At 72.5% G+C, this 447,799-nt stretch carries 403 protein-coding genes and 1 pseudogene (2 of these 404 running past the window's edge); 215 read left to right on the top strand and 189 right to left on the bottom strand.

Annotated elements, in window-relative coordinates; all coding sequences use genetic code 11:
- Nucleotides 1–847, top strand: partial view of a radical SAM protein gene (locus ACIBEJ_RS05760; RefSeq protein ID WP_397181432.1) — the 3' portion only. Its footprint begins 110 nt before the window's first position; the window shows 847 of its 957 coding nt (coding positions 111–957); the start codon falls outside the window, past its left edge; the stop codon is at nucleotides 845–847.
- 285 nt (nucleotides 848–1,132) lie between these two features.
- Here ACIBEJ_RS05760 and ACIBEJ_RS05765 read toward each other — a convergent pair whose 3' ends face one another.
- Nucleotides 1,133–2,056, bottom strand: coding sequence for a GNAT family N-acetyltransferase (locus ACIBEJ_RS05765; RefSeq protein WP_397181433.1), 924 nt, complete (start codon nucleotides 2,054–2,056; stop codon nucleotides 1,133–1,135).
- A 77-nt stretch (nucleotides 2,057–2,133) separates the two neighbouring features.
- On the opposite strand from ACIBEJ_RS05765, the gene ACIBEJ_RS05770 reads away from it, so the two are divergent.
- Together ACIBEJ_RS05770 and ACIBEJ_RS05775 are read left to right on the top strand one after the other, a co-directional pair.
- A complete protein-coding gene (locus ACIBEJ_RS05770; RefSeq protein ID WP_397181434.1) occupies nucleotides 2,134–2,667 on the top strand; it encodes a toxin-antitoxin system HicB family antitoxin in 534 nt (177 codons plus the stop codon).
- Between the two features lie 37 nt (nucleotides 2,668–2,704).
- Complete coding sequence (locus ACIBEJ_RS05775) at nucleotides 2,705–3,634, top strand: DUF4097 family beta strand repeat-containing protein (protein ID WP_397181435.1); 930 nt, start codon at nucleotides 2,705–2,707, stop codon at nucleotides 3,632–3,634.
- A gap of 663 nt (nucleotides 3,635–4,297) precedes the next feature.
- Here the strand turns inward: ACIBEJ_RS05775 and ACIBEJ_RS05780 are convergent.
- Complete coding sequence (locus ACIBEJ_RS05780; protein ID WP_397181436.1) at nucleotides 4,298–5,533, bottom strand: vanadium-dependent haloperoxidase; 1,236 nt, start codon at nucleotides 5,531–5,533, stop codon at nucleotides 4,298–4,300.
- 144 nt (nucleotides 5,534–5,677) lie between these two features.
- Between ACIBEJ_RS05780 and ACIBEJ_RS05785 the strand changes: the two genes are divergently transcribed.
- Both ACIBEJ_RS05785 and ACIBEJ_RS05790 read left to right on the top strand, forming a co-directional pair.
- Complete coding sequence (locus ACIBEJ_RS05785; protein WP_397181437.1) at nucleotides 5,678–6,421, top strand: phytanoyl-CoA dioxygenase family protein; 744 nt, start codon at nucleotides 5,678–5,680, stop codon at nucleotides 6,419–6,421.
- A 169-nt stretch (nucleotides 6,422–6,590) separates the two neighbouring features.
- Entirely contained in the window at nucleotides 6,591–12,071 is a 5,481-nt protein-coding gene (locus tag ACIBEJ_RS05790; protein ID WP_397181438.1) for a biotin carboxylase N-terminal domain-containing protein, read from the top strand.
- 102 nt (nucleotides 12,072–12,173) lie between these two features.
- Here ACIBEJ_RS05790 and ACIBEJ_RS05795 read toward each other — a convergent pair whose 3' ends face one another.
- Together ACIBEJ_RS05795 and ACIBEJ_RS05800 are read right to left on the bottom strand one after the other, a co-directional pair.
- Nucleotides 12,174–13,673, bottom strand: coding sequence for an ABC transporter permease subunit (locus ACIBEJ_RS05795; protein WP_397181439.1), 1,500 nt, complete (start codon nucleotides 13,671–13,673; stop codon nucleotides 12,174–12,176).
- Complete coding sequence (locus tag ACIBEJ_RS05800; protein ID WP_397181440.1) at nucleotides 13,670–14,560, bottom strand: ABC transporter ATP-binding protein; 891 nt, start codon at nucleotides 14,558–14,560, stop codon at nucleotides 13,670–13,672. The genes ACIBEJ_RS05795 and ACIBEJ_RS05800 overlap by 4 nt, the downstream gene beginning before the upstream one ends.
- 122 nt (nucleotides 14,561–14,682) lie before the next feature.
- Here ACIBEJ_RS05800 and ACIBEJ_RS05805 point away from each other — a divergent pair, with 122 nt between their 5' ends.
- Nucleotides 14,683–16,125: a sensor histidine kinase gene (locus tag ACIBEJ_RS05805; protein WP_397181441.1), complete on the top strand. Its 1,443-nt coding sequence runs from the start codon at nucleotides 14,683–14,685 to the stop codon at nucleotides 16,123–16,125.
- Entirely contained in the window at nucleotides 16,122–16,793 is a 672-nt protein-coding gene (locus ACIBEJ_RS05810) for a response regulator (RefSeq protein ID WP_397181442.1), read from the top strand. Before ACIBEJ_RS05805 ends, ACIBEJ_RS05810 begins: the two co-directional genes overlap by 4 nt.
- On the opposite strand, the gene ACIBEJ_RS05815 is transcribed toward ACIBEJ_RS05810, so the two are convergent.
- Complete coding sequence (locus ACIBEJ_RS05815; protein ID WP_397181443.1) at nucleotides 16,771–17,298, bottom strand: XdhC family protein; 528 nt, start codon at nucleotides 17,296–17,298, stop codon at nucleotides 16,771–16,773. The two genes, ACIBEJ_RS05810 and ACIBEJ_RS05815, sit on opposite strands and share 23 nt — an antisense overlap.
- Before the next feature lie 28 nt (nucleotides 17,299–17,326).
- Nucleotides 17,327–18,994 (bottom strand): protein kinase, encoded by a 1,668-nt coding sequence (locus ACIBEJ_RS05820; RefSeq protein ID WP_397181444.1) that lies wholly within the window; start codon nucleotides 18,992–18,994, stop codon nucleotides 17,327–17,329.
- A 107-nt stretch (nucleotides 18,995–19,101) separates the two neighbouring features.
- Between ACIBEJ_RS05820 and ACIBEJ_RS05825 the strand changes: the two genes are divergently transcribed.
- Together ACIBEJ_RS05825 and ACIBEJ_RS05830 are read left to right on the top strand one after the other, a co-directional pair.
- A complete protein-coding gene (locus tag ACIBEJ_RS05825) occupies nucleotides 19,102–19,332 on the top strand; it encodes a hypothetical protein (RefSeq protein WP_397181445.1) in 231 nt (76 codons plus the stop codon).
- A gap of 3 nt (nucleotides 19,333–19,335) precedes the next feature.
- A complete protein-coding gene (locus ACIBEJ_RS05830; RefSeq protein WP_397181446.1) occupies nucleotides 19,336–19,794 on the top strand; it encodes a Clp protease N-terminal domain-containing protein in 459 nt (152 codons plus the stop codon).
- Nucleotides 19,795–20,015: 221 nt separating this feature from the next.
- Here the strand turns inward: ACIBEJ_RS05830 and ACIBEJ_RS05835 are convergent, their stop codons facing one another.
- Nucleotides 20,016–20,627 (bottom strand): TetR/AcrR family transcriptional regulator, encoded by a 612-nt coding sequence (locus ACIBEJ_RS05835; protein ID WP_397181447.1) that lies wholly within the window; start codon nucleotides 20,625–20,627, stop codon nucleotides 20,016–20,018.
- A gap of 71 nt (nucleotides 20,628–20,698) precedes the next feature.
- Here ACIBEJ_RS05835 and ACIBEJ_RS05840 point away from each other — a divergent pair, with 71 nt between their 5' ends.
- Both ACIBEJ_RS05840 and ACIBEJ_RS05845 read left to right on the top strand, forming a co-directional pair.
- On the top strand, nucleotides 20,699–21,874 hold the full coding sequence (locus ACIBEJ_RS05840; protein WP_397181448.1) for a cytochrome P450: 1,176 nt from the start codon (nucleotides 20,699–20,701) through the stop codon (nucleotides 21,872–21,874).
- 11 nt (nucleotides 21,875–21,885) lie between these two features.
- Nucleotides 21,886–22,278, top strand: a complete 393-nt coding sequence (locus ACIBEJ_RS05845; RefSeq protein ID WP_397181449.1) for a methyltransferase domain-containing protein — start codon at nucleotides 21,886–21,888, stop codon at nucleotides 22,276–22,278.
- Here the strand turns inward: ACIBEJ_RS05845 and ACIBEJ_RS05850 are convergent.
- Nucleotides 22,268–23,029 carry a GNAT family N-acetyltransferase gene (locus ACIBEJ_RS05850; protein ID WP_397181450.1) on the bottom strand — a complete coding sequence of 254 codons (762 nt, stop codon included), beginning with the start codon at nucleotides 23,027–23,029 and terminating at the stop codon, nucleotides 22,268–22,270. The two genes, ACIBEJ_RS05845 and ACIBEJ_RS05850, sit on opposite strands and share 11 nt — an antisense overlap.
- Nucleotides 23,030–23,280: 251 nt before the next feature.
- On the opposite strand from ACIBEJ_RS05850, the gene ACIBEJ_RS05855 reads away from it, so the two are divergent.
- Both ACIBEJ_RS05855 and ACIBEJ_RS05860 read left to right on the top strand, forming a co-directional pair.
- Nucleotides 23,281–26,139, top strand: a complete 2,859-nt coding sequence (locus ACIBEJ_RS05855; protein ID WP_397181451.1) for an AAA family ATPase — start codon at nucleotides 23,281–23,283, stop codon at nucleotides 26,137–26,139.
- A 102-nt stretch (nucleotides 26,140–26,241) separates the two neighbouring features.
- On the top strand, nucleotides 26,242–27,645 hold the full coding sequence (locus ACIBEJ_RS05860; RefSeq protein WP_397181452.1) for an MFS transporter: 1,404 nt from the start codon (nucleotides 26,242–26,244) through the stop codon (nucleotides 27,643–27,645).
- Here the strand turns inward: ACIBEJ_RS05860 and ACIBEJ_RS05865 are convergent.
- Genes ACIBEJ_RS05865 through ACIBEJ_RS05880 form a run of 4 tightly spaced genes read right to left on the bottom strand, consistent with a single transcriptional unit; the run spans nucleotide 27,642 to nucleotide 31,484 of the window.
- Entirely contained in the window at nucleotides 27,642–28,955 is a 1,314-nt protein-coding gene (locus ACIBEJ_RS05865; RefSeq protein ID WP_397181453.1) for an LLM class flavin-dependent oxidoreductase, read from the bottom strand. The genes ACIBEJ_RS05860 and ACIBEJ_RS05865 overlap by 4 nt on opposite strands.
- Complete coding sequence (locus tag ACIBEJ_RS05870) at nucleotides 28,952–29,659, bottom strand: ABC transporter ATP-binding protein (protein ID WP_397181454.1); 708 nt, start codon at nucleotides 29,657–29,659, stop codon at nucleotides 28,952–28,954. Before ACIBEJ_RS05870 ends, ACIBEJ_RS05865 begins: the two co-directional genes overlap by 4 nt.
- Nucleotides 29,635–30,456 carry an ABC transporter permease gene (locus ACIBEJ_RS05875; protein WP_397181455.1) on the bottom strand — a complete coding sequence of 274 codons (822 nt, stop codon included), beginning with the start codon at nucleotides 30,454–30,456 and terminating at the stop codon, nucleotides 29,635–29,637. Before ACIBEJ_RS05875 ends, ACIBEJ_RS05870 begins: the two co-directional genes overlap by 25 nt.
- Entirely contained in the window at nucleotides 30,456–31,484 is a 1,029-nt protein-coding gene (locus ACIBEJ_RS05880) for an ABC transporter substrate-binding protein (RefSeq protein WP_397181456.1), read from the bottom strand. Before ACIBEJ_RS05880 ends, ACIBEJ_RS05875 begins: the two co-directional genes overlap by 1 nt.
- Nucleotides 31,485–31,702: 218 nt before the next feature.
- Between ACIBEJ_RS05880 and ACIBEJ_RS05885 the strand changes: the two genes are divergently transcribed.
- Nucleotides 31,703–32,209: a GNAT family N-acetyltransferase gene (locus ACIBEJ_RS05885; RefSeq protein WP_397181457.1), complete on the top strand. Its 507-nt coding sequence runs from the start codon at nucleotides 31,703–31,705 to the stop codon at nucleotides 32,207–32,209.
- 3 nt (nucleotides 32,210–32,212) lie between these two features.
- Here ACIBEJ_RS05885 and ACIBEJ_RS05890 read toward each other — a convergent pair whose 3' ends face one another.
- Nucleotides 32,213–33,019 carry a glutamate ABC transporter substrate-binding protein gene (locus ACIBEJ_RS05890; RefSeq protein WP_397181458.1) on the bottom strand — a complete coding sequence of 269 codons (807 nt, stop codon included), beginning with the start codon at nucleotides 33,017–33,019 and terminating at the stop codon, nucleotides 32,213–32,215.
- A gap of 62 nt (nucleotides 33,020–33,081) precedes the next feature.
- Nucleotides 33,082–34,233, bottom strand: a complete 1,152-nt coding sequence (locus tag ACIBEJ_RS05895; RefSeq protein WP_397181459.1) for an Ig-like domain-containing protein — start codon at nucleotides 34,231–34,233, stop codon at nucleotides 33,082–33,084.
- 205 nt (nucleotides 34,234–34,438) lie between these two features.
- On the opposite strand from ACIBEJ_RS05895, the gene ACIBEJ_RS05900 reads away from it, so the two are divergent.
- A complete protein-coding gene (locus tag ACIBEJ_RS05900) occupies nucleotides 34,439–35,509 on the top strand; it encodes an acyltransferase family protein (protein ID WP_397181460.1) in 1,071 nt (356 codons plus the stop codon).
- On the opposite strand, the gene ACIBEJ_RS05905 is transcribed toward ACIBEJ_RS05900, so the two are convergent.
- Nucleotides 35,442–37,691, bottom strand: a complete 2,250-nt coding sequence (locus ACIBEJ_RS05905) for an ATP-dependent RecD-like DNA helicase (protein WP_397181461.1) — start codon at nucleotides 37,689–37,691, stop codon at nucleotides 35,442–35,444. The two genes, ACIBEJ_RS05900 and ACIBEJ_RS05905, sit on opposite strands and share 68 nt — an antisense overlap.
- A 99-nt stretch (nucleotides 37,692–37,790) precedes the next feature.
- Here ACIBEJ_RS05905 and ACIBEJ_RS05910 point away from each other — a divergent pair, with 99 nt between their 5' ends.
- From ACIBEJ_RS05910 to bla, 3 genes are all read left to right on the top strand, one after another.
- Nucleotides 37,791–38,111: a hypothetical protein gene (locus ACIBEJ_RS05910; protein WP_397181462.1), complete on the top strand. Its 321-nt coding sequence runs from the start codon at nucleotides 37,791–37,793 to the stop codon at nucleotides 38,109–38,111.
- Between the two features lie 11 nt (nucleotides 38,112–38,122).
- Nucleotides 38,123–38,413: a hypothetical protein gene (locus tag ACIBEJ_RS05915; protein ID WP_397181463.1), complete on the top strand. Its 291-nt coding sequence runs from the start codon at nucleotides 38,123–38,125 to the stop codon at nucleotides 38,411–38,413.
- 139 nt (nucleotides 38,414–38,552) lie between these two features.
- On the top strand, nucleotides 38,553–39,452 hold the full coding sequence (bla, locus tag ACIBEJ_RS05920; protein ID WP_397181464.1) for a class A beta-lactamase: 900 nt from the start codon (nucleotides 38,553–38,555) through the stop codon (nucleotides 39,450–39,452).
- Between the two features lie 4 nt (nucleotides 39,453–39,456).
- On the opposite strand, the gene ACIBEJ_RS05925 is transcribed toward bla, so the two are convergent.
- Nucleotides 39,457–40,605: an MFS transporter gene (locus ACIBEJ_RS05925; RefSeq protein ID WP_397181465.1), complete on the bottom strand. Its 1,149-nt coding sequence runs from the start codon at nucleotides 40,603–40,605 to the stop codon at nucleotides 39,457–39,459.
- A gap of 20 nt (nucleotides 40,606–40,625) precedes the next feature.
- Here ACIBEJ_RS05925 and ACIBEJ_RS05930 point away from each other — a divergent pair, with 20 nt between their 5' ends.
- Both ACIBEJ_RS05930 and ACIBEJ_RS05935 read left to right on the top strand, forming a co-directional pair.
- On the top strand, nucleotides 40,626–41,201 hold the full coding sequence (locus tag ACIBEJ_RS05930) for a helix-turn-helix domain-containing protein (protein WP_397181466.1): 576 nt from the start codon (nucleotides 40,626–40,628) through the stop codon (nucleotides 41,199–41,201).
- A gap of 10 nt (nucleotides 41,202–41,211) precedes the next feature.
- Nucleotides 41,212–42,123: an alpha/beta hydrolase family esterase gene (locus tag ACIBEJ_RS05935; RefSeq protein WP_397181467.1), complete on the top strand. Its 912-nt coding sequence runs from the start codon at nucleotides 41,212–41,214 to the stop codon at nucleotides 42,121–42,123.
- Here ACIBEJ_RS05935 and ACIBEJ_RS05940 read toward each other — a convergent pair.
- Nucleotides 42,101–42,409 (bottom strand): ArsR/SmtB family transcription factor, encoded by a 309-nt coding sequence (locus ACIBEJ_RS05940; protein WP_397181468.1) that lies wholly within the window; start codon nucleotides 42,407–42,409, stop codon nucleotides 42,101–42,103. The two genes, ACIBEJ_RS05935 and ACIBEJ_RS05940, sit on opposite strands and share 23 nt — an antisense overlap.
- Nucleotides 42,410–42,474: 65 nt before the next feature.
- Here ACIBEJ_RS05940 and ACIBEJ_RS05945 point away from each other — a divergent pair, with 65 nt between their 5' ends.
- The 3 genes from ACIBEJ_RS05945 to ACIBEJ_RS05955 all read left to right on the top strand — a co-directional run bounded on the left by ACIBEJ_RS05945 (nucleotide 42,475) and on the right by ACIBEJ_RS05955 (nucleotide 46,452).
- Nucleotides 42,475–43,470, top strand: a complete 996-nt coding sequence (locus tag ACIBEJ_RS05945; RefSeq protein WP_397181469.1) for a zinc-dependent alcohol dehydrogenase family protein — start codon at nucleotides 42,475–42,477, stop codon at nucleotides 43,468–43,470.
- Nucleotides 43,471–43,545: 75 nt separating this feature from the next.
- On the top strand, nucleotides 43,546–45,099 hold the full coding sequence (locus tag ACIBEJ_RS05950) for a hypothetical protein (RefSeq protein ID WP_397181470.1): 1,554 nt from the start codon (nucleotides 43,546–43,548) through the stop codon (nucleotides 45,097–45,099).
- Nucleotides 45,100–45,117: 18 nt separating this feature from the next.
- A complete protein-coding gene (locus ACIBEJ_RS05955; RefSeq protein WP_397181471.1) occupies nucleotides 45,118–46,452 on the top strand; it encodes a serine hydrolase domain-containing protein in 1,335 nt (444 codons plus the stop codon).
- A 23-nt stretch (nucleotides 46,453–46,475) separates the two neighbouring features.
- Here ACIBEJ_RS05955 and argG read toward each other — a convergent pair whose 3' ends face one another.
- Nucleotides 46,476–47,924, bottom strand: a complete 1,449-nt coding sequence (argG, locus tag ACIBEJ_RS05960; RefSeq protein ID WP_397181472.1) for an argininosuccinate synthase — start codon at nucleotides 47,922–47,924, stop codon at nucleotides 46,476–46,478.
- Nucleotides 47,925–48,063: 139 nt separating this feature from the next.
- On the opposite strand from argG, the gene ACIBEJ_RS05965 reads away from it, so the two are divergent.
- Together ACIBEJ_RS05965 and ACIBEJ_RS05970 are read left to right on the top strand one after the other, a co-directional pair.
- Complete coding sequence (locus tag ACIBEJ_RS05965; protein ID WP_397181473.1) at nucleotides 48,064–48,345, top strand: YciI family protein; 282 nt, start codon at nucleotides 48,064–48,066, stop codon at nucleotides 48,343–48,345.
- A 110-nt stretch (nucleotides 48,346–48,455) separates the two neighbouring features.
- On the top strand, nucleotides 48,456–48,788 hold the full coding sequence (locus ACIBEJ_RS05970; protein WP_397181474.1) for a hypothetical protein: 333 nt from the start codon (nucleotides 48,456–48,458) through the stop codon (nucleotides 48,786–48,788).
- Nucleotides 48,789–49,097: 309 nt separating this feature from the next.
- Here ACIBEJ_RS05970 and ACIBEJ_RS05975 read toward each other — a convergent pair whose 3' ends face one another.
- Complete coding sequence (locus tag ACIBEJ_RS05975) at nucleotides 49,098–49,547, bottom strand: VOC family protein (protein WP_397181475.1); 450 nt, start codon at nucleotides 49,545–49,547, stop codon at nucleotides 49,098–49,100.
- Nucleotides 49,548–49,759: 212 nt separating this feature from the next.
- Here ACIBEJ_RS05975 and ACIBEJ_RS05980 point away from each other — a divergent pair, with 212 nt between their 5' ends.
- The gene (locus tag ACIBEJ_RS05980; RefSeq protein ID WP_397181476.1) at nucleotides 49,760–50,422 is read left to right on the top strand and encodes a GntR family transcriptional regulator; all 663 of its coding nucleotides are present in this window, start codon (nucleotides 49,760–49,762) and stop codon (nucleotides 50,420–50,422) included.
- A gap of 100 nt (nucleotides 50,423–50,522) precedes the next feature.
- Complete coding sequence (locus ACIBEJ_RS05985; protein ID WP_397181477.1) at nucleotides 50,523–50,990, top strand: OsmC family protein; 468 nt, start codon at nucleotides 50,523–50,525, stop codon at nucleotides 50,988–50,990.
- Here the strand turns inward: ACIBEJ_RS05985 and ACIBEJ_RS05990 are convergent.
- The 5 genes from ACIBEJ_RS05990 to ACIBEJ_RS06010 form a co-directional block, all read right to left on the bottom strand.
- The gene (locus ACIBEJ_RS05990) at nucleotides 50,962–52,194 is read right to left on the bottom strand and encodes an RNA polymerase sigma factor (RefSeq protein ID WP_397181478.1); all 1,233 of its coding nucleotides are present in this window, start codon (nucleotides 52,192–52,194) and stop codon (nucleotides 50,962–50,964) included. The genes ACIBEJ_RS05985 and ACIBEJ_RS05990 overlap by 29 nt on opposite strands.
- Nucleotides 52,185–52,517, bottom strand: a complete 333-nt coding sequence (locus tag ACIBEJ_RS05995; RefSeq protein ID WP_397181479.1) for a YciI family protein — start codon at nucleotides 52,515–52,517, stop codon at nucleotides 52,185–52,187. The genes ACIBEJ_RS05990 and ACIBEJ_RS05995 overlap by 10 nt, the downstream gene beginning before the upstream one ends.
- A gap of 22 nt (nucleotides 52,518–52,539) precedes the next feature.
- A complete protein-coding gene (locus tag ACIBEJ_RS06000; protein WP_397181480.1) occupies nucleotides 52,540–53,313 on the bottom strand; it encodes a DUF899 family protein in 774 nt (257 codons plus the stop codon).
- A 92-nt stretch (nucleotides 53,314–53,405) separates the two neighbouring features.
- Complete coding sequence (locus tag ACIBEJ_RS06005; protein ID WP_397181481.1) at nucleotides 53,406–53,927, bottom strand: hypothetical protein; 522 nt, start codon at nucleotides 53,925–53,927, stop codon at nucleotides 53,406–53,408.
- Nucleotides 53,928–54,222: 295 nt separating this feature from the next.
- Entirely contained in the window at nucleotides 54,223–54,930 is a 708-nt protein-coding gene (locus ACIBEJ_RS06010; protein WP_397181482.1) for a helix-turn-helix domain-containing protein, read from the bottom strand.
- Between the two features lie 154 nt (nucleotides 54,931–55,084).
- Here ACIBEJ_RS06010 and ACIBEJ_RS06015 point away from each other — a divergent pair, with 154 nt between their 5' ends.
- Nucleotides 55,085–56,197, top strand: a complete 1,113-nt coding sequence (locus ACIBEJ_RS06015) for a serine hydrolase domain-containing protein (RefSeq protein ID WP_397181483.1) — start codon at nucleotides 55,085–55,087, stop codon at nucleotides 56,195–56,197.
- Between the two features lie 352 nt (nucleotides 56,198–56,549).
- On the opposite strand, the gene ACIBEJ_RS06020 is transcribed toward ACIBEJ_RS06015, so the two are convergent.
- Nucleotides 56,550–57,857, bottom strand: a complete 1,308-nt coding sequence (locus ACIBEJ_RS06020; protein WP_397181484.1) for a tetratricopeptide repeat protein — start codon at nucleotides 57,855–57,857, stop codon at nucleotides 56,550–56,552.
- Between the two features lie 229 nt (nucleotides 57,858–58,086).
- Here ACIBEJ_RS06020 and ACIBEJ_RS06025 point away from each other — a divergent pair, with 229 nt between their 5' ends.
- Complete coding sequence (locus ACIBEJ_RS06025) at nucleotides 58,087–60,216, top strand: transglycosylase domain-containing protein (RefSeq protein ID WP_397181485.1); 2,130 nt, start codon at nucleotides 58,087–58,089, stop codon at nucleotides 60,214–60,216.
- Here ACIBEJ_RS06025 and ACIBEJ_RS06030 read toward each other — a convergent pair.
- Nucleotides 60,207–60,629: an SRPBCC family protein gene (locus ACIBEJ_RS06030; protein ID WP_397181486.1), complete on the bottom strand. Its 423-nt coding sequence runs from the start codon at nucleotides 60,627–60,629 to the stop codon at nucleotides 60,207–60,209. The genes ACIBEJ_RS06025 and ACIBEJ_RS06030 overlap by 10 nt on opposite strands.
- Nucleotides 60,630–60,663: 34 nt before the next feature.
- Here ACIBEJ_RS06030 and ACIBEJ_RS06035 point away from each other — a divergent pair, with 34 nt between their 5' ends.
- Nucleotides 60,664–61,734, top strand: coding sequence for a sensor histidine kinase (locus tag ACIBEJ_RS06035; protein WP_397181487.1), 1,071 nt, complete (start codon nucleotides 60,664–60,666; stop codon nucleotides 61,732–61,734).
- On the opposite strand, the gene ACIBEJ_RS06040 is transcribed toward ACIBEJ_RS06035, so the two are convergent.
- The 3 genes from ACIBEJ_RS06040 to ACIBEJ_RS06050 are packed head-to-tail and all read right to left on the bottom strand — an operon-like array spanning nucleotide 61,715 to nucleotide 64,069.
- Nucleotides 61,715–62,359, bottom strand: a complete 645-nt coding sequence (locus ACIBEJ_RS06040; protein WP_397181488.1) for a response regulator — start codon at nucleotides 62,357–62,359, stop codon at nucleotides 61,715–61,717. The genes ACIBEJ_RS06035 and ACIBEJ_RS06040 overlap by 20 nt on opposite strands.
- On the bottom strand, nucleotides 62,350–63,468 hold the full coding sequence (locus ACIBEJ_RS06045) for a sensor histidine kinase (RefSeq protein ID WP_397181489.1): 1,119 nt from the start codon (nucleotides 63,466–63,468) through the stop codon (nucleotides 62,350–62,352). The genes ACIBEJ_RS06040 and ACIBEJ_RS06045 overlap by 10 nt, the downstream gene beginning before the upstream one ends.
- A complete protein-coding gene (locus ACIBEJ_RS06050) occupies nucleotides 63,452–64,069 on the bottom strand; it encodes a DedA family protein (RefSeq protein WP_397181490.1) in 618 nt (205 codons plus the stop codon). The genes ACIBEJ_RS06045 and ACIBEJ_RS06050 overlap by 17 nt, the downstream gene beginning before the upstream one ends.
- Before the next feature lie 101 nt (nucleotides 64,070–64,170).
- Here ACIBEJ_RS06050 and ACIBEJ_RS06055 point away from each other — a divergent pair, with 101 nt between their 5' ends.
- Both ACIBEJ_RS06055 and ACIBEJ_RS06060 read left to right on the top strand, forming a co-directional pair.
- Entirely contained in the window at nucleotides 64,171–66,891 is a 2,721-nt protein-coding gene (locus tag ACIBEJ_RS06055) for a DEAD/DEAH box helicase (protein WP_397181491.1), read from the top strand.
- A complete protein-coding gene (locus ACIBEJ_RS06060; protein WP_397181492.1) occupies nucleotides 66,888–67,985 on the top strand; it encodes an SWIM zinc finger family protein in 1,098 nt (365 codons plus the stop codon). Before ACIBEJ_RS06055 ends, ACIBEJ_RS06060 begins: the two co-directional genes overlap by 4 nt.
- A 10-nt stretch (nucleotides 67,986–67,995) precedes the next feature.
- Here the strand turns inward: ACIBEJ_RS06060 and ACIBEJ_RS06065 are convergent, their stop codons facing one another.
- The 3 genes from ACIBEJ_RS06065 to ACIBEJ_RS06075 all read right to left on the bottom strand — a co-directional run bounded on the left by ACIBEJ_RS06065 (nucleotide 67,996) and on the right by ACIBEJ_RS06075 (nucleotide 69,773).
- Nucleotides 67,996–68,325, bottom strand: a complete 330-nt coding sequence (locus ACIBEJ_RS06065) for a YciI family protein (RefSeq protein WP_397181493.1) — start codon at nucleotides 68,323–68,325, stop codon at nucleotides 67,996–67,998.
- Nucleotides 68,326–68,333: 8 nt separating this feature from the next.
- Nucleotides 68,334–68,939, bottom strand: coding sequence for a dihydrofolate reductase family protein (locus ACIBEJ_RS06070; RefSeq protein ID WP_397181494.1), 606 nt, complete (start codon nucleotides 68,937–68,939; stop codon nucleotides 68,334–68,336).
- Between the two features lie 102 nt (nucleotides 68,940–69,041).
- Nucleotides 69,042–69,773 (bottom strand): glyoxalase, encoded by a 732-nt coding sequence (locus ACIBEJ_RS06075; protein ID WP_397181495.1) that lies wholly within the window; start codon nucleotides 69,771–69,773, stop codon nucleotides 69,042–69,044.
- A 97-nt stretch (nucleotides 69,774–69,870) separates the two neighbouring features.
- On the opposite strand from ACIBEJ_RS06075, the gene ACIBEJ_RS06080 reads away from it, so the two are divergent.
- Nucleotides 69,871–70,356 carry a MarR family winged helix-turn-helix transcriptional regulator gene (locus ACIBEJ_RS06080; RefSeq protein WP_397181496.1) on the top strand — a complete coding sequence of 162 codons (486 nt, stop codon included), beginning with the start codon at nucleotides 69,871–69,873 and terminating at the stop codon, nucleotides 70,354–70,356.
- 256 nt (nucleotides 70,357–70,612) lie between these two features.
- Complete coding sequence (locus ACIBEJ_RS06085; RefSeq protein WP_397181497.1) at nucleotides 70,613–71,329, top strand: FadR/GntR family transcriptional regulator; 717 nt, start codon at nucleotides 70,613–70,615, stop codon at nucleotides 71,327–71,329.
- On the opposite strand, the gene ACIBEJ_RS06090 is transcribed toward ACIBEJ_RS06085, so the two are convergent.
- Genes ACIBEJ_RS06090 through ACIBEJ_RS06105 form a run of 4 tightly spaced genes read right to left on the bottom strand, consistent with a single transcriptional unit; the run spans nucleotide 71,301 to nucleotide 74,879 of the window.
- Nucleotides 71,301–71,948 carry a response regulator gene (locus ACIBEJ_RS06090; protein WP_397181498.1) on the bottom strand — a complete coding sequence of 216 codons (648 nt, stop codon included), beginning with the start codon at nucleotides 71,946–71,948 and terminating at the stop codon, nucleotides 71,301–71,303. The genes ACIBEJ_RS06085 and ACIBEJ_RS06090 overlap by 29 nt on opposite strands.
- Complete coding sequence (locus ACIBEJ_RS06095; RefSeq protein ID WP_397181499.1) at nucleotides 71,945–73,180, bottom strand: sensor histidine kinase; 1,236 nt, start codon at nucleotides 73,178–73,180, stop codon at nucleotides 71,945–71,947. The genes ACIBEJ_RS06090 and ACIBEJ_RS06095 overlap by 4 nt, the downstream gene beginning before the upstream one ends.
- 23 nt (nucleotides 73,181–73,203) lie before the next feature.
- Nucleotides 73,204–73,959: an ABC transporter permease gene (locus tag ACIBEJ_RS06100; protein WP_397181500.1), complete on the bottom strand. Its 756-nt coding sequence runs from the start codon at nucleotides 73,957–73,959 to the stop codon at nucleotides 73,204–73,206.
- Between the two features lie 11 nt (nucleotides 73,960–73,970).
- A complete protein-coding gene (locus tag ACIBEJ_RS06105; RefSeq protein ID WP_397181501.1) occupies nucleotides 73,971–74,879 on the bottom strand; it encodes an ABC transporter ATP-binding protein in 909 nt (302 codons plus the stop codon).
- 126 nt (nucleotides 74,880–75,005) lie between these two features.
- On the opposite strand from ACIBEJ_RS06105, the gene ACIBEJ_RS06110 reads away from it, so the two are divergent.
- Nucleotides 75,006–77,993: a glycoside hydrolase domain-containing protein gene (locus ACIBEJ_RS06110; protein ID WP_397181502.1), complete on the top strand. Its 2,988-nt coding sequence runs from the start codon at nucleotides 75,006–75,008 to the stop codon at nucleotides 77,991–77,993.
- Nucleotides 77,994–78,540: 547 nt separating this feature from the next.
- On the opposite strand, the gene ACIBEJ_RS06115 is transcribed toward ACIBEJ_RS06110, so the two are convergent.
- A complete protein-coding gene (locus ACIBEJ_RS06115) occupies nucleotides 78,541–79,626 on the bottom strand; it encodes an ROK family protein (RefSeq protein ID WP_397181503.1) in 1,086 nt (361 codons plus the stop codon).
- 142 nt (nucleotides 79,627–79,768) lie between these two features.
- Between ACIBEJ_RS06115 and ACIBEJ_RS06120 the strand changes: the two genes are divergently transcribed.
- From ACIBEJ_RS06120 to ACIBEJ_RS06135, 4 genes are read left to right on the top strand one after another with little or no spacing between them, the layout of a single operon-like run.
- The gene (locus ACIBEJ_RS06120; RefSeq protein ID WP_397181504.1) at nucleotides 79,769–81,031 is read left to right on the top strand and encodes a Gfo/Idh/MocA family protein; all 1,263 of its coding nucleotides are present in this window, start codon (nucleotides 79,769–79,771) and stop codon (nucleotides 81,029–81,031) included.
- A gap of 1 nt (nucleotide 81,032) precedes the next feature.
- Nucleotides 81,033–82,283: an ABC transporter substrate-binding protein gene (locus ACIBEJ_RS06125; RefSeq protein WP_397181505.1), complete on the top strand. Its 1,251-nt coding sequence runs from the start codon at nucleotides 81,033–81,035 to the stop codon at nucleotides 82,281–82,283.
- Nucleotides 82,280–83,161, top strand: coding sequence for a carbohydrate ABC transporter permease (locus ACIBEJ_RS06130; protein ID WP_397181506.1), 882 nt, complete (start codon nucleotides 82,280–82,282; stop codon nucleotides 83,159–83,161). The genes ACIBEJ_RS06125 and ACIBEJ_RS06130 overlap by 4 nt, the downstream gene beginning before the upstream one ends.
- Entirely contained in the window at nucleotides 83,158–84,024 is an 867-nt protein-coding gene (locus ACIBEJ_RS06135; RefSeq protein WP_397181507.1) for a carbohydrate ABC transporter permease, read from the top strand. The genes ACIBEJ_RS06130 and ACIBEJ_RS06135 overlap by 4 nt, the downstream gene beginning before the upstream one ends.
- 15 nt (nucleotides 84,025–84,039) lie before the next feature.
- Here the strand turns inward: ACIBEJ_RS06135 and ACIBEJ_RS06140 are convergent, their stop codons facing one another.
- Nucleotides 84,040–84,420, bottom strand: a complete 381-nt coding sequence (locus ACIBEJ_RS06140) for an ACT domain-containing protein (RefSeq protein ID WP_397181508.1) — start codon at nucleotides 84,418–84,420, stop codon at nucleotides 84,040–84,042.
- Nucleotides 84,421–84,425: 5 nt separating this feature from the next.
- Nucleotides 84,426–85,559: an aminotransferase class I/II-fold pyridoxal phosphate-dependent enzyme gene (locus ACIBEJ_RS06145; protein ID WP_397181509.1), complete on the bottom strand. Its 1,134-nt coding sequence runs from the start codon at nucleotides 85,557–85,559 to the stop codon at nucleotides 84,426–84,428.
- 167 nt (nucleotides 85,560–85,726) lie between these two features.
- Between ACIBEJ_RS06145 and ACIBEJ_RS06150 the strand changes: the two genes are divergently transcribed.
- Genes ACIBEJ_RS06150 through ACIBEJ_RS06190 form a run of 9 tightly spaced genes read left to right on the top strand, consistent with a single transcriptional unit; the run spans nucleotide 85,727 to nucleotide 94,251 of the window.
- Nucleotides 85,727–87,115: a lyase family protein gene (locus ACIBEJ_RS06150; RefSeq protein WP_397181510.1), complete on the top strand. Its 1,389-nt coding sequence runs from the start codon at nucleotides 85,727–85,729 to the stop codon at nucleotides 87,113–87,115.
- Nucleotides 87,112–88,080 carry a hypothetical protein gene (locus ACIBEJ_RS06155; protein ID WP_397181511.1) on the top strand — a complete coding sequence of 323 codons (969 nt, stop codon included), beginning with the start codon at nucleotides 87,112–87,114 and terminating at the stop codon, nucleotides 88,078–88,080. Before ACIBEJ_RS06150 ends, ACIBEJ_RS06155 begins: the two co-directional genes overlap by 4 nt.
- A gap of 26 nt (nucleotides 88,081–88,106) precedes the next feature.
- Nucleotides 88,107–89,060, top strand: coding sequence for an ABC transporter substrate-binding protein (locus ACIBEJ_RS06160; protein WP_397181512.1), 954 nt, complete (start codon nucleotides 88,107–88,109; stop codon nucleotides 89,058–89,060).
- Between the two features lie 2 nt (nucleotides 89,061–89,062).
- Entirely contained in the window at nucleotides 89,063–89,995 is a 933-nt protein-coding gene (locus tag ACIBEJ_RS06165) for an amino acid ABC transporter permease (RefSeq protein ID WP_397181513.1), read from the top strand.
- Nucleotides 89,995–90,756, top strand: coding sequence for an amino acid ABC transporter ATP-binding protein (locus tag ACIBEJ_RS06170; protein WP_397181515.1), 762 nt, complete (start codon nucleotides 89,995–89,997; stop codon nucleotides 90,754–90,756). The genes ACIBEJ_RS06165 and ACIBEJ_RS06170 overlap by 1 nt, the downstream gene beginning before the upstream one ends.
- 17 nt (nucleotides 90,757–90,773) lie before the next feature.
- Nucleotides 90,774–91,907 (top strand): N-methyl-L-tryptophan oxidase, encoded by a 1,134-nt coding sequence (gene solA / locus ACIBEJ_RS06175; protein ID WP_397181516.1) that lies wholly within the window; start codon nucleotides 90,774–90,776, stop codon nucleotides 91,905–91,907.
- Between the two features lie 2 nt (nucleotides 91,908–91,909).
- Complete coding sequence (locus ACIBEJ_RS06180; protein WP_397181517.1) at nucleotides 91,910–92,908, top strand: aldo/keto reductase; 999 nt, start codon at nucleotides 91,910–91,912, stop codon at nucleotides 92,906–92,908.
- A 57-nt stretch (nucleotides 92,909–92,965) separates the two neighbouring features.
- Complete coding sequence (locus ACIBEJ_RS06185) at nucleotides 92,966–93,550, top strand: ArsR/SmtB family transcription factor (protein ID WP_397181518.1); 585 nt, start codon at nucleotides 92,966–92,968, stop codon at nucleotides 93,548–93,550.
- Between the two features lie 2 nt (nucleotides 93,551–93,552).
- Complete coding sequence (locus ACIBEJ_RS06190) at nucleotides 93,553–94,251, top strand: SRPBCC domain-containing protein (RefSeq protein WP_397181519.1); 699 nt, start codon at nucleotides 93,553–93,555, stop codon at nucleotides 94,249–94,251.
- Here the strand turns inward: ACIBEJ_RS06190 and ACIBEJ_RS06195 are convergent.
- Genes ACIBEJ_RS06195 through ACIBEJ_RS06215 form a run of 5 tightly spaced genes read right to left on the bottom strand, consistent with a single transcriptional unit; the run spans nucleotide 94,248 to nucleotide 100,716 of the window.
- A complete protein-coding gene (locus tag ACIBEJ_RS06195) occupies nucleotides 94,248–95,420 on the bottom strand; it encodes an erythromycin esterase family protein (RefSeq protein WP_397181520.1) in 1,173 nt (390 codons plus the stop codon). The two genes, ACIBEJ_RS06190 and ACIBEJ_RS06195, sit on opposite strands and share 4 nt — an antisense overlap.
- Nucleotides 95,417–96,184 carry an ABC transporter permease gene (locus ACIBEJ_RS06200; RefSeq protein WP_397181521.1) on the bottom strand — a complete coding sequence of 256 codons (768 nt, stop codon included), beginning with the start codon at nucleotides 96,182–96,184 and terminating at the stop codon, nucleotides 95,417–95,419. The genes ACIBEJ_RS06195 and ACIBEJ_RS06200 overlap by 4 nt, the downstream gene beginning before the upstream one ends.
- Entirely contained in the window at nucleotides 96,184–97,110 is a 927-nt protein-coding gene (locus tag ACIBEJ_RS06205) for an ATP-binding cassette domain-containing protein (RefSeq protein ID WP_397181522.1), read from the bottom strand. Before ACIBEJ_RS06205 ends, ACIBEJ_RS06200 begins: the two co-directional genes overlap by 1 nt.
- A 58-nt stretch (nucleotides 97,111–97,168) precedes the next feature.
- A complete protein-coding gene (locus tag ACIBEJ_RS06210) occupies nucleotides 97,169–100,186 on the bottom strand; it encodes a BTAD domain-containing putative transcriptional regulator (RefSeq protein WP_397181523.1) in 3,018 nt (1,005 codons plus the stop codon).
- Nucleotides 100,186–100,716 (bottom strand): ABATE domain-containing protein, encoded by a 531-nt coding sequence (locus ACIBEJ_RS06215; protein WP_397181524.1) that lies wholly within the window; start codon nucleotides 100,714–100,716, stop codon nucleotides 100,186–100,188. Before ACIBEJ_RS06215 ends, ACIBEJ_RS06210 begins: the two co-directional genes overlap by 1 nt.
- 81 nt (nucleotides 100,717–100,797) lie before the next feature.
- Here ACIBEJ_RS06215 and ACIBEJ_RS06220 point away from each other — a divergent pair, with 81 nt between their 5' ends.
- Nucleotides 100,798–101,247 (top strand): VOC family protein, encoded by a 450-nt coding sequence (locus tag ACIBEJ_RS06220; RefSeq protein ID WP_397181525.1) that lies wholly within the window; start codon nucleotides 100,798–100,800, stop codon nucleotides 101,245–101,247.
- A 2-nt stretch (nucleotides 101,248–101,249) separates the two neighbouring features.
- Complete coding sequence (locus ACIBEJ_RS06225; protein WP_397181526.1) at nucleotides 101,250–102,053, top strand: pyridoxamine 5'-phosphate oxidase family protein; 804 nt, start codon at nucleotides 101,250–101,252, stop codon at nucleotides 102,051–102,053.
- On the opposite strand, the gene ACIBEJ_RS06230 is transcribed toward ACIBEJ_RS06225, so the two are convergent.
- Nucleotides 102,050–102,889 (bottom strand): LuxR C-terminal-related transcriptional regulator, encoded by an 840-nt coding sequence (locus ACIBEJ_RS06230; RefSeq protein WP_397181527.1) that lies wholly within the window; start codon nucleotides 102,887–102,889, stop codon nucleotides 102,050–102,052. The genes ACIBEJ_RS06225 and ACIBEJ_RS06230 overlap by 4 nt on opposite strands.
- A gap of 70 nt (nucleotides 102,890–102,959) precedes the next feature.
- On the opposite strand from ACIBEJ_RS06230, the gene ACIBEJ_RS06235 reads away from it, so the two are divergent.
- On the top strand, nucleotides 102,960–104,564 hold the full coding sequence (locus ACIBEJ_RS06235; RefSeq protein WP_397181528.1) for an AMP-binding protein: 1,605 nt from the start codon (nucleotides 102,960–102,962) through the stop codon (nucleotides 104,562–104,564).
- 42 nt (nucleotides 104,565–104,606) lie between these two features.
- Here the strand turns inward: ACIBEJ_RS06235 and ACIBEJ_RS06240 are convergent, their stop codons facing one another.
- Nucleotides 104,607–105,578 (bottom strand): aldo/keto reductase, encoded by a 972-nt coding sequence (locus ACIBEJ_RS06240; RefSeq protein WP_397181529.1) that lies wholly within the window; start codon nucleotides 105,576–105,578, stop codon nucleotides 104,607–104,609.
- A 51-nt stretch (nucleotides 105,579–105,629) separates the two neighbouring features.
- Between ACIBEJ_RS06240 and ACIBEJ_RS06245 the strand changes: the two genes are divergently transcribed.
- Nucleotides 105,630–106,088 carry a hypothetical protein gene (locus tag ACIBEJ_RS06245; protein WP_397181530.1) on the top strand — a complete coding sequence of 153 codons (459 nt, stop codon included), beginning with the start codon at nucleotides 105,630–105,632 and terminating at the stop codon, nucleotides 106,086–106,088.
- On the opposite strand, the gene ACIBEJ_RS06250 is transcribed toward ACIBEJ_RS06245, so the two are convergent.
- Nucleotides 106,075–107,661 carry an ABC-F family ATP-binding cassette domain-containing protein gene (locus tag ACIBEJ_RS06250; protein ID WP_397181531.1) on the bottom strand — a complete coding sequence of 529 codons (1,587 nt, stop codon included), beginning with the start codon at nucleotides 107,659–107,661 and terminating at the stop codon, nucleotides 106,075–106,077. The genes ACIBEJ_RS06245 and ACIBEJ_RS06250 overlap by 14 nt on opposite strands.
- A 236-nt stretch (nucleotides 107,662–107,897) precedes the next feature.
- Between ACIBEJ_RS06250 and ACIBEJ_RS06255 the strand changes: the two genes are divergently transcribed.
- The gene (locus tag ACIBEJ_RS06255; protein WP_397181532.1) at nucleotides 107,898–110,174 is read left to right on the top strand and encodes an ATP-binding cassette domain-containing protein; all 2,277 of its coding nucleotides are present in this window, start codon (nucleotides 107,898–107,900) and stop codon (nucleotides 110,172–110,174) included.
- A gap of 50 nt (nucleotides 110,175–110,224) precedes the next feature.
- Here ACIBEJ_RS06255 and ACIBEJ_RS06260 read toward each other — a convergent pair whose 3' ends face one another.
- The 5 genes from ACIBEJ_RS06260 to ACIBEJ_RS06280 form a co-directional block, all read right to left on the bottom strand.
- Nucleotides 110,225–111,526 (bottom strand): FAD-dependent oxidoreductase, encoded by a 1,302-nt coding sequence (locus ACIBEJ_RS06260; protein WP_397181533.1) that lies wholly within the window; start codon nucleotides 111,524–111,526, stop codon nucleotides 110,225–110,227.
- Nucleotides 111,527–111,616: 90 nt separating this feature from the next.
- Nucleotides 111,617–113,305: a DJ-1/PfpI family protein gene (locus tag ACIBEJ_RS06265; protein WP_397181534.1), complete on the bottom strand. Its 1,689-nt coding sequence runs from the start codon at nucleotides 113,303–113,305 to the stop codon at nucleotides 111,617–111,619.
- Nucleotides 113,306–113,395: 90 nt separating this feature from the next.
- Entirely contained in the window at nucleotides 113,396–114,601 is a 1,206-nt protein-coding gene (locus tag ACIBEJ_RS06270; RefSeq protein ID WP_397181535.1) for an amidohydrolase family protein, read from the bottom strand.
- Between the two features lie 34 nt (nucleotides 114,602–114,635).
- A complete protein-coding gene (locus ACIBEJ_RS06275) occupies nucleotides 114,636–115,511 on the bottom strand; it encodes a LysR family transcriptional regulator (RefSeq protein ID WP_397181536.1) in 876 nt (291 codons plus the stop codon).
- Between the two features lie 9 nt (nucleotides 115,512–115,520).
- Nucleotides 115,521–115,886, bottom strand: a complete 366-nt coding sequence (locus ACIBEJ_RS06280; protein WP_397181537.1) for a hypothetical protein — start codon at nucleotides 115,884–115,886, stop codon at nucleotides 115,521–115,523.
- An 81-nt stretch (nucleotides 115,887–115,967) separates the two neighbouring features.
- Here ACIBEJ_RS06280 and ACIBEJ_RS06285 point away from each other — a divergent pair, with 81 nt between their 5' ends.
- Complete coding sequence (locus tag ACIBEJ_RS06285; RefSeq protein WP_397181538.1) at nucleotides 115,968–116,381, top strand: MarR family winged helix-turn-helix transcriptional regulator; 414 nt, start codon at nucleotides 115,968–115,970, stop codon at nucleotides 116,379–116,381.
- Here the strand turns inward: ACIBEJ_RS06285 and ACIBEJ_RS06290 are convergent.
- The 3 genes from ACIBEJ_RS06290 to ACIBEJ_RS06300 are packed head-to-tail and all read right to left on the bottom strand — an operon-like array spanning nucleotide 116,349 to nucleotide 118,363.
- The gene (locus tag ACIBEJ_RS06290; protein WP_397181539.1) at nucleotides 116,349–116,765 is read right to left on the bottom strand and encodes a hypothetical protein; all 417 of its coding nucleotides are present in this window, start codon (nucleotides 116,763–116,765) and stop codon (nucleotides 116,349–116,351) included. The two genes, ACIBEJ_RS06285 and ACIBEJ_RS06290, sit on opposite strands and share 33 nt — an antisense overlap.
- A gap of 9 nt (nucleotides 116,766–116,774) precedes the next feature.
- Complete coding sequence (locus ACIBEJ_RS06295) at nucleotides 116,775–118,127, bottom strand: serine hydrolase (RefSeq protein WP_397181540.1); 1,353 nt, start codon at nucleotides 118,125–118,127, stop codon at nucleotides 116,775–116,777.
- Nucleotides 118,124–118,363 carry a hypothetical protein gene (locus tag ACIBEJ_RS06300; protein WP_397181541.1) on the bottom strand — a complete coding sequence of 80 codons (240 nt, stop codon included), beginning with the start codon at nucleotides 118,361–118,363 and terminating at the stop codon, nucleotides 118,124–118,126. The genes ACIBEJ_RS06295 and ACIBEJ_RS06300 overlap by 4 nt, the downstream gene beginning before the upstream one ends.
- Before the next feature lie 178 nt (nucleotides 118,364–118,541).
- On the opposite strand from ACIBEJ_RS06300, the gene ACIBEJ_RS06305 reads away from it, so the two are divergent.
- The gene (locus tag ACIBEJ_RS06305) at nucleotides 118,542–119,465 is read left to right on the top strand and encodes a helix-turn-helix domain-containing protein (protein ID WP_397181542.1); all 924 of its coding nucleotides are present in this window, start codon (nucleotides 118,542–118,544) and stop codon (nucleotides 119,463–119,465) included.
- Here the strand turns inward: ACIBEJ_RS06305 and ACIBEJ_RS06310 are convergent.
- Entirely contained in the window at nucleotides 119,448–120,662 is a 1,215-nt protein-coding gene (locus tag ACIBEJ_RS06310) for a hypothetical protein (RefSeq protein WP_397181543.1), read from the bottom strand. The two genes, ACIBEJ_RS06305 and ACIBEJ_RS06310, sit on opposite strands and share 18 nt — an antisense overlap.
- A 303-nt stretch (nucleotides 120,663–120,965) precedes the next feature.
- Between ACIBEJ_RS06310 and ACIBEJ_RS06315 the strand changes: the two genes are divergently transcribed.
- The 3 genes from ACIBEJ_RS06315 to ACIBEJ_RS06325 all read left to right on the top strand — a co-directional run bounded on the left by ACIBEJ_RS06315 (nucleotide 120,966) and on the right by ACIBEJ_RS06325 (nucleotide 122,687).
- A complete protein-coding gene (locus ACIBEJ_RS06315; protein WP_397181544.1) occupies nucleotides 120,966–121,241 on the top strand; it encodes a GlsB/YeaQ/YmgE family stress response membrane protein in 276 nt (91 codons plus the stop codon).
- 316 nt (nucleotides 121,242–121,557) lie between these two features.
- The gene (locus ACIBEJ_RS06320; RefSeq protein ID WP_397181545.1) at nucleotides 121,558–122,559 is read left to right on the top strand and encodes a magnesium and cobalt transport protein CorA; all 1,002 of its coding nucleotides are present in this window, start codon (nucleotides 121,558–121,560) and stop codon (nucleotides 122,557–122,559) included.
- The gene (locus tag ACIBEJ_RS06325; RefSeq protein ID WP_397181546.1) at nucleotides 122,550–122,687 is read left to right on the top strand and encodes a hypothetical protein; all 138 of its coding nucleotides are present in this window, start codon (nucleotides 122,550–122,552) and stop codon (nucleotides 122,685–122,687) included. Before ACIBEJ_RS06320 ends, ACIBEJ_RS06325 begins: the two co-directional genes overlap by 10 nt.
- A gap of 225 nt (nucleotides 122,688–122,912) precedes the next feature.
- Here ACIBEJ_RS06325 and ACIBEJ_RS06330 read toward each other — a convergent pair whose 3' ends face one another.
- From ACIBEJ_RS06330 to ACIBEJ_RS06345, 4 genes are all read right to left on the bottom strand, one after another.
- Nucleotides 122,913–124,058, bottom strand: coding sequence for a hypothetical protein (locus tag ACIBEJ_RS06330; RefSeq protein ID WP_397181547.1), 1,146 nt, complete (start codon nucleotides 124,056–124,058; stop codon nucleotides 122,913–122,915).
- 17 nt (nucleotides 124,059–124,075) lie between these two features.
- The gene (locus tag ACIBEJ_RS06335; RefSeq protein WP_397181548.1) at nucleotides 124,076–124,615 is read right to left on the bottom strand and encodes an RNA polymerase sigma factor; all 540 of its coding nucleotides are present in this window, start codon (nucleotides 124,613–124,615) and stop codon (nucleotides 124,076–124,078) included.
- Nucleotides 124,616–124,763: 148 nt separating this feature from the next.
- Entirely contained in the window at nucleotides 124,764–125,504 is a 741-nt protein-coding gene (locus ACIBEJ_RS06340) for a DoxX family protein (protein ID WP_397181549.1), read from the bottom strand.
- Nucleotides 125,505–125,604: 100 nt separating this feature from the next.
- The gene (locus ACIBEJ_RS06345) at nucleotides 125,605–126,018 is read right to left on the bottom strand and encodes a VOC family protein (protein ID WP_397181550.1); all 414 of its coding nucleotides are present in this window, start codon (nucleotides 126,016–126,018) and stop codon (nucleotides 125,605–125,607) included.
- A 135-nt stretch (nucleotides 126,019–126,153) separates the two neighbouring features.
- Between ACIBEJ_RS06345 and ACIBEJ_RS06350 the strand changes: the two genes are divergently transcribed.
- From ACIBEJ_RS06350 to ACIBEJ_RS06365, 4 genes are all read left to right on the top strand, one after another.
- Nucleotides 126,154–127,038 carry a sigma-70 family RNA polymerase sigma factor gene (locus tag ACIBEJ_RS06350; protein WP_397181551.1) on the top strand — a complete coding sequence of 295 codons (885 nt, stop codon included), beginning with the start codon at nucleotides 126,154–126,156 and terminating at the stop codon, nucleotides 127,036–127,038.
- Nucleotides 127,035–127,484, top strand: coding sequence for a VOC family protein (locus tag ACIBEJ_RS06355; protein ID WP_397181552.1), 450 nt, complete (start codon nucleotides 127,035–127,037; stop codon nucleotides 127,482–127,484). The genes ACIBEJ_RS06350 and ACIBEJ_RS06355 overlap by 4 nt, the downstream gene beginning before the upstream one ends.
- A gap of 908 nt (nucleotides 127,485–128,392) precedes the next feature.
- Nucleotides 128,393–129,781, top strand: a complete 1,389-nt coding sequence (locus tag ACIBEJ_RS06360; protein ID WP_397181553.1) for a hypothetical protein — start codon at nucleotides 128,393–128,395, stop codon at nucleotides 129,779–129,781.
- 330 nt (nucleotides 129,782–130,111) lie between these two features.
- Nucleotides 130,112–130,693 (top strand): dihydrofolate reductase family protein, encoded by a 582-nt coding sequence (locus ACIBEJ_RS06365; protein WP_397181554.1) that lies wholly within the window; start codon nucleotides 130,112–130,114, stop codon nucleotides 130,691–130,693.
- 448 nt (nucleotides 130,694–131,141) lie between these two features.
- Here the strand turns inward: ACIBEJ_RS06365 and ACIBEJ_RS06370 are convergent, their stop codons facing one another.
- The 3 genes from ACIBEJ_RS06370 to ACIBEJ_RS06380 form a co-directional block, all read right to left on the bottom strand.
- Nucleotides 131,142–131,951 (bottom strand): alpha/beta fold hydrolase, encoded by an 810-nt coding sequence (locus tag ACIBEJ_RS06370; protein ID WP_397181555.1) that lies wholly within the window; start codon nucleotides 131,949–131,951, stop codon nucleotides 131,142–131,144.
- A gap of 120 nt (nucleotides 131,952–132,071) precedes the next feature.
- Nucleotides 132,072–132,722 carry a TetR/AcrR family transcriptional regulator gene (locus tag ACIBEJ_RS06375; RefSeq protein ID WP_397181556.1) on the bottom strand — a complete coding sequence of 217 codons (651 nt, stop codon included), beginning with the start codon at nucleotides 132,720–132,722 and terminating at the stop codon, nucleotides 132,072–132,074.
- Nucleotides 132,723–133,307: 585 nt separating this feature from the next.
- The gene (locus ACIBEJ_RS06380) at nucleotides 133,308–133,952 is read right to left on the bottom strand and encodes a TetR/AcrR family transcriptional regulator (protein ID WP_397181557.1); all 645 of its coding nucleotides are present in this window, start codon (nucleotides 133,950–133,952) and stop codon (nucleotides 133,308–133,310) included.
- 92 nt (nucleotides 133,953–134,044) lie between these two features.
- Between ACIBEJ_RS06380 and ACIBEJ_RS06385 the strand changes: the two genes are divergently transcribed.
- The gene (locus ACIBEJ_RS06385) at nucleotides 134,045–135,010 is read left to right on the top strand and encodes a ketopantoate reductase family protein (protein ID WP_397181558.1); all 966 of its coding nucleotides are present in this window, start codon (nucleotides 134,045–134,047) and stop codon (nucleotides 135,008–135,010) included.
- Between the two features lie 429 nt (nucleotides 135,011–135,439).
- On the opposite strand, the gene ACIBEJ_RS06390 is transcribed toward ACIBEJ_RS06385, so the two are convergent.
- On the bottom strand, nucleotides 135,440–136,144 hold the full coding sequence (locus ACIBEJ_RS06390; protein WP_397181559.1) for a TetR family transcriptional regulator: 705 nt from the start codon (nucleotides 136,142–136,144) through the stop codon (nucleotides 135,440–135,442).
- A gap of 78 nt (nucleotides 136,145–136,222) precedes the next feature.
- Between ACIBEJ_RS06390 and ACIBEJ_RS06395 the strand changes: the two genes are divergently transcribed.
- The 4 genes from ACIBEJ_RS06395 (at nucleotide 136,223) to ACIBEJ_RS06410 (ending at nucleotide 139,830) form a co-directional block, all read left to right on the top strand.
- Entirely contained in the window at nucleotides 136,223–137,107 is an 885-nt protein-coding gene (locus ACIBEJ_RS06395; RefSeq protein ID WP_397181560.1) for an alpha/beta hydrolase, read from the top strand.
- A gap of 17 nt (nucleotides 137,108–137,124) precedes the next feature.
- On the top strand, nucleotides 137,125–137,562 hold the full coding sequence (locus ACIBEJ_RS06400) for a pyridoxamine 5'-phosphate oxidase family protein (RefSeq protein WP_397181561.1): 438 nt from the start codon (nucleotides 137,125–137,127) through the stop codon (nucleotides 137,560–137,562).
- A gap of 264 nt (nucleotides 137,563–137,826) precedes the next feature.
- Nucleotides 137,827–138,855 carry an SGNH/GDSL hydrolase family protein gene (locus ACIBEJ_RS06405; RefSeq protein ID WP_397181562.1) on the top strand — a complete coding sequence of 343 codons (1,029 nt, stop codon included), beginning with the start codon at nucleotides 137,827–137,829 and terminating at the stop codon, nucleotides 138,853–138,855.
- A 282-nt stretch (nucleotides 138,856–139,137) separates the two neighbouring features.
- The gene (locus ACIBEJ_RS06410; RefSeq protein ID WP_397181563.1) at nucleotides 139,138–139,830 is read left to right on the top strand and encodes a LuxR C-terminal-related transcriptional regulator; all 693 of its coding nucleotides are present in this window, start codon (nucleotides 139,138–139,140) and stop codon (nucleotides 139,828–139,830) included.
- Nucleotides 139,831–139,889: 59 nt separating this feature from the next.
- On the opposite strand, the gene ACIBEJ_RS06415 is transcribed toward ACIBEJ_RS06410, so the two are convergent.
- From ACIBEJ_RS06415 to sigJ, 4 genes are all read right to left on the bottom strand, one after another.
- Entirely contained in the window at nucleotides 139,890–140,726 is an 837-nt protein-coding gene (locus ACIBEJ_RS06415; protein ID WP_397181564.1) for a hypothetical protein, read from the bottom strand.
- A gap of 76 nt (nucleotides 140,727–140,802) precedes the next feature.
- Nucleotides 140,803–141,246 carry a peptidase inhibitor family I36 protein gene (locus ACIBEJ_RS06420; protein WP_397181565.1) on the bottom strand — a complete coding sequence of 148 codons (444 nt, stop codon included), beginning with the start codon at nucleotides 141,244–141,246 and terminating at the stop codon, nucleotides 140,803–140,805.
- A 258-nt stretch (nucleotides 141,247–141,504) separates the two neighbouring features.
- Nucleotides 141,505–142,701 (bottom strand): cytochrome P450, encoded by a 1,197-nt coding sequence (locus ACIBEJ_RS06425; RefSeq protein WP_397181566.1) that lies wholly within the window; start codon nucleotides 142,699–142,701, stop codon nucleotides 141,505–141,507.
- Nucleotides 142,698–143,564: an RNA polymerase sigma factor SigJ gene (sigJ, locus tag ACIBEJ_RS06430; protein WP_397181567.1), complete on the bottom strand. Its 867-nt coding sequence runs from the start codon at nucleotides 143,562–143,564 to the stop codon at nucleotides 142,698–142,700. Before sigJ ends, ACIBEJ_RS06425 begins: the two co-directional genes overlap by 4 nt.
- A gap of 143 nt (nucleotides 143,565–143,707) precedes the next feature.
- On the opposite strand from sigJ, the gene ACIBEJ_RS06435 reads away from it, so the two are divergent.
- Together ACIBEJ_RS06435 and ACIBEJ_RS06440 are read left to right on the top strand one after the other, a co-directional pair.
- Complete coding sequence (locus ACIBEJ_RS06435) at nucleotides 143,708–144,874, top strand: NAD(P)/FAD-dependent oxidoreductase (protein ID WP_397181568.1); 1,167 nt, start codon at nucleotides 143,708–143,710, stop codon at nucleotides 144,872–144,874.
- 131 nt (nucleotides 144,875–145,005) lie between these two features.
- The gene (locus tag ACIBEJ_RS06440) at nucleotides 145,006–145,359 is read left to right on the top strand and encodes a DoxX family protein (RefSeq protein ID WP_397181569.1); all 354 of its coding nucleotides are present in this window, start codon (nucleotides 145,006–145,008) and stop codon (nucleotides 145,357–145,359) included.
- A gap of 316 nt (nucleotides 145,360–145,675) precedes the next feature.
- On the opposite strand, the gene ACIBEJ_RS06445 is transcribed toward ACIBEJ_RS06440, so the two are convergent.
- Both ACIBEJ_RS06445 and ACIBEJ_RS06450 read right to left on the bottom strand, forming a co-directional pair.
- Complete coding sequence (locus ACIBEJ_RS06445) at nucleotides 145,676–146,332, bottom strand: hypothetical protein (RefSeq protein ID WP_397181570.1); 657 nt, start codon at nucleotides 146,330–146,332, stop codon at nucleotides 145,676–145,678.
- Nucleotides 146,333–146,334: 2 nt separating this feature from the next.
- Complete coding sequence (locus ACIBEJ_RS06450; protein ID WP_397181571.1) at nucleotides 146,335–152,991, bottom strand: RHS repeat-associated core domain-containing protein; 6,657 nt, start codon at nucleotides 152,989–152,991, stop codon at nucleotides 146,335–146,337.
- A gap of 399 nt (nucleotides 152,992–153,390) precedes the next feature.
- On the opposite strand from ACIBEJ_RS06450, the gene ACIBEJ_RS06455 reads away from it, so the two are divergent.
- The 9 genes from ACIBEJ_RS06455 (at nucleotide 153,391) to menC (ending at nucleotide 165,000) form a co-directional block, all read left to right on the top strand.
- Nucleotides 153,391–154,863 carry a serine hydrolase domain-containing protein gene (locus ACIBEJ_RS06455; RefSeq protein WP_397181572.1) on the top strand — a complete coding sequence of 491 codons (1,473 nt, stop codon included), beginning with the start codon at nucleotides 153,391–153,393 and terminating at the stop codon, nucleotides 154,861–154,863.
- A gap of 115 nt (nucleotides 154,864–154,978) precedes the next feature.
- The gene (locus tag ACIBEJ_RS06460) at nucleotides 154,979–156,526 is read left to right on the top strand and encodes an ABC transporter substrate-binding protein (RefSeq protein ID WP_397181573.1); all 1,548 of its coding nucleotides are present in this window, start codon (nucleotides 154,979–154,981) and stop codon (nucleotides 156,524–156,526) included.
- A gap of 1 nt (nucleotide 156,527) precedes the next feature.
- Nucleotides 156,528–157,472: an ABC transporter permease gene (locus ACIBEJ_RS06465; RefSeq protein ID WP_397181574.1), complete on the top strand. Its 945-nt coding sequence runs from the start codon at nucleotides 156,528–156,530 to the stop codon at nucleotides 157,470–157,472.
- Entirely contained in the window at nucleotides 157,469–158,263 is a 795-nt protein-coding gene (locus ACIBEJ_RS06470; protein ID WP_397181575.1) for an ABC transporter permease, read from the top strand. The genes ACIBEJ_RS06465 and ACIBEJ_RS06470 overlap by 4 nt, the downstream gene beginning before the upstream one ends.
- Entirely contained in the window at nucleotides 158,260–159,924 is a 1,665-nt protein-coding gene (locus ACIBEJ_RS06475; RefSeq protein WP_397181576.1) for an oligopeptide/dipeptide ABC transporter ATP-binding protein, read from the top strand. The genes ACIBEJ_RS06470 and ACIBEJ_RS06475 overlap by 4 nt, the downstream gene beginning before the upstream one ends.
- 56 nt (nucleotides 159,925–159,980) lie before the next feature.
- The gene (locus tag ACIBEJ_RS06480; protein ID WP_397181577.1) at nucleotides 159,981–161,516 is read left to right on the top strand and encodes an amidohydrolase family protein; all 1,536 of its coding nucleotides are present in this window, start codon (nucleotides 159,981–159,983) and stop codon (nucleotides 161,514–161,516) included.
- The gene (locus tag ACIBEJ_RS06485) at nucleotides 161,513–163,081 is read left to right on the top strand and encodes a PucR family transcriptional regulator (protein WP_397181578.1); all 1,569 of its coding nucleotides are present in this window, start codon (nucleotides 161,513–161,515) and stop codon (nucleotides 163,079–163,081) included. Before ACIBEJ_RS06480 ends, ACIBEJ_RS06485 begins: the two co-directional genes overlap by 4 nt.
- A gap of 42 nt (nucleotides 163,082–163,123) precedes the next feature.
- Nucleotides 163,124–163,900 carry a GNAT family N-acetyltransferase gene (locus tag ACIBEJ_RS06490; RefSeq protein WP_397181579.1) on the top strand — a complete coding sequence of 259 codons (777 nt, stop codon included), beginning with the start codon at nucleotides 163,124–163,126 and terminating at the stop codon, nucleotides 163,898–163,900.
- On the top strand, nucleotides 163,897–165,000 hold the full coding sequence (gene menC, locus ACIBEJ_RS06495) for an o-succinylbenzoate synthase (RefSeq protein WP_397181580.1): 1,104 nt from the start codon (nucleotides 163,897–163,899) through the stop codon (nucleotides 164,998–165,000). Before ACIBEJ_RS06490 ends, menC begins: the two co-directional genes overlap by 4 nt.
- Nucleotides 165,001–165,050: 50 nt before the next feature.
- On the opposite strand, the gene ACIBEJ_RS06500 is transcribed toward menC, so the two are convergent.
- Nucleotides 165,051–166,628: a helix-turn-helix domain-containing protein gene (locus ACIBEJ_RS06500; protein WP_397181997.1), complete on the bottom strand. Its 1,578-nt coding sequence runs from the start codon at nucleotides 166,626–166,628 to the stop codon at nucleotides 165,051–165,053.
- A gap of 132 nt (nucleotides 166,629–166,760) precedes the next feature.
- Between ACIBEJ_RS06500 and ACIBEJ_RS06505 the strand changes: the two genes are divergently transcribed.
- From ACIBEJ_RS06505 to ACIBEJ_RS06545, 9 genes are all read left to right on the top strand, one after another.
- On the top strand, nucleotides 166,761–168,647 hold the full coding sequence (locus ACIBEJ_RS06505) for an SIP domain-containing protein (RefSeq protein WP_397181581.1): 1,887 nt from the start codon (nucleotides 166,761–166,763) through the stop codon (nucleotides 168,645–168,647).
- Nucleotides 168,644–169,654: an ABC transporter substrate-binding protein gene (locus ACIBEJ_RS06510; RefSeq protein ID WP_397181582.1), complete on the top strand. Its 1,011-nt coding sequence runs from the start codon at nucleotides 168,644–168,646 to the stop codon at nucleotides 169,652–169,654. The genes ACIBEJ_RS06505 and ACIBEJ_RS06510 overlap by 4 nt, the downstream gene beginning before the upstream one ends.
- A gap of 41 nt (nucleotides 169,655–169,695) precedes the next feature.
- Nucleotides 169,696–170,694: a FecCD family ABC transporter permease gene (locus ACIBEJ_RS06515; RefSeq protein ID WP_397181583.1), complete on the top strand. Its 999-nt coding sequence runs from the start codon at nucleotides 169,696–169,698 to the stop codon at nucleotides 170,692–170,694.
- Entirely contained in the window at nucleotides 170,691–171,749 is a 1,059-nt protein-coding gene (locus tag ACIBEJ_RS06520; protein ID WP_397181584.1) for a FecCD family ABC transporter permease, read from the top strand. The genes ACIBEJ_RS06515 and ACIBEJ_RS06520 overlap by 4 nt, the downstream gene beginning before the upstream one ends.
- A 2-nt stretch (nucleotides 171,750–171,751) precedes the next feature.
- Nucleotides 171,752–172,594 (top strand): ABC transporter ATP-binding protein, encoded by an 843-nt coding sequence (locus ACIBEJ_RS06525; protein WP_397181998.1) that lies wholly within the window; start codon nucleotides 171,752–171,754, stop codon nucleotides 172,592–172,594.
- Nucleotides 172,587–173,762 carry an alpha/beta hydrolase gene (locus tag ACIBEJ_RS06530; protein WP_397181585.1) on the top strand — a complete coding sequence of 392 codons (1,176 nt, stop codon included), beginning with the start codon at nucleotides 172,587–172,589 and terminating at the stop codon, nucleotides 173,760–173,762. Before ACIBEJ_RS06525 ends, ACIBEJ_RS06530 begins: the two co-directional genes overlap by 8 nt.
- Entirely contained in the window at nucleotides 173,759–175,519 is a 1,761-nt protein-coding gene (locus ACIBEJ_RS06535) for an ABC transporter transmembrane domain-containing protein (protein ID WP_397181586.1), read from the top strand. The genes ACIBEJ_RS06530 and ACIBEJ_RS06535 overlap by 4 nt, the downstream gene beginning before the upstream one ends.
- Nucleotides 175,516–177,267 carry an ABC transporter ATP-binding protein gene (locus ACIBEJ_RS06540; RefSeq protein WP_397181587.1) on the top strand — a complete coding sequence of 584 codons (1,752 nt, stop codon included), beginning with the start codon at nucleotides 175,516–175,518 and terminating at the stop codon, nucleotides 177,265–177,267. Before ACIBEJ_RS06535 ends, ACIBEJ_RS06540 begins: the two co-directional genes overlap by 4 nt.
- Before the next feature lie 84 nt (nucleotides 177,268–177,351).
- Nucleotides 177,352–177,615, top strand: a complete 264-nt coding sequence (locus ACIBEJ_RS06545; RefSeq protein ID WP_397181999.1) for an efflux RND transporter permease subunit — start codon at nucleotides 177,352–177,354, stop codon at nucleotides 177,613–177,615.
- On the opposite strand, the gene ACIBEJ_RS06550 is transcribed toward ACIBEJ_RS06545, so the two are convergent.
- The 5 genes from ACIBEJ_RS06550 to ACIBEJ_RS06570 all read right to left on the bottom strand — a co-directional run bounded on the left by ACIBEJ_RS06550 (nucleotide 177,522) and on the right by ACIBEJ_RS06570 (nucleotide 182,596).
- Nucleotides 177,522–177,998 (bottom strand): MerR family transcriptional regulator, encoded by a 477-nt coding sequence (locus ACIBEJ_RS06550; RefSeq protein WP_397181588.1) that lies wholly within the window; start codon nucleotides 177,996–177,998, stop codon nucleotides 177,522–177,524. The genes ACIBEJ_RS06545 and ACIBEJ_RS06550 overlap by 94 nt on opposite strands.
- A 79-nt stretch (nucleotides 177,999–178,077) precedes the next feature.
- Nucleotides 178,078–179,307, bottom strand: coding sequence for an iron uptake transporter deferrochelatase/peroxidase subunit (gene efeB, locus ACIBEJ_RS06555; protein ID WP_397181589.1), 1,230 nt, complete (start codon nucleotides 179,305–179,307; stop codon nucleotides 178,078–178,080).
- A 10-nt stretch (nucleotides 179,308–179,317) separates the two neighbouring features.
- Complete coding sequence (gene efeO, locus ACIBEJ_RS06560) at nucleotides 179,318–180,454, bottom strand: iron uptake system protein EfeO (RefSeq protein ID WP_397181590.1); 1,137 nt, start codon at nucleotides 180,452–180,454, stop codon at nucleotides 179,318–179,320.
- Between the two features lie 16 nt (nucleotides 180,455–180,470).
- Nucleotides 180,471–181,304 carry an iron uptake transporter permease EfeU gene (gene efeU, locus ACIBEJ_RS06565; protein ID WP_397181591.1) on the bottom strand — a complete coding sequence of 278 codons (834 nt, stop codon included), beginning with the start codon at nucleotides 181,302–181,304 and terminating at the stop codon, nucleotides 180,471–180,473.
- A 323-nt stretch (nucleotides 181,305–181,627) separates the two neighbouring features.
- The gene (locus tag ACIBEJ_RS06570) at nucleotides 181,628–182,596 is read right to left on the bottom strand and encodes a M56 family metallopeptidase (RefSeq protein WP_397181592.1); all 969 of its coding nucleotides are present in this window, start codon (nucleotides 182,594–182,596) and stop codon (nucleotides 181,628–181,630) included.
- A gap of 75 nt (nucleotides 182,597–182,671) precedes the next feature.
- Between ACIBEJ_RS06570 and ACIBEJ_RS06575 the strand changes: the two genes are divergently transcribed.
- Nucleotides 182,672–183,052, top strand: coding sequence for a BlaI/MecI/CopY family transcriptional regulator (locus tag ACIBEJ_RS06575; RefSeq protein ID WP_397181593.1), 381 nt, complete (start codon nucleotides 182,672–182,674; stop codon nucleotides 183,050–183,052).
- 192 nt (nucleotides 183,053–183,244) lie between these two features.
- Nucleotides 183,245–184,171 carry a hypothetical protein gene (locus ACIBEJ_RS06580; protein ID WP_397181594.1) on the top strand — a complete coding sequence of 309 codons (927 nt, stop codon included), beginning with the start codon at nucleotides 183,245–183,247 and terminating at the stop codon, nucleotides 184,169–184,171.
- A gap of 453 nt (nucleotides 184,172–184,624) precedes the next feature.
- Here the strand turns inward: ACIBEJ_RS06580 and ACIBEJ_RS06585 are convergent, their stop codons facing one another.
- Together ACIBEJ_RS06585 and ACIBEJ_RS06590 are read right to left on the bottom strand one after the other, a co-directional pair.
- Nucleotides 184,625–185,395 carry a hypothetical protein gene (locus tag ACIBEJ_RS06585; RefSeq protein ID WP_397181595.1) on the bottom strand — a complete coding sequence of 257 codons (771 nt, stop codon included), beginning with the start codon at nucleotides 185,393–185,395 and terminating at the stop codon, nucleotides 184,625–184,627.
- 51 nt (nucleotides 185,396–185,446) lie between these two features.
- Nucleotides 185,447–185,782, bottom strand: coding sequence for a hypothetical protein (locus ACIBEJ_RS06590; RefSeq protein ID WP_397181596.1), 336 nt, complete (start codon nucleotides 185,780–185,782; stop codon nucleotides 185,447–185,449).
- A 400-nt stretch (nucleotides 185,783–186,182) separates the two neighbouring features.
- Here ACIBEJ_RS06590 and ACIBEJ_RS06595 point away from each other — a divergent pair, with 400 nt between their 5' ends.
- The gene (locus ACIBEJ_RS06595; RefSeq protein WP_397181597.1) at nucleotides 186,183–187,139 is read left to right on the top strand and encodes an ADP-ribosylglycohydrolase family protein; all 957 of its coding nucleotides are present in this window, start codon (nucleotides 186,183–186,185) and stop codon (nucleotides 187,137–187,139) included.
- Between the two features lie 93 nt (nucleotides 187,140–187,232).
- Here ACIBEJ_RS06595 and ACIBEJ_RS06600 read toward each other — a convergent pair whose 3' ends face one another.
- On the bottom strand, nucleotides 187,233–187,742 hold the full coding sequence (locus ACIBEJ_RS06600; protein ID WP_397181598.1) for a hypothetical protein: 510 nt from the start codon (nucleotides 187,740–187,742) through the stop codon (nucleotides 187,233–187,235).
- Between the two features lie 66 nt (nucleotides 187,743–187,808).
- Between ACIBEJ_RS06600 and ACIBEJ_RS06605 the strand changes: the two genes are divergently transcribed.
- Nucleotides 187,809–188,441 (top strand): TetR/AcrR family transcriptional regulator, encoded by a 633-nt coding sequence (locus ACIBEJ_RS06605; RefSeq protein WP_397181599.1) that lies wholly within the window; start codon nucleotides 187,809–187,811, stop codon nucleotides 188,439–188,441.
- Nucleotides 188,442–188,458: 17 nt separating this feature from the next.
- On the opposite strand, the gene ACIBEJ_RS06610 is transcribed toward ACIBEJ_RS06605, so the two are convergent.
- On the bottom strand, nucleotides 188,459–189,148 hold the full coding sequence (locus ACIBEJ_RS06610; protein WP_397181600.1) for a TetR/AcrR family transcriptional regulator: 690 nt from the start codon (nucleotides 189,146–189,148) through the stop codon (nucleotides 188,459–188,461).
- Between the two features lie 120 nt (nucleotides 189,149–189,268).
- Between ACIBEJ_RS06610 and ACIBEJ_RS06615 the strand changes: the two genes are divergently transcribed.
- Both ACIBEJ_RS06615 and ACIBEJ_RS06620 read left to right on the top strand, forming a co-directional pair.
- Nucleotides 189,269–189,826: a dihydrofolate reductase family protein gene (locus tag ACIBEJ_RS06615; RefSeq protein ID WP_397181602.1), complete on the top strand. Its 558-nt coding sequence runs from the start codon at nucleotides 189,269–189,271 to the stop codon at nucleotides 189,824–189,826.
- 21 nt (nucleotides 189,827–189,847) lie between these two features.
- Nucleotides 189,848–190,660 carry an MBL fold metallo-hydrolase gene (locus ACIBEJ_RS06620; protein ID WP_397181603.1) on the top strand — a complete coding sequence of 271 codons (813 nt, stop codon included), beginning with the start codon at nucleotides 189,848–189,850 and terminating at the stop codon, nucleotides 190,658–190,660.
- Here the strand turns inward: ACIBEJ_RS06620 and ACIBEJ_RS06625 are convergent.
- From ACIBEJ_RS06625 to ACIBEJ_RS06635, 3 genes are all read right to left on the bottom strand, one after another.
- Nucleotides 190,650–191,420: a maleylpyruvate isomerase family mycothiol-dependent enzyme gene (locus ACIBEJ_RS06625; RefSeq protein WP_397181604.1), complete on the bottom strand. Its 771-nt coding sequence runs from the start codon at nucleotides 191,418–191,420 to the stop codon at nucleotides 190,650–190,652. The genes ACIBEJ_RS06620 and ACIBEJ_RS06625 overlap by 11 nt on opposite strands.
- A gap of 88 nt (nucleotides 191,421–191,508) precedes the next feature.
- Complete coding sequence (locus ACIBEJ_RS06630) at nucleotides 191,509–193,110, bottom strand: hypothetical protein (RefSeq protein WP_397181605.1); 1,602 nt, start codon at nucleotides 193,108–193,110, stop codon at nucleotides 191,509–191,511.
- Between the two features lie 59 nt (nucleotides 193,111–193,169).
- The gene (locus ACIBEJ_RS06635) at nucleotides 193,170–193,946 is read right to left on the bottom strand and encodes a DUF4240 domain-containing protein (RefSeq protein WP_397181606.1); all 777 of its coding nucleotides are present in this window, start codon (nucleotides 193,944–193,946) and stop codon (nucleotides 193,170–193,172) included.
- Between the two features lie 374 nt (nucleotides 193,947–194,320).
- On the opposite strand from ACIBEJ_RS06635, the gene ACIBEJ_RS06640 reads away from it, so the two are divergent.
- The 6 genes from ACIBEJ_RS06640 (at nucleotide 194,321) to ACIBEJ_RS06665 (ending at nucleotide 203,300) form a co-directional block, all read left to right on the top strand.
- Nucleotides 194,321–200,179, top strand: coding sequence for a DNRLRE domain-containing protein (locus ACIBEJ_RS06640; RefSeq protein ID WP_397181607.1), 5,859 nt, complete (start codon nucleotides 194,321–194,323; stop codon nucleotides 200,177–200,179).
- Nucleotides 200,180–200,250: 71 nt separating this feature from the next.
- Nucleotides 200,251–200,853: a DUF6461 domain-containing protein gene (locus ACIBEJ_RS06645; protein ID WP_397181608.1), complete on the top strand. Its 603-nt coding sequence runs from the start codon at nucleotides 200,251–200,253 to the stop codon at nucleotides 200,851–200,853.
- Nucleotides 200,854–200,909: 56 nt separating this feature from the next.
- Nucleotides 200,910–201,158 carry a hypothetical protein gene (locus ACIBEJ_RS06650; protein WP_397181609.1) on the top strand — a complete coding sequence of 83 codons (249 nt, stop codon included), beginning with the start codon at nucleotides 200,910–200,912 and terminating at the stop codon, nucleotides 201,156–201,158.
- A 9-nt stretch (nucleotides 201,159–201,167) separates the two neighbouring features.
- Complete coding sequence (locus ACIBEJ_RS06655; protein WP_397181610.1) at nucleotides 201,168–201,818, top strand: response regulator; 651 nt, start codon at nucleotides 201,168–201,170, stop codon at nucleotides 201,816–201,818.
- An 89-nt stretch (nucleotides 201,819–201,907) separates the two neighbouring features.
- The gene (locus ACIBEJ_RS06660) at nucleotides 201,908–202,921 is read left to right on the top strand and encodes a DUF418 domain-containing protein (RefSeq protein ID WP_397181611.1); all 1,014 of its coding nucleotides are present in this window, start codon (nucleotides 201,908–201,910) and stop codon (nucleotides 202,919–202,921) included.
- 31 nt (nucleotides 202,922–202,952) lie between these two features.
- Nucleotides 202,953–203,300, top strand: coding sequence for a metalloregulator ArsR/SmtB family transcription factor (locus tag ACIBEJ_RS06665; RefSeq protein ID WP_397181612.1), 348 nt, complete (start codon nucleotides 202,953–202,955; stop codon nucleotides 203,298–203,300).
- A 6-nt stretch (nucleotides 203,301–203,306) separates the two neighbouring features.
- Here the strand turns inward: ACIBEJ_RS06665 and ACIBEJ_RS06670 are convergent, their stop codons facing one another.
- On the bottom strand, nucleotides 203,307–203,981 hold the full coding sequence (locus ACIBEJ_RS06670) for a Clp protease N-terminal domain-containing protein (RefSeq protein WP_397181613.1): 675 nt from the start codon (nucleotides 203,979–203,981) through the stop codon (nucleotides 203,307–203,309).
- Nucleotides 203,981–204,217, bottom strand: coding sequence for an RNA polymerase subunit sigma-70 (locus tag ACIBEJ_RS06675; protein WP_397181614.1), 237 nt, complete (start codon nucleotides 204,215–204,217; stop codon nucleotides 203,981–203,983). The genes ACIBEJ_RS06670 and ACIBEJ_RS06675 overlap by 1 nt, the downstream gene beginning before the upstream one ends.
- Nucleotides 204,218–204,362: 145 nt before the next feature.
- On the opposite strand from ACIBEJ_RS06675, the gene ACIBEJ_RS06680 reads away from it, so the two are divergent.
- Both ACIBEJ_RS06680 and ACIBEJ_RS06685 read left to right on the top strand, forming a co-directional pair.
- Nucleotides 204,363–204,782, top strand: a complete 420-nt coding sequence (locus tag ACIBEJ_RS06680; protein WP_397181615.1) for an SDR family NAD(P)-dependent oxidoreductase — start codon at nucleotides 204,363–204,365, stop codon at nucleotides 204,780–204,782.
- Nucleotides 204,783–204,868: 86 nt separating this feature from the next.
- Nucleotides 204,869–205,081 carry a MerR family DNA-binding protein gene (locus ACIBEJ_RS06685; protein WP_397181616.1) on the top strand — a complete coding sequence of 71 codons (213 nt, stop codon included), beginning with the start codon at nucleotides 204,869–204,871 and terminating at the stop codon, nucleotides 205,079–205,081.
- A 77-nt stretch (nucleotides 205,082–205,158) separates the two neighbouring features.
- Here the strand turns inward: ACIBEJ_RS06685 and ACIBEJ_RS06690 are convergent, their stop codons facing one another.
- The 3 genes from ACIBEJ_RS06690 to ACIBEJ_RS06700 all read right to left on the bottom strand — a co-directional run bounded on the left by ACIBEJ_RS06690 (nucleotide 205,159) and on the right by ACIBEJ_RS06700 (nucleotide 207,447).
- Nucleotides 205,159–205,845: an alpha/beta fold hydrolase gene (locus ACIBEJ_RS06690; RefSeq protein WP_397181617.1), complete on the bottom strand. Its 687-nt coding sequence runs from the start codon at nucleotides 205,843–205,845 to the stop codon at nucleotides 205,159–205,161.
- A 10-nt stretch (nucleotides 205,846–205,855) separates the two neighbouring features.
- A complete protein-coding gene (locus tag ACIBEJ_RS06695) occupies nucleotides 205,856–206,764 on the bottom strand; it encodes an EamA family transporter (RefSeq protein WP_397181618.1) in 909 nt (302 codons plus the stop codon).
- A 107-nt stretch (nucleotides 206,765–206,871) separates the two neighbouring features.
- Nucleotides 206,872–207,447 (bottom strand): TetR/AcrR family transcriptional regulator, encoded by a 576-nt coding sequence (locus ACIBEJ_RS06700; RefSeq protein ID WP_397181619.1) that lies wholly within the window; start codon nucleotides 207,445–207,447, stop codon nucleotides 206,872–206,874.
- Between the two features lie 86 nt (nucleotides 207,448–207,533).
- Here ACIBEJ_RS06700 and ACIBEJ_RS06705 point away from each other — a divergent pair, with 86 nt between their 5' ends.
- The 4 genes from ACIBEJ_RS06705 (at nucleotide 207,534) to ACIBEJ_RS06720 (ending at nucleotide 210,311) form a co-directional block, all read left to right on the top strand.
- Nucleotides 207,534–208,229 (top strand): DUF998 domain-containing protein, encoded by a 696-nt coding sequence (locus ACIBEJ_RS06705; protein ID WP_397181620.1) that lies wholly within the window; start codon nucleotides 207,534–207,536, stop codon nucleotides 208,227–208,229.
- Between the two features lie 248 nt (nucleotides 208,230–208,477).
- Complete coding sequence (locus tag ACIBEJ_RS06710; protein ID WP_397181621.1) at nucleotides 208,478–209,425, top strand: TerC/Alx family metal homeostasis membrane protein; 948 nt, start codon at nucleotides 208,478–208,480, stop codon at nucleotides 209,423–209,425.
- 99 nt (nucleotides 209,426–209,524) lie between these two features.
- Nucleotides 209,525–209,938 carry a ribonuclease domain-containing protein gene (locus tag ACIBEJ_RS06715; protein WP_397181622.1) on the top strand — a complete coding sequence of 138 codons (414 nt, stop codon included), beginning with the start codon at nucleotides 209,525–209,527 and terminating at the stop codon, nucleotides 209,936–209,938.
- 7 nt (nucleotides 209,939–209,945) lie between these two features.
- Entirely contained in the window at nucleotides 209,946–210,311 is a 366-nt protein-coding gene (locus tag ACIBEJ_RS06720; protein ID WP_397181623.1) for a barstar family protein, read from the top strand.
- Here ACIBEJ_RS06720 and ACIBEJ_RS06725 read toward each other — a convergent pair.
- Nucleotides 210,308–211,207 (bottom strand): LysR family transcriptional regulator, encoded by a 900-nt coding sequence (locus tag ACIBEJ_RS06725; protein ID WP_397181624.1) that lies wholly within the window; start codon nucleotides 211,205–211,207, stop codon nucleotides 210,308–210,310. The two genes, ACIBEJ_RS06720 and ACIBEJ_RS06725, sit on opposite strands and share 4 nt — an antisense overlap.
- A 115-nt stretch (nucleotides 211,208–211,322) precedes the next feature.
- Here ACIBEJ_RS06725 and ACIBEJ_RS06730 point away from each other — a divergent pair, with 115 nt between their 5' ends.
- Nucleotides 211,323–211,967, top strand: coding sequence for a hemerythrin domain-containing protein (locus ACIBEJ_RS06730; RefSeq protein ID WP_397181625.1), 645 nt, complete (start codon nucleotides 211,323–211,325; stop codon nucleotides 211,965–211,967).
- On the opposite strand, the gene ACIBEJ_RS06735 is transcribed toward ACIBEJ_RS06730, so the two are convergent.
- The 3 genes from ACIBEJ_RS06735 to ACIBEJ_RS06745 form a co-directional block, all read right to left on the bottom strand.
- The gene (locus tag ACIBEJ_RS06735; protein ID WP_397181626.1) at nucleotides 211,946–213,118 is read right to left on the bottom strand and encodes a hypothetical protein; all 1,173 of its coding nucleotides are present in this window, start codon (nucleotides 213,116–213,118) and stop codon (nucleotides 211,946–211,948) included. The genes ACIBEJ_RS06730 and ACIBEJ_RS06735 overlap by 22 nt on opposite strands.
- Complete coding sequence (locus ACIBEJ_RS06740; RefSeq protein ID WP_397181627.1) at nucleotides 213,115–213,600, bottom strand: SigE family RNA polymerase sigma factor; 486 nt, start codon at nucleotides 213,598–213,600, stop codon at nucleotides 213,115–213,117. The genes ACIBEJ_RS06735 and ACIBEJ_RS06740 overlap by 4 nt, the downstream gene beginning before the upstream one ends.
- 72 nt (nucleotides 213,601–213,672) lie before the next feature.
- On the bottom strand, nucleotides 213,673–214,395 hold the full coding sequence (locus ACIBEJ_RS06745; protein WP_397181628.1) for a sulfite exporter TauE/SafE family protein: 723 nt from the start codon (nucleotides 214,393–214,395) through the stop codon (nucleotides 213,673–213,675).
- A gap of 165 nt (nucleotides 214,396–214,560) precedes the next feature.
- Here ACIBEJ_RS06745 and ACIBEJ_RS06750 point away from each other — a divergent pair, with 165 nt between their 5' ends.
- Entirely contained in the window at nucleotides 214,561–215,268 is a 708-nt protein-coding gene (locus ACIBEJ_RS06750; protein ID WP_397181629.1) for a thioesterase II family protein, read from the top strand.
- On the opposite strand, the gene ACIBEJ_RS06755 is transcribed toward ACIBEJ_RS06750, so the two are convergent.
- From ACIBEJ_RS06755 to ACIBEJ_RS06775, 5 genes are all read right to left on the bottom strand, one after another.
- Nucleotides 215,249–220,147 (bottom strand): SDR family NAD(P)-dependent oxidoreductase, encoded by a 4,899-nt coding sequence (locus ACIBEJ_RS06755; protein ID WP_397181630.1) that lies wholly within the window; start codon nucleotides 220,145–220,147, stop codon nucleotides 215,249–215,251. The genes ACIBEJ_RS06750 and ACIBEJ_RS06755 overlap by 20 nt on opposite strands.
- Before the next feature lies 1 nt (nucleotide 220,148).
- Nucleotides 220,149–221,777 (bottom strand): non-ribosomal peptide synthetase, encoded by a 1,629-nt coding sequence (locus ACIBEJ_RS06760; RefSeq protein ID WP_397181631.1) that lies wholly within the window; start codon nucleotides 221,775–221,777, stop codon nucleotides 220,149–220,151.
- Nucleotides 221,778–221,799: 22 nt separating this feature from the next.
- Entirely contained in the window at nucleotides 221,800–223,095 is a 1,296-nt protein-coding gene (locus ACIBEJ_RS06765; RefSeq protein ID WP_397181632.1) for a peptidogalycan biosysnthesis protein, read from the bottom strand.
- A complete protein-coding gene (locus ACIBEJ_RS06770) occupies nucleotides 223,092–224,042 on the bottom strand; it encodes a sulfotransferase domain-containing protein (RefSeq protein ID WP_397181633.1) in 951 nt (316 codons plus the stop codon). The genes ACIBEJ_RS06765 and ACIBEJ_RS06770 overlap by 4 nt, the downstream gene beginning before the upstream one ends.
- Nucleotides 224,043–224,203: 161 nt before the next feature.
- Nucleotides 224,204–225,139, bottom strand: coding sequence for a CPBP family intramembrane glutamic endopeptidase (locus ACIBEJ_RS06775; protein ID WP_397181634.1), 936 nt, complete (start codon nucleotides 225,137–225,139; stop codon nucleotides 224,204–224,206).
- A 112-nt stretch (nucleotides 225,140–225,251) separates the two neighbouring features.
- Between ACIBEJ_RS06775 and ACIBEJ_RS06780 the strand changes: the two genes are divergently transcribed.
- Nucleotides 225,252–226,475, top strand: coding sequence for a sensor histidine kinase (locus ACIBEJ_RS06780; RefSeq protein WP_397181635.1), 1,224 nt, complete (start codon nucleotides 225,252–225,254; stop codon nucleotides 226,473–226,475).
- Entirely contained in the window at nucleotides 226,463–227,101 is a 639-nt protein-coding gene (locus ACIBEJ_RS06785) for a LuxR C-terminal-related transcriptional regulator (protein WP_397181636.1), read from the top strand. Before ACIBEJ_RS06780 ends, ACIBEJ_RS06785 begins: the two co-directional genes overlap by 13 nt.
- Before the next feature lie 18 nt (nucleotides 227,102–227,119).
- Here ACIBEJ_RS06785 and ACIBEJ_RS06790 read toward each other — a convergent pair whose 3' ends face one another.
- The gene (locus ACIBEJ_RS06790) at nucleotides 227,120–227,707 is read right to left on the bottom strand and encodes a helix-turn-helix domain-containing protein (RefSeq protein ID WP_397181637.1); all 588 of its coding nucleotides are present in this window, start codon (nucleotides 227,705–227,707) and stop codon (nucleotides 227,120–227,122) included.
- An 88-nt stretch (nucleotides 227,708–227,795) separates the two neighbouring features.
- Here ACIBEJ_RS06790 and ACIBEJ_RS06795 point away from each other — a divergent pair, with 88 nt between their 5' ends.
- The 3 genes from ACIBEJ_RS06795 (at nucleotide 227,796) to ACIBEJ_RS06805 (ending at nucleotide 230,039) form a co-directional block, all read left to right on the top strand.
- On the top strand, nucleotides 227,796–228,422 hold the full coding sequence (locus ACIBEJ_RS06795; protein WP_397181638.1) for an SAM-dependent methyltransferase: 627 nt from the start codon (nucleotides 227,796–227,798) through the stop codon (nucleotides 228,420–228,422).
- A gap of 69 nt (nucleotides 228,423–228,491) precedes the next feature.
- Nucleotides 228,492–228,974: a DinB family protein gene (locus tag ACIBEJ_RS06800; RefSeq protein WP_397181639.1), complete on the top strand. Its 483-nt coding sequence runs from the start codon at nucleotides 228,492–228,494 to the stop codon at nucleotides 228,972–228,974.
- 27 nt (nucleotides 228,975–229,001) lie between these two features.
- Nucleotides 229,002–230,039 (top strand): alpha/beta fold hydrolase, encoded by a 1,038-nt coding sequence (locus tag ACIBEJ_RS06805; protein WP_397181640.1) that lies wholly within the window; start codon nucleotides 229,002–229,004, stop codon nucleotides 230,037–230,039.
- 2 nt (nucleotides 230,040–230,041) lie between these two features.
- Here ACIBEJ_RS06805 and ACIBEJ_RS06810 read toward each other — a convergent pair whose 3' ends face one another.
- Both ACIBEJ_RS06810 and ACIBEJ_RS06815 read right to left on the bottom strand, forming a co-directional pair.
- The gene (locus tag ACIBEJ_RS06810; RefSeq protein ID WP_397181641.1) at nucleotides 230,042–230,695 is read right to left on the bottom strand and encodes a TetR/AcrR family transcriptional regulator C-terminal domain-containing protein; all 654 of its coding nucleotides are present in this window, start codon (nucleotides 230,693–230,695) and stop codon (nucleotides 230,042–230,044) included.
- A gap of 40 nt (nucleotides 230,696–230,735) precedes the next feature.
- A complete protein-coding gene (locus ACIBEJ_RS06815) occupies nucleotides 230,736–233,921 on the bottom strand; it encodes an NACHT domain-containing protein (protein WP_397181642.1) in 3,186 nt (1,061 codons plus the stop codon).
- A 93-nt stretch (nucleotides 233,922–234,014) separates the two neighbouring features.
- On the opposite strand from ACIBEJ_RS06815, the gene ACIBEJ_RS06820 reads away from it, so the two are divergent.
- Both ACIBEJ_RS06820 and ACIBEJ_RS06825 read left to right on the top strand, forming a co-directional pair.
- Entirely contained in the window at nucleotides 234,015–235,475 is a 1,461-nt protein-coding gene (locus ACIBEJ_RS06820) for an N-acyl homoserine lactonase family protein (RefSeq protein ID WP_397181643.1), read from the top strand.
- Nucleotides 235,472–236,062 (top strand): TetR/AcrR family transcriptional regulator, encoded by a 591-nt coding sequence (locus ACIBEJ_RS06825; RefSeq protein WP_397181644.1) that lies wholly within the window; start codon nucleotides 235,472–235,474, stop codon nucleotides 236,060–236,062. Before ACIBEJ_RS06820 ends, ACIBEJ_RS06825 begins: the two co-directional genes overlap by 4 nt.
- Here the strand turns inward: ACIBEJ_RS06825 and ACIBEJ_RS06830 are convergent.
- Nucleotides 236,048–236,887, bottom strand: a complete 840-nt coding sequence (locus ACIBEJ_RS06830) for a class I SAM-dependent methyltransferase (protein WP_397181645.1) — start codon at nucleotides 236,885–236,887, stop codon at nucleotides 236,048–236,050. The two genes, ACIBEJ_RS06825 and ACIBEJ_RS06830, sit on opposite strands and share 15 nt — an antisense overlap.
- A gap of 172 nt (nucleotides 236,888–237,059) precedes the next feature.
- On the opposite strand from ACIBEJ_RS06830, the gene ACIBEJ_RS06835 reads away from it, so the two are divergent.
- The 3 genes from ACIBEJ_RS06835 to ACIBEJ_RS06845 all read left to right on the top strand — a co-directional run bounded on the left by ACIBEJ_RS06835 (nucleotide 237,060) and on the right by ACIBEJ_RS06845 (nucleotide 239,634).
- Nucleotides 237,060–237,764, top strand: coding sequence for a VOC family protein (locus tag ACIBEJ_RS06835; RefSeq protein WP_397181646.1), 705 nt, complete (start codon nucleotides 237,060–237,062; stop codon nucleotides 237,762–237,764).
- 101 nt (nucleotides 237,765–237,865) lie between these two features.
- Nucleotides 237,866–238,780: an alpha/beta hydrolase gene (locus tag ACIBEJ_RS06840; protein ID WP_397181647.1), complete on the top strand. Its 915-nt coding sequence runs from the start codon at nucleotides 237,866–237,868 to the stop codon at nucleotides 238,778–238,780.
- A 14-nt stretch (nucleotides 238,781–238,794) separates the two neighbouring features.
- Nucleotides 238,795–239,634, top strand: coding sequence for an alpha/beta hydrolase (locus tag ACIBEJ_RS06845; RefSeq protein ID WP_397181648.1), 840 nt, complete (start codon nucleotides 238,795–238,797; stop codon nucleotides 239,632–239,634).
- 7 nt (nucleotides 239,635–239,641) lie between these two features.
- Here ACIBEJ_RS06845 and ACIBEJ_RS06850 read toward each other — a convergent pair whose 3' ends face one another.
- Nucleotides 239,642–241,897 carry a helix-turn-helix domain-containing protein gene (locus ACIBEJ_RS06850; RefSeq protein ID WP_397181649.1) on the bottom strand — a complete coding sequence of 752 codons (2,256 nt, stop codon included), beginning with the start codon at nucleotides 241,895–241,897 and terminating at the stop codon, nucleotides 239,642–239,644.
- A 110-nt stretch (nucleotides 241,898–242,007) separates the two neighbouring features.
- Here ACIBEJ_RS06850 and ACIBEJ_RS06855 point away from each other — a divergent pair, with 110 nt between their 5' ends.
- Nucleotides 242,008–242,943: a helix-turn-helix domain-containing protein gene (locus tag ACIBEJ_RS06855; RefSeq protein ID WP_397181650.1), complete on the top strand. Its 936-nt coding sequence runs from the start codon at nucleotides 242,008–242,010 to the stop codon at nucleotides 242,941–242,943.
- 112 nt (nucleotides 242,944–243,055) lie between these two features.
- The gene (locus ACIBEJ_RS06860) at nucleotides 243,056–244,306 is read left to right on the top strand and encodes an MFS transporter (protein ID WP_397181651.1); all 1,251 of its coding nucleotides are present in this window, start codon (nucleotides 243,056–243,058) and stop codon (nucleotides 244,304–244,306) included.
- Nucleotides 244,307–244,314: 8 nt separating this feature from the next.
- Here the strand turns inward: ACIBEJ_RS06860 and ACIBEJ_RS06865 are convergent, their stop codons facing one another.
- Nucleotides 244,315–245,115: an alpha/beta fold hydrolase gene (locus ACIBEJ_RS06865; RefSeq protein WP_397181652.1), complete on the bottom strand. Its 801-nt coding sequence runs from the start codon at nucleotides 245,113–245,115 to the stop codon at nucleotides 244,315–244,317.
- A gap of 72 nt (nucleotides 245,116–245,187) precedes the next feature.
- Here ACIBEJ_RS06865 and proS point away from each other — a divergent pair, with 72 nt between their 5' ends.
- Nucleotides 245,188–246,621 (top strand): proline--tRNA ligase, encoded by a 1,434-nt coding sequence (proS, locus tag ACIBEJ_RS06870; protein WP_397181653.1) that lies wholly within the window; start codon nucleotides 245,188–245,190, stop codon nucleotides 246,619–246,621.
- Nucleotides 246,622–246,636: 15 nt separating this feature from the next.
- On the opposite strand, the gene ACIBEJ_RS06875 is transcribed toward proS, so the two are convergent.
- Together ACIBEJ_RS06875 and ACIBEJ_RS06880 are read right to left on the bottom strand one after the other, a co-directional pair.
- Nucleotides 246,637–247,215, bottom strand: a complete 579-nt coding sequence (locus tag ACIBEJ_RS06875; RefSeq protein WP_397181654.1) for a DUF6328 family protein — start codon at nucleotides 247,213–247,215, stop codon at nucleotides 246,637–246,639.
- Nucleotides 247,216–247,368: 153 nt separating this feature from the next.
- On the bottom strand, nucleotides 247,369–248,181 hold the full coding sequence (locus tag ACIBEJ_RS06880; RefSeq protein ID WP_397181655.1) for an MBL fold metallo-hydrolase: 813 nt from the start codon (nucleotides 248,179–248,181) through the stop codon (nucleotides 247,369–247,371).
- A gap of 61 nt (nucleotides 248,182–248,242) precedes the next feature.
- Here ACIBEJ_RS06880 and ACIBEJ_RS06885 point away from each other — a divergent pair, with 61 nt between their 5' ends.
- Together ACIBEJ_RS06885 and ACIBEJ_RS06890 are read left to right on the top strand one after the other, a co-directional pair.
- Nucleotides 248,243–249,508 (top strand): hypothetical protein, encoded by a 1,266-nt coding sequence (locus tag ACIBEJ_RS06885; RefSeq protein ID WP_397181656.1) that lies wholly within the window; start codon nucleotides 248,243–248,245, stop codon nucleotides 249,506–249,508.
- A 275-nt stretch (nucleotides 249,509–249,783) separates the two neighbouring features.
- Nucleotides 249,784–250,221 (top strand): hypothetical protein, encoded by a 438-nt coding sequence (locus tag ACIBEJ_RS06890; RefSeq protein ID WP_397181657.1) that lies wholly within the window; start codon nucleotides 249,784–249,786, stop codon nucleotides 250,219–250,221.
- Nucleotides 250,222–250,260: 39 nt separating this feature from the next.
- Here the strand turns inward: ACIBEJ_RS06890 and ACIBEJ_RS06895 are convergent, their stop codons facing one another.
- From ACIBEJ_RS06895 to ACIBEJ_RS06910, 4 genes are all read right to left on the bottom strand, one after another.
- Nucleotides 250,261–250,413 (bottom strand): hypothetical protein, encoded by a 153-nt coding sequence (locus tag ACIBEJ_RS06895; protein WP_397181658.1) that lies wholly within the window; start codon nucleotides 250,411–250,413, stop codon nucleotides 250,261–250,263.
- A gap of 375 nt (nucleotides 250,414–250,788) precedes the next feature.
- On the bottom strand, nucleotides 250,789–250,950 hold the full coding sequence (locus tag ACIBEJ_RS06900; protein ID WP_397181659.1) for a hypothetical protein: 162 nt from the start codon (nucleotides 250,948–250,950) through the stop codon (nucleotides 250,789–250,791).
- Nucleotides 250,951–251,030: 80 nt separating this feature from the next.
- Nucleotides 251,031–251,177, bottom strand: a complete 147-nt coding sequence (locus ACIBEJ_RS06905) for a hypothetical protein (RefSeq protein ID WP_397181660.1) — start codon at nucleotides 251,175–251,177, stop codon at nucleotides 251,031–251,033.
- Nucleotides 251,178–251,864: 687 nt separating this feature from the next.
- Nucleotides 251,865–252,065, bottom strand: coding sequence for a hypothetical protein (locus tag ACIBEJ_RS06910; RefSeq protein ID WP_397181661.1), 201 nt, complete (start codon nucleotides 252,063–252,065; stop codon nucleotides 251,865–251,867).
- A gap of 424 nt (nucleotides 252,066–252,489) precedes the next feature.
- Between ACIBEJ_RS06910 and ACIBEJ_RS06915 the strand changes: the two are divergent.
- Nucleotides 252,490–252,750, top strand: a pseudogene (locus tag ACIBEJ_RS06915) (hypothetical protein); the annotation flags it as partial.
- Here the strand turns inward: ACIBEJ_RS06915 and ACIBEJ_RS06920 are convergent.
- Nucleotides 252,722–252,844: a hypothetical protein gene (locus ACIBEJ_RS06920; protein WP_397181662.1), complete on the bottom strand. Its 123-nt coding sequence runs from the start codon at nucleotides 252,842–252,844 to the stop codon at nucleotides 252,722–252,724. The pseudogene ACIBEJ_RS06915 and the gene ACIBEJ_RS06920 overlap by 29 nt on opposite strands.
- 447 nt (nucleotides 252,845–253,291) lie before the next feature.
- Between ACIBEJ_RS06920 and lanL the strand changes: the two genes are divergently transcribed.
- The 16 genes from lanL (at nucleotide 253,292) to ACIBEJ_RS07000 (ending at nucleotide 270,543) form a co-directional block, all read left to right on the top strand.
- The gene (gene lanL / locus ACIBEJ_RS06925; protein WP_397181663.1) at nucleotides 253,292–256,075 is read left to right on the top strand and encodes a class IV lanthionine synthetase LanL; all 2,784 of its coding nucleotides are present in this window, start codon (nucleotides 253,292–253,294) and stop codon (nucleotides 256,073–256,075) included.
- Nucleotides 256,072–257,820: an alpha/beta hydrolase family protein gene (locus ACIBEJ_RS06930; protein WP_397181664.1), complete on the top strand. Its 1,749-nt coding sequence runs from the start codon at nucleotides 256,072–256,074 to the stop codon at nucleotides 257,818–257,820. Before lanL ends, ACIBEJ_RS06930 begins: the two co-directional genes overlap by 4 nt.
- 174 nt (nucleotides 257,821–257,994) lie before the next feature.
- Nucleotides 257,995–258,120 (top strand): ALQxL family class IV lanthipeptide, encoded by a 126-nt coding sequence (locus tag ACIBEJ_RS06935; RefSeq protein ID WP_397181665.1) that lies wholly within the window; start codon nucleotides 257,995–257,997, stop codon nucleotides 258,118–258,120.
- Nucleotides 258,121–258,159: 39 nt separating this feature from the next.
- Nucleotides 258,160–258,282, top strand: coding sequence for a hypothetical protein (locus ACIBEJ_RS06940; RefSeq protein WP_397181666.1), 123 nt, complete (start codon nucleotides 258,160–258,162; stop codon nucleotides 258,280–258,282).
- A gap of 196 nt (nucleotides 258,283–258,478) precedes the next feature.
- The gene (locus ACIBEJ_RS06945; RefSeq protein ID WP_397181667.1) at nucleotides 258,479–258,601 is read left to right on the top strand and encodes an ALQxL family class IV lanthipeptide; all 123 of its coding nucleotides are present in this window, start codon (nucleotides 258,479–258,481) and stop codon (nucleotides 258,599–258,601) included.
- Between the two features lie 24 nt (nucleotides 258,602–258,625).
- Nucleotides 258,626–260,371 (top strand): ABC transporter ATP-binding protein, encoded by a 1,746-nt coding sequence (locus tag ACIBEJ_RS06950; protein WP_397181668.1) that lies wholly within the window; start codon nucleotides 258,626–258,628, stop codon nucleotides 260,369–260,371.
- A complete protein-coding gene (locus tag ACIBEJ_RS06955) occupies nucleotides 260,368–262,167 on the top strand; it encodes an ABC transporter ATP-binding protein (protein ID WP_397181669.1) in 1,800 nt (599 codons plus the stop codon). The genes ACIBEJ_RS06950 and ACIBEJ_RS06955 overlap by 4 nt, the downstream gene beginning before the upstream one ends.
- An 11-nt stretch (nucleotides 262,168–262,178) precedes the next feature.
- Nucleotides 262,179–263,210 (top strand): radical SAM protein, encoded by a 1,032-nt coding sequence (locus ACIBEJ_RS06960; RefSeq protein WP_397181670.1) that lies wholly within the window; start codon nucleotides 262,179–262,181, stop codon nucleotides 263,208–263,210.
- A 272-nt stretch (nucleotides 263,211–263,482) separates the two neighbouring features.
- The gene (locus ACIBEJ_RS06965; RefSeq protein ID WP_397181671.1) at nucleotides 263,483–263,722 is read left to right on the top strand and encodes a hypothetical protein; all 240 of its coding nucleotides are present in this window, start codon (nucleotides 263,483–263,485) and stop codon (nucleotides 263,720–263,722) included.
- A 275-nt stretch (nucleotides 263,723–263,997) separates the two neighbouring features.
- The gene (locus ACIBEJ_RS06970) at nucleotides 263,998–264,948 is read left to right on the top strand and encodes a cyclase family protein (protein WP_397181672.1); all 951 of its coding nucleotides are present in this window, start codon (nucleotides 263,998–264,000) and stop codon (nucleotides 264,946–264,948) included.
- Nucleotides 264,949–265,065: 117 nt separating this feature from the next.
- Nucleotides 265,066–266,241 (top strand): alpha/beta fold hydrolase, encoded by a 1,176-nt coding sequence (locus ACIBEJ_RS06975; protein WP_397181673.1) that lies wholly within the window; start codon nucleotides 265,066–265,068, stop codon nucleotides 266,239–266,241.
- Nucleotides 266,242–266,278: 37 nt separating this feature from the next.
- A complete protein-coding gene (locus tag ACIBEJ_RS06980) occupies nucleotides 266,279–266,851 on the top strand; it encodes an RNA polymerase sigma factor (RefSeq protein WP_397181674.1) in 573 nt (190 codons plus the stop codon).
- Nucleotides 266,848–267,633 (top strand): zf-HC2 domain-containing protein, encoded by a 786-nt coding sequence (locus tag ACIBEJ_RS06985; protein WP_397181675.1) that lies wholly within the window; start codon nucleotides 266,848–266,850, stop codon nucleotides 267,631–267,633. Before ACIBEJ_RS06980 ends, ACIBEJ_RS06985 begins: the two co-directional genes overlap by 4 nt.
- Entirely contained in the window at nucleotides 267,630–268,466 is an 837-nt protein-coding gene (locus tag ACIBEJ_RS06990) for an ABC transporter ATP-binding protein (protein ID WP_397181676.1), read from the top strand. The genes ACIBEJ_RS06985 and ACIBEJ_RS06990 overlap by 4 nt, the downstream gene beginning before the upstream one ends.
- A complete protein-coding gene (locus ACIBEJ_RS06995; RefSeq protein WP_397181677.1) occupies nucleotides 268,463–269,902 on the top strand; it encodes a hypothetical protein in 1,440 nt (479 codons plus the stop codon). Before ACIBEJ_RS06990 ends, ACIBEJ_RS06995 begins: the two co-directional genes overlap by 4 nt.
- Nucleotides 269,893–270,543, top strand: coding sequence for a hypothetical protein (locus tag ACIBEJ_RS07000; RefSeq protein ID WP_397181678.1), 651 nt, complete (start codon nucleotides 269,893–269,895; stop codon nucleotides 270,541–270,543). Before ACIBEJ_RS06995 ends, ACIBEJ_RS07000 begins: the two co-directional genes overlap by 10 nt.
- Here ACIBEJ_RS07000 and ACIBEJ_RS07005 read toward each other — a convergent pair.
- The 6 genes from ACIBEJ_RS07005 to ACIBEJ_RS07030 form a co-directional block, all read right to left on the bottom strand.
- Nucleotides 270,532–272,367, bottom strand: a complete 1,836-nt coding sequence (locus tag ACIBEJ_RS07005) for an alpha/beta fold hydrolase (RefSeq protein ID WP_397181679.1) — start codon at nucleotides 272,365–272,367, stop codon at nucleotides 270,532–270,534. The genes ACIBEJ_RS07000 and ACIBEJ_RS07005 overlap by 12 nt on opposite strands.
- A gap of 69 nt (nucleotides 272,368–272,436) precedes the next feature.
- Nucleotides 272,437–272,994, bottom strand: a complete 558-nt coding sequence (locus ACIBEJ_RS07010) for a TetR/AcrR family transcriptional regulator (RefSeq protein ID WP_397181680.1) — start codon at nucleotides 272,992–272,994, stop codon at nucleotides 272,437–272,439.
- A 33-nt stretch (nucleotides 272,995–273,027) separates the two neighbouring features.
- Complete coding sequence (locus tag ACIBEJ_RS07015) at nucleotides 273,028–273,468, bottom strand: pyridoxamine 5'-phosphate oxidase family protein (RefSeq protein ID WP_397181681.1); 441 nt, start codon at nucleotides 273,466–273,468, stop codon at nucleotides 273,028–273,030.
- A 93-nt stretch (nucleotides 273,469–273,561) separates the two neighbouring features.
- The gene (locus ACIBEJ_RS07020) at nucleotides 273,562–274,851 is read right to left on the bottom strand and encodes an amidase (protein WP_397181682.1); all 1,290 of its coding nucleotides are present in this window, start codon (nucleotides 274,849–274,851) and stop codon (nucleotides 273,562–273,564) included.
- An 82-nt stretch (nucleotides 274,852–274,933) separates the two neighbouring features.
- Entirely contained in the window at nucleotides 274,934–275,974 is a 1,041-nt protein-coding gene (locus tag ACIBEJ_RS07025) for a cytochrome d ubiquinol oxidase subunit II (protein WP_397181683.1), read from the bottom strand.
- A gap of 12 nt (nucleotides 275,975–275,986) precedes the next feature.
- Nucleotides 275,987–277,390, bottom strand: coding sequence for a cytochrome ubiquinol oxidase subunit I (locus ACIBEJ_RS07030; protein WP_397181684.1), 1,404 nt, complete (start codon nucleotides 277,388–277,390; stop codon nucleotides 275,987–275,989).
- A 77-nt stretch (nucleotides 277,391–277,467) separates the two neighbouring features.
- On the opposite strand from ACIBEJ_RS07030, the gene ACIBEJ_RS07035 reads away from it, so the two are divergent.
- Nucleotides 277,468–278,349, top strand: a complete 882-nt coding sequence (locus ACIBEJ_RS07035; RefSeq protein ID WP_397181685.1) for a LysR family transcriptional regulator — start codon at nucleotides 277,468–277,470, stop codon at nucleotides 278,347–278,349.
- A gap of 9 nt (nucleotides 278,350–278,358) precedes the next feature.
- On the opposite strand, the gene ACIBEJ_RS07040 is transcribed toward ACIBEJ_RS07035, so the two are convergent.
- Together ACIBEJ_RS07040 and ACIBEJ_RS07045 are read right to left on the bottom strand one after the other, a co-directional pair.
- A complete protein-coding gene (locus tag ACIBEJ_RS07040; protein ID WP_397181686.1) occupies nucleotides 278,359–279,735 on the bottom strand; it encodes a cytochrome bc complex cytochrome b subunit in 1,377 nt (458 codons plus the stop codon).
- Nucleotides 279,736–279,846: 111 nt separating this feature from the next.
- Complete coding sequence (locus tag ACIBEJ_RS07045; protein WP_397181687.1) at nucleotides 279,847–280,467, bottom strand: maleylpyruvate isomerase family mycothiol-dependent enzyme; 621 nt, start codon at nucleotides 280,465–280,467, stop codon at nucleotides 279,847–279,849.
- Between the two features lie 86 nt (nucleotides 280,468–280,553).
- Here ACIBEJ_RS07045 and ACIBEJ_RS07050 point away from each other — a divergent pair, with 86 nt between their 5' ends.
- A complete protein-coding gene (locus tag ACIBEJ_RS07050) occupies nucleotides 280,554–281,207 on the top strand; it encodes a TetR/AcrR family transcriptional regulator (RefSeq protein ID WP_397181688.1) in 654 nt (217 codons plus the stop codon).
- On the opposite strand, the gene ACIBEJ_RS07055 is transcribed toward ACIBEJ_RS07050, so the two are convergent.
- Both ACIBEJ_RS07055 and ACIBEJ_RS07060 read right to left on the bottom strand, forming a co-directional pair.
- The gene (locus tag ACIBEJ_RS07055; RefSeq protein WP_397181689.1) at nucleotides 281,192–283,549 is read right to left on the bottom strand and encodes an ATP-binding cassette domain-containing protein; all 2,358 of its coding nucleotides are present in this window, start codon (nucleotides 283,547–283,549) and stop codon (nucleotides 281,192–281,194) included. The genes ACIBEJ_RS07050 and ACIBEJ_RS07055 overlap by 16 nt on opposite strands.
- A gap of 98 nt (nucleotides 283,550–283,647) precedes the next feature.
- Complete coding sequence (locus ACIBEJ_RS07060; RefSeq protein ID WP_397181690.1) at nucleotides 283,648–284,928, bottom strand: MFS transporter; 1,281 nt, start codon at nucleotides 284,926–284,928, stop codon at nucleotides 283,648–283,650.
- 118 nt (nucleotides 284,929–285,046) lie between these two features.
- Here ACIBEJ_RS07060 and ACIBEJ_RS07065 point away from each other — a divergent pair, with 118 nt between their 5' ends.
- Entirely contained in the window at nucleotides 285,047–285,490 is a 444-nt protein-coding gene (locus ACIBEJ_RS07065) for a helix-turn-helix transcriptional regulator (RefSeq protein ID WP_397181691.1), read from the top strand.
- Between the two features lie 10 nt (nucleotides 285,491–285,500).
- Entirely contained in the window at nucleotides 285,501–285,905 is a 405-nt protein-coding gene (locus ACIBEJ_RS07070) for a VOC family protein (protein WP_397181692.1), read from the top strand.
- A gap of 7 nt (nucleotides 285,906–285,912) precedes the next feature.
- Here the strand turns inward: ACIBEJ_RS07070 and ACIBEJ_RS07075 are convergent, their stop codons facing one another.
- A complete protein-coding gene (locus ACIBEJ_RS07075) occupies nucleotides 285,913–286,266 on the bottom strand; it encodes a VOC family protein (RefSeq protein ID WP_397181693.1) in 354 nt (117 codons plus the stop codon).
- A 53-nt stretch (nucleotides 286,267–286,319) separates the two neighbouring features.
- On the opposite strand from ACIBEJ_RS07075, the gene ACIBEJ_RS07080 reads away from it, so the two are divergent.
- Complete coding sequence (locus ACIBEJ_RS07080; protein WP_397181694.1) at nucleotides 286,320–286,820, top strand: TetR/AcrR family transcriptional regulator; 501 nt, start codon at nucleotides 286,320–286,322, stop codon at nucleotides 286,818–286,820.
- Nucleotides 286,821–286,882: 62 nt separating this feature from the next.
- Nucleotides 286,883–287,302, top strand: a complete 420-nt coding sequence (locus tag ACIBEJ_RS07085; RefSeq protein ID WP_397181695.1) for an ATP-binding protein — start codon at nucleotides 286,883–286,885, stop codon at nucleotides 287,300–287,302.
- Nucleotides 287,303–287,306: 4 nt separating this feature from the next.
- Here ACIBEJ_RS07085 and ACIBEJ_RS07090 read toward each other — a convergent pair whose 3' ends face one another.
- From ACIBEJ_RS07090 to ACIBEJ_RS07105, 4 genes are all read right to left on the bottom strand, one after another.
- Nucleotides 287,307–289,598, bottom strand: a complete 2,292-nt coding sequence (locus ACIBEJ_RS07090) for a xanthine dehydrogenase family protein molybdopterin-binding subunit (RefSeq protein ID WP_397181696.1) — start codon at nucleotides 289,596–289,598, stop codon at nucleotides 287,307–287,309.
- Nucleotides 289,595–290,593 carry an FAD binding domain-containing protein gene (locus ACIBEJ_RS07095; RefSeq protein WP_397181697.1) on the bottom strand — a complete coding sequence of 333 codons (999 nt, stop codon included), beginning with the start codon at nucleotides 290,591–290,593 and terminating at the stop codon, nucleotides 289,595–289,597. Before ACIBEJ_RS07095 ends, ACIBEJ_RS07090 begins: the two co-directional genes overlap by 4 nt.
- Complete coding sequence (locus ACIBEJ_RS07100; RefSeq protein WP_397181698.1) at nucleotides 290,580–291,077, bottom strand: (2Fe-2S)-binding protein; 498 nt, start codon at nucleotides 291,075–291,077, stop codon at nucleotides 290,580–290,582. Before ACIBEJ_RS07100 ends, ACIBEJ_RS07095 begins: the two co-directional genes overlap by 14 nt.
- A 106-nt stretch (nucleotides 291,078–291,183) precedes the next feature.
- Nucleotides 291,184–291,825 carry a GntR family transcriptional regulator gene (locus ACIBEJ_RS07105; RefSeq protein WP_397181699.1) on the bottom strand — a complete coding sequence of 214 codons (642 nt, stop codon included), beginning with the start codon at nucleotides 291,823–291,825 and terminating at the stop codon, nucleotides 291,184–291,186.
- A 64-nt stretch (nucleotides 291,826–291,889) separates the two neighbouring features.
- Here ACIBEJ_RS07105 and ACIBEJ_RS07110 point away from each other — a divergent pair, with 64 nt between their 5' ends.
- The 3 genes from ACIBEJ_RS07110 (at nucleotide 291,890) to ACIBEJ_RS07120 (ending at nucleotide 294,270) form a co-directional block, all read left to right on the top strand.
- Entirely contained in the window at nucleotides 291,890–293,077 is a 1,188-nt protein-coding gene (locus ACIBEJ_RS07110) for a CaiB/BaiF CoA transferase family protein (protein ID WP_397181700.1), read from the top strand.
- Entirely contained in the window at nucleotides 293,074–293,883 is an 810-nt protein-coding gene (locus ACIBEJ_RS07115) for an HpcH/HpaI aldolase/citrate lyase family protein (protein WP_397181701.1), read from the top strand. The genes ACIBEJ_RS07110 and ACIBEJ_RS07115 overlap by 4 nt, the downstream gene beginning before the upstream one ends.
- A 216-nt stretch (nucleotides 293,884–294,099) precedes the next feature.
- Complete coding sequence (locus tag ACIBEJ_RS07120) at nucleotides 294,100–294,270, top strand: hypothetical protein (protein WP_397181702.1); 171 nt, start codon at nucleotides 294,100–294,102, stop codon at nucleotides 294,268–294,270.
- 171 nt (nucleotides 294,271–294,441) lie between these two features.
- On the opposite strand, the gene ACIBEJ_RS07125 is transcribed toward ACIBEJ_RS07120, so the two are convergent.
- Nucleotides 294,442–295,200, bottom strand: coding sequence for a DUF6597 domain-containing transcriptional factor (locus tag ACIBEJ_RS07125; RefSeq protein ID WP_397181703.1), 759 nt, complete (start codon nucleotides 295,198–295,200; stop codon nucleotides 294,442–294,444).
- 61 nt (nucleotides 295,201–295,261) lie between these two features.
- Here ACIBEJ_RS07125 and ACIBEJ_RS07130 point away from each other — a divergent pair, with 61 nt between their 5' ends.
- The 10 genes from ACIBEJ_RS07130 (at nucleotide 295,262) to ACIBEJ_RS07175 (ending at nucleotide 303,905) form a co-directional block, all read left to right on the top strand.
- Nucleotides 295,262–295,807 (top strand): TIGR03086 family metal-binding protein, encoded by a 546-nt coding sequence (locus ACIBEJ_RS07130; RefSeq protein ID WP_397181704.1) that lies wholly within the window; start codon nucleotides 295,262–295,264, stop codon nucleotides 295,805–295,807.
- Between the two features lie 80 nt (nucleotides 295,808–295,887).
- The gene (locus ACIBEJ_RS07135) at nucleotides 295,888–296,406 is read left to right on the top strand and encodes a SigE family RNA polymerase sigma factor (RefSeq protein WP_397181705.1); all 519 of its coding nucleotides are present in this window, start codon (nucleotides 295,888–295,890) and stop codon (nucleotides 296,404–296,406) included.
- Nucleotides 296,403–297,500, top strand: a complete 1,098-nt coding sequence (locus tag ACIBEJ_RS07140; RefSeq protein ID WP_397181706.1) for a hypothetical protein — start codon at nucleotides 296,403–296,405, stop codon at nucleotides 297,498–297,500. The genes ACIBEJ_RS07135 and ACIBEJ_RS07140 overlap by 4 nt, the downstream gene beginning before the upstream one ends.
- 30 nt (nucleotides 297,501–297,530) lie before the next feature.
- The gene (locus ACIBEJ_RS07145; RefSeq protein ID WP_397181707.1) at nucleotides 297,531–298,292 is read left to right on the top strand and encodes an SDR family oxidoreductase; all 762 of its coding nucleotides are present in this window, start codon (nucleotides 297,531–297,533) and stop codon (nucleotides 298,290–298,292) included.
- A gap of 79 nt (nucleotides 298,293–298,371) precedes the next feature.
- Nucleotides 298,372–298,776: a DoxX family protein gene (locus tag ACIBEJ_RS07150; RefSeq protein WP_397181708.1), complete on the top strand. Its 405-nt coding sequence runs from the start codon at nucleotides 298,372–298,374 to the stop codon at nucleotides 298,774–298,776.
- 50 nt (nucleotides 298,777–298,826) lie between these two features.
- Entirely contained in the window at nucleotides 298,827–299,384 is a 558-nt protein-coding gene (locus tag ACIBEJ_RS07155) for a hypothetical protein (RefSeq protein ID WP_397181710.1), read from the top strand.
- A gap of 102 nt (nucleotides 299,385–299,486) precedes the next feature.
- Nucleotides 299,487–300,518: an ABC transporter substrate-binding protein gene (locus ACIBEJ_RS07160; protein WP_397181711.1), complete on the top strand. Its 1,032-nt coding sequence runs from the start codon at nucleotides 299,487–299,489 to the stop codon at nucleotides 300,516–300,518.
- Entirely contained in the window at nucleotides 300,515–301,531 is a 1,017-nt protein-coding gene (locus ACIBEJ_RS07165; RefSeq protein WP_397181712.1) for a FecCD family ABC transporter permease, read from the top strand. The genes ACIBEJ_RS07160 and ACIBEJ_RS07165 overlap by 4 nt, the downstream gene beginning before the upstream one ends.
- A complete protein-coding gene (locus ACIBEJ_RS07170; RefSeq protein ID WP_397181713.1) occupies nucleotides 301,528–302,583 on the top strand; it encodes a FecCD family ABC transporter permease in 1,056 nt (351 codons plus the stop codon). The genes ACIBEJ_RS07165 and ACIBEJ_RS07170 overlap by 4 nt, the downstream gene beginning before the upstream one ends.
- A 23-nt stretch (nucleotides 302,584–302,606) precedes the next feature.
- The gene (locus ACIBEJ_RS07175) at nucleotides 302,607–303,905 is read left to right on the top strand and encodes a lysine N(6)-hydroxylase/L-ornithine N(5)-oxygenase family protein (RefSeq protein WP_397182000.1); all 1,299 of its coding nucleotides are present in this window, start codon (nucleotides 302,607–302,609) and stop codon (nucleotides 303,903–303,905) included.
- A 10-nt stretch (nucleotides 303,906–303,915) separates the two neighbouring features.
- Here the strand turns inward: ACIBEJ_RS07175 and ACIBEJ_RS07180 are convergent, their stop codons facing one another.
- The 9 genes from ACIBEJ_RS07180 to ACIBEJ_RS07220 are packed head-to-tail and all read right to left on the bottom strand — an operon-like array spanning nucleotide 303,916 to nucleotide 335,005.
- Nucleotides 303,916–304,656 carry a class I SAM-dependent methyltransferase gene (locus ACIBEJ_RS07180; protein WP_397181714.1) on the bottom strand — a complete coding sequence of 247 codons (741 nt, stop codon included), beginning with the start codon at nucleotides 304,654–304,656 and terminating at the stop codon, nucleotides 303,916–303,918.
- Complete coding sequence (locus ACIBEJ_RS07185) at nucleotides 304,653–305,507, bottom strand: siderophore-interacting protein (RefSeq protein ID WP_397181715.1); 855 nt, start codon at nucleotides 305,505–305,507, stop codon at nucleotides 304,653–304,655. The genes ACIBEJ_RS07180 and ACIBEJ_RS07185 overlap by 4 nt, the downstream gene beginning before the upstream one ends.
- Nucleotides 305,504–307,306: an ABC transporter ATP-binding protein gene (locus ACIBEJ_RS07190; protein ID WP_397181716.1), complete on the bottom strand. Its 1,803-nt coding sequence runs from the start codon at nucleotides 307,304–307,306 to the stop codon at nucleotides 305,504–305,506. Before ACIBEJ_RS07190 ends, ACIBEJ_RS07185 begins: the two co-directional genes overlap by 4 nt.
- Nucleotides 307,299–309,050 (bottom strand): ABC transporter ATP-binding protein, encoded by a 1,752-nt coding sequence (locus tag ACIBEJ_RS07195; RefSeq protein ID WP_397181717.1) that lies wholly within the window; start codon nucleotides 309,048–309,050, stop codon nucleotides 307,299–307,301. The genes ACIBEJ_RS07190 and ACIBEJ_RS07195 overlap by 8 nt, the downstream gene beginning before the upstream one ends.
- Nucleotides 309,051–309,056: 6 nt before the next feature.
- Nucleotides 309,057–309,266: an MbtH family protein gene (locus tag ACIBEJ_RS07200; RefSeq protein ID WP_397080119.1), complete on the bottom strand. Its 210-nt coding sequence runs from the start codon at nucleotides 309,264–309,266 to the stop codon at nucleotides 309,057–309,059.
- Nucleotides 309,267–309,291: 25 nt separating this feature from the next.
- Nucleotides 309,292–310,536 (bottom strand): enterobactin transporter EntS, encoded by a 1,245-nt coding sequence (gene entS, locus ACIBEJ_RS07205; protein ID WP_397181718.1) that lies wholly within the window; start codon nucleotides 310,534–310,536, stop codon nucleotides 309,292–309,294.
- Nucleotides 310,533–326,348: an amino acid adenylation domain-containing protein gene (locus tag ACIBEJ_RS07210; RefSeq protein WP_397181719.1), complete on the bottom strand. Its 15,816-nt coding sequence runs from the start codon at nucleotides 326,346–326,348 to the stop codon at nucleotides 310,533–310,535. The genes entS and ACIBEJ_RS07210 overlap by 4 nt, the downstream gene beginning before the upstream one ends.
- Nucleotides 326,349–326,372: 24 nt before the next feature.
- Nucleotides 326,373–330,479 carry an amino acid adenylation domain-containing protein gene (locus ACIBEJ_RS07215; protein WP_397181720.1) on the bottom strand — a complete coding sequence of 1,369 codons (4,107 nt, stop codon included), beginning with the start codon at nucleotides 330,477–330,479 and terminating at the stop codon, nucleotides 326,373–326,375.
- On the bottom strand, nucleotides 330,476–335,005 hold the full coding sequence (locus ACIBEJ_RS07220; RefSeq protein ID WP_397181721.1) for an amino acid adenylation domain-containing protein: 4,530 nt from the start codon (nucleotides 335,003–335,005) through the stop codon (nucleotides 330,476–330,478). Before ACIBEJ_RS07220 ends, ACIBEJ_RS07215 begins: the two co-directional genes overlap by 4 nt.
- A 198-nt stretch (nucleotides 335,006–335,203) precedes the next feature.
- Here ACIBEJ_RS07220 and ACIBEJ_RS07225 point away from each other — a divergent pair, with 198 nt between their 5' ends.
- The 7 genes from ACIBEJ_RS07225 (at nucleotide 335,204) to ACIBEJ_RS07255 (ending at nucleotide 347,784) form a co-directional block, all read left to right on the top strand.
- Nucleotides 335,204–337,171, top strand: coding sequence for a multicopper oxidase family protein (locus ACIBEJ_RS07225; RefSeq protein WP_397181722.1), 1,968 nt, complete (start codon nucleotides 335,204–335,206; stop codon nucleotides 337,169–337,171).
- Between the two features lie 90 nt (nucleotides 337,172–337,261).
- Nucleotides 337,262–337,975 (top strand): SDR family oxidoreductase, encoded by a 714-nt coding sequence (locus tag ACIBEJ_RS07230; RefSeq protein ID WP_397181723.1) that lies wholly within the window; start codon nucleotides 337,262–337,264, stop codon nucleotides 337,973–337,975.
- A 14-nt stretch (nucleotides 337,976–337,989) separates the two neighbouring features.
- A complete protein-coding gene (locus tag ACIBEJ_RS07235; RefSeq protein ID WP_397181724.1) occupies nucleotides 337,990–339,108 on the top strand; it encodes an isochorismate synthase in 1,119 nt (372 codons plus the stop codon).
- A complete protein-coding gene (locus tag ACIBEJ_RS07240) occupies nucleotides 339,095–340,579 on the top strand; it encodes a (2,3-dihydroxybenzoyl)adenylate synthase (protein ID WP_397181725.1) in 1,485 nt (494 codons plus the stop codon). The genes ACIBEJ_RS07235 and ACIBEJ_RS07240 overlap by 14 nt, the downstream gene beginning before the upstream one ends.
- Nucleotides 340,580–340,584: 5 nt before the next feature.
- Nucleotides 340,585–341,232, top strand: a complete 648-nt coding sequence (locus tag ACIBEJ_RS07245; RefSeq protein ID WP_397181726.1) for an isochorismatase family protein — start codon at nucleotides 340,585–340,587, stop codon at nucleotides 341,230–341,232.
- Nucleotides 341,225–341,443: a phosphopantetheine-binding protein gene (locus tag ACIBEJ_RS07250; RefSeq protein ID WP_397181727.1), complete on the top strand. Its 219-nt coding sequence runs from the start codon at nucleotides 341,225–341,227 to the stop codon at nucleotides 341,441–341,443. Before ACIBEJ_RS07245 ends, ACIBEJ_RS07250 begins: the two co-directional genes overlap by 8 nt.
- The gene (locus tag ACIBEJ_RS07255) at nucleotides 341,440–347,784 is read left to right on the top strand and encodes an amino acid adenylation domain-containing protein (RefSeq protein ID WP_397181728.1); all 6,345 of its coding nucleotides are present in this window, start codon (nucleotides 341,440–341,442) and stop codon (nucleotides 347,782–347,784) included. Before ACIBEJ_RS07250 ends, ACIBEJ_RS07255 begins: the two co-directional genes overlap by 4 nt.
- Before the next feature lie 21 nt (nucleotides 347,785–347,805).
- Here ACIBEJ_RS07255 and ACIBEJ_RS07260 read toward each other — a convergent pair whose 3' ends face one another.
- The 4 genes from ACIBEJ_RS07260 to ACIBEJ_RS07275 form a co-directional block, all read right to left on the bottom strand.
- Nucleotides 347,806–349,197, bottom strand: coding sequence for a hypothetical protein (locus ACIBEJ_RS07260; RefSeq protein WP_397181729.1), 1,392 nt, complete (start codon nucleotides 349,195–349,197; stop codon nucleotides 347,806–347,808).
- Nucleotides 349,198–349,324: 127 nt separating this feature from the next.
- Nucleotides 349,325–350,143, bottom strand: coding sequence for a hypothetical protein (locus ACIBEJ_RS07265; RefSeq protein WP_397181730.1), 819 nt, complete (start codon nucleotides 350,141–350,143; stop codon nucleotides 349,325–349,327).
- A complete protein-coding gene (locus ACIBEJ_RS07270; protein ID WP_397181731.1) occupies nucleotides 350,144–350,695 on the bottom strand; it encodes an RNA polymerase sigma factor in 552 nt (183 codons plus the stop codon).
- 61 nt (nucleotides 350,696–350,756) lie between these two features.
- A complete protein-coding gene (locus ACIBEJ_RS07275) occupies nucleotides 350,757–351,992 on the bottom strand; it encodes an MFS transporter (RefSeq protein ID WP_397181732.1) in 1,236 nt (411 codons plus the stop codon).
- 51 nt (nucleotides 351,993–352,043) lie between these two features.
- Between ACIBEJ_RS07275 and ACIBEJ_RS07280 the strand changes: the two genes are divergently transcribed.
- Entirely contained in the window at nucleotides 352,044–352,922 is an 879-nt protein-coding gene (locus ACIBEJ_RS07280) for a winged helix-turn-helix transcriptional regulator (protein WP_397181733.1), read from the top strand.
- Between the two features lie 707 nt (nucleotides 352,923–353,629).
- Here the strand turns inward: ACIBEJ_RS07280 and ACIBEJ_RS07285 are convergent.
- A complete protein-coding gene (locus ACIBEJ_RS07285) occupies nucleotides 353,630–354,472 on the bottom strand; it encodes an alpha/beta fold hydrolase (RefSeq protein ID WP_397181734.1) in 843 nt (280 codons plus the stop codon).
- Between the two features lie 97 nt (nucleotides 354,473–354,569).
- Here ACIBEJ_RS07285 and ACIBEJ_RS07290 point away from each other — a divergent pair, with 97 nt between their 5' ends.
- Nucleotides 354,570–355,121: a TetR/AcrR family transcriptional regulator gene (locus ACIBEJ_RS07290; protein WP_397181735.1), complete on the top strand. Its 552-nt coding sequence runs from the start codon at nucleotides 354,570–354,572 to the stop codon at nucleotides 355,119–355,121.
- Between the two features lie 57 nt (nucleotides 355,122–355,178).
- Here the strand turns inward: ACIBEJ_RS07290 and ACIBEJ_RS07295 are convergent, their stop codons facing one another.
- Nucleotides 355,179–355,787: a TetR/AcrR family transcriptional regulator gene (locus ACIBEJ_RS07295; RefSeq protein WP_397181736.1), complete on the bottom strand. Its 609-nt coding sequence runs from the start codon at nucleotides 355,785–355,787 to the stop codon at nucleotides 355,179–355,181.
- 78 nt (nucleotides 355,788–355,865) lie between these two features.
- On the opposite strand from ACIBEJ_RS07295, the gene ACIBEJ_RS07300 reads away from it, so the two are divergent.
- Both ACIBEJ_RS07300 and ACIBEJ_RS07305 read left to right on the top strand, forming a co-directional pair.
- Nucleotides 355,866–356,273 carry an ester cyclase gene (locus ACIBEJ_RS07300; RefSeq protein ID WP_397181737.1) on the top strand — a complete coding sequence of 136 codons (408 nt, stop codon included), beginning with the start codon at nucleotides 355,866–355,868 and terminating at the stop codon, nucleotides 356,271–356,273.
- Nucleotides 356,274–356,378: 105 nt separating this feature from the next.
- Nucleotides 356,379–358,958, top strand: coding sequence for a CHAP domain-containing protein (locus ACIBEJ_RS07305; RefSeq protein ID WP_397181738.1), 2,580 nt, complete (start codon nucleotides 356,379–356,381; stop codon nucleotides 358,956–358,958).
- On the opposite strand, the gene ACIBEJ_RS07310 is transcribed toward ACIBEJ_RS07305, so the two are convergent.
- Together ACIBEJ_RS07310 and ACIBEJ_RS07315 are read right to left on the bottom strand one after the other, a co-directional pair.
- Nucleotides 358,955–359,488: a GNAT family N-acetyltransferase gene (locus tag ACIBEJ_RS07310; RefSeq protein WP_397181739.1), complete on the bottom strand. Its 534-nt coding sequence runs from the start codon at nucleotides 359,486–359,488 to the stop codon at nucleotides 358,955–358,957. The two genes, ACIBEJ_RS07305 and ACIBEJ_RS07310, sit on opposite strands and share 4 nt — an antisense overlap.
- A 37-nt stretch (nucleotides 359,489–359,525) precedes the next feature.
- Nucleotides 359,526–360,035 (bottom strand): EF-hand domain-containing protein, encoded by a 510-nt coding sequence (locus ACIBEJ_RS07315; RefSeq protein ID WP_397181740.1) that lies wholly within the window; start codon nucleotides 360,033–360,035, stop codon nucleotides 359,526–359,528.
- 282 nt (nucleotides 360,036–360,317) lie between these two features.
- Between ACIBEJ_RS07315 and ACIBEJ_RS07320 the strand changes: the two genes are divergently transcribed.
- Together ACIBEJ_RS07320 and ACIBEJ_RS07325 are read left to right on the top strand one after the other, a co-directional pair.
- A complete protein-coding gene (locus ACIBEJ_RS07320; protein ID WP_397181741.1) occupies nucleotides 360,318–360,869 on the top strand; it encodes a DUF305 domain-containing protein in 552 nt (183 codons plus the stop codon).
- 263 nt (nucleotides 360,870–361,132) lie between these two features.
- The gene (locus ACIBEJ_RS07325; RefSeq protein WP_397181742.1) at nucleotides 361,133–361,867 is read left to right on the top strand and encodes a BTAD domain-containing putative transcriptional regulator; all 735 of its coding nucleotides are present in this window, start codon (nucleotides 361,133–361,135) and stop codon (nucleotides 361,865–361,867) included.
- Between the two features lie 16 nt (nucleotides 361,868–361,883).
- Here the strand turns inward: ACIBEJ_RS07325 and ACIBEJ_RS07330 are convergent, their stop codons facing one another.
- Entirely contained in the window at nucleotides 361,884–362,483 is a 600-nt protein-coding gene (locus tag ACIBEJ_RS07330; protein WP_397181743.1) for a TetR/AcrR family transcriptional regulator, read from the bottom strand.
- A 92-nt stretch (nucleotides 362,484–362,575) separates the two neighbouring features.
- Between ACIBEJ_RS07330 and ACIBEJ_RS07335 the strand changes: the two genes are divergently transcribed.
- From ACIBEJ_RS07335 to ACIBEJ_RS07350, 4 genes are all read left to right on the top strand, one after another.
- On the top strand, nucleotides 362,576–363,817 hold the full coding sequence (locus ACIBEJ_RS07335) for a tetratricopeptide repeat protein (protein WP_397181744.1): 1,242 nt from the start codon (nucleotides 362,576–362,578) through the stop codon (nucleotides 363,815–363,817).
- A 30-nt stretch (nucleotides 363,818–363,847) separates the two neighbouring features.
- Nucleotides 363,848–364,186 carry a YciI family protein gene (locus ACIBEJ_RS07340; RefSeq protein WP_397182001.1) on the top strand — a complete coding sequence of 113 codons (339 nt, stop codon included), beginning with the start codon at nucleotides 363,848–363,850 and terminating at the stop codon, nucleotides 364,184–364,186.
- The gene (locus ACIBEJ_RS07345) at nucleotides 364,183–365,346 is read left to right on the top strand and encodes an RNA polymerase sigma factor (RefSeq protein WP_397182002.1); all 1,164 of its coding nucleotides are present in this window, start codon (nucleotides 364,183–364,185) and stop codon (nucleotides 365,344–365,346) included. The genes ACIBEJ_RS07340 and ACIBEJ_RS07345 overlap by 4 nt, the downstream gene beginning before the upstream one ends.
- A 65-nt stretch (nucleotides 365,347–365,411) precedes the next feature.
- The gene (locus ACIBEJ_RS07350; protein ID WP_397181745.1) at nucleotides 365,412–365,828 is read left to right on the top strand and encodes an ester cyclase; all 417 of its coding nucleotides are present in this window, start codon (nucleotides 365,412–365,414) and stop codon (nucleotides 365,826–365,828) included.
- 5 nt (nucleotides 365,829–365,833) lie between these two features.
- Here the strand turns inward: ACIBEJ_RS07350 and ACIBEJ_RS07355 are convergent, their stop codons facing one another.
- The 5 genes from ACIBEJ_RS07355 to ACIBEJ_RS07375 form a co-directional block, all read right to left on the bottom strand.
- Nucleotides 365,834–366,352, bottom strand: coding sequence for a hypothetical protein (locus ACIBEJ_RS07355; protein WP_397181746.1), 519 nt, complete (start codon nucleotides 366,350–366,352; stop codon nucleotides 365,834–365,836).
- A gap of 85 nt (nucleotides 366,353–366,437) precedes the next feature.
- Nucleotides 366,438–367,205, bottom strand: coding sequence for a hypothetical protein (locus tag ACIBEJ_RS07360; protein ID WP_397181747.1), 768 nt, complete (start codon nucleotides 367,203–367,205; stop codon nucleotides 366,438–366,440).
- Between the two features lie 71 nt (nucleotides 367,206–367,276).
- On the bottom strand, nucleotides 367,277–367,690 hold the full coding sequence (locus ACIBEJ_RS07365; protein WP_397181748.1) for an SRPBCC family protein: 414 nt from the start codon (nucleotides 367,688–367,690) through the stop codon (nucleotides 367,277–367,279).
- A gap of 161 nt (nucleotides 367,691–367,851) precedes the next feature.
- Entirely contained in the window at nucleotides 367,852–368,739 is an 888-nt protein-coding gene (locus ACIBEJ_RS07370; protein WP_397181749.1) for a helix-turn-helix domain-containing protein, read from the bottom strand.
- A 24-nt stretch (nucleotides 368,740–368,763) separates the two neighbouring features.
- The gene (locus ACIBEJ_RS07375) at nucleotides 368,764–369,444 is read right to left on the bottom strand and encodes an L-2-amino-thiazoline-4-carboxylic acid hydrolase (protein ID WP_397181750.1); all 681 of its coding nucleotides are present in this window, start codon (nucleotides 369,442–369,444) and stop codon (nucleotides 368,764–368,766) included.
- A 235-nt stretch (nucleotides 369,445–369,679) separates the two neighbouring features.
- Between ACIBEJ_RS07375 and ACIBEJ_RS07380 the strand changes: the two genes are divergently transcribed.
- The 4 genes from ACIBEJ_RS07380 to ACIBEJ_RS07395 are packed head-to-tail and all read left to right on the top strand — an operon-like array spanning nucleotide 369,680 to nucleotide 372,646.
- Entirely contained in the window at nucleotides 369,680–370,930 is a 1,251-nt protein-coding gene (locus ACIBEJ_RS07380; RefSeq protein WP_397181751.1) for a cytochrome P450, read from the top strand.
- A gap of 2 nt (nucleotides 370,931–370,932) precedes the next feature.
- Entirely contained in the window at nucleotides 370,933–371,532 is a 600-nt protein-coding gene (locus ACIBEJ_RS07385; RefSeq protein ID WP_397181752.1) for a TetR/AcrR family transcriptional regulator, read from the top strand.
- Between the two features lie 27 nt (nucleotides 371,533–371,559).
- On the top strand, nucleotides 371,560–372,264 hold the full coding sequence (locus tag ACIBEJ_RS07390; protein ID WP_397181753.1) for a VOC family protein: 705 nt from the start codon (nucleotides 371,560–371,562) through the stop codon (nucleotides 372,262–372,264).
- A 10-nt stretch (nucleotides 372,265–372,274) separates the two neighbouring features.
- Nucleotides 372,275–372,646 carry a hypothetical protein gene (locus tag ACIBEJ_RS07395; RefSeq protein WP_397181754.1) on the top strand — a complete coding sequence of 124 codons (372 nt, stop codon included), beginning with the start codon at nucleotides 372,275–372,277 and terminating at the stop codon, nucleotides 372,644–372,646.
- Here ACIBEJ_RS07395 and ACIBEJ_RS07400 read toward each other — a convergent pair.
- A complete protein-coding gene (locus ACIBEJ_RS07400) occupies nucleotides 372,643–372,813 on the bottom strand; it encodes a hypothetical protein (RefSeq protein WP_397181755.1) in 171 nt (56 codons plus the stop codon). The two genes, ACIBEJ_RS07395 and ACIBEJ_RS07400, sit on opposite strands and share 4 nt — an antisense overlap.
- A 20-nt stretch (nucleotides 372,814–372,833) precedes the next feature.
- The gene (locus tag ACIBEJ_RS07405) at nucleotides 372,834–373,805 is read right to left on the bottom strand and encodes a DUF418 domain-containing protein (RefSeq protein ID WP_397181756.1); all 972 of its coding nucleotides are present in this window, start codon (nucleotides 373,803–373,805) and stop codon (nucleotides 372,834–372,836) included.
- A gap of 113 nt (nucleotides 373,806–373,918) precedes the next feature.
- Here ACIBEJ_RS07405 and ACIBEJ_RS07410 point away from each other — a divergent pair, with 113 nt between their 5' ends.
- Nucleotides 373,919–375,013 carry a sensor histidine kinase gene (locus ACIBEJ_RS07410; protein WP_397181757.1) on the top strand — a complete coding sequence of 365 codons (1,095 nt, stop codon included), beginning with the start codon at nucleotides 373,919–373,921 and terminating at the stop codon, nucleotides 375,011–375,013.
- A complete protein-coding gene (locus ACIBEJ_RS07415; protein WP_397181758.1) occupies nucleotides 374,971–375,639 on the top strand; it encodes a response regulator in 669 nt (222 codons plus the stop codon). The genes ACIBEJ_RS07410 and ACIBEJ_RS07415 overlap by 43 nt, the downstream gene beginning before the upstream one ends.
- Here the strand turns inward: ACIBEJ_RS07415 and ACIBEJ_RS07420 are convergent.
- Together ACIBEJ_RS07420 and ACIBEJ_RS07425 are read right to left on the bottom strand one after the other, a co-directional pair.
- Nucleotides 375,636–375,872, bottom strand: a complete 237-nt coding sequence (locus tag ACIBEJ_RS07420; RefSeq protein WP_397181759.1) for a hypothetical protein — start codon at nucleotides 375,870–375,872, stop codon at nucleotides 375,636–375,638. The two genes, ACIBEJ_RS07415 and ACIBEJ_RS07420, sit on opposite strands and share 4 nt — an antisense overlap.
- Nucleotides 375,873–376,201: 329 nt before the next feature.
- Nucleotides 376,202–377,398 carry an MFS transporter gene (locus tag ACIBEJ_RS07425; protein ID WP_397181760.1) on the bottom strand — a complete coding sequence of 399 codons (1,197 nt, stop codon included), beginning with the start codon at nucleotides 377,396–377,398 and terminating at the stop codon, nucleotides 376,202–376,204.
- A 92-nt stretch (nucleotides 377,399–377,490) separates the two neighbouring features.
- On the opposite strand from ACIBEJ_RS07425, the gene ACIBEJ_RS07430 reads away from it, so the two are divergent.
- Both ACIBEJ_RS07430 and ACIBEJ_RS07435 read left to right on the top strand, forming a co-directional pair.
- Complete coding sequence (locus tag ACIBEJ_RS07430; protein ID WP_397181761.1) at nucleotides 377,491–378,456, top strand: LysR family transcriptional regulator; 966 nt, start codon at nucleotides 377,491–377,493, stop codon at nucleotides 378,454–378,456.
- Between the two features lie 88 nt (nucleotides 378,457–378,544).
- The gene (locus ACIBEJ_RS07435) at nucleotides 378,545–381,691 is read left to right on the top strand and encodes a choice-of-anchor P family protein (protein ID WP_397181762.1); all 3,147 of its coding nucleotides are present in this window, start codon (nucleotides 378,545–378,547) and stop codon (nucleotides 381,689–381,691) included.
- 12 nt (nucleotides 381,692–381,703) lie between these two features.
- Here the strand turns inward: ACIBEJ_RS07435 and ACIBEJ_RS07440 are convergent, their stop codons facing one another.
- Together ACIBEJ_RS07440 and ACIBEJ_RS07445 are read right to left on the bottom strand one after the other, a co-directional pair.
- Nucleotides 381,704–382,765, bottom strand: a complete 1,062-nt coding sequence (locus ACIBEJ_RS07440) for a tartrate dehydrogenase (protein WP_397181763.1) — start codon at nucleotides 382,763–382,765, stop codon at nucleotides 381,704–381,706.
- Nucleotides 382,766–382,923: 158 nt separating this feature from the next.
- Nucleotides 382,924–383,817, bottom strand: coding sequence for a LysR family transcriptional regulator (locus ACIBEJ_RS07445; protein WP_397181764.1), 894 nt, complete (start codon nucleotides 383,815–383,817; stop codon nucleotides 382,924–382,926).
- Nucleotides 383,818–383,944: 127 nt separating this feature from the next.
- On the opposite strand from ACIBEJ_RS07445, the gene ACIBEJ_RS07450 reads away from it, so the two are divergent.
- Both ACIBEJ_RS07450 and ACIBEJ_RS07455 read left to right on the top strand, forming a co-directional pair.
- Complete coding sequence (locus tag ACIBEJ_RS07450; RefSeq protein ID WP_397181765.1) at nucleotides 383,945–385,408, top strand: GntP family permease; 1,464 nt, start codon at nucleotides 383,945–383,947, stop codon at nucleotides 385,406–385,408.
- Between the two features lie 257 nt (nucleotides 385,409–385,665).
- Nucleotides 385,666–386,199 (top strand): chorismate mutase, encoded by a 534-nt coding sequence (locus ACIBEJ_RS07455; protein WP_397181766.1) that lies wholly within the window; start codon nucleotides 385,666–385,668, stop codon nucleotides 386,197–386,199.
- On the opposite strand, the gene ACIBEJ_RS07460 is transcribed toward ACIBEJ_RS07455, so the two are convergent.
- Nucleotides 386,181–387,545, bottom strand: coding sequence for a DUF6585 family protein (locus tag ACIBEJ_RS07460; RefSeq protein ID WP_397181767.1), 1,365 nt, complete (start codon nucleotides 387,543–387,545; stop codon nucleotides 386,181–386,183). The genes ACIBEJ_RS07455 and ACIBEJ_RS07460 overlap by 19 nt on opposite strands.
- Before the next feature lie 113 nt (nucleotides 387,546–387,658).
- On the opposite strand from ACIBEJ_RS07460, the gene ACIBEJ_RS07465 reads away from it, so the two are divergent.
- The gene (locus ACIBEJ_RS07465) at nucleotides 387,659–388,204 is read left to right on the top strand and encodes a hypothetical protein (protein WP_397181768.1); all 546 of its coding nucleotides are present in this window, start codon (nucleotides 387,659–387,661) and stop codon (nucleotides 388,202–388,204) included.
- A gap of 14 nt (nucleotides 388,205–388,218) precedes the next feature.
- On the opposite strand, the gene ACIBEJ_RS07470 is transcribed toward ACIBEJ_RS07465, so the two are convergent.
- From ACIBEJ_RS07470 to ACIBEJ_RS07490, 5 genes are all read right to left on the bottom strand, one after another.
- Nucleotides 388,219–388,893, bottom strand: coding sequence for a DUF4386 domain-containing protein (locus tag ACIBEJ_RS07470; protein ID WP_397181769.1), 675 nt, complete (start codon nucleotides 388,891–388,893; stop codon nucleotides 388,219–388,221).
- Nucleotides 388,894–388,974: 81 nt separating this feature from the next.
- Nucleotides 388,975–389,838, bottom strand: coding sequence for an ABC transporter permease (locus ACIBEJ_RS07475; RefSeq protein WP_397181770.1), 864 nt, complete (start codon nucleotides 389,836–389,838; stop codon nucleotides 388,975–388,977).
- Nucleotides 389,835–390,797 (bottom strand): ABC transporter ATP-binding protein, encoded by a 963-nt coding sequence (locus ACIBEJ_RS07480; RefSeq protein WP_397181771.1) that lies wholly within the window; start codon nucleotides 390,795–390,797, stop codon nucleotides 389,835–389,837. Before ACIBEJ_RS07480 ends, ACIBEJ_RS07475 begins: the two co-directional genes overlap by 4 nt.
- Nucleotides 390,794–391,924, bottom strand: coding sequence for a hypothetical protein (locus ACIBEJ_RS07485; RefSeq protein ID WP_397181772.1), 1,131 nt, complete (start codon nucleotides 391,922–391,924; stop codon nucleotides 390,794–390,796). Before ACIBEJ_RS07485 ends, ACIBEJ_RS07480 begins: the two co-directional genes overlap by 4 nt.
- Nucleotides 391,908–392,483 (bottom strand): sigma-70 family RNA polymerase sigma factor, encoded by a 576-nt coding sequence (locus tag ACIBEJ_RS07490; RefSeq protein WP_397181773.1) that lies wholly within the window; start codon nucleotides 392,481–392,483, stop codon nucleotides 391,908–391,910. Before ACIBEJ_RS07490 ends, ACIBEJ_RS07485 begins: the two co-directional genes overlap by 17 nt.
- Before the next feature lie 76 nt (nucleotides 392,484–392,559).
- On the opposite strand from ACIBEJ_RS07490, the gene ACIBEJ_RS07495 reads away from it, so the two are divergent.
- Nucleotides 392,560–393,717, top strand: a complete 1,158-nt coding sequence (locus tag ACIBEJ_RS07495) for an NAD(P)/FAD-dependent oxidoreductase (protein WP_397181775.1) — start codon at nucleotides 392,560–392,562, stop codon at nucleotides 393,715–393,717.
- Here ACIBEJ_RS07495 and ACIBEJ_RS07500 read toward each other — a convergent pair.
- Entirely contained in the window at nucleotides 393,707–394,519 is an 813-nt protein-coding gene (locus ACIBEJ_RS07500) for a UbiA family prenyltransferase (protein ID WP_397181776.1), read from the bottom strand. The two genes, ACIBEJ_RS07495 and ACIBEJ_RS07500, sit on opposite strands and share 11 nt — an antisense overlap.
- 57 nt (nucleotides 394,520–394,576) lie before the next feature.
- Between ACIBEJ_RS07500 and ACIBEJ_RS07505 the strand changes: the two genes are divergently transcribed.
- Genes ACIBEJ_RS07505 through ACIBEJ_RS07515 form a run of 3 tightly spaced genes read left to right on the top strand, consistent with a single transcriptional unit; the run spans nucleotide 394,577 to nucleotide 397,170 of the window.
- Complete coding sequence (locus tag ACIBEJ_RS07505) at nucleotides 394,577–395,626, top strand: type III polyketide synthase (protein WP_397181777.1); 1,050 nt, start codon at nucleotides 394,577–394,579, stop codon at nucleotides 395,624–395,626.
- 6 nt (nucleotides 395,627–395,632) lie between these two features.
- Complete coding sequence (locus ACIBEJ_RS07510; RefSeq protein WP_397181778.1) at nucleotides 395,633–396,157, top strand: isoprenylcysteine carboxyl methyltransferase family protein; 525 nt, start codon at nucleotides 395,633–395,635, stop codon at nucleotides 396,155–396,157.
- Nucleotides 396,154–397,170: an NAD(P)/FAD-dependent oxidoreductase gene (locus tag ACIBEJ_RS07515; RefSeq protein WP_397181779.1), complete on the top strand. Its 1,017-nt coding sequence runs from the start codon at nucleotides 396,154–396,156 to the stop codon at nucleotides 397,168–397,170. Before ACIBEJ_RS07510 ends, ACIBEJ_RS07515 begins: the two co-directional genes overlap by 4 nt.
- A gap of 7 nt (nucleotides 397,171–397,177) precedes the next feature.
- Here ACIBEJ_RS07515 and ACIBEJ_RS07520 read toward each other — a convergent pair whose 3' ends face one another.
- The 5 genes from ACIBEJ_RS07520 to ACIBEJ_RS07540 form a co-directional block, all read right to left on the bottom strand.
- The gene (locus ACIBEJ_RS07520) at nucleotides 397,178–397,801 is read right to left on the bottom strand and encodes a hypothetical protein (RefSeq protein ID WP_397181780.1); all 624 of its coding nucleotides are present in this window, start codon (nucleotides 397,799–397,801) and stop codon (nucleotides 397,178–397,180) included.
- A gap of 47 nt (nucleotides 397,802–397,848) precedes the next feature.
- Nucleotides 397,849–399,447 (bottom strand): FAD-dependent monooxygenase, encoded by a 1,599-nt coding sequence (locus ACIBEJ_RS07525; RefSeq protein ID WP_397181781.1) that lies wholly within the window; start codon nucleotides 399,445–399,447, stop codon nucleotides 397,849–397,851.
- Between the two features lie 66 nt (nucleotides 399,448–399,513).
- Nucleotides 399,514–399,897: a VOC family protein gene (locus ACIBEJ_RS07530; RefSeq protein WP_397181782.1), complete on the bottom strand. Its 384-nt coding sequence runs from the start codon at nucleotides 399,895–399,897 to the stop codon at nucleotides 399,514–399,516.
- On the bottom strand, nucleotides 399,894–400,358 hold the full coding sequence (locus tag ACIBEJ_RS07535) for an ArsR/SmtB family transcription factor (RefSeq protein ID WP_397181783.1): 465 nt from the start codon (nucleotides 400,356–400,358) through the stop codon (nucleotides 399,894–399,896). Before ACIBEJ_RS07535 ends, ACIBEJ_RS07530 begins: the two co-directional genes overlap by 4 nt.
- Nucleotides 400,348–400,779, bottom strand: coding sequence for an SRPBCC domain-containing protein (locus ACIBEJ_RS07540; protein ID WP_397181784.1), 432 nt, complete (start codon nucleotides 400,777–400,779; stop codon nucleotides 400,348–400,350). The genes ACIBEJ_RS07535 and ACIBEJ_RS07540 overlap by 11 nt, the downstream gene beginning before the upstream one ends.
- Before the next feature lie 305 nt (nucleotides 400,780–401,084).
- Between ACIBEJ_RS07540 and ACIBEJ_RS07545 the strand changes: the two genes are divergently transcribed.
- Nucleotides 401,085–402,386, top strand: coding sequence for an aspartate aminotransferase family protein (locus tag ACIBEJ_RS07545; RefSeq protein WP_397181785.1), 1,302 nt, complete (start codon nucleotides 401,085–401,087; stop codon nucleotides 402,384–402,386).
- On the opposite strand, the gene ACIBEJ_RS07550 is transcribed toward ACIBEJ_RS07545, so the two are convergent.
- From ACIBEJ_RS07550 to ACIBEJ_RS07565, 4 genes are all read right to left on the bottom strand, one after another.
- On the bottom strand, nucleotides 402,370–403,632 hold the full coding sequence (locus tag ACIBEJ_RS07550) for a tetratricopeptide repeat protein (protein WP_397181786.1): 1,263 nt from the start codon (nucleotides 403,630–403,632) through the stop codon (nucleotides 402,370–402,372). The genes ACIBEJ_RS07545 and ACIBEJ_RS07550 overlap by 17 nt on opposite strands.
- 171 nt (nucleotides 403,633–403,803) lie before the next feature.
- Nucleotides 403,804–404,760, bottom strand: a complete 957-nt coding sequence (locus ACIBEJ_RS07555; RefSeq protein ID WP_397181787.1) for a squalene cyclase — start codon at nucleotides 404,758–404,760, stop codon at nucleotides 403,804–403,806.
- A gap of 29 nt (nucleotides 404,761–404,789) precedes the next feature.
- Entirely contained in the window at nucleotides 404,790–405,014 is a 225-nt protein-coding gene (locus ACIBEJ_RS07560) for a helix-turn-helix transcriptional regulator (protein WP_397181788.1), read from the bottom strand.
- 2 nt (nucleotides 405,015–405,016) lie between these two features.
- Nucleotides 405,017–405,436: a hypothetical protein gene (locus ACIBEJ_RS07565; RefSeq protein WP_397181789.1), complete on the bottom strand. Its 420-nt coding sequence runs from the start codon at nucleotides 405,434–405,436 to the stop codon at nucleotides 405,017–405,019.
- Nucleotides 405,437–405,769: 333 nt separating this feature from the next.
- Here ACIBEJ_RS07565 and ACIBEJ_RS07570 point away from each other — a divergent pair, with 333 nt between their 5' ends.
- On the top strand, nucleotides 405,770–406,153 hold the full coding sequence (locus ACIBEJ_RS07570) for an STAS domain-containing protein (protein ID WP_397181790.1): 384 nt from the start codon (nucleotides 405,770–405,772) through the stop codon (nucleotides 406,151–406,153).
- Here the strand turns inward: ACIBEJ_RS07570 and speB are convergent.
- Both speB and ACIBEJ_RS07580 read right to left on the bottom strand, forming a co-directional pair.
- A complete protein-coding gene (gene speB, locus ACIBEJ_RS07575; RefSeq protein WP_397181792.1) occupies nucleotides 406,133–407,170 on the bottom strand; it encodes an agmatinase in 1,038 nt (345 codons plus the stop codon). The genes ACIBEJ_RS07570 and speB overlap by 21 nt on opposite strands.
- A gap of 134 nt (nucleotides 407,171–407,304) precedes the next feature.
- Nucleotides 407,305–408,732 carry an alpha/beta hydrolase family protein gene (locus ACIBEJ_RS07580; protein WP_397181793.1) on the bottom strand — a complete coding sequence of 476 codons (1,428 nt, stop codon included), beginning with the start codon at nucleotides 408,730–408,732 and terminating at the stop codon, nucleotides 407,305–407,307.
- Between the two features lie 161 nt (nucleotides 408,733–408,893).
- Between ACIBEJ_RS07580 and ACIBEJ_RS07585 the strand changes: the two genes are divergently transcribed.
- The 11 genes from ACIBEJ_RS07585 (at nucleotide 408,894) to ACIBEJ_RS07635 (ending at nucleotide 416,393) form a co-directional block, all read left to right on the top strand.
- The gene (locus ACIBEJ_RS07585; RefSeq protein WP_397181794.1) at nucleotides 408,894–409,130 is read left to right on the top strand and encodes an AbrB/MazE/SpoVT family DNA-binding domain-containing protein; all 237 of its coding nucleotides are present in this window, start codon (nucleotides 408,894–408,896) and stop codon (nucleotides 409,128–409,130) included.
- A complete protein-coding gene (locus ACIBEJ_RS07590; protein WP_397181795.1) occupies nucleotides 409,127–410,137 on the top strand; it encodes an alpha/beta fold hydrolase in 1,011 nt (336 codons plus the stop codon). Before ACIBEJ_RS07585 ends, ACIBEJ_RS07590 begins: the two co-directional genes overlap by 4 nt.
- Nucleotides 410,138–410,220: 83 nt before the next feature.
- On the top strand, nucleotides 410,221–410,763 hold the full coding sequence (locus ACIBEJ_RS07595; RefSeq protein WP_397181796.1) for a GNAT family N-acetyltransferase: 543 nt from the start codon (nucleotides 410,221–410,223) through the stop codon (nucleotides 410,761–410,763).
- Nucleotides 410,760–411,086, top strand: coding sequence for a hypothetical protein (locus tag ACIBEJ_RS07600; RefSeq protein ID WP_397181797.1), 327 nt, complete (start codon nucleotides 410,760–410,762; stop codon nucleotides 411,084–411,086). The genes ACIBEJ_RS07595 and ACIBEJ_RS07600 overlap by 4 nt, the downstream gene beginning before the upstream one ends.
- Before the next feature lie 50 nt (nucleotides 411,087–411,136).
- Nucleotides 411,137–411,649 (top strand): gamma carbonic anhydrase family protein, encoded by a 513-nt coding sequence (locus ACIBEJ_RS07605; protein WP_397181798.1) that lies wholly within the window; start codon nucleotides 411,137–411,139, stop codon nucleotides 411,647–411,649.
- 71 nt (nucleotides 411,650–411,720) lie between these two features.
- Nucleotides 411,721–412,215, top strand: coding sequence for a MarR family winged helix-turn-helix transcriptional regulator (locus tag ACIBEJ_RS07610; protein ID WP_397181799.1), 495 nt, complete (start codon nucleotides 411,721–411,723; stop codon nucleotides 412,213–412,215).
- On the top strand, nucleotides 412,212–412,847 hold the full coding sequence (locus tag ACIBEJ_RS07615; protein WP_397181800.1) for an NADPH-dependent F420 reductase: 636 nt from the start codon (nucleotides 412,212–412,214) through the stop codon (nucleotides 412,845–412,847). The genes ACIBEJ_RS07610 and ACIBEJ_RS07615 overlap by 4 nt, the downstream gene beginning before the upstream one ends.
- Nucleotides 412,844–413,917, top strand: coding sequence for an LLM class flavin-dependent oxidoreductase (locus tag ACIBEJ_RS07620; protein ID WP_397181801.1), 1,074 nt, complete (start codon nucleotides 412,844–412,846; stop codon nucleotides 413,915–413,917). The genes ACIBEJ_RS07615 and ACIBEJ_RS07620 overlap by 4 nt, the downstream gene beginning before the upstream one ends.
- Nucleotides 413,918–413,984: 67 nt before the next feature.
- Nucleotides 413,985–415,013 carry a hypothetical protein gene (locus tag ACIBEJ_RS07625; protein ID WP_397181802.1) on the top strand — a complete coding sequence of 343 codons (1,029 nt, stop codon included), beginning with the start codon at nucleotides 413,985–413,987 and terminating at the stop codon, nucleotides 415,011–415,013.
- Complete coding sequence (locus ACIBEJ_RS07630) at nucleotides 415,013–415,771, top strand: GntR family transcriptional regulator (RefSeq protein WP_397181803.1); 759 nt, start codon at nucleotides 415,013–415,015, stop codon at nucleotides 415,769–415,771. The genes ACIBEJ_RS07625 and ACIBEJ_RS07630 overlap by 1 nt, the downstream gene beginning before the upstream one ends.
- 214 nt (nucleotides 415,772–415,985) lie before the next feature.
- Nucleotides 415,986–416,393 (top strand): hypothetical protein, encoded by a 408-nt coding sequence (locus tag ACIBEJ_RS07635; protein WP_397181804.1) that lies wholly within the window; start codon nucleotides 415,986–415,988, stop codon nucleotides 416,391–416,393.
- An 84-nt stretch (nucleotides 416,394–416,477) separates the two neighbouring features.
- On the opposite strand, the gene ACIBEJ_RS07640 is transcribed toward ACIBEJ_RS07635, so the two are convergent.
- The 4 genes from ACIBEJ_RS07640 to ACIBEJ_RS07655 all read right to left on the bottom strand — a co-directional run bounded on the left by ACIBEJ_RS07640 (nucleotide 416,478) and on the right by ACIBEJ_RS07655 (nucleotide 420,598).
- Complete coding sequence (locus tag ACIBEJ_RS07640) at nucleotides 416,478–416,675, bottom strand: hypothetical protein (protein WP_397181805.1); 198 nt, start codon at nucleotides 416,673–416,675, stop codon at nucleotides 416,478–416,480.
- 86 nt (nucleotides 416,676–416,761) lie between these two features.
- The gene (locus tag ACIBEJ_RS07645) at nucleotides 416,762–417,289 is read right to left on the bottom strand and encodes a DUF1062 domain-containing protein (RefSeq protein ID WP_397181806.1); all 528 of its coding nucleotides are present in this window, start codon (nucleotides 417,287–417,289) and stop codon (nucleotides 416,762–416,764) included.
- A gap of 238 nt (nucleotides 417,290–417,527) precedes the next feature.
- Entirely contained in the window at nucleotides 417,528–419,069 is a 1,542-nt protein-coding gene (locus ACIBEJ_RS07650; RefSeq protein ID WP_397181807.1) for a ricin-type beta-trefoil lectin domain protein, read from the bottom strand.
- An 80-nt stretch (nucleotides 419,070–419,149) separates the two neighbouring features.
- The gene (locus ACIBEJ_RS07655) at nucleotides 419,150–420,598 is read right to left on the bottom strand and encodes an aldehyde dehydrogenase family protein (protein WP_397181808.1); all 1,449 of its coding nucleotides are present in this window, start codon (nucleotides 420,596–420,598) and stop codon (nucleotides 419,150–419,152) included.
- 81 nt (nucleotides 420,599–420,679) lie between these two features.
- Here ACIBEJ_RS07655 and ACIBEJ_RS07660 point away from each other — a divergent pair, with 81 nt between their 5' ends.
- Nucleotides 420,680–421,624, top strand: a complete 945-nt coding sequence (locus ACIBEJ_RS07660; protein ID WP_397181809.1) for a helix-turn-helix domain-containing protein — start codon at nucleotides 420,680–420,682, stop codon at nucleotides 421,622–421,624.
- Here the strand turns inward: ACIBEJ_RS07660 and ACIBEJ_RS07665 are convergent.
- The gene (locus tag ACIBEJ_RS07665) at nucleotides 421,599–422,393 is read right to left on the bottom strand and encodes an SDR family NAD(P)-dependent oxidoreductase (RefSeq protein WP_397181810.1); all 795 of its coding nucleotides are present in this window, start codon (nucleotides 422,391–422,393) and stop codon (nucleotides 421,599–421,601) included. The genes ACIBEJ_RS07660 and ACIBEJ_RS07665 overlap by 26 nt on opposite strands.
- An 87-nt stretch (nucleotides 422,394–422,480) precedes the next feature.
- Here ACIBEJ_RS07665 and ACIBEJ_RS07670 point away from each other — a divergent pair, with 87 nt between their 5' ends.
- The 5 genes from ACIBEJ_RS07670 to ACIBEJ_RS07690 are packed head-to-tail and all read left to right on the top strand — an operon-like array spanning nucleotide 422,481 to nucleotide 427,447.
- Complete coding sequence (locus ACIBEJ_RS07670) at nucleotides 422,481–422,873, top strand: GntR family transcriptional regulator (RefSeq protein ID WP_397181811.1); 393 nt, start codon at nucleotides 422,481–422,483, stop codon at nucleotides 422,871–422,873.
- The gene (locus tag ACIBEJ_RS07675) at nucleotides 422,870–423,757 is read left to right on the top strand and encodes an ABC transporter ATP-binding protein (protein WP_397181812.1); all 888 of its coding nucleotides are present in this window, start codon (nucleotides 422,870–422,872) and stop codon (nucleotides 423,755–423,757) included. The genes ACIBEJ_RS07670 and ACIBEJ_RS07675 overlap by 4 nt, the downstream gene beginning before the upstream one ends.
- Nucleotides 423,754–424,812 carry an ABC transporter permease gene (locus tag ACIBEJ_RS07680; protein WP_397181813.1) on the top strand — a complete coding sequence of 353 codons (1,059 nt, stop codon included), beginning with the start codon at nucleotides 423,754–423,756 and terminating at the stop codon, nucleotides 424,810–424,812. The genes ACIBEJ_RS07675 and ACIBEJ_RS07680 overlap by 4 nt, the downstream gene beginning before the upstream one ends.
- Nucleotides 424,809–426,257 (top strand): S41 family peptidase, encoded by a 1,449-nt coding sequence (locus ACIBEJ_RS07685; RefSeq protein ID WP_397181814.1) that lies wholly within the window; start codon nucleotides 424,809–424,811, stop codon nucleotides 426,255–426,257. Before ACIBEJ_RS07680 ends, ACIBEJ_RS07685 begins: the two co-directional genes overlap by 4 nt.
- The gene (locus tag ACIBEJ_RS07690; protein WP_397181815.1) at nucleotides 426,257–427,447 is read left to right on the top strand and encodes an alpha/beta hydrolase family protein; all 1,191 of its coding nucleotides are present in this window, start codon (nucleotides 426,257–426,259) and stop codon (nucleotides 427,445–427,447) included. Before ACIBEJ_RS07685 ends, ACIBEJ_RS07690 begins: the two co-directional genes overlap by 1 nt.
- A 12-nt stretch (nucleotides 427,448–427,459) precedes the next feature.
- Here the strand turns inward: ACIBEJ_RS07690 and ACIBEJ_RS07695 are convergent, their stop codons facing one another.
- From ACIBEJ_RS07695 to ACIBEJ_RS07720, 6 genes are all read right to left on the bottom strand, one after another.
- Nucleotides 427,460–429,196 (bottom strand): HAD-IIB family hydrolase, encoded by a 1,737-nt coding sequence (locus tag ACIBEJ_RS07695; protein ID WP_397181816.1) that lies wholly within the window; start codon nucleotides 429,194–429,196, stop codon nucleotides 427,460–427,462.
- A gap of 65 nt (nucleotides 429,197–429,261) precedes the next feature.
- On the bottom strand, nucleotides 429,262–430,476 hold the full coding sequence (gene ilvA, locus ACIBEJ_RS07700) for a threonine ammonia-lyase (protein ID WP_397181817.1): 1,215 nt from the start codon (nucleotides 430,474–430,476) through the stop codon (nucleotides 429,262–429,264).
- Between the two features lie 34 nt (nucleotides 430,477–430,510).
- Nucleotides 430,511–431,833: an FAD-binding oxidoreductase gene (locus tag ACIBEJ_RS07705; RefSeq protein WP_397181818.1), complete on the bottom strand. Its 1,323-nt coding sequence runs from the start codon at nucleotides 431,831–431,833 to the stop codon at nucleotides 430,511–430,513.
- Nucleotides 431,830–433,683, bottom strand: a complete 1,854-nt coding sequence (locus ACIBEJ_RS07710) for an ATP-binding cassette domain-containing protein (RefSeq protein WP_397181819.1) — start codon at nucleotides 433,681–433,683, stop codon at nucleotides 431,830–431,832. Before ACIBEJ_RS07710 ends, ACIBEJ_RS07705 begins: the two co-directional genes overlap by 4 nt.
- Nucleotides 433,684–433,689: 6 nt before the next feature.
- A complete protein-coding gene (locus tag ACIBEJ_RS07715; protein ID WP_397181820.1) occupies nucleotides 433,690–436,506 on the bottom strand; it encodes a type 2 lanthipeptide synthetase LanM family protein in 2,817 nt (938 codons plus the stop codon).
- Nucleotides 436,507–436,510: 4 nt separating this feature from the next.
- Entirely contained in the window at nucleotides 436,511–436,699 is a 189-nt protein-coding gene (locus ACIBEJ_RS07720) for a DUF6229 family protein (RefSeq protein WP_397181821.1), read from the bottom strand.
- A gap of 123 nt (nucleotides 436,700–436,822) precedes the next feature.
- Here ACIBEJ_RS07720 and ACIBEJ_RS07725 point away from each other — a divergent pair, with 123 nt between their 5' ends.
- Entirely contained in the window at nucleotides 436,823–437,434 is a 612-nt protein-coding gene (locus ACIBEJ_RS07725) for a response regulator (protein ID WP_397181822.1), read from the top strand.
- Between the two features lie 67 nt (nucleotides 437,435–437,501).
- Here ACIBEJ_RS07725 and ACIBEJ_RS07730 read toward each other — a convergent pair whose 3' ends face one another.
- Together ACIBEJ_RS07730 and ACIBEJ_RS07735 are read right to left on the bottom strand one after the other, a co-directional pair.
- Nucleotides 437,502–438,734 (bottom strand): ATP-binding protein, encoded by a 1,233-nt coding sequence (locus ACIBEJ_RS07730; protein ID WP_397181823.1) that lies wholly within the window; start codon nucleotides 438,732–438,734, stop codon nucleotides 437,502–437,504.
- 241 nt (nucleotides 438,735–438,975) lie between these two features.
- Complete coding sequence (locus ACIBEJ_RS07735) at nucleotides 438,976–439,362, bottom strand: RidA family protein (RefSeq protein WP_397181824.1); 387 nt, start codon at nucleotides 439,360–439,362, stop codon at nucleotides 438,976–438,978.
- 174 nt (nucleotides 439,363–439,536) lie between these two features.
- Here ACIBEJ_RS07735 and ACIBEJ_RS07740 point away from each other — a divergent pair, with 174 nt between their 5' ends.
- Complete coding sequence (locus ACIBEJ_RS07740) at nucleotides 439,537–440,418, top strand: LLM class flavin-dependent oxidoreductase (RefSeq protein WP_397181825.1); 882 nt, start codon at nucleotides 439,537–439,539, stop codon at nucleotides 440,416–440,418.
- A gap of 56 nt (nucleotides 440,419–440,474) precedes the next feature.
- Entirely contained in the window at nucleotides 440,475–440,861 is a 387-nt protein-coding gene (locus ACIBEJ_RS07745; protein ID WP_397181826.1) for a PASTA domain-containing protein, read from the top strand.
- Between the two features lie 146 nt (nucleotides 440,862–441,007).
- Here the strand turns inward: ACIBEJ_RS07745 and ACIBEJ_RS07750 are convergent, their stop codons facing one another.
- From ACIBEJ_RS07750 to ACIBEJ_RS07760, 3 genes are read right to left on the bottom strand one after another with little or no spacing between them, the layout of a single operon-like run.
- Complete coding sequence (locus ACIBEJ_RS07750) at nucleotides 441,008–442,204, bottom strand: RNA polymerase sigma factor (RefSeq protein ID WP_397181827.1); 1,197 nt, start codon at nucleotides 442,202–442,204, stop codon at nucleotides 441,008–441,010.
- Entirely contained in the window at nucleotides 442,201–442,572 is a 372-nt protein-coding gene (locus ACIBEJ_RS07755) for a YciI family protein (RefSeq protein WP_397181828.1), read from the bottom strand. Before ACIBEJ_RS07755 ends, ACIBEJ_RS07750 begins: the two co-directional genes overlap by 4 nt.
- A gap of 36 nt (nucleotides 442,573–442,608) precedes the next feature.
- Nucleotides 442,609–443,637: a hypothetical protein gene (locus tag ACIBEJ_RS07760; RefSeq protein ID WP_397181829.1), complete on the bottom strand. Its 1,029-nt coding sequence runs from the start codon at nucleotides 443,635–443,637 to the stop codon at nucleotides 442,609–442,611.
- A 125-nt stretch (nucleotides 443,638–443,762) separates the two neighbouring features.
- Here ACIBEJ_RS07760 and ACIBEJ_RS07765 point away from each other — a divergent pair, with 125 nt between their 5' ends.
- The 3 genes in view from ACIBEJ_RS07765 to ACIBEJ_RS07775 are tightly spaced (at most 56 nt apart) and all read left to right on the top strand, a layout consistent with a single transcriptional unit that may run on beyond the window.
- The gene (locus ACIBEJ_RS07765; RefSeq protein WP_397181830.1) at nucleotides 443,763–446,072 is read left to right on the top strand and encodes a glycosyltransferase; all 2,310 of its coding nucleotides are present in this window, start codon (nucleotides 443,763–443,765) and stop codon (nucleotides 446,070–446,072) included.
- A complete protein-coding gene (locus ACIBEJ_RS07770; protein ID WP_397181831.1) occupies nucleotides 446,069–447,475 on the top strand; it encodes a glycosyltransferase in 1,407 nt (468 codons plus the stop codon). The genes ACIBEJ_RS07765 and ACIBEJ_RS07770 overlap by 4 nt, the downstream gene beginning before the upstream one ends.
- A 56-nt stretch (nucleotides 447,476–447,531) precedes the next feature.
- Nucleotides 447,532–447,799 carry the 5' portion of an AfsR/SARP family transcriptional regulator gene (locus tag ACIBEJ_RS07775; protein ID WP_397181832.1) on the top strand. It continues 2,924 nt past the right edge of the window, so the window shows 268 of its 3,192 coding nt (coding positions 1–268); it begins with the start codon at nucleotides 447,532–447,534; its stop codon lies off the right edge, out of view.

A 447,799-nucleotide genomic window follows, 5' to 3' on the forward strand; every position in this document is an offset into this window, starting at 1 on the left:
CGAGCGGGTGCCACCGGTCGTGGGCATCGGCCAGGAGTGGGGCATCTCCCCCTATCGCGGCTGCGCCCACGCGTGCCGGGGGTGTGGCGCGCGGGCCGGGCATCGCCGGCTGGGGCTGGACGCCGGGCGCGACTTCGACACGCGGGTGGTGGTCAAGGCCAACGCGGTGGCGCGGGTGCGGGCGGAGCTTCAGCGCTTCGCGGGCGCGGCGGTGGCGGTCGGGGTGAGCGGCGACTGCTACCAGGAGGCCGAGGGCACCTACCGGCTGATGCCGGGGATCGTGGCGGCGCTGCGTGATGCGGGCGTGCCGTTCACCGTCTACACCAAGAGCCCGCTGGTGCTGCGTGATGCGGAGTTGCTGGCGGCGGCGGGGGCGCGGGTGGCGGTGTCGATCGCGTTCGTGGACGAGCGGATCCGGCGGGCCGTGGAGCCGGGGGCGCCGGGGGCGCAGGCGCGGCTGGAGCTGGTCGCGGCGCTGGTGGAGGCCGGGGTGGCCTGCCGGGTGCTGATGGCGCCGGTGCTGCCGCTGCTGAGTGACGCGGCCGACCAGCTCGGTGCGACGGTGCGGCGGATCGCGGCCAGTGGGGCGGGCGGGGTGGAGGCGATCGTGCTGCGGCTGCCTCCGGCCACGCGGGCCTGGTATGTGAGCTGGCTGCGGCAGGCGCATCCGGGGCTGGAGGAGCGCTACGAGGAGCTCTACGATCCGGCCGGGATGCCGGCGCCGGGTTACGAGCAGCGCATTCTCGGGCAGATCGAGCAGCTGTGCCGTACCTATCACCTGGATTTCGGCGCCCCCGCTCCCCCGCCGTCGGCCGCGCCCAGGGCGGCGCAGCTCGCGCTGGTGTAGGGGCGGCTAGCGGTTGAGGATCGAGGTGGACCGGCCGACCTCGATGAGGTGTCCGGGTCGCGGGCCGGGAAGGTCTCGCGGCGCATGTCAGCCTCCCGCCACGGCACGGCTGGTGTTCGGTGCGACGTTCGTGGGTGTTGCTTGCCCTGGTCGGCGGTCATACCCCGTGTAGACCGGACAGGGGCGCGAATGTGACAGCTCGTGTCAGGAGAGGCGCGGCGGAGGAGGCGGTGGCGCCGTCAAGGTGTTCGGCGCCAGGCCGGTTTGCGGGGGCGGATCGGCGTCTCAGCGGGTGTAGGTGAGGCGGATCTCGGTGATCTGGTAGCCGGCGCGGGTGAAGGCGGCGGCTATGGGGGCGTTGGCCAGGTCGGTGGTGGCGGTGATGCGCTCGGCGCCGGCGGCGGCGTGCAGGCGGGTGATCTCGCCGAGGATCTCGTCGACGTGGCCGTGCCCGCGTAGTTCCGGGACGACGCCGAGGTAGCCGACGTTGCGGGCGTACGGCGTGGCCGAGGGGATGGCCAGGCCGGCGAGGCGGCCGTCGGGGGTGTGGGCCAGGCGCCACCAGTGCCGCTCCCCCGGCGCGTCGAGGTAGAAGTCCATTTCGCGGCGGGCGCTTTCGCGTGCGCCGTGGGCGGCGACGCGGGCGCGGGTCTGGGCATCCAGGCTCGCGTGGGCGATGCGTTCGAACACCTCCAGGAACTGTTCGTCGGTGGCCTGGGTGAAGCGCAGGGAGCCGGTGGCGGCGGGGACGCCGCGGTCGGGTGTCCAGGCGAACTGCAGGCGTTCGACCTCGTGCTGGAGTCCGGCGGCGCGGGCGGCCTCGCGCCGCCAGGCGACCGCTTGGGCGCGGGCGGGGTCCTCGCGCCAGCCGCCGGTGGTCTTGATCGTGTACTGGGCGCCGGTGGCGGCGGAGGGCAGGGTCGCGGCGATGAGCTGGGCGCCGATCCGGGCGCGGTCGCCGGCGGCGGGGTCGACGTCGAGGCAGTCCAGGGCCACCGGCTGGGTGGCGGTGGCCGGTCCCCACCACAGCGCCCGGCCCGCCAGGCGGCCGCCGGCGTCTTCGGCCAGCCAGGTCCAGTGCGGGCGGTACATGCCCTCGGCCAGGTCGGCGCGGTAGCGGGCGGCGTCGATCCAGCCGACGGGCTCGGTGACGGTCCAGGCGGTGACGCGCTCGAGGTCGGCGGAGGTGGCGGGGCGGTAGGAAATCACCCGGGCAGGCTAGCGCCGATGCCAGTGTGGCGCCAACCCGGCTTGTGCTGGCGCATGTCTGGCGCCATAATGGCGTCATGGATTTGACGTCGTACGCCGACCGGCTCCGCCGGGACCTGGCCGTGGCCGCGCAGAGCGGCGGGCAGGAGGCGGCCGCGCTGGCCGAGCGGCTCGCGGCGCCGCTGGAGTCCTCCATCCGGCTCATCCTGCTGGAGGCGCTGTCGGAAGCCGCCGACGAGATCACCCGCGACCTGGCGCCCGGCTCGGTGGAGGTGCGGCTGCGGCGCGGCGAGCCCGCGTTCGTGCTGACGCGCTCGCCGGCCGACCTTTCCTTCCACGCGCCCTTCGAGGAGAACGGGCTGGACGAGGGCGGGCCGGCGGAGGCGGATCCGCCGGTGGCGGCGGGCCGGGACGGCGGCACCGCGCGGATCAACTTCCGGCTGCCCGAGCAGCTCAAGGCGCAGATCGAGGAGGCCGCCCGGCAGGAGGGCCTGTCGGTCAACACCTGGCTCGTGCGCGCCGTCGCGGGCACGTTCGAGTCCGCCGCCCGCCGTACGCCGCGCCGCCCCGCCGCCCAGGGCAGGGGCCGCTACAGCGGCTGGGTCGGCTGAGCAGTGCACACCAGCTCTTTTCGCAGGAGGGTTTCCCATGCCGACGTTCGACACGCCAGAACCGATCACCGTCAGGATCGACCTGCCCGGCGGCGAGGTGAAGATCATCGCCGGTGAGCGCGCCGACACCGTCGTCGACATCCGGCCCGGCGACGAGGAGGAGGAGGAGACGGGCGCGATCCAGGCCGTCTACCAGGCCGGCACCCTGACCGTGACCGCGCCGCCCCGCCGCGACGGCCTGCACGACGGCCTGCACAGCGGTCTGGATCGGGCGGTCCGCCAGGCCGTCGGCGGGCGGCAGGGCGGCTGGAGCCTGTCGGGGCTGGTGCGCATGCTGAGCGACTGGGGCCACTCCTCCCCCGCGGTGACGATCGAGGTGCCGGCCGGCTCGCATGTGCAGGGTGAGGCGAGCGGCGGGGACTTCCGCTGCGTCGGGCGGCTGGGCGAGTGCCGCCTGCGCAGCGACTACGGCGACATCCGGCTCGACGAGGCCGACACGGTACGCCTGAGGACCGGCAGCGGCGACATCACCGTCGACCGGGTCGGCGGCCGAGCCGAGATCACCACCGACTCCGGCGAGGTGCGGGTGCACGAGATCGGCGGCGGCGCGGCCGTCAGCAACGACGACGGGGAGTGCTATCTCGGCGAGGTGGGCGGCGACCTGCGGCTGAGCGGGGTGCACGGGGACATGCGGGTGGAGCGGGCCCACGCGGGGGTGGAGGCCAAGACGGTCTACGGCAGCGTGCGGATCGGGCAGGTGACGCGGGGGCTGGTGGAGCTGACGAGCACGGGCGGCGACCTGGAGGTCGGCATCCGGGAGGGGACGGCGGCGCTGCTGGAGGTCAGCACGGCGCAGGGGCGGCTGGTCAACGCGCTGGAGCCGCGGGAGGGGCCCGGCGGGTTCGAGGAGACGGTCGAGATCCGCGCCCGCAGCCACGACGGCGACATCACCATCCGCCGCGCCTGACCCTTCAGGAGGCGCCGTGTCCCGAGATTTCAGGGGTTCCATCGTGCTTGTGCCGCTCGCCCGGGAACGTCGGGCGGTCCCGGGCACCGACATTCCCGGGCGGTCTCGGCCGCGCGCGAAGGGGTGATCCGCACGCGCGTCAAGCGGGTGGTCACCCGGGCGTGAAGCGAGTGATTCGCCCACGCCCGGGATACGGGTGGTCCCGGTCTCCCGACGTCGTCGGGAGACCGGCCGCGCGTGCAGGCGAAGTGGCGCCTGTCCTCCGGGCGGGAGGACAGGCGCCGGGCAGTGGCGAACCATGGGGGTTGGGCCCGCCACTGGTCTTGCGCCCCGGCCGTCCCCAGGCGCCTGGGGACGGCGAGGTGGTCATGGCCCTCCGGCTGAGCCGGGCTGCCGAGCTTGGCCGGCCGACCCGGGCTGCGGAGCTTGAGGAACGCCGAGGGGTTGGCCGGGACGTCTCGCTTTCAGCAAGCGCCGGGTTCCGGGGCTGGCGTCCCCATGTCCGGTGTCCCTAGGGGCCGGCGTTCCGGGGCGCCGGTGTCCCTGAGTCTGCTGTCCCTAGGGTTCGATGTCCTAAATTCGCTGCCCCAGGGTTCAGGGTTGCGGGGGCCGGTGTTCCGCGGGTCCCGTGTTGCGGCGGTCGGGCCGGGATGGCCGGGAGGGTCATGCCGGGGGCTGCAGCAGCAGGGCGGGCAGGTGCAGCAGGGCGTTCAGGGCCACGCGGCGGCCGAGCTGGGCGCCGGCGTCGTCGGCGTCGCGGGTGTGGATGCCCGACCAGACCCGGGCGTCCACGTTCTCCTGGGTGAACTGCCGCCAGGAGGTGTAGGTGCGGTCCGCGCCCGGCGCCACCACGCTGGAGGCGGTGATGGGCCGCGCCGGGCGGGGCCCGGTCAGCGCGGTGAGGATTTGCTCGGCGGCGCCGGCGTAGGCGGCGTGGCCGCTGACGTAGTCGGGGTGGGGCGGGGTGTCGTGCAGCGGCGTCCACCCGGTGTGCCCGGCGGCGCGCAGCGCGGTCACCGGACGCCAGCGCACGTGCGCGTACTTGGAGTCGGAGGTGGCGATCTGCGTGTCGACCGAGGCGACGTGGAAGGCGGCGACCAGGCCGGCGCGGGCGGCCAGCGGCCACGACGCCTTCTGCTCCAGCGCCCCGCGCAGCAGCTGGGTGAAGATCGGCAGCGGGGTGGTGGCCCAGAACTGGGCGACCGCGGTCTGCGCGGGGGTGCGCAGGGTGGAGTCGGCCGAGCCGTAGAGGCGGACCTCCTCCATGTCACGGCGGTAGGCGTCGGAGTCGAGGGGGTCGGGCGTGGGACGGAACTGGGCGGCGCTGGACAGCAGGAACGGCTTGGCCTCGCGCAGGCCGTACTGGATGCCGGGGGCGTGGGCCGGCGGGGTGGGCTGCCACACGCCGGGCGCGGCCGGCTGCGGGTGGTAGGGGGCATCGACGGAGGCGGCGTCGAGGCCGTCGCCGGCGCGCTCGGCCAGCAGGGCGGCGGTGGCGGCCTTGCCGGCGGCGATCCCGCGCTCCTTGGCGGCCCCGTCGGGGATGCGCGCCAGCGTGCCGGCCAGGACGGCGTCGAGCTGCGGCTTTCCGGGCGGCGCGAAGTCGAGCAGGGCGGCGTGCACGGCCGAGGCCAGCGCGGCCTGCTGGTAGGCGGCCGGGGCCAGCGGCTGGCGCAGCAGCGCGCGGGTGGCCGCGCTCCAGCCGATCGCCCACACGCGCGAGTTGGTGGCCGCGGCGGAGGCGCCGCCGAGCTTGACGGTCAGGGCGGAGGCGTCGTACCACTCCAGGGCGACGTCGACGGGGGCGGCGGTGCGCGCGGCGGCGGTGGCCGGGGTGAGCAGGGAGGTGGGGAGTACGGCCAGCACGAGCACGGCCGCTATGCGGGATAAGCGCGACATCGAGCCGGTGGTCCTTTCTATGGGATTGCCTGGGCGTAACGCTCGTGCCGGCGCCTGCCGGCGGCAACCCCTACCAGCGGCTTGGCCTGCCGTACTGGGGTGATGAAGGGGTAAATCGGTGGACAGCGTCGTTAGCGTGGCGGCATGGATGTCATCGACGTGGAGCGGTTCGCCGCCGACGGTTTCGCCAAGGTGGAGGCGGTCGTCGAGCGGGAGGTCGCCGATGCGGCCAGGATGCTGCTGTGGGAGAAGATCGGCCTGTCGCCCGACGATCCTGCCTCCTGGCGCGAGCCGGTGGTGTGGGCGATGGACGACACCGGGCAGGGCCCGTTCGGGCAGATCATGAGGAGCGAGCGGCTGTTCGCGGCCTTCGACGCGGTCGCCGGGGCGGGCGGCTGGGCGCCGCGCGGGGCGCTGGGCATGGTGCCGGTGCGTTTTCCGAACCTGCCGCCGGTGGAGGACCGGGGCTGGCACATCGACCTCAACACCCTGGGCGGCGACGGCACGTGGGGGGTGAGCGCGCGCTCGCAGACGATGCTGCTGCTGGTGCTGCTGTCGCATGTGGGGCCCGACGACGCGCCGACCCGGGTGCGGGCCGGCTCGCATCGCGACGCCTTCGCCGCCCTCAGCCCGCGGGCGATCGGGGCCGAGCCGGTGGCGGCGACGGTGGCCGGGCCATTGGTGGAGCGGGCCAGCCGGGAGCGGCCGGTGGCGTATGCGACGGGGGCGCCGGGCGATGTGTACCTGCTGCACCCCTACACGGTGCACGCCGCCGACGAGCATCGCGGCCAGGTGCCGCGGTTCATGTCGCAGGGGCCCATCATGCTGAAGCGGCCCGTCGACGGAAGCGGGGAGAACCTCCTGGCGAGGGCCCTGTCGGGGGCCTGATCCGGCGGGGGCTTTTGTGGGGTCCCCACAAGATAGGGGCCCCACCATGCGCGATGCGGACATTGGTATACCCGGCGGTGATCGAGCAGGGTATGGGGACAGGGTGCAGGCGACGCTCCGGGTTTCGGACGTCGCCTTCTGTGCGTTACGTCTTGGGGAGGCTCAGCCGGTGTTCAGTCGTGTGGCCATCGTCAACCGCGGAGAGGCCGCGATGCGGCTCATCCACGCAGTGCGGGATCTTTCGGCGGAGACCGGGCAGCGGATCGAGACGGTCGCCCTCTACACCGACGCCGACCGCGAGGCGACGTTCGTGCGCGAGGCCGACCTGGCGGTAGCGCTGGGGCCCGCCTCGGCCCGCCCCTACCTCGACCACGCCGTGCTGGAGCGGGCGCTGGCCGCGTGCGGCGCCGACGCCGCCTGGGTGGGGTGGGGGTTCGTCGCCGAGGACCCGGCCTTCGCCGAGCTGTGTGAGAAGCTCGGCGTCACCTTCGTCGGGCCCAGCGCCGAGGCGATGCGCAGGCTCGGCGACAAGATCGGCGCCAAGCTGCTGGCCGAGCAGGTCGGCGTGCCGGTGGCGCCGTGGAGCCGCGGCGAGGTGGCCACGCTGGAGCAGGCGCTGGCCGCCGGGCAGGAGATCGGCTACCCGCTGATGCTCAAGGCCAGCGCGGGCGGCGGCGGGCGCGGCATCCGCATGGTCGCCTCCGGCCAGGAGCTGGCCGAGGCGTACGAGCGCACCAGCCAGGAGGCCGAGCGGGCGTTCGGCTCGGGCGTGGTGTTCCTGGAGCGGCTGGTCACCGGCGCCCGGCATGTGGAGGTGCAGGTCATCGCCGACGGGCACACCGCGTGGGCGCTGGGGGTGCGCGACTGCTCGGTGCAGCGCCGCAACCAGAAGATCATCGAGGAGTCGGCCTCGCCGGTGCTGTCGGCCGCCCAGTCGGCCGAGCTGAAGGCCTCCGCGGAACGGCTGGCCGTCGCGGTCGGCTACCGCGGCGCCTGCACGGTGGAGTTCCTCTACCATCCGGGCGAGAAGCTGTTCGCGTTCCTGGAGGTCAACACCCGGCTGCAGGTCGAGCACCCGATCACCGAGCTCACCACCGGCACCGACCTGGTCCGCCTGCAACTGCACGTGGCGGCGGGCGGCCGGCTGGAGGGCGAGCGGCCGGGCGAGATCGGGCACGCCGTCGAGGCGCGGCTCAACGCCGAAGACCCCGACCGCGACTTCGCGCCGGCCCCCGGCCGCATCGCCCGCCTGATCCTGCCGACGGGGCCGGGCGTGCGCGTCGACACCGGCGTCAGCGAGGGCGACACCATCCCGGCCGACTTCGACTCCATGATCGCCAAGGTGATCGCCTACGGCCGCGACCGCGAGCAGGCGCTGGGCCGGCTGCGCCGCGCCCTGGCCGACACCACGGTCATCATCGAGGGGGGCGCGACCAACAAGAGCTTCGTCCTGGACCTGCTCGACCAGCCCGAGGTCGTCCAGGCCAGCGCTGACACCGGCTGGATCGACCGTGTCCGCGCCGAAGGCCGCCTGGTCAGCCACCGCCACTCGGCGATCGCGCTGGCCGCCGCCGCCATCGAGGCCTACCAGGACGAGGAGGAGGTCAGCCGCCAGCGGCTGCTGTCGACCGCCCACGGCGGCCGGCCCCAGGTCCAGCACGACCCCGGCCGCCCCCTGGACCTCAAGCTGCGCGGCGCCGCCTACCAGGTGAGCGTCGCCCGCGTCGGCCAGCAGCGCTTCCGCGTCGGCATCGGCGCTGCCGGCGGCCGCCCCCACCCGGCCGACGTCGAGGTCGAGCGCTTCGACGCCCACTGCGGCCACATCGTCGTCAACGGCCGCCGCTTCCGCCTCGTCTCGGCCACCCACGGCCCCATCCACCTGGTCGAGGTGGACGGCGTCACCCACCGCATCAGCCGCGACGAGGGCGGCGTCGTGCGCTCCCCCGCCCCCGCGCTCGTCGTCGCCACGCCGCTGGCGGTCGGCGACGAGGTCGAGGCCGGCGCGCCGCTGCTGGTGCTGGAGAGCATGAAGATGGAGACCGTGCTGCGCGCGCCCTTCCGCGCCCGCGTGCGCGAGTGCCCGGTCGCGGTCGGCAGCCAGGTCGAGACCGCCGCCCCCCTCATGCGGCTCGAACCCCTGTCGGACCAGGACGGCGCCCAGGCGCAGGACGCCGCCGCCGACGTCGAGATCGACCTGCCGGACGAGCCCGCCCCCGCCTCCCCCGCCGAACGCGTCGAGCGCGGCCTGCAGGACCTGCGCAGCCTGCTGCTCGGCTTCGACGTCGACCCCCACGACGGCCAGCGCGTCCTGTCGGCCTACCTGTCGGCGCGCGCCGAACTCGGCGGCCGGCTGCTGGAGGGCGAGCTGAACCTGCTCACCCTGTTCGCCGACCTGTGCGAGCTCAGCCGGAACAAGCCCGGCGTCGAACTCGACGCCCAGCCCGACAGCGCCGTGCACAGCCCGCGCGAGTTCTTCCACAGCTACCTGCAGAGCCTGGACGCCGAACGCGCCGGGCTCAGCGACGACTTCCAGGCCAAACTCGCCACCGTCCTGGCCCACTACGGCATCACCGGCCTGGACCGCACCCCGCGCCTGGAGGCGGCGGTCTTCCGCATCTTCCTGGCCCAGCAGCGCATGAGCGCCGACGTGGCCATCGTCTCGGAGCTGCTGCGCCAGTGGCTGGGCGGCGCTCCCCCGCTGGAGTCGCTGTATGAGCGGGCGGGCCTGGCGCTGGAGCACCTGGTCGAGGCCACGCAGGTGCGCTTTCCCGCCGTGTCCGACCTGGCGCGCGGCGTGGTGTTCCGCTGGTTCGCCCAGCCGCTGCTGCGCCGTACCCGGGCCAAGGTGTACGCGGCCGTGCGCGACGAGCTGCGCTACCTCGACCTCAACCCCGAGGCGCCCGACCGGGCCGAGCGCATCCAGGTGATGGTCGCCAGCGCCGAGCCGCTGGTGCGCCTGATCGGCCAGCGCATGCGCCGCCCGGGACGCGACCACGCCCCGCTGCTGGAGGTGCTGACCCGCCGCTACTACGGCAACCGCGCCCTGTCGCACGTGCAGGTGCGCGAGCAGGCCGGCTGCCGGTTCGTCACCGCCGAGCACACCGGCCCCAACGGGCTGGCCCGCGTGGTCACCACCGCCGTCGACATCGCCGACCTGCCGCAGGCGGTGGCGGCGCTGGCGGCCTTCGCCGAGCCGGGCACCCGCGAGCTGGTCGCCGACCTCTACCTCACCTGGGAGGACCAGGGCGACGCCGAGGCCATGGCGCAGCGGCTGGGCCGCGTGCTGGCCGAGCACGCCCGCCCCCACGGCGTGCGCCGCATCACCACGACGGTCGCCGGCACCGGCGGCGCGGTGATGCACCACCACTTCACCTTCCGCCCCGACGAGCAGGGCGGGCTGGCCGAGGACCGGCTCATCCGCGGCCTGCACCCGCAGATCGCCCAGCGGCTGCAGTTGCAGCGGCTGCGCGCCTTCGACCTGACCAGGCTGCCCTCAGCCGATGAGGAGGTCTACCTTTTCAAGGCCGTGGCCAAGACCAACCCGGCCGACGAACGGCTCATCGCCATGGGCCAGGTGCGCGACCTGACGCCGCTGCGCGAGGCCGACGGCCGGCTGGTGGCGCTGCCGGCGGTGGAGGACGCCATCACCGCCGGCCTGGACGCCATCCGCAACATCCAGGCCCAGCGCCCGCAGAACAAGCGCTTCGACACCAACCGCATCATGATGTACGTCTGGCCGGCGACGGAGATCTCCCCCGACGAGCTCAACATGCTCGTGCAGCGCATCCTGCCGACCACGGCGGGCGCCGGGCTGGAGGAGGTGCAGTTCGTGGCCCGCCAGCGCAACGCCTCCGGCGAGCTGTCGGAGGTGTCGGTGCGCATCACCCTGGACGCCGGGCGCGGCGCGCACGTGCACGTCGGCAAGCCCTCCACCGAGCCGCTGCAGCCGCTGGACGACTACCGGCAGAAGGTGCTGCGCGCGGCCCGCCGCGGCACCGTCTACCCCTATGAGCTGACCGGCCTGCTGGCCGGGCCGCGCGGCCGCTTCGCCGAGCACGACCTCGACGAGCACGGCGCGCTCGTGCCCGTCGAGCGGCCCGCGGGCAAGAACAGCGCGGCGATCGTGGCCGGGGTGGTCAGCACGCCGACCGAGCGCCACCCCGAGGGCGTGACCCGCGTGGTGCTGCTGGGCGACCCGACCAAGGCGCTGGGCGCGTTGTCGGAGCCGGAGTGCGCGCGCGTCATCGCCGCCCTGGACCTGGCCGAGCGGATGCGGGTGCCGCTGGAGTGGTTCGCGCTGTCGGCCGGGGCGCGCATCTCGATGTCCTCCGGCACCGAGAACATGGACTGGGTGGCCGCCGCGCTCAAGCGGATCGTCACCTTCACCCAGGCCGGCGGCGAGATCAACATCGTGGTCGCGGGGATCACCGTGGGGGCGCAGCCGTACTGGAACGCCGAGGCGACGATGCTCATGCACACCAAGGGCATCCTGGTGATGACGCCGGACTCGGCGATGGTGCTCACCGGCAAGCAGTCGCTCGACTTCTCCGGCGGCGTCTCTGCCGAGGACAACTTCGGCATCGGCGGCTACGACCGGGTGATGGGGCCCAACGGGCAGGCGCAGTACTGGGCGCCGAACCTGCCGGCCGCCCGCGAGGTGCTCATGGCCCACTACGACCACGCCTACGTGGCGCCCGGCGAGGCGGGGCCGCGCCGTGCCGCCACCGCCGACCCCGCCGGGCGCGACGTGCGCGCCTACCCGCACCAGGTCGCCGGCAGCGACTTCACCACCGTCGGCGAGATCTTCTCCGCCGAGCACAACCCCGACCGCAAGAAGCCGTTCGACATCCGCACCGTGATGCGCGCGGTCTCCGACCAGGACCACGCGGTGCTGGAGCGGTGGGCCGGCATGGCCGACGCCGAGACCTCCGCGGTGCAGGACGCCCACATCGGCGGGTTCCCCGTCTGCCTGATCGGCATCGAGTCGCGGTCGGTGCCGCGGCGCGGCTTCCCGCCCACCGACGGCCCCGACACCTACACCGCCGGCACGCTGTTCCCGCGCTCGTCGAAGAAGACGGCGCGGGCGATCAACGCCGCCTCCGGCAACCGGCCGCTGGTGGTACTGGCGAACCTGTCCGGGTTCGACGGCTCGCCGGAGTCGATGCGCAAGCTGCAACTGGAGTACGGGGCGGAGATCGGCCGGGCGATCGTCAACTTCGACGGCCCGATCGTGTTCTGCGTGATCTCCCGCTATCACGGGGGCGCGTTCGTCGTCTTCTCCAAGGCGCTCAACCCGAACATGACGGTCCTGGCGCTGGAGGGATCGTTCGCGTCGGTGCTGGGCGGCGCTCCGGCGGCGGCGGTCGTCTTCTCCGGCGAGGTCAACAACCGCACCGCCACCGACGCGCGCGTCACCGGGCTGCAGGCGCGGGTCTCGGCGGCCAGCGGCGCCGAGCGGGCGGCCCTGAACGCGCAACTGGCCGAGGTGCAGTCGGCCGTGCGGGCGGAGAAGCTCGGCGAGGTGGCCGCGGAGTTCGACCGGGTGCACAGCATCCAGCGGGCCGTGCAGGTCGGGTCGGTGGATGCCATCATCAGCGCCGCCGAACTGCGCCCGCGCATCATCGCCGCCCTTGAGCAGGCCCTCGGGTAAAAACCCTTTGTGCGGTACGGCGGGCCGGCCGCCGGCCAGCGCGGCGGCCCAGGCCGGGCAGGGTCGGCAGGGGTTCAGAGGGGGGCGGCGGTGGTTGCGGGGTCAGGCGTCGCCTCGGGTCAGGCGGCGCAACCCCAGCGCCATCGCCAGCGCCGCGTACCCGGCCAGCACCAGCAGGCCCGCCCAGCCCGGCAGCGGAAAGGCGCCCTCCTGCGGCAGCCCCCCGCCGGTCACGTGCGGGTAGGCGGGCACGCTCTGCTGGACGGCGAAGCCCGCCGCCGGGCTCACCCGCAGCAGCCACCGCCCCACCGGCGGCGCCAGCAGCGACGAGGTCGCCAGCACGTACGGCAGCACCACCAACCCCACGGCCACGACGACGGCGGGAGCGGCCCGGCGCAGCCAGGCGCCCAGCCCCACCGCCAGCACCGCCGTCAACGCGAGCATCGCCGCGCTCCCGGCCACCACCCCGGCCTCGGCCAGGCGCCCCACCGGCAGCACGTACGCGCCGCCGGCCCGCAGGATCGCCATCGAGACCAGCACGCCAGCCGTCAGCGCCACCAGCGACCCGGCGAAGGTGAGCGACCCGGCGACCACGGCCTTGGCCGCCAGCACCCGGCCGCGGCGCGGGCTGGCCAGCAGGCTCACCGCGATCAGGCCGCGCCGGTACTCGGAGGTGACGAACACGGCCGAGACCACGATGACGGCGATCAACGCCAGCACCACCCCGGTCAGCACCTGCTGCGACGTCACCCCGCCGTGCACCCCCAGCGGCGCCACGTCGCCGCTGCCGCGCACCGTGAGCACGCCCCCCGCCTGTCCCGCGCCCCCCGCGCCCGCACCCCCCGCGCCTGCGCCGCCTGTCCCCGTGCCGCCCGTGCCCGTGCCGCCCGTGCCCGTGCCGGTGTGGGTCAGGCCGCCGGTCAGGGTGCCGGAGAAGGTGAGGTGGTCGAAGACGCCGGTCGCCGTCGCCGGCCGCGCCCGGGCGATCACCCCGCCCAGGTCGGCCCGCACCACCCGCAGCTCATCGGGAGAGGCGGCGAACACCCCCACCCGCACCCGCTCGCCGAGCCCGGCCGGGCGGACGGCGCCGATCGTGCGCCAGCGGCGCCCGTCGGCGGACTCGGCCCCCGTGACGATCGGGCCGGCGCGGGTCAGGCGCAGCCACCGCGCCCCCTGCCCGGTGCTTCCCGCCACGTCCTCGGTGAAGTCGTGCTGCAGGCGCACCCCGTGCCCGGCCGTCACCATCACCGCCGCGTAGGAAGCGCCCGGTCGCAGGCCGTCCTTCAGCAGCAGCCCCGCCTTGGCCCACGGCACCGTCCCGCTCAGCGACGCCACCCGCACCGTCACGCTGCCGTCGCCGGTCAGCTCCCGCTGCAGGAAGGACGGGTAGTCCTCGACCGCCTGCCCGCCCGGCCCGATCGGCGGCTTCGGGCAGGCCGCCACCGTGTCGTTCACCTCGCACCGGGTGGAGCTGCCCGCCGCCGTCACCACCGCCACCACGAACACCGCCAGCAGCCCCGCCGCCGGCCCCGCCGTCCACGAGCGGACCGAACGCAGCTTCGTCCACTCCGCCCGCACCATCCGCCACCACGCCACGCTCACCGGCCCAGCTCCATGTAGGCATCCTCCAGGGTGGCCCGGTAGGTCTCGACGCCGGTGAAGGGGACGGCGGCGCCGTCCAGCACCTGACGCACGCGCCCGGCGGACTCCAGCCCCGCGACGCTCAGCCCGCCGGGCCCGCTGACGGTCACACGCGCGCCCGCGCCACAAAGGGCCGCCATCGCCGCCTCCCGCGCGCCGGTCCGCACGGTGAAGCGCCCGCGCGAGGCGTCATCGAGGAGGGTGGCCACGTCCAGGTCGGCCACCACCCGCCCCCGCCCCGCCACCACGAGATGACCCGCACGCTCGCTCAGGGCGCTCATCAGCCGCACCGCCACCAGCACCGCGCGCCCCTCGGCCGCCAGCCCGGCCAGCAGCCCCGCCATCCAGCAAGCCCCATCCGGGTCCAGACCGGCGAACGGCTCGTCCAGCAGCAGGATCGGCGGATCCCCCAGCAGCGCCGCCGCCAGCGCCAGCCGCTGACGGCTCCCGGACCTCAGCGCGCCCGCCCGCCGCCGCAGCTCCGCCCCCAGCCCCGCCAGCTCCGCCACCTCCGCCACCCGCCGCGGCCCGAGTCCCTGCGCGCGGGCCAGCCACAGCAGGTGGTCGCGGGCCGTGCGGCCCGGATGCGGCGCGCCCGCGTCCAGCAGCGCGCCGACGTGCCGCAGCGGCTCCCGCAGACTCCGGTACGGCCGGCCGCCCACCAACGCCGTGCCCTCCTGCGCCAGGTCCAGCCCGAGCACGACCCGCAGCGTGGTGGACTTGCCCGCGCCGCCGGGCCCGACGAGAGCGGTGACCTGCCCGGGACGGGCGGTGAAGGACATGCCGTCCAGCGCCGTCACCGCGCCGAAGCGTTTGCGCAGGCCGTCGACCTCGATGGTTGCCTCCATGACCGGCAGCGTAGAGGGGCGGGGGTGGTGGGTCGTCCCGCGTGCGGGGGATCTTCCCCGCGCGGGGGCTCCCCCCGGGGGAGGGATGCCGGTCGGTGGGCGGGCGGGCCACAATGGCTTGCGTGAGGCAGGGCGATGACCAGCGGCGACAGCGCGGACGGTGGTGGCGGGAGCACGCGTTCCAGGTGGCGGGGGCGGCGCTGGTGGTGCTCGCCGTGGGCGAGGCGCTGCTGCGCGCGCGGGGCCTGCCGGTGGACTGGGGGTCGGTGAGCGACGTCGTCCCCGCCGGAACACACACCCCGCCCGGCGCGGGCCCACACCCGTCGGGCCCGGACCTGACGGGCCCGGACCTGACGGGCTTGCATCCAGCGGGCGCAGACGGGGCGGGCAGGGGCGCGGATCCGGCGGGCACAGGCCGGGACGGCTTCTACCCGGCGGGCGCAGGCCAGCCGGGCGCAGGTGGGATGGGTGCGGGTGGGATGGGTGCGGGTGGGATGGGTGCGGGTGGGATGGGTGCGGGGCCGGGAGGTGGGCGGGCGATGTCGGTGCTGGTGGCGCCGTTGCTGGCGCTGGCCACGACCGTTGCGCCCGTGCTGCTGCGCGGTCAGCGGGTGGCCGCCGCGGCGCTGGTGAGCGTCTCGGTGGTGCTGTCGCTGCTGGCCTTCCAGACGCTGACCGCCGCCGCGGTCGGGGCGCTGCTGCTGGCCTGCTACCAGGCCGGGCGCAGCGGGCCCGCGACGGCGGCCGTGGCGGTGGCGGCGCCGTACCCGGTGATGGAGCTCGCCGCCACCGCGGGAGCGGCCACCGCCACGCACACGCTCGTGCTCGCCTGCCTGGCCCCCGCGACCGCGCTGGCCGCGATCGCCCGCCGCGCCCGCGCCGAGGCCCGCGAGCACACCCAGGCCCGCCAGGTCATCGCCGAGTCGCTGCTGGAGCACACCGCGCGCGGCGAGCGCGCCCGCATCGCCCGTGAACTGCACGACGTGGTCGCCCACCACATCTCCATGGTCGCCGTGCAGGCCGAGACCGCCCGGGTCAGCGTCGCCGGCATGCCGGCCGCCGGCGCGCAACGCCTGTCGGCCATCGGCGACACCGCGCGGGCGGCGCTGACCGAGATGCGCCGCCTGCTCGGCGTGCTGCGCGAGGACACCGGCCGGCCCGCCGCCCGCCGCCCGCAACCGGGCCTCGGGCTGGCCGAGCTCAACGAGCTGCTGGACGAGGCCCGCCAGGCGTCCGGCACCGGCCTGCGGCTCATCCTGGACGGGGTTCCGGTCGCGCTGGATCCCGGGGTGGAGCTGGCGGCGTACCGGATCATCCAGGAGGCCCTCACCAACGCCCGCCGGCACGCGCCCGGCGCCGCCGTCGACGTGCGCCTGCACTACAGTGACCAGGGCCTGCGCCTGAGCGTGCGCGACAACGGCCCGGGGCCCGCGGGCGGCGACGGCCTCGGCCTGGCGGGGATGCGCGAGCGTGCCGCCGCCGTCGGCGGGCGCCTGAGCACCGGGGCAGCGCCCGGGGGCGGGTTCCTCGTCGAAGCCCGCCTGCCAGGAAAGGACGGCCCATGAGCGGCGTGCGCATCGTGGTCGCCGACGACCATCCGGTCGTGCGCACCGGTTACGCCGAGATGCTCGGCAGCCAGCCCGGCTTCACCGTCGTGGCCACCGCCGCCGACGGCGGCCAGGCGGTGCGGCTGTGCCGCGAGCACACCCCGGACGTGGTGCTCATGGACGTGCGCATGCCCGGCATGGACGGCATCGAGGCCACCCGCCTGCTGGCCGCCGACCCCGCCGGTCCGCGCGTGCTCATCCTGACGACCTTCGACCTCGACGAGTACGTCTACGACGCGCTGCGCGCCGGAGCCAGCGGCTTCCTGCTGAAGGACGTCACCGCCGAGCGGCTGTTCGAGGCGGTGAGCGTGGTCGCGGCCGGTGAGGCGCTGCTGGCACCGGCCATCACCCGGCGCCTGATCAGCGAGTTCGCCCAGTTGCGGCCCCGGCGCGACCCGTCGTCGGCGGCGGCGCTGCGGGCGCTGACCCCGCGCGAGACCGAGGTGCTGCGCCTGCTGGCCGAGGGCCTGTCCAACCCGGAGATCGCGGTACGCCTGACGGTCACCGAGGAGACGGTCAAGACGCACGTCAGCCGCATCCTGTCCAAGCTCGGGCTGCGCGACCGCACCCAGGCCGTGGTCACCGCCTACGAGAGCGGCCTGGTCATCCCGGGCTCTCGAACGTGAACCCGCCCGGGCGGCCGTTGCGTTCGGCGATCAGCCCGGCCAGCGTCGCCACGGCGATCTCCGGCGGCGTCTGGGAGCCGATGTTGAGGCCGATCGGCCGGTGCACGCGGGCGATCTCGGCGTCCGGCACGCCCAGCTCGCGCAGCGCCCGCACGTGCGGGCCGGTGTGGCGGGGGCTGCCCATGATGCCGATCCAGCGGGCCGGGGTGTCCAGCAGCTCGCGCAGCAGCGGGCCGATCTCGTCCCGGTGGTGGTCGGTGAGCACCACGTCGGTGCCGGCGTCGATGTAGGGGCCGGGCTCGCGCTCGGCGGGCACGCCGTCCAGGCTCCGGCCGGTGTCGGGTTCCAGCAGGACCGTGCGGAAGCCGAGGTCGGCGCCGTAGCGCAGCAGGCACTCGGCCACCGGCGAGGCGAACACCGCCACCAGGGCGCGGGCCTGCCCTTCGGCGCCGGCGTGCCCGTGGGCGGCGGCGCACGCCGGGTCGTGGTCGTGACCGTGTGTCATGACGGCAAGTCTGCGCGTCGCGGGCACGTCATGACAAGCGGCAGGTGACCTCCTGGGCCATCGTGTTGGCGGGCGCCTCGGCGCTGGCGTCGCGGCCGGGGTACTTCCACTGGCACACCATCGTGGCGGTGATGTTCGAGCCGCCCAGGCACCACAGGTTGGACCAGCCGCCGCCCGCCATGCTCGCGCCCTGCGCCTTGCAGTAGGCGTGGGCGTCGTTGAAGGTGATCGGCGCCTGGGAGGGGGCGGGTGGGTCGCTGGGCGGCGGGGTGGTCTTGGTGGGCCGGGGTTTCTGCGTGCGGGTGCGGGTGGGTGCGGCGCTGGTCGGCTCGACGGGCGCCTGCGTGCGGGGCGCCTTACGGGTGGCGCTGGGGGTGGCGCGGGGCGGGGCGCTGCTGAGCGTGGGTACGGCCTCGGCCGACTGCGCCCGCCGGGTGGCCCCGGGCGTCGGGGTGCCCTGCGGGGCCGGGGTCGCGCCCACGTGGGCGGAGGGGGTGGTCGGGGCGGGGGCCGGGACGGAGGCCTTGGCGGCCGTGGTCAGGGTGGCGCGTTTGCCGGAGGCGTCGGGGGCCAGCACGGCGTAGCCGGTGACCGCCGCGGCCAGCAGGACGGCGCCCGCCGTACCCAGGGCCAGGGCGCGGCGCCGGCCGCGGCGGGCGGATGCCGCGGGGCGGGCGGCCACGGGAGCCGTCGGCACACCCGGCGAGTTCGCCACGCCCGGCGCGCCCGCACCACCCGCGACGCCAGAACCACCCGAGACGCCAGCCATGCCCGATATGCCGGCACCACCCGAGAGGCCTGAGGCGCTCGGAACGCCGGGCACGTCCGGGGCGGCGAAGCCGGGGGCGGCGCGGCGGCGCAGCGGGACGGTGTCCCACGCGGGCGGCGGCAGCGCGCGCAGCCGCTCGATCACCTGGGCCGCGCTGGGCCGCCCGGCCGGATCCTTGGCCAGGCACTCCTCCAGCAGGCGGCGCAGCGGCCCGTCCAGGTCGCCGAGGTCGGGATCGCCCTGCAGGATGAGGTGCAGGATGCCGGGGATGGACTCGCCGACGAAGGCCCGCTGGCCGGTGGCGGCGTAGACCATGGTCGCGCCCCAGGCGAAGACGTCGGCGGCGGGCCCGACCTCGCCGCCGGCGATCTGCTCGGGCGCCATGTAGGCGGGGCTGCCGATGGGCTGGCTGCTGACCACCGACTGGCTGAGGTCCAGGGCGCGGGCGATGCCGAAGTCGATGACGACCGGCCCGTCGGGGCCGAGCAGCACGTTGCCGGGCTTGAAGTCGCGGTGCACGACCCCGGCCTCGTGGATGGCGGCCAGCGCGGTGGCGGTGTTGACGGCCAGGCGCTGCAGCGCAGCGGCGCCCCGGGCGCCGTTGTCGCGCACCGACGCCTGCAGCGAGGGCCCCTCGACGTACTCGCTGACGATGTACGGCCGGGCCCCCACGAACCCGGAGTCCAGCACGTGCGCGGTGCAGAAGGGCGCCACCCGTTTGGCGGTCTCGACCTCGCGCAGGAAGCGCTGCTGCTCACGCAGGTCGGCGATCAGGTGCGGGTGCAGCAGTTTGACGGCGACCAGCGCGCCCTGGCCGGTGCGCGCGATGTAGACGGTCCCCTGCCCGCCTGCCCCAAGGCGCCCTTCGAGGCGGTAAGGGCCCACCGCCCGGGGGTCCTCGTCCAACAGGGCCAACACCTCGGGCACCAGGCCTCCCGCCAGTAACGTGGGCCAAGATCGTACCAAAGCGGGAGCAATGCCGGTTAAGCAACTCAGGTTGCCTAAGGCGGACTTAGTCAACTAGAGTTGCTCGCATGTCCGCTGAACAGATCCCCGTTCCCGCCGACCCCGCCGACGGCCTGGCCGCGGTGGCGGCCCTGCGGCGGCTGGCCGACCAGCTGGAGGACGCCGCCGTCGAGCAGGCGATGCGGGCGGGCTGGGGCTGGCCGCAGGTCGCCGAGGCGCTCGGGGTGACGCGCCAGGCGGTTCACAAGAAGCACGCCAAGCGGCTCATCGCCGCGGGCGTCCAGTTGAGGAGGCGCTGAGCCGTGACCCCCTTCGAGAACTACTTCCACGCCATCATGCGGCAGGGAGAGCACGAGGCGCGCCAGGACCACTCGGCCACCCTTGAGGCCCACCACCTGCTGCTGGCCATCGCCGCCCACGAGGGCACCCCCGCCCACCGGCTGCTGGCGGAGGTGGGCCTGGACCGCCGGGGGGTGCGCGAGGCGCTGGATCGCGAGTTCGAGCACAGCCTCAACGCCGTCGGCATCTCCGCCGCCGACTACCACCTGCCGCCCTCGGCCGGGTCGCCCAAGTCCCCGGCGCTGGGCGCCTCGGCCAAGCTCGCGCTTGAGCGCGGGTTCACCGCGGTGCGTACGAAGGACCTCGACTCCACCTCCGTGCTCGCCGGCATCCTGCGGGCGCAGGCCGGCACCGTGCCCCGCGCCCTGGCTCTGGCGGGCGTCGACCGCGAGGCCCTGCTGTCCCGCCTCCAGCCCGCCTGAGACGGACCTCATCCGGGCGGAGTGAGGGGCCGGCGGCCCAGCGGCGCAGGGAGTCGGCGGCGGGCCCCTGGGCCACGGCCTCGCCCGGGGCGGTCAGCTCGCGCGGCGGCAGCACCGAAGCACGGTGGCGGGGTCGCGGTTGGACGTGTGATCGCTGGCATCGACATGGGCCTGTCGCGGATGGTGAGCGGCACGTCTCCGCAGCAGGGCGGGGGTGACCACTACAGCGAGCGCAGGCCGCGCATCGCCAGCTCGGCCGCCTCGCCGCCCGCCTTCCTGCGCTGCGCCTCGGTGTGGCCGAGCTCGTGGCCGACCAGCGAGGCGGCCTGCAGCGCGCCCATCAGGGCGCCGATCGCCGCCGCCGCGGTGACCTGGTCGATCTCCTCGGGGAAGGTCTCGGCGAACGCCGCCGCGATGTTGCGCTGCAGGTCGAGCAGCACCATCAGCGCCCTGGCCTGGACCGAGGGCACGGTCATGACCAGCGTGCGGTAGAGCTCGGCCCACTGCGGCTCGCCGTACGCCGGCCCGTGGTCGAGGAAGCGGGCGACCACCTCCTCGTAGGTGCGCAGCAGCAGGTCGGAGATGGCCTCGTCGGGACGGCGGCCGGCCAGCACCTCCAGCGTCACCTCGTAGAAGTCGCCCGCGGCGAAGAAGACGACGTCCTCCTTGCTCGGGAAGTGGTTGAAGAACGTCTTGGTGGCCACGTCGGCCGCGGCGGCGATCTGGGCGACGGTGGTCTGCTCGAAACCCCGCTCGGCGAACAGCCCGAAGGCGGCCTCGGCGATGAGCTGCCTGGTCTGCCGCTTCTTGCGCTCGCGGCGTGTCTCCTCCATGCGCAAACCTTACACCACAAGCATGCTTACATCGGTTGTAACTTTACTCGTGGTGGTGTTATCTGGAGGGCATGATGCCTCTGCAACCCCCGCACGGCCGCCCCTTCGACCCGCCCGACGAACTGGCCCGGCTGCGCGAGCAGTGCCCGGTCAGCCCGATGACCTACCCCGACGGCCACGAGGGCTGGCTGGTGACCAGTCACGAACTGGTCCGCGCGGTCCTGGCCGACCGCCGCTTCAGCCACCGCGCCGACCTCGTGCACACCCCCATGCCCGGCGCCGGCGCGCGCGTCCCCCTCACGCCGGCCCCGCCGGGCGCGTTCCTGGCCATGGACCCGCCCGAGCACACCCGCTACCGTCACCTGCTCACCGGCCAGTTCACGGTACGGCGGATGCGCCGGCTCACCGGCAGCATCGACGCCGTCGTGGCCGCCCACCTCGACGCCATCGAGGCCAAGGGCCCGCCCGCCGACCTCGTCGCCGACTTCGCCCAGCCGATCCCCGGCGTGGTGATCTGCGAGCTGCTCGGCGTGCCCGACGACGAACGCGAACGCTTCCGCCACCACATGCCCGTCCTCGGCAGCACCAGCGCGAGCGCCGAGGACAAGGCCGCCGCCTTCGCCGCCGCCAACGGCCAGATCGCCGCACTGGTCGCCGCCAAGCGCGCCCACCCCACCGACGACCTGCTCAGCGGCCTGGTCACCGGCGGAGAGCTGACCGACGAGGAACTCGTCACGATCGCGTTCGTCGTCATGGGCGGCGGTTTCGACACCACCGCCAACATGCTCGCGCTCGGCGCCTGGGCGCTGATGCGCCGGCCGGGCGCCGTGGAACACCTGCTGCGCGATCCCGATGCGGCGGTGGAGGAACTGCTGCGCTACCTCAGCATCATCCCCCTCACCGCGCGGGCGGCGCTGGAAGACGTCGAGCTCGGCGGCGTGCTGGTGCGCGCGGGCCAGACCGTCACCGTCTCCATCCCGGCCGCCAACCGCGACCCCGCGCACTTCCCCGACCCCGACCGCCTCGACCTGGACCGTTCGACCGCCGGGCACCTCGCCTTCGGGCACGGCATCCACCAGTGCCTCGGCCAGCAGCTCGCCCGGGTGGAGATGACGGCCGGGCTGCCGGCGTTGTTCGCGCGCCTGCGGGGGTTGCGGCCGGCCGTACCGGAGGAGGAGGTGCCGCTGCGCACGGACATGATGATCTACGGCCTGCACGCGCTCCCGGTCACGTGGGAGGCGGGCTAGGATCCGCCCCCGTGATCGAGCCTGACTTCCTGACCAGCACCCGCACCTCCTACGACACGATCGCGGCCGCCTACGCCGAGGTCGTGCGCGACGAGATGGACCGCAGGCCCCTCGACCGCGCCATGGCCGGCGCCTTCGCCGAGCTGGTACGCGGCCGCGGGCCCGTGGCCGACGTGGACCTGTCGCCCGGCATGCTCGCCCTGGCCAGGAAGGCGCTGCCGGACGTGCGGTTCGTGGAGGGCTCCATGCTGAAGCTGCCGGTGCCGGACGCCGCCGGGCTGCGCACGCAGGCCCGGCTGGTACGCGAGCCGGACAACGAGCGCGCGCCTCAGGCCTTCCTGCTGGCCCGCAAAGCTCTCACGGCCGATACGGACGTCACCCACATCACCGACGTCACGGACTGAGGTACGGCGTCGTCGTCGCCAGCGCCGAGAACCCCAGCCTGGCCAGGATCGGCCGGCTGGTCGGCGCCGCGTCGACCTGCAGGAAGCGGTACCCGCGCGCGGCGGCCAGCCGGGCGCGGTAGGCCACCAGCGCGCGGTACAGGCCCCGCCCGCGCCAGCCGGCGACGGTGCCGCCGCTCCACAGGCTGGCGAAGTCGGTGCCCGGGTGCAGTTGCATGCGCGCCGCACTGACCGGCTGCCCGCCGGCCATCGCCACCACCGCCTCCACCTCGCCCGGCCGCTCGGCCAGGAGCGTCAGCAACTGGTGGCGCACCCGGGAGGAGTCGCCGCCGAAGGCCTGGTCGTGCACGGCGCCCATCAGCTCCACCCCGGCCTCGTCGCGCACCGGCACCAGCTCCACCCCGCCGGGCACCTGCTCGCTCAGCTCCAGCTCGCCGATGCGCCCGACCATGAGCGTCTCGGGCTCATCCGGTACGAACCCCGCCTCCGCCAGCCGTTCACCGAGATCGGCGGGACGGTCGTGGCTGTAGAGCTTCCATTCGAAGCTGCGGCCCAGCGCGCCGAAGAAGGCGAGCTGCTCGGCGATGGCCGCCTCGGCCCCGGCGGCGTCGAGATCGGACCACAGGATGCCGTTCCAGTCGTCGGGGCCGCCGACCTGGCGTACCACCGAACCGGTCCACTCCACCCGGACACCCGGGGTGTCGGGTCGCGCCTGCCGGCGCATCTGCAGGTCGAACAGCGGCAACGTCACGCGCTCACCATAACGCCCGGCCCGCGGCCGTTTCGATCGTGATTTCCGGGACGGGTGGATCACCTGGGTGAGCGGGCCGGAGCCGGCGGTCCCGGGGGAAGGTCAGCGTCGCGCCGCGCGAGCCATCCGGCCGTCGAGCGTTCGGGCGATTGCTCCCGGCCGGGCAAGGATGACATCGTGGCGATCCTCCGATGACTCCGGCTCCACCGCGGCCGCCGGACCGGCGGCGGAGACGGGAGGGCGGAGAGCACATGCGAACGCGATCGGAGCCGGAGGCTCCCCTGCTCGGCCGGCAGCAGGAGCGCGCGGTGCTCGACGGCCTGCTGGAGGACCTGCGCGGCGGGCGCGGGCGCGCGCTCGTGCTGCACGGCGAGGCCGGGGTGGGCAAGTCGGCGCTGCTGCGGCACACGGTGGACTCGGCGGCCGACATGCGGGCCGTGCGGGCGGCGGGCGTCGAGTCGGAGATGGAGCTGGCCTACGCCGGCCTGCACCTGCTGGTCGCGCCACTGCTGGACCGGCTGGAGTACCTGCCGGGCCCGCAGCGTGACGCGCTGGGGGTCGCGTTCGGCCTGCGGCAGGCCGAGGCGCCGGACCGCTTCCTGGTGGGCCTGGCGGTGCTCACCCTGCTCGCCGCGGCGGCCGAGGAACGCCCGCTGCTGTGCGTGGTCGACGACGCCCAGTGGCTGGACCGCTCGTCCGCGCAGGTGCTGGCGTTCGTCGCGCGGCGGCTGCTGGGCGAGCCGGTGGGCATCCTGTTCGCCTCCCGGGAACCGGGCAAGGAGTTCCAGGGGCTGGCCGATCTGGAGGTACGCGGCCTGGCCGAGCACGACGCCCGCGCGCTGCTGCGTTCCGTGGTCCCCTTCCCTCTGGACGAGCAGGTGGCGGAGCGGATCGTGGCCGAGACCAGCGGCAACCCGCTGGCGCTGCTGGAGCTGCCGCGCGGGCTGAAGCCCACGCAGCTCGCCGGCGGGTTCGGGCTGGTCCAGGCGCGGGCGGTGCCGGAGCGCGTCGAGCAGGGCTTCCGCGAACGAGTGGCGGCGCTGCCCCCGCAGGAGCGTTCGCTGATGCTGATCGCCGCGGTCGAGCCGACCGGCGACCAGGTGCTGATCCTGCGGGCGTCGGCGTTGCTCGCGGTCACGATCCCGATCGCGCGGGCCGCACAGGACGACGGGCTGCTGGAGCCGGGACCCGGCGTGCGCTTCCGGCATCCGCTGGTGCGCTCCGCGGTGTACTCAACGGCCTCGCCGCAGGAGCGGCAGGCGGCCCACCGCGTGCTGGCCGAGGCGACCAACCGTGCCCAGGACCCCGACCGGCGCGCCTGGCACCTGGCCGCCGCGGCGGCCGGGCCCGACGAGGAGGTGGCCGCGGAGCTCGAACAGTCGGCCGGCCGGGCCCAGGCCCGCGGGGGCATGGCGGCCGCCGCCGCGTTCCTGCGCCGCGCGGCCGAGCTCACGGGCGAGCCCGGACCGCGCTCGGAGAGGGCCCTGGCCGCCGCGCGGGCCAACGTCATGGCCGGCGCGTTCGACGCGGCCACCACGCTGCTCGCGATCGCGGCGGCCGGTCCGCTGGACGATCTCCAGCGGGCCCGCCTCGACCTCACGCACGGCCAGATCGCCTTCGCCGCCAGCAAGAGCGGTGACGCCGTGGCGAGGCTGACGGAGGTGGCCGGGCGGCTGGAGCCGCTGGACGCCGCGCTCGCGCGCGAGACGTACCTGGAGGCCTGGTTCGCCGCGGCACGCTTCGCGAGCACCGCCACCCTGCGCGACATCTCCCTGGCCGCCCGCTCGGCTCCGCCGCCCGCCGGCCCGCCCCGGCCCTCCGACCTGCTGCTGGACGGGCTCGCGTCGCTCGTCACCGAGGGCCGCCCCGCGGCGGCGCCCCTGCTGCGGCACGCCATCGCGCACTTCGCCGGCGAAGAGATCGGCGTGGCCGAGCGCATGCGGTGGAGCCCGATCGCGGCCGCCGCCGCGGCGATGACGTGGGACGAGGAGCGCTGGCTGTCGATCCAGACCCGCGAGGCCGCCTACTGCCGCCAGGCGGGCCTGCTCGCCCCGCTGGTGACGTGGGCGGTCGCCATGGCCGTCATCGCCGTCTGGCAGGGCGACTTCGAACAGGCCGTCTCGCTGGTCGCCGAGGGCCAGGCGATCGCGGTGGCGACGGGCAGCCAGCTCGTCCCCACCGGCGCGGTGATGCTCGCCGCCTATCGGGGCGTGGAGGCCGAGGCCGTCCCGCTGCTCGAACGCGTCGCCGCCGGCGCGCGGGCCGTGGACCAGGGCGTCGGGGAACAGTTCACGCTGTGGGTGACGGCCGTGCTCCACAACGGGCTCGGCCACCACGATCGGGCGCTCGCCGCGGCCGAGGCCACCCAAGGGGTGCAGCGGACGATGCACCTGTCCATGTGGGCCCTGCCCGAACTGATCGAGGCGGCGGCCAGAACCGGGCAGGCGGACAGGGCCGCCGAGGCGCTCGCCCTGCTGGCCGAGGCCACCGCCGTCGGCGACACCGACTGGGGCCAGGGCATCTACGCCCGCTGCCGCGCCCTGGTCAGCGAAAGCGACACCAAAGGCACAGGCAAAGGCGAGGGCAAAGGCGAGGGCAAAGGCGAGGGCGAGGGCGAGGGCGGGCGCGAAGGGAAGGGCGCGGGCAACGGGGAGAGCGCGGGCGACGACACCGAGCGCTGGTATCGCGAGGCGGTCGAACGGCTCGGCCGGACCGGCTTCCGCGTCGAACTCGCCCGCGCGCACCTGCTCTACGGCGAATGGCTGCGCCGCGAGAACCGGCGCGCCGACGCCCGCACCCACCTGCGGACCGCGCACGAGATGTGCGCCGCGATCGGCATGCGCGCCTTCGCCGCACGGGCGCACACCGCACTGCCGGCCACCGGCGTGACCGCCCGCACCAGCACCCCCGGCACCTCCGGCCGCCTCACCCCGCAGGAGGGCCAGATCGCCCGCCTGGCCGGGCAGGGCCTGTCGAACCCGGAGATCGCCGCCCAGCTCTTCCTCAGCCCGCGCACCGTCGAGTACCACCTGAGCAAGGTGTTCGCCAAGCTCACCCTCACCTCACGCCGCCAGTTGCGGCAGGCGCTGGCCGAGCACGACCGTCCCTGACCGCCAGCCGAACGTGCCCGGCCGGTTGAGGCTTGACCGCCCGCCGGCCCAGGTGAAAGCGCGCCAACGTTCCGGGAGCCGTTCAACGGAACGCTGGAAGACATGGATCTCGCACACCGGCGCACGCTGGCGGCCGTCAGCGCCGCCCAACTCCTCGTCGTCCTGGACGGCACCATCGTCAACATCGCCCTGCCCACCGCCCAGCAGGCGCTCGGCATGACCGACGCCAACCGGCAGTGGGCCATCACCGCCTACGCGCTGGCCTTCGGCGGGCTGCTGCTGATCGGCGGCAGGATCAGCGGCGCGCTCGGGCACCGGCGCGCCTTCGTCATCGGCCTGGCGGGCTTCGCCGCCGCCTCCGCGCTGGGCGGGGCGGCGGGCGGCCCGGCGACGCTGTTCGCGGCGCGGGCGCTGCAGGGGGTCTTCGCCGCCCTGCTCGCGCCCGCCGGGCTGTCGCTGCTGGCGACCACCTTCACCCAGGCGCGCGAGCGGGGGCGCGCCTTCGGCGTCTTCGCCGCGGTCGGCGCGGCCGGCTCGGCGATCGGGCTGGTGGCCGGCGGCCTGCTGACGGAGTACGCGAGCTGGCGCTGGTGCCTGTACATCAACGTGCCGGTCGCGCTGGCGGCCGCCGCCGCCATGGCCGGTACGGCGGGGCCGCAGCCCCGGGCCGCAGGCCGGATCGACGTGCTGGGCGGGCTGCTGAGCGTGGCCGGGTTCGGCGCCCTGGTCTACGCCTTCAACGAGGCCGAGCCGCTCGGCTGGGGCGCGCCCAAGGTCGTCGGGCTGCTGGCCGGTGGGCTCGTGCTGCTGGCGGTGTTCGTCGTGGTGGAACGGCGGGCGCCCGAGCCGCTGCTGCCGATGCGGGTGCTGCTGGACCGCGCGCGGGCCGGGGCGTTCGTCGCGATCACCCTGATGTTCGTGGCGATGTTCGGCTTCTACCTGTTCATGAGCTACTACACCCAGGGCACCCTCGGCTACACGCCCGTCCAGGCCGGGCTGGCGCTCATCGTCAACGCGCTGGCGGCCCTGGCCGGGTCCTCGCTGATCGCCGGCAGGCTGCACGGGCGGGTGCCGCCCGTGGTGCCGATCGTGGGCGGCCTGCTGGCGGCGGCGGCCGGCCTGTTCGTCCTGACCCGCCTGGGCCACGACAGCGCCGGCGTGCTGGGCGCGCACCTGCTGCCCGCGCTCGTGCTCACCGGCCTCGGGCTGGGCTGCGTGCTGCCGCCGACGGCCGCGCTGGCCACGGCGGGGCTGCGCGGGCACGACGTCGGCGCCGCCTCCGCCGCCTACAACGCCGCCCAGCAGCTCGGGGCCGCGCTCGGCACCGCGCTGCTCAACACCGTCGCCGCCGGGCACGCCGCCGCCGTGCCCGGCTACGTGGCGGCGATGGGGCTGGCCCTGGCGATCCTGCTGGCCGCCGCCCTGGCCGGCGCGCTGCTGCTGTGGCCGGGAAGGGCGCCGAGCCGTCCGGCCCCTGACCCGGACGGCTCGGCCCTTTCCCGCTAGGCGAACCGGCTGGCCGGGCGGGGCAGGCCGTAGTGCTCGCGCAGGGTGGCGCCGCCGTACTCGCTCCTGAACAGCCCGCGCGAGCGCAGCAGCGGCAGGACGTGGTCGGCGAAGACGTCGAAGCCGCCGTTGAGGTAGGGCGGCATGATGTTGAAGCCGTCGGCGGCGCCGCCGGTGAACCAGCGTTCGATCCGGTCGGCGATCTGCTCGGGCGTGCCGGCCGTCACCCAGTGGCCGCGCGCGCCGGCCAGGCGGCGCAGCAGCGTGCGGATGGTCGGGTTCTCGCGCTCGATGATGTCCAGGACGACGGCGTGGCGGCTGGCGTGGCCGCGCCCGGTGTCGGCGGGCAGTCGGTCGCGGGGCACGGGGCCGTCCAGGTCGTGGCCGTCGAGGTCGACGCCGAGGATCTGGCGCAGTTGCCCGAGGGAGTATTCGGGCTGGGTCAGCTCGTCGAACTCCTCCTGCAGCGCTTTGGCCTCGGCCTCGGTGGAGCCGATGAACGGGCTGAGGCCGGGCAGGACCTTGACCAGGTCGGGGTCGCGGCCGGCGGCCTTCACCCGGGACTTGACGTCGGCGTAGAAGTCGCGGGCGTTGTCCAGCGTCTGCTGGGCGGTGAAGACGGCCTCGGCGTGGCGGGCGGCCAGGGCTCTGCCGTCCTCGGAGGAGCCCGCCTGGACGTAGACGGGGCGGCCCTGCGGGCTGCGCGGGGTGTTGAGCGGGCCGCGCACGCGCAGCCGCGGGCCCGCGTGCCCGATCGGGTGGATCTTGGCGGGGTCGGCGAAGACGCCGGAGGCGGGGTCGATGACGAGCGCGTCGTCCTCCCAGCTGTCCCACAGCGCGCCGACGACCTCCAGGTACTCCTCGGCGCGCGCGTAGCGTTCGGCGTGCACCGGATGATCTTGCAGGCCGAAGTTCTGGGCGGCCTGCGGGGCGCCGGTGGTGACGATGTTCCAGCCGGCCCGCCCGGCCGACAGGTGGTCGAGCGAGGCGAACAGCCGGGCCAGGTTGTAGGGCTCCAGGTAGGTGGTGGAGGCGGTGGCGATGAGGCCGACGCGCTCGGTCACCGCCGCGATCGCCGACAGCCAGGTGAACGGCTCCAGCCGGAAGCGGCTGGCATAGCGGACGTTGTCGGGCAGCGAGGGCCCGTCGGCGAAGAAGACGGCGTCCATCGCGGCCCGCTCGGCGCTTTGGGCCAGCTCCTGGTAGTGGGTGATGTCCAGGACGCGCTGCGGGCTGGCCTCGCGGTGGCGCCAGGCGGCCTCGTGGTGGCCGGCCGGGTAGACGAACAGGTTCAGGTGAAGCTGTCTCATCGGGCCTCCTGCGTGACGCCGAGCGCGCGCAGCAGCTCGGACCTGGTCTGACTGGGGGTCCTGGCGCCGTCCAGGCGCTGTTCTGCGGCGATCCGGCCGCTGGACAGGACCAGGATCCGGTCGGCCAGGGCGATGGCCTCGTCCACGTCGTGGGTGACGAGCAGCACGGCCGGGCGGTGCTGGGCGTGCAGGCGGCGCAGCAGCGTGTGCATCTTCAGCCGGGTCAGCGCGTCCAGGGCGCCGAACGGCTCGTCGGCCAGCAGCAGGCGCGGCTCGCGCACCAGGCAGCGGGCCAGCGCGGCCCGCTGCTGCTCACCGCCGGACAACTCGCTGGGCCAGGCCCGCTCGCGTCCGCCAAGCCCGACCTCCGAAAGGCTCGCCCGGCCCCGGGCCTCGGCGCCGTCCAGGCCCAGGACCACGTTGTCCAGGACGCGCTGCCAGGGCAGCAGACGGGCGTCCTGGAAGACGACCGAGACCTGCTCGGGCACCTCCAGGCGGCCGGTGCCGGCCACGTCGTGGTCGAGCCCGGCCAGGGCGCGCAGCAGCGTGCTCTTGCCCGAGCCGCTGCGTCCGAGCAGGGCCACGAACTCGCCCGCGGGGATCTCCAGGTCGAGCGCGTCCAGGATGGTCCGCTCGCCGTAGGAGCGGCTCAGCCCTTCGACGCGTACGGCTGCCGCCGTCAGCCGGCCAGTGTCCGTCGCCACGACAGCGCCCTCTTTTCCACCAGGCGCACGGCGGCGTCGGAGAACAGGCCGAGCAGCCCGTAGAGGACGATGCCGACGAGGATGACGTCGGTCTGGCCGTAGGTGCGGGCCAGGTCCATCATGTAGCCGATGCCGCTGGTGGAGTTGATCAGCTCGGCGACCACGAGGAACAGCCAGGCGGTGGTGACGGCGAAGCGCATGCCGAGCAGGAATCCGGGCAGCGCGCCGGGCAGCACGACCGCGCGGACGAACGCCGCCCGGCCGAGCTTCACGCTCTCGGCGAGTTCGACGTAGCGGCTGTCGATGCCGCGCAGCCCGTTGTGGGTGTGGATGTAGACGGGCACGACGACGCCGAGCGCGATGACGGTGATCTTCATGCCTTCGCCGATGCCGAGCCACAGGATGAGCAGCGGCATCAGGGCGAGGGCGGGCACGGCGCGTTTGATCTGGACGGGGCCGTCGATGAGGGCCTCGCCCCAGCGGCTCAGGCCCGAGGCCAGGGCGAGCAGGACGCCGGCGGGGATGCCGAAGGCCAGGCCGAGGGCGACGCGCTGTACGGAGGCCAGCAGGTGGCCGGTGAGCCTGCCGTCGGCGACGAGGTCGACGGTGGTGGTCACGACGTTCCAGGGCGGTGACAGGAAGCGGGGGTCGAGCAGGCCGGTGGCCGAGCCTGTGGTCCAGGCGGCCAGCAGCAGGAGCGGGCCGTACAGGAAGCCCAGGGGCAGGGGGCGGCCGGGGCGCAGGCTGTGGCGGGCCCGGGGGCGGGTGAGGGTGGCGGGCGGGGTGGCGAGGAGCATCAGGCACCGTCCCTGACGGTCTGGAAGCGCAGGTCGTAGAGGTCGGCGGCCTTCAGCGGCGGGTTGCCGGTCTCGGCGGCGAGGATGTCGATGGTCTCCTGGTGGCGGGCGACGGCCTGGCTCCAGTCGGTGGGCAGGTCGGGCTCGCCGACCAGGTCGACGAGGTAGCGGCCGTCTTCGGGGGTCAGGCCCTGGTCCTTGACGTAGTAGCCCTGGATCCATTCCTCGGGGTGCTCGTGGACCCAGCGGGAGGCGCGTACCCAGGCGGCGACGTACTCGCGCAGCGCCGCGGCCTTGGCCGGGTCCTGCAGGGTCTGCGCGCGGACGTACAGGTGGCTGGGGTCGTCGCGCAGCCCGTGGCGGACGGTGGTGGCGCCGTCCTTGCCGAACCTGGCCGTGTAGCGCTTGATGTTGACGCCGCCGATGGGGGCGACGTCGACCTGCCGGGCGGCCAGGGCGTTGGGGTAGACGTCGCCGGTGCTGGGCAGTTCGACGAGGGTGACGTCGGCCTTGGACAGGCCGGCCCGCTTCAGCGCCTTGAGCACGAGCGCGCCCTGGGCCTGGCCGGGGCTGTAGGCGATCTTCTTGCCGCGCAGGTCCGCGAGGGTCTTGACGTGGGCGCCTGGGGCGATGCCGAGTTCGTAGGTGGGGTGGGCGAGGGGGTCCTTCCTGAACCGCGAGGCGATGATCTTCACGGGGAGTCCGGTCCAGGTGGCGTGGATGGCCGGGATCTCGGCGACGGCGCCGACGTCGAGGGCGTCGGCGCGGAAGGCCTCGGAGGTCTGGGGGCCGCCGGAGAGGTTGGCCCATTCGATCGGGAAGGAGAAGGAGCCGATCTCGCCGGACAGCTCCAGCGCTACCTTCGTGGCGGGGTCGCCGACGATGAGCTTGGTTCCCTGGGGCACGGTGGTGGGCAGCGGCGCGTCGGGGGCCAGGGCCTGCCGGGCGCTGCCGTCGGCCTGGGCGCAGGCGGTCAGGAGCGCCGACAGCAGGAGTACGGCCGGCAGCAGGCGGGACTTTGCGGGCATGCGGAATCGTCCTTCGACGGAAAGTGCGGACAGACGGGTTACGGCATGCGGCGGATCGGGTCCGGCGCTAGGACCGGCGACACTGGGTGCTGGCGACGCGGCAGTAGTCGATGTGCGCGCGACGGGTCAGGCCTGGACTCACGATCTTCACGATAGGCGGGCCCGCCCCTAATGGCAATATTTCCTACCTGATTTCTAGGAAATATAGGCTGACGTCCATGAAGATCAGGACAGGTGGGCCGCAGGACGTGCGGGCGGTGCTCGGGATGTTCGACGGCGCGGTGGCCTGGCTGGTGGCCCAGGGCCGCACCGGCCAGTGGGGCGGCGAGCCGTTCAGCGACGACCCCAAGCGCCACGCGCAGGTGCGCGAGTGGGCGGAAGGCGGCGGCATGCGCATCGCCGAATCCGGCGGCGAACCGGCCGGATGCCTGGTGCTCGGCCCGCCGCACCCGTACGTGGACCCGGCCCCCGAGCCGGAGCTGTACGTGCAGGCGTTGGTGATCGACCAGCGCTTCTCCGGTCATGGGGTGGGCCGGGCCCTGCTGGACCTGGCGCTGCGCGAGGCCCGCGAGCGGCGGGCGCGGCTGCTGCGCGTGGACTGCTACGCCGGTGACGACGGCCGCCTGATCGCCTACTACGAGCGCTGGGGCTTCACCCGGGAAAAGCCGTTCAGCGTGGGCGCGTGGCCGGGCATGATCCTGCGCCGGGAGGTCCAGGCGGCCTGAGCCTCACTCGCAGCCCTCGAACTGCGGCACCGACGTGGTGAGCTGCAGGCCGGTCGAGCCGAAGCGGGCGCGCAGCAGCTTGGCCGCCGCGCCGCTCTGGTACATAGCGGTCAGGGCCCGGTTGACCTCCTCGCAGCCCGCCACGTCGCCGCGCCGCAGGGCGATGCCGTACCGCTCCTCGGTGAAGGGCTCGTTGACGATGGTGAACGCGCCCTTGTCGGCGGCGGCGAACCCGGCCAGGATCAGGTCCCCGGTGGAGACGGCGTCCACCCGGCCCGCCCTCAGCAGGTCCACGCACTCGCTGTAGGTGCCGGCCGGTACCAGGTCGGCCGCCACCCGGCGCCCCTCGACGATGCGCGAGGCCGAGATCGACCCCTTGGCCTGGCACAGCCGCCGCCCGCGCAGGTCGCGCACCCCGCGGATGTCGGTGGTCCGCGCGCGCACGAGGATGTCCTGGCGCGAGACGTAGTACGGCCCGGCGAAGGTCACCTCGGTCTTGCGCTGCGGGCTGATGGAGTAGGTGGCGATCACCATGTCCGCCTCGCCGGAGTTCAGCTTGTCCTCGCGGCCCTCGGAGGTGGTCGGGACGAAGGTGACCCTCTTGCCCAGGTACGAGGCCACGAAATTGGCCACGTCCACGTCGAACCCCTCGAAGCCGCCCGCCGGGGTCCTGAACCCGAGGCCGGGCTGGTCGGTCTTCACCGCGACGACCAGCTCGTCCCTGTCCAGGATCGACGCCCGGCCACCGGTCTGCGCGCCGCATCCGGCCGCCGCCAGAGCCGCGGCCAGCAGGATGATCGTGCCTCTCATCACACCGGAGCGTAGGCACCGGCGGTGAACGCGGTGTGAACGCCCGGTGGCCCTTGCGAGCCTTACGACTTGCCGTGCAGCGCGCTGCCCTTCTTCCACTGCTTGAACGACATCTGCCAGAAGCCCCAGCCGTTGTTCCACTCCAGCTCGCGGTCGGTGCCGACGATGTCGACGACGTCGCCGCGCTGCATGGTGTCATGGAACCACCTGGCCTGGTCGGGCCGGGAGTTGATGCAGCCGTGGCTGACGTTGCGCACGCCCTGCGCCCAGACGTTGTTCTTGGCGTGGACGTACTCGCCGGAGTTGGAGATGCGCACCGCGTGGTTGATCATCACGTCGTAGTAGCCCGGGTCGCCCTTCTTGCGGCCGGGGGAGATCATGCGCACCGGATTGCCACGCTCCATCGTCAGGTGGATGCCCGAGGTCGTGGTGTACTCGCGGGTGGTGGCCATGCCGGCGCTGATGCGCATGGTCTGCTTGCGCTTGCCGTCGACGTAGACGTACATCATCTTCTTGCGGGTGTCGATCTTGCTGATCTGCTTGGCGCCGACGCGCAGCGTGGTGTCGTAGTCCTTGCCGCCGTACAGGCCCTTGCCGGCCTTGACGCCCTCGATGTCGGCGTGGAACTTGATCTTCTGGTGGGCGGGCCAGTACTTCGCGGTGCGGTAGATCACGTAGGTGTCGTCGATCCAGCGCCAGGCGCCCTCGACGGGCTTTTCCGCCTCGACCTTGAGCATGGCCTCGACGCTCGCCTTGTCCTTGATCGGCTGGTCGAAGCGGACCATGATCGGCGCCCCCACGCCGATCTTCTCGCCCTTGGCGTTGGGCGTGACGTCGATCACCTTGAAGACCCGCTCCGGCTTGAGCGTCGTGAACGCGCTGGCCGCCTGGGTGACGCCCGACTTGGCCGTGACGTTGTAGCCGGTGGACGGCTTGAGCGGGCTGGTGGAGACCCAGCGCGTCTTGTCGGCGTTGAACTTGCCCTCGACCTGTTCCTGGCCCGCCTGCACGACGACCTCGTCCAGCACGCCGCCGGCCGCCTCGACCACGATCTTCTTGTCCGGGCTGACCTTGGAGCTGCCCTGCGCCGGCGTGATCTTGACGACCGGCGCCGCCGGGGTCGTGGCCGCCTGGCCCGGCTTGCCGCCGTTGCCGGCTGGAGCACCCCCGCCCGAGCACGACGCCGTCAACGCTGCGGCTGCGATCAGCGCCACGCCCGCCGCAGGTCCCCTCCAACCGGGCACAGTACTCACAACGGACCTCTCCCCCATTTACCTAAAACAACTCTCAAAACCTTAATGCTCCTGCATGTATGACGCAGATCCATCCGGGAGAGTTCGGTCACATTTCGATCACTCAGCGACGTCAAGCGCAGGTCAAGAACAGGTCAAGCCCGCAGGTACGACGTACCCTGAGCGGATGCTCTCCCCCGGACCGCAAAGGATTGGCAAACGACTGGCCTGGCTCGACGCGCTGCGCGGGCTGGCGGCCGTCCTGGTGGTCTACGAGCACGCCGTCGCGGGCCTGTGGCCCGCCCTGCACGAGGCCGGCGGCGCCTGGTTCGCCGCCGGCTGGTGCGGCGTCATGGTGTTCTTCCTGGCCAGCGGCTACATCGTGCCCGCCTCGCTGGAGCGCCGCGGCGACCTGCGCGCGTTCTGGATCGGCCGCGTCTTCCGCCTCTACCCGCTGTGGGCGCTGTGCATGGCCGGCGCGCTGGTGCTGCTGCCCGTCACCGGCTCCCCGCTGGCCCACCTCAGCATGCTGCAGGACCTGCTCGGCGTGCCCAGCGCCGTCAACGTCCTGTGGACCCTCTCCTACGAGATGGCCTTCTACCTGCTCATCACCGCCCTGTTCACGCTCGGCGCGCACCGCCGCAGCGCCGAGATCGGGCTCGGGCTGGCCGCCGCCGCGCTGGCCGGGGCCGCGCTGCTGCCCACCGGCGCCCTCGCGGGCGCCTCCCTGCCCGTGCTGGCCGTCCTCGCCGCGGGGCTGGCCGCCGTCCTGGCCGGCCACGGCACGGTACGGCAGGCCGGCGCGGCCGGCCTCCTCCTCGCGGTCACCGCCCTGCTCGCGTTCAACGGCCGGCTGCCCGCCTGGCAGAGCCTCATCGTCGTGGCCACGATGTTCTCCGGCACCGCCCTGTACCGGGCCGAGCAGGGGCAGATCACCTGGGCCAGGGCGTGGACGGTGCTGGCCGTGCCGGTGGCCGGGGTGCTGCTGTCGCCGGGCACCAACCTCAAGACCGCCTTCGTGGCCGCCTGGGCGATCTTCCTGGCCGGGATGGCGCTGCGCGGGCGCGGCGTGCCGTACGTGCTGAGCTGGCTCGGGCTGGTCAGCTACTCGGTCTACCTGCTGCATCCGCTGCTGCTGCGGGTGATGCCGGCGCTGTGGGCGGTGCCGGCCACGTTCGCGCTCAGCGCGCTCACCTGGCGCTGGGTGGAAGCGCCCGCCCAGCGTCTGGGCCGGCGGCTGGTGACAGCCGATGGGTGAGCCCGGTGTGACGCCGGCCCGCCCCCCGGGTACGCACCGCCTGGGCCAGCGCCCGGCGTGAGCCCACGATGACCACGAGCCGCTTGGCCCGGGTGATGGCGGTGTAGAGCAGGTTGCGCTGCAGCATCATCCACGCGCTGGTGGCCAGCGGCACCACCACGCACGGGTACTCGCTGCCCTGGGAGCGGTGGATGGAGACCGCGTAGGCGTGGGCGAGCTCGTCGAGTTCGTCGAAGGAGTACTCGACGCTCTCGTCCTCGTCGGTGAGCACGGTGAGCTTGTGCTCGTCCGGCGCGATCGCCTCCACGATGCCGACCGTGCCGTTGAAGACGCCGGCGGCGCCCTTGTCGTAGTTGTTGCGCAGCTGGGTGACCTTGTCGCCGACGCGGAAGACCCGGCCACCGTAGCGACGCTCGGGCAGGTCCTCGCGCGAGGGGGTCAGCGCCTCCTGCAGGGCGATGTTGAGCGCGCCCGCTCCGGCGGCGCCGCGGTGCATGGGGGCCAGGACCTGCACGTCGCGGCGCGGGTTGAGGCCGAACCTGCGGGGGATGCGCCGGGCCACGACGTCCACGGTGAGCTGGGCGATCTCCTCGGGCTCCTCGCACGGGAACAGGAAGAAGTCCTTCATGCCCTCCAGGACCGGGTGCTGTCCCGAGTTGACCCGGTGGGCGTTGACGACCACGCCGGACTCGGCGGCCTGGCGGAAGATCTGCGTCAGCCGTACGCGCGGGATCTCCTCGGCGGCCAGCAGGTCCTTGAGCACCTCGCCCGCGCCGACCGAGGGCAACTGGTCGACGTCGCCCACGAACAGCAGGTGCGCGCCCGGCGCGATCGCCTTGACGAGCTTGTTGGCCAGGAGCAGGTCCAGCATCGACGCCTCGTCGACCACCACCAGGTCGGCGTCCAGCGGGTTGTCGCGGTCGAAGGTCGCCTCGCCGCCCGGGCGCAACTGCAGCAGCCGGTGGACGGTGGTGGCCTCGTGGCCGGTCAGCTCGGCCAGCCGCTTGGCGGCCCGGCCCGTCGGGGCGGCCAGGATGACGCGGGCGCGCTTGGCCCTGGCCAGCAGCACGATGGAGCGCACGGTGAAGCTCTTGCCGCAGCCGGGGCCGCCGGTCAGGACGGCGACCTTCTCGGTCAACGCCAGCCGTACCGCCTGGCGTTGCTCGGCGGCCAGTTCGGCGCCGGTCTGGCCGTGCAGCCAGCGCTCGGCGCGTTCCCAGTCGACGTCGGCGAAGGCCTTGAGGCGGTCGTGGCCGCCGCGCAGCAGCGAGGTCAGGCCGCCCGCCAGGGACAGCTCGGCGCGGTGGAAGGGGACCAGGTAGATCGCCGGGACGGTGTTGTCGCCGGCCGGGATCTCCTCGCGCACCACCTCCTCGGCGCGCACCGACTCCTCCAGGCAGGCGGCGACCAGGTCGGCGGGGACGTCGAGGATCTTGACGGCGTCGCCGACGAGGTTGGGGGCGGGCAGGTAGCAGTGGCCGTCGTCGGCGGCCTGGGACAGGGTGTAGCGCAGGCCCGCCTTGACGCGTTCCGGGCTGTCGTGGGGGATGCCGACGGCCTGGGCGATCGTGTCGGCGGTCTTGAACCCGATGCCCCAGACGTCATCGGCCAACCGATACGGCTGACTTTTCACGACTTCCACCGATTTATCGCCGTATTGCTTGAAGATGCGGACGGCGATGGACGTGGAGACCCCGACCCCCTGCAGGAAGATCATCACCTCCTTGATGACCTTCTGCTCCTCCCACGCGGCCCCGATCATCTTTGTCCGCTTGGGGCCCAGGCCCGGCACCTCGACCAGGCGCTCCGGCTCGTTCTCGATCACCTCCAGGGTGCCGGTCCCGAAGTGCCCGACGATCCGCTCGGCCATCTTGGGCCCGATCCCCTTGATCAGCCCGGAGCCCAGATACCGCTGGATCCCCTGAATCGTGGCCGGCAGCACCGTCGTGTAGGACCAGACCTCGAACTGCCTGCCGTAGCGCGGATGCGAGGTCCAGCGTCCGGTGAGCCGCAGCGACTCGCCGACCTGCGCCCCCAGCAGCGGCCCCACCACGGTCAGCAGCTCACCGCCCGACCGCTCGGTGGCCACCCGCGCGATCGTGTAGCCCGTCTCGTCGTTGGCATAGGTCACCCGCTCCAGCACGGCTTCGAGAACGCTGCTGGGCGGACGATCAGGTGCCATGCGGCCAATTCTGCCGCAGCCCAGCACCTCAGCGGATCCTCAACGTTTCCTCAACATCGCCCGGCCTACCTTCCCCTCACCAACAGAGAGGAAGGCGTCATGAGAGTGAAGCTGTTCGGGTCGCTCGCGGCCACCTCCATCGCCGTGGGACTGCTCGCCGGCGGGCCGGCGCACGCCGCGAGTTCCTCCGGCGTGGGATGGGGCGCGGCCATGGGGACGGCGCCCGCGTGCGTCGCGCGCTACGTCAGCCCGGCGCAGGCGGCCATCGTCCTGCGCAACACGTGCAAGAAGAAGATGTGGGTCAAGGTGATCATCAAGCGTGGCCCCGACAGCCCCTGCTTCGGCATGGGCAAGGGCAGCATCCGTGCCTGGAAGTGGGGCACCCCGTTCTCGAGCTACGACAAGACCGTCACCTGCTGAAGGGGAACGTCATGAACAGAAGGTTCCGCCTCGGGGCGGCCGCGTTCGTCGCCGCCGCCGCGCTCGGGCTCGGCACGCCCGCCGCGGTCCAGGCCGCGCCTGCCCACACCGCCGCCTCCACGGTCACCCAGATGGATCGCTGGGTCACCTACGGCCACTACCCGACGAAGTGGCAGTGCAAGGCCGCGGGGAAGTTCTACACGACCAAGAAGATGCTGGCCAAGGAGTACCGGTGCGTACGCACGGTCAAGATCGGTCCCTTCAAGACCTACCGTCTTGATCTGCTGATCACCTGGTTGTGACCGTGTCGGCGCGCCCATGGACCTGCGGTGATATCGCGGTGGATATGGGCGCGCCGGCGACCGTGCTATTGGACAGGGCGTCGGCCTGACTGTTTGGCTCCTGCCGTCCAGTCAAGCGATCAGCAAGGAAGCACGCCTCATGCGCATCTCTCGTATTCCCGCCGGTCTCGCGCTGGCCGCCGCGCTGGTGGCCGGTGGTGTCACGGCGGCGCCGGCCGTACAGGCGCAGGAGTCGCCGCAGGCGGCCGCGCGCAAGGAGCTGCGCGCGCTGGAGGCGGCCTTCGGGGGCCGGATCGGCGCCTACGCGATCGACACGACGAGCGGCAAGACGTTCGGGTATCGGGCCGGGGAGCGGTTCCCGCTGCTGTCGACGTTCAAGGCGCCGGTGTGCGGGGCGGCGCTGCAGCGGGCGCGCACGGTCGAGCCGGGGCTGATGGACAAGGTGGTGAAGTGGACGAAGGCGGAGCTGAAGCCCAACTCCCCCACTACCGAGAAGCACGTCGAGGACGGGCTGACGGTCGCGCAGTTGTGCGAGGCGACGATCACGCTGAGCGACAACACCGCGGGCAACATGGTGCTGAAGCAGATCGGCGGCCCGTCCGGCCTGACCCGCTACTTCCGCTCGCTGAAGGACCCGCTCTCCCGCCTGGACCGCTGGGAGACCGAGCTGAACGACTGGACGCCCAAGGAGCGGCGCGACACCACCACGCCCGCGGCCATCTCGCGCGACCTGGCCAAGCTCACCGCGGGCAAGGCGCTGCACCCCAAGGACCGCGAGCGGCTGAACGGCTGGCTGATCGCCGCCAAGACCGGGGCCGAGCGCATCCAGGCGGGCCTGCCGAAGACCTGGCTCGTCGGTGACAAGACCGGGACCAACACCGAGATCGGCGCGGGCAACGACATCGCCGTGGCGTGGCCGGGCAAGTCGGGCAAGCCGATCATCGTGTCGGTCTACACCAACCGGGAGCAGCCCTCGGTCGACAACGCGGTGATCGCGAAGACGGCGACGATCCTGGCCCGCGCGCTGGGCCGGCTCTGACGGCTCAGGCTCCGGGGTCGCGCGGCAGGAGCGTGGCCAGCCCGGCCGCGCAGAACACCGCCGAAAGGACCGCCCACGTCAGCCCGCCCAGCGCCTGCAGCAGGCCGGTGACCAGGAGCGGGCCGAGCACGTAGCGGCCGAAGGAGCGGCCCATGCCGAAGGCCGCCAGGTACTCCGAGCGCCGTGCGGCCGGCGCCAGCGCGTACGACAGGGTCCAGGCGGCGGCCACCACCGCGACCTCGCCCACGGTCAGCACCACGATCGCGACGGGGAACCAGGCGGCCCAGAAGGCCAGGCAGGCGGCGGCCAGCGCGAGCGCGCCCGCAACCTGGCACCGCCTGGCCGCCCTGACCGAGGCGGCGAAGCGGGCCGAGGGCACCATGAGCGCCACGCCCAGCACCGTGTTGATCGCGTACAGCGGCCCGATCCAGGCCCGCGGCACGTGCCCTTCGGCGATCAGCCACAGCGGGAAGCCCAGGTTCAGCACCGGCAGCCACAGTTGCAGCAGCGTGTCGATGGAGGCGAAGGCCAGCAGCCGCCGGTCGCGCAGGGCCCGCGAGCGCCGCGCGGGCACCTCGGAAGGGGTGGTGCCGCGCTGGGCGATGGTGGCGACCAGCAGCGCCGTCAGCACGTACGCCCCCGCGTTGACCAGCAACGTGACCTGGAAGGCCGAGCGCCCGGAGGCGCCGGTGAGCAGTCCGCCGAGCGGCCCGCCGACGCTGATGCCGATGTTGGCGATCGTGCGGTAGGCGGCCATGACGCGGCCCCGCCGTTCCTCTCCCGCCAGCTCCGCCACGAACGCCTGGGTCAGCGCGGCGATCGCCTGGTCGGCCACGGTCACCACGCTCACCGCGGCCAGGAACCCCCAGAACTCCCCCACCAGCGCGTACGCGGCCGTGCCGCCGGCCCGGACGAGGTGCAGCGCCACCAGCATGCGGCGTACCCCGACCCGGTCGGCCAGGCGTCCGAGCGGCGTGGCGAGCGCCATGGCCACGCAGCCGGCCGCGCCCATGCCGAGGCCGACCTGGGCGGTGGTCAGGCCGACGAGCTGGGTGAAGTACACGGCGGAGAAGGCCAGGAACAACCCGGCGCCCAGGTAGTCGACCAGCCCCGACACGAGTAACCGGCGAATGGAGGCAGTATGTTGCGCCATGGACGCAATATACTGGTCGCATGGATCCCGCAGAGCCGGTCAGCCGCGCGCTGGCCGCCAACCTCCGCGCCGCCCGGCAGGCGCGCGGCTGGCGACTGGAGGACCTGGCCGCGCGTTCGGGGGTGAGCCGGGGCATGCTCCAGCAGATCGAGACCGGCCGGACCAATCCCAGCATCGCCACGCTGGCCAGGATCTGTTCCACGCTGGGCGTGCCGATCGGGCGGCTGGTCGAGCCGCCGGAGGAGCTCGGCCACGTGGTGCGCGGCGCGGACGTCGACCCCCGCCCGGCCGGAGCGGGCGGCCAGGCGCGGCTGCTGGTCAACGACGGGCGGGCCGAGTTGTGGGACTTCCTCATCGCGCCGGGCCAGGAGCTGCGCTCAGCCGGGCATCCCGAGGGCACCGGCGAGCTGCTGCACGTCAGCGCGGGCGAGCTGGCGGTGACGGTCGGCGGGGCCGCGTTCTCGCTGGGCCCCGGCGACGCGCTGCGCATGCGCGGCGACCGCCCGCACGCCTACGCCAACCCCGGCGCCGTGCCGGTCCGCTTCACCATGACGGTCATCTACGGGGGCAGGCAGGATCCCCGCTTCGCCGTGTGATGATCGGGGGATGCTGAGACGGGCTCTGCGCGCGCTGCCGGCCGTACTGCTGACGGCGGCGTGCACGAGCGGCGCCACCCCTCCCCCGCGCGCCGCGCCGGCCGAGTGCGCGCTGAAGCCGGGCCGGCACACCCTGCGCCACGGCGGACAGGAGCGCACCTACCTGCTCTCACTGCCCGCCAAGGGCAAGGGCCGCTGGCCGGTGGTGCTGAACCTGCACGGCCTCGGCTCCAACGCCGGCCGCCAGGCGGACCGGAGCCGCCTGCCCGCCGCCGGGGCCCGACGCGGGTACGTGATCGTCACCCCGCAGATGGCCCGCCACCGTATGGCCTGGACGCTGCCCGGCTACTACGGCCCCGACGACACCGGCTTCCTCACCACGCTGCTCGACACGCTCGTGGCCAAGGGCTGCGCGGACGCGAGCAGGCAGTTCGCCGCCGGGATGAGCTACGGCGCGGGCATGAGCATGGCGCTGGTGTGCGCGATGAAGGGCCGGCTGGCCGCCGTCGCGCCGGTGGCCGGGCTCAACGTCGTGCCGCCCTGCCCGGAGGCGGCCCCCACCACGATCGTGGCCTTCCACGGCACCGGCGACGTCACCGTCCCCTACGGTGGCGGGCATCCGTTCGCGCGCTCGCCGTCGCGGCTGCGGACCCTGGCCAAGCTGGTACGGCTGGCCTCGGTCGAGGGCGCGGCCGGCCGGTGGGCCCGCATCATGGGCTGCCCCGCCCCGCGCACCACCAAGGTCAGGGCCGGGGTCCGGCTGCGCGCCTGGAAGGACTGCCGCCAGGGGGTGAGCGTGCGCCTGTACACGATCGGCGGCGCCGGCCACGTGTGGCCCCGCCCCGACGGCGTGCGCCGCGTGGACGCGGCGGGGCTGATCCTGGACGCCTTCGACGCCGTCAGCGTCCGGCGGGGCCGCTGATCAGGGCGTCGATCAGGCCGGGGAAGGCGGCGTCCAGCTCCGCCCTGCGCAGGGTGTTCATGCGCGAGGTGCCGACGTAGTACTGCCGGATCAGGCCCGCCTCGCGCAGCACGTTGAAGTGGTGGGTGGCGGTGGACTTGCTGACCGGGATGTCGAAGCCGCCGCAGGCGATGTCCTGGCCGCCGGCGTCGAGCTGGGTGACGATGCTGCGCCGTACCGGATCGACGAGGGCCTCCAGCACCTGCTGGAGCTCGAAGGTGTCGGGATGCGCCGGGATCCTGGCCATGACCCCATAGTACGACAGGTATCAAAGTTTGACAGTTATCGTACTTCTGACCCACAGTGGTGGCCATGACGACCACGGTGCGATTCCACGAACTCGGCGGCCCCGAGGTGATGCGGCTGGAAGACGTCGACCCCGGCGAGCCCGGCCCCGGCGAGGTGCTGCTGCGGGTGGAGGCGATCGGCGTCAACCGGGCCGAGGCGCTGTTCCGCTCCGGCGACTACATCGAGCCGGTCAAGGCGTTCCCCGCGCGGCTCGGCGCCGAGGCCGCCGGGGTGATCGAGGCGGTCGGGCCGCAGGTGCACGGGTTCGCCGCCGGGCAGGCGGTCAGCGTGGTGCCCGCCTTCTCCGCCAACGACTACGGCGTCTACGCCGAGCGGGCGATCGTGCCCGCCGCCGCGCTCGTCCACCGCCCGCACGACGTGGACGCGGTCCGCGGCGCGGCCGTGTGGATGCCCTACGTCACCGCCTACGGCGCGCTGATCGAGGTCGGCGGCATGCGGGCCGGGGACACCGTCGTGGTCAACGCCGCCTCCAGCGGTGTCGGGCTGGCCGCGATCCACACGGCGCTGCGCGTGGGCGCGATCCCCGTCGCCGTGACCCGCACCGGCGCCAAGCGGCGGCGGCTGATCGAGGAGGGCGCGGCCGAGGTCGTCGTCGGCGAGGAGCAGGACGTGGCCGCGCGCGTGCTGGAGCTGACCGCCGGCCGCGGCGCCGAGTACGTCTTCGACGCCGTCGCCGGCCCCGGTGTCACCGCCCTGGCCGCCGCCGTCGCCCCCGGCGGCACCCACTTCCTGTACGGCGCGCTCAGCGGCCTGCCCACGCCCTACCCGGGCTTCGACCTGGGCATGCCCGCCCTGAACCTGCGCACGTACACGATGATGGAGACCACCAAAGACCTCGACCGGCTGCGCAGGGCCGCCGCCTTCGTCACCTCCGGCCTGCGCGACGGCGCCTTCCGCCCGGTCGTCGACCGCGTCTTCCCGCTGCGGGAGATCGTGGCCGCCCACCGCCACATGGACTCCGGAACCCGGTTCGGGAAGATCGTGGTGACCACCGGCTGATGGGCCTTCCGGCCCGGCGGCCGGGGCGGTATGAACACCTCGGGGAGAATTTGTCATCTTCGACGGGGAGAGTTCATGAGCGACGAGGTTCGCGTCATCATCGAAGCCGTCTCGCGGCCGGGACTGTCGGCCGAGCGCGTACGCCAGATCGTGGCCGAGCATCCGGAGATCCTGGCCGAGCTGGAGGTGGCCGAGCCCGGCCGCCTGCTCGTCAGCGGCGCCGAGGCCCTCGGCCACGACCCGGGCGACGACGCGCCCTTCCGCGCCACCGTCTTCGACCCGGTCGGCAACCGCGGCCTCGAGCTCAGCGGCACCCTCGACCGGCTCGACGCGACCGAGGTCAGGCCCACCGCCGCCCGCCCGGAACCCAGCAGGCAGGAACTGGCCGAGGCCGCCGCCGTCCTGCGCGCCGACCCCGCCTTCCCCGCGGGCGGCGACGTCGTGGTCTACCGCCCGATGCCGCCGCTGGCCGACCTGGACAACCCCGACGGCACCACCACCCGCCGCCCTACCTTGGGCCTGTACACCCCGGGCGACCCCACCGGCCTGCGCCACCGCATCGTCGCGGTCGACACCCACGCCCGCACCGTCGACTGGACCCCGGCCGGCATCAACGTGCAGATGCACCACGACTGCGAGGACAGCGTCCCGGAGGAGGTCGACGCGCTCACCGACCGAGGCGGCCCCGACCAGGTGCGGGTGCGCGTCGTGCGCGGCGAGCAGGAGCTGTGGAACCTCATCGTGGTACGGCCGCGCGCCTCCTCACCCCAGGACGGCGTCGGATCCGGCGTCGAACTGCGCAACGTGCGCCACAAGGGCCGCCTGCTGCTGCGTCAGGCCCACCTGCCCATCCTCAACGTCGAGTACGAGGAGGGCACCACCTTCCGCGACGACGTCAGCTTCGAGACCCGCTTCTCGGCCACCGGCAGCGACCCGGTCGGCTGGGGCTGGCGGCTATGCACCTCCGCGCCGCGCACCATCATCGAACGCCCGGGCACCGACGCCGGCAACTTCCAGGGCGTCGCCTTCCACCACGACGGCGAGCAACTGCGCATCGTCAGCGAACTGGCCGCCGGCTGGTACCGCTACGCCTCCGACTGGCGCCTGGGCGACGACGGCACCATCCGCCCGCGCTTCGGCTTCGCCGCCACCCGCAACCCGATGACCTGCAAGGTCCACCGCCACCACGCCTACTGGCGCTTCGACTTCGACGTCGAAGGCGCCGAGAACGACGTGGTCGAGCAGATCGACGAGAGCGGCTCCATCATCCGCGAGCCGGTCGCGATCGTCCGCGAGACCTCCCGCAGGCGCCGCCACCCCGCCCTGTACTGGCAGGTCCGCGACAAGTCCTCCGGCCGCGGCCTGCAACTGCACCCCGGCCCCTTCGACGGCACCGCCGACGCCTTCGGCATCTCCGACCTGTGGTTCCTGCGCCACCACCCGGGCGAGCTCTACGACGGCGACCCCGACCCGCGCAACCGCGCCATGCTCAGCCGCTTCGTCAACGGCGAGTCCATCAACGGCGCCAACGTCGTCATCTGGTACGCCGGGCACTACTACCACGACCAGGCTCATCCGCAACCCCACCAGGGAGAGCTGATCGGCCCCGAGCTGATCCCCATCCCGTGACGGATACCCTGTTCTGCCATGAGTCAGGTTGAGGAGAGGACGGCGCGGGCGCTGCTGCGCAGGCTGGCCGTCGAGCAGAGCGAGTCCCGGGTGCCGTCCATCGTGGCGGCGATCGTGCGTGACGGCGAGCCGGTCTGGTTCGGCGCCCGCGGGCAGGCCGGCGGCGCCGCCCCGACGGCCGACACCCAGTACCGCCTCGGCTCGATCACCAAGAGCATGGTCGCCGTCGTGGTCATGCGGCTGCGCGACGAGGGACTGCTCGACCTGCTCGACCCCGTCGGCGGGCACGTGCCGGGCACGCCGTTCGACGGGGTGACGATCGCGCAGCTGCTCTCGCACACCGGCGGCCTGACCGCCGAGCCGCCGACCGACTGGTGGGAGCGCACCCCCGGGCTCGGCGCCGAGGAGCTGTTCGCCCGGATCGGCCCCTCCGAGGCCAAGCACCGCCCCGGCCGCACCCTGCACTACTCCAACGTCGGCTACGCGCTGCTCGGCCGGCTGATCGCCAAGCACCGCGGCACGGGCTGGTACGAGGCGCTGCGCCACGAGGTGCTGGAGCCGCTCGGCATGACCCGCACCACCCCGCGCCCGCTCGCGCCGCACGCCACCGGCTACGCCGTCCACCCGTGGGCCGACGCGGTGCTGGAGGAGCCCGAGCACGACCACGGGGCGATGGGCCCCGCCGGCCAGCTCTGGTCCAGCGCCGCCGACCTCGGCAGGTGGGCGGCGTTCCTGTGCGGCGAGACCGGCGGCGTGCTGTCGCCGCAGACGCTGGCCGAGATGGGCGAGGTGGCCGTGGTGGCCGACGGCGACACCTGGGTGAGCGGGTTCGGGCTCGGCCTGCAGATGGCCAGGATCGAGGGCCGCCGCCTGACCGGGCACGGCGGTTCCATGCCCGGGTTCCTGTCCGGGGTCTGGGCTCAGGCCGGCGCCGGCACCGGCGTGCTGTTCCTGGCCAACACCACCTCAGGCGTGCGCTTCCAGCTCCTCAACGAGCTGCTGGACATCCTCGACGAGCACGAGCCGCGCCTGCCGCAGGAGTGGCGGCCGGTCGCCGCCGACCCGGCGCTGCTGGCGCTGACCGGGCTGTGGCACTGGGGGCCGACCCCCTTCCACCTGCGGCTGCAGCCCGACGGCAAGCTGCTGCTGACCGCCGTGGCCAACTCCAGCCGGGGCTCGCGCTTCGTCCCCCAGGCCGACGGCACGTGGCTCGGCCTCGACGGCTACTACGCCGGTGAGACCCTGCGGGTCGGCGCCGACCACCTCGACCTCAACACCTTCATCCTGACGCGGGAGCCGTACCAGCCGGGGACGCCGATCCCCGGCGGGATCGCCGGGGAGTGGCACGCCTGAGCGGGTGACGATCCGGCGGCCGGTCAGTCCGTGCCGACCTCCATGGCGGCGTGGTCGAGCAGCTCGTCGGCGTCGGGTCCCTCGGGGCGTGCGGCGATCACCTCGGCGCCGCCCTCGGGCATCGCGCCGATGAGCCCGCTGGCCGCGGCCTGCGTGACGCCGATCAGCGTCGGGTGCGCGCTGCCGACCATGCCGAGCCTGGCGTACTGCTCCAGCTTGGCGCGCGAGTCGGCGATGTCGAGGTTGCGCATGGTGAGCTGGCCGATCCGGTCGACGGGGCCGAAGGCGGGCTCCTCGACGCGTTCCATGGACAGCTTGTCCGGGTGGTAGCTGAAGGCCGGGCCCGAGGTGTCCAGGACGGAGTAGTCCTCGCCGCGCCGCAGCCGCAGCGTGACCTCGCCGGTGACCGCGGTGCCGACCCAGCGCTGCAGCGCCTCGCGCAGCATCAGCGCCTGCGGGTCCAGCCAGCGGCCCTCGTACAGCAGCCGGCCCAGGCGGCGGCCGTCGTTGTGGTAGGCGGCGAGGGTGTCCTCGTTGTGGATCGCGTTGACCAGCCGCTCGTAGGCCGCGTGCAGCAGCGCCATGCCGGGCGCCTCGTAGATGCCGCGGCTCTTGGCCTCGATGACCCGGTTCTCGATCTGGTCGGACATGCCCAGGCCGTGCCGCCCGCCGATGGCGTTGGCCTCCAGCACCAGGTCGACCGGGGAGGCGAACTCCTTGCCGTTGATCGAGACCGGCCGGCCCTGCTCGAAGCCGATCGTGACGTCCTCGGCCGGGATCTCCACGGCCGCGTCCCAAAACCGCACGCCCATGATCGGGTCGACGATCTCGATGCCGGTGTCGAGGTGTTCGAGCGACTTCGCCTCGTGGGTGGCGCCCCAGATGTTGGCGTCCGTCGAGTACGCCTTCTCCGTGCTGTCGCGGTACGGCAGGCCGTGCTCGACCAGCCACTCCGACATCTCCTTGCGGCCACCGAGCTCGTGCACGAAGTCGGCGTCCAGCCAGGGCTTGTAGATGCGTAGCGAGGGGTTGGCGAGCAGGCCGTACCGGTAGAAGCGCTCGATGTCGTTGCCCTTGAAGGTGGAGCCGTCACCCCAGATCTGCACGCCGTCCTCAAGCATGGCGCGCACCAGCAGCGTGCCGGTGACGGCCCGGCCGAGCGGCGTGGTGTTGAAGTAGGTGCGCCCGCCGGAGCGGATGTGGAACGCGCCGCACGCCAGCGCGGCCAGCCCCTCCTCCACGAGCGTCTCCCGGCAGTCGACCAGGCGCGCGACCTCCGCGCCGTAGGCCGTGGCGCGGCCGGGGACCGAGCCGATGTCGGGCTCGTCGTACTGGCCGACATCGGCGGTGTACGTGCATGGGATTGCACCCTTGTCGCGCATCCACGCGACCGCTACTGAGGTGTCGAGGCCGCCTGAAAAGGCGATCCCGACTCTTTCGCCGACAGGCAGGGAGGTGAGGACCTTGGACACGAGCAAAAATATATACACACCACTGCATGTCCATGCAAGCCCTTCCGGGAGTGTTCCAGTCTCTGAGACAGGCGGATGTCGAGAACGTCCCCTCAGTTCCGACTTCTTCATGAAGCCGGAGATCCGAGGGAGCCTTGCGATGAAGTACCTGATCCTGATCTACACCGGTCCGGAGAACGCGGACCTGCCCGGCCGAGCCGACCAGGCGGCCGACCCCGGCGAACTGGTGGCGGGCGGCGCCCTGGCCCACCCCGTGAACACGGTCACCGTCCGGGTGGGCGGCGAGCTGGGCGAGCAGTTGTCCGGCTACCTGGTGGTCGACTGCGACTCCGGCCACCGGGCCGCCGAGATCGCCGCCCAGGTCCCCGGCTCCACCGTGGAGATACACCCGATCATGGCCCTGTCCGGGCAGGAGATGTGACCCCCTGTGATCGGTAGGGTGATCGGCCATGGGTGTTCTGGTGGACTACTTCACCGCCGGCTCCGACGAGTCGGCGCGGCGGGCCCTGATGAGTGGCCCGGAGGCGTCGAGTGAGTGGTCCGGAGGCGTCGAGCCTGCCGTACGTCGACTGCAAGAACTGGCTCGACGAGCTGGCGAGCGTGGTCGCCGAGATCAGCGGGCGCGACCTCAGTGAGCTCGGCGGCAGCCAGGTCGTCGTGGACGACGGCGAGTCGGCGGGCGTGGAGCGGATGGCGCCGGAGACCGTGGCCGCGCTCGCCGGGGTGGACGACGACCGGCTGCGCGCCTACGCCGACGACGAGCTGCTTGAGGACTACGAGGTCGAGCGCATGACCGCCCTTCGGGACCTGGCCCGCGAGGCGGTGCGCGTCAACCAGGGGATGTATCGCTGGAGTTGCGTCTGAAAGCTCCTCCCGCAGGGCGGGCGGCAGCCTGCGGCCCATGCGCGGCGGGCTCACCAAGGCCTGGTCGTCGTTCCACTCGCGGGCCGTGCCGGCGAGGAACTCCAGCGAGGAGCGGGCCTCCTCGCGGTGCTCCTCGTCCGCGGTCCCGGTGAAGTCCACGTTCACCGGCCGCGCCCGGTCGAAGGCGAGGTCGCTGACCCGTCGGGCATGCGGAACCGCTCCTCACGCAACTCCCCGCGGGCGACCCTGGCGTTCGGCCAGTCCTGGTAGGTCTGTTGGAGGGTGAACCCCTGCGGGCCCCGCCGTCGTTCAGCCGAGTGGTTGGGCGAGGCCGACGATGATGTCCTCGGGGCCGCGGACGTAGCAGATGCGGTAGATGTTCTCGTACTGCTCCACGGTGCCGACGAGTTCGGCGCCGATCGCGCGCAGGCGGGTCACGACGTCGTCGAGGTCGTCCACGGCGAACATGACGCGGCGGATGCCCAACGTGTTGGGCGGCGGGTTCTTCGGCTCGGGGGTGATCGCCTTGGGGCTGTGGAACATGGCCAGCTCCACCCCGCTGCTGCCGTCGGGGGTGCGCAGCATGGCGACGTCCTGCCGGACGTTCTCCAGCCCCACGATGCGCCCCGCCTGCTCCGCCCAGGGACCCTCCAGCGGGGCTCTGCCCTGCAGTTCCATGCCCAGTTCGACGAAGAACGCGATGACCGCGTCCATGTCCTCGACCACGATGAGCACGTTGTCCATCCGCTGAATCGCCATGCTGTGTCTCCCTGATGTGGTTCGTTCTCTACCGGAGAGCGGAGCCGCTCAGCCCTTCTCGACATCCCTGCCCTCTTGGTGCGGAGCGGACTCGGGCTGACCCGTGGTCCGCGAAGACGAACCATGGGGCCGGTGCTGCTGATGGTGAGCCGGGCCTCGCGGTTTCGATGCTTTGTATGCAATGTATGCTGTGCATGCGAAGGGGGGATGGCATGCAGAGCGAGTCCGTGTACCGGCGGTTGCGTGAGCGCATCGTGACCGGGGGGTATGCGCCCGGCGAGCGGCTGACCGAACTGTCGGTCAGTGCGGTGCTGGAAGTGAGCCGGACGCCTGTGCGGGAGGCGTTGCGGCGGCTGGAAGGCGACGGGCTGGTGCGCAGCGCGGGGCGGGGCGTGATCGTGGCCACGCTCAGCGGTGCGGCGCTGGTCCATGCGCATGCGGTGCGGGCGGCGCTGGAGGCGCTCACCGCCGAGACCGCCGCTGAGCGGCAGCGGGCCGGTCGGATCGCGCCTGCCGAGCTGGCCGACCTCGACCGCGACAACAAGCTGCTGGCCCAGCTCACCCAGGCCGGTGACTTCGACCGGGCGATGTTGCTCAACCGGCGCTTCCATCTGCGGATCGCCGAGTTGGCGGCCAATCCGATCGCGCTGGAGATGCTTGATCGGCTCTGGGACCAGATCGTCGTGTCCACGCGTGCCTCCCTCGCTCCCCCGCAGCGGCCCGACGCGGTCATCGCCGAGCACCGGCTGCTGCTCTGTGCGATCGCGGACGGCGAGGCCGAACGTGCCGGCCGGATCGCCGCCGGGCATGCGCGTGCCACGGCGGAAGCCGTACCGGATGAGCGATCGGCATCGGAGGACGGCGACACGCGGTGACAGCCGCGCTCGGTGACAACGGCCCCCCTGACGACGATGACACTGCGACGGACGGCCGGATTGCGAAAGATCTGACTGTTGAGAAGGGAACGTGACTCCCATGGCCAAGACGCACCAGTACGAGGTCCAGGTGACGTGGACCGGCAACACCGGGAGCGGCACCAGCGGCTACCGCGACTACGAGCGTGCCCACGAGGTCTCCGCTCCGGGCAAGGATGTCATCGCGGGCTCGTCGGATCCGGCCTTCCGCGGCGATCCGGCGCGGTGGAACCCGGAGGAGCTGCAGGTGGCGGCGTTGTCGCAGTGTCACATGTTGTGGTTCCTGCACCTGTGCTCGGTGGAGGGGATCGTGGTGACGGGGTATCACGATCGTCCCGAGGGGACCATGGTCGAGACGTCCGATGGCGGCGGCCGGTTCGAGGAGGTCGTGTTGCGGCCTGAGGCCACGCTGGCCGATCCGGCCAACGCCGGACGGGCGCTGGAACTGCACGAGCGGGCCCACGAGCTGTGCTTCATCGCCAACTCGGTCAACTTCAAGGTCAGCCACTCGCCGACGTTCCCCGCCTGAGGGTCTCCTCCAGGCGGGCCTTGAGGTAGGCGCGGTCGGCGTCGGTGGGTGCCAGCGTCAGGGCTTCCCGGTACGCCCGCGCCGCCCCCGCGTAGGCCCCCTGCCTGCGCAGCAGGTCCGCCCGGGTGGCGGGCAGCAGGTGGTAGCCGGCGAGTTCGCCCGCGTCGGCCAGGTCCTCGACCAGGGCCAGGCCCGCCTCGGGGCCGTCGGCCATCGCGACGGCGACCGCGCGGTTGAGCCGGACGACGGGCGAGGGCAGAAGCTTCAGCAGGTCGTCGTAGAGGCGGACGATGCGGGGCCAGTCGGTCGCCTCGACACTCGGGGCCGTCGCGTGGCAGGCCGCGATCGCCGCCTGGAGCTGGTACGGGCCGGGGGTTCCGGGCAGCAGCCGCAGCCCCTCCGCGATCTTGGCAGGGTCCCACCGGGAGCGGTCCTGGTGCTCCAGCGGGACCAGGACGCCCGCCTCGTCGGCCCGGCTCGGGCGCCGCGCGTCGTGCAGCAGCATCAGGGCGAGCAGGCCGCGCGCCTCGGGTTCGGGAAGCAGGCGTACGAGCAGGCGGGCCAGCCGGATCGCCTCGGCGCTCAGGTCCTGGCGGACGAGGCGGTCGCCGGCGCTGGCGGCGTACCCTTCGTTGAACAGCAGGTAGATCACCGCGAGCACCGCGCGCAGGCGGCCGGGCAGCAGGTGCGTGGGCGGCACCCGGTACGGGATGCCCGCCTCGCGGATCTTCTTCTTCGCCCTGGTCAGCCGCTGGTACATGGCCGGTTCCGCCACCAGGAACGCCCGCGCGATCTCCGCCGTCGTCAGCCCGACCAGCGTCCGCAGCGTCAGCGCGACCCGGGCCTCGAACGGCAGCGCCGGATGGCAGCAGGTGAAGATCAGCCGCAGCCGGTCGTCGGGCACCTCGTCCGGCTCGGCCGCCTCCTGCGCGGCGTGGTCGAGCGCGGCGGCCTGACGGAGTTTGGCGGCGCCTACGGCTTCGCGCCGGAGCAGGTCCATGGCCCGGTTCCGCGCCGTCGTGGTGAGCCAGGCGCCCGGCTTGTCCGGGACGCCGTCGCGCTCCCAGCGTTCGAGCGCCGCCGCGAACGCGTCCGCGGCGCAGTCCTCGGCCAGGTCCCAGTCGCCGGTCACCCGGATCAGCGTCGCGACGACCTGCCCCCACTCCGCCGCGAACGCCTCGGCCACCGCCTCGTTCACTCCCACACCGGTCGTACCTCGACGGTGCCGAAGGCGGCGAACGGGTGCCCCGCCGCGATCTCGATCGCCTCGTCCAGGTCCGCGCACTCGACCACGAGGAAGCCGCCGATCAGGTCCTTGGTCTCCGCGTACGGGCCGTCGGAGATCAGCGTCTCACCGTCGCGCACCTGCACCTTCGTCGTGGCCGACGGGCGCAGGCGGGCGCCGCCCCGGTGCACGCCGCGTGCCTCGAGATCGGCGAGCCACGCCTGGTGCTCCGGCCACGCGTCGATCTCCTGGGGCGACTCCGAATGTTCCTCACCGTGCCAGATGACCAGTGCGTACCTCATCTACAGCACTATGGCACGCCCTTCACGGCCCCGCGGTGAGGTCGTCGGAGCGGCCGGCCTCGATCCGCGACCATTGGGACATCGGGCGCCCGTCGATGCGCCAGAACCGGGTCGGCGCCTCCTCCTTCCACGCCTGCGGCCAGCCGGGCGGGGAGTCCTCGCCGGGGTGCTGCCTGCCGTACACGGTGAGGTCCATGAGCGCGAGGCTGTAGTCCATGGCCTCGACGCCGCGGCCCGTCGTCCAGTAGGTCTCGAAGACGCGCTCGCCGTCGCGCAGGTAGCTGACCAGGTGCATCGAGCCGATCTGCCGCCCCACGAGCAGCGTGTCGATGGAACCCTTGGCCGAGTACCACGGCACGTCCCAGCCCATGAAATCGCGATAACGACGGCTTTCCTGGTACGGGCCCTGGCAGAAGACGGCGTAGGTGATGTCGCGCGAGTGCATGTAAGACAGCTCGGCAACCTGGCCACCGCACCACGTGCAGCCCTCACACTGCTCGGCGGCGGGCTGGCCGTCGAACCACATGAAGTAGTACGCGAGCAGTTGCCGCCGCCCCTCGAACGTCTCCAGCAGGCTGACCGGGCCGCCGGGTCCGATGAGCTCGGTGGCCGGGTCCACCTCGACCATGGGCAGGCGGCGCCGGGCGGCGGCGATGGCGTCGCCCTCGCGGGTGTGCGCCTTCTCCCGTTGGCGTAGCTCGCTGAGCTGGGCCTCGAAGGCGGCCCGGTCGGCGGGCGGCGGCATGCTGGGCGTGTTGCGGACGAGCGCTGTGGGCTCGCTGAGGTTCGAATTCATGACGGTCTCCTCCTCCTTCGGTACGGCTTCGCCCACCGACGAACGGGCACCGGGGGATTCGACATCGCCGGGAACTTTTCTTCCGAACATACTCAATGGGGCTGGTGGGCGTACCGGAGGGCTTGGAGGCCGGGGATCTGGACGGTGGCCTGGCCGGTGCCTTGGGCGTCCAGGACGGTTGCCTGGTTGCCAGACCCAGCCAGCAGATGACCGTGCAAGGTTGCCAGGCCACGCGTCTGGCCAGGCAGGTGCCAGGTCGCCAGGGACGCCAGCGTGGACGGGTCGGCCACCTGGATGGACGCCCCGGCGGCCAGGTAGAGGCGCCGGTCGTCGGCCAGGGCGTACGCCTGGCCTGAGTGCCTGGCGCCGAAGGCGGTGCGGGTGACGGTGAGGTCGGTGGTGTCGGCCTGGGCGGGTGGGAGGTGTTCCAGGACGTACATGACCTGGTCGTCGGTGGAGAAGGCCTCCGGCTCGACGTTGCCGTCGAGCCGGAGGCCGCGCACGCCGTCCGGTCCGGCCAGGGAGATGAGGGTGCTGGTACGCGGGCCGGGCGGCGGGCCGACTGCGACGAGGTTCCCCGACCGGGAGACCGCCTTGATCTGAGCGCCTGTCACGGGGGTTTCGCGGCTCCGGGGTTGGGCGGGCTTTCCGCGCAGGCGGACAGGGTGGCCAGGGCGAGTGCTCCGGCCAGGAGTTCACGTCGCGTCGTCCTCACATCTGCCCTACACCGCCCGGCGGCGAAAGGTTCAACCGCCGCGCTGGAGGAGTGGGCTTGCGTCAGAAGGACCGTCCACCCCGTAACCGCGTGAGCTGGGGTGCCACGAGGGGAGTGGCTCGTGCGGTTGATCTCAGGTGATGATCGGGGATCCGCATGGAGCCGCGTGGTGTTCGGGTGCGGAGCAGGAACCGTCATCGGGTGAGGAGGTGGCGGTAACGTTCGGCTACCGCGATGGTCTCGCGTCCCACGTGCTCGAAGAATTCGCTCATGGCGTCCATCCGGGCTCCGGCCGGAGTCGAACGGCCGAGGGCTTCGGCGTTCTCATGAGCGACCTCGGCCAGGCTGGTGTTGAAGCGCGCGCTGGCCAGGAGGGAGCGATACCAGATGTCCTGGTCGACGATGTAGCGGTCGCGCCGTCGGCGCTGGTCTCGCTCCCGGCCGATCAGGTTCATCGCCTCCAGTTCGGCGACTGCCTTGGAGATGGACGCCGGGCTTACCCGCAGGCGCTGGACGAGGTCGGCGGCGGCGAGGCCGCCGCTGTGCGTGGTGCACAGGCAGGCCAGCACGCGTGCGGACATCCGCGTCAGGCCCGACGCGACGAGAACGTCGGTGAGCTTGTCCTCCGCCTCTCGCGTTCTGGCCGCAGGAGGTGGTGGATCGATCGTTTTGGGACGTTGACGCCGGGCGCGCTGTCGTGTCGCCTCGTGCGCCTGATCCGGGCGGTAGGCGCCGGCACCGCCGTTGCGGTTCACCTCGCGGCTGATCGTCGACGTCGGCCTGCCCAGTCGCCGGGAGATCTCGGCGAACCCGATCCCGTCGGCCAGGCCCTGCGCTATCCGTTCGCGATCCTCCAGCGTCAACCTGCCGTCCGGCATCAGCCGTCCCTTCCTGGCGTCCATCCGCTCCTTGCATTCAATCACATTCACTGCAACGACTCGTTGCATTCATCGCCACAGTCACTGCAATTATCAGCTTCACCAGCGACTTTGATGTTGACCATTTTATAAATGCAACGTAGCGTTTCTGCTTGCGCAAATGATCGAAGGAGGACCCATGGCAACGACAGGAAAGCCCGAAACGAAACGCGAGGCCGTGCAGCGCGTGCTCGACGGCGTGGTGGCCTCAGGTGCGACGCCGGGCATCGTGACCGAGGTCCGGAAGGGCGACTCGCGGTGGTTCGCATCCGCGGGCAAAGCCGACGTCAGCACCGGACGCGAACGCGTGCCGCAGGAGTTGTTCCGCATCGGCAGTGCGGCCAAGGCGTTCACCGCCGCCACCACGCTGAAACTGGTCGGCGAGGGCGTGCTCAGCCTCGACGACACCGTGGAGAAATGGCTGCCCGGCTTGCTCGGCGGCAGCCCGTACGACGGCGACAAGATCACACTGCGGCGGTTGCTGAACCAGACCAGCGGCATCTACAACTTCAGCATGGACCCGGAGTTCTACGCCACCGGCCAAGGCGAGGCCTGGTATGAGCGCCGGTTCAAGGTCTTCACACCCGAAGAACTGGTGCGGATCGCGCTACGGCATCCGCCTCGCAACGCGCCCGGCGAAGCCTTCCACTACTCCAACACGCAGTACTACCTCGCCGCGATGATGGTGGAGAGCGCCACCGGCCAATCGTATGGCGACCTGCTCGATCGCCTCGTTCTGCGACCCCTCGGCCTGACCCGCACGTCGCTGCCCACCACGCGGACGGTCATCCCCGGACCGCATCCGGTGCACTACTCCCGGCTGTACGCCGAAGACCCGGCGGCGCCACTGCACGACGCGAGCGAGTCGAACGAGACCACCGCCTGGAGCGCCGGCGGAATGATCTCCTCGACCGGTGACCTGCTCACGTTCTTCTCGGCGCTGCTCTCCGGCCGGATCCTCAACCCGGCGCAGACGGAGGAGATGTTCACCACCGTGCCGACCGACGGCTCCGGGTGGCTGCCGGGCACCCGCTACGGGCTCGGCGTGTGGGCCGAGCAGAAGCTGCGGAGCGGCGTGCCCGTCTGGGGCAACGGCGGCGCCGACTACGGCACCTTCACCCTCGTCATGGGTAGCCCCGACGGGACCCACATGGTCGCCTCCCACGTGAACACCGACTTCTCCCCGCAGGCGTACGCGGCCTTCCTGGCCATTCTCGACATCGAGTTCAGCGACCCTGAACACGCCGGCTGACCGCGGCGTCGGGCATCGTCGGCCGCGGAGGACCGGGACCAGTTCGTCGAGGGTGTCGCCGGCGACACCCTCAAAGAGGGTGGCGCGGGCCAGGCGGGTGCGTTCTTCGCGGATGAAGTCACCACGTGTGGGGGCTCGCCGTGCCTGGCAACCAGCCGTGCGGGGTGCCAGGCAAGCCGCCGCACGGGGTGCCTGGTAACCAGCCAGCGAGGGTGTCAGGCAAGAAGCCTTCGAGGTGTCAGGCAACCTGGCAGGACGTGCTCCGGCCTGCGGAGTTGAAGGGGTCCCGCGGAGTTGAAGGGGTAAGGGCGGCTGGGCAGGGCCCTGGCCCTTACCCCGCGGGTGGGTGGGGTTAGGTGGCTGGGCCTTGGGCGATGTAGAGGTTCATGTCGGTGAAGTCGACCGTGATGTTGTAGGGCTTCCAGAAGGCGTGGGAGAACCAGCCCAGCGTGTTGAACCCGGTTCCGAAGGGCAAGGGCACGTTCACCTTCTGGTTGGGGTTGGTGTAGCAGTAGATCTGCTGGGCGGCGGCGTTGCCGAGGCGGATCTCCTTCGGGTAGCAGGGGTAGACGACGGCCGGGTGGCTTTGGGCGAAGGTTCCGATCTGGCGGTCGTGGTCGGTTCGGATGCCCAGCTGCTTGGCGGTCTCGCCGACCAGGCCGGCGGCGATCTCGTTGCCTCCGCCCAGGTTCACGCCCACCACCCCGGTGCGGGAGCCGTCGGCGCCGGTGAAGGTGCCGGTGCTGTGCATGTACTGCTCGCGGGCCAGCCACAAAGGCAGCGGCTTGGCGCCCGCCCGGATGGCGGCGGCGCGGACCTGCCGGGCCGTCGAGGGGGTACGGCGGCGCAGGATCAACCGCCGCCCCGCGTAGTCGAAGGTGGTCAGCAGGTGGTAGAAGACCCACGTGCCGATCAGGCCGTCGTTGTCGGTGCCGACGTTCTCGCCCGACTCGGTCGCCGACCAGCCCACGGGGACGTTGCGCAGTTCGATGCCGCCCAGCTTGAAGGATTCCAGGATCCCGTAGTGTCCCCACACGGACCCGCCCTCGAAATCGACCTTCTGGCTGGCCACGGGAACCAGCCCGGCCTCCTTGGCCACCGAGGCGCTCAGGGACAGGTTCGGAGCGCCGGTGTAGAACGAGAAGCGCTTCGCCGGCCCGCCGTTCACCGACGCCTCGACCAGCGGCGTCGGGTCCAACTGCGTCAGCGGCACCCGTGCGCTCTCGCCGTGGATCTGGTAGCCGGCGCCGCGGACGGCCGCGAACCACTTGGCGTAGTTGTCCTCCCCGGCCGCCTTCCAGTGGGGCACGGACTGGGCGAACTTGTCCTGCCGGATGTAGCAGTCGGCCAGGAGGTAGCTGGCGTCCTTGTCGCCGGGCGCCAGCGCGACGGCCATCTTGAGGTACTTCTCCGCGTCGGCGAACCGGTTGCCCAGCAGCCCGACGTACCCGCGCCCGCGCGCCGCCGGCAGGTTCCGGGGATCCCGTTTCAGGATCTCCTCGTACGCCCGCCCCGCCTCCTCGAACCTGCCGGCCTTGAACAACGCGTCACCACTGTCGGCCAGCGCCGGAACAGCCCTGCCCAGCAGGCCCGCCGTCCCGGCCAGCACGGCGGCCCCCCGCAGCAGCGAACGCCGGTTGAATTCTCCGTCAGCGAGCAATGCCTTCTCCTTGTTCCTAGATCGGCATCCACTGTCGGTCAGCCGTGTCCCCGCCTCGTCCCCGCCGTGTCATGGTCGTGTCACGGCTGCGGCAACACCGGACGGCCTCCGTGAGTGACCTGCGACGATAGCCGTTTCACGATCGCCGGATGACGGATATCGGTCTTGGACACCTCCCCGCCCGATCTGGTCTCCTTTGATGCGATATTTCGGGGGGAACGGAGTGGGCATGCGGGCTGGTCGGAGCGTTGCGCAACTGGCGGGGGCCGGGCTGGCGGCGGGGGTGGTGGCGGCCGCGATCGGAGCGATCCCGGTCGGCGGCGCCGGAATGGCGATCATGGCGGCCACCGACGAACTGCAGCCGGTCGAGCTCAAGGAACCCCCGCTGGCTGAGAAGAGCACGGTCCTGGACGCCTCCGGCAAGCCGATCGCCCAGTTCTACGAGGTCTACCGGGAGATCGTCCCGCTGGCCGACGTCGCCGAGACCATGAAACAGGCGATCGTCGCCATCGAGGACTTCCGCTTCTACGAGCACGGCGCCATCGACTTCCAGGGCATGGCCAGGGCCCTGGCCAAGAACCTGTCGGCCGGCGGCGTCAGCGAGGGCGGCTCCACGATCACCCAGCAGTACGTCAAGCAGGTGCTCCTGACCACCGCCCGCACCAAGCAGGAGAAGGCCAAGGCCCTGGAGACCAGCTACGCCCGCAAGCTCAACGAGCTGCGCCACGCCATGTCCGTGGAGCAGAAGTACACCAAAGACCAGATCCTCGAGAAATATCTGAACATCGCGTACTTCGGCGCCGGCGCCAACGGCGTCGAAGCCGCCGCCAAACGCTTCTTCGGCGTCCCGGCGGCCAAGCTCACGCTCGCGCAGGCGGCCACGCTGGCGGGAGCCGTACAGTCGCCCAGCAACACCGACCCCTCGGTCAGCAAGGCGCACCGCGCGCGGCTGCTGGAGCGCAGGAACATCGTCCTGGACCGGATGGCCGGCCTCGGCAGGATCTCCAAGGAGGACGCGGCCGCCGCCAAGGCCAAGAAGCTCGGCTACAAGGGCGTGCCGCTGCCCGGCGGCTGCGAGTCCAGCCGGTACGCCTACTTCTGCATGTACGTGCGCAACGAGATCCTCAACGACCCGTCCTTCGGCAAGACCAGGACCGCGCGCAAGCAGTTCCTGGAGCGCGGCGGGCTCACGATCCGCACGACGCTCGACCGCGGCATGCAGGCCGCCGCCGACCGCGCGATCAAGAAGCGGGTGTACGCCGGCGACAACCCCGTGGCCGCCCAGGCGCTCGTCCAGCCGGGCACCGGGAAGATCAAGGCGATGGCCGCCAGCCGCGAGTACGGCACCGGCAAGAACCAGATGTCCTACAACCTGGTGGCCGACGTCGCCCACGGCGGCGGTACCGGCTTCCAGCCCGGCTCGACGTACAAGACGTTCACGCTGGTGGCCGCGCTGCAGCAGGGCATGCGGGTCAACGACGGGATGACCGTGGGCGCCGGCTACCGCGCGCCCGGCTACGCCACGTTCAAGAACTGCAAGGGCGGCAACGTCGGCGACCCTACCCACACCGTCACCAACGATGAGGGCTCGGGCGGGTACAAGACGCTGCAGACCGGGACGTGGGGTTCGGTCAACACGTTCTTCCTGGAGCTGGAGCAGCGGGTCGGGCTGTGCGAGACGGTCAAGACCGCCAAGGCGCTCGGCAGCAAGCGGGCCGACGGCAAGCCGCTGGGCGAGTACCAGACGTTCACGCTGGGCATCAACGAGAGCGACCCGGTGACGGTGGCCGCCTCGTACGCGGCGCTGGGGGCCAGGGGCAGGTACTGCGCGCCGATGGCCATCACCGCGATCACCGACCGCGACGGCAAGAAGACCGCCTACGAGCCGACGTGCCGCCAGGCGATCGACCCCGAGGTGGCCGACGCGACCGCGCACGTGCTGTCGGGGGTGTTCACTAAGGGCACGATGCGCGGCGTGGGCGGCATCGGCCGCCCGGCCGCGGGCAAGACGGGCACGACCGACGACTACGCCGCCGCCTGGTTCGCCGGGTTCACCCCTGACCTGGCCTCGGCGGTCAGCATCGGCGACCCGCGTGGCGCGCAGCGCTACAAGCTGACCGGCGTCACGATCGGCGGCCGGTACTACGGGCTGGTGGCCGGGGCCACGATCGCCGGGCCGATCTGGCAGGAGACGATGACGCAGGCGCTGAAGGACGTGCCGCGCACGCCGTTCACGCCGCTCAACACCGCGCGCTTCGGCGGCGGCGCGCCGCCGCCGTCAAGCGAGGACGAGCAGGACACTCCGAGCGAGGACGAGCAGCGGCAGGACCCGCCCGGCGAGGAGGAGACTCAGCGCTGAGCCAGCTCGCCCACCCTGAGCAGTGACCGCCTGGCCATGAGCACCGTCGCCGCGTGCACGAGCGGCCAGGCCGGCAGCGCCCACCGGGGCACCTCGACCTTCTCGGCCCACACCACCCGGCACACGTACGGCCCGAGCGGGCGTACCCGGAAGGCGCCTTCGCCGCGCACGATCGTGCCGGTGTGCGCCACGCGCACCCGGTGCGGCGGCTCCCACTCGGTGATCGTCATCGTGTCGAGGAAGCCGAACGGCCTGATCCCGGTGTAGGCCTCGATCCGGTCCTGGCCGACCTTCCTGGCGTCGGTCAGGAACATCCACTCGCGGTGGCGGGGCCAGTCGGTGATGAGCGAGAAGACGGCCTCGGCGGGCGCGTCCAGTTCGACGGCCACGGCGGCGTACCTGAGGCTGCTCATCCGTCCAGCCTAAAGCAGGGCCTACGGTGGACGGATGCAAGGTGACCGGCCCGGCCTCAAGGGCTTCCTCGGCTTCGGCCTGCTGGGCGTGGGCGTGGTGTGGGACGCCCTGGCCGGCCTCTACCGGCCGGTGTGGCCGGCGTGGGCGGGGCTGACGCTCACGCTGGGGCTGTACGCGCTGCTGGTCCTGCGCCCGCTGCCGGTGGCCGCCGCGCGCTGGACGCTGGGGGCGATGGCCGCGGTGGTGACGGGCATGGCGCTGGTCTACGCCAACGGCTGGTTCTACCTGTTCCCGCTGCTCGCGCTGGCCTGCGCGCTGGTGCTGGAGGGCCGTCCCGTCCAGGTGGCGCTGGGCGCGCTGGCGGTCGTGACCGCGCTGGCGGTGTGGCGCGGCGGCGAGGGGGTCGGGCCGATCATGGGGTTCGCCTGGGGTTCGTTCAGCACGGGCGTGGTGATGGCGGCGTTCCTGCGGCTGCACGCCGTGATCGCCGAGCTGAACAGCACCAGGGAACGGCTGGCCGAGGCGGCCGTGGCCGAGGAACGGCTGCGGTTCTCCCGGGATCTGCACGATCTGCTGGGCCACACGCTCTCGGTGATCGTGGTGAAGGCGGAGGCGGTGCGGCGGCTGGCCGTACGCGATCCCGAGCAGGCGGCGCGGCAGGCGGCCGACATCGAGTCGGTGGGACGGCAGGCGCTGACCGAGGTGCGCGAGGCGGTCACCGGCTACCGCCAGGTCAGCCTCGCGGCGGAGCTGGAGCGGGTCAGGGAGGCGCTGGAGGCGGCGGGCGTGGAGGTGGTCGTGCGCCAGGACGGCGCGGCGCGGCCCGCGCAGGCCGAGGCGCTGCTGGCGTGGGTGGCCCGCGAGGCGGCCACCAACATCCTGCGCCACAGCGACGCCGCCGGCGCGCTCTTCGAGGTGAGCGGGACCACGCTCACGGTCCGCGACGACGGCGTGCCCAAGCATCAGGGACGGCCGGCGGGCAGCGGTCTGCGCGGCCTGTCCGAGCGCCTGGGCAGGGCCGGAGGCAGCGTCTCGGCGGGCCCGCTGCCCGGCGGCGGCTACGAGGTGCGCGCGAGCCTGCCCGTCACGACTGCAGATAGCTGAGCACGGCCAGCACGCGCCGGCTGTAGCCGGTGGTGTGGGAGAGGCCGAGCTTGTCGAAGACGGCGTTGACGTGCTTTTCCACCGCGCTCTGGGAGACGTGCAGCGCCTGGGCGATCGAGGCGTTGGTCAGGCCCTGGGCCATGTGCTCCAGGACTTGTCGTTCGCGGGCGGTCAGGCGTGAGAGCGGGTCGGTGTGGCTGGTGCGGGCCAGGAGCTGGCGGACCACCTCGGGGTCGAAGGCGGCGCCGCCCTCCCCCACCCGCTCCAGCGCGTCGAGGAAGTCGGCCACCTGGGCCACGCGGTCCTTCAGCAGGTAGCCGACGCCGTCCACGCTGCCGGACATCAGCTCGGTGGCGTACTTTTTCTCGACATACTGCGACAGCACCAGCACCTTGACCGACGGACGGCGGCGCCGGATCTCCAGGGCGGCGCGCAGGCCCTCGTCGGTGTGGGTGGGCGGCATGCGCACGTCCACGACGACGATCTCCGGGTCGTGGGCCTCGACCGCCTCGATGAGCGCCTGCCCGTCGCCGACCGCCGCGGGCACCTCGTGGCCCTCCTCGTGCAGCAGCCGTACCAGGCCCTCGCGCAGGAGGATGGAGTCCTCGGCCAGGATCACCCGCACGGCAGCTCCGCGGTGATCACGGTGGGCCCGCCGGCCGGGCTGTCCACGAGGAGCCTGCCGTCGATCGCGGCCACGCGCCGCGCCAGCCCGGACAGTCCCCCACCCGTCGGTACGGCCCCGCCGCACCCGTCGTCTTCGATACGCACGACGACCATTGTCGCCTCCTGCCGGATCTCCACGCTCACCCCGGTGGCCGCGGCGTGCTTGGCGGCGTTGGTCACGGTCTCGGAGACGACGAAGTAGGCGGCCGTCTCCACGGCCATCGGCGGGCGCTCGGACAGGTCGCAGCGGATGTGCACGGGCACGCTGGAGCGTTCGGCGACCCCGGCCAGCGCCTCGGCCAGGCCGAGGGTGTCCAGCCCGCTGGGGTAGACGCGCCAGGCGACCTCGCGCAGCTCCGACAGCGCCCGCTGCGCGTCCTCGTGGGCCTGGGCCAGCAGTTCGGTCCTGCCGCCGCGGCGGGCGCGGCCGATGAGCATGGACAGGGCGACCAGGCGTTGCTGCAGGCCGTCGTGCAGGTCGCGTTCGATCCTGCGCCGCTCGGCGTCCACGGCGGCCACGATGCCCGCCCTGGTCTCGGCCAGTTGCTCGATGCGCCGGATGAGCGCGGCGGTGGGGTCGGGGGCGAGCATCGTGCGGGCGAGGTTCCTCTCCACCCCGCGTACGCCCAGAAGTCCCGAAATATCGAGGAAAAGCAAGACGATGCCGGAGAAGCCGATGTACAGCAGGATCGGAAGCGTGGGCAGCATCCCGTCGAACGGCTCGTTGCGCGCCCACGTCCAGCCCAGGCGGATCCCGGTCACGACGCCGAACACCAGCAGTCCCAGGACCGCCCCGCCCAGCACCCCGAGCGGCACCCGCGCCGCCAGGTAGGCCGTGGCCCGCCCCGCGTCGACGCCCTCGTCCACCGGCACGCTCAGCCGCCGGGCCTCGGACCCGGCCAGCCGCAGCGCCGCCCGGTCCAGCGCCGACAGGGACGTCGCGCCGCGTGCCGTCCGCCAGGCGCGTACCGGCGCGGCGACGATCAGGAAGGCGAGCCCGGCCACCGCGGTGACGGCGCCGAGCGCGATCTCCCCGAGCAGGCGCAGCGCCTCAGCGGCGCGCCCCATGCTTGCCCTTCCGCCGCTCGCTGAGCCGCATGACGATGAAGACCACCACCGCCAGCGCGACGATGCCGAGCACCACCTTGCTCCCGATGCCCACGTACGTCTCGACCAGGTGCCAGCTCTCCCCCAGGTAGTAGCCGGCGAGCACGAAGATGGAGTTCCAGATCGCGCTGCCCGCCAGCGTGAGCAGGGTGAAGGTGGGCAGCGGCATGCGTTCCACCCCGGCCGGGATGGAGATGAGACTGCGGAAGATGGGGATCATCCGCCCGAAGAAGACCGTCTTCTTCCCGTGTCTCTGGAAGAACGCCTCGGTCTTCTCGATGTCGGAGATCTTGACCAGCGGCAGCTTGCCCGCCAGGCGTAGCGTGCGCTCGCGTCCCAGCAGCGCGCCCACCCAGTACAGCGCCAGCGCGCCCACCACGGAGCCCACCGTCGTCCACACGAGCGCGTCGACGAGTTCCATCTCGCCCCGGCTGGCGGTGAATCCGGACAGCGGCAGGATCACCTCACTCGGCAGCGGTGGAAAAAGGTTCTCCAGCGCGATCGCGAGGCCCGCCCCTGGTGCTCCCAGGGTCTCCATGAGGTCAACCACCCAGTCCGTCATGTCATGAAGGCTAGGCAAGATCCGGCGAAAGCGAGAATGCGGCGTACTCCCCAATAAGGGTGGGGTTAACCACAGCCCTATGTACCGTACACTGTACGGCTGTGACTTCCTTGGTACGGCATGCCGTCGTCTTCGAGCCCGGCGATCCACCACGAACAGGGACGATGGCCTTCCTCGACCCCGAAGGCCAGGACACCTCCACGGTGGCCGAGCCATACGGCGAGGGGGTGCGCACCCGGCAGGTTCCGGTGCGCAGAATTTCCGTCTCCGAGGCGGTCTCCACCCTCGCCAGGGCCAGGACCGACCAGGAAGCGCACCCCGCGGCCCGTTTCTGGGGCGCCGCGGCGCTGGTCGCGCTCCAGCTCGTGACCAGGGGGCGGATCCTGCCCGGGGTGTCGGCCGGGGAGCACGACGCGTGGCGGGCGGGGCCGTTCGACGCCGCCGACGTGGCGCGGATCAGGGAACTGGCCGACGCCATGCCCGCGGCGGCGCGAGCCGTACCGCTGGAGGAAGGCCCTGACGGGCCGGTGCTGCCCGACGCGGAGAGCCACGTGCGGGCCTTCCTGGACGCGGTCGCCGACGCGATGCCGCGCTCGCCCGGCGCGGTGCGCGCGACGGGAACCTCCGCGTTCGCGGCGATGCGCCCGGTGAGGGTGCCGCAGTTGCGGCCGTGGGCGGAGGAGGTCGCCGCGGGCCTCGACTCCGGGGTACGGCTGTCGCTGCGGGTGGAGTGCGACGACCCGGCGGGCTCGGAGTTCCGCGCAGTGGTCCAGCTCCACAGCCTGGCCGACCCCTCGCTGGTGGTCGACGCCGCCGACCTGTGGGCCGGCGACGACCCCGGCTTCGGCCCCCGCGCCAGGATCGAGACCATCATCGCCGTGCGCCGCGCCGCGAAGTCCTGGACCCGGCTCGAACGCCTGCTGGAGAGCCCCGTCCCCGACGAGCTGGCCCTGTCCGACGGCGACGTCGAGGAACTGCTGGCCGGAGCGGCCACCCGCCTGGGCGGGGCCGGGGTGGACGTGCACTGGCCGCGGTCGATGGTGCGCGGGCTCAGCGCTCGCGCCGTGCTCGGCGAGAGCGAGCAGGCGCCCTCCGACCTGCCGTCCTACCTGGGCGGCGGGCAACTGACCAGCTTCAACTGGCAGCTCGCGCTCGGCGGGCAGCGGCTGACCGCGGCCGAGATGGACCAGCTCGCCGAGGCCCACCGCCCCGTCGTACGGCTGCGCGACCAGTGGGTGCTCATCGACCCCGACCTCGCGCTCAAGGCCCGCCAGCGCGAGCTCAAGCCGCTGACCGGCATCGACGCCCTCGGCGCCGCGCTGACCGGCAGCGTGGAGATCGACGGCGAGCAGGTCGAGGTCGAGCCGAGCGCCTGGCTGGTGGAGCTGCGCGAGCGGCTGGCCGAGCCGGAGGAGATCGGCGTGCCGGAGGGGCTGGCCGCCACGCTGCGCGACTACCAGGTACGCGGCCTGCGCTGGCTGGCCAGGATGACCTCGCTCGGCCTGGGCGCGTGCCTGGCCGACGACATGGGCCTCGGCAAGACGATCACGCTGATCGCCCTGCACCTGCACCTGCGCGAACACCGTCAGAGCGGGCCGACGCTGGTGGTCTGCCCGGCCTCGCTGCTGGGCAACTGGGAGCGGGAGATCGGCAAGTTCGCCCCTGGCGTACCAGTGCGCCGCTATCACGGGACAAATCGCGATTTGTCGGAAGAGGGCTTCGTCCTCACCACCTACGGCACCATGCGGCTGGACGCGGAGAAGCTGGCCGCGCACCCGTGGGGCATGGTCGTCGCCGACGAGGCGCAGCACGTCAAGAACCCCGCCTCCAGCACGGCCAAGGCGCTGCGCGAGATCCCGGCCGCCGCCCGCGTCGCCCTGACCGGCACGCCCGTGGAGAACAACCTGTCGGAGCTCTGGGCCGTCCTCGACTGGACCACGCCCGGCCTGCTGGGCTCGCTGGCCCGCTTCCGCGCCCGCTGGGCCAAGCCGGTCGAGTCCGGTGACACCCAGGCGGCCGAGCGGCTGGCCAAGCTGGTCGGGCCGTTCCTGCTGCGGCGCCGGAAGTCCGATCCCGGCATCGCGCCCGAGCTGCCGCCCAAGACCGAGACCGACCGGCCCGCCCCGCTCACCACCGAGCAGGCCGCGCTGTACGAGGCGGTCGTGCGCGAGATCATGGCGCAGATCGCCGAGGCCGACGGCATGGCCAGGCGCGGCCTGATCGTCAAGCTCCTGACCGGGCTCAAGCAGATCTGCAACCACCCGGCCCAGTACCTGCACGAGGCCACGCCGCAGCTCACCGGCCGCTCCGGCAAGCTCGAACTGCTCGACGAACTGCTCGACACCATCACCGCCGAGGACGGCGCCGTGCTGGTCTTCACCCAGTACGTGGCCATGGCCAGGCTGCTGGAGAAGCACCTGGCCGGACGGGGCGTCGCCAGCCAGCTCCTGCACGGCGGCACCCCGGTGCCCAGACGCGAGGAGATGGTCAGGCGCTTCCAGGACGGCGAGGTCCCGGTCTTCCTGCTCTCGCTCAAGGCCGCGGGAACCGGCCTCAACCTCACCCGCGCCGACCACGTCATCCACTACGACCGCTGGTGGAACCCGGCCGTGGAGGACCAGGCCACCGACCGCGCCTACCGCATCGGCCAGACCCGGCCCGTCCAGGTCCACCGGCTGATCACCGAGGGCACCATCGAGGACCGCATCGCCGAGATGCTCGCCGCCAAGCGCTCGCTGGCCGAGGCCGTGCTGGCCGGCGGCGAGGCCGCCCTCACCGAACTCACCGACGCAGAACTCGCGACCCTGGTGGAGCTGAGATGACCGCCGTCAAGGGATTCCCCGCCTTCGCGCCGCAACGTGCCGGCGCCCGTTTCGCCACCTCCTGGTGGGGCCTGGCCTGGATCAAGGCCATGGAGGACACCTCCCTGGACCACACCCTTCTTCGCAAAGGCCGCGCCTACGCCAAGACCGGGCAGGTCGGGCCGATCGCCGTCTCCCCCGGGCGGCTGGCGGCCACGACCGAGGGCGAGTACGACACCGTCGTACGCGTCGCCCAGCTCACCGACGCCGAGTGGGAACGCTTCCTCGACCAGGTTGCCGCCCAGGCCGGGCACATCGCCGCGCTGTTGGACGGGGAGGTGCCGCACGCCCTGGTCGAGGCGGCCGAGGACGCCGCGGTCCCGCTGCTGCCGACGGTCGGCGACCTGGAGCCCGAGTGCGACTGCCCGGACTGGGGGCATCCGTGCAAGCACGCGGCCGCCCTGTGCTACCAGACCTCCTGGCTGCTGGACGGCGATCCGTTCCTGCTGCTGTTGTTGCGCGGGCGGGGCCGTACCGAGTTGCTGGAGGCCCTGCAGCTGCGTGACGCGCCCGCGCCCGCCGCGACCGGGATGCCGGCCGCCGCGGCGTTCTCGCTCGGGGTGCCGCCGCTGCCCGCGCCGCCGCCCGCCGCCGTGGAGTACGTGCCGCTGGAGCTGGAGGAGGCCGCGGGCGTGGACGTCGCGGCGCTGAAGGTGCTGGCCGCCTCCGCGTCCGCGCGGGCGCGCGAGCTGCTGTCGGGCGCCAGCCCCGCCGTCCTCACCGAGCGGCAGGACCGGGTACGGCTGGCCGCCGAGCACGGCCTCGACATCGGCGACCCGCCCGCGATCCTGGCCTGGCAGTACGGCGGGCCCACCGGCCTGGAGGTGCTCGACCACGCCTGGACGCCCGCCCGGCACGAGCTGGCCAGGGCGGAGGCCGCCTGGCAGCGCGAGGAACTGCCGCCGGTCGAGGCCGCGCGCAACCGCTGGACGCTCGGGTCGCTGCAACTGCGCCTGGGCAGGGACGGCAGGTGGTATCCGTTCACGCTGCGCGAGGGCGAGTGGTGGCCCTCGGGCGCGCCGGAACGCGACCCGTCGGCGCTCGCCTACGGCTAGCGGCGGCGGCTCAATCGGGCAGGAAAGGACGTACCTCGACCCGCCGGTTGCACGCCTTCGACCCCTCGGCCGCGAGCTTGAGCGCCTCGTCGAGACCGGGGGCCTCGAAGACCCAGAAGCCGGCGACGTATTCCTTCGACTCCAGGAAGGGCCCGTCGGTGAACGCCCCGCGCCCGCTCCGGTTGTCGATCACCGTGGCCGAGTCCGGCGCGCCGAGGCCGCCGCCGAACACCCAGTGCCCCTCGGCCACCATCCTGTCGTTGAACACGTCGATGGCGGCCATCTCCTCGGGGGTGGCCGAGCCGGTCCTGTCGTCGATCACGGATACCAGATACCGCATGTCAGCTCCTATGCCGCGTACCGCGGGCGTCCGCCCGGCCGATAGACCTGCATGGTGATGCCGTTGGCGAAGGCCCGCCAGCCGGCCAGCTCCAGGGCCGCGTCCGGCCCGCTGTCCGGGAACAGCCGCGTACCCTGCCCGACCACCACGGGATAGGTGAACAGGGTGATCTCGTCCACCAGCGCGTGGTCAAGGAGCCAGCGCACCAGCGCGCCGCTGCCGTGGACCTGCAGCTCGCCGTCCTGCCCGGCCTTCAGCTCCCGTACGGCTCCCGCCACGTCGCCGGACAGCACGCTCGTGCCCGCCCATGCCGGTTCGCCCAGCGTGGTCGAGGCCACGTACTTGGGCCGGCTGTTCAGCGGCCCGGCGATGGGGTTGGCGTCGGGATCGGGCATGACGCCCCAGGACCCGGCGAAGATCTCGTAGGTCCGCCGGCCGAACAGGAACGCGTCGGCCCGCTGGTAGATCTCGCCGAGGAACGTCTCGGCCTCGCCGGAGAACAGCGGCAGCGCCCAGCCGCCGCGCTCGAAGCCGCCCCGGCGGTCCTCGCCGCGCGCGCCGAGTCCCTGCATCACGCCGTCGACGGAGACGTTGGTGACGGTCGTCAGTTTCATGATCGTGGTTCCTTCGCTCGCTTGGTGACCCTCTCACCTCCGCTACGAACGTCTCCCCCTCGATCAGACATCTCGACCGCAAAAATCTCCGAGAAGCGTCTATCAGCCGCGCAGCCAGGACTCCAGCGCATCGGCCTCCCGCAGTTCGGCGGCGATGCGGGCCTCCTCCTCCGGCGTCAGCGTGATCGCGCGCAGGTCGGCGATCAGGCCGTCGATCCGGTCGCGCTCGTCCAGGGCCACGGCCAGCTCGATCATCGTGGCCAGGGCCAGCGCCCGCTCCACGGCCGGGGCGTCACCGGCGTGCCTGCGCAGGGCGGAGGTCAGCGCGCGGAAGGCGGCCCGGTCGTCGTTCTTGAACTCCCGCAGGATCCGCGCGTTGTCGATCGCCCTGGCCAGGCGGGGCAACGACTTGTCGCCGCCGTACTCCAGCTCCATGGGCTCGTCGCGCTGGACGAAGAGGATCGAGTTGCCCGACGGGTCGACGAGCGTGAAGCGCGAGGCGCCCTTGCGGTAGCGGGTGATGCGCGGGCGTCCCGTCGCCAGCACCCTTCCGTAGGCGGCCCGCATCGCGGCGCTGAAGTGCGCGTGGTACGGCGCCGCCGCGTCGATCATCACGAGGCAGCCGCCGCCGTCCTCGTTGGCCGGGTCCATGTCCGCGGGCGGCCTGCCGAAGTGGAGCTCGACGTTGTTCCACCGCAGCGCCAGGTACAGGTACGGCTTGGTCATCTGGTAGGTCACCTCGAACCCGAGCGCCTGGTAGAACTCCAGCGTCTCCTCGAGGGACACGCACGGCAGGATCGGGATGGTGGTCTCGTTCCGGGGCGTCGACGTCACGGGGCCGAGCGTAGGACGGATCGCGAAATCTCGCCTATGGACCGTTCCAAGCTCTGCTTTGGCCCTTGACTATCGGGCCTCGAATAAACTGCGCGGCATGGACGCGTTCGACGGCATCCTCGCCGCCTGGCAGCGGGAGCGGCCCGACCTGGACCTTTCGCCCATCGGGGTGTTCGGGCGGCTCGCCGGGGTGGCGCGGCTGGTCGAGGCGGCGGTGGAGGAGGTGTTCGCCAGGCACGGGCTGCGGCAGGGCGAGTTCGACGTGCTGGCGGCGCTGCGGCGGTCCGGCCCGCCGTACCGGCTGATCCCGTCGGAGCTGGCGGCGGTGCTGATGATGTCGCGGGCCGGCATGACGAACCGGCTCGACCGCCTGGAGGCGGCGGGCCTGGTCGAGCGCACCCTGGACCCGGCCGACCGGCGCAGCTTCCGCATCACGCTGACGGAGGAGGGGCGGCGGGTGATCGACGAGACGCTCACCGAACACGCCGCCACCCTGGCCCGCCTGGCCGCCGGCCTGTCGCCCGAGGACACCGCCTCCCTCGACCGCATCACCCGCCACATGCTGGCCACCCTCAACCACTGACGACCATCCCCGCTGCTGCTCACCCTCCTCGACGACCTCCCGGTGGCCTTCTCGCAGGAACGCGTGGACCGTCTCCAACCGGCCGGGCGTGAGCGTGGCCATCAGGCGGCGCCATCTGCCCGCCTCGGGCTCGTGGTCATGGCCGCCGGGTTCGTGCTGCCGGGTAAACCTGCCTAGGAAGTGAAGGTGTCAGGTTGCCTAGCCGCGCGCTAGGATGGCGGCCTTACCACGGCCACACGACGAGGGGTTCCAGGCGATGGCGACGGGCGGCCCGAAGTTCGAGGTGACCCCTGTGGTCAAGAAGAGCGCGGCGGTCCAGGTGGCCGACCAGCTCGTCGTGGCCATCAGGGACGGCCATCTCAAGCCGGGCGACAAGCTGCCGTCCGAACGCGAGCTCGCCCAGAACTTCGACGTCAGCCGGCCGACCATCAGGGAGGCGCTGGCCGCCCTGGAGCTGGCCGGGCTGGCCAAGTCGCACAAGGGCAGGGGCACGGTCGTCACCGGCTCGTCGGCCGTCGTGGCCACCTGGGGTGTCGAGGTGCTGCCGCCGCAGGTCTTCGAGGCGCGCCTGGCCATCGAACCGGCCCTCGCGGCGCTGGCCGCCGAGAAGCGTTATCCCGAGGATCTCGACGCCCTGGAGTCGACGCTGGAGGCGCTGGAGGACGAATACCGCCGGACCGGCGCGTACGTCAGCGACCTGCCCCTGCACCGCGGCATCGCCCGCGCGGCGCGCAACCCGATCCTCGAGAAGTCCCTGGAGGAGGCGCTCCGTCACCTCGACGGGCCGCTGTGGTCGGAGCTGCGCCGGCGCGCGCTGTCGGCGCCGGGGGTGCGCGGCGGGCACGTGGCCGAGTTCCGCCTGGTCTTCGAGCACATCGCGGCCGGGCGGGCCGAGGCGGCGGCCGACGTGTGGCGCCAGCACCTCCTCCACTACCGCAGCGAGATCATCGGCGCTCCGGGGGCTCGGGGATGAGCAGGCGGCGGTTGAACGCCTCCGCCACCGCGGCGGCGCGATCGCTCACGCCGAGCTTGGCGTAGATGCTGAGCAGGTGACTCTTCACCGTCGCCTCGGTGATGAACAGCAGGGCCGCGGCCTCCCGGTTGGTGTTGCCCGCGGCCACGAGTTCGAGGACCTCCTGCTCGCGCGGGCTGAGCAGGGGCGGGGCGGGGGTTCTGACCCGGTTCATCAGCCGGGCGGCCACCGAGGGCGCCAGCACGCTCTCGCCCTTGGCGGCGGCGCGGGCGCCGCGCAGCAGGTCCTCGCGGGGTGAGTCCTTCAGCAGGTAGCCGGTGGCGCCCGCCTCGATCGCGGGAAGCACGTGCGCGTCGTTGTCGTAGGTGGTCAGCACCAGGACCCGGGCCTTCACGCCGAGCCGGGCGAGCTCGGCGATCGCGCTCAGGCCGTCCATGCCGGGCATGCGCAGGTCCATGAGGATCACGTCGGGCTGGAGCTCCTGCGCCAGCCGTACGGCCTCGGCGCCGTCGGCGGCCTCGCCCAGCACCTCGAAGCCGGGAGCGGAGGCGAACATGCTGCTCAGCCCGTCCCTGACGACAGGGTGATCGTCGGCGATCAGCAGCCGGATCGGGGTCATGCGGGGCTCCCGGCCGACGGGACGCGGGCGGAGATCCCGGTGCCGGCGCCGGGTTCCGACTCGATGCGCAGCGTTCCTGCCAGGCCCTCGACCCGCTGCCGCATGATGGTCAGCCCGAAACCGCCGCCGGGCTCGTGTTCGCCGGGGTCGAAGCCCCTGCCGTCGTCGCGCACGTCCAGCGCCACCTCACGTTCCAGATAGGACAGTGTCACCCCGGCCCTGGTGGCGTCGGCGTGCTTGGCCACGTTGGCCAGTGCCTCCTGGGCCGTTCGCAGCAGCGCGAACTCGGCCTCCGGCGGCATCGGCCGTACCGTGCCCGTGGTGGTGACCCGCACGGGCAGCCCGTGCAGCTTCGACCAGCGCTCGGCGACGTCGGCGAGCGCGTCGCTCAGGCGCGCGGCCTCCAGCGGCTCGGGCCGCAGCGCGTCGACCGAGCGGCGGGCCTCGGCCAGGCTCTCCCTGGCCAGCCCCTTGACGGCCGCGAACGGCCGCCGCCACTCGGCCGGCACCTCGTGCATCTGCTCGGCGGCCTGCAGTTGCGTGATGATCCCGGTGAGTCCCTGCGCCAGCGTGTCGTGGATCTCGCGGGCCATCCGCTGACGCTCGTCGAGCACGCCCGCCTCTCTGGCCTGGGACAGGAGCTGGGCGTGCAGGCCGGCGTTCTCGGCGAGCGTCGCCTCCAGCAGCTTGTTGGCACGGCTCAGCTCGGCGTGGGCCAGGATGCGCCGTTGCCGCTCCTTCTCCGCCTGGTGCAGGACCCAGGCGGCGCCGCACATCATGACAATGTTGACCACGACGATGCTCACGGTGACGGTCAGGCCGAACGCCGTGTCCTTGGGCACGTGGGACGCCTGGGCCGTACCGGCGACGACCGCCACCGCGGCCAGGCCCGGCACCTGCCGCGGCCAGCCCACGACGGTGAAGCCGAAGATGTAGGCGGCGGGGGTGAACAGCCCGTAGTACGGGTCCCAGGCCACCATGATCGCGGTGATCACCACCATCCCGGCGAAGAACACCCCCATGATCCGCGGGCGCTCCCACCAGTCCGGCCGCAGCGTGAACATGACGAGCATCCACACCGCGGCCAGCCCGCACAGGCCGAGGTCGACGAGCAGGGACTCATCGGTCGAACCGACCACCCTGAAGATCACAAGCACCGCCAGCAGCGGGTACGGCACCGCCGTCATCACCACGAACGCCCGCATCTCCGGCGTCGCCCTCCAGAGCTTCACATCTCCCCCTTCCCCGGCCGAGCCTATTCCCAGCGGAACCAGCGCACCGCGATCGCGGCGCACACCACCGCGTACCCCGCCAGGATCAGCAAGGGACCGGCGGACGGGAAGTCGCCCAGGTAGGCGTCCTGGAAGGCCCGCATGCCCGCGCCGAGCGGCGTGACGTGGCTGATGTCGCGCAGCAGCGGCGGCATCTGCGCGATCGGCACCCAGAGGCCCGCGAAGAACATCATCGGGAAGAACAGCACCGTGCCGATGGCCGTGGCCATGCTCCGTCCCGGTGCGAGCGCGGTGATCAGCAGGCCGATGGACAGCAGCGCGGCGGCAGCCAGCAGCCAGGCGAGGGTGAAGCTGAGGGGGTTCTGCGGCAGCCGTACGCCGAAGCCGAGGTTGGCGACCACGAGGAACAGGAGCGTCGCGACGACCGCCAGCGCGAGGTTGGCCACGAGCTGGGCGGTGAGCACGCGGACCGGGCCGACCGGCGTGGTGCGCATGCGGCGGAGCACGCCGTTCTCGCGGTATCCGGCCAGCGTGGTGGGCAGCGCGGTCATGGCCAGGATCGCCAGGTTGAACAGGATCAGGACAGGGATGTACAGGTCGAAGACGGTCAGGCCGCCGGCGGCCGCCTGGGGCTCGCGCAGCGCGGGGATGCTGCCCAGGATGATCAGCACGACGAGCGGGCAGCCGATGCCCCAGACGGGGCCGACCTTGTCGCGGATGGACAGCTTGGTCTCGGCTCCGATGAGCTTCCAGGTGGCCGAGGGGGCGTTGGCGGTCATGGTGCCCTTTCTCAGTGGTCGGTGGTTCCGGTCAGCTTCACGAAGGCGTCCTCCAGGCTGGCCTGCTCGACGCGCAGCCGTTCCGCGACGATCTGGTTGCGCGCCAGGACGGCGGTGACGGCGTTGAGCGCGTTGTCGGTGCCGCTGACGATCACGAGCTCGCCCTTACGGCTGACGCCGGAGACCTCGGGCAGGCCGGCCAGCAGGCGCTCGTCGAGCGGCCTGGACGGGCGGAACTGGATCCGCTGCCCGATACCGGCCCGCGCGGCCAGGCCGGAGGGGGTGTCGACGGTGACGACGCGGCCGGCGTCGATCAGGGCCACCCGGTCGCACAGCCGTTCCGCCTCCTCCATGAAGTGCGTGACCAGCACGATCGTCACCCCGCGCGAGCGCACGCCCTCGATCAGCTCCCAGGTGTCGCGCCGCGCCTGGGGGTCGAGGCCGGTGGTGAGCTCGTCCAGGATCGCCACCTTCGGGGAGCCGATGAGGGCCAGCGCGATGGACAGCCGCTGCTTCTGGCCGCCGGACAGCTTGCCGTACCTGGTTCTGGCCTTGCCCGCCAGGCCGAGGCCGTGCATGAGGGCGCGCCAGTCGGCCGGGCGCGGGTAGAAGGAGCTGTAGAGCTCCAGGGCCTCGGCGACCTGGAGGCGTTCGGGGAGCTGGCCGGCCTGCAACTGCACGCCGAGGCGTCGGGTCAGCTCGGCGCGGTCGCGCCGGGGGTCGAGGCCGCAGACCGTGATCTCGCCCCGGTCCGGCGTGCGCAGGCCCTCGACGCATTCGACGGTCGTCGTCTTCCCCGCGCCGTTCGGGCCGAGGATGCCGAGGATCTCGCCCTCCTCGACGGTGAGCGAGACGTCGTCGACCGCGACGTTGGTCCCATAGCGCTTGTGGAGGTTGCGTACCTCGATCACTGGTGGCATGGCCTCAGCCTGGTACGGCCGGCACTTGTCCCGACACCGACCAGTGGGCGGGACTTCGCCTCCACCGATCGGTGGATCGCGGCCCCTCTTGACCCACACTTAATAAAGGACCCATCATAAGTGGCCATGCGACGACGAGCACTCCCCTTACTCTGCGCCACCGCCCTGCTCGCACCCTTCGCGCCCTTCGTACCGGCCGCCGTGGCCGGTCCCAGAGCCGCGCAGGTGTGGGTCGAGAGCCCGCTGAAGACCGTCTACCGCACGACGACGATCCCGCAGCGCCCGGCCACCTCCATCAACCTCGTAGCCGCCCGCGGCGAGTACGAGAGCGCCCAGATCGCCGTACGCGCCGCCGACCGGCTGCGCATCCAGCGGGTGCGGTTCGGCGACCTGAGCGCCGGCGGCAACAGGCGGATCGCCGGGGCCAACCTGGACTACCGCTTCGTCTCCTACAAGGACGACAGCACGGTGGCGGCCAACCCCTTCTTCCCCGACCGTGAGGGCGACCTGCTCTATCCCGAGTCGGTCACGCCCGACCCGCTGTCCAACGACCGGCAGACCTGGGTCGAGGCCGGCCGTACGCAGCCGGTGTTCGTGACCGGGTTCGTCCCGCGCGGCACCGCTCCCGGTACCTACCGCGGCAGCGCGACCGTCGAGACCTCGCGCGGCAACTACGCGGTCCCGATCCAGGTCAGCGTGGCTGACGCGGAGATCCCCACGATCGACAAGTCACCGTTCACGAACTACCACTGGACGATGACGAACGGCTTCACGTGGGACGGCTTCAGCTGGAACGGCTCCGCCGGCGCCCCGGCCTACGACGTCGGCGAGCACTACTACGGCGTCGAGACCTACAGCGACGCCTGGTACCGCCTCATGGGCGAGTTCGCCCGCAAGCTGGCCGCGTACCGCACGAACATGGTCTGGCTGCGCACCGACCTGTTCCTGCAGTCCACCGGCACGGAGCTGTCGGAGTTCGTCGACGGGATCCCGGGCGACATCGACTGGACGAACTTCGACCGCTACGTCGAGACGTTCAAGCAGCACGGCATCACCAGCTTCGCCAACCAGCACCTCGTCCACGCGCTGAACAAGATGCCCGACAGCGAGAAGCCCACCGACGCGTGGAACACCAAGCTGCCTGACAACCTGCCCGTCACGGACGCCTTCCTGACCAACTACCTGACCGCCCTGCACCAGCACCTCAAGAGCAAGGGCTGGACGAACGGGCTGACCTGGTACCAGCACATCCTCGACGAGCCCATCACCGACAAGCAGCGCAACCTCTGGACCTACGTCGCGCGCGAGATCAAGCAGATCAACGCGCGGATCGGGTCCGGGTTCCGCACCATGGACGCCGACCCCGACGGCATCCTGCTCGACGACAGGGCCAAGCCGTACGTGGACACCTGGGTGCCGCTGACGCCGGCGTTCCAGCACAAGAAGGCCGGCTACAAGGCACAGCAGGCCGCCGGCCAGGACCTGTGGGTCTACACCTGCGAGGTCAACACTCCCCCGTGGCTCAACCGGTTCTGGACGCAGCCGACGATGACCGGCCGCATGCTGTTCTGGGACCTGGAGCGCGAGGGCGTGCAGGGTCACCTGCACTGGGCGTGGAACGCCTGGTACGTGGGCCCGTGGAAGGGCGACTCCTACATCGTCTACCCCGACCGGGCCAACATGACGGTCAAGAGCAGCCTGCGCCTGGAGGCGCACCGCGACGGCCTGGAGGACTACGAACTCCTCAACATCCTGCGCACGCGCAACCCGGCCCTGGCCAGGCAGATCGTGGACAGCGCGATCAGCCCGGAGGACCCGCGCCGCTACACCCTCGACCCGTCCTACGTCGCCACCCTGCACGACTACCTCGTGCGGGCGGCCGCGGGCGAGAACGTCGGCGCCGTCCCCCAGCCGACCAGCCCCTATGAGGGCCAGGACGTGCCGCGCACGTTCCTGACCGACAGCGCCGACAGCGGCGTCGTCTACTCCGCCGGCTGGTCGACCAGGCAGCGGCAGTCGGCCTACCTCGGCAGCGTCCACCTGAGCAAGACGTCAGGCAGCAAGGCCACCTACGAGTTCGAGGGCACCGGGATCGACGCGTTCTTCGAGAAGAACACGACGACGGGCAAGGTCTCCGTCTCGATCGACGGCGGGCCCGCGACGGTGCTCGACCTGTACGAGTCGGTCCAGTACGACCGCTTCACCGCCTTCCGCAAGACCGGCCTGACGCCGGGCAGGCACAAGATCGAGATCACCAACGCCGAGGACAAGGAGGTACGCCTCGACGGCTTCCGCGTGCACCTGGCTCCCGGGCAGCAGCACTACGACGCCACGCTGAAGGACCTGAAGCTCACCGACGTGGCGCAGTTCCCGTTCGAGGGGCACCGCGGCGACTACACGCTGCTGGTCGACCAGGGCGCGAGCAGCGTCAGCCTGACCCCCACGCTGACCGACTCCGGCGGCTCCGTCACCGTCAACGGCGCCGCCGTGGCCAATGGTGCGAGCGTCCGGGTGAACGTGGCCGACGGCAGGAACAAGGTCGAGATCCGCACGCTGGCCAGTGACGGCCGCACGGCGAAGACCTACGCGCTGAGCCTGGTGAAGGGCGCGGTCAACACGCCGGAGGCCAACGTCGCCAGGAGCCACACGACGGTGTCGGCCTCGGCGGCCCGCGACGGTGAGGGCGGCGTGCAGTACGGGCCGCAGAAGATGGTGGACGGCGAGTACGGCACCATGTTCGCCGCCAAGCAGGGCTACACCGACGCCAACCCGTTCCCGCACGAGATCCAGGTGGGCTGGGACCAGCCGAAGGCGTTCAACACGCTGGTGGTGGCCACTCGCGGGGGCATCCCGCAGGGGCTGACCGACGTGGACGTCGAGGTCTCCACGAACGGGACCGACTGGACGAGCGCCGCCCAGGGGGTGACGTTCCGGTGGTCGCGCGACGATGACGACGGCGTCATGGAGTACGCGGCCGCCAACCTGCCCGACCTGCAGGGCGTCAGGAAACTGCGCCTCAAGATCAACGACGCCAACTACACGCGGTGGAGCATGTACGCGGTCTACGAACTGGAGCTCTACAACCTCCCAACCGCCCCCACCCAGCCCAACTAGCAACCACCCAGGCCCACTAGCAACCACCCAGCCCAACTAGCCACACCCAGGCCCACTGGCAACTACCCAGGCCAACAGGCCAGACCAGCCAGAAGCCAGCACAGCGACCCGGCCAGACCAACCAGCGGCATGGCCGTCTACCTGTCGCGGCCAGCGGCGGGCCCCGGCTGGAGGCCAAACGAGCGACCCGGCCTGGCCAAACCAGTGGTCTGGCCGGGCGCATGGCCTGACAACCTGGCTGCCCGCCCAGCCCACCGGCCTGGCCAGCCAGCAGTCAGGCCAGCTAGGTGGTCAGGCCAGAGACCTGCCAGGCATGTGGCAACCTGGCAGGTCCTGGGCTCGGCAGGCAGCCCCTCAGCCCCGGCACGCCCATCGCCTGGCACATGAACCTGCCTGACACCGGAGTTGCCTGGCACGCAGCGAGCCCGACGCGTGGGGTGGCCTGGGATGCATCAGGCCTGACAACCAAGGTGGCCTGACACCCCGGATGGTCTGGCACGTGGCGGGTCTGGTGGTTGGGCCGGGTGGGGTTGGGGAGGGGGTCGGGTTAGGGGGAGGGTTTGGGGAGGGGGGTGTCGGTGTCGTAGAGGCGGGCGTCGACGTGGTCGAGTGCCCGGCGCACCGCCCCCAGCAGCACCGCCTGCTCCCCCAGGTCCGAGATCGCCACCACAGGCGTGGCCAGGCAGAACGGGTCCAGGTGGCGGCGTACCGGGGCCAGGAGGACGTCGCCGGAGCGGGACACGCCGCCGCCCAGGACCACCAGCTCGGGGTCCACGGTCAGGACCAGTGCGGCGATGCCCTCGGCCAGGTCGCGTGCGTACTGGTCGACCGCCCACTCGGCCGCCGCGTCGCCCGATCTGGCGGCGGCGAAGACCTGGGCGGCCGCGTCCTGCGGCTGCGTGCCCGAGGGCAGGTCGCGGAAGCCGGTCAGGTGCGCGGGAGCGCGGTGCCAGCCGATCAGCGGCAGCGCCCCGATCTCGCCCGCCGCCCCGTTGACGCCCTTGAGCAGTTCGCCGCCGACCAGGATGCCCGCGCCGGTACGCACCCCGGCCAGCACGAACACCAGGTCGTCCACGCTGCCCGCCTGGCCACGCCAGCGTTCGGCCAGCGCGGCCAGGTTGCAGTCGTTCTCCACGAGGATCGGGCAGTCGAAGGTCTCGCGCAGTTCGCCGGCCAGGTCGAGGCCGGTCCACTCGGGCAGGCCGACGGACAGCTTCACCACGCCCTCCGCGGTCACTACACCCGTGGTCCCCGCACAGACGGCGGCAATACGGTCAGCCGTAATGCCGCTCGCCTTCAGCGCGCCCGCGATCGCCGTCCTGAGGGCCGCGAGGCGGTCCGCGCGGCCCGCGGTGGACGCGATCTGCTCGGCGTGCGTGCCCACGATCGTGCCGTCCAGGTCGGACACGCCGGCCCTGAGCGTGTAGGAGCCTATGTCGATCCCGAGCACGTGGCCGCCCTCGGCGTGGAAGGTGAACAGCCTGGCCGGCCGTCCCATCTGGCCTGTTTCCGGCGGCAGTTCCCTGAGCCAGCCCGCCGCCAGCAGCTCCTCCACCAGGCCTTCCACGGTGGGCCTGGACAGTTCGGCCCCCTTGGCGAGGTCGGTGAGCCCGAGCGGCCCTCGCGACCGCACCGTGCGGAGCGTGGTCGCGAGATTGATACGGCGAAGCCGCGATGTGCCGCCACCTATGGTCACGCTCTCCCCCTTGACAGGTGCTACGTCGGACAAATAAAAACAGCCTTCATTAGTAATGTGCAACTCCTAGGGGATGCGAATGGTCACACTTGCCGTAGTTGGCGCGGGTCTGCGGGCCACCGGTTACGCCCGGCTGGCACGCGAAGGCGGCCTTGCCGAGATCGTGGCGGTCGCCGAGCCCGACCCGGGCAGGCGGGCCGACTTCGCGGCCGAGCACGGCATCCCCGCCGCTCACGTGTTCTCCGACTGGCAGGACCTGCTGGCCGGCGAGCGCCTGGCGGACGCGGTGATCGTGGCCACGCAGGACCGCCTGCACCTTGAGCCGGCCGTACGGGCGGCCGAGCTGGGCTACCACATCCTGCTGGAGAAGCCCATGGCGCCGACGGAGGAGGACGCCGCGGCCATCGCCGCGGCCGCCGACCGCCACGGCGTGATCCTGGCGGTCTGCCACGTGCTGCGGTACGCCCCGTACACGACCAAGCTGATGGAGATCCTCGCCGAGGGCCGGATCGGCCGGATCATGAACATCCAGCACCTGGAGCAGGTCGGCTGGTGGCACCAGGCGCACTCGTTCGTGCGCGGCAACTGGCGCAACGAGGCGGAGTCGGCCCCGATGCTGCTCGCCAAGGCCTGCCACGACCTCGACTGGATCGTCCACGTCAAGGGGCAGGTGCCCGAGCGCGTCTCCTCCTTCGGCAACCTGGTCCACTTCACCGCCGCGAGCAAGCCCGCCGGGGCGACCCCCCGCTGCCTGGACTGCCCGCTGGAGCCCACCTGCCCCTACTCGGCCAAGCAGCTTTACCTGGACTGCCTGGCCGACCCGGCCAGGCACTTCTGGCCGCTCGGCGCCATCACGCGCGACTTCACCGAGGAGGGCGTGTTCAAGGCCCTGCGCGAGGGCCCGTACGGCAGGTGCGTCTACGACTGCGACAACGACGTCGTGGACAGCCAGGTGGTGATCATGGAGTTCGCCGACGGTACGAGCGCCACGTGCACCATGACCGCCTTCGGCGCGCTCGAACACCGCAAGACCAAGATCTTCGGCACCCACGGCTCGATCGACTGTGACGGCGAGACCCTGCGCGTCCACGACTTCCTCACCGACAAGGTGACGGTCATCGACGCGCTCGCCGGAGCCGACGCCTCGGCCGCCTCCGGGCACGGCGGGGGCGACCTGGGGCTGATCGAGGCGTTCGTCGCCGCCGTCCGCGAGGGCGACCCCGCTCTGATCCCCACCGACGCGCACGCCAGCCTGGCCACGCACCGGGTGGTCTGGGCCGCTGAACAGGCCAGGCACACCCAAACCGTCGTTTCGATAGGAAAGGCCCCCCACCATGCGTAAATTGACGGCTGTCATCCTGATCGGCGCCCTCGGCCTGGCCGCCTGCGGCAAGAAGAACAGCGGCGAACCCACCTCCACCCAGGCTTCCCTGTCCTACCGCTCCAACTGGGGCCAGGCGGAACCCCAGGCGAAGATCATCAAGCAGATCTTCGACGACTTCTCCAAGGAGACGGGCACCAAGGTCGACGTGAAGTTCGTCGGCCGCACCGGCAACGAGAACCTCAACACCGAGATGGCCTCGGGCCAGGGGCCCGACCTGTTCGACACCACCACGGGCGACATCGACAACCTGACCGCCCAGAACATCATCGGCTCGATGGCCGACGTCGAGGCCGCGCAGATCCCCGGCGAGGGCAAGACGGTCAAGGACGTGATCCCCGAGCCGGTGCGCAAGGCCGCCTCGGGCAAGAACGGCCTGGCATTCGTCCCGCACACGATCATCTCCACCGCCGTCTGGTACGACGCGTCCAAGCACCCGGGGCTGAACCCGCAGACCTGGGAGGAGTTCATCGCCTTCCTGGACAAGCAGAAGGCGACCGGCCGTACCCCGATCGGACAGGACGGCACGATCCCCTTCTACAACGTCTTCTGGATCTACAGCCTGCTGGTCGGCGCCAACGGCGCCGGAAGCCTGGCCGAACTGGGCAAGGACGCGGCCAACTGGGACAAGCCGCAGGTGCTCGACGCGGCCAAGAAGGTCGAGCAACTCGCCAAGGGCGGCTACTTTCAGCGCGACTTCATCGCCACCAAGTTCCCCGCCGCGCAGGACGCCTGGGCGCAGGGCCGCTACGACCTGAACATCAACGGCACGTGGCTGGCCAGCGAGGTCAAGCCCCAGCTCACTCCCGGGTTCAAGGTCGCCTCCTTCCAGGTGCCCGCGGGCGGCAAGAAGTCCATCGAGGTGGGCACGCTCGGCTGGGGCGTCAATGCCAAGGGCAAGAACGTGGCGACCGCCAAGAAGTTCCTGGCCTTCGCGATGCAGAAGAAGTACATCGAGAAGATCTCGACCGAGGCGCTGAACATCTCCTCGCGCGCCGACGTGCCGGCGCCCGCGCACATGGCCGACGTGCAGAAGGCGGTGCTGGAGGCCAAGGAGACGCACCTGAGCTACGACTACGCCGGCGCCTCCAAGACCTGGTGGGGCGACGTCTTCCTGCCGCTGAGCGACGAGCTGCTGTCCGGCAAGCTCACCGCGGCGGAGTTCGTCGCGAAGGGCAAGAAGATGACCACCGAAAACCTGGCCAACGGGTGAAGACGTATGAGCGGGCCTTCTGGCCCTTCCTGATCCCCGCTCTGCTCGTCTACACGCTGCTGTTCGTCGCGCCGTCGCTGTTCGGCATCTGGATCAGCTTCACCCGGTGGTCGGGGCCTGGGGCCGAGATGACCTGGCGCGGGCTGGACAATTACGTCTCGCTGCTGCACAACGAGACGTTTCTGATGGCTTTCAGCAACACCTTCCTGATGGCGACCGTGGGCGGAGCCCTGATCTTCGGCTTCACCTTCCTGTCCATGGTCGCGCTCAGGACGCTCAAGGGACGGGCCTTCATCAGGTCGGTCATCTTCCTGCCGATGATCATCTCGCTGATCGCGATCGGCGCCGCCGTGGGCTTCCTGCTCAACCCGGAGGGCGCGGTCAACATCATCCTGGAGTGGTTCGGCTTCGATCCGCAGCCCTGGCTCGGCCCGGAGATGGTCTTCCGCTGCATCGTGGGCGGGCTGGTCTGGTCGAGCACCGGCTTCTACGTAGCGCTGATGATGTCGGCGGCCGACGCCATCCCGGCCCACGTCTACGAGGACGCCCAGCTCATCGGGGCCACCAAGTGGGAGCAGTTCCGGCACATCACCCTGCCGCTGACCTGGGACGTCTTCGCCGTCTCCGCGGTGTTGTGGGTGGTCGGCAGCCTGAAGATCTTCGACATCGTGCTGGCCTTCACCACGGCGGGCACCGCCGCCGCGCCGCCCGCGGCGGCCAGGACGATCGCGGTGCAGCAGTACTACGTGGTCAAGGGCGCGGGCCTGGCGGATCTCGGCAGCGCGGCGGCCATCGGCGTGATGACGCTCGTCGTGACCGCCGTGCTCATCGTGCTGACCCGGCGCATCACCAGGCGTGATCGAGTGGAGCTGTCATGAGACGTCTGATCGGGGACTTCCTGCTGCCGAAGGCGACGGCCATCGCCCTGTGGGCGTGGGTGGTCTTCAACCTCGCCCTGGTCGGCTGGGTGGGCATCCAGTCGCTGAAGGAGTCGCGCGAGGTGGCGCTGAACCCCTTCGCCCTTCCGCAGCGGCCGCGCTGGGAGAACTTCAGCTCGGCATGGCAGGCCGCGGAGTTCTCCGCCGCGGCGTTGAACAGCGTGCTCCTGACCGTGATCGGCTCCGTGCTGATCGTGGCGGTGGCGGCGCCCGCCGCGTACGTGCTGGCGCGCTCGAACCGGCGGATGGCCGGGCCCACGATCAACTACTTCGCGATCGGCCTGAGCATCCCGCTGCAGACGATTCTGGTGCCGATCGTGGTGATCAAGCTGTCGGTCTACACCTTCATGGAGGACTGGGTCACCGGCTGGTGGGACAACCGCATCACGCTGCTGGTCTTCCAGGTGGCGTTGTCGGTGCCGTTCTCCGTGTTCGTGCTCACCGGGTACATGCGCTCGCTGCCGCACGAGATCGAGGAGGCCGCCGAGATCGACGGCGCGGGGCCGCTCCGCTCGTTCGTGCAGGTCATCATGCCGGTGGCGCGTCCGGGGTTGACGACGGTGTTCGTGCTCAGCGTCATGGGGCTGTGGAACGAGACCCTGCTCGCGCTGCTCATCGCCCCCCTGCCGGAAGAACGCAACCTGCCGGCGGCGCTCCTCGGCCTGTACAGCAGCATGCAGTACAGCTCGGACTGGGGCGGCATGTTCGCGGGCATCGTGATCCTGATCTATCCGATGATCGTGCTGTACATCTGGCTGGGGCGGCGCATCGTCGAAGGCATGACCGCCGGCATCAGCAGGTAGAGGCCACGGCCGCGATCAGGCGGCCGTGGTGATCGTGTGGCCCGCGGCCAGCAGCGCCGCCTTGGCCTCGGGCAGGTCGGCGGTGCGTACCAGAAGATAGTCGGTGTCGAACGTGGACAGCGCGAACACCGGCACCCGGGCCTCGGCCAGCGGCGCCGTCAGCGCGGCCAGGATGCCGACCAGCGAGAAGTCCAGCGCGCCCGCGACCCGCAGCGCGCTGAAGCCGCGTTCCACCTCGGCTCCCGGCGGCTCCTGACCGGAGCGGCAGAGCACGGAGACCTCCTCGGCGGTGACCGTCAGCGCGTGCAGCTCCGCCGTGGCGGGCGGCGGGGGCGGGGCGGAGCCGGCGGGCAGCCGGCAGACGGAGTACTCGCGGCCGAGCAGGAGCAGTTCCACGTGCGTCACCTTCCCGAGGCGGGCGGCAGGGCGGCCACGACCGGCGAGAGCGCCTCAAGGGCCTCGGCCAGGTAGCCGGTGTCCATCCCGATGTTGATCCGGAACCATCCTTCCCTGCCGAAGAACGCGCCGGGCGCCACCAGCACACTCGCCTCGCGCCGGAACAGGTCGCCGACCTCGACGGACGACAGGTCGCTGTCGTAGCGGACGAACGCCAGCGCCGAGGCCATCGGCGCGAGCGCGGCGAGCCTGCCGCCCTGCCGCTGGGCCCACGCCGAGAACAGGTCGTAGCCCCTGCGCACGCAGGCGCGGTTGCGCTCGAACAGCCGCCGCCTGGCCGCGGGCCTGAGCGCGCACTCGGCGAGGAAGTTGTCGAGGCGGCCGGTCGCGATGGCGACGTACTCGTGCCGCCGCCACAGGTCCGCGAGCTCGGGATGAGCGCATACGGCCCAGCCGATGCGCAGCCCGGACAGGCCGTAGGACTTCGACAGGCTGCCCACGCCGATGACCCGGTCGGTCATGCCGACGAACGACGGCGTCTCGGCGTCGGTCAGGCGCTCGCTGCCCCGGTAGACCTCGTCGGCCACGAGCCAGGCGCCGCAGTCCTCGGCGATCCGCACGATCTCGGCCATCTCCGGCGGGGTGAGGATGTAGCCGGTCGGGTTGTTGGGATTGCACACGTAGATGAGCTTCGTGCCCGGGATGGCGACCTGCCGGAGCCGGTCCAGGTCGGGCGCCCAGCCGCGGTCGGCGTGCAGTTCGAACGCGGACACGTCGCAGCCGCGGTTGCGGGCCAGACCCCACACCTGGCGGTAGCCGGGTTCCATGACCACGACGCGGTCGCCGGGTTCGCACAGCGCGTCGACGATCGCGGCGTTGGCCTCCGACGCTCCCACGGTGACCAGCACGTCGTCGGTGCCGACGCCCTCGTGCAGGCCCGCGATGAGGCCGCGCAGGGACCGCTCGCCGTTGACCTCCGGGTAGTAGAGCGGCACCGACATGATCCGTTCCAGGTCCGCGCCGTCCTCGACGAGATCGGCCACGGTGACGGGGTCGACGGTGGAGTCGGCGAGGTTGAAGCGCACGGTCTGCTCGTGGTCGGACTGCCAGTTCTCGAGCTCGAACGTCTGGAAGGTCACGGGCACTCCTTCGGCCGAACAGGTCAAGTTGCCTGGCAGGTTGCCCGATGCCCGAAATCCTGTCAAGAGTGGTCTTCGTCTGCATATTTAGGGATTGACAGGCCCACTTTCCCCATGGAGTCTGGCTGTCTACCTACCAGGCAACCTTTCAGGTGAGGGGTGATGCTATGGATCAGAACCGTGTCGAACACGACCTCCTGGGTGAGATCAGACTTTCCTCGAACGACCTGTTCGGCATCCATACGGCACGCGCCAGCGAGAACTTCCGCCTCGGCGGCGAGTCGCTCCACCAGTTCCCCGCCCTGCTGATCGCGCTCGCGCAGGTCAAGAGCGCGGCGGCATGGGCCAACGTGAAGCTCGGCGTGCTGCCGGAGGACGTCGGGACCGCCATCATGAGCGCGGCCGCCGAGGTCGCCGCAGGAAGGCTGCACGAGCACTTCCCGCTCGACGTGGTGCAGGGCGGCGGCGGCACCTCCACCAACATGAACATGAACGAGGTCCTGGCCGCCCGCGCCACCGGACTCCTCGCCGAAACCCCGCCCGACCCCCGAAACGGTCCCCGGCCCCGCCCCATCCCCAACAGCCATAACATCCGATCCGCCCCGCCCGGCCCCAACAAGCGGGTCGATCCGCACGACCACGTCAACCGGTCGCAGTCGACCAACGACGTGATGCCGACCGCCCTCAACATCGCCGTCCTGACCACCGCCCAGGCGACCGCGCGCTCCCTGCGCGCCGTGGCCGAGTCGCTGCGCCGGCAGGCCGCCCGGTACCGGTCACTGGACCGGCTGGGCCGTACCTGCCTGCAGGACGCGGTGCCCGTGCCGGCCGGGCTGGTCCACGACGGGCAGGCGGGCGCGGTGCTGGCGGCGGCCAGGTTGCTGGAGGCCGCGGCCGGCGAGCTGCGCGGGGTGCCGCTCGGCGCGACCGCGATCGGCACCGGGCTCGGCGCCCCGCCCGGCTACGCGGAGATGGCGCTGGAACGGCTGGCCGAGGAGACCGGGCTCGCCCTGCACCCGGCCGCGAACCTGTCCGACGGCATCGCCTCGCTGGAGAGCCTGGCCTCGGTCGCCGACGCCATGGCCAGAGGCGGCCGCGTGCTCGCCCGCGTCGCGAGCGACCTGCGCCTGCTGTCCTCGGGCCCGGTCGGCGGCATAGGCGAGGTACGGCTGCCGCCCATGCAGGCAGGCTCCTCGATCATGCCGGGCAAGGTGAACCCGGTCATCCCGGAGCTGGTCATGCAGGTCTCCTTCCAGCTCGAAGGCGGCGCCCACACCATCCACCTGGCCTGCGCGGCCGGCGAGCTCGAGGTCACCCCGTGGGGCCCGGTGGTCACCGCGGAACTGCTCAGGGGCCTGCGCCGCCTGGACCGCGTGGCCACGCTGTTCGCCACCCGCTGCCTGGACGGGATGGCGTGGAACGAGGACGCGGTCCGCGACAACCTGCGCGGCTCCCTGCGCGAGGCCGTGGAGTCCGCGGTCGAGCACGGCCACGCCTACGCCGTCACGCACTTCCCCCTCGAACCCGCCCGGAACCACCCGCAAGGCACGTCATGACCCACGCGCTCATCACCGACCCCATCCACGACGGCGCCACCGACCCGGTCCTCGTCTGGAACGCAGCGGAATCCACCTGGTGGTGCCTGTTCGTCCACCGCAGGGCCAACACCAGGATCGGCGGCGCACCCAGGATCGGCCGCTGCCACGGCGGCCGGGTCGCCGCGGCCAGTTCCGCCGACGGCGGCACGAGCTGGCTCTACCGTGGCGCCCTGGACCTCCCGGTCGAGCCGGGACTGAACACCTTCTGGGGCCCCGACGTCATCCGGCACGACGGCCTGCACCACATGTTCGTCACGTTCATCAGAGGCGTCCCCGACGACCCCGCCTGGGACACCCACGGCAGGCCGAGCCCGTGGCACCGGCAGATCCACCACCTGACCAGCCCGGACCTCTGGACCTGGACGAGCAGGGGCCGCGTGGACCTCGGCACCGACCACGCCGTCGACCCCTACGTCCACCCGCTGCCCGGAGGCGGCTTCGGGCTCTGGTTCAAGGACGAGAACCGGGGCGGCTCCATCTGGCTGGCCGTCAGCGACGACCTCGGCACGTGGAAGGTCGAGGAGCAGGCGCTGGCCGGCTGGCACGAGGGCCCTGCGGTGTTCACGCTGGGCGGCCACGGGTGGATGGTCGCCGAGACCCGCGACGGCCCCGCCGTCTACCGCTCGCCGGACCTGCGCCGGTGGCGGCACCACGGCGAGCTGACCGTGCCCGGCCACGCGCCGCGGCAGCCGTACGTCCATCCGGTCGCGCACGACCGGGCGGCCCTCCTCTACTACGCGCAGACCGGACGGGACAGCTTCGGCGAGGAGGTGCCGACCTCCGGGCAGTCGTCGGCCATCCACGCCGCGGAGCTGGTCCTGGTCGGGGGCGACCTCACGGTTCGCACGGCGAGCGCGCTCTCACTGACCGGCCACGACTCCGCCACCCGGCGGGCGCCGTCACCCGGCACACCCAGCCCCTGAACCGCGCACAGCAAGTTGGTGACACCATGAACAACCGCTTCTTCCTCGTCGCCCTCGTTACCCTGCTGCCGCTCACCGCGTGCGGCGCCGACCCCGCCCCCGACGCGGCGGAGAACGTCGCCGCCGCCGGCCTGGCCAAGGACGACAAGCTCGCGGCCGGGGTGCCGAAGGAGATCCGCGAGCGCGGGACGCTCATCATCGGCACGAACGCGCCCTACGCGCCGCTGGAGTTCTTCGCCGAGGACAACAAGACGCTGGTCGGCTTCGACATCGACACCGGAGACGCCATCGGCAAGCTGCTCGGCCTGAAGGTGGAGTGGCGCAACACCTCCTTCGACAACATCATCCCCGGCCTCGAGGCGGGCAGGTACGACATCGGCATCGCCGGGTTCGGCATCGAGAAGGAACGCCTGGGCGTCGTCGACTTCGTCTCCAACTACCTCAACGGCGGCGGCTTCCTGGTGAAGAAGGGCAGCGGCATCAAGGTCAACGACTTCAGGAACACCGTCTGCGGCCTGCGGGTGAGCGTCCAGAGCGGCACCTCGCAGGTGGAGCGGCTGGAGAAGGCCGATGCCTACTGCAAGGGCGCGGGCAGGAAACCCGTCCAGATCATCCGGATCCCGGACCAGAACCAGGCGGTGCTGACGCTGTCCAGCGGGCGCGCCGACGTGGTGAGCGCCGACAAGCCCGCGGTGGAGTGGGCGGCCAAGCAGTCCGAGGGCGCGCTCTGCGTCACCGGGACCTACCGGACGCCGCACAGTCTGTCGGGCATCGCCGTACCCAAGCGCAACCGCGCGATGAACGCGGTGCTGCAGGAGGCCATGAACCGGCTGCTGCGGCAGGGCCACTACGCCCGCATCGCCGGAAAGTGGGGCGTCGTGGACGGCGCGATCGAGAAGTCGGAGATCTTCACCGACCCCGCGCAGGTGCAGGACGGCGACGAGATCTTCCCGCAGCCGATCAAGGAAGGGTGTGCCTGACGATGGCGACCGGCACCGTGCGGACGAGCCGGCGGCCCGAGTCCGACATCAAGGCGGTCCCGGTGCGGCGGCCGTGGCGGTGGGTCGCCACGGCGGTGGTCCTGGTCCTGCTCGGGCTGCTGCTGACGTCGATGGTCACCAACCCCCGCTACCGGTGGGAGATCGTCGCCAAGTACCTGCTGGACGGCAGCGTGCTCCACGGGCTGCTGCTCACGCTGCAGTTCACCGCGATCGCCATGGGGCTCGGCATCGCGCTGGGCGTGGTGTTCGCGGTCATGCGCAGCTCGGACAACAAGGTGCTGTCGTGGACGGCCGCGGCCTACATCTGGTTCTTCCGCGGTACGCCCCTGCTGGTCCAGCTCATCTTCTGGTTCAACCTGAGCGCGCTCTACCCGACGATCGAGCTCGGCCTGCCGTTCGGGCCGACGTTCGCCACCCTGGACGCCAACACGCTCATCACCCCGTTCATCGCGGGCGTGCTGGGGCTGGCGCTTAACGAGGGCGCGTACATGGCCGAGATCGTCAGGGCGGGCATCGTGTCGGTGCCGAAGGGGCAGTTGGAGGCGGCCAGCTCGCTCGGGCTGTCCAAGGGCATGACGATGCGCCGGATCGTGCTCCCGCAGGCCATGCGGGTGATCATCCCGCCCACGGGCAACAACACGATCGCGATGCTCAAGACCAGCTCGCTGATCAGTGTGCTGGCCATCCCCGAGCTGCTCTACAGCGTCCAGATCATCTACGGGCGCAACTTCCAGACCATCCCGCTGCTGCTCGTGGCCAGCATCTGGTACCTGCTGGCGACCTCGATCCTGACCTCCGTGCAGACGCGCATCGAGCGCCGCTTCTCCCCCGACCGCGACCCGGGCGAGTCGTACGGCTCCCGCCTGCGCCGCAACCTCGCCGCCCGCCGCGTCCACGTGAAGGAGGACCGCTGATGTCCGCTCTGGTCCGCGCCGAGGGCGTGCACAAGCACTTCGGGCGCAACCACGTGCTCAAGGGCATCGACCTGGCCCTGGAGGAAGGGCAGGTGATGTGCCTGGTCGGCCCCTCGGGGTCGGGCAAGAGCACGTTCCTGCGCTGCGTCAACCACCTGGAGACGATCAACCGGGGCCGGCTGTGGGTGGACGGCGAGCTCATCGGTTACCGGCAGAGCGGCGAGACGCTGCACGAGCTCAACGACAAGGAGGTCTGCCGCCAGCGCGCCCGCATCGGCATGGTCTTCCAGAGCTTCAACCTGTTCCCGCACTTCACCGCGCTGGAGAACGTCGTCCTGGGCCCCTGCCTGGTGAAGAAGGAGAGCAGGTCGGCCGCCGCCGCGCACGCCGAGGAACTGCTGCGCCGGGTGGGTCTGGGCGAGAAGCTGCACAGTTATCCGGCCAAGATGTCGGGCGGCCAGCAGCAGCGGGTGGCCATCGCGCGGGCGCTGGCGATGCGGCCCAGGCTCATGTTGTTCGACGAGCCGACCTCCGCGCTGGATCCCGAGCTGGTCGGCGAGGTGCTCGACGTCATGCGCGGGCTGGCCCGCGAGGGCATGACGATGATCGTGGTCACCCACGAGATGGCCTTCGCCCGCGAGGTCGGCGACACCCTCGTCTTCATGGACGACGGCGTGGTGGTCGAGTCGGGCGATCCGCGCGAGGTCCTGGCCAGGCCGCGCCAACAGCGAACGCAGGCATTTCTGTCCAAGGTGTTGTGAGACATGGGAGCACATCCATGAGAGACGTCATCGTGATCGGGCTGGGGGCCATGGGGTCCATGGCCGCCTGGCAGGCCGCCTCGCGGGGCGCCTCGGTCCTCGGTGTGGAGCAGTTCGGGATCGGTCACGCGCGGGGGTCCTCGCACGGCGGGTCCCGTATCTACCGGCAGATCCTTTTCGAGGGCAAGGAGTACGTGCCGCTGGCCCGCCGTTCCCTGGAGCTGGTCAAGGAGCTGGAGCGGGGCGGGGAGCGGTTGTTCGTGCCGTCGGGGGGCCTGGTGATCGGCACCGACGGCGGTGAGCTCATCGAGGACGCGCTGGCCAGCGCCGCCGCGGGCGAGGTCGCCTACGAGTGGCTGACGCCTGACGACCTGCGCGGGCGTTTTCCGCAGCATGCCGTACTGGACGACGATGTGGCGATCTTCGAGCCCGGCGCGGGCGCGCTGCGGCCCGAGGCGTGCGTCACGGCGGCGGTGCGCGCGGCCGAGCGGGCGGGCGCCGACATCCGCACCGGCGTGCCCGTCACGGCGCTGCGCGTGGCGGACGGGCACGTCGCGGTCACCGTGGACGGGGAGGAGTTCACCGCGGCCAGGGCGATCCTCGCCTCCGGCGCCTGGACGCTCGGCCTCATGCCCGAGGTGTCGCTGCCGTTGCGCACGCAGCGCTCGTGCCTGTCGTGGTTCAGGGCGCGCGGCGACGCGGCGGACTACCGCCCCGACCGGTTCCCGACGTTCGTGCGCGAGAGCCACTCCGCCCACGGCTGGGGCATCCCGGACGTGGACGGCGCCGGCGTCAAGGTCGGCATCAGCGGCCCGAGGGCGAAGAAGGCGTGGCTGGAACGGCCGGAGGACAACTGGCGCGAGCCGTCGCCGGAGGACCTGAAGCCCATCGAGGAGTACTGCGCCGGCGCCTTCCCCGGCCTGCTGCCGCGCGTCAGCAAGGCCATGGCCTGCATGAACTCCAAGAGCCCCGATGGCGACTTCGTCATCGGCCCGGTCGGCTCCGGCGGCCGGGTGGTGTTCGCGGGCGGCTTCTCCGGCCACGGCTTCAAGCACGCCGCCGCCGTCGGCCAGATCTGCGCCCAGCTCGCCCTGGACGGCGGCACGGAGTTCGACCTGTCCGCCTTCTCCCCCGCCCGGTTCGGAGCATGACCATGGACTACATCCACCTCGGCCGCTCCGGACTCCAGGTCGGCAGGCTGGCGCTCGGCACCATGAACTTCGGCCCGCTCACCGACGAGGCCACCTCGCACCGGCTGCTCGACCTGGCCGTGGACAGCGGCGTCAACCTCGTCGACACCGCCGACGTCTACGGCGCCGACGCCAACAAGCAGGTGTACGGCCTGGAGCCCGAGAAGGGCAGGACCGAGGAGATCATCGGGTCCTGGCTGGCCAAGACGCCCGCGCGCCGCGACCAGATCGTGCTGGCGACCAAGGCGTACGGGGCGATGGGGCCGGGCGTGAACGACATCCGGCTGTCGGCGCGGCGCCTGCGCCGGGCGTGTGAGGAGTCGCTGCGCCGCCTCGGCACCGACCACCTCGACCTCTTCATGCTCCACCACGTCGACCGGTCGACGCCGTGGGAGGAGATCTGGTCCGCGCTGTCGCTGCTGCGCCGGCAGGGCAAGGTCCTCTACTTCGGCACCAGCAACCACGCCGCCTGGCACATCGTGCGCGGGCAGATGGTGGCCGAGCGGCTCGGCGAGTTCGGGTTCGTCGCCGAGCAGAGCATCTACAGCCTCATGCGGCGCACGATCGAGCTTGAGGTGCTGCCCGCCTGCCGCGAGCTGGGGATCGGCGTCCTGCCGTACAGCCCGCTGCACGGCGGCCTGCTCAGCGGCATCCTGCGCAAGCGGGAGATCGCGCGGGGCAGGGCCGGCCGTGCGGAGGCGGGGCTGCGCGAGGACAGGGACCGGGTGGAACGCTACGAGCGGCTGTGTGATGAGATCGGGGAGCATCCCGCGGCCGTCGGCCTGGCGTGGCTGCTGCACCAGCCGGGCGTGACGGCGCCGATCGTGGGCGCCCGCACGGTCGAGCAGCTCACGCTGGCGCTCGGCGCCCTGTCGATCAGGCTGGACGAGGAACGGCTGGCCGCGCTGGACGCCCTCTTCCCGGGGCCCGGCGGCCCGGCGCCCGAGGCGTACGCCTGGTAGCTCGCCGACAACCTCCACCGTCTTGTCAATTTTTCTTGTCGGTGAGATGGTGAGGACATGTTCGACGTGACCGTGATCGAGGACCCCGCCGCGGCCGAGGTGTCGCTGGACCCCATGCGTTCCAGGCTGCTGGCCGAGCTGGCCCAGCCCGCCTCGGCGGCGATGCTGGCCGCCCGGGTCGGGCTGCCGCGGCAGAAGGTCAACTACCATCTGCGCACGCTCGAACGACACGGCCTGGTCGAACTGGTCGAGGAACGACGCAAGGGCAACGCCACCGAACGGCTGCTGCGGGCCACCGCCGCCTCCTACGTCATCTCGCCAGCAGCGCTGGCCGCCGTGCAGCCCGACCCGGCCCAGTCACCCGACCGGCTGTCGGCGCGGTGGCTGCTGGCGCTGGCCGCGCGGCTGGTGCGTGACGTGGGCGCGCTGATCACGGGCTCGGCCAGGGCGGGCAAGCGGGTGGCGACGTTCGCGCTGGACGGCGAGGTGCGCTTCGCCACCCCAGCGGCGCGGGCGGCGTTCGCGGAGGAGCTGACGCGGGCCGTCACTACCCTGGTCTCGAAGTACCACGACGAGGAGGCCGAGTCGGGACGGCCGCACCGCATCGTGGTCGCCGTCCACCCCAGCACCAAGGAGTCGTGAGCATGGGCCACGAGTTCGAGATCGACCGGCGGGCCGAGGTGCCCGCCACGCCGGAGGAGATCTGGGCGGCCATCGCCACCGGTCCCGGCATCGACTCCTGGTTCATGGGCCGCAACCAGGTGGCCGACGGCGCCGTCACCACCGTGTTCGGGGACTACTCCCCCACCACCCGCATCACCGCCGCCGAGCCGGGCGCCCGCTTCGCCCACGGCACGGAAACCGCCCCCGACGGCCGTTTCGTCGCCTACGAGTTCCTCATCGAGGCGCAGGCCGGCGGCAGCACCGTCCTGCGCGCCGTCACCAGCGGCTTCCTGCCCGGCGACGACTGGCAGGACGAGTTCGAGGCGATGTCGGGCGGCCTGGAGCTGTTCTTCGCCACGCTGGTGGAGTACCTGACCCACTTCCGCGGCCGCACCGCCACCCCGCTCACCGTCTTCGGCCCGCCCGTGCCCGACTGGGACCAGGCCTGGCAGGCGCTGGCGAAGAAGCTGGGCCTGCCCCACCCCGCGGCCCACGGCGACCGGGTACGGCTGGCCGGCGAGGAAGGAGTCGTCTACCTCGTCAACTCCCAGAACCTCGCCGTCCGCACCCCCACCGCCCTGTACCGGTTCATGCGCGGCTTCCACGGCCCCATGATCGCCTCCCACCACCTGTTCGGCCCCGACCCCGGCGTCGACTGGTCCACCTGGCTCGCCCTCTAGACCGGCCGGGTCTCGGGGACGCAGGCGACCGCGTCGAAGGCGCGGGCCACGGGCACGTCCATGAAGTAGTCCAGCATCCGGATCCGGGTGAAGGCCGCGGGGTCCTGCTCGCGCAGGTCGGCGATCGCCAGCGGCGCCCGCCCGTCGAAGACCGTCTCGACGCAACCCTCGGCCGGCGGGGGCAGGTCGGCGTCGGCCGCCTCGAAGCCGAGGGGATGATCGGGCGCCACCCGGCCCGCCGAGGTGCGCCCGCCCAGGCTGGTGGCGGCGATGGCGACGTAGTCCCGGCCGAGCGCCTGGTCGAGGTGGTAGCCCTGCGGGAACAGCCCGAAGTCGCCCTCGTGCTGGATGACCGTCTTGCGGATGTGGGTGTTGTGGGTGGCGACCACGACGCGGGCGCCGTCCTCGACCAGCCGCAGCACGCTCTCCGCGCCGAAGGCGTCCAGGCAGGCGGTGCCGACGGCCAGGCCGCGCCCGCCGAGGTCGCGGTAGCCGAGGTCCAGATACCAGGCGTTGCGCAGGTGCTGGAAGGCCGCCGCGTGCTCGGCGGCGCGGCCCTGCCCGCGCTGGTAGCCGGCCATCGTCTCCATACGCGCCAGCAGGCGGCTGATCGCCAGCGTCAGCTCGTCCTGCGCCTCGGCCGGGCGGCGGGCGTGGTCGAGCACGGCCTTCATGCTGGGCACCTCGCGCTCCCCGCCGGCCAGCCGGAAGGCCCGCTCGGCCAGCGGGAAGGCGTCCGGATCCGCCTGTTTCATATGGGCGGCGACCTCGCGCAGCGCCGTGCGCGGGGCGCCGGCCAGGCAGCCGGCGAAGCGCAGCGGGCGTTCGTGCGCGCGCATCCACCGCAGCAGGTCGTGCATCTCCCGGCAGTCGCCCATGCCGTGGTCGATGCCGGAGGAGGCGACCTGCTCGACGGTGCCGGGGCCGCCGCGTACCCAGGCGTCGATGGCGTGCGCGTCGGTGTACGGGGCCTCCAGCGCGTAGACGGTGAAGCCGCGGCGTTCGACCAGGAGGCGCAGGAGGCGGTGGCGCAGCAGGTAGAACTCGCGCACGTGGTGCGCGCTCTCGCCGATCGCCACCACGCGGGCGTCACCGACCAGGTCGAGCAGGGGTTCCAGGTCGTCGAGCGGGGCCATGGGGTCGAGGGAGCCGAATTCGAGGATGTTCATGGGTTACGCCTCCTGAAGGCGACGACGGCGAGCGGGACGAAGACGACGAGGAAGCCGGCCGACCAGATGAGGGTCGTGCTCGCGGCGGCGGCGACGGGGCCGCCGAGAAGCAGGCCGCGGGTGGCCTCGATGGCGTGGGTGACGGGGTTGACGTTGACCCACGCCTGGAGCCAGCCGGGCAGGGTCTCGGTGGGCGCGACCATGTTGGTGCCGAAGGCCAGCGGGAAGATGCCCAGGAAGCCGACGCTCTGCACGACCGAGGTCTCCTTGATGAGCACGCCGACGAGCACGTTGATCCAGCTCATGCAGAAGCCGAGGGTCACCGCCAGGCCGCAGGCGGCCAGCGCCGACACCAGGTCCGTCTGGACGCGGAAGCCCATCAGGTAGCCGAGCAGGAACAGGGTGACGAGGGCGACGCCGTACCTGATGAGGTCGCCGGCGACGGAGCCGAGCAGCGGCGCGGAGCGGCCGATGGGCAGACTGCGGAAGCGGTCGAAGACGCCCTTCTTGATGTCGACGTTGAGGCTGACGCCGGTGGACAGCAGCCCGGCCATGAGCGTCGACATCACCAGCGTGCCGGGGAAGATGTACTGCAGGTACGCCTGCGGCGACCCGGCGACGGCCCCGCCGAACAGGTAGACGAACATCAGCAGGAACACGACCGGCAGGAAGAGGGCGTCGAACAGGATGCCCGGGTTGCGGCGCGTCTTGCGCAGGCCGCGCCCGGCCAGGAGCAGGCTGTGCCGTAGCAGGGCGAAGGGCATCACGCGGCTCCGGTGAGCGCGAAGAAGGCCTCGTCCAGGCTGGGCAGCCGCAGCGACAGCTCGGCGACCTCGATCTCGGCCGCGGCCAGCGCGTGGACGACGGCGGTGAACGCGTCGCCGCCGTCGACGGCGACGGTCAGCACCCCGGCGGCGCCGGCGGGTTCGCGGCCGGTGGCCTTGGCGGTCAGCTCCGAGACGCGGGCGAGCTGGGCCGGGTCCTTGGGGCGCACCACGATGGTCTGCCCGCCGACGACCTGCTTGAGCTGGGCGGGGGTGCCGTGGGCGATGACCCTGCCGTGGTCGATCACGCAGATCTCGTCGGCCAGGGCGTCGGCCTCCTCCAGGTACTGGGTGGTGAGCAGGACTGTGCCGCCGCCGTCGGCGATGGTGCGGATCATGCGCCACAGGTCCTCGCGGCGGCCGGGGTCGAGTCCGGTGGTGGGCTCGTCGAGGAAGACGACGCTCGGCTCGCCGACCAGCCCGGCGGCCAGGTCGAGGCGGCGGCGCATGCCGCCGGAGTAGGTTCGGGCCCGCTTGCCCGCGGCCTCGGTCAGGCCGAAGCGGTCGAGCAGATCGCTCGCGCGCCGCTCCGCCTCGGGCTTGCGCAGGTCGAGGAGGCGGCCGAGCAGGACGAGGTTCTCGGTGCCGGTCAGGTCCTCATCCACCGAGGCGTACTGGCCGGTCAGCCCGATCAGCTCGCGGACCCGCGCGGCGTGGCGGACGACGTCGAGGCCGCCCACTTCGGCGCGGCCCGCGTCGGGGCGCAGCAGCGTGGCCAGCACTCTGATCGCGGTGGTCTTGCCCGCGCCGTTGGGGCCGAGCACGCCCAGGATCGTGCCGGGCCGGGCCGCCAGGTCGACGCCGGCCAGCGCCGTCGTCTTGCCGAACCGTTTGACCAGGCCCTCCGCCTGGAACGCGTACGTCATGGCGACCACGGTGCCGGGCGGTCCTCGCAGAGCGCCCACAGCTCGCTCGCAGGAGCGTTCAGCCCGTGTGCGCGAGCGCGGCCCTGACGCGGGCGAGGGCGAGGGCGCGGTCGAGGCGGCGGGCGGGTTCGTAGGCCGCGTGGTAGGCGGGCTCGCCCAGTTCGGCGCGCAGGGCGCGGGCGAGCCGTTCGACGTCGGGGTGGCGGGCGTCGGGGCCGCCGCGCAGGGCGTGCGCGGCGCCGAGCAGGCCGGCGGCCTGCGTGGCGTCGGCGGCCTGGCGGGCGGAGGCCACGGCGACCGCGGCCATGGCCACCAGCGGCATGTCCCAGGTCCGCACGGCGAGGTCGAACGCCTCGGCCAGGCAGGGCCCCGCCGTCCGGCCTCTGGCCACCGCCAGCTCGGCGCTTCCCAGCAGGTGGAGCACGGGCAGCGCCGGGTCGCGGCCGGCGGCGTGGTGGCCGGCCGCCGCCGACAGGTGCCGTTCCGCCGCGTCGAGGTCGCCGTCGTAGCGGGCGAGGTTGGCGAGGTGGACGTGGGCGAGCGCGAGCTGGTGGGCGGGCGGGTCCCCGGCCAGGACGTCGAGCAGTTCCGCGCGGGCGGTGGCGATCTGGCCGGTGTGGCAGCGGACCGTGGCCAGCCAGAGTCGCCGGCCGTCGCCGGTCCCGAGGTCGTGGGCCAGGCCGATGGACTCCTCCAGCGCCGCGACGCCCGCCTCGAACTCGCCGAGCGTGTTGCGGGCGAAGGCCAGGTAGCTGAGCGCGGTGGCCTGTCCCCACCGCTCGCCGCAGGCGCGGAACGCCGTCGCCGCCTGGCCGAGATCGGCGCGCATCGCCTCCATGTCACCGAGGCTGCCGTCGAGGAACGACCGCACGAACCACAGCAGCGCCCGATCCCACGCCTCGGCCCGGGGCAGGCCCGCCTCGATCGCGGCCAGTCCGCGCACGGGATCGCCGGTGATGAGCGCGACCATGGCCTCGATCAGCGCCCTGGTCGCGGGCCGCGCGCAGCCCGCCGCCAGCGCGAGCAGCCCGTCCGCCTCGTCCTTGGCGCGCTCGCCGTTCGCGGCCAGCACCAGGTTGAGCAGGTACGCCGCCGCCACGCCCGGATCCGGCGCCACCTCCAGCACCCCGCGCAGCAGGGCGGCGGCCTGGCCGGGATCCTCGGTGATCGTCCAGAACACGCCCAGCCCGGCTCCGAGCCGCAACGCGGTGGGCCCGTCCCCGGAGTCGACGGCGAAGCGCACCGCCGCCAGCAGGTCGTCCCGCTCGTCCCGCAGCCGCCGCACCCACGCGAGCTGCCCGGACCCCCGCAATCCGGCCTCGGCGATTCCCGCCAGCTCGGCGAAGCAGGCGGCGTGCGCCGCCCTGGCCGCCGCCAGTCGGCCTGACCCGGCGAGCCGTTCGAGCGCGTACTCCCTGATCGTCTCCAGCATCAGGTAACGCGGCCCCGTCCCGGGCACGAACTGCAGCAGCGACCGGTCGGCGAAGTCCTCCACCGCCGCCCACCCCGACACGCGGGCCGCCGCCTCCCGCGTGAACGCGCCGGGGAAGACCGCGAGGCGTTCGAGCGCCGCCCGCTCCGGCACCGTCAGCAGGTCCCAGCTCCACGACACGACCGCGCGCAGCGTGCGATGGCGCGGCAGCGCCGTACGGCTGCCGCCGGTCAGCGTCAGGAAGCGGTCGTCGAGCCCGGCGGCGAGCTGTTCGACGCTCGCGTACCGCAGCCGGGCGGCGGCCAGCTCGATCGCCAGCGGCAGCCCGTCCAGGCGGGCGCAGATCTCCATGGCGGCGGCCCGGTCGTCCTCGCCCAGCGTGAACCCGGGCCGTACGGCCGCCGCCCGCTCGGCCAGCAGGCGCACCCCGTCGGCGGCGGGCAGCGGCGCGAGCGGGCTCAGCGCCTCTCCGAGCAGCGCGAGCGGCTCGCGGCTCGTGGCCAGGACGCGCAGGTGCGGGCAGCGGCCGAGCAGGTCCTCGACCAGGCGGGCGCAGGAGTCGACGAGGTGCTCGCAGTTGTCCAGGACGATGAGGGTCGCGCTCGCGGGCAGCGCGTCGGCCAGGCGGCTGACGGGCTCGCCCGGCGGGCCCAGGTCCAGGCCCAGGGTGGTGGCGATGGTCCGGGGCAGGGCGTTGGGGTCGGTCACCGATGCCAGCTCCACCAGCCAGGCGCCGCCGGGGAAGTCCGCGGCCAGCTCGCCCGCGGCCCGGGTGGCCAGGCGGCTCTTGCCGACACCGCCGGGGCCGATGAGCGTGACCAGGCGGCGCTCGCGCAGGCGCCGGACGAGGTGCGCCTGCTCCTCGACGCGGCCGACGAAGCTGGACAGCGGGGTGCGCAGGTTGCCCCGGGCGGGACGTTCCTCGCGCAGGAGCGCCAGGTGCAGGTCCTTCAGTTCCGGGCCAGGGTCGGCGCCCAGCTCGTCGGCCAGCCGTACGCGGAAGGACTCGAAGGCGGCGAGGGCCTCGGCACGGCGGCCGGTGGCGCGCAGGGCCTGGATGAGCAGGACCTGCAGGCGCTCGCGCAGGGGGTGGGCGGCGAGGTGTTCCTCCAGCTCCGCCACCAGGCCGGAGCGGTCGCCGCCCAGCCGCAGCTCGGCGGCGGCGCGGTCTTCTGCCGCGGTCAGCCTGAGCTCGTGGAGCCTGGCGGCGGCGGCGAGCGCGTAGGGGGTCTCGGCCACGTCGGTCAGCGGGTCGCCGCGCCAGAGGGCGAGCGCCGCGCGCAGTCGTTGCGCGGCCGTTTCCGGGTCGTCCGCGCGCAGCGCCTCGCGGCCCTGGCGGGTCAGCCGTTCGAAGCGCAGGGCGTCCACGGCGTCGGGCGGGAGGTCGAGGACATAGCCGCCGGGGATCTGCCGGACGGGCACCGGCAGGGCGCGGCGCAGCCGGGAGACGAGCGAGTGCAGGGAGTGCACGGGGTCGGCGGGGCCGTCCTGCGGCCAGAGCGCCGCGATGAGCGACTCGACCGCGACCACGCGTCCGGCGTCCAGGGCCAGCCGGATCAGCAGCGCGCGCAGCCGGGCGCCGCCGACCTCGACGTTCGCGCCCTCGTCGGTGACCTCCAGCGGGCCCAGGACGCCGACGCGCATCACGCGCCCTTGGTGCGGGCGTAGTGGCGGGCCACGCGCACGCGGTTGCCGCAGCCGGTGGAGCACCATTCGCGGCGCGGGTGCTCCTTCAGGAAGAACTGCACGCAGCCCGGCGCCCCGCAGGGGCGGATCAGGTCCCGGTCGGGTCCCGACAGCAGCAGCATCGCCCGCTCGGCCAGTTCGGCGACGGCCGCGAGCACGGGCGGGTGCGCGGACCGCGCGGTGACCGACGGCGCCGGCCCCCAGGCCAGCTCGCGCCATCGCGGCGCCGCCCGCACCGCGTCGTTGAGCGCGCGCACGTGCTCGCCGGGGTCGTCCCGGCCGGCCATCAGCGCGCGTACGGCGTCGCGGGCCCGCCGGGCGGCGGCGGCCTCCTCCTCGCCGATCGCCAGCAGATCGGCCTCCTCCAGGTGGACCTCCAGCTCGGCGCGCCGCTCGCGCAGCCAGGCGGCCAGCCCGGCGGCGCCGGCCAGCGCGTCCCCTGCGGAGGCGCGGACGGTGTTGGCGAAGTCGACGGCGAGGTGCACCACCCTGCTAATGCTACCCCGCACTTGCACCCATTAGCGGCTAATGCTTGAATTGCGCCACACCCATTAGAAGGGAGTCGCTTCGTGGCGACCGCACTCCAGACCGGGCACGTCGGTCTCAACGTCACCGACCTCGACCGCTCGATCGACTTCTACAGCCAGGTCTTCGGCCTCACCCTGTACGGCAGAACCGACGGCGACGACTGGAGCTACGCGCGGCTCGGCCGGCCCGACGAGCTCGTGCTCACGCTGTGGCAGCAGCAGATCTCGGGACGGTACGACGCGGGACGCCCCGGGCTGCACCACCTGTCCTTCGAGGCGCCCGGCATCGACGAACTGGAGGCGATCGAGACCAAGCTGGGCGAGCTGGGCATCTCCATCCGCCACGGCGGCATCGTCCCCCACCGTGCGGGCGGCGAGTCGGGCGGGCTGTTCTTCGAGGACCCCGACGGCACCCGGCTGGAGATCTACGTGTCCGCGGGCGTGACCGCCCCCGCTCCCCACGAGGACGCTCCGACCTGCGGATTCTTCTAGCCATGGGCATCCATCCCGGTGAGGTGGCCGCGCAGCGGCGCGCGGGCATCACCAAGCCGCTCGGCTCGGCCCGCGCCCGGCCCGAGCTGCCCGAGGTGGCCAAGGAGTTCCTGCGCCGGCAGCGGATGCTGGTCGTCGGCTCGGGCACGCGGATCGGGCTGTTGACCGGCGAGCCCGGGTTCATCGAACCGCTCGGGGCGACCACGCTGGCCGTACACGCCGAGGCGCCGTTCGCGATCGACGGGGAGATCGGCACGCTGGCGATCGAGCCGTGGACGCGGCGGCGGATGCGGGTCAACGGCACGGCCAGGCACGACGGGGGCCGCCTGGTCATCGAGACCGACCAGGTGATCTCGAACTGCCCCAAGCACATCGTGACCCGGCGGATCGACTCGGTGGCCCCTGCGGGTACGGCCCGCCGTACCGAAAGACACGCGGCGCTGACCGGCGAGCACCGGCGGTGGATCGAGAGCGCCGACACCTTCTTCATCGCCACCCGCGCGGACGGCCAGGGCGCGGACGTCTCGCACCGCGGCGGCCCGCCCGGCTTCGTGGAGGTGCCGGAACCCGGACGGCTGCGCTGGGACGACTATCGGGGCAACTTCATGTTCCTGACCTTGGGGAACCTGGAGCTCGAACCGGCCGCGGGACTGCTGTTCGTGGACTGGGAGCAGGGACACACGCTGCGGCTGGCCGGGCGCGCCCACGCCGACTGGAACGGCGAGCAGCGCACGGTCGGCTTCGAGGTGGAGGAGATCGTGGAGACCATCGGTGACAGCCCGCTGCGCTGGGTCACCCTCCCCTAGGGCAGCAGGCCCGCGCGCCTGGCCGCCACCACGGTCTCCATCCTGGTGTGGGTGCCGAGCTTGCGCATCGCGCTGCGCAGGTAGCTCTTGACCGTCTCGGGCCGCAGGCCCAGCCGCTCGCCCGCCTCGGCGTTGCCGCAGCCCACCGCGACCAGCGACAGCACGTCGAGCTCGCGGGGCGACAGCGGGCCCGCGGCGGGCGGCGGCCCGTGCGGCGCGCCCAGCCGGTCGCACACCTCCCGCAGCCGCTCGCGCAGGGCCGGGTCGGTGATCTCCTGGGCGATGGAGCGCAGCTCGGCGTGGGCCTCGCGCAGGTTCTCGCGCTCCGGTCCCGTCGGCGCCTCGCGGGCCGCCCGGGTGATCGCGGCGGTCTCCAGCGCGGCCATCCGCCGCTCCACCTCGGCCTGTACGGCCAGCTCCACGCCGAGCCTGGCGGCGATCGCGCCCATGGCGTCGAGCACGCGGGCGCCGATGGTGAGCGGCTCGCGGATGCCGCCGTACAGCAGGCCGGTGACCTTCTCCCCCACGAGCACCGGCACGGCCGCGATCGCCCGCAGGCCCTCGGCGCCCACCGGCCGGTCGTACTCGTGGCTGATACGCGCGTCGGTGAGGTAGTCCTCCACGCTGCCCGCCCGGCCGGTGACCAGTGCCCGCCCGCCCAGGCCGCTGCCGGCCCTGATGGCCAGCCCGCGCAGCGCCTCCGTGGTGGTCCCCGCCGTCTCGGTCAGCCGCACGGTACGGCCCGCCGCGCCCACCGCGCCGCCGAACAGCACGGGCAGCCCGGTCACCTGCCGGACCCTGGCCAGCGCCGTACGGAGAAGGTGTGGTGCCACCATCTCCCCAGCATGGCACGGCCACCCCTGAACGGGGGTAGCGGCGGCCCCGAGCCTGCCGGATGCTTCGGTCATGGGTGACTCATACGCGTCCGGCGTCTCCGCGCTTCCTCTGCTCGGCCGTACCATCGGGGACGACCTGGAACGTACCGCGGCCCGCTTCCCCGAGCGCGAGGCGCTGGTCGAGGTGGCGAGCGGGCGGCGCTGGACCTACGCCGAGTTCGACGCCGCCGTGGACGAGGTGGCGCTCGGCCTGCTGGCCAGGGGCATCGCCAAGGGCGACCGGGTCGGCATCTGGGCGCCGAACTGCGCGGAATGGGTGCTCACGCAGTACGCCACCGCCAAGATCGGCGCGATCCTGGTCAACGTCAACCCGGCCTACCGCAGCCACGAGCTGGACTTCGTGGTCCGCCAGTCCGGCATGCGGCTGATGGTCAGCGCCGTGGCGTTCAAGACCAGCGACTACCGGGCGATGCTGGCCGAGATCGGCTTCGACCAGGTGGTGTTCATCGGCGAGCCGGGCTGGGACGAGCTGGTGGAGCGCGGGCGCGGCGCCGACCGGGCGGCGCTGCGCGAGCGCGCGGCCACGCTCTCCTTCGACGACCCGATCAACATCCAGTACACCTCGGGCACGACCGGCTTCCCCAAGGGCGCGACGCTCTCGCACCACAACATCCTCAACAACGGCTACTTCGTCGCCGAGGGGCTCGGCTACACCGAGGCCGACCGGGTCTGCCTGCCGGTGCCGCTCTACCACTGCTTCGGCATGGTCATGGGCAACCTCGGCGCCACCTCGCACGGCGCCTGCGTGGTGCTGCCCGCGCCCGGCTTCGATCCCGAGGCCACGCTGCGGGCCGTGGAGAGCGAGCGCTGCACCTCCCTGTACGGCGTGCCGACCATGTTCATCGCTGAGCTCGGACACCCGCACTTCGCCGAGTTCGACCTGTCGAGCCTGCGCACGGGCATCATGGCCGGCTCCCCGTGCCCGGTCGAGGTGATGAAGCGCGTGGTCGCGGAGATGCACATGGAGGAGGTGGCGATCTGCTACGGCATGACCGAGACCTCCCCGGTGTCCACGATGACCGGGCGCGAGGACGGGCTGGCCCGCCGTACCGAGACGGTCGGGCGGGTGATGCCGCACCTCGAGGTCGAGGTCGTGCACCCGGAGACCGGGCTGGTGGTGCCCCGCGGCGAGCCGGGCGAGCTGTGCACGCGCGGCTACTCGGTGATGCTCGGCTACTGGGACGAGCCGGACAAGACCGCCGAGTCCATCGACGCCGCCCGCTGGATGCACACCGGCGACCTGGCCATCATGGACGAGGAGGGCTACGTCAACATCGTCGGCCGGATCAAGGACATGGTCATCCGCGGCGGTGAGAACGTCTATCCGCGCGAGATCGAGGAGTACCTCTACACCCATCCCGACGTGGCCGACGTGCAGGTGATCGGGGTGCCCGACGCCAAGTACGGCGAGGAGCTGATGGCGTGGATCGTCATGCGGCCCGGCGCCGAGCCGCTGACGGCCGAGGCGGTCAGGGAGTTCTGCTCGGGCCGGCTGGCCCACTACAAGATCCCCCGCTACGTCCACCTGGTCGACGGCTTCCCGATGACGGTCACCGGGAAGATCCGCAAGGTCGAGATGCGCGATCGGGCCGTGGAGCTGCTGGACCTGCGCTGACGCCGGCCCTCACGGCCACCCTCACGGCCCGCCCGCCGAGCGTCAGGGCATGTACTCGCGCGCCTGGTAGGGCTCGGACAGGAACGCGATCTCCTTGTCCGCCAGCCTGACCTCCACAGCGGCGGCCGCGTCGTCGATCTGCGCCGGCTTGGTGGTGCCGACGATCGGCGCGGTCAGCCCCGGCTGGTGCATCAGCCAGGCCAGCGCGACCTGGGCGGGCGGCAGTTCGCGCTCGGCCGCCACCTGGGTGAGGCGGTCGAGGATCGCCCGGTTGCTGTCGGTCTCGTAGGTGGCGGGGATGCGGCCGTCGTTGGCGCTGCGCGTGGTGGCGGCCTGCGCCTGGGCGGGCCTGGCCAGCACGCCGCGCGCCAGCGGGCCCCACGGGATAACGCCCACGCCCTGGTCGCGGCAGAGCGGCAGCATCTCCCGCTCCTCCTCGCGGTAGAGCAGGTTGTACTGCGGCTGCATCGAGACGAACTTCGTCCACCCGTTGACCTCGGCCACGTGCTGGGCCTTGGCGAACTGCCACGCCCGCATCGTGGAGGCGCCGAGGTAGCGGACCTTGCCGGAGCGCACGAGGTCGTGCAGCGCCGCCATGGTCTCCTCGATCGGGGTCTCCTCGTCCCAGCGGTGGATCTGGTACAGGTCCACGTAGTCGGTGCCGAGCCGTTCCAGGGAGGCGTCGATCGCGGCCATGATGTGCTTGCGCGACAGCCCGCCGTCGTTCTGCCCCTCACCCATGGGGAAGAACACCTTGGTGGCCAGCACGTAGTCCTCGCGCCTGGCGAACGTGCGGCGCAGCACGTTGCCGGTGATCACCTCGCTGCCGCCGGTGCTGTACATGTCGGCGGTGTCGAAGAAGGTCACGCCGTGCCCGGCCGCCCGCCGCACGATCGTCTCCGCCTGCTCCTCCGAGACGAACCAGTCCAGGAGCTCGGGATCGCCGAAGCTCATCATGCCCAGGCACACCCGGGACACCTTCAGGCCACTGTTCCCCAAACGGATGTATTCCATGACATCGATCCTTCCATCCCACGTGAAGTGTTCCGGCCATACGGTCGCGCCATGACCACCACCGACAAGGACCCGGCCACCGCCGTGGCCGACATGGTCGCGCACGTCCTGCGCCTGGCCGGCACCTGGACCCGCTGGGACGGCGTGCCCCGGCCCGTCGACGACCGCGTCTACACCCCGCACAAGGCGATCCGCCGGGTGGCCGACCACATGATCGACCACCTGGCGGAGGTGGAGGCCCGGCTGGCGGGCCTGCCGCCGATCCCCGACCGCTGGCACGCCTCGGCCGTCACCACCGCGCACGACCTGGCGCCCTTCACCCAGGACGACCTCGACGAGGCGGTCAGCAGGCTCACCCGGCTGTCGCAGATCTGGACCGTCCGGCTCGGCTCACTGACCGAGGAGCGCCTCGACCACAGCCCGGGAGAAGGCTGGAGCATCAGGTACCTCGCCCACCACCTGGCCGGATCCACCTACTACGCCGACGCGGTCGGCCTCATGCCAGAGTGACCAGCTCGCCGTAGCCGGGGTTCCAGAGGTCCTCGACGCCGTCGGGCAGCACGAGCACCCGGTCGGGACGCAGCGCCTCGACCGCCTCCTCGTCGTGGGTGACCATGACCACCGCGCCCCGGTACCCGCCGACCGCCGCCAGCACCTCCGCCCGCGAGAGCGGATCGAGGTTGTTGGTCGGCTCGTCGAGCAGCAGCACGTTGGCCCGGGAGCTGACCAGCCCGGCCAGCGCCAGCCTGGTCTTCTCCCCGCCCGACAGCACCCCGGCCGGCTTGTCGGCGTCCTCGCCGCCGAACAGGAAGGCGCCGAGCACCGTGCGCGCCTCGCCGTCGCTCAGCTCGGGCGCGTGCGCGGCCAGGTTCTGCCGCACGGTACGCCCCAGGTCGAGCGTGTCGTGCTCCTGCGCGAAGTAGCCCAGGCGCAGCCCGTGCCCGTGCACGACCCGGCCGGAGTCGGGGCGTTCCCGCCCGGCCAGCAATCGCAGCAGCGTCGTCTTGCCCGCGCCGTTGAGGCCGAGCACGACCAGCCTGCTGCCCCGGTCCACGGCCAGGTCCACGCCGGTCAGGACGTCGAGCCCGCCGTAGGACTTGGTCAGGCCGACCGCGCCGAGCGGGGTGCGCCCGCTCGGCGCGGGCTCGGGCAGGCGGATTCTGGCCACCTTCCCGGTACGGCGGGCCGGCCGTACCTCCGCCAGCATGCGGTCGGCCCTGCGGGCCATGTCGCGCGCCCGCGTCGCGGTGGACGAGCGTGCCCGCATCTTGTCCGCCTGCGCGTGCAGGGCGGCGGCCTTGCGCTCGGCCACGGCCCGATGGCGCGCGTCGCGGCGCTCACCGGCGGCACGGTCGGTGAGGTAGGTGTGCCAGCCGGTGTTGTGGATCTCCAGCGCGGCGTGCTCGGCGTCGACGTGCCACACCCGGTTGACGACGTCGGCGACCAGGTCCGTGTCGTGACTGATCATGACGAGGCCGCCGGAGTGGCCGCTCAGGAAGCCGCGCAGCCAGGCGACCGAGTCGGCGTCGAGGTGGTTGGTGGGCTCGTCGAGCAGCAGCGTGCCCTGGTCGGCGAACAGGACGCGGGCCAGCTCCACCCGGCGGCGCTGCCCGCCGGACAGGGTGCCGAGCGGCTGGGCCAGGGCCCGTTCCGGCAGTCCGAGCCCGGCGGCCACGCGGGCCGCCTCGGCCTCGGCGGGGTAGCCGCCGCGCGCCTGGAACTCCTCCTCGGCGCGGACGTAGCGGGCCATCGCCCGCTCGCCGCCACCGGCCAGGGCCTGTTCGGCGGCGCGCAGCTCGCGTACGGCGGCGTCCATGCCACGCGCGGACAGGATGCGGTCGACGACCGGGACGGCCGGATCGGCGGCGGCGGGATCCTGCGGAAGGTAGCCGATCGGCCCGGAGGCGGTGATCGTGCCGGCTGCCGGGGGCAACTGCCCGGCCAGCGTGCGCAGCAGGGTGGTCTTGCCCGCGCCGTTGCGGCCGACCAGGCCGACGCGGTCGCCGGGAGCTACGTGGGCGGTGACGCCGGAAAGGAGAAGACGGGCGCCGACGCGCACGTCGACCCCACGGAAGGTGAGCATGGGATGACACTCCGGAACGACTCAGGGACACACGGGTGGCGGGAAACGTGTGCGGGAGCTAAGAGGTCCTGGGAGCAGACATGGGTTCAGGCTAGACCAGCCGCGACCGGCGCGGCATTCGGTTTTTGCCCCGTGACGCCGGTCCGACTTTGATGGCAGGTTGAGGGTTTTTGCGGATTTGTCTGGGGATTTCGCGGAAAACCTTTCATGGCGACGTCAATGGAATACTTCAAGACATGCAGCCTTCGGATTACGACGCCGCGGACGCCCATGACCTCATCCAGGTCCGTGGAGCCCGAGAGAACAATCTGAAAGGGGTCTCCCTCGACCTGCCCAAGCGCCGGCTCACCGTCTTCACCGGCGTCTCGGGGTCGGGGAAGTCCTCGCTCGTCTTCGACACGATCGCGGCCGAGTCGCGCCGGCTCATCAACGAGACCTACACCGCGTTCATCCAGGGTTTCATGCCGCCGCTGTCGCGGCCCGAGGTGGAGTCGCTGCACAACCTGAGCGCCGCCATCATCGTCGACCAGGAGCGCATGGGGGCCAACGCCCGTTCGACGGTCGGCACGGCGACGGACGCGTACACGATGCTGAGGATCCTCTTCAGCCGACTCGGTGAGCCGGCCGTGGGGCCCGCGCCGCACTTCAGCTTCAACCGGGCCGAGGGCATGTGCCCGGCCTGCGAGGGCCTGGGCAAGGTCACCGACATCGACGTGGACGAGCTGATCGACAAGGACCGCTCGCTCAACGAGGGCGCGATCACCGCGCCCGGCTACGCCGTCGACACCTGGTACTGGCAGGTCGTCGCCAACTCCGGCTACTTCTCCCCCGACCGCAAGCTCAGGGACTTCACCCCCGAGGAGTGGGAGCTTCTCCTGTACGCGCCGGTCACCAAGGTCAAGGTCGGCACCCACAACCTCACCTACGAGGGCCTGGTCCCCAAGATCAGGAAGCAGTACATCGGCAAGGACCGCGAGTCCATGCAGTCGGCCGCACGCGCCTTCGCCGACCGCGCCATCAAGCTCGGCACCTGCCAGGAGTGCGGCGGCGCCCGCCTCAACCAGGCCGCCCTGTCCAGCCGCATCGACGGGCGCAACATCGCCGAGTGCTCCTCCATGCAGATCAACGACCTGGCCGCCTTCGTCAGGGGCCTGAAGGGCGCCGGCGTCGGCCCGATGATCGACACGCTCGGCACGACGCTCGACTCGCTGGTCGAGATCGGCCTCGGCTACCTCAGCCTCGACCGCGAATCGGGGACGCTGTCGGGCGGCGAGTCGCAGCGCGTGAAGATGGTCAGGCACCTCAGCTCTCCCCTGACCGACGTCACCTACGTCTTCGACGAGCCCACCGCGGGCCTGCACCCGCACGACATCCAGCGCATGAACGACCTCCTGCTCCAGTTGCGCAACAAGGGCAACACCGTCCTGGTCGTCGAGCACAAGCCGGAGACCATCGAGATCGCCGACCACGTGGTGGACCTCGGTCCCGGCGCCGGTTCGGCGGGCGGCGAGCTCTGCTACGCCGGCGACCTCGCCGGGCTGCGCGCCTCGGGCACGCTGACCGGCCGCTACCTCGACCATCGGGTACGGCTGCGCGAGAGCTTCCGCACCCCGACCGGCCACCTGCCCGTCACCGGCGCCACCCTCCACAACCTCAGGGACGTCAGCGTCGACATCCCCCTGGGCGTGCTGATCGTCGTCACCGGCGTGGCCGGATCGGGCAAGAGCTCGCTCATCCACGGCTACGTCTCCGGCGGCGAGGGCGTGGTCGTGGCCGACCAGTCGCCGATCCGCGGCTCCCGGCGCAGCAACCCGGCGACGTACACCGGCGTCCTGGACCCGATCCGCGCCGCCTTCGCCAAGGCCAACGGGGTCAAGCCCGGCCTGTTCAGCGCCAACTCCGAGGGCGCCTGCCCGGCCTGCAAGGGCATCGGCATGATCTACACCGATCTGATGATGATGGCCGACGTCGGCTCGGTCTGCGACGAGTGCGACGGCAAGCGGTTCACCGCCGAGGTCCTGTCGTACAAGCTGCGCGGCAAGGACATCAGCGAGGTCCTTGCGATGTCGGCCGAGGAGGCCCGCGACTTCTTCACCACCGGTCAGGCCAAGACCATCCTCGACCGCCTGAACGCGGTGGGACTCGGCTACCTGGGGCTCGGCCAGCCGCTGACCACCCTGTCCGGCGGCGAGCGCCAGCGGCTGAAGCTGGCCATCCACATGGCCAGGAACGGCACCACCTACGTCCTGGACGAGCCCACCACCGGCCTGCACCTGGCCGACGTGGACCAGCTCCTGGCGCTGCTGGACCGGCTGGTCGACGACGGCAACACGGTCATCGTCATCGAGCACCACCAGGCCGTCATGGCCCACGCCGACTGGATCATCGACCTGGGACCCGGCGCCGGTCACGACGGCGGCCAGGTCGTCTTCTCCGGCACCCCGGCCGACCTGATCGGCCAGGGCTCCTCGCTGACCGCCCAGCACCTGCGCAAGTACGTCAACGCCGGGTAGGCGATCTCGGCCCGCTGCCCCCGCCGACAGGGCACTAATGATCGGCCTGCTCACCCGCCTCGTCGAGCACCGCTGACCGGCGTCGCGTCCCGCCCGATGCCCTCGGTCAGCGCGCGCAGCCGGGCGGCACCCGGCGTCAGCAGCCCGGCCACGGCCAGCGCCGACCTGACCGCGCTCTCCTGACTGTCGCTGCCGGTCAGATGGCTGCCCGCCAGGTAGATCCCGCCATGGCCCTGGCGGGCGGCCAGCGTGGCGCGGGCCCGCACGGCGGCCGGGGTGACGACGAGCTGGCGGAAGGAGCGCTGGGCGACGACCTCGGCGGGCGGGCGCTCGCGGTAGGTGATCCAGCTCTTGAACACGTCCACGCCGAGGGCCGGGCCGTACCAGTGGGCGGCCTCCGCCCAGCCGTCGTGCACCTGGAGGTTGACCGCGGACCAGTGGCGGCGGCAGGCGGGCTGGTAGGCGGGGTCGAGGTGGACGGCGACCTCGGCCGGCGTGTAGGTGAACGCGCCCAGCGCCAGCCGTACCCGGTGGGTGCCCGCCAGCGGGGACAGCAGCGACAGGGCGGCGGGGGCGGGCACGGCGAGCACCACGCAGTCGGCGACGACCGCGCGCCCGGCGGCGTCCACGACCTCGAAGCGGCCGTGGTCGCGGCGCAGGGCGCCGACGGGCGAGCCAGTGCGGAGCGCTCCACGCGGCAGCGCCGCCGCCAGCCGCCTGGTGACGTCCTGGGTGCCGGGGACGAGCGCCGACCACAGCGGCGCGTGCTCGCCCGACGCGGCCGACACGCTGAGGAAGAACTCGATCGCCGCCCGCGCCGAGACCTCGGGCGCCTGCTCGTTGGCGCAGCGGACGTGGTGGGCCAGCAGCGGGTACAGCAGCCAGTCCTTGGTCTCGCGCGCGAGTGGCAGCGGCTCGACCAGCTCGGCCAGCGGGATCTCCCAGCTCGGGTCGGCGGCCTCGAACCGCGCCGCCGCGGCCAGGAACGTGCCCAACGCCTGCCAGGGCCGCCCGGTGACCGGTTCGCGCTCGCCCCGCCGCTGGTCGGGCAGGTGCGGGGTGACCAGTATGGGCCTGGCCCGGTCCGGCCCGGTCACGGTGAGCGTCAGCGGGGCGGGGGCGAGATCAGCGGCGGACAGGCCCAGCAGCCGCAGCAGCCGTCCGTGCGCGGGGAAGCCGGTCGGCGAGAGGTACTGCGCGCCGAGGTCGACGGTGACGCCCTCCGCCCGCACGCTGTGGGCGTGCCCACCGGCGTGCCGGGCCGCTTCGAGCACGACCACCTCGTGCTCGCCGTCCAGCAGCCACGCGGTGGTCAGGCCCGCCAGGCCGCCTCCCACGATCGCGATCCGCATGCGTCACCTCGAATGGCGGGACACCTGACAGGAAGTCAGAAGGACAGTCAACCCACCACACTAGGCCGCATCCGCGGAATTGCCCACGTTTTAGCGGTTCCTCCTGCGGCGCAGCACCCACCCGCCGCCGATCGCCAGGGCGGCGCCGACCAACAGGAGCGCCAGCGCGACGGTCGTCGCCGGCCACGGCCAGCCGCTGCCGCGCAGGTCCACGTCCAGCACCGGGTACTCCAGCGTCTTGGCCGCCCACCGCGCGGTCGGCACGTCATAGGTGCGGGCGATGTCGCGCAGCACCGGGTCGAAGGCGAACTCCGCGCCGGTGTGCAGATACACCGCGCCCGCCTCGCGCCGGGGCGCCGCCGTACCCGGAACCAGGAGCCGGTCCAGGCCGCCGGCGTTCCGCGCGCGCGGCACGAACGTCAGCCCGTGCCGCGACCTGATCGGCCCCTCGCCGACCGCCACCGTCCGCCCGATCATGGTCTGCTCGGTGTACGACGCGAACGCCGCGGCCAGCTCCAGTTCCCCGGTGCCCGCAACCAGCCGGACGCCGATGTCGGAAGGGCCGACCTGGTAGGAGGAGTTGAGCGCGACGACGGCCACGTCCGCGGGCTCCCAGCTCGACACCGGGATCGGTCCCGAGGCGCCCGGCGTGTAGTGGCGCCAGTGGACCCTGCGGGCGGCTTCGCCGGCGGCGTCCATGCCCACCAGGCGTTCCAGCACGCGCAGGCCGCCGTCGATCCCGGACAGGACGCCGGCCGTGGTGATGACCTCGCCGTCGTCCACGTAGCGCCGCCCGCTCACCCAGCCCACCGTGGCGTAGTCCGCGCGCAGTTCCGGCAGCCGCCACCAGTGGGAGGTCGCGGGGCGGCCGTCCAGCAGGCCGGCGGCCGCCAGCGTGCGGGCACCCGCGCACACGCTGACGGCCAGCGCCCCGGCCGCCGCCTGCCCCCGCAGCCAGGCGGCGATCCGGTCGAGCTCGGCCGGGTGGTTCAGGGCGGGGACGACGACCGCGTCGAGGGTGTCGCCGCGCTCCTTCAGCAGCCGGTCCAGCTCGTCGAAGGTCAGGTCGGGCACCAGGTCGAGGCCGCCGGTCAGCGGGACCAGCCGGGCGCCGGGCGAGACGACGTAGGTGTTGACCCGGCCGGTGCCGGCCAGCACCTCGTACGGTCCGAGCAGGTCACCGGCGTTCGCGCCGCTGCCGCTGACCACCAGGGCCACGGTGGGCTTGGCCGGGTCGTGCCTGGCCTGGTTGCCCGCCGGGGCAACGGTGACCGCGTCGGCGCGGGCCGCGTACAGGCCGGCGAACTTGCCCGCCGTGTTCACCCCGGAGACCGCGGCGGGGAGCATCAGCGCGATCAGGACGACCCCCGTGCGTCCCAGCCAGCGCGTGCCGAGCCGGTGCTCGTGGTGCAGGTACTGCTCGCGCCGCCACAGCATGACCGCCAGCATCGCGACGAACATGAGCACGTGGCCGATCGTCATCACCATGTGGCCGGACAGCGCGCCTAGCCAGTAGGGCACGAGCAGCAGCACGAACGGGGCGACCATGGCCACGCTCATCTCGGCGATGGCGGGCCAGGGGTGGCGGCGTACGAGCATCCACAGGGCCATGCCGATGGTCATGTCGGCGGCCATCAGCAGCACGTCCGCCTCGGTCCAGAGGTTCGCGGGCAGGACGGCGTCCCACAGCATGCCGAGCAGCAGCATGCCGGCGAGCATCGCGACGACCATCTCGAGGTAGTGCAGGCCGAACCGGAGCCACTTCTTCGTCTGGGTCATGGTTCGACTATCGGAGCGGGCGGGGCCGTACCGGAGGAATGGGCGCGCGCAGGTCCGGAAACTTGGGGGTCCGGTCTTTCCTGCCGTGGTTCAGCGGGCCTGGCGGACGCCGCGGCGCCAGACCTCGGCGATGGCGCGGGTGGCGGTGATGTCGCGGGTGGGGTCGCCGTCGACCAGGACGAGGTCGGCGCGCAGGCCAGGCCGGACGGCGCCGCGGTCGGTGAGCCCGAAGCGGAGCGCGGGCAGGCGGGTGGCGGCGGCCAGGGCCTGTTCGGGCGTGAGCCCGGCCTCGACCAGCAGCAGAAGCTCGCGGTGCATACCGGCGCCGTGGAGCGGGGCGAGGAAGTTGGCATCGGTGCCGGCCAGCAGCGTGACGCCCGCCTCGTGCAGGACGGCCGCGGCGCGCAGCGCGTTGACGACGCCCTGCGGGTGCACGGGCACGACCGCGTGGTCACGGTCGGCCGCGGCCCCGGCCCGCTCGGGCAGGCGCGCGGCGATCCGCTCGTCGCGCACGAGTTCCGCGCCGCGCGGGTCCTGGGTGATCGCCTCGACGTACGCCAGCGTGCTGACCACGAAGACGCCCTGGGCGGCGGCCCGCGCGGCCAGCTTTCCGGTCACCGGGTCGCCCGGCGCGGTGTCGTGGAAGACGTGCGCCAGTCCGTCGATCCCGGCGTCGAGCGCGATCGCGGTGTCGCGGGCGGTGGCGACGTGCGCGATCGTCATGAGCCCGGCCGCGTGTCCGGCTTCGACCAGGGCCTCGACCACGTCCTGCCCGATCGCCGGCAGGTCGAGCCCGGCGCTCCCGCCGTCGTCGATCACGATCTTCAGGTAGTCGGCGCCCTCGGCCCGCCGCGCCTCGACGAACGCCTTGGCCTGCCTGGCCTCGGCGATCGTGTCGAAGGGGCCCACCGCGTCGCCGAACCCCTCTCCCACGGCGGTCATGATCTGGCTCGGGTGCCCGCCGGGCGCGGTGGCCAGCACGCCCGAGCTGCGCAGGTCGGCCACGTCGTCGCGGTCGGCCGCCAGGCGGCGCTGGCGGGCGAGGTTGGCGGGCAGGCAGAACATGTCGAGTTCTGTGGTCACGCCGAAGGTGAGTGCTTGGGCGAGCATGCCGTCGGAGACGTGCACGTGGGCGTCGATCAAGCCGGGCAGCAGGGTCTTTCCCGTGCCGTCGACCTCGGCGTCGGCACGCAGCCCGTCCGGCTCGGCGATCCGGTCGCCGTCGATCAGGACGTCGGCTGCCGGCAGGGTGCGCTCGCCGGTGAAGACACGGGCGCCGCGAATCAGAGTACGCATGCGCCAGATAATACGATCCCTAACTATCAGATGTCTAACGATGCAGCTCGGCGCGCAGCCGTTCCACCAAGGGCGGCCGGGGCCCGGCCGGGGTGACGAACAGGATGCTGCGTGCGCCGACTTCCTGCACCGTCTCGCGCACGACCACCTCGTGGCCCGCCTCCAGGGCCAGTTCCGGCACCAGCGCGACGGCGTCACCGGCCGCCACGAAGCCGTGGATCACGCTGTAGCTGTCGCTCCTGAGCACGATGCGGGGACGGAAGCCGAGCGGCTGACAGGTGGCGTACAACGTCTGGTCGCTGGGGTCGTAGCCGCCCGCGGAGATGATCCATCCCCGGTCCGCGAGCTGCCCGAGGTCGACCGGACCTTCGAGCGCCTGGTCCGCGGGCAGCAGCAGGCGGAACGGGTCGTCGAACAGCGGCTCCACGCGCAGGTCCGACCCGTAGCGCGGCGTCACGCCCGCGACGTCGTAGATCAGCGCGCAGTGCAGGGACCTGGCGCGGACCCGGGTGAGCAGGTCCAGCGGCTCGGCCTCGGTCAGCTCGACCCGCACTCCACTGCCCGCGGTCGCCCGGCGCAGGGGGCGGGGCAGCAGCTTGGTCGCGGCCGTGGTGAACGCCCCCACGCGCAGCGTCGCCAGGCCGTGGGCCAGGCGGGCACGCACGTCCGACTCCACCGCCGCGACCCGGTCGAGCACCCCGGCCGCGTGCTCCAGCACCATCGCCCCGATGTCGGTCAGGACGGCGCCGGTCGGGCCCCGCTCGACCAGCCGGGCGCCGAGGTGGGACTCCAAGGCGTCCAGATGGTAGCTGATCGTGGGCTGGCCGTAGTGGAGCTGCCGGGCGGCGGCGGCCAGTGAGCCGTTCACCGCGATGGCGCGCAGCACCTGGAACTGGCGGAGGTCGATCATCGGCACATGCTACGCACGGCTCGCGACGAGCTGGTGCCTGATGACGAACGCCAGGAGCACGATCGCCAGCAGGTCGAACGGCACGCCGAGCACGTCCCCCAGCCGGTCGGGCCCGAGCAGGACCAGGAAGGTGGCCTTGGTCGCGATGGCGGTCGCGGCGACCGGGATCCTGGCCAGCGGCTGAAAGGCGGCCCAGACCAGCGCCGCGCCGAGCGCCGCCTGGAGCATGCCGCGGTGTTGCAGCAGGGACAGGGCCATCGGGTCGGACGGCACCGCCATGCCGTACGCGGTGGTCAGAGAGCCCGGCGCGAAGAGCGCGGCGGCCGGCGTCGCGGTGATCACGCCGAGCGTCACGAGGATGATGCGCACTAACATGTTCGCCCTCCTGATTATCAGTACTACTGACAATCAGTGTAGGGAATCGATGCGTGCCGGTGAAGGCCCTAGATTTGGCTCATGGAGCCACGCCTCGACACCCAGACCGGCTACCTGCTCGTCAAGCTCGGAGCCCTGGCCGGGGCGCGGTTCGACAGTGTGCTGGCCCCGCTGGGACTCCGCGGGCGGCACGTGCGGGTGATCGAGGAGATGCGCGGCGCCAGCCACTCCCAGCAGGAGCTGTGCCGGCTGACCGGCCTCGACCGCACCACGATGGTCGCCGTGCTGGACGAACTCGAGCAGCGCGGGTACGCCCGCCGCTCCCGCAGCACTGCCGACCGGCGCAAGCACGTGGTGACGCTCACCGGCGCGGGCGCGCGCGCGTTCGAGGAGGCGGCGCGGGTGCTGGCCGAGGCGCAGGAGGCGTTCCTCGCACCGCTCAGCGCCGAGGAACGCCTCCAGCTACACGACCTCGTCGAACGCCTGCGCCCCTGAGACGGTCCTGGTCAGCCGGAAGGTGAAGTAGTCGACCGTCCAGCCGTCCCTGACGAGCGCGCGCGCCAGCTCGACGGCGACCGGGCTGATGTTCACCGCCAGTACGGCGGCCGCCACCGAGGCGGCCAGCACCGCGTTGCCCCTGCAGCCGGTGCCCATGTCCAGGACGCGGTCGCCGGGACGGACCTCCTCCAGCACCGCCTCGCCCAGCAGATGGGCCATCCCGGTGATCGGCCGCACCTCGGGCGGCACCACCAGCGTCCTGCCCGGGTACGCGAACGTCTGGCCGGAGCCCGCCTCGGCCTTGGCGGCCTCGTAGGCGCGCAGATGCCACCGGCGGATGCGCTCCGCCTCCTCGGCGGAAAGCCTCGAGGTGTAGGCCATGCCGGAACCTTAGGCCGGGACCCTCGGTGTCACGCGGCAATTGGTGTGAAGGTACTGCGCCGCGCCGTCCCGGAAGTCGTAGATCGCGACGGTCTGGGGGTCCTCCTCCGTGTGCATGATGAAGTGCGTGTCGCTGACCGGGAGCAGCTCGTAGGTCAGGCGGTCCGGTTTGCCGAGGTAGCGGGCCTCCGTCGGGTTCAGGACGAAGGTCATGAACAGCTTGTCGCCCTCCGCCTTCACCTCGTAGCGGACTCCCTGGCGCTCGTAGACGCCGTCGTACCGGGAGAGGTCGAGTTTCAGACCGGGGACGGGCGCGGGCAGGTCCGGGATCGTGACCGCGCCGAGTTCGGCCAGGATCTCGTTGAACACCGTCCGGTACAGGCCGTCGCGCGGTCCGCCGTTCGCCAGCATCGTGATGGCGAGGCCGGAGTCCGGCAGGATCCGCAGCCGGGCGCTCTGGCCGATGGTGCTGCCGTCGTGGGCGTAGACGGTCTCGCCGTGCCAGTCGCACACGATGAGGCCGAGCGCCCATTCCGGCCCGAACATGTACGGATCCGGCACGGGCACGCGGGAGCGCATCATCTCCCGGACGCTCTCGGCAGAGACGATCCGCGTGCCGTCGGCCGTGGTGCCCTCGTTGAGCAGGACGTGGGCCAGGGCGAGCACCTCTTCGGCCGTCGAGCTGAGGTTGCCGCCGGGGCCGTAGGCGCGTGGCAGGTACGCCACCGGGGAGACGATCGGCCCCTCCTCCGGGGAGCGGACGACGTGCCCGGTGGCTGCCCTGCTCAGGTCCACGTGCTCGCGGCGGCTGCTCGTACTGGCCAGCCCCATCGGCTCAAAGAGCCGATATTTCATGATGTCGTCCCACCCGCGCCCGTCGACCACCTCCATCACGCGCGCGAGAATCGCGTAGCCCAGCGCGGCGCTGTAGCCATGGGTGTACGCCAGCGGGTGCACCTGCGGCGCCTCGGCGATGCCGGCCACCATGCGCGCGTAGACGTCGTCGCCCTCGCCGGGGTCGCCGAAGGACTCCTCGATGCCGTTGGTGTGGTTCAGCAGGTGGCGGGCCGTGACCATGGCGCTGACCTGCGGATCGGCCACCTTGAAGGCGGGCAGGTAGCTCCGGATCGGCTCGTCGAGCGCGGCCTTGCCCTCGTCGACGAGTTGCATGAAGGCCAGCGCGGTCCAGGTCTTGGTCATGGAGCCGCACTGGTAGATGGTGCCGGGCGTGGCGGGCTCCCGCGTCACCACGCTGCGGACGCCGGCCGCGACCTCGGTGATCTCGCCGTCGCGCAGGATGCCGACGGTGGCACCGGGGGTCTGGTACTCCGCGAGGATCTCCAGCAGGCGTTCCGGGGTCACGTGGGCAGCCCGACGGCGTTGGCGGCGTCGGCCTCGACGTACTCCGTGGTGGCGTGGGGGCCGTCGAGGATGGCCTTCACGCTGTCGATGGAGTCGTGGACGATGACGTTGACCGCTTTCGTCCCGTCGGTGCTCGCCACGGCCAGCAGCCAGCGCGCGCCCGTGGGCAGCCTGCCGTGTGCCCGCTTGAGCGCGTCCCAGAATCCCCGCTCGTCGGTGATGGTGGAAATCGCCATGATGTGCATGTGCGCACCTCTTCGTAGTCGCGTTTCAGATCACGGAAAGGCTACGTTGCGTTTTATCTGGCGTCAATAAAACGTCCCGATTTATCGGCATAAATGCAATGGTATTGACGGGAAACGCAACGAGTGTTGCAATGAGCTGTCGACGAACGCACACCAGGAGGCGCGCCCGATGCCCGGAGGCAGGCTCACCCACGAAGAACGCCAGCAGATCGCCGCCTGCGTCGCCGACGGCCTCGGATACGCCGAGATCGCCAGACGCCTCGGCCGCCCCACCTCGACCGTCAGCCGGGAGGTGGCACGCAACGGTGGACCCGCCGCCTACCTGGCCGACCCCGCCCAGCAGGCGACCGGGCATCGGGCGCGGCGGCGCAAGCCGTACCGGACGGCGTCACCGACCGCGACCCACGACTTCGTGGAACGGCTCGCCGCGCTGCTGTCCGAGATCGGGATGCCGCGCATGCCGTCCCGGGTCTTCGTCTGCCTGCTCACCTCCGAGACGGGCAGCCTGACCTCGGCGGAACTGGCAACGCGCCTGGGGGTCAGCCCCGCGTCGGTCTCCAAGGCGATCGCCTACCTCCACCCCATGGACCTCGTCGGCCGCGCGCCCGACCCCGGCGGGCGGCGCGAGCGCTACATCGTGCACGAGGACCCGTGGCTGCGCGCCTGGACCGCCGACACCCGGGCGCACGACAAGGTCGCGGCGGCGGCCCGCGAGGGCATCGAACTCCTCGGTCCCGACACGCCCGCAGGGGTCCGGCTGGGCCGGATGGGAAGGTTCTTCTCCTGGGTCAGCGGGGAGATGACCAGCACCGTGCTGACCGAGCCGGCCGTGCACAACGCGCTGACGGTGCTCGCCGCCCTCCTCCACGCCGCCCGCCCGCTCACCGTGGAGGATCTGGCGGTGGCGCTGGCGCTCCCCCGCGAACGCGTCGTCGACGGCCTGAACGCCCTCATCCGACGGCCGGCGATAGCCGACCCGCTGACGGTGGTGGCGACGGGCGACACCTACACCGCCACCATCCACCCAGACCGCCTCACCCCAACCCAACGCAAAGCCCTTGAGCGTTCGGGCTCTTCAGCGTTTGGCCCTTAGCTCCGCCACGACCGCGCGTTCCCGCAGTTGCGCGGCCTCGGCCCTGGCGGCGTCGAGTTCGGCCCGCAGATCCTCCAGCCGAGCCCGATCCACCAGCAACTCCGCCCCAAGCCGGTCATTCTCGGTTTTGAGTCTGTCCAGCTCAGCCCGCGCCTTGCCGAGTTCGGCCCGCGCTTTGTCCAGCTTCGGTCCTTCACCCGCGGCCAGCTTGGCCTGAGCCTGCTGAGCCTCGGCCAGCCGTACCCGGGCCTCGTCACGGGCCGCCTCCGCCTTGGACAACTCCGCCGCCGCCCGCCGCCGCCCCTCCTCGGCGGCATCGGCCCGCGCGACCGCTCGCTCCCGCTCCTGCACCGCCGCCTCGGCCCGCGCCTGCGCCGCCGCGACCGCCCGCTCGGCCTCCTCCCGCGCCCCCTGCGCCGCCTCCGCGATCCCCCGGTCACGCGCACTGTCCGCCCGCGCCACCTCGGCTTCCTGCTCAGCCAATACGGCCCGCGCCTCCGCAGCCGAAACCCGCCCCCGGGCCGCCTCGACCCGCCCGGCCAGCTCCTCCCGGGCCAGTTCGGCCGCCTCCACCCGCCGAGCAGCCTCTTCGGCCATCTCCTCAGCCCGCCGCCCCGCCTCGTCCGCGAGCTGCTTGGCCTGCCGCACAGCTTCGTCGGCCCGCTGCTTGGCCTGCCGTTCGGTGGAGGCCGCTTCCCGCAAAGCCGCCAGCGCCTGCTCCCGGGCCTGCTCAGCATCCCCCAGCGCAGCGTCCCTCTCCGCTTGAGCCTCCTCAGCCCGCTCCCGCATGGCCCCGGTCTCCCGCTGCGCTTCCTCGACGGCTTCGCGGGCCAGCCGTACCTGCTCGAAGGCCTGCTCCCGCTCCGTACGCGCGATCGCCACCCGCGTATGCGCCTCAGCCTGAACAGCGCTGAGCTTGGCCTCGACCCCGGCCGGACTGAGCTCCTCGGCCAGCGCCCGAGCCAGCGGCTCAAGTGCAGCCGCCAACCCACTCTCCATCCGCTCATAGAGCTGCTCAGCCCTGGCCAGCGCACCTTCCAGCCCAGGCGTGGCCCGCCGCAGCTCCCGCTCCCGCTTGGCCGCCGCCTGACAATCCCCCTCAGGACAGTACGCCTTGGGCCTCCCCCGCCCCGCCCGCTGCTCGATCGGCGCCCCACAGTGCTTACACGGCGTCACCACGCCCGTCTCCCCGCTCACAGCAGCACTCTAGCATTTTTGATTTTCCAGAAAATCAAAATCAAAAATAAAGATCCGTTGCGTAGAAAGGCGTCAAGCCAACTTGCGAGAATGCAGAATTCCCGCAAGTAACTGCTGTGAGGGCCATCCTCCCGAACCACATCGATGTGAGAGACCTCTTGATCGCCTCGGTTCGCAGTCAGCGAAGCTGGTCGCTGTCGGCGGGCCCTGCCTCTGTATGACCAGATCCCCGCGACAGGTGTGGGGCGGTCGGCGCCGGGCAGTCAGTGATCGGCTCACCCCCCGACTCACAAGGAGCAGGACATGACCATCACCGGCATCATCACCGCGATCGTGATCGGCGCCATCATCGGAGCGCTCGGCCGCCTGGTCGTCCCAGGAAAGCAGCACATCCCCATCTGGCTGACCATCGTGGTCGGCATTGTCGCCGCCTTCATCGGCACCGCCATCGCAGGCGCCTTCGGCGTCGCCGCGACAGGCGGCATCGACTGGATCGAGCTGCTGCTGCAAGTCGCCGTCGCCGCCCTGGGCGTCATCCTCACCGTCAGCCTGTACGGCAGGCGCGGCGTGCGCAGGTGATTTGCGGGTCATGAAGGCCACACGACCCCGCCCGCCTCTGCCCGGGCGGGGTCTCCCGCATGACTTCACGCTCCTGGCGAGCGTCTGCACACGGAGCCGGACCCGCACCACGCGGCGGACGTACCAGCAGAGATCGCCCCTTGCCTGTCCGCACGGGCGAGCAAGCCCGATACAGGCACGACTCGGCAGCTGGGGATGCCGACGATCCCTGCTGGCCTGCCCTGCCCGGCGCGATGGACGGTGATAGCGGGGGTTATGGGCACTGTTCGTGGTGATTGTCTTGTGTGCGCCATTCCGGGTGCGCGGATACGCGAGAATGCCGGATGTGATCGTGAACCAGGCCATCTACTGCGACGGCGAGCGCGAGACCATCAACGGTGACATCAGCGACGCGTTCACCACCGCCCGCGCCCGCGGCGATTGCTTTTTGTGGATCGGCTTACACGAACCCACTCAAGAGGAGTTCGACCTGATCACCAATGAGGTGAAGCTGCATCCGCTGGCCGTGCAGGACGCCATCAACGCCCATCAGCGCGCCAAGCTTGAACGCTACGACGACACCCTGTTCGTCGTCCTCAAACCGCTGATGTACGAGGAGGAGACCTCCAGCATCGAGGTCGGTGAGATCAACCTGTTCCTGGGACGTGACTTCGTCATCAGCGTCCGCCACGGCCGGGCCAACCCCCTGCGAGGGGTGCGCGAGCGCATCGAGGCCGACCCCGACCTGCTGGCCGCCGGTCCGTCCGGGGTGCTGTATGCGATCTGCGATGAAGTCGTCGACACCTACTCGCACATCTCCCACGAGGTGGAGGGGGACCTCATCGCGCTGGAGCAGCGCGTCTTCAGCGGCATGCACGCCGACGTCACCGCCGACATCTACTCCCTCAAGCGGGAGGTTTTGGAGTTTCGTACCGCCCAGGACCCGCTCATTCCGGTACTGGAGGAGATCGTCAAAGGCCGGGTGGAGCTCTGCACGGCCAGCCGCGAGCAGTTCCGTGACGTCCTTGATCACCTACTGCGCGTCGATGCCCAAGTCGATGAGCACAACGAACTGCTCACCAGCGCGTTGAGCGCGCACCTGGCCCTGACGGGCCGTGAGCAGAACAAGGTGGCGATGCAACAGAACGCCGACATGCGCAAGATCTCCTCATGGGCGGCGCTCATCGCCGTACCCACGATGATCGCAGGCATCTACGGCATGAACTTCGACTACATGCCCGAGCTGCACTGGCTGCTCGGCTACCCGCTCAGCCTGAGTGTGATGGTCGTCGCCGTCCTTGTCGTCTACCGGCTGCTACGCAAGAGCGGATGGCTGTGAAGACCCCTGGTTCCTCTCGACGCAGGCCTGCCATCGCCAAGATCCTGCTCGCCACGATCATCGCCTGGATCATCCTGCTGACGGTTCTCATCTTGCTCGACCCCGCCGGCGCAGGCCCCGCTCCCTGATGTCGCCATCCACGCCTCGGCCGAACCCTGGAGTCGTCACAGCACGCCATGCTGTCACCCGCCACGACCTCGGCCATGATCACCAGTGGACTCAGGAGTGGGCACTTAAATGCGCAGGAAGAGCACACGCGCTTGGTCAAGGTAGTCGTGGTCTTCGGCTCAGCTGAGTCGTCCACAGCGCAGGGCCCCGGCAGCGCGCTCGTCGCCACCGGGGCCGGTATCCCTTCATCGCCGCTTCTTGCACCCCTTCGGGGGAGAAGCCGGCGGCCCGGTCCAGCCCGACTCGGGGCCGCGGGCCTGGTAGCTCACGACCTCCCCCTTGGTCGCCCCCAGAGCGGTGCGGGCCGCATAGGAAACGCGTGAGAGCGTCGCCCCCGTCTGCGGATCGAGGATCTCCCTGTAGTAGACCGGCAGATCCTTGCGCGGCTTGCTGGAGTACGTCAGGGAGCCTCCCGCGCCGCCGAAGTCCACGGACAGGCCTCTTCTGCCCAGCGGATCCGTCACTGTGCCCATGACCTTGGTGGTCGGCAGATCGGCCAGGACGCGGATGATCGCGGCGCGCTGGCCAGGGCTGAGCGGCATGCTCAGGAGACTCGCGGTAGTCGGCAGGAACTTCTCGAAAGGCTGGGTGAAGCCGCGGTCGTTCCAGATCACATGGTACGCGCGGAGCTGTTTCACAAGCTCGTCCGGATCGGTGGGGATGGCGGCAAGATCCGCCATGGTGAAGTCGCTGACCGCTCTGTTGGGATAGGTCCCCGTGGAATCCACCCTCGAGGTGTACGTGCAGTCCCGCGGCTCATCGGCGACCGGAATCGAAGCGCACGGCCCGCTGGTCTCGCAGTGCCCCTTGACCCGGGCGGGTGCTCCCTCCGCTCGCCAGGCGCGCTCGTCCCCGGCCGTGGCCGGGCGGGCGCCGACCTGGCGCCACACCTGCGTGAGCACTGGATCAGCGGGATCGCGCGGTACCCAGGTCTCGCGGCGGCCGACCACCAGGAGCCTGTAGCCGCCGCTGGACAGGTGGCCGCCGTCGATGCTCACCTCGCGCCAATAGGCGCCGTTCTCTGCCGGGAGCTTCTCGATCCTGTCGGCCAGGTCGTACAGCTCCTGGTTGGTCCTCGGCGGACTGAGCACGGCAGGGGCTGATGCCAGATTCGTCACCAGGGCGAAGACCAGCGCCACGATCGCGGCCGTGGACAGCGGCGCCCACAGGACCCACAGACGAGACTGGGTCCGCGAGGGCGGGGCGGCCGGCGATGGCCTGCCCGAAGGTTCTTGTGGCGCCTCGGCAGTGGCCATGAACAGCATGTCGTCAACGGAGATGCGTGATCCGCGGTCCAGCGAAGCCGGGCGGGCCATGGCGAGCAGGTCCATCGCGTCGGGCTTGCGGCTCATCGCGGTTTCCTTCCTGGAACGGTCACGGGCTTTCGGGATGCGGAGGGAGCGGTGGCTTCGATCGCCGACTGCAGCCGGCGGCGCGCTCGGTGCAAGCGGACGAAGAAGGCGGCCCTGGTGCAGCCGAGCACCTCGGCCGCCTCCGCGGCGGACAGGCCATGCCAGGTGGTCAGGGTGAGGATCTCTTTGTCCGCCTCGGACAAGCCGGACAGGGCGCGCAGGACGGCGACGCGCTCGGTGGCATGATCGCCCGCATCGGTGGCGGCCTCGTCCATCCACGTTCGCAGTTCGGCTTCCAGAGATTCGCGTCGCGCGGCCTGCCGGAAGTTGTCGCGCAGGATGTTGCGAGCGACGCGGAGAAGCCATGGCAACTGCGCGTGGTCGGGGATGCTGTCCAGACGCCGCCAGGCCACCAGGAAGGTCTCGCTGACCACTTCTTCCGCGAGTTGATGTCCGGCGCGACTTGCCGCGTAGCCGTACACCCGCGCTTGGTAGGTGTTGTAGAGCGCGGTGAAGCGCTCATGGGGGTTCGGCAAGCCGATTCCTTCGGTTGGAAATGAAACGTTCACAGAGCAAGTGGTCCGAAGGGAGTCCTTCTTACATCCCGGTTTCGGCATCTTCTCAACAGCCGACCGGCACGGATGGCGACCAGTGCGGCCCGCAGGCGTGGCGATCCACGAGTTGTCACTCCGTTGAATGTGCTGCTCGGGCCGCGGACGGGGTAGCAGCTCGCAGGAGGTCTCGCCAGTCGGCCGGCGCAAAGATGCCGGAGATGACGAGGTATGTCGGTGCGGCCCAGCTTTCAGCAAGAATGTCGTGGTTGATGATGTGCGTCGTGACCGCTCCGGCGAGCACGAACGCGAGCGTGGTAGCGCCTAGGAAGCGTGTGCGTCTGCTGGGGATCATGAGCAGGATGGCCCCGAGACCTTCCAGCGTGCCGATGACGAAGCGCATCCAGGACGGGTAACCCCACGTCAAGACGGGGACGTGGGCCGGTCCCGGTCTCGCCGGATGTGGCGTGGCCGGGGGCCGCTTCCTTGGCCACGCTGCCGCCGGCAGCCACCGCGTTGCGCAACCCCTCTGCGCAGACGTCGGCGTCCCGTGCCGCTGCCTCCCCTTCGCAGAGAGCCAAACTGCGGGGATCCCTCGCCCAGGCTGAACGAGACGAAATGACGGGTGTCCTTGTCGATCTTGCAGCCCAGGCCCTCGGCATAGAACTTCTTGGCGCGGGTCAAGTTTTTTGACGCCGAGCATGATGGCGCTCACCTGCAGTGACGCGGGTCTCTCCGGGTGAGTTCGCCTGAACCGGCGGGCCGAACAGTCACATCGGCGTGGGTTTCGTCGGTCAGTGTGCAACGGCTGCGTCCGACAACGCGCGGTGGTTCGGCGTCGACACGATCCCGCGTCGACGCCGAACCTACTCATCGGTGCCGGTCAGGCTGTGGGACCATCCGTCCAGAGGTGTCCGGCCGGCTTGCCCGGCGATGGCCGCGGCATTCGCACTCGCCTGCGGCTTTCTTGGCGGCTACTCCGCGTAGGGCTGGTCCGTTCCCTGGGCGCTGTAGCCGAGACTCCAGATGTAGCCGTCCGGGTCGGCGAAGGCGCCGCCGTACCCGCCCCAAGGAAGGGGGCCGGCGGGCTTGAGTATCGTGGCGCCGGCTTTCTCGGCCTCCGCGATGATCTCGTCAACTCGTGCCTGGCTACGGACGACGTACGTGAGGACCAGTCCGCTGAAGCCGCTGCCTTCCGGGCTCGTGCCCACCTGGTCGGCCAGGCCTTCGCGGCCGTAGAAGCCGACGGGTGAGGCGCCGTCCGATTCGAAGAACACCGAGATGCCGTAGTCGTTCTTGACCTTCCAGCCGAGCCCCTCCGTGTAGAACCGCTTGGCCCGCTCCATATCCAGGACGCCAAGAAGGATCGAGCTGACGTGCGCTTTCATGCTTGTCTCCTAGGTGCTTCAGATGTATTGGCCGCCTGAACCGGCAGGCCGGACCTCCGGGCTGCGCCCGGATGTCACACCGGCGCGAGTTCGCCGGTCAATAGGTATGACCGGCGAGACGGAGGAATGTGACGGATGGTCGAGCAAGATTGGGTGAGCGAGCAGTTCGCCGAGCACCAGGACCGTTTGCACGCGGTGGCCTACCGGATGCTCGGCTCACCCGGCGAGGCCGAGGATGCGGTGCAGGAGGCGTGGCTACGGGTCAGCCGCGCCGACACCGGCCAGGTGGAGAATCCGGCCGGGTGGCTGACCACGATCGTCGCCCGGGTCTGCCTGAACATGCTTGAGGCACGCCGGGCCCGGCATGAGGAGTCGGCCGGGGCGCTGCCGCCCGAGCCGACCGAGTCGGCCGCGCCGCGCGCGAGCCTCCACCCACCCGGGCAGGCCGGCCCCGAGGACGAGGCGCTGCTGGCCGATTCGGTCGGTGTGGCGCTGATGGTGGTGCTGGACACGCTGACTCCCGCCGAGCGGCTCGCGTTCGTCCTGCATGACGTCTTCGCCGTGTCGTTCGGCGAGATCGGCGCCGTCATCGACCGTTCCCCGGCGGCGGCCCGGCAGCTCGCCAGCCGGGCCAGGCGCCGGGTGCAAGGAGCGGCCGGCGCATCCGATGCCGCGCGATCGGCGAAGCGGGAAATCGTCGAGGCTTTCCTCGCCGCCGCGCGGGGCGGGGATTTCGCCGCCCTGCTCGAGTTGCTTGATCCCAGCGCCGTGGTCGGCGAGGTCCGCGGTGGCCGGGAGGTGGCGGCCTTCTTCGCCGCACGACGGGCTCAGGCCGCGCGGCTTGCTCTGGTCGACGGCGTACCGGCGGCCGTCTGGTCGCACCTCGGTCGGCCGAAGGCCGTCTTCACGTTCACCGTCGCCGACGAGAAGATCACCCGCATCGACATCGACACCGACCTCGACCGGCTCCGCGACCTCGACATCGTCATTCTCACCGCCGGCGACAAGGAGCGGCGTTGACCCGCACGGATCTCAGGCTCTCGTCTTGCACTCTCGCTGTCCACGACCTCGACGAGGCGCTCGGCTTCTACCGTGACGTGCTCGGCTTCGAGATACGCAACGACGGCACTGAGAGGACGCGATGGGTGAGCGTCGGCCCGCCGTCGCAGCCGGAGCTGCAGATCGTCCTCGAATCCCACGGTGCGGACCCTGGTGTCTCACCAGCCGACCGGCAGGCGATCGCGGACCTGATGGCCAAGGGCCTGCTGGGCCGTCTCATCTTCGTGACCGACAGTTGCGACGCCACATTCGAGTACATCGAGGCAGCGGGCGCCGAAGTGATGCAAGAACCCATCAACCAGCCCGATGGTGTCCGCGACTGTGCCTTCCTCGATCCCTCCGGCAACCTGCTGCGATTCGCCCAGCCGCGACAGGCACACGCCCCGACAGGTCGCCCGGCACCCTGAACGCAGCCGCCGCCGTGCCACCTCACGCTGGCCCATCCGGGCGAGGGCCCGGGACGGGCCGGGCACATGCCGCAGGACTGGAGTAGGGGAAGGTGCTGGGCGCCGAGCGGGCGGCGCGCTACCAAAGGGACAGGTAGACCAGGCGGACCCAGGCGGCGCGGGGGCGTAGGCCCAGGCGCGTTCGCCGAGGCCGTCGGGTACGGCGGCGGCCATCAGGCCGAGGCCGGGCGTGGCGGCCCGCAGAACATCGCGACACCGAGTCGCTGAACTTGAACCAACCGTCCACAAGACAACTCGGAGTCACACATCCGCACGCGTGGGAGCCCTTTCACGCGAGCTGGCACTACTTGAGCACACTTCCCGCGGCCGCGCTACGGATCAGCTCCCATTTCCGAAGAAGGATCCGCCGACCCGACCTCGTACTGGACATCGAGGAAGTCACCCGGTGTGGAATTATTGAACCCGCCTCAACGCGTACGCCGCTTCACCAGGTCTAGGATGAGCCTGGGCTGATCCGCCATTATTTGCCGGGTCGCCCCATGGTTTGGCGCAGGCATGCCTCGCTGAGCACGAAAGTGCAGTCCGGCGGTGATGCCTGGCTACAGGCCGCCTTCAGGCGAGCAAGCTGGCCCCGCTTCTCCAAGTTGATCGCACCACAGGTCCGCTGTGGTCGTTAACCGGTGCGGTGTAGTTGTGTGTGCAGCCAGGGGTCCACTGGCCGGGGCCGGCGGGCAGGTCGGTGCGTTGAGTGATGGTGCCGTCGGGGTGAGGACGACTTGTGGTGCGGACCGGTCCGATGAGGACCAGCTCGGGGCCGTCGAAGTGGCCGAGGTATTGGTTGCCGGTCTCGTCGTAGCCGCCGATTGGGTGACTATCTGCGGCTCTTGGCTGGTGGGCGCGGTTCGGTGGTGCGGCACCGGTCGCTGCGCGGGGTGATCGGGTGGAGCCATGACCTGCTCACCGAGGACGAACGGGCGGTGTTTCGTCGGCTGTCGGTGTTCGTCGGCGACTTCGACCTGCCAGCGATGGCCGCGGTCATCGGGGTGGGCGTGGCCGAGACCGCCGACGTACTGGGCCGGCTGGTCGACAAGAGCCTGGTCCAGCACCGGGACGGCAGCTGGCGACTGCTGGACACGATCCGGGCGTTCGCCGCCGAGCGACTCGCGGACGAACCCGAGCACACCGAGGTGCGTCGGCGGTACCTGCGCCGGGCAGTCGACCTGGCCACTGACCTGGCCGTCGGTCTCGCGGGGCGCGCCGGTACGGCCTGGCATGGCGAGTTCGACGCGGTGGCGGGCGATCTTCGGGCCGCGCTGACCGGCCACGAGCAGCCCGACGCCGAGGCCCACCGGCTCGCGCGTACCCTCGGCCGGCTCACGTTCGCGCGCGGTTACCTGTGGCAGGCGCCCGATTGGTACGCCCACGCCGCCCGGTGCGCGCCGGATGCGAGCGAGGCGGCTCGGGATCTGGCCAACGCGGCGGACTGCGCGCAGGTCGGCAACGACGCCGACCGAGCGTTCGAGTGGCGGCTGGCCGCCGCAGACCGAGCGTGGGACGCGGGCGCGGGCAATGCGCGGGCCATCGCGCTGGCGCAGGCCGTCGAGCTGACTGGCCGGTTCCCGATGGCCTTCCGCGACGAGATCCCGTTCGAGCGGCGCCGCGCGCTGCTCGCCGAGGCGACCGCGGCTGGAGGTCCGGACGATCCGGTCGTCGCTGCCCGGCTCGCCTGTGCCGCGGTGTGGACCGCCCATCCGGACACACTGCGGCCCGAGGCCGGACTGACCGCGGCTGCCGTCGCGGCCGCGCACGCGACCGGTGACCCGGTGCTGATCAGCGCAAGCCTGGACGCGCTGCGCGTGGCCGCGATCAACGACGGCCGCGTCGCGCAGTGGCACCGGATCGCCGCCGAGCGGCTCAAACTGCTCGCCCCGCACCACCCGGAACATGCGGTCGAGATCAGCGACGCGCGCGGGCTGTCCTCGTTGACCACGGTGGCCGCCGCCGACCTGCCGGCCGCCAGGCCGACCGCACGGCTGATCTCTGACGCCGAGTGTCCGGCGACAGCGTGTACCTGGCGGCCAGCAAGACCATTCCTGTGCTCGTCCTGTCCGGCGACCTCGACGACGCGGTGCAGCTCGCCGAGGACATGTGGGCTGGCTGGCAACGCGCCGGCCGACCGCGGGCGTACTTTGTCTGGCTCACAATGCCGTTCGCCGTGCTGGCGCATGGCCTGCGCGGTGACCGCGAGCGCGTCGCGCAGTGGCGGGCCCGGGCCGCGGCGATGGGTGACCCGGTGAGTATGGGCTGGCCGATGCTGGACCCGCTGATCACCTTGGTGGATGCCCGGCTCGCGCTGCGGCTCGGTGCTGCGGGCCGCTGGCCGACTCCGTGGCGACAGCGACGCACTCGCCAGGTCAGCCGAACTGTGGCAACGGATGGGTGTCCGGTTCGAGCACGAGGTCACCGTAGTGCTGCTTGCTGGTCCGAAGCTGCCGTAGGTGGTGGTCGCGTGCCGGGCGCGTGGTCACCACGCATGTGGCGGTCGCCTCACGACTGCGACGTTGTACTGCACAGCCGACCAAGCCACAATGCCTGGTCGGGTTCTCGATAGCGAAGGAGACAACGCGATGGGCAAGGTCACCACAGGCGCCACCATGTCGCTCGACGGCTACATCGCCGGACCCGGAGAAAGCGGGTTCGACCTGCTGTTCCAGTGGTACGGCAACGGCGAGGTCGAGATTCCGCCGCGGCTCCGCATCTCCGCGGCCAGCGCCGCGCTGGTCAAGCCCGAGTGGGACGACACCGGCGCGCTGATCGTCGGCCGGCACCTCTTCGACATGACCAACGCCTGGGGCGGGCGCCACCCGATGGACGTGACCACAGTGGTGCTCACCCACCGGCGCCCTGACGACCGTCCGGACGACGATGACAACTTCGTCTTCGTCACCGACGGCATCGAGGCGGCGGTGGCCAAGGCCAAGGAATTGGCCGGGGACAAGAACGTCGCCGTCAACGGTGGACAAATGGCCCGTCAGTGCCTGGAGGCCGGTCTGCTCGACGAGGTCGGCATCGAGCTGGTACCGGTCGTGCTGGGCGGCGGAAAGACGCTGTTCGGCGAGCTCGGCATCGCACCGGTCCAGTTTGACGGGCCCATCGCGGTCGTCGAAGGCACCGGCGTCACCCACCTGCGTTACCGGGTCAAGAGATAGGAACCCCGACAGGGCGGCGGCCTCGCCCGCACCGCTGCGCATCGGTGTGTTGCGCACCTGCGCCCGTGCGGAGGCGGTGGGGCAGGTGGCGGTCCCTTTCGAGCCGGACGGCGACCCTGGCGTACGAGCTCCTCGCCGCAGGTAATCGGCTGGGGGCCTTCAGCGCTTCGCGGTGCTTGTGCCTACGTGGTTCAGGCCGGGTGCCGTGGCGACATGATCAGCCTCAGGGCCATGCCCCCTCGTCGTAGACCACTATCCAGGTGATGTCGTGATCGGTGGCTTCGGAGATGCGGCTGCCGCGGGGTGGGGTCCAGGCGCCATTCGAGGTGGTTGCGTTCGATGTGAAGGGCGCCTGGGATCTCGCCGTGGGCCTGGCGTTGGAAGTCTGGGCGGGTGTCGACCAGCCGGTGCAGCCAGGCGCGGGCCGCGGGGAGCGCTCTGCCGATGCTCATGTGCTGAGCAGGAAGCCGGTCAGCAGCGGCGCCAGAGCCTGCGGTGCGGCGACGTGGGGTTGGCCGGGCATGACCTGGTGATGGGCGTCGGGCATGGCAGCGGCGAGCTGGGCGCCGGTTTCGATCATCCAAGGGAAGCTGTCGCCGCCGCACAGCAGCAGGGTGGGGATCATGACGGTGGCGGCCTGCTCGGCCGGGGTGGCACCGCCTCTGCTGCTCGCGCTGACCACGTCGAACGGGTCGTGGGGCAGGGTGTGGGCGACGGCCTGCACGGCGGGGTCGTTGCTCATCTGCTCCACCATCTGCTGCGGCATCCCGGTGGGCGCCAGGAACGCCGCGATGGCCTCGGCCCTGCGGTCCTGGGCGAGCAGGGCGCGGATGGTTTCGGCCTGCTCTTCTCCGGCCCGCTCCTCGGCGGCCTGCCGTTCACGCTGGTCTTCGCCGTCGTGAGTGGGGGTGAAGGGCGGCTCGTGCAGGATGAGTTTGGTGATGGGCAGTCCGGCGGCGGCCGCGTGCAGGGCCAGGGCCGCTCCGGAGGAGTGGCCGTAGATCGCGGCGCTGCCGCCGGCTCCGTCGATGAGGGCGGCTAGGTCCTCGATCTCCCGCCGAACGGTCCAGGCGCCGAGGTCGCCGCTGTCGCCGCGCCCGCGCCGGTCGTAGGCGATCGCGGGAAACGCGGGCGCCAGCTGCTCGGCCAGCTCGCTGACCGCGGTGCGGTCGCACAGCGCCGCGGTGATCAGGATAAGTGGTGGGCCGTCACCGCCGAAGCGCTGGTAGGCGATGGCCGTGCCGTCTGCCGAGATCACCTTGGTCATCATGGTCCTCCGGTTTGGATGGGGGGTCGGGACATGTGGAGGTGCGGATCAGGAGCCTCGCTCTTGCGAACGGCCGCCGACGTCGGGCCGCCCGGCCTCGGACGCTCCGCCCTAGGTCCTGGCCGCGCCGCCGGGCCGGCGCACGCCGTAGGCGGCCAGGAACACCCGCGTTCCCTCGTCGGCGTGGTGCTCGAGTTCGGCGGGAGTGAGGTCGTCGCCCATGTGGAACATGGCCTGGTTCAGCGGAATCGAAAGGATCAGCCAGTTGAAGTGCTGGGCCGCCAGCGCCGGGTCATCCGCTCTGAGCAGGCCGCGCCCAGCCAATGCGGTGAACACCCTCGTCAGGGTGTCATGGCCGCGTCCGGGGCCGTTGGCGTACCAGGCGCTCGCCAGGTCGGGGAAACGCTCGGCCTCGCCGATGATGAGCCGGCGCAGGCGCATGATGTGCGGCTGGATGACGGCCACGACGTGCCGGCGGGCGAAGGCGCGCAGATCTGTGGCTAGGTCCTGACTGGCCACCAGCGCCTCGACGCTGTCGTGTGAGTGGTGTTCGGCGGCCTCGATGTCCGCGGTGATCACCGCGGTGAACAGCCCCTTCTTGTCGCCGAAGAGTCCGTAGACGGTCCGCTTGGAGGTGGACGCGAGCGCGGCCACCTCGTCCACACTGGCCCCGGCGAAGCCGCCTGCGAGAAAAACCGATCGGGCGGCGTCGATGATCGCCTCACGTTTGCCGGCCGACCTGAGCTCCGCTGGGCTGACCATGGGCATCTCCTTCACCAATCGCCTTGGGGCGACCATCCCAACTGCTGGAACGGTACCGTACCGTACCAACCTTTTGAAGGCGCGCGATGAAGACCGTTTCGTGCTCGGTGTCGTTGGAGGTGTCGGCTGAGGTGAGCGACTATCCGAGCGAGCGGCGCCATACGCTGCTCGTCCGCCGGTCCGAGTACGGAGGTTCCACGGGCGAGCCCTGGCCGCACCTGAATCCAGCGGGTGATCGATCAGGCAGCGGAGCCCGTCGTTGACGTCGTCCGGATCACCCGGCCGGCCACGCCGAATGCCTTCGCCAGCAGTGCTGGAGTGATCACCGTTGACGACATCGCGCGACCGTCGCCCTACCTGACCGAGCACATCAGCCGGTTCGGCCTGTACGCCACCGCAGTGTTGCCTGCGCCCCGGCGACTTCGACCCCGATCCACCCCAGATCGGCTTCACCGCCCCGACCGAGGCTGCCTAGAAAGCCCTACGCAGAACGCAGGATCATCGCCCCCAAGCGATCACACATGGGCGTTGGGCGTCACTCTTCGCTCAACATCATTCTCATCGCCAACGCTGTTCCGGGGTTCCTCAACTCGATGCCGTGCCGCTGTTCGCACCTCGTGCGCCTCTCCTTCGAGAAGGCGTACGGATGGCCGCCCCGGCTGAGTGTGAGTGGCGCAGACCGTCCAGGACGAGGGTGATGACATCGTCGGCCTCGGCTCGCCAACCGGGGCGGTCATGGGCCGCGCCGATGCCGTGCAGCGCCATCATCACGGCACCGGCATCCACGTCGTCGCGAACGGTACCGTCCCGCACGGCGGCGGCCACCAGGTCGGTGACAGCTTGCTCCAGCGCCCGGCTGCCCTCGGTGAGGGCAGCCGAGCGGGCGGCCATGAGCGTGGACAGCGTCCGGGCCAGGCCCTCGTGGGCGTCTATGTGGTCGACCATGCCGCGCAGGAAGGTCGCCAAAGCCTCCGCCGCGGGCAGCGTGGCCTGTAGGTGGCGGGCGCGGTCGCACAGCGCGGCGACTTCCCCGTGGTAGACCGCCTCGGCCAGCGCCTCCCGGGTGGGGAAGTGGCGATACAGCGTGCCCGTGCCCACCCCGGCCAGACGGGCGAAGTCATCGAAGCGCAGGTCGAAGAAACCGCCGGCGTCGAAGACCTCCCGGGCGGTGGCGAGCAGGGCGTCGCGCTTGCGCTGGGCGTCGGCCCGCAGGGGCTTGTCGGCGGTCATGTGCTACCTCGCGTTGACAAATGGAGATGATCTCCATATTTTTTTGAAAGTGGAGATGACCTCCAAATCGATCGTACCCCACGAGGTGCAGTGTGAAGATCCTGATGTTCGGCCGAGGCGTGATCGCCACCATCTACGGCTGGGTTCTGCAACAGGCGGGACATGACGTCGAGTTCTACGTCCGGCCGGGCCGCGCGGCGACGTACGGGGACGCGGTGGACCTCGACCTGTTCGATATGCGGCGCCGGGTATGGGGGCAGCGCGTCGCCGAGGAGTGGCCGGTGCGCTACCGCGAGGCGCTGGAGCCGGACCACGACTTCGACCTGATCGTGCTCAGCGTGCCCCACCATCGCCTCGCGGGCGCGACGGCCTTCCTGGCCCCTCGTGTCGGCCAGGCCACGGTGCTCATCTTCGGCAATCTCTGGACCGAGCCGCTCGCCGCCATCGGCGCACTCCCCGCCGACCGGATCGCCTGGGGCTTTCCTCAGGCCGGTGGCGGTTTCGGCGCGGACGGCGTGCTCCACGGGGCACTGCTGCCGTCGGTCATCTTCGGCACACTCGGCCGGCCCCCGACCAACCGGGAACGGGCCGTGCGCCAGGCGTTTCGCGAGGCCGGGCTTCGGATCAAGGAGCGGCCTGACTTCCGCGGCTGGCTGTGGGTCCATTTCGCGGCGGATGCCGGCATGTTCGCGCAGGGCCTGCGGCTGGGATCCCTGTCCCAACTGGCCGGGGCGACGGGCGACCTACGCGAGGCGCTGCTGACCGGCCGCGAACTGCTGCCGCTCCTCCAGGCGCGCGGCCTCGACCTGCGACGTCACCGGGGCGGTCTGCTGCCGTTCCGGGCGCCCACCTGGCTGGCGGCACCCGTGCTCGCCTGGCTGACCGCTCATGTCGCGCCCGCGCGCGTGAGCCTCACGGCGCACTCCGACCCCGACGCCGAGGAGCCGCGTGAGGTCTGCCGGGACACCCTCGCCGAAGCACGACGGCTGGGCATCTCGGTACCACGACTGGAAGCGGCGGAACCGCACTTCGCCCGCGAGGGGACGGGTCGGGTCTGAATCCACCGATGCTGTCGTGCCGCGCCTTGGTCCGCCGCGTCCCAGAGCCAAACCCGGTCGCACCGGTCGACCAACTGCCGTTCACACACGGCTGTCCAGCCTCTATCGCCTGTCCGTGACGTCGTGGAAGGAAAATCATGACTACCGCCGAGAGGCACGAGTTCCCCATGGCCCGTACGTGCCCGTTCGCGCCGCCGCCGGCGTACGAAGAGATCCGCGAACAAGAGCCGGTCTCGCGGGTTCGTCTTGCCCACGGCGGGTGGGCCTGGGTGGTCAGCCGCCACGAAGACGTGCGAACCGTGTTGAACGACCGGAGGTGTGCAATTCGAGGATCCTCCGCCACGCGGCCCGCGTCGCTCGTTGAGATCCGTCCACGCGGGCAAGGCCAGAATCCTCTCAGTCTCGTCTCACAATCAATTCTCGAAATCTTTAGATTTCGAGACGGCGATAGACCGTGGCTCGGGAGACGCCGAAGTGGGCTGCTATCGCCTCGACGGCACGGCCTTCGGCGTACATGGAACGGGCTTGCGCCAGTTGCTCGGGGGTGAGCACGGCAGGGCGCCCGCCGTTCCGCCCTCGGGCGCGGCCTCGCGGACGGGGCGGGGCCGGTTCGCCGAGGAGCGCCCGCGCGCCGTCGAGGATGAGTTCCCGAAGCCGCTCCGCGGGTTCGTCACGGAAGAGCACCACGGGGTCGGCCAGTCCGGCGACTACCTGGGATGCGCGCACCCGCTGAGCCAGTCCGCCGCCAGGTCCGGTCACGAGCTCGTTGGCCAGGGCGATGGCGGCCCGGAAGCGCTCGGCCACCGGTGCCTGCACCAGCAGTGTCATGTCTTTGACCAGCATGGTGAGGGTGCCACGGTGCCGCAGGTGCACGTCGACGTAGCCCTCGATCGCCCGCCACCGCACCTCATCCGCGCCACCGCCCCCTGACTCGGCCTCGGTCAGCACCAGCTCCAGTTCGTCCAGCAGCGGCAGGGTGAGGCGGCGGAGAATCTCGTCCTTGGAGTCGAAGTGGTAGTAGAGGGCGGCCTTGGTGATGCCGACCCGGTCGGCGATGGCCTGCATGGAGGTGGCGCGGTAGCCGCGGGCCGCGAACAGGTCGCGAGCGGCGTCCAGGATCCGTTGAGATGTCATGGCGTTCACTTACCCTCGGTCAGTTTCTCCGCTATATTGCTAACCACTAGTCAGTCTATTGCTCTGGAGATGATCCGTATGCGGACCAAGGTGTCCTTTACCGCCGCCGGCGTGCGGTGTGCTGGCTACCTCTACCTGCCTTCCGGAACCGGCCGATCGGCGTGCGTGGTGCTCTGCCACGGCTTCAGCGGGACGATGGACCGGCTCTTCGACTATGCCGAGCGCTTCGCGGCCGCGGGCTTCGCGGCACTCGTGTTCGACTACCGGGGATTCGGCGAGAGCGACGGCAAGCCTCGCCAGTTTCCGGACGTCGCCGGTCAGATCATCGATATCCGTGCCGCGGTCGCCTTCGCGCGGGCGCACGAGCGGATCGATCCCAGCAGAGTACTTCTGTGGGGCAACTCGCTGGGGGGCGCGCACGCCATCACCGTGGCCGCCGCCGACCCCAGGATTCCCGCAGTCGTGGCGCAGATCCCGTTCAACGGTTTCCCGAAGAAGGTGCAGGGACGCTCCACCTGGAACACCATGCGGCTGCTGGGCGCGATCGCCTGGGACACGATCCGCGGCAAGCTGGGCCTCAGGCCGTACTACATCCCCATGGTTGGACGGCCCGGCGACCTCGCCGTGACCGCGACTCCGGAGGCCGACCAGCACATCCAGACTCTCACCGGCGGCGGGCAGACGCTGTGGCGAAACAGCATCGCGCCCAGAGGGCTGCTGCAGATGATGCGCTACCGGCCGGTGGAGGCCGCGGCGCGCTTGGCGTGCCCGCTGCTGGTCTGTGTCGCCGCAGAAGATCAGGAGACTCCGTTGGAGACCACGCGGGCGCTCGCCGACCGCGCACCCAAGGGCGAACTGCGCGCCTACCCGGGCACCCACTTCACCTTCTACACCGACCCGACGTTCCGAACACGTGTGGTCGCCGACCAGATCGATTTCTTCCACCGGTTCGCCACCGGCTGAAGAAAAAAAGGGAACACATGAGTGAGCAATCGGGTCCCACCCCACGCAGCCTGACCTCCAAGGAGTTGGAACAAATCCTGCGGGAGCAGCGGTTCGGCGTTCTCGCCACCGTCAAACGCAGCGGCCATCCTGCCATGTCGACCGTGTCGTACCGATGGAGCGCCGCCGAACGGGTCATTCGGATCTCCACCACCGCCGACCGTCTCAAGGCCCGCCAGGTCCGCAACGACCCGCGCATCGCCCTGCACCTGCGCGGAGACGACGTGTGGTCGTTCGCCGTCGCGGAAGGCGAGGCCCAGGTGACCGACCAGCCGGAGGAGTTGCTGGCGTTCGCCGGCGAGGTGGACGACATACCGGCATTCCTGGAACAGCAGGCACGCGAGCTCCGTGTGATCATCAAAGTATCCGTGTCCCGCCTCTACGGCACCGCTCTGGACATCAACCCGGCACCGTGACGCGGCAGAGACTCTTCCTTCCCATCACCACGAGATCACCACGAAAGGACGTCGCGCGTGTTTCGCATGCCGTTGATCGCCTTGCTGGGGGCATGTTCTCTCGCTGTCCCCGGTTCGCCCACGGAGGGGCACAACTGGACAAGGGGGTGGGCGACCGCCGTACAGCGTCCCAGTCAGAGTGAGTGGATCTCCAACTGGGCCCACGCGGGCTTCAAGAACCACTCTGTGCGTCAGCTCGTCCGTGTCGGCGCGGGAGGATCGAGCGTGCGGCTGCGGCTGTCCAACGTGTACGGCACGGCCCCCCTCAGGCTGACCGGTGCGAGCATCGGCAGGTCGGCAGGCGGCGCGAAGGTGCGGCCGGAAACGATGCGGACGGTCCGCTTCAGCCGTTCCACGTCCGTGACCATCCCCGCGGGCGGGCACGCGACGGCCGACCCGGTCGGCCTGAGGGTAAGAGCCGGCGAGCACGTGACGGTGACCCTGTATCTCAAGGACCCCACCGGCCCGGCGACCAACCACAACCTCGCGATCGCCACTTCCTACCGGGCCACAGGCGACCACCTGCGCAATCCCGGTGCGGTCCCGTTCACCGAGCGGAGCACCTCCTGGTACTACGTCGCCGGACTGGACGTGTCCAGCCGCCGCCCGGCGAAGAGGGAGACCATCGTGGCCTTCGGGGATTCGATCACCGACGGACAGGCCGCGACCACGGATGCCGACCGCCGCTACCCGGACGTACTCGCCTACAGACTGAAGCGCGCAGGCCGTTCGGAGGTGGTGCTGAACAGCGGCATCGGGGGCAACCGGGTGCTCAACGACTCGGTGTGCCTTGGCGAGAGCTTCCTCAACCGGTTCCAGCGCGACGCTCTCGACCACCCCAGAGTACGAACGGTGATCACCATGGGCGGCATCAACGACATCATGCACGGCGACAGCACACCGTCGACCTGCACAACGCCGAACCCGAGGGCGACCAGCCAAGCCCTGATCAACGGCTACCGGCAGCTGATCCGCGCCGCCCGTGCCCAGGGTGTGAGAATCATCGGCGGGACCATCCCGCCCTTCAAGGACTCCCCCCTCCACACCGACCGTGGCGAGTCGGTACGCGACGCCGTCAACCAATGGATACGCGACGGCGGCGAGTTCGACGGCATCGTGGACTTCGACCGCGCACTGGCCGACCCGTCCGACCCCGACCGCCTCCGCGCCGCCTACGACAGCGGGGACCGTCTGCACCCGAACGACGCCGGCTACCGCGCCATGGCCGAGGCTGTCGACCTCGCTGCCCTCTGATCCAGCGGATACCGGTTCCACCACCTTAAAGCGCCCCTCGTCCACGACAGCCGGTTTCTCGGCGACCACCATCCGCTGAACCCGAATCACCCGCGAATTCCCGATCTCCTCCCCCGCCCCGGCCGCGAAGCCGCCGGCCTCGTGGCCGGGGCCATGCGGACCCCGGGCGCGAAGATCACACGGATGACCTGCCGGGCCGACAGGGCCGGACGGCGTACCCGGGCACGCATCCCGGCAGAAACGACACGCCGGAGCCCGGCCGGTCAAGCATCCGCTTGAGTCGTGCCCGGCGAGATGGCCTGCTCGATGCGAAAGGACAGCGCGATCCAGAACGGACCGGTGGATTCCACACGCCCCTTCGAGCGAATCGACGACGTCGGCCGCGTCAACGAACTGCTCTGGACCCTTTCCCGCGACGCACACGAGGTGCTGGCCGTCCATCCCGGACGGCGGAACGTACCGCGCGAGCGACTCCCCCACCTGCTCGACCGGCTGAGTACAGGGGTGAGCTGGCGAACCATCGTGCCGCGAAGAGTTCTCGATCATCCATTGACGGCGGACTACTGCCTGCGACTACATGAGGCCGGGGACCGGCACCGTGTGACCGACGAGACGGTCCAGCAGATGGTCATCCTGGATCGCTCGGTGGCATTCGTACCGTCGGTGCCGAACACCGACGGGGTCGGAGCACTCATCATCCGCCAGGCTGGGGTCGTGGCCACTCTGGTCGACCTCTTCGAGTGGGCCTGGGGGCAAGCCAGCGATCTCGACACAGCGGGGCCGCCGGTCCTGTCTCCGCAGCAGCGGCAGATCCTGGGCCTGATGACGACCATGATCAAGGACGAGGTCGCCGCTCGAAGACTGGGGATCAGCGTGCGTACCTACCGTAGGCATGTGGCGGCCTTGCTCACCAAGCTCCAAGCGCCCAACCGTGTGCAGGCCGCCGTGATCGCCAAACAGCACGGCTTGGTCTGACCCGTCACGCGGAGGTAGCCGCCCACGCGAGCAGGCTTCTTCCGCCCCGTCCGACGCGATCAGGGGCTCGCGATGATCCGGTGAGCGGCCTCCAACTGCCGCGATTTCACAGCCCTCAACGCCTGGAACTTCTTCGGGTGGGCGCGTATGGCGAGGTTCTGGATGCGGACTTCGGCCTCTGCCCAGACAGATACGAGACCGGTTCTCTCCTTGCACCGCACGTCTGCCTGAGCCGCCCGGATCTCCTGTGCGGAAGGGCTGGCCGTTGACCAGCGCTTGTCGGTGACCGCCTCGAGAGGGTCCGGATACTGGAAGCCCTCACCCGCCATGCACGTGCTCCAGGTCCGGAACACCTGGGCCACCTTCTCGTCACGCTGAGACGCGTCGAAGGCCGCGAATATGGCCTTGTTGAAAAAGGCGGCGTCGGCTTTGGGCGCGCCTGCGCTCATGCGGGTGCGTGCTTGGCCGAGGCATCGTTCCGCGTCCTCGCGCACGTTCAGGGGACTTTCCCTGATCCGTGCGAGGGCGGTTGTCTTGCGTGCCATCACGGCTGGCCGGTCGGGGGGCGGGTGGTAGCCGAAGACGTCGGCGATCCGTGGCTCAATGACACCGTAGCGGCGGCGGTGCGGTGGGGCGCTCTCGCTCTCGGCCGGTCCCGGCAGCGCCTGCCAGGACCGGCCGAGTGCGCGCATGCAGTCGCGAACGAGGAGATCCTCTGCCACGTCCAGAGTCATGACCTCGGCCGGGCTGAAGTTGTAGGCATCGAAGGGAAGCCTGAGCCGCTGCGCCAGCGCGCCGGCCTCGGGAACGACCATCTCCCGCGGATGTCCCCCCTGCGTGCTCGCCGGCGTCGACGAGCACGCGCAGGCCGCTCCGGCGGCGAGCGCCAGGGTCATGCTCCATCGCCGGACCGGTGCCTTCATCTCCTGCCTTCGCGTGTGTGACCGTGGTTCTCCGCGACCGAACCCAGGCTCAGCTGGCCAGCGAGGTCGCCTTGTTGTCGAAGCCGTTGTTGGTCAGGTCCTTGTCCTGGCTGTTGGCTCGTGCGGTGTAGCCGGGAGTTCCCGAGCAGTTCGCGCGGTCATAAAGCCACACGCTCCGGTCGTACTCGTTCTTCATGGAGCTCGCCCAGTTGTTGTAGGCGCTCGGGAGGTTCCCGGCGCATCTGCCGGGTGACGGCAGCGCAATCTTGATGTACGGGCTCCCGGTGAACTCGTCGTGCTCGAAAAGACAGAAACGGTCTGTGCACGCGGCTCGGTCAACCGCGGCGGACGTGCTGCCGACGACTTCGATGACGATTTCGCCGGCAGCTCGATCGGCGAAGCCGCTGGCCGCTTGAGCCGCAGAGCCGAAGCCCGCGAAGCCCATGACGCTGAGCGACAACGTACCAACGATGAAAGTGGTCTTTCTTTTCATGTCCACAGATTCCCTTCATTGCATGGACAGAATTGACGGGGTCCGCCGCTTTACGGGGTGAACTGTTCGAGATTCTCTGTGAATGGATCACATAAGGCGGCCGTATGTGCCCCAGGCCCACGGAGAGGCATTCACGAAGCTATATAGCGACTTCACTGCCAGTCAATGAATTGTTGCGAGCTGGCATGCGGATGTCGTATTGGACATCTCATTGAATCGCTCCCCGGTGATTGGACTCATCGAAAGCATCGGGGGCTGTCACCAAGTGACCGGCAGGGAGTGCACGCCGTACACCATGCTGAAGTGGCGGAAGTCGACCTCTTTGTCCGGATCGGCCAGGGCGAGGCCGGGAAAGCGATGGAGCAGGGCGGGCAAGGCGATGCGCATCTCCATACGCGCGAGCGGCGCCCCGAGGCAGTGGTGAACGCCGTGGCCGAAGGCGACGTGGCCGGCGACTCCCCTGGCCACGTCGAGGCTGTCGGGATCCTCGATGAGGGCGCTGTCGCGGTTGGCGGCGGGGAGCGAGCAGACTACCAACGAGCCTGCGGGGATGGTCTGTCCGGCGATCTCCACCTCGGTCGTGGTGGTGCGCGGAGGGAGCATCTGCACGACGGTCAGCCAGCGCAGAAGTTCCTCGATGGCGGGCTCGATGAGCGCGGGATCGTCGCGGACCGCGGCCAGTTGGTCCGGGTGCCGCAGCAGTGCCAGGGTGCCGAGAGCGAGCATGTTCGAGGTCGTCTCGTGCCCGGCCAGCAACAGCAGACCGGCGATGCCGATGAGCTCGTCCGTGGACAGGTCATCGCCGTGCTCGCGGACCAGCATGCCTAGCAGGTCATCACCGGGGTGCGTCTCGGCACGGGCCACCAGCTCGGCCATGTAGGCGCGATCCTCCTGCCGGGCGGCGAGCCGTTCGGGCATCGGCAGCGAGGTGTCCAGCAGGCGCGCGGAGCGGTCCTGGAACTCCGCGCGGTCTGCGTAGGGCACGCCGAGGAGCTCGCAGATCACCAGCGAGGGCACCGGCAGCGCGAAGTGTTCCACCAGGTCGGCTGGCCTGCCGGCGTTCTCCAGGTCTTGCAGCGAGGTCTGGACGATCTCGCGGGTGCGCGGCTCGAGCCTGCGCATCCTGCGCACGGTGAACTCGGGCGTGAGCATCCGGCGCAACCGTGTGTGCTCCGGAGGATCGAACCCGATCAACTGCCCGGCCCGCAGCCTGGCGGCCTCCTCCGCGCTCACCTCGCCCGTTCCGGGGAACGGCGAGAGGGCGCTGCTGAACGCCGCGGGGTCGGCCAGCACCCTTCTGACGTCCTCGTGCCGGCACACCAGGTACGCGGTCGGGCCGAAGGGCAGTCGCACCCGCACGACACCCTCACCGTCCCGCGCCCGGGCCAGGTCCTCGGCGGGATGGAACCCGTTCCGTCGCAACCGCAGCGGCGGGAACTCCGGAGCCTGCGTCATCGTCCGTCCATTTCCTTCCACGAGTGAAGCTTGTCGGGATTGCGTACCGCCCAGATGTGGCTGATCCGGTCACCTGCCACGTCGAAGGCCACGACCGCCACGATGGCGCCGTCCCGCCGCGCCACCAGTCCAGGCCTGCCGTTGACCGTGCGCTCCAGCACCACCATGTCGTGCACTTTGCCGGCGAGGTTGACCAGCGAGCGCACGATCTGCGCGGCGCCCTCGATCGGACGGAGCATGGCCCCGACCCGGCCACCGCCGTCCGCGACCACGGTGGCGTCAGGATCGAGGAGGGCGATGAGGGCATCGATGTCCTTGGCCTGCCATGCCTGCTTGAACTCCCTGACGATGCGCGCCTGCCGTACCGCCGGAGTCGCCTGGACCCGTGCCGCGTCGAGGCGACGGCGCGCCGAGAAGGCGAGCTGGCGGCAGGCCCCCGGGGTACGGCCGACGATCTCGGCCACCTCGGCGAAGGCGTAGCCGAACACGTCATGGAGAATGAGCGCGACGCGCTCCGCCGGCGTCATGGATTCGAGCACGACGAGGAAGGCCATGCTGACCGACTCGTCCAGCGTGACCCGATCGACCGGATCGGCGGTGATCCATTCGGTGGGGTCGGGCACCGGCTCCGGGATCCATTCGCCCACGTAGCTCTCGCGCCGGACACGTGCCGAGCTGAGCAGGTCGAGGCAGATGCGGGTGGCCACCTTCGTCAGCCATCCGGCGGGGGATCCGATGGCCTCCTGCTGCTCCGCGGACATCGCGTACCAGCGGGCGTAGGTCTCCTGGACGACGTCCTCGGCCTCGGCCACGGAGCCGAGCAGCCGGTAGGCGACATTGATCAGCAGAGGCCGATCGCTCATGATCGTCATTGTGTGCCTTTCTGGGTTCCGCCCTCACCCATTACGACGAGACGGCCGGGCGAAGTGTCAGGCGGAGTGCCGCCGCCTGACATCAGGCGCGGACGAGTCGTCGTAATGGTGAGACACCGAGAAGGGAATTCACCATGTCCATCAAGGCCATCGTCATCGGCGGCGGATACGCCGGCGCGCTCGCCGCGAACCACCTCCGGATGCGCACCGACGTCGACGTCACCCTGGTCAATCCTCGTTCGGAGTTCGTCGAACGGGTCCGGCTGCACCAGCTGACAGCCGGCACGGGCCAGGCCACGGTCGACTACGGCACGCTCCTGGGCGAGAGCGTACGCCTGGTCGTCGACAGCGCCGACGCGATCGACGCCGGCGCGCGCACCGTGTGCCTGACCTCGGGCGGGACTCTTGACTACGACTACCTCATCTACGCCGTCGGCAGCACCGCGACCATCCCGTCGTCGGTGCGCGGCGCATCCGAGTTCGCGTACGGCATCGCCGAACTCGAGCCCGCGTTGCGGCTGCGCGCCAGGCTGGAGGAACTGCCTGTGGATGCGCCGATCATCGTGGTCGGCGGCGGGCTGACCGGCATCGAGACGGCCGCGGAACTGGCTGAACAGGGACGCGTGGTCACGCTCGTGTGCGGCAGGACGCTGGCGCCGTCCTTCAGCAGGTGGGGCCGGCGGGCGGTGGCCAGGTGGTTGTCCAGGCACGGCGTCACGGTGGTCGAGGGCGCCATGGTGAGCGACGTGGGCCCGGACAAGGTCGTCCTGGCCGACGGTCTCGTGCACGCGAGTGCGTTGACCATCTGGACCGGCGGTTTCGGCGTGCCCGGGCTGGCGGCGGCGAGCGGGCTGCGGACCGACGAACTCGGCCGACTGATCACCGACGAGACGCTGACCAGTGTCGACGACGACCGCATCGTCGCTGCGGGCGACGCCGCCGCACCGTCAGGGCAGCCGCTGCGGATGAGCTGCTACGCTGCCGGGCCGCTGGGCGCGCAGGCCGCCGACACCGTCCTGAGCCGCATCGCCGGCACCGAACCGGCGCCGATCAATCTCGCCTTCTCGGGGGCGTGCGTCAGCCTCGGCCGTCGCACCGCCGTACGGCAGGTCGCGCGTAAGGACGACACGGCGGTGAACGCCTACATCGGCGGGCGGGCAGGCGCCGCGATCAAGGAGTTCACCTGCAGGTTCGCTGTGACCCGGATCCGCCGCGAGGCGACCAGACCGGGTTCGGCCATGTGGCTGAAGGGCGGCCCGCGTGCCGACCTGCCGGCGGCGCGCCAGGCCGCCTCGTCATGAGGATGCCGGGCGCCGCCGGCCGCCGCGGAAAGCGGGATGAACGTTCTGAGCGATCGACGACCTGACATCTCATGCGGTCATTTCGTCAGATCTCTGAGGAACCTTGAATTTTGGATGCCCTGGGAGGGCCGATGTTCGCCGTCTACGCCACGGTCACGATCTTCGCTGCGCTACTGTTCGGCAGCGCGTCCGTCGTCTACCTGATCGGCCACGAGTTTCCCAAGGCCCAGCAGGACATCAAGCGTCTGCCACGCTCCTGGGTCCCGGTGCTCGGCATGATGCTGGCGGCGGGATCCTTGGGGCTTCTGGGCGGCTTCGCCGTCCCTGTGCTTGGCCTGCTCGCGGCGTTCAGCCTCGTGCTGTACTTCCTCGGCGCGCTCCTCGCCCACCTGCGGGTGGGGTCACGCAAACTCGGGAACTGGGCGGGGTTCTTCGGCACGGCGGTAGCTGCGCTGGCCATGAACCTCGCCTACCACTGGACGTGATCGTGTCCCGCTCGGAACATGGGTTCGCTGAATGATCGGAGGCCGGCTCCCCAAGACCGTCTACGACGAGCCCCGCCCACACAGCGACCTGCATCATCACGCTGACCGGCGACAGCGCCGCCAATGACCGGCGAACGACAGGGCGCCGGACAGCGGCAACCCGCGCGACGTCCGGGTGGTTCAGGGGACGGCGAGCGTCACCGCGTAGAAGAGCCCGCCGCGGCTTCGAGCATGAGGAGGGATGACAAATGCGGTGTGGGGGCGGCCAGGATGGCCAGTACGCGGAACATCGGGAGCCTCGCGGGGCGGGCCTCGGTCAGTGGATCCAGCCGCCGGGTACCAGGAGTTCGAGCTGTTCGTGTAGGACATCGGCGCAGGATGCGGCTGCCGGTGCCTGTAGCGCTTCCACTCGTCCGTTGCGCAGGTCGTCCTCCAGGCGGGTCAGCAGTCCGGGGCGGGGAAGGAGTTCGTCGGGGTCGTCGGAGTAGTTCAGGTAGGCCCGTACCAGGTGGTTCAGTTCGGTTTTGAAGCGGTCTGTCTGGCCCAGGCGCAGGTGGCTGTCGATCGCGTACTGCCAGGCGACGAGATAGCGCCAGTCCTTGCCCTGCGTGGCGAAGAAGTCGCGGTCCAGGGCCTCGAAGTGTTCGGTCACCGCTTCGTGGGCGGCCTTCTCGTGGCAAAGGACGATGGCGTGGTAGCGGGCCCAGTGGTGTCCGGGCGCGAGCCGTACCGTGGTGATCATTTCGGACAGTGCCTCGCGCGAGACCGCGACCCCCTGCCTGGACAGCAGGAAGAGGGCGTAGCCGCGGACGTAGCGGGCGTCGGGGATCTCGGGGAGCCGGTCGGCCAGCGTCTGGGATGCCTCCAGCAGCCTGGTCAGGGCCGGGCCTGGTCCCGGGTCGCGCGGCTCCTCGTCCTCGGCGGCTTCCAGCAGGTCCAGGATCTGCTGGAAGCCGTCGGGCAGGTCGAGCATCTCTATCCCCCTCGGTGGCCGATTCCCCTGGCCTTCGCCAGCCACTGGGCGGCCGTCTTGAGCAATTCTTCCTTGATTTCGGGCAGCAGGTGGGGGTTGTCCTTCACGTACTGCTTCAGCGCCGCCGCCGACCGCTTGAATCCCTGGTCGTGCCGGCCGCTCTCCAGGCCGGTGTCGCCGCGGTACTTGGCCCGGATCTGCTGTTTCACCTCGTTGATGAACTTGCTGACCTCGACCCAGTTCCGGTCGTCCCTGACGACGCGGCAGGATCCGTCCGGGGCGATGGGGGTCTCATCGTTGTGGACGAGGACGTCCACCCCGCCGACTCGTGCGTGGTACGTGTGCACGTCCGCGACCGTGAGGTTGTGGACCCGCTGCCCGCCGGAGGTCCATCTGGCGACCGCGGTGACCCGCACCTGGGCGCCGGCGCTGGTACGGAGCCAGGCGCCGTTCGCGAGGCCGGTGGCGGGCACCCATTCGCGCAGGTCGGTGCGCCAGAAGGGGTGGCCGGCGGTGGCGATGATCACGCCGGACGCGTCGCCGCGGTCGCCGTCGGTGTCCACGGTGATCTGGACCAGGTTCTTGACGCCCTGTCCCGCGATCAGCGCGACGACGGGTCTCGCCACGGTCCTGCCGGTTTCCGGGTCGGTGGCCAGGACCTTGTCGCCTGGTTCGATCTGTTCGATGGGTTTGCTGGAGCCGTTCGCGAGGACGACCTTGGTGCCGGGGACGAGGCTGTTGCAGTCCTTGATCGCGGCCTGCAGCCGGTGCTGAGCGGCTTTGAGCTTGTCCTTGGCCGCCAGCCAGTTCTTGAAGGCGCCGATCGCGTCCCCGGCGTGCTTCCAGACGGCCTTGCCCAGCTCGTAGGCCTTCTTCCACTTCCACGGCACGGCGTACTTCACGGCCAGCTTGCCGGCCAGTCCCCCGGCGAGCGAGCCGAGGATGTTGAGGGCGGTCTCCCCGCAGGCGGCCAGGTTGCCGGTGGTGAAGCACTTGATGCCCGCGGTGATGCCGAGCTCGTCAGCGGCGATCTTCGCGATGGCCATGATCGCGTTGAGCAGGAGCTTGAGCTGACGGTCGACCTCGGCCTGCGCGGCCTTGGCGTCGGCCTCCGCCTGCTTCTTCCTGGCGATCTTGCAGGCTTGGCTCTTGGGCTTGTAGCAGGGGTTGATCGCGTCCTTCGACTCGTCGATGGGCCTCAGGCCGGTGGGGTCGGAGGCGCCGATGGGGTTGTTGCCCGCGTAGGAGTAGGGGTTGATCCACTGCGGTTTGGACACTTCGAGCAGCGGGTCGGTGGAGACGAACCTGCCGAGGGACGGGTCGTAGTAGCGGGCGGACAGGTAGTCGAGCCCGGTCGAGGCGTCCTCCGTCTTGCCGAGGAACCCGCGGTCGGTGAAGGGCAGGTCGTCCGCGCCGCGGCGCTGGCCGAAGGGCAGGTACCGTTCGCGTGCGACCTGGCCGGTGCCGGCGTCGACGGCCAGTTGGGTGGAGCCGTGCAGGCCGGAGGCCATCCACTTCAGGCTCGTCCCGGTACGCATGGCCACGACCGCGCCGTCGGGTCCGGTGTAGTAACGCGTGGCCTTCACCCCGGCGGCCGTGGTCTGGACCTCCATCGAGCCCAGGTAGAGGGTTGCGGTGCCGTCGGGGTCGTGGCGGATGAGCCGTTCGCCGTCGGCGTCGTAGATCATGGACGTTTCCTGGCCGTCGACGACGGCCTTGTCCATCTGGCCGAGGGCGTTCCAGGAGAAGGTGGCCTGCTTGTTGTCGACCGTACGGGCGACGAGCCGGCCCGCGTTGTCGTAGCCGTAGGTGTCCGTACGGCCGGGCCTGGTGACGGAGGTGACGGCGTTGGGGCGGGTGCCGCCCGGAGCCGGGTAGCCGTAGGTCGCCACGGCGCCGTTGTCGGTGACGCCGGTCAGATTGCCGACCGCGTCGTAGGTGAAGGACTGGCTGTAGGGATCGACGCCCTGCGCGTCGGGGCCCGCCGCGCACGAGGTTCCTGTCGTGGTGTACGCGGCGCTGAGCCGGGTCAGCCCGTCGTAGCTGTAACACTCCGACTGGCCGGGCGATGCGGCGGCGTCCAGGATCCGCGTGATGTTGCCGCTCGCGTTGTAGGTCATCCGGTCGTCCTGCGCCACCTGGCCGCCGGCGGTGGTCGTCAGCCTGTTCAGCCAGCCGGTGCCTTCGTCCCAGGTGAAGGTCCGTTTGACCTGCGCGTTCGCGCCGTAGGAGCGCTCGTTGAGCCGGGCGGTCGAGGAGTAGGTCGTGTTGTCGATGTACGTCGTGCCGCCGCCGTGGTTCGAGGTCAGCCGGTGAGCCAGCCCGAGCTCCGTGTAGGCGTACGTGAGCGTCTCCGCACCGAGATCACCCTTGGCGGGCAGGCCCTGCTCCACCATGTTGTCGGCGAAGTCGTACTTGGCGGTGAAGACGTAGTCTCCCGCGAGCCCGCCCTCGGACGAGGGGATGGACACCTTCGTGCCGGTGACCTGGTAGGAGTTGTCGTAGGCGGTGACCGCGTCCACGTAGGCGGCGGTCCCGATGTAGCGGGTCGAGGCGCTCAGGTAGCCCTTGGCGACACCGTCGTAGGTCCATTCCGCGAGCTTGGTGCCCGTCTGCGGCTCGCCCGACCACTGGCTGGTACGCCGCCCGAGGTCGTCGTACACCTCCGAGACCTTGCTCCCGTTGCCGTCGACGCTCCACACCGGCCTGCCCGCGGCGTCGTAACCGTGGGAGGAGTTGCCCGCGTCGGGGTCCGTCGAGGCGGTGCGCCGGCCCAGCCAGTCGTAGGTGTAGGTGCGCACGTTGCCGTTCGCGTCGGTGATCCTGGTGAGGTTGCCCGCCGTGTTGTAGGCGTAGACGGTGTCGTGGTGGGTGGTGGCGTCCTTCCACTCCTCCGTCTTGACCGTCCGGTCGAAGGCGTCGGAGAGAGTGACGGTCCTGCCGCCGACCGGCGGGGTGGTCTCGACGCGTTCCATCCCCGGGTAGGCGGTGCTCGTGCGCCGCAACTCCGTGCTCAGGTGGTGGTCGATGACCGCGGTCGGGCGCTCCATGCTGTCGTAGACCTTCTTGGTCCATGACGGCAGCGACGTCAGCGCCGGGTTGAGCAGGCCGCTGCCGGGCGCGTCGCCGTTGTGCGCGGGCTGGGAGGTCGCGGTGACCAGCCCCCGGGCGTCGTACGCGGTGACCGCGACGATCCGGCCGCCGGACGGGGAGGCCGTCTGCTCCTCGCGGGCACGGCCCAGGCCGTCCTCGTAGCTGTAGGTGGACAGATAGGTGGTGCCGCGTAACAGCCGGCGCATCGTGGTCCTGGCCGGCGCGGTCGGCTGGCCGAGGTTGCCGTCGAAGGGAATGTCGTAGGCGACGGTCGCGGACGGGGTGCCCGCGCCGCGCGGCTGATCGGGCTCCCACAGCCGGGTGGCCCGCCCGAGCGCGTCGTACTCGATCTCGGTGATCTTGCCGTTGGCGTCGACCAGCTTGGTGGGCAGGCCGTTGAGGTGGGAGGAGTCGGTGGTGACGATGTGCCCGCGCGGGTTGGTGACCTTCACTCCGGTGTACGGCCAGCCGACCGCAGGCGTGTAGGCGGTGGTGGTGATCTTGCCCATCGCGTCGGTGGCGCTCAGCGGCCTGCCGTACTCGTCGAAGGTGTTCTTCGTGACCGAGACGGCAGAGGCGGAGGCGTGGGACCGCGTCTCGGTGACGTTGCCGTCCGAGGGCGTGTTGGTGGCCGGGTCCGTACCGCCGTCGTACAGGGTGACGGTCCTGCCGATCGCCGTTCCCGAAGCGCAGTTGTCCCCGGCCCGTTTCTCCACCACGGAGGGCAGGGCGGTGATGCCGTTGGCGGGGTTGCGGGCGTAGGTGGTGCTGGTGCACGTGTTGTCCGCCGAGGTGGCGGTGTCGCCGTACTCGTTGACCGTGACCGGATGGCCGTCGGCGTTGTAGGCGGTGCGCTGGTCGGTCCAGCGCCAGCCGCCGCCGGTGATCTGCTCGCGGGAGCGTTCACGGATCCGGTGGACGAAGGCCGGGTCGAGGATGCCCGGCCCCGTTCCGGTGGCGGCCACCTGGTACTCGTACCTCGTCGACTCCGCCTCGCTGTAGGCACGCGGATCGGTGCTGGTCAGCCTCCAGGTCTGCTCCTGCAACAACTGGCCCTGCAGGGCGCGGACGTCGGTGACGGCGTTGCCCTCGAAGTCGGTGATCGTGCCGCCCGTGCCGCGGAAGAAGGTGTCGGAGGTGACGGTGTAGCCGTTCGGATCGGAGCCGGAGCCCCTGGTCGTGCGGACGGTCTGGTAGCCGCGCCAGTCGCTGCCCGACGGCGCCCAGTTCGGCTGGGCGTACTCGACCCGGTTCACCCAGAGCGGGCTGCCCACGTAGTCGTAGCTGGTGACCATGCTCGGCGAGCCCGCGACCAGGTCACGCTCGACCACCTTCATGGCCAGTTGCTTGTGGAAACGGCCCCAGCTCTCGAACCCGGTCTCGGGATTCTCGTCGTAGAGCACCCGGTAGCAGTCGCCGATCTGGTCGGTGAAGTAGTCGCTCCCGTCACGGCCCTTGGCGCCGCCGCACGGGTCGGCCTGGCCGTAGGTGACCTCGATCCTGCCGCCCATGCCGTTGCCGATGCCCGCGACCCTGGGCACCATCCGCCAGGACAGGAAGTCGGTCCAGTCCGACCAGTTGTCGTAGTCCATCCGGCCCGCCACCATCACGGCGTCGAAGGCCACCGGCGGCAGCTTCGCCGGGCCGCCACCGGCAAGGCCGGTCTGCTGGACGCTGTCGAGCCACAACACCGGGTCGTAGGCGGGACCGAAGTCGGTGCGCGTGTAGATCCACCGATAACGAAGGTCCAGCCGGGTGAGGGGGTCCCAGCGGCTGGTCGCCGGGTTGAACGACTCGGTCAGCACCGAGTCGAGCTTGCGGGTGGAGTAGAACGCGATGGCGTCGTTGGTGGCGCAGGCAGGCCCGCAGTTCAGGTCGGTCGGCACGTCCAGGCCGCCGCGGTCGGAGGTGGTGAACGTGGTGCGCGCGGTCGGCACGCTACCCGCGACCTGGGTGTTGTGCCCGTAGGAGATCTGCTTCAGGAAGCCGCCCCGGTCGTAGGGCAGCACCCTGTACGTCTCGTAGTCGCAGCCCGGCATGCAGAAGTAGTTGGTCTCCCGCTCATAGGTGTAGTCGACGACGTTCTCGTTCGCGTCGATCGACTGGTCCAGGTTCCAGCGCCATACTCCGGCGCAGGTCGGCGGGATCATGTCTTGGAAATAGCGGTCGGAGCAGGGCTCGCCGACCTGATTGCCGATGTACTGCAACTGCCACTGGGCGTCCCGGGTGTAGCCGAAGCGGTGCACCTGCCCGTCGGAGGAGGTGACCTTCCAGTACGCCTGCCCGTCCGCGCCACCGGTGACCTGCTCGATCTTCCACCCGAAGTCCGGGACGGTCTTCCACGCGCCCGACGTACGATCCTTGACGATCGAGGCGGATCTGCCCGCCAGGTTCAGCACCAGCTCCGACTGGGTGTAGTCCTTGGGGTTGACGTCCGTGGCCGCCTCGTCCGGAGACTCCCAGCACACCGCCCGGCCCCACTGGCCCGACTCGTCGGCGTACCAGATCAGGTCCGAGGTCTCCGGGTCGTACTCGTTCCAAGCCGTGCACCGCCGGTACTTACGCTCGATGAATCCGCTGGACAGGCTCCAGCCGACGCCCACCACTCCGGACTGGTTGTTGGTCCAGTGGCCCTCACCGTCCACCGACGAGGCGTCGTACTGCAGGGAGAGGTTCGGGCCGTTGCCGACCGTCGAGGGCGCCTCAGGCAGCGGGTAGTCGTAGCTGAATCCGCCGCCGGACGTGCCCGCCTGCCAGGTGCCCGACGGCTTCAGGTCGGTGGCGCCGAAGTTGCCGTCGGGACCTGTCATGCCGGAGGCCAGCACGTACACCGAACCCGAGGTGAAGGCCTGCGCCGCGCGCGCGTCCGACTTCGCCCCCTTGCCGTCCGCGCTCTTCGGCACCGGTACGGCTGCCGCCTCGCCGGCGGCTGGGTCGGTGTCGAGGTCGGCCGTCAGCATGCCGTTCTTGCGATCGTTGTGGGCCCGCACCGGCTGCGGCCGCACCACGCACGCCCGGGGTCTGGGTGTGGCCAGCGCGCACGCGGGCAGGCGGAGCAACCGCAGCCTGGTGGCGAAGTTGCCGCCATGGGCGTCGCGGAAGGCCGCGTAGGAGAACTGCGCCCGCACCTTTCCGGGTCCCGCTTCGACCTGGGTCAGGCGGGCGGCGATGCCGACCCCGCCCAGCCTGCTCACGGCGGCCGGAGCCAGCGTCTCGACCCTGACCGCGCCCGGATCCCCGGCGCCCTTCACCGCCCCCACGCGCACCGGCAGGTCTCCGGCGGCGATGGGCTTGCCTCCCGGCGGCGGATCGACCACCGCGCTCCCGGGCTTCGGCCATACCGGATTCTGCCGCCTGACCTGGGGGGAGGCTTCCTCCTCCCCCTTGGCCACCTTCTCCTTCGCGACCACGCGGCCGTCCACGGAACGTTCGGGCTCCGGCGCCGGCACCGACGCGGCCGCGCGGCCGACCAGGGTGTCAGGCACTCCCAGGCCGGACAGGAGCACGGCCATCGCCACGCCCGCCGCCGGCGCCGTCAGTCGTATCCGCCGTCGTAGGTTCCGCATGTCGCCACCTCTTCCGGGCACGCTGCCGCAGACCCCGCGAACGGGGCCGCATTGCGCAATAAAGTCGAAATAAGGAGGAGCACCCGGATCGTGATCGACGACTACGGCAGGGTCAACACCCGGGAAATGTCACGGTAGGTCGCCTACCAAATCGACTGAGAGTGGAAATGCATGTCAGGCCGGACATCCGGCAACCGCTTTCCCGACATTTCCGCATTTTGTGATTTGCGTCACACATAGCCTGGGCGAAATCTTCCTGATTTCCGGAGTTACGAACACCGCCCTGGTGAGCGGGCATGAGCGATCCGCCGACACCTGTGGTGCCAGGCCAAAGTTCGCGCGGCATCCGTTGTCGCGTGGGCCAAAGGGTGGGCACGGCCGCATGGCGATACTGGCGGCATGGATCTCGAGAACATCAGGCGCGAGGTGTCCGCGCTGGTCAGTCCCCATTCCCCCGGAGTGGCCGTCGGAGTCTACGCCGACGGGGCCGCGGTGCTCACGGCCGCGGCGGGGGCGGCGTGCGTGGAGTTCGGGGTGCCGGTCGACGAGCGCACGCGCTTCGACATCGCCAGCGCCAGCAAGCAGTTCACGGCGGCGTGCGTGCTGCTCCTGGAACGTGACGGCAAGCTCCGGCTCGATGACGACGTACGCACGCACGTGCCGGAGCTGAACCTGGAAGAGCCGGTGACCCTGCGGCAGTGCCTTCAGCACACCGGCGGGCTGCCGGAGTGGTACGGGCTGCAGTCGCTGACCGGCGTCCCGCTCGCCGAGATGACCGAGCAGCGACTGCTGGAGATGCTCGCCGGCCTGCGGCGCACCTCCTTCGAGCCGGGGACGGCCTTCTCCTACTCCAACACGGGCTACGTGCTCGCCGCGGTCGTCGTGGGCCGCACGGCCGGGTCGTCGCTGGCCGACTTCGCCCGCGAGCGCCTCTTCGAGCCGCTGGGCATGATCGACTCGGTGTTCCGCGACGACGCGTCGGTGCCGCTGCCCAGGCTGGCGTACGGCTATGCCAACGCGGACGGCGAGCCGCGCCGGGCCGACACCGAGGAGAGCGCGGTCGGCGACGGCGGGCTCGTGACCAGCGTGGCGGACCTGGCCCCCTGGTTCGGCTTCCTCGCCGACGGCCGGGTGCTCGGCGCCGACCTGCGTGACCGGCTGCTGGAGCGCGGGGTGCTGGCCGACGGGACGGTCCAGCCGTACGCGATGGGGATCTATCACGGCGACGGGTGGATCGCGCACGCGGGCGGCATGCACGGCTACCGCTCGAACCTGCTGTACCTGACCGAGGCGAACGTCGGCGTGGCCGTGCTGGCCAACCAGATCGCGCTCGACCCGGTCGCGCTGTCGCACCGGATCGCCCGGATGCTGCGGGGCAGGGCGGAGCCTCCGGCGCCCGAGCCGGGGAGGCTGGCGCCGCCGCGGCGACTGCACTGGTACGAGCCGACAGCCGACGGAACGCTGACGCTGCGTGTCGAGGACGGGAACGTCGTGGTCCCGGAGATGGGGACGTTCGCCGCGGGCGCGGACGGACGCTGGCACGGGACCGGCGCGCTCGCGGGCGCCTGGCTGGAGATCGACGGTGACCGCCTGTACCTGCGCGTGGGCCCGCCCTCACGCCCCCCGGTGATCTTCCACGCCACCACGCCGCCCGCGGGCCACCCCCTGCCCGACGGCGTCTTCCACAGCGCCGAGCTCGACGTCACCGCCACCGTGCGCGACGGCGAGATCCGCATCGGCCGGACGCTGAAGGCACCGGTGGCCCCCGCTCCGGGCGGCGCGTGGGAGGCCGGGCCGTTCACGCTCCGCATCGAGACGGGCGATCTGCTGGTGAGCGGCGGCGGCCTGCGGCGGATGCGCTTCGCGGGCTGATTGTCCGGAAGGACGAGAAGGGCGCCGCCGGTTTTGGCTGCGGCGTCAGTGAACGGCGGCTGCCCTGCTCCTAGCGTCCGACTATCCCAGCCCGAACCAGTTCCGAGGTGGTCCCATGACATCCGCGAAGGCCGCGACCGCCGCCGCCGTGCTCGCGCTCGCCACCGCCTGCACGTCCGCCGCGGCACCCGCGCCGGCCCGCGACTCCCTGGTCTGGGCCGGCGTCAGCCCGCCCAACAGCCTGGACATCGCCCACGGCTTCAACACCGCCTCGACCCTCATCCAGGGCGCCGTCCTCGACACGATGCTCGCCCTCGACCGCCGGGGCGCGCCCGCGCCCCGGCTGGCCACGGCGTGGACGCAGCCTGACCCGGCCAGCTACCTGTTCACCCTGCGCAAGGAGGTGCGTTTCTCCGACGGCGCCCCGGTGACGGCCGAGGACGCGGCGTACTCGCTGCGCCGTCACCTGGACCCGAAGGTCGCCTCGCAGGCGGCCAGCTACTTCACGACGGTCAAGAAGGTCGAGGCGGTGGGCGACGACCAGGTCAAGGTCACGCTGAAGCGGCCGAACCCGGCCTTCCTCGCCATGGCCGCCATCGCCTGGCAGGTCACGCCGCGCGCACTTGCGGAGAAGCATCCCCAGGACCTGGGCAGCCCCGAGGTCGGCACCGTGGGCACCGGCCCGTTCAAGGTGGTGAGGTTCTCCCTCACCTCGGGCGTGGTCCTGGAACGCAATCCGGCGTACTGGGGCGAGAAGCCCGCACTGCGATCGGTCGAGTTCAAGACCATCTCCGACCCGGAGACGCTGCGGCTGGCGGTCAAGTCCGGCGAGGTGGACGCCACCGGCGACCTCACCGCCCGCGACGCGCGCAAGTGGACCGGCCTGCCCGGCGTCAAGACGATCTTCTACCCGGGCAACAACATCGCCTACCTCTCCCTGGCGGTCAAGTCCGGCCCGCTGGCCGACCTCCACGTACGGCGGGCCATCGCCCACGCCGTCAACCGCAAGGCGGTCGCCGACCTGATGACCTCCGGCCACGGCGCGCCGGCGGCGGCCATGCTGCCCAGCCCCCAGCTCACGGCGTTGTACGGCGACAACCTCCCGGCCCTGCCGGACCACCCGTACGACGTGACGGCGGCCAAGGCCGAGCTGGCCAAGTCCGCCTACCCGAACGGCTTCGAGCTGACGGCCAGATATGCCAGCTCGGGCGACACCGGCACGGTCATGCAGACCGTCGCGGCCGACCTGGCCAAGATCGGGATCAGGCTCGCCCTGGAGCCGAACCCGGCCGACCAGTACCGGGCACGGCTGATGGAGCACGAGGACCTGACGATCCACTTCGTCAACCTGTCCTACGGCACGCCCGATCCCCTTGAGGTCCTGCCGGACATGGTCAGCCGCGGCGCGGCCGAGCCGCAGGGCTTCAACTTCGCCGGCTACGGCACCGCCGCCACCGACCGGCGGCTGGACACGCTGGCCTCGGCCACCGGCAAGGCCAGGACCGCCGAGGTCACCGCACTGCTGACGGAGATCGGCGAGCAGGTGCCCTACATCCCGCTCTTCCACACCGACAACGCCATCGCGCTGAGCGAGAAGTTCACCGGCACGTTCGGCACGTGGTCCGAGAACTACTTCACCGACATCCGCCCGGCGGGCCGCTGACATGGCCGTCGTCAAACGGCTGTGCGCCGCCGTACTCCTGCTCGGGGCGCTGTCCGTGCTCACCTTCGGACTGCTGGCGGCGGCGCCGGGCGGCCCGGAGCAGGTGCTGCTCGGCGGCCGGCCGTCCACGCCGGAGACCAGGGCGGCGATCCGCGAGCAGTACCACCTGGACGATCCCTTCCCCGTCCGCTACGCCCGCTGGCTGGGCGACGCGCTCCACGGCGACTTCGGCACCTCGATCGCCTCCCGCGAGCCGGTGACCACGGTGATCGCCGAGCGCCTGCCGGTCACCGCCGGGCTGGCCGGCTACGCGCTGGTCCTGACGGTGGCGGCCGGCGTGCCCGCCGGGCTGGCCGCGGCGATGCGCCGCGGCGGCAGACTGGACCAGGGCGTCACGCTGACCTCGCTGATCGCCTTCTCCATCCCGCCGTTCGCGCTGAGCATCCTGCTGCTGTACGGCTTCGCCGTGGCGCTGGGCTGGTTCCCGGTCTTCGGCGCCGGCGACACCCCGATGGAGCGCATCCTGCACCTGACGCTGCCCGCGATCGCGCTGGCCACCGCGCAGGCGGCGATCGTCGTCAGGCAGATGCGCGCCGCCGCACTCGACCTGGCCGCCCAGGACTTCCTCACCTTCGCCCGTGCCCGCGGCCTGCCCAGGCGGCGGATATGGATCAGCTACGCCCTGCGCAACGCGGCGCTGCCGGTGCTCACCGTGGGCGGCCTGCTGCTGGCGGCCAACCTGACCGGCTCGGTCTTCGTCGAGCAGGCGTTCGGCCTGCACGGCCTGGGCGCGCTGCTGGTCGGCGCGGTCGGCCAGAAGGACATCCCGGTCGTGCAGGCGCTGGTGCTGCTCGGCGGCGCGATCGTGATCGTGGTCAACCTGCTCATCGACCTGGCGTACGTGGCGGTCGATCCCCGGGTCCGGCGCAAGGGGGCCGCGGCATGAGGCTGATCCTGGTGGCCATCCTGGGCCTGGCTGCGGTGGCCGCGCTGGCCGGGTCGTGGCTGGCGCCGTACGACCCGGGCGCGCAGGACCTGGCGCTCGGCGCGGCGGGACCGAGCGTGGCGCACTGGCTCGGCACCGATGACCTGGGCCGCGACGTGCTGTCGCGGGTGCTGGCCGGCGCGGGGTCCGCGCTGACCTGGCCGGTGCTCGTCACCGCCTGCACGACCGTGCTCAGCACCACGCTCGGCCTGCTGGCGGGCTACCGCCGCGGCTGGGTGGACGCGGTCATGATGCGCACGGTCGACCTGGCCATCGCGCTGCCCGGCCTGCTCGTGCTGATCGTGGTCGTCGGCGTGATCGGCGCCGGGTACGGCTGGGCGGTGCTGGTCATGGCCGTGTTGTTCACACCGGGCGACGTACGGGTGATCCGCAGCCTCACCCTCGCCCAGCGCGAGACGGCCTACACCGAGGCGGCGCGCACGCTGGGGCTGCGCCCGTCGCGGATCATGTTCCGGCACCTGCTGCCGAATCTGGCGCCCACGGTCGTGGCCAACGCGCTGCTGAGCTTCGTGGCGGCGCTGGTGGCGCTGGCCGGCCTGTCGTTCCTGGGCATCGGCCTGCCCGCGGGCACTCCTGACTGGGGTCTGATGATCGAGGAGAACCGCGGGCTGCTGGACCTCAACCCGTGGGCCTCGATCGCGCCCGCGGCCCTGATCACCCTGGTCGCCTGCGCCGCCACGCTGCTGGGTGACCAGGCGTTCGAGTCGATGTCGAAGGGAGGCCGACGGTGAAGATCGCCCGACTGCGCATCTCCGGGCCCGGGCTCATCGTGGACGGTCTCGACCTGGAGGTCTCCGGCGGCCAGACCGTGGGACTGGTCGGCGAGTCCGGCAGCGGCAAGTCCCTCGCCGCGCGCGCCGCCGCCGGTCTGCTGCCCAAGGGGCTGCACGCCACCGGCTCGGTCACCTTCGACGGCCGGGAACTGCTCGGCGCCCGCGAGCGGGCCTGGCGCTCGGTGCGCGGCACCCGGGTGAGCCTGCTCATGCAGGACCCGTTCGCCATGCTCAACCCGCTTCGTACGGCCGGCGCCCACGTGGCAGAGTCGCTGCGCGGCCGCCGGGACCGGAGGGAGGTGCTGCGCCGCCTGGCCGAGGTCGGGATCGACGATCCCGGTGTGGCCGAGCGGCACCCGTTCCAGCTCTCCGGCGGCATGCGCCAGCGCGTGGCCCTGGCCGCCGCGCTCGCCGCCGACCCCGAGCTGCTGATCGCCGACGAACCCACCACCGCCCTGGACGCCGCCACCCAGCACGACATCCTCATGCTGATCAAGGACATCCAGCGGGCGCGTGGCATGGGTGTGCTGCTCATCACCCATGATCTGCGGGTGGCCTTCGAACTGTGCGACCGGGTGGCGGTCATGTACGCCGGGCGCATCGTCGAGCAGGGGCCGCCCGCCGAGATGGGCAAGATGCCGGCCCACCCGTACACCGCGGGGCTCCTGGCCGCGGTGCCGACCGTCGAGCGACGGCTGACGCGGCTGATCGGCATCAGGGGCAACGTGCCCGCGGCGGCGGACGTGACCGCCTCGTGCGCCTTCGCCGCCCGCTGCGACCAGGCCGGGCCCGAGTGCGGCGTGGCTCGGCCGCCGCTGCGCGAGCTGCGGCCCGACCGGCTCACGGCGTGCCTGCACGAGGTGCGCCCCCGGATCCGCACCGAGGAGGAAGCGCCCGCGCCGCGGCGCATCGCCGCCGAGGCGGTGCTGCGCGTGACGGGCCTCGGCAAGAGGTACGGCACGCACGTCGCGCTGAGCGACGTCTCGTTGCGCGTCTACCGTGGCGAGAACCTCGGCGTCGTCGGCGGTTCCGGCTCGGGCAAGACCACGCTGGCCCGCAGCATCCTGGGCCTGGTCCGTCCCGACGCGGGCACCATCGAGCTGGCCGACCCTGCCCGCCCCCGGCACCACCTGGTCCAGTGCGTCTTCCAGGACCCGACGACCTCGCTCAACCCGGCGCTGACCGTCGGCGCCACGCTGGCGGAGGCGGCGGCACAGGGCCCGGCCGAAGGCCGGCTGACGGTGACCGAGCTGCTGGAGCTGGTCGGCCTGCCCCCGGCGTACGCGCGCAAGAAGCCGGTCGGGCTGTCCGGCGGCGAGCGCCAGCGGGTGGCCATCGCCCGCGCCCTGTCCGTACGGCCGGCGCTGCTGATCTGCGACGAGCCGGTGGCCTCGCTGGACGTCTCGGTGCAGGCGCACGTCCTGGAGTTGCTGCGGGAGGTCGGCACGAGCATGCTGTTCATCACCCACGACCTGGCGGTGGTGCGGCAGATGGCCGACCGGCTGGTGGTGCTCTCCCGTGGCCGGATCGTGGAGAGCGGCGAGACGGCCCAGGTGCTCGACACGCCGGAACACGACTACACCCGCGGGCTTTTGGCCTCCGTGCCCAGCACCCTCTGAAAGTTTCATCGATCCTCACATAGCACCCGCGAAGGCGGGCAAGGGAGCCTTGCACCATGCACGACCTGCTGCTTCGTTCCGGGACCGTCCACGACGGGCTCGGCGGACCGCCCCGGCTCGCCGACGTCGCGATCGCCGATCGCCGCGTGGCAGCGGTCGGGCGTGACCTGGGGCCGGCCCGGCGGGTGGTCGACGTTTCCGGCCTGATCGTCGCCCCCGGGTTCGTCGATCCGCACAGTCACTCCGACACCGTGCCGTTCCTGGAGGAGCCGCAGCCCTTCAAGCTCCTGCAAGGGGTGACCACCGAGATCGTGGGCAACTGCGGGTTCTCGTGCGGGCCGGCCGTACCGGAGACCAGGACCTTCCTGCCCGAGGAGCTGTCGGGGGCGGCCTTCGCCACGCTGGGCGACTACCTCGACGCGGCCGAGGCGGCAGGACCGAGCAACAACCTGGCCGTGCTGGTCGGGCACAACACGTTGCGCGTGGCCGTGGCCGGGATGCGGGCCGAGATGACGCCCGGCGAGCTGGCGCGCATGTGCGAGCTGGCCGCGGGGTCGTTCGAGGCGGGCGCGGTCGGGTGGTCCAGCGGGCTGGAGTACGTGCCGGGCGCCTACGCGGACCTGGACGAACTGCTCGCCCTCGCGCTGGTGGCCAAGCGCTGGGACCTGCCGTACGCCACCCACATGCGCAGTGAGAGCGAGGGCCTGGCCGACGCTCTCGACGAGGCGATCGCGGTGGCCACGCGGGCCGGGATCCGGCTGCAGGTCTCGCACTGCAAGGCGTCGGGGCGGGCGGTGCACGGATCCTCGGCGATGGTGCTGGACAAGCTGGCCCGCGCCCGCCGGGCGGGCGTGGACGTGCGCGGGGACGTCTATCCGTACCTGGCCTTCGGCACGATGCTCGTCGCGGTGCTGCCGCCGATCGCGTGCGAGGGCGGCGAGCAGGCGCTGCTCGCGCGGCTGGCCGACCCGGCCGAGCGCGCCGCGCTGCGCGCGCTGGCGGAGAGCCCGGACACGGGCACCGGGGTCGGCTTCTGGCGCGAGCTGACCCCCGAGGACGTGCAGATCCTCACCCACAGCGATCCGGGCATCCAGGGCAGGCGGCTGGCCGACCTCGGCGGCGACCCGTGGGAGGCGCTGTGCGAGCTTCTCCGGCTGGACCCGCAGGCCTCGGGTGTCTTCCACACCATGCACGAGGCGGATCTGTCGGCTTTCCTGGCCGATCCGCTCATCTCCGTCGGCTCCGACAACGGCCCTCCGGTGGGTCCGAGCCATCCGCGTACGTTCGGCACCTTCCCCACCTACCTCGGCACGTACGTGAAGAAGGAGGAGATGCCGGAGGCGATCCGCAAGGTCAGCTCGGCGGTCGCCGCCCAGTTCGGCCTGACCGGACGCGGCTGGCTGGGCCCCGGCGCCGTCGCCGACATCTGCGTCTTCGACCCCGCCACCATCGGCCATCCCGGCACGTATGAGCAGCCCGACCTGCGGCCGACCGGTGTGGAGCACGTCTTCCTGGCCGGTCACCAGGTGGTCGCCGACGGCGAGTTCACCGGCGGCAGACACGGCCGCATGCTCCGACGGGACGCGCGATGACGGCGCGGGGCCGGATCACGCTCGGCGTGCTGATCGACAGTCTCGGCGCCGACGTGGTCCGTCCGCTGGCGCTGCCACACGGCCGGACGCCGCTGGTGGGCTCCCCTGTCATCTACGACCCGGAGGAGCCGCAGGCCGGGCTCGACGGCGCCGTCCTGCTGGTCACCGGCCGCCCGTCGGCCGAGATCCTGGCCCGCGCGGGCGAGAGCGCGGTGGCGGTCGTCGTGGTCAAGCCGGGCACCTGCGACGAGCAGGCCCTGGCCGCCGCGGCCAAGGCGGCGGGCACCGCGCTGCTGGCCGCGCCGCCCGACCTGTCCTGGGGCCAGCTCTACACGCTCGTCGACGCCCTGCTGGCGATCGTCGCCCCGGCCGAGGACCCAGGGGCCGGGCGGGCGGCCGACCTGTTCGCGCTGGCCAACGAGGTCGCCGTCCGGGTGGGTGGCGCGGTGGCGATCGAGGACCTGGCGATGCGCGTCCTGGCCTACTCCACCGTCGAGGGCCAGGCCATCGACGAACTGCGCAGGCAGGGCATTCTTGGCCGCAGGGTGCCCGCGCACCCGACCCACCCGGAGGAGTACGCGGCGGTGCTGCGCGCCGACGGGGTGGTCTGGAGCTACGAGCCACGTGAATTCCTTCCCCGACTGGCCATCGCGGTCCGCGCGCACGGTGAGGCCCTCGGCACGATCTGGGCCGTCGAGGCCGACGAACCGCTGGCAGCCGACGCCGCGCGGGTGCTGGAGGAGGCGGCCGCCGCCGCGGCGCCGCATCTGGCCCGCATCAACCTGGCCGCCGACGCCGCCCGGCGCCGCCGGGACGAGTGCCTGGGCTGGCTGCTGCACGGCGTCGGCGCCGTGGACGAGCTGGCCACCTCCTTCGGCCTGCTCCCCCGCGAGCCGGTGACCGTCGTGACCCTGGGCCCCTACGCCGGCGTGGCCGACGCCTTCGCCGCCGGCCACGTCGCGGACCTGCTGCGCACCGCGTACACGGCCTACCGGATCAGGGCGGCGACCGGCGTGGTCAACGGTCGCCCCTACGCGATCGTGGCGGCCGAGGCGACCGCGCCCGTGCTGCGCAGGATCACCCTGGACGTGCTGTCCCAGGTGAATGAGCGGCTGGGCGGCTCCTGGCGGGCCGGGATCGGCCGCACCACCGCCTCGGTGGCCGCCGCGCCCGCCGCCGCCCGCCAGGCGGAGGAGGCGCTGCGCGCGGTCTGCGGGTTGTTCAGCCACGAGCCGGTCGGCGCGCACGAGGAGCTGTCGGCCGCGTTGTTCCTGATGGACGTGGAGGGCGCGCTGCGCGCCAAGCCCTCCCTGTCCGGCGAGCCGCTCGCGCTGGTCACCGCGCACGACGCCAGGCACGGCACCCACTACGTGCGCAGCCTGAGCGTCTGGATCGGCGCTCACTACGACGTGCCCCGCGCGGCGGAGCTGATGTCGCTGCACCCCAACACGCTGCGCTACCGCCTGCGCCGGATCGGGGAGCTGATCGCCCTGGACGACCCCGACACCCGGATGGTGCTCGCCCTTCAGCTGCGGCTGAACGGCGCCACAAAGCCGGGCGGGTGAAGTTGGGCGTGGACGCCAACGCCCCGGGACGAGGTGGCCGCGATGCTGTGGACCATGGCCGAACACCTCACCATCCGTTCCATCCACGGCACCGCGGCCCTGGAACGTGCCGACCGGCTGCTGCGCGAGGTCTGGAGGACCAGCCGCGGTGAAGACCCGCCGATCCCCCTCGACCTGATGTGCGCGTTCGCCCACACCGGCGGCTACGTGGGCGGCGCCTTCCTCGACGACGAGCTCGTCGGAGCCGCCGCGGGGTTCCTGGCGGCCGGCCGTACTCTGCACTCGCACGTGGCGGGCGTCAGCGCCCTCGCGCGCGGGCGCGGCGTGGGACGGGCGCTCAAAGATCACCAGCGGGCATGGGCCGCCGAACGCGGGCTCGACGCGGTGTCCTGGACGTTCGACCCGCTCGTCCGGCGCAACGCCTACTTCAACCTGAGCCGGCTCGGCGCCCGGGTCGGCGCCTACCTGCCCGACTTCTACGGCCCGATGAGCGACGGCATCAACGACGGCGGGCCTTCCGACCGGCTGTTCGTCACCTGGCCCACGCAGGAGTCCCCCGCGCCCGCGCCGGTCTCCGGTGACGAGGGGATCGACGTGGTGACCGGGACCGGCGTCGTGTGCGCGGCGCGGAACGCGCCGCTGCTGCGGTGCGCGACCCCTCCCGACGTCGAGTCGCTGCGCGCGGCGGACCCCCGCGCCGCACGGCGTTGGCGGGAGGCGCTGGCCGAAGGGCTCGGGGGCGCGCTCGAACGGGGATACCGGGTCACCGGCTTCACCCGCTCCGGCTGGTACCTGCTCGCCCGTGGAGGTGCCGCGTGAAGCTCGACGCCGTCGAACTGCGTGCGGTCGCGCTGCCGCTGGTCAGCCCGTTCCGCACCTCTCTGGGCACCCAGAGCGTGCGCACGGCGCTGGTGGTGCGGGTGCTGAGCGACGAGGGCGAGGGCTGGGGCGAGTGCGTGGCCGAGGACGAGCCGGCCTACAGCCCCGAGTACCTGGCCGGGGCGACCGACGTGATCAAGCGGTTCATGATTCCGGCACTGGCCGGGATCGACCTGGACCCGGCGGCGGTCGGCCCTACGCTGCGCCACCTGCGCGGGCACCCGATGGCCAAGGCCGCCGTGGAGATGGCGGTACTGGACTGCTGGTTGCGGGCCCGCCGTACCAGCCTGGCCGCCCACCTGGGCGGAGTACGGCGGCGCGTGCGCGTGGGCGTCTCCGTGGGCATCGCCGAGAGCGTCGATGCCCTCCTGGCCACGGTCGACCGGCACCTGAGCGCGGGCTACGCCAGGATCAAGCTGAAGATCGAGCCCGGCTGGGACCTCGAACCGGTCCGTGCGGTGCGCGAGACGTTCGGCGCCGATGTGATGCTCACGGTGGACGCCAACACCGCCTACGAGCTCGCCGACCTGCGCCACCTGGCGCGGCTCGACGCCTTCGGACTGGCGCTGCTCGAACAGCCCTTCGCCCCCGACGACCTGCACGCCCACGCCACGCTCGCGGCCCGCATGGACACGCCCATCTGCCTGGACGAGAGCATCACCAGCGCCCGCGACGCGGCCGAGGCCATCAGGCGGGGCGCGTGCTCGATCGTCAACGTCAAGCCCGGCCGGGTGGGCGGCTACCTTGAGGCCCGCCGCATCCACGACGTGGCCCAGGCCAACGGGGTGCCGGTCTGGTGTGGCGGCATGCTGGAGACCGGCCTCGGCCGGGCCGCCAACCTCGCGCTGGCCAGCCTGCCCGGCTTCACGCTGCCCGGCGACATCTCCGCCACCGAGCGGTACTACCGCCGCGACATCACCCGCGCGTTCGTGCTCGACGGCGGCGAGATGGAGGTCCCGGACACGCCCGGCCTCGGCGTGCTGCCCGAGCCCACGGACCTGGAGGCGGCCACCACGACGGTGTCCCGGCTGACGGTCTAGCCGGTTCGGCTGGTCACGTGATGTCGGCGACCTCCGCCACTCCCGGCGCGCTACTGCTTCCGCTCGGACTCGCGTTGCTGGTAGTCGCTCGGAGACAGTCCGTGGAAGCGGGAGAAGGCGGCGCTGAACGTAGGCAGGTGGGCGTACCCGACCCGGCGCGCGACGGCGCTGGGCGGAGCGCCCCCGGCCAGCAGGTCGCGGGCGATGCGCATACGGGCGGCGTAGCGCCAGCGGCCCAGTGTCATGCCCGTCTCGTCGCGGAAGGCGCGGTGGATGTGGGCGGAGACGTCGACGTCCTGCGTCCCACCGGGCTCGCCGATGCGGCGCAGGCACTCCATCGCCACGGCACGCGCGCGCGGATCGGTGGGCATCGGCACCGACAGCGCTCGCTGCGCGGCGACCTGTTCGGCGAACAGGCCGAGGATGTGGCGGGGGTTGTGGTCGTCGGGACGCAGTACGGACCGGGCGCTGATCGAGCAGAACATCAGGTAGTCGTCCCACGCGGGTGAGAACCGCACCTGGAGCGGCGCCGTCAGTTGGAGGTCGCCGGTGCTCGCGTTGCCCAGCGGCAGGGAGACGGAGTTCTCGCGGAGGCCCGTGACATGGTCGACCCCCGCGGGGATCCAGGTGGCCACTCCGCGCTCCCGCTCGTAGCGTTGGTCGCCGATGTCCAGGTATCCGCTGCCCCGGTAGATCCAGCTCAGGACGTGGACGTCGTTGGTGTGCGGCGGCGTGCTGGCCGCAGGCAGCATGTCGGGCGCGGCGGGAGTGCCCGTCCTGCGCATCATCCGGATCAGGTCGTCGCTCTGCCGTACCGCCGCCCGTTGTGTCAGCCCGCCGGCGCAGAGTTCCCGGCCGAACTCGTAGGGGGTCAGTCCGAACCGTCCCTTGAAGGCCCGGGTGAGGCCGTTACGGCTGGCGAAGCCCACGCGGGCGGCCACCTGGTCCACGTCGTAACCGGCGGCGAGGAACTCCACGGCGGCGCCGAGCCGGCAGAGCAGCCGCCACTGCTCGAAGGTGAGCCCGGTGTCGGCGAGGAAGTCGCGGCGAAGGGTGCGCGCGCTGGAGAGCACCCGCGAGGCCCATTGCTCGACCGTGAGGTCAAGCGCGGGGTCGCGCATCAGCTCCTCGGCGACCGCTCTGGCGCCGCGGGCGCGCGGCATCGCCGGTGAGGCGAATCCCGCCGAGCTCGGATCGGCGGGCGCCGACGAACGCGGGCCAGGACGCCGCAGGAGCTCCTCGATCGCCTCGGGTGAGTACCCGCGGCCGCTGAACGGAGTGACCTGCAGGTTGAAGAGCTGGATCAACCAGTCCTGCCAGCCGCTGGGAACGTCGAACCGCGTCGGTTCCGACGACCCCCTTGCGCCGACGCCTGCGTGGGGCCACAGCGGGAAGGCGACGGTGCCTGGCTCAGTGGTGATCGCCCGCTCTGCCCAGCCACCTGCGGGAATCCAGACGCCCTCGCCGGTCTTGAGGTGGAGCGCCGGCCCGCCGTCGAGACGCACGTGCGCCGCGCCGGTGCGCACCCAGAGCAGCAGTGGCCGGACGGGGGCATCCGCCGTACCCAATCGCGCGCTCGGAATCGGCGGCGGGTCGCCGGCGCCTGCGGCGAACGACGAGGACCCCATCACGTCCTAACCATACGGCAGTCTGCGCACACTATTGCAGGTAAGGTTTACCTAACCTTACCTGTGCGCGCCCTGCTGATGGCCGGTGCGCGGCTTTCGCTGTCGAAACGATTTGGAAAGTTCGGTTCTCGCATGCCCAAGACCTCGCGCCGGCTCACCGTGCACCCGCCGACCCTGCGTGAGGTCGAGGTGGTGCGGACCGTCGACATCACCCCGGGGATGCGGCGGGTCACGCTGGGCGGCGAAGAGTTGCGTGCGTTCACCACCGCGGACGGCTTCGCCCGGCCGGCCTTCGAGTCCTCGGGCTTCGACGACGACCTCGCGTTCTACTTCCCGTACCCAGGTCAGCGCGATCCGGCGCTCCCGGTCCAGGGCGAGGCCAAGTTGATCGTGCCCAAGAATCCTCGGCCGCTGTCGAGGGCCTACACGGTTCGCCGGTGGGACCCCGAGGCCGGCGAGCTGGACGTGGACTTCGTCAAGCACGGGGTGGGCGCCGGAACGACGTGGGCGTATCGCACCCGGCCGGGTGACCGCATCCACCTCAGCGGCCCGAGCACGTCCAAGGCGTTCCCGGTCGGAGCCGACTGGTGGCTCGTGGCGGGCGACGACACCGCGCTCCCCGCGATCGGCCGCCTGCTCGACGAGCTCCCGCCCGGCTCCCGGGCGCAGGTGTTCGTCGAGATCGCCGAGGACGCCCACCGCCAAGAGCTGCGCGAGCTGCCCGGGGTGGACGTGACGTGGCTGGTCCGCTCCAAGGTGACGGCCGGGACCGGGTCGCCGCTGACCGACGCCGTCCGCGGTGCGGAGTGGTGGCCGGGCCAGGCGTTCGCGTGGCTGGCCGGCGAGCACACGGCCGTCCGGGACATCCGCCGGCACCTGGTCGAGGACCGTGGCGTGCCCAAGGAGGACGTTGACTTCGCCGGCTACTGGCGTCGCTCCCAGGTCGTCGCCCTGGACAGCGACGGAGCGGTACCCGACCCGGAGAAGACGGTCACCCCGTTCCAGAGGCTCCACGATCTGACCGAGCTGGTCGCGCCGATCGCGATCCGCACCGCAGTCGAGCTGGGCGTTCCCGATCTAATATCCCGCGGCGTGAGCGGCGTGACCGAACTGGCCGCCAAGACCAGCGCCGACGAGCGGGCTCTGGGCAAGCTGCTGCGTTACCTGCACACCCTGGACGTGGTGACCGAGGCGGAACCGGGTCACTACGCCCTGACGCCGATCGGCGACGTCCTCACTCTCGACTTCATCGCCGACCGGCTCCATTCCGATGGGGTGGTCGGCCGCGAGATGCTCGGGATCCACGGCCTCACGGAGTCGGTCCGTACCGGCCGGCCCGCCTACGCCTCGGTCACCGGCCAGACCTTCGCCGACGTACGGGCCGAGCAGGACTACGAGGACCGTCATCTGGAGCGCCTGGCGAAGTTCCAGCCCGCGCTGGCCGAACCGATCGCCACGTCCGGGCTGCTCGCCGGAGTCCGGCACCTGGTGATCCACTCCGGTGGTGCCGGCGCCCACGCCCGTGCGTACGTCGCCGCCCACGAGAGCCTGCGCGTGACGATCTGCGCCCTACCGGCCCAGGCCGACTGGCTGCGCCGCGACCTGCCCGCCACGATTCCCGACGAGCGGCAACGCGCGCGGGTCAGCGTACTGGAGCAGTCCGTCTTCGAGCCCAGCCCGGCGGCCGACGCCGTGCTCGTCAGCCGCGCCTTCAAGACCCTGCCCGACGCCGACGCCGCTCACGCACTGCGCCGGGCGGCCGAGAACCTCGCCCCCGGGGGGCGGGTGCTGCTGATCGAGGAGGTCTTCGACATCGACGACCTCGACGAGCACGACGGCGAGGAAGACCTGATCGGCCTGGTCTGCCACGGTTCCGGCCTGCGCACCGCGGCGGAGCTGGACGCCGTCATCGCCCGGGCCGGCCTCACGCGCGGGTCGGCGCACACCGTCGGCCTGGGCACCACCGTCCACGAACTCCACCGGCTGACCCCCTCCACCAGAGAAGAAGAGAACGCATGAGCAACATCTCCCTGACCAGGCGCGGCGCCGCCCTGGCCGCCGCGCTGATGAGCGCGTCGCTCGTCCTCACCGCCTGCGGCGGCGCCGGCGACGACACCGGCGTCAAGGCCATGGAGACCGCCGGCGCCACGGCCGCCGCGACCCGCAGCGTCAAGGCCGTGAACGGCACCATCCAGGTTCCCGCCAACCCTCAGCGGGTCGTCACGATCGGCAACACGAACCTCCCCTTCATCGATCTGGGTGGCAAGCCAGTGGGCGTCACCGAGGCGTCCGACTCCGAGCTGGGCGTGCTGCCGGTTGAACAGCGGACCGTCTACGAGGCAGCCGAGATCATCGGCAGCGACGGCGGTGAGGTGGACCTCGAGAAGCTCGCCGCCCTCAAGCCGGACCTCATCCTGGTCCAGTTCCACTCGAACGACTGGGACAAGGTCGGCAAGCGGCTCGAGGCGATCGCCCCGACCGTGCTCTGGGGGCTCGACACCGAGTGGAAGGCCTTCGCCGACGCGCTCGGGGAGGCCGGCAACGTCAAGGATGTGCTCAGCCGGCAGAAGGCGGAGTTCAAGGACAAGGTCGCCAAGATTCAGACGAGCTACGGAAAGATCATCGACGGCACCTCGTTCGTCGACGTCTCCCGCGGCGACTGGAGTGATCCCGGAACGTTCTACATCGCGGACATCGGTTGCTCCGAGATCGCCCGGGACGACATCGGCATGGACCTCCCCGAGGCGGCCGAGGGCAAGGACCCCCTGGCCTACGAGGCCCTGCCGTTCGAGCAGATCGGTGAGCTGTCCAAGTACGACGTGATCACCTACCCCGTCGACGCCCAGGGCAAGCCGACCGAGCCCTTCGTGCCGGTGACCGCGACCAACACCTGGAAGGCGCTGCCCGCCGTGAGCAGCGGCCGTGCGCTGGGAGTCTTCTGCCCCGGCAACAACTCCTACGGGCCCGTCAACCGCTACCTCGACTCGCTCGACCGCGCCCTGGCGACCCTGCCAGCCAAGAAGTGACAGCCCTCTCCCTCCGGAAGGACGGTCCGGGCATCGAGACGGTGCCCGGACCGCGTCGCCGGCTGCTCGGCCTGGTCGTCGCGCTGGTCGTGCTGGTGGTCCTGCTGGTGCTGAGCGTCATGATCGGGTCGACGGCGATCGCGCCATCGGTGGTGTGGGACGCGCTGCTCCGCTCCTCGGCCGACATCGACCAGTTCGCGATCCGCGACTTCCGGCTGCCGCGCACGATCGTGGGTCTGGTCGTCGGCGTCGCACTCGGTTTGTCGGGCGCGTTGATCCAGGCCCTGACCCGCAATCCCCTGGCCGATCCGGGCATCCTCGGCGTCCACGCCGGCGCGTCCTTGGCGGTGACGGTCGCCGTGGGCGTGCTCGGCGTCCGCGGCACCCAGGGCTACATGTGGTTCGCGTTCGCGGGGGCACTGATCGTCACACTTCTCGTGCTCGCCCTCGGGTCGACCCGGCAGGGCTCCTCGCCGGTGGTCATGGTGCTCGCCGGGGTCTGCGTCGGCGCCGTGCTCGGCGGTGCCAGGGAAGCGCTCCAGCTGACCAACCCGGACGCCTTCGACGCGATGCGGTACTGGAACGCCGGGTCGATCGCGGGCCGCCCGCTCGAGGTCGTGTGGCCGATCCTGCCGTTCTTCGCGGTGGCACTCATCCTGGCCTTCGCGGTGTCCGGCTCGCTCAACGCCCTGGCTCTGGGTGACGAACTGGCGCTCGCTCAAGGCGTCCGGTTGGTACGCACCCGTGTGCTCGCGGTGATCGCCCTCACCCTGCTCGCCGGTGGCGCCACCGCGATCGCCGGACCCATCGGATTCGTCGGGCTCATGGTGCCGCACGTGGCCCGCTGGATTGTCGGCCCGCACCAACGCTGGATCTTCGCCTACAGCATCCTGCTCGCCCCGAGCCTGCTGCTGGTCTCCGACATCCTCGGCCGCATCGTGATGAGACCCGGCGAGATCCCCGTGGGTGTCGTCACCGCCTTCGTCGGAGCTCCCGTTCTCGTCGCGCTGGCGCGGCGCAGGAAGGCGAGCGGACTATGAGCACGCACGTTCCGCGGGTGGACTTCGGGAGGCGGGTGCTGGTGCTGCGGCACCGGCGGATCGCCGTACGGCTCCAGTGGCGTTCGGTCGTCGTCTGCGCGGTGCTCGCGGTCGCGCTCGCCGGTACGGCGGTGCTCGCGCTGATGACCGGCTCGTACGGCCTGAGCGCGGGTCAGGTGCTCTCCGCGCTGACCGGCCGGGAGACCGGCATCGTCCACGACATCGTGCTCGAGTGGCGGCTGCCCAGGGTGGCCGCGGCGCTGGTCTTCGGCGCGGCTCTGGGGGTGAGCGGGGCGGTCTTCCAGTCACTGTTGCGCAACCCTCTCGCCGACCCCGGCATCATCGGGTTGTCCCAGGGCTCCTACACCGGCGCGCTGATCGTGATCCTGGTCGTCAACGGCACCTACGCGCAGTTGGTCGGCGGGGCGTTGGCGGGCGGGATCGCCACCGCCGTGGCCATGTACGGGCTCGCCTACCGACGGGGGGTGCAGGGGTTCCGGCTGATCATCGTCGGCATCGGCGTCTCGGCGATGCTCGCGTCGCTCAACACCTGGCTGATCCTCAAGGCCGACCTGGACCAGGCGATGTCCGCGGCCGCGTGGGGTGCCGGGTCGCTCAACGGCGTGACCTGGAACCAGGTCGTCGTCGGCGGCGCCTGCGTCGCCGTACTCCTGCTGTCGGCCGGGATGTTGAGCCGGCCGCTGCGGCAGATGGAGCTGGGTGACGACGCGGCCGCCTCGCAAGGGGTACGGGTCTCGCCCGCGCGCCTCGGCCTGATCCTGGTGGGAGTGGCGCTGACGGCGACGGTCGCGGCCGCGTCGGGGCCGATCGCGTTCATCTCCCTGGTCGCGCCTCAGATCGGACGCCGGCTCGCCCGCACCGCCGGGATCACCCTCGCCCCCGCCGCCCTCGTCGGCGCGCTGCTGTGCCTGGCGTCGGACTACCTCGCCCAGCACGTCGCCCCCACCCCGCTGCCGGTCGGCATCATCACCGTCGTGCTCGGCGGCGGCTACCTCGGATACCTGCTGTTCATCGAAGCCAGGAGGCGCCTGTGAGCGTGACCCCGCCCGGCGCCGCACGTCTGCGTGTGGAGTCGGCGACGATCGGCTACGACAGGCGGATCATCTCCGAGCACCTCTCGGTGGCGATCCCCGACGAGTCGTTCACCGTCATCGTCGGCCCGAACGCGTGCGGCAAGTCCACCCTGCTGCGCGGCCTGTCCCGGCTGCTGAAGCCGTCGGCCGGGCAGGTCGTCCTCGACGGCGCCGACATCAACTCCTACAAGACCAAAGAGGTGGCGCGGCGGGTCGGACTGCTGCCGCAGTCCTCGATCGCCCCGGACGGGATCACCGTCGCCGACCTGGTGGCCCGGGGACGGTACCCCCACCAGGGGTTCATCCGGCAGTGGACCGAGGACGACGAGCGGGCCGTGCTCAGGGCGATGCACCAGACCTCGGTCACCGACCTGTCCGGGCGCCTGGTGGACGAGCTGTCGGGCGGGCAGCGCCAGCGCGTGTGGGTGGCGATGGCGCTCGCGCAGCACACCGGCATCATGCTGCTCGACGAACCGACCACCTTCCTGGACATCACCCACCAGATCGAGCTGATGGAGCTGTTCACCGACCTGCACCACGTCGGCCACACCCTGGTCGCCGTCCTGCACGACCTGAACCACGCCGCCCGCTACGGCACCCACCTGATCGCCATGAAGGACGGCGCCGTGGTCGCCGAGGGCACTCCGGAGGAGGTCGTGACGGCCGAGCTGGTCGAGGAGGTGTTCGGGCTGCGCTGCCTGGTGCTGCCCGATCCGGTGGCCGGCACCCCCCAGGTGGTGCCCCTCGGCCGCGAACGAACCCGGCCGAAGTACAACGCCGACGTGGAGAGCGCGAGACATGGCTGATCCGTTTGTCGAGAAGCTGTCGAGCGGCGAGTGGAGCCCGGAACGGTTCAGACGACATCTTGGGGAGACAGGTACACCGCTCGTTGAACGGGTCTCGGCGGACGAGGTGGAGGTGACGTTCGTCGACGAGCCCGGAGACGACACGAAGGTCACCGTCTCGGTGGTGATCGGCCCCAGAATCGGCTTCAACCCGATCGGCGCGGAGTTCGCCCCGGTGGCGGGGACGCCGTTCCGCTTTCTCACTCTGCGGATGCGTTCCGACCTGCGCTTCTCGTACGTGTTCTCACGACATGGGCCGACGGGCGAGGCGGAACGGATCCCGGACCCGTTCAACCCGCCGCCGAGGTTCTCGGAATGCTCGGTGGAGCGGTTCTCCGGCGCCTCGGTGGCGGTGCTGCCGGACGCGGCGCCGTTGCCCTGGCTCGATCAGGCCGAAGCGGGACCGGCCCCGGCAGTGGAAACCGCCGTGCTGACGAGCGAGATCCTGGGAGACGAACGCCGCATCTGGATCTCGATGCCCCTCTCGGACGAGAGCGCGCTGCCGTTCGTGATCCATCTGGACGGGACGCCGGACCACAGCGCGCCGAGCGTGCGTGACGCCCTGGTCCGGGCGGGACTGATCCGGCCCTGCGCGGTGGTCCTCGTCGATCAGCCCGCACAGCGGCGGGACAGGGAGCTGCTCTGCAACCCGGCGTTCTCCCAGATGCTGGTCCAGGAGCTGCTGCCGTGGCTCCGCCACCGCTATCCGCTCTCGCGGGATCCCGGTGACGTCGCCCTGGCCGGTGAGAGCTTCGGCGGTCTTTGCGCCGGCTGGACGGCGCTCCACCACCCGGCGGCGTTCGGCAACGCCATCCTCCAGTCCCCGTCGTGCGGGTACCACCCCGACCTCACGTGGGGCACCGGCTCGGGTGAGCTGCTGCGCCGTACCCCCGTACCGACACTGATCGCCGACTACCTGGCCGCGGAAACGGCACCGATCCGCGTCTTCCACGACGTCGGTGAGCTGGAGAGCTCGAACACCCACAGTCGCTGGCTGGACCACGTGCTCACCGGGAAGGGCTACGACACCCTCTACAGAGAGTTCGCCGGCGGACACGACTACGCCTGGTGGCGAGGAATCTTCGCCGACGCCCTGCTCTGGTGTTTCCCGCTCAGGAGCACGGCATGAGGAACTCCTCGCGTTTCCCGGGCGCCGACACCGCGGGCCTGGGGCGAGGACCGCTGACCCGCTGGCTGCCGGTGCTTATGCCCGCTCCCGCCGAGCCGCCCGGTGCCCGGCCGTTCGCATCCGGGCCGGGGATCACCCCGGGCCGGTTCCTGCTGCGCGTGATTTTCTCGGTGCGGGGGGTCAGCGTTCCCGCGATGCTGCTGGCGATCGTGTGGCAGGTGGGCGAGTCAGCGGTCCCCGTGGTGATGGGACTCGCGATCGACCGGGCCCTGGCGACCGGCGACGTGGGACAGCTCGTCCTGTGGCTCGGCGTGCTGGTGGCCCTCTACGTCGCGCTGACGGCGGCGGCGAGGTTCTCGCTGCGGCTGACCGCCTATGCGGTGCAGGTACTGCAGCACCGACTGCGCGCCACCCTGTCCCGGGGCGTGCTGCACCCGGTCGGCGGCACCGCCCGGGCGCCGGGCGGCAGCGTGGTCTCCGTGATGACGAGCGACGTCGCGCGGCTGTCCAACGCGGTGATCCTGATGATCATCCCGGTCTCGAGGATCACGGCCATCGCCTTCATCGCGGCATCGCTGCTGGCGGCGCACTGGCTGCTCGGACTCGTGGTGCTGCTCGGGGCGCCCGTCGCGGTCTGGTCGATGGGCGTGCTCAGCGAGCGGCTCTCCCGGGACACCCGCGCCTACCAGGGGCTGCTGGCCTCCACGGCCGGACGGGCCACGGACCTGGTCGCCGGATACCGGGTGATCAAGGGGGTGCGCGCCGAGGCCGAGGCGACCAGCCGGTACCGGCAGGCAAGCCAGGAGACCCTTGCCGGCGCCAGGCGCAACGCGGGCCTGCTGGGCAGGTTCCTGGTCGGCTCGGGCGTGGTCAGCGGCACGTTCGTCGCGGCGGTGATGGGGCTGGCGGGCTGGTTCGCGGTGAACGGGCAGCTCACCATCGGCGGGCTGATCACCACCGTCGGCCTCACCCAGGCGCTGCTGCCGCAGATCCAGGCCATCGCGAGCACGTCCATCCCGAACCTCGCCGGCGCCCGCGCCTCGTCCTCGCGTGTCCTCGACGTACTGCGGGACAACGCCGCGTCGGCCGCTGGGCCCGATGGCGTGACCCGGCGGGACGTCACCGCGCTGCCGGCGCTGGACGTGGTCGTGCCGAGCGTCGCCGGGCCCGGCGTGACGATCCGGGTCGAGCCGGGCGAGCTCGTGGGCGTACGCGCCGACGACCGTACCGCCGCCCGTGTCGTCGAGGCGCTGCTGGATCCGCGGGCCGAGGGAGCGATCGAGGCGCGGCTGGACGGGATCGCGGCGCGGGAGCTGTCCCCGGTCGAGTACCGCTCCCGGGTCACCGTCGCGCCGCACCGCGTCACGCTGTTCAGCGGCACCCTCCGCGACAACGTCACCGTGACCGCGGGCGCGCCCGGGCGGGTGGACGCCGCGTTGCGAGCGGCCGCCTGCGACGACTTCGCAGCCGACCTCGACGTCCCTGTCGGCGAGGACGGCAACCGGCTCTCCGGCGGCCAGCGCCAGCGGGTCGCGCTCGCCCGCGCCCTGGCCGGCGACGCACCGGTGCTCGTGCTCCACGATCCGACCACCGCGGTCGACTCGGTCACCGAGCACACGATCGCGGGCCGGCTGGGCGGTGTCCGTGCGGGCCGCTCGACGCTGCTGATCGCCTCGACCCCGGCGCTGCTCGCCGCCTGCGACCGCGTCGTCGAACTGCCCGACGACGTACCCGCGCTCTCAAGGACGGCGCAGTGAGCGGCGGCTCCGCCGTACCCGAGACCGCGGCCTCCGATGCCGGGCCGGCCGGGCTGCCCGTCGCGGGCGGCCGCGAGACGGTCAGGGAGGTGTGGCGGCTCAGCCACGGATACCGGCTCCGGCTCGCCGCGACCGGGATGCTGGGGATCGTCAGCACCGGCGTCGACCTGATCGTGCCCGCGGCGATCGGATTCCTCGTCGACCGCGTGCAGGCAGGCACCGCGGACCTCGCCACGGTGCTGACGGTCACGGTCGTCATGGTGCTCGCGGTGGTCCTCGGCGCCGCGGGCACCGCGCTGACGATCGTGCTCGCCACCCGCGTCTACCACTCCATCCTCGCCGCGCTGCGCGAGCGGCTCGTGGGCCACGCGATGACGCTCCCCCAGCATCTCGTCGAGCGCGCCGGCACCGGAGACCTGATCTCGCGGTCCAGCGACGACGTCACCGCGGTCGCCGACGCCGCCCCCGCGGTGATCCCGGTGCTCACCGTCACCGCCTTCACCATCGTCGTGTCGCTGGGCGGGCTCGCGGCACTGGAATGGCCCTACGCGGTCGCCTTCGCCGTCGTGCTGCCGGTCTACGTGCTGGCCGTGCGGTGGTACCTGCGCGTCGGACCAGGGGTCTACCGCGCCGAGCGCACGGCGATGAGCGCGCGTGCCCAGCAGATCCTCGAATCCCAGCGCGGCTACGCCACCGTGCTCGGCTTGGGGCTCGCCGAGCAACGGCACCGGGCCGTGATGACGGATTCCTGGCGGGTGGCGCGGCAGTCGCTGCGCGCCCGCACCGTGCTGAGCATGCTCAACGCCCGGCTCAACCTCGGGGAGTGCCTGAGCCTGGCCGCCGTGCTCGTCGTCGGCTTCGTCCTCATCGACCACGGCGCGTCGACCGTCGGCGGCGCGACCACCGCCATGCTGCTCGTGCTCCGCCTGCTCGGGCCGGTCAACGAGTTGCTGCTGGTCGTCGACACCCTCCAGTCCGCCCTCGCGTCGCTGAGCCGCATGATCGGGGTCGTCACGATTCCGTTCAGCTCGGCCGATGTCCCAGCACTGGCCGCGGGCGCCGCCGTACGGCTCGACAAGGTTTCGTTCCGTTACGGCGAGGGGCCACGGGTGCTCGACGGCCTCACCCTCGACATCCCGTCCGGTCAGCGCGTGGCCGTCGTCGGCGTGTCCGGGGCGGGCAAGACCACGCTCGCCGGCGTCATCGCCGGCACCCACCTGCCTGAGACCGGGAAGGTGACGCGCCCCGATCGCACCGCGATGATCACCCAGGAGGTCCATGTCTTCGCGGGCACCCTGCGCGACAACCTCACCCTCGCCGCGCCCGGGGCGACCGATCGCGACCTGCACGCGGCGCTGGAGGCCACCGGTGCCGCGGCGCTGCTCGACGTTCTCCCGGATCGGCTGGACACCCTGCTGGGTGTGGGCGGGCATCCGCTCACCGACGCACAGGCACAGCAACTCGCCCTCGCCCGCCTGCTGCTCACCGACGCCGACCTGGTGATCCTCGACGAAGCGACCGCCGAGGCCGGCTCCACCTACGCCGGACAGCTCGACCGCGCCGCCGACGCCGTCCTCGCCGGGCGGACCGCGGTCGTGGTCGCGCACCGTCTCTCGCAAGCGGCGACCTGCGACCGGATCGTGGTGATGGAGCACGGCCGGATCATCGAGACCGGCACCCACGGAGAGCTGGTTGACACCGGTGGTGTGTACGCCGGGTTGTGGAGGGCCTGGGAGTCCGCTCAGTGACGACAGCGCGTCCAGGCTCCTGGGTGAGCCGGCCGGGGTCAGCAAGGCGGCGAGCTGTCCGCCCTTCCGTCGAGGGGCACCGCCCTGGCGGCCGGGCTCGCGGTGCTCCCTCTGGTCATCATGGGTGACCTGCCCGGACATGAGATCGAGCGTCCGCCGGCCGTGGTCGTGCTGGGCGGCCTGGTCACCTCGACCCTGCTCAGCCTCTTCGTGACACCGCCGCTTCGCCAAACGACGCAGGCGGGCCGGCGTGCCTATGGCTCGGGAGTCTCATCGGGCTGCGGGTGGTCGCGGGTGCTGACGGGCGTACCGCAGCTCTGGGGGAACGGGCGGGAGATGGGCGGGTAGGAGTGGCTGTCGGAGACGCTCTGCACCAACCGCTGGTAGTGGAGGCAGCGGGCGAAGTCGTCGACGGTGCACCGCATGACGTGCTCGATCAGTGCCTTGATCGTGGCCACCTCGTGTACGTGACGGTCCAGCTCCACGAGGTGCTGGGCGAGAAGGGGCCGATGCTCCAGGTCGTCGCAGCGGTCGAGGACGGCCCGTATCTGCTGCAGAGTCATGCCCGCCGCCTGGGCCCGGATGATCGTCATGCCGCGGATGACGTGGCGGCTGCTGTACTCGCGTTGACTGTTGACGCGGGTGGTCGGGGTCAGCAGCCCCTCCGTGTTCCAGTGCCGCAGCGTTGACGGTCGTAACCCGAGGCGGTTGGCCAGTTCACCGATCTTCATGGTGTCTCTGGGGATCATGTCATCGTGGCTCTCTCACTCTGTCGGGTCCGAGGTGACCATCGCGGCCCGATGGCCCTGCTCAGGCGAACAGCGACCTGCCCCAGTGGTCGCCCGCGTCCCGCACGCCAGGAGGGCAGGCGAACAGGCCGCTGGAGACGTGCTTGATGTACTCGTTCAGCGGGTCGCTCTTGGCGAGGCTCATCTGGACGGGCACGAACTGGCGGCGAGGGTCGCGCTGGTAGGCGATGAAGAACAGCCCTGCGTCGAGCCGCCCGAGGCCGTCGGAGCCGTCGACGTAGTTGTAGCCGCGGCGCAGCAGATGGGCGTTGGCGTGCGCTGTCGGGTGGGCCAGCCGGATGTGGGCGTCGGGTTTCATCGCGGTCAGGTCGACGGGGTCGAACTCCTTCTTCCCGCCTACGGGGGCGCCCTCGTTCTTGTCGCGGCCGAAGATGTCCTCCTGCTCGCGCAGGGAGGTGCGGTCCCAGGTCTCGATGGTCATGCGGATCTTCCTGGTGACCAGGTAGCTGCCGCCCGCCATCCAGCCGGCGCCGTCCTGGGCGGCGGCCCAGAGTTGGTCGCGTACCAGCTCGTCGTCCTCGAGTTTCATGTTGTTGGTGCCGTCCTTGAAGCCCATCAGGTTGCGCGGCGTGCTCTGCGCGCGGGAGGTCGAGGAGGTACGGCCGAAGCCGAGCTGCGACCAGCGCACCGAGACCCTGCCGAAGCCGATCCGTGCCAGGTTGCGGATGGCGTGCACGGCCACCTGCGGATCGTGGGCGCAGGCCTGCACGCAGATGTCGCCGCCGGAGATCTCCGGGATGAGCTGTTCGCCGGGGAACTTCGGCAGATCGGCCAGCGCGGCGGGGCGGCGCGCGGCCAGCCCGAAGCGGTTGTCGAACAGCGAGGCGCCGAATCCGACGGTCAGGGTCAGTCCGGAGGCGGGCAGGCCGAGCGCCTCGCCGGTGTCGTCGGGCGCGGCCTCGCGCGGGCCGCCGACCGCGCCGGACTCCCCCGCCTCCCTGCCCTGGGTGAGCCGTGCGGCGGCGACCGTCCACTCCCGCATCAGGTCGGCCAGCTCGGCGCGGCGGGAGGTGGTGACGTCGAAGGCGACGAAGTGCAGCCGGTCCTGGGCGGGGGTGACGATGCCCGCCTGGTGCTCGCCGTAGAAGGGGAAGGCGCCGGAGGTCGAGGAGGCGTGCACAACCGGCGTCTCGACCGGCAGCGAGCGGGCGGCGATCGCCCCGGCCCCCGCCGCCGCGACCCCGGCCGCGCCGAGCCCGAAGACCTTCCTGCGACTGATGCGCCCGCTCACGGCCGCCTCCCTACTTCGCCACGATCGGCGCGATCTCGCTGATCGGCTCGGCGAGTGCGTTGATCACGTCGGACAGCTGCTTCAGCTCGGCCTTGGACAGCTCGTTGTGCAGGCGCCAGCCGTCGCCCTTCTGGTGGGTGCCGAGTTCGGCCTCGGCGGCGGCGAACTTCTCGTCCAGGGTCTTGACCAGGGCGGGAGAACGCTCGTCCAGCACCGGCCGCAGTGACTGGACCGCGGCCTTGGAGCCCTGAAGGTTGGCGGCGAAGTCCCACAGGTCGGTGTGCGACCAGATGTCCTCCTCGCCGGTGATCTTCCCGGTGGCGACCTCGTCGAGCAGTTCCTTGGCGCCGTTGGCCAGGTTGAGCGGGGTCAGCTCGGCCGCGTTGGCCTTCTCCACGATGGTCTTGACGTCGGTGAGCAGCTTGTCGGCGACCGGGCCGTCCTTGCTGACGTCCTTGGTGATCCACAGATCCTTCTCGATCTTGTGGAAGCCGGTCCACTCCTCGCCCTCGGCCAGGTCGGCCTCGCGGGCGTCGATGGCCGGGTCGAGGTCGCCGAAGATCTCCGCGACCGGCTCGATGCGCTCCCAGTAGGTGCGCGAGATCGGGAAGAGCTCCTTGGCCTTGTCGATCTGCCCGGCCTTGACCGCGTCGACGAACTCCCGCGTCTTGACCAGCAGGGTGTCGCTCTGGCTCTTGACGTAGCGCTTGTAGCTGGCGGTCGCCTCGGCGAGCTTGGCGTCGGCGTTGAGCGGCTTGTGCTCGCCGGTGACCTTGAGCGGGTTGCGGATGCCCTTGCCGACCATGCCCGGTTTGCAGGCGGTCTCGTAGGTCCCGGCGGGCAGTTCGGCGATGAGGTCGCGGGTGAGGCCGGGCACGATGTTCTCCACCTCGGCCATGACGCGGTCGCCCGGCGCGTACACGTAGAACTCGGTGACCTTGCTGCCGCCGTTGGTGATCGCGAACGTGCTGGTTCCCGCCGCGACCTCGGTGACGGCCACCTCACACGCGGTGTCACTGGCCGCCACGGCGACCTTGCCGGGCTTCTGCGGTACGGCGGAGCCGCCCGGGCCGGGAGTCTCGGCCGCACAGGCGGTCAGCGCGGCCAGGGCGAGAGCGCCGATGGTGAGACGGGTGAGGGCGGACATGGTGGGGTGCTCCTGTTCAGGCTGCGGGCGCGGCTGCGGCAGAGGTCGGCTGCGTGCGGGAAGGGCGTAGGAAGAAGTAGAGGGTCGGCAGGAGGTAGCCGGCCCAGGCCACGGTCTCCAGGACGGTGGGCTGCGGGGTGAGGTTGAGCATCCCGGCCAGCAGGGTTCCGTACCAGGAGTCGGCCGGAAGGATCGCGCCGATGTCGAAGGCGTAGCTGGTCAGGCCCGGGAGGATGCCGGCTTCCTGTAGGTCGTGCACGCCGTACTTGAAGATCCCCGCGGCGACCAGGATGAGCAGCAGGCCGGTCCAGGTGAAGAACCTCGTCAGGTTGATCCGCACGGCCGAGCGGTAGAGCCCGTAGCCGAGCACCACCGCGGTCAGCAGGCCCAGGCTGATGCCGACCAGCGGCTGGGCCGAGGTGGTGGCGCCCTGGACGGAGGCGAAGAACAGCAGTGCCGTCTCCAGTCCTTCGCGTGCCACGGCCAGGAACGCCATGATGACCACGGCGACGGAGCCCAGCTCCAGCGCGGCGCTCAGCTTGCCGCGCAACTCACCGGACAGGGCGCGGGCGGCCCGCCGCATCCAGAAGATCATCCAGGTGACGAAGGCCACGGCCAGCAGCGAGGTGATCGCCTCGAACAGCTCCCGCTGCTGGAAGCTGAGCCGGGCGGCGGTGAAGGTCAGGACCGCGCCGAAGCCCACCGACAGGGCGATGGCGGCGAGCACGCCGGCCCACACGTGCGGCAGCTTGTCCTTACGGTCGTCCTTGACGAGGAAGGCGACCAGGACGGAGACGACGAGTGTGGCCTCCAGCCCTTCGCGCAGGCCGATGAGGAAGCTGGCGAACACTGGCGCTCCATCTCTTGACAGGTCGGATCGGGGTTCGCGGGACCGCTGCGGTGGCGGCCGGACGTACTGCCGAGTCCGGGCACGAGGACGGTCAGCAGGACGAGCATGGCCGGGAGCACGAGCGCGCCGGTGCGGTCGGAACCGGGCTCGAAGGCCGCGAACACGGCACGGGTGAAGGTGCCCGCAGGCTGAGCGCGCGCACAGCAGAGGTTCGGGGGGCGGGCACAGCAAGCTCCTCAGAGGACGTCGGAGGGAAGCCCGGACTCAGGCTTCGCTACATGCTGTAGAAGTTAACATAGGCTCACCTAACTAACCAGTGCCGGCTACGGCAGCGCGTGATAGGCCAGACGGAGCAGTTCTTGCAGGTCGTAGATCGCCTCGCCGGTCCACACCACGGTTCCCGCGGCCACCAGAGCGGGCACCAGCCACAGCAGGGCGGTCGTCCCGCGCGCCGGGCGCAGCAACGCCTCCACCCGCCGGGGAACCACGCCCGGCCTTGCCGGGCTCGCCACGTGCAACATGCTCGACGCCGGAGCAAGGCCGCCGCGTGCCCCGGCCCGGGAGCGTGCGGCCACCAGGGCGGCCTGGCCGACGGCCTGGGCCACCAGACGGCGCTCGCCCACTTCGTCCGCCGCCTGTTCGTCCGCCGCCCGTTCCACCAGGAAGCCGACCTGCCTGCTGACCCAGAGCAGCGCGGGGTGAGCGGCCCCGGCCAGCTCCGCCAGCCGTACCAGACGATGGTGGGCGCCCGCGAGGTGGGCGCGTTCGTGCGCGAGCAGCGCCGCGAACTGCTCATCGCTCAGGGCCGCGCGCATGCCGGTGGTGACCACCACCCAGCCCGGATCGCGCGGCAGGCCACGGCCCGGAGAGTCACCGGGTACGGCGAAGGCCGTCACCGCGGCATCGTCGACCAGCAGGACGTCGCCTTCCGGGCGTGGGAGCAGGCGCGCCGCCCGCAGGTCGCGCCGGTGGCGGTGATGCGTCATTCCCACCGCCGCGCTCGCGGCGATCAGGAGCGCCAGCGAACCCCACGACACCCACGGGACATGGGCGGTGTCGTCGCGCACGACCGTGGCCGACCAGCCCATGGCCCGCGCCACGGCGGGCACCTCGGCCACCGCCTTGAGGGCGAACACCGTCAGGTTCGCCATGGCGGCCGCCGCGACGATCGCGGCCGACCAGGCCAGCACACGCGCGGCCAGAGCGGGCGCGAGCCTGCCGGCGACGGCGAAGGCGGCCAGGACGATCAGCGGCGGGCTCACCACCACCGACCACACGAAGTGATCGAACATGATGTCGCTCCCTGGGGGTTGTGGCGTGGTTTCAGCCTCCCATGAGATCCGCTCCGTCCCGATAGGGTGGACGCGATGGACAGTGACGGGGGCGGGCGCCGCCGGCCAGGAGAGCTCGAGGCGGCGGTTCTGACGACTTTGCGGGCCGCCGGCCGTTCGCTCACTCCCGGGCAGGTCCGGGACCTGATCGCACCCGAGGGCGGGCTGTCCTACAGCGCTGTGGTCACCACGCTGGTCCGCCTGCACAAGAAGCAGGCCGTCACGCGGCGCCGGGAGGGCCGCTCCTACCGCTACGGCGCGCTGGTGGACGCGGCCGACATGGTGGCGCAGCGAATGAGCGCGCTGCTCAACGCCGAATCCGACCACGCCAACGTGCTGCGCCGCTTCGTGAGCGAACTGGACGCCGGCGACGAGGAACTCCTGCGCAGATTGCTCAGCGAGCCCGACCCGGAGTAACCGTCGGCCCTGAGACCACCAAGACCAAGCAGGGCCTGTCGATCGCCGTGGTGTCCGGCAAGCCCGTCAAGCTGGGACCGGATTCGAGTCCCTGAGCTGGGAACAGGCGGGACGCTACAAAGTCCGACCTGACCCACGAGCAGATGAACGCCTACCCGACGTTGAGCGGCAACCCCGCCCTGGGGATACTGCATGCCGATGGTCGAATATGACAGTCCAGCCTGCTTCCGTGGCCGGCTCCAGCGGGGACGTGGCGCCGCGGTGCATAGCGTCTTGACCGCTCCCGACGCCGCCGACGCGGTGTACGACTGCGTGATCACGGACACACGCTGGGACCGGCAGGTTGACCAGCGCGACAGCTATCTCGCGGGTCTCGTCGCCCGGCTCGGCCTGCCCCTGGCACCGATCCAGCGGCATCTGGCCACCTATGACGGTGAGGACGACGAACCGGTTGAGCTCGCTTTGCAGGTCCTTGCCCTGCTGCCGCTGGTCGGTCGGCTCGATGCCGTGACCGTACTGCGCGAGTACGCGGCCGACGGCCCGCACTGGTCCATGGCGCTTGAGGCGATCGGCTTCAGCGGGGCGATGAAGCTTCCCGGGATCTGGGACGGGCTCGTGGACGACGTCATCGCCCGTCGCGACGATGCGCAGCTTGCCCAGGCGATCTGGTGTGACACGGAGCCGTGGACGACGTTCGCGCGGTCCCAGCCACGGATCCGGCGCATCGTCGACGAGCTCAAAGCCTCCCGCTCACCCAGACGCGGCCGACGACTCGACCTCGCCGCCCTCGACAACGACGCCCTGGTCGCGCTGGTCACTGCCCCTGGATCCGAACGGCGGCGGGCGGTGGAAGAACTGGGCAGGCGCGGCGACCGTATCGTCTTCGACCTCGCCGAAGACCGGAGCCTGCGCAATGCGGCCGGGTGGCTGCCGGGCATCCCGCAGGCGCTGCGCCATCTCGGACCGGCCGCACTGCCACCCGCCCGCACCTGGATCGGCAGCGGCGACGACATCCTCGTCGGGTTCGGGGAGCGTGTGGTGGCAGAGGTCGGAGATCGGAGCGACGCCCCGGTGTTGCTGGCCGCGCTGCGCCGTAGTGTCGCTGCCGAGGAGTGGTGAGCTGCCGAGGTCCCGGCACGAGGTCTGGGCCGGTTGGGGATCCACGAAGCCGCGGACGAGCTCATGACCGGGTGGGAAGGCACGGTTCATTCCCTTGCGCGGGAGAGCTTCCTGGACGGGCTTCGGGGATGCGCACCGGATATGGCCCGAATGGTGGCAGTCGAGGGACTTGACGATTGTGAGCCGACGGTTCGGCGGCGCGCGTGTGAGGCAGCACCGGATACGGCCGCGGTCCGCGCGCGGCTGCGGGAGTTGGCCACCGATCCCCTGGCCGACGGTCTGCGCGGCATCACCTGACCCGTTGCCGGCTCGACCGGAGATGGGTGAGATCTCCTGGTGATCTACGGTTGGCAGGCTCTCCGACGTCACCAGCAAGATGATCAGCCCGACCATCGAGCTCGCCCTGGTTCGCCGCGTCCGGCCTGGTGAGCAAGGCGCCGCACCCCTCGACGGTCACGACGAAACTGAACGACTAGGGAGTCGTGCCCGAGAGAGCAGGGCCAGTGCTCCGGCGATCAGGTGGGGCCAGGGGAGCAGGTCGAACGTGCTGGGGCAGCCGTGCGTCTCGGACGACGACGTCAGCCAGGCGATCAGCGGGAACAGTCCGGGCACCAGCAGCGCCAGACCCACAAACGGTGCGATCCGATGTACGGCCAGCACGGCCCCGATGGCGACCACGCAGACCCAGACGTAGAGGGCCTCGGCGGTGTCCAGGTGCATCTGGGCCAGCGCCCAGGTGCCCCGCAAGTCCGGCCAGCAGCCGACGATGCCGTCGGAGGAGTGGTTCCTGACCAGGGCGCGGCTGAGCACGAGGAGCAGGGCGGCGCTCCACATGGCCGCCCGCGGTCTCGGCACCGGCTGCCCTGGACGGGTCCGCAGCAGGGCGACGACGGAGATCGCGTGGCAGACCAGCGGTAGCCACGCGCCGCCCGTCTGGCCGCACGGTGTGGCGTAGGGGACGGCGAGTGTCAGCGCGTTGAGCGCGAGCGTCACCGCTGCGAAGATCGCGCCGACCTTCGGGAATTGCCGGGGCGCCCACAGTGCGAGGAACGCCAGCACGAGCGGGAGCAGCGTCGAGGCGTATCCCGCGGAGCGCCCGACGGCGATCTCCAGCGGGTCGGGTTCCGCCATCGCGTAGAAGAACCCGCCGCAGCTTTCGAGCATGAAGAAGAGGGATAACAACTGCGGTGCGGTGGCGGCCAGGATGGCCAGGACGCGGAACATCGAAGCCTCTCACGGGTGGATGATCACGGGAGAGGGTAACGGACCGCGCGGTCAGCGAATCCAGCCGCCGGGTACCAGGAGTTCGAGCTGTTCGTGCAGGACATCGGCGCACGATGCGGCTGCCGGGGCCCGTAGCGCTTCCACTCGTCCGTTGCGCAGGTCGTCCTCCAGGCGGGTCAGCAGTCCGGGGCGGGGAAGGAGTTCGTCGGGGTCGTCGGAGTAGTTCAGGTAGGCCCGTACCAGGTGGTTCAGTTCGGTTTCGAAGCGGCCGGTCTGGCCCAGGCGCAGGTGGCTGTCGATCGCGTACTGCCAGGCGACGAGGTAGCGCCAGTCCTTGCCCTGCGTGGCGAAGAAGTCGCGGTCCAGGACCTCGAAGTGTTCGGTCACCGCTTCGTGGGCGGCCTTCTCGTGGCAAAGGACGACGGCGTGATAACGGGCCCCAGTGGTGCCCGGGTGCCGCTGGGCAGGTCGAACATCTCTATCCCCCTCGGTGGCCGATTCCCTGGCCTTGGCCACTCGCAGGGTGGCCGTCTTGAGCAATCCTTCTTGATCTCGAGCAGCAGAGCTCTACCGACTGGCAGCGGGGGTCGTCGGCTGCGCCGGGCCAGGACGCGCTCGGTGCACCCGTCGGCGAGCGGTTCGCCGAGGATTATCATGAGACCCCCGTCGATCTTGAGGTGGTGCGGCAGGTGTATGCGCTGCAACAGATGGTCGCCACGCTGAACGGTGACCTCCTGATGGCCGACTTGGCTGCGGCCAGGTATCCCGTGCTCGACGGGGCTGCCGGATGACCGGGGACGGGCGGCGATCTCGGGTCGTCGGGACGGTTCTCGGCTCGGCGGTGGGTGATGCGCTTGGCGCGCCGTTCGAGTTCGGTCCGGCGGGCGCGTTCTCCACGAAATACCCGCCCGGACATGGCGATGAGATGCGGGCGGGTGGCGGTTGGGAGACGGGTGAGGCCACCGACGACACCCAGATGGCGGTGCTGGTGGCCGCCTCGCTCTTGGAACGCGGCGGGCTCGATCTGCCCGATGTCTTCGGCCGGTTCCAGCGGTGGGCACAGGCGGAGCCCAAGGACATCGGCATCCAAACCGAGGAGGTGCTGAACAGCGGCGATCCCTGGAATCTGGCCGCGGCCCGTCACTTCCAGAACAGCGGCCGGGCCGCTGGGAACGGCTCCCTCATGCGGGCCTCGACCTCAGCGGTGTACTTCGCATCCGGCGGCAGGCGAACCACCATGGAGGCGGCACGGCGGATCGCTGCGCTCACCCACGGCGACCGAGCGGCGTGGGAAGGAACCGCGATCTTCCATGACCTGGTCCGGATCGCCCTCGATGGTGCGGACCCGATAGGGGCTCTTCCCGAGGTGCTGGCCCACGTCCACCCCGACCACCGCGACAAGTACCGCACAATCCTCGCCCCGCAGTGGCATCCGGACCACGCCACGGAGTTCAACGGAGCTGTCTGGCCCTGCCTGGCCTCGGCCGTCTGGGCGGTCAGAACGACCAGCACCTTCGAAGACGCCCTCCGAGCGGCCGTCGACCTCGGCGGCGACACCGACACCGTCGCGGCGGTGACCGGCGGCCTCGCCGGCTCCGTCTATGGCCAGGACGGGATCCCCGAACGCTGGACTACGACGCTGCACGTGCCGCTACCCGGCTTCGGTCAGGTACTCAAGGCCAAGGATCTGGGCGAACTCGCCCTGACCCTGGCAACAGCGGGACATGGGCAAACAGTGGCGTAGGGACGCGCAAGGCGTCAACGGACAATCACGTTGTTGGCAGGTCGGTGGGGTCCAGACGACGGCGAGGGTGAGTCCGGGCCGGTCGACCGCCGGTCAGCGGTGTCGGCGGGTCAGGCGATCAAGAAAGGACTCTTCCTCCTCGGGAGCGAAGGCGGCGCCGGCGCGGCGGGCGCGCAGGGCCAGTGTCAGGGCCTCGCCGAGGAGGCCGACGCCGATGGACAGGGTCATCGGGCGGAGCTGTTCCGGGGTGCCGGTCGCTGTGGCCGCGGCGCCGAGGCCAATGTTGACCGCGGCGGAGACGACCCACACCACCAGGGTCCAGACGCTGTAGCGCTGCCACAGGTGGCCGTCGCGGACGAACAGGCGCGGGGTGAGGCCTCGTAGGGCGCCCAGTAAGAGTCCTGCGGCGGCGCCGGCCAGTACCCAGGCGAGGTCGGACCCGCTGGGCCGTACGTCTTTCAGCAGGGTGTGCGCGCCGATGGCGACGAGGATGACGGGTGCGGCGTACAGGTCGCGGGCACGCAGTGGCTCGCCCCGGAATCGCCGGATCACCACAACGACGACCAGGGCGACCACGACCAGCACGGTGACGGATCCGGACATGACGCCTCCGTTAATAGCATGACTGTGCCAAATCGGAAGATAGCATGACCGTGCTATAAAGGCAGCATGCCGAAGGTCGTGGATGCGGAGGAGCGGCGGCGAACGGTCGCCGAAGCGGTGTTCCGCGTGATCTGCCGTGACGGCCTGGAGCAGGCCTCGCTGCGCAACGTCGCCGCCGAGGCGGGGCTGGCCATTGGCTCGGTACGCCACTACTTCGACGGGCACACCGAGCTGATGGTGTTCGCAATGCGCGAGATGTCCGCGCGGCTGATCACGCGGCTGACCGCCCACGCAGAGCGCCTCCTGGACCCATCCGCCTCGTTCGCCCCGGACGAGCAGCACGAGATCGTGGTCCGCATGCTGGCCGAGTTGCTGCCGCTGGATGACGAACGCCGCACCGAGGCCATCGTCTGGCTGTCCTTCGCCGCCGCCGCCCGTACCCGGTCCGACCTGCGCGCGCACGCCGACGAGCTGTACGACGGCCTGCTCGCGCTCACCACCCGGATTCTGGAAGGCGCGCGCGGGGCGGGGCGGCTGCGTCCGGAGGCCGACATCGCCCTGGAGGCGCGTCGTCTTTGCGCGCTGCTCGACGGACTGACCCTGGAAGCCGCGTTCCACCCGGGCCGGTTGGACGCCGACACCATGCTCGCCGTACTCCGGACCCACCTGGCCGCGCTGACGCTCGCGGCAACGCGCTGAAACACATGCCGGACGGTCTAGCTCGCGCCTGCCCGTTGGGAGATGAGGACTTCCAGGCCGTCGAGGAGGCGTTGGAGGCCGAACTCGCGGCTTCTGTCCGGGCTCGGGTCTCCGGCGGAGGCGATCGCGGCGGTCAAGGCGGGGAAGCGGTCGGCGGCGTGGTCGGGCAGGGTGCCGAGTTGCGGGGTCCAGGGTTGCGTGCCGGCCGAGCCGACCGATCGGGTGTTGCGGACGTGGCCGCTGAGCAGGAGGACCGCGTCCATCTGCTCACCGCCGTCCAGCCCGGTCCCGGCCAGCGCGGCCAGGGCGATCTCGGTCCAGCCGGTCTCCTTCGGCCCCATCACCCGCTCGCCCACGGTGGCGCCGGGCAGCCACGGGTGGCGGTCCCAGGTCGCCCATAGGCGGCGGGCCCATTCTTCGAGCTTGCCGCGCCAGCCGCCCTTGACCGCGCTCAGATCGAGTGGCTCGCCCACGGCTTCCTCGATCATGACGGCGATCAGTTCGGCCTTTCCGCTGACATAGCGGTACAGGGCCATCTTGGTGAAGCCGAGGTTCGTGGCGACCCGTTGCATGGACAGCGCGGCGAGCCCTTCGGCGTCGGCGATGTCCATCGCGGCCCTGGCGATCTCCTGGACGGTGAACCCGGGCTTCGGGCCTCGGTTCGGCGGCTGCCGTACCCCCCAAAGCAGTTCAACGGTGCTGTCCAAGCGATCCTCCGCAAATGGTTGCTGGCGGCGTCAATCTGTGTCTAGCATACACAGCATCCAGCGGACACTGTTTCCGTGGTGGGAGCAGGCCCGCCCAGTCAGCGAAGCAGGAGGCGATGCATGAACGACATCACGCCGCAGACCGCCGAGGGGAAGGTGCTCTGGCACTTCACCATGTCGCTGGACGGATTCGTGGCGGGACCTGGGCACACCATGGACTGGATGGAGGGGGCCACGGCCCGTCCGGGCCTGGTCGACGAGTACGTCAGGACCACGGGCGCCGTTCTCGGCGGCCGGGACGGCTGGGACGTCGGGAAGGGCGAGGCCCGCCCCTATGGCGACTGGGAGGGGCCGATCTTCGTGCTCACCCATCACCCGGAGGACGCGCAGCCCGCCGACGGGGTGACGTTCCTGAACTGCGGCCCTGCCGAGGCGGTCAGGATCGGGCTGGAGGCGGCCAACGGCAAGAACCTCGAGGTCTTCTCGCCCACGATCGGCCGCCAGCTCCTCGACCTGGGCCTGATCGACGAGATCGACCTCCACATCGCGCCGGCACTGCTCGGCCAGGGCATCCGGTTGTACGACAACCCGGGCAAGGCGCCCATCCGCCTCATCAAGGTCGGCGACGGCGAGCCGCGAGCCGTGGTCAACGTCCGCTACCGGCCGTCCAAGGACTGACCCCAACCGGAAGGAGCCGTCGTGCTCAGTCAAGTCGCAGAGGGTGTGCTGACGCACGAGAGTGCGTTCGTCCAGACGAACACCGTCGTCGTGCGGGGCCGGGAGGGTGTGCTGCTCATCGACCCCGGGATCACGGACGACGAGCTGACCTGCCTCGCCGGCGACCTGCGCGAGCTGGGCCGGCCCGTGGTGGCGGGCTTCTCCACGCATTCGGACTGGGATCACGTGATCTGGCACGCCGCGCTCGGCAAGCCGCCCAGGTACGGCACCGCCCGTTGCGCGGCCGACATGCGCGAACAACTCGCGCAGGCGGATGCGAAGGAGAACATCGCCGCCAGCCTCCTGGAGACGGAGATCGCCGGACAGGTCCCGATGGACCTGCTCGGCGACATCACCGGCCTGCCCGCCGAGGCGACGGAGATTCCCTGGGACGGTCCCCGCGTCCGGATCATCGAGCACCAGGGGCACGCACCCGGCCACGCGGCGCTGTTCGTCGAGGAAGCCGGGGTCCTCATCGCCGGCGACATGCTGTCGGACGTCCTGGTGCCGATGTTCGACAACGTGCGGAGCACCAACAACCCGATCGAGGACTACCTGGCCTCGCTGCGGCTGTTCGAGGAGGTCGCCGACGACGTCGCGGTCGTCATCCCCGGTCACGGGTCCGTGGGCGGACGTGGTGAGACGCGGGCGCGCATCGACCGGGATCGGGCGTACGTGCACGCGCTGCGTGACGGCCGGGCGGCCGACGACCCGCGGATCGGCCCGTCGGCCAAGCCCGGCTGGGAGTGGGTGAGCGACATCCACGAGGGACAGCTCCGGACCTTCAGTCGGTGACCCAGTCCATGTGCTCGATCCAGTGCTCGAACAGTGCCCGGTCGCCGTGCACCTCCAGCGCCCCGTTGAGCGGGCGCCGCCTGCTGAGCACCAGCAGGAGGTCGACGGCCGGGCCGCGTACCGCGACGTCGGCCTTGGTGTGGGCGCGCTCCAGGGCGACCCTGTCCTGCTCCCGGCGGGCCAGCCACTCCCCCGGCGCGTCGGTCGCGTGGAAGTGCAGGGTCTGGCCGTCGCCGCGCATCGCGTCGGCGAAGCCCCGCCGGTTCTCCCAGTAGCCGCGCGAGGTCATGGTGTCCAGCCAGTCCTCGGTGGCCGCGACGGCGAGCTCGGGCGGGAGCTCGTACCGTGTGCCGAGGGCCGATGCGGCGTCCGCGCGGTGTACGCACACCTCGCCGAGCAGCCGCCGCGACCAGAACGGCACCCCCGCGGCCGCGCCGGACGGATCCCACACCGGCGTGTCGTCGGCGACCGACGCGAACGCCTGCTGCGCCTCGGCCGCGCCCTCGGTCAGCCAGTCCCGCCACTGGGCCGGATCGGCAGGGCCGGGGACGTAACGGGCAAACGCCTCGCTCGGCTCGGTCATCCGCTCGCCCACCAGCATCGTCACCATGCGCTGGGTCGAGCCGACATGGTCGACGAGGTCGGCCAGCGCCCATTCCGGACAGGTCGGCACGGGCGCCTTCGCGTCCTTGCCGTTCACCCAATCGGCGAACGTGCTCGTCTGCTCGACCACAGCCCTCAAATACGCGGACGTCTCCATCTGCACCTCCAAGTGCTCGTGCACCGACCCTAGGGAAGATCCGGCGCGTCCGCATCAGCCGAGCTCCTGTTGCCGGCCCCACCTTCGGCTACGACCTGCTCCCCGTTTCCATGATCTGGTCGGGCCGGTCCGGCAAGATCCTCTCGTTCGTCGGGGCAGGCGTTCCGACCCTGACGCAGAGGTACGGCCGTGCCAAGCCGAGGGCGGTGACCGTAAGCCCGATCCCCAGGTACACCGGGGCAAGATGCCCCAGATCGTTGTAACTGATCGCCCCGTGCACCGCGACCGCCGGGACGAACCCCGCGCCCGCCGCCCCCGCCAGCACCCACCACAACCACGCCTCCCCGCGCCGCCACGCCCACAGGCTGAGCAGGGTGATCGCCACCCCGGCCGCGACCAGCGCCCCGCCGAACGTGGCCCGGTCGTGCGCGACGAACGGCACCAGCCGCGCGTTGGCCGCCCGCATCGTGTCCGGCTGGACGCCGAGAAACTCCAGGTCACTGGGGACGAACACCCCGGTCATCCCGACCACCGACACCACGATCCCGCCGACGAGCAGCCCGAACCCGGTGATCACCATGAGGAGTTGCCCGGTGAGCGCCCGCCTGCGCACCGGCTCCGGCCCCTCGGGCAGCACCCGCCAGCGCGGCCGGCCGGGGTCACGCCGCATCGCCAGCAGGAACATCGGCAGCAGGATCACGGTGGCCGCCGTGTGCAGCGGCTCCAGGAACCCGAACCCGATGAAGTACAGCCAGCTCAGAAACCCCGCGGTCCCCGTGGCGAGAAAGGCCCGCCGCGCCCAGGGCCACCGCCTGCGCAGCCCGCCGAAGGCGATGCCCGCGTACAGCACGCCGATGGCCACCATCGACCCGGCCAGCGTGATCCGGTCGTGCCGCAGAAACGCCGGCAGGTGATGGCTGATCTCCCGCAGCTCGTACGGCCCGGCCCCCAGAAAGTCCCGGTCATACCAGAGCAGAACGGGTCCCAGCGTGACCACGGCCGCGCCGAGGGCGAAGGCGATGACGCCGAGCCCGACCAGCACGCCCCACCACCAGTTGGGCCAGAGTCGCGGATCCCTCCCCGGCGCGGGCGGGCCGGGATCCTCGGTGGGCGTCGCGGCCTCGACGACCCGGGCGAACCACCCCGGTCCCGCTTCGACGAGCACCTCGGGCATGGCCAGCACGGTGACATGCGGATCTTCGAGTGCTTGGGCCGCATCATCGACGGAAGGCGAACTCGTCCGCACGATCTCCGGCTCCGCGCCGTGCAGCACGCCGTCCACGTGCCCGCTCAGGGCGGCCTCGACCATGGGCGCCTCGTCCGGAGCGGCACGGGCGAAGACCGCCACCCGCCTGCCCGCCGCCGCCCTGCGCACCTCGGGCACGTCGGCCGGCCGTACCGGAGCGACCTCGACCAGCCCCGCGCCGAGCGGCGCCATGGCACGGACCGCCGACCAGGCCACGGACGGCGGGACGACCACCCCCACCCTGGCCCGCACGGGCACCCCGGCCACCGTCCCGGCCGGGCTGGGATCCGGATGGTGGTGCCCGAGCCCCTGCGCGATGAGCCGTGCCCCGCCGGGCAACGAGCCCACGGCCGCCAGCGTCCGCAGCGCCAGACGCCGCGAGCGCCGCGCACCGAGCATCGCGGCGGCGATCCCGCGCAGGGGATGGTACGTCCAGTCGGGCATACGACAGCCTCCTATTGAGCACTCGCTCAAGTATCGATGAGGCCATCTTAAGCGATCGCTCAACCGTAGAAATGGCGCATGCGCCGCTCCCGGGCGGTCCTGTCATGGAACGACCAGGCCCGGGTTCGTTCGTCTCCCCAGAACGGCTGTGAGGGCCACGGCGTCCAGGGGTGATCGGTGGCCGCGTAGTGGCGCACGAGGCGAGGAAGCCTGCGGGTGAACTCGGCCTCGTCACCGAAGTCCCACGCCTCACCCTCGGGCTCCGCGCCATTGGTCAGGAAGGGGAAGACACGAGTGATGCCCCGTGCTGCCACGGCCTCCCCGGGGTGAGCCTCGTCGTCACCGAGCGCCCGCGCGTAGGCCTTGCCGGGCACGTAGGCGAACAGCTCGAACTCCGGCCAATCGTCATTCGGCCAGAACTGCTGCCGGACACGTGTGAGCCGGAGAAGCCGGACCGTGCCGTCCGCGGACACGGAGGTCCTCTCGTGGCAGTAGTTCCGTGACAGTTCGGAGAGCCGCTGCACCTGCGGAAGTTCAAGGATCCGGTCGGGGCACTCGGTGACCTTCTCGTAGCTGTCACGGCCAAGGCTGATCAGCCACGTCACGAAGTACTCGAATCCGTCAGAGGAGCCGGAGCCGATGATGGTCCAGCAGACCGCGTACATGTCCCACGTGCAGGCGCGGTTGGCGCACAGCGTGAAGCACGCCTCGTAGTCCACGATCTCCTCGGACGGCAGGCGGGCGAGGTGATCCTCCAGCCAGTCCAGCCGCTCCCGCCTGCTGGAGCTCTGCTGGGCGGAGCGTTCGACGAGGTCCCAGAAGCCGTTCATGTCCATGGGCACGGATCATGACAGCACGGCCCGGTGGCGGATGCGCGACGCGTCATGGGAGGGCGCGGCCGTCCAGACGACGGCATGGAGCGGTACGGCCGGCTCACGGCATCCCGTTCTGCCAGCGGCACCTGGGCCGCGGTTATGGAACAGAAGCCCGCCAAGAAAATTACCAGCGCCACCATATATGCACTTCACACAGCGCGGGGCCGCCAATAATAAAGCACCCCTCTACATTTCCTCTATACTGCTTAACCATTGCCCGAATTAAGGGATACGTCTTTACCCAGCGTGTCACCGCCGGTGCAGTTTCGGTATTGGCCGGAGTTTCCTTTCATGGGAATATCTGCCTGCTCACTGGATTCCAGGTAAGGAGCGGAGTGAATTCACATCGATCGGCACCCGGCTTATCCGGCTGGACGCGTCGTGCGACCTGCCTGATCGCCACCCTGACCCTGCTGACGACCACGTTCACCGATCCCGCGGGGGCGGCGCCGCCGAACGAACCGCCGCCACTTGAAGCCACCACCTCGGCCGGAGCGGCGCTTGCCCAGGCCCGGAAGACGAATAAGCGTATCGAGATTGCGGCGTACCGCTCCGAAACCGGAACGTATTACGCCAACCCCGACGGCAAGACCGTGCGTGCGGAGGTGTCCAGCACCCCGGTCCGGGTCAAGAAGAACGGCGCTTGGGCGCCGATCGATCTGACGCTCGTGGAGTCGGGCGGGGTCGTCCAGCCGAAGGCGAGCTTGGGCGACCTGAGGCTGTCCGCGGGCGGTGACACCACCGCCGCCCGCTTCACCGGCGCCGCGGGCAGAACCGCTGTCGAGGCCCCCGCCACGCTGCCCAAGCCGGTGCTCAAGGCCAACACCGCCACCTACCCCGATGCCTACGGGTCGGGGTCCGACCTGGTGGTGACCCTCACCCCGAGCGGGTTCCGGCACGACGTGGTCATCCGGCAGCGCCCCGCCAGGAGCCTGCGCCTGCCCCAGGGACTTCGGCAGGACGACAAGACCGGCGAGCCGGCCGCGCCGATGCTGGACGCCGCCGCCCTCACCAACCCCGACGCCGGGCGCATCGGCCACGCCAAGGCCACCCGCGATCGCGGCACCGTGGTTTTCACCCCCGACCCGGCCTTCCTGAGCGACCCCGCGACCGTCTACCCGGTCACCGTCACCACCCTGTCGGAGACCTGGGAGGGCACCGGCATCGCCGGCGACACCCACGTGTCCAACGTGCTGCCCGACGGCAGCGCCAACGCCACCCTGCCCTGGCTGCTGGCCGGCAAATCGCACAGCGGCACGCGTACGCACCGCACGTACATCAACTTCCACATCAAGGGCACCCCGCTGGAAGGCGGCACCGTCCACAACGCCGACCTGCGCCTGCACAACCAGGACTCCCACACCTGCAGCGACACCGACAGCCCCGGCATCGACCTGCAGCGCGTCACCACCCCCTGGAGCACCGGCACCATCACCTGGAACAACCAGCCCTCCACCGTGCTCGGCGGCCACGTCGCCAACCGCGGCGCCTACAGCGCCACCCGCTGCCCCGAAGGCGAAGGCGAGCTCTACTACTCCATCGAACTCATCGTCCAAGCCTGGATGAACGGCACCCCCGACCTCGGCGTCCGCCTCAACTCCGTCATCGAACCCGACAGCCCGCAGAACTGGCGCTACTACCGCTCCGACGAGTACGGCGGCTACGACACCTACCCCTTCACCCCACGCGGCCCCGTCCTGTTCATCGAGTACACCCCCGCTCCCGCGGGCCCGCCCGAAGTCGTCGTCTACTCCTACGAGGGACCGAAGCGGCCTCAGCCCGCCACCTACGAGGAAGCCGTCGCGATGAGGGTCGACAGCGACGACCTCCCTTACGTGCCCCCGATGAGCGACGCGGAGGAGCAGGTTCTCGCCGCGACCCCCAACCACGTGGCCGAGGTGACGCCGGAAGAGCTTGAGCCCTTCACCGGCGAGTCCGGAGAGGAGTCGTGGGACGGCGGTACCGTCGAAGAGGGCAGCCCGCCCGACGACACCGCCCCCACGGTCGTGAGTACGAGCCCGGTCGCGGACGCGGCGAACGTGCCGACGGACACCTCCATCAAGGCCACGTTCAACGAGCCGGCCTGGGAGCCCGATTTCCTCGTGAAGGACCCCTCGGGCGCGGCCGTCGAGGGGGCCGTGACCGTGGACGGATCTCAGCAGGAATTCACCTTCACCCCGACGCAGCCGTTGAAGCCGGGCGTCAGGTACACCGCCGAGATCGCCGGGGCGATCGACGCGTCCGCCAACCCGATGACCGCCTACTCATGGGCCTTCGAGACGGCCGCCGCGGGCAGCGCCCGCTGGACGTTCGACGAGGGCACGGGCACGACCGCCGCCGACACGTACGGCAGGCATCCCGCGACCCTCAACGACACCGCCGCCTGGATCCCGGGGAAGACCGGCAACGCGCTCACCAACCAGCCCTCACCCCTGCGGACCGCGGCCACGCGCGAAGCCGCCCGCCAGAAGCAGGCCGTCGAGGTCGCCGATGAGACGACCGCGACCAATGTCACCCACGCGCTGCCGGACGGCTCGTTCAGAAGGGAGATCTCGTCAGGCCCGGTGCGGACGCGACAGGGCGGCGCCTGGGTCCCCATCGACACCCGCCTGGCACCGGCCGGGGACGTGCTGCGGCCGAAGGCGCTGGCCTCAGGGGTCGCGGTGGAGGTCTCGACCGGCGGATCCGGCGCGTTCGCGAGGATGACGACCGGCGACGGAAAGTCGTACGCGTTGCGCTGGCCTACGCCTCTGCCGAAGCCGGCCGTGAACGGCGGCCAGGTGACCTTCGCCGACGCCGCGGGCAAGGGCGCCGATCTGGTGGTCACCGTGTTGCCTACCGGGTTCAGGCACGACGTGGTGGTACGGGAACGGCCGGACAGGCCCCTGGAGATCCGGATGGGCGTGGAGACGACCGGGCTCTCGCTCAGCGCGGACAAGACCGGCCGACTGCTGCTCAAGGGCCCTGACAGGAAGGTCGTCGCGTCCGCGGCACCGCCGATGATGTGGGACGGCAGCGACCAGGGCCGCCCGTACCGAGCCAAGCGGGCAGGCATCGACACGGCAGTGGTCAACAGGGGCGGCGAAACCGAACTGGTGCTCAAGCCCGACCATGCCTTCCTGACCGATCCGGCCACGGTGCTGCCGGTCCGCGTCGACCCGACCACCACCTTGCTGCTCAACGCCGACGTCGAGGTGGGCTCCGACTTCCCCGCCGACCCGGCCGACCCCGGCACGCCGTACCTGATGGCAGGGCGGCTCATCGACGGTCTCTACCGCCCTCACCTGCGCTTCGACACGACCGGGCTGGCCGGGCAGACGGTCACCAACGCCAGGCTGTCACTGGTGAACGTGGACGCCCCTGCCTGCGGCAGCTCGGTGGGCGCGGGCATCCAGGTCCGCCGGTTGACCGGCGCGTGGAGCGCCGACAGCCTGACCTGGAGCAGGAAACCGACCACGACGACGGAGGACGCGCAGGTCAGCAAGACGGCGGTCAACTCCGACTGCGCGACCTTCCCAGGCGCGATGGAGTGGACCGTCACCGGCATCGCCCAGGACTGGGCGGCCGGCGCCGCCAACCACGGCCTGGTCCTGATGCACCCCAACGAGGCCGCCACGGCCGACAACTACCGCGTCTTCACCAGCGCGGAGAACACCGACTACGCCGAAGCGGCGCCGAAACTGACCGTCACCACCGGCGCCACGACCTCCAACCCCTCGGCGAGCGCACCGGCCATCACCCCGGCGCAGACCGTGAACGGTGTCACGGTGGCCACCTCGCTCACCCCGCAACTCGGCGCCACCGTCGCCGACACCATCGGCGGCACCCTGACCGGCGAGTTCGAGATCGAGCACGACCCCGCCGCACCCCGGCAGGGCACCGGCCAGATCTGGGCAGGCGCCTCCCCGGCGGTCGCATCGGGCGGCAGGGCCGTGGTCACCGTTCCCGCCGGACGGCTGGTCGACGGCTGGATGGTCCGCTGGCGCGTCCGCGCCGTCAACGCCGGATCGTCCACCGCCTCGGCGTGGTCAGCGTGGCAGAACGTCACCGTCGACGTTCCCGACACCCAGCCCGATCCCACCGTGGGCGCCCTTCAGGTCGTTCCCTCACACCAGGCCGGCGGCACGACGGTCTCCACCAGCCGTACCCCGAACCTGCTGGCGCAGGTGACCAATCCGACCGGTGGCGCGCTGCGGGCCGAGTTCGAGCTGGAGCACGACCCGGCGGCAACCGGTCAGGGCACCGGCCAGATCTGGACCGGCGCGGCCGACAACGTCGCATCGGGCAGCCAGGCCGCCGTGACCGTTCCCGACGGAAGGCTCTTCGACGGCTGGAAGGTGCGCTGGCGGGCTCGCGCCGTCGCGGGCCCACGGGCGTCTGCCTGGTCGGGCTGGCAGTCCCTCACCGTGGACGTCGTGGCGCCCGGTGAAGAGCCGCTGGCGCGTACCGCCGGGCCGGTGATCCGTACCGACCAGAGCTTCACCGTCGCGTCCTGGCTGCGCTGGTCGGACAAGGACGGCGACTACACCGTCGCGGAGCAGCGGGGCGCCCTGCAGGCGCCCTTCCGCCTGGGCAACACCCCCGATCGCGGGCTGGTCTTCACTCTCACCAGCGGCGATACCGCGGACGCCACTTCCTCGGGGGTTCTGTCCGACGTGGAGGCGCCGGTCGACGAATGGTTCCATCTCGCGGGCGTCCACGACGCGGCCTCGGGTACGGCGGCGCTGTACCTCAACGGCCGGCTCGTGTCCTCCGCCCCGATCGGTTTCCAGGCATGGAACGGCACGGGCCCGCTGACGCTGGGCACCCGCATGCGCGGGGACCTGGACGAGGCGCGCACGTACCAGCGGGCCCTGACCGCGACGGAGATCGGCGCGCTGGCAGGAGGCACAGGCCCGGTGCCCGCGGCGAGGACGACCCGGCCCGCGCAGCAGGACGAACCCGATCCCTACGAGGTCAACTACCGGCACTTCACGCTCGACACCTGCCGGGCCAAGGCTCCGACCGACGGGAGGCTGGGGATCTGGACCGATGCCACGGTCTTCAGCGGGTGCTCCGTCCGATGGTTCGGCCTCAGCACCTGGATCGACGACTGGGATCCCAGCTCGGGCACCAGGAAGAAGATCCGGGTGAAGCTGCCCGACGGGTCGGCCGGGATCGACCTGCTCATGCGCGCCACCGCGGTCATCAACACCTACCTGGGGACACGAGACGGGTCAGGGATCCGCAACGCGGGAAGCGACGGGGCGACCGGCCCGATCACCCCGACGGAGTTCTCCATGTGGGTCGCGATCGACCAGGCCCAGTACGCGCTCGAGAGCGGGTTCGGCAACTCCCGCATGCAACTGACGACCACCACGGAGTCGAGCAGCGGGAGCTCGTCCTGCGCGAAGACGATCGACGGAGATCGCGAGGCGCGAATCAAGGAATGGAACGGAACGGCCCAGTACTTCCGCTTCAAGTCCTCCAGCACCGTCGACACCGTACGCCGGTGCACGATCGTCCCCTGGATGAAGATCAAGGACGTCATCGCGGTGAAGCCCTGGCCCACCAACGTTCCGCTGTGGGGCAAGCTCAAGGACGAGGAGGGCGCTCTCAGGACGCCGCCGACCGTGCGCTGTGACGACCTGACCCTGGGGCCGGGCAGTCCAGGGGCGTGGCCTGAGGAGAAGCGCGTCCGCTACAAGGGCGCCTGCATCTTCCCGGGTGTGAGCCGTATCTATCGGACCGACGTCGCCCATCCCAAGCGCGGCCTCGTCGCCGCCCACATCGCGGCCGCCTTCAACACACCGGACGTCACCGACCCCAAGAAACCACCAGGCCAGAAGGTGGTGCCAGGAAACTGGAACGGCTCGACGGGACGGAGCAAGAGCCCGCTGACCCGGATCAACGAGAGCGAAGCGCGACCCCTCGACCCCAAGGGACGGACGTGGGGAGCGGTGCAGGTCAGCGAGCGGCGCAAGGCCTGCAAGGCGGCCAAGGTGGTCGGCGACTGCGACGAGTTCCCCTTCAACTCGGTCAGGGAGGGTCCCGGATGGGGTGACGGCAACTTCTCCGTGCGCGGCGTGCCGTCCAGCAACAACAAGAGCGACGGCTGGTACCTGTCGGTGTTCTACGCGCGCTACCGTGTGCTGATCCCCGACAGTAACGCCCAGCGCGGCGGCGACCGCTTGTGGGTGAGCGTCAAGTCCTGACGTACGGCTGCCGCCCGGCCGTGCGCCGGGCGGCAGCCGTACCACCGGATCGATCGAAGGGAAGCCATCGCATGCCCGTGGACCACCTCTACCAGTTGCTCCGCTCCTACGATCCCAGCGACCTGTCCATGCGGCAGTTCTACGCCGCCTGGTGCCAGGGGCCCACGGAGGAGGAGGCCGTCGCCCTTCTCGGCGGGGAGCCCGGAAGCGGCGTGCCGGACGACTACGCCGGATGGGGACCCGGGTCCGACGGGAGCGGCGACGCGGAGGCCGGCTTGCTGGCCGGCCGGATGGGCGGCTGGACGATGCTCATCGGTGACGACCGGATCGCCGGGGACGACGCGGTGCTCGCCCTGACCGGTACCGGCGGGCAGGCGCTGGCGGTCAGCTGGGACTTCCACGGCGACTGCCTGCTGAAGTACGCGCGGTCCGGCGAACTGCTCACCGTGCTCGACATCTTCGACACCGACGAGCGCACCGGCCTGGATCCCGACGCTCTCGATCCGTACCTGGACGGCCTGCGTTTCACCCTCGACCCCTCCGACCCGGACGAGCCCTCCGTGGAGCCGGCCGAAGCGTTCACCTCCGCTCTGGTGGCGGTCGGCAGGGTCGTGGGGCAGGAGCTCGACAAGGCTTGGCTGGACACCAGGCACCGCTGCTACGTCGTGCGTTAGAGATCGCGGAGTTCTCTGCGTGAGGTGATGCCGAGCTTGCCGAAGACCTTGCCCAGGTGCCATTCGACGGTGCGGGCGATGTGTTCTTCCTGCGGAGTCAGCTCGCCGACCATGACGACGGTTACCTGTGGTGCGCTTCGGTCAGCGGCACGGGCAGCTTGTTCCTGAGCAACCACACGTCGGCTTCGGAGGGCCTGTACCTCACGCCACCGGCGCCCAGTGACCCGGAGAGCACCGCGCGGGTGTTCCCGAGCCACGCGCCGGCGCGGGTGCTTCGGGCGGAGGTGACGTGGCGCGATCTCTAGAGTTGGTGCGTGACGATTCGGGTGCTCATCGCTGACGACCAGGAAATGGTACGCACCGGCTTCCAGATGATCCTGGACGCTCAACCGGACGTGGAGGTGGTCGCGGCGGTGGCCGACGGGGCCGAGGCGGTCGCCGCGGCCCGCCGGACGCGTCCCGACGTGTGCCTGCTCGACATCAGGATGCCCAAGCTCGACGGGCTCGAGGTGACCCGGCTCCTGGCCGGTCCCGGGGTGGAGAATCCGCTGCGGGTGGTCATCGTCACCACGTTCGACATGGATGAGTACGTCTACGGCGCGCTGCGCCACGGCGCGAGCGGGTTCCTGCTCAAGGACAGCGGCCCCGCCCTTCTGGTCGAGGCGGTCAGGGCGGCCGCGGTCGGTGACGCGCTGGTGTCGCCCTCGGTGACGGTACGCCTGCTGCGGCACCTGGCCCGCCCCCGGCCGAGCGCGGCCCTGACGCCGGACGAGCCGCTGAGCGACCGGGAGCTGGAGGTGGCGCGGCTGGTGGCCAGGGGCTACAGCAACCAGGAGGTGGCCGCGGAGCTGTTCGTGTCGCTGTCGACGGTCAAGACGCACGTGGGTAGCATCTTCGCCAAGCTCGGCGTCAAGAACCGGGTGGGGGTAGCCGCCTGGGCGTGGGAGTCGGGCGTGATGAGCTGATCCACATCTGGCCCAAAGTATGATCGCGCGCCACCCGACCCGACTTGTGACCGATACCCGGTTCCTGGGCCCGTCCGCAGGATGTGGCCATGCCCCCTCACGACCACACCGATGCCTCGGTCATCCCCCTGCGACCGGCCACCTCCCCCGGCCGGCCGCGCATCTCCGCGCTCGACGTGCTGCGCGGGTTCGCGCTGTGCGAGATCCTGCTCGCCAACATCCAGCTCATGGCCACCGGCGCCGCCGCTGTCGCGGAGCAGCCCATGGGCGACTGGGACCCCTGGCTCGGCCTGCCGATCTTCTCGCTGCTGTTCGGCATCGGGTTCACGTTGCTGCTGGAGTCCGCCGCCGGCCGCGCCGCGAGCCCGCGCCTGGCCCTGCTGCGCCGCCTCGGCGCGCTGCTCGCGATCGGCCTGGTGCACATGCTGCTGTGGCCGGGCGAGGTCCTGACCGACTACGCCGTCGTCGGCGTCGTGGTGCTGCTGCCCTCGTCGTGGCTGCCGCGTTGGGTCCTGGCGGTCCTGTCCGGCCTGCTCATCCCGGCGGCGCTGGTCTTCGGCGGTGGCGGGCCCCTGCTGATCGCGGGACTGTTCCTGCTGGGCTCGGCGCTGGTGCGCTACGGGGTGGTCGACCGGCTGGAGGGCGCACTCCGGTGGCCGCTCCTGCTGGGCCTGGGCTTCGCGGCGGGACTGGCCGCCGCCCTGTGGGCGCAGGCGAGTATGCGCGCCGTGGGAGCCACGACGTACCTGCCCGCCACCTCCAGCCTCGCCGACCTGCTGTTCGCCGGGGTGTGGGTGTGCGGCATGCTGGTCCTGCTCGCGACGCCGCTGCGCACGGTGCTGCGGTTCGTCTTCGCGCCGCTGGGCCGGATGGCGCTCACCAACTACCTGACCGCCACCCTCCTGGTCCTCGCCGCCGGGCCACTCCTCGGCCTGCCGATCGGCCAGTCCCTGACGACGGCGTACTGGACCGCCGCCGCCATCCTCGCGGCCCAGTGGCTGATGTCCACCCTCTGGTTGCGCCGCTTCCGGCAGGGGCCGGTCGAGTGGCTGTGGCGCTGGGCGACCTGGGCCCGCCGCCCCGAGCTGAAGCGCGCCGTATAGTTAGATTGACGTCGAACCAAGGAGTCGTGCCGTGACCGTCCCCGCGACCGCCGCGTGCTGCGCCCCGATCGTCCGCGAGCCCATCTCGGAGCGCGCCGCGGCCGATCTGGCGGTGCTGCTCAAGGCCGTCGCAGATCCGGTACGGCTCCGCCTGCTGTCGATGATCGGCTCCCACGAGGGCGGCGAGGCCTGCGTCTGCGACCTGACCGGGGCCTTCGACCTGAGCGCCCCCACGATCTCCCACCACCTGAAGATCCTGCGCACCGCGGGTCTCATCGACGGCGAGCGGCGCGGCACCTGGGTGTACTACCGCGTGGTCCCGGAGACCGTTAACCGGCTCGGCGCCCTGTTCGCCCCGCTGGCCCAGCCCGCCGCCTGACGAGGCTCAGCCGATCCAGCCCTGGCCGGCACAGAGTTCGGCGCTGAGGCGGCGGGGATCCAGCTCGTGCATCTCCAGCAGCAGGCGCAGCGGGTTCGGCCGGCCGGGGCGCCAGCCGTACCGGGAGATCTGCCGGCGGGAGCGCCGGCTGAGCTGGATGCCCACGGGGTCCAGTGCGTCGCCCAGGATGCCGAACAGCAGGTGCTCGGGGCCGATGCCGGTGGCGCCCTGCCGTATGGCCAGGCGCTCCGCCAGGTCGAAGGCGCGCTTGGCCAGGAGGAAGGTGCGGGGGCTCGGGTGGCGGCTGTGGCCGCCGCGCCACCAGGGGCGCCGCCGTACCCGCCGCTCCGCCGCCTCCACGGCGGCGGGGCCGAAGGCGGACCGAAGCTGCTCGCGCAGCGCGTCCGGGTCCACGCCGAAGGCGCGCAGGGCCTGGCCGCCGTCCACGTGGGGCCGGAGCGAGGGGCCGATGTCGCGGAGCCGTTCGCGGGCATCGGCCAGCTCCAGGCCGTGCTCGGCGAGCAGCCGGGCGGCGGGGCCGTCGCCGTGCCGCAGGATGGCCAGCAGGACGTGCTCGTCGCCGATGTAGGAGGAGGTCCACGGGGCGGTTCCGGACTCGCGGGCCTCGACGTAGGCCAGGCGCACCACCTCGGCGCCCTCCGGCGACAGCCGATTCCACATCACGGCTCCTCGCGGAAGCGCAGGCCGTGCTTGTAGTGCACGGCCTGCTTGGTCAGGCCCAGGCGGCGCGAGATGTCCCGCCACGACCAGCCCTGGGCGCGGGCGTTGTCCACTTGCAGGGTTTCCAGCACCTCCACGAGCCGGCGCAGCGCCAGTACCGCGGCCAGGCCGATCTCCGGGTCGGTGCTGGTGGCCTCGTCCATGAGCCTCCGGCTTTCGTCCAGATTCACTCCCATATCGTCAAATTATTTTGACGACTTGCGGTCGTCAAGGATATTTGACGATATTTCGTGTTCGATCACCTCACGCGGAAGCCGTCCATGGTCAGGTCCAGGAGACGGCGCGCGGCGATGACGCCTCCCACCCCCTAGCCTTTCGGCCATGAAGACATTTCTCATCACCGGCGTCAGCTCAGGGCTCGGCAGGGCGTTCGCGGCCGGGGCGCTGGAGGCCGGGCACACCGTGGTGGGCACGGTGCGGAAGGAGGGCGACGCGCGCGCGTTCGAGGGGCTCGCCCCCGGGCGGGCGCTGGCCCGCGTGCTCGACGTCACCGACACCGACGCCGTCTTCCGCACGGTGGACGAGGCCGAGGCCACCGCCAGCCCCATCGACGTGCGGGCGGCGCACGCCCTGCTGACCGTCATCGACGCGCCCGACCCGCCCGCGCACCTGGTGCTCGGCTCCGACGCGCTGCGCCTGGTCGCCGACGGCCGGGCCGCCGTGGACCGCGAGATCGAGCGGTGGGCCGACCTCTCCCGCTCGACGGACTTCCCGGACGGCGGAGCCCAGATCAGGCCATGATCCGGGCTTGCATCCGATACCCAGATGCACGTCCGGGTGCTGGACGCGCTCCAGTCCCGCGCCACCCCGGCCGCGCGGGAGGGGTGATGACCTATCTGCGCAGCGGGCAGGTGGCGGTGATCAAGGCGGCGCAGCGGCTCGGGTTCACCCTGCGGGAGGTCGGCGAGCTGATCGACACCGGACGGCACGGGCATCCCACCCCCGACCTGCGCGCCCACGCCCAGGCCAAGATCGCCGACCTGACCACGATCCGCTCGGCGCTGAGCGCGGTCGTCTCCGCGCGGGCTGCGACAGCCTGACGGACTGCACCTTCCCCGACTGCCCGCTGCCCTTCGCCGACCTGGCCGACGGCGCGCGGTGAGGGCCGGGGTGAAGGTCAGCACCCGGTCGCGTAGCCGGTGAGCAGGTCGGCCAGCTCTCGTGGACGGCTGAGCGCGACGCAGTGGCCGGCCGCGATCTCGTCGGGGACGATGCCCAGGCGGTCGCGGACCAGCCGTCGCAGGAAGGCGGCGGGCAGGACGCGGTCCTCGGTGCACAGCACGAACCTGGTCGGCACGTCCGGCCACGCGGCCAGCGGCCACGGAGCGGCCGAGGCGGTGCTCGACGGGTGCTCGCGCTCCTTGCTCAGCGCCTCCTGAGCCAGTTCCCGCGGCACGTCGTGGTAGAAGCCCACGTACGGATCGGCGTTGCCGGTCAGCCCGCCGTCCAGCTTGGCCTGCTCCTTCACCGCCTCCTGGCAACCGGTGGCCGACCACCAGTCGTCCGGCGACTCCCCCGGCGCCGGGATCATGCCGGCCACCAGGACCAGCACGTCGGCGGGCAGCCGGTCGGCGACCAGCGGGGCGGTGAAGGCGCCGAAGGAGTGGCCGACGACGACCAGGTCCCGCCGGTCGCCAACCGCCTCGGCCACGGCGGCGGCGTAGTCGGACAGGGTCAGCGACTCGTCGTCGCCCGGCAGGTCGGGCGCCAGCACGTCGTGCCCGCGCGCCCGTAGTTCGGCCTCCACCAGGTGCCAGTACCAGCCGACGTCTCCGCCGCCGTGAATCAGTACGAACATGCTCATGACTCTCTCCTCATCGTTGGAACTCGGCGCGCACGACCACGGCGACCGCGGCCACCACGATCACGCCTCCGGCCAGGGTCGGCACCGTGACCGGTTCGGCCAGCACCAGCCATCCCAGGCACAGGGCCACCAGCGGGTTGACGTAGGCGTACGTGGCGGCCAGGGAGGTGGCCGCCGACTGCAGCAACCAGATGTACGCCGAGAACGCCAGCACGGATCCGAACAGCACCAGATACCCCCAAGCCGCCCACGCCCGGCCCGAGTAGGCGAGGGGGTCGAAGCGCTCGCCGCTCACCAGCCCGATGACCGTCAGCGCCGCGCCGCCGAAGAGCATCTCGTAGACCGCGACGGCGAACGGGTCGCGCGGCAGCCGAAGACGCGGCTGGTACCAGGATCCGAACGCCCACGACAGCCCGGCGACCAGGACGGCCACCATGGTCCAGGGCGGGAACGCGCCGCCGAGGCCGTTCGCCGCGACCACGACGACCAGGCCGCAGAACCCCGTCGCCACCCCTGCCACGGTCCGTACGGCCGGCCGTTCGCCCGCCAGCACGCGGTGGCAGATCACCCACAGCGGCACCGCGGCGATCAGCAACGCCGTGATCCCCGACGGAGCCCCGCCGTGCTCGGCAAGGGTCACCAGACCCTGACCGAGCACGATCAGCAGAAGCCCGATCTGCGCGCATCCCAGCACCTGCCGCCGGGTCACCGCCAACCTGCTGAGACCACCACGCGCCACCAGGAACCCGCCGACCAGCAGCGCGCCCACCAGGAAGCGGACACCGGCGCTCACGAAGGGCGGCATCTCCTGGACCATGATCCGGATCGCGAGGTACGTCGAGCCCCAGACGAGGTAGACGATCGCCAGGGCAGCCCCGACCAGCAGGAAAGGGCGCGACGCCACGGTGGTCGTTGTCATGCCGCCACGTTAGGGGCCTGCGCATCATCGCGAAAAGCGATGATTAACGATCACAAAAATCGCTAAAGGCGATTGCCCGAGACGGCAGCCGGTCGACGGCCCGAAGTTCATCCTCCGGCGACACGCACCCAGCCCTCGTCGAGGAGCCGGAACCCCGCGTCGATGGTCGACTCAGGATCGGGGTCGCGGGTGGCGCTGAGCTGGATCTGAAGGGCGAAGCGGACGTAGAAGCGGATCTCGTCGCTCGGTTCGGCGAGCCCGAACTCCTTGGTGATCGCCGCGATGAGGGCGTCCTCGTGCCGGAACCACATCCGTTCGGCGTACTCGACCAGCGCCGGCGTGCGTTCCATCAGGGCGAGGAGCTGCCGTTGGGGTTCTTCGCCGAACCCGGCGATCTCGGCGAGGTAGTGCGCCTTCAGCGCGGCCGAGATCGAGGTGCCCGGCGGCCGGCCGCCGATCGCGGCGACGAGCTGTTCGTGCCGTTCGTCCTCGTCGCCGAACGCGAGGGCCTCCTTCTGCGGGAAGTGCGCGAAGACCGTGGTCGGCGACACGTCCGCCCGGTCGGCGATCTCGCGCACGCTCACCTCGTCGAACCCGCGCTCCAGGAACAGCTCGTGCGCGGCCGCCACGATCGACGCCCGGGTCGCGGCCTTCTTGCGTTCCCGCCGCCCCACCTCACTCATGGCCGCCATCGTAGCGGATAGGTGGCTTGACACCGAAACTGGTATCGATACAGTCATGTACCGACACCAGTGAAAGTAGGCAAACGATGACACGAAATCGTGCTGCGGCCGCCGTACTCATGGCGGGGGGAGTGATCTTCTTCCTCGCCGAGTTCATCGCCTCGGCGGCGTGGACGGATCCGCCCTACAGCTACACCCACCACTACATCAGCAACCTCGGCGTCCACGGCCCGACGGAGGCGTTCGGGCAGTTCATGTACTCGCCGCTCGCGTGGGTCATGAACACCGGCTTCTTCCTCTTCGGGATCACCCTGTTCGCCGGCACCGCCATGCTCAGGGGTCCGCGCGGGTGGCGCCGCTGGGCGGTGCTCATCCCGGCGTTCTCGCTGGCGGCCGGGGGCGTGCTGCTGGCCTTCTTCCCCGGATCCGGCGAATCGGCGGACGCCGCCGTCGACTATCACGGGCTGGGCGCCTTCGCCGGCATCATCGGCGGCAACGTGCTCACCCTCGTGCTCGGACTGCTGCATCGGGACGTCGCGATCCCGCGGCGGACCGGCAGGGCCATGGTCGTCCTCGGCGGGTTCGGCCTCGTCGCCCTGGTGGGCTTCTTCACCCTCGCCGGCTCGGGCACCAACGTCCTCATCGGCCTCGCCGAACGCTGTGCCGTATACCCGCTCCTGATCGGCCTGATCTGGGCGGGCGCCTCCCTCGGGAACGCCCGGCAGGGCCTCACCGATGCCGGCGGCCGCGTGGCGGTGGCGTCCACAGGACGCCCATCGTGATGATCGTGGACAGCACCAGCAGGACGCCGAACACGACCTCCAGCAACGTGGTGATCGACATGCGGATCACCCCTCTTCCACTATCCGCCCGAGAGTATTCCCAGGTCAACGACTATCCTGGAGTCCCGAGGGGAGTACTTCTCAAGAGCTGACCCGGTCAAGACGGACCCTGGCAGCGTCCCCGGGCAGCCGCCCGTACCAGCGGGTGAGGGAGACCTCGAACGCCGCGCACCGTTCGAGGAGGCCACATGTCGATCGCCTCGCCGCTCCTGTGGTCGGTGACCGTCGCCGCCCTGGTGCTCCTGCTGGCGATCGACCTCGTCCTGACCAGGCGGCCGCACGAGGTGGGCATGCGCGAGGCGGTCGCCTGGTCGGTCTTCTACCTGGCACTGCCGGTGATCTTCTGCGCCTGGTTGTGGTTCGCCTACGGCACGACGGTGGCGGTGGAGTTCCTGACCGGCTTCGTCGTGGAGAAGTCGCTGTCGGTCGACAACCTGTTCGTGTTCATGCTGCTGCTGGCGGCGTTCGCGGTCCCGGCGGAACTGGCCAGGCGGGTCCTGCTCTACGGCATCGTCGGCGCCCTGCTGCTGCGCGTGGTCTTCATCATGCTGGGCGCCGCGGCGCTGCGCAGCGGCACCTGGGCGTTCCTGCTGTTCGGCGCGATCCTCCTGGTCACCGCCGCGAAGGTGCTGAAGGGCGCGCTGAGCGGGCGCGAGCGGGAGATCGACGTCTCCAAGCTGCCCGCCGTCCGTCTGGTGCGCCGCTTCGTGCCCGTCACCTCCGACTACCGGGGCTCGAAGCTGTTCGTCCGCGAGAACGGCACGCTCACGCTCACCCCGCTGGCACTGGCCGCCGTCGCCGTCTTCGCCGTGGACATCGTCTTCGCCGTCGACTCCGTCCCCGCGGTGTACGGCGTGACCGCCGACCCCTACCTCGTCTTCGCCACCAACGCCTTCGCCCTGCTGGGCCTGCGCGCCCTCTACTTCGTGCTGCAGGGCGTGCTGACGAAGCTGTGCCACCTCGACCACGGGCTCAGCGTCATCCTGGCCTTCATCGGGATCAAGCTCATCCTGCACTGGGCCCACGGCATCTGGCCGCAGGTGCCGGAGATCCCCACGCTCGCCTCCCTCGGGGTCATCGTCGCGGTGCTCGCCACCGTCACCGTCACCAGCCTGTACGCCCGCCGCCGCCCTTGACCCGAATGTTCACCAGCCGTTGACGGTATTCAGCCCGATATGGAGTTGTTGACCGGGTGACGATGGGAGTGTCCGTCGCATCCCCCGCAAGGAGGCTTCGTGCCCACTCCGCCCCGCCCCGGACCCTTCTGGCCGGTGAGGCTCACCGTCGTCCTCGCCGCCCTCGCCACGCTCATCGGCCTGGCCGGCGTCGTCCCCGCCCACGCGACCGTCTACAACTCCTGCACCATGTCCCGGTGCGCCGACGCGCGTTCGGCGAGGTCGATCTGGGCTTCCAAGGGCTTCCCCACGACGAGAACCTGGTACTCCTGGCCGGACGGCCGGTCCAACTTCGCCGGCGGACGCTTCTACAACCGCGAAGGCCAGCTCCCCAGCGGCGCCACCTACCATGAGTACGACGTCTACTCCCGCACGCAGGGCGCCCCGCGCGACGCGTACCGGATCGTCGTCAACCGCGGCACCGGCGTGACGTGGTTCTCGCCCAACCACTACACCGACTTCTACCGGCTCTAGGAACCTCATGACCGCACCTCCGCTGCCGCGCTGGCTGAGCGTGTGCACCGATCCGGCGCCGGACGTGCTGGACGGGCGGCTCTGCCGTACCCGTGCCGCCTTCTTCGAGGAGGTGGCACGGGTGCTGCGCTTTCCCGCCTACTTCGGCCACAACTGGGACGCGCTGTCGGACTGCCTGCGTGACGCCGGAGCCGTGGCGCTGCTCGTGACCCACGCCGGGGACCTGCTCGGCGCCGAGGATCCCGGGCAGTTCGCGACGCTGCTGGCGGTCTTCTCCGACGCCGCCGAGTCCGGGCTGACCGTGACGTTGTATGCCGAGCCCGGCGGGCAGGCCGCGCTGCGTGAACGGCTCGCCGCCGCCCTGACGCCCTAGGCGGGGGCGATCGGGCGGGTGACGACGTCGAGGGCGGTCTGGACGAAGGCGCGCAACGGCGCGCTGTGGCCGGTGGTCGGCCAGACGAAGGCCCACTCGACCGGCGGCGCGTCGTCGATGGGCACCAGCGTGACGCCCGGATAGGTGTAGTAGCGGGCCACGTGCGCGGGCAGCGGGCTGACGAAGCGCTCGGCCGCGACGAGGGTGAGCGTCTCGTGGATCGTGCGGGCGGTCTGTCCCCGGGGGATCGCCTCGCCGTGCGGGGTACGCCTGGGGATCAGGGCCTCGCTCCAGTACTCCGGCGCCGCCTCGCCCAGGTCCGGCACGGTACGCCCCGCCAGGTCCCGCAGCGACACCGACCGTTCCCCGGCCAGGTCGCTGGAGCTGGAGACGGCCAGCACGCGGCCCTCGGTCAGCGCGACCGGGCCCGTGCTCAGGTCGGGCTCCTGGATCGGCAGCCACATGAGCTGCACGTCCACCTCGCCGCCGCGCAGCCCGGTGAACGGCGTGCCGAGGTGGAACTCCGAGGTCTCCACGCGGCAGCCGGGATGCCGCTCCAGGAACGCGTCGATGACCGGGCACAGCTCGGTGCCCAGGACGCCGATGACGCCCAGCCGCAGGGTTCCGCGCAGGCCCCCGCCGGTGGCGGTGGCGTGGGCGATGCCGTCCTGGATGAGGTCGTAGGCGCGCTGGAGGTCGTCGCGCAGGCGGCGGCCGATCGGGGTGAGGGTGACGGTGCGGCTCGTGCGGTCGAACAGCGCGGCGCCGATGCGGCGCTCCTGCTTCTTGATCGCCTGGCTGACCCTGGCCTGGGAGACGCGCAGGCGTTCCGCGGTCCTGCCGAAGTGCAGCTCGTCGGCGAGCGTCAGGAAGATCTCGATGTCGCGAAGCTCCACACTGCACCTTCTGTGATAACCGCCGGGTTATGAATTCTATGCAGGATCCGGCGTTGTTCCTGCTCACGATGGGGTCGATGCTTCGGGGACCGCCGTCTCGCATCGGAGTGAAGCCATGAAGCTCGACATGACCATGATGATCACCTTTCACGACGCGCTCCGTCGTGATCTGGAACGGCTCGCGCGCCTGACCGCCCGCACCGGTGACGATCCGCGTCATCTGCTGCGCTCGGCGGCGGGGTGGGAGATGTTCAAGCGTTACCTGCACATCCACCACTCGACCGAGGACGCCTTCCTGTGGCCGGTCATGCAGGCCGCGCTTGCCGGCAGGTCCGCGGAGCTGGCGCTGCTGGCGGCGATGGAGGACGAGCACGCGGCCATCGACCCGCTGCTCGCCGCCGTCGACGCCGCCCTTGCCGACCGTGACTCCGGTCACGAACGGCTCGGCGATCTGGTGGACGCGCTGGGGACCGTACTGACCGGCCACCTCAAGCACGAGGAGAGCGAGACGCTCGCGCTGATCGACGTCACGCTCACCGAGGAGCAGTGGCGGCGCTTCGGCAAGGAGCACAGCGCGCGGGTCGGCGACGACGCGCCGCGCTTCCTGCCCTGGGTGCTGGACGGGGCCTCGCCCGCGACCACGGCCGCCGTGCTGACCCCGTTCCCCGAGCCGATCCGCGCGGCCTACCAGGGCGAATGGCTGCCCGCCTACGAGCGCGCCGGCGTCTGGCCCGCCGCTCAGCCCGGCCGCAGGGAGTAGGCGGTCACGGACTCCGGCAGCACGGCGACGCGGGACAGCGCGCCGGTGTCGACGTTCCAGCCGAGCAATCGCTTGCCGCTCTCGACGATCACGGTGTCGTGGCCGATCCAGCCACGCACCGGGCAGCCGCTCTTGCCGCACCTCGTGGCCCCGGAAGGACCCCAGGGCAGCAGCAGCGTCCTGACCACCCGGCCGGTGGCGATGTCGGCCACCACGACCACGTCCGCCCCCTGTGCCACTTCGGGGTGGGCGAGCGCGGACCTCGCGACGAGGTCGTCACGCTGCCAGCCGTGGTTGCCCAGGACGCCGACCGGCATGCTGCCCTCGTTCGTGACGTTCTGGACGTCCAGCCGCACCTCCCCCGCCCCGCGCTCGCGCAGGACCGTCCAGCCGCCGGCCTCCGGCGAGACGATCCTGAGGTCGCGGTAGCCCGCCACCCCCGTGAATCCCTTGTACGGCTGCCGCTCCGCCTGCCCCGTCCCCAGGTCGAGCAGATAGTTGGCGGCCTCCTGCTCGACGAGGAGCTGTTCGCCGCGCCAGAGCACGACCTCGTTGAACCCCGGCACCGGGTAGCGCCTGGCCTGCCCGATCACCAGGTCGACGACGACCACCTCGTCCTTCTGCGGGAAGGCGGCGCGCGTGCCGTCGGGGGCGAGCGCGTTGGGCTTCAGCGGCGTGCCGCCGTTGCCCGCGGCGTCCGTGGACTCGGCCAGCTTCACGTCCAGCGGGACGCGCCCGCCCGCCTTCATCATGTAGATCCGCCCGTCGCCGAACGCGGCCAGCGCGAGCACGGGACCGGAGGCCGAGTCCACGACGGGCAGGTCCGCCCACCGCTCCGGCAGCCCGGCGGAGAGCGGCGGCAGCGCCGCCTCGTCGGCGCTCGCGGGCGCGCGGTCCATCACCGGCCGCGACGGGGCCGAGGGCGTGGGGCTGACGCCGGGCGTGTGGACGGTGCCGCGCTCGACCTCCTGCGGGAACGCGGTGATCCCCACCACGACGACGGCCGCGACGGCGAGCACGGCCAGCGCCGTCCACCTTCGGCGGGCGCGACCGCTCGTGCGCCGCCGCCACAGCTCGTCGGCGTGCGAGTGGCCTTCCGGCAGGGTCTCGGCGAGGTCCTGGAAGAGCTCCCGCAGTCGCTGGTCGGTCATATCAACACCTCTTCCAGTTCGGGAGCGACCTCGCGCAGCCGTTTCAACGCCGCGTGCGTCTGGCTCTTCACCGTCCCGGACGAGACCCCGAGGACCTCGGCGACCTCGCCGACCGGCAGGTCCTCGTAGAAGCGCAGCACCAGCACCGCCCGCTGCTTCACCGGCAGTTTCGCCAGCGCGCGGGCGAAGACCACCTTCAGGTCGGAGGCGCCCGAGGTGTCGCGGTCGGCGTGCTCGGGCGGCTCCCCGTAGGCGAACTCCCGCCGCCTGCGCCACCGTGAGGACACGTCCCTGTACAAAGTGGTACGCACGTAGCCGACCGGATCGGTGTGCACCTTCGGCCACCGGCGCGCCAGCTTGATGAGCGCGTCCTGGAGCACGTCCTCGGCCACGTGCCGGTCCCCGCTGATGAGGATGGCCGCGCGCAGCAGCCGCGGGTACCAGGCGGCGACGAAGGCCTCGAACTCCGCGGAATCCGTCATATAGAAAAGACGGCTGAGAGGGGGTGAACGGTTGGGTCTTCCATGAAATCCGCTGATTTCCGGGGAGTCAGGTCAGCCGCTGAGTGCGCTGGAGAGCGTCACGACCGCGCTGACGAGGAGCGCCACCAGCACCACTTTGCGGAAGCGATCCGGATCAATACGACTAAAGATGGCATTTCCTATGAAATACCCCAACTGGACGACCGGCAGACCCACCAGCCCGATCCAGATCGACTGCTGGGTCACCTGCCCGGCGACCGCGAATCCGACCAGGCTCAGCACGCTCGTACCCGCGAACACCACCGCGAGGGTGGCGCGGAACTTGGCCGGGTCGTAGCCCATGCCCTGGAAGGCGGCGACCATCGGCGGCCCGTTGGTGCCGGTCGAGGTGGACAGGGCGCCGGACAGCAGGCCGACCCCCACCAGGACGGGGATGTTGCCCTTCACCTTCACCCGCCGCCACACCATCAGCGTGCAGCCCAGGACGCCGATCCCGATCAGCACCGTGAGCACCTGCGGGGACGTGACCGCGTACACCCAGAGGCCGAGCGGCATGCCGAGCACGATGCCGGCCATGGCGATCATGCCCACCTTCCACTCGGCGTGCTCGCGCTGGCGTACGGCAACCGTGACGGTCATGGCCAGGGCGGAGGCGGTGGTGGCGACCACGGCGGTGTGCGGGTCGACGGTGAGGGCCAGCAACGGGGTGGCGACGAGCGCGTAACCGAACCCCGTCACCGCGTGCACCGTTGAAGCGATAAGGATGATCACGGCGGCGGCAAGCAGCGTCGACACCTGTCACACTTTGCCACAGATCTACGTAAATGAACCAGTAGTCGCGGAAATTTCGCCGGTCGTGGGATAAATGGTTACCCGCTGGGATCAGCGCTAGGATTTGGCAAAATAGCTGGTAAGGCGTGTCCTCACACTTCGTCAAATGTGGCAATAGGAGCGAATGGCGTGGGTGGTCAGGAGTCTGCGAACTACACGGTCTATCCGGCACTGGACGGCGGCCCGGCCGTCGTCTTCGTCCCCGGCCTCGGCGGCCGGACGAAGTTCGTGGACCAGTGGAACGAGGCGGGCCAGGAGCCCGTCATCCGCCGGGCCACCTGGAGCGAGCCGATGAGCGTGCCCGCCGTCGACGAGCGTGGCGCGGCCCTCGCCGCGCTCATCGACGGGTCCGGCGCCGGCGAGGTCGTGCTCGTGGGCCACAGCATGGGCGGCCTGGTCTGCCTGGAGGCGGGCAGGCACCTGGAGCGGCGGCTGCGCGGCGTGGTCGTCATGTGCCAGTACCCGCCGCACCGCACGCCCCTGTCACCGCTGGCCGAGCTGCCCGACCGGGCGCTGGCCGAGGAGATCGAGGCGCCGCGCCACATCGCCGACACGGCGGCCCTGCCCGAGTACGCCCGGCTGTGGCGCTCGGAGTACCACCTGCTCAACCGCTACCTGGAGGCGGACCCGCGCCCGGTGCTCCAGGCGCCGATCATCGCGGTCGGCGCCAAGGACGACGCGAGCTCCTGGGACGCCGCCTGTCTGGAGGACTGGGGCCGCTACACGACCGAGGGGGCGACGGTCCACCTGGTCGAGGGCGGCCACCAGATGGTCGAGGACCTGGACCCCGCGACGCTGCGCGAGTGGATCAACCGGCTCACCCGGTCAGCCGCCTGAGCTCGGCCGCCAGCTCGGCCACCGTCGGGTGGTCGAAGACCGCCGCGATGCCCACGTCCACGTCGAACGCCCGGCGGATCTCCTCCACCAGCTCCACGGCGGTGAAGGAGTCGCCGCCCAGCTCGAAGAAGTCCTCGTCGGGGCCGACGGACTCCACCCCGAACGCCGCGCACCACATCCTGGCCAGCCGCTCCTCCAGCGACCCGTCGCCGGACGACGTCCGGCCGGGCTCGCCCGCGGTGGTCCGATCCGGCTCCCGTGCAGATGTCCGGTCAAGCTCAGGCGATGGTGTCCGGCCAGCCTCGCGGACAGGTGTCCGGCCCGGCTCGCGCACGGATGGTTCCCGATCCCCGGCGTCCGGCCTGGACGGGGCGTTCTTCAGTACCGCGTCCTCTCCTGGCAGGGTGATCGCTACCTGGCGGTGGCCGGGCCCCCGCAGGACGCGCAGCAACATCTCGAACCCGGTCGCGGGCGTGATCCCGGCGACCGGCTGCTCCCTCGGGGCGACCATGGACTCGTCCACGCGGCGCATGGTGAAGCCCCTGACCGCCACCGCGACGGCGCCCTCGGGAGTCAGCACGTCGATGTCGGCCACGATCGTGTCGGAACCGCTCGGGCGGCGGCGGATGTGGCTGAACGCGCGGGCCGGGATCGGCCTGTACACCACGATCGACTGATAGGCGAAGGGCGCGTGCGGCGGCTCGCGGTCGGGGTCGCGCGCCAGCGACACCGCCGCGTCCAGGAGCGTGGGGTGCAGCGCGTGCTCGCCCAGCTCGTGGGCGAACGCCTCGGCGAAGGTCAGGCCGGCGAGCTTCGTGGCGCCGTCCTGCTCCGAGGTCCAGATCTCCTCCCTCGGCCAGCGCGGGCCGATGGTGAACAGCCGGTTCTCCGCGTCGTTGACGGGCACCCGCCGGTCGGGCAGCGACGCGCGCAGGGCGGCCAGGTCCACCGCGTCCGCGCCGGTCTCCGCGAGCCGGATCTCGCCGGTCGTGTGGACGCGGTGGCCGCCGGACGGCAGCGGCGCGGTGCGTACCGTGAAGCGCCAGAAGCCCTCGTGCGCCACGAACCCGACCTCCAGCGTGACCGGCTCGGGGGTGGTGATCGGCTGCCGGAAGACCATGTGGCTGATCTGCTCGCACCGGCCGTCGCGCCGGCCGACGGCCTCGCGGAAGGCGCGCAGGACGAAGTCGACCTGGGCGGTGCCGGGCAGCACCGGCACGCCCTCCATGCGGTGTTCGTCAAGGATCGGGTAGTTCTCCGCCGACAGCGGGGCCGACCAACGCACCTCTCCCTCCGGCCGCCCGGCTTCCTCCGAGCGCCTGGCCTGGCGGGCGGCCATGCCGACCTCCGACCACGACGGCCAGTTGACGGTCGTCGAGGCGACTCCGGGCAGGGGCTGGCGGCGTACCACCGCGTCGAGGAAGGCGTTCGCGGCGGCGTAGTCGGCGCCGCCCACCAGGCCCCTGAGCGCGGCGCGGCTGGAGAAGGCCACGAAGAAGTCGAGCCCGGCCCGGTCCCGCAGCGCCTCGACCAGCGCCAGGGTGCCGTGGACCTTCGGGGCGAGCGTCGCCGCCATCTGGTCCCGCGTCCGGAACTGGATCATGCCGTCACCCACGACTCCGGCGAGGTGGAACACCCCGTTGACGGCACCGAAGGAGTCGAGCACCCGGCGCAGCGCCGCCAGATCGGTCACGTCACAGCTCTCGGCACGGCACTCGGCGCCAAGGGCCTCGATCTCGGCCAGCGCGCCCTCGTTTCCGCTCACGCGCCGGCCGAGCAGCAGCAGCCGGGGCCGCAACCCGGTACGCGCAAGCCCGAGCGCCACGGCCGGCCCGAGTCCACCGAGCCCACCCGTGATCACATAGGCACCACCGCGCCGCAGGTCCACGGACCCCGCACCACCGAGCGCGAACGCGGGCGCGTCCGGGACGAACGCGCGCTCGCCCGGGACCCAGCGGCGGTCGCCGCGCAGGGCGACGATCTCCGAACGGCCCACGTCACGCAGCTCCGCCAGCAGCCGGTGGCCGTTGACGCCGTCCTGGACGTCGACGAGCTTGCAGCGGGCGCGCGGGTTTTCGAGCGTGTAGCTGCGCAGGAGCCCGAGGAGCATCGCGCGTGCCGGGTGTGTGCGCTCGCCGCCCGTGACGTCGGCGGCCCCCTCCGTGAGGACCAGGACGTCGCGGGCGCGCTTGTCCGGTGCCCGCCGCGCCGCCTCCCGCAGTAACGTGACGAGGCGGTGGAAACCGGTGTCGAGCTGGTCGTCGACGGTGCTCAGGCCGGCCTCGGCCAGGGGGCCGAGCTGCGTCGCGTCGATGATCGCCGCCGGGTAGCGCTCCGACTCCCGCAGTTCCGCCAGCAGCGGTACGGCCTCCGCACCTGAGGCCCCGTGCGCCTCCCACCCGGCTTGGCGGAGCCGCGCGAGCAGGTCGTCGGCCCGCCGCTCGTCGTCCGGCAGGACCACCAGCGCCCGGCCGGGGGCGTCGGCGGGCTGCCCGGGCGCTTCCGCCTCCACCCACGTAGGCAGCCGGAACACCGCCTCCTCAGCCGCGGGCACGTCAGCCGAGGCGGCCGTGGACGGGGTGTCCTTGGCTGGTCGCTCCATCCAGAACCGTTCGCGCTGGTACGGATAACCCGGCAGCGGTACGCGCTCCCGCGGCCCCACAGACCACTTCACCCGCGTGCCCAAGGTCCACAGGCGGGCCAGGGCGTGCAGGAACGAGGCACGTTCCGTGGCGGGCTTCGACGGCCCGCTCGGCAGCGTCGGCACCGCCAGGTGCCGCTTGCCCCGTACGCCCGGATGCGCGCGTGCGGTCGTGGTGAGCGTGCGCCCTGGACCCACCTCCAGCAGCACGCGGCCGCCGCCGGACAGCACGGCCTCCAGCGCCTCATGGAACGGGACGGACGGCCGGGTCCAGAAGTCCGCGCTCCGCACGTCGGCCGGGCCCTCGGCGGTGTAGATCGTCCAACGCGGCCGGCCCGGCCGGATCCCGTCGAGGGCCGATCGCAACCGCTCGGCGTCGCCCCACGCGCGCGCCAGCCGTACCGCGTCTGGAAGGGTGAACACCTCGGCGAGCGCGGCGGCGGCGAGTTGCCCGACGCCGTGGCCGAGCAGCGCCTCGGGCTCGACGCCCAGGGAGAGCCACAGCCGGCCCAGCGCGTAATCGACGCTGAAGGGCGTGGTGTCCGCGGTCTCGAACAGGGCCGCGCACTCGTCGAGCGCCCTGGCGAACACCGGCTCGGTGCGGTACAGCTCCGCCGCCATGCCGGGGTGCGCCGCCTCCTGGCCCGGGAACAGGAACACGACGCTCCGGTCCGTCCGCTCGCCTGGGGTGACGACGCGCCGCAGAGGATCGAGTACGGCTGCCGCCGCGTCGGCCACGCTCTCGGCCACCACGGCCCCGCGCACCGGATGCGGCGTGCGCCCGTGCGCCAGCGTGTACGCCACGTCGGCCAGCGGCTCCGCGCTCTCCCTGAACGACCGCGCCAGCCGTTCGGGATAGACCTCGGCCGCCTGCGCGGTGCGGGCCGACCACACGATCAGCTCGGGCGTCCGCTCGGCCGGGCCGGTCACGCGGGGCGGCGCCTCTTCGAGGATCGCGTGCGCGTTGGTCCCGCCGATCCCGAAGGAGCTGACGCCCGCGAACCGCCGCCGGCCCTCGGACTGCGGCCAGGGCCGTAGCTTGTCGTTGACGACGAAGGGCGAGTTGTCCAGGTCGAGCAGCGGGTTGACGTTCTCGACGTTGATGCTGGCGGGGATCTGCTCGTGGCTCAGCGACAGCGCGGCCTTGATCAGCGAGGTGATGCCCGCCGCGTGGCCCAGGTGGCCGACGTTCCCCTTGATGGAGCCGATGAGGCACGGGGGCTCCGACGGGGCCCGGCCGCGGAACGCCTGCTTCAGCGCCGCGATCTCGATGGCGTCGCCCAGGCGGGTCGCGGTGGCGTGCGCCTCCAGGTAGCCGATGTCCTCGGGGCCCACGTCGGCGGCCTCCATGGCCCGCAGCACGACCTCCGCCTGCCGGTCGGCGCTGGGCGCGGTGAAGCCGACCTTGTTCGCGCCGTCGTTGTTGACCGCCACGGCCCTGATCACCGCGCGGATCCTGTCGCCGTCGGCCACGGCGTCGGCCAGCCGCTTGAGCACCACGACGCCCACGCCGCTGGCGAAGATCGTGCCCGTGGCCGCCGCGTCGAAGGGCCGGCAGTGGCCGTCCCTGCTCAGCGGGCCGTCCTGGGCCCACCAGTAGCCGTGCCCGACGGGGAACTCGACATCGGCGCCTCCGGCCAGCGCGACGTCGCACTCGTGCAGGCGCAGCGCGTTCACGGCCAAGTGCACGGCCACGAGCGAGCTCGAACACGCGGTCTGCACGGTCATGCTGGGGCCGTGCAGATTTAGCTTGTACGACACCAGCGTCGAGGCGCTGTCGGGGTTGTTCCACATGCCGGCCGCCATGCCGGTGGCGCTCCGCAGCGACTCCAGGCTCCCCAGCACGCGGCCGATCGCGTAGCGGTTCGCCGCGACCGAGGAGAACACGCCCGCCCTGCCGAGCCGCGCGGCGTCGTGGCCGGCGTTCTCGACGGCGGCGTGCGCGGTCTCCAGATACAGGCGCAACTGGGGGTCGCACGTCTCGGCCTCACGCCTGGTCAGGCCGAAGAACCCGGCGTCGAACAGGTCGAGGCCCGCCGGTTCCGCCACCGCCCGCACGTAGGCCGCGTCGTCCAGCGCCCGCTGCGGCACGCCGGAGGCCCGCAACTCCTCCTCGGACGGGAAGCGCACCGCCTCCTGCCCGGCCACGAGGTTGTCCCAGAGCTGCCCGGTGCCGTCCGCGCCGGGGAAACGGCCCGCCATCCCGATGATCGCGATCGGCTCAACGAGATCGCCCATGTCATCCGCCCTCCGATTCGCGCACCGCCGTCAGATGGCCGGCGAAGCTGTTCAGGCTCGGGTATTGGAAGACCAGCAGAGGAGAGATCTCGGTACCGAGCCGGACCGAGACCTCCGACACGAAGGCCATGAGCGACATCGAGGTGAAACCGGCCTCGAAGAAGCCGCCGTCAGGATCGATCTCGCCCCCGCCCAGCGCCGAACGCGCACACGCGCGCAACACCTCCATCAGCCCCACCGCACCAGCACCCGCCGGCTGTCCCCCCGCTTCAAAGGCCGGTTCTTCCGCCGGGACAACCGGTGGACGTGCGTCGCGTACCTCGATGGTCGACGGCATGACCGCGGGGTCCAGGTGGTCGCGCAGCACCGCGCGTACCTCCTCGGGTGTCGTGGCGGTCGCCACGACGGTCAGGCGCACGGACCCCACGCCCGCGCCGTCCTCGGCGAACGTCGCCGTCGCCGCCAGCACGCCCGGGACCAGGGCCGCCGCGCCCTCGATCTCGTCCAGCTCCACCCGGGCGCCGTTCACCTGGACCTGCCGGTCGGCCCGCCGCACGAAGGACAGCGAGCCGTCCGGCAGCACGCGGACGAGGTCGCCGGTGTCGTACCAGCGGCGGCCGTCCTGGCCGGGAGCCGTCAGCGGCGTGCCGTCGGTGTAGCCGAGCGCGCAGGCGGCGGCCTCCACGTACAGGCGTCCCTCGCCGGCGGGGACGATCTTGACGACGGCGTGGCCGAGCGGGCGGCCGATGGGGATCGGGTCCTCGCTCAGTACCGCCTGTCCCGGCGGTATCCGGTGCATACAAAGGACCTGCGGGGTCTCCGACGCGCCGTAGCAGTTGGCGACCGTGGCGTGCGGAGCCAGGCGGGCTGCCGCGCGCAGCGTCGCGGCGGTGAGCCTGGCCCCCGCCGAGCAGACCAGCCGCAGGCTCTCGACGGGACGCGGCGCGGTCCCCGCTACGAGCTGGAGCAGGACCGGTGCCGCCTGGAGCACGGTGATCGAGTGCTCCGCCAGCCAGCCCGCCAGCAGCCGTGGATCGGCGGCCGTGCTGCGGTCCGGGATGAACAGCGTCGCTCCGGTCACCCACGGCGCGACCAGCTCGCGCAGGCTCGGGTCGTGGCCGGGTCGGCCGAGGAAGGCGACCCGGTCGGCGGCGTCGACGGGCAGTTCCTTGAAGAACGCCGTGATGGCGGCCTCGAAGGCGGTCCGCCCGACGACGATGCCCTTGGGCCTGCCCGTCGTGCCGGAGGTGAAGAGGATGTGACTGGTCTCGTCGGGTTGCTCGGGCGCGGTGGTGTCCAGGGGTTCCAGGCCGCCCGAGGGTGTGAAGGCCGCCGCGGCGCGGGTGGCCGTCAGCGCGCCGCGTACCCGCTCAGCCCCCCACTCCCCCAGAATCGCCGGTACGGCTCCCGCGCCCCAGACCCCCGCGAGCCGCGCGACGAACCCCGGGCCGCGCTCCGCGGGCACGCCGACCACGCGGCGTCCGAGACGCTGAGAACGGACAAGGTCGCCGACGTCCGCGCCCAGCGCGGCGACGTCGCCGAAGGTGAACTCGCGACCCCCGTGGACCAGGGCGACCTCGCCCGGGTCACGTGGCCGCCCGAGAAACCCCAGCTCGTGGCCTCGGCTCACGCTGATCTCCCTCGTTGTCACGTCACAGCAGCTCATCCCACACCGGCGGGAAGTACGTGGGATGAGCGCTGCGCAACCTGCGCCAGTACGTCTTGCGATCCTCCGCCGGCGTGCCCCCCACCGGCCGCTCACCGCCCGGCCGATCGCCACGCGGCCGGTCGCCGACCTGAAGATCGCCGAGCGGGCGATCGCTGACCGGCTGATCGCCGGGTGGCCGGTCCGGCCCGTCGGTGGCGGACCAGGCCAGGTGCACCAGCGGGAGCACGGCGGCGCCGCGCCTGGCCTTGCCCAGTTCCGCCCCGGCCCCGGTGACGACCCTGGACAGCCCGGCCGCGTAGGCGTGCCTGATGGGTTCGTAGATGGCGGCGTTGAAGTACACGAACGGGTCGGGCGCCCCGTCGTCGAGGCGCCCGAAGTCGGTCACGTGGAGCCGGTCATGCCAGCGGCACATGACCCCGGCGCCGACGACCCGTCCTCCCGCCCTACACAGCAGGGCCGTCGAGTCCTCGCCCAGCGCGCCCGCGTAGGCCGACAGGCGCCGCGCGACCACCTCCACGCTGTACGCCATCCCGTGCCTGGCCCGCACGTTCACGATCATCGGAGCCACGGCGGGGATGGCCTCGCGCAGGGGCAGGAGCTCGGTAGCGCACTCCCTGGCGAACAGTCCAGCCTCCCTGCGGACGCTGGTGCGGGTGTTGCGTGGCAGGGTCGCCAGGTAGTCCGCGAAGCCCGCTCCGGGAAGCTCCACTTCGGTCCGCGCGACCCCGGCCAGCCGGTGGTGGTCCCCGTCGCCGGTGACCTGGGCGAGCTCTCTCCACGCGGCGGCGTCGAGGAACAGGAAGAAGGTGTACGGGTGCCCCCGCTCGGCCGCGACGACCCCGGCGGCGTCCCGGAGCGCGCGCAGGACTGCCGTCCTGGCCGGGCCCGGCAAGGTGCGGTCGAGGATGAGGCGGGTGCCGAAGCCCGCGCAGGAGCCGGCCAGCAGTCCCAGCCGGCCGCCGCGCGGGGCCGTGGCGAGCAGGTCGCGGAAGTGGAGCTCCGGCCAGGTCAGGTAGTCGCCGCGGCTGGGCGGCGAGTCGTAGAGGGGTAGGGCGCCGAGGATGCGTGAGTCCCCGGCGCGGCGGGCGATCAGGTAGGTGACGGGGGCGTCGCCGTACCGTTCGAGAGCGCACAGCCACGCGCGGCTCTGGAACAGGTCCCGCGGGTCGGCAACCTCATTCCACACATGCTCAGAAATGTCGCCTAAGGAGGAGACGCGATCGACCGTCACAAACGCGATCGCGTCGGGTGGTTTATCCGGAATTTCCTGATTTATCATCGATCAGCTGGCCTGTGATGGAGCCATTCCAGCAAGTCCGGCTCCGCGAGTTCGGCCATCCGGTGATCGTAATGTGAGCGGTCCTCGGGGGTGAGGAACTGCTGCCATTGGCCCGACGTGCCGCTGCGGAAAAAGCGCTCGCGATCACGGATGTAGCCCAGTTGCTCGTCGGGCGCGAGTTCGTCCGCGCGATTTCTCATCTGCTGGAACGTGGCCGCCTCGACCAGTTCCGGCCACGTGTTCTCGTCGATGTGGATGTCCAGCCGTCCGGCGAGCCTGCGCATCTCCCCGGCGAGGTCGGCGGAGAGGTCGGCGTAGTGCAGGAGGATGACGTTGGGCTCGGTGCGGCGCACCCACGCGCGGCTCTGCGTCCAGATCAGGGCGCGCAGCGAGTCGAGGTTGACGAAGGGCGAGTCGTCGTTGTCCACCCACCGCAACAGGTACGACCGCTCGTCGAGCAGGTCCCTGTCGTCGTGGCCGTCCACCTGCACCTCACCGGCGCCGGCTCCGTGGTCGGGGTTGGGGTTGGCGGCCTGGTGGATCAGCCGCCTGATCACGTCGCGCTTGAGGTTCTTGCCGTGACTGCGCAGGGAGATGGCCACGTCGCGAGGGTCGCGGCCGACCGTGATGTAGGTGACGCGGGGGTCCGTGGGGATGCCGTCGAGCGGGATGTGGGTCTTGATGAAACGGCGGTGCCGCTGCGCGGCCAGGCGCTCCCAGACCTCCTCCTTAGGACGCACGAGCATGTCGATCCACGGCGAGAGGCTCGACAGGGGCCCGGGCAGCCGGGGCGTCTGGAAGATCAGGAGCGCGCAGATCATCTGGGTCCAGGTGGTGCCGCACTTCGCCGGCGAATTGATGACAATGTCGCCGGGCCGGAATTGGAACCCGTCCCACCGGGAGCTGTCCTCCATCGGCGTGAGGTAACGGGCCAGATGCGTCGTCATCGACGTGATTTTAATCACCATTCTGGAGTTAAGGAAGGTATGTAATTGACTCCAGGCATTCCGTATAAGAAACACTGTTTCGCGGCATTCCTGATCTGATGGGCAGGGAATTCATCATTTATGCCATTACTCTGCGCGAAAATTCCAGGTCAGGGGCGGCGTCATGCGTCATGCGTCCACCGGAGCCGGCCGGTCAGCGCCAGGAAGGCGACGAACGTGCCCATGGCGATCCAGCCGGGCCAGCCGTTCAGGCCGACCTGAAGGGGATCGATGGGATGGCTCGCGTCGGAGAACAACCACACGAGCCGCACGCCCGCGTGGCTGACGAACGTGTGGGCGAGCACCGCGGGCCATACCGAGCCCGAGCGCATGCGCAGCCAGGCGAAGATCGGCACGAGCAGGACCGTGCTGATGACCATGTAGATCACCGAGGTCACCGGCGAGTGTCCCGGGTACTGGCCACCCATGATCAGCGTGGGCAGGTGCCACAGCGCGAACACCAGCGCGGTCAGCCCCATCGCCGGCCACGGCCCGAGCGGCGCCAGCCTCGGCAGCAGGTAGCCCTGCCACCCCAGCTCCTCGCCGAAGAACATCGGCAGCCACAGCACCATGCCGAGCACGAGGGTCCCCAGCCAGACCACGAGTTCGGCGACGGGCACCCCGCTCTGCCCGACGGTGTCAGGGGCGAACTGGGCGCGGAACCCGGAGAAGTCGGCGAGGTCGAGGTGGTAGGTCCCGGCCAGGGCCGCGATGCCGAGCGCGAGGAGCTGGAGCGCGCACGGCACCGCCAGCGCCAGCAGGCTCTCCCGCACCAGCCTGCCCGCCGGGCGCGGCCTGACCAGGCCGATCGCGACCCGGATGCTCGCCGGTCGGTGCATCCGCCGCAGGACCACGTACGCGGCCAGGCCGGGGGTCAGCATCATCGCCGCGATGCAGACCTGGATGAGCGGCGTCATGTCGTGGGCGGCTTCGGTGCGGCGGAAGCCGTTCAGGATGAGGGGCAGCATGGCCACCCACGCGCCGCAGAACGCGAGCGCGACGAAGGCGGCGACGCCGCGCCACGGCACGGCCGTGCCGGTCAGTTGGTTGGTCGTCATGCCCGCCGACGCTAGGCAAGGCGGCCGGGCCGCCACGAGCGGGCACGCACCCCTGTCGATGGTGTAGCGGGCTCCACTGGCACGGCCTCGGCGAGCGGCCAGACTGGTTCTCGTGATCGTGACGAGCGCGAACCTGCGGGCGGCCCGGTATCTGACCGGCGCGTTGCTCACCGGTGTCGCCACGCTGCCCATGCCCCTGCTGCTGCTCGGCGCGTCCGCGACGGTGGCCGCCGCCGGGCTCGGGTTCGTCCTGCTGCCCCTGGCGCTGCTGGGCTTGCGCAGGTGGACGGGCCCGGCCTGGCGCCGGGCCCACGCCTACCTGGGCGAGCCCGTGCCGCCGAGGCGTCCCGACCCGCCCGCCGGGTTCCGGCGGGTGATCACCGACCCGGCGACGCGGCGGGATCTGGCCTGGGTGGCCGCGCACCTCGTGGTGGGCCTGCCGTTCGGTGCGGTCGGGCTGCTCGCGCTGGCCGGGCCGCCGGTGACCCTGGCGCAGATGGCGCTGTGGTGGCTGGCGCCCGTAGATCGGCCGCTGAGCCTGCTGGCCGTGCCGGTCACGAGCTGGGCGACCGCGCTGGCCGCGGGCGCGGGCCAGTTGCTCGTGTGCGTGGCGCTGCTGCTGTGGGCGGTGCGCCCGCTGGCCGGCCTGCACGCCCGCATGGTGCGGGCCCTGCTCAGGCCCTCATCGGCTGAACGGCTGGCCGAACGGGTGGACGTCCTGACCGAGAGCCGCGCGGGCGCGCTCGAGGCCCACGCCGCCGAGCTGCGCCGCATCGAGCGCGACCTCCACGACGGCACGCAGGCCCAGCTCGTGGCCCTGGCCATGCGCCTCGGGGTCGCCGAGCGGACCATGGCCGACGACCCCGAAAGGGCCAGAGGGCTGCTGCGCGAGGCCCGCGACGGCGCGGAGGAGGCGATGGCGGAGTTGCGCGGCGTCGTGCGGACGATCTACCCGCCGATCCTCGCCGACCGCGGCCTCGACGGCGCGGCCTCCGCACTGGCCGCCCGCTGCCCCGTACCCGTCACGGTCGCCGTGGACGCGCTCGGCCCGCTGCCGGCGGCCGTGGAGGCGACGGCGTACTTCGTCGTCGCCGAGGCGCTGACCAACATCGCCAAGCACGCCCGCGCGGAACGGGCGAGTGTGGCGATCCGCCGCGAGGGGGCGAGCCTCCTGATCACCGTCGCCGACGACGGACACGGCGGCGCGGACGAGTCACGCGGCAGCGGCCTGGCCGGCATCCGGCGCCGGGTCGCCGCGCTGGACGGCGCCACCCGCCTCACCAGCCCGCCCGGCGGTCCGACGACGCTGGAGGTGGACCTGCCGTGCGCGTCGTGATCGCCGAGGACAACGTCGTCCTGGCCGAGGGACTCAACCTCCTGCTCGCCTCCGCGGGCTTCGAGGTGGCCGCGATCGCCGACGACGCGCCCGCGTTCCTGGCCGCCGTCGCCGAGCACCGCCCGGACGTCGTGATCGTCGACGTACGGCTGCCGCCGTCCTTCCGCGACGAGGGCATCCAGGCGGCGCTGGAGGCCAGGCGGAGCCGTCCCGGGCTGCCGGTGCTGGTGTTCTCCCAGTACGTCGAGCAGGTCTACGCCAGGGAACTGCTCGCCGACGGCAGCGGCGGCGTCGGCTACCTGCTCAAGGACCGGGTGAGCAGGGTGGAGGAGTTCCTGGAGGCGCTCGGCCGAGTCGCGCACGGCGGCACCGCGCTGGATGCCGAGGTCGTCTCCCAGCTCCTCGTCCGCAGGGCCGATCCGCTGGCCGAGCTGACGCCGAGGGAGCGCGAGGTGCTCACCCTCATGGCCCAGGGCCTGTCGAACACCGGCATCGCGGACCGGCTGGTCATCACCGAGCGGTCGGTGCACAAGCACGTCGGCAACATCTTCCTCAAGCTCGGGCTCTCCCCCGCCGACTCCGGACATCGCCGGGTGCTCGCCGTGCTGACCCATCTCGGCCTCTGAGCGGCGGGCCGTACCGGCTCAGTGGCGGTCCTCGGGGCGGGCGCGCACGTGCGCGCGCTCCCCCTGCAGGCCGAACAGGATGAGCAGCTCGACCGGGCCGCCGTCGGCGCTGCCCAGCCAGTGCGGCAGGGACGTGTCGAACTCGGCCGCCTCCCCGGCGGGCAGCGTCAGGTCCCGGTCGCCGAGCACCAGCCGCAGCCGGCCGCTGAGCACGTACAGCCACTCGAAGCCCTCGTGCGTCTTCAGGGCCGGGTCGAGCGGCTCGGGCACCGCGGGGATGATCATCTTGAACGCGTGCACCCCGCCCGGCCGCCTGGACAGCGGGATGAAGACCATCCCGAAGCGTTCTATCGGCTTCAGGTGGATGCGCGGGTCGCCCGTGCGCGGGGCGCCGACGAGGTCGTCCAGCGGGACGTCGTAGGTGCGCGCCAGCGGCAGCAGCAGCTCCAGCGTCGCCCGGCGCTGCCCGCTCTCCAGCCGGGACAGCGTGCTCTCCGACACTCCCGTGGTCGCCGCGAGGTCGGAGAGGGTGAGCCCGCGTTCGCGGCGCAGCGCGCGCAGCCGCGGTCCGACCGCGTCGAGCACGTCATCGGTTTCCTGGTCCACACCGGCCATCTTGCCAGAACCGCAAGTTTCCTTGCTGGATCGCGGTGCCTCCGGCGAACCTGGGCGCGTCACGACAGAAGGAGGAGTGATGAGCACCACCGATGCGGTCACGTTCTGGGACAGCGTCTATGCGAACCGGCCGCTCGCCCGCGACCCCCGGCCGAACCAGCGGCTCACCGAGACGGTCGCGGACCTGCCGCCGGGCGACGCGCTCGACCTGGGCTGCGGCGCGGGCGGCGACGCCCTGTGGCTGGCCCGCCGCGGGTGGCGGGTCATCGCCGCCGACATCTCGGCCGTCGCGGTCGAACGGCTCGCCCGCCTCGCCCGTTCACGCGGCCTGGAGGAGCGGATCGCGGCCGAGCGGCACGACCTGCGCGAGTCGTTCCCGCAGGGGGAGTTCGACCTGGTCTGCGCCCATTACCTGCACACCCCGTTCGACCTGGACCGGGCTGGCGTCCTGCGGGCCGCGGCGCACGCGCTGCGGGCAGGCGGGCGGCTGCTGGTCGTCGACCACGGCTCGGCCGCGCCCTGGTCGTGGAACCAGGATCCCGAAGCCCGGTTCCCCGCCCCTCGGGAGGTCGCCGCCGACCTCGACCTGGACCCGGCGGCGTGGACGGTCGAGCGGGCCGAGTCGCCCCGCCGGATAGCGACCGGTCCCGGCGGGCGCCGCGCCGAGGTGACCGACCACGTCCTGCTGATCCGCCGCACCACCTGAGACCGACCGCCACCGGCGTACCGGCTGAGACCGGCGACGCCGTACCGCCCGAATCGGAAGGAGCCCGTCATGCCCACGACCGCTCGCCGCCGCGACACCCCGCCGCCCCGCACCGGGAGCGGCGAGGCCGAGGTCCTGCGCGGTTTCCTCGACTACCTGCGCACCTCGATCGCCGCCAAGGTCGACGGCGCGCCCGAACCCCAGGTCAGAACCGCGGGGGTGCCGTCGGGCACGAACCTGCTCGGCCTGCTCAACCACCTCACGTGCGTCGAACGCGCGACGTTCCTCGGGGACAAGGTCACCGACTGGCCGGCGACGTTCCGGGCCGCGCCGTCCGACAGCGTGGCCGACGTGGTCGCCCGCTACCGGGAGACGGTCGAGCGCGCGAACGAGGTGCTCGACCGATGCGATGACCTGGGCGCGAAGCTGCCCCGGCGAGGCCCGGCGCCCAGCGTGCGCTGGGCGCTCACCCACATGATCGAGGAGACCGGGCGCCACGCCGGCCACGCGGACATCCTCCGCGAGCTGATCGACGGCGCGACCGGTCGCTGAACCCACCACTTCTCAGGACAGGAACTCATGAACTCCGCACCACGGCCACGCCGCCTCCTGCGCGCGCTGGTCTCCGCCACGCTCGCCGTCCTGCTCACCGCCGGTGTGGGAGCCTGCGCCACACCGGCCGCCACACCGGCCACCGCATCGGCCACCGCGCCCGCCGCGCCCTACACCGTCGCCACGCGCGACGACCCGCGCTTCGCCCAGACGTTCCGGCACGAGTTCGCCGACGTCGACGGCGTCAAGATGCACTACGTGACCGGCGGCAGCGGCCCGCCCGTGGTGCTGCTGCACGGCTGGCCGCAGACCTGGTTCGGATGGTGGCCGATCATGCCGGAGCTGGCCAAGAACCACACCGTCTACGCCGTGGACCTTCCCGGGCTGGGCGACAGCACCGGCTCACCGACCGGCTACGACAAGGCCACCCTCGCCCGCTACGTGCACACCCTGATCGCCGACCGGCTCGGCGTGCGCGACGCGCGGGTCGTCGGTCACGACCTCGGGGCCGCGGTGGCCTTCCAGTACGCCGCCCAGTTCCCCTCCGACGTGGACCGCCTCGGCTACCTCGACCTGCCGTTGCCGGGACCGGCCGTCGATGCGCGTACCTATCGCTCGCTGAGCTGGCACATCGCCTTCCACTCCCAGCCCAAGGTGCCGGAGACGGTGGTCGGCGACGACGTGCGCGCGTACCTGGCGCTGTTCTACCCGCAGGTCTCCTTCGGCGGCACGGCGTTCGGCGGCACCTCGAACCGCTCGCCGTTCACCGACGCCGAGATCAACGAGTACGCCCGCACCTACAGCCGCCCCGACGCGCTGTCCGGCGGCTTCGAGCTCTACCGCGCCCTGGACAAGGACGTCCGCGACACCGAGGCGGCGGCGCCGGTACGCGTCCCGGCCCTGGTCATGGCCGCCCAGGGGCAGGCCAAGGCGGTCAAGGCCACGGTGGCCCCGCGACTGACCAACATCGTGCGGGCGGTGGACGTGCCGAAGGCGGGACACTGGCTCGTCGAGGAGAACCCGCGCTTCGTGACCGACGAACTGCTGCGCTTCCTCGCCGGCTGACCTCAGCCCCAGGTTTCGCGCCGCCGTTCCAGCCCGTCGAGGATCAGGTCGAGGCCGACGTCGAACTCCTCCTTGTACGCGTAACCGCCCTTCAGCCCGCGATCGGCGATCATCTCGGCGAGATGCGGGAACTCCTCGCGCGGCAGCCGGTCCATGATCGAGCCCGCCACGTCCTGGAGCCCGTCGGGCGAGGTGAAGGGCAGGCTGAGCTCCTGGAGGGTGAAGCCGTAGATGTAGCTGTCCAGCACCGTCACCGCGTGCGCGGCCCCGGCGATCGAGAAGCCGCCGGCGCGCAGGCAGCCGATGACCGCGTCGTGGTGGCGCAGGGTGGCGGCGCCGGGGTTGGTGCGGGAGTCCATGTGGCGGATCGCCCAGGGGTGGCGGGTCAGCGCGGCGCGCATGGAGGACGCGCGCAGGCGCATCGCCTCCCGCCAGCCGAGGCTGTCCGGTGGGAGTTCGACCTCGCCGAACACCAGGTCGATCATGCCGTCGAGGATCAGGTCCTTGTTGCGGAAGTGGTGGTACAGGGACATGGCCTCGATGCCGAGGCGCTCGCCGAGCCTGCGCATGCTCGGCACGCCGGCGCCCGACTCGTCGGCCAGCGCGACCGCCGTACGGATCACCACGTCCTTGGTGAGCGTGTTGCGCCTGTCCACGAGGTGCTCCTGCCTGTTCCGCTGCGACGGCCCGACAACCTTACACCGTAAGTATCCGCTCGGTGTCCGGCCACAGCGTGAACACGCTGACCTCGCCGAGCACGCTCACGACCGCGAGGAGCCGCGCGTCCGGGCTGAAGGCCAGCGCCCTGACCTGCGGCGGGTGCGGGAGGTCGGCGAGCGCGGCGCCCGAGGCGGGCGCCCACAGGCGGACGCCGTCCGGGGTGGCGGTCGCCAGCAGGGAGCCGTCCGGGCTGAAGGCGATCGGGCCGGAGGCGGGCAGGGAGCGGAGCACTTGGCCGGTCTCGGCGTCACGCAGCCGCGTGCCCGTCGTTCCGGAGGTGGCGATGAGGGCGCCGTCGGGGCTGTAGGCGAGGGCGGTGGCCCGCTCGGTGTCCTCCACGCGCAGCAGCGCGACGCCGGTGGTGCTGTCCCAGACCTCGATCGGGCAGGGGTCGGAGGGGAGGAGACCTCCGGCGGTGACCAGCCGGGTCCCGTCGGGGCTGAAGGCGGCCTCGTGGGTGAAGCCGTCAGGGGATATCGCCAGCAGCTCGGCGCCTTCCGCGCCCAGGATCGACACGCCGTAGCCGGTGGCGATCATAAGACGCTCCCCCGCCGGGTCGTACGCCACCGCCCTGGGCTCCTCGCGGCCGAGGACGATCGGCGCCCCCGATCCGGCGCCGTCGAAGATCCAGACCCGGGACGAGTTGCGGTCGGCGCCGATGACCGCCAGAGGACCCCGGCGGCTGAGGGTCAGCGACGCGCCGCCGGAGCGCGGGGAGGGGTGGGAGGAGTCACCCGACAGCCGGTCCGCCAGGTCGAACCCGAACACGACCACACGCTCCAGCAGGGTGTGGAGCCGATCGAAGCGGAACCTGCGCGTCATCCTGCCGTCGAGGCCGAGCACGAGGACCGCGCCGGGTCCCGCCACCACCAGGTGCGTGCCGTCGGGGGTGAAGGCCAGCGACGTGACCGGGAGGCGCGGCCTGAGGATTCGCGGCGGCGAGGGGCGCAGGTCGTCCGGCGTGCCCGGCGCGGAGGGCAGCGCCGCATCGAACGGCCCGCGCGGCTCGCCCACGGCGGGCGTACCGGCGAGATGGTCCTGGAATTCGGCGTGCCGGAACTGGTAGATGGGCCCGACGGCGCGCAGCAGCCCGAGCCGGTGGGCGTCCTCGAGGAAGTCCATGAGCCGGTACGGCAGCGCCTTCCGCCTGGCCAGCCGTAACTCCGCCACGGCGAACATCATCCAGGCGTGGTGCCGACCGGCCACGAAGCCGTAGGCCAGGCCCGCGCCCGCGGCCAGCACGGTGCCCGCCGCCACGACCGCGGGCGGCCGGCCGCCGAGGCTCACCATCACCCCGCCGCAGATCGCGCCCACCACGCCGCCCGCCGCGATCCGGAACAGGTTGAGCGCCCGGTCGGCGCGCCAGGTGCCGCGCGGCGTGCTGGCCCGTGCCTGCGCGGCCGGGCTCTCCGCCCAGTGCGTCAGGCCGTCCACCATGCCGGTGAGCAGGAGCCCGGGCCCCAGCAGCAGCATCGTCCCGAGGGCGTGCGCGAGTGGCTGCTCACCCGCGAGGTAGCCCACGACGGCCGCGACCGCGCTGACAGCGAGCGCGATCATGAGCCAGACCGAGAACTGGGACCCGACCGAGCGGAGCAGCCGTCCGGTCCTGCCGGGCAGGCGCAGGTCGACGCGGGCCGGGCGGTGGAACATCCAGGTGCCCTGGTCGCGGTGACCCGGCCCTTCCCGGTAGGCGATGAACAACCCGATCCCGCCGGCCAGCGACGTCCAGAAGCCGAAGCCGAGGGCGAGTCCGCCGATGACCAGGCCCCAGACCACGCTGGCCGTCGTCAGCAGCACACTCACCCGCCAGCCAGGCGGGTAGCCGCTGATGACGATCGCCGCCAGCTCCCACCAGGCCAGATCGCGCTTGCCGATGCTCGCACGCCCGATGCCGCGCTCGGGCGCGGGCTGCCGGGCGAGCAGGCGGGCCAGGAAGGTCAGCCACCGGGTGACGTCCGCCGCCTGGTAGAGCTGCCGGGGACGGTACAGCTTGGCCTCGCTCGCCCTGGCCGGACTGCGAGCGGCAAGGAGAGCGGGGACGAGCCGATCGAACAGGTGGGAGCGCAGCTCCGCCGGGGTGCCGAAGTCGAGGAGGGGCGCGGGGTCGGCGCCGGGCCGCACGTAGGTGGTGCTGATGAGCCAGACGCCGAGCGGGCTGTCCACGTTGCCGGCCAGGGCGCCCGCCGTGCCCGCGCGCAGCCGGTCGAGAACGGCGTCCCAGCCGGGGTGGCGGACCGTGTCGGCGAGGACGCTCTCCAGGTAGCCGGCCGCGACGTCGGCGGCCAGCGGCTCGGCCATGAGCAGGGCGGCGCCGGCGACGGGGCGGCGTGCTTCCAGGTACTCGGGCGTGCGGCAGGTGACGACGATCCTGGTGGACACGTCGAGGGTGTCGTTGATCGCGTCGAGGACGTCGGGCAGGAGCTCGGGGTCGGCCTCGTCGAGGCCGTCGAGGATGGGCATGACGCGGCCGTCCCTGACCAGGGTCAGCGCGGTGCCGGCGCCGGCGTCGGACAGCGAGCGGTAGAGCTGTTCGAGGCGGACGGCCATCCAGTCCTCGAAGCGCGGGTATCTCGCCCGGTTCCAGTCGGTCACGGTGAGCAGGACGGGCACGGGCTCGTCGCCCTGCGGCCGGTCGAGCAGCTCACGCAGGAGCTGGATCGCCAGGGTGGTCTTGCCCGCGCCCGGCCCGCCGAGCACGACGAGCCGCGGCCGGTCGAGGGCGCGGAAGCTGGCGACCAGCTCGCCGATCCGGTCGCCTGAGCCCGCCGCGAGCGCCTCGCCGCCGACCCTGACCTCGCCGGACTCCTCGGTGTAGCGGGGCTCGGGCAGGAGGTTCCAGCGCACGGGCATCGGGTGCCGGCCGAGCCCGAGGACGCGTACGGCCTCGTCGAGCCACTCCTCCTTGATCGTGCTCCGCAGCCCGGTCACGACCTTCTCCAGGCGTGCCTGCCGCTCATCCGGCGCGGGCCTGGCCGCCTTGATCTGGGAGATCACGCTCACCACGGTGAGGACCACGACGACGGCCCAGATCACCGGCGGCCACCACGCCGCCTTCACCTCGAACGTGCTGGTGGCCAGGTTCACCACCAGGCCGAGCACGATCGGGACGAGCGCGAGCGTGACCGGGGACAGCACCCATCGGCCACTCCGCCCACCGCTCATGCCAGACAGCATCGCGATGAGGCGCACTCGCGCACAAGGGGGAGTTAATATGTAAACGCAGTCGTTTGCGTTTACATATTGGAGAGGCTCGTGATGAAGATCGGATTACTCGTCCTCGCCCTCGTGCCGGGGGCCGCGTGGCTGGTCGTGCTGCGGCTTAAGGACGTCCCCGCGGCGCTGCTGGTGGGCTACGGGCTGCTGCTGGCCGGGCTGGCGGCAGGGCTGCTGTGGCCGGGGTCGCTCGGCAGGCGGCGCGTGCTGGTGTTCGCGGGGGTTCCGGCTGGTCTGGGCACGCTCGGGCTCTATCTGGCGGTCGTCTACCACGTCACCGACCTGCCGGTATTGCTCGCGCTGGCCGCCGCGGCCTGCCTGGCCTGGGCGGCAGCCGTTCTCCCGCGTCGCACGACGAGCGCGGACGGCCGGGGCCGCCGGGTCCTGCTGCTGGGCGGCGCCGGAGTGGCGCTCGGAGTGCTGAGCGCGCTGTCGGCCGGGCCTGTGGAGCGCGGGCGCCGCGAGGCGAGCGCGGCGGGTGAGCGGGTACGGCAGGCCGCCCAGCGCGCCCCCGGCGCCCGGCGGCGCGTCAACGACGGGGCCGTGCGGATCTTCCCTCTCCACACCGGTGACACGATCGTCACCTATGGTCAGTTCTACGGGGGCCTGGCGGGCTGGGAGGGGCTGAACGGGTACGTGCGCACGCTGGTCGACAAGGCGCGGATCGCGGTGCCCGTGCGCGCGTACCTCATCGATCATCCCCGGCACGGCCCCATGCTCGTCGACACCGGCGTCAACTGGGAGCAGGCGCACGACCACGACGGGTACTACGACCTCACCTCGCGCCTGCTCACCGAGCGCGACGAGTACCGGATGGCCCCCGCGCAGGATCTGCGGGTCCTGCTGGCCCGGCTCGGCTACGACGTCAAGGAGATCACCACGGTGTTCCTCACCCACGTGCACGACGACCACGCGGGCGGGCTGCGGTACCTGCCCCGGGCGAGGGTGGTGATGGACCGGCGCGACTGGGAGCAGGGCGTGCTCTATCCGCCCTCCTTCGAGCCGGTCGAGGGGCGCCTGTCGTTCCCGGCCTTCGACTCGGGCCCGTTCGGGACCTTCCCCCAGAGCCAGGACCACTTCGGCGACGGCAGCGTCATCCTGCTGCCCACGCCCGGCCACTCCCCCGGCCACCTGTGCGTGCTGCTGCGCGTGGGCGAGGGCGGCGTGCTGTTCATGGGCGACACCCTCTACACGCTGCCCCACCTGGCCGTCGACCAGGTACGCCAGATGACCATCGGCGGCGCCGACACCACCCGCCAGGTCGAGGCCGCCCGCCGGATCCAGGCTCTGCTGGCCGCCGACCCCGGCCTCGTGCCGCTGTTCGCCCACGACAACACCCCCTACACGCGGCTGGCCGGCGACGGGCCGCTCGGCGAGGCGGAGCTGAAGCCGCTGCGCCGGCACCTGGAGTCCGCCCTCACCCCCGGATGGCGGCTGCGGCCCGGCCACGCGCCGGCCTTCGTCCCCTCCGGCGGGGAACTGGGACGGGTGGAGTTCCGGTGAGCGGCACCCGGCGTACCCGGGGCCGGCCGCGCGACCCCGAGGCCGACGAGGCGATCATGAAGGCGGCGCTCGAACTGTTCGTCGAGCGCGGCCTGGAGGGCGCGAGCATCGAGCAGATCGCCAAGCGCGCGGGCGTGGCCAAGGTGACCGTCTACCGGCGCTGGTCGTCGAAGGAGGACCTGCTGACCCAGGCGATCGAGCACGCCCGCGCCCTCGTGCCCGAGGACGACCTGTGGGCCGAGGCGCGGCCCGACGCCGGGCGGCTGCTCGACTCCTGGGTGCACACCCTCGGAGACGCGCGCTTCCGCGCGGTCCTCGCCCAGCTCATCGGCTCCAGCGTCACCCAGCCGGCGTTGCTGGCCACCTACCGTGAGCAGTTCATCGAGCCCCGCAGGCGGCTCATCCTCGCCGCGCTGAAGCGTGCCCGCGACGGCGACGACGGTGATGACGACCTGAACACGGTGATCGACATGGTGGTGGGCGCGGCGATGTACCGCATGCTCATCGGCCCGGACGACCCCGAAGCCGGCCGCGACTACCTGACGGGCCTGCTGCGCCAGGCCGAGCGGCTGCTAGGGCCGCCCTGAGGCGGTGCGGCGGGCCGCCCAGATCGTGCGTTCGGTGCGGACGGCGAGGTCGTCGCGGCGCAGGACGCTGTGCGGGCCGCCGACGTCGAGCAGCCGGTCGAGCGCGGCGAGGTCCTCTGGATCGAGTACGTCGGCGACACCACCCCGGATGCGCCGCAGCGCGGCCAGGGCGTAGCGGCCGACCGCCTCGCTGCCGGAGGCGCCGATGCTCACGGTGAGCGTGCGCTCGCCCTCCAGGGCGAACCCGGCGGCGGTCAGCATGGGGCCCCAGTCGGCGCCGCGGTGCGGGAGCCGCTCGGCGTGGCGGCGCTCGCCCGCCACGTGGCAGCGTTCTTCCAGGCCGGGGCGGTCCTCGGGGGCGTACTCGGGAAGGAAGCGGGGGAATCCGGCCAGCTCGACGACGGCGAGCAGCCCGCCGGGCGCGAGCAGGTCGTGAACAGTGCGCAGCGCGCGGCCGGGGTCGGCCATGTGGTGCAGGGAGGCCGAGGCCCACACGAGATCGGGCCTGCCCAGGTCGGGCCAGTCCTGGTCGAGGTCGGCCCCGAGGGTGCGCACGCGCTCGCCCACTCCCCTCCGCTCGGCCTTCTCGCGCAGGCGGCGCAGGTGCTCGGGGGCCGCGTCGACGGCATTGACGTGCGCGCCGGGGAAACGATCGAGGAGGGCGAAGGTGCCCGCGCCCGTGCCGCTGCCCAGGTCCACGATGTGGGCGGGCGGCTTCTCGACCGGCAGCCAGCCGGTGACGGCGGCCAGGTGCTCGGCGAGGACCTCCTCGTCCAGGTCGAGGATCTGGACGAGGTCGTGCTGCGGGGCGTCGTGTCGGTGCATGCCCTCACCGTAGTGCGGCTATGCGCGAACGGCACAGCTACTTGCCAGATACGCAAGACGACGGCCGGATGCGCTGCCGGGCGCGCAAAGCCCGGCGGAAAAGCGTTGGCGACGCCGACCTGCACCGCAATAGCTTGAGCGTGCCCGTATGCCAACCGATCGGAGGCCCCGGATGACCACCGAGTTCACCGCGCTCTGCTTCGACGCGAACGACCCACACCGTCTCGCCCGATTCTGGGGCGGGCTCCTGGAGCGGGAGACGGCGGACGATCCCCACGGCGGCTTCGTCCTGCTGCCGCGCACCGGGACCGAGTTCCCCATCAGGATCCTGCCCACCGAGGTGAAGAAGACCGGCGCCAACCAGTCCCACTTCGACCTGACCAGCCAGACCCCCGAGGACCAGGAGCGGACGGTGGCCAGGGCGCTCGAACTCGGCGCCGAGCACATCGACGTCGGGCAACTGCCCGAAGAGGGGCACGTGGTGCTCGCAGACCCCGAGGGCAACGAGTTCTGCGTGATCGAGGCGGGCAACAACTTCCTGGCCGACACCGGGTTCATCGGTGCGCTGTCGTCGGACGGCACGCAGGCGGTCGGGTACTTCTGGAGCAAGGCGCTGGACTGGCCGCTGGTCTGGGACCAGGACGAGGAGACCGCCGTCCAGTCGCCGCACGGCGGCTCGAAGATCACCTGGGGTGGCCCGCCCGTGGCGCCCAAGCTGGGCAAGAACCGGCTCTACTACGACCTCTCCGTCGGCGACCAGGCCGAGATCGACCGGCTCGTCTCCCTCGGCGCGGCCGTCACCGGCAGGACCGTGGACGGTCGGGTGGAGATGACCGACCCGGACGGCAACGAGTTCCTGGTGCTCGTCGCCCGGTAACACCGGCAGCTCGCATTTGTGCCTGCCCTTCTGCCTCGTGCGCGCGGCTCCCGGTTGGTTCGATGGCGGTGTCCATCACAAGGCCGATGAGGAGCACACGCATGTCCGAACCCGTCCTGGAGCCGGCCGCCCAGGCGTTCGCCGAGGCCACGGCGGCACCGCCGTACCTGTACCAGTTGCCCGTCGAGGACGGGCGCAAGGCCGTGGACGAGGCGCAGTCGCCGGAGATCGAGGTCCCGGGCACCACCCGGGAGACGGTCGGGAACCTGACCGTCTTCCGCCCGGCCGGCGCCGAGGGGCCGCTGCCGGTCATCCTCTACATCCACGGCGCGGGCTGGGTGTTCGGCAACGACCACACCCACGGCCGCCTGGCCCGCGAGCTGGCCAAGGGCGTGGGCGCGGCGGTGGTGTTCGTCAACTACGACCGCTCGCCCGAGGCCCGTTACCCGGCCGCGATCGACCAGAACCTCGCCGCCGCCCGCTGGGTGGCCGACAACGGCGCCGCGTTCGGCCTGGACGCCACCCGGATGGCGGTCGCCGGTGACTCGGTCGGCGGCAACATGGCCGCGGCCCTCACCCTGACCGCCCGCGACCTGCTCAAGGCGCAGGTGCTGTTCTACCCGGTGACCGACGCGCGCTTCGACACGGGCTCCTACGACGAGTTCGCCGAGGGGTACTTCCTGCGGCGCGACGGCATGCGGTGGTTCTGGGACCAGTACACCACCAGCGAGGAAGAGCGGGCCGAGATCACCGCCTCGCCGCTGCGCGCGAGCCTGGACGACCTGGCCGGCCTGCCGCCCGCGCTGGTCATCACCGCCGAGGCGGACGTGCTGCGCGACGAGGGCGAGGCGTACGCCGCCAAGCTGCGCGCGGCGGGCGTGCCCGTCGTGGCCGTGCGCTACCAGGGCGTCATCCACGACTTCGTCATGCTCAACGCGCTGCGCGGCACGCACGCCGCCGAGGCCGCCATCGCCCAGGCCGTCGCGTTCCTGTCCAGCCACCTGACCCGCCCGTAGAAGGGGACCCGCACATGTCCGTCGAGCACGACATCGCCCAGATCGAGCGGGCCAACGCCAGCGGCCGCATCCCCGTCGTCTTCGTGCACGGCCTGTGGCTGCTGCCGTCGAGCTGGGACCGGTGGGCCCAGGTCTTCGACGAGGCCGGGTTCGCGCCCGTGACCCCCGGCTGGCCCGACGACCCCGACACCGTCGAGGAGGCCAAGGCGCACCCCGAGGTCTTCGCCCACAAGACCGTCGGCCAGGTCGCCGACCACTTCACCGACCTGATCGGCAAGCTGGAGCGCAAGGCCGTCATCGTCGGCCACTCCTTCGGCGGCCTGCTCACGCAGATCCTCGCCGGACGCGGCCTGGCCTGCGCGAGTGTCGCCATCGACCCGGCGCCGTTCCAGGGCGTGCTGCCGCTGCCGATCTCCTCGCTGCGCGCCGCCGCCCCGGTGCTGACGAACCCCGCCAACATCCACCGCGCCGTCCCGCTGACCTACGACCAGTTCCGCTACGCCTTCGCCAACGCCGTCACCGAGGAGGAGGCCCGCGAGCTGTACGACACGTTCTCCGTCCCGGCGCCGGGGGCGCCCCTGTTCCAGGCGGCGGTGGCGAACTTCAACCCCTGGAGCGAGACCAAGGTCGACAGCACCGCCGCCGGCCGCGGCCCGCTGCTGATCATCTCCGGAGAGAAGGACCACACCGTCCCGTGGGCGATCGCCAACGCCTCCTACAACAAGCAGGAGCGCAACGAGCACCACGTCACCGAGATCGTCGAGATGGCCGGGCGCGGGCACTCGCTGACGATCGACAGCGGCTGGCGTGAGGTCTGCGGCACCGCCCTGACGTTCGTGCAGCGCTTCGTCTGACCTGGCCTCAGAGCTCGCCCAGTTCCTTGGCCGTGGCGGCGGCCAGCTCGCTCTCCTCCGCCGCCACATACAGTTCGTGGGCTTCGGCCAGCGCCTCGCGCGCCGCGTCGGGCTCGCCCAGGTGGCGCAGCGCCACGGCCAGCTCCCGCAGGGTCCGCCCCAGGCTGCGGGTGATCGGATGCGCGCGCAGCCGCGGCAGCGCCAGCCGGTACTGCCGCGCCGCCTGCGCCCAGCGGCCGGTCCGGGCGTAGATGTCGCCCATGAGGTCGAGCGCGCAGCCCAGGCTGTAGGCCACGATCGCCGGGGAGCCGCCATAGCCGGGCTCGCGCAGCGCGGCCACCAGCTCCTCCAGCAGGACCAGCGACTCCTCCGCCCGCTCCAGCCGGCGCAGGCAGTCGGCCGAGATCAGCACGGCCTGCGGGTAGCCCTCCACGTCACCGGCCCGGCGCAGCAGGTCCGCGCCGCGCGTGGCGTGCTCGACGGCGCGCTCGAGGTTGCCCTCGCCGGGCAGGTCGCGCACCGCCCACGCCGCGTACGTCAGCGACCAGCCCATCTGCCGCTCGTCCCCGGCCTTGGCCGCCAGCTCCAGGGCGGCCAGCGCGACCCTTTCGGCCTCGTGGCGGCGTTCGTCGCAGATGTTCAGCGCCCAGGAAAGGTAGTTCAGATGCACCGCCTCCAGCCTGGGATCGCCCAGCGCCCGCGCGGCGGCCGACGACAGCTCGAAGACCTCGCGCCAGTGGCCCCAGCGCGTCCACTGGTCGGAGAACCAGTGCATCGACTCGGCCACCTCGACGACGCGTGCGTGCTCGCCGTCCCTGGCGGCCGAGCGCAGCGCCGACAGCCACGCCTCGGCCTCGGCGCGCAGCCAGGCGGCCGCCTCGGCGGGGCCGTCCAGCTTCACCAGGCCGGACCAGCCCTCGGGCGGGGCGCCGTGGCCGGGCTCGAACCAGCGTCCCGCCACCACGGCGGTCTCCAGCAGCCACGTCTCCATCCGGTGGCGGGCGGCGCGCTGGTGCTCGATCGGCTCCTGCTCCGAGAGCCTGGCGCGGGCGAACAGCCGTACCAGGTCGTGGAAGACGTAGCGCTCGGCGAACGGCGACTGCAGCAACCCGAGCTCGACCAGCTCCTCCAGCGCCTCCTCGGTCTCCCACGGGCCGAGCTCGGCCAGGACCGCGGCCAGCGGCACGCCGAAACCGCCGCCCGCGGCCGGCGCCAGGCGGCGGAAGACGCGCTGGCCCGCGGGCGAGAGCTGCCGGTAGGAGAGCTGGAAGGCGGCGGCCACGGCCAGGTCGCCGGCGGCCAGGGTCTCCAGGCGGCGTTCCTGGTCGGCGAGCCGGGCGGCGAGCTGCGACAGGCTCCAGCCGGGCCGGCTCTGCAGCCGGTTGCCGGCGATGCGCACGGCCAGCGGCAGGTACCCGCACAGGCGGGCGACCTCGGCCAGCCCGTGCGGGTCCGCCTTGGCCCGCTCCCCGCCGATGATCTCCGCCAGCAGCTCGGCCGCCTGCGCGGCGGGCAACTGGCCCAGCGGGATCTGGCGCACCCCTTCCAGCCCTGCCAGGCTACGGCGGCTGGTGATCAGCACCATGGCGGGTCCGGCGGCCGGCAGCAGCGGGCGTACCTGGGCCTCGCCCGCGGCGTTGTCCAGCACGACGAGGCAGCGCCGCACCCGCAGCAGCGACCGGTACTGCCCGGCACGCTCGCCCGCGTCGCCGGGGATGCGCGGCTCGGCCACGCCGAGCGCCTTCAGCAGCCGCGCCAGCACGATCGACGGGTCCGTCGGCACGGCGTCCATGCCGCGCAGGTCCACGTAGAGGCGGCCGTCGGGGAAGCGCGCGGCCAGGTGTTCCGCCGCGTGCACGGCCAGCGCCGTCTTGCCCATCCCGCCGGCCCCGGAGATCGTGGCGACCGCCGCGGGCCCGCCCTCGCGCGCTCCGGCGGCCAGTTCCGCCAGCAGGCGCAGCTCCGCCTCCCGGCCGGTGAAGTCCCCCATGTCGCGCGGGAGCTCGCACCCGCCGCCGACCGGTCGCGGGCGTCCCGCCCGCGCCGCCGCGGCCAGCTCACCGGCCCGCTCGGGCGTGAGGCCCAGCGCCCCGGCCAGGGCCTCCACGATACGGCGCTGCGGCCCCTGGCTGATGCCGCGCTCCATGTTGCCGATCGCCCTGACGCTGACCCCGGAGGCGTGCGCCAGCTCCTCGATGGTGAGCCCGGCGGCATGCCGCAGCCGGCGCAGCAGCACACCGAACGGCGCGTTCCCCTCGCTCATGACATCCCCAACTCAGCCCGAAGGATCATCGCACCCATGCTGACGAGCACCCGACCTTGGAAATCGCCCCAGACTGCACGATTGTTGTCCCTGTGCGCACCAACCCACAAATGATCTTCCTGGACACCGACGACGTCGATCCCGCCGACCGGCTCGACGCCTTCAACACGATCATGCGGGCCGCCTGCGAGCCCTGCCACCTGCTGCACGAGGACCCCACGGCGCCGGTGCGCGCCAGGACGATGCTCATGCCGCTGAGCCGTTCCACGCTCCACACCGCGCACACCTCGGGCTTCACGCTGCTGCGCACCCCGCGCCACGTCGCCATGGACAGCCCGCCGGTGGTCGCCCTCGCCCTGCAGACCGCCGGGCAGGGCCGCTTCGACCAGCTCGGCCGGCAGCGGACCGTGGGCCGGCGCGAGCTGATGCTCAACGACCTGACCTCGCCCTACGAGTTCGGCTGGAGCGGCCACGGCGCCTCGCAGGCGTTCATCGTCGGCTACGACGTGCTCGGCCTGCCGGTGGACGTCGTGCGCAGGGCCGCGCCCCGGCTGACCGCCAGCCCCCTGTACGAGCTGGTCCGCCACCACTTCGACACCCTCGCCCGCCTGGCCCCCGGACTCGCCCACACCCCCGGCCTGGACGCGCTGGAGACGGCCGGCATCGAGCTCATGCGCGCACTGATCATCTCCGTGACCGGCGAGGAGGGCAGGCGGCCGCCCGAGCCCCTGCTCACCACGATCCTGGCCCACATCCGCCACAACCTGGCCGCGCCCGACCTCACCCCGGCCGGTGTCGCCGCCGCCCACGGCATCTCCCCGCGCCAGCTCTACAAGCTGTGCGACCAGGCCGGGATCAGCCTCGAACAGTGGATCATCACCCAGCGCCTCGAAGGGGCCCGGCGCGAGCTGGCCACGCCCGGCGGGCGTGCGATCGCCTCGGTGGCCCGCGCGTGGGGTTTCACCTCGGCCAGCCACTTCACCCGCCGCTTCCGGCAGGCGTACGGCCTCAGCCCGCGCCAGTGGCGCCAATCGAATCAGGAATGATCTGGCGTAACGGGAATCTCTCCGGTCGCTCAAGCGTTCGAGCATTGGGCTGGTGATCCACGACACAGCTGGGCCGCCCGCGTACCGACCCGATGGCTCAGAGGAAGACGACATGACCACGACCACCGCCTGGCGGCGCAACGTCGCCCTGTTTCTCACCGGGCAGACCGTTTCGCTGTTCGGCTCGATGATCGTGCAGTACGTGGTCATGTGGTGGGTGACGCTGCAGACCCAGTCCGGGCTCGCGGTCGCCCTCTACGCCGTGGCCGCGTTCCTGCCGCAGGGCATCGTGTCGATCTTCGGCGGCGTGCTCGCCGACCGGATGAACCGCAGAGTCCTGGTGATGGTCGCCGACGGCGGCATCGCCGCCGCGACGCTGGTGCTCGCGGTGCTCATGGCCAACGGCGTGACCGACCTGTGGATCGTCCTGCTGGCCGTGGCGGTGCGCTCGGTGGGCGCCGGCGTGCAGACGCCCGCCGTCCAGGCGATGATCCCGCAGATCGTGCCGAGCGAGCACCTGATGCGGGTCAACGGCATCTTCCAGACGATCCACTCGGCGATGGCGCTGCTCGCCCCCGCTGCGGCCGGCGCCATCTTCGCCGCCTTCGGCATCGTCCCGGTCTTCTTCCTCGACGTGGTCACCGCGGTCATCGGCATCGGGCTGCTCGCGCTGGTCGCCGTGCCGACGCTGGAGCGGGTGACCGAGTCGACCGCCACCTACCGGCAGGACCTGGTCGAGGGCATGCGCTACATCAGGAGCCAGCCCATCGTGCGCTGGCTGCTCGTCGTCTACGCGACGATCTTCCTGCTCACGGTGGCGCCCACGTTCATGACGCCGCTGATGGTCGCGCGGACCTTCGGCAGCGAGGAGTGGATGCTGGCCGTGCTGGAGGTCTTCTTCAGCGTCGGCATGCTGCTCGGCGGCGTTCTGATGTCCACGGTGCTGGCCAAGCGGAGCCCGGTGGGCCTGATCCTGGTGGCCGTCTACGGCTTCGGGCTCGCGACCGTCGCGCTCGGCCTCAGCACCAACCTGTGGGTCTTCTACGGATTCATGTTCCTGATCGGGCTGCTGGTGCCGCCGTTCTCGACGCCGTTCATGACGCTCATCCAGGAGACCGTCGAACCCGGCATGCAGGGGCGCGTGTTCAGCTACATCACGATCGTGATGGCCCTGGCCACGCCCATCGGCACCGTCGTGTTCGGCCCGCTGGCCGACGTGGTCAGCGTTCAGGTCCTGCTGATCGCCGCGGGCGTGGCGGCCGTGATCGCGATCGCGTTCGCGGCCCGCCTGCCCTCGGGCCGGGCGACCATGGCCGCCGCCAGGAACCTGGGCAAGCAGCCGGTCGCCGACCCGGTGTCCTGACCGCGGCCCTAGCCGGGCATCGGGGCGTCCAGGAAGCTCAGCACGGCCTCGCGGACCATCCCGGTGTGGCCGAGCCCGTTGAAGTGGGTCGTGCCGGGGAAGACCGCGAGCTGCGAGGCGGGCACGCCGGTGAAGTCGCCGTTGACGTCGCCGCCGCGCAGCCGCAGGAACTCCACGGCGTGGTCGAGCTTCACCGCGTCGCAGTCGCCCACGGTGATCAGGGTCGGCGCGGCGATGGCGCGGACCTCCTCGTCGGACCAGCCGGCGAAGCCGGGGTCGAAGGAGCCGAGCTTGTCGAGCAGGACCTGCAGCCGGTCCGGGTGCGGCGACTTGGCGAGGTAGTCCTGCTCCATGGGCGTGCCGGCGATCATGTCGACGGTCATCTCCCCCACGGCCTCGGTGTTCTCCGAGCGGTCGCCGCGCGGGTGGAAGGACACCGAGGAGATGACCGCCTTACGGACCAGCTCGGGGTTGCGGATCGCCAGGTGCAGGGCGACGGCCCCGCCCACGGAGAAGCCGAACACGTCCGCCCGCGCCACCCCCAGGTGGCCCAGCAGGCCGACCACGTCGTCGGCGAGCCCCGCGACGGTCAGCGGCCGGTCGACGTCGTTGGTACGGCCGTGCGCCTGGAAGTCGGCGGCGATGACCTGCCGGGTCGCGGCCAGGCCGGGCAGCAGCGGCCCGAACTGCAGGTCGATGTTGAACAGCCCGCCGTGCAGCAGGAGCAGCGGGGTCCCGCCGGAGCCGTGGATCTCGTAGTACATCCGCAGGCCGTTCACCGGCGCGTACCCGGTGACCTGGTCGCTCATGGTCTCTCCTTCATCGGCGGCACGGGCAAAATCAGGTGACCCCGGCACCTTACCGGCAGTAACCTCCCCCGCATGAGACGTGATGACCGCGGTGTGACCCCTCAGAGCGAGGACTTCTCCGCCTGGTACAACGAGCTGGTGACCAAGGCCCAGCTCGTGGAGCGGGGACCGGCGAAGGGCACCATGGTCATCCGGCCGTACGGCTACCGCCTCTGGGAACTCCTCCAGGCGGAGCTGGACCGGCGCATCAAGGACACCGGTCACGAGAACGCGTACTTCCCGCTGCTGATCCCGGAGAGCTACCTGGAGCGGGAGGCCCAGCACGTCGAGGGCTTCTCCCCCGAGCTGGCCGTCGTCACGCACGCGGGCGGCAAGGAGCTGGACGAGCCGCTGATCGTCCGGCCCACCTCCGAGACGATCGTCGGCGAGATGATGTCGCGCTGGATCTCCTCCCACCGCGACCTGCCCCTGCTGCTCAACCAGTGGTCGAACGTGGTGCGCTGGGAGCTGCGCCCGCGCATGTTCCTGCGCACGACGGAGTTCCTGTGGCAGGAGGGCCACACCGCGCACGCCGACGAGGCCGGCGCGATGGCCGAGACGATGCTCGCCCTCGACCTCTACACCGAGGTCGCCCGCGACGTCGCGGCGCTGCCCGTGGTGCCCGGTGAGAAGACTCCCGGCGAGCGGTTCGCGGGCGCGGAGCGCACGTTCACCATCGAGGGCATGATGCGCGACGGCAAGGCGCTGCAGGCCGGCACCTCCCACTACATGGGGACGAACTTCGCCGACGCCTTCCAGATCCAGTACACCTCGCAGGCCGGGCGGCTGGAGCGCTGCCACACCACCTCCTGGGGCATGACCACCCGGATGATCGGGGCGATCGTCATGACCCACGGCGACGACAAGGGGCTGGTGCTGCCGCCCCGGCTGGCGCCGTACCAGGTGGTGATCGTCACGATCGGCCGCGGCGAGGAGGTGCGTGCCGCCGCCCGCGAGCTGGCCGACCGGCTCAGGGCGGCGGGCGTACGCGCGCACGTCGACGAGCGCGAGCACCTCTCGCCCGGCTACCGCTTCCACGACTGGGAGCTGCGCGGGGCGCCGGTCCGGCTCGAACTCGGGCCGCGCGACCTGGAGTCCGGCACCGCGGTCATGGCGCTTCGGCTCGGCGAGGAGGGCAAGCGGCCGATCCCGCTGGAGTCGGCCGACAAGATCCTGCCGGGCGTGCTGGACGGCTTCCAGGCGTACCTGCTGCGGCGGGCCACCGAGTTTCGCGAGGCCCGCACCCGCGCGGCGGACACCTGGCAGGAGTTCACCGGCGCCGTCGCCGCGGGCTGGGCCGCGGCGACGCACTGCGGCAGCGCCGCCTGCGAGGACGACATCAAGGCCGAGACCGCCGCGACGCCGCGCTGCGTGCCGCTCGACGGGCCGCCCGGCAGCGGCGCCTGCGTCCGCTGCGGGCAGCCCGCGGCGTACGGCAGGCGCGTGCTGTTCGGCCGCGCCTACTGACCCCGCTCCGGGCAGTCACCGGCTCCCGGTGAGCTGGTCCTTGTCGACGGTTCCATGCCGGATCCGATACCACATCGGCAGCGCGAACCAGACCGCGAGGAAGGCCACCAGGATCGCCGCGACGATGAGCGGCCCGCTTTCCATCCCGATCACGTCCAGCACCAGGAGCAGCGCCCCGCCCAGGGCGATGATCAGCAGGAGCATTCCGGAGAGCGTCAGCAGGTTGGACATCGCCAGGAGCCTGCGCTTGAGGTGGCGCCCGTGGATGAGGCGGTGGAAGGGCGCGGGAGCGGTCAGCAGCGCCGCCGCGAGCAGAGTCGTGATCAGGGCGGCGACGTACACCCATCGCTGGAACGGCGAGATTTCCGTGAAACGCGGCATGAACGCCAGCGCCATCAGGAACCCGGCGAGGTACTGCACACAGGTCTGACCTATGCGGACCTCCTGGAGGAGTTCGGCGTAGCGGCGATGCAGGTCCTGGGACGGCGGCCGCGGGGGCGGAGGGGCGGGGGGTAAAGGTGCCTGAAGCTGCTTACGCAGCCGGGGGCTCGGCCCGGGGGTGGGCCGTGGGCGCGTTCGCGTGCACGGTGGCATGGTGGCCCTTCGGGGGAATACGGGTGATAGTGCTCCGATGTTTGGCGGTGGTGCGGACAATGGTACGTAAGCCGCGGTTCATCGGTTTAACAGCAAACGATGAACGACAGGTAAACGCGATGAACGGTCGGCACGCGCCGATGAACGGTCGATTCAGTCCAGGCAGATGACGAAGTCGTCGTAGGCGTAGCGGCCGCGGCGCTCGCCGATCTCGGTCATGGCCTTGCGGATGTCGCGCAGGCGCGCGGGCGGGAGCTGCAGCGGCGGCTCGTCGGGCTGGTAGGTGGTGCGCACGGGGTAGTCCACGCCCGGCGTCGCCGTCATCTCGATGTGGCAGCCGAGCAGGTGGCTGACCTCGCGGGTGTCGGCGAAGGCGATCAGCCGGTCGATCGTCGTGGTGAAGGCCGCCCGGTCCTCGATGTAGAGCCGGCCCGGGTAGACGGTGTCGCCGGTCAGCAGGAAGCCCGTGGCCGGGTCGAAGTAGGTGACGGCCGCCGCGTGGTGGCCCGGGGTGAGCAGGCACTCCAGGGTCCTGCCGCCGAGGTCCAGGCGGGCGATGTCGGTGCCGTCGAAGCCGAAGAAGTCCTTGACCGAGGCCAGGGAGGCGTCCACCACGGTGGTCGCGGGCCTATCGGCGAACTGGGCGTCGCCCGCCACGTGGTCGCCGTGCCCGTGGGTGTGCAGGACCAGCAGCTCGTAGCCGGGTCCGGCGTTCCTGTCCCGCAACAGGGCGTCGACCGTGCGGCGCAGCGGGAACAGCTCGGCCGAGGCGGTCGCTCCCGTGTCCAGCAGCACGGCCCGCTCGGCGCCGAACAGCAGGTAGAGGAACGGGGCCTCGTAATGGATCGCCTTGTTCTGGCGGAGGATGACGGTGTCCTGGTCGTAGACGTGGACCTGGAGGTCGTCGTCGGTGTTGTGCTTGGCCGACTCCGATCCGTGGATCCAGCGGACGTCCAGTGAACGCATGAGTCCCTCCCGATTCCGGCCCCCTGCCAGACTCCGGGAAATTCTTCCATAGTGTCGTCCCATGGCGTCCTTTGTGAGGATCGCGGTGCTGCTGTGCGTCCTGTCGGCCTGCTCCGCCCCGAGCCCGGCCCCCCTGCCGTCCGCGACCCCCACCCCGGAGCCGCCCGTCTCCGCGCCGCCCGCCACCCGGCAGGCCAGGAGTGACTGCGCACAGGCGGGCCCCCGCGACTTCGACGGCGACGGCCACGACGACCTGGCCATCGGCTACCTGGGCACCACCGGCCAGGTGCACGTCCTGTCGGCCGGAAGGGTCATCCGCCTGCCCACGCCGCCGGGCAACCGGATGCGGGGCTTCGGCTGGACGGTGACCATGGCCAAGGTCGACGCCGACCGCTGCGCCGACCTCGTCGTCGGCAGCCGCACCCACGACGTGGCCGGCAAGAAGGCGGCGGGCGCCGTCCACATCCTGTACGGCGGCGCCGCCAGACCACCGGCCAGGCTCGTCTCCCCGGCGCCGCGGGAGGACGCCGCCTTCGGCCAGTCCGTCGCCGTCCACGGCGACCTCATGGCGATCGGCGCCCCCAAGGAGAAGCCCGGCGGCGCCGTCTACCTGTTCAGCAAGGGCACGTTCCTGCGCCGCATCACCCAGGACACCAGGGGCGTGCCCGGCGCCGCGGAGTCCGCCGACCACTTCGGCGACCGCCTGGCGATGGGGCCCCTGGCCGGCGGCGGCGTGGGCCTCATGATCGGCGCCACCGGCGAGCGCCGGGACGGGCCCGGCCGCCAGGACGACGACGGCATGGACGACCAGGCTCCCCTCGGCGCCGTCACGGTGCTGCGCGACGTCACCGCGGCCCGCCTCACCGGCGTACGGCTCCCGCCGCCCCGCGGCGACGACGGCGCCCCCTGCCAAGGATTCGGCGACAGTCTGGCCTACCTCCCGCACACCGGCCTGGCCGCGTTCTCCCCGTCCTGCGGCCTGCTGCGCTTCTACGACCTCGGCCTCAAGCCCCTGCGCGACGTCACCTCCCTGCCGCGCTGGGAGGCCGGCCTGGCCGCCGCCCCCGACGGCCGCCTCGCCGCCCTGTGGACCCTCACCGACCCCGGGCTGCGCCTGTTCTCCCCGAAGTCCCCGGCCCAGGACCGCGCCCTGCCCGGCGCCCACCTGCGCGACGCCCGCGACGGCATGCTCAGCTTCCACGGCGCGCGGATCGCGGTCGGCCTGGACGGCCGGGCGGACGTGGCCCTCGTCGACCCCGCCACCGGCATGGCCGAGCTGGTCAGGACCGCCACCGACGGCCTGGCCGCCAAGTCCGTCGCGGGCTAGGTGTTCTGGTCTGAGAGGTTAGGCACGCGAGTGCTCGGGCTCGACCACGTCTCCTGCCCGTGGGCGGGTGGATTCGGTCGGCACCGGTGGCCGCCAGGTGGTCGTGCGCGCGGGCCGGGAGGGGATGGTGCGCGTGCCGTACGACGAGCTGGTGCCGGCGGTGGGCGCGGCCCCCGCGCTGTAGGGCCTGATCACCTGCCTGGCGCTGCTCGTCCCGGTCCTGGTGTCGTAGGTTCTAGTAGCATGCCAGCTCCACGTGACCGGAGGAGTCTGGGATGACACGGCCGACGCCCACGCAGGACGACGTGCTCGGCTACTTCGACACGCTGTCGAACTGGGGCCGGTGGGGCGACGACGACCAGCTCGGCACGCTGAACCACATCACCGATGAGGTACGGCTGGCGGCGGCGCGAGCCGTACGCCATGGGCGGAGTGTGTCGTGCGCGTGGGAGGTGGCGGTGCCGCAGGAGATGGAGCGCTCGACCACGACGTGCCCGTGCGCCGCCGACATGCCGGGCGCCGAGAACATGCCGGTGGCGGCGTTCCGCAACGACCGGCACTGGGGCTTTTCCACCGAACGGCTCGGCCTCACCTTCCACGGCAACACCGTCACCCACCTCGACTCGCCGTGCCACATCTACTGGAACGTCGGCTCGAGTGGGAAATGGCCCTCTGATCTGCGGCGGAGCGTGATGGGGAGCGCTCAGCGGTAGTGATCATTCCGCACATATTCCGAAGCGATGCGTTGTGGATCATGGCTCCAATGCCTTCTCGATGCGTTGGTTGGCGATGTCCTGCTGGCCGTCGATGCACTTGGCGTAGGTCCTCAGGAGCACGTCCACGCTGTGCCCGGCCCGCTCGGCGCCCTCGGGGGCGTGCCCGCCGGCGTTGAGCCAGAGAGACACCGCAGCGTGCCTCAGGTCGTAGGGCGACCCCCAGGGGAGAAGCGACCCGGTCGGGGGTGAGCGCCAGGCAGCGGGCTGCTCGCCAGACCTCTGCATAGGAGGTCCCGAAAAAGGTGCCTCCACCGCGGGTGAAGAAGAGCCGGCCGTCGGGAGCGGTGCCGAAGGTGTCGATGTGGGCGCGCAGGATGGCGACCAGCTCGGGCGGGATCGGCCCGACGCGGTCGTCGTCTCCCTGGCGGTGCTTGAGGCCTCGTTCGTCGAAGGAACGTCCGGAGTCGATGTAGCGGGTGTTGCTCTGCGAGCGCGTCCTGATCAGCGTGATCCGCCCCCAGCCCTTCTCCGGGAGGAGGCAGTCCTGCTTCCGCAGCCCTTGCGTCAGTGCCGCCAGGTGCGGCGGCGGTGAATGCCGAGTTCGGTGCAGATGTCGTCGACAGTGAGCCCTTGCGCGCTCATGTCGCGCTTCTTCCTGGCCGGGCGTGTTCCGGAGGGTCCGGGCCGCGGGTTGGTGGGGTGGTCCGGGCTTGTGGATGCGGTCATGCTGGGGGACTTCTATTCAAATGTGTGAGATAGGGGTGCGGCCCCAGGCGGTGCTTGCCGGCGTGCCTGGGGCCGTCGCGCTACTCGGCAGGTTCGGCGGGGCGTACCTCGGCGTAGATACGGACGTTGCGGCTGGCGCCGCGACAGGGCATCGGGCCGGAGATCTCGATGAAGTCAAAGGTGCGGGCGATGAGGTCGGGCTGCTGGACGCGCTGATCGGCAACCACGACCGGGTCGGCAACCTCCGGGCCGCGACGGCCGGCTGACCGGCTACGACCACGGCGGCCTGGCTGCCCCACACCCTGGCCCACCCCCGCGCCCCTAACTGGCCCACGCCCAGGCGCCGATGCGCCACTTCGTCGCCCCCGGCCCCGACGACACGGCGACGGCCACTGGGTAGAGCAGCCGCCGCTCAGCGCCGCCGCCCTCGCCGGCATCCACCGCCGCCGACGCGCTGCGGCCCGACTTCGACCGGCTCGGCCGCGGCGCCTGGCTCACCTACTTCCTCGACGTCCTGGACCAGATCGCCACGCGCACCGGCCCGCACACCCGGCAGGGGACGTGACACCGCCCCGGCCTCCGCTCACCGCTGGGCGGAGGGAGCGCGTGGGTAACTGCCGCGAAAATGTCGGCGAGCTGTTCTACGATGACGCCTACGGCGGAAGCGCCCGCCATCCCGAGCCCAATGTGTCGCCCACGCGGCGCCCGGGCGATGACGGAGAAGACCCCGCTCCCGGGCGGGCGGCCCCGAAGGCGGGCCAGTCTCAGACTCCGCGCAGCAGGTGATCCTTTCCGCTGGCGATCCTTTTCCTGTCGGCGGAGCCAGACGCGGGCCGTGCTCCGCCGGGAGACGAGGAACGCTGATGCCGAAGGGACAACCGCAAGCTGGCCCGCGCCGCCCAGGAAGACGTGTCCTACCAGCAGGCCCGCGCCACCCTGCTGGCCCGCACCACCACCGCGGACTCCTCCGCGCCCGCCCCCGAGCGGCCCGCCGCCGTCCTGACCATCGCGACATGGCCGAGCTCGCGCTCCTCGTCCAGGCCGACAAGCAGGCCGCGGGCATCACCGTCACCGAGGACGAGCCCCCGCGAGCACGTCGCCTTCACCATCGCCATGCTCAAGCGGCACCTGACCAGCGAGCCACTGCCGCCCACCCCGGCCACTGACGGCCAGCCCCAGATCTACGGCCGCACTGCCCGCACGACGACGACTGCGCCACCGACGTCTGCCAGGACGGCTACGCCTGATACGCCTGCCACACACCCGGCTGCCCGACCTGCGGCGCCCCACCGGTCCACACCCCCGAGCACTGGGCCGGCAACGTCGTCGCCACGCCATCATGAGCCCGGCCGACGTCGCCCGCGCCGAAGCCCACCTGCAGGCCTTCCCCCAACTGCGCCGCCCCCATGACCCGCCGACCCTCTCCAACGAACTGCGCCCGGACGGCACCGACGCCGTCAAGAAGATCTTGGGAAGCTCCAGCGCAATCGCCGTAGGCGTCGCCGAACTACGCAACCGCGGCTACGGACCGGCCACGGGCCTGCCAGCGCCCGACACGGGCTCCGGCCCCGGCACGCTCATCTTGCAGCAAACGCGGCCATCACATGGTGCGAACTCATTGTTGAGACGCTGGCTGACCCCGAGGCTCCTTGGCAAAAGCCGCCATCCTCCTCGACCCCCCAATGTGCTGCCCAAGGCGATCTGTTTCGGTGCCAACGCCGAGCGTGCCCCCGGTGCTGGCGGCGATGCAGCGACTGCCGGCCGTGCCGGCCTACCGCAGCAGGCTTCCCGCACCGCTGATTCCGGGCCGGCTGATCGAGGCGACCGTGGCGAACGGCCCGCGGAAGCGCCTGGTGTTCGGCCGGTCCGTCCACGAGGACGGCACGGTGAACATGCACGCCAAGGCCAGGCGTGGGAGGCGGTCCGGCCGGACGTGCTCACCGCGCTGGGCCTGCCGGAGGACCCGGACGCGTCCCGCCCCGGTCAGGACACGAGTCTTCCTCGCGGCGGGCAAAGCCGGGACATTTCACTCTGGGGGCCCGGGACGCCCACGGTGAATGATCCGGATGGGTTCGCACGCGAGCGTTCGCGGGCGAATCTGTCCGGGCCCGGCATCCGCCGGGACCCGTGGTTCGATCACGGAAGAAAAGATCACTCATGCCCATTCGCGCCATTGACCCGGGGCGCCCGGGAGCCGGGGCCGGGATCGTCTTCGCGCCGACTGTCACCGATGTCCGGTCGTATCGTGCCCGCGACGTCGGGCCCGGCGCGTCCGTCGCGGCTGCGTGCATCCGGGCCCGGTTCGGATCCGACGACAAGGGTGGACGGCTGGGGCAGGGAGGTGTCTGAAATCACCGTGCACACGCAAAATGATGATCATGTCCTGTTCGATGTCGCCGCCGCGGCGATGGCGCGGGCCGTACGAGGGTGCCAGAACCGGTCGCCGGACGAGCCTGGAGGTGTTCCCGGCTGGCGCATCGAACCCGGAAGCCCCTGGACGCATGTCACGCCCGACGACTCGTCCGACAGGGCGCAGGGCTGGAAGCTGCACGTCTCGGCGATCCCGCTGTCTGCGCCGGTGGTGCTCGCCCGCGCCGTGGAGGTGCTCGCCCGCCACCGGTGCCCGTTCAAGTTCGCCGCCACCCTGGACGACCTGGCGGGGCTGGTGGCCCGGGAGCAGAACCGCGGGTCGGTCGGCAAGTTCATCACGGTCTACCCTCCGGACGACGACGCCGCGGTGCGGATCGCCGAGGATCTGGACCGTGCCACCAGGGGGTTGCCCGGCCCGCCGATCCTCTCGGATCGCGCCTACCGCGCCGGCAGCCTCGTCCACTATCGCTACGGGGTGTTCTCCGCCCCGAGTGAGCTTGGCAACGACGGATCGTACGAGTCCCGCCTGACCGCCCCCGACGGCACGCGGGTGCCCGACGCCCGCAACGCCTGGTACTCACCGCCGGAGTGGGCCGCGTGCCCGTTCCCCTCGGGCCGGGCACCGGCGCGGACCACGCCACCGGAGGCGGTGCTGCTCGCCGACCGTTTCGTGATCCGCAAGGCGCTGCGGCACGGCTCCAAAGGCGGCGTCTTCCTCGCCGAGGACCGCGTGGAGGGCGGTCAGGTCGTAATCAAGCAGGCTCGGCCGCATCTCGGGGCCTCGCTCGACGGCACTGACGGCAGGGACCTGCTGCGGCACGAGGGCCGAATGCTCGAACTGTTCGGTTCGTCCGGCGTCACCGCACGCAAGGTCGCGCTGTTCGAGAGTGGCGAAAATGTCTTCCTTGTCCAGGAGTGTCTGACCGGCATCCCGCTGTCGGCCTGGGTTGCCACGAACCGCCCGTCGCGCCTCGACGCCCGGTGGCGCGACCGGGTCGTTCGCATCGCGCGGCGGCTGTGCGACCTCGTCTCCACGGTGCACCTGCAGGGGCACGTGTTCCGCGACCTCACGCCCAGCAACGTCATGGTCCTCGATGACGACGACTGCCGGCTCATCGACCTGGAGATGACCGTATTACGCTATGAGGAGGTCGGGCGGGCCTATACTCCCGGCTACGCGCCGCCTGAGCAGAGCGGGGGGCCCGTGCACGGCCCCGCCCCCGGTCCCGCCGCGGACCTCTACGCGCTGGGGGCGTGCCTGCTCTACTTGACCACAGGCTCCCCTCCGCCGGCGGCCGGGGACGCCCCGGCCGGGCAGCGCGACTGGGCGGAGCGGCTGGGCGACCTGGTGCGGGTATCCACGGCCGGAGACCCGATCGCCATGGCCTTCGCCCCTGCGGTCGCCGGGCTGATGGCCGAACGGCCGCAGGACCGGTGGGGTATGGACCGGCTGCGAGCCTTCCTCGACGGCACCGTCGCGCGGACCGGCGTGTCCGGGCGTGGCATCGGATACCGACTCGCCGCGCCCGACCGGGAACGCCTCCTGGACGATGGGCTCACCTACGTCCTACGCAGCGTGGTCGTCGGCGTGACCGAGGGTCGCCGGGGTGGCCTGTGGCCCTCCGGCGGATTCGCCGCGACCGCCGACCCGTGCGCGGTGCAGTACGGCACCGCGGGTGTCCTGACCCTGTTCGCAGGTCTCGCGGGCCCGGCCGGAACTGCGGAACGGCCCGGTGGCCGCGCGCCCGGCCGCCGCGAGGAGGTGTTGGCGGGGTTGCGCCAGGTGGCCGGATGGACCGTCCGGCGGCTCACCGGGGAGCCGCGGCCCTCACCGGGACTGTACTTCGGCCGCGCCGGCATCGCCTGGGCGCTGTTCGAGGCCGCCGGCGCGCTGGGCGAGCAAGGCCTGCGCGCCCAGGCCTTGCGTATGGCCCGCGACCTGCCGACGGAGTGGCCCAACCCGGACGTCTGCCACGGGCTGGCCGGAGCGGGACTGGCCCAGTTGCACTTCTGGCACGCGACCGGTGACCAGGTCTTCGCCGGACAGGCCGCCGCCAGCGCCGACGCCCTCGTCAAGGCCGCGCTGAGCGAAGACGGCGGAGTCGTCTGGGAGGTTCCGGCCGATTTCGACTCGGCGCTCGCCGGTGTCAGGCACTACGGCTTCGCCCACGGCGTGGCGGGCATTGGAGCGTTCCTCCTCGCCTCCGGCACGGCGTTAGGCCGTGACGATCACCTCGACCTGGCCGTGGCCGCCGGCGAGACCCTGCTGGCCGCCGGCGTCCGCGATGACGACGCCATCTGGTGGACCGAGGGGCCGGGCAGTACGACGAGGTTGCCGCACTGGTGCAATGGGTCCTCCGGAGTGGGCACGTTCCTGGTGCGGCTGCACGTCGCCACCGGTGACCACCGCTTCAGGGAGGCGGCGGAAGGAGCCGCCCGCGTGGCCCACTTCCAGCGTTTCGGCTCCGGCACCGCCGCCTGTCACGGCCTGGCCGGAGACGGGCAGTTCCTGCTCGACATGGCGGATCTGCTCGGCGAGCCCGGCTACCGCGCTCAGGCGGAGGAGATCGCCGCCTCGCTGTGGGCGAACGCCGTACTTCACGACGGGCTCCTCCTCGTGCCCGACGAGAGCGGCGTGGAGCTGACACTGGGCTGGAACACCGGCATGGCCGGCGTCCTGGATTTCCTGCTGCGGCTCGGCCATGGTGGCCCCCGTCCCTGGATGGCCGACGCGGCACCTGGGAACCCCGCGTGAGTGCCGCACGGTCGCGGTCCGGCCTCATGGACGCCCGGCGGCTCAACTTCCGCTTCTCCGGAGACGGCACCCGGCTCGCCTGCCTGTCGGGCGGCGCCGATCTCACCGTCGGCCTGTGGCGGCTGACCGGCGACCGGCCCGAGACGGTGCCCGTACCTGTCGGCGGCCTGACCGTCTCGACGGTGCCGATCCCCACCGGCGACGACGGGGTCATCCTGTGCCGCATCGGCGAGCAGGGGACGCACCGTCTCGCCCTGGCCCGGCCTGGGAAGCACGGCGAGGCGGTCGCCCGCGAGCTGGCGGTGGTGCGCGGCGACGGCCTGCGCTCGATCCCCGGCCCGGCCGCGGGGCCGGCCGGGCTCGCCTTCGTCAACGACCGGCACGCCACCACCGTCCTGCGGCTGACGGCGGGCTCCGGGACTTCGAGGGTCCTGTGCGTGGTGCCGGGAACGCTGCGCGGCGGTGTCTGGCTCGACGAGCGGGGCGACCGCCTGGCGGTACGGCGGGACGACACAGGGCGTGGGGCCGTGCTCGACCTCCAGACCGGCGAGCTGAGCGCCCTGCACGACGGCCTCGCGGACACTCACCTGCTGTGCCACGCGCCGCGTGCGGGAGTGTCACTGGTCGCCACGCGGTTCGACGACGCCTACCGGATCGGCCTGCACCGGGAGGGCGAGGAGCGCGCCGTGTTCCCCGATCGGCTCAACCGGATCGAGGGGGTCGTGACGCCGCTGGCGCTCGAACCCGGCGGGCGAAGGGCGGCGTTGGCCGTGACCCGGGGCGCGCGCTCTCACCTGCTGCTGCACGACCTCGCCGCCGACACCTCCGAGGAGATCGACCTGCCGCCGGGAACGCTGCTCCCGGTCGCCGCGTGGAGCGACGGCGGCCTGCATGTCGTGCACAGCACGCCGGACCAGCCGCCCCACCCCGTCCGCGTGCGGAATGCGGCCGGGCGCGCGGCCCCGCGCCGCCCGCGGCTCTCGCCCTGGATCCCCGCCCGGCTGATGGACGTCAAGGCGGCCGAGGGGACGATGGAGGCCGTCGTCTACGGACGGCCGGAGCAATGCGAGCACGTCGTCATGGCGCTGCACGGAGGTCCCGAGGCCGCCTGGCAGCTCGCCTTCGAGCCGACTCTGCAGCGCATGGCCCTCGGGGACATCGCGGTCGTCGCGCCGAACCAGCGCGGCAGCACCGGGTACGGCCCGGCGCATCGGGACGCCATACGCGGTGTCTGGGGTGGTCCCGACCTGGCCGACGTCCTCGCTCTGGGCCGGTGGCTCGCGCGCGCCCGGGGGGCCGACCGGCCCGCCCCCCTGCTGTACGGCGCCAGCTACGGAGCGTTCCTCGCACTGCTCGCCGCCGCCGCGAGCCCCGGACTGTGGTCTCGCGTAGCGGTCGTCGCTCCGTTCGTCTCCGGGCCCGCTCTGTACGAGGACGGCCCGCCACCGGTCCGGGCGTTGCTGGACCGGCTGCGCGGCCGGGACGAAATCCTCGACGAACTGGGTCCACGCGACCTGCTCCGGCTCGCGGGGCACCTCGATCTGCCGGTGCTGATCGTGCACGGGGCAGAGGACCCGATCATTCCGGTCGCCCACTCCAGGCACCTGCGTGACCGGCTGCCGGACCTGACCTACTTGGAGATCCCCGGAGCGGGTCACGACCCGCTGGCCGAGGCCGGCGGCGACGAGCTCAGGGAGCGCGTCGCCGGGTTCCTCCGCGGCGACCCTCCGCGCATGGCCGTCTGACCGGCTCTCGCGCCACCAAGCCCCGCCTGAGGCGTCCGTCCGCCGTGGCACGCCGCGGCGCACGCCGCGGCGACGCGGGCACGCCGAAGGTGGGAGCCCGCCGCGAACGGCGGCGGGCTCCAACCCCCAAGAGCTCCAATCCCAAGAGCTCCAACCAGGAAAGGAAGGTCGTCCATGGAACTGGACGTCACCGCGCTCGACATGATCCCCGCCGTGGAGGAAGAGCGACTCTACCCCTGCTCGATCACCTGCGAAGGAATCACCTGCAAGGGCAGGACCTGCCGAATCACCACCACCTGACACCCGTAAGCCGCAATCCGCATCGAAAGGAAAATGATCATGGAACTCGACATCGCCGTACTGGACCTCTTCCCCGTCGAGGAGTCCCCGCTCGCCGCCTGCACCGAGACGTGCGCGCACACCTGCACCGGCAAAACCTGCAGCTACACCTATATCTGGTGACAGAGGAAGCCTGACCGCATGAGGTGAGGCCGCTGGTCCCGTGAACGGGATGGCGGGCACGCGTCCGCGATCCCGTTCACGGGAGGACCTGCGGGTTTCACCGCCATCACCCGGCACCGGCGTCCGGACCGCGAAAAAGTGGCCCTCGTCCGTGGTCCCGTCCTTGACCCAGACCATTCCGTAGAAAGGCCTCGCCATGGAACTCGACGTTACCGTCCTCGACATGTTGCCCAGCGACGAGGAAGTCCTCCTGTACCCCTGCGCCTGCACCTGCACCCGCTCCACCGATCAGACGCAGACTCGCCCCACCGTGGGCTAGCCCACACGGAAGGACGAGATCAGGATGCGCGATCCGGGCCGGGCCGTCACATACGCCGACGCCCACCGTCTTCTCGGCGACCTCGCCCGGACGACGCGGACCCCTCTGCTCGTCGTCGCCGCCGCGACCCTGGTGTCGTCGGGCGCGGCTCTCGCCCTGCCCGCCGTACTGGGGACGGCGGCGGACGCGGTGCTCGCGGGACGGGGCACGGCCGTCGCGGTCGCTTGGCTCGCCGGCCTCATCCTGCTTGCCGCGGCCGCCGAGGTCGTCGGCGGCGTGGCCGGCGCGGTCGCCATGACCTCGGGCACCGCGGGGCTCAGGACGAGATTCATCGACCACGTGCTCGACCTCGACGTCGTACGCGCCCGCCGGTTCCCGGCGGGCGACCTCGCCAGCCGTCTGGGCGGCAACGCCATGACGGCCGGTCACGTGCCGCTGACGCTGCTGCGGGCCGTGGCCGGGCTCCTCACTTCCATCGGAGGCGTCATCGCCCTGTTCGGCATCGACACGCGGGTGGGGCTGGCGTTCCTGGCGGGCGTGCCCCTGCTGCTCGTCGCCGTACGGGTGTTCGTCGACCGGGCGTCCCAGCTGTACGGCGGCTACCAGGACGCCCAGGGCCGGCTGGCCGGCCGGCTCCTGGACACCCTGGCCGGCGTCCGCACGGTGCGCGCCTCCGGAACCACCGAACGGGAGATCGGCAGGGTGCTCGCCCCGCTCACCGAGCTGTCAGCCGCCGGACGCGCCCTATGGCGGGCCCAGGCGAGCAGCGTCTGGCAGGTGTCGCTGCTCCTGGTGCTCATCGAGCTGCTGGTGCTCGGCGTAACCGGGCTCGGCATCGCCGAAGGCGTGCTCGCCCCCGGGTCGCTGCTGGCCGTCGCGGGCTACACGGCCCTGGCCATGACGGTGATGGACCAGTTCGACACGCTGCTCGACCTGATCGACTCACGTGCCGCCGCGATACGCCTGTGCGAGGTCCTCGCGCTGCCCGGCCAGCGGCGGGGCGACCGCCCGCTCCTCCCCGGACCAGGATCGCTGTCCTTCAACGTCGTGACGGTGGCCGCGGCCTCGATGCCCGTGCTGCGGCGGCTGGACCTCCACGTGCCCGCGGGCCTGCTCACCGCCGTCGTCGGCAGCTCCGGCTCCGGCAAGAGCACCCTCGCCCTCCTGGCCGGGGGGCTGATCGACCCGACCGAAGGCGAAGTCCTGCTGGACGGCCGGCCGATACGCGACATCGACCCCGTGGTGCTGCGCGCCGAGGTCGCGTACGCGTTCGAACGCCCGGCCCTCCTGGGTCCCGATCTCGGCTCTGCCATCGCTTACGGCCTGGCCGCGGACCGCGAGCACGTGGCCGCGACCGTGACCGCCGCCGCCCGCGCCGCGCGGATCGACGACGTGGTACGGCGGCTGCCCCTTGGCTATGCCACGCCCGTGGACGCGGTCCCGCTGTCCGGCGGCGAGTTCCAGCGTCTCGGGCTCGCCCGCGCGCTGGCCAGGCGTGCTCGCCTGACCGTGCTGGACGACGCCACGTCCAGCCTGGACACGGCCACCGAGGCCGAGGTCATCCGCACGCTGACCGAGGGCATGCGCGGCCGCACCCGGCTGGTCGTCGCCCACCGGACCACCACCGCCGCGCACGCCGACCTCGTGGTGTGGATGGACAACGGCCGCGTCCGCGCCCGCGGCACCCACGCGGAGCTGTGGCATGACCCCGCTTATCGAGCGATGTTCAACGCCACCGGGGATGACCGGGATGAAGGGGACGGCCGATGACCGGCACGCCCCTGATCAGGCCCGGCGACGGCGCCGGGCGGCTGCTGGTCAGGCTGCTCGCGCCACGGGCCCGCCCGCTCGTCGTGGCGGCGCTCTGGTCGGCCGTCGAGGCCGCGCCGAACCTGCTGTCCGGCCTTCTCATCGCCAATGCGGTCGATCGCGGCTTCCTGCCGGGAGACGCCGGCACCGGGTTCGCCTGGCTGGCGGTCCTCGGGGCGGCCATGCTGCTACAGGCGGCCGCCACCAGGTTGATGTTCCCCGCGCTCGCGGCCGTGGCCGAGCCGCTGCGCGACGACCTGGTGACCGCCGTCGTCACCGCCACCGTGAACCGCGCCGTCGCACTGGCCGAGCCGCCTGACACCGCGGCGATCACCCGGCTCACCGAACAGGTCGAGATGGTGCGCAATCTGGTCTCGGCGCTGCTGCGCAGCGCGCGGGCGCTCGGAATCTCCCTGGTCGCCGCGTTCACCGGGCTGGTGCTGCTGTCACCGTCGCTGGCCGCCGCGGTCGCGGTGCCGGTCGCGCTCTCTCTGATCGTGTTCGTCCTGCTGCTGCGGATCCTCGTCACCCGCCAGCGTGCGCTCATCCTGACCGGCGAGCGGTTGACCAGCGAAAGCACGCCCATCCTGGCCGGCCTGCGCGACGTGGCCGCGTGCGGTGCGCAGCGGGAGGCCCGCGTCACGGTCCGGGCGGCCATCGACGCCCAGGCGGCGGCCGGGGTTGCGCTCGCGTGGGCCGGCACCACCCGGCGGCTCATCGTGACGCTCGGCGCGCACGTGCCCCTGCTCGTGTTGATCCTGGCGGCCAGGCCGCTGATCGAGGGCGGGCACCTCAGCGCCGGCGAGGTGGTCGGCGCCGTCGCCTACCTCGCCACCGGTCTCGACCCGGCCCTGCGCTCGCTCGTCGGGACGGTGAGCGGCTGGGCGGTGCCTCTGGCGGTCACGCTGCGCCGGATCGCCGAGACCCTCGCGCCCCCAGCCGTGACACCCCCGCCCACCCCGCCGCGAGTCGCCGCCGTCCCGGCCGGCCACCGCATACGCCTGGAGCGCGTCACCTTCGCCTACGCCCCGGGGGCGGCCCCGGTCGTCCGCGATCTCGATCTCGAGGTCGAGGAGGGCGAGCACCTGGCCTTGGTGGGCCCGAGCGGAATCGGCAAGTCCACCTTGTCGATGCTTCTTACCGGCCTTCGCGTGCCCACCCGGGGCCAGGTGCTGCTGGGAGGCGTGCCGATCGGCGCGGTGCCGCCCACGACGCTGCGCTCGGCCGTCGCACTGGTACCCCAGGAGGCGTACGTCTTCTCAGGTACGGTCGCGGAGAATCTCGCCTACCTGTGCCCCGGCGACGCCGAGGCTGCCAGGGAGCGCATCGGGGAAGCCGTCTCCGCCGTGGGCGCGGAACGGCTCGTCAGCCGGCTCGGCGGCCTGTCCGCCCTGATCGAGCAGCCGTCGTGGTTGTCGGCGGGGGAACGACAACTGCTCGCGCTGGCCCGGGCCCACGCCTCGCCCGCCCGCGTCGTCGTACTCGACGAGGCCACCTGCCACCTCGATCCGGCCGCCGAGCACCGCGCCGAGACGGCGTTCGCCGCGCGCCCCGGAACCCTCATCGTGATCGCTCACCGCATGAGCTCCGCGGTCCGGGCACAGCGGGTCGTCCTGATGGACGGCTCCCAGGTGCTCGCCGGATCGCACCGCGAGCTGGTGAGCCGCTCACCCCTGTACGCGAACCTGGTGGGCCACTGGACCGGCGGCGACCCGTCGATGCCCGCCGCCACGCCGTACCGACCTCTCCCGCGATGAAAGGCCACTCCATGAACGACATCCTCGACGGACCCACCGACGTCATCTGGGACGTCACCTACGCGTGTCCGCTCAGATGCCAGCACTGCTACTCCGAGTCCGGACGCCGGCCCGCCCGCCAACTCGGCCGCGACGACATGCTCAAGGTGGCCGAGGCCATCGCCGCGCTGCGGCCCACTGCGGTGGAGTTCGCCGGCGGCGAGCCGCTGCTGGTGCGCGGGCTTCTCGACGTGGCGGCGCGGATCTCGCGAGCGGGCGTCGCGGTCAACCTCTACACCAGCGGGTGGACGGTGACGGCCGGCGTCGCCGATCGGGCCGCGGAGGCGTTCTCCCGGATCACCGTCAGTGTGGACGGGGCCGACGCCACCGTCCATGACCGCGTCCGAGGCCGCGCCGGCTCCTTCGAACGGGCCATGCGCGCACTCGCCCACCTGGAGACCATCTGGAGGCGGCGGGTCGCCGAGGGGTCGGCGCCACTGAACTACGGCGTCGACTTCGTGGTCGTGCGCAGCAACTTCCACCAGATCGAGGAGTTCTGCGCCACTGTCGCTCACCGCTTCGACGGGCTCGGCTTCGTGAACTTCGGCGCCGCCGTACCGTCCGGGCTTGCCAGCAGACCCGGATACGCCGAAGACGAACTCCTGCCGGACGACCGGCTCGACGAGCTGACCGATCCCGAGTTCGTCGGGCGGCTGTCCGCGCTCGCGCCGGACACGGTACAGGTACGCACATCGGACAACTACGTCCTGCTCATGCATCCCGGCGCCACCGCCCAGGGCGCGGGGCCGCGGCTGATGCACGTCGAGCCCGGCGGAGAGGTCCGCGCCATGCCGATCTACGAAGGGACCGTGGGCAGCCTGCTCACCGACGTCCCTGTGGACGTGTGGCGGCGTGCTGTCGAGCGATGGAGTGACCCGTTCGTCGTGGAGACACTCACCCCGGTCCGCTCAATGACCGATTGGGCCGAGGCGGTCAGGCGCATCGACCGGCGGTTCGGCACGCCTGAGGTGCTGGCGCGCATAGCGGCCCGCGGCGTGGTCTGAAACTCGTCGTCGCCGGGCATCGCCGTCCCGGCGGTGCCTGCCCCGGTCCGGGACCGGTGTCCCGGCCGGGACGTCGGCGGGACGCTGCTCACATGCGGGCGGGACGCGGCATACGGCACGCTTGGCGGCGTGTCCGACCCCTCTGCCGCCGGCCGCACCGGATCACCGACGTACCGTCGATGGCGTCCCCGGCCGACGGAGCTCCGGAGGTCGATCCCGAGGCCGCCGCGTCGGGCGATCGGCGCCTGGCGTCGGGCGCGATAGCGCTGGCCGTGTCGTCTGTCCTGGCTGCCATGGTCGCCACCGGGATCGACCTGGCGACGGGGACGGTGACGCGGCCGGAGGCGCTCGACTGGGCGGTGTGGTCCTCGACGGTTGCCTGCGCGGCCTTGGCGATCGCCGGCGGAGTGCTGGTTGTGCGGCTGCCGCGCCACCTGATGAGCTGGCTGCTGATCGCGGGCGGGTTGGTCGCGGGCGGCAACGGCCTGTCCGCCAAGTCCGTCGCGGGCTAGGTGTTCTGGCCTGAGAGGTTAGGCACGCGAGTGCTCGGGCTCGACCACGTCTCCTGCCCGTGGGCGGGTGGATTCGGTCGGCACCGGTGGCCGCCAGGTGGTCGTGCGCGCGGGCCGGGAGGGGATGGTGCGCGTGCCGTACGACGAGCTGGTGCCGGCGGTGGGCGCGGCCCCCGCGCTGTAGGGCCTGATCACCTGCCTGGCGCTGCTCGTCCCGGTCCTGGTGTCGTAGGTTCTAGTAGCATGCCAGCTCCACGTGACCGGAGGAGTCTGGGATGACACGGCCGAGGCCCACGCAGGACGACGTGCTCGGCTACTTCGACACGCTGTCGAACTGGGGCCGGTGGGGCGACGACGACCAGCTCGGCACGCTGAACCACATCACCGACGAGGTACGGCTGGCGGCGGCGCGAGCCGTACGCCATGGGCGGAGTGTGTCGTGCGCGTGGGAGGTGGCCGTGCCGCAGGAGATGGAGCGCTCGACCACGACGTGCCCGTGCGCCGCCGACATGCCGGGCGCCGAGAACATGCCGGTGGCGGCGTTCCGCGACGACCGGCACTGGGGCTTTTCCACCGAACGGCTCGGCCTCACCTTCCACGGCAACACCGTCACCCACCTCGACTCGCCGTGCCACATCTACTGGGACGGCAAGATGTACAACGGCCGCTCGCACGAGCTGGTCGACGCCGAGACCGGATCGGCGTGGGGCGCCGTCACAGCGGCGGCCGACGGGATCATCACGCGTGGCGTCCTGCTGGACGTGGCGAAGGTCCGTGGCGTGCCGTGGCTGGAGCCGGGCCAGGGTGTGCACCCCGACGACCTGGAGGAGGCCGAGCGCCGCCAGGGCGTCCGGGTGCGCTCCGGCGACGCCGTGCTGCTGCGGACCGGCTATGGCCGCCTCCGCCACGAGGCCGGCGACTCCGGCGGCGTCACGCAGGCCGGCTGGCACGCGTCCTGCCTGCCGTGGCTGCGTGAGCGCGAGGTCTCGCTGATCGCCGCCGACACCCCCCAGGACGTGCAGCCGTCCGGCTACGCCGACGTGCTGATGCCGGTCCATGCCGTGAGCCTGGTCGCGATGGGCCTGTGGATGCTCGACAACTGCGACCTGGAGGCGTGCGCGGCGACGGCCACCGAGCTCGGCCAGTGGGACTTCCACCTGGCCGTCGCCCCGGTCCGCCTCGCCGGCACCTCCGGCAGCCCCGTCAACCCGATCGCCACCTTCTGAGCGCTGGTACCCGTCGCTGTCCCGCGTTCCTGTTCGGGAGCTCACTGCACCCTCAGAGACGGAAGGAGCGGCGACCGTTACACGTAAGGCCCGCCGCGTTCCAGCACACTTGACGGCATGAACCACACCAAGGTGCTCTTCCCCGGCTCCGGTGGGGAAGAGCTCGCCGGTCGCCTGGAGCTGCCCGCGGGTCCGGTGGCGGCGACGGCGCTGTTCGCCCACTGCTTCACCTGCGGCAAGGACTCGGTGGCCGCCTCCCGCATCTCCCGGGAGCTGGCCGCCCGCGGCGTGGCCGTGCTGCGCTTCGACTTCACCGGCCTCGGCCAGTCCGGCGGCGACTTCGCCAACACGACCTTCACCTCCAACGTCGCCGACCTGGTCAGCGCCGCCGCGCACCTGCGCGAGACGATCGGGGCGCCGAGCATCCTCATCGGGCACTCGCTGGGCGGCGCCGCCGTACTGGCCGCGGCCGAGCTGATCCCCGAGGTCAAGGCGGTGGTCACCATCGGCGCTCCCGCCGACACCGCGCACGTGGAGCACCTGCTCGGCTCCTCGCGGGCCGAGATCGAGGCGAACGGCGTGGCCGAGGTGGTGCTGGCGGGCCGGCCGTTCCGGATCAGCGGCGCGTTCCTGGACGACATCAGGGAGCAGGACCAGCGAAAGCGCATCGCCGGCCTGCGCCGGGCCCTGCTGGTCATGCACGCCCCGCTGGACGAGCTGGTGAGCGTGGAGAACGCCAGGCTCATCTACGACGCGGCCCGCCACCCCAAGTCCTTCGTCTCACTCGACGGCGCCGACCACCTGCTCACCGACCGCAGGGACGCCACCTACGTCGCCGAGGTGCTGGCCGCGTGGGTCGGCCGCTACATCGACCTCAAGCCGCGCGACGACGGCGAGCGCGGCGTGGTCACGGTCGAGGAGACCCACGCCGCCAAGTTCCAGCAGGCGGTCACGATGGGCAGGCACCGGCTGCTGGCCGACGAGCCCCCCTCGCTCGGCGGCGCCGACTCCGGGCCCGGCCCCTTCGACCTGCTCCTGGCCGCGCTCGGCACCTGCACGTCGATCACGGTCCGCATGTACGCCGACGCCAAGCAGATCCCGCTGGAACGCGTCACGGTGTCGCTGCGCAGGAAGGGAAAGCACACGATCGTCAAGGACCTCGTCCTCATCGGCGGCGACCTGAGCGCCGAGCAGCGCGACCGGCTGCACGAGATCGCCGACAAATGCCCGGTCCACCGCGCCCTGACCGGCCCGCTGACCATCGAGAGCCCCCGGGACCCGCGGTCCGGATGAGCGAACCGGCGCGCGCCGGCGCTGCGATAGACACGATGTGAGAGCGTTTCCCTTCCGGCGGCGCGAGCTGCCCGAGGTCACCTCGGACAGCACCGACGCCGAACTCGTCGCCGCCGTCGCCGCGCGCGCCACCGGCGCGCTGCGCCTGCTGCACCGGCGGCACGCCCCCTGGCTGCGGGCCCGGCTGGCCAGGCGCTGCGCCGACCGGGACGCCGTGGACGACGCGCTGCAGGAGACGTTCCTGGCCGTGTGGCGCTCGGCCGGCCGCTTCCGCGGCGACAACGTCGCCGGCTGGCTGTGGACGATCGCGATCCGCCGCCTGATCTCGGCGCTGCGCGGCAGCGGCGCCCGCTGGATCGGCTCCGGCGTCGAGCCGGACGACGGTTCGCCGGTCGCCTCGGCCGAGGACGTGGTGCTGCTCAACGTGGAGCACGGCGATCTCGGCAGCGCCCTGACCAGGCTGGCGCCCGAGCTGCGCGCGGTCATCGAGGCAACCGTCCTGGACGGTCTGACGACCAAGGAGGCCGCCGGTCTCCTCGGCATTCCGGAAGGCACGGTCAAGACCCGCGCGATGCGGGCCAGGGCCCGGCTGCGCGAGGAGCTGTCATGAGCTGGCACATCCCCGATGACCTGCGCGAACGCTATCTCGACGGGGCGCTGGAACCGGCGCTGGCCATGTCGGTGGACGCCCATCTGGAGCGGTGCGCGGGCTGCCGGGCGGCGGTGCCGTACGACGAGGACTGGCTGGAAGGCTCGTGGGCGCGGCTGGAGGCCGCGCTGGTGACGGCGCGCCCGGGGCCGGTGGAGCGGATGCTGCGGCACGGCGGGGTGCCCGACCACCTGGCCAGGCTGCTGTCGGCGACGCCGACGCTGAGCAGGGCGTGGCTGGTGGCGGTGGTGACGGTGCTGGCGTTCGCGGTGCTGGCCGCCCGCGAGCAGGCGGAACTGCTGCCCGCGTTCCTGATCGTCGCGCCGGTGCTGCCGCTGGCGGGCATCGCGCTCGCCTACGGCCCGCGCGTCGATCCCGCCCACGAGCTGGTGGCGGCCACGCCAATGTGGGGACCGCGGCTGCTGCTGGCCAGGGCCACGGCGGTGCTGACGGTCTCGGTGGTGCTGGCGGGGCTGGCCTCGCCGCTGCTGCCCGCGCCGCCCGGGCTGAGCGCCGCGTGGCTGCTGCCGGCGCTGGCCGCCGCCGCGGGCTGCCTGGCCCTGTCGAACCGGCTGCCCGTGCCGATCGCCGCACTCGCCGTCGGCGGGGTGTGGCTGGCCATCGTCGGCGCGGGCGGCCTGCTCGGCGGCTGGCCCGCCGTCTTCGGCCCCGCCCCGCAGATCGGGTACGGCGCCGCCGTCCTCCTGCTGACCTACCGCTTCTACCGGGGGAGCACCCGATGATCCACATCAACGGCCTGACCAAGACCTACGGCGCCAGACGCGCGCTCGACGCCCTCGACCTCACACTCGGCAGCGGCGTGACCGGACTGCTCGGCCCCAACGGCGCGGGGAAGACTACCCTGCTGCGCTGCCTGGCCACCACCCTCGCCCCCGACGCGGGAACCCTCGACGCCTTCGGGCTCGACCCGTCGGTGCGCGGCCAGCGCACCGCGCTGCGCCGCAGGCTCGGCTACCTCCCGCAGAACCCGGGCGCCTACCCGCACTTCACCGCCTTCGACCTCGTCGACTACGTCGCGATCCTCAAGGAGCTCACCGACCGCGCCCACCGCCACGCCGAGGTACGCCGCGTGCTGGCCGAGGTGGACCTCACCGGCCAGGCCGAGACCAAGGTACGCAGGCTGTCGGGCGGCATGCGCCAGCGGCTCGCGCTGGCCCAGGCGCTGCTCGGCGAGCCGGACCTGCTCATCCTCGACGAGCCGACCGTGGGCCTGGACCCCGAGCAGCGGATGATGTTCCGGGCGCTGGTCTCGCGGCTGGGCGAGAGCCGTACCGTGGTGCTGTCCACGCACCAGACCGAGGACGTCGCCGCGCTGTGCGAGCGGGTCGTGGTGATGCGCGAGGGCCGCGCGGTCTTCGACGGCACGCCCGGCCGGCTCGCGGCCGTCGCCGACGGCCGGGTCTGGCTGTCGCGGGAGCCGCCCTCCGGCGCGGAGCTGTTCTGGAAGACGGCCGACGGCCGCTACCGCACGCTCGGCCCGCCCCCGCCCGCCTCGGTCGCGGCGCCGCCCGGCGTCGAGGACGGCTACCTCATGCTGCTCGGGCAGGCGGCGTGACGCGGGCGTTGTTCGTGTTCGAGGCACGCAGGCTCCTCAGGCATCCGCTGGTGTGGGGGGCGAGCGTGCTGGTGGCGGCGCTGCAGGTGCACCTGAGCGCGGGCCAGACGCCCGACCTCACGATCGATCCGGTCCACGCGACCGGGCTGTTCACCTGCCTGGGCGCGGCGGTGCTGGTCGTGGCGAGCCTGGCCGCATCTCGTGAGGGCCGGCACGCGATGCCGGAGGGCCTGGCCGCCCTGCCGGGCGGCGCCGAGCACCGCACGCGGGCCCTGCTGCTGGCCGCGCCGCTGGTCGCCGGGCTCGCGGCGGCGCTGGCGATGGGCGGCTATCTGGCGATCCGGCTGCTCGCCGGCCCGGCCGGCGGCCGGCTGGACGTGGCGGAGCCGCTCACGGCGGTGGCCGTCGCCGTACTGGCCGCGACGCTGGGTGTGGCGGTCGGGCGCTGGGCGCGCTGGCTGATCGCCGGGCCGATCGTGGTGGCCGTGCTCGGCTACCTCATCTTCACCAACCCGGCCAACGGCCAGGCCGGGTGGCTGCTGCCGGTGATGCAGGAGCACCGTCCCGACTGGCCGCAGCGCCCGTCGCAGCTCCACCTGGTGTACGTGCTGGTCGTCGCCGTCCTCTTCGCCGCGCTCGCGCTGCTCAGGAACCGTCTGCGGCCGGTGCCCGCCGTGGCCGCGCTGGTGGCGGTGGGTGTCGCGGTGCCCGCGGGGGCCGCCGCGGTGTCCACCCCGCCGCCGGCGCGCATGCCCGTGCGGGTGGAGCTGACCCTCGCCCATGTCGACGCCCGCGTCCGCGCGCGCTATTTCGGCCCGGACGCCTACCGCTGCGCGGTCCGCCAGGGGGTCACCTACTGCGCCTTCGCCGGGTACGAGCCGTGGATCCCGCTGTGGGAGCAGGCGGTCGGGCCGGTGGTGGCGGCGCTGCCCGCCGCGCGGCGCGCCCAGGCCCCAGTGGTACGGCAGGCCAGCCCCACCTGGCGCCACACCGCCGATCCCACGGCCGTCGAGGCGCCGATGAGCTGGGGCCACCCCGACCAGCGCCGGATCCTGGCCGAGGACGTCGCGTTCTGGGCGAGCGGGCTTCGCGACGCGGCCGTGCGCGGCTTCGACGGCCGCCGCGACCGGCTGTGCGACGTGCGCGGCCAGGCCCGCACGGTGGTGGCGCTCTGGCTCGTCGGCCAGGTCGCGCCGCCCGAGGCGCGGCGCGAGCTCCATGTCGACCGCTACCTCGGCCGGCTGACCAGCCTGGACTGGGGTCCGGCCGAGATCGCATACGCCAAGGCGCTGCTGGCTGCGCCCGGCGCCCGCGCGAAGGTGCTGGCCCACTGGGACACGCTCATGAAACCCGCCACCACAGTCGCCCAGGCCCTGCCGCTGCTCGGTCTGCGGCCCGGCCCCGACGCACCGTTGGGAGCCGCGCCATGCCGGTGACCCCGCACTCCCGGCTGCGGGTGGCGTCGCTGCTGGTGCGCCCCCTCGTCCGGGCCGTCGACTGGACGCCGCTGGCCCTGGTCGCGCTGCTCACCGCCGCGCTGGCGGGCCTGGTGCGGTTCGGGCAGGTGCTGCCGGGCGGCGACGCGCTCCTGCTCATGCGCGTCAGCGGCACCCTGCTCGGCGGGGCTGCCGCGTTCGGGCTGGTCGACGCCATGTCGGCGGACCTCGGCGCCGCGGCGGTCCCCCGGTGGGTACGGCAGGCCCTGCGCTGCCTGCTGCCCGGCGCCGCCGCCGTCGCGATCTGGCTGGCCGCCTTCGCCTACGTCCTGACCCGGCTTCCCGAAGGCGCCCTGTTCCCGGTCGGCGACCTGCTCGTCGAGATGGGCGTGTGCCTGGGCATCGCGCTGGCCGCCGCGGCGAGCGCCGTACGGCTCGCGCCGGGCCGGCAGGCGGCCATGGCGGCGGTGGTGGTCCAGATGGCGCTGGTGCTGGCGACGATCCTGCTGCCGGATCAGGTACGGCTCTGGCCGCCGACGTGCGGGTTCGGGCATTGGGACCAGGCGCACGGGTTCTGGCTGGCGATGCTGCCGGTGCCGTACCTGTGGCTGGTGGTCGCCGGGCGTGACCTACGGCGCTGATCGTTCGCGCACGACGTGGGGTGTTTGTTCTCCGCGCGTCCGCGTCGCCCGGACGGTCTGGGCTACCTCGGCCGGGTGCGTGAGCTGCGGGTAGTGGCCGGCGCCGGCGATCTCGCGCACCGGATGCCGCGTGGCCACGGTGAGCGGGTCGGCGGACCCGGCGATGATCCGGACGGGGACGCCGGCCCGCTCCAGCCGGTCGTAAGCCTGCTCCAGCAGTTCGTGGGCCTGCTCGCGCGCGGCGCCCGCCGCGCGCAGCGCCGCCATCGCCCGCCGCGCGACGCCGGGCCTGCGCAGGTCGGCGGCGGCGCTGTCCACGGCGGGCCCCTCGGGCACGCGCAGCGTCGCGGCCAGCCGCGCGGGCGGCATCCGCCGCAGGGCGAGCGCCGCCAGGCGGGAGCGGGTGGCGGGCGGCTGCAGGAAGGGCGGGGCGATGAGGACGAGCCCGCCGAGGCGGCCGGGGTGATCGGCGGCGAAGCGCAGGGCGGGTCCGCAGGCCAGGGAGTGCGCGACGAGGACGGGATGGGTGCGCACCGGCTCCATCAGCGCCTCCGCCCATGCCCGCACCGGGTCCCCAGCCGCTCCCGTCCACGCCCGCGCCGCTTCCAGCGGCTTCTCCGCCGCTTCCAGCGGAGAAGCCGTCCACGTCCGCGCCGGTTCCGGCGGCGCCTCTTTCCGGGCCCGCGCCGACGCCGCGGGCGCGGAGCGGCCCAAGCCGGGCAGGTCCGGGGCCAGCACCGGGCCGTCGAGGTGCGCGGCGAGCGGCGCCCACAGGTCGGCGTTCATCGGCAGGCCGTGCAGCAGCACGTAGGCGGGGTGGTGCCGGTCGCCGCTCACCCACGTCCGGCCGCCCGCGACCGGGTGGAACCCGTAGGGGGTCAGCGCGGGCTCGGCCGTGCCGAAGCGGGTGCCCACCAAATGGTCGGCCCACGCGCGCAGCACGCCGCCGACCTCGGGCATCGCCAGGCCCGCGCGGCCGGCGAAGGCGCGGGCCGAGGCCGTCGGGTAGCGCTCGGGCGACAGGAACGACAGCGTCTCGGGATCGGTCCCGGGCAGGTGCCGCAGCAGCCCGGCGGGCAGAGACCGCCGGGGCGCCCGCGCGCCGAGGTGGGCGGCGATCTGCCCGATCATCTCCGGCAGGAGCGGGGTGTCGTCGTCGAGCACCCAGTAGTGCTCGCCCGCGGGCCCGGCCGGGATCTCCGCCAGGAACCGCGCGAGGTACCCGGCCGCCACGACCGGCACGAAGGTGTCCCGGCCGCCGGGCAGCACGGGCACCCGGCCGTTCCACAGCTCCCGCACGAGCGCGGCCGGGCCGATGTACTGGCCGGGACCGATCACGGCGCTGGGGTTGGCGATGGTCAGCGGCACCCCCAGCTCCCCCGCCCGCGCGCGCACCGCGCGGTCGCCCTCGACCTTGGACGCCTCGTAGGCGCCGAGCCGCGCGTAGTCGGGCGGCCCGCCCTGCCCGCTGACCCGGTACCCGCTCACGTGCACCAGCCGCCGCAGCCGCGGCAGCGTGGCCGCCCATTCGAGCACGTGCAGCGCGCCGGTGACGTTGACCTCCCGCGCCTGCTCCCGGGTGAGGCCGAAGGCGTAGCGTCCGGCGGTGTTGTAGACGTCGCGCGCCTCGGGCAGCCCGGCGAGCGGGCGCGTGAGGTCGGCGGTGACGACCCGCAGCCCGCCGGTGCCGGTTCCCTGCGCGCGCAGCCACGGGGTGAGGGTGTCCTCGCGTACGGCTGCCGCCACCCGTTGGCCCCTGCCCAGCAGTTCGGCGACGAGGAAGCGGCCGACGAAGCCGCTCGCGCCGAAGACGATCGCGTCCACGAAACTCCTTGAATAGATCGATCTACATATTCTCTGGCCACAGAAGAGCCCGCCGCGCGGCGGGCGGGTTCAGCCCAGCAGGGCGGCGATCTGGCGGCCGACGCGCTCCAGCGGCTCGCGGTCGCGGTGCGCCCTGGCCAGCAGCAAAGCGCCTTCGACCAGTGCGAGGACAGTGACCGCGAGGTCGTCGGCGTCCGGGCGGCCCGCCAGCCGGGCGCGCAGGTCGGCCTCCCACGAGCGGTAGACCTGTGAGCACACCTGCTGCAGGGCGTCGCTGGTGGCGGCCGTCTCCAGCGCCACGGTGGCCACCGGGCAGCCCTTGCTCCAGCCCGACTCCTCCAGCCGGTCGCCCAGGTGGCGCAGCATGCCCGTCACGAAGTCGGCCGCGCCCGGGCTCGCCTCGGCCAGGGTCCGCAGGTCCGCCGAGATCGCCTGGCCGGCCCGGCGTACGGACTCTCCGACCAGTTGGTCCTTGCCGCCGGGGAAGTGGAAGTAGAGCGAGCCGCGGGGCGCGCCGCTGTCGGCGATCACCTGGTTGAGCCCGGCGCCGTAGTAGCCGACGGCCTCGACCAGGCTCTGGGTCGCCTCCAGCAGGCGCTCGCGCGTCTCGGCCCCCTTGTTTCCCATGCTGTACAAACTAGACCGGTCTACATATTTCCGTCAACCTTTGTATTCCTTGCCCCAGTCGAAGGTCAGCCAGCGCTCGGGGCGTACCCGGATGGTCCGCATCGACCGGATGGAGTCCTCGGCCGAGTAGAAGAACCGCTCCCCCGCCTCGGTGCCCATGTACCGGACCGTCCAGCGGAGGTACTCGTCCATGTCGACCGGCTCCTCGCCGAGCACCGGGCCCTCGACCGTCACGTACTTGTAGGGCATGGCCTCCTGCTGCACGGTGAACGTCACCCGGCCCGCGGACCGGATCAGGGCCATCTTGCGGGTCTCCGGGCCGGTGGCGAACCTGAGCTCGCCGCCCGGCTCGTAGCCGTACCAGATGGGCGCGGCCATCGGGGCCGCCCCGTCGTCGCCGGTCACGCTCAGCACCCCGATGTGGGTGTCGGCCAGGAAGGTCTCCCGCTCGTCCTTCGTCATGCGCGTGGACATCGTCGGCTCCTTACCGTTGGTGGATCTCCCTTACCCATCCTGCTGGCGATCGCGCACGATCTGCTGGGGACTCGCTGGGGGTTGCCTGCAGGCTCAGGCGAACAGGAGGTCCTCATCGCCGGGGCGGCAGACCAGTTGCAGGCCGGCGGGCAGGCCCGCCACCGTGCCCGCGGGCAGCGACAGCGCGGGCAGGCCGAGCACGTTCCACGGGCTGGTCAGTGCCAGCAGGGCGGCGCGGACGGCCGACGGGCTGCCGTCGATCTCGATCTCGCGCCGGCCGATGGGCGGGGCGGTGATGGGCACGGTCGGCAGGGCCAGCACGTCGTGGTGCTCGAACAGCGCCGCCGCGGCGGCGGTCAGGCCGGCGCGGGCGTCCATGGCCCGCACGTACCGCCAGCCGGGCATCTGGACGGCGGCGTGCAGGCGCTGGAGGGTCTCGGGTTCGTACAGCTGCGGGGCGGCGGCCATCCGGTCGCCGTGCACGGCCGCGGCCTCGCCGCTGTGCATGGCGGCGTAGACCTCACGCAGGCCCTGGGCGAGGGTGTCGGGCAGGGGGACCACGTCCTGGATGCGGGCCGCGGCTCTGGCCTGCCGTACCACGTGGGGGTCGAGCGCGGACAGCCCGCCGGCCTCCAGCCACCCCACCCGCGCCGCCCTGCCATCGGCCTCGCGGCCGGTGCGGCCGGTGAGGCAGCGGTAGGCGAGCAGGCAGTCGGCCGGTGTGGCGGCCAGGATGCCGACGTGGTCGAAGGAGCGGGCGAGCGGGAAGACGCCGCCGGCCGGGATCGCGCCGTAGGCCGGTTTGAAGCCGGCCACCCCGCACAGGGCGGCGGGGATGCGTACCGAGCCGCCGGTGTCGGTGCCGAGGGCCAGCGGCACCAGGCCCGCCGCGACGGCCGCGGCGCTGCCCGCGCTGGAGCCGCCGGTCATCCTGGCCGGGTCGCGCGGGTTGCGCACCGGGCCGGTGGCCGTGACGTCGCCCGTGGGCCCGTAGGCGAACTCGTGGGTCGTGGTCGTGCCCACGATGACGGCTCCGGCCGCGCGCAGCCGCGTCACGCAGGCGGCGTCGGCGCGGGCGAGGTGCCCGGCGAAGTGCCGCGACCCCATGGTGATCGGCAGGCCGGCGACGTCGATGAGGTCCTTCACCCCGACCGGCACCCCGTGCAGCGGCCCGCGATCGACCCCGCGCGCCAGCTCCTCGTCGGCGCGCCGCGCCGCGGCTCTGGCGCCGCCGGCGTCCACGGTGACGAACGCGTTGAGCTCCGCGCCCGGCCCGGCGATCGCCTCCAGGGCCAGCTCGATCAGCTCGGCCGACGTGGTGCCTGCCCGGCGCAGGTCCAGGGCGAGGCCGTCGACGGTACGGCCGGCGAAGGGGCCCGGCATGGCAACCTTTCCGCAACCTCTGGATCTTCGGACGGTTCCCCCTGGATACCACCCCTCCCCCGGCCGGCGCGAGTGCCCGGGATCAGAAGTAGCCGGGCTGGGTGACGCGCCCGCGAAAGGCCCACCACAGGAACGCCTGGTAGCCGACGACGACCGGGATGATCACCACGCCGAACGCGGTCAGGGTGTGCAGGGTGGCGGCGTCGGCGGCCGACTCGGCCACGGTCAGCCCGGCGCCGGGCGTGACGGTCGAGGCCAGCAGGTACGGAAAGCCGGCCAGCCCCGTCACCACCACCGGGAGCCCGGCGGCGCCCGCGGTCGCGGTGAAGGCGAGCCCCGGCCGGGCGGCGGCCAGAGCGGCACGGGCGGCCACCATCAGGGCGGGAATGGCGAGCGCCGCGGCGAGGGCCGGTGCGGGGTTGAGCGGCCGCACCCCCGTGACCAGCGCGGCGAGCGCCGCCGCCACCACCGCGAACCCCGCCCACCCCGCCGCCCTCCTGGCGAAGACGCCGCCCAGGGCCGCCACCTGCCCGTCGGCACGCAGGGCGAGGAACGCGCCGCCGTGCGCCGCGAACACCAGGACACCGGTCACCCCGCACAACAGGACGAACGGCTGCAGCACCTCGCCCGCCGACAGGGTGAAGCTGTGGCCGCCGTCCAGCGGGACACCGGTCAGCAGCAGCCCGACCAGCATCCCGAGCGCCGCCGCGGGAACGACCCCGCCGACGCCGACCAGCAGGTCCCACCCGCGCCCGCTGCCGGGCACCCGGGCGGTGCTCCGGCCGCGCGGCCGGTGCGTGGGCGTGCCGGCGCCGCGGCTGCGGAGCTGGACGGCGCTCTTGCCGATCGCCAGGCCCAGCACCAGGGGCACGATCAGCGGGTAGGCGCCCGACAGCAGGGTGCCCTCCAGGAAGGGGAAGGCGCCGAACAGCACGCCGGCGGCGCCGATCAGCCAGACCTCGTTGCCGAAGAAGAAGGGGCCGAGCGCCGCCAGCGTCTGCCTGCGGGTGCGCTCGTCGCGCCCGGTGAAGGGCAGGGCCATCTGCACGCCGTAGTCGTAGCCGCCGAGGACGAAGGAGCCGGTGAGCAGGAAGCCCAGGATCGCCAGCCAGAACATCTCCATGGAGCGTTCCTTTCAGAAGGTGGGACGGATCTCGGCCGGCGGGCCGAGGTGGGCGGGCTCGGGGCCGCGGCGGGCGTGGCGGGCGATCAGCGTCCAGTCGGCCACGGCCAGCGCGCCCAGCACCAGCGCGAAGCTCAGCAGCGAGGCGAGCATCGCGCCGTATCCGACGCCGGGCGACAGCGCCTCGGCCGTGGTGAGCTCGCCGTAGACGACCCAGGGCTGGCGGCCGACCTCGCGCACGACCCAGCCGCCCACCGAGGCCAGGAACGGCAGCGGGATCGCGACAGTCAGCAGGCGGTGCAGGGGGCGGGTGAGACGCGAGCCGTACACAAGCGCGGCGCCCAGCAGCAGCGCCACGGTCACGGAGATGACCAGCCGGTACGGCCCCGCCTCCCCGAACAGGATGCCGCCGGCGAACTCCCCGGCCGGCAGGGCGAGCAGCAGCACGAGCGCCGCGGCGGCGGCCCGGCGCCGGGCCAGGCCGTCCCGGAAGACGATCACGATGCCGAACAGCGCGATCACGCCGAGGACGTAGCCGAGCCACAACATGGCGTACTGGCCCCACACGGCCCACTGCGGCGGCATGTAGTCGCCGGGCCCGTGGGCCGCCGCCATGGCCTGCTGCAGCCGCGCCATCCCCTCCCCGTGCGACAGCAGGCCCAGCTTCATCGGCTGCGTCGCGGCCAGCAGCGGGTACTGCAGTCCGCCGGCGACGTAGACGGCCACGCTCGCGACGGCCGCGACCACGACGCCCGCGCGCAGCGTGCCGCGGAACTCCGGCCGGGCGCGGCGCAGGTGGTGGGCGCTGATCCCGGCCAGGAAGATCCCGCCGGTCAGCAGCGCCGCGGAGATCACGTGGGCGAGGGCGACCAGCGTGCTGGGGTTGGTCAGCAGGGCGCCGAAGTCGGTGAGGTAGGCGGTGCCGTCGCGCACGACGTGGCCGGTGGGCGCCTGCATGAACCCGTTGGCGACCAGCACCCAGTACGCCGAGGCGTAGGCGGTCAGCGTGACCAGCCAGATGGTCGCGACGTGGAACCAGGGCCGCAGCCGCCCCCATCCGAAGATCCACATGCCGAGGAAGGTGGACTCGGCGAAGAAGGCGATGAGCGTCTCCAGGGCGAGCGGGGCGCCGAAGACGTTGCCGGCGAACTTGCTCAGTCCGCTCCAGTTCAGGCCGAACTGGAACTCCATCACCAGCCCGGTCGCGATGCCCAGCGCGTAGTTGATCACGTAGAGCCGTCCCCAGAAGCGGGTCATCCGCTCGCGGGCGGCCCGGGTTGCGGGGTCGCGGGCGCGGACGGCGCGGGTGTGCAGGGTCGCGACGATCGGCACGAGGCCGAGGGTGAGCAGGACGAACAGCCAGTGCACGCCGGTGGTGAGGGCGAACTGGAGTCGGGCCAGATCGAGGATGTCCACGCCGCAAAACCGTAGGCAACCACGGCATATGCTGTCCAAGACCTATAAATCCATGAGTTCATAGCATCAGAGGCATAATGGATCTGCTGTCGTTGCGTTACTTCCAGGCTGTCGCGCGTCACGAGCACATCAGCCGGGCCGCCGAGGAGCTGCGGGTGGCCCAGCCCTCGCTGAGCCGCAGCATCGCCCGGCTGGAGGCCGGCCTCGGGGCGCCGCTGTTCGACCGGCAGGGGCGCCGGGTGCGGCTCAACCGGTTCGGGGCGGCGTTCCTGCGGCGGGTGGAGCGGGCGCTGGGCGAGCTGGAGGACGGGCGGCGCGAGCTGGCCGAGGCCGCGGGCCTGACCAAGGGCAGCGTGTCGGTGGCCTCGGAGACGCTGGTCATGCTGGTCGGGCCGGTCAAGAGCTTCATCGCCGAGCATCCGGGCGTCGGGGTGCGGCTGTATCAGTCGGACGCCGAGGCCATGGCGCGGCGGCTGCGCGAGGGCGAGGTCGACCTGTGCCTGACCTCGCAGCCGCTGGAGGGCAGCGGGTTCGGCGAGCGGGTGCTGCCGGCCGAGGAGGTGCTGCTGGCGGTCTCACCTGGGCATCGGCTGGCCGGCCGTACCCATGCCACGATGGCCGATCTGCGCGGTGAGCGCATCGCGACCACGCCCCCCGGCCACTGGCAGCGCGCGATGATCGAGCGGCTGTTCGCCGCGGCGGGGATGGAGCCGCAGTACGTGTGCGAGGCCAACGAGGCCTACGCCATCGTCGACCTGGTCGGCGCCGGGCTCGGCGTCGGCTTCATCCCGGCCTGGTCGGCCCGCCAGGACGGGCTGCCGGTGTCCTGGCTGCGCCTGGACGCGCCCGGGTGCGAGCGCGTCCAGCGGCTGGTCTGGCGCGAGCAGGCCTACCTGTCGGCCGCGGCCCGGCTGTTTCGCGAGCATCTGCTGGCCGAGCTGCTGACGCCCGCGGGCTGAGCCCGGCCGCTACCGCTCCAGCGGCACCCGGTCCTGGTGGGTGGTGTGGCCGTGGAAGCCGCCGTCGGCCGAGCGGGTGATGATCCCGGTCTCCACGCCGCGCGCGACCAGGCGGCGGTCTGCCTGGCGCAGGGCCAGGCAGATCCAGCGGGTGAGGACGAAGGCCAGCACGGGGCCGGCGAGCACGGCGACCTGGAAGGCGATCGTCACCGCTTCGAGCGAGAGCTGGAAGCGGTGGGCGAGCTGGTCGTTGGAGGCGGCGGCCCACAGCAGGCCGTAGAAGGTGACGCCGGCGGCGGCCAGGCCCGTGCGCACGGCCGTCTCGCGCGGGCGCTGCAGGATGTCGTGCCGGGTCCTGGTCCTGCGCATGCGGCCGCGGGTCATGGGACGGCCCTGCGCGTCGCGCCGGGTGCGGCGTTCGGCCAGGCAGCGCTCCACCAGCGGGTAGGCGGCCAGGACGGTGAAGAAGACGCCGGGCACGACCAGCGTCGGGACCAGGACGGCGAGGCTGAGGGTGTAGCCGAGGACGGTGGCCTCCCAGGCGGGCATGAGGCGCAGGGCGCCGTCGAGGAAGCCCATGTACCAGTCGGGCACCGATCCGGCCGAGACCTGGGTGGGGTTGGCGGGGCCGTACAGCCAGATGGGGGCGACCTGGAAGGCCAGGCCGAGCGCGAGCAGCACGCCGACGGTGGCCAGCGCCATGACCGGGCGGGCGCGGCGCGGGCCGGGGGCGGCGTCGGCGAAGCGGGTGTGGCCGTTGCGGCGCAGCAGCCGGGCGCGCACGGCCAGCAGCGCGATCATGACCGCGGGGATGACCAGGACGTGCGCCCAGTACAGGACGGGGATGACGCGCTCGCCGGGGAAGCCGTCGCCGAACAGCAGGTACACGCCGTAGGAGCCGACGACCGGGATCGACTGCGTCACCGACTTGATCAGCCACAGGCTGCCGCCCGAGAGCATGTCGTCGGGCAGGATGTGGCCGGTCTCGCCGGCCGCCATGGCCAGCGGCAGCAGCGTCACCCAGATGAGCCACTGCGCGGTGCGCGGGTGGCGGAAGGCGCCGGTGACGAACATGCGCAGCAGTTGCAGGGCGACGGCGGCGGCGAACACCAGGGCCGCCCAGTGGTGCACCTGGCGGATGAGCAGGCCGCCGCGCACCTCCAGGCTCAGGCGCATCGTCGAGTCGAACGCCTCGCTGACCGGGATGCCGCGCAGCGGCGTGTAGACGCCGTCGTAGAGCACGCGCGAGGAACTGGGGTCGAAGAACACCATGAGGAACAGTCCGGTGACCAGCAGGACGACGAACGACCAGATGGCGATCTCGGCGAACATGAAGGTCCAGTGGGAGAACTGGAAGGTGCGGCCTTTGGCGGTCGGCAGGCGCATGGGAGCCCCCTTGTCTCGTCTCGTACACCTGACGAGCCGGACAGGGCCGATGTGACGTCTTCGGCGGGTGATACGGGTCACTGCCGGTTTCGCGGTACGGCGCGGCGGCGCTCAGCCCCGGGTCAGGGCGGCGACGCCGGGCCCGGTCAGCTCGCCGGGCCGGGTGGGCCGGCCGGAGACCGCCAGCAGCAGCGCGATCACGCTGCCGTGGACCTGCGGGCCGTCGCCGTGTTCCAGGGCGGCGTCGGTGGCGACCAGGCGCAGCCCTTCGGCGCGCTGCCTGCCGCCGCCCTGGCCGACGCTGGTACGCAGCTGGTAGCGCAGCGCGGCGGCGACGGGCTCGGGCGGGTACTCGCGCGTCAGGCCGAGCGGGCGGCGGATGTCCTCGGCGTGCACGAACGCCTCCACCAGCCGGGTGGCCTTCGGCGCGGGGGCGCCGGTGGTGCGCCCGCTCACGGCGCGGAAGGCGGCGAGCGTGGCGTGCGGGTCGGCGGCGCGCTCGCGGGCAAGGCCCGCCTGGTTGTAGCGGTCGAAGTCGAAGCGGGCGGCGGCCAGGCGCAGCACGAAGCGGGCCGGGGTGGTCTTGGCGTCCTCGACCAGGTGGGCCAGCACGTCGTGGACGTCCCAGCCGGGACACAGCGACGGCGTGGACCAGCGTTCGGCGGGCACGGCCGCCAGGTCCTGGATCAGGGCCTGGCGTTCGGCGTGGACCGCGGGCCAGATGTCGTTCACGTCTCCCCCTCGTCGGTAACTGAACTGAACTGTACAGGACAGTTGTTTCTGTACTCAAGGGTTCAGTTGGAGGTAGGATGCGGGACGTGGGCAACGAGAGCACCAGGACGCCGCCGCCGACGGGCAAGCGCGCCGAACGCAACCGGCAGGCCATCGTGGCCGCCGCGCGGGAGATGTTCACCCGCGACGGCTTCGAGGCCGGCATGGACCTGATCGCCGCCGAGGCCGGGGTGTCGAAGGTGACCGTCTACAACCACTTCGGCAGCAAGCAGGAGCTGTTCACCGAGGTCGTCGGCCTGGCGATGGGCAGCGCGCACGCCACCATGGCCGAGGTCAGGACCCGGCTGGCCGAGACCGGCGACGTGCGCGAGGCGCTGCTGCACACCGCCCGCGCCCTGGTGGAGGCGGCCACCGAGCCGTCCAGGATGGCGCTGCGCAACCTGGTCACCGGCGAGCTGCGCCGCTTCCCCGAGCTGGCCGCCGCCTACCGCGAGCGTGGCCCGGCCCGCTCGGGCCACGACCTCGGCGAGCTGTTCGGCGACCTGTGCGCGCGCGGCCGGCTCACGATCGCCGACCCCGAGGTCGCCGTGATCCAGTTCTTCGGCCTGATCGTCTACCCCCACCTGATCGCCGGCTCCATCGGCGGCACGCTCCCCCCGGAGCTGGCCGAGCGGCTGCTCACCGACGGCGTGGAGACGTTCCTGCGCCGCTACGGGAACCCGGCTCAGGCTCCCACGTAGTCGGCCAGGTGCTGCCCGGTCAGCGTGGAGCGGGCGGCGACGAGGTCGGCGGGGGTGCCCTCGAACACGATCCGGCCGCCGTCGTGCCCGGCGCCCGGCCCCAGGTCGATGATCCAGTCGGCGTGCGCCATGACCGCCTGGTGGTGCTCGATGACGATCACCGACTTGCCGGCGTCGACCAGCCGGTCCAGCAGGCCGAGCATGTGCTCAACGTCGGCCAGGTGCAGGCCCGTGGTCGGCTCGTCCAGCAGGTAGACGCCGCCCTTGTCGGCCATGTGGGTGGCCAGCTTGAGCCGCTGCCGCTCGCCGCCCGACAGCGTGTTGAGCGGCTGGCCCAGGCTGAGGTAGCCCAGCCCGACGTCGGCCAGGCGCTCCAGGATGGCGTGCGCGGCCGGGGTACGCGCCTCGCCGGCGCCGAAGAACTCCAGCGCCTCGGTCACCGGCATCGCCAGGACCTGGCTGATGTCGCGGCCGCCGAAGTGGTAGTCCAGCACCGAGGGCTGGAAGCGCTTGCCCCCGCACTCCTCGCACGGGGTGTCGACGCCGGCCATCAGGCCCAGCTCGACGTAGATGACGCCGCTGCCGTTGCAGTTGGGGCAGGCGCCCTCGGAGTTGGCGCTGAACAGCGCCGGCTTGACGCCGTTGGCCTTGGCGAAGGCCTTGCGGATCGGCTCCAGCAGCCCGGTGTAGGTGGCCGGGTTGCTGCGGCGCGAGCCGCGTACCGGGGACTGGTCGACCGAGACGACGCCCGCGGCGGCCGGCAGGGAGCCGTGCAGCAGCGAGCTCTTGCCCGAGCCGGCCACGCCCGTGACCACGCACAGGACGCCGAGCGGGACGTCGACGTCGACGTCCTGCAGGTTGTGGCGGTCGGCGCCGCGGATCTCCAGCCTGCCCGTGGGGGTGCGGCTGGCGTCCTTCAGCCGGGCGCGGTCGTCCAGGTGGCGGCCGGTGATGGTGCCGGCCGCGCGCAGGCCCTCGACGCCGCCCTCGTAGCAGATGGTGCCGCCGCCGGTGCCGGCGCCGGGGCCGAGGTCGACGACGTGGTCGGCGATCGCGATCATCTCCGGCTTGTGCTCCACGACCAGCACCGTGTTGCCCTTGTCGCGCAGGCGCAGCAGCAGCTCGTTCATCCGCTGGATGTCGTGCGGGTGCAGGCCGATGCTGGGCTCGTCGAAGACGTAGGTGACGTCGGTCAGCGAGGAGCCGAGGTGGCGGATCATCTTCACCCGCTGCGCCTCGCCGCCCGACAGCGTGCCCGCCGGCCGCTCCAGCGACAGGTAGCCGAGCCCGATCTCCACGAACGACTCCAGCGTGTGCCCCAGCTTGGCCAGCAGCGGCGCCACCGTCGGCTCGTCCAGCCCGCGCACCCACTCGGCCAGGTCGCTGATCTGCATCGCGCACGCCTCGGCGATGTTCATGCCCTTGATCCGCGAGGAGCGCGCCAGCTCGCTCAGCCGCGTGCCGCCGCACTCGGGGCAGGAGGCGAAGGTGACCGCCCGGTCCACGAAGGCCCGGATGTGCGGCTGCATCGCCTCGCGGTCCTTCGACAGGAACGACTTCTGGATCTTGGGGATGAGTCCCTCGTAGGTGTAGTTGCCGCCGTCGACCTTGACCTTGGTGGCCTCCTTGTACAGAAACGCCTGCATCTCGCGCTTGGTGAAGTCGCGGATGGGCTTGTTGGGGTCGACGAAGCCGGACTCGGCGTAGATGCGCACCGTCCAGAAGCTGTCGGACTTCCAGCCGGGGATCGTGAACGCGCCTTCGGAGATCGACTTGGAGTCGTCGTAGAGCTGGGTCAGGTCGATGTCGGAGACCTTGCCCCGGCCCTCGCAGCGCAGGCACATGCCGCCGGTGATGGAGAAGTCGCGCCGCTCGCGCACCGTGGCGCCGCCGCGCTCCAGCGTGACCGCGCCCGCCCCGCTGATGGAGGCGACGTTGAAGGAGAAGGCCTGCGGCGAGCCGATCTGCGGGGAGCCGAGCCGGCTGAACAGGATGCGCAGCATCGCGTTGGCGTCGGTGGCGGTGCCGACGGTGGAGCGCGGGTCGGAGCCGATGCGCTGCTGGTCGACGATGATCGCGGTGGTCAGCCCGTCCAGGACGTCGGCCTCGGGACGCGCCATCGTCGGCATGAAGCCCTGCACGAACGCGCTGTAGGTCTCGTTGATCATGCGCTGCGACTCGGCGGCGATCGTGTTGAACACCAGCGAGCTCTTGCCCGAGCCGGACACGCCCGTGAACACCGTCAGCCGGCGCTTGGGGATCTCGACGCTGACGTCCTTGAGGTTGTTGACGCGCGCGCCGTGCACGCGGATCAGGTCGTGGGTGTCGGCAGCGTGCGGCATCGTCTCTCCATCGTGTACGCGGGCTCCGAAGGGGTCCGCCTAGATTTAACCAGTTTCGCGCTGAAAGTCGGATTCTTTGGGCAGGGTGGCCCCTTCGGTCACGGTAGGGGCGGGGCCGTGGCGGACGCTTCTCCATTCCTGCTTGGTCCGGTCAAGCCCGCGCGGCGCGCCAGCAGCAGGACCGCGGCCACCGCGCCCAGCGCCACCGTGACCAGGCCGGAGGCGGCCAGCGTCGCCCGCGCGCCCAGCGCCGCCGTCAGCGGCCCGCCCAGCGCGGTGCCCAGCGGCGAGGCGGTCAGCAGCACCGCGCTGCGGGCGGCGAGCATCGCGGCCAGGTGCCGCGGCGGCGCGGCCGTCTGCATGAGCGTCACCGACAATGCCACGAACGGCCCGTAGACCACGCCGCCCAGCGTGAAGCAGGCCACCGTCACCGCCACCGGCGCCCCGGACCCGAACGGCAGCAGCAAGACCCCCCACGCGACCACGATCGCCACCGTCACCGGCCACAGCGGCAACCGGCGCAGCGCGCCCGCGGCGAGCCCGCCGGCCAGCGCGCCGATGCCGAACAGCATCCAGTACAGGCCCAAGAGCGTGCCGGGCGCGCCCAGGTCCCGCGTCACGTGCAGCGGCAACGCTACCTCGACCGGGCCGTAGAGCAGGTTGAAGAACCAGGTGAGCGCCAGCAGCCCCAGCAACTGCGGGTGCGAGCGCAGCAGCGCCAGCCCGCCGCGGGCCGCGGCCCCGTCGACCGGCGCGACCGGCGGCGCCTGCGGCAGCCGGGTGCGGGCGACCAGCACCGCCAGGAACACGTAGGTGAGCGCGTCCAGGCCGATCACCAGCGCCGAGCCGGCGTAGGTCACCAGCACGCCGGCCAGCGCCGGCCCCGCGATCGTGGCGGCGAAGCTCAGCGAGGAGACCAGCGTGTTGCCCGCCAGCCGCTGCTCGGCCGGCAGCAGCTCGGCCAGCAGCGTGTACTTGCCCGCGTTGCCCCACGCGTGCAGCAGCGACGACAGCGCCAGCAGCACCACGTACAGCGGCGGCGTCAGCACCCCCGCCCACCACGCCAGCGGCACCACGCCGAGCACGACCCCGCGCACCACGTTGTCGGCCAGCAGCAGCCGCCGGGCCGGCACCCGGCGCAGCCACCGCCCCAGCGCCAGCGCCCCGACCACCCCCGGCAGCGTGTACGCCGCCACCGCGCCGCCGATCCACAGCCCCGCGCCGGCCGGCGGGGCCAGCTCCATCGCCAGCCAGGCCACCGCCACGAAACTCATCCCGTCGCCGAGATAGGACACGGCGAACCCGGCGATGAGCCGCCGGAAGACCCGGTCGGCCAGCACCGGCCGGTAGGCGGCGGGAAGCAGGCGGGGCAGCGTCATGGGAGAGGGTCACCATCGGCTCGAAGGACGCCGACGACACTACCGGCGCGCCCGCCCGCCGCGGTAGAGGCCCCGCGCAGGTCAGCGGCACCCGACGGGCCGGTGCTAGGCTGCCCGCATGACCCCGCACGACCTGGCCAACCTCACGCACCTGCGGCGGGCGCGGGATCTCATCGACCGTGAGTACGCGCGCCCCCTGGACGTGCCGACGATGGCCCGCCACGCGCTCATGTCGCCGGCGCACTTCTCCCGCCAGTTCCGCGCGGCCTACGGCGAGACGCCCTACAGCTACCTCATGACCCGCCGCATCGAGCGGGCCATGGCCATGCTGCGCGCCGGCGTCAGCGTGACCGACGCGTGCATGGCGGTCGGCTGTACCTCGCTCGGCTCCTTCAGCTCCCGCTTCACCGAACTGCTCGGGGAGACGCCGAGCGGCTACCGCGCCCGCGAGCACAGCGCGGTCGCGGCGATGCCCCCGTGCGTGGCGCGGCTGCGCACCCGGCCCACCCGCGACGCGCCGAACAGCAAGAAGGGCGGAGCGAAAGCGGAGGCCGCCGCCTAACGTGGGCGCCATGAGCATCGCACTGCAGTACTGCCACATCACCGTCAACGACGTCGACGAGGCGCTCGCCTTCTACCGCGACGCCCTCGGCTTCGAGGTACGCAACGACGTCGGCAACGGCGGATTCCGCTGGGTCACCCTCGGCACCCCGGGCCGCGGCGGCACCGAGATCGTGCTGTCGGAGCCGCACGCGGGCCGCTCCCAGGCCGACGGCGACGCCATCCAGGAACTGCTCACCAAAGGCGTCCTGCCCATGATCGTCCTGAGCAGCGACGACCTCGACAAGACCTTCGAGAACGCCCGCGCCGCCGGCGCCGAGGTGCTGGAGGAGCCCGTCCAGCAGCCCTGGGGCCCGCGCGACTGCGCCCTGCGCGACCCGTCGGGCAACCTGGTGCGCATCGCGCAGGCCCAGTAACCGCCCGCTACTGCGGGCCCGCCGTGCTCTGGTCGAACAGGTGGATCGGGTTGCCCGAGGGGTCGACGAACGTCGCGGACTTGCCGTCGGGCAACTCCTTGACCTCGCCCACCCACTTCAGGTTCGGATGCGCGGCGATGTAACCCTCGACGCTGTCGACCAGGAAGCCGCCGCCCTTGCCCCACTCGGGCCCGTCGGCGGGGGTGATGTCGAGCATCAGCTCGACCTCCGTGCCGGGTAGCCGGAAGGCCACGGTCGTGTCGCCCATCCGCCACGACTCGTCCAGGCCGAGCTCGTCGCGGTAGAAGGCCACGGACTCCTGCAGATCGCTCACCGGCTGGTACAGAAAGATAAGCTTCATACGCCTCAACATAATCAGGTTACGTATCCGCGTCAAACCATTACGATGGTGGGGTGCGCGCATCCATCCCCGTACCCGGCTCGGCCAAGGCCCGCCTCATCGAGGCCGGGCTCCACCGCTTCGAACGCGACGGCTACGACGCCGTCGGCGTCACCGACCTGGCCGCCAAGGCCGGCGTCACCACCGGCGCCCTCTACCACCACTTCGGCTCCAAACTCGGCCTCTACGGCGCCATCCGCGACGACCTCGAACAACGCCTCATCGACCGCATGCACGGCGCCGCCGGCGCGGGCGCGTTCCCCGTGCGCGCCGCGCTGCTGGCCGCCTTCGACGCCGCCGTGCACTTCGGCACCTGCCGCATCCTGGCCGAACCGCCGCCCGAGCCGCGCCGCGACCCCATCACCGAGTTTCTGCGCACCCAGCTCGACCGGCCGCCCGCCGCCCCCATCCTGGCCGCCGCCTGGCGCGCCGCCCTGCTCGAGGTCGCCGACGGCACCCCGGCCGCCGCCGTACGCCCCGCCCTCGAACCCCTTCTGCCCGGCCCGCCGGTGTGAGACCCGCACAGCGGGTAGGGGGAGCCTCAACGCAGCGAAACCAGACCGTAGGGGGAGCAGCGGTGAGGACAGCACAGGTCTGCCGGGCCGTGACCAGGCCCGAGCACTGGCCCATCACCTGGGATCTGAGCGCGATCAGAGCGCGCATCGAAGCCTACGCCCGCGGCGCCGGGCTGGCCGGGGGCCGCGTGGTCGACCTGATCGTGGCCGTCAACGAGGCCGTCATCAACGTCCTGGAGCACGCCGGCGGTGCCGGTCGCGTCTCGGTCCACCACGAGGACGACCTGCTGACCGTGGACGTCGTCGACTACCAGGGCCGCCTGGCCCCCGAACGCGCCAGGCCCGCCCCGCCCGCCCCCGACGCCAGGCGCGGCTTCGGCATGTGGGTCATGGCCCAGTTGTGCGACGGCTTCACCATCGACACCCAGCGCGGCCGCACCCGCGTCCGGCTCCGGATGAGCCTGCCGCCCACCTGCACCTGACGCCTCAGAGCAGCTTGTCCAGCAGGATCGGCAAATCCCGCACCCGCCTGCCGGTCGCGTGGTGCACGGCGTTGGCGATCGCGGCGATCGTCGCCGTCATCCCCATCTCACCGATCCCGCGCGCGCCCAGCGCATTGGCGTGCGGATCCGGCTCCCCCACGAACACCACCTCGATGCCCGGAATGTCGGCGTTGACCGGCAGCATGTACTCGGCCAGGTTCGGATTGGCCAGCCGGCCCAGCCGGGCGTCGACCACCCCCGCCTCCAGCAGCGCCGCGCCGCTCGCCATCACCATGGCCCCCATGAGCTGGCTGCGCGCCGTCACCGGGTTCAGCACCCGGCCGCAGTCGTAGACGCCCAGCAGCCGCCGCAGCCGCACGGTGCCCAGATCGGCGTCCACGGCCACCTCGGCGAAGACCGCGCTCCAGGAATAGACCGCGTACGGCCCGGCCGCCGGCATCCTGAGCAACCCCAGCGTGCCGTGGAACTTGGCCCGCTCCTGCTCCGAGACACCGGTGAAGGAGTCACGCACGACATCCACCCCCGTGCGCCCCGCCGCGGCGAGGATCTCCGCGACCCCCATCCCCTCCTGCGGCCGGCCCTCCGGATACACGCGCCCGCCGCCCACCCGCAGCTCGCCCGTCTCCAGACCCAGCACATCGGCCGCCAGCGCGAGCAACTCGTCGCGGGCCGCCAGCGCCGCCTCGTGGACCACCGGCGTCAAGGACGCGGCCAGCATCGAACCGCCGCTGACCGGGGCATCGGGATAGGCGCTGTCGCCGAGCCGTACCGTCACCGACTCCGGCGGCACGCCGAACAGGTCGGCGGCCACCTGCGCCAGCAGCGTGTAGGTGCCGGTGCCCAGATCGCTGCCACCCGACAGCACCTCCACGCCACCGTCGGCCCGCACCCACACCCGGGCCGCGCTCGGATGAACGTAGGCGGGGAACGACCCGCCGGCCATGCCCCAGCCGATCAGTTCCTCGCCCTCGCGCATGCTGCCCGGCCGGGGATCACGCCGCTGCCAGCCGAACTCCCGCGCGCCCCTCTCGTACGCCTCCCGCAGGTGCTTGCCCGACCACGGCTTGCCGGAGACCGGGTCGCGCTCGGCGTAGTTGCGCAGCCGCAGCTCGATCGGATCCATCTCCAGGGCGAGCGCCAGCTCGTCCATGGCCGACTCCAGCGCGAAACTGCCGATCGCCTCACCAGGAGCGCGCATGCTGGACGGGGTCACCGCGTTCACGGGCACGAACCGGTAGTCCACCGCCACGTTCGGCACGTCGTAGGACAACGCGGCGATGCCGCCGGACGGCTCCACGTACAGATCGTCGAAGGACACCTCGTTGACGCTGTCGTAGGCCAGCGCGCTCAGCCTGCCGTCCCGGCCCGCGCCCAGCCGCACCCGGTTGGCGGTGGCCGGGCGCGGCGAGATGGCGCCGAAATGCTGCGGCCGCGACAGCACCAGCTTGACCGGCCGCCCCACCTCGCGCGCGGCCATGACGGCCAGCGCCGCATGCGGCTGCGGCCCGCCCTTGGAGCCGAACCCGCCACCGACGTACGGCGAGACGACCCGCACCCGCTCCGCCTCCAGCCCGAACCAGGCGGCGAACACACTCTGCGCGCCCGCGATCCACTGCGTGGGCTCCCAAACCGTCAGCGTCCCGTCGGCCTGCCACGCCGCGGTCGTGGAGTGCAGCTCCATCGCGCAGTGGTACAGGCGCGGGCTGGTATAGGTGGCATCCACCCGCACCGCCGCCTCGGCCAGGGCGGCCTCGGCATCGCCCCGCACATGGCTGGGAACCGCCTCGGCGATCTCGCCGCAGTCGCCGGCCCCGTAGGAGGTTGCCCGCGCGTCCCCGAGACCGGCGACGAACGGCGCGGCCTCATAGTCCGCCCCGACCTGCCCGGCGGCCTCGACCGCCTCCTCCAGCGTGCCGGCCACCACCACCGCCACCGGCTGCCCGGCGAACCGGATCCGCTCGTCCTGCAGCGGCAGGAAACTCTGGAAGGCAGCCCCGAACGGATACAGCGGCGGCGGATACAGCCGGGCGGCGTTGACGTGGGTCAGCACCAGCCGCACCCCAGGCATGGCCTCGGCCGCCGCCGTGTCCAGGCGCGCGATCGTGCCCGCGGGCACCGTACTGGTCACCAGGACCGCGTGCAGCAGGCCCTCCGGCCGGAACTCGGCCGCGTACCGGGCGGCGCCGGTCACCTTGTCGCGGGCGTCGCGGCGGGTGGTCGCCCGGCCGATCGGCGACCCGGCCGCCACCTCGATCATCGTCTCGCCGCCGTTCATCGTGCCTCCTGCCGCGCCAGCTCCGTCAGCGCCCTGGCGACCGTACGGCGGGCCAGCTCGACCTTGTAGCCGTTGTGCTCCCGCGGCCGGGCGCCCGCGGCGGCCAGCTCACCGGCCGCACGGAGCACCTCCTCGGTGGCCGGACGGCCGATCAGCGCCCGCTCGACCTCCGGCTCACGCCACGGCTTGGTCGCCACCCCGCCCAGCGCCACCCGGGCGCCGGTGATGACGCCCGCACCGTCCAGCTCCAGCCCGACCGCGGCCGAGGCGGCGGCGAACTCGTAGCTGGCCCGGTCACGCACCTTCAGATAGTGCGAGAACGCCGCGGCCTCGCAGGCGGGCACCTCCACGCCGGTGATCAGCTCACCGCGCTCCAGCGGGTGCTCGCGCCACGGCGTGTCACCGGGCAGCAGGTAGAAGTCGTCGATCGGAACGGCCCGCGTGCCGTCCGGCCCGAGCACGTGCACGATCGCGTCGAACGCCACGAGGGCCACCGGCAGGTCGCCGGGGAAGGTCGCGATGCACTGCTCGCTCGTGCCCAGCACGGCGTGGCCGCGATTCTCCCCCTCCAGCGCGGCGCAGCCCGAGCCGGGATCGCGCTTGTTGCAGGCGCCGAAGCCCGGATCGCGGAAGTAGCCGCAGCGGGTGCGCTGCATCAGGTTCCCGCCGATCCTCGCCATGTTGCGCAACTGCTGCGAGGCCCCCTTCAGCAACGCCTGCGACAGCGCCGGCCAGCCCTGCCGCACCCGCGCGTCGGCGGCCACGTCGCTCATCCTGGCCAGCGCGCCCACCCGCAGCGCCGCCCCGTCCGCCGTGATCTCCTCCAGGCCCTCCAGACGGGTGAGGTCGACCAGCCGCGACGGCCGCGCCACCCCGCACCTCATCAGGTCCACCAGCGTGGTCCCGCCGCCCAGCGCCTCGGCGCCGTCCTCGTCGCGCAGGATCTCGACGGCCGCCCGCAACGTGGCGGGCCGGGTGTACTCAAGCGCGCGCACGATCGGCCCGCCTGTCCTGTCCGGCCGCCTCGCGCACCGCCGCGATGATGTGCGGATAGGCGCCGCACCGGCACAGGTTGCCGCTCATGAACTCGCGCACCTCCTCATCGGAGCCCGCGTGCCCCTCCCGGATGCACGCCACCGCCGACATGATCTGGCCGGGCGTGCAGTAACCGCACTGGAAGGCGTCGTACTCGGCGAACGCCTCCTGCACCGGGTGCAGGCTCCCGTCCGGCGCGGCCAGGCCCTCGATCGTCGTGACCTCCTGGCCGTCGGCCTGACAGGCCAGCGTCAGGCACGCCAGCACCCTGCGCCCGTCGGCGTGCACCGTGCACGCGCCGCACTGGCCCTGGTCGCAGCCCTTCTTCGTACCGCCCAGGCCGAGCTGCTCGCGCAGCACGTCCAGCAGCGTGGCACGGGCGTCCACCCGCACCTGCCGCCCGGCGCCGTTGACCCGCAACGTGATCGCGACTGTTTCCGGCATGGGCAGGCTCACCCCACCTTCCGACGACCGTCGGCGAAGTGTGGCCGTACGGTTACTGTGCGTGTTGTCGCAACCGTGGTACCCGGCGCCTAGCCGTTCAACCCGGTCACGAGGCGCGAGAGGCGCCGGCCTGCCGTACGTGATCGATCATGATCTTCTCGGCCAGGGCGCCGTCGGCGGCACGCAGGGCCGCCAGGATGTGCTCGTGGGCGTCCAGGTTCGCGCGGGCCTGCACCGGATCCAGCCACAACGAAGCCGTCGCCGGGACCGGAACACTGTTGCGGATCGCGCGGGCGTGCTGACCGAGGAAGGCCGGACCGCCGATGTCGGCGATCGCCAGATGAAACGCCCGCGACTTCTCCCCCAGCCCCGCCAGCTCCCCCGCCGCCAGGTCCGCGACCATCTCCTCGTGCAGGGCCCGCAACCGCGCCAGGTGCTCCGGGGTCATGCGAGCCGCCGCCAGACGCGCACCCAGACCCTCCACCACCGCGCGCACCCCGTAGAACTCCTCCAGCGCGTCGGCCCCCATGTCGATCACCGTCGCGCCGTGATGCGGCTCATAGCTGATCAGCCGGTCCTTCTCCAGACGGCGCAGCGCCTCACGCACCGGCGTGACCGACACACCCAGCCGCTCGGCCACCGCGGACGCGCGCAGGGCCGTGCCCCCGGGGATGCGCGCACTGCGGATGTCGTCCAGCAGAACGCTGTAGACGTAGTCGGCCTTGCTCATCGGCGGCGTAGGCGGCATGTCGGTGATTGTTCCGTATTTCGGGGTGTTGACGGATGACTTATTTCTTATAAGTTATAGCATCATGACCAGCCTGCCCGACCTCCGGGTGATCGATATGGCGACCCTGTTCGCCGGACCCTCCGCCGCCATGATGCTCGGCGACTTCGGCGCCGACGTCATCAAAATCGAACACCCCCGGCGCGGCGACCCCTCCCGCGGCCACGGCGCCGCCGTCGACGGCGTCGGCCTGTGGTGGAAAACCCTGTCACGCAACAAACGCAACGCCGCCATCGACCTGTCCCACCCCGACGGCCAGCAGATCGCCCGCCGCCTCACCCAAGACGCCGACGTCCTCATCGAAAACTTCCGCCCCGGCACCCTCGAACGCTGGGAACTCGACCCCCACGACCTCCTCGAAGCCAACCCCCGCCTCGTCATCGCCCGCATGACCGGCTTCGGACAACACGGCCCCATGTCCCGCCAGCCCGGATTCGGCACCCTCGCCGAAGCCATGAGCGGCTTCGCCGCCATGACCGGCCAGCCCGACGGCCCCCCGACCCTGCCACCCCTCGCCCTCGCCGACGGCATCGCCGGCCTCGCCATGTCCTACGCCATCATGGTCGCCCTCCACCACCGCGAACGCACCGGCCGCGGCCAGATCATCGACATGGCCATCATCGAACCCATCCTCGGCATCCTCGGCCCCCAGATGAGCGCCTACCGCGCACTCGGCATCATCCCCCAGCGCACCGGCAACCGCTCCAGCAGCAACGCCCCCCGCAACACCTACCGCACCCGCGACGGCCGCTGGCTGGCCATCTCCACCAGCGCCCAACCCGTCGCCGAACGCGTCCTCACCCTCGTCGGCCGCCCCGACCTCGCCGCCCAGCCCTGGTTCGCCAGCGGCGCCGGCCGCGTCCAGCACGTCGAAGAACTCGACGAAGCCGTCGCCACCTGGATCGCCGAACGCGACGCCGCCGACGTCATCGCCGCCTTCGACCACGCCCAGGCCGCCATCGCCCCCATCTACGAAATCTCCGACATCGCCGAAGACCCCCAATACACCGCCCTCAACACCTTCATCGACGTCCCCGACGACGAACTCGGCACCATCACCATGCAGAACGTCATGTTCCGCCTGTCCGACACCCCCGGCGAGATCCGCTGGCCAGGCCGCCCCCTCGGCCACGACACCGACGCCATCCTCACCGAACTCCACTACACCCCCGACCAGATCACCACCCTGCGCCAAGCCGGAGTGATCGCATGACCCTCACCGTCACCTGGCTCTACGTCCCCGGCGACCGCCCAGAACGCTTCGCCAAAGCCGCCGCCTCCGGCGCCGACGAAATCATCATCGACCTCGAGGACGCCGTCGCCCCCGACCACAAAGACCAAGCCCGCACCAACACCCTCACCTACCTCGAAAGCCACCCCACCATCCCCGTCCAGGTCCGCATCAACGACCTCACCACCCCACGCGGCCGCGACGACCTCACCGCCCTCACCGGCGCCCCCGCCCTCACCGCCGTCCGCCTCCCCAAAGTCGAATCCCCCCACACCCTCGACGACCTCCCCCTCCCCGCCTACGCCCTCCTGGAGTCAGCCGCAGGAATCCTCAACGCCGCCGCCATCGCCGCCCACCCCCGCACCACCGGCATCGCCCTCGGCGAACAAGACCTCACCGCCGAACTCACCCTCACCTCCCCCACCGCCCTCGACCACCTCCGCCTCCAAGCCGTCCTCGCCGCAGCCGCAGCCGGCCTCCCCCCCGTCCCCATGTCCGTCTACCCCGACATCCGCGACGAACAAGGCCTCATCACCTCCTGTACGGCCGGCCGCGCCCTCGGCCTCTTCGGCCGCACCGCCATCCACCCCCGCCAAATCCCCCCCATCCGCCGCGCCTTCCGCCCCACCCCCGAAGAAACCACCCAAGCCCGCGACATCGTCCACGCCGCCGAACAAACCGGCCAAGCCGCCTTCACCCTGCCCGACGGCCGCTTCGTCGACGCCCCCATCCTCGCCAGAGCCCGCCGCACCCTCACCCTGGCCGACCAACTCGCCGACACTGACTAAGATCGCCTCCCGTGCATCCGGACGGTTTATGGCGAACCCTCAGGCTCGGACTCGTCAGCCTGCTCATCGCCGCCACAGCAGCAGGACTGGCGCTCGGCGACCAATGGCTCTGGATAGCCGTCCTTCCGCACCCCACCCCCACCACACACCGCCGGATGGAAACAGGTCACCGAGGTCCCCCTCACCAGCCACACCGGCCGCCTCACCGTGCCCTACATGGGCGAGGGCGGCGAAGTGGGCGCCGGCATCCCGATGCCCAACCTCGCGCTCACCGGCAAGGGCCGCTACCGGCTCCGCGTCTACGTACGAACCACGGCAGCGGACGAAGAACACCTGGTCGTCGTGTTCCCAGGAAAATCAAGAAAGAGACTCACCCTGAAACCGTGAACTCCGCTCTACCCCAGCGAGCAGGACACCCCGGTCGGCGATGACTGGTTCGTGTGGGGAGCGGACGAGCCCAAGCCGGGCACGATCCGGTTGATGGCCGCTCGTTGAGTAGGGGGTTGTGGTTCCTGGAAAAATATCGTCATTTTCAACCACTCGCCTTTACATTGTAGATCAAGAGCGGCGACGAGCGTACGCGGCCGGGGTCATGCCCACCGCGGCGGTGAAGTCGCGGGTCAGGTGAGCCTGGTCGGTGTAGCCGAGTTCGGCGGCCAGCGTCGCCAGGTCGAGGCCCTCGTAGACGCGCTCGGCCGCCTCGTACAGCCGGAACCGCCTGATCACCCACTTTGGCCCGATCCCCACGTAGTCACGGAACAACCGCTGCAGCGAGCGCGTCGACCGGCCGGAGCGCGCGGCCAGTTGCTCCACCCTGACCATGGGCGCCTCCGCCTCCGCCAGGGCGACCAGCGCCGCCGCCTCCTCCGCCAGCGGGTCCTCGCGCGGGGCCTGGTCCAGCAGGAACGCCTCCACCCTGGCGATCGCCGCCGCCGCCGAGGGCTCGGCCAGGACCGCTTCGCACAGGGCCGTGCCCGCCGCGCCGTACATGTCGCTGATCTCGGCGAAGCGGCCGGTCAGCTCGGACACCGGGCCGCCGAGGAACGTGCGGAAGCCGCCGGGGCGGAAGCGGACGCCGAGCACGCGGCCGCTTCCGCGCATCGTGTAGGAGAAGCCGCCCCTGATCACGCCGGCGATCCTGCGGTGGCCGGGGGCGATGTTCAGGTTCACGGTGGGATGGGAGAGGATGCGCTGCTCGTACGGCTCCGCCAGCTCCGTCCACGTGACGACCCAGAAGTGGTCCACGAACGCCGCCAGCCCGGGCGAGGGCGCCTGCTGGACGAAGTCGAAGGCGTCCAGGCCCGCGTACGGGTCCACCCAGCCACGGTGTCGCGTTTCTACAAGCCGCGCCTGTGACGGGCGGGGCACCATTGCTGCCATGGATGACATGATGCCGCTGCTGAACCGTGCCGCCGAACGCACCACCCACCTGGTGAAAGGCGTACGGCAGGAGCAGCTCTCCGCACCCACGCCCTGCGCCGAGTTCGACGTCGAAGCCCTGATCGCCCACCTGGAATGGGTCGCGGACCTGTTCGAGTCGCTGGGCGCCAAGGGACCGTACGTCGAGCAGGGGCCCTACACGGGCGACTTCCCCGACCGGGTGGGACGCGCGCTGGCGGTCTGGTCGCGGCCCGAGGCCTGGGAGGGTGAAAGCCCCGGCATGGGGCTGCCGATGACCGTGCTGGGCCACATGTTCCTCGTGGACATGGTCGTGCACGGCTGGGACCTGGCCAAGGCCACCGCGCAGCCGTACGAACCGGACCGGGAGAGCGTGGCGCGGGCCGAGGACTTCACCGGCCAGATGGTGGAGATGGGCAGGCAGCGTGGCGCCTTCGGGCCGCCGGTGGCGGTGCCGGACGACGCTCCCGCCTTCGACCGCCTGCTCGGTCTCATCGGCCGCGATCCGGCCTGGACGGCGCGGTGATCGGAAGGCGGTGAATCCGGCCGAGGTTCCAACCTTTCGCCCCGTGCATGGCGTTTGACCGGGTGAGAGGAGAACGAATCTTGGAACGACACGCCGGCTTTCGCGAGTTCGTGCTGGCCCGCCAGCAGGCGCTCATGCGGACCGCGTACCTGCTCACGGGGGACGCCCACCTGGCCGAGGATCTGCTGCAGAGCGTCCTGGTCAAGGTGGCCGGCCGTTGGGACCATCTGGCCCGCGACGGCAACCCCGAGGCGTACACGCGTAAAGCCCTGGTCAACCAGTACATCTCGTGGCGGCGGCGGCCTCGCCCCGAGTCGCCCACCGCCAGCCTGCCCGAGCACGGGCGGCGCTACGACGACGCGGCGCTGGACCGCATCGTGCTGCGCGAGGCGCTGGCCAAGCTCACTCCCAAGCAGCGGGCCGTACTCGTGCTGCGGTTCTGGGAGGACCTCACCGAGGCGCAGACCGCGCAGGTACTGGGCTGCTCGCTGGGAACCGTCAAGAGCCAGACGCATCACGCGCTGTCGCGCCTGCGAAGCCTGGCGCCGGAGCTGTCCGGTCTGCTGTCGGACCACATGATCGAGGAGGTGGCCCGATGACGAGGCTGCGTGAAGCGTTTTCCGACCTGGCCGAACAGGCTCCGCTCGTGGACCTGGCCGACGCGGCGATCGCGGGGCACGTGCGCAGGCGGCGTACCGGAAGGGCGGTGGCCGCGCTGGCCACCGTCACCGCGCTGGGGCTCACCGGCGCGGTGACGGCGGCGCTGCCGTGGGCGCCGTCTCCCGCCCCGGTCGCGGCCGAGCGGGGTGACAACACAGACAAGGTGCCGGACCTGCCCTCCGCGCCGGGAAGTCCGCTCGGCTACGCCTACCAGACACCATGCGCCAAAGAGCCGTACGACTGCTCCCGGTCGACGTGGCGGGTGGTCACCCGGTCGGGCAAGACCTACCGGCTGCCGCGGGCACTGGCGTACACGGCCCAGAACAACACCGCGCCGGTGTCGATCAGCCGCGACGGCATGCTGCTCGCCTACTACGATCCCACCGAGGGCGCGCACGTGGTCCACGACCTGGGGCGCGGCACCCGCATCGTGTCGCGGCTGCGGCTCGGCAAGGACCGGATGGGCGCCGGATCCATGCTCGTCGTCTCCGACGACGGCCGCCACCTGGCCTTCGACCCGCGCGAGGGAAGCAAGGAGCCGGGGATGGTCATCGACGTGCGCACCGGGACGAGCGTGCCGGTGCCGGGCGCGTACGAGCCGGTCAGCATCAAGGACGGCGTGGCGTCGCTGGTGCGCTACCGCAAGACCGACCTTTGGCTCATGCCGGTCACCGGCGGCGGCAAGCCGGTGCGCTTCGACGGCGCGTTCATCATGTTCAGCGAGCTCGCGCCGGACGGCCGCACGGTCGCGGCGGTACGGCACCGGCGCAGCCTGCGCAACGAGCTGACCCTGCTGGACACCAAGAACGGCAGGACGCTGCGCACGGTACCCGTCCACGGCCTGGCCGACGGCGGCGCGCTGATCGGCACCGGCCCCTGGCGCGGCCCCCAGGAGATCACCGTCCAGTACGCCGGCACGGGCGGCGTGCGCACCTACGCCGTCGACCTGCGCACCGGCCGGGCCCGCCAGCTCGACCGCTACCCCGGAAAGCTGTCCACGGTGACCCTGCCAGGACAGGCGCAACCCGGGTAGAGGTCAGGGCACCCGACGAAGGAGGCCCCGATGACCACCGCAATCGTGACCGGCGCGGCCAGGGGCGTCGGACGGGGGATCGCGCTGGTGCTGGGTGAGGCCGGCGCCACCGTCTACGTCACCGACCGCGAATCCCGCGCCCGCCGCCACTCCGACCTGCCCGGCACCGTCGAGGACACCGCCGAGCAGGTCGGCGAGCGCGGCGGCCAGGGCATCCCCGTCGTCGTCGACCACGCCGACGACGACGCCGTGGCGGCGCTGTTCGAGCGGGTCGGCGCCGAGCGGGGCGGGCTCGACCTCCTGGTGGCCAACGCCTGCGACGGCAACGCGCTGCCGTTCGCGGGCGGGCCGTTCTGGGAGCTGCCCCTGCGGCACTGGCGGAACATGATGGAGGTCGGCGTGCGCAGCCACCTGGTCTCCGCCTGGCACGCCGCTCCCCTGCTCATCGAACGGCGCGGGCTGCTGGTCATGACCGGCTTCACCGACCCGGACGCCGAGGTCATCGCCGGCCACGTCTTCTACGACCTGGCCATGACGAGCGTGAGCAGGCTCGCCCGCACCCTCGCGTGCGACCTGCGCCCGCACGGCGTCACCGCCCTGGCCCTGTCGCCCGGCTTCACCCGCACCGAGGCGATCGTGGCGGCGCTGGGCGAGCGGATGCCGCCGGGCGGCGACCCGATCGAGTTCCCCGGCCGGGCGGTGCGGGCGCTGCTGGAGGACCCCGAGGTCGCCCGGCACGCCGGGCGCACGCTCCGGGTGGCGGACCTGGCCGAGGAGTACGGCTTCCGCTGACCGGGGTGCAGGCAGGTACACCCCGGGTTGGGCGTTACCTGCATTCTGCGCGCCGGGCCGGGAACCTAGCGTCGCAATCATGACAACCTCGACACGTACCAGATCAAGCATCGGGCTGTGGATCCTCCAGGTCGTCACGGCGGCGGCCTTCCTGATGGCGGCGCTGGGCAAGTTCGCCGGCGCGGAGCCGGCCGCGAGCACGTTCGAGGCGATCGGGCTGGGCGACTGGCTGCGCCACCTCGTGGGCGTGCTGGAGGTCGCGGGGGTGATCGGCCTGCTGGTGCCGCCGCTGACCGGACTCGCCGCGCTGGCGTTCGTCGCGCTCATGATCGGCGCGACGATCGTCCAGGTCGTCGTGGTCGGCGGCGGCGCGTTCCTGCCGCTCGTCCTGCTCGCGCTCTGCCTGGTGATCGCCTGGGGCCGCCGCGACAGCACGGTGCGGCTGTGGTCGGACCTCAGGTCGCGCCGAGTGCACAAGATCTGATGACAATCCGCATGGGTGCGTTGCGCGCGAACACCCGCACGCTGTCACCCATGCGAACCATCACCCATCACCGCGAGAACCTCCTGGCCCGCTGGCCGAGCGCGGTCGGCCTGATCATCCTCGCCCTGACCGGCCCCGACGCGCACGTCGCCGCCATGATCATCATCCTGGCGGCCCTCTGCTACCTCGCCGCCGCCGCGCTCGGCTCGCGCCGCAGCGGCTGGATCGTCGCGATCCTCGCCTCGGTCATGGTGAGCATCGCCATGGCCACCCCGCTCGACGCGACCCTGCTGCTCCTCGCCGGCGGCCCCGTCTTCCTCGTGTACGGCCTGCTGCGCGGCGCCCGCGTCGACCGGCGCGAACTGGGCATCCAGGCGGCCGCCTTCGCCGGCTACTCGGCGATCGCGCTCACCGCGATGACGGTAAGCCCCCTCCTCGCCGTCCACCTCGCGGCGCTGGCCGCCATCGGGCACGGCGTCTGGGACGTGATCCACCACCGCCGCGACAAGGTCGTCACCCGCTCGCTGACCGAGTTCTGCATGGTCCTCGACTTCGGCCTCGGCGTCCTGCTGCTGGCGGTCACCTGGACCACGATCCTCACCGGCTGAGACCTCCCCCGGAAGCAAAATTTAAGTTAGGCTAGCCTAACCTAACTTATGAGATCATACTTGTCGTGCACCACGTCGGACGACGTTGAAAGGAGCCGTCCCTTGGCACGGCACGAAGCCCCACCCCGAACCCCGGCGACCCTCAGGGCCGCCGCGTTAGGCCTGGTCATGGTCCTGCTGGTGGCGTGCGGTGGCAACGCCCAGAGCGCCCCGCCGTCCCAGCCGGCCGCGCCGCGGCAGGAGGCCGGCGCCTTCCCCGTCACGATCAAGCACGCGGCCGGTGAGAGCCGCATCGAGAAGGCGCCCGCCCGCGTCGTCGCGCTCAGCACCGGCTGGGTCGACGCCACCCTGGCACTCGGCGTCGTCCCCGTCGCGGCCAACCGGTGGAGCACCACCCAGCCGGTCTTCGCCCCGTGGAACGCCGGCCTGCTCAAGGAGTCCACGACCACGCCCATCAACACCGTGGCCGACATCTCCGTCGAGGAGATCGCCAAGCTGCGCCCCGACGTGATCTTCGGCTCCTACCAGGTGACCTCCAACAAGGGCCTGTACGCCGCCCTCAGCAAGATCGCGCCCACCATCGGCATCATCGGCGCCGACAACCAGGACGGCACCTGGCAGGAGATCCTCCTCACCGTCGGCAAGGTCCTGGGCAAGAGCACCGAGGCCCAGGCCGCCGTCGCCAAGGCCGAAGCCGCGCTGGCCGGGGTGCCCACCACGTACCCCGGACTCAAGGGCAAGACGGTCCAGTACGTCGTGCTGCGCCAGCCCGGCACCGTCCAGGCCGGCGCCAAGGCCAACGACCACCTCGTCCGCTTCTTCCAGACCATGGGCCTCGGCCCCGCCCCCGGGCTGACCGCGCTGGAGGCCAAGGACGGTGAGACCGGCTTCCTCAGCTACGAGCAACTCGGCGCCCTGGACGGCGACCTGATGTTCATCGGCGGCTTCAGCGACGAGGAGATGACCGCGTTCGAGAAGTCGGAGCTGTTCAAGAAGATCCCGACGGTGCGCGACGGCACGTACCTGGTGCTCGACGCGGAGAAGATCGGCGCGATGCGCACCCCCACCGTGCGCAACATCCCCTACCTTCTCGACGCCATGAAACCGGCCCTGGAAAAGGCCGGAAAGGCGTGAGCGACGACCACCGGGGCCGCGCTGCGCTGCGCGGCGCCGCCTTGGTGGTGGCCTGCGGGGTGCTGTTCCTCGTGTGCCTGCTCAGCATCGGACTCGGCTCGCTGCAGATGTCGCCCGCCACGGTGGTCACGGCCCTGCTGTCGCCCGACGACTCCTACTCGGCGCTCATCGTCACCTCGATGCGGGTGCCCAGGACGCTCGTCGGGCTGCTGGCCGGCGCCGCGCTCGGCGTGTCGGGCGCGCTCATGCAGTCCATGACGCGCAACCCCCTGGCCGATCCCGGACTGCTCGGGGTCAACGCGGGCGCGGCCACCGCCGTGGTGTTCGCGGTCGCGTTCTTCGGGCTCGACCAGCTCACCTCCTACGTGTGGTTCTCCTTCGCGGGCGCGCTGGCCGTCTCCCTGCTGGTGTACGGCATCGGCTCGGTGGGCGGCACCCGCGCCACCCCGGTACGCCTGGCGCTGGCCGGAACCGCCATCGGCGTGGTCCTGACCTCGATCATCCAGGCCGTCCTGCTGATCGACCCCATCGCCTTCGACCGCTACCGGTTCTGGGCCATCGGGGCGCTGGCCGGGCGGGACATGAAGGTCGTCGAGCAGGTGCTGCCGTTCATCCTGATCGGCCTGGCGATGGCGCTGGTCCTGGCGCCCTCGCTCAACGTGCTGGCGCTCGGCGACGACACCGCCCGCGCGCTCGGGCTGAAGCTGGGACACGTCCGGGTGCTCAACGCGGTCGCCATCACGCTGCTGTGCGGCGGGGCGACGGCCGCGGCGGGCCCGATCGTGTTCGTCGGGCTGGCGGTGCCGCACATGGTGCGCCTGCTCACCGGCCCCGACCAGCGCTGGGTGATCCCCTACAGCATGATCGTGGCCCCGATCCTGCTGCTGGGCGCCGACCTGGCCGGGCGCCTGCTCGCCCGGCCCAGCGAACTGGAGGTCGGCATCGTCACCTCGTGCCTGGGCGCGCCCGTGCTCATGTGGCTGGTGCGCGGGAGGAGGCTGGCGAAGCTGTGAAGAGCGATGTGATCATCCCCGGTCGGCCGGTACGCCTGTTCGGCGAGCGGATCTCCACCCGCGTGTCCGTCCGCACGGTCACCGTGTGCGCGCTGCTGGCCTGCGCCGCCGCCGCGCTCGGCATGCTGGCCCTGTCGGTGGGCGACTACCCGATCCCCCTGCCGGACGTGCTGGCCGCGCTCGCCGGGCAGGGAACGGGCGGCGACCGGTTCATCGTCGCCGACCTGCGCCTGCCCCGCGTGCTGTGCGCGCTGCTCATCGGGGCCGGGCTCGGCGCGGCGGGCGCGATCTTCCAGGGTCTCACGCGCAACGCGCTGGCCAGCCCCGACATCATCGGCTTCACCACCGGCGCGGCCACCGGCGGCATCCTGGTGATCGTGCTGCTGGCCGGGGACTCCGCGCAGGTGGCGGCCGGCGCGCTGGCCGGCGGCGGCGTGGTGTCGCTGGCCGTCTACCTGATGTCGTTCAAGCGGGGCGTGCAGGGATACCGGCTCATCCTCATGGGCATCGGCATCACCTCCATCCTCGTCTCGGTCAACAGCTACCTGCTCGCCAGGGCCGAGGTCGAGACCGCGGCCAACGCCCAGCGCTGGCTGATCGGGTCGCTGAACGGCTCCACCTGGAGCAACACCGCCGTCCTAGCCGCGCTGCTGGCGGTGCTCCTGCCCGCGGCGGCGTCCATGGGCGGCCGGCTGCGGCTGCTCGGGCTCGGCGACGAGCAGGCGCGCGGGCTCGGGCTCGCCGTCGAGCGCTCGCGGCTCGGACTGATGCTGGTCTCGGTCGCCATGACCGCCGCGGCCACGGCCGCCGCCGGTCCGATCGCGTTCGTCGCGCTGGCCGCCCCGCAACTGGCCCGCAGGCTCACCAGGACGAGCGGCGAGGGCGTGGTGTCGTCGGCGTTCATGGGCGCGCTGCTGCTTGTGGCCGCCGACTTCGCCGCCCAGCGGGCCATACCCGGCGTGCAACTGCCCGTGGGCATCCTCACCGGCGTGATCGGCGGGCTTTATCTGGTGGCCCTGCTCACCGCCCAGTGGCGGGCAGGGCGAGGCTGACTCAAGGGAGAATGCGGGTGAGCATGCACGGCCGCGAATCGCAGACCGTACTCGACGTCCTGGGCATCGGGTTCGGACCGTCGAACCTGGCCCTGGCCATAGCCCTCGAAGAACTAACGGCGCCGCCGCTGACCTCCAGGTTCCTGGAGCGGCAGCCGCGCTTCGGCTGGCACCGGGGCATGCTCATCGACGACGCGACGATGCAGGTGTCCTTTCCCAAGGACCTGGTCACCATGCGCGACCCGAGCAGCGACTTCAGCTTCCTGTACTACCTGCGCGAGAAGGGACGGCTGGTCGACTTCATCAACCAGAAGACCCTGTTCCCGCTGCGCGCGGAGTTCCACGACTACTTCGCCTGGGCCGCCGGCCGGCTGGCGCACCTGACCGAGTACTCCGCCGAGGTCGTCGCCGTCGAACCCGTGCACCAACGCGGCGAGGTGCGCGCGTTCGACGTGATCAGCGACGAGGGCGGCATGACCGTGCGGCGACGCGCCCGCACCCTGTCCATCGCCGCGGGACTCAAGCCGCACCTGCCGCCGGGAACGGTCCTGTCCGAGCGCGTCTGGCACACCAGCGAGGTGCTCCCCCGCGTCGCCGAACTCCTCGAATCAGGCCATCCGGTACGGCGGGCCCTCGTCCTGGGCGCCGGCCAGAGCGCCGCCGAGGTCGTGGACCTGCTGCACCGCACGTTCACCGAAGCCGAGGTGTGCGGCGTGTTCGGCAAGTTCGGCTACACCCCGGCCGACGACAGCCCGCTGGCCAACCGCGTGTTCGACCCGGCCGCCGTGGACGTCTTCTACGGCGCCCCGCCCGAGGTCAAACGCTCGATCCTGGACTACCACCGCGGCACCAACTACTCCGTCGTCGACATCGACCTCATCCAGTCGCTGTCCTCGACCATGTACCGCGAACGGCTGCACGGCAGGCAGCGGCTGCGCATGCTGAACGTCTCGCGGGTGCACGAGGTGCGCGAGCACGCCGGCGGCCTGGAGGTCACGGTCGAGGACCTGGCGACGGGCCGGCGCGAGGCGCTGGCCGCCGACGTGCTCGTCCACGCCACCGGCTACCGCCCGCACGACCCGGCCGCGCTGCTCGGCGAGACCGCCAAGCTGTGCCTGCGCGACGACGAGGACGCCCTGCGCGTGCACCGCGACCACAGGATCGTCCTCGCCCCGCACGTCACGGCGGACATCTACCTCCAGGGCGCCACCGAGCACACCCACGGCCTGACCTCGACGCTGCTGTCCACGGTGGCGGTCAGGGCCGGCGAGATCCGCGACTCCCTACTGACCCGCCGCCACTCCCCCGCAGTCCCCTCCTGACCGCCGCCCGTCACCCGGTCTTGGTCGCCGCGACGATCACGCGTGGGGTGGACGGGAGGGCGGCGGGCGTGTCCCTGGCCTCCTCCAGCAGGACGGAGGCCCCGGGGCCCAGCTCGCCCTCCAGCGCCGTGGCCCGCGCGCGCACCAGCTCGTACACCAGGAGCTGCCGCTCCAGCCACCGCTGCGCCTCCTCCCTGGCCGTCACGGTGAACCCGGCCGCGGCCAGCAGCCCGGCGTGGTCGACGTAGGACGGCTCCCAGGTGCTGAACACGAACCTGCCGCCGGGCCGCAGCACGCGGGCCACCTCGGCGAACGCGGCCCGCTTGTTCCACACCATCCACAGCGCGTCCACGCTCAGCACCGCGTCGCACGAGCCTGGCTCCAGGCCGGTGGCGGTGAAGCCGCCGACGGCGAAGCGCGCCTCGGGGAAGCCCAGCGACACGCTCAGCTCGCGCGCCCCTTCCACCGCGACCGCGAGGGGGTCGAGGCCGAGCAGCCCGGCGCCCGCCGCGCGGGCCAGCGCGATGCCGGGGCCGCCCCTGCCGCAGCCCAGGTCCACCAGGAACGTGCCCGGCCGAAGGTCCAGCAGTTCGGCGAAGCGGGCCAGGTCCGTCCTGGTGACGAAGCCGAACGGACGCAACTCCTCGGGATGGTCCTCGCCGTAGACCTCCTGGTAGATGCCCGCCAGGGTCGGGCTGGAGAGCTGCCTGGCGTAGAAGTCGGCGTAGCGGTCCTCCGCGGTCGCGCTCACAGGCCCGCCGCCTCCAACGCCGCGTCGAACTCGTCCTGGCACTGCTCGGAGTCGCCGCCCTGCTCCCGCGTGACCGCGACCCTGGCCCTGACGTCCGGGGCGACCTGCTCGAAACGGCGCTGCCACTCCTCCGCCGCCGGGCGCCAGTAACCGAGCGTGGCGAAGCTGTCCGCGGGCAGCCGCCGTTCGTGGCGCAGGTGCTTGCGGATGGCCCGCATGGCCGCGGCCTCGCCCGCGGCCCAGACGTAGGCGCCGGTCACGTCGTGGCTCTGGACGATCTCCGGCAGGCCGGGGTCGCCCGGGTACAGCCAGGTGATGTCGGCCTCGCCCCGGGTCTCGAACTCCTGGCGTTCCTCGGGGCCCGCGACGTGGGCGTACACCCTGGCCCTGGTGCCGGCGGGCAGTTCCTCCACGATGCGGCCGATGGCGGGCAGCGCGGTCGCGTCGCCCACGATGAGCTGCCACTGAGCCGCGGCGGGCGGGTGGTAGAGGCCGTGCGCCGCCGACAGCCCCACCCGGTCGCCGGGCAGCGCCCTCATGGCCCACGGCGCGGCCACGCCGCCCTCGTGCACGACGAAGTCCACGTCCATCTCGCCGGTGGCGGCGGTGAACTTGCGCACCGTGTACGTGCGCAGCACCGGCTCGGCCACGCCCTCCGGATACACCCAGCGGCCCTCGCCCACCTCGGGCAGCACCGGCTCGCGCTGCCCCGCCGCGGGGAAGAACATCTTGAAGTACTCGTCGGCCGCGCCGCTGCTCGCGTAGCCGTCCAGGCCGAGCGTGACCCTGATCATCAGCGGGGTCACGTGGCGGGTCCTGATGACCTCGGCGGGGAAAAGGGCGTTGCTCACGTCGTCTCCTCAGGGGTGTGGCCGCCGCGCAGTTCGATGCGGCGGTCGAATCGGTCGATGGTGGCGCGGCGGTGGGCGATGACGATCAGGGTGCGCTCGCCCGCCTGCCGTTCGAGCGCGCCCTCGATGAGGGCCGCGGTGGCGGGGTCCACGTCCGCGGTGGCCTCGTCGAGGATGAGTACGGCGGGGCCGAGCAGCATGGCCCGGATCAGGCCGATGAGCTGCCGTTCGCCCGCCGACAGCAGGGCGCCCCGCGCGCCGGTCCCGGTGTCGAGCCCGTCGGGCAGGCCCTTGAGCCAGCCGTCCAGGCCGAGCAGGCCGACCGCCCGCGCCAGGTCGTGGCGGCCGGCGCCGGTGCCCAGGGCGAGGTTGGCGGCGATGGTGCCGCGCACGGTCTGGACGTCCTGCGGGATCAGCGCGACGCGCCGTCGCCGCTCGTCCGGTCCGAGCGCGGCCAGGTCGGCGCCGTCGTGGCGGACCGTTCCCCGGTCGGGGGCGTAGAGTCCGGCCATGAGCTTGGCGAGCGTGGACTTGCCCGCGCCGGTGGCGCCCACCACGACGGCCCGCTCGCCGGGCGGGAAGGCAAGCGTGACCCCGCGCAGGACGTCCTCGCCGGGCACGTAGGCGAAGGCGACCTCACCCACCCGCAGCCCTCGCTCCACCCCCCAACCACCATGTCCGGAAATTCCGGGCAAGAGGTTGGACTTACCGGGCGGTGGCTCGGATTCGGCGGGCGAGGGTCCGGACGGATCGGGCGACGGGTCGGACGGGTCGGACGGGTCGGGCGAGGGGTCGGAAATGTCGGGCGGGGGTTGGGTGGCGGACAGGAGGTCGAGGACGCGGGCCAGGCCGACTCTGGTTCGCTGCACGCCGCCGACCAGGCGGGTCAGCTCCATGAAGGAGTCGAACATGCCGCGGCACGACAGCACGAACACCACCACCGTGCCCACCTCGCCCGGCCCGCCGCCCAGCAGGACGCCGCCCAGCAGGATCACCCCGGCCACGGCCAGGCACTCGGACGCCTGGATGGCGGTCATGGTGTTGAGCGCGCGGGTGGTCTGGGCGATGCCGTCCAGCAGCCGGTCGTTGTCGCGGGCGTAACGGCGGTCCCACTGCGCGGCGGCGCCGGCGAGCTGCAGCGTCTCACGGGCCTCCAGGCTCTCCGCGAACGTGGCCGCCACCTTGGCCTGCCGGTCCGCCTCGGCGTCCCAGGCGCCCGCCGAGCGGACGCGGAAGCGGTGCAGGACGAACAGCGCCGGTGGCATGAACGCCGCGAACAACGCCAGAGCCAGCGGCCACGACCTGCTCACCAGCACGTATCCGCCGATGAGCAGATAGCCGGTCGAGGCCAGCAGCGCGGGCACCTGCCGGCGGACGAACACGGCCAGCTCCGCGATCTCCGCGGTGGCCCGGCCGACCATCTCGCCCGCCGCGTGGCTCTCGACGAACCGCAGCGGGGCCCCGGCCAGCCGTTCCGCCGCCAGGTCGCGCAGCGTGCGGACGAGCCGCTCCCCCGCCGCCCCGAGCAGCAGTTCCCCGCCGAACCGCGCGGCCAGGTGGACCAGCGTGAGACCCAGCAGGGCCAACGTCACGGTCGTGACCAGGCCGGTGTCACCTTCGAGCACGGCCGTGGCGACGGCGCCCACGGCGGCGGGCACCAAAGCCACCGCCGCCGACGCCCCCAGGCTCAGCCCGACGCCCCACCCCATCCGCGCGAGATGCGGACGCAGGTACGGCAGCGCGGCCCGCGTCAGCCCCCGCCTGTCCGGCGCCGCACGCAACCGGCGGACCTCACCCATCGGCCCGTCCGATCGCGATGACCTGGTCGGCCCGTCGCAGTACGGCTGGCCGGTGGCTGACGGCGATCACGGTGGCGTCGCCGAGCCACTCGCGCACCCCCGCCAGCACCCGTTCCTCGGTGGCCTCGTCCACGGCCGAGGTCACGTCGTCGAGCAGCAGGACGTCGGGACGGCGCAGCAGCGCCCTGGCCAGGGCGACCCGGCGCCGCTGGCCGCCCGACAGGGTGTCGCCGCCCTCACCGACCGGCGCATCGAGCCCGCCGGGCAGGGCCTCGACCTCGTCCAGGACGGCCGCCGCGCGCAGGACGGCGCGCAGCTCGGCGGGCCCCGGCGGGTCGTCCAGCCCGAGGGTGAGGTTGTCCGCGACGGTGCCGGACACGAGCACCGGCCGCTGCGGCACCAGCGTGACCAGCTCGCGCAGCCGGGTCAGGCCGATCTCGCGCAGCTCCAGGCCGCGGTAACGGACCTGGCCTGCCGTGGGTTCCCGCAGGCGTACCAGCACCCGCAGCAGCGTGGACTTGCCCGCGGCCACCGGACCGGTGACCACGGCGAACACCCCGGATTCCACCCGGAAGTCCACCGGCCCGAGCACCGCGCGCCCGCCGTCCGCGACCGTGAGCCCCACGGCCTCGACCACCGGCCCAGACCTCCCGCCGCCCACCCGAACCCGGTCGGGGGGATTCCGGACACCCTTCCGGGCGCTCGGCGTGTGCGCGTCCGTACCCGCGTGCGAAGGCGCGGTGCTCTGGACGGCCGGGCCGGTGTGCAGGATCTCGGCGATGCGTGCGGCGGCCTCGACCGCCTGGGCCCGCTGGGAGAGGCGTACCGACAAGGTGGTCGAGGTGGCGGTGAGCATGAGCATCCAGGACGCGAACGCGGCCAGCCCGCCCACCGTCATCGTGCCCGCCGCCACCGCGGGGGCGCCCGCCGCCACCCCCAGGGCGACGGCCAGCAGCGGCACGAAGGACGAGACGGCCGACCAGCCCGCCCCCGCCCTGGTCACGGCCAGCGCCTCGCGCGTCACCTCGGCGCTGCGCGCGTGGTGGGCGCGTACCATGGCCTGCTCGGCGCCCGCCCCCTTGACGGTCAGGGCCGCGCCGACCAGTTCGTCCACGACGTCGGCTCGCCGTCCCTGGGCCGCCGCCAGCGCGCCGCTGCGCGCCCCGAGCACCCGGCCGAACACGACGTTCGTGCCGAGGACGGCCGCCACGCAGCCCAGGCAGAGCAGCGCCAGCGGCGGGTGCAGGAGCCAGACCGCCACCACGACCGTGCCGAGCCCGATGACCAGGTGCGGAAGGGCGGTGGTGCCGCCGACCCAGATCCAGATCAGGTCCACGTCGTGGGAGTTGCGCGCCTGAAGGTCGCCCCGGCCGAAGGCGGCGGCCGTGCGGGCGTCGAGCGTGAGCAGGTGCGCGGACAACCGCCGCCGCAGCCACGTGATGATCTTGGCGCCGGCCATGTAGTCGAGGTGCTGGCCGGCGTGCTGGGTGAGCCAGGCGAGCAACCCGGTGCCGACGATCACCCCGCTCCACCGCAGCACCGCCGCCCGGTCCGCGGCGACGAGCCCGTCGTCGAGGGCGCGCTGGATCGACAGCGGCAGCGACACCAGGGCGAGCTGCCAGAGCGTGGTGAGCGCGGCGGCGGCCGCTATGGCCCGCCACTCGGTGCGCAGGCACCAGCGCAGCAGTTCGCGGGCGGCCCGTGGGGAGCCGCCCGCGAACCGCGGATTCGTGGTGGTGCTCACCGGCGCCTAACGGTCCATGGCCCGCTGCAGGCTCAGCGGCCGCATGTCGGTCCAGTGGCTCTCCACGTACTCCAGGGCGGCCGCATGGGTGCCGGGCCCGTGGACCACCTCCCACCCCGCGGGCACGTCGGCGAACTCGGGCCAGAGCGAGTGCTGGCCCTCGTCGTTGACGAGCACGAGGAAGGTGCCGTTCTCGTCGTCGAACGGGTTGGTCATCGAACCTCCATACATAGGTGTGTGACTAGAACGTCGGTGCCGGTTGGCTGTCGGGTTCGCGCAGGGCGGGCAGCAGGGCCGCCAGGACGAGCACGGTGGCGCTCGCCCCCAGCCCGTACGCGATCAGGGCGGTCGAGGGGCTGAACGCCTCCGCCAGCACGCCGGCGACGATGGAACCGGCCGCCGCGGCGGCCACCACCTGCGCCTGCCAGAGGCTCGCCACCCGGCCCCTGATCTCGTCGGGCGTGTGCCGTTGCAGCAGCGTGAAGCGGAGGATGTCGGTCAGGACGCGGCCCACGCCGTACCCGGTGAGGGCGAGGAAGGCCGCGAGCGGGACGGGACTGAGGCCGGTGGCGAGCACGGCGAGCCCCATCACGAGCAGGCAGGCCAGCAGCGCGAGGCCGGGCCGCCGGGCGGCGCCGATCCAGCCGCTGGTGAGCGAGCCGGCCACAGCGCCGACCGCGGGCGCGCTGTAGAGCAGGCCGAGTACGGCCTCGCCGCCGCCGAGACGGGTCTCGACGAGGGCGGGCAGCAGGACGACGGGTCCGCTGAGCAGCATCGTGGCCAGTCCGGCGACCAGGACGCTCCTGACCGTGCGGTGGCGTACGGCGAAGGCGAGCCCGGCCGCCATCGCCCGCAGCGGCGGCTCCCGGCCGGTCCCCGGCGCGGGGCAGGACGGCAGGCGGCTGATGCTGAAGGCAGTCAGAACGGTCGCCGCGGCGGCGGCGAGGTAGTTGGCCGCCACCCCCCAGGCCGCGATCAGCGCCCCGCCCGCGGCCGGTGAGACCATCGCCGACAGGTCGGCCGTGAGGCTGAGCAGCGCCCCGGTGGCCGGCAGGTGCTCGCGGCCGACGAGGGTGGGCAGCAGGGTGGTGAGCGTGGTGGCGCTGACGCCGCCGGCCAGGCCGTCCCAGGCGGCCAGCGCGTAGATGGGCCACAGCGGCGGGTCGGGCAGCAGCGCGTTGACCGCCAGGAGCACGAACCCGACCCCGGCGGCGCCGCGGGCGTACAGGATGACGCGGCGGCGGTCGTAGCGGTCGGCGAGCAGGCCGCCGGCGAGCGAGCCGGCGAACACGCACGCGCCCGCCGTGGTCGCGACCGCGCCGAGGTGCAGCGCCGACCCGGTGATCGCGTACACCTGGACCGGGACCGCCACCATGAGCAGCCCGATCCCGAACAGCGAGGCCAGCCTGGCCGCGAACACCAGCCGGAACGGCCGCGAGGTCCGCAGCGGCGTCAGGTCGAGGGTGATCTTCTTCAGCACGCTCATCCCGCCGACTCCCCGGCGAGGTGGGCGGCGATCAGGGAGCCGGTCAGCGCCCAGCCCGCCGCGCGGCCGAGCGTGTGGTGGTCGACCGGCACCGCGTGCTCGACCAGCCGTCCCGACACCTGCCGCCGCCAGGCCGCCCGGTTGGCGGCGCCGTCCTGCTCGTCCTCGCCGACGGAGGCGCCGATGAAGAGCATGTCGCCGTCGAACACCTCGAACGCGGCGTGTCCCATCTGCTCGCTGTGGCGCAGGTAGGACTCCACGATCCGGTCGAGGGCGGCCTCGTCGAAGGAGGTCAGCACGCTCTCGGTGCGGCGTACCCGGGCGTAGAGGTCCTGCTTGTCGGTGAGGTCGAGCGTGGCGGGGTCGAGCCCGGCCGAGGCGGCCACGTAGGCCATCGCCTCCGCGCGCAGCGCCGCGCCCGTGCCGTCGCCGCCGCCTCCGGTCTCGGTGATGTAGGCGTCGAGGACGGTCAGCGAGGCGACCGCGTGGCCCTCCCGCCGCAGCGTGGTGGCCACGCGGTGGGCGACCAGGCCGCCGTAGGACCAGCCGACAAGATGGTACGGCCCGCGCGGCGCGACCCGCCTGATCCGCTCCAGATACCCGGCGACGGCCTGCTCGAAGGTGAGCCGGGGCGCGGCCGGGTCGGACAGCAGCGGCTCCTGCAGCGCGTAGATCGGGTTCGCGCCGGGCAGGTGGGCGACCAGGCCGGTGTAGGACCAGCCGAGCCCACCGGCCGGGTGGAAGCAGAAGACCGGCGCCTCGTTCCCTGCGGAGCGGATCTCCAGCAGCGGCCGCAGCCCGCCCGTCCCGCCCTGCCGGTCGGCTGCTCTGGCCACCAGCCGGGCGGGCGTCGGCGCGTCGTAGACGTCGCGGACCGACACCGGGCCGAGCCGCTCGCGCAGCCGGCCGACCAGCCGCACCACCAGCAGCGAGTGGCCGCCGAGCGCGAAGAAGTCGTCGTTCCTGCCCACCTCGGCCAGCCCGAGCACCTCGCGGAAGGCGGCGGCGACCGCCTCCTCGCGCGGCCCCTGCGGCGGCTCGCCCGCGCCGGGCGCGGTGATGACCGGGCTCGGCAGGGCGTCCTGGTCGAGCTTGCCGTTCACGGTGAGCGGCAGCCGGTCGAGGGTGACGACCGCGGCGGGCACCATGTAGCCGGGCAGCACGGCGGCGGCCTCCTCCCTGACCCGTTCGGCGTCGATGCCGCCGCCCGCGGGCACCAGGTAGGCGACCAGGTGGACGGCGCCCTGGGCGTCGGTCCGCGCCACGACCGCTGCCTGCCCGACGCCGTCCAGGCCGGTGAGGACGTCCTCGACCTCGCCGGGCTCGATCCGGTAGCCCCTGATCTTGACCTGGCCGTCCGAGCGGCCCAGGAAGTCGATCAGGTGGTCGGGCCGCCAGCGGGCCAGGTCGCCGGTGCGGTACATGCGCCCGCCCGGCTCGCCGAACGGGTCGGCGACGAAGCGTCCCGAGGTCAGGCCGGGCCGGCGGTGGTAGCCCCTGGCCAGGCCGTCGCCCGCCAGGTACAGCTCGCCGACCGCGCCGGGCGGCACGGGACGCAGTCCGGGGCCGAGGATGTAGGCGCGGGTGTTCCAGATCGGGCGGCCCACGGTCGAGGTGGTGCTCTCGGCCAGGTCCGCGCCCAGCGCGTTGATGGTGTACTCGGTCGGCCCGTACAGGTTGTAGCCCTCGACGCCCTCGGCCGCGCGGATCCTGTTCCACAGCCCGGCGGGCACGGCCTCGCCGCCGAGCGAGAAGAAGACCAGCCCCGGGGCGTCCGGCGGGGCGTCGCCGCCGCACCGGGGCCGGTCCAGCAGCCCGGCCTCGACGAGGAAGGTCCCGTACGACGGGGTCACGTCGAAGCCGTCGATCCGCGCCCGGTCGAAGTAGTCCAGCAGCAGCGCCGGATCGCGCCGGGTGTCCTCGTCGATGACGTGCACCTCGTGCCCGGCCAGCAGCCAGAACAACTGCTCCCACGAGGCGTCGAAGGAGAACGAGGTGGTGTGCGCGATCCGCAGCCTGCGCCCGCCCTGCCGGGCGGTGACGTGGTCGAAGATGTTCTCCAGGTGGTTGTAGTACATGGTGGTCAGCCCCCGGTAGGGCACGGTGACCGCCTTGGGCCGCCCGGTGGAGCCCGAGGTGAAGATCAGGTACGCGGGGTGTTCGAGACCGGCGGGCGCGTGCCGTTCGTGGGCGGGGATCGGCTCGGGCGAGGTCGCCGCCAGCTCCCGCAGCGCCTCGGGCCCGTCGAGCACGACGGCGTCGCGCCCGGCCGGGAGCAGGTGGCGCAGCCCCTCGGTGGTGAGGACGACGACGGGCGCCGACTCCTCGATCATGTACGCGATCCGGTCGGCCGGGTATTCGGGGTCGATCGGCACATACGCGGCGCCCGCGGCGAACACCGCGAACAGCGCCACCACCATCAGCTCCGACCTGGGCAGCACCAGGGCCACCGCGCTCTCGGCGCCCACTCCTCTGCTCACCAGCAACCTGGCCAGCCGGGCGGCGGCGGCCTCCAACTCGGCGAAGGTCAGCTCCGCCGTACCGCTGACCAGGGCGCGCTCGTGCGGGACCAGCAGGGCCCGCTCGTGCAGCAGGTCGGCGATCGACAGCGGCGGCACCGGCCGAGGCGCGGGGTTGAGCCCGTCGAGCAGGTGCGCGCGCTCCAGGTCGGAGACGGCATCCACGCGCCCGATCGGCCGGTCGGGATCGTCGGCGAAGGCGGTCAGGATGCGGACGTAGGACTCCATGACCCGGGCGGCGTCCCGCTCGCCGAAGACGTCGGTGCGGAACAGCATGCGCAGCCGGGCGGTGCCGTCGGGCGGGCTGACCACCATCGTCAGCGGGTAGTGGGTGGCGTCGCGCAGGTCCCTGCCCTCGACCCAGAGCTCGCCGTCCGGGCCCCAGCGCTGGTCGGGGGTGACCTTGGGCTGGTTCTGGAAGACGAACAGCGTGTCGAACAGGTTGCGCCGGCCGGCCAGCTCCTGGATGCGGGCCAGGCCCACGTAGGGGTGGCGGACGACCGTCATGCGCTCGCGGCGCACCCGTCCGGCGATCGTGCGCAGGTTGTCGGCGGGGGCGGTGCGCACCCGCATGGGCACGGTGTTGAACAGCAGCCCGACCGTGCTCTCGATGCCGGCCAGCTCCGGCGGGCGGCCGTAGGTGAGCAGGCCGAAGACGGCCTCGTCGGCGCCGGTGTGCTGGTGCACGAGCACCGCCCACGCGATCTCGAACAGCGCGCTGGCGGTCAGCCCCAGCTCGCGGCTGACCGCGCCGAGCCGGTCGGACAGGTCGGCGTCGAGGTCTTCCTCCAGCTCGTCCATGCGGCCGGCGTCTGCGACGGCGTCCTGCGCGTGCGGCGCGACGAGCCCGGCCGCGCCGACCCCCGCGAGGAAGCCGCGCCACGCCTCCTCCGCCGCCGACATGTCCTGTACGGCGAGCCATTCCAGATAGGTGCGGAAGTCGCACACCTCGCGGCGTTCCTCGGCGGCGGGGTCGGTGTAGAAGGACAGCACCGACAGCAGGAACAGCGAGATCGACCAGCCGTCCATGAGGATGTGCTGGGCCCAGACGACGAAGCGGTGCTCGTCCCGCGCCATCCTGGCCAGCCCGAACCTGATGAGCGGCGGACGGGCGATGTCGAACGGCTGCGCCGCGCCGCGGGCCCGGAACTCCTCGAACGCCTCCTCCGGCAGGGGCGCGCCGCTCAGGTCGGCCGCCGTCCAGGAGAACGGGACGTGGGCCGGGATCGCCTGGATGGTGGCCTCGCCGAGGTCGTGGAAGCCGGCGTTCAGGTTGGGGAACTTGGCCAGCGCCGCCTGGACGGCCCCGGCGAGGCGGCCGGGGTCGAGGGGGCCGCGCAGGCGCAGCGTGTTCTCGGTGAGGTACACCTCGCCGGTGGTCTCGGCCAGCATCAGGTGGAACAGCAGGCCCTCCTGCAGCGGAGAGAGCGGGAGCACGTCGCGCAGCGGGCCCGTCCGGTTCTCCAGCCACCGGCGCCGGAACGGCGACAGGTCGAGCATGGGCGCCGCGGCCCTCTCCCGGCCGTCGGCCTCCTCTGCGCGCAGGTGCTCCGGCGCCCACGCGGCCAGCCGGTCGGACCAGGCTCGGAGCACGTCTGCGGCGTTCGCGGTGGTCCCGGTGGCTTCCAGGACCGTGTTCTCGGGGTTTCGGCGGACGGTGAAGGTCACGTCGTAGCCGGGTGGCGGGGTCAGGCCGAGGCTGAGCAGGACGCGGGCCTTCCTGGCGGGTTCCAGGAACTCGGCGGTGTCGGGGCGGTCGTAGCGGGCGGCGCCGTAGGCCAGGGCGGCTTCGCGGTCGCCGGGCAGCAGGGTGGGCAGGGCGCGCAGGAGGCGTTCCGGGTCGCCGGCCACGAGGTCGGCGTCGATCAGGACGGGGAAGACCCTGCCCAGCAGGCCCACGGTGCGGGGGTCTTGCTCGCGGTCGGGTTCGTACACGTCCAGCAGGAGCGTGCCGCTCACGCCCGCCTCGGCCAGGGCGGCGACCAGGGCGGCCAGGGCGAGCGGACGCCAGGGCTCGCCGTCCAGGCGGACGGACGGCTCGACGCGGTGGGCGTTCTGGCCGGGGTCGAGCCCCGGCCAGGTGGGGTCGGTCTCGGCGATGCGGTCGGCCAGGTCGAGCCACGGCTCGGCGGGGTCGTCTGGGCCGGGGGCAGCGCCGGGCAGGGTTCTGGCGTACTCGGCGAAGGACGTCGGCTCCGCGGCGGGGCGCCCGCCCTGAAGCTCGCCCCGCAGTCTGTCCTGGGGTTCACCTCGTAGTTCGTTCTGGAGTTCGCCGAGCAGGACGGTCCAGGAGCGGTCGTCCACCAGGGCCGGGTGGGCGCTGAGGAGCAGCTCGCCGGGGCCGGTCCGCGTGGCGTGGAAGACGCGGCCCGCGGCGGGGTCGAGCGGAGTGCCGTCCGCGACGAGGACCGGCTGGGCGAGCGCGTCGAGAGGGTCCACCACGCCGGTGCGCCACAGGCCCGCGCCGTCGCGCCACAGCCGGGTGCGCAGGGCGTCGTGCCGCAGCAGGCAGCCGCGCAGCGCCCCGATCACGGCCGAGTCACCGGTGCCGGGCGGCAGACCGAGAGCGCGCGTCTCGCCAGGGCGCTCGTCGGTGATCCGGTCCAGGAGCCATCGCTGGGCCGGGGTGAGCGGCGCGGGTTCCGCGGGTGCGGGGGTGTCGGCGGCGACCAGGTCGGACAGGCGGGTGTCGGCGTGTGCCGCCGCCTGGGCCAGGACGGCGGCGACCCCGGTCAGCAGTTGGCGGGCTGTACCCTCGTCGAACAGGGCGCTCGCGTAGACCACGGACAGATCCAGCGCCTGCCCCGCGCCGCCGTCGAACACGTGGAAGACCAGGTCGAACTTGGTGGTCCTGGTGTCGACCGGGCGGGGCGTGACGCGCAGGCCGTCGAAGGCGAGGGCGACGGAGGGCGCGGTGCCGTAGGAGACCAGGACCTGGAAGAGCGGGTTCAGCGTGGCCGCGCGCGGCGGGTTGAGATGCTCCACCACCTGCTCGAACGGCACCCGCGCGTGCTCCATCGCCGACAGGTTGCCCTCCCGCATCCGCTCCAGCAGGTCGCCGACGCGCGGGTCGCCGGACAGGTCGGCGGTGAACACGAGCGTGTTGACGAACAGCCCGACGACCTCGGCCAGCCGCTCCTCGGTACGCACGTCCATGGGCGAGCCGAGCGGGATCAGCTCCCCCGCGCCCGCCTTGGACAGTTGCACCGCCACCGCCGCCTGGAACACGGTCAGCACGCTCACCCGCCGCGACCTGGCCAGCTCGCGCAGCGACCGTGACAGCCCGGCGTCGAGCGGGTGGCGCAGGACCCGGCCCTCGTGGTCGCCGGCCTCGGGCCGTGGCCGGTCGAGGGGCAGCGCCAGGCGGCGGGGCGCGGCGGCCAGCCGTTCCGACCAGAAGGCGAGGTCGGCGTGGACCCGGGAGGCGGGGTCGGCGGCGTCGCCGAGCGTCTCGTTCTGCAGGCGGGCGTAGTCGGCGTAGCTCAGTTCGGGGGCGGGCAGGGAGGGGTCGCGGCCCTGGAGGCGGGCGGCGTGCGCGGCGGTCAGGTCGCGCAGCAGGATCTGCGCCGAGGTGCCGTCGAAGGCGATGTGGTGGGTGCCGACGTGCATGAGGTGGGCGTCGTCGGCGGTCCTGAAGAAGGTCAGCCGCAGCGGCGGCTCCGACTCCAGGTCGAAGGCCCGGTTGACAGTGGCCCGGACCGTTTCCTCCCGCTCGTGGTCCGGCACGTGGCGCAGGTCCACGACGTCGGCCCGCAGGTGCGCGGCCAGGACCCGCTCGGACAGGACGCGCTGGACCGGCCCGTCGGCGCGCAGCGGGTAGACGGTGCGCAGGATCGCGTGCCGGGCCGCCACGTCGAGCAGCGCCAGCCGGAACGGCTCCGGGTCGACGGGCCCGCCGCTCAGCTCCAGCATGACGCCGGTGTTGTAGGCACTGGAGGATCCCTCCAGGCGGTCCAGGAACCACAGCCGCTGCTGGGCCGGCGAGAGCGGCGCCTCGTCGGTCGCCTCCGCGACCCGGGGCTCGGGCTCGGGTTCCGCGGGCGCCAGCAGGTCGGCGAGCTCGGCCACCGAGGGCCGGTCGAAGACGTCGCGCACCTCCAGGGACCCGCCGGTGGCCGAGGTCAGCCGGGTGACCAGGCGCATCGCCAGCAGCGAGTGGCCGCCCAGCTCGAAGAAGTCGTCGCCGGGCCCGGTCACCTCCACGCCGAGGACGGCCGCGAACGCCTCGGCGACCACCCGCTGCGCCGCGCTCAACCGGGACGGCTCCCGCGCGGGCGCGGCCTGCTCGGGCTCGGGCAGCACGGCCCGGTCGAGCTTGCCGTGCGGGGTGCGCGGCAGCCGGTCGAGCAGCACGTACGCCGACGGCCGCAGATGCTCGGGCAGGTGGGCGGCGGCCAGTTCGCGCACCTCGTCGAGCGCCGCGGGCTCGGCCACCAGATAGGCGACCAGCCGAGGCTCGCCCCGCCGGTCCTCGCGCACGACGACGGCCGCCTGGCCGACCGCGCGATGCCCGATCAGCAGCGACTCCACCTCGCCGGGCTCGATGCGGAAGCCGCGGATCTTGGCCTGGTCGTCGGTACGCCCGAGGTAGACCAGGCTCCCGTCGGCGCGCCGCCGGGCCAGGTCCCCGGTCCGGTAGACCCGCTGCCCGCGGGCGAACGGATGCGCCACGAACCGGCTCGCGCTCAGCCCGGGACGCCCGTGGTAGCCCCGGGCCAGCCCCGCGCCCGCCACGTACACCTCCCCCGCGACCTCGTCCGGCACCGGCCGCAGCGCCCGGTCCAGCACGAACACCTGCGTGTTGACCACGGGCCCGCCGATCGGCAGCGGCCCGGACCGCTCGCCGGGCAGGCAGCGCCACAGGGTGGCGTCCACGGTCGTCTCGGTGGGCCCGTAGGAGTTGAACACCCGGTGCCGCACCGCCCAGCGGGCCGCCAGCGGCGCGGGACACGCCTCCCCCGCCACGACGACGACCCGCCCCGCCGGGATCTCCTCCTCGGCGATCTCGGCCAGCGCGGCCGGGGGCAGCGTGCAGTGGGTGATCCCGGCCTCGGCGATGAAGGCGCCGAGCGGGGCGCCGAGCCGCCGCCCGTCCGGCACGAAGACGAGCGCCGCGCCGGTCAGCAGCGCCATCGCGATCTCCCACACGGAGGTGTCGAAGCTCAGCGTGGCGAACTGCAGCACCCGGCCGCCCGGCCCCGCGCCGATCTCCTCGGCCATGGTGACGGCCAGGTCGGCGAGCCCGGCGTGGGTGACCACGACCCCCTTGGGCCGCCCGGTCGACCCCGACGTGAAGATCATGTACGCGGCCTCGTCCACGAGCGTGCCCGGCTCGGGCGGCGTGCCCGGCGAGGCGAGGTCGAGCGCGTCGAGCGGCACCGGCTCCGGCCCCGGCAACCCTGCGGGCAACGACGGCAGCGTCTCCCGGGTGGTGAGCACCGCCGCGGGCCCGGCGTCACGCAGCATCAGCGCGATCCGCTCGGCCGGGTAGGCGGGGTCGATCGGCAGGTACGCCGCCCCGGCCCGCTGCACGCCCAGCATGGCGACGACGGCCTCGGGACAGCGGGGCACCAGCAGCGCCACGACGTCCCCCCGCCCGATGCCGCGACCGGCCAGCGCCGCGGCGAGCCGGGTGCCCGCCGCGTCCAGTTCCCCGTAGGTCATCCGGTTCTCGCCCAGCTCCAGCGCCACGGCCCCGGGATCGCGGGCGGCCTGGCGGGCGAACAGCTCGGGCCAGGTGGCGGGCGGGACGTCGGCCTCGGTGGCGTTGTTCTCCAGCAGGATGCGCCCGCGCGCCCGCGCCGACAGCAGGTCGAACGCGCCGGCGCGCCGCTCCGGGTCGGCGACCAGCGCGGTGAACAACCTGGTCAGCGCCGGTCCGGCCGAGCCGACCAGCTCCGCGGGCAGCACGCCCGGCCGGTGCCGCAGCACCAGGCGCAGGTCGTCGCCCGGCAGGGCGGTGACGCCGATCGGGTAGTGGGTGGCGTCGTGACCGTCGACGGCGGTCACCGACAGGCCGGAGGCGGCGGCGAGCGCGTCCAGGCGGTTCTGGTCAAAGGGGAAGTTGTCGAAGACGGCGAAGGTGTCGCACAGCTCGGCGTGCCCGGCGGCGCGCTGGATGTCGGCCAGGCCGAGGTGGTGGTGGGCGATGAGCCCGGCCTGTTCGCGCTGGATCCGGCGCAGGCCGCGCAGCGCGCTGTCGCCCGGACGCAGCCGGATCCGGGCGGGGACGGTGTTGACGAGCATGCCGACGAGCCGGTCGGCGCCGGGCACCTCGGGCGGGCGGCCCGAGGTCATGCCGAGCACGACCACGTCGTCGCGGCCGGTCCAGTGGGCCAGCAGCATGGCCCACGCCCACTGCACGACGGTGTTGAGCGTCAGGCCGTTGCGCCTGGCCAGCCGGGTCAGGGCGGCGGTGAGCCCGGCGGGCACGTCGATGTCGAGGCGTTCCGGCAGCGGGACGGGCTCGTCGAAGGGGGCCAGGAGGGTGGGTTCGTCCAGGCCGGAGAAGTGCTCGCGCCAGGCGCGGGTGGCGGCCTCGTGGTCCTGGGCGGCCAGCCAGGCCCGGTGGGCGCGCGGGTCGGCCGGTGGCGGGAGGGCGCTGTCGGCGGCGGCGGCGCCGTACAGGGTGAGGAGCTCTTCGACCAGCACCGACAGCGACCAGCCGTCGAGGACGACGTGGTGGGTGGTGAGGGTCAGCCGCCACCGGTCCAGTGCCGTGGGCCGCAGGTCGAAGCGGATCAGGGAGGGCTCGTCCAGGTCGAACGGCTCCTCGCCGTCCCAGCGGGGCTCCGCGTGCGCGTGCACGATCTGGACGGCGGCGCCCGAGGGGGTGCGGGTGACGGAGCTGCGCAGGCTGGGGTGCCTGCGGACGAGGGCGGCGCTCGCGCGGCGCATGCGCTCGGGTGAGACGGGGCCGGACAGGTCGAGGGTCCAGGAGATGACGTACGGGTCGGGGCCCGCGGTCGTCTCCTTCCTGAACAGGATGCCTTCCTGCGGGGCCGTCAGCGGCCAGACCTCGCTCAGCGACGGGTGGCTCGCGCGCAGGGCGGCCTCGTCGGCCGGGCCGAGCGCGGGCGGGGACCAGGCGGAGGAGGCCGGGGCGGTGTCGTGGCGGGCCTGGGCGGCCAGTCCCGCCACGGTGGGGTGGGCGAAGACATCGGCGGGGGTGATCACGACGTGCCGGCGCCTGGCCAGGCCCGCGAGCCTGACCACGAGCACGCTGTCGCCGCCGAGCTCGAAGAAGCCCTCGTCCACGCCGGTCCCGGTACGGCCCAGCACTTCGTCGTACAGGGCGCACAGGCGGCGTTCCATCGGGGTGGCGGGACGTCGGCCCGCCGGGGCGTCCTGGCCGGGGGCGGGCAGGGCCTTCTTGTCGACCTTGCCGTTGGGGGTGGTGGGCAGGGCGGGCAGCGCGATCAGGTGGGCGGGGACCATGTGGCCGGGCAGTTTGGCGCCGAGGTGGGCGCGCAGTTCCGCCGCCGTGGGCGGCTCGGTGCCGGGCACGTAGTAGCCGACGAGCCTGCGGTGTCCCGAGGCGTCCCGGTGGACGGCGGCGGTGGCCTGCCGTACGCGGGGGGCGGCGCTCAGCGTGGCGGCGACCTCGCCGAGCTCGATGCGGAAGCCGCGCAGCTTGACCTGCTCGTCCTCGCGGCCGAGGAACTCCAGCACGCCCGCGCCGCTCCAGCGGGCGCGGTCGCCGGTGCGGTAGAGGCGGGCGGCGCGGCCGAAGGGGTCGGCGACGAAGCGGCCCGAGGTCAGGGCGGGCAGGCCGTGGTAGCCGCGGGCCAGCCCGGCGCCGCCGAGGTAGAGGTCGCCGGGGACGCCGGCGGGGACCGGGCGGAGGCGGTCGTCCAGGACGTAGGCGACGGTGTTGGCGATCGGGGCGCCGATGGGCGGGTCTCCCCGCAGGTCGCCGTTCAGGGCGGCGCGGGTGGACCAGACGGTCGTCTCGGTGGGGCCGTAGAGGTTGACGACGCCGGCGCCGCGGGCGCGCAGGCGGGTGGCCAGGGCGCGGTCCAGGGCCTCGCCGCCGGTCAGCGCGCGCACGCCATCCAGCGCGCCGTCGCCGTCGGCCTCGGCCAGCAGCCGCCACTGGGTGGGCGTGGCCTGCACGACGCTCGCGCCTTCGGCGCGGACGGCGGCCAGCAGCCTGGCCGGGTCGCGCACCTCGTCCTCGCGGGCGACGACCACCCGGCCGCCGGCGATCAGGGGCGCGAACAGCTCCAGCACCGAGATGTCGAACCCGGCCGTGGTCAGGGCGAGCACCGTGTCGTCGCGGCCGACGTCGTGTCCCGTCATCGACTCCAGGAAGTTGACCACGGCGGCCATGGGCACCACGACGCCCTTGGGGCGGCCGGTCGAGCCGGAGGTGTAGATGACGTAGGCGGCCCGGTCCGGCGCGTAGGGGGTGGCGGTGACCGGCTCGGCGGCGTGCGCCCGGTCCACCTCCAGCCGTGGCAGGCCCCCGGGGACGGAGGTCCCCGACGTGGTCAGCACCAGCTCGGGCGCGGCGTCCGCCAGCATGTACGCCAGCCGTTCACCCGGATAGTCCAGATCCAGCGGCAGATAGGCGGCTCCGGCCCGCCACACCGCGAGCAGGGCCACGACCAGCTCGGCCGAGCGCGGCAGCGCCACGGCGACCACCGGCTCCGGACCGCGCAGCCGCGCCCGCAGCTCGCCCGCGAGCAGCGCGACCCGCTCCTCAAGCTGCCCGTAGGTCAGTTCCGCGCCGTCGCAGCGCACCGCGACCGCGCCGGGCTCCTCCTGGGCGCGGCGGCGGACGAGCTGGTCGACGGCGGCGGGCGTCACCTGCCGGACCGGCCCCTGCCAGGCGCCCAGCAGCCCGGCGCGTTCGGCCGCGGTGACCAGGTCGAACGCGGCGACCGGAGCCAGCGGGTCGCGGGTGGCGGCCTCCAGCAGCAGTTCGAGCCGCTCGGCCAGCAGCGCGGCGGTGGCCGGGTCGAACAGGTCGGCGGCGTACTCGACCTCCCCGCGCAAAGGCGTGCCCTCGCCGCGCTCGCTCACCCGGAAGGTCAGGTCGAACTTGGCGGTGCCGGTGGCGACCAGGCGCGGCTCGCCGAGGTACAGCCCGCCGTCGCCGCCCGCGGGCAGCGCGTGGTAGCTGACCAGGACCTGGAAGATCGGGTGCCGGGCCAGGGAGCGGACCGGGTTGACCGCCTCGACGACGCGCTCGAACGGCACGTCCTGGTGGGCGTAGGCGTCCAGGTCGCTCTCGCGCACCCGGTCCAGGAGGGCGGCGAAGGTGGGTTCACCGGAGACGTCCACGCGCAGCGCGAGCAGGTTGACGAAGAATCCGGCCACGCCGTCCAGGGCGGGGTCGCCGCGCCCGGCGACGGGCGTGCCGACGCAGATGTCGTCACCGGCGCCCATCCGGTGCAGCAGGGCGACGACGGCGGCGTGCACCAGCATGAACGGCGTCACGCCCGACTCGGCGGCCAGGCGCTGCATCCTGGCGCGCAGCTCCGGGCTCAGCTCGAAGGCGTGCACGCCGCCCTGGTGCCCGGCCCTGGCCGGCCGGGGGCGGTCGGCGGGCAGGTCCAGTTCGGCGGGCGCCCCGGCCAGGCGGGCGGCCCAGTGCTTGACACCGGCCAGCGCCTCGGGGCCGTCGCCCGCCGGGCCGTCGAGCTGCCTGAGCGCGTGGTCGGCGTACTGGACGGCGAGCGGCTCCCAGGCGGGCGCGGCGCCACGGCGTCTGGCCTCGTAGGCGCGGGCCAGGTCGTCCAGGAGCACGACCGTGGACCACTCGTCGGCGGCGATGTGGTGCACGACCAGCAGCAGCACGTGCCCGCCGGTGTCGAGCTCGCACAGCCGGGCGCGCAGCGGCGGCTCGGTGGCCAGGTCGAAGGGGGGGCGGGCGGCGGCGGCCAGCGCGTCGTCGAGACCGGCGGCGCCGACCCTGACGACCTCCAGCGGCGGCGCCGCCTGGTCCGGGTCCAGGACACGCTGCCAGGGCAGGCCGAGGTCCTCGGGGAAGACGGTGCGCAGGCTCTCCTGCCGGGTGGCCAGGTCGGTCAGCGCCTCGCGCAGCGCGGCGAGGTCGACGGGCTCGCGCAGTTCGACGGCGATGGGGATGTTGTAGGTGGGCCGGGGTCCGTCGGTGCGGTAGAGGACCCACAGGCGGCGCTGCGCGGGCGACAGCGGGACGCGCGCCGGGCGTTCGCGCCGCGCCGGGACCGCGTGCTCCGGTTCGGCCGTGCGCAGGTACGCGCCGAGCGCGGCGACCGTGGGGTGGTCGAACAGGGCGCGCATGGTGATCCTGACCGCCAGCTCGGCCCGGACGCGGCCGGCGACCTTGGCCGCGCCCAGCGAGTCGCCGCCCAGGCGGAAGAAGTCGTCGTCCAGCCCGACGGCGGGCAGCCCCAGCACGTCGGCGAAGATCGCGCACAGGCGTTCCTGGGCGGGGGTGGCGCGCACGGCCGTCGCGGCGGCGGCCCTGACGGCGGGGTCGGGCAGGGCGGCGCGGTCCAGCTTGCCGTTGGCGTTGAGCGGCAGCGCCTCCAGCCAGACGAGGTGCGCGGGGACCATGTACTCGGGCAGGCTCTGGCGCAGGGAGTCCAGGACGTCGGAGTCGGCGGCGTGCTCGCCCGGCGCCCGCACGGCGTAGGCGACCAGGCGGCGGGAGGGGCCGCGCACGTCGGCGGCGGCGTGGGCGACCGAGGGCAGGGCGCGCAGGGCGTGCTCGATCTCACCCAGCTCGATGCGGAAGCCGCGTACCTTGACCTGGGCGTCGGCCCTGCCCAGGTAGTCGAGGACGCCGTCGGGGCGCCATGCGACCAGGTCGCCGGTGCGGTACATGCGGCTGCCGGGCGGGCCGTACGGGTCGGCGGCGAACCTGCCCGCGGTGAGGCCGGGCCGGTTCAGGTAGCCGCGGGCCACGGCCGCGCCGCCGACGTACAACTCTCCGGGCTCGCCGGGCGGCACCGGCCGCAGCGCGGCGTCCAGCACGTACGCGCGGGTGCCCGGCACCGGGCGGCCGATGGCCGGGGTGTCCGCGCCGACGAGCCCGGCGGTGGCGATCACCGTGGTCTCGGTGGGCCCGTACATGTTGAACACGGCGCAGCCCGGCATCCGCTCGGCCACGGCGGTCACCAGGTCGGCGGGCAGCGCCTCCCCGGCGGCGATCAGGCAACCCGCGCGCGCCTGGAAGGAGGGGTCGGCCAGGACCGTGGCCAGGACGGACGGCACGCCGCTGATCAGGCTGCCGCTCCAGGTGAGCCGGTCGTGCTCCAGCAGGGCCAGCGGGTCCTCGACGATCTCGACGGCGCCGCCGTTCAGCAGGGGCGCGAACATCTCCAGCGCCGAGACGTCGAAGGTGAGCGAGGTGGACAGCAGGACGTGGCGCAGGTGTTCGTCGCCGAGGATCTCGCGCGCCCAGGCGGCCAGGCCGGTCACGCCGCCGTTGGAGACGACGACGCCCTTGGGCATTCCGGTGGAGCCGGAGGTGTAGATCACGTAGGCGGCGGAGGCGGGGTGCGCGACCGGCGTCCCCGCGGCGGCCGTGACCGCGCCGACCTCGCCGTTTTCGCTGACGTGGCCGTTGTCGCTGACGTGGCCGTTCAGGACCAGCTCGGGCAGGCTCAGGTCGGCGCCGGTGAGGCCGGTTCTGGGGGTGCGCAGCAGCAGGACGGGTTCGGCGTCGCGGGCGATCAGCTCGGCTCGCCGCAGTGGGTAGCGGGGGTCGAGGGGCAGGTAGGCGGCGCCGCTCTTGAGCACCGCGAGCACCGCCACGACCAGCTCGGCCGTCCTGGGCAGGCAGACGGCGACCCGCTTCTCCGGTCCCGCGCCGCGCTCGCGCAGCAGGGCGGCCAGGGCGTCGGAGCGCCGGTCGAGCTCGCCGTAGGACAGCCGCGTGCCGTCGTGCCACACCGCCGCCGCGTCCGGGTCGCGGCGTACCACCTCGGCGAAGACCTCCGCCACCGAGCGCGCGGGGACGGGCGCGGCCTCGCCCGCCCACCGGTCGAGCACGGTGCGCCGCTGGCCGGGAGTGACGGTGTCCAGCGTGCCGATCGGGCGCTCGTCGAGACGGAAGCGGCCCAGGAAGTCCAGGAAACGCGCCCGGTGCCCGGCCAGCTCCTCGCGGGTGAACATCGACGGGTTGCCGTCGAACTCGAAGTCCAGCTCGTCGCCTTCCGGGCGGACGGAGATCGTCAGCTCCTCCACCGGCCCGGCCGCGAGGTAGCGCGAGACGCCGCGCGCGCCGCCGAAGCCGAGCGGCGCCTCGAAGGGCTTGACGTTGAGCCACACCCGGGACGGCGCGCGGTCGCCGCTCTCGGCCCGCAGGTCGCCGCGCATGTCCTCGAAGCGGTACTCCTGGCGTTCGCGCGCCCGCGCCAGCCGTTCCCTGGTACGGCGCAGCAGCTCCACCCCGCTGATCCCCGGCTCCGCGGCGACGTCGACCGGCAGCACGTTGACCCACGTCCCCGGCACCCGGGGATAGGCCGACCCCGGCTTGCCCATGAACGGCACCCCCAGGACCACGACCCGCTCGCCGCTCACGCGGTGCAGGTAGGCCACGACGGCCGCCATGACGACCTCGACCCAGTTCGCGCGATGGGCGGCGGCGCTGTCCTTCAGCCGTGCCGTGGCCTCGGCGTCCAGGCGGCCGGGCTCGCGCAGGAAGCTCCGCGCGGGCTCGCCCGCCCGCCTGGCCAGGCCGGTGGCGGCGGGCAGCGGGCGCAGCCGGTCCAGCCAGTGCCGCCGGTCCTCGTCGTAGCGGGCGGAGGAGCGGTAGTCCGCCTCCTGCTCCAGCGCCTCGGCCAGCGGCAGGAACGGGCTCGGCCCCGGCTCGCGGCCCTCGGCCAGTGCCGTGGCGACGGCGGCGACCCGGCGCTGCACCTGGGCGTGGGCGTAACCGTCGAGCAGGATGTGGTGGGCCCGCTGGTACCAGTAGTGGCGGCCGTGGCCGAGGGCGAACACGATCTGCCGCACGAGGTCGTCGCCGGTCAGGTCGAGCGGCTCGGCCAGGTCGGCCCACATCCGCCGCAGGGCCTCGCCGTGCGGGTCGGCGGCGGGCGAGAGGTCCACGATCGCGGCCCGGTAGGGCGAGACGGCGGCGACGCGCTGCCGTACGGACTCGCCCTCGGCCTCGAAGCGCACCCGCAGCACGTCGGTCTCGTCCATCACCCGGTCGATCGCCTGGACCAGGAGCGCGGGGTCGAGTTCGCCGGTGATCTCGACGTACTCGGCGGCGTTGAAGATGGGGTTGTCCGGGTCGAGCCGCTGGGCGAACCAGAGGCCGCTCTGCGCGCGGGACAGGGGCAGGATCGTCACCGTTCGTGTCTCCAGAGATCGCGTTCAGACGTGGAAGTGGCCCAGCAGGGCGGCCGCGGCGTCGCGGCCGGCCACGGCGGGATCGCCGGCCACCCAGAGGCGGCCCGCGGGCTCGGCGATTGAGATGACCAGGGGGTAGTGCTGCTCCAGCGCGTCGGCCCCGCTCTCGCCTTCGAGGGGTTCCGACAGGCTCCTGCGGATGAGGATCTGGCGACGTGGACAGCCGCGCAGCGCCGCGGCGCCCTGAGGATGGAGCAGGTGCAGGACCTCGTAGGACAGGGGGTCGGCCGGCGGCTCCTCGCCCGGCAGCGCGGGATGGATCTGGGCCGGACCGCCTTCGGGCACGATCTCCAGATCTGCCAGCAGCTCCGCCCGCCCCAGCCAAGCAGCCGTGATGTCGAGCACGCGCGCGGGGGTGAGCGAGTCGGCGGGGATGACCGCCCCGTCGGAGGCGAGTCCGCCTATCGGGGTCGACACTCGCAAGCGTGGCCCGGTGTTCGGGGTCCAGGGGCCGAACACCTCTGCCGTGCCCCTGGCCAGCAGTGCGAGCCAGGCGCCGAGGTCGTCCTCGTCGGCCGTGACGGGCGGCGGGCCGGTCGGTGCCGCGTGACCGGTCGACAGTTCGTGCAGGATCCGGTGCAGCGACGCCTCGTCGAACACCGCGCCATGCGCGGCCGCCACCAGCCGCCCGGGGAGGGCGACCACCCGCAGGGGACGGCCGGCGGCCAGGTCCACGCCCTTGCGGGCGAGGTCCAGGGCGGTGGTCAGGTCGGCGTCCTCACGGGTGAGCACCTCGGCCGCCCTCGGGACGACCGTGGCCCGCCAGGGCCTGCGGCCGGGCGTGGCGATGGCCAGCCGCGCCGCCTCGTGCCGCTCGGGCACCCAGGCGGGCGCCGAGCCCTCGACGACCGCGGTGATCAGGTACGACTCGACGGGCAGCCCGGAGCGGCGCAGCCGGTGCGCGGCCAGCGGCAACGCGGCCGCCTTCGTGAACAGGGCAGCCGCCAACGCGGCCGGCGTCCGGTGCTCGAACACGTCACCCACCGACACGGGCGGACCCGCCCGGTTGGCCAGCCGCATCGCGGTGATGCTGTCGCCGCCGAGCTCGAAGAAGTCGTCCTCCGCCCCAGGCTCCGCCAGGCCCAGCACGTCGCGGAACAGCCCGCACAGCCGTTCCTCCGCCGCCCCCGACGGCGGCCGGGTCGCCGCCCGATCGGGGACGCCGGGGTCGGGCAGCGCGCCGCCGTCCACCTTGCCGCTGGCCGTCCTGGGCAGCTCCCCAAGCGGTACGAACGACGCCGGGACCATCGCCGCGGGCAGCAACCCGCCCAGATGGGCACGCAACGATCCGGATTCCACCGCACCGTCCCGCCCGACGACGTACGCCACCAGCGAGGTGTCGCCGCCCGCCCGGCTCAGGGCACGGACCGCGCAGTCGCGCACCGCCGGGTGGGTCCGCAGCGCGGCCTCCACCTCCCCCGGCTCCACCCGTACGCCGCGGATCTTGACCTGGCCGTCGATCCGGCCCAGGAACTCCAGCACGCCGTCGGGCCGGCGGCGTACCAGGTCGCCGGTGCGATACATCCGCTCGCCGGGCGCGAAGGGGCAGGCCACGAAGTGCCCGGCGCTCAGCCCCGCGCGCCCGTGGTATCCGCGTGCGAGCTGCACGCCGCCCAGGTACAGCTCCCCCGGCGCCCCGTCGGGCACCGGCCGCAGCCAGGTGTCCAGGACGTGGGCGGCGGTGTTCCAGATCGGCCGTCCGATCGGCACGACCGGCTCGATGCTCGCCGCGTGGGCGGTGACGTCGATGGCGGCCTCGGTGGGGCCGTACAGGTTCTCGATCGCGACCGTCCCCAGTACGGCGCGGGCGCGCTCGACCAGGTCACCGGCCAGCGCCTCCCCGCTGCACACGACCCGCCGCAGGTCCGGCAGATCGGCGGCGCCGGGCGTGTCCAGAAACTCCCGCAACATCGTCGGGACGAAGTGCACGACCGAGATCCGCTCCGCCCGCATGACCTCGGCCAGGTAGGCGGGATCCCGGTGCCCGCCGGGGCGCGCCATGACCAGCAGCGCGCCCTGGGTGAGCGGCCACCAGAACTCCCACCCCGACACGTCGAACCCCGCGGGCGTCTTCTGCAGCACCCGGTCGTCGGCGCGCAGCGGGTAGGCGTGCTGCATCCACCGGATCCGGTTGGCCAGCGCCCGATGGCTGATCGCCGCCCCCTTCGGCCTGCCGGTGGACCCGGAGGTGTGCAGCACATAGGCAACCCGGTCAGGGTGAAGCTCCTCCCCGGGCACCATGTCCCCGCTGTCCGGGTGCTCCTCGCCGGGCGCCGTCACCGCACCGGGCAGGCGCCCCTCGGCGGGCGCGATGTCTCCGCGCGGCAGGTCCTCCTTGGCAGGCGGGGCGCCGGGCACGTCGTCCTCGGTCAGCACGTGAACGGGGCGGGTGTCGTCCAGGATGGCGCGGGAGCGGGCGGTGGGCTGGTCGGGGTCGAGTGGGACGTATCCCGCTCCCGTCTTGAGCGCGGCCAGCAACGCCACCACCAGTTCCACCGACCGGGCGCGCGCCACCCCGACCAGCCGCTCGGGCCCCGCGCCCCGCGCGCGCAGCGAAGCGGCCAGCAGGTCGGAGCGCCGATCCAGCTCGGCGTAGGTGACGACCTCCCGCTCGTCGCGGACCGCGGGCCGTTCGGGGTGCAGCGCCGCCTGCCGCCGAAACATCCGCACCACGTCACCCTCCGGTACGGCGACCGCCTCCCCCTGGGCGGGCACCGGCTCCTCCGGCAGCACGTCCACGACCTTGGCCCCGGGCCGGGCGGCCATCGCGGCGAGTACCCCGGCCACCCGGCCCGCCAGATCCTCCGGCTCGCAGGCCGGCGCCCCGGGCAGGCGATCCACCGACACCCGCAGCCGCTCTCCCGGCACCACGATCAGCGTCAGCGGGTACCCGGTGGCGTCGCTCCCGCTCACCCCGCGCAGCCGCAGCCCGCCGAACGAGCGCCCGTCCAGCACGGCCGCGTCCACGGGATGGCTCTCGACGACCACGAGCGTGTCGAACAGCTCCCGCCGCCCGGCGGCCCGCTGGATGGCCGCCAGCCCCACGTGCTGGGCGCCGAACGTCCTGGCATGGTCGTCACGCACCCTGCGCAACAGGCGTTCCACGGACTCAGCCGGATCAAGCACCACCCGAGCCGGAACGGTGTTGACGAACAATCCGACCATCGTCTCGATCCCCGCCACCTCGGCGTCCCGGCCGGAGACCGTCAGCCCGAAGACGACGTCGTGACGACCGGTGAGCGTGCGCAACACCAGCGCCCAGGCAGCCTGCACGGCCGTCCCGAGCGTGACCCCGGCCCGACGGCACAACTCCCGCACCGCCCCGGACACCTCCTCACTGAGCTCCGCCCGAAACCGCTCCGGCCCCACCTCTCTGGACATCTCCCCCGCACCCGACCGCGCGTCCGTCCGCGTGTCGGCGCGTGTGTCCGTCCGGGTGGCGGTTCGGGTGGGTGGGCTGCCGGTCAGGGTTGGGCCGTCGAGGTCGGCGAGGTGTTCGCGCCACACCGCCAGTGCCGCGTCGTCGCCGCCGTCGCGGCGCCGGTCGCGCAGCCAAGCCAGAAAGTCCCGGTACGGCGACGCCGGCGCGAGCGGCCCGGGATCGCCGCCGGTCTCGTACAGCCGGAGCAGGTCGGCAATGACCAGCGAGTTCGACCACCCGTCCAGCAGCAGGTGGTGGTAGGTGAACAGCAGCCGGTGCCGCCCCTGCACCGGCACGAGGGTCATGCGCAGGCAGGGCGAGGCGGTCAGGTCGAAGGGGCGGCGCGCGTCGGCCGCCTTGATGCGGGCGTAGGCGGCCGGGTCGGCCGTGCCGTACACCTGGAAGGGCAGGACGCTCTCGGCCGGGATGACCTGGACGGCCTGGCCGGAGGCGCGGGTCACGAACGCGGCCCGCAGGTTGGGGTGGCGGGCGAGCAGGGCCTGGCCCGCGGCGCGCAGCCGGTCGGGGTCGAGGGGGCCGTCGAGGTCGAGGTCGAGCTGGACGAGGTAGGGGTCGTGGCCGCCGCCGGAGTGGAAGAGGATGCCTTCCTGCAGCGGGCTGAGGGGCAGGACGTCCTGCAGGGCGCTCATGCGTGCCTCCACTCGCGCTGGAGCCGGTCGAGTTCGGCGGGGCCGAGGTCGTCGATGAGGGGGTCGGCCGGTCCGCGTAGCTCGTCCTGGAAGAGGGCGGCCAGGTGGCCTACCTCGGACGAGGTGAGCAGGTAGGCGGCCCAGGTCCACTGCGTGTGCAGGGTGGGGCCTTCGCGCAGCACGGCGTTGATCTCCAGGCAGTGCGGGAGGGGCAGGGCGGGGTCGGCGTTGCCGCGGACCACGTCCTGACCGGCCGAGCCCTGGTCCTGGCCCCAGTAGTTGAAGCCGATCTGGGCCCGGGGCAGCCCGGCCAGGATCGGCGCGGTGCGCGGGTTGAGGTGGCGGAGCAGGCCGTACTCGACGCCGCGGGCGGGTGAGAGGCGTTCGCGCAGCGTGGTACGGCCGTCGCCGGGGGCGAGCCGGAGGCTGACGGGGTACTGGCTGGTCAGCCAGCCGACGGTCCGGGACAGGTCGGCGCCGGGCAGCAACGACTCCTCTCTGCCGTGGCCCTCGACCTCGACCAGGAGGGGTGGCTCGGGGCCGGGGTGCCAGCGGGGGACGGCGCGGGCCAGGGCCAGCAGCAGGCGTGCCGGCGCGTCGTGGGCGTCGAAGGGGGTGGTGGTGAGCAGGGACCGGGTGGTGCCGACGGTGTCGCGCCTGGGGTCCAGTGGCCTGCCGCCGAGGGGGGCGCCGGCGTCGCGGGCCAGGTCTCGCCACGCGTCCAGGCCGGTCTCGCTCTCGGCGCGTTCGTGGAGGTGACGGGCCCAGGCGCGTAGCGAGGTGCCGGGTTCGGGCAGGCTGCCGGCCTCGCCGCGTACGCGCTGCTCGCAGGCCGTGACGAGGTCCTGCAGGAGGATCGGCCAGGAGACGGCGTCCACGGCCAGGTGGTGGACGGCGACCAGCAGCGTGCGCGGGTCCAGCGGCGCGACGGCGGCGACCTCGCCCGCCACCGGGTCCAGGCGCTGCGACATGCGCTGCTCGTCGGCGTGGGTGACCAGGACGTGCTCGGCCCTGACCTGTCCCGGTTCCCTGATCACGTGGCGCCAGCCGCCGTCCTCGCCGGGCGGCAGGAGACGGGAGCGCAGCGCGTCGTGGGTGTCGAGCAAAGCCTGGACGGCGGCGGAGAGGATCGCGGGGGTGACGTCGGCGGGCAGGTTCACGACCCGCGCCTGTGTGTAGCCGGTCAACGGGCCGCCGCGTTCGAGGAGTTCGGCGAGGATCGGGGTGAGCGGCACCTCCCCTGAGGACGGCTCTTCCGCCCTGGCCGGGTGGTCGTCGTCGCGGGCCGCGGTCAGGAGGGCGCGGGCGCTCTGGTGGACGAACACGTCCCTGGCCGTGAAGCGCAGACCGGCCGCGCGGGCCCGGCCGACGAGGCGGATGGCCGCGATGCTGTCGCCGCCCAGCGCGAAGAAGCCGTCGTCGGGGCCCACCCGCTCCAGGCCGAGCACCTCGCCGAACAGCAGGCACAGCCGCCGCTCCGCGGCGCCGCCCGCCGCCGGGCTCGGGGCCTGTGGCGAGGGTGCGGGCAGGGCGGCGCGGTCGAGCTTGCCCGCGCGGGTGAGCGGAAGGGAATCCAGCACCATGACGGCCGCGGGCACCATGGCCTGGGGCAGGAGGCGGACGGCGTGGGCGCGTACCCGCTCGGGGTCCAGGTCGCCGGAGCGGGACACCACGTAGGCGATCAGGCGTTCGCGGCCGCCGGGCGCGGAGCGGCGGGCGGCGACCGCGGCCTGGGCGACGTCCTCGTGCGCGGCCAGGACGGCCTCCACCTCGGCCGGCTCGATCCGGTTGCCGAGGATCTTGAGCTGGTCGTCGGACCTGCCGAGGTAGTCCAGCAGGCCGTCGGCGCGGCGGCGGGCCAGGTCGCCCGAGCGGTACAGGCGCTCACCCGGCACGAACGGGCTGGCCACGAAGCGGGAGGCGGTCAGGCCCGGCCGGCCGAGGTAGCCGCGGGCGAGCTGGTCGCCGCCGAGGTAGAGCTCACCGGTCACGCCGGGCGGCACCGGGCGCAGCGTCTCGTCCAGCAGGTGGGCGGAGCAGCCGGGGGCGGGCACGCCGATCGGCACGGTGCCCGCCGGGAGGTCGCCGGTGTCGGTGAGCTCGTGGAGGACGCAGCCGACGGTGGCCTCGGTGGGTCCGTACTCGTTCACGGCGGTCCTGGCGCCGGCCCCGCTCCGGCTCGTCTGCCATGCGCGCAGGTGGGCACCGGTCAGCGCCTCGCCGCCCACGACGAGCGTGTGCGCACCGCCGAGGGCGTCGCCCTCCAGCAGGGCCAGGTGGCTGGGGGTGCACTTGGCGAAGGTGAGGCCCTCGACCGGCGTGCCGAACTCTCCCGTGACCACCCGTCCGCCTGCCGTGAGCGGCCCGAGCGCGCTGGTGAGGTTGAGGTCGGAGGTGAGCGGGCCGGACAGCAGCGCCGTCCCGGCCAGGCCCGGGTAGCGCTCGACCGCCCACGACAGGTACGCGGCCAGCGCCGCCCGGCTGACCACGACGCCCTTGGGCCTGCCGGTGGAGCCGGAGGTGTAGATCACGTACGCGGCCTGATCGGGGTGGGGCTGGGCGCGTACCGGAAGGGTGGCAGCCTCACCGCCGAGCGAACCCGCCCTGACAGCCTCGCCGTCGGGCAGGTCCGCCCTGGCGGCCGCCTCGTCGGGCAGGTCCGCCCCGACCTCCGCGTCGTCGGGCAGGTCGGCTCTCACGGTCTTGACGTCGGCGGGCAGCGGCGGCGATCCGGCGGCGGTGATCGCGAGGCGGGCTCCGGCGTCGGCCAGGACGGCGGCGTTCCTGGCGGGCGGATGGCCGGGGTGCAGGGGCAGGAAGGCGGCGCCGGCCTTGAGCGCGGCCAGCGCGCCGACCAGGCTCCACTCCCCTTCGGGCAGCGGGAGCGCCACGACGCTCTCCGGTCCGGCGCCCAGTTCGGCCAGCCGCCGGGCCAGCAGGTCGGAGCGGCGGTCGAGCTCGCCGTAGGTCAGGTCACCGGCCGCCGGACGCTCCGGGTGGGTACGCGCCCAGCCGGCGAACTGGCGGGTCACCCAGGTCTGCGGCTCCTCGACCCGGTGGGGCGGACCTTGGGCGAGCCGGTCGTCGCGTTCGGCCGGGGTGAGCAGGTCGATGCGGTGCAGGGGCAGATCGGGGTCGGCGACGGCCCGCTCGACCAGTCGTACGAGGCGCTCGGCGAGGGTCTTGGCGGCGGCGGGGCCGAGGCGGGCGGTGGCGACGTTGAGCACGCCCTCCAGCGGCCCGTCCGCGTGGTCGACGAAGGCGAAGGTGAGGTCGAACTTGGCGCTCTCGGCGGGGACGGGGATGACCTCGCCGCGCAGGTCGTCCAGCGGTAACGCGCGCCCGTCGGCCTTCTCGTAGACGGTCATGACCTGGAAGAGCGGGTTGTGGCCGGGCGAGCGGGCCGGGTTGAGCCCGTCCACCAGCCGGTCGAACGGCAGCACGTGGTGTCCGTAGGCGCGCAGCCCGCGCTCGCGCACCCGGGCGAGGAGCTCGCGCAGCGTGGGCCGCCCCGACAGGTCGGCGCGCAGGATGGTGGCGTTGACGAGCAGGCCGACGAGGTCGTCCCAGCGCGGGTCGTCACGGCCGGAGACCGCGACGCCGAGCGGGATGTCGTCGCCACCGCCGAGCCGGTGCAGCAGCGCGGCGACAGCGGCCTGGAGCACCATGAACGGGCTGGCCTTACCACGCCGGGCCAGCTCGCGCAGGGCCGCGGCGGTGGCGGGCGGAAGGGCGAACGGCACATCGGCCCCCGCCTCGCCCGCCTCGTTCCCGGAGCCGTCGAGAGGCTCCGAGCGGTCGAAGGAGTCCGCCCGGTCGAACGGTTTCGCCCGGTCGAAAGGTCCCGTGCGGTCGGAGGATTTCGGGCGGTCGGAGGGGTCCGCGTGGTCGGAGGGCAGGGGGATGCGCTCGGGCAGCCCGTCGAGCGCCTGCCGCCAGTGCGCGATCTCCCTGGCCGTCAGCGATCCGGGGTCGTCCTTGTCCCCGAGCAGCTCGCGCTGATGGCGGGTGTAGTCGCCGTACTGCGCGGCCCGGGCCGCCCACTGGGGCGCCCGCCCCGCGCGGCGTGCCCGGTAGGCCGTGTCCAGATCCCTGGCCAGCACCTGGAACGACCACTGGTCGGCGAGCACGTGGTGCAGCACGAACAGCAGCACCGGCGCCCCGCCCGCCACCCGGAACAGCCACACCCCCCAGGGCGGCTCCTTCTCCATGTCGTACGGCCTGGCCACCGCCGCCCGCACCCGCTCGTCCAGCTCGTGCCCGGCGACGTCCACGACCGTGAGGCCGCCCCGCCACGCCGCCTCCACGCGCTGGCACGGCTCGTCGTCGGCGGCGGCGATCACGGTGCGCAGGATGTCGTGCCGGCCCGCCAGGTCGGCCAGCGCCCGGCCGAGGGCGGGCTCGTCGGGCGCGCCGCTCAGACGCAGCGCGAAGGGCATGTTGTAGGTCGCCGAGGGGCCGTTCCAGCGGTGGAGGAACCAGAGGGCTCGCTGCGCGTAGGACGCCGGTGTGGAATCTGCTGCCATCGCGGGTGGTCCGCCTCCTGAAAGGTCACCTGACCGTCCCGGACGGGACGAAGCAAACTTAGGTTAGGCTAACCTAAGTTCACTGACAAGGCCATCCCGTGACCACGGGCGGTCCCGTCCACGTTTCAGGCTTGCTTATTAGGTTTGCCTAACCTAACTTCATGGCTGGATCTCCACCCCTTCCATGGGAGCCGCCCGATGTCGGACCAACCCTCGATCTCCCGGCGCAGCCTGCTCGCGGGCGCCACCACTCTCGGCGTGGCCGGCGGGTACGGCCTGCACGCGGTGCTCAGCCCGAGCACCGCCGCCGCGCCCGTCAGGGCCCACACCGCCCATGCCCCCGCCTTCGAGGCCGTGGCCCGCCAACCGGGCGCCGCGACGGTGTTCGTCCGCACCGCCGCCGCCACCGACGGCGTGCTGCAGTTACGCCCCTACCGCGACCGCCTGCGCGTGCCGCCCCGGGCCCGGCCGAGGCGCGAGCGCGGCCTGTCCACGCTGACGGTCACCATGCGCACCGTGACCGCCCGCCTGCACGCCGACCTGCCGCCCACCACGCTGTGGGCCTACGACGGCCACTTCCCGGGCCCGACCATCGAGGTCCACCGCGGCGAACGGCTCCGCGTCACCTGGGCCAACGCCCTGAGCGGCGCCTACCCGGTCACCGCCGTGCAGCTCCGCGCCCAGCCCGGCCCGGTGCCGGTCTGGGACCTGCCCGGCAGGAGCGGCGCGACCCCGCGGGCGGACGTGGCCGCGCTGCCGCCCTGGACCGTGGTGCACCTGCACGGCGCCCACACCGGCGGCGGCAACGACGGCTGGGCCGAGAACGCGGTCGCCCCCGGCGCGGCGCAGCTCGCCGAGTACGCCAACGACCAGCGCTCGGGCACGCTGTGGTACCACGACCACGCGATGCACATCACCCGGTTCAACACGATGACCGGGCTGACCGCGGGCATGTTCCTGATCAGGGACGACGAGGAACGCGACCTCGATCTGCCGTCGGGCCCGTACGAGATCCCGCTGGTGCTGTGCGACCGCAACTTCGACACCGACGCCGACGGCCGGGTGAACGGCCGCCTGCTGCACAAGATCGCGGAGTACCCGCAGCAGACCGAGACCGTCGTGCGCTCCTTCACCGGCCCGTACACGCTGGTCAACGGGACGGTCTGGCCCTATGCCGAGGTGAAGCCCGCGTGGTACCGCTTCAGGATCGTCAACGCCTCCAGCATCCGCCCCTACCTGCTGCGCCTGGTCGACCAGGACGGGCAGCCGGTGCCGGGCCGGGTGTATCAGATCGGCAGCGACGCGGGACTGCTGCCCGCGCCCGTGCCGATCGAGGACTGGGTGCTGCTCACCCCGGCCGAGCGGGCCGACGTCCTGGTCGACTTCACCGGGCTGGAGGGCCGGTCGCTGCGCTGGGTGGACGCCTCGTTCATCGCCTCGCCGGTGCCCGAGGTGATCAACTTCCGGGTGGACGGGGACCGGCGCCCGCCGCGCTTCACGCTGCCCGCCACGATCAGCGAGAGCTTCGAGCGGGTCGATCCGGCGGCCCTGCCCCAGCGCAAGGAGCGGCTCGTGCTCATCACCCCGGCCTTCCCGATCAACGCGGAGATGTGGGAGATGGAGCGCATCGACGCGCCGCCCGGCCCGCTGCCCGCCGACGGGATCGTGCAGTTCGAGGATGCGAAGGGGCAGGTCACCACCTACCGCAGGCTCTCCAGGGACTACCCCGACCCGGTCGCCTTCCACGTGGCCGACGGCGACTGGGAGACCTGGCGGTTCGTCTCGCTGGAGGGCAGCGGGGTGCCGCATCCCATGCACGCCCACGGGTTCTCCTTCCAGGCGCAGGAACGCCTGCGGCTGGACGCCTCCGGGTTCCGCTACTTCACCACCGGCGGCTCCAGCCGGCTCGGCGGCGGCACGGAGAAACCGATCAAGATCCTCGAACCCGAGGAGCTGCGGCCGGAGGAGCGCGGCTGGAAGGACGTGATCGCGGTCGGCTTCCGCGAGATGATCACCACCGTGGGCCGGTTCACCGGCTCGGTCGGGCGCTTCATGCACCACTGTCACATCTACGAGCACGAGGACCACAAGATGATGCGCCCGTTCGTGGTGCTGCCCAAGCAGGTGGCGGCGATGGATCCGCACGGCACGGGCGGCGGCCACTGAACGCCCCAACAGTCTTGACAGACGCTCATCAAACGGACAAATTAGGTTAGCCTAACCTAACTTCATTCTGACCTATGAGGGGCTTCAGGATTGGATGGCATCGGGGACTCCGTGGCTCTGGTCACCGGCGCGGGCAGGGGCATCGGCGCCGCCGTCGCCGCCGCGCTCACCCAGGCGGGGGCCACCGTGGCCGCCGCCGACCTCGACGGCACGCCGTACCGGCTGGACGTGCGCGACTCCCGCGCGGTGGACGGCCTCGTCGAGCGGGTCGAGCGCGAGCTCGGCCCGATCGACATCCTGGTGAACGTGGCCGGAGTGCTACATCCCGCTCGCGCCCAGGACACCGACGACGAACGCTGGCGGCAGACCTTCGCCGTCAACGCCGACGGCGTCTTCCACACCTGCAGGGCCGTCGCCCGCCACATGGTCCCCCGGCGGCGGGGATCGATCGTCACCGTGGGCTCCAACGCCGCCACGATCCCCCGCGTCGGCATGGCCGCCTACGCCGCCTCCAAGGCGGCCGCGCGGGCCTTCACCCGATGCCTCGGCCTGGAGCTGGCCGGGCACGGGATCCGCTGCAACATCGTCTCGCCCGGCTCCACCGACACGGCCATGCTGCGCGTGCTGCCCGGCGGCGACCCCGTCGCGGGAGACCCGGACACCTTCCGCACCGGCATCCCGCTCGGGCGCGTGGCGCAGCCGCGCGACGTCGCCGAGGCCGTGCTCTTCCTGGTCTCCGCGCGCTCGCGGCACATCACCCTGCACGACCTCCTCGTCGACGGCGGCGCCACCCTTCGCGCCTGAGTGATTGGAACTCGATGGAAAGTCTGACCACCGCCGCGGACCCGCTCGCGGGATACGAGCGCACCCGGTCGGTGCTGTTCGCCTCCCCGAGGGGGACGCTGCTCACGCGGGGCAGATCCACGGTCGTCGGCGGCGAGCTGGCCACCCTCGCCGAGCGGCTGCCCGCGTTACTGGGGCGGTCCGGTGGGCTGGCCGCCGGGGCGATCTCCTTCGACGGGACCGCGCACCTGCTCATTCCCTCCGAGGTGTCCTGGTCGGCGCCGCTGCCCGCCGCCGTCGCGCCGGTGCCCAGCGGGCGGTGGTGGCGCAGGCACACCCCGGCGCCCGCCGCGTACATGCGGGCGGTACGGCTGGCGCTGGCCGAGCTGGAGGCCGGCAACCTGGACAAGGTCGTCCTGGCCCGCACCCTGGAACTGCGCTCGGACGAACCGATCAGCCTGCGCCAGTTGCTGCGCCCCCTGCTCGGCCACGGCTACTCCTTCGCCACCCCGCTGCCCGGCGGCAGCACGCTGGCCGGCGCCAGCCCCGAGCTGCTGGTCGCCCGCCACGGCCGGCAGGTGGTCAGCAACCCGCTGGCCGGCTCGGCCGAACGCAGCGCCGACCCCGCCGAGGACTCCCGCCGGGCCGCGGCCCTGCTGGAGTCGGCCAAGGACCTGCACGAGCACCGCCTGGTCGTCGAGGCCGTCGCCGAACGGCTGCGCCGCCACTGCGACGACCTCCACGTGCCCGAGGCCCCGCGGCTCACCTCCACCGCGACGATGTGGCACCTGTCCACCAAGATCACCGGCACGCTGCGCGACCCGGTCACGTCGGTGCTGACGCTGGCCGCCGCCCTGCACCCCACCCCGGCCGTGTGCGGCACCCCGCAGGCCGCCGCCCGCCGGGTGATCGGCGAGCTGGAGGCGGTCGAGCGCGGCTTCTACAGCGGCCTGGCCGGATGGTGCGACGCCTCCGGCGACGGCGAGTGGGCGGTCGCCATCCGCTGCTGCGAGGTGCACGAGCACACGGTCCGGCTGTTCGCCGGCGCCGGCATCGTCGCCGGCTCCGTCCCCGAGCGGGAGCTGGCCGAGACCACGAGCAAGTTCCGCACGGTGCTGGACGCGCTGGGAGCGGGCGCCGATGCACTGGACTGAGCAGGAGGCCGCCCGCTACCGCGCGGCCGGCTACTGGGCCGGCATCACCTTCGGCGACCTGCTGCGCGACCTGGCCGCACGCTATGGCGAACGCCCCGCGCTGATCTCGCCCCAGGAACGCTGGAGCTTTCGCGAACTCGACGTACGCGCCGACCGGCTGGCCGCCGGACTGCGCGCGCGGGGCATCGGGCCAGGCGACCGGGTCGTCGTCCAGTCGCCGAACGTGCCGCACTTCCACCAGGTCTGCTTCGCCCTCTACCGGCTCGGCGCCTGGCCGGTCTTCGCGCTGCCCGCGCACCGCGCCGCGGAGATCTCCCACTTCTGCGCCTTCACCGAGGCGGCGGCCTACATCTGCCCGGACGAGGAGCACCGCGCGTACGCGCCCGGCACCCCGTCGATCACCCTGGACGAGCTGCCCGAGACCGACCCGGTCGAGCTACCCGGCCGCGACCCCGGCGAGGTGGCGTTCCTGCAACTGTCGGGCGGCAGCACGGGACTGCCCAAGCTGATCCCCCGCACCCACGACGACTACATCTACAGCTTCCGCGCCAGCGCGGAGATCTGCGGGCTGCGCGAGGACAGCGTCTACCTGTGCGCGCTGCCGGCCGCGCACAACTTCCCGATGAGCTCGCCGGGCGTGTTCGGCGCCCTCAGCGCGGGAGCCGCCTCCGTCCTGGCCCCCGACCCCAGCCCGAGCACCTGCTTCCCGCTGATCGAGCGCGAACGGGTCACGATCGCGGCGCTGGTGCCGCCGCTGGCGCTGCTGTGGCTGCGCGCCGCCCGCGGCACCGCCCACGACCTGTCCAGCCTGGAGGTCCTGCAGGTCGGCGGCGCCAAGTTCAGCGCGGAGGCGGCCAGGCGGGTGCGCCCGGAGCTCGGCTGCGCCCTGCAGCAGGTCTTCGGCATGGCCGAGGGACTCGTCAACTACACCCGGCTCGACGACCCCGAGGACCTCGTGGTCACCACCCAGGGCCGCCCCCTGTCACCGGCCGACGAGATCGTCGTGGCCGACGACGGCCAGCTCCTCACCCGCGGGCCGTACACGATCCGCGGCTACTGGCGCGCGCAGGAGCACAACCGGCGCGCCTTCACCCCCGACGGCTTCTACCGCACGGGCGATCTGGTACGGCTGACGCCCACCGGCCACCTCGTGGTCGAGGGCCGCGCCAAGGACCAGATCAACCGCGGCGGCGAGAAGATCGTCGCCGAGGAGGTGGAGAACCACCTGCTGGCCCACCCGGCGGTCCACGACGTGAGCGTGGTGGGCCTGCCCGACCCCTACCTCGGCGAGCGCGCCTGCGCCTACGTCATCTGCGCGGGCACGCCCCCGCCCAAGGCCGAGCTGCGCGCGTTTCTGCGCGAGCGCGGCATCGCCACCTTCAAGATCCCCGACCTGTTCGAATACGTCGACGCCTTCCCCAACACCGCCGTCGGCAAGGTGAGCAAGCGACATCTCCGCGAGAGGACCTGACGATCATGGCCATTCCCGAGATCGCCCCCTACCCGATGCCCAGTCAGGTGCCCGCCAGCCGCGTCGACTGGCGGCCCGACCCGCGCAGGGCCGTCCTGCTCGTCCACGACATGCAGAACTACTTCATCGACGCCTACACCCCTGGCCAGTCGCCGATGGTCGAGCTGATGGCCAACGTGCTCGCGCTGCGCGCCCGCTGCGCCGACCTCGGCGTGCCGGTCATCTACTCGGCGCAGCCGGGCGCGCAGAGCAGCGAGGACCGCGGCCTGCTGCGCGACTTCTGGGGCGAGGGCGTCGGCGCCGACCCGCGCGAGGCCGCGATCGTGGCCGGTCTCGCGCCCCGCGAGGACGGCACCGTGATCACCAAGTGGCGCTACAGCGCCTACCAGCGCACCGACCTGGCCGCCCTGACGAAGGACAAGGGCCGCGACCAACTGATCATCTGCGGCGTCTACGCCCACATCGGCGTGCTGATGACGGCCTGCGAGGCGTTCATGCGCGACGTGCAGCCGTTCGTGGTGGCCGACGCGGTGGCCGACTTCTCCCTGGAACACCACGAGATGGCCCTGCGCTACGCCGCCGAGCGCTGCGCGGTCACCACGACGACCGCGTGGATCAGCCGCGCCCTGAGCAGGGAGGTGGCCGGTGTCTGAGACGGCCCTGCGGCTGCGCGCCCAGGTCGCGGAACTGCTCTACGTCGAGCCCGAGGAGATCGGCCCCGACGACGACCTCCTCGCGGCGGGCATGGACTCCATCCGGCTGATGACGCTGGCCGAGCAGTGGCGGGCAGAGGGCGCGGAGGTGTCCTTCCCCGACCTGGTCGAGCGCCCCACGCTGGCGGCCTGGGCGGAGCTGCTGGGATGACCATGCCCCTGACCGGGGCCCAGGCGGGCATCTGGTTCGCGCAACGCCTGGACCCCGGCAACCCCCTCTACAACGCGGCGGACCGGATCGACGTCCACGGGCCGCTGGACCCCGCCCGCTTCGAGCGGGCGCTGCGCCGCTGCCTGGCCGAGGCCGAGCCGCTGCGGCTGCGTTTCACCGAGGAGCCGGCCCAGTACGTGCCCGACTGGGACTCCGTCAGCGGCCGCCTGGTCCTGCTCGACCTGCGCGGCGAGGCCGACCCCGAGGCCGCGGCCACGGAATGGATGCGAGCCGACACCGGCGCCCCCGTCGACATGGTCACCGGGACCCTGCACCACCACGCGCTGCTGCGCCTGTCCGACGAGCACACGGTCTGGTACCTGCGCGCCCACCACATCCTCATCGACGCCTACGCGCTCTCGCTCCTGGTCGGCCGGGTGGCGGAGATCTACACGGCGCTCACCGACGCCCTGTCCCCCGGCCCCAGCCCGTTCGGCACCCTCGCGCCCGTGCTGGCCCAGGAGCGCGACTACCGCGAGTCGCGGCAGTTCGCCGCCGACCGGGCCTACTGGCTGCGGCGCCTGGCCGGCCGCCCCGACCCGGTCGGCCTCACCCGCGAGCCGCCGACCCCCGCCCACGAGGTCGTCCGCTGCCGCGCCGCCCTGCCGCCCGCGCGGCACTGGGACGCCCTGGCCCGCCAGGCCCGCGCCACCTGGGCCGACGTCGCCGCCGCCGGGGTCGCCTGCTACGTCGGCCGCGTCACCGGCGCCACCGACGTGGTGATCGGGCTGCCGCTGATGAACCGCTCCGGCGCCGCGCTGCGGGTGCCCTGCCTGGCGGTCAACGTGCTGCCGCTGCGGCTGGACGTGCGGCAGGGCCGTACCCTGGGCTCGCTCGTGGAGCAGGCGGCGCGGCGCATCGCCGAGGCCCGCGCGCACGGCCGCTACCGCAGCGAGGACCTGCGCCGCGACCTCGGCCTGGCCGGGACCCGGCACCCGCTGACCGGTCCGATGCTCAACATCAAGCCCTTCCCCACCGAGGTGAAGTTCGCCGGATCCTCCGCCACCGTCACCAACCTCGCCGCCGGGCCGGTGGACGACGTCGCGATCACGATCAGCTTCGACGGCGACCGGCTGACCCTCGGCCTCGACGGCGACGCCGCCCGCCACACCCCCGAATCGCTGGGCGCGCACACCCGCCGCCTGGCCGCCTTCCTCACCGCGCTCGCCGGCGTGCCCGCCGGCACGCCCCTCGGCCGCCTCGACCTGCTCACCGACGACGACCGCGCCGCGCTGCCCGCCCCACCCCGCCCTGCTGCCCCACCCCGTCCCGCCGCCGCGCCGCAGCCCGTCATCGCCGCCTTCCAGGACCGGGTACGGCTGACGCCGCACGAGGTGGCACTGGTCAGCAAGGACGACGCCCTGACCTTCGCCGAGCTCGGCGCCCGCGTCGACCACATGGCCGGCCAGCTCGTCCTCGAAGGCGCGGGACCGGGCGCGATCGTCGCCCTCGCGCTGCCCCGCTCGGCCGAACTCATCGTCGCACTGCTGGCCGTGCTGCGCTGCGGGGCCGCGTTCCTGCCGGTCGACCCCGCCTACCCGGCCGAACGGCGGCGGCTCATGCTCACCGACGCCGCCCCCACGATCGTCATCACCCCGGGCTGGGCGCAGGACCGCGCCGCCCCGCGCACCCGCATGGCAGAGCCGCGCCCCGGCGACGCCGCCTACGTCATCTACACCTCCGGCTCCACCGGCAGGCCGAAAGGCGTCGTCGCCACCCACGGCGGACTGGCCGCGCTGCTGGCCGGACACCGCGAGCGGCTCGTCCCCCACGGCGAACGGCTGCGCGTGGCCCACACCACGTCCTTCTCCTTCGACGCCGCCCTCGACCCGCTGCTGTGGATGGTGCTGGGCCACGAGCTCCACCTGATCGGCGAGGACGTCTGCGCCGACCCCGACGCGCTGACCGCCTACGTGCGCGAGCACGCCGTCGACTGCCTCGACCTGACGCCCTCCCGGCTCAAGGAGCTGCCCGGTCTGCTGGCCGCCCCACCGCGCGTCACCGTGCTCGGCGGCGAGGCCGTGCCGACCCCGATGTGGGACGGGCTGCGCGAGCGCACGCGGGCCGTCAACCACTACGGGCCGACCGAGGCGACCGTCGACGCCTACACCTGGTTCGGCGACGGCCACGAGGGCCCCACCGGCGCGACCGGCGTCCACGTGCTGGACCTGGCCCTGCGGCCCGCGCCGCCCGGGGTGGCCGGCGAGCTGTACCTGTCGGGCGCGGGACTGGCCCGCGGCTACCTCAACCGGCCGGCCCTGACCGCCGAGCGGTTCGTCGCCGCCCCCGGCGGCGAGCGCCTCTACCGCACCGGCGACCTGGCCCGCTGGACCGCCGCCGGCCGCCTCGAACTGCTCGGCCGCGCCGACGAGCAGATCAAGCTGCGCGGCCTGCGCATCGAACCGGGCGAGATCGAGGCGGTGCTGGAAAGCCACCCGGACGTCGCCGCCGCCGCGGTCGCCGTACACGGCGAGCGGCTGATCGGCTACGTGACCCCCGCCGCCGACCCCCGCCTCGTGCGCGCGCACGCCGCCGAGCACCTGCCCGCCGCCCTCACCCCCGCCGTGATCGTGCCGCTGGACACGCTGCCCCGCACCCCGGGCGGCAAGCTGGAACGCGCCGCCCTGCCCGCGCCCGCCGCCGGGGGCGGGCGGGACGCCGACGCGCGCACCGCCGCGGAACGCGCCCTGTGCGAGCTGTTCACCGAGGTGCTCGGCGTCGCGGCCGGGCCCCGCGACAGCTTCTTCGACCTGGGCGGCCACTCGCTGCTGGCCGGACGGCTGGCCGGGCGCATCCGGGAGAGCTTCGGCGTGCGGCTGCCGGTCAGGGACGTCTTCTCCGGCCCGACGCCCGCCGAACTGGCCGCCCGGCTGCCGGCCGACCGGGCCGCCAGGCCCCCGCTGCGCCGCCGGCCCCGGCCGGAGCCGATGCCGCTGTCCTCGGCGCAGTCCAGGATCTGGTTCCTGCACCGCGCCGACGGGCCCGGCGCGGCCCACAACCTCCCCCTCGCCGTACGGCTCAGCGGCCCGATGAACCGCGAGGCCCTGTCGGCGGCGCTGGCCGACGTGGTGGCCAGGCACGAGATCCTGCGCACCGTCTTCCCCGAGCGCGACGGCGTGCCGTACCAGGAGGTCAGGCTGCCCGCGCCGGTGGCGCTGCCGATGTGGCAGCCCGACATGCCCGAGACGGCGATGCGCACCATCGCCGGGCGCGCCTTCGACCTGACCCGCGAGCCGCCCTTCCGCGCCCACCTGCTGCGGCTGGGCGCCCGCGAACACCTGCTCATGCTGGTCCTGCACCAGATCGCGGGCGACGCCTGGTCGGTGGCCCCGCTCGTACGCGACGTCCAGACCGCCTACGCCGCCCGCACCGCCGGGCACAGCCCGGGATTCGACCCGCTGCCGGTCCAGTACGCCGACTACACCCTCTGGCAGCTCGACCTCGGCGAGCCGGGCCGCGAACACTGGACCAAGGCCCTGGCCGGTCTGCCCGAGCAGCTCGCCCTGCCCGCCGACCGGCCGCGGCCCGCCGTACCCACCGGCGCGGGCGAGACCGTCCCGGTGGCGATCCCGCCCGAGACCTGGACCGGCGCGCTGGAGCTGGCCCGCCGCGGCCACGCCACCCCGTTCATGGTGCTGCACGCGGCGCTGGCCGCCCTGCTGACCAGGCTGGGCGCCGGCACCGACATCCCGACCGGCACGCCCGTCGCCGGCCGCCACGACGGCGCGCTGGCCGGGGCCGTGGGCGCCTTCGCCAACCTGCTCGTGCTGCGCGCCGACACCTCGGGCGACCCCGCCTTCGCCGACCTGCTGGAACGGGTGCGCGACAGCGACCTGGCCGCCTTCGACCACCCGGAACTGCCCTTCGACCGGCTCGTCGAGGCCCTCAACCCGGTCCGCTCCCGCGGCCGGCACCCGCTGTTCCAGGTGCTGCTCGCGCTGCGCGAGCCCGACGAGGTCCGCGTGGTGCACACCGGCACCGCCGCCGTCGACCTGGCCCTGCACCTGGACACCGGCGGCAACGGCTACCTGGAGTACCGCACCGACCTGTTCGACCGCGACAGCGCCCGAGCCCTCGCCACCCGCTTCACCCGCCTGCTCGGGCAGGCCGTCACCGAACCCGGCCTGCCGATCGGCCGCCTCGACCTGCTCGACTGCGCGGAACGCGCCTGGCTGACCGGCGGCGTCGGGCACGACCCCGGCCCCGCGGGCACGATCCCCGACCGGTTCGAGGCGCAGGCGCGGCGCAGCCCCCAGGCCAAGGCCATCGGCACCCTCACCTACCGCAGGCTCAACACCCGCGCCAACCAGCTCGCGCACAAGCTGATCGCGCACGGCGCGCGGCCCGAGGCGGTCGTCGCCGTGGACCTGCCGCGAGGCCCCGACCTGGTGGTGGCGATCCTCGCGGTCCTGAAGGCGGGCGCGGCGTGCCTGCCGCTGGACCCGTCCGACTCCCGTGAACGCGTGGACGCCGTGCTCGCCGACGCCGGACCGGTGTGCGTGATCGACGAGAGCTGGCTGCGCGACCTCGGCGACTGGCTCGGCCACAACCCCGAACGCGGGCTGCGCCCCGACCACCCCGCCTACCTCACCTACGCCTCCGGACCGCCGGGACTGCTCGTCACCCACGCCAACGTGCTGCGCATGCCGGCCGAGACCGGCGGCGCGCTCGCGTTCGCGCGCCGCGAGGTCTGGGCGAGCGCCGGCCTGCCGCCACGGGAGCTGTGGGGCGCGCTGCTGTCCGGCGGCCGCCTGGTCATCGTGCCGCACGCGGCCGCCCGTTCGCCGCTACGGTTGCTCGCGCTGCTGCGGCGGGAGAAGGTGACCGTGCTCCACCTGACCCCGCGCGACTTCGACCGGCTCGTGGCCGACGACGACGGCCGCGAGCTGCCCCTGCGCCACGTCATCGTGAACGGCGCCCTCCACGACGCCGTGCGCGACTGGCGGCGCGACGGTCCGCGGACGGTCACCGTGCGCGGCCTCACCGAGACCAGCGCGCACGTCGCCGGCCCGCCGCCGGAGGGGGGCCGCCACCCGCGCGTGTACGTGCTGGACGAGCACCTGCAGCCGGTCCCGCCAGGTATGACGGGCGAGGTGTACGCGCCCGGCCCCGCCCTGGCCCGCGGCTACCTGGGCCGCCCCGGGCTGACCGCGCAGCGCTTCGTCGCCGACCCGTACGGGCCGCCGGGCGCCCGCATGTACCGCACCGGCGAGCTGGCCGCCTGGCGGCGCGACGGGACCCTCGTCCACGTCGGCAGGCAGCGGCCCCGGCCGGCCGGGGCCGGGGCGCGCCCGCCGTACGGTCCGCGCGCGCGGACGTTGTGCGAGCTGTTCGCCGAGGAACTCGGCCTGGCGCGGGTCGGCGCCGAGGACGGCTTCTTCGACCTCGGCGGCCACTCCCTGGCCGCGGTACGGCTGGCCGGCCGCATCGGCCGGGTGCTCGGGACCACGCTGCCCGTCGGCGCGCTGTTCACGGCGCAGACCCCGGCCGCGCTGCTGGACCTCATCGACGGCGAGCGGCGCGCCGACCCGCTCGGCGTGCTGCTGCCGCTGCGTCAGGCCGGGTCGCGGGCGCCGCTGTTCGCCGTGCACCCGGCCGGGGGGCTGGGCTGGTGCTACGGCGGGCTGATCAAGCACCTGCCCGACCGGCCGGTGTACGCCCTGCAGGCGCGCCGCCACCCGCTGCCCGCCACGCTGGCCGATCTGGCCGCCGACTACGCCGCGCAGATCCGGTCGGTCCAGCCGGAGGGGCCCTACCACCTGCTGGGCTGGTCCACCGGGGGCGTCATCGCGCAGGAGCTGGCCGTGCTGCTCGCCGACGTACACCTGCTGGCGATCCTCGACGCCCAGCCCGCCGAGACGCTGCGCGAGCTGCCGCCGCCCGACGAGGCGGAGGCGCTGGAGGCGCTGCTGACCATGAGCGGCCACGTCCCCGGCGGCGCGCTCACGCTGGAGCGGGTGGCGGAGATCCTGCGGGCGGACGGCGGCGCGCCGGCCGGGCTGCCCGCCGGGACGCTCGCCGAGCTGCGGGACGTCCACCTCAACACCGACCGTCTGGTGCGCGGGCACGACACCAGGGTGTACCACGGCGACGCGCTCTACTTCCGCACCGCCGCCGCGCACGGCCGGGGCAGGGCGGCGGCGTGGCGGGCGTACATCACGGGCGTGATCGACGCGCACGACGTGGACTGCGGTCCGGCGGACCTGACCCGGCCGGGGCCGCTGGCCCGGATCGGCGCGGTCGTCACCGCGCGTGCCGAGCAGGACAGACGGCCGTCTTGATGCGAGCACACGGCGGCCGCGTCAGGCTCTCGCGCTGACCCGCGCGGCCCGCGCGCCGCGCGCGGGCAGGCACAGGGCGGCGGCCAGGCAGGCGACCGGGATCACCGGCAGCACGTAGCGGTGGTCGAAGTCGAGCACGGCGACCGGCCCCACCAGCAGCCCGGCCGCCAGCGCCCACGGCAGCAGCGCCACGCGCGGGCGGCGCACCGCGGCCACCGCGCCCAGCAGCAGGATCGCGGCCAGCAGAGGACCGCGCAGGTAGGCCGCGTACTGGTAGACGATCAGGAAGTCGGCGTACGGCCCGGCCGACGACTGCCCCCGGATGCCGGAGTCGTACTCCTCGCGCACCTTGTCGATCAGCGGCTGCTCGGGCAGCGGCCAGTGCCCCCTGGCGAAGCCGAAGGCCGGGGTGGTGCGGGCGGGGTGGGCGATCGGGGTCCAGGAGAACGCGATGGAGGTGTCGCGGGCGACCTCGCCCAGGTAGTCCAGCGGCTGGGCGAGGATGGCGCGGATCGCAAACGAGCGGGCCAGGTCGTTGTGGGCGAAGCGGTCGCCGGGCAGCCGGTTCAGGGCGGAGCCGGGGGCCCAGACGTACTCCGAGGCGGCGTCCAGCACGGTGCCGTTGGGGCAGAGCGCGGCCTGGTCTTCGGGTGGCTGGATGACGGAGCAGTCGGCGAAGGTCATCGTGCGGGCCCACAGCGCGACGCCGTCCGCTCCGCTGATCGCGAACCTGCCGTGGTGGCCGGCGTACCAGGCGGCGTACGCGGTCAGGGGCAGCACGCCCGCCAGGGCCAGCGCCGTCACCGGCCGCCAGCCGGCCCGCCGTACGGCGAGCACGAGAAGGACCAGCAGCAGCAACGGCAGCGCGATCGTGCGGGTCAGCGCGGCCAGCGAGAACAGCAGCCCCGCCAGGACGGCGGCGCGCACGCTCAGGCGCGGCGACCACATCAGCACGGCCAGGCCCGCCACGACCAGCGCGATGAACTGCGTGTCGGACAGGATGGCGTGCTCCAGCCGCAGGAACGAGGCGTCCAGCAGCACCGGCGCGGCGGCCAGGGTCGCCGCCCAGCCGGGTACCGACCTGCGGCGCAGCACGGCGTAGATCATCAGGCCGATGCCCAGGCCGAGGGTGTGCTGGACGGCGGCGACCAGTTCGACGCTGTGGAAGGGCATCAGCGCCCGCAGCAACAGCGGGTAGCCGATGGGGTGGAAGGCGGCCGACGGCGCGAGGTGCGCGGCGGTGTCGAGGTAGGTGAAGGAGTCGTACCAGTACAGGCGGGGCGGCCGGTAGCCGAGCATCGTCACCACGCGCAGCGCGGCGGCCGCCGTGAGGAGCGCGGCGAAGGCGCGGTGTCCGGCCAGGGCGCGGGCGCGGGGGCGCGGCGCGGGGGTCACGCGGGGTTGGGTGAGCACGCGGCATCCGATCGGTTCAGGGCATGGCGAGCACCGCGCATGGCGGCATGCGCGGTGCTGCGAACGTGGATGGGTCAGAGGGGGCCGGTCACCGCGGTCCTGGAACCGTCAGGGGTGCCCGGAAAGGTCAGGAGCAGGTGGCGTGGGCCGGCGGCTTGCCGCTGCGTGGTTCGGGGGCGACCAGCAGGAGCGCGAGGCCGTCGGCGCTCATGACGCCGTCGTGGGTGTACCAGTTCGCGGGCGCCTCGGGTCTGGCGCCCTGCCCGGCGGAGACGAACTCGGGCCTGACGCCGCGCTCGCGGAGCATCGCCTGGACCTGGGCGACGGTCTTGTTGACGTAGTCCACGCAGTGCAGCGGCTCGCCCGGCATGCCGATGCCGGGCGGAAGGGTGTACTTCTCGCCGGGTTGCGCCCGCCGCCCCAAGACGATTTCAGCGGATTTGTCGTAATTTATCGGCAGTTTTAGGCCGGTCGGGCAGCCGCCGAACCGCGCACAGGGGCCTGGGCCCTCGATCGTCGTGATGGGGCCGTCGCCGGAGACCGCGCGGCCGGCCCTCAAACCGTCGATGTCGTTCATCACCAGGATGCTGCGCGCCATGCTCGCGGAGGTCGGCGCGATCCGGAGCGTGATGCGCAGGCCGCGGGCCCTCAGCTCGGACTCGTAGACACGCGGATCGGCGAACAGGTCGTTCACCTTGATGACGTAGTGGTCGCCCTCCCGGTGGATGTCCAGCGCGGCGGCGGCCGGCGTCGCCTGCGCCAGGCCCACGGCCAGCACGACGGCCATCAGCGCGACCGCGGACGCCACGAAGCGGCGGCGCCGGGCACGAGGCGGAGGCGGCACCGGCAGCGTGGTGATTTCCTCCATCAGCTCGTGGGCCAGCGGCGTGATGCCCGGCCCCGGGTCGGGCGCGATGCCGGCGACCAGGCGATCGATCCTGTTCATTCACATCGCCCCTTTCACCAGCGCGACCGCGCGCGAGCCGTAGCGGGCCAGGTCGAGCCCGGACGCCTCCAGTTCCCCGGCCAGGCGTTTGCGGGCGCGGTGCAGGCGGATCCTGGCCGCGCCGCGCGAGCAGCCGAGGACGGTGGCGATCTCGGCCGAGCTCAGGCCCTCCCAGCCGGCCAGCGCGAGCACCTCGCGGTCCTCCGGGCTCAGGCGGGCGAAAGCCGCGCGTACGTCGGTGACGTCCTCCGGGCCGCTCGCCTCGGCCCACTGAGCCAGTTGGGCGCCGAGCCGTTCGACCAGTTCGCCGCGGCGCGATCGGGCCCGGTGGCCGTTGGCGACCACCTTGCGGGCCACGCCGTACAGCCACAGCCGGGCCCTTCGGCCCTCGGGCACGTCGTCGAGGCGACGCCAGGCGATGGAGAACGTCTCCGCGATGGCGTCGGCCGCGTCTTCGTGGCAGTCGGTGCGCCGCCTGATATACGCCAAAATATCGGGATACTGGGCAGCGTAAAGCTCCTCGAAACGCCGTTTGCGGTCAGGGGCGGTCACGCTGCCTTCTCTCCTCCAGGACACCTACAACCCCATACGTGTCCGGTCCCGTCAGAGTGTTTCACCCGAATTCGGCGGACATGGCCGGATGCCGGTGGTCGGTCAGGTCGCGCAGGCGCCGTACACGGGAGAACAGCAGGACCAGCGGCACCCCGGCGGCCACGACCGCGAAGAGCAGCAGCGTGACCCTGGCGCCGAGCACGCCCGCGATGCTCCCGGCGACCAGCCCGCCGACCGGGATCGCGCCCCAGGAGACGAAGCGGACCGTCGCCATGACCCGGGGCAGCAGCTCCGGCGGACTGGCGAGCTGGCGGTAGGTGCGGGTCACCACGCTGAGCACCACCACCCCGCAGGCGAAGACCGCGCTGCCGGCGGCGAAGGCGACGAACCCCGCCGCGCCGCTGCCCAGCGGCAGCACGAGCGCCCCGGCGACCGAAACGAAGCCGGCGGCGATCAGCGCGCGGGCGGTGCCGAGCCGTGCGGTGATCCGGGTGGCCAGCGCGGCGCCGGCCAGCGTGCCGAGCCCGTCGGCCGCCAGCAGGAGCCCGACCAGTCCGGGCGCGGCGTGCAGCTCGCGCACCAGGTACAGGGCGAACAGGGCGTGCTGGGCCCCGCAGACCGTGTTCGCCGCGGTGGCGGCCCACATGCACGGGCCCATCACCGGGTGGCGCGCGACGAACCGCCAGCCCTCGGCGATCATCGCGCGCATCGGGGGCCACTCGCCGGGGGCCTCGGCCCGCCGTTCCGGCAGCGTGCGCAGCAGCAGCGCGGAGACCAGATAGCCGACGGCGTCGACCAGCAGCGTGGGCACCGCGCCCAGCACCTGGACGACCAGGCCGCCCGCCGACGGGCCGCCGAGCTGCGTGACGGCGTGGGTGCCGGAGGTCAGGCTGTTGCGCGACTGCAACTGCTCCTTGCTCACGATCGAGGGCAGGAACGTCGAGTTGGCGACGTCGAAGACGACGTTGGCGAAGCTGATCACGAGCGCCACGACCACGAGCTGGGCGACGGTGAGAACCTCCCACCACCAGGCCACCGGGATCGAGACGAGCGCGGCGGCGCGGGCCAGGTCGGCGCCGATCTGCACCCGGCGCATCGGCAGCCGCTGCACGAGCACCCCGGCGGGCAGGCCGATCACGATCCACGCGACGTAGCTTGCGGCCACGATCAGGCCCATCTCGAACGCGGAGGCGCCGAGCACCGTCAGGGCGGTCAGCGGCAGCGCCACCGCGCCCACGGCGGATCCGACCGCGCTGGTGGTCCCGGCGGCCCACCAGCGCCAGAAGACGCTCGTCATCGTACTTCCTCCCGAAGTGAGTTCCATTTTGAAACGCACTATAGTGGTGGCGTGAAACGCGCCGATCTCCAGGACGCCGACTGCGGCATCGCCCAAGCTCTGGGCGTCATCGGTGACTGGTGGACGTTCCTGGTCGTGCGGGACGTGGCCGGGGGCACGACCCGCTTCGACGACCTTCAGCGCGAGCTCGGCGTCAGCCGCCGCGCCCTGGCCGAGCGCCTGGCCGGGCTGGTCGCGCACGGGGTGCTGGAGAAGCGGCCCTACTCCGAGCGCCCGCCGCGCCACGACTACGTGCTGACCCCGAAGGGCGAGGGCCTGCTGCCCGCCCTCCTCGCGCTCCAGGACTGGGGCACCCGGCACGTGATGGGCGACGGGTCGCTGACCGCCACCGGCGAGCCCGGCTCGGCCGAGCACAGCCGCGTCCACGACCTGGTCGGCCGCAGGCTGCCGGACGTCGTCCTGCCCGGCCACGACGGTGAGCCCGTCGCGGTGGGCGTTCCGGGCGGCGCCTGGAGCGTGCTCTACTTCTTCCCCGGCGCCTACGCCCCCGGCGGCCGCGACTACCCGCCCGGCTGGTCCGACATCCCCGGCGCGGCCGGCTGCACGCTCGAATCCCTCACCTACGCCTCGCGCCAGGCCGACTTCGCGGCGGCCGGAGCCGTGGTCAGGGGCGTCAGCACCCAACGGCCGGACCAGCTCGCCGCCTTCGCCGCGCACGCCAAGCTGCCCTACCCGCTGCTGTCGGACCAGGATGGCAGGCTCGCCGCGGCGCTGCTGCTGCCGAGGTTCCGGGCGGCGGGGGTCGACCGGTTCAAGCGGTTCAGCCTGCTGGCGGGGCCGGACGCGGTCGTCAGGGCGGCGCAGTTCCCGATCGCCGATCCCGCCGGGTCGGTCGAGGAGATGCTCACGCTGATCCGTGACGTCGGCTAGGCATGAAGGTGACCACGTGCGCACACGAAGGGGACCATCATGATCTTCAGGGCACTGCTTCCGGCGTTAGGGCTGGTCGTAGCCGGGCTGGCCGTCCCTCCGGCGGCCGCCGCCCGGCCGCCGCTCACTTCCGCGCCGGACGAGGCTTTCGCCAAGGCGGCGGCCGGCGCCGGTGATCCCGGCGCCCAGGCGGTCGTCGTACGCGGCGGGAAATCTTCACCGCCTACGGGGCCAAGGGCATCCCCACCGGCGTGACGCTGATGGTGGTGACCAACCGGATGTCGGCTTCAGACGTCGCAGGCACGATCTGGACCAAACTCGCGCAGGCCTACGCCTCCGCGACCCCCTGACACCCCACCCAGCCACCCGACATCGCCACAACCGCGCCGCAGCTGAGAGCCGAGGCAGCGGGATCACACCGGCCTTCCGGCACCTCCTTGCCCCCCAACCAGGCCCGCCCCTCCTAGAGCAGCGCCTGCCTCGGGGCCCCAAGGCAGGCGGGTGCGGAGCTGGGCATCCCGGCGCCGGGCGTCCCCGCGGGGCCGGAGCGCGCTGCGGGCACCCGCCGTGCGCGACGCCAGGTGCTCTGGGCCGCGAGGTCCCAGGCGGGCCCGTATCGCGGGCGCCAGGCGCCCCGGACGGGGGCGCGCGGCGTGTGGAGCCGGGGGTGCGGGTGCCGGGCGGGTTGGAGTGTTTCCCGGGCGGGGTTACTTGGTGATGAAGGTCAGGAGTGCCTGGTTGACCTCGGTGGCGTGGGTCCAGAGGAGGCCGTGGGGGGCGCCCTCGATCTCGACGTAGTCCGCCTCCGGGAACGCCTGGTGGAAGGGGCGGCCGGTGGAGTCGATCGGCAGGATGTTGTCCTTGGTGCCGTGCAGGATCAGCGCCGGCTTGCCGGCGGCGCGGACGGCCGCGACGTCCGCGCGGAAGTCCTCGATCCACGACGGGACCACCGCGTAGGCGGCGACCGGGGCGGAGGTGGTGGCGGTGTTCCAGTTGGCGGTGACGACCTCCTGGCTGACGCGGGTGCCGAGGTTCTCGTCGAGGTTGTAGAAGTCCTTGTAGAACTGGGTGAACCAGGCGTACCGGTCGGCTCGGGCCGCTTCGACGATGCCGTCGAACACCTTCTGGGGTACGCCGGCCGGGTTGTCGGGGGCTGCCACCAGGAACGGCTCCACCGAGGCGAGGAAGGCGAGCTTGGCGACGCGCTCGTGGCCGTGGTTCTTGACGTAGCGGGCCAGTTCGCCGGTGCCCATGGAGAAGCCGACGAGGATGACCTCGCGCAGGTCGAGCGTCTCCAGCAGCGTGTTCAGGTCGGCGGCGAAGGTGTCGTAGTCGTAGCCGGCGCCGACCTTGCTGGACTGCCCGAAGCCGCGGCGGTCGTAGGTGACGACCCGGTAGCCGGCGGCCAGGAGCTCGCGGGACTGGCGCTCCCAGCTGTGGCCGTCGAGCGGGTAGCCGTGGATGAGGACGACGGGCTGACCTGAGCCCTGGTCCTCGTAGTAGAGCTCGATGTCGGTGCTGTTCTCTGTTCCGACCTTGATGTGGCCCATGATCTTTCCTCCCGTTTTCCAGGGGAGAACGAGCGTTCTCCATCCCGATACGACTACAGTAGAGAACGTTCGTTCTCCGTGCAACCGTGGAGTGCTCATGACCAACGAGGAGGCGGTGCGCGCCCGCGTCGTGTCCACCGCGGACCGGCTGTTCTACGCCCAGGGTGTCCAGGCCGTCGGCATGGACGCGGTCCGCACCGCGTCGGGCGTGTCGCTCAAGCGCATCTACGCGCTCTTCCCCTCCAAGGACGACCTGGTCCTGGACGTGCTCCGGCACCGCACCGCCCAGTGGGACACCGGCCTGGCCAAGGCCGTCGCCGCCGCCACCACGCCGCGTGACAGGGTGCTGGCCGTCTTCGACTTCCTGGCCGAGTGGTTCCGGGAGGACGACTTCCGCGGCTGCGCGTTCGTCAACTTCTTCGGCGAGCTGGGGGGCGGCAACACGCGGGTGGCCGAGGCCGTACGCGAGCAGAAGACCTCTTTCCAGCGCCGGCTCGCCGGCCTGGTCGGCGAGGCGGGCCTGCCCGCCCACCTCGCCCCGCAACTGGCGCTGCTGGCCGAGGGTGCGCAGACCACGGCCGCCATCACCCGCGAGCCCGGCACGGCCGCGCACGCCCGCGCCGCCGCCGAGGCCCTCATCAGGAGCTAGACGGCCGAAGAGGAAGGGGAACGGGCCCGCGGCGGGCGAGGCGTGAAGGCGCGCGATTCACGCCACGGCGAACGCCGGGGCCAGCGTCTCGGCCACCGACTCCACCGGCGGCAGCACGCCCTCGGCCAACCCGCCGAGCAGGTACCGGTGCAGTGCCCGCTGGTGCCCGGCCCCGATCAGCAGCAGCGCGCCGGCCGCCGCGTCCAGCGACTCCCGCACCCGCCCGGCCCGCTGCTCGGCCCGCAGCAGCTCGGCCACCGGCTTGAGCGCGAGGTGGGGGCCCACCTCCGCCTGCCGTTCGACGAGCAGCTCGCGCAGTTTGAGGTCGGACTGCAGCGCGCCCAGGATCGGCATGATCCGCAGGTAGAACCGCTCGAGGCCGCCGATGACCGCGGCGAGGTCGGCGGTCAGGTCGCCGCTGCGCCTGGTACGGCCCAGCACCACGGTGGCGTCGGCGAAGACCGGCAGGTGCAGGCCGATGACGGCCTGCAGCAGCCCGAGGCGGTTGCCGAAGTGGTAAAAGACGCTCGACTCCACCACGCCCGCCCGGCGGGCGACCTCCTTGGTCGACAACGCCAGCCCCGCCTCGCCGAGCACCTCCTCGGTCGCCTTCAGCACCGCCTCGCGCACGCCGGTGGAAGGGCGCCCGCGCCTGGATTCCGTCATCGCCGCTCCCGACTTATTGAGCAATCACTCAGAAAAGAGTAGCTTTATTGAGTAATCACTCAGAAATTGGGAGACCTCGTGAGCATCGACACGCGCAAGGACACCGTCAGACGCCTCTACCAGGCGCTGGAGCGCGGCGACGTCGACGTCGCCGACGAGCTGTTCACCCCCGACTTCGTCACCACCGAAGGCGAGCACCAGCACATCACCGGGCCGCAGGGCTTCAAGGAGGCCATCCGCGAGGTGCACGCCACCCACGCCGACCCCAGGTTCGAGATCCTCGACATCCTCGGCGAGGGCGACCAGGTCGCCGTGCGCTGGCGCATGACCGCCACCCACAGCGGCGAGCTGCTCGGCGTCCCCCCGACGGGACGCCAGGTGTCGATGGAGGCGTTCGCGCTGTTCCGCTTCGCCGGCGAGCGCATCAGCGAACGCCACGCCGTCATCGACCGCCTCGGCCTGCTCACCCAGTTGCGGGCCGGGTGACGCCTGAGGCGGAATCGACACGTTGATACAAGCCAGGCCCGCTCCCGCGCCCCATCCTGAGGCGGTGTTCCAGCAAGCCGCCGACACCCCCCGCGGAGCCACGCCATGCGCTTGTGGAAATCGTTGTCATGCGTCTTACTCATGGTCGCCGCCGCCCTGGTCGCGGCGCCGCTGACGGCCACACCGGCCCTCGCCGACGCCGGCCCGTTCCCGGCGAGCGTCGCGATCGACGGCCGGGGCAGCATGAACCCCGCCGACCGGGTCAAGACCGACGCCTACCTCGCCGGCGCCCCCATCATGATCGTCTGCCAGGACTCCGGTCCCGCCGCCGGCGGCAGCACCGTCTGGGACTACACCTCCGACCGCTACTGGGTCCCCGACGCGTACGTCAGGACCGGCGTGACCGGCTTCCTGCCCGGCGTCCCCCGCTGCCTGAGCCTGGGCATCGACGGCCACGCCGCCCAGGGCTCACCGCACGGCCCCTACCTGGTCAAGGTCGACGTCGACGGCCGGGGCAGCGCGGATCCGGCCGACCGGGTACGCGTCGACGCGTACATGCGCGACAGCCAGATCTTCGTCAAGTGCCAGGACCACGGCCTGCCCGCGGGCGGCAGCACACTGTGGGACTACACCTCCGACGGCTACTGGGTGCCCGACGCCTACGTCAGCACCGGCACCACCGGCTGGATCCCCGGCATGCCCTCGTGCTCCTCACTCGGCATCCCCGGCGGCGTGGCGACCAACCCGGGCGGCGGCCGCCAGTTCATGGTCCGCACGACCCTCAACGGCTACCACGCCAAGAGCCTGTCGGCCACCCGCGAGGAGGACCGATACCTCGAAGGCAGCTACGTCACCATCCTGTGCCAGGCCTACGGCGAGACCAACTACGGCGGCTCGGCCGTCTGGGACCGCACCAGCGACGGCCTGTGGATCGCCGACTACTACGTCAGGACCGGCTCCACCGGCCTCGTCATGAACCGCTGCGACGCCGACCCGCCGAGCAGCGGCGGCGGCAACCGCTACCTGGTGCGCACCACGCTCAACGGCTACCATGCCAAAAGCCTGTCGGCCACCCGGGACGAGGACAGGTACCCGGGCGGCAGCTACGTCACGATCGTCTGCCAGGCCTACGGCGAGTTCAACTACGGCGGCTCGGCCGTCTGGGACCGCACCGGCGACGGCCGCTGGATCCCCGACTACTACGTCAAAACCGGCTCCACCGGCATCGTCATGAACCGCTGCGACGACGACCCCATGCCCACCGGCGGAGAGGGCAACCCGGTCACCCCCGCGCACCCGCCCACCGGCAGCGTCGGCGCCGGCGACCTGCGCGACCGCATCGTCAAAGCCGCCTACAGCCAGCTCGGCACCGCCGAATGGGGCGACAACTGCAACCCCTACGGCGTGAACGGCAGCGTCAAGTGCGGCTGGGCCTGGTGCAGCATGTTCGCGAGCTGGACCTGGCGGCAGGCCGGCATCGACGTCTTCCTGCCCTACAGCGGATCCTTCTACTCCTGGGGCCGCAGCCGCGGCACCCTGCGCACGCTGGGCGGGATCCGGCCGGGCGACGTCGTCCTGTACGGCGCGAGCTCCGGGGACAGCTCCCACGTCGGGGTGGTCGTGGACGTCGACGGCCTGGGCAACATCACCACCATCGAGGGCAACCGGGCCGACGCCGTACGCAAGATCGGCCCGTTCTCCCCCAACCTCGCCAGCCCGGGCGGCTACTCCAGGCCCATCTACGCCGTCGTCTCCCCCGTCGCCGACACCTCCACCCGATGGGAGCAGATCGCGAGCGTCCCGCACGGCGACCCGGGCACCATGACCTGCTCGCCGTCACTGCCCGGCAACGCCGCCACGCCCGAGTACAAGACCTGCCTGGAGTACAGCCCCGGCGGGCAGGACGTGCGCGCGGTCGCCGTCGTCCGCTCCCAGTCCGAGGCGAGCGTGGTCCGCGCCCACCTCACGCTGAAGATCCCCGACCTGCCCGCCGCCTCCACCGGCCTGCAGGTACGCTGCGAGTCGGCGCTGGCCGGATACACCACCCGCAAGTGCGTCACCCCCTGGCGCTGGCGCGGAATCGGCGCCGTGGTCGCCGACGTGCGCTACGACCTGAGCGGCAGCACCTTCTTCCGCAGCGTGGGCGACCTGAAGTTCCGCGGCTGGCGGCAGGAGGACTCCAAACGCTGGTGCGGGCCGGCGGCGCTGCAGGCCGTACTCGCGACGATGGGCGCCGACCCCGTGCCCTCCCAGCGAGAGCTCGCCGACGCCACCAACAACACCGTCGTCGGCTCGCCGCCGTGGGACGTGGCCGGATATCCGGTACGCCTGTCGGGCTACGACTACGTCGACAACATGCTCATCAACACCGACGACGACCCGGTGAGCGTCGCCCGGATGTGGTCCAGGATCCGCACCTTCATCGACAAGGGCCAGCCGTCCATCGTGGTCGCCAAGTCGGTGAACCTGCCCTGGATCCTGGGCGACGGGCCCGCGCTGGAGCGGCACTACGTCGTCATCCACGGCTACGCCACCATGTCCGGACCCGACGGCGAGACGTTCCAGCTACGGGTGTGGGACCCGCAGACCGCCCGCTTCCACTACGCCACCGTCCCCCAGCTCATGACCGCCGCCCGCAGCGCCGTGCTGCCGGCCAAGTCGCACTTCATCACACCCAGGTCCTAGGCCGGCCGGTAGTCCTGGACGAGGAGCCCGAGCAGCACCTCGTCCAGGAACTCCCCCATCACCCACGCGGAGGACCGCAGCACGCCCTCGCGCACGAACCCGTTGCGCTCGGCGGCGCGCAGCATCGCGGCGTTGTCGGCCAGCGTCTCGATCTGCAGCCGCCGCAGCCCGCGCACGACGAACCCGTAGTGGCACAGCACCGCGACCACGTCACTGCCGTAGCCCATGCCGCGCGCCGCGGGCAGCAGCCCCAGCCCGATGTGCGCGCAGCGGTTGTGGTTGTCGATGCCCCACAGCGTCGCCGTGCCGACCAGCGTGCCGCCCGCCAGCTCCACCACCGAGAACGGCACGTGCCCGTGCGCCGTGTCGTCCACCACCAGCCGCGGATCCTTCGAGCCCGGCGTGATCGGCCGCCACGGCCCGCTCTCGGCCCGCGAGGAGTTGACCACGTCGTCGTAGAGCTCGCGCAGCAGAACCGGAACGTCATCGTCGTGCCGGGCCCTGAGCCCGACCTTGTCACCTCTCAGCACCCATGCTTCCTATATGACCCGGCCGCCCCACGCCAACTCAGAACTTGCCGAACGCCCAGGTGGCCGGACGGTACGGCTGCGCGTCGGCGAAATGGCGCAGCGCGACCGCCTGCGCCTGCTCGACTGGGACGAGCGCCTGGGTGTAGTAGAGCCGCTTGAGCGTCTCCTCGTCGGCGCCGAGCGCCTGCAGCACCGACCGGTACTCCTGCGGGCTGAGCCGGCCGTCCTCGTCCCGGTCGGCGGCGGTGACCAGGGCCCGCACCCAGGGCTCGGCCGCCTTCTGGAAACCGGGGGCGGCACGCGCGTACTCCTCCTGCCGGATCTCACCGTCCGCGTCCCCGCCGGCGTCGGCCGCCACGCCGCTCCAGAAGCTCGCGGCCGCGCCGTCCAGAGCCCGGCCCAGCCGCGAGCTCGCCGGCAGGCCGAACGCGCGCAGCGCCCGCCCGGTCACCACCTCGACGTCGGCGCGGGTGATGACACCGTCCCGGTCGAGGTCGAAACTGGCCAGGCGCGAGTGCACCTTGCGCCGCAAGAAGTCACTGTCCATGTGCGAGCCCCCCTTGAACTGCGTGAACGTGCCCTACGGCCCTGCCCGCGACCGGGTAAAGCGACGCCCCCGCCCAAGGACAGGGCCGCCCACCGGCCTCACCGTCGCAGAAGCGCTTCGGCTCCTTGCCGGTGAACGTGCGTCGCGGTGGCTCGAAGCGCAGGCCCGCCCGCGCGAACTCACGTGCCCAGAACCGCTGCGTGAATCCAGCCTTCCGATACGACCGAACTCGACCGGCGCCCGGCGCGTATCCGGTCATGAGTGCTCCCGAAGGGATCGACCATGACAGGTGCCCGCACCGCGCTGATCGCGCTCGCCGCCCTCTGCCTGGCCGGCGGCTGCGGCCAGGCCCAGGGGGCGCCCATCGCCTCCGGCGCCGGATACAACGCCGCCGACCTGGCCTTCTCCCAGCAGATGATCCCCCACCACCTGCAGACCATCCAGGTGGCGGAACTGGCGGAGAAGAAGTCAGGCGACACCTACGTCCGGCGGGTCGCCCGCGACCTCATCAAGAAGGAGCGCGCCGACATCGAGCTGATGTCCTCCTGGCTGCGCTCCTGGGGTACGGCCGTGCCCTCCACCCCGCCCGCCGCCGGCCACGCCATGCCCGGCATGCTCTCCCCGGTGCAGGTCACCGAGCTGAAGCGGCGCCGCGGGGCCGAGTTCGACACGCTGTGGACCACGCTGCTGGCCACCCACCTGGGCAGCGGCGTACGGATGGCCGAGACCGTCACCGCCAAGGGCGTCCACGTGCCCACCACCACCCTGGCCCGCTCCCTGATCCCCGACCAGCGCGCCCTGATCGCCGAACTCGGCCGGCGCGCCACCGGCTGACCCCCCGGGCCGCCGGCACGCCGCGCCGGACGCGGCAGGCGCGCGCGGCCGCGTCATCCCGGGGCGGCAACGCCGGGACGCCCGTCCAGTGCCCTGCGATGTAGCACCGGGGCACACGGCCTGTGCCCCGGGATGTAGCGGCCGGACCCACGACCTGTACCCACCGGCGTAGCGGCCGGGAGCGCGGCCTGTGCCCGGCGGCGTAGCGGCGGGCACCCCGCAGGGCCGATGCGGGGCGCGGCGGGCGCGGGGACAGTGTCGGTATGAGTCTTGACGTCGCGCTCCTGGGCCCGATGGAGGTACGGCTGGGCCCCACCCCGATCCGCCTCACCCCCCGCCGCCTCCGAGCCCTGCTGGCCGTCTTGGCGGTCTCCGCCGGTGACACGGTCACCTTCGAGCGCCTGGCCCTGGGGTTGTGGAGCGAGAACCCGCCGGCCAACGCGCGGCGCAGCGTCCAGACGTACGTCACCAGACTCCGCCGAGTCCTCGGCCGGGCGGCGATCGCCACGATGCCGGACGGCTACCGCCTGCAGGCCGACCCCGAACGCGTCGACGTGCTGCGCTTTCGCCGCCTGCTGGCCGAGGCGGCCCGCCTGCGCGGCACCGCCGCCGAGGCCGCCCTGGTGGAGGAGGCCGGCGGGCTGTGGCGCGGCACGCCGTTCGACGGCATCGACTCGGACTGGCTGCGCGCCCACGTCGCCCCGCCCCTGCAGGAGCTGCACCTGAGCGCGGCCGAACGGCGCGCCGACCTGCTCCTGGCCCGGGGCCGCCACGGCGAACTGGTCCCCGACCTGCTCGAACTGACCACCCGCAACCCGCTGCGCGAACCACTGTGGGAACGACTGCTCATCGCCCTCGGCCGGTCAGGACGGCAGGCCGAGGCTCTGGCCCAGTACGAACGGCTGCGGCGGCGGCTGGCCGAGGAACTGGGCATCGACCCCGGCCCCGGGCTGCGCCGCCTCCACGCGAGCCTGCTGCGCGACGAGCCACCCCCGTGAAAGGGGGCGGCGGCGGTCAGCGCGGCGCGTTCAGCAACCGCAGGGCCGTCGCGAACAGCTCCGGAGGACAGCGCTCCGGCGCCACGAGCGTGAGCAGCCGCATCCCGATGTCGAGAGACTTCAGGACCGCATCGGCCTGATCGTAAGGCAGATCGGCCAGCCCGCCGCCCTCACGCGCCAGCGGATGGCGGCCCTCCCCGGAGGCCGGGAACAGCAGCGTGAGCAGTTCCTCCCGCACCGCCGGATGCCGCGTGGCGTGGATCATCAGCTCCACCGTCATCTGCGCGAAGGTGTCCTGGTCGCCGCCACGCGCCCGTTCCGCCCAGAAGCGGGCGTACTCCTCCCCCAGCTCGCCCGCCTCCCGCCCGGAGTGAAGCAGCCGCTCGGCCTGCGCCCGCGCCTCCTGCGCCAGGCGGTGCCGCATGACCGCCAGCAGCAGGTCCTCCTTGCCGTCGAAGTTGGAGTAGACCGCGCCCTTGGTCAGACCGGCCGCCGCCGCGACCTCCTCCACCGAGCTGCCCTGGATGCCGCGCTCGGCGAACACCTTCTCCGCCGCCTCCAGCAGCCTGAGCCGGTTGCGCTCGCGCTGCTCCTGCCGGGTGAGCCGATCCGTCACCGCACTCGCACCCCTTCCCCGCTGTTGACATTCTCCAGAGTATACGAATACTGATCGGTATCCAGATACTCATCGGTATTTGAAGGACGCCCATGACCACCCGCCGCACCCTCCTCAAAACCGCCGTCGCCGCCGCCCTGACCACCACCGCCACAGCACCCAAAACCCTCGACCAGGCCGACGAACTCTTCGCCACCGGCGACTTCACCACCGCCGACACCCTCTACCGCAAAGTCCTCGGCGCCGACCCCGACCACGTCCACGCCCTCGCCCAGCACGCCTACCTCACCCTCCTGACCGGCCACCTCCCCCGCGCCCGCCGCCTGCTCAAGCAGGTCCTCCACCTCGACCCCCGCCACACCCGAGCCCGCCTCAACCTCGCCGACGCCCTCTGGCGCGCCGACCGCTTCACCGAACTCGCCGCCCTCCTGCCCACCATCCCCCAAGACGGCCCCACCGCCACCGCCGCCCAGCTCAAAAGCTTCGGCCGACGCCGGCCGTACGAGATCTCCGGACCCCCGACCACCACCGTGCCCTTCGCGGCCACCGACCCCCTGCCCATGATCGAAGCCTCACTCAACGGCGCCCCACCCGAACTGTTCTTCCTCGACACCGGCGCCCTGTTCGCCCTCAACCAGGACTACGCCGACCACCTCGCCATCCCCACCTACGGCCACACCACCGGCAAGACCATGTACGGCGAGCACCAAGCCCACCAGGGCCGCATCGACCAGCTCACCCTCACCGGCGGACTCACCATCGCCCACCTGCCCGTCCACACCATCCCCGACCAGATCCGCCTCACCGCCCCCGACGGCAGAACCACCCAGGGCGCCATCGGCACCAGCGTCCTGGCCCGCTTCCTGCCCACCCTCGACTACCCCAGCCAGGCACTCATCCTGCGCAGAAACCGCCGCGCCACCCTCCACGCCCGCCACAGCGCCCCCCTGTGGTGGGTCGGCGACCACTACCTGCTCTCCCGCGGCACCGTCAACGACCTCGACCCCATGATCTTCTTCGTCGACACCGGCGGCGGCGACATCGGCTTCACCGCACCCACCTCCACCCTCACCGCCGCCGGCGTCGACATCCCCACCGGCGACGGCTACCACCCCGTCACCCTGAGCGAGGTGACCCTCGGCTCAGCCGGACAACACGACGTCTCCGGCCTCACCGGCGCCTTCCCCACCTGGTTCGAGCACCAATACGGCTTCCGCATCGGCGGCCTGCCCACCCACCGCTTCTTCCAGCCCTACGCCCTCACCCTCGACTTCACCCGCGGCCGAATCCTCATGGACCCCGCCGTCCCCCCGGAGCCCCGCCGTTCGTCGTGATAGGTACGGTGAACCGATCGGGAGGTTGCGATGCAGTACGCCCTGGTGATCTACGCCGAGCCCGGCCTGGCCGAAGCGTTGTCCGAAACCGAACGCGAAGCCATGTACGCCGAATACTTCGCCCTCGGCGACGACCCCCGCTACCTCGGCGGCGCACAACTCCAACCGGTCGAAACCGCCACCACCATCCGCATCACAGGCGGCAGAACCCTCATGACCGACGGCCCCTTCGCCGACACCAAAGAAGCACTCGGCGGCTTCTGCCTGATCGAAGCCGCCAACCTCGACGAGGCAATCGCCCTGGCCGCCCGCGTGCCCGCCGCCCGACTCGGCGGCGTCATCGAGATCAGGCCGGTGGTCCGGTCCTGACCGCGCTCGAAGACGTCTTCCGCGAGGAATGGGGCCGCGTCCTCGCCTCCCTGGTCGGCTACCTCGGCGACTTCGACCGCGCCGAGGACGCCGCCCAGGAGGCCTTCGCCATCGCCGCCCGCCGCTGGCCCGACACCGGCCAGCCCGCCAACCCCGGCGCATGGCTGGTCACCACCGCACGCAACCGCGCCATCGACCGCATCCGCAGAGAACGCACCCTCGCCGAGAAGATCCACCTGCTGCCCGTACCCGAGAACGTCATGGACGAGCTGGACGAAACCGTGATCAAGGACGAACGGCTCGAACTCATCTTCACCTGCTGCCACCCCGCACTCCCCCTCGACGGCCAGGTCGCCCTCACCCTGCGCACCCTCGGCGGCCTCCACACCGCCGACATCGCCCGCGCCTTCCTGGTCCCCGAGGAGACCATGAAGAAACGGCTCTCCCGCGCCAAGAACAAGATCAAAGCCACCGGCATCCCCTTCGCCGTCCCCGGCGCCGACCTGCTCCCCGAACGCCTCGACGCCGTCCTGGCCGTCCTCTACCTGATCTTCAACGAGGACTACAGCGGCCGCGTCGACCTCGGGCAGGACGCGATCCGGCTGGCCCGCGTGCTGGCCGTACTCATGCCACAGGAACCCGAGACCCACGGCCTGCTCGCACTCATGCTCATCCACCACGCCCGCCGCCGCGCCCGCTACTCCGGCCAGGACCTCGTCCTGCTCGACGACCAGGACCGCACCCTCTGGGACACCACCCAGATCGCCACCGGCCACACCGTCCTCGACCGCGCCCTCCTGCTCGGCGGACGCGGGCCGTACGTCATCCAGGCCGTCATCGCCTCCCTCCAGACACACCAGCGCGTCGACTGGCCCCAGATAGCCCGCCTCTACGAACGGCTCGCCCACCTCACCGGCTCCCCCGTCGTCGAACTCAACCGCGCCGCCGCCCTCGCCCAGGCCGGCGACCCCGCCACCGCCCTGCGCACCGTCGACCACCTCCCCCTGGACGACTACCTCTACTACCACTCCACCCGCGGCGAACTGCTGCGCCGCATGGGCCGCCCCACCGAGGCCAGACAGGCATACGGCCGCGCCCTCGACCTGGCCACCTCCACCGCGGAACGCCGCTTCCTCACCCGCCGCCTCGAACAACTCTGACCCCAAGCGTCCCCGCGACCCACCCTCGTTCGTCGCCTACACAAAACCAACGAGGGGATCTCCCAATGTCCAACATCGCCGTCTCCCAGCGCCTGAACGACGCCGTCCGAACCCGCGACCTCGACCTCATCGCCAAAACCGCCAAGGAAGTCATCCACCCGCAGGCCCGCTTCCACACACCCATCCCCACCGACGCGCCCGCCGCCCAGGTCGTCACCAACGCGTGGACCATGCTGCTGCGCGCCTTCCCCGACATCGAGGTCACCGTCGAGGACGTCATCGAGCAGGGCGACAAGGCCGTCTACCGCAACACGGTCACCGGAACCCACCTAGGCGAATACCGCGGCATCGCCCCCACCGGCAACCCGGTCACCTACCAGGAGATCTTCATCGTCCGCTACGCCGACGGCCTCATCGCCGAAATCTGGGGCATCACCGACGTCCACGCCCAACTCCGCCAGATAGGCGCCCTCCCCGCCTGACGACCTCAAACCCAGCCCGCCCCCCGCAGCACCTCCATCGCCACCTCAGCCACCGGGCGATCGTCCGTCACCACCACGAAGTCGGCGGCATCGCCCGTGGCCGGCGTCCCGGCCAGCTCAACCGCCCGCCGCGCCAGCGCCTCCCCCGCGGCCCCCGCCTCCCGCCGCGCCACCCTGTCACGCAACGTCCCCGCCTCGGCCGCGAGCCGGCACACCACGATCTCCGCACCGGGTACGGCGGCGCGATACCCGTCCAGCTTTGCCCGCGACTCCACCACCCGCGCCACGACCAGCCGCCCGATCCCGGCCGCCGCGTAGTTCCGCCACACGGCCGCCAGGTTGCGCAGCGCCATCCGGTCGTTGAACGGATCACCCTCCCCGAACGGCCAGCACAGGCCCAGGTTGTCCAGATCGACGACGGCATGCGCGACGTCCCGGGCGAGCAGCAGATCGAAGATCTCGCCCGCCACCGTCGTCTTGCCGACGCCCACCGGACCGCTGATGACCAACACCGGAACACCCATCGCATGATCATGTCATCGGCGATGGTTTGTGATTGTGGGTCAGATTTGGAGGACCTTGTATAACCCGACGCCTTTACAAAGTAGATCAGGTATCCGGGTTGGGGGTGACGAGGGCGTCCGGGATGTGGTCGCGGGCCAGGGCCGCGTGGATCTCGCAGGCCGGGTCGGCGGCGGCCATGCCCGGGAGCGAGACCAGCATCCGGTGCCGGCCGCCGGGATCGCAGGGCAGGTCGGCGCCGAGTTCCGCGGACCACTTCTCCCCCGCCGCCCCCCGCAGCAGCTCGCACACCGAGCCGAAGCGGGTGGCGTGGTCGGCGGCGGCCCTGGCACTGCTCAGCGCCTCGCCCAGGTCGTCCAGGTGCCTGCGGGCGGCCGGGTGCAGCAGGCGGTCCCGGTCGGCGGCCAGCTCCGCGACCTCGCGCCGCAGCTCCGCCACCGCCTCCAGCAGCTCCATCAGGTAGAGCCCCGCCTCGCCCTCGCGCTCGATCAGCTCGTAGGCGTCCGCGCGCCGCTGGCACGGGTCGGCCGCGCGGGCGACCGGGCCGATCTCCCCGGGTACGGCGAGCTTGCGCGACTGCAGCGTCAGCACCGGCGTGAACAGTAGCGGCGCCTGCCCCTCCGCGTCCGGTTCGCCGGTGGCGATGCGGTCGCCCGGACCCGCCAGCTCCCCCGCCTCGTTGAGCGGCAGGTGGTCGGTCCTGGCCACCACCGCCCAGTCGCGCGGCGCGCGCGGGTCGTGGCCGGGCTCGATCTCGTCGACGTCGAGCATGACCGGCGTGCCGTCGGAGAAGCCGTCGGCGAGGGCGGCCAGCTCGCCGGTGGTTGCGACGATGCGGCGCCGGCCGTACTCCATGCTGGGTCTCCTCTTCGTGGCCAAGCGGTGCTGGTCGGCCAGCGTAGCGCCGCCCGGCCGCGCGCCTGACCTCACCGTCCCGCGTACGCGGCCAGCCCTTCGGCCATGCCCTTCATGAACTTCGTCAGGTACCGGCGCCAGAAGGGGCCGGAGAAGGGCAGTTTGGGCACGAAGACGGCCGACCAGGTGATGTCCGTGCCGCCCCGGGCCGAGGGGGCGAGGTCGACGGTGCCGCGGTAGGCGCGGAAGGGGCCGCCGAGGTTTTCGTAGACGAACCGGCGGTCCTCCTCCAGCGCGACGACGCGCTCGCGTGCCACGTGACTGCCGGTGCGGAAGATCCGGGTGTCGCCGACCTTCTGCGGCTCGCCGGGATCGCCGCCGCCCTCGATCTGAGCCTCGCCGATCGGTGACCACAGCGGCCAGGTGCCCGCGCGGATGAGCGCCGCGTAGACGGCGGCGGGCTCGGCCGGGGAATGCGCGGTCACGGAGTAGGAGTGGGGCATGGGTGTTCGTCTCCAGGCGGTCGTCGTCAGAAGCGGGCATGGCGGAAGGCGGCTCTGAGCTCGGAGAGCGGCAGATCCGGCATACGACCACCCTAGGAACGGCCCGCCGGGCGGGGCCATGCCGGAGATTGCCGGATGATCGGTCAGGAATTGCGGTACGCCGACGGCCGTACGCCGGTGTGCCGCAGGAACGCCGTCGACAGGGCGCCGGGGCTGGCGAAGCCGCACAGCGGCGCGATCTCGGCGACGGTGAGGCCGCTCTCGCGCAGCAGGCGCTGGGCCTTCTCGATCCGCAGGCGGGCGAGATAGCGGTGCGGCGTCTCCCCCGTCGCCTGCCGGAACACCCGGACCAGGTGGAAGACGCTGAGATACACCTCGTCCGCGAGGTCGGCCAGCGTGAGCGGTTCGGCCAGCCGTTCGCGCATGAAGGCGATCGCGGCGCGGACGCGGGCGTCCTCGCGCGCCGGTGGCCGCTCCCGTGCCCGGGAGTGGCGGGTGAGCAGGTGGACGGCCAGGAAGGCGGCCGCGGACTCGGCGTACAGGTCGCCGGGCTCGTCCGCGGCGCCGACGGCGCGCACGGCCTCCTCGATGAGCGGGTCGCCCGCGGCCACGGACGCCGCCATGCCCGCGTAGTCGGGCGGGCGGCCGCCCAGTTGCTCGGCGGCCCGCTCGACAGCGCCGCGCGGCAGGTGCACCTGCACGCTGCGCATCGGCCCGTCGGCGCGGTAGCGGCGGGTGCGCGCCTGGTCGGGCACGCCCAGCTCCAGCCGCCCCGGCGCCCAGGTGTGGCGGCTCCACCGGCCGCCGGCGCGCGTCTCGATGGCGGCCCTGCCCGCCACGGGCAGGACCAGGTGCAGGTCGGCGGCGGCGGGCAACTCCATGTCCTCGGCCAGCGGCACGTGCTCGAAGCGCTGCACGAGCAGGGACCGCCAGCCGAGGTTCTCCCAGCTGCAGTGGGTGCGCCGGACATAGCGCGCCATGTCGAATCCGGCGTAGGGCCGCAGATCGAGCTGGGCGGAGTCGAACACCATAGGCCCGAGGCTACCCGCGCAGGATCAGCCCTCGCCGGTCCGCGTGAAGTGGAAGGGGCAGTGGGTGCCGCCCACCCCGATGGTGGTGACGCGGTCGAAGCGGAAGCCGTCCTTGTCCGGGTCGATCGCCTCGATCCAGTTGCCGTCGAACGCGCACATCGCCGGGGTCAGCTCGGGGGCGGAGTTGGCCACGAGCACGTCGTGGTAGAAGCACCGGTGGACCTCCAGCAGGTAGCGGCGATCGTCGTCGGCGGGGCGGCGGAAGGTGAAGCCCTCGCCGAAGGCGTACACCTCGCGCGCCTTCGAGACGGCGACCAGGGCCTCGAACGGGTCGGGCGCGGCGTCCAGCATCGCCCTGGTGCCCTCGCGTACGGCATCGCCGAGCGGCTTGATCAGCGCATCCCGGACCGTGCGGATGGCGGCCTCGCGCCCCAGCCGCGGCCGCAGGGTCTCATACCCCGCCACCAAGGCGAGGGTGATGCGGAGGTTGTAGCGCGCGGGTTCGTCGACGACCATGTGGGCGTTGGCCGCCTCCAGCTCCGCGTGCCGGGCCCGCATAGCGGTGACGAGGAGGTCGCCGGGCAGCGCCTGCTCGCGCGACACCGCGCGGATGTGGTCGTAGAAGCCGTCGATGAGCACGGCAGTGTCGCGATCGGGGTCGGGGACGTAGTCGCCGTCGGCCAGTCCGAACTGGTCGGTGGACATGAAAGGTCCTTTCGGGACGGACTCGGTCCCGAACACGGCCGCATCTCGCGCGGAGCATGCCGACCGTGCTCGCGACCAAGCGAGCACGCCGACGCACTCCACCGACCGACCGGCGCCAACGAACTTCAACGGATTGTGTCGGGTCGATTCTGCCACACACCGGCTTGTCCGGGCCCGTGGAAGATCGTAGGCTGGGCATTATCAGACGAATATCGTCCGAATAAAGGACTCCCCCATGACGCTGACTCTGACCGAGGCGGGCCGTACGCTCACCGACCCGTCCGCGTACGCCGACGAGGCCCGCCTGCACGAGGCGCTCAGCCTGCTGCGCCGCGACGATCCGGTGCACTGGGTGGAGGCGGAGGGGTACCGCCCGTTCTGGGCCGTCACCCGTCACGCCGACATCATGGAGATCGAACGCAACCACCCCGTCTTCCTCAACGCGCCCCGCCCGGTGCTGGCGAAGGCGGAGACGGACGCGCGGATCAAGCGCAGCCAGGCCGAGGGCACCGCCCTGCGCACGCTGATCCACATGGATGACCCGCAGCACCGGGTGGTCCGCGCGATCGGCGCCGACTGGTTCAGGCCCAGGGCCATGCGCGCGATGGAGCAGCGGGTACGCGAGCTGGCCCGCCAGTACGTGGACCGCATGGCCGAGTACGGCGGCACGTGCGACTTCGCCACCCAGGTGGCCGTCCACTACCCCCTCTACGTGATCCTGTCGCTGCTCGGCCTGCCGGAGTCGGACTTCCCCCGGATGCTCAAGCTCACCCAGGAGCTGTTCGGCGGCACCGACGAGGAGTTCCAGCGGGGCGGCACCGCCGAGGACATCATGGCCACGCTGATCGACTTCTTCACCTACTTCCACGGCCTGACCGCCGCGCGCAGGGCCACGCCCACCGACGACCTGGCCTCGGCCATCGCCAACGCCCGCGTGGACGGCGAGCCGCTTTCCGACTACGACGCCGCCTCCTACTACGTCATCATCGCCACCGCCGGCCACGACACCACCAGCTCCACGATCAGCGGCGGCCTGCACGCGCTCATCGAGCACCCCGGCGAGCTGGCCCGCCTGCGCGAGGATCCCGCCCTGCTGCCCACCGCGGTCGAGGAGATGATCCGGTGGGTGACGCCGGTCAAGGAGTTCATGCGCACCGCCGCCGCCGACACCCAGGTGAACGGCGTGGCCGTGAAGGAGGGCGAGTCGCTGCTCCTGTCCTACCCCTCGGCCAACCGTGACGAGTCCGTCTTCACCGACCCGTTCCGCTTCGACGCCGGCCGCGACCCGAACAAGCACCTGGCCTTCGGGTCCGGCGTGCACTACTGCCTCGGCGCGGCGCTGGCCCGCATGGAGACCCGGGCGCTGTTCGCCGAGCTCCTGCCCCGCCTGGAGTCGATCGAGCTCGACGGGACGCCCGCGTGGATGTCGACCACCTTCGTCGGGGGGCTCAAGCACCTGCCGATCCGGTACCGCCTGAAGGGCTGAGCATGACCAACACCCGGGGCAGGCCGGCCGACCCCGGCATCGAGGAGCGGGTGCTCACCGCCGCCCTCACCCTCTACGGCGAGGTCGGCTGGGCCGGGTTCACCCTCGACGCGGTCGCCCGCCGCGCCCCGGTGGGCAAGGCCGCGCTCTACCGCCGCTGGCCGACCAAGGAGTCGCTGCTCCTGGCCGCCTTCGAGCGTCTGTCCGAGCTGCCCGCCGAGCCCCTGGACCCGAAGGACCTGCGCGGCCTGCTCGTGACCGTGGCCGAGCAGGTCATCGGCATGTACGTCGGCCCCAAGGCCATGGTCCTGCCCCGCATCATCCTGGAGGCCGGGCAGTACCCTCCCCACTTCGACCAGATGGTGCAGAACATCGTCCAGGCCCGCTTCTCCCTGGGCCACGAGGTGGTGGAGGCGGCGCTGGAGCGGGGCGAGCTGCCGCCCGGCACCTCGCCCGACCTGATCGTCGACGCCATCATGGGCGGCGTCCTGCGACTGCTCGTGCTCACCCCCGGCACCCGGCGCGCGGCCATCCACGCCGAGCGCGCCCGGCACGCGGCGGCCATCGCCGACGCAGTCCTGCGGGCGGTCGGCTCTCACTAATCAAATTTGTCTAGTAGAGTCCTCGGCATGACCGGTGAGAAGACCGTTCCGCTGCTGCCCTGCCGTTCCATCGACGACATCTCCGAGTTCTACGAGATGCTGGGCTTCACCAGGACCTACCGCCAGACCCGCCCGAACCCGTACGTGACCGTGAAGCGCGACGACATCGAGCTCGGCTTCTTCGGCATGCCGGACTTCAAGCCCGAGGACTCCTACGGCACCTGCCTCGTCGTGGTGCCCGACACCGGCGAGCTGTTCGCGGCGTTCGCCGAGGGGATGCGCGCGGTCCACGGCAAGCTCCTGGTCTCCGGCATCCCCCGGATGACCCGCCCGCGCAAGCGCAAGAACGCCGACAACCACTCGGGCTTCACCGTCATCGACCCCGGCGGCAACTGGATCAGGTTCGTCGCCGCCAAGGCCGAGGCGGAGGCGGAGGCGCCGCTGAGCAAGCTGGCCTCGTCCCTGCGCAACGCCGTCGTCATGGGCGACTCCCACGGCAAGCACGACCAGGCCGCCCGCATCCTCGACACCGCCCTGCGCCGCGACCGGGAGACCGCCGCCGCGAAGGACCTGCTGGAAGCCCTGACCTACCGCGCCGAACTCGCCCTGCGCGCCGACGACCACACCGCCGCCCGCGACTTCCTGGCCCAGGCCAGGCAACTCCCCGCCACCGAGGCCGACCAGGACACCCTCACCGGCCTGCGCGACATCGAGGCCGCCCTGAGAACTTAGGCTGGCAGGCGTGATCGCCTCCCTCCTCATCACCGTCCTGCTGGGACTGCTGGGTCTCTTCCAGCTCGCCCTGGCCGCGGGCGCCCCGCTCGGGCGCTTCGCCTGGGGCGGGCAGCATGACGTGCTGCCGCCCCGCTTACGCGCCGGAAGCCTGGTCGCGATCGCGATCTACGCGCTGATCGCGCTGGTCGCCCTCGACCGCGGCGGCCGGATCAGCCTGCTGCCCGACGCCGTGGCCGTCGTAGCGATGTGGGTGGTGTTCGGCTACCTCGTCCTGGCCACCCTCCTGAACGCGCTGTCCAGAAGCAAACCGGAGCGCTACGCGATGACCCCGGTGACGATTGCCCTGGCCGCCCTGAGCCTGCCCCTCGCCCTGGGCTAGCCGCCCAGGGGGACGCGCCGCGGCGTCACCTTCCCGCCGCTGATCCGCCAGCCCTGCTTTAGGCGTACGACGGTGTCCTCGTAGGTGACGCTGCCGCTGGTGCCGTCGGCGTTGACGCCGATGCCCTTGGACAGCGCGCCCAGGCGCTGGTGCGGATCATGCGTCACGGCTTGCAGGCGTGCGGTCCTCAGGCGGCTGGGCGGCGGGACCAGGTGGCCCAGCGCCAGAGCCACTCGAGCGGCCCCTGACGGAAGCGGCGCAGCCACAGCGTGGACACCAGCCACTGAGGGATCAGGACGGCCGCGGCGATCAGCACCACCGCCGGCTCCGGCCAGTCGCCCGGTGAGCCGCCGAGCACGCGGGCGATCAGCAGGACGAGCACGGTGGCGCTCAGGTAGTTGGTCAGCGCCATCCGGCCCAGCGGCGCGAACACCGCCTGCAGCACCGGCCGCAGCGGCGTGCGGAGCAGGAGCATCAGGCCGCACACGTAGAAGCCGGCGGTCAGCAGCCCTGCCAGGGAGAACCAGAAGGTGAAGGCCGCCGTGCCGTCGGTCTGGAGCTGCAGCCACGCCGCGGGCACCGCGCCCACCGCGAAGAGCGATGCCAGAACGGCGGGGCCGCGCGTGGAGTGGCCCATCCGGTCGGCCACGCCGTAACGGGTCAGCGCTGAGCCCAGCAGGAACAGCCCCGGCACCAGCGGCACGCCGTTCACGCCGAGGACCAGCGGCGTCACGACGAGAACGGCCGCCAGCCCCGCGACCGCCCAGCGCGGCAGCCACGTCGAGGGCAGCAGCACGACGAGCCCGGCGACGGCGTAGACGGTCAGGATGTCGCCGCGCCACAGCAGGAACATGTGCGCCAGGCCGACGGCGAGCAGCACCAGGAGCCTGCGCAGCAGCACGACGCGCGGCCGGGGCGTGCGGCCGGCCGCCGACTCCAGCAGCAGCGAGAACCCGATGCCGAACAGAAGCGAGAAGATCGGGAAGAAGCGCTGGTCAACGAGGAAGCCCAGCACGGAGGGGCCGGCGCCGGCGGCGGCCGGGGCGACGCCGCCCGTGTGCGCGATCGGCTTGACGTTGGCGAGCAGGATGCCGCACAGGGCGAACCCGCGCAGCACGTCGAGGGCGGCGATCCGGGGCCGGGGCGTTGGCTGTGACATGAGGCCCCATCCTGCGGACCCGATCCGGCCGGCGGCATCGGCGGAAAGCAGGGAAGAAGGACCGTACCTTCGGCCGATACGAGCCGCCGGGGTCGCGCATCTAGCCTGTCGGCGTGCGTGTTCTCGATCGGCTGCGGGCGGCGGGGCTCGGCCTCGCCCTGGCGGCGGCCGTGGCCTTCCAGGCGTACCAGGTCGGCGCGAGCTGGGGTGGTCTTCACGCGGTGCCGGGCGCGGCGATCGCGGCCGTCGTGGGCGGGCTCGCCCTGCTGCGCGGTCTCAGCCCGCTCCGGACCGCGCTCGCGGGCCTGTCCGTCGCGGCGCTCGCCGTGCTCGCCACGTGGTTCCTCCCGCTGCCAGCAGAGCCCAGCCCGGCCACCTCGCTCGGGCTGGCGGTGCTCGTCGCCACCGCCGTCAGGACGCTGCCCGCCCGCACGGCCGCCGCCGTGGCCGCCGCGGGACTGGCGGTGGTGGCGGGCGGGTTCCTCGCCGCGCCCGCCTCGGCGGTGCCGCCGCTGAGCGCGCTGGCCTGGCTCGCCGCGGTCCCGCTCGGGCTGGTCCCCCGGCTGCTCGACGCCCGCCGCCACGCCGCCGCCGAGCGGGTACGGCAGGCCGTACGCCTGGAGCTGGCCAGAGAGCTGCACGACGTCGTCGCCCACCACGTCACCGGCATCGTGCTCCAGGCCCAGGCCGCCCAGCTCGTCACCGCCAGGCATCCGGACCGGACGGCGGACTCGCTGGCCGGCATCGAGTCGGCGGGCTCGGCGGCGCTGGCCGCCACCCGGCGCGTGGTCGGCCTGCTGCGTGACACCGGCCCCGTCGCCGAAGGCCACGAGCGGCTGGAGGAACTGGTCGAGGGCTTCGACGGCCGCCGGGCTCGGCTGCGGATGGAGGCCGAGCCGTCCGGCTGGCCGCCCGAGGTGAGCGCGACCGTGTACCGGATCGTGCGGGAGGCGCTGACGAACGTCGCCCGGCACGCGCCGCGGGCGAGCACCGTCACCGTCACCGTCACCGAGGACGGCGACGCGGTGACCGTCGAGGTCGCCGACGACGCGCCGCGGGCGGGCGTCCGAGGCCGGCGGCGGCCCGGCTACGGGCTCGTCGGGATGCGCGAACGCCTCGAAGCCCTCGGCGGCACGCTGGCCGCCGGGCCGCGGCCCGGCTCCGGATGGTCCGTCCACGCCGTCATCCCCACCGGCGCTCGCCGGTGATCCGGGTGCTGCTGGCCGACGACCAGGAGACGGTGCGGGCCAGCCTGCGGGTCATCCTGGAGGACCAGCCCGGCATCGCCGTGGTCGCCGAGGCCGCCGACGGGGTGGAGGCGGTCGAGCAGGCCCTGCGTACGGTGCCGGACGTGTGCCTGGTGGACGTGCGGATGCCGCGTCTGGACGGGATCGGGGTGGCGCGCGCGCTGGCCGGGGAGCCGCCTCGGGTGGTGATGGTGACCACCTTCGACCTGGACGAGTACGTCCACGACGCGCTGCGTCTGGGGGCGGCCGGGTTCGTGTTGAAGGACGCGGGTCCGAGGCTGCTGGTGGAGGCGGTGCGGGCGGCGTACACGGGGGACGCGCTCATCTCGCCGGCGATCACGCTGCGGTTGCTGCGGCGGCTGGCCGAGCGCGGGGCGCGGGCCCCGGCTGGGGCGCTGACCTGGCGGGAGGCGGAGATCGTCCGGGCGGTGGCCAGGGGGCGGACCAACCAGGAGATCGCCGATGAGCTTTATCTGTCGCTGAGCACGGTCAAGGGGTACGTGTCGGGCATCCTGGACAAGCTCGGCGTACGCGGGAGGGTCGGGATCGTGGCGTGGGCGTGGGAGAGCGGGCTGATGGACTCCTAGTCGGTGGGCTCGGCGTCGGGCTCCACGTCCTCGCGTTCCTCTTCCTCCTTCTCGGCGTCGCGGCGCTCCTCCCGCACCTTCTGCTCGGGGTCGGGCGGCGGGTCGACCGGCTCGGCCGGGATCGGGCGTGGTGTGTCCCGCACCTCGACGCCCGCGCGCTCGGCGCGCATGTCGCTCTCGCCGTTGACCCGGCCGACGGCTTCCGGGAGATCCTCGGGCTCGCGTTCGTTCATGCCGTCCCCCTGCCCCGAGCCCGCCTGAGTATCCCGCTACTGATGCGACGGGCCGCGGCGGGCTGAGACCGTCGCCGCGCCTGTTCGACCCGAGCGAGCTGGTCCCGCCGCCGCGGGAACCCGCGCCGATCCTCCCGCAGCGCGTGCCCGCCGACCCGGCCGCCGCGACGCTCCGGCTGCTCTCCCTGACCTGTCGTACGCGGTGGAGATCATCGAACTGGACGGCGGCCTGGCGCACATGGACGACCACCTCGGCTCCGTGGTGGCGATCGCGCCACGGGAACGAAGTCCGCCGTCCTGACCGAGGGGTCAGCGGTCGACGAACTGCGCTACGAGGTGGTGTGAGCGGGTTGCTTCGAGGGGGTGCTGGGCGCGGTTCTGGAGACCGCGTTCAGCAGGGGTGGGGCGGCTGTGGCGACGAGGAGGGCCAGGGCCGCCGGGATCGCCAGTGCGAGGGGGAGCGTTCCGGCGCTCGCCACGTAGCCGATGAGGGCGGGGCCCACGAGGCCGCCGCCGTAGCTGATGGTGGTGACCGTGGACAGGCGGCGGGCCGCGCCGTCGGCGGCGCCGAGCAGGCTGGTCACGATCGGCCAGACCACGGCCATCCCGGCGCCCGCCAGCGCCCACCCGGCCATCGCGCAGCCCACCCCGATGCCGGACGGCAGCAGGCCGGCGGCCAGGACCAGGCCGTAGCCCGCGGAGGCGGTCACGCCGCACAGGCGGATCGTGGTCACGACGCCGAGCCGCGTGCGCAGCGCGTCGCCGGCGAAGCGGACGAGCGTCATCGCGACGAAGAAGACCGTGTACACGAGCGAGCCCGTGGCGGGGTCGGCGCCCAGGACGCGGGTGGCGTGCACCCCGGCCCAGTCGGTGGCGGCGCCCTCGGTGACGAAGGCCGCCGCGCCGACCACGCCCAGCATGATCATGAGCCCTGGCCTCGGGGGCGCGGACGGCCCGTGCGGGACCACCTGGGCGGCGGGGCGCGACGGCGGGTCCGGCACTCCCCTGACCGCGGCCAGGGCGAACGCCAGGACGAGCGCACCCGCGGCCATCAGCAGCCGCACGTCCGCGCCGGCCCGCAGGGCCGCTGTCACGACCGCGCCGCCCGCGACCGCGCCCAGCGTCCACGTGCCGTGGACCGTGGCCATGACCGGCCTGGCGAGGGCACGTTCCACGGCCGCCGCCTGGAGGCTCAGGGCCACGTTCAGCACCCCGAACAACATCCCGAGCACCACCGCCGAGATCATCAGCGTCCCCGCCCCGTCCGCCAGCGCGGGACCCGCCAGCCCGATCGCCGCCGCCGGAGCGCTGACACGCAGCAGGCGCCGCCCGGTCCACCGCTCGGCCAGCCGCCCGGCCACCGGCATGGCCACCAGCGCGCCGGCGGCCAGCGCCATCAGCAACCAGCCGAGCAACCCCGGTCCGAGCGCCAGCCGCGCGTCGGTGGCCGGGAGCGTGGCGCCCCACAGCGCGTTCATGACACCGGTCAGCGCGTAGCTGAGCATGATCGTTCCTCGTCCTGTCATGGCCTGATCCTGGCGGCGGCCCCGGACCGGGGTCCAACACCTGTTCGAACGAGATTCACGCGCACGCTGTGTTAATCGGGTAGGAAGAAAGGGTGCCTGACGACGTGGAGATCCGGCTGCTGCGCCACTACGTGGCCGTGGCCGAGGAGTTGCACTTCAGCCGGGCCGCGCAGCGGCTGTTCGTGGCCCAGCAGGCGCTCAGCCGCGACGTCAGGCGGCTGGAGGACCGGGTGGGCCGCCGGCTGCTGGAACGCACCACCCGCCGGGTCACGCTCACCCCGGAGGGCCGGCTGCTGCTGACGCGGGCGCGGGAGATCCTCGGGCTCTACGACGCGACCATGCTCGAACTGCGCGGCCGGCCCCGGTCGCTGACCGTCGACGTGGTCGGATCCGGCCTCACGCCCGCGCTCGTGCTGGCCGCGGCGCGCGGGCGCGCCCCGGGGGTGGAGTTCTTCGCCCGCTTCCACAGCGGCGCGGAGGCGGCGGTCCCGCTGCTGCTGGACGGGCGGCTGGACGTCACGTTCGGGCGCAGTCCCGGCCTGCTCGACGGGGTACGGCAGCGCCCGGTCCGCCACGAGCGCATCGCGGTGCTGCTGCCGGAGCGGCATCCGCTGGCGGGGCGGCCGGCCGTACCGCTGGAGTCGTTGCGCGGCACGAGCCCGTGCATCCGCGCGGGCGACCACGCGACGCCGGGGTGGGAGCACGCGCTGCTGCAGTTGCTCGCGCCCTTCGGCGTGGACCCCGCGCTGGCCCACCCGCACGTGCGCGGCGGCGACGAGCTCGCGCGGCACATCCGCGACCGCGACGCGCCCATCCTCACCTTGACCACGCAACCCGACATCCCGGGCGCGGTCCTGCGCCCGCTCGTGGATCCCGTCGCGGTGTTCCCGTGGATGATGATCTGGCGCTCCGACGGCGACCATCCCGGCCTGCGTGCCCTGAGCGAGGCCGTGGACGAGCTGGCCGCGACCCACGGCTGGTCGGCCACGCCCGGCGACGCGTGGCTGCCGGAACCCGAGGCCAGCCTGCCCGCGCAGCCGGTTCCGCCGCCCCTCTGAGTACGGGGTTACTCATGTTTCCCGGCGTGCCACACCCGACAGTCGCAGAGAGGACATTCCCCTGTGAATCTCTCTGGAGCGGCACATCATGGCACTCTTACCACGCGGCGGCAGGTCCGTCGCCCTGATCGGCGTCCTGGTCGCCGCCCTGCTGGTGGCGCTGACCGGGTCCGCGTCGGCGGCCACCCAGGTCACGCTGACGGTCAGGATCGACTACCTCAAACAGATCGACAATCCCGACGACGCCTCCGGCGACGGCGACTACTACCCGGTGGTCCAGATCGCCGACGAGCGCTTCCCCCGCGGCCCGCGCATCGAGGACGACGAGTTCGAGCCGCTGGGCCTGCCCGAGTCGCCTGACGGCTGGGTGTTCAGCAAGGTGGTGAACCTGCCGAACAACGACACGACCGTGGACGTCACGATCGAGATCTGGGACTACGACGACGGCACCAACTTCGGCGACGACAAGATGGACCTCAGCAAGAACGAGAGGGACCTGACGCTCGACCTCGAGTACGACATCGTCAACGCCACCTTCTCCGGCGACGAGCTGGCGGTCGGCACACCCTGCCTGCGCAACGGCGTGCCGAAGGGCCACACCTGCGCCGAGGGCAACGGCGACTTCGACTACCCGGAGGAGAACGACGGCTACAAGACGCGGATCGGCTTCACGATCTCCTCGAACGTCGGCGCGAGCACCGACAGCGACGGCGACGGCCTGACCGACCTGGCCGAGATCCACGGCATCCGCAACGCCGACGGCTCGATGGCGCTGGACCTGAAGCGCTTCGGGGCCAACCCGCTGCGCAAGGACGTCTTCCTTGAGCTCGACTACTCCTCCGGCGACGCGCCCGGCCGCGAGGACATCCAGGCGATGAAGAACGCCATGAAGTCCGCGCCGGTCTCCAACCCGGACGGCTCACGCGGCATCAACCTGTGGGTGGACACCGGCAACCTGGTCGACCAGACGGTACGCCGCCAGCAGCAGCCGGGCACGTGCTTCGACGACCAGGACAACGGCGGCGACGGCCCGCGCGACGGCGCCGACCCCGACTGCCTGTTCCTCGACGCCAGCGCCGAGGACCCCTCACCCGGCAGCCGGTGCAACAACGCCGACGTGGCCAACCCCGCCTGCCTGGTCGGCGACGACCTCGGCGGCGGCGGCATGATCGGCGCGCTGAACAACTGCGGCATCGACACCGCCTTCACCACCGCCGCGGCCAACACCAACAACTTCGCGGCGGTACGGCGCGGCGTCTTCCGCTACGCCATCAGCACCTCCAAGGCGGCCACCTGCGGCGCCGGCGGGGAGGCCAGCACCGACAACAGGTTCTTCGTCGACTACAACCACGACGGCGGCACGCTGCTGCACGAGCTCGGCCACACCTTAGGGCTGGAGCACGGCGGCGACGCCGACGTCAACTGCAAGCCGAACTACGTCAGCGCCATGAACTACGACCTGCAGTTCGGCATCCCGCGCGTCGGCGGCGGCCGCATCGTGGACTTCTCCCCGCCCCGCCTGGCGCTGGACGGCACCTCACGCGGCGAGGTGCTGCGCCCGCTGAACGAGGGCTCGCTCGCCGAACAGCTCCTCGACGCCGACGACAACGAGAACCGATTCGTCTTCGTCGACGGCGACGACCAGAGCCCCGGCATCCCCGGCGTCCAGGGCGCGAAGATCACCGAGAACGTCGACGCCGACCCCGACTGGAACGGCGACGGCGACACCACCGACGACCCGGTCACCCCCGGCGTCAACATCAACACCGCGGGGCCGCCCGACCCGGTCGACGGCGTCAGGAGGCCGCGCGCCTGCGCCCGCAACACCAGCAACGCGGACACGCTGAACGGCTTCGACGACTGGGCCAAGGTCGCGGTCTCGATCCCGTTCCCCGGCTTCGCGGGCGGCCTGCGCCGTTCCGGAGCCGACCTGCCCGTCGCCCCGCAGCCCGACCCGGAGCAGTTGCCCACCCTTGAGGAGCTGAAGGCCGGCTGGGAGGCGGTCAACACGACCGACGTCGGCGTCGCCATCACCGCGAGCCCCGACCCGGTGCGCGGCGGCGAGACCCTGACCTGGACGGTGAAGGCCGTCAACGAGGGCCCCAACCCGGCCAGTTCGGTCGTGGTCACCACGACGCTGCCCCCGGAGGTCGCCTTCACCGACAGCACCGGGCCCTGTGTCAGGGACCTGGCCAAGGTCACCTGCCACCTCGGCGAGCTGACCAAGGGCGAGTCCCGGCAGATCACCATCCGGGCGAAGGTTCACGACGACGTCGTGCACAGCGGCGAGGAGTGCACGATCACCGCGACCGCGGTGGTCGACAACCTCGCGGGACCCGACCCCGACCCGTCCGACGACACCGCCAAGGCCGACACGCACGTGCTGGTCAAGACGGGCCTGAAGGTGAACGGCCCGGCCAACGTCGCCAACGACGCCCCGGCCACGCTGAAGGCCACGCTCACCGACGCCGCCGACCGTCCGGTCAAGGACCGGCAGGTGACGCTGACCCTCGGCACGGGCACGTCGGCCCAGTCGTGCCAGGCGCGCACCGACGCCGCGGGGGTGGCGAGCTGCGTGATCGCCACGGTGGCCCAGCCGGCCACCGCGACGAGCGTCGCGATCAAGGCGAGCTTCACCGGCGACGCCTGCTACCTGCCGTCGGACGCCTCGGGCACGGCCAAGCTGCTGTACTACACAGGTCGTTCGCACGCGCTGTCGGTCAAGCCGATCCTGCTGCCGCAGACCGTCGTGGCCGACACGGGCGAGGTGTCCACCTCGGCCAGGTCCACGACGGAGAAGACGGCGGCCTCGGTCTCGCTCGCGCTGGTCAACGCCAAGGCGCTCAAGGCCGGGGTGGTCACCGGCCTGGGCAGCTCCACCGGGCAGGCGACGGCCGACGAGGTGTCCATCGGGCTGCCCGGCCTGCCGGTCATCAAGGTCGCCGGGGTGCGTGCCACCTCGACGAGCAGCTGTGACCTGGGGGCGTACACGGCGAGTGCGAGCGGCACGACGACGCTCGGCTCGCTGACCATCGGCGGGGTGTCCCATCCGGTCGCCTCGATCGCGCCCAACACCGTCATCAGGGCGGGCGTGGCGACGATCACGCTGAACGAGCAGCGGCCGGTCGCGGGCACGTCGGCCGGGATGCTGGTCAACGCCGTCCACGTGAGCGCACCCGCGCTCGCCGACGTGGTGGTCTCCTCCGCGAGGAGCGGCGTGCACAACTGTCCGTGACACCCTGACCGGTCACACGCGGAGTTCACCACCGAGGCGGTTCAGCACCTCGGTGGTGAACTCCTTGGTCGTGGCGTTGCCGCCCAGGTCGGGGGTGCGGATCGGGGTGGTGGCGAGGACGGCGCGGAAGGCGGCCGTGATGTCGCCGGCGGCCTCGGGGTGGCCCAGGTGGTCGAGCATCATGGCGGCCGACCAGAGGGCGCCGACCGGGTTGGCCACGCCCGTTCCCGCGATGTCGGGGGCCGAGCCGTGCACGGGCTCGAACATCGAGGGGAAGTCGCGCTCCGGGTTGAGGTTGGCGGCGGGGGCCAAGCCGATGCCGCCCACCACCGCGGCGGCCAGGTCGCTGAGGATGTCGCCGAACAGGTTCGAGGCCACGATGACGTCGAACTCCTCCGGTTTCAGGACGAGCTTCGCGGCGAGCGCGTCGATGTGCTCCTGGTTCCAGGTCACCTCCGGACGGGCGCGTTCGGCGACCAGTTCGTCCCAGAAGGGCATGGTGTGGACGATGCCGTTGGACTTCGTGGCGGAGGTCAGCACGCCGCGCCGCCCGGCGGCCAGGTCGAAGGCGTAGTCCACGACCCGGGTGACGCCCGCCCTGGTGAACACCGACTCCTGGACCGCCATCTCCTCGGGGAAGCCGTGGCCCAGCCGGCCGCCGATCTCGGAGTACTCGCCTTCGACGTTCTCCCGCACCACGACGAGGTCGACCTTCGCGGCGCCGCGCAGCGGTCCGGTCACGCCGTCCAGGGTGGTGACCGGCCGCAGGTTGACGTACTGGCGGAAGGCGCGGCGGATCGGGATCAGCAGTCCCCACAGCGACACGTGGTCGGGCACGCCGGGGCGGCCGACGGCGCCGAGCAGGATGGCGTCGTGGTGGCGGATGCGGTCCAGGCCGTCGGCGGGCATCATCGCGCCCTCGCGCTCGTGGCGCTCGCACGACCAGTCGAAGATGTCGTAGCCCAGCGTGAAGCCGTGCCTGCGACCGGCGGCGTCGAGGACGGCGGTGGCGGCGGGCAGCACCTCGGCGCCGATCCCGTCGCCGGGGATGAGGGCGATGCGGTGGGAGGTCATGGCGCCCATTGAGCCGGACCGCGCGGGCCGAGGTCCAAGACGAGGATCGTGGCCGTCGTATAGGCGTTCCCTATATCGCCGCGTCTCTGTCGCCACGTCGCCAGCACCGCAGCACCGTCGCCGCGGGCTGGCGCGGGCGCTCCATCGCCGCTTCTCTGTCACCGCGGCTGGCGCGGGCGTTCTGTCGTCGCCACGAAGGCTCGGGCCAGGGCGCTGACCGGCTCCGTGCGGTGCACCAGCGAGACGTACAGCACCTCCTCCAGCGCCAGGTCGCGCACGACCAACCCCATCGGCTCGGCCAGCCGCCGCCACGAGGCCGCCACGACGGCGATGCCGACCCCGGCCAGGACCAGCGGCAGCAGAGCCTCGCGATGCTCCATCTCGACGGCGATCGCGGCCCCCGGCGCGGCGGCCAGGATGCGGTCGGCGGCCCTGCGCATCCCGGTGCCCGGCTGGCCGACGATGAGGCGGGCCCCGCGCAGCAGCTCGGGCGGGACGGGGCCGGCGCCCTCGGGCAGGTCGGCGGCATCCTGCGCGACCAGGACGAACGGCTGCCGCTCCACCGGATGCCACACCAGGTCGGGATCGGGGTCGGGACGGCCGAGCGTGGCGATCAGGCCGAGTTCCGCGGCTCCGGTCCGCAGGGCGGCGGCCACGTCGGCGGGCCGGTCGGCGGCCCGCACGGACACCTGGACGCCGGGGTGGCGGCGGCGGAAGGCGGCCACCAGTTCGGTCAGCGGGCTGACCGCCTGGCTGGGCATTGCGGCTACGGTCAGCCGCCCGGCCAGGAGCCGTTCGACCTCGACCACGCTCTCACCGGCCGCCGCCAGCCAGCGGGTGACCTGGCGGGCCGGGGTGACCAGGGCCTCGCCCGCGGGGGTGAGCACGAGGCGCCGGCCGTACCGGCGGAACAGCGGGGTGCCGAGGCCGCGCTCCAGCTTCTTGATCGCCTGGGAGACGGAGGGCTGGGCCACCCACAGCTCCTCGGCCGCGCGCTGCACGCCGCCGTGGTCGACGACAGCGAGGAAGTAGGTGAGCTGGCGAGCGTCCACGTCCGTCTCCGCATCCCTTCTTCCATAGGCGCTGCCTATGGAAGAACGACAAAGTTGGTCGTGGACAGTATGCCGGGTGGCCTGCCTGACTGGGGATTGCCCGATCACCCCCCCGAGGAGGGCCATTGTGAGCCACGCTCTGCTCCTGACGATGACCGGCATCGCCATCCTGGGCGTCATCGTCACCATCACCGTCTGGAAGCTCCCGCCCGTCATCGCGCTGCTGCTCGGCACGCTCTTCCTGGGCCTGACCACCGGCGTCGGCGCCGCCGGCACCACCAAGGCGGTCACCGCCGGGTTCGGCGAGGTGATGGCCGACATCGGGCTGCTGGTGACGTTCGGCGTGCTGATGGGCTCGCTGCTGACGCTGACCGACGCGCTGCGGCGGCTGATCGAGCTGATGCTGCGGGTGTTCGGCGAGCGGAGCATCCCGTACGTGTTCGCGGTCTCGCTGTCCTCCCTGTTCACCTCGATCTACTCGGACGTGCTGCTGGTGCTGACCGCGCCGCTGGCCCGGCGGCTCGGGCCGTGCATGGGGCGGCACGGCAAGGCCCTGATGGGCGGGGCGCTGACCGCGGGGATCGAGGTCGGGCTGGTGTTCGTGGTGCCGGGCGTGGCGGCGCTGGCCGTCGCGGGGCTGCTGGAGGTGCCGCTCGGCCAGATGTTCTGGTACGGGCTGATCGTCGGCCTGCCGACGGCGGTGCTCACCATGCTGGTCTTCGCCCTGCTCACCCCGCGCGCCCTGCGCTGGAACCCGGCCCTGGACGAGATTCCCGACGAGGAGCCCCGGGAACCCGCTTCGGGCGGGACCGCTCACAGCGCGCCCGCTCCTGCCGGGGCCGCTCCTGGCGGGGCCGCTCCTGGCGGGGCCGCTCCTGGCGGGGCCGCTCCTGCCGGGGCCGCTTCGGTGGACGCCGGTACTGGGGGCGTTCTGGTCCGGCAGGACCGGCGGGCCGGTCTCGGGGTGTCGCTGCTGCCCGTCGTCGCCACCCTGCTGCTCATCGCGCTCGGCGCGCTGGCGCCCAACCTCGGCTGGACCTCGCCGGTGCTGGTCTTCGTGACCGATCCGGTGGTGGCCATGTTCGCCGGGGCGACCACGTCGTACCTGCTGACCTGCCGCACCCACTCCCGGGCCGAGATCCACGCCGCCATGGGTCAGGGGCTGGCCGCGTGCGGGCCGATCCTGGTGCTGTCGGGCATCAGCGGCTCGCTCGGGGCCGTCATCGAGGCGTCGGGGCTGGCGAAGGTGCTCGGCGGCGCGTTCGGCTCGAACCTCCTGCCGCCGCTGGTCCTGGTCTGGCTGGTGGCGGCGGTGCTGCACGTCGCGCTCGGCTCGATCTCGGTCGCCGCGATCACCGCGGCGGGCATCCTCGCGCCGCTGGCCGGGTCGCTGGACACGCCGCTGGTGTTCGTGGCGCTGGCCGCCGGGTCCGGCGCGTTGTTCCTGCCGCACGTGAGCAGCAACTTCTTCTGGATGTTCCAGACGATGCTGGGATTGTCGACGCGGGGCACGTTCAAGACGCACTCGCTGGCGATGACGCTGTCGTCGGTGATCTCGCTGCCGCTCATCCTGCTGCTGGCGGCCTTGTGAGCACCGCGGCCACAGCCCATGGCGAACACGTGCCGGCGGCGGTGACGGCCTGCGGCCGCGGGACTACGCTCGGCCCCGACCTCACGAGAGGGGCGGCCCATGACGCGTGGGAAGAGGCGTGGGCGGTGCTCGCGCCGGTGACGGACCTGGGCGCGAACGGGCCGTCGAGGACTACACCGTCCTCGCTGAGGGGGCGGGTCGGGCAGGTCCGTCACACGCCGCTCGGGCACGTCGTCGTCGTGCTCTACGGTTGAGTGATGCTGTTCGTGGTCACGCCGCCGGCCGGGATGGCCGTTCCCGGCACCTCGCGTTTCGTCGAACTCGCCGCCGACCGGGTGGAGCTGGCCGCTCAGGTGGCCGCCGCCAAGTGGGGCACCGGTCAGCCCGTCGACGATCCGGTCAGGGAGGAGCAGGTGCTGGCCTCGGTGGCCGGTCAGTCGGTACGGCTGGGCCTCGACCCGGCCAAGGCCACCGCGATCTTCCGTGACCAGATCGAGGCGAGCAAGCTCGTCCAGCGTGCCCTGTTCCGGCGGTGGGGGGCGGATCCGGGCTCGCGTCCCGCCCACGGCCCCGACCTGCGGGCGGAGGTACGGCCCAAGCTCGACCGGATCACCGGAGACATGCTGCGGGCGATCAAGGACGCGGCCCCGGCCCGCGCGCTTGCCTCGTGCGAGGGGGAGCTGGCCTGGTCGGCGTACCGGGTCTCCTTGCTGCGTGACCTGGACCGCCCGCACCGCCGCGGCCTCCTGCGCGCGCTCGGCTCCTTCTGTGATCAGTCGTTGTCGTGGTAGACCATCGGACCGGCGGCGTCCAGGGCGGCCTTCGAGGCGTCGGTGAGCCAGGGCTTGGTGCTGCTGCCGTTGGCGAGGTTCTCGTACAGGGCCAGGGTGGCGACGACGTAGCGGTGGTTGTGCTGGGTCCATCCCCAGATGTACGCCGATGACCAGCTCCCCCGCCCGTTCGCGCACAGGCCGGATCCCGGGCCCTTCAGCGGGCACATGAAGCCCCAGTCGCGGGAACCGGCGGGCAGCTTGTCGAACGTCTTCTTGGCGGTGCTCGCGTCCTTGAACGGGATGACCCGGATGACGACCATGATGCGGTTGTTCTTGCTGGAGTTCGCGCTGGCGTAGACGCCGGAGATCATCTCCTTGCAGCGCGCGCCGCGCAGCACGGTCCGGACCTTGCCCTCCTGGAACCAGGCGGGGCAGTCGTCCTGGCGGGTCCCCTTGAGGTTGTAGCGCACGCCCTTCTTGGTGGTGAAGGTGTCGGCGAGGAGCGCGCCGGTCGTGATCGGGGTCTGGTCGGTGTCCTCGTCGTCGAGGAGCGAGGCGTCGAACGGCGTCTCGGTCGGCTCGGTCGGTGTCGGCTCGGGCGTCGGCTCCAGGGTCGGCTCGCTGGTGGGCGTGTCCGTGGCCGACGGGAGCGGCGTCTCCTGCGCGGCGGTGATCCCCTCGCGCACGCCCGTCTTGACCAGGCGCTTGGCCACCACGATCCCCCCGGCGACCAGCGCGATCACCAGGAAGCTCGCGACGCCGCCGATCACCCAGCCCAGCTTGGAAGCCGGGGCACGCGGCCCGCCCTTGCGCTCCTCGATCAGCGTGAACAGGACGAGGAAGTTCGGCAGGTCGCGCACGTGCGTGGTGGTGAGCGGACGCCACTGCTCGCGCACCTTGACCGAGGCGACGCCGTTCTCCACCCCGATCTCACTGATCTCCTGCCACGGCAGCGCGCCGGTCCGCGTCAGCAGCGCCTGCGGGCTCGCCGCGATCTCACCGAAGGCCACGGTACGGCCGGCCTGCAGCGCCGCCCGCGCCTGTGGCAGATGCGTCCGCAGGACGGCTCCGTGGATGGCGGGCCCCCACTGATCCGGGCGTTCGAACCCGTCGATGACCACGGGCGGGGAAGCACCGTCGGTCAGGGAGTAGACGCTCCTGAACGGATCGATGACATCCTTGAGCACCGTCACCGACTCCCACCGGTGCCCCTGGACCCGCCCGTCCGGCAGCCGCACGACGAACCCGTGCTCGAAGAGGTGCAGCTCCCGATCCCAGGGAGTTCCCCCGTCCGCCGGCCCGTAGACCGCCTCCGGCCGACCAAGACCATTTTGTGCGGCTATATCCCTGATCTGATCATTCACGAGCCTATGATCTAACATTTCCCGTCAAATCGGGCCACGGGGCGCGAAGTCCATACTGCGAGCGGCACCGGTTGTTCGCAAACATTGTCAAGGTTTGCCGCGTCTGACTCACTATGACGTCACAGACCAAGCACCAGAAGCGCCGGCCTTACGTGTCCCTGGCCGGCGCGGCCGTACTCACCGCCGGACTGACCCTCGTGCTGGGCGCGGGCGCGGCCACCGCCGCCGAGCGGCCGGGCGAGGCCGGCTGGGCGGCCGTCGTGAAACCGGCCCTGAACTGCCCCCAGCCGAAGACGCGCGCCGCCTGGAACGTCGTGCGCGCCCGGGTGGCGGCCGTCGGGGACCTCACCGGGGACGGCGGGCGTGAGACCGTCGTCGTGTCCTCGTGCCCGAGCCCCACGGCGAGCAATCCCCTGATCGCCTTCGTCTACGACGGTGCCGCCAAGCCCTCGAACCCGCGCCTGCTGGGGGCGCTCGGCAAGAACCGGTACTTCAAGTCGTTGAAGGTCACGGTCCGGGGCGGGCGCGTACACCTGCACGGCAAGGCCCTCAGCGACGCCGCGCCCCGGTGCTGCCCCGATTTGGTCGTCAGCCAGACCTACCGGTGGGACGGCAAGAAGCTGCGCCGGACGGCGGAGACCGTGAGCCGCGCCCGGTGACGTCTCCGTGCACGTCAACGGGGACTGACGATTCGTTCCGTCCTGAGGCCCCTGACGATCAGCCACAGCGCCAGGACGATGCTCTGTAGCCCCAGGGGCGCGTTCATGGTCAGGTAGAGCGGCGTGACGACGCCGGTCAGGCCGGTCAGCACCAGCAGGCTCGCCACCATGGCGAACCCGGCGCCGAGCAGGCCCCACGCCGACAACCAGCGGGGGACGAGCCGCGCGCGGTAGAGCAGGCAGAACAGCAGGAGGTCGCCCAGGCCCAGGGCGAGGATCAGCGCGACGTGGTTGACCAGGTCCCGCGCCACCCGCAGCAGCTCGGCCAGGGCCTCCAGATGCGGCGCGGCGGCCTGGGCGTACTCCTGTCCCAGCAGGACGAACAACGGCAGCATGATCACGCCGGCGAAGTGGAACGTCGCCGCGATCAGCCTGAAGCCGAGGAAGCCCAGGCTCAGGGTCTCGTTGACGGTCCGCAGGGCCGGGTACAGGCACAGCGCGAACCCGACATAGGCCGGGATCATCACGAACTGCGCGACCGCGCCGAGGAGAACCTGGCTCTCGTGCGCGGGGATCAGCGCGAGGAAACCCGGCTGCTCGATCACGGAGACGACGCTGAGCAGGCCGGCGAGCACGCCGGCGAGGACCAGGACGCCGGCGGCCGCGGCCGCCCGCCTGTTCGGATTCATAGCCCTCTTCTCTTGGAACACGTGCACTTACACCGTAAGGGTGACCCTACCCTTACGGTGTAAGTGCACACAAGAGGGGCGTCACAGGTCCCGGCGGCGGAAGGACAGCGCGGCCAGGGCCAGCACGAGCACGACCCACACACCCGTCCACACCAGGTACGCCGGCGTCAGCGGCGCCCTGCTCAGGAACGGGAAGCCGCCCTCCAGCGCCGGAGCGCCGAAGCGGGCCAGCACGATCGGGTCCTGGAAGGCGTTCATGGCCCCGCGCCACAGGCCGTCGGTCGGCAGCAGGATCTGGGAGACGGTGCCGACCCTGGCCACGGCCTCGTTGCCGAGCGCCACCCCGACGCCGCCGACCACGCCCGCGATCCAGGTCGCCCCGAACAGGCCGACCGCCACGATGCCCGAGGCCATCGGCGAGATCGCCGTGGACAGCAGCAGGCCGAGCGTGAGCAGCACCGTCGTCTGCGCCGCGAGCAGGGCCAGCCCGGTCACCGGCTGCGGCGGCCAGTAGCCCACGATGAACCGGACGATGAGGAACTGCGCCAGCCCCGACGCGACCACGAACCCGCCGCCGAACACCACCAGGCCCAGCCACTTGCCCAGCAGCACCGACCACCGGTGCACCGGCCTGGCCAGCACCGCCAGCGCGACGCCCGACTCGATCTCGCCGGCCAGCGTGGGCCCGGCGAGGAAGGCGGTGCCGAGCGCGGCGATCAGGCTCATGCCGAACATCACCAGGTTGAGCATCTGGGAGGCCACCAGCTTGGCCTCGCCGGTGGTCATCGCGGCGCCGTCGAACTCGATCGTGATCATCATGGAGAAGCCCCACGCGCTGAGCCCCAGCAGCACGACCATCAGCACGCCCAGCGCGCGCAGGACCTTGCGCCTGGCCGACTCCTTGATGGTGAGGGCGGCGAGCGTGAGCACGATCTGGGCGTTCATCGGGCTTCCCCCGCCTGGTCGGAGCGGACGATGTCGAGGAGGCGGTCTTCGAGGGTGACCCGGCCCGGTTCGACCGCGTGCACGCGCACGCCGAGAGCGACCAGGTCGGCGACGAGATCGGGCACGGTGGCGGGATCCTGTTCCGTGGGCAGTTCGACGGTAAAGGCGTCCCCGCTGCGGTGGACGCGGCCGGCGGCGGCCAGCCGTACCTCGGCCTGGGGGGTGACCCCGTCCAGGCGCAGGCGCAGCTCGCGGCCGCCCAGCAGCTCGGTGAGGGTGCCGGAGGCGGCGACCCGGCCCTTGTCGAGGATGACGACCCGGTCGCAGACGCGCTCGACCTCGCCGATGAGGTGGGAGTTGAGCAGGACGGCGACCTGGCGCTCCTTCAGCGACAGCAGCAGGTCGCGGACGTCGGCGCGGCCGATGGGGTCCAGGGCGCTGGTCGGCTCGTCCAGTACGACGAGGTCGGGGCGGGCCACCAGCGCCACGGCCAGGCCGAGCCGCTGCTGCATGCCCTTGGAGAAGCCGCCCACCCGGTCGCCCGCGCGGTCGGCGAGGCCGACGAGGGCCAGGCACTCGCGCCGCTCCCGGTCGGGGACGATGACGCCGGCCAGGCTCACGTGCAGGGCCAGCACCTCGGCGGCGGTGAGCCACGGCTGGTAGCGGAAGAGCTCGGGCAGGTAGCCGACGCGGGCGCGGGCCTTCGGGTCGCGGGCCGGCCGGCCGAGCAGCAGCACCTCCCCCGCGTCCGGCCTGACCAGGCCGAGCAGCATCTTGATGACGGTGGTCTTGCCCGCTCCGTTCGGGCCGAGCAGGCCCACCACCTCGCCCCGGCCGACGGTGAGGGAGACGCCGTCGACGGCGGTCCTTCGCCGGTAGCGCTTGCGCAGGCCGGAGCACCATGCGGCCGCGGCGGGAGGCAGCCCGGTGACCAGGCGGGTCGCGGTGTCCTCGGTCATCGTTCCACCTTCAGTTCGCGGGCCACCGTCAGGACCTCTTCGCCGCTCAGCGAGCCGGCCACCACGGTCAGGACGCCGTGGTCCATCCAGACGACGGCCGCCATGGCGCCGTCGCGGGTGACGAGCAGCGTGGCCGGCAGGCCGCCGACGTCGGCGGCCGAGCTCGTCACCTTCTCGACGGTCGTGAACAGGGGCAGCGTCGTGCCGTCGCCGGAGAAGGCGCGCAGTTGCTCGGCGACGTTGTCCGGCAGGACGTTCAGCGACAGCAGGTAGTCGCGGGCGGTCTGGAACGGCACGCCGGAGGACTCCGCGGTGGGCGGCACGGCGCGCGCCACGATGAGGGCGGGCATCGGCCGGCCCGCCGACCAGGCAGCGGCCACGGCGGGACCGGCGGCCAGGCGGAACCTGTTGCCGTCCAGGCCGGGGAGCGTGGGCGGCATCGTCCTGCCGGTGGCGGCGACGGTCCTCGCCGTCTTCTCCGCCGAGAACGTCAGCACCGCGCTCACCCGGCCGGCGACGTGGTAGGAGGGCTGTCCGGTGACGCCGCGCGGCAGCGCCTCCACCCTTGGGACGGACAGACCGGTGGCCTTCTTCGCGGCGTCGGCGTCGGCGACCTGCCGCAGGTTGAGCTTCTCGATGACCCGCATGTCGCCGAGATCGGACAGGTCGGGGATCTTCACCAGGTCGGCCCGCGGGGCGACGACGGGGGTGATCTGCTCGGCCCGGAAGATCGGCAGCCACTCGGCGGCGGCCGCGGCGCTGACCCCGGTGACCAGGACGGCGGCGCCGACCACCGCGGCCACCGGACTGCGCAGCAAGGTCCGCCACCGGCGTCCGGGCCCGGCCGAAGCCAATCCATGAGCGGCCGGTGCCGACGCGAGGCCCGGGGCCGCCGCGTTCTGCCGCTCTTCCACGTGCGCGGCCGCGGAAAGGCGTTGCCAGGCGGCGTCCACGTCCACGTCCGGCGCGGCCCCCAGCGCGGCGCCCGCCAGCTCCGCGTCCCGCTGGGCGGCGCTCACCTCGGACCGGCAGATCGGGCAGCCGGCGACGTGCTCGCGATCGGCCTCGGCGACCCCGGCCGGCTCGTCGAGGAGCCGGCGCAGCGTGCCGTCACTCGGATGACGCATGACGGTTCAACTCCTTGCGCAGGGCGGACTCGGCGCGGCGCACGGTGGTGCCCACGCTGCCCGGGGACAGGTCGAGAACGGCGGCGACCTCGGCGTAGCTGAGGCCGCTGTGGCGCAGGACGAGCGCGACGGCCTGCCGGCGGGGCAGCCTGGCCAGCGCCTCGCGCACGCGGCGGCGCTCCTCGCGGGCGACGACCGCGTCGGCCACGTCGGGGCTGACGTCGGCGTCGTCGGCGGCGGCCTCCTCCCGGGTGGCGCGGCGGCGGCCCGAGCGCAGGTGGTTCAGCGCGGTGTGCGCCGCGGCGACCGACAGCCAGCCGATCGCCTCGCCCGCGGGCACCGTGGAGCGCCCGAAGGTCAGGAACACCTCCTGGGCCACGTCCTCCGCCTCGTCCCGCGAGCCGAGCACCCGGGCGGCGACCGCGACGACGCGCGGGTAGGCCGTGCGGAAGACCTGTTCGAGATCGGCCCGGACGCCCGGAGGGCTCGACACCACCGCAACGTCCTTCCACTCGGCCCGCCTGGCCACCGCGGCCGATGCGCTCCTACGATGCCTCACAACGTTCACACCTGTAGAGCACCGCCGCCGCCCGGCGTGTGACATCGGCGGCGCTTCGAGTGGGTAAAGGCGCTACGTGGCCAAGGTCTGGGATGTGCTCGTCGTCGGTGGCGGTCCCGCGGGCGCGGCGGCCGCGTTGCGCGCCAAGCAGCTCCGTCCCGAGGCGGACGTGCTGCTCGTGGACCGCGACGACTTCCCGCGCGACAAGGCGTGCGGCGACGGCATCGCCGCGCACGGCCGCGACGAGCTGGACCTGCTCGGCCTGCCCGGCCTGCTCGACGACTACCGGCCGACCCGGCGGCTGTCGGTGGTCTCCCCCGGCGGCGTGCGCGTGTCGGCGACCGTCGCGAGGCCCAACCACGTCGTGCCGCGCATGGTGTTCGACGCGCGCCTGGTCGAGGCGGCCCGCGAGCGCGGCGTCGAGGTGCGCCGCCACCGCGTGCGCGCGCTGGCCGTGCGCGGCGGCCTGGCGACCCTGGACGACGCCCTGACCGCGCGCACGGTGATCGCCGCCGACGGCGCCTACTCCTCGGTACGCCGCCTGCTGGGCGCGCGGCAGACGCCGGAGCGGCACACGGCGATCGCGGTACGCGGCTACGCCGACCTGCCCGGCGACGACGACGCCCAGCTCATCGCCATGCAGCGCTCCGGCTGGCCCGCCTACGCCTGGTCGTTCCCGATCGGCGACGGCACCGCGAACGTCGGCTTCGGCATGCTGCTGCCCCGCCTGCGCGCCACCGGCCTGCCCGGCCGCCAGGTCCTGCACGGCAGGCTCGCCGAACTGCTGCCCCACCTGCCCGCCCGCGACCTGCGCGCCCACCACCTGCCGCTGTCGCCGGGCCGGCCGGGGGCGGGCGACGGCCGGGTGCTGTTCGCCGGCGACGCGGCCAGCCTCATCAACCCGCTCACCGGCGAGGGCATCTACTACGCGCTGCTGTCGGGCCGGCTGGCCGGCGAGGCGGCCGTCACCGCGAGCGCCGATCCGCTGCCGGCCTACCGGCGCGGCCTGCGCGCGGCGCTCGGGCGGCACCTGCTGACGACCGACGTGCTGGCGCGCGCGGCGCAGTCGCCCGGCTTCATCGACGCGGCCATCGCCACCGCCGCGCGCCGCCCCGAGGTCTTCGACCTCCTGGTGGAGGTCGGCCTTGGCGCCGGTACGGTCCCCGCCCCGCTGGCCGCCGCCGTGGTGGGCCGCTGGGCCAGGACCGGGCTGGTCGCGGCGTTCAGCCGGTGAGCCTGGAGCCGTTGAGCACCAGCAGCGCCACGTCGATCCCGGCCACCACGATCGCCGCCAGGAACGGCGCCTTGCCGCCTCGCCACAGCCCCGCCCCGGTGACCGCGAGGGCCACGGCGGGGGCCGGCCAGGCGGCGGCGCCGTACACGCTGAAGGAGATCAGCGCGGTCGCGGCGAGCAGGGGCAGCGGGACGAGGGCGGCGACGCGGGCGGGACCGAGACGTTGCGGCCAGCCGCGTACGCCGGTGGCCAGGTCGTCCTTGATGTCCGGCAGGACATTGGCCAGGTGCGCGCCGAGCCCGAGCAGCGCGGCGCCGAGGACGGCCCACCACGCCGGCCACGGCGCGCCAGGCAGGCCGAGCGTGACGAAGGCGGGCAGCACGCCGAAACCGATCAGGTACGGCAGCCACGACAGCATGGTCGCCTTCAGCCCGAGGTCGTAGGCCCACGCGGCGCCGACGCCGAGCAGGTGCGCCAGCCCCGCCTGGATACCGGAGGCCAGCGACAGCGGCACGCACAGGGCCAGCGCGGCGAACGCCGCCGCGCGCACGGCGCCCGCGCTCACCAGCCCGGCCACGATCGGCTTGGTGAGGCGTCCCGAGGCGGCGTCGCGGCCGGCGTCGGCGGCGTCGTTGCACCACCCGATGGACAGTTGCCCGGTCAGGATCGCCGCCGCGACCAGGACGGCGCCGAGCGCGTCTCGCCCGCCGGCCACGGCGACGGCGGTGACGAAGGCGGTGACGGCGAGCGTCGGTCCCGGGTGACATGCGCGCGCCAGCCCGGCCACCGTTCGCACGCGCACCTCGATCCATCACGCTTTATGGGCATAGTAACCATGAAGGTGGGGCAATCTCCGGCTATGACCTGGATCGCAGCCGTTCACGGCGTGGTGCCCGCGCATCGGTACCCCCAATCAGAGATCACCGACATGGCGGCGCGGTCCTTCCTTCCCGAGGGCGCCGACCGCGGCCTGCTGAACCGGCTCCACGGCAGCGCCAAGGTCGAGCACCGCAACCTGGTCCTGCCGCTGGAGGAGTACCGCAAGCTCGACGGTTTCGGCGCGGCCAACGACGCGTTCATCCCGGCCGCCGTCGACCTGGGCGCCGAGGCGGTGTCCGGCGCGCTGGAGGCGGCCGGGCTCACCCCGGCCGACGTCGACCTCCTCATGTTCACCACGGTCACGGGTGTCGCGGCGCCCTCGATCGACGCCAGGGTGGCCCTGCGGCTGGGCATGCGGCCCGACGTCAAGCGCGTCCCGCTCTTCGGCCTGGGCTGCGTGGCGGGCGCGGCGGGCATCGCCCGCCTGCACGACTACCTGCGCGGCTGGCCCGGTCACGTGGCCGTGCTGCTGTCGGTCGAGCTGTGCTCGCTCACCCTGCAGCGCGGCGACGGCTCGGTCGCCAGCCTCGTGGCCAGCGCGCTGTTCGGCGACGGCGCCGCCGCCGTCGTCGTGCGCGGATCAGACGGTACGGCGGGCCCCGAGGTGCTCGCCACCCGCGGCCACCTCTACCCGGGCACCGAGCACGTCATGGGCTGGGAGGTGCGCGACAGCGGCTTCGGCGTCGTCCTGGACGCCGGCGTGCCCGCGGTCGTCCGCGCCCACCTGGCCGCCGACGTGGCGGGGCTGCTGGCCGAGCACGGCCTGACCATCGACGACGTCACCACCTGGGTCTGCCACCCGGGCGGGCCGAAGGTGCTCGAAGCCGTCGCGGAGACGCTCGGCCTGCCTCGGGAGGCGCTGGAGCTGACCTGGCGCTCGCTGGCCGACAACGGCAACCTGTCGTCGGCGTCCGTGCTGCACGTGCTTCGTGACACTTTGCGCAGCCGTACCCCTCCGCCGGGAAGCTATGGTCTGATGATGGCCATGGGCCCTGGATTCTGTTCCGAACTCGTCCTGCTGCGCTGGTAGCCGCACATGTTCTGGTACCCCCTCCTCATCCTGCTCGTCGGCCTCGAACGGCTGGCCGAGCTCGTCGTCGCCCGCCGCAACGCCCGCTGGAGCATGGAACGCGGCGGCGTGCTCACCGGTCAGGGCCACTATCCGTGGATGGTCCTGCTGCACACCGGCCTGCTGGCCGGCTGCCTGGTCGAGGTGTTCGCGGCCGGTCGGCCGTTCGTCCCCGCGCTGGGCTGGCCGATGCTCGCGCTCGTGCTGGCCGCGCAGGGGCTGCGCTGGTGGTGCATCAAGGCGCTCGGACCGCGCTGGAACACGCAGGTGATCGTCGTGCCCGGGCTGCCGCTGGTGCGCAGCGGGCCGTACCGGTTCGGCTGGCTGCGCCACCCCAACTACGTGGCCGTCGCCGTGGAGGGCCTCGCGCTGCCGCTCGTGCACACCGCCTGGGTCACCGCGCTGGTCTTCACCGTGCTCAACGCCGCGCTCATGGTGGTCCGCATCCGCTGCGAGAACCGGGCGCTGGCCCTGCTGGAGGAGTCCGCGTGATCGACGTCGTCGTGGCCGGCGGCGGTCCCGCCGGGCTGGCCACGGCGATCCACGCCACGCTGGCGGGGCTGCGCGCGGTCGTGGTGGAGCCGCGCAGTTCGCCCGTGGACAAGGCGTGCGGCGAGGGCCTGATGCCCGGCGGCGTGACGGCGCTGCGGGCGATCGGCGTGGAGCCGTCCGGGCGGCCGCTGCTCGGCATCGACTACCTCGACGCCTCCACCCACGCGCGCGCCGACTTCGGCCACGCCCCCGGCCTGGGGGTACGGCGGACCGTGCTGCACGCGGCGCTCGCCGCCCGTGCCGCCGAGCTGGGCGTGGAGGTCGTGACCGGCAAGGTGGTGCGGCCCGTGCACGACCGGGACGGCGTCGAGGCCGCCGGGCTGCGGGCCCGCTGGCTGGTCGCCGCCGACGGCCTGCACTCGCCGCTGCGCTCCTGGCTGCGGCTCGGGCTGCCCGACCGTGCCCCCGCCCGGTACGGCCTGCGCCGCCACTACCGGGTCGCCCCCTGGTCGGACCACGTCGAGGTGCACTGGTCGGCGGCCGGCGAGGCGTACGTGACGCCGGTGGCCGACGACCTCGTGGGTGTGGCGATCCTGAGCCGCGAGCGGGGCGGGTTCGACGAGCGGCTGGCGAACTTCCCCGGCCTGCTGGCCCGGCTCGACGGCCCGCCCGCCACGCCGGTGCGCGGGGCGGGGCCGCTGCGCCAGCGCGTACGCGGCCGGGTGGCCGGGCGGATCCTGCTGGTCGGGGACGCGGCGGGCTACACCGACGCGCTCACCGGCGAGGGACTGTGCCTGGCCGTGCTGACCGCGCGGGCCCTGGTCCGCTGCCTGGTCGAGGAGCGCCCGCAGGACTACGAGCGGGCCTGGCGGCTGCTGACCCGCAGGCACCGGCTGCTCACCGCCGCGCTCCTGACCGCGGCGCGGCGGCGGGCGTCGGCGCGGCTGATCGTGCCCGCGGCGGCCCGGCTCCCCGCGGTCTTCACCGGGGTGGTCCGGGCCCTTTCCGGCTGAGCGCCGCTCACAGGTCCTCCGACAGGAGGGTCACCAGCTCGACCAGCTCTTCCCTGCTGAGGTTGCGGCGCAGCGCCTTGGCCGCGTTCTCCGGGCGCGAGACCGGCACGCTGATCGTGCGGGGGCGGAAGCCCGCCTGGACCATGGCCGCGTTCGTGCTCAGCTCGCCGGCCACGACCTTGCTGTGCAGGGCGGGCGCGTCCTCCCGCAGCCGCCGCAACGCGGGCGTCTCCGGCCGCTCGGCCTCCTGGGCCGGCTCGGCTTCCTGATCCGGCGCGACCTCGTGGGCCGGCTCGGCGCCTTGGAACGGCTCGGCCTCGTGGAACGGCTCGGTCTCCTGATCTGGTCTGGTCGCTGTCAGCGCCTGGTCCAGCCGCGCAGCGACGTCGAGGTCGTCGGCCACCAGCGCCCGCACCAGCCCCGGCGTCACCCCGAGCCCGCGGGGCGGGTCAGCGGTGATGAACTCCAGGAGGTCGTCGTGCTCGACGAGCTCGCCGCCGGGCCCGGTGAACTCCCGCCACGCCTCGGTGTCCAGCAGCGCCCGTATCCCCTCGGCCGCCCGCGCCAGCGCCGGGCGCGCCTGCCCGATGACCGCCGACACCTCGGCCACGATCCGCCCGTGCTCCGTCACAGCTTCCCCCGCCCCCGATCGATCGGGCACCAGGGTATCGACCCTGGTCAGTCCTCGTGGTGGAAGGTGCGGCGCAGGTGCTCGGTGACGGCCGCGTGGTCCATCGGCTGGGCGCGGAAGCCTACGTACCCGTCCGGGCGGATCAGGTACGCCGCCCCCTCCCCGGCCGCGTACCGGTCACGGAACGCGCCCGCCGTGTCCCAGGCCACCGGCACGCCCAGATCGGGACGGGGCACATCGGGAGCCAGCACGACCAGGACACGGACCGGGCCCGCCGCCCACGACTCGACGTCGCCCAGCCCGGCCACGGAGCCGGCGTACAGGATCAGCGTGTGGTCCTGGAGCAGGTCGAACAGGCGGACGGGGAAGCCGAGCCCCTCGCGCGTGAGTCCCCGCGCGTCCGGCGCGCGCTCGCCCGGTCGGGGGCCGCCGTCCAGGTCGCCCGGGTGTCCGAGCGCCTGTCCGGACAGCGGGCTGCCCGGGTAGGCGACCAGGAGCTGGGCGTCGCGGGCGAGGCGGGTCGCGGCGCTCTCGCCGGGGTCGCCGATGGTCTGGGTGCGGGCGTAGCGGACCGTCCTTCCGACCACCTCCTCCCCGACCGGGCGCCGTTCCGTGTCGTAGGTGTCCAGGAGGCCGGGGGCGGCCACGCCGCGCAGGGCCAGGGCCAGCTTCCAGGCGAGGTTGCAGGCGTCCTGCATGCCGGTGTTCGCACCCTGCGCGCCGGTCGGCGGATGGATGTGGGCGGCGTCGCCGCAGACGAACGCCCGGCCGGCGCCGTACCGGCCGGCGATGCGGTGGCTGATGCCGAACAGCGACGACCAGCGCAGGTTGCCGAGGGCCGGCTTGCCGGGGATGAGCCGGTTCACGACTTCCTGGAGGCGGTCGAGGGCGGGGCCGGGGCGGTCCGTGACGATCCCGTGGCCGGGACCGCCCTCCTTCCGCAGGTCGGGCGGGGCGAGCATCGACAGCCGGTAGCGGTTGTGGCCGGGCAGCGGGACGCAGACCAGCGGGTCGTCCCCGCCGTCCGGCGTCTCGGTCAGGAAGCGCAGGACGTAGCCGGGCGGCATGGACCAGTCCACCTCGACGTCACCGAGCATGTACTCCTCGGGGAAGCGGTCGCCGTCGAAGCTCAGGCCCAGGCCGTGGCGTACCGTGCTGTGGGCGCCGTCGCAGCCGACCAGGTAGGCGGCGCGGACGGTCTCGGCCGACCCGTCGGGCCGGGTGAGGATCGCCTCCACACCGTCGGCGTCCTGGGTGAAGGCGCGCAGCTCGACGCCCCGCTCGACGGTGGTCCCCAGGCGTTCGAGGCGTTCGGTCAGGACACGCTCGACCTCGTACTGGGGCAGGGCCAGGAAGCCGTAGGTGCTGTCGGGCACCGGCAGTTCGTCGGTGCCGCTCGCCACGCCGTCGGTGAAGCGCACCTGGCCGCGCAGCCACACCCCCGCCGCGATCGCCGCGCCGGCCACGCCCATCTGCTCCCAGATCTCCAGCGTACGCGGCTGCACGCCCACGGCCTTGGCCCAGCCGGTGGGCGCGGGCAGGCGGTCGATGACGCGGCACTCCGCGCCATGGCGGCGCAGTTCCGCCGCCGCCATCAGCCCGACCGGCCCCGCGCCCACCACCAGGGCGCCCGTCGTCGTCTCCATGTCATCGCCTCCCCCGCCTCCCATTGAACGCCTCACCAGGGCGCGGGCTGAGAGCGGGGGCCCAGGTCAGCGGGACTCGGCGAGCAAATGCACGATCCCGGCCGGGTTCTTGATCCAGTGGGTCCTGCTGCCGAGGTTCTCCAGCGGTTCGACCTCGTCGATCGGGTGTACGCCGATGGCGGCCAGCTCTTCGGTCGCCGCGTCCAGGTCGTCGGTGCCGAGCTGCAGCCACAGGTCGGGGCTGCTGTAGTTGTCGACCCGGTCCAGCCAGAGGGTGTTGGGGCCGAACTTCACCGCGTGGGTCGCGGAGACGGTCGGGGCATAGCCGACATCCTCCTCCTTGACCTCGAAGCCCAGGGTGTCGCGGTAGAAGGCGACGGTGGCCTCGTACTGGGCCTTGGGGATCTTCATGGCGATGTTCAGTCCTGCGGTGAACGCGGGCTTACTCATGGTTCCTCCTTGTCGAGAACGTCCTCTTTACCGAGAACGCCTTTCTTGCCAAGCACGTCTTCATTGCCAAGCGCGCCTTCATTGCCAAGCGTGTCTTCGTGGCCGAGTGCGCCTTCGTTGTCGTGCGAGTCTTCGTTGTCGAGGGCGGCTTCCAGTGCGGCGAGCCGGTCGTCCCATCGGTGGGCGAGGCTGGACAGCCAGACCTGGGCGGCGCGGATGGGGGTGGGTTCCAGCCGGTAGGGGTGGCGGCGGCCGGTCGGCGCGGCGGCGCTGATCAGACCGGCCTCGGCGAGCAGCCCGAGGTGCTTGGCCACGGCCTGGCGGCTGATCGGCAACCGCCTGGCCAGGTCGGTGACGGTCGCCGGGCCCGCGCGGGCCAGCTCCTCCAGCAGCGCCCGCCGGGTGGTGTCGGTGAGCGCCGCGAACACCGCGACGGCCTGGGCCTCGGCGTCAGGCGGCATCGAGATGCCTGCGCAGGTCGGCCAGCTCGGCGTCCCAGCCGTGGCTGTTGGCCTGATGGGCGGAGCGCGCCACGTCGGCGGCGGCCTGCGCGAACCCGCTCTCCACCAGCCGCAACCGGGTCCCGTCCGGCACCTCCTCCAGCGTGAACTCCACCAGCGTCCGGGGCGCGTCCTCCCCCTCCAGCCCCTCGACCACCCATCGGAACGCGAACCGCCGCGGCGGCTCGACGACCGCCACCGTGGCGACCGACTCCTGATCCAGGTCGTCCCACCGGAAGTAGGCACGCCCGCCGGGACGCAGATCGATCTCGGCCACCGACCCGAACCACCGCGACAACCCTTCAGCCGTGGTCAACGCTGCCCAGACCCGCTCCACGGGATGCCGGAGCACCATCTCCCGCTCAATCGTGTTCACCACCATGCATCGCAACCTACAGGTTGCCATATCCGAAGGCAACCCAAACAAGGACACCCCACGCCCCAGGCCCCCACCACCCACCGCACCGCACCGCTCACACCCCCGCGCTGCTCGCGACGCCGATCGTTGTACGCGCGGTGCGGCGCGTTTGCCCCGAGACCCCGCAGCCCAAGGATCCTGGCGCGGTCCGTGAGCGGGCGCCCGAGCGGCGGCGGCACCGGGTCGGCATCCCAGGACCAGTGGGCTGAGCGTGGTGACCAGGGGTTGGGCGATGGACGGGGCGGGGATGGGTGCCTAACGTCGGTCGCATGCTTCCCGAATCAGCCCGCCACCTCATCCGCTACAGCGGCCAGGCCGCGTTCACCCCGGAGCTCATCGCCCGCGCCGCGGGCACGTCGGTGTTCACCGAGAGCGGCCGCGAGCTGCTCGACTTCACCTCCGGCCAGATGAGCGCGATCCTCGGCCACTCCCACCCGGCCATCGTCGCGACGGTACGCGAGCAGGTCGCCCACCTCGACCACCTCCACAGCGGCATGCTCAGCCGCCCGGTCGTGGACCTCGCCCGCCGTCTGTCGGAGTCCCTGCCCGACCCGCTGGACAGGGCGTTGCTGCTGACCACCGGAGCCGAGGCCAACGAGGCCGCGGTGCGCATGGCGAAGCTCGTCACGGGCCGCCATGAGATCGTGTCGTTCGCCCGGTCCTGGCACGGGATGACGATGGCCGCCGCCAACGCCACCTACAGCGCGGGTCGCAAGGGGTACGGCCCCGCCGCCCCCGGCAACTTCGCGCTGCCGGTTCCCGACCGGTTCCGTCCCGGCATTCTCGACGCCGACGGCGCGCTCGACTGGCGGCGGCAGCTCGACCTCGGTTTCGAGCTGATCGACGCGCAGTCGGTCGGCAGCCTGGCAGCGTGCCTGGTCGAGCCGATCCTCAGCTCGGGCGGCGTCATCGAGCTGCCGCCCGGCTACCTCGCGGCGCTGGCTGGCAAGTGCCGGGAGCGCGGGATGCTGCTGATCCTGGACGAGGCCCAGACGGGGCTGTGCCGTACCGGGGACTGGTATGCCTTCCAGCACGACGGCGTGGTGCCCGACATCCTCACGCTGTCCAAGACGCTCGGCGCGGGGCTGCCGCTGGCCGCCGTGCTGACCAGCGCGGAGATCGAGCAGAGGGCGCACGAGCGGGGGTTCCTGTTCTTCACCACGCATGTCAGCGATCCGCTGCCCGCGGCCGTCGGCAACACGGTGCTCGACGTCCTGGAGCGCGACCATCTGGACAAGCGGGCGGGTGAGCTGGGCGCGATGTTGCGCGGCCTTCTGGACGAGCTGGCCGCACGGCACGAGATCGTCGGGGACGTACGCGGGCGCGGCCTGCTGCTGGGGATGGAGCTGGCCGGTGACGAGGTGCTGGGCGCCGGTGGCGCCGACCGGCTGGGGGCGGAGGTCACCCGGCGCTGCTTCGAGCTCGGGCTGCACATGAACATCGTGCAGTTGCCGGGAATGGGCGGCATATTCCGGATCGCGCCGCCACTGACCGCGAGCGACGAGGAGATCGCCCGCGGCGCCGCCATCCTCGACCAGGCCCTCACCGACGCGGCTACGACGAGCCGCTGACGGTCATGCGCATCCGGCGGTAGTCGAACGTGACCGCGTACGGCTTGAAGAACTCGTGGGTGAAGTTCGCGATCAGGTCGAAGCCGAACTGCGCCGACTGGCCGGGGCCGGGGAGCCCGGGGAAGACCTTCTCGGCCGCGTTGCCGCGGATGTCGTGTCTGACCGCCCGCCCCAGGGCGGCCCTGCTCGCGGTGACCGGGTAGGTCTTGATCCCGAAGCGTTCCCGGGGGTGGTCGTAGTCGACGGCGAGGCCGTACTCCTCGGCGATGGCCACGGTGGTGTCCAGGGCGCTGCCGATGCCGCCGGTGTCGACGGTGACCATCCTGGGCGGGTGGTCGCCGAGGCTGCCCAGCGAGCACGGGAAGTGGTCGCCCGCCAGCCACAGCGGCAGGCCCGCCGACGCCTCGCGCGGGGCGGCGGGCGTGCGGCGGAGCACGAGGGCGCGGCCCGCGTAGTCCATGGTGGTCAAAAAGTGGTAGAAGATCGTCGTCCCGAACGCGCCCGCCGCCTGCGAGCCATCGGGCAGGGGCGGCCGCTGGGCGTCGTTCCACTGCACGGGGATGTTGCGGATCTCGATGTCCCCGATCCTGAAGGAGTCCAGGACACCCAGGTGGAGGACGACGGGGTGGGCGTCCACGATCCCGCCCTCGACGGTGGCCAGCGCGCGCAGCCCCGCTCGTTTCGCCTCCTCCATCGACAGGTCCAGCGTCGCGTAGGTGTCGAGGTAGAACTTCTGCGGACGCCCGCCGTTCACGCTGGCCTCGACGGACGGGACGGGATCGAGCGTGTGGAACGGCACGCGGGTGGCGCGCGCGCCGGACACCTTCCAGGGCGTGCCGGTGATGTGGGAGCAGACCTTGGCGAACGCCTCGTCGCGCGGCCTTCCGGTACGGCGCAGCAACGGCACGGCGGGGGCAAGCCGATCCTGGCGGACGAAGCACTCGGCCAGGCGCTGGGTGGAGGCGACGTCGCCCGGGACCAGGGCGACGGCCTTGGCCAGGTGCGCCTCGGCGGCGTCGAACCGGTTGGACAGCAGGGCGAGGTAGCCGATCCGGGCGTGGGCGTGCGCGTCCCGTGGGTCCTCGCGCAGGCGGCGGCGGTAGCCGCGTTCGGCATCGGTGAACCTGCCCTGTTTGAACAGCGCGTCCGGGTCCTCGGAGCCGGACGCCGCCAGGTCCGCTCCGGCCGCGGCGACCAGGGCCGCGGCGCCTCGCAGGAACGTGCGCCGGTCGGTGTTGAAGATCATGGTTCCTGCCTCGTGTCGTGGGCGGATCAAGGCCACACAACAGAGGCGAGGGTTAAACACGGATAAGTCAGGACCCGCAGCCCCGCCGTCAGGACGCGCAGCCTCACCGTCAGGACTCGCGCCCCACCGTCAGGACTCGCGGCCCCACCGTCAGGACTCGCGGCCCCACGGTCAGGAGTGGTGCTCGTCCCACCACGCGAGCACGCGGGTCCCCGACAGGGTCACCCACTTCGACGGCTCCCCCACCGGCACGTCGACCTCGAACCACACCTGCCCGGGATGCCGCCCGCCCTGCAGCCAGGTGCCGTCCGGACGCCGGGCGGCGCGGATGAGCTCGATCGCCTCCGCCATCCGCGGGTCCGGCTCCGTCCCGTCCAACAGTGCGGCCTCGCGGAAGTACTCGGCCGCGTTGAGCACGGTGTAACCCCATCTGACCGGGTACGCGAACCGCGCCACCCACGGCCCGACCGGCTCACCACTGGACAGGCGCCGGAACAGACCACGCCGCAGCAGATACTCCTCACCCGAGCGCCGGGCGGCCCGTGTCTCGTCGGTGCCCCCGGTCGCCGCGTCGTAGGCGAGCAGGCCCTTGAGCGAGTTGAGCGTCGAGTGGAAGGACGACCGCGTCGAGCCCTCGACCCACTCGCAGTTCCACCCGCCGTCGGGCAGCCGGTGCTCCAGGAACCACGCGACGATGCCCTCGACGTCGGCCCCGAGCCACAGGCCGTTCCCGACCGTCCAGGCGTTGATGCAGCAGTCCACCTCGCCGCCCCAGTACGGCAGGTCGTCGTACTCCCAGCGGGAGTTCTCGCCGAGCAGTTCGGCGGTACGGCGTTCGCGCAGGATGCCCGGATCCATGCCCCATTCCCGGAGCGTGGTGAGCGTCCAGGTCGTCGCCGTCCAGGGCTGCCCGTCGCCTTCCTCCCCGGTGAAGCCCTTCGGGAAGAACGCCCCGCCCGCCCACTGCCCGTCCGGATCCTGGAGGGCGAGGAGCCGGGCGCCGAAGCCCTCGGTGGCGATCCGCGCCCGCGTCGCCTCCCACACCCGCGGCGGCTCGCCCGCGAGATCGCGCTCGACCTGCCAGCGCAGCGCCGGATCGGAGTCACGCGCCCATGCGACCACATCCATGGAGGCGACCCTATCGGGGAGCTTTCCGGTCAGTCCGCGTCCTCCGGGTACTGGAAGACGTCGTCGAGCGTGACGCCCAGCGCGCGGGCGATCTTGAAGGCCATCTCCAGCGAGGGTGAGTAGCGGCCCTGCTCGATGGCGATGACGGTCTGCCGGGTCACGCCGACGCGCTCGGCCAGTTCGGCCTGGGTCATCTCGCCTCGGGCGAAGCGCAGGGCGCGGATCGTGTTGGTCACCTGGGTGGGCTTGACCATGCTCAGAAGCCCCTGCGGTAGGCGACGACACGGACGATCCCCGAGGCCAGGGCCGACAGGACGAACGTCAGGTAGAGGGCGTTGGCGATCCAGAAGTGCGCCGCCTGGGACACGGTCAGCGCGAAGACGCCGAGCACGCCGACGGACAGCACGTGGTACTCGGTGCGCTGGCCGTACCTGCGGATGGCCGCGTCGCGCTCGTCCTTCAGCCCCGCCTCCGCGGGGGCGGCGATCGCGGTGGCGACCGAGGCCACGACGTTGGCGAGGACCGCGACGCCGATGGCGGTGAGCAGGGCGGGCAGGTAGGTGATTCGGGTGACGTCGGCGCCGGGCACCTGCCGGAGGATGGCGGTGAAGTACACGACGGGCACGACGAGCGCCACCGCCGTGTACACCCAGACGCGTTTCTCCTCGGTCGACATGACGCTCCTCCGCGGGTCAGAAAGGCCGACGTGGCCAAGGTAAAGCACCTTGGACATGAGGTCAAACTTTCTTAACATCGCGATCCGGAGCGGGGGGCGATTGCGGCGGAGATGGCTGGTCTCGCCCAACCCCTGCGCGAACGCACCAGAAGGTACGCTCGGCGATGTCGCGCCGGGTCGCCGGTTGTCCCGAACACGTGTGTTCGCGCCCCCCAGACGACTACGGTTATAGGAACGTCTTATACTGAAATACCTTTCATGTATCGGCGTTCACCCATAGAGTAGGGTGACGCCGTTGAGTGGAGTTCCCGTCCGGAGATCACCGAGGTTGTGATGACGCCGCTGTCCCTGATGACCGTCAGCATGCTGCGTGGCACGCTGATCACCGTCACCGGCGAGCTGGACGCCAGCAACGTCGAACAGCTGGCCGACTACGTCGCCGAACGCCACGCCGAACCCGAGCTGCCCCTGGTCCTCGACCTGAGCGGGGTGGCCTTCATCGACAGCACCGGCCTGAGCCTGCTGCTGCACCTGAGAGCGGGCGCGGGCGAGCACGGCGGCACCCTCCATCTGGCCGGGGTGCAGCCCAGACCCGCCCGCATCCTCGAGGTCACGGGCGCCTACCGGCAGTTCAACATCCACCCCACCCTCGAAACGGCGCTGCAGGCCTCCGGTCTGGCCACCATCGACCCGACGTCATCGGCCGACATCGCCTGAGCCGTACCGCCGGAGCAGCGGCTCGGCGGGCTCCCATGCCGTGAGCCGCCCGCCGTCCTCGGCCCGCCGCCTGGCCAGGCCCGACAGCGCCTCCAGCACCACACGGCTGCCGAGCATCGCCGTCACGTCGGCGTGGTCGTGGGCGGGGGCCACCTCGACCACCTCGACGCCGACGATCGGCAGCTCGTAGGACAGGCGCCGGACCGCGTCCAGCAGTTCGCGCGAGGTCAGGCCGCCCGGCTCCGGGGTGCCCGTGCCCGGTGCCATGCCCGGGTCGACCACGTCGATGTCGACCGACAGGTACACGCCGTCGCACGCGTCGAGCGCGATCCGCGACGCCTCGCTCAGGCACGCGGCCAGGCCGCGCTCGACGATCTCGGTCATCTCGTACGAGCGCATGCCCTGCCCGGCCATCCAGCGCAACGTCTCCGGCCCCGGCCAGTAGCCGCGCAGCCCGATCTGCAGGAACCTGTCGCCCCTGGCCGCGCCCGACTCGATGAGCCTGCGCATGGGCTGACCGTGCCCTATGAGCGTGCCGTACGTGCTGTCGCCGGTGTCGGCGTGCGCGTCGAAGTGCAGGACGGAGACCCGCCCCCAGCCGACCGCGCGGGCGACGCCGGTGACGTTGGGCAGCGCGATCGAGTGGTCGCCGCCCAGCACCAACGGGATCTTGCCCGCCGCCGCGACCGTGTGGACCGCCTCTTCCAGAGCGGCGTGGGCCGCGTGGGCGTCGCCGCTGAACATCATCACGTCGCCCGCGTCCTTAACCCGCAGGTCCAGCAGCCCGTCCACGCCGAGGGCCAGCGACGGCCGGGCGCCGTCGTGTTCCAGATAGCAGGCCTGCCGGATGGCGCCGGGGCCGAAGCGGGCACCGGCGCGGTAGGAGGTTCCGCCGTCGTAGGGGGCGCCCAGGATGACCACCTCGGCCTCGCTCCAGGAGGCCGGGTCGTCCAGATCGCAGGCGGGCACGCCGAGAAAGGTGAGGTCAGGACCGAACATCGCGCCGAATCGGGTCATGCCCGCATCCTCACAGCCCCGCCTCCCCCGCCAGAACACCCCGATTTTCGGCACCTCCTCCATACGCCCTATGAAGCCTCCTAACAGCCCCGCATCGAACACCCGACCCGGGCAGAGGCCGGAGTCCATACGAGCTATGGAGGAAAGGTGGTCAACTCGCCGTACCTGGACAGCGTCGAGGCCAGGTCGGTCCGCTCGCCCCGCAGGGTGGCGCCCAGGAACGCGGCCGACACCTCGGAGGTCAGGCGCGGCCCGGCGGCGCGGCCGGAGGAGCCGATCAGGGAGGGCAGCGGCGGCAGGTACAGCGGGGCGTCGGTGAAGGTCAGGTGGGCCGAGCCGGGGACGATGAGCCGATAGCCCGTCGCCCGGCTGAGCTGGAGCACCCGGGTCAGCCGGGAAAGATAGTCCTGCTCCTCGCCCGGCGCGATGGCGTGCGTCAGCGCCAGCACCGGCTGGCGGAACTCCCGTGCCGCCGGGTCGCGCGGATAGCCGTCGAGGACGAGCACCGCCGCGAACCTGCTGTCCTGCCGGGCGGCCTGCAGCGCCGCCGCTCCACCGAGCGAGTGGCCGGTGGCCGCGGCGCGCGACAGGTCGAGCCGTCCGGCAAGCGGCCCCTGGATCTCGCCGCCGTGCATCCGGCCCAACTGGGTGAGGACGAAGCCGAGGTCGCCCGCGCGGATCGCCGTCCATCCCGCCGCCCGCCGCGCGTCCTCCGCGTCGTCGCCGGTGGCCGCGAGCCGGGTGCGTACGGCCCTGCCGTCCTCCAGCACGACCAAGGCCGAGTCGTAGGGATGGTCGATCCCGGCCACGACGTACCCCCGGCTGGCCAGATCCTCGGCCCACGCGGTGTTCTGGGTGCGCACGCCGCCGAGCCCCGGCGAGAACAGCACGACGGGAAACCGCTCACTCCCCCGCGCCACCGGAGCCTCCGGCGTGGACCGCGCGTGGGCGCGCGCCACCTCGTCCAGCATGAACCCGGGCACCCCGAGATAGCCCGCCGCCCCCGCCGCCACGAGCCGCGCCTCCTGCGCCGTGCGCCCGAGATAGCGGCTCCGCCGCGTGCCCGTGGTGTCGCCGGAGGGGTACCAGAGCTGGACCACGACCGTGCGCCGGTCGCCCGGCTCGGCGGTGAAGGTCTCCGGCCGGTCGGCGTCGGTCCACTGCACGACGGTGGTGCCCACGGCGTACGCCCCCGGCGGCTTGGGGAACACCGGCGACGGCAACGCCCACGACGCCCCCGCACCCCCCACGACCAGCCCGAGCCCGGCCACCGCCGCCGGCACGGCCACCCACCACCGGGTCCTGCGCACGGGCCGCCCCGCCCGCTCCCGCCACCGCACGAACACGGCGGCGGCCAGCGCCACTCCCCCGGCGGCGAGCACGGGAACCAGCGGCCAGCGCAGCCCTGACACCGCCAGCACCAGCGCGGACGCCGCGAAGACGGCCCCGGCCGCCGTCGCGACCGGCCGGCGCGCGGGCGGCGGCAGCCAGCGCGCCAGGACCAGCGCCACGGTGGCCAGCACGGCCAGGATCTCCAGAAGGGACAGCCCGAGAAATGTCACGCGTTCATTCTTCGGATGACCGCCTGGCAGGGCATCGGCCCCTGGTCCAGACCTGGTTGCGCCCCTGGTATGACCTCCGCCGCCGGCCTGCGACCCAGGTCTGACACCAACAAGTGAGAAAAGTGGGTAATATCCGACTTATCGGTAAAGGAGGAGGAGTCATGGCCGGGAAGATGATCCAGGGACCGGACGGCCGGTACATCGTGGGCACCGTGAAGATCGGGGACAAGGGGCAGATCGTCATCCCGAAGGACGCCCGTGACCTGCTCGACCTCCAGCCGGGCGACACCCTCCTCGTCCTCGTGGACCGCAGGCAGGGCATCGCGCTGGTCGACAACGAGCGGTTCCGCAACTTCGCGACGGGAGTGCTCGCCGTACAGGAAGAGGAGGAGGAGTGAGCGCCAACCCGTTCGAGGGACGGCGTGACCCGCTGCCGCCCGCGCTGGCGCGGGCCGGGTTCCGGCAGGAGTTCGCCACGTTCGGCGGGACGGTCATCGGCTACGTGCGCGGACCGGAGGCGGGCGTGCCGCTCCTGCTCGTGCCGGGGCAGATGAGCCTGTGGAGCAGCTACCGGCGCGTCATGCCGGAGCTGTCGCGGAGGTTCACGGTGTACGCCGTGGACGTGCGCGGGCATGGGAGCTCGTCCTGGACGCCCGGCGACTACTCCTGGGAGTCCGCGGGTACCGATCTTGCCTGCCTGCTGCGCGAGGTCGTCGGCGCTCCCGCGATCGTCAGCGGCAACTCCTCCGGCGGCATCCTGGCGTTGTGGTGCGCGAGCCGTACTCCGGAAAACGTCGCGGCGCTCGTCCTGGAGGACCCGCCGATCTTCTCGGCCGAGACGCCGCGCTTCCGCGACCGGGACCGGTGGGTCCACGGCAGCCTCGCGCACACCGTCGCCGTCCTCGGCGACCCCGGCCGGCGGCGGGTCGCCGACATCTTCCGCCAGGAGATCCCCGTCTCGGAGACCAGGACCATCCGGATGCCGGACCGGTTCGTCGCCCTGCTCGACCGGCTCATCGCCCGGCATCGGCGGCGCGATCCCGGCGGCCCGGCGAGCCTCGGCGTCCGCTGGCTGCCGCGGTCGCTGGAGGAGACGGTCCGCGCGGCCTCGATGTTCGACCCCGGCTTCGCCCGCGCCTTCGTCGACGGGAGCTTCTTCGGCGGTTTCTCCCACGAGGCCGCACTGCGCGCGACCACCTGCCCCGTCCTGCTGCTGCACGCCAACTGGAACCGCTACGAGCGACACGGCCTGGTCGGCGCGATGGACGACGACGACGCCCGGCGGGTGCGCGAGCTCGCCCCCCAGACCGTCTACCGGCGCGTCGACGCCAGGCACGTCATCCACGGCGACAAACCGCGCGAGTTCGTCACCGCTCTGACGGAGTTCGCCCGGAAAACAACCTGAGCCCCCGGTACGGCCTGCGCGAAATGCCCGTGCGAAGCTCTTGGAAAGGCAACCCAGGCCGTCCCCAGGAGAGGTACCCGCGCATGGAACTGACCACCGACCGCCTGCTCATCCGCGACTGGACGGAGGACGACGCCGAGGCGGCGCTGGCGATCTACGGCTCGGACGAGGTCACCCGGTGGCTCACCCCCGCCATGCACCGCGTCGAGGACGTCTCGGGCATGCGGGGCGTCCTGCACGCCTGGCACGAGGCGCAGCCCAACCTGCTCAAGCCCCGCGGCCGGTGGGCCGTCCAGGTCCGCGACAGCGGCGAGGTCGTGGGCGGGCTGAGCATCCGGCTGCTCCCGCCGTACGAGGAGGATCTGGAGATCAGCTGGCAGCTCGACCGCAAGGCGTGGGGCCACGGGTACGCCACCGAGGCCGCCCGCGCGCTCATCGCGTGGGCGTTCACCCAGGACGTGGACGAGTTGTTCGCCGTCGCCCGCCCGGCCAACCACCGCGCCATCGCCACCGCGGAGCGGCTCGGCATGCAGTGGGTCGGCGAGACGTCCAAGTACTACGGCCTGACCCTCCAGGCCTACCGCATCCGCCTGAGCGACCTGCCCACGGAGGAGGAACGGGCGTGAGCCTCAACCGTCCCCTGGGCGACGGGCCCGAGCCGGAGATCGCCGGCTCCGCCGTCCTGGTCGGCGACGTGCGCGTGGGTGCGGGCGCCATCCTCGCGCAGGGCCTGGTCATCCGCTCCGAGGGTACGGCGGTGCGCGTCGGCGACCACACCGCGGTCCTGGAGAACGGGGTCATCATCGGCACCCGCGAGCACCCCGTCTCCATCGGCAGGCGCACCGCGTTCGGCCACCGGGCGGTCATCGTCGGGGCGACGGTCTGCGGACGTCGAGCGACGCCGACCGCGAGCGCGTCGCCGCCCTGCGCGACCACCAGACCAGTCTGACCGACCATCCCGGCACCCTGCTGCACGGGCCGACGAGCGCGGGAGAAGACATGGGAACCCTCTACGCCTACCGCGACAGGATCCCGCAGATCGGCGCGGGAACCGTGCTGTTCGACTCCGCCGAGGTCACCGGTGACGTCATCGTCGGCGCCGACTCCCTGATCGGCGCGGGCGTGAAGATCATCGGCGACTCCCACGGCCCGGTGCGCATCGGCTCCCGCGTCCAGATCCTGGAGAACACCGTCCTGCACCTGCTGCCCGACAACGAGCTGGTCATCGAGGACGACGCCGTCATCGGTCCGGGCGCGATGATCCACGGCTGCCACATCGGCCGGGGCAGCGTCGTCGAGCCGGGCGCCATCGTCTGCGACGGCAGCGTGGTCGGCGCCGAGTCGGTCGTGCGGGCCGGCGCCTGCGTCAAGCAGCGTGACCGCTTCGATCCCCGCTCCGACCTGGACGGCTTCCCCGCCCGGCGGGTCGGCACGCTGGACGCCGCGCCGCCGCGCCCGAACTGGGCCTTCCCGCCCGGCGCCGCCGCCACCATCCGCAAGATCCCCCGGTAACCGGAAGCCATGTAATTGACACGTCAATCATTAGCAATATGATTGACGTGTCAATTACATGGAGGTGCCGGATGACCAGCGCGAACACGGACGTCCCGGCGTCGGAGCGGCGCCGCCTCACCACGGCGGAGCTGGCCGTCTGGCGGTCGCTGATCGAGACCACCAAGGAGCTGGAACGCCGCCTGGGCGCCCGGCTGGCCCAGGACTCGGGGCTGTCTCCCGCCGACTACCACGTCCTGCTCACGCTCAGCGAGGTCCCCGGGCGGCGGCTGCGCTCCTCGGCCCTCGCCGCGGCCATGGTCTGGGAGCGCAGCCGCCTGTCCCACCAGCTCGGCCGGATGGAGAAACGCGGGCTGATCTCCCGCGAGGACTGCGCGGACGACAGCCGCGGCTCCGAGATCGTGCTCACCAAGGACGGGGCCGCCGCCTTCCGCGCGGCCACCGCGCCGCACGCCCTCGCGATCAAGGAGCATTTCGCCGACGCCCTCAGCCCGGAGCGGTTCGCCGCGCTCGGCGACGTCCTGGCCGACCTGCGCAGACACCTGTTCGGGGACGGCGAGCGATGAACGCCTCGCCGCACCTGGCCGTCCTCGGGGCCGGCCACACCGGCCCGGTGCTGGCCAAGGTGCTGACCGAGGCCGGCTACCCGGTCTCGGTGGCCGCCTCGGGCGACCCCGAGCGCATCGCGCTGATCCTGTCGTTCCTGGCTCCGGGCGCCAAGCCCCGCTGGGCCGCGGACGCGGTAGCCGAGGCCGAGGCGGTGTTCCTCGCGCTGCCGCTGCACCGGTTCGCGGAGCTGGACCCGGCCGGGCTCACCGGCAAGATCGTGGTCGACACCATGAACTACTGGCCGCCGACCGACGGCGTCCAGGTCGCTTTCGACGACCCCGTGCGCGGCTCCAGTGAGATCGTGCAGGCCGCCCTGCCCGGCGCGCGCGTCGTCAAGACCCTCAACCACATCGGCTACCACGAGCTCGACGACTCCCGCCGCCCCTCCGGATCGCCCGGCCGCCGCGCGCTCGGCGTCGCCGGCGACGACGCCGGGGCCGTGGCGACGATCGCGGCCATCCTCGACCGCGTCGGCTACGACACGCTCACCCTGCCGTCGCTGGCGGCCGGCCGGGCTCTGCAGCCCGGCGGAGCCGTCTTCGGCGCCGACCTCACCCTCGACCGCTTCTCCCAGGAGGTCTCGTCATGACCACCACCGCGCAGGAGTTCCCGCTGGAGTTCGGGCTGGACACCTTCGGCGACCGCGGCGCCGACGAGTACGGCGCGCCGCTGTCACACGCCCAGACCATCCGCGACGTGGTCGAGCAGGGCGTACTGGCCGAGCAGGCCGGAGTCGACGTCTTCAGCATCGGCGAGCACCACACCGGGGACTTCCCGATGCCGGCCGGCGACGTCGTGCTCGGCGCGATCGCGGCGCGTACCGGGCGGATCCGGCTGGGCTCGGCGGTCACCGTCCTCAGCTCCGACGACCCGGTCCGGGTCTTCCAGCGCTACTCGACCCTGCACGCCGTCTCCGGCGGCCGGGCCGAGGTGATCATCGGCCGGGGCTCCAGCACCGAGTCCTTCCCGCTGTTCGGCTACGACCTGGCCGACTACGACGTGCTCTTCGACGAGAAGGCCCGCCTGTTCGCGCGGATCCGCTCCGGCGGCCCGGTCACCTGGGAGGGCACCACGCGTCCCGCGCTGACCGGCCAGGACGTCGTCCCGCACACCGAGGGCGGCCCGCTGCCGGTCTGGATCGGCGTCGGCGGCAGCCCGCAGTCCGTGGTGCGCGCCGCCGAGCTGGACCTGCCCCTGATGCTCGCTGTGATCGGCGGCAACCCGCTGCGGTTCGTGCCGTTCACCCAGCTCTACCGCAAGGCCCGCGAGACCCTCGGCCGCCCGCGGTTGCCGATCGGGCTGCACACCCCCGGCCACGTGGCCGCCACCGACGAGGAGGCGTTCGAGCAGTTCGTCCCGCGCATGCGCGAGACGATGCGACGTCTCATGCCCAGCCGGGGTTTCCGGGTGCCCACGATCGAGCAGTTCAGGCAGGAGGTGGGCGAGGACGGCGCGCTGTACGTCGGCTCGCCGGAGACCGTCGCGCGCAAGATCGCGGCCAACGTGCCGCGCCTGGACGTGTCCCGCTTCGACCTGAAGTTCGCCATGCCGCTGATGCCCCAGCGGGAGATCCTGGAGGCCGTCGAGCTATACGGGACCAAAGTCGTGCCCAGGGTGCGTGAGCTGCTCGGCGAGCGGGAGCTCCAGAAGGGAGCCTGATTTCCCGGACGTATCTGGTATAGACCGGATACGGTGGCGCGTGGAATTCGGCCATCGGGAGTCCTCCATGCGCACCGTTCTATCGATCGCGGCGGCGGCGGTCCTCGCCTTCACCCTCGCCCCCGCCCCACCTGCAACCGCCTCCACCGCAGCCTTGCCTGGCGGCAAATCCACTTACGTCGTGTCACAAGGGCACCTCAAGGCGTCCTCCCGGGAGAACTGGGTACGCCTGGGCAGCTACCGCTTCGCGGCCAACGGCACCGTGACCGCCTCGCTCTACCTGTGGTGGCAGCGCCACCCCGAGGCCAGGCAGGGCACCGGCATGACCCCCGACGCCGGGTGCAGCACCAAGGCGGGCGGCTCGGCCACGCGGGCGCGTACCTGCCAGGTGCTCACCGCGGGCGGCTTCACCGGCGCGCCCGACGAGACCCGCACCGGGACCTACACCGTGTCGGGGAACGTCGTGAGCATCCGGTGGAAGATCGCCCAGCGGTGGACGGAGCAGTGGTCCGTCCACCGCTCCTCCGACGGACGGCTGGCCAGGCTCGACCTCAGGTCCAGCACGCTCGCCACCCACGGCTACGCCTACGGCAGCAACGCGGGGCTCGGCACCCGGCGGGCGATGAGCTCGGTGAAGGCCCACCCCGGCACGCTGCGGCAGGACCTGACGAGCTGGGCGGGCGGCAGGCTCGTGCCCTCGCTCAACCAGCCGTTCGGGCTCAAGTCGTTCCGCGCCTGCAAGACCACGACGAGCTGCCTGACCTACCTGCAGCCCTCCTCCAAGGGCGCCTGCCAGAAGGCCGGCGGCTGCCCCAAGTACGGCGGCGGCACCCGCGCCGACGTCAGCTCCATCCAGTACTACCTCACGAAGATCTCCAACTCCGACCGCCGCGACTCGATCTGGCACTGGTGCACCTGCCTGGCCATGGAGCGCGGCCAGTTCTGCTACACCGGGAACTCGCACGTCAAGCCGCTCATGCAGATCATCGACGACCGCGGATTCTTCCGCGGGTGGGTCGGCGCGGAAGCCTCGTTCTCGACCGGCGCGCGAGGGGCGGACATGCTGGCGGTCTTCCGCATCAGCGACTTCCGCTGATGGCCCGCACGCCGCATGACAGCTTCCACGATCTCGCGCTGCCGCCGTCCCTCGACCCCGACCGCAGCAAGGGCGAGCAGATCAGGGAGATCCTGGAGCTCATGGCGCGCGCCCTGCCGCCGGGCACGCTGCTGCCCTCGGAGCGCTCGGTCGCCGAGCGCTACCAGGTCGCCAGGGGCACGGTCCGGCAGCAGGTCCAGGAGCTCGTCATGCTGGGCGTGATCAGCCGCTCCAGCGGTTCCGGCACCTACGTCGCCGAGCCGAAGCTGCAGCAGGGCACCACCATGGCCTCCTTCAGCGAGGAGATGCGGGCCCGGGGCAGGACCCCGGCCGCCCGCATCCTGTCGGCCCGCGTCCGCCGGGCCGGCGCCGCCCTCGCCGAACGGCTGGGCGTCGACCCCGGCGAACGCGTCGTCGACCTGCGCAGGCTCCGCTCGGCCGACGGCACCCCGATCGCCATCGAGCACACCCATCTGTCCGCGCGCCGCTTCCCCGGCCTGCCGCGGGTGCTGCGCGATGACATGTCCCTGTACGCCACGCTGGCCGGCCGCTGGAACGTCCACGTGGAACGGGCGGTGCACCGGGTCTCCGCGGTCGCGCTGGGCGAGCGGGAGGCGGCCCTGCTCGGCGCCGCCCCGGCGCTGCCGTCCTTCCTGGTGGAACGGCAGGCCTGGGACCGCGGCGGCGCCGTGGTCGAATGGGGACGATCCACCTACCGGGGCGACTTCTACGACCTGGTCTTCGAGGTCGGCACCTGACTTCTCGGAGCACGTCGCAGATCAGGTGGGTCGTCGATCACGTCGAAGGGACGGGCGACCTGTCGCCATATTTCCGATAAGCGAGATTTTCCGCATATGTCCGTTCGTTGTGGGAACCTTCTCCGGCGCTGCGCAGTAACAGTCCCGGAAGGTCCACTCCCACGACGATCCACAGGAGGATTCGGTGAGATCCCGAATTCGGAACTGGGCAAGCGTGACATGGCTGGTGGCGTTCCTGGCCGCGATGACGGTCGTCCTGGCCCCCTCGGCGGGCGCGCAGGACGCGGGGCAGGCCCAAGACGTCTACCGGCTGACCATCGTCCGGCTCAACTGCGACGACGAGGCCGAGTCGTTCTCCGACGAGGTCGAACTCTGGGTCGACGGCAACTTCGTCGACCGCAGGAACAACATGGACGGCGGCGACTGGTGGGACATCAACCGGACGTTCGACTTCCAGAGCTCGATCCAGGTCGTGATCCGCGAGAACGACAACTGGGTCATCGGGAGCAAGAACGTCACCACGGCGGATGCCAACCAGGGCCTCAAGGTCCATCCGATGCCGGGCTTCCACGGCACCGCGTACTACTACCGCCTGACCTACTTCGTGGAGGGCCCCTTCTGAGGAGGCGGTCCAGGCGCCGCCCCGCCGTCCTTTCGGGGACGGCGGGGCGCCACATCCAGCACCACGGCCGACAAGCCGCTCCCCCTACCGCATGGTGAACCGCACCAGCAGGAGCAGGGCGAGGAAGACCATCCCCAGGATCAGCGACAGCCAGGCCCACCAGGTGAAGCGCCAGCGACCGGTCCCGTCCGCACGCCGTTTCAGCCCCGGGGAGGCGAGCAGCACCATGAGCATCCCCAGGACGGCGAAGATGATCGTCAGCCAGTCGGCCAGTGCCCGCATGCGCTTCTCCTCGGGCGGTCGGGTCCGCGCCCAGGATCGGGCCGCCCGCCCGGGAGGGGTGCCGGGCGGACGGAAGGAGTGGCGGTTCACAGCAGGATGAAGGAGAAGTCCCGATGTGTTCTGCGGTTCAGCGGGATGTCGATCTTGACCCGGCGGGCGATCTCCCCCCGGCTGACGCCCAGCCCCTGGGCGATGAGCCGTTCCGGGCGCAGGGGCACAGGGTCCTCGAAGACGACCGGGATCTGGACGGGCCAGGGGCTGTCGGGAGGCGGCGGGGCGAGCAGTTCCCAGCAGGAGTCCCACTCCAGGGTGTAGCGGTTGCGCCGGGCGATCAGCGGGTCGAGCAGGACGCGGGCGACGAGGGCGGCGGAGTTGCCGTGGTATCCCTCCAGCAGCGCCGGATCCAGCTCCCTGACCGGGACGCGGTCATGGACGGTGATCTTGCCGGTGCGGTCGCAGGCGACGCAGGCCACCAGCAACCAGACGTCGAGCAGTTTTCCGTTGGCGTTGACGCGGAACTTCCCCTCGCCGACGCCGGCGAGGCCGGACCGGCACTCGACGCAGCGCAGCGCGAGCAGGGGCAGGCGGGTGCGCCGGACGGTCCAGGGCAGCACGATATGAGGACGCGTAGACATGATCTCTCTGAAGACCTGACGGAATGCATGGGTAAGAGAGCCGACGGCGACGTCGGCGACCGATGCGCGGGAAAAGGGTCAGGTCTACAGAGCGGGCGGCGTCACGCGGGGTGAGGTCCTCTCGTGGAGTGTCGGGCCAGTCGCACGATAGGGCGGACGAACCGCCCGGGCCACCCGTTTTTCCGAGGGAGCGCCGCGGCGCTCCCTCGGCCGAGGGTCAGCCGCGCCGCCACTTCTGGTTCGCGCCGCCGTGGCACTCGTACTGGATGAGCGCGGCCCCGGTCCCGCCCCAGTCCTTGACGTCCACGCACTTGTTGGACTGCGGGTTGACCAGGTCGCCCGCGCCGGTCAGCACGAACTGCTGGGCGGGGTTGCCGCTGCAGTGCGCGAGCTGGATGACGGCGCCGTTGTCCCGGGACCCCCAGGCCACGTCCATGCACAGGCCGAAGGCACGGATGGTGCCGTCGCCGGGGAAGGTCCAGCGCTGGGCGGCGCTGGTGTTGCAGTCCCACAGCCACAGGGCCTGGCCGTCGGCGCCGTTGCCGTAGGGGACGTCGATGCACTTGTTCTGCCAGCCGACGATGCGGCTCGTGGTGCCGCCTCCGCCGGTGGTGGTCAGGCTCAGGCCGTACGCGCCGAGGATCTCGTTGACCGGCTGGAAGAAGGTGTTGCCGCCGCCCGAGCAGGAGCCGGAGGCGCCCGAGGTGACGCCCTGCGCCTGGTCGCCGCTGATGAAGGCGCCGCCGGAGTCGCCGCCCTGGGCGCAGGCGGAGGTCTGGGTGAGCTGGTGCACGAGGGCGCCGCCGCCGTAGTCGACGGTGACGTTCTTGGCCTGGACGACGCCGCAACGCCACCCCGTCGTACGGCCGGAGCGGCAGATCGAGGCGCCGGCCACGGCCTCCTGCGACCCGGCCACGACCGCGTTGCCGCCGCCGTGGTTGTTGACCCACGGGCGGGGCGTCCAGTCGCCGTTGGTCCGCACCCATCCGTAGTCGTTGCCCGGGAAGGAGGAGCCCGCGACGGTGCCCTGGGCGGCGTTGTTGTAGCCGAGGGTGGGGCTGCCGGCGCCGCCGCAGTGCCCGGCGGTGACGAAGCCGCCGTTGTTCACCGAGAAGCCGACCGAGCAGAGGGTGTTGCCGTTGATGACGTACTGGTCGCCGCCCCGGATGTCGTAGAGGGTGCGCGGCGGCTGGGAGACGGTGATCCGCACGTCCCGTTCGGCGACTCCGGCCCGTTTCACGAAGCGTCCGGCCGAGGCGGTGTCGGCGGCCGACACCACGACGGTGTTCCCTGCCGGGTCGACGTGCCAGGAGTGGACGTTCTCGCCGGGTCCGGCGCGGTCGAGCTTGGCCTTGGTGGTCTCGAGGTCCGCTGCCGTGCGGGTGACCTGGACGGGCAGGCCGCCCGCCGTACGGACGAGTGCGGCGTCGCGGGCGGTGCGCACGCCGACGGCGAGCCGTCCCTGGGCGGCGTCGAACCAGGCGCCCGCGACGCGCTCGCCGAGACGGGCCCGCACCTGGCGCTCCACGACGGCGGCGGCGGCCTCGTGCGCCTGCCGGACCCGGGCCTGCGCGGGGGTCAGGCCCAGGTCGCGCTGAAGCGCCTGGTCGGCGGCGGAGGAGCCGGGCGGGGAAGCGGACGGGAAACCAGGGGAGCCAGGGGAAACGGGCGGGGGTGTCGGGGTGGCGTGTGCGGGGGTGGGCGGGGCGATCACGAGGGCGGCGAGGAGCGCCCCGCCGGCTAACAGGGTGAGTCTCACGGCAGGTCCTTCTGGGGGGTGTGGGGACTCGACGTGAGAGCGCTCTCTCACCGAGAGCTTTACCGTCCCTCCATAGGAAGTCAACAGGCGAGGTTGACGAAGACGCCCTTGACCTCCGTGTAGACATCCAGCGCGTACGCCCCCATCTCGCGGCCGAATCCGCTGCTCTTGAACCCGCCCCACGGCGCCGCGGGGTCGGGGGTGTGGAGCATGTTGACGAACACCGTCCCCGCCCGCAGGTCGGCCGCCAGCCGGTGGGCCGTGGTCAGGTCGCCGGTCCAGATGGAGGCGGCCAGGCCGTACGGGCTGTCGTTGGCGCGGCCGGCGATCTCGGCCGGGTCGTCATAGGTGAGGACCGACATCACCGGGCCGAAGATCTCCTGCCTGGCGATGCTCATCTCGTCGCCGACGCCGGCGAAGACGGTGGGCGCGTAGAAGTAGCCGGGGCCGTCCACGCGCGTGCCGCCGGTCAGCAGGGCGGCCCCGTCGGCGACGCCCTCGCGGACGAAGCCGTCGACCCTGGCCAGGTGCTCCGCGCTGATCAGGGGTCCGGGGGCGAGCCGCCCGGCCAGGTCGGCGGCCCGCTCGGTGAATTCCGCCGCCCGGCGCGCGTCGACGTAGAAGCGCGAGTACGCCGCGCACACCTGGCCGCTGTTGAACATCGCGCCCTGGACGCAGCCGGCCACCGCGCGTTCCAGGTCGGCGTCCGCCGCGACGATGACCGGGGTCTTGCCGCCGAGTTCGAGGGTGACGCGGGCGAGGTTGCCGGCCGAGGCGCGAAGGACCGCGCGGCCGGTCTCGGTGGAGCCGGTGAACGACACCTTGTCCACGCCGGGATGGGCGGCGAGGGCGGCGCCGGTCTCCGGGCCGCCGGTCAGTAGGTTGACGACCCCGGCGGGCAGCCCGGCATCCTCGCACAGCTCCATCAGCCTCAGCGCGGTCAGCGGCGTCTGCTCGGCCGGTTTGATCACCACCGTGTTGCCGCAGGCCAGCGCGGGCGCGAGCTTCCAGGACAGGATCATCAGCGGGAAGTTCCAGGGCGTGATGAGCGCGCAGACGCCCACGGGCTCCCGCCGCGTGTAGTGCAGGACGTCCGGCAGCGACACCGGGATCGTCGCGCCCTCGATCTTGGTGGTCCAGCCGGCGAAGTAGCGGAAGTGCTCGGCCGTGCCGCGCACGGAGATCTCCCGCGCCACCTCGAGCGGCTGGCCCTGGTCGTGGTGCTCCAGGCGGGCCAGTTCGTCGGCGTGCTCCTCGATGAGGTCGGCCAGGCGCCAGAGCACGCGCCCGCGCGCGGACGGTGACATCCGCGCCCAGGCGGGATCGTGCAGCGCCGTCGCGGCCGCGGCCACCGCCTCGTCGACGTCGGCGGGACCGGCGGCGGCGACCGTGCCCAGTTCCGCGCCGGTCGCCGGGTCCAGGGTGGCGAACGCGCGGCCCCCGGCCGCCGGGCGCCACACGCCGCCGATGAACAGCCTGCCGGGCGCGCGCAGCCGGGGTGCCGAGCCGCCCTCCAGCGTGATCGTCATGAGCCGAGCATGGCCGCGGGCCGCCGTCCGCGCGTTGTCGGGGAGGATCCATTCGTTGCCTGTTCATGTATGGTTTCCTATATGAGGCTCCGGACGAGCGACGTCCCGGCGCACGAGCGCGAGGAGCTGTGGCGGCACACGGTCGCGCGCTCCTTCGTCCCGCTCGACTTCGCCTTCGAGGCGGCATGCTCGGGTGAGATCACCGGCCGCAGGATCGGGCGGGTCGTCGTCACCGAGGTCACGGCGGGGCCGCATCGGGCCGAGCGCACGGAACGGCACGTCAGGAGCTCGGCGGGGCCCGCCTTCTACAAGCTGAGCCTGCCCGTCAGCGGCCGGTTGCGGATCCGGCAGGACGGCCGCGACACTCCCCTGCAGCCCGGCGACCTCACGATCTACGACACGAGCCGGCCGTACCAGGTGGTCTTCGACGGGACGTGCAGGGTGATCGTGGTGATGTTCCCCCGGCAGGAGCTGCGCCTGCCGCAGCGGGCGATGCGCGAGGTCACCGCGCGCCGGGTCGCGGGCGGACGGGGCCTGGGCGGCGTGGTCTGCCCGCTGCTGGTGAACCTCGTCGGCCACCTGGACGAGATCGGCGCCGTGGGCGCGGAGCGGCTGGCCGACAACATTGTCGATCTTGTCGCCACGCTGTACGCCTCCTGCCTGGGCGAGCACGCCGCCGCTCCGGCGTCGCCGCTGCGCGAGCGGGTCAAGGCGGTCATCGCCGCCCGGCTCGGCGAGCCGGGGCTGGGGCCCGAGGCGGTCGCCGCGGCCTGCCACGTCTCACCCGGCTACCTGCACAAGCTGTTCCGCGCCGAGGGTGTCACGGTGTCGAGGTACATCCGCGACCTGCGCCTGGAGCGCTGCCGCCGCGACCTGCTCGACCCCGCCGCACGCCACGTGGCCGTGCGCGCGGTCGGCGCGCGCTGGGGTTTCGCCGACGCCGCGCACTTCAGCAGGGTGTTCAAGGCGGAGTACGGCCTGGCCCCGCACGAGTACCGGCTCAGCCGCCACGCGGGCGAATGGTGAAGTCGTAGGCCAGCGTGCCCGGATCGAGCAGGGTGGTGCCGCCGTCCACGGTCAGCACCGCGCCGTTGACGTAGGAGGCCGCCGCGCTCAGCAGCCAGAGGACCGCCGCCGCGGCCTCCTCGGGAGCGGCGGGCCGGCGCTGGGGCACAAGCCGGGTGATCTCGGCGTAGGCCGCCTCGCGGTCCAGCCCGAGCGGCTCCCCGAACTCGCGCATCTCCTCGTCGGCCATCTCGGTGCGCACCCACCCGGGACACACCACGTTCGCCCGCACTCCCTGGGGCCCGAAGTCGGCGGCGATCGTCTGGGTGAGCATCGTGAGCCCGGCCTTGGAGGCGGCGTAGGCGGCGGCGCCGGCGGGCGCGCGCAGGGCCGCGATGGAGCTCACCGCGACGAACGCGCCCGATCCGGCGATGAGGTACGGCAGCGCCGCCCGCGCCAGCAGGTACGCCGAGGTCAGGTTGGTGCGCAGACTGGCCTCCCAGTCCTCGGGCGCCAGCGTGAGCACGGTGCCCGCGCGCATCACCCCGGCGTTGGCCACGACGCCGTCCAGCCGCCCGTAGGCCGCGACCACCTCGGAAACGAGAGCGCCGACGTCGTGCCCGGAGGTGACGTCGGCGACGATCGGCAGCGCTCCCGTCTCGGCCGCGACGCGGTCGAGCGCCTCCCGGCGCCGGCCGCAGATCACGACCCGCGTGTCGTCGTCCGCCGCGCGGGCCACCGCCGCGCCGATGCCGCTCCCGCCGCCCGTGACGATCACCACACGTGCCATATCGCAAATCCTATACGAGCTTCCCTTTATGTCGTCCTGACATCTAGTACCCTAAAATGCTAGGAGACTAGATAAATGGGAGTACCGGTGATCGAGTTCCATCTGGACGGCCGCTCGGGCGTCTCGCCGTACCTGCAGCTCGTCCAGCAGGTACGGCAGGCCCTGCGGCTCGGCCTGCTGCGCGAAGGCGACCAGCTCCCGACCGTCAAGGACGTGGTCGCGAGCCTGGCGATCAACCCCAACACCGTGCTCAAGGCCTACCGGGAGCTGGAGCACGAGGGCCTGGCCGCGGCCCGGCCCGGCGTCGGCACCTTCGTCACCAGGACGCTGACCGACGCCTCGCTGGCCGCGCACGCCCCGCTGCGCAGGGAGCTGCGCGCCTGGCTGGCCAAGGCCCGCATGGCCGGACTCGACGACGAGAGCATCGAGGCCCTGTTCATGAACACCTTTCGGACCGCCGCTCAGGAGGACATAGCATGACCGCTGTCCTGCAGGCCCACGGGCTGGGCAGAAGGTACGGCCGGCGATGGGCGCTCAGAGACTGCACCATCGACATCCCGGCCGGGCACGTCGTCGGGCTGGTGGGCCCGAACGGCGCGGGCAAGACGACGCTCCTGAAGATGGCCGCCGGCCAGCTCGCACCCACCTCGGGCGACATCACGGTCCTCGGCGGCCCGCCCGCGCACGGTCCCGGCCAGCTCGCCAAGGTGGGGTTCGTGGCCCAGGACACCCCCGTCTACGCCGGGCTGAGCGTCGCCGACCACCTCAGGCTGGGCGCCCGGCTCAACCCCGGCTGGGACGCCGGGCTGGCCCGCGACCGGATCGCCGCGCTCGGCCTCGACCCCGCGCACAAGGCGGGCAGGCTGTCGGGCGGCCAGCGCGCCCAGCTCGCCCTCACCCTCGGCCTGGCCAAGCGGCCCCGGCTGCTGATCCTCGACGAGCCCGTCGCCTCGCTCGACCCGCTGGCCCGCCGCGAGTTCCTCCAGGGCCTGATGGAGGCGGTCGTCGAGCACGAGCTCAGCGTGGTGCTCTCCTCCCATCTGGTCTCCGACCTGGAGCGCACGTGTGACTATCTCGTCGTGCTGGTCGACTCCCGGGTGAAGGTGGCGGGCGAGGCGGAACGCCTGCTGGCCTCCCACCACCGGCTCACCGGCCCGCGCCGCGACGCCGACCGGCTGCCCGCCGACCAGGAGGTCGTCTGCGAGCGCCACACCGAACGGCAGAGCACCTTCGTCGTGCGCACCGAGTCCCCGATCCTCGATCCCGCCTGGACGGTCAGCCGGCTCACGCTGGAGGACCTCGTCCTGGCCTACATGGAGAAGCCCGCCGCGCCCCGCCGTCCCGTCCTGGAGGTCCAGCGATGATCTGGCTGACCTGGCGCCAGTTCCGCGGCGCCGCCGCGCTGATGGGCGCGGCCCTGCTAATCCTGACCGCCGTCCTGGTGACGACCGGCCCCCGGCTGGCAGAGGACTACGCCGCCGGGATCGCCGCCTGCACCGCCGACGGCGATTGCGGGCGCTTCTTCGACGGCTTCTTCGAGGAGAACCAGTCGCCCTTCCTGCTGCTCACCGCCGTCATCCTCCTGCTGCCCGCCCTGGTCGGCCTGTTCTGGGGCGCGCCACTGATCACCCGCGAGCTGGAGGCGGGCACGCACCTGCTGGTGTGGAACCAGAGCATCACCCGCGCCCGCTGGCTGGGCGTCAAGCTCGCGGTCATCGGCCTGGCCGCCGTGGCCGCCGCCGGTCTGGGCAGCCTCATGGTGACGTGGTGGTCGGGCCCGCTGGACAGGTCGGCCGCGGCGGGCTGGGCGCTGATGGACCCGCTGGTGTTCGGCGCGCGCGGCATCGTCCCCATGGGGTACGCCGCTTTCGCCTTCGTGCTCGGCGTGACCGTGGGCATGCTGGCGCGCCGCACCCTGACCGCGATGGCCGTCACCCTGGCCGTCTTCGCCGCCCTCCAGATCGCGGCGCCGCTGCTGGTCAGGCCGCACCTGCTGACCCCGGTCACGGCGTCCTTCCCCCTCGGCCCCGAGAACGTGGACATGTTCGGCACCCCCCGCGACGGTTCCGGCCCGAGGGTGGTCCTGGACCGGGCCATCCCCGGGCACACGGGCGCCTGGGTCCTGACCAGCGACCTGGTCGACGCCGCGGGCAAACCGGTGCGCGGCGACGAGGCCGGCGCCATCGTCCCGGTGTCCATGACCTCGGGACCGTGCGCGTCGCCCACGGGGCCGGAGGGCGAACGGGGGCTGGACGCGTGCATGGCCGAGGTCAACCGGCTGGGCTACCGGCAGCGGGCCACCTACCACCCCTTCGAGCGGTTCTGGACCTTCCAGGCGATCGAGACCGGCGCCTACGCCCTGCTCACGCTGGGCCTGACGGGCTTCTGCTTCTGGTGGATCAGGAGGCGGCTGTCATGAGCGCCAGAACCGCCGCCGCCGGGCTCGCGCTGCTGCTCGCGGCGGCCTGCACGGGACAGACGCCGCCACGGGCCCTGCCCGGCCAGACGGGCGCGAGCGGGGCGCCGGTGTGCGCGCCGCCGGCGCCCGGCGCCCCTCCCCCGGCCGAGACGCCCACCACGATCGACGTCATCGAGCACGCCTACCTGTGCATCCTGTCCACCTACTACAGCGGGGCCACGCTGGACGCGCGCACCCTGCTGAACGCCGGATTCCTCGCCTTCACCCAGGAGCTCAACCGCAGCGGGCTCGACCTCGCCGAGGCCACCATGCCGGCGCTGAGCGGCGACCGCACGGCCGACTGGGCGGCGTTCGAGAAGCTCTACCGGCGCCTGACCGACCTGCTCCCGCAGGACGCGAAGCTGCGCGAACGGCTGGCCGCCGCCACCCTGCAGGCCATCGTCGACGCCCTCGACGACAACCACGCCCGCTGGATGCACGGCGCCCAGCGCCCGCCCAGCTCCTACGACGACGAGCAGTACGGCCTGGGGCTCAGGGCCAGCCTCGGCCCCCAGGCGGGCCGCGCTCCCGGCGCCGCCCTGCCGCCGCTGTTCGTCACGGCCGTGCTGGGCGGCGCGGCCGAGCGCGCCGGGCTGCGGCCGGGCGACGTCATCGAATCGGTCGGCGGCTCGGCCCCCTTCGTCGGCAAGGACCTCACCGCCGCCGCGGTCACAGCGCTCTACCCGCGCTACCCGCAGGCCGAGCCGGTCCGGCTGCGGGTGCTGCGCCCGGACACCGGCCGCCGCCTGGAGGTGACGCTGAAGCCGGGCCTGTTCCAGCCCGACCCCGACGCCATGCGGCTCGTCACCGCCGAACGGCTCGGGAACGGCGTCGCCCGCGTACGGCTGGGCGGCTTCGGACCCGACGCCGCCACCCGGGTGCTCAAGGCGATCTCCCGGCTGAACGCCGGAGGCACGCTCACCGGCCTGGTCCTGGACCTGCGCGGCAACGGCGGCGGCAGCCCCGACGAGGTGGGCAGGCTGCTGGGCGCGTTCGCGCACGGCAAGGTCACCGCCTACCAGTGCGCCGCCGACGGCGCCTGCGAGACCATGCGCACCGACGACCGGGTCACGCTGCTCGGCCTGCCGCTGGTGGTGCTCACCGACCGGGGCTGCGCGTCGGCGTGCGAGCACTTCAGCGCCGCGGTCAAGGACCTCGGCCTCGGCAAGCTGGTCGGGACGCGGACCGCGGGGGCGGTGTCCGGGCCGGCGCGGCCGTACCTGCTGAGCAACAACACCATCCTGTCGTTCCCGTCGAAGCACCACCTGGCGCCCAACCGCGAGGTGGTCGACCGGGTGGGCGTGGCGCCCGACCACCACGTGCCGCTCACTCCGGAGGACGCCGCGGCCGGTCGCGATGCCGCTCTGGTCAAAGCCCTGACCCTGCTGCCGGGAGGAAGTGCGTGATGAGCGTGAAACCGCTGCTGCGTGGCGGGCTCGCCGCGGGGCTGTTGGTGCTGGCGGTCTCCGCCTGCTCGCCGCCGGTCGCGCCCCGCTCAGCCGCCGCCTCCGCGGCGCCGTCGAAGGCGAGCGGACCCGCCGCGCTGCCCGCGCCCACCGGCACCCGGCCGGTGGGGGCCGCGGTGCTGCACCTGAAGGACCGGTCCCGCCCCGATCCCTGGGTCGCCGAGGAGAAGACCAGGCAGCTCATGGTCACCGTGTGGTACCCGGCCGCGGGGCGTTCCGGGCGGGCGGCGCCGTACATGAGCGCGAAGGAGTCCGAGCTGGTCCTGAAGGGCAAGCGGGTGTACGGCTCGCCGTACGACCTGCTGAGCAGGACGCGCACGCACGCCGTCGCGGACGCGGCGCCGGCCGGGCGGAGGGCGAGCCTGCCGCTGGTGGTGCTCTCCCCCGGGTTCACGATGCCCAGGAGCACGCTCACCGCGCTCGCCGAGGACCTGGCCAGCCACGGCTACGTCGTGGCGGGGATCGACCACACCCACGAGAACTACGCGACGACCTTCCCCGGCGGGCGCGTCGCCGACTGCGTGGCCTGCGACAGCGACTCCGACTTCGGGTTCGGCACGAAGGTGTCCGGGATCCGGGCGGCCGACGTGTCCTTCGTGCTCGACCGGCTGACCGGGGACGGCGCGGCGTGGAAGGGCTCCTCCCTGATCGACCCGGACAGGATCGCGATGGTGGGGCAGTCCATGGGCGGGGCGGGGGCGCTGGCGGCCATGGTGAAGGACCGGCGCGTGCGCGCGGGCGTCGTCATGGACGGCACCACCTACGCCCGCATCCCCAAGGGCGGGCTGGCGCGGCCGGTGATGTTCCTGGGCTCGGCGGGCCACCGGCCAGGAGGCCGCGACATCTCCTGGGACCGCGACTGGAAGCTGCTGACCGGCTGGAAGCGCTGGCTCGTGCTGCCGGGCGGCGACCACCAGTCGTTCACCGACGTGCCGTTGCTGGCCGGGGCGCTCGGCATGGAACTGCCGGGCTCGCTGACGGCGGCCCGGTCGGCCGAGCTGACCCGCACCTACGTGCGCGCCTTCCTCGACCGGCACCTGCGCGAGGAGCCCCAGCCCCTCCTGGAACGGCCCTCGCCGCGCCACCCCGAGGTCACCCACTGCGCCCCGGCCACGAAGAGCTGCGCCTGAAACCCCGCTCCCTCAGTCGTCGTGGTCGGGGTCGAACGAGGTCGGCTCGGCGGGCAGGGTGTAGCGCTCCTCGATCAGCTTCCTGACGCGCTCGCGCCCGAGGGTGCCGTCGTCCGCGCCGTCGTCGCCCTCCACCCGCGCCACCGCGTCCGCGAGCTGCTCGTCGCGGATGCTGGCGCGGATCCACGCCGAGTAGTCACCCGCGCGCAGGTGGTGCAGCCAGGTCTCGTCGTCGACGCCGTCGGCCAGCTCGGCGAAGCTGTGCAGGTTGCGCGCCCGCAGCCGCAGCTTGTCCTGGGCGCCGGTGAAGTAGAAGCTCTTGTCCTTCGACATCGTGCCTTCGGCGTACTTGCGGCGGTGCCGGGTGCGCTCCGCCTCCCCGGGCCGCAGGGTCAGCCGGATCGCCTCCTGCCCGACGGGCCAAAGGGCGATCTGCCCGGAATCCTCCTGTCCGGGCGGCAGATCGGGCCGCTCGTGGCCGAGGGCGTCGGCGAAGGCCCCGAGCGTGTCCACCTGGCCCTCCCCCACCGCCACACACTGGTCGACCAGCCGCAGCGCGTCCGGGCTCAGCGCCTCCGGGTGCACGGTGATCATCAGCAGCGCTCCGATGTCGGCCGCGTCCTTCAACGGCACCCGTTGCAGCTCGGCGGGCATGAGGTGGTGGGCCTCGTCGACCATCAGCCAGTGCGGATGTCCCAGCCTGGCCCGCATGCTGGCCAGGCGCGGAAGCAACTCGGCGAAGTATCCGGGCCGCTCGCGCAGCGGCATCCCGATGAGGTTCACCACGACGCTCTGCTCGGGCTGCTCCAGAATGCCGAGCACCTCGTCCATGCCGGGCGGCTGGTGCGGGTCGCCCAGCACGTTCATGGCCTCGAACTCGGCGTAGTCGCCCTCCGGGTCGACCACGACACACTGGTGTCCCGCCTCCAGCAGCCGCTCCAGCAGCGCCGTGGTGACCGTCGACTTGCCACTGCCCGACGGGCCCGCCACGACCATCCCGCTCCCGTACGGCGGCAGCCGTACCTCCTCCTCGTCCTCCCGGTGACCCAGCAGGACGGCGTGGCGCTCGATGGCGTACTCGTCCAGCTCGCCCGACAGCAGCATCTCGGCCAGTTCGGCCACGCCCTGGCCGGCTTCGTGGCGCAGCACCAGGTCGCAGCGTTCCTTGAGCGCGGGCAGCGCGTTGGCCACCGCCACGCCGCACTCGGCGAAGCTGAGGAAGGCGTGGTCGTTCTCGGCGTCGCCCACCGCGGCCACGTTGTGCGGGGACAGGCCGAGCCGTTCCAGCCCGGCGGCCAGGCCGCTGGCCTTGTTCACGTTCGGCGGCAGCACCATCACGGCGCCCTTGTTGTAGATCACCTGGGCTTCCAGCCCGAGCTCGCGGATGGCGGCCAGGACCTGGGTGTCGTACGGCTCGCGGGTCGCGACGATCACCTGCCCGACGCCGAGCGGCGTGACGCCCTCGGCGCGCAGCCTGTCGACCAGCGCGGCGGGCAGCGGCTCGGCCAGCGGCTGCGTCGTGCGCTGGGCGGGATCGTGGAGCACGCCGCCGTTCTCGGCGATGATCAGGTCGAACAGGTCGCGCTGCGGGAAGACCTCCAGCAGGTCGTCGAGCTCCCTGCCGGTCACGAGCAGCACGAACATGCCCGCCCGCGACAGCCGTTCCAACGCGTCGATGGCCTCCTCGCTCACGTGGCCCTTGCGGGCGAGCGTCTCGTCGTAGTCACATGCCAGCGCCTTGTACCTCATGGCGTCGCCCCTACCCAGGCCGGGCCGTACGCCTCAGCCCGGCGCGGAAAAGTTCCTTGAACCCCTCAGCCGACCACGAGGCGGTGACCGTCCCTGCGCAGCGCGGCCAGCGCGTCCTCGGCGTGGTCGGGGCCGCGGGTCTCCAGTTGGAGCTGCACCTCGACCTCGTCCACGTCCAGCCCGGATCCCACGCGCTCGTGCACGATGTCCAGCACGTTCACCCGCAGCGCGGCCAGGTCGCCCAGCAGGGCGGCCAGGGCGCCGGGCCGGTCGCGCAGCAGCACGCGCACGGCCAGGTAGCGGCCGGCCGCCGCCAGGCCGCGCCGCAGCACGCGGGCCATCAGCATCGGGTCGATGTTGCCGCCGGACAGCAGCACCACCACCGGCGGCTCGAACGCCCCCGGGTGGGCCATCAGCGCGGCCACGCCGACGGCCCCGGCGGGTTCGACGACCTGCTTGGCCCGCTCCAGGCACAGCACCAGCGCCTTGGAGATCTCCTCCTCGGTCACGGTGACGACCTTGTCCACCAGGTAGTGGATCAGCTCGAACGGCAGGTCGCCCGGCCGGCCGACGGCGATCCCGTCGGCGATCGTCGGGTACGGCTCCAGCAGCACGGGCCGCCCCGCGGCCAGCGACGGCGGGTAAGCGGCGGCCCGCTCGGCCTGCACGCCGACCACCCTGACGCCGGGCCGCAGCGACTTGGCGGCCAGCGCGAGCCCGGCGGCCAGTCCGCCGCCGCCGATGGGGACGACGATGGTGGCGGTGTCGGGGAGCTGGTCGAGGATCTCGACGCCGATCGTGCCCTGGCCGGCGACCACGTCGGGGTGGTCGAAGGGGTGGATGACGACGGCGCCGGTCTCGGCCGCGTGCTCGTGCGCCCTGGCGAGGGCCTCTTCGACGCTGCGGCCGCCCAGGCGCACCTCGGCGCCGTAGCCGAGGGTGGCCTCGACCTTGGGCAGCGCGGCGCCCTCCGGCATGTACACGGTGGCCTTGGTCCCGACCAGCCCGGCGCCGAGGGCGACGCCCTGGGCGTGGTTGCCGGCGCTGGCCGCGACGACGCCGCGGGCCCGTTCGCGCTCGGTCAGCCCGGCGATGCGCACGTACGCCCCGCGCGCCTTGAACGAGCCCGACCGCTGCAGGTTCTCGCACTTGAGATGGACGGGGCCGCCGGCCAGGTCGGACAGCACCCGCGAGAACAGCACGGGGGTGCGCGCGGTGACGTCCGCGAGCAGTTCCCGGGCTGCGAGGACGTCGTCGAAGGAAACCTGCGGACCGGTCATGCGGGCAAGTCTCCCACCGCCGGCCCGCGCCCGATCACAGCGACTGGGCGAAACGGAAGAGCCCGCCGGGGTCGTAGGCGGCCTTCACCTCCCTCAGGCGCTCCAGGCTCGCCCCGTGGTAGGCGGCGGGCCAGTCGGTCAGGTCGGCGTCGGGGTAGTTGGGGTAGACGCCGCGGGTCCAGGGAGCCAGGCGCGCCCAGGAGTCCCGGAGCCAGGCGTGGGCCTGCCGCCTGCGGGCATCGGTGGCGCGGAAGCCCACCTGGACGGACTGCTTGAGCAGGAAGCGCGGGGTGCGGTGGGCGAAGGCGCCGCCGGTCGCGCGGGCGATGGCGCCGCCCCAGGGGACGAGCTCCAGGTCGCGGATCTCGCCGTAGACGCGGCCGGCGGCCAGCCGTTCCAGGAGGTCGTCGATGGCGGCGCGGGGCAGCCTGCCGGGCAGGAAGCCCGACTTGTTCAGGCGCAGCCCCGGGCGTTCGCCCGGCGGCAGGGCGGTGACGGCGCCCGGGCCGCCGGCGGCGTAGGCGTGGTGGCGGGCGGCGGCCGGGCCGTCCAGCGGGGTGAGCGTCACCTTCTCCAGCTCGGGCAGGGCGGCCAGGACCTCGCGGGCCCGGTGCTCGGGTCCGGCGACGACGCCGAAGAGCACGGCGTAGGGCTCCTCCTCCGGTTCGTCGCCGCAGATGACGGCGATCTCCAGGTTCACCTCGCCGGGCGCCTCGGGCAGGTGGTCCTGCCAGGTCTCGACGAGGTCGGCGGCGCGGGCGTACGGGCAGGTGGCCTGGACGGCGGTGACCGGTACGGCGGGCCGGGTGCGCAGCGTGACCTCGGTGACGGCGGCGAAGTTGCCGCCGCCCGCGCCGCGCAGCGCCCACAGCAGGTCCGGCGGCGCCTCGACGGCCCGCCCGTCGGCCAGGACCACGCGGGCGGCGAGCAGGTGGTCGGCGCCCAGGCCGTACAGGCGGCTGAACACGCCGTAGCCGCCGCCGAGCACCGCGCCGACCACGCCCACGTCCTGGCACCAGCCGCACGGGACCAGGCGGCCGTGCGCGGCGAGGATCTCGGCCAGCTCGCCGACGCGCACGCCCGCGCCCACCCTGACCTCCTCCGCGCCGACCTCGACGGTCTTCATGGCGGACAGGTCGACCAGCAGGCCGGTGGTGGAGGAGTGCTCGGCGAAGCTGTGACCGCCGCCGCGCAGCGCGAACGGCAGGCCGCGCGAGCGGGCCAGGTCGAGGGCGGCCACGACGTCTGCTTCGCCGGCGCAGCATGCGATCAGGGCGGGCAGGTCCTCGGTGAGCGTGCCGAGGAAGGGCTTGCGCCTGGCCTGGTAGCCGGGCTCGCCGGGGCGGATCAGCCTCATCGGCGGGCCGCCCCGCCGGTCTGCAGGGCGTACAGCTCGGCGTAGCGGCCGTCGAGGGCCAGCAGGTCCTCGTGGGTGCCCTGCTCGGCCACGCGGCCCCGGTGGAGCAGGACGATCAGGTCGGCGTGCCTGACGCTGGTCAGGCGGTGGGTGATGAGCACCACGGTCCGCTCCCCCGCGATCTTGCGGAGCGTCTCGTACACGGCGTACTCGGCCTTGGCGTCCAGCGGCGCGGTCGGCTCGTCCCAGATGAGCAGGGGTCCGTCGCGGAACAGGCCGCGGGCCACCGCCAGGCGCTGCCACTGCCCCGCCGACAGCTCGTGGCCGCCCCTGAACTGCTTCGACAGCAGCGTCCGCCAGCCGCCGGGCAGCTCGGCGACCACGCCGTCGGCGGCGGCGAGGGCGGCGGCCTCGCGCAGGGCGTGGTCGTGCGGGTCCAGGCGGTCGTGGCGGCCCATGCGGACGTTGGTCCTGGCGTCGTGCGGCCAGCGCAGCGGGTGCTGCGGCACCAGGACGACCCGGTCGGCGAGCGAGGCGGGGTCCAGGGTGGTGGTGTCGAGGCCGTCCCAGCGCAGCACGCCGGTCGTGGGCCGGTAGAGGCCGGCCAGGAGCCTGGCCAGCGTGGTCTTGCCCGAGCCGTTCTCGCCGACCAGCGCGATCGTCTGGCCCGCGTGGATGGTCAGGTCGATGTCGCTCAGGGCCGGGCGCGGGCCGCCCGGGTAGGTGAAGCCGACGCCGTGCAGGGTGAGGCGTTCCGGTGCGCGGGGCGCGGCCGTACCGCCTGGGGGGACGCGGCGCGCTTGGGCGTCGGCGAGGAAGTCGTGGTAGTCGGCGACGTACATGAACTGCTCGAACAACTGGTTGGCGGCCTGGGCGAGCTGCTTGAGCGCGCCCGCGGCCACCCGCACGGCGATCACGGCCGTGCCGGCCGCGGCCAGGGCGATCCACCCGGAGTGCAGCATCAGCCCGAGCACGGCCAGCACCCCGGCCATGGCCAGCCCGCCCGCCGCGCGCCCCGCCGTCCTGACCCTGGCCATGGACAGGCCCACCCGGGTCTCGGTCGCCCGCAGGACCTCGGCCACCTGCCGGTACTCCTCCAGCACGTACGGCTGCGCCTGGCAGGCCCGCACCTCCGCCGCCGGCTCGCGTTCCGTGGCCAGGTCGGCCAGCATGTCGACGCGCCGGTTGAGCGTGACCATCTCGCGCATGCCGCCGTACCCGTGCCGGGCCGCCCTGAGCACCGCCCACGCCTCGGGCAGCACGCTCAGCACGAGCAGCGGCACCAGCAGCGGATGCAGCACGGCCAGCCCCGCGGCGGCGGCCGTCACCCCGCAGGCGGCGCCGATCAGGTCGATGGTGTTGGACACGGCGCGGTCCAGGTGGAACAGGCCGCGGTCGCGGGCCCGGTGCAGCCCGTCGTAGAAGTCGGCGTCGTCGAAGTCGGCCAGCCGGACGCCGAGGGCGGCGGCGAACAGCCGTTCCTCCGCGGCCCGGCGCAGCGCGGGCTCCAGCCGCGCCCTGGCCAGCTCGACCGCGGCCTCCGCCGCCGCGCGCAGCGCCACGATCGCGGCCAGGAGCGCGAGGCCGGGCAGCGCGGCGGCCAGGCGGTCCGGCGTGGCGCCGGCGGCCAGCAGTTCCTCCAGCACCGAGGCGGTGGCCAGCAGCCCGCTGGCCGTCGCGACGCCTGCGGCGAGCTGCAGGGCGAGGATGACCAGCGCGGGGCGGCGCCCGCTGTCCCAGATGAGGCGCACGACGGGCGCGGTCAGCGCGGGCAGGCGGCGCAGCGTGCGCCGCGAGGCCGGGTCGGGACGGTCCAGGTGCCAGTAGGGCGTGACGAGGTCATCCTCCACGCGATCTCACTCCAGGTCCGGAAGCAGGACGGACGGCAGCGCGCTGCCGGGGTGGGCGCGCAGGAGCTGGTAGGCGACGCCGCCGAGGCCGGGCAGCAGGCCGGGCGCGAAGGCGTCCCTGGCCAGGCCGCTGATCGGGCCGTTGGTCTCCAGGCTGCCCAGGATGTGGGCGAGCAGGCGCTCGCGCCCGACCGGCGCGACGCCGGCCGCCCGCGCCCGCTCGATCACCTCCCAGGAGCCGAGGTCGCCGTGGCACAGCGTGTGGTTCCAGCCGGTGCCGTCGGCCCAGCAGGACGCGGCGGCCCTGGCCAGGCGGTCGCGCCAGAGGTCGCCGCCGTGCCGGGCGAGCTGGTCGGCGGCCACGATGCCGACCCCGCCCGCGCCGTGGCACCAGGCGGCGGCGGTGTGGCCGTCGCCGCGCAGGTCGAGCCAGCCGCGCTGGTGCGGGTCGTAGAGCGTGTCCTCGTAGGCGAAGGCGGCCTCGGCCAGCTCGCGCCGCTCCGGCAGCCGCGACAGGGCCCAGCCGATGCCGGTCGCGCCGTGGGCGAGGCCGCCGAGCCCCTGGGGGAAGCGCGGGCCGGGCCAGCAGACGCCGCCCGGCCGACGCTCGGCCAGGTCCGCCAGGCGGGCGCCGACCGTCTCGGCCAGCTCCCTCCAGCGGGACTCGCCGGTCCGCTCGGCCAGGCGCAGCAGCGGGACGACGGCTCCGGCCATCCCGGACAGCAGGTCGTAGGCGTCGTCGGCGTCGATCGCCGCGGGCAGCAGCTCCGCCAGCGCGCGGGCGCGCTCCAGCGCCTCCTCTCCCACGGCGCCGAGCGAGCGCAGCAGCAGCCAGCCCCACACCTGCGAGGCGAGGCCCAGGTAGGCGCCCGGCGGCTCGGGCCGCAGGGGGATGCCCTCCTGGCGCTTGTCCGCGTCGCGGTCCTCGGCCAGCCTGATGGTACGCAGCAGCGCCGCCAGCAGGCCGGGCAGCTCCTCCACGGGGTTCGCCCGGCCCGCCGCGCTCTCCCTCTGGTAGGCGGCGACCAGGATCGCGACGCCGTGGGCTCCGCCGTACAGGTCGGCGGCCAGGGGTTGCACCGCCCAGCCCGTGGGGGTGAGCAGGGGCGTGATCCAGGTGACGGTGCCGTCGCCGCCGCGTACGGCGCTGTCCAGCACGCCGCGCAGGATGCCCGCCGCGGCGATCCTGCGGCGCGTCTCCAGCCGGTCGGTGCGGATCACGCCGGGCGAGAGCCCCTGGTCCTCCGGCATCCAGCCCTCGTTGAGGTAGGCGCTGACCAGGGCCGCCTGCGCCACCCCGCGGTCCAGGGCGTGGTCGCGAGCGCGCCAGCGGGTCAGGGCGGCGGCGACGAGATCCTGCTCGGGTCCGCACCGGGTGCCGCCGGGGCCGCGCAGCATGCCCACGCGCGGCGTGGTGTCGAACATCGGGATGTCGCCGTGGCACAGCTCGTCCACCTCTGCGGCGATGATCGCGGCGTCGCCGGGCGCGCCGGGCACGTTGCGCGACATCGTGGCCAGCAGGGCGGCGGCCTTCTCGCGGGCGGCCTTCTCGTCGTGCAGCGCGACCGGGTGCCAGAGCATGCGGCCCAGCTCGGCGTAGGACTCGGTGGAGCGCAGCACCGCGCGGACCGGGCAGTCGGCGAAGCCCGCCAGCAGCGGCTCCAGCTTGCCCGAGCGGTCCAGGTCGGCCAGGCGGGCGTCGAGCTCGTCGAACCCGGCGATGATCGCGTCCCAGTAGTGGCCGAGCATCGGCTCGGGGCTCGGATGGTTGGCCGCGGGGGGCAGCTCGACCAACTCGGTGCCCATGCGGGGGCTGTCGGTGCCGGCGCCGAGCACGACGGGCAGCTCGACCCTCGGCTGCTGGCCCGGCAGCGCTCCGGCGGCCGACATGTCCACGCCCCGCCAGCCCAGAGCCACGCCGCGGCCCGGCAGCAGGCCGGTGCGCATCACCGAGGCGTCCACCAGCTCCACGGCCAGGTCGACGGCCTGGCCGTAGCCGGAGGGGCGGGCCCTGGCGTGCGGGGCGAACAGGCTCTCGCAGTCGACGACCACGGGCTGGGGGCCGGCGGCGATGACGTTCTCGGCGTGCAGGTCGCTGCCGCCGAGCAGGCGCATGAGCGCCAGCCAGTGGCCCATGCCGGTGTAGAAGGCGCGGAGTTCGGCCTCGCCCGAGCAGTGGCGGTGCCCGATGTGCTCGGCCCAGCCGTACTCCTGCCTGGTCACGACCCTGGGCACGCGCATGGTGGTCACGCCGAGGTGCGTGAGCAGCTCGGCCAGCGCGGCGTCCACGGCCAGCGAGCGCGGCTTGTAGATCACGCGGCCGTCCGCGCCGCGCAGCAGGACGACGCTCTGCCCGCCGCGGTGGCTGTCGCCCGCGCCGAACTCGACCTGCTCCAGCTCGCCCTCCGGCGCTCCCGGCAGCCGCGCGAGCGCCGCCCGGTCGGCGGCGAAGCGCGTGGCGAAGCGGTGCGCGGCCGCGCACCGATTGCGGATCACGGTCGCGATCCGCGCCGCCATTCCCGGGTACGGCCCCGCCAGCGCCTGCCAGAACGCGGGCCCGGCGACGACGGCCTTCCACTCCTGCCAGCGCTCTTCCGAGGTCGCGGCGCGCAGCCGTCCGGACAGGCGGGCGGCGTTCAGCTCCAGGACCAGGACCCGGGTGATCTTGCGGCGGACGTCCTCCTCGACGCAGCGGGCGGAGGCGGCCAGGATGGCGGCCCGCTCGGCCGCGGCCAGGCCGGTGAGCGACCCCAGCCGGGCCTCCAGACCGGCCAGCGGCGCCGCGATCAGCGGGTCCAGCGGGGGATCGAACTCACCGGCCATGTGCTCAGCAGCAGTAGCGGGTACGCGAGCCCGAGCAGGCGGTCCCGCACTTTCCGGAGTGGCCGGGGCCGGTCATGGTGATCTCGGACTCCACGTACAGGCCGGGCAGCAGGGGGCCGACGGGGCTGTCGGGCTCCTCGCCGGTCCTCCAGGCCAGGATGATCTCTTCGGCCTTCTCAAGCGTGACGGTCATGCTTGCTCCCTTCTCGGACTTGGCGCCATGTTCTTCCGCCGGGTCCGTCACCGATAGGCGTCATAACTGCGCACTTGACATGACATTCCGGATATGGGAAAGACAGGGGTGATCACCCTTTCTGTGATTGACGATGACCGCATGCTCATCGAGGGACTGGCGGCGTGGCTGGAGGGCGTTCCCGACGTCCGGCTGATCGGGCGCGCGGCGACCGTGGGCGAGCTTCTGCGCACCGAACCGGCGCCCGCCGACGTGGTCCTGCTCGACCTGCTGCTGGCCGACGGCTCCGAACCCGTCCAGAACGTGCGCGTGCTCGCCGGGCTGGGCCGCCGGGTGCTCGTGGTCAGCGTGGTGACCTCGGGTGACGTGGCCGTGCAGCTCATCGACGCCGGCGCGGGCGGCTACCTCACCAAGGACCACGACCTGGCGGCGCTGCTGGCCAAGGTCAGGGAGGTGGCCGAGGAGGGGGTGGCGCTGTCGCCGGAACTGGCGCTCGGCTGGCTGTCGGCGCGCGACGGCGAGCGGCCCGTGCTGTCGCCGCAGGAACGCGCCGTCCTGCTCGCCTACGCCTCAGGCATGACGCTGGCCGCCGCCGCCCGGAGCGCGGGCGTGCAGCCGGGCACGGCCAAGAACTACCTCGAACGCGTCAAGGACAAGTACCGCAAGGCCGGGCGTCCCGCCTACACCAAGCTGGAACTGGCCACCCGCGTCAGAGAAGACGGCCTGGCCACCTGAGCCCCGGTTGTGGTCGCCCGCCCACCTTTACGTCGCGGGCCACCTGAGCGCTCCCTATGACGCCCGCTCACCCCTTGCTGCGCCCGCTCACTCCTTGTGGCGCGGGCCATCTCAGCTCCACGCACACCCCCTCGCCGGGGGCGGTGATGATGTCGGCGCTGCCGCCCGCCTCGGCCATCCGGCCGATGACCGAGGAGCGCAGGCCGTAGCCGGGTCCGGTCAGGTCGGGGGCGAAGCCCCTGCCGCGGTCCACCACGCGCACGGTGACCACCCCGTCCACCGCGACCGCCGTGAGCCAGGCCGACCGTTCGCCGGAGTGCCTGGCCACGTTGTTGAGCGCCTCCTCCGCCGCCTCCGCCATCGCCGTCGACACCGCCGCGGGCAGGTCCTCGGGCAGCGACTCCGCCGCGTAGCGCACGCACAGCCCAAGCCCGGCCGCCCTGGCCACCGCCCTGGCCAGGGCGTTGCTCAGGCCGTTGGCGGGTCCGGCGGCGTCCTGGCTGATCAGGGCGCGGACGTAGGAGGCGTCGGAGGCGCAGCGGCGGCGTACCTCCTCGGTGTGGTGGTCGAGGCCGCCGCGGGCGATGGCGGTCAGCGTGGCCAGCACGGTGTCGTGCAGTTGCCGGTAGTGGGCCAGCCTGGCCTGTTCGGCCGCGCGCTCGGCCTCGGCGGCGAGCCGCTGTTCGGCCAGGCCGTCCAGCCGGGTCGCCTGGGCGGCCAGGTAGCGGCGGATGAAGAAGACGATGATCGCGAACCACACGTAGCTGTTGACCCGGACCGCCAGCTCCAGCGGGAACGGGTAGCGCTGGCCGAGGTCGGCGGCGTGCGCGAGCGCGTACACGGCGATTGGTGGCAGCAGTGCGGCGAAGTGGATCGCGCGGCGGCTGACCGCGCCGATCAGCGCGCCCGTCGCGAGCAGCGCGTGCGTGGACCAGTTGGACACGCACGCGGCGGAGCCGGGCAGGCAGGCGTCCGTGACCGCGACCATGAAGACGCAGGTGGCCACCACGTCGACGACGACCGCGCGCGGCTCGAACCAGCCGCGGCGGGCGGCCCGGTGGAACAGCACGACGTTCCACGCCAGCGCCAGGGCCAGCAGGGCGGCGTTGCGGCCCCGGTCGGCGAAGAGCTGCTCGGCGGCCAGCAGGCTCGCGGCGGCCGGCAGCAGGTAGCTGGCCCGCTGGAGCAGCAGGAGCATCGCCACGAACCGGTGCACGCGCTCGGTGCTGGGCCGCGAGGCCAGGAACAGCGGGTCCCGCCAGCCCAGGGAGCCCCGCCCGGCCGGGGGTGGAGAGTGCATGGGTGGCCCGCCCTTCCGCCGCTCCGGCCTGAAGGATCTCCGCGCGACGATCAACCGTCAAGCGGCCCGGCGCGTCACGAAGACCCGGCACATCGCGAGGACCGGCGCATCGCGAGGACCGGCGCATCGCGAGGACCGGCGCATCGCGAGGACCGGCGCATCGCGAGGACCGGCGCGTGGCGAGGACCGGCGCGTGGCAAGGACCGTGCGTCGGGCTCGGGAGGGGTCGCGGGTTTCTTCGTCAGTCGAGGACGGCGATCGCCTCGATCTCGACCAGGTGCTCCGGCACGTCCAGCGCCGCCACGCCGATCAGCGTGCCCGGCGGCACCGGCGTGCCGCCGAGCCTGGCCCCCGCCCGTGCGACGCCCTCCAGGAACAGCGGCATCTTGTCCGGGGTCCAGTCGACGACGTAGACGGTCAGCTTCGCCAGGTCGGCGATCGTGCCGCCCGCCCCGGCCAGGGCGGTGGCGACGTTCAGGTAGCACTGCTCGACCTGCGCGGCCAGGTCGCCCCCCTCCCAGGCGACCTGGCCGGCGACGAAGACCATCTTCGACCCGGTCGCGATGGACACCTGCCGGTAGGCGTCGATCTCGGGCAGTCCCGCGGGGTTGACCAAAGTGATGGGCATGAGGCCTCCGTGCTCTCTCGTGGTTACTCGGCCACCGTAGGAGAGTGAAGGCTGACATGGAAGAACGCACTTTTCGGAGACTGGGTAACCGTTCGGTGACCGCGCAGCTCGGCCGTTGACCTCGACTTCGGTTGAGGTTGCAGGCTGAACCTCCACCGACCAAGGGAGAGAGAAGTGCTCAAGCTAGGCGTCACCCTGCCGTCGTTCGGCGTGGACGAGAGCGCCGGCGTGCGCGAGCACGCCCGGCACGCCGAGGACCTCGGCCTGGAATCGATCTGGGTCGGCGACCACCTGATCCCGGTCCGCCCCTTCCTCGACAGCACGATCGTCCTGGCCACCGCCGCCGCGGTCACCGAGCGCGTCAGGCTCGGCTTCGGCGTGATGATCCTGGCCCTGCGCCCGGTCGCCTGGGCCGCCAAGCAGGTCGCCAGCCTCCAGCACCTGTCCGGCGGGCGTGTCCTGCTCGGGATCGGCTCCGGCGGGCCCGTGCACGGCGAGGCCGCCTGGCGGGCGGTGGGCGTCCCGTTCGCCGAACGCGGGCGGCGCACCGACGCGGCGCTGGAGGTCCTGCCGGGCCTGGTCGAGGGCAAGCCCACGGACCTGGACGGCGCAGAGATCACGCTGTCGCCGGGCGCGCCCATGCCACCGGTCCTGATCGGCGCCGGGCCCCTGCGCCGCGCCGCCCGGTTCGGCGACGAGTCCTACCCGGGCATCGCCACCCCGGCCGACGTGGCCGACCACGTCCGCCGCCTGGGGGAGCTGGCCGCCGCCTACGGCCGGCCGGCGCCGCGCGTCACCATCGGCCTGAGCGCAGGGCTCGGCGACGTGCCGAAGTCCGCCCTCGACGCCGAGATCCGCTCGCTCATGGAGTACGGCATCACCGAGCGGGAAGCCCGCGACAGCCTGCTGACCGGCCCGCCCGAGGCCGCCGCCGAACAGCTCGCCGCCCTCGCGGAGGCGGGTGCGCACCGGGTCGTGGCCATGCCGTTCACGCAGGACCGGCTACGGCAGAGCGAGCTCCTGGCCGAGACCGGCCGGCTCCTCATGGCACGGTGAGGAACGCGACGGAACGCCCCAAGGGTGACACCACGTCACCCGAAGGGATTCTCCCGATGACAACACTCCGCCGGCTGGCCGCCGCGGGCGCCACCGCCAGCCTCGGCACGGCCCTGCTCACCGGCACCGCCGCCGCCCAGAACACAGCCCACGAAACCGCCCAAACCGCCGCCCCGGTCTGCGTCACCAACAACGGGGTGCGATTCTGCGAAATGCCGGACATCGTGGGCATGGGGATCAACCAGGCCAGGGCCACCCTGGGAACCTACGGCTTCTCTTTCGGCATCCAGCGCGCCACGATCGACCACGTCTGCAACAACATCGGGCTGATCGCCCGGCAGAGCCCGCGTTCGTCGGTCGGCTCCAGCCCGTTGCTGCTCTACCCGGCCGGCACCGCGGTCGACGTCTGGATCTGGCAGCGCCCGCCGCACCCCTGCCCGTGAGGCTCACAAGGATCCGATCACGGCGTTGACCGCGGCCAGCAGCGCACCCCCCACCAGCGCGACCACCAGCACGACACAGACAACTCTCGCCCAGGACTGCACCCCGCCATCCTGCCGCCGAACGCCCCAGGTCACAACCGGAAGGGTCACGACCACCTGAGCCGCTCGGCCAGCAGCGCCTGCTGCGCGGGGTTCGCCGTCAGCGCCAGGGCCCGCTCGTCACAGGCCCGCGCCTCGTCGAGGCGCCCCAGCTCACGCAGCAGTTCGGCGCGCGTGGCGTGCAGCAGGCCGTAGCGCGCCAGATCCCCCTCCAGCTCATCCAGTACGGCCAGCGCCGCCCCCGCCCCCCGCACCCGGCTCAACGCCACGGCCCGATGCAGCCGGGTCACCGGCGAGGGCGCCAGGGACAGCAGGATGTCGTAGAGCACGAGGATCTGCGCCCAGTCGGTCTCCGCGAACGTGGGCGCCTCCGCGTGGCAGGCGGCGATCGCCGCCTGCACCTGGTAGGGCCCCGGCCGGCGGTGGGCGCGAGCCGTACGCGTGAGCAGGGACACCGCGCTCTCGATCGCCGGCCGGTCCCACAGCGCGCGGTCCTGGTCGGCGAGGAGCACGAGGCGGCCGTCCGGTCCGAACCTGGCGGGCCCGCGCGCCCGGTGCAGCCGGATCAGCGCCAGCAGCCCCGCCACCTCGGGCTCGCCCGGCATCAGGCCGGCCAGCAGCGCCGCGAGCCACTCGGCGTCGTCGACCAGGTCGCGGGCCTGGGCACGCTCGGCCGTACTGGACAGGTAGCCCTCGTTGAACAGCAGATAGACGACGGCGAGCACCGGGCGCAGCCGCGCGGGCAGTTCCTCGTCCGGCGGGACGCGGTAGGGGATGCCGGCCTGGCCGATCTTCTTCTTGGCCCGGGTGATGCGCTGGGCCACGGTCGGCTCCGGCACCACGAACGCCGCGGCGATCTGCGCCGCCGACAGCCCGCACACCACGCGCAGGGTCAGCGCGACCTGCGCCGCGGGCGCCAGCGCCGGGTGGCAGCAGGTGAAGATCAGCCGCAGCCGGTCGTCGGCGGGCTTGGGCTCCGGCCAGCGCGTCCGGGCGAGCTTGGCGCGGTAGTTCGACTCGCGCCGCAGCACGTCGAGGCCGCGCCGGCGGGCCACCGTGTAGAGCCACGCCTGCGGGCGCTCCGGCACGCCCTCGACCGGCCAGCGGCGCAGCGCCGTCTCCACCGCGTCCTGGACCAGGTCCTCGGCCGCGGAGAAGTCGCCGAGCAGCGCGATCAGGCTCGCCGCGAGCCGGCCCGCGTGCTCGCGCACCACGCGGGCCAGCACGCGCTCGCTCTCGCTCACGAGACCGGGCGGATCTCCACGACCGGGCAGGCCGGCCACGACCCGACCATCTTCAGGACCTCGTCCAGGTCGGCCACCTCGACCTCCGCGAACCCGCTGACCACCTCCTTGCCCTCCACGAACGGCCCGTCGGTCACCATCGGGCCCTCGCCGTCCAGGCGGACGGTCGTCGCGGTGTCCACCGGCGCCAGGTGGGCGTGGTGGGTGATCTTCTCGGCGTGCTCGGCGAACCAGCGGCCCACCGCGTCGTAGGCCTGGCCCTGCTCCAGTTCGTTCATGGCCTCCAGCTTGCGGTTGAACTCCTCGGTCTCGATGAACATCAGCACGTACTTCATGTCGGGGATCTCCTTGTCGTCGTGGCCCTTCACCAGCATGACGATCGGGCGGACGGCGGATACGACACCTCAGGAACGCCGGACCCGCCTTTCCAGGACCTTCAGCACCGGATCGCCCGGTCTGACGACGAAGGCGTCGCCGTCCTTGCGGCCCGTCTCGCACCAGCCCCAGACCACGAACCCGACCACGCCCGCCGCGAACTGCGCCGACATCTTGACCGCGTAGGCCCTGGCCCGCCCGCGCAGCCCGCCGGTGGCCTTCGGGTCGATGCCCGCCTCGCCCACGAACAAGGGCTTGCCCAGCGCCCGGCACTGCGCCAGCCGTACGGCCAGGCCGTCGAACTCGTTGCCGGGCATGGCCTGGTTGGGCTCGTGGTAGTCGTGGTACTCGCACACGTCCAGCGCGGGAGAGGCGTAGACCGACTGGTAGTCGTGCGCGGCGGTGCCGCACTGGCCGCCGCCCATGGTGCCGAGCGTGAGCAGGTGCGCGGGCGAGGCGGCCTTGGCCACGGCGCCCACGTCGTCGGCGAAGTCGCGCAGCGCCTCGGCCGCGCCCGGCTCACAGCCGGAGAAGCCGTCCGGCTTGGCCTCGGCCTCGTTCACGAGCGTCCACATCGCGATCGTCGGGTCGTGGCGGTAGCGCCGCACGGCCTCGGCCACCCAGTCGCGGTAGGAGACGGTCCCGCCGGGGTCGACCTCCCGGTATCCGCCGCGGTACCAGCTCAGGCCCTTGTAGCCGCTCCACTCGCACTTGCCCCACTGGTCGGTCAGCACCGGCAGCACCTTCACCCCGTGCCGCCGCGCCGTGGCCAGCACCCGGTCGAGCGCGCGCCAGTCGCGCCTGCCGTCCTTGGTGGCCAGCCGCTGGAAGAACCAGACCCGGATGACGTTGCCCCGCATCTGGCGCAGCGACCTGCCCAGCGCCATCGGATACCAGCAGTTCCCGTCGCTGGCGGCGTTGTAGACGTTCAACCCCGCCATGACGTACGGCCGGCCCTCCAGCGTCAGCCGGGTCCCCTCGGCGCGCACGAACCCCGCGTCGGGACCCGGCGCCACCGGCAGGAGCGCCAGCAACACCCCGGCAGCCCACACACCCATCCCCATCCCCCCATTCCCGGCGCGTCCCCCGCCCAACCTGCGGAAACGCCGTATACCCTGCCCGTTGATCCACTCTGCCTGACAAGGGGCGTCAGGTCGAGTAAGACCGAGCCCATCGTCTGGAGATGCCGGTGAGCGTGGCCGTGGTGATGCCCGCCTACTGCGAAGAGGGCAGCCTGGAATCGACGGTGACGGACTTCCTGTCCGTCCTGGACGACCCCGGCCACCGGGTGATCGTGGTGAACGACGGCTCGTCCGACGCGACGGGCGAGGTGGCCGAGCGGCTGGCCGAGCGCCACCCCGGCCGCGTGCTCGTGGTCCACCACCCCGCGAACCAGGGGTACGGCGCGGCCGTGCGCACCGGCATCCGGGCCGCGCTCGACCACACGGACGCCGAGCTGATCTTCCTGACCGACTCCGACGGCCAGTTCAGGGCCCGGCAACTGCCCTGGTTCGTGGACCTGGCCGGCACCGAACGGGCCGACGCCGTGATCGGCTACCGCTCGCGCCGCGCCGACCCGCCCGCGCGCCGGATGTTCGGCTGGCTGTGGACCCGCCTGTGCCGGGCGCTGCTGCGCATCCGCGTGCGGGACATGGACTGCGCGTACAAGCTGCTGGACCGCAGGCTGCTGGAGAACGTCGTGCTGCGCGGCGACGCCGCCACGATCTCGCCGGAGCTGCTGGCCAAGATCCAGGCCAGGGGCGCCCGGGTGGTGCAGCGGCCGGTGGACCACTTCCCGCGCGAGCACGGCCACCAGACCGGGCTGCGGCCGTCGGTCGTGCTGCGCTCGCTGGTGGGGCTGGGGCGGTTGTGGGCGGGCATGTTCCGGCACAGCCCGGCGGGGCGCGCCGCGCAGCGGCTCGTGCGCCCGCACGACGCGGCGCTGGCCCTGCTGACGCTGGCGGCGATCGCGCTGGCGGTGACCGGCGGCGTGTACTTCGCCGACGTGCCGCTGTCCTACCCGGACGCCGTCTCGCACCTGCTGATCGCGCGCCGGGTGCTGGAGTCGCCGACGCCCGGCCTCGCGCAACTGGGCGGGGTGTGGCTGCCGCTGCCCCATCTGCTGGCGTTGCCCCTGGTCTGGGTGGACTCCTGGTACCTGTCCGGGCTGGCGGGCTCGCTCATCTCGATGGCGGCCTACGTCCTGACCACGCGTTACCTCTACCGGACCGCGCGCCTGCTCACCCGCAGCAGGGCGGCGGGGCTGGCGGCGGGCGGGGTGTTCATGCTCTGCCCGAGCGCCCTGTACCTGCAGAGCACGCCGATGACCGAACTGCCGCTGCTGGCCTGCCTCGCCGCGGCCACCTACCACCTGACCGCCTGGTGCAGGACCTGGGCGCCGCGGCACCTGGCCGCGGCCGGCCTGGCCTCGCTGCTGGCCACGCTCACCCGCTACGAGGCGTGGTTCTTCGTCCCGGCCGCCGCGGCCGTCGTGATCGCGATCACCTGGTCCCGCTCACCGCGCGGCGCCCGCGGGCGCAGGGCCGAAGCGCACGTGATCTTCTACGGGCTGCTGGCCTGCGCGGGCATCGCGGCCTGGCTGGCCTGGAACACGGTGATCTTCGAGGACCCGTTCTTCTTCCACCGCGGGGAGTTCTCCAAGCCGTCGCTGTGGGTCTCGGGCGACGAGGTCACGACCGGCGACTGGACGCTGTCGGCGCTCACCTACGCCTACGCGGTCATGGGCAACATGGGGCCCGCGCTGCCGCTGCTCGGGGTGGCGGGGCTGGCCGTACATCTGATCAGGCGGCGCTCGCCCGCGCCGCTGGCGCTGCTGGTGTTCGCGCCGTTCTTCGTGTACGCGCTGTACGGCGGCCAGCGCCCGCTGCACGTGGAAGAGGTCACCGGCAGCCTGTACAACGTCCGGTTCGGACTGGTCATGCTGCTGCCCGTGGCGCTGTTCGCCGGCGGCCTGGCCGCCGAGGTCAGGCCCGCGGTCACGGCCCTGCGGCTCAGGATGGCCCGCGTGCCGGCCGCCGGGCTGCGCACGCTCGGCCACGTCCTCGCCGGCGTGGTGATCGTCTGCTGCGCGGTGGCCGCCGCCGCCTCGGGCATCGACACCAAGCGCGAGGCCGAGGCGTTCCGGGCGAGCGGCGTCGAGCGTGCCAACAGCACGGCCGCGCAGTGGCTGCGCGCCCACTACGACGGCGGCCGGGTGCTCATGGCCTCCTTCGGCAACGAGACGATGACGTTCGACTCCCACCTGCCGCTGTCGTCGATCCTGTACGAAGGCAGCTTCCGCCGATGGGAACCGGCGCTGCGCGACCCGGCGGCCAGCGAGGTCCGCTGGATCCACCTGCGGCGCACCCCCGGCCAGCAGGACCCGGTCTGGCGGGCCCTCGGCCGCTCGCCCGAGCTGAACCGCTACTCGCTCGTGTACGAGGACCCCTACCGGCGCATCTACCGTCTCTCCGGCATCGGGAGCGCGGCATGAGCCGACCGGCCCTGACCACGACGGCCGTACCGGAGCACGACAGCGCCCGCAGGCTGCTGAGCCGCCGCCAGGCGCTGGCCGCGACCGGCGCGGCGCTGCTTGCGGGCTCGGCCGCGCTGGCCGACCCCGCCCTGACCGGGCTGGTGCTCACGGCCACCGCGAGCGTGCTCTACGTCGCCGTCATCGCCTTCAAGGTGCTGCTCACCTACGGCCACGACAGCTCACACGTGATGCGGTTCGGCCCCGGTGAACTGCCGCCCGACGACGAGTTGCCCGTCTACACCGTGCTCGTGCCGCTCTACCGCGAGGGCAACGTGCTGCGCGCCCTGCTCGACCGGCTGGCCGAGCTGGACTACCCGCACGACCGGCGGCAGATCATGCTGCTCGTCGAGGAGGACGACGCGGAGACCAGGGACGCGCTGCCCGCGGAGCTGCCGCCGGGTTTCGAGGTCGTGGTGATCCCGGCCGGGCACCCGCGTACCAAGCCCAAGGCCTGCAACGTCGGGCTGCGGCAGGCGCGCGGCGAGTTCTGCGTCATCTTCGACGCCGAGGACCAGCCCGAGCCCCTCCAGCTCCGCAAGGCGGTGGCGGCCTTCCGCAGCTCGCCGCGGTGGATGGTGTGCGTGCAGGCCGAGTTGCAGTACTGGAACCCGTGGACGAACTGGCTGACCCGCTGCTTCGCCGCCGAGTACGCCCACAACTTCGGCCTGTTCCTGCACGGCCTGGACCGCTACCGACTGCCGATCCCGCTCGGCGGCACCTCCAACCACTTCCGCACCGGCGCCCTGCGCGACCTGGGCGCCTGGGACCCCTACAACGTGACCGAGGACGCCGACCTCGGCATCAGGATCGCCAGGCGAGGCTGGAGCGTGCGCATGATGGAGTCGGTGACGCTGGAGGAGGCCAACTGCCGGCTGGGCAACTGGCTGCGCCAGCGCTCCCGGTGGATCAAGGGCTACCTGCAGACCTGGCTGGTCCACATGCGTCAGCCGGTGCGGCTGTGGCGCGAGCTGGGTCCCCGCGGCTTCGCCGCCTTCCAGCTCGCGGTCGGCTTCTCCACCCTGACCACGCTGCTCAACCCGGTCTTCTGGGCGATGACCGTCCTCTACCTCGTCGCGGGCTCGGGCCCGATCGCGTCGCTGTTCCCCGGCCCGGTGCTGTACACGGCCGTGGCCTCGATGGCGGCGGGCAACCTGCTGCTCATGCACGGCTACATGGCCGGCTGCCTGGAGCGCGGCCTGCACGCGGCGGTGCGGACGATGCTGTTCGTGCCGGTCTACTGGGCGCTGATGAGCGTGGCCGCCTACCGCGCCCTCTGGCAGTTGCTCCGGCCCAGCCGCCGCCACTACTGGGAGCTGACCGAGCACGGCCTCATCGACGCCGGCCCCCGTCAGCCCCGGTGACCGGGCGCCGACAGCCGGTGCCGCTCCCGTGAGCGGGTGCTCATAACCTGGTGGCCATGCGGGTTGAGGTGCTGGGGCCGGTCCGGGCCTATGGCGACGGCGGGGCGCCGATCGACGTGGGCGGCGCCAGGGTCCGCGCGCTGCTGGCCAGGCTGACGCTGGCCGGCGGCGAGGTGGTGCCGGTCGACACGCTGGTCGACGGGCTGTGGGGCGAGCGGCCGCCGCGCGAGAGCGTCAGGGCGCTGCACGCGCTGGTCTACCGGCTGCGGCGGGCGCTGGGCGGCGGCGAGGCCGTCGAGCTGGCCTCCGGCGGCTACCGGCTGC

The sequence above is a fragment of the Nonomuraea sp. NPDC050790 genome (assembly GCF_044456745.1).
Lineage (GTDB): Bacteria > Actinomycetota > Actinomycetes > Streptosporangiales > Streptosporangiaceae > Nonomuraea.

Excerpts from the sequence above, each read along its gene's own strand:
- ACIBEJ_RS05770 (WP_397181434.1), top strand. The coding sequence starts at position 2,134 with ATGGATTTGACGTCGTACGCCGACCGGCTCCGCCGGGACCTGGCCGTG.
- ACIBEJ_RS05775 (WP_397181435.1), top strand. The coding sequence starts at position 2,705 with ATGCCGACGTTCGACACGCCAGAACCGATCACCGTCAGGATCGACCTG.
- ACIBEJ_RS05780 (WP_397181436.1), bottom strand. The coding sequence starts at position 5,533 with ATGTCGCGCTTATCCCGCATAGCGGCCGTGCTCGTGCTGGCCGTACTC.
- ACIBEJ_RS05785 (WP_397181437.1), top strand. The coding sequence starts at position 5,678 with ATGGATGTCATCGACGTGGAGCGGTTCGCCGCCGACGGTTTCGCCAAG.
- ACIBEJ_RS05800 (WP_397181440.1), bottom strand. The coding sequence starts at position 14,560 with ATGGAGGCAACCATCGAGGTCGACGGCCTGCGCAAACGCTTCGGCGCG.
- ACIBEJ_RS05810 (WP_397181442.1), top strand. The coding sequence starts at position 16,122 with ATGAGCGGCGTGCGCATCGTGGTCGCCGACGACCATCCGGTCGTGCGC.
- ACIBEJ_RS05815 (WP_397181443.1), bottom strand. The coding sequence starts at position 17,298 with ATGACACACGGTCACGACCACGACCCGGCGTGCGCCGCCGCCCACGGG.
- ACIBEJ_RS05825 (WP_397181445.1), top strand. The coding sequence starts at position 19,102 with ATGTCCGCTGAACAGATCCCCGTTCCCGCCGACCCCGCCGACGGCCTG.
- ACIBEJ_RS05835 (WP_397181447.1), bottom strand. The coding sequence starts at position 20,627 with ATGGAGGAGACACGCCGCGAGCGCAAGAAGCGGCAGACCAGGCAGCTC.
- ACIBEJ_RS05840 (WP_397181448.1), top strand. The coding sequence starts at position 20,699 with ATGATGCCTCTGCAACCCCCGCACGGCCGCCCCTTCGACCCGCCCGAC.
- ACIBEJ_RS05855 (WP_397181451.1), top strand. The coding sequence starts at position 23,281 with ATGCGAACGCGATCGGAGCCGGAGGCTCCCCTGCTCGGCCGGCAGCAG.
- ACIBEJ_RS05860 (WP_397181452.1), top strand. The coding sequence starts at position 26,242 with ATGGATCTCGCACACCGGCGCACGCTGGCGGCCGTCAGCGCCGCCCAA.
- ACIBEJ_RS05865 (WP_397181453.1), bottom strand. The coding sequence starts at position 28,955 with ATGAGACAGCTTCACCTGAACCTGTTCGTCTACCCGGCCGGCCACCAC.
- ACIBEJ_RS05875 (WP_397181455.1), bottom strand. The coding sequence starts at position 30,456 with ATGCTCCTCGCCACCCCGCCCGCCACCCTCACCCGCCCCCGGGCCCGC.
- ACIBEJ_RS05880 (WP_397181456.1), bottom strand. The coding sequence starts at position 31,484 with ATGCCCGCAAAGTCCCGCCTGCTGCCGGCCGTACTCCTGCTGTCGGCG.
- ACIBEJ_RS05885 (WP_397181457.1), top strand. The coding sequence starts at position 31,703 with ATGAAGATCAGGACAGGTGGGCCGCAGGACGTGCGGGCGGTGCTCGGG.
- ACIBEJ_RS05890 (WP_397181458.1), bottom strand. The coding sequence starts at position 33,019 with ATGAGAGGCACGATCATCCTGCTGGCCGCGGCTCTGGCGGCGGCCGGA.
- ACIBEJ_RS05900 (WP_397181460.1), top strand. The coding sequence starts at position 34,439 with ATGCTCTCCCCCGGACCGCAAAGGATTGGCAAACGACTGGCCTGGCTC.
- ACIBEJ_RS05905 (WP_397181461.1), bottom strand. The coding sequence starts at position 37,691 with ATGGCACCTGATCGTCCGCCCAGCAGCGTTCTCGAAGCCGTGCTGGAG.
- ACIBEJ_RS05910 (WP_397181462.1), top strand. The coding sequence starts at position 37,791 with ATGAGAGTGAAGCTGTTCGGGTCGCTCGCGGCCACCTCCATCGCCGTG.
- ACIBEJ_RS05915 (WP_397181463.1), top strand. The coding sequence starts at position 38,123 with ATGAACAGAAGGTTCCGCCTCGGGGCGGCCGCGTTCGTCGCCGCCGCC.
- bla (WP_397181464.1), top strand. The coding sequence starts at position 38,553 with ATGCGCATCTCTCGTATTCCCGCCGGTCTCGCGCTGGCCGCCGCGCTG.
- ACIBEJ_RS05925 (WP_397181465.1), bottom strand. The coding sequence starts at position 40,605 with ATGGCGCAACATACTGCCTCCATTCGCCGGTTACTCGTGTCGGGGCTG.
- ACIBEJ_RS05930 (WP_397181466.1), top strand. The coding sequence starts at position 40,626 with ATGGATCCCGCAGAGCCGGTCAGCCGCGCGCTGGCCGCCAACCTCCGC.
- ACIBEJ_RS05935 (WP_397181467.1), top strand. The coding sequence starts at position 41,212 with ATGCTGAGACGGGCTCTGCGCGCGCTGCCGGCCGTACTGCTGACGGCG.
- ACIBEJ_RS05940 (WP_397181468.1), bottom strand. The coding sequence starts at position 42,409 with ATGGCCAGGATCCCGGCGCATCCCGACACCTTCGAGCTCCAGCAGGTG.
- ACIBEJ_RS05945 (WP_397181469.1), top strand. The coding sequence starts at position 42,475 with ATGACGACCACGGTGCGATTCCACGAACTCGGCGGCCCCGAGGTGATG.
- ACIBEJ_RS05950 (WP_397181470.1), top strand. The coding sequence starts at position 43,546 with ATGAGCGACGAGGTTCGCGTCATCATCGAAGCCGTCTCGCGGCCGGGA.
- ACIBEJ_RS05955 (WP_397181471.1), top strand. The coding sequence starts at position 45,118 with ATGAGTCAGGTTGAGGAGAGGACGGCGCGGGCGCTGCTGCGCAGGCTG.
- ACIBEJ_RS05965 (WP_397181473.1), top strand. The coding sequence starts at position 48,064 with ATGAAGTACCTGATCCTGATCTACACCGGTCCGGAGAACGCGGACCTG.
- ACIBEJ_RS05975 (WP_397181475.1), bottom strand. The coding sequence starts at position 49,547 with ATGGCGATTCAGCGGATGGACAACGTGCTCATCGTGGTCGAGGACATG.
- ACIBEJ_RS05980 (WP_397181476.1), top strand. The coding sequence starts at position 49,760 with ATGCAGAGCGAGTCCGTGTACCGGCGGTTGCGTGAGCGCATCGTGACC.
- ACIBEJ_RS05985 (WP_397181477.1), top strand. The coding sequence starts at position 50,523 with ATGGCCAAGACGCACCAGTACGAGGTCCAGGTGACGTGGACCGGCAAC.
- ACIBEJ_RS05995 (WP_397181479.1), bottom strand. The coding sequence starts at position 52,517 with ATGAGGTACGCACTGGTCATCTGGCACGGTGAGGAACATTCGGAGTCG.
- ACIBEJ_RS06000 (WP_397181480.1), bottom strand. The coding sequence starts at position 53,313 with ATGAATTCGAACCTCAGCGAGCCCACAGCGCTCGTCCGCAACACGCCC.
- ACIBEJ_RS06010 (WP_397181482.1), bottom strand. The coding sequence starts at position 54,930 with ATGGACGCCAGGAAGGGACGGCTGATGCCGGACGGCAGGTTGACGCTG.
- ACIBEJ_RS06015 (WP_397181483.1), top strand. The coding sequence starts at position 55,085 with ATGGCAACGACAGGAAAGCCCGAAACGAAACGCGAGGCCGTGCAGCGC.
- ACIBEJ_RS06025 (WP_397181485.1), top strand. The coding sequence starts at position 58,087 with ATGCGGGCTGGTCGGAGCGTTGCGCAACTGGCGGGGGCCGGGCTGGCG.
- ACIBEJ_RS06030 (WP_397181486.1), bottom strand. The coding sequence starts at position 60,629 with ATGAGCAGCCTCAGGTACGCCGCCGTGGCCGTCGAACTGGACGCGCCC.
- ACIBEJ_RS06035 (WP_397181487.1), top strand. The coding sequence starts at position 60,664 with ATGCAAGGTGACCGGCCCGGCCTCAAGGGCTTCCTCGGCTTCGGCCTG.
- ACIBEJ_RS06045 (WP_397181489.1), bottom strand. The coding sequence starts at position 63,468 with ATGGGGCGCGCCGCTGAGGCGCTGCGCCTGCTCGGGGAGATCGCGCTC.
- ACIBEJ_RS06050 (WP_397181490.1), bottom strand. The coding sequence starts at position 64,069 with ATGACGGACTGGGTGGTTGACCTCATGGAGACCCTGGGAGCACCAGGG.
- ACIBEJ_RS06060 (WP_397181492.1), top strand. The coding sequence starts at position 66,888 with ATGACCGCCGTCAAGGGATTCCCCGCCTTCGCGCCGCAACGTGCCGGC.
- ACIBEJ_RS06065 (WP_397181493.1), bottom strand. The coding sequence starts at position 68,325 with ATGCGGTATCTGGTATCCGTGATCGACGACAGGACCGGCTCGGCCACC.
- ACIBEJ_RS06070 (WP_397181494.1), bottom strand. The coding sequence starts at position 68,939 with ATGAAACTGACGACCGTCACCAACGTCTCCGTCGACGGCGTGATGCAG.
- ACIBEJ_RS06080 (WP_397181496.1), top strand. The coding sequence starts at position 69,871 with ATGGACGCGTTCGACGGCATCCTCGCCGCCTGGCAGCGGGAGCGGCCC.
- ACIBEJ_RS06085 (WP_397181497.1), top strand. The coding sequence starts at position 70,613 with ATGGCGACGGGCGGCCCGAAGTTCGAGGTGACCCCTGTGGTCAAGAAG.
- ACIBEJ_RS06090 (WP_397181498.1), bottom strand. The coding sequence starts at position 71,948 with ATGACCCCGATCCGGCTGCTGATCGCCGACGATCACCCTGTCGTCAGG.
- ACIBEJ_RS06100 (WP_397181500.1), bottom strand. The coding sequence starts at position 73,959 with ATGACCGCCAACGCCCCCTCGGCCACCTGGAAGCTCATCGGAGCCGAG.
- ACIBEJ_RS06105 (WP_397181501.1), bottom strand. The coding sequence starts at position 74,879 with ATGCCACCAGTGATCGAGGTACGCAACCTCCACAAGCGCTATGGGACC.
- ACIBEJ_RS06110 (WP_397181502.1), top strand. The coding sequence starts at position 75,006 with ATGCGACGACGAGCACTCCCCTTACTCTGCGCCACCGCCCTGCTCGCA.
- ACIBEJ_RS06120 (WP_397181504.1), top strand. The coding sequence starts at position 79,769 with ATGGTCACACTTGCCGTAGTTGGCGCGGGTCTGCGGGCCACCGGTTAC.
- ACIBEJ_RS06135 (WP_397181507.1), top strand. The coding sequence starts at position 83,158 with ATGAGACGTCTGATCGGGGACTTCCTGCTGCCGAAGGCGACGGCCATC.
- ACIBEJ_RS06150 (WP_397181510.1), top strand. The coding sequence starts at position 85,727 with ATGGATCAGAACCGTGTCGAACACGACCTCCTGGGTGAGATCAGACTT.
- ACIBEJ_RS06155 (WP_397181511.1), top strand. The coding sequence starts at position 87,112 with ATGACCCACGCGCTCATCACCGACCCCATCCACGACGGCGCCACCGAC.
- ACIBEJ_RS06160 (WP_397181512.1), top strand. The coding sequence starts at position 88,107 with ATGAACAACCGCTTCTTCCTCGTCGCCCTCGTTACCCTGCTGCCGCTC.
- ACIBEJ_RS06165 (WP_397181513.1), top strand. The coding sequence starts at position 89,063 with ATGGCGACCGGCACCGTGCGGACGAGCCGGCGGCCCGAGTCCGACATC.
- ACIBEJ_RS06170 (WP_397181515.1), top strand. The coding sequence starts at position 89,995 with ATGTCCGCTCTGGTCCGCGCCGAGGGCGTGCACAAGCACTTCGGGCGC.
- solA (WP_397181516.1), top strand. The coding sequence starts at position 90,774 with ATGAGAGACGTCATCGTGATCGGGCTGGGGGCCATGGGGTCCATGGCC.
- ACIBEJ_RS06180 (WP_397181517.1), top strand. The coding sequence starts at position 91,910 with ATGGACTACATCCACCTCGGCCGCTCCGGACTCCAGGTCGGCAGGCTG.
- ACIBEJ_RS06185 (WP_397181518.1), top strand. The coding sequence starts at position 92,966 with ATGTTCGACGTGACCGTGATCGAGGACCCCGCCGCGGCCGAGGTGTCG.
- ACIBEJ_RS06190 (WP_397181519.1), top strand. The coding sequence starts at position 93,553 with ATGGGCCACGAGTTCGAGATCGACCGGCGGGCCGAGGTGCCCGCCACG.
- ACIBEJ_RS06195 (WP_397181520.1), bottom strand. The coding sequence starts at position 95,420 with ATGAACATCCTCGAATTCGGCTCCCTCGACCCCATGGCCCCGCTCGAC.
- ACIBEJ_RS06200 (WP_397181521.1), bottom strand. The coding sequence starts at position 96,184 with ATGCCCTTCGCCCTGCTACGGCACAGCCTGCTCCTGGCCGGGCGCGGC.
- ACIBEJ_RS06205 (WP_397181522.1), bottom strand. The coding sequence starts at position 97,110 with ATGACGTACGCGTTCCAGGCGGAGGGCCTGGTCAAACGGTTCGGCAAG.
- ACIBEJ_RS06210 (WP_397181523.1), bottom strand. The coding sequence starts at position 100,186 with ATGCGCGTCGGCGTCCTGGGCCCGCTGGAGGTCACCGACGAGGGCGCG.
- ACIBEJ_RS06225 (WP_397181526.1), top strand. The coding sequence starts at position 101,250 with ATGGGCATCCATCCCGGTGAGGTGGCCGCGCAGCGGCGCGCGGGCATC.
- ACIBEJ_RS06230 (WP_397181527.1), bottom strand. The coding sequence starts at position 102,889 with ATGGTGGCACCACACCTTCTCCGTACGGCGCTGGCCAGGGTCCGGCAG.
- ACIBEJ_RS06235 (WP_397181528.1), top strand. The coding sequence starts at position 102,960 with ATGGGTGACTCATACGCGTCCGGCGTCTCCGCGCTTCCTCTGCTCGGC.
- ACIBEJ_RS06240 (WP_397181529.1), bottom strand. The coding sequence starts at position 105,578 with ATGGAATACATCCGTTTGGGGAACAGTGGCCTGAAGGTGTCCCGGGTG.
- ACIBEJ_RS06245 (WP_397181530.1), top strand. The coding sequence starts at position 105,630 with ATGACCACCACCGACAAGGACCCGGCCACCGCCGTGGCCGACATGGTC.
- ACIBEJ_RS06250 (WP_397181531.1), bottom strand. The coding sequence starts at position 107,661 with ATGCTCACCTTCCGTGGGGTCGACGTGCGCGTCGGCGCCCGTCTTCTC.
- ACIBEJ_RS06255 (WP_397181532.1), top strand. The coding sequence starts at position 107,898 with ATGCAGCCTTCGGATTACGACGCCGCGGACGCCCATGACCTCATCCAG.
- ACIBEJ_RS06260 (WP_397181533.1), bottom strand. The coding sequence starts at position 111,526 with ATGCGGATCGCGATCGTGGGAGGCGGCCTGGCGGGCCTGACCACCGCG.
- ACIBEJ_RS06265 (WP_397181534.1), bottom strand. The coding sequence starts at position 113,305 with ATGACCCAGACGAAGAAGTGGCTCCGGTTCGGCCTGCACTACCTCGAG.
- ACIBEJ_RS06270 (WP_397181535.1), bottom strand. The coding sequence starts at position 114,601 with ATGCGTACTCTGATTCGCGGCGCCCGTGTCTTCACCGGCGAGCGCACC.
- ACIBEJ_RS06275 (WP_397181536.1), bottom strand. The coding sequence starts at position 115,511 with ATGATCGACCTCCGCCAGTTCCAGGTGCTGCGCGCCATCGCGGTGAAC.
- ACIBEJ_RS06280 (WP_397181537.1), bottom strand. The coding sequence starts at position 115,886 with ATGTTAGTGCGCATCATCCTCGTGACGCTCGGCGTGATCACCGCGACG.
- ACIBEJ_RS06285 (WP_397181538.1), top strand. The coding sequence starts at position 115,968 with ATGGAGCCACGCCTCGACACCCAGACCGGCTACCTGCTCGTCAAGCTC.
- ACIBEJ_RS06290 (WP_397181539.1), bottom strand. The coding sequence starts at position 116,765 with ATGGCCTACACCTCGAGGCTTTCCGCCGAGGAGGCGGAGCGCATCCGC.
- ACIBEJ_RS06300 (WP_397181541.1), bottom strand. The coding sequence starts at position 118,363 with ATGGCGATTTCCACCATCACCGACGAGCGGGGATTCTGGGACGCGCTC.
- ACIBEJ_RS06305 (WP_397181542.1), top strand. The coding sequence starts at position 118,542 with ATGCCCGGAGGCAGGCTCACCCACGAAGAACGCCAGCAGATCGCCGCC.
- ACIBEJ_RS06315 (WP_397181544.1), top strand. The coding sequence starts at position 120,966 with ATGACCATCACCGGCATCATCACCGCGATCGTGATCGGCGCCATCATC.
- ACIBEJ_RS06320 (WP_397181545.1), top strand. The coding sequence starts at position 121,558 with ATGCCGGATGTGATCGTGAACCAGGCCATCTACTGCGACGGCGAGCGC.
- ACIBEJ_RS06325 (WP_397181546.1), top strand. The coding sequence starts at position 122,550 with ATGGCTGTGAAGACCCCTGGTTCCTCTCGACGCAGGCCTGCCATCGCC.
- ACIBEJ_RS06330 (WP_397181547.1), bottom strand. The coding sequence starts at position 124,058 with ATGGACCTGCTCGCCATGGCCCGCCCGGCTTCGCTGGACCGCGGATCA.
- ACIBEJ_RS06340 (WP_397181549.1), bottom strand. The coding sequence starts at position 125,504 with ATGAGTAGGTTCGGCGTCGACGCGGGATCGTGTCGACGCCGAACCACC.
- ACIBEJ_RS06345 (WP_397181550.1), bottom strand. The coding sequence starts at position 126,018 with ATGAAAGCGCACGTCAGCTCGATCCTTCTTGGCGTCCTGGATATGGAG.
- ACIBEJ_RS06350 (WP_397181551.1), top strand. The coding sequence starts at position 126,154 with ATGGTCGAGCAAGATTGGGTGAGCGAGCAGTTCGCCGAGCACCAGGAC.
- ACIBEJ_RS06365 (WP_397181554.1), top strand. The coding sequence starts at position 130,112 with ATGGGCAAGGTCACCACAGGCGCCACCATGTCGCTCGACGGCTACATC.
- ACIBEJ_RS06375 (WP_397181556.1), bottom strand. The coding sequence starts at position 132,722 with ATGGTCAGCCCAGCGGAGCTCAGGTCGGCCGGCAAACGTGAGGCGATC.
- ACIBEJ_RS06380 (WP_397181557.1), bottom strand. The coding sequence starts at position 133,952 with ATGACCGCCGACAAGCCCCTGCGGGCCGACGCCCAGCGCAAGCGCGAC.
- ACIBEJ_RS06390 (WP_397181559.1), bottom strand. The coding sequence starts at position 136,144 with ATGACATCTCAACGGATCCTGGACGCCGCTCGCGACCTGTTCGCGGCC.
- ACIBEJ_RS06395 (WP_397181560.1), top strand. The coding sequence starts at position 136,223 with ATGCGGACCAAGGTGTCCTTTACCGCCGCCGGCGTGCGGTGTGCTGGC.
- ACIBEJ_RS06400 (WP_397181561.1), top strand. The coding sequence starts at position 137,125 with ATGAGTGAGCAATCGGGTCCCACCCCACGCAGCCTGACCTCCAAGGAG.
- ACIBEJ_RS06415 (WP_397181564.1), bottom strand. The coding sequence starts at position 140,726 with ATGACCCTGGCGCTCGCCGCCGGAGCGGCCTGCGCGTGCTCGTCGACG.
- ACIBEJ_RS06420 (WP_397181565.1), bottom strand. The coding sequence starts at position 141,246 with ATGAAAAGAAAGACCACTTTCATCGTTGGTACGTTGTCGCTCAGCGTC.
- ACIBEJ_RS06425 (WP_397181566.1), bottom strand. The coding sequence starts at position 142,701 with ATGACGCAGGCTCCGGAGTTCCCGCCGCTGCGGTTGCGACGGAACGGG.
- sigJ (WP_397181567.1), bottom strand. The coding sequence starts at position 143,564 with ATGAGCGATCGGCCTCTGCTGATCAATGTCGCCTACCGGCTGCTCGGC.
- ACIBEJ_RS06435 (WP_397181568.1), top strand. The coding sequence starts at position 143,708 with ATGTCCATCAAGGCCATCGTCATCGGCGGCGGATACGCCGGCGCGCTC.
- ACIBEJ_RS06440 (WP_397181569.1), top strand. The coding sequence starts at position 145,006 with ATGTTCGCCGTCTACGCCACGGTCACGATCTTCGCTGCGCTACTGTTC.
- ACIBEJ_RS06445 (WP_397181570.1), bottom strand. The coding sequence starts at position 146,332 with ATGCTCGACCTGCCCGACGGCTTCCAGCAGATCCTGGACCTGCTGGAA.
- ACIBEJ_RS06450 (WP_397181571.1), bottom strand. The coding sequence starts at position 152,991 with ATGCGGAACCTACGACGGCGGATACGACTGACGGCGCCGGCGGCGGGC.
- ACIBEJ_RS06455 (WP_397181572.1), top strand. The coding sequence starts at position 153,391 with ATGGATCTCGAGAACATCAGGCGCGAGGTGTCCGCGCTGGTCAGTCCC.
- ACIBEJ_RS06460 (WP_397181573.1), top strand. The coding sequence starts at position 154,979 with ATGACATCCGCGAAGGCCGCGACCGCCGCCGCCGTGCTCGCGCTCGCC.
- ACIBEJ_RS06465 (WP_397181574.1), top strand. The coding sequence starts at position 156,528 with ATGGCCGTCGTCAAACGGCTGTGCGCCGCCGTACTCCTGCTCGGGGCG.
- ACIBEJ_RS06470 (WP_397181575.1), top strand. The coding sequence starts at position 157,469 with ATGAGGCTGATCCTGGTGGCCATCCTGGGCCTGGCTGCGGTGGCCGCG.
- ACIBEJ_RS06480 (WP_397181577.1), top strand. The coding sequence starts at position 159,981 with ATGCACGACCTGCTGCTTCGTTCCGGGACCGTCCACGACGGGCTCGGC.
- ACIBEJ_RS06485 (WP_397181578.1), top strand. The coding sequence starts at position 161,513 with ATGACGGCGCGGGGCCGGATCACGCTCGGCGTGCTGATCGACAGTCTC.
- ACIBEJ_RS06490 (WP_397181579.1), top strand. The coding sequence starts at position 163,124 with ATGCTGTGGACCATGGCCGAACACCTCACCATCCGTTCCATCCACGGC.
- ACIBEJ_RS06500 (WP_397181997.1), bottom strand. The coding sequence starts at position 166,628 with ATGGGGTCCTCGTCGTTCGCCGCAGGCGCCGGCGACCCGCCGCCGATT.
- ACIBEJ_RS06505 (WP_397181581.1), top strand. The coding sequence starts at position 166,761 with ATGCCCAAGACCTCGCGCCGGCTCACCGTGCACCCGCCGACCCTGCGT.
- ACIBEJ_RS06510 (WP_397181582.1), top strand. The coding sequence starts at position 168,644 with ATGAGCAACATCTCCCTGACCAGGCGCGGCGCCGCCCTGGCCGCCGCG.
- ACIBEJ_RS06520 (WP_397181584.1), top strand. The coding sequence starts at position 170,691 with ATGAGCACGCACGTTCCGCGGGTGGACTTCGGGAGGCGGGTGCTGGTG.
- ACIBEJ_RS06530 (WP_397181585.1), top strand. The coding sequence starts at position 172,587 with ATGGCTGATCCGTTTGTCGAGAAGCTGTCGAGCGGCGAGTGGAGCCCG.
- ACIBEJ_RS06535 (WP_397181586.1), top strand. The coding sequence starts at position 173,759 with ATGAGGAACTCCTCGCGTTTCCCGGGCGCCGACACCGCGGGCCTGGGG.
- ACIBEJ_RS06550 (WP_397181588.1), bottom strand. The coding sequence starts at position 177,998 with ATGAAGATCGGTGAACTGGCCAACCGCCTCGGGTTACGACCGTCAACG.
- efeO (WP_397181590.1), bottom strand. The coding sequence starts at position 180,454 with ATGTCCGCCCTCACCCGTCTCACCATCGGCGCTCTCGCCCTGGCCGCG.
- ACIBEJ_RS06570 (WP_397181592.1), bottom strand. The coding sequence starts at position 182,596 with ATGTTCGATCACTTCGTGTGGTCGGTGGTGGTGAGCCCGCCGCTGATC.
- ACIBEJ_RS06575 (WP_397181593.1), top strand. The coding sequence starts at position 182,672 with ATGGACAGTGACGGGGGCGGGCGCCGCCGGCCAGGAGAGCTCGAGGCG.
- ACIBEJ_RS06580 (WP_397181594.1), top strand. The coding sequence starts at position 183,245 with ATGCCGATGGTCGAATATGACAGTCCAGCCTGCTTCCGTGGCCGGCTC.
- ACIBEJ_RS06585 (WP_397181595.1), bottom strand. The coding sequence starts at position 185,395 with ATGTTCCGCGTCCTGGCCATCCTGGCCGCCACCGCACCGCAGTTGTTA.
- ACIBEJ_RS06595 (WP_397181597.1), top strand. The coding sequence starts at position 186,183 with ATGACCGGGGACGGGCGGCGATCTCGGGTCGTCGGGACGGTTCTCGGC.
- ACIBEJ_RS06600 (WP_397181598.1), bottom strand. The coding sequence starts at position 187,742 with ATGTCCGGATCCGTCACCGTGCTGGTCGTGGTCGCCCTGGTCGTCGTT.
- ACIBEJ_RS06605 (WP_397181599.1), top strand. The coding sequence starts at position 187,809 with ATGCCGAAGGTCGTGGATGCGGAGGAGCGGCGGCGAACGGTCGCCGAA.
- ACIBEJ_RS06615 (WP_397181602.1), top strand. The coding sequence starts at position 189,269 with ATGAACGACATCACGCCGCAGACCGCCGAGGGGAAGGTGCTCTGGCAC.
- ACIBEJ_RS06625 (WP_397181604.1), bottom strand. The coding sequence starts at position 191,420 with ATGGAGACGTCCGCGTATTTGAGGGCTGTGGTCGAGCAGACGAGCACG.
- ACIBEJ_RS06630 (WP_397181605.1), bottom strand. The coding sequence starts at position 193,110 with ATGCCCGACTGGACGTACCATCCCCTGCGCGGGATCGCCGCCGCGATG.
- ACIBEJ_RS06635 (WP_397181606.1), bottom strand. The coding sequence starts at position 193,946 with ATGGACATGAACGGCTTCTGGGACCTCGTCGAACGCTCCGCCCAGCAG.
- ACIBEJ_RS06645 (WP_397181608.1), top strand. The coding sequence starts at position 200,251 with ATGCCCGTGGACCACCTCTACCAGTTGCTCCGCTCCTACGATCCCAGC.
- ACIBEJ_RS06660 (WP_397181611.1), top strand. The coding sequence starts at position 201,908 with ATGCCCCCTCACGACCACACCGATGCCTCGGTCATCCCCCTGCGACCG.
- ACIBEJ_RS06670 (WP_397181613.1), bottom strand. The coding sequence starts at position 203,981 with ATGTGGAATCGGCTGTCGCCGGAGGGCGCCGAGGTGGTGCGCCTGGCC.
- ACIBEJ_RS06675 (WP_397181614.1), bottom strand. The coding sequence starts at position 204,217 with ATGGGAGTGAATCTGGACGAAAGCCGGAGGCTCATGGACGAGGCCACC.
- ACIBEJ_RS06680 (WP_397181615.1), top strand. The coding sequence starts at position 204,363 with ATGAAGACATTTCTCATCACCGGCGTCAGCTCAGGGCTCGGCAGGGCG.
- ACIBEJ_RS06685 (WP_397181616.1), top strand. The coding sequence starts at position 204,869 with ATGACCTATCTGCGCAGCGGGCAGGTGGCGGTGATCAAGGCGGCGCAG.
- ACIBEJ_RS06690 (WP_397181617.1), bottom strand. The coding sequence starts at position 205,845 with ATGAGCATGTTCGTACTGATTCACGGCGGCGGAGACGTCGGCTGGTAC.
- ACIBEJ_RS06695 (WP_397181618.1), bottom strand. The coding sequence starts at position 206,764 with ATGACAACGACCACCGTGGCGTCGCGCCCTTTCCTGCTGGTCGGGGCT.
- ACIBEJ_RS06700 (WP_397181619.1), bottom strand. The coding sequence starts at position 207,447 with ATGAGTGAGGTGGGGCGGCGGGAACGCAAGAAGGCCGCGACCCGGGCG.
- ACIBEJ_RS06705 (WP_397181620.1), top strand. The coding sequence starts at position 207,534 with ATGACACGAAATCGTGCTGCGGCCGCCGTACTCATGGCGGGGGGAGTG.
- ACIBEJ_RS06710 (WP_397181621.1), top strand. The coding sequence starts at position 208,478 with ATGTCGATCGCCTCGCCGCTCCTGTGGTCGGTGACCGTCGCCGCCCTG.
- ACIBEJ_RS06720 (WP_397181623.1), top strand. The coding sequence starts at position 209,946 with ATGACCGCACCTCCGCTGCCGCGCTGGCTGAGCGTGTGCACCGATCCG.
- ACIBEJ_RS06730 (WP_397181625.1), top strand. The coding sequence starts at position 211,323 with ATGAAGCTCGACATGACCATGATGATCACCTTTCACGACGCGCTCCGT.
- ACIBEJ_RS06735 (WP_397181626.1), bottom strand. The coding sequence starts at position 213,118 with ATGACCGACCAGCGACTGCGGGAGCTCTTCCAGGACCTCGCCGAGACC.
- ACIBEJ_RS06740 (WP_397181627.1), bottom strand. The coding sequence starts at position 213,600 with ATGACGGATTCCGCGGAGTTCGAGGCCTTCGTCGCCGCCTGGTACCCG.
- ACIBEJ_RS06755 (WP_397181630.1), bottom strand. The coding sequence starts at position 220,147 with ATGGGCGATCTCGTTGAGCCGATCGCGATCATCGGGATGGCGGGCCGT.
- ACIBEJ_RS06765 (WP_397181632.1), bottom strand. The coding sequence starts at position 223,095 with ATGATAAATCAGGAAATTCCGGATAAACCACCCGACGCGATCGCGTTT.
- ACIBEJ_RS06770 (WP_397181633.1), bottom strand. The coding sequence starts at position 224,042 with ATGACGACGCATCTGGCCCGTTACCTCACGCCGATGGAGGACAGCTCC.
- ACIBEJ_RS06775 (WP_397181634.1), bottom strand. The coding sequence starts at position 225,139 with ATGACGACCAACCAACTGACCGGCACGGCCGTGCCGTGGCGCGGCGTC.
- ACIBEJ_RS06795 (WP_397181638.1), top strand. The coding sequence starts at position 227,796 with ATGAGCACCACCGATGCGGTCACGTTCTGGGACAGCGTCTATGCGAAC.
- ACIBEJ_RS06800 (WP_397181639.1), top strand. The coding sequence starts at position 228,492 with ATGCCCACGACCGCTCGCCGCCGCGACACCCCGCCGCCCCGCACCGGG.
- ACIBEJ_RS06805 (WP_397181640.1), top strand. The coding sequence starts at position 229,002 with ATGAACTCCGCACCACGGCCACGCCGCCTCCTGCGCGCGCTGGTCTCC.
- ACIBEJ_RS06815 (WP_397181642.1), bottom strand. The coding sequence starts at position 233,921 with ATGAGCGGTGGGCGGAGTGGCCGATGGGTGCTGTCCCCGGTCACGCTC.
- ACIBEJ_RS06820 (WP_397181643.1), top strand. The coding sequence starts at position 234,015 with ATGAAGATCGGATTACTCGTCCTCGCCCTCGTGCCGGGGGCCGCGTGG.
- ACIBEJ_RS06830 (WP_397181645.1), bottom strand. The coding sequence starts at position 236,887 with ATGCACCGACACGACGCCCCGCAGCACGACCTCGTCCAGATCCTCGAC.
- ACIBEJ_RS06835 (WP_397181646.1), top strand. The coding sequence starts at position 237,060 with ATGACCACCGAGTTCACCGCGCTCTGCTTCGACGCGAACGACCCACAC.
- ACIBEJ_RS06840 (WP_397181647.1), top strand. The coding sequence starts at position 237,866 with ATGTCCGAACCCGTCCTGGAGCCGGCCGCCCAGGCGTTCGCCGAGGCC.
- ACIBEJ_RS06845 (WP_397181648.1), top strand. The coding sequence starts at position 238,795 with ATGTCCGTCGAGCACGACATCGCCCAGATCGAGCGGGCCAACGCCAGC.
- ACIBEJ_RS06850 (WP_397181649.1), bottom strand. The coding sequence starts at position 241,897 with ATGAGCGAGGGGAACGCGCCGTTCGGTGTGCTGCTGCGCCGGCTGCGG.
- ACIBEJ_RS06855 (WP_397181650.1), top strand. The coding sequence starts at position 242,008 with ATGATCTTCCTGGACACCGACGACGTCGATCCCGCCGACCGGCTCGAC.
- ACIBEJ_RS06860 (WP_397181651.1), top strand. The coding sequence starts at position 243,056 with ATGACCACGACCACCGCCTGGCGGCGCAACGTCGCCCTGTTTCTCACC.
- ACIBEJ_RS06865 (WP_397181652.1), bottom strand. The coding sequence starts at position 245,115 with ATGAGCGACCAGGTCACCGGGTACGCGCCGGTGAACGGCCTGCGGATG.
- proS (WP_397181653.1), top strand. The coding sequence starts at position 245,188 with ATGAGACGTGATGACCGCGGTGTGACCCCTCAGAGCGAGGACTTCTCC.
- ACIBEJ_RS06875 (WP_397181654.1), bottom strand. The coding sequence starts at position 247,215 with ATGCCACCGTGCACGCGAACGCGCCCACGGCCCACCCCCGGGCCGAGC.
- ACIBEJ_RS06880 (WP_397181655.1), bottom strand. The coding sequence starts at position 248,181 with ATGCGTTCACTGGACGTCCGCTGGATCCACGGATCGGAGTCGGCCAAG.
- ACIBEJ_RS06885 (WP_397181656.1), top strand. The coding sequence starts at position 248,243 with ATGGCGTCCTTTGTGAGGATCGCGGTGCTGCTGTGCGTCCTGTCGGCC.
- ACIBEJ_RS06890 (WP_397181657.1), top strand. The coding sequence starts at position 249,784 with ATGACACGGCCGACGCCCACGCAGGACGACGTGCTCGGCTACTTCGAC.
- ACIBEJ_RS06900 (WP_397181659.1), bottom strand. The coding sequence starts at position 250,950 with ATGACCGCATCCACAAGCCCGGACCACCCCACCAACCCGCGGCCCGGA.
- ACIBEJ_RS06910 (WP_397181661.1), bottom strand. The coding sequence starts at position 252,065 with ATGGCGATGGTGAAGGCGACGTGCTCGCGGGGGCTCGTCCTCGGTGAC.
- ACIBEJ_RS06920 (WP_397181662.1), bottom strand. The coding sequence starts at position 252,844 with ATGTTCACCGTGCCGTCCTCGTGGACGGACCGGCCGAACACCAGGCGC.
- ACIBEJ_RS06935 (WP_397181665.1), top strand. The coding sequence starts at position 257,995 with ATGGAACTGGACGTCACCGCGCTCGACATGATCCCCGCCGTGGAGGAA.
- ACIBEJ_RS06940 (WP_397181666.1), top strand. The coding sequence starts at position 258,160 with ATGGAACTCGACATCGCCGTACTGGACCTCTTCCCCGTCGAGGAGTCC.
- ACIBEJ_RS06945 (WP_397181667.1), top strand. The coding sequence starts at position 258,479 with ATGGAACTCGACGTTACCGTCCTCGACATGTTGCCCAGCGACGAGGAA.
- ACIBEJ_RS06950 (WP_397181668.1), top strand. The coding sequence starts at position 258,626 with ATGCGCGATCCGGGCCGGGCCGTCACATACGCCGACGCCCACCGTCTT.
- ACIBEJ_RS06955 (WP_397181669.1), top strand. The coding sequence starts at position 260,368 with ATGACCGGCACGCCCCTGATCAGGCCCGGCGACGGCGCCGGGCGGCTG.
- ACIBEJ_RS06960 (WP_397181670.1), top strand. The coding sequence starts at position 262,179 with ATGAACGACATCCTCGACGGACCCACCGACGTCATCTGGGACGTCACC.
- ACIBEJ_RS06970 (WP_397181672.1), top strand. The coding sequence starts at position 263,998 with ATGACACGGCCGAGGCCCACGCAGGACGACGTGCTCGGCTACTTCGAC.
- ACIBEJ_RS06975 (WP_397181673.1), top strand. The coding sequence starts at position 265,066 with ATGAACCACACCAAGGTGCTCTTCCCCGGCTCCGGTGGGGAAGAGCTC.
- ACIBEJ_RS06985 (WP_397181675.1), top strand. The coding sequence starts at position 266,848 with ATGAGCTGGCACATCCCCGATGACCTGCGCGAACGCTATCTCGACGGG.
- ACIBEJ_RS06990 (WP_397181676.1), top strand. The coding sequence starts at position 267,630 with ATGATCCACATCAACGGCCTGACCAAGACCTACGGCGCCAGACGCGCG.
- ACIBEJ_RS07000 (WP_397181678.1), top strand. The coding sequence starts at position 269,893 with ATGCCGGTGACCCCGCACTCCCGGCTGCGGGTGGCGTCGCTGCTGGTG.
- ACIBEJ_RS07010 (WP_397181680.1), bottom strand. The coding sequence starts at position 272,994 with ATGGGAAACAAGGGGGCCGAGACGCGCGAGCGCCTGCTGGAGGCGACC.
- ACIBEJ_RS07015 (WP_397181681.1), bottom strand. The coding sequence starts at position 273,468 with ATGTCCACGCGCATGACGAAGGACGAGCGGGAGACCTTCCTGGCCGAC.
- ACIBEJ_RS07020 (WP_397181682.1), bottom strand. The coding sequence starts at position 274,851 with ATGCCGGGCCCCTTCGCCGGCCGTACCGTCGACGGCCTCGCCCTGGAC.
- ACIBEJ_RS07025 (WP_397181683.1), bottom strand. The coding sequence starts at position 275,974 with ATGGAGATGTTCTGGCTGGCGATCCTGGGCTTCCTGCTCACCGGCTCC.
- ACIBEJ_RS07035 (WP_397181685.1), top strand. The coding sequence starts at position 277,468 with ATGGATCTGCTGTCGTTGCGTTACTTCCAGGCTGTCGCGCGTCACGAG.
- ACIBEJ_RS07040 (WP_397181686.1), bottom strand. The coding sequence starts at position 279,735 with ATGCGCCTGCCGACCGCCAAAGGCCGCACCTTCCAGTTCTCCCACTGG.
- ACIBEJ_RS07055 (WP_397181689.1), bottom strand. The coding sequence starts at position 283,549 with ATGCCGCACGCTGCCGACACCCACGACCTGATCCGCGTGCACGGCGCG.
- ACIBEJ_RS07060 (WP_397181690.1), bottom strand. The coding sequence starts at position 284,928 with ATGACGCTGCCCCGCCTGCTTCCCGCCGCCTACCGGCCGGTGCTGGCC.
- ACIBEJ_RS07065 (WP_397181691.1), top strand. The coding sequence starts at position 285,047 with ATGACCCCGCACGACCTGGCCAACCTCACGCACCTGCGGCGGGCGCGG.
- ACIBEJ_RS07070 (WP_397181692.1), top strand. The coding sequence starts at position 285,501 with ATGAGCATCGCACTGCAGTACTGCCACATCACCGTCAACGACGTCGAC.
- ACIBEJ_RS07075 (WP_397181693.1), bottom strand. The coding sequence starts at position 286,266 with ATGAAGCTTATCTTTCTGTACCAGCCGGTGAGCGATCTGCAGGAGTCC.
- ACIBEJ_RS07090 (WP_397181696.1), bottom strand. The coding sequence starts at position 289,598 with ATGAACGGCGGCGAGACGATGATCGAGGTGGCGGCCGGGTCGCCGATC.
- ACIBEJ_RS07100 (WP_397181698.1), bottom strand. The coding sequence starts at position 291,077 with ATGCCGGAAACAGTCGCGATCACGTTGCGGGTCAACGGCGCCGGGCGG.
- ACIBEJ_RS07105 (WP_397181699.1), bottom strand. The coding sequence starts at position 291,825 with ATGCCGCCTACGCCGCCGATGAGCAAGGCCGACTACGTCTACAGCGTT.
- ACIBEJ_RS07110 (WP_397181700.1), top strand. The coding sequence starts at position 291,890 with ATGACCAGCCTGCCCGACCTCCGGGTGATCGATATGGCGACCCTGTTC.
- ACIBEJ_RS07115 (WP_397181701.1), top strand. The coding sequence starts at position 293,074 with ATGACCCTCACCGTCACCTGGCTCTACGTCCCCGGCGACCGCCCAGAA.
- ACIBEJ_RS07120 (WP_397181702.1), top strand. The coding sequence starts at position 294,100 with ATGGGCGAGGGCGGCGAAGTGGGCGCCGGCATCCCGATGCCCAACCTC.
- ACIBEJ_RS07130 (WP_397181704.1), top strand. The coding sequence starts at position 295,262 with ATGGATGACATGATGCCGCTGCTGAACCGTGCCGCCGAACGCACCACC.
- ACIBEJ_RS07140 (WP_397181706.1), top strand. The coding sequence starts at position 296,403 with ATGACGAGGCTGCGTGAAGCGTTTTCCGACCTGGCCGAACAGGCTCCG.
- ACIBEJ_RS07145 (WP_397181707.1), top strand. The coding sequence starts at position 297,531 with ATGACCACCGCAATCGTGACCGGCGCGGCCAGGGGCGTCGGACGGGGG.
- ACIBEJ_RS07150 (WP_397181708.1), top strand. The coding sequence starts at position 298,372 with ATGACAACCTCGACACGTACCAGATCAAGCATCGGGCTGTGGATCCTC.
- ACIBEJ_RS07155 (WP_397181710.1), top strand. The coding sequence starts at position 298,827 with ATGCGAACCATCACCCATCACCGCGAGAACCTCCTGGCCCGCTGGCCG.
- ACIBEJ_RS07175 (WP_397182000.1), top strand. The coding sequence starts at position 302,607 with ATGCACGGCCGCGAATCGCAGACCGTACTCGACGTCCTGGGCATCGGG.
- ACIBEJ_RS07190 (WP_397181716.1), bottom strand. The coding sequence starts at position 307,306 with ATGGGTGAGGTCCGCCGGTTGCGTGCGGCGCCGGACAGGCGGGGGCTG.
- ACIBEJ_RS07200 (WP_397080119.1), bottom strand. The coding sequence starts at position 309,266 with ATGACCAACCCGTTCGACGACGAGAACGGCACCTTCCTCGTGCTCGTC.
- entS (WP_397181718.1), bottom strand. The coding sequence starts at position 310,536 with ATGAGCGTGCTGAAGAAGATCACCCTCGACCTGACGCCGCTGCGGACC.
- ACIBEJ_RS07215 (WP_397181720.1), bottom strand. The coding sequence starts at position 330,479 with ATGAGCGCCCTGCAGGACGTCCTGCCCCTCAGCCCGCTGCAGGAAGGC.
- ACIBEJ_RS07220 (WP_397181721.1), bottom strand. The coding sequence starts at position 335,005 with ATGGCAGCAGATTCCACACCGGCGTCCTACGCGCAGCGAGCCCTCTGG.
- ACIBEJ_RS07225 (WP_397181722.1), top strand. The coding sequence starts at position 335,204 with ATGTCGGACCAACCCTCGATCTCCCGGCGCAGCCTGCTCGCGGGCGCC.
- ACIBEJ_RS07235 (WP_397181724.1), top strand. The coding sequence starts at position 337,990 with ATGGAAAGTCTGACCACCGCCGCGGACCCGCTCGCGGGATACGAGCGC.
- ACIBEJ_RS07240 (WP_397181725.1), top strand. The coding sequence starts at position 339,095 with ATGCACTGGACTGAGCAGGAGGCCGCCCGCTACCGCGCGGCCGGCTAC.
- ACIBEJ_RS07245 (WP_397181726.1), top strand. The coding sequence starts at position 340,585 with ATGGCCATTCCCGAGATCGCCCCCTACCCGATGCCCAGTCAGGTGCCC.
- ACIBEJ_RS07255 (WP_397181728.1), top strand. The coding sequence starts at position 341,440 with ATGACCATGCCCCTGACCGGGGCCCAGGCGGGCATCTGGTTCGCGCAA.
- ACIBEJ_RS07265 (WP_397181730.1), bottom strand. The coding sequence starts at position 350,143 with ATGAACAGGATCGATCGCCTGGTCGCCGGCATCGCGCCCGACCCGGGG.
- ACIBEJ_RS07275 (WP_397181732.1), bottom strand. The coding sequence starts at position 351,992 with ATGACGAGCGTCTTCTGGCGCTGGTGGGCCGCCGGGACCACCAGCGCG.
- ACIBEJ_RS07285 (WP_397181734.1), bottom strand. The coding sequence starts at position 354,472 with ATGGGCCACATCAAGGTCGGAACAGAGAACAGCACCGACATCGAGCTC.
- ACIBEJ_RS07290 (WP_397181735.1), top strand. The coding sequence starts at position 354,570 with ATGACCAACGAGGAGGCGGTGCGCGCCCGCGTCGTGTCCACCGCGGAC.
- ACIBEJ_RS07295 (WP_397181736.1), bottom strand. The coding sequence starts at position 355,787 with ATGACGGAATCCAGGCGCGGGCGCCCTTCCACCGGCGTGCGCGAGGCG.
- ACIBEJ_RS07305 (WP_397181738.1), top strand. The coding sequence starts at position 356,379 with ATGCGCTTGTGGAAATCGTTGTCATGCGTCTTACTCATGGTCGCCGCC.
- ACIBEJ_RS07315 (WP_397181740.1), bottom strand. The coding sequence starts at position 360,035 with ATGGACAGTGACTTCTTGCGGCGCAAGGTGCACTCGCGCCTGGCCAGT.
- ACIBEJ_RS07320 (WP_397181741.1), top strand. The coding sequence starts at position 360,318 with ATGACAGGTGCCCGCACCGCGCTGATCGCGCTCGCCGCCCTCTGCCTG.
- ACIBEJ_RS07325 (WP_397181742.1), top strand. The coding sequence starts at position 361,133 with ATGAGTCTTGACGTCGCGCTCCTGGGCCCGATGGAGGTACGGCTGGGC.
- ACIBEJ_RS07335 (WP_397181744.1), top strand. The coding sequence starts at position 362,576 with ATGACCACCCGCCGCACCCTCCTCAAAACCGCCGTCGCCGCCGCCCTG.
- ACIBEJ_RS07340 (WP_397182001.1), top strand. The coding sequence starts at position 363,848 with ATGCAGTACGCCCTGGTGATCTACGCCGAGCCCGGCCTGGCCGAAGCG.
- ACIBEJ_RS07350 (WP_397181745.1), top strand. The coding sequence starts at position 365,412 with ATGTCCAACATCGCCGTCTCCCAGCGCCTGAACGACGCCGTCCGAACC.
- ACIBEJ_RS07355 (WP_397181746.1), bottom strand. The coding sequence starts at position 366,352 with ATGGGTGTTCCGGTGTTGGTCATCAGCGGTCCGGTGGGCGTCGGCAAG.
- ACIBEJ_RS07360 (WP_397181747.1), bottom strand. The coding sequence starts at position 367,205 with ATGGAGTACGGCCGGCGCCGCATCGTCGCAACCACCGGCGAGCTGGCC.
- ACIBEJ_RS07370 (WP_397181749.1), bottom strand. The coding sequence starts at position 368,739 with ATGGTGTTCGACTCCGCCCAGCTCGATCTGCGGCCCTACGCCGGATTC.
- ACIBEJ_RS07375 (WP_397181750.1), bottom strand. The coding sequence starts at position 369,444 with ATGTCCACCGACCAGTTCGGACTGGCCGACGGCGACTACGTCCCCGAC.
- ACIBEJ_RS07380 (WP_397181751.1), top strand. The coding sequence starts at position 369,680 with ATGACGCTGACTCTGACCGAGGCGGGCCGTACGCTCACCGACCCGTCC.
- ACIBEJ_RS07385 (WP_397181752.1), top strand. The coding sequence starts at position 370,933 with ATGACCAACACCCGGGGCAGGCCGGCCGACCCCGGCATCGAGGAGCGG.
- ACIBEJ_RS07390 (WP_397181753.1), top strand. The coding sequence starts at position 371,560 with ATGACCGGTGAGAAGACCGTTCCGCTGCTGCCCTGCCGTTCCATCGAC.
- ACIBEJ_RS07405 (WP_397181756.1), bottom strand. The coding sequence starts at position 373,805 with ATGTCACAGCCAACGCCCCGGCCCCGGATCGCCGCCCTCGACGTGCTG.
- ACIBEJ_RS07415 (WP_397181758.1), top strand. The coding sequence starts at position 374,971 with ATGGTCCGTCCACGCCGTCATCCCCACCGGCGCTCGCCGGTGATCCGG.
- ACIBEJ_RS07420 (WP_397181759.1), bottom strand. The coding sequence starts at position 375,872 with ATGAACGAACGCGAGCCCGAGGATCTCCCGGAAGCCGTCGGCCGGGTC.
- ACIBEJ_RS07425 (WP_397181760.1), bottom strand. The coding sequence starts at position 377,398 with ATGACAGGACGAGGAACGATCATGCTCAGCTACGCGCTGACCGGTGTC.
- ACIBEJ_RS07435 (WP_397181762.1), top strand. The coding sequence starts at position 378,545 with ATGGCACTCTTACCACGCGGCGGCAGGTCCGTCGCCCTGATCGGCGTC.
- ACIBEJ_RS07440 (WP_397181763.1), bottom strand. The coding sequence starts at position 382,765 with ATGACCTCCCACCGCATCGCCCTCATCCCCGGCGACGGGATCGGCGCC.
- ACIBEJ_RS07455 (WP_397181766.1), top strand. The coding sequence starts at position 385,666 with ATGCTGTTCGTGGTCACGCCGCCGGCCGGGATGGCCGTTCCCGGCACC.
- ACIBEJ_RS07465 (WP_397181768.1), top strand. The coding sequence starts at position 387,659 with ATGACGTCACAGACCAAGCACCAGAAGCGCCGGCCTTACGTGTCCCTG.
- ACIBEJ_RS07470 (WP_397181769.1), bottom strand. The coding sequence starts at position 388,893 with ATGAATCCGAACAGGCGGGCGGCCGCGGCCGCCGGCGTCCTGGTCCTC.
- ACIBEJ_RS07475 (WP_397181770.1), bottom strand. The coding sequence starts at position 389,838 with ATGAACGCCCAGATCGTGCTCACGCTCGCCGCCCTCACCATCAAGGAG.
- ACIBEJ_RS07480 (WP_397181771.1), bottom strand. The coding sequence starts at position 390,797 with ATGACCGAGGACACCGCGACCCGCCTGGTCACCGGGCTGCCTCCCGCC.
- ACIBEJ_RS07485 (WP_397181772.1), bottom strand. The coding sequence starts at position 391,924 with ATGCGTCATCCGAGTGACGGCACGCTGCGCCGGCTCCTCGACGAGCCG.
- ACIBEJ_RS07505 (WP_397181777.1), top strand. The coding sequence starts at position 394,577 with ATGACCTGGATCGCAGCCGTTCACGGCGTGGTGCCCGCGCATCGGTAC.
- ACIBEJ_RS07510 (WP_397181778.1), top strand. The coding sequence starts at position 395,633 with ATGTTCTGGTACCCCCTCCTCATCCTGCTCGTCGGCCTCGAACGGCTG.
- ACIBEJ_RS07525 (WP_397181781.1), bottom strand. The coding sequence starts at position 399,447 with ATGGAGACGACGACGGGCGCCCTGGTGGTGGGCGCGGGGCCGGTCGGG.
- ACIBEJ_RS07530 (WP_397181782.1), bottom strand. The coding sequence starts at position 399,897 with ATGAGTAAGCCCGCGTTCACCGCAGGACTGAACATCGCCATGAAGATC.
- ACIBEJ_RS07535 (WP_397181783.1), bottom strand. The coding sequence starts at position 400,358 with ATGCCGCCTGACGCCGAGGCCCAGGCCGTCGCGGTGTTCGCGGCGCTC.
- ACIBEJ_RS07540 (WP_397181784.1), bottom strand. The coding sequence starts at position 400,779 with ATGGTGGTGAACACGATTGAGCGGGAGATGGTGCTCCGGCATCCCGTG.
- ACIBEJ_RS07545 (WP_397181785.1), top strand. The coding sequence starts at position 401,085 with ATGCTTCCCGAATCAGCCCGCCACCTCATCCGCTACAGCGGCCAGGCC.
- ACIBEJ_RS07550 (WP_397181786.1), bottom strand. The coding sequence starts at position 403,632 with ATGATCTTCAACACCGACCGGCGCACGTTCCTGCGAGGCGCCGCGGCC.
- ACIBEJ_RS07555 (WP_397181787.1), bottom strand. The coding sequence starts at position 404,760 with ATGGATGTGGTCGCATGGGCGCGTGACTCCGATCCGGCGCTGCGCTGG.
- ACIBEJ_RS07560 (WP_397181788.1), bottom strand. The coding sequence starts at position 405,014 with ATGGTCAAGCCCACCCAGGTGACCAACACGATCCGCGCCCTGCGCTTC.
- ACIBEJ_RS07565 (WP_397181789.1), bottom strand. The coding sequence starts at position 405,436 with ATGTCGACCGAGGAGAAACGCGTCTGGGTGTACACGGCGGTGGCGCTC.
- ACIBEJ_RS07570 (WP_397181790.1), top strand. The coding sequence starts at position 405,770 with ATGACGCCGCTGTCCCTGATGACCGTCAGCATGCTGCGTGGCACGCTG.
- speB (WP_397181792.1), bottom strand. The coding sequence starts at position 407,170 with ATGACCCGATTCGGCGCGATGTTCGGTCCTGACCTCACCTTTCTCGGC.
- ACIBEJ_RS07585 (WP_397181794.1), top strand. The coding sequence starts at position 408,894 with ATGGCCGGGAAGATGATCCAGGGACCGGACGGCCGGTACATCGTGGGC.
- ACIBEJ_RS07595 (WP_397181796.1), top strand. The coding sequence starts at position 410,221 with ATGGAACTGACCACCGACCGCCTGCTCATCCGCGACTGGACGGAGGAC.
- ACIBEJ_RS07605 (WP_397181798.1), top strand. The coding sequence starts at position 411,137 with ATGGGAACCCTCTACGCCTACCGCGACAGGATCCCGCAGATCGGCGCG.
- ACIBEJ_RS07610 (WP_397181799.1), top strand. The coding sequence starts at position 411,721 with ATGACCAGCGCGAACACGGACGTCCCGGCGTCGGAGCGGCGCCGCCTC.
- ACIBEJ_RS07615 (WP_397181800.1), top strand. The coding sequence starts at position 412,212 with ATGAACGCCTCGCCGCACCTGGCCGTCCTCGGGGCCGGCCACACCGGC.
- ACIBEJ_RS07620 (WP_397181801.1), top strand. The coding sequence starts at position 412,844 with ATGACCACCACCGCGCAGGAGTTCCCGCTGGAGTTCGGGCTGGACACC.
- ACIBEJ_RS07625 (WP_397181802.1), top strand. The coding sequence starts at position 413,985 with ATGCGCACCGTTCTATCGATCGCGGCGGCGGCGGTCCTCGCCTTCACC.
- ACIBEJ_RS07630 (WP_397181803.1), top strand. The coding sequence starts at position 415,013 with ATGGCCCGCACGCCGCATGACAGCTTCCACGATCTCGCGCTGCCGCCG.
- ACIBEJ_RS07640 (WP_397181805.1), bottom strand. The coding sequence starts at position 416,675 with ATGCGGGCACTGGCCGACTGGCTGACGATCATCTTCGCCGTCCTGGGG.
- ACIBEJ_RS07655 (WP_397181808.1), bottom strand. The coding sequence starts at position 420,598 with ATGACGATCACGCTGGAGGGCGGCTCGGCACCCCGGCTGCGCGCGCCC.
- ACIBEJ_RS07660 (WP_397181809.1), top strand. The coding sequence starts at position 420,680 with ATGAGGCTCCGGACGAGCGACGTCCCGGCGCACGAGCGCGAGGAGCTG.
- ACIBEJ_RS07665 (WP_397181810.1), bottom strand. The coding sequence starts at position 422,393 with ATGGCACGTGTGGTGATCGTCACGGGCGGCGGGAGCGGCATCGGCGCG.
- ACIBEJ_RS07675 (WP_397181812.1), top strand. The coding sequence starts at position 422,870 with ATGACCGCTGTCCTGCAGGCCCACGGGCTGGGCAGAAGGTACGGCCGG.
- ACIBEJ_RS07680 (WP_397181813.1), top strand. The coding sequence starts at position 423,754 with ATGATCTGGCTGACCTGGCGCCAGTTCCGCGGCGCCGCCGCGCTGATG.
- ACIBEJ_RS07685 (WP_397181814.1), top strand. The coding sequence starts at position 424,809 with ATGAGCGCCAGAACCGCCGCCGCCGGGCTCGCGCTGCTGCTCGCGGCG.
- ACIBEJ_RS07690 (WP_397181815.1), top strand. The coding sequence starts at position 426,257 with ATGAGCGTGAAACCGCTGCTGCGTGGCGGGCTCGCCGCGGGGCTGTTG.
- ACIBEJ_RS07695 (WP_397181816.1), bottom strand. The coding sequence starts at position 429,196 with ATGAGGTACAAGGCGCTGGCATGTGACTACGACGAGACGCTCGCCCGC.
- ilvA (WP_397181817.1), bottom strand. The coding sequence starts at position 430,476 with ATGACCGGTCCGCAGGTTTCCTTCGACGACGTCCTCGCAGCCCGGGAA.
- ACIBEJ_RS07705 (WP_397181818.1), bottom strand. The coding sequence starts at position 431,833 with ATGAGGCTGATCCGCCCCGGCGAGCCCGGCTACCAGGCCAGGCGCAAG.
- ACIBEJ_RS07715 (WP_397181820.1), bottom strand. The coding sequence starts at position 436,506 with ATGGCCGGTGAGTTCGATCCCCCGCTGGACCCGCTGATCGCGGCGCCG.
- ACIBEJ_RS07720 (WP_397181821.1), bottom strand. The coding sequence starts at position 436,699 with ATGACCGTCACGCTTGAGAAGGCCGAAGAGATCATCCTGGCCTGGAGG.
- ACIBEJ_RS07730 (WP_397181823.1), bottom strand. The coding sequence starts at position 438,734 with ATGCACTCTCCACCCCCGGCCGGGCGGGGCTCCCTGGGCTGGCGGGAC.
- ACIBEJ_RS07735 (WP_397181824.1), bottom strand. The coding sequence starts at position 439,362 with ATGCCCATCACTTTGGTCAACCCCGCGGGACTGCCCGAGATCGACGCC.
- ACIBEJ_RS07745 (WP_397181826.1), top strand. The coding sequence starts at position 440,475 with ATGACAACACTCCGCCGGCTGGCCGCCGCGGGCGCCACCGCCAGCCTC.
- ACIBEJ_RS07760 (WP_397181829.1), bottom strand. The coding sequence starts at position 443,637 with ATGGGTGTGTGGGCTGCCGGGGTGTTGCTGGCGCTCCTGCCGGTGGCG.
- ACIBEJ_RS07765 (WP_397181830.1), top strand. The coding sequence starts at position 443,763 with ATGCCGGTGAGCGTGGCCGTGGTGATGCCCGCCTACTGCGAAGAGGGC.
- ACIBEJ_RS07770 (WP_397181831.1), top strand. The coding sequence starts at position 446,069 with ATGAGCCGACCGGCCCTGACCACGACGGCCGTACCGGAGCACGACAGC.